Origin of the sequence: Thermicanus aegyptius DSM 12793, from assembly GCF_000510645.1 — a bacterium.
GTDB lineage: Bacteria > Bacillota > Bacilli > Thermicanales > Thermicanaceae > Thermicanus > Thermicanus aegyptius.
The window spans coordinates 3,087,068-3,528,135 of the sequence record NZ_KI783301.1; the positions used below are offsets into that span (position 1 = coordinate 3,087,068).

The following is a 441,068-nucleotide window of genomic DNA, read 5'->3' on the forward strand; positions in this document are numbered from 1 at the left end:
GAAATTCTTTAAGACCCCGCAAAAGGACGGACAACCCGGTCCCTCCGCCTACGGCGACAACCTTTGGCGCCTTCTCCTGTTGTATTCCCGGTTTCATGGAACACCTCTCGTTTAAGGTTCTATTTCTCTCTAGTTATCTTTATCCATATCCCGGTGCATGGTCCGGACCGGATATTCACCTTCAAATGCGTTTTTTAAAGCCTCTGCGATGGTGACCGAACGGTGCTTGCCGCCGGTGCATCCGATCCCCACCACCAACTGTCCCTTCCCTTCCCGTTTATAGTGGGGGAGAAGGAAACGAAGAAAATCGGTCAGACGCTGCAAAAATTGTTGCGTTTCCGTCCATTTTAGCACATACTGGGCCACTTCGCCATCACAACCGGTAAGGGGCCTAAGCTCAGGAACATAATGGGGATTTGGGAGAAAACGGACGTCAAATACGAGATCGGCGTCAATCGGAATCCCATATTTAAATCCGAACGAGACGATGTGAAGCGACAAATTATTCCCGGCATGATCGCCTCCCCCAAAACGCTGTATGAGCGTCTCCTTCAATTCCGCCGGTTTTAGGCGGGAAGTATCGATCACATGATGGGATCTTCCCTTAAGCTCGCTGAGCAAGCGCCTTTCCCTTTTGATCCCTTCGATCGGTGTTGCCTCTAATGCGAGGGGATGTTTTTTTCTGGCTTCTTTATAACGCTGAACCAAAACCTCGTCACTCGCATCGAGGAAAAGGATTTGGTAAGGGACACCCATCTCATCCAACTCTGCTAAAGCGGTGAAGAGAGAATCAAAAAATTCTCTCCCCCTCAAATCGATCACCAAGGCAATCCGGTCGATCTTCCCCTCCGAATGCTTAATCAGTTCTGCGAATTTAGAAACCAACACAGGCGGAAGGTTATCAATGCAGAAGTAACCCATCTCTTCAAACGATTTAACCGCAATCGTTTTCCCTGCCCCGGACATTCCGGTAATTATTAACAATTGTATTACCTTCTGCACAGAGATCCCTCCTTTTCCTCTTCTTTACCCCTGTTGCAGATCATATCGAATCAGCTCATAATCGGGGGTATAAACAAATCTCCCGATCCACATCCCCTTTTCAGAAAGCACTTTCTGCAAAATGATCCGGTCCCCTTCCGGCATAGGCAGAGTACTCACCTTTTCCCTCTCAATCCATCGCAACGTCCCTTCGTGGGTTCCCTGCCGAACCTCGCCGCGCCACTCTCTGGCCAAAAAAGTAAAAAGCATCCATTCATTGATGGGGATGGAATTTTCTTCAATCCGGATCGTAAAGACCCCCCTCAATTGGGGGCGGACAAGGGTTAAAGAGGTTTCTTCTTCAGCCTCCCGTACGGCAGTCTCTAAAATGGTCTCTCCTTCATCCATCTTCCCTCCAGGGGGATACCACCAACCCCTGCGAGGCTTTTCCAACATCAGGATTCGTTCATCGTTTCCTTTTCCATCCAAGATGAGACAATTGCTTACACGTTGCACGCGAATCTTCACCTCTGTTCCTTAGCATACCACTTATCAAGGTTGAGAACAACAAGGCAGACGACCCTTCCTCAGAGGCAAAAAAAAGGCGCAGGCGAAACACCTGCGCAATCAAATTTATATTTAAGGGGGTCAATTTGATTATCTTTACTTTACCCCATAAATATTTCAGCCATATTACAGAAAGTTAAAAAGTTGGTTTCAAAGCGTTACGATTTAACCGCTTTTTCTTTGATCTCCTCCAACAAGGATTCCACATCATGCTGGGCAGAAATGGCGGCTATGCTCCCGTCGCCGGTGGCGGTCACGACCTGGCGCAGTGTCTTTTCGCGCACATCTCCCGCGGCATAAATTCTGGGTATTTTCGTCCGCATCTCTCCATCGGTGAGAATATACCCTTGTTCATTGGTAATCCCTAGATCTTGGAAAGGTTTGGAGAGGGGGTCCATCCCCACATAGATAAACACCCCATCGCAGGGATAGTCCTTCTTCTCCCCTGTCTTTACATTTCTCAGCCGCACTCCGGAAACCTTTTGATCCCCAAGAACCTCATCCACCACAGTATCCCAGATCACTTCAATCTTCGGATTGGAGAATGCCCGGTCTTGCAGAATCTTTTGCGCTCTAAACTGATCCCTGCGATGGACGATGGTCACCTTATTGGCGAAACGGGTGAGGTAAACTCCTTCCTCGACGGCGGAATCCCCTCCGCCCACCACCACAACTTCCTTATTCTTGAAAAATGCACCGTCACAGACGGCACACCAGGAAACGCCCCGCCCTGCGAATTTATCTTCCCCCGGGACACCTAAGCGACGGGAAGCGGCTCCCGTGGCAATGATCAGGGCGCGACCCTTATATTCTCCGTTCGTGGTCTTCACCAGCTTATATTCATAGTGATCCTCCACACCTGTAATCTCCCCATATTCATATTTGGCCCCAAACTTTTGCGCATGCTCAAACATCTTGTTGGAAAGATCAGGACCTAATATATGGTCATATCCGGGGTAATTTTCAATCTCCTCGGTGTTGGCCATCTGCCCGCCCGGGATCCCTCTTTCTATCATGAGCGTGCTCATATTTGCCCTTGAGGTATAAACGGCGGCAGACATCCCGGCAGGTCCAGCTCCCGCAATAATCACATCATAAATTTGATCGGTCATCTATTCTTCCCTCCTAACCAACATACTCCCATTAAATCGAATTTTACCGATATAATGGTCTCCTCCTATATTACTCTTCCCACCATGAAATGTCTAGTATTCGAAAATATTCTTCAAATACCGGTTTAACGTAGCCGGAGCAATGCCGTAACGGGCAGCCAATTTGCTCTTGCCAATTTTTTGCTGTTCATGGAGCAACACATATTCCAGTGCCGCTGCCAACGCTTCCCATTTACGGATCTGGAGAAGCCTTTCCGCATCCATGTAAAAGAGGGAATAGTACCATTGCCGCAATCTTTTCCTGGCTTTCCCGGAGAACTTCACCCCTTGCGCTTGGAAAATCTGCTCCATTCGGTCAATAGCCGTGAGGCGAAGAAAGAGAAACTCCAATTTGGGATATGAAACCAAGCGAAACAGGGTGCTTCCCAGACGAATCTCAATCGGCAACGGAGCCCCCATTTGCACCAGCATCGCAAGGATTCTCTCTTTTGCTCCCCGATCTTCTTCCCTATCGCGGAGCAGGTCCCGAAAGTTCGTTTCTACCACTCTGCCTCCCAATTTTCCCAAAAGCTCAATCGCTTCCCTTTTTACCTTCTCATCTCCGAAATGAAGGCCCCATAGCAAGGAAATACGGGAGTGTCCGTTTCCCTCCATGTTTGCTCTCTTTTGCCTTTCGTCTTCCTTTTTCGGCAAAACAGGGGGATAGCGATAACTGAGGCGTCTCTCTTTATCCCCTCCCTGAAGAAGAGAAAGGTAGGCGGCGGCAATTTCTTTTCCTTCCTCATACGTGTATAGCCTTCCCCACCAGTATTTCGCGTCGGCCCATTTGTTTTGATTATACGCAGAAACGGCCAATAAATGGAGGAGAGGCAGTGTCTCCCCTTGCAATCGATAGAGATGGCGGAATAGGCGGTATGCTGTTTCATCTTCTTGAAGGAATCCCATGGTGGTCGCCAATTTATAGCCTAATTCCAGTGGAATGGGGTATACCTTCGCCAGTCCTTCGACCAGCTTTTTTCCCTTTTCCTCTTCCCCGACGTTTTTGAAGAAGATGGACAGATTACACAGGGCGTGAAGGTTTTGGGGGTCCAGTTCAAGAACGCGATACGCCTCATGAATGGCCGCTTCCACCTGCCCCAAATAGTAATAGGTGAGGGAGAGATTGTTTCGCGCCGGTAAAAAGAAGGGATCCCTCTTCACCAAAACCTGAAGTTTCTTAAGGGCCGCTTTAAATCGCCCTTTTCCCAGCAGTCTCCTGGCCTCCTCATGTTCTTCAAATTCGGGAGAAAAAACTCCTTCTTCTTCCTCGTTTTCTTCTCCCGAAACCTCCGCCAGGTATTCAAGAAGTTCCTCTGCATCCGCCACATACTCTCCTTCCGGTTCTTTCTCGAGGTAACGGAGCGCATACTTCTTTGATGAGGAATATTCCCCCATGCTGGCATAGTTATGTCCCAAGAAAAGGTTACATTCATGGAAATCGGGGGAGAGTTGCTCCAATATATAATGAAGGATCCGATTTGATTCTTCGAAACGGCCTACTTCCGCCAAAATTCCTGCCAAATTGCAGTGATTTACAGGGTTCTCCGGTTCCAATTCCACCGTTCGCCGAAAATAACGCAGAGCATTCCCATAATCTTTTTTCTTCATCGCCTGCATGGCTTTTTGATAATAAAACTCTGCATTAAGGACGAGGGGGATTACTTTCCCCCTCTCTTTTTTTAGACGTTCTTTACCCATTTCCTCCTCCGCGTCTCCTGGAATCTCTGTTTTCAGTATACCATACCGGAATTTTTTCTGCAGAGGGAAAAGTTCCTCATTCCACATCTTTTGACGGATCGATCTTTTGACACTTCACATGGTTCAAACCGCGGGATACTTGGAAGCACTCCGGTACCCGAAAGTTCTGTTTTTATGCGGCAGGCGATCTCCGCCTCTCCCACGGGGAACCGACCGAGGACCGCGTACATTTTTCTGTAGATGCCCTATAAGCGACGCGGAGCTCTCCTTTTTTACTCATAAGAAGAGAAAAAGCTCGGCAAGTGATTCATCGCCGAGCAGAGAGAATCGGTTCCAAACCTGGGGATACAATCTATTGGAGCAGAGAATAGTTTATATGGAGGTCCCCCTTTTTTTCGGCGTAAAGATTCTCTTTAAAACGTGTGAAATCCATAACGTCCTTTATGGTTCCTTCTTCCACCAGCTTATTGGCCAGCTTGGAGCGCAGGAGCGCCTTTTCGTACATTTCCCGCACTTCACTGCTGTTCCAAAACTGATCTTCGGTCAAGCCTGTAATTTTGATACGATTGGCCATCAGTTCCTTGATGACGTAGCCATTCTGATCGTCCGCTTGCTCGAGGAGGGATCTTTGGAGTTGTACCACATCATCCACTTCCTGCGGTGAAACGTTTAGGCCAAGCGCCTTTGCATACTGAACTGCCAATTCATCTTTGATCATGTTGTCAAGGATCGCTTCATCGCTGAGCTTAGGTTGAGCATTAGGACCAAGCTGACTGATCAGATCTACATTTTCCCTGTAAAAGACAAATCGTTCGAGGGGAATCTCAATGCCTCCTCCGTGAACCAATATCTGATCTTTTTTCGGTCCGAGAAGATCCAGCTTCGCTCTGATGGCATCGAAACCCTTTTGAATGGTCTCCCGTACCTCCTGCGGAATGCCCAACGATTCCGCCTCGGTCACCTGCGAGATGGAAAAAACGGCGAGAGTGCCCAAGAAAAGGAGGGAAAGAAACAAAGAGAAAAAAAGAGGAATTTTTCTTAACACGAGACTTCAACCCCTCTCTCATTCATGGTTTATCGTACATGAATCTGCCACGTTACCTCCACCATACCATTTACTTGGTGAGGGTAATACATAACCTTCATTTTTGACATTTACAGAGAAAGGAGAAACTTTCCTGCCGTACTTTTTGGCATTGAGCAAATCATGCATTATCTATTCGTAGAATAACATTCTTCTTTTGGAACGTCAAGAATAGTATAATAAATTTTTAATAAACAGATTTATCTTTTCCATCCAAAATAAAACCGCCATTCATCCCACCAATTTAGAAGCGCGGATGAATGGCGCGTGAGAGATAAACGAAGCGATTACCAGGTGGCGCCGGTGGAAGAGGCTCTGTCCGTCAGCGTGATCCGGATGCTTCCATTGGAGGTATCTACGGTGAGTGGGAATTGACCGCCGTTTACCACGCCCTGGTAATGATCATCCCCCTTGTTCCCGCTGAAGGGAGGGTCCGGAACATCAATGCTCCCGTTCCCCGTTCTAAGATCATAGGCGTAACTCCCAGAAGGGGACAGGGTAAGGCGAACCGAACCGTTGAAGGTATGGATGCTCCACGCTCCCGTCATCTCCCCGCCCGCCTCGATTGTACCGTTGCTCGTTTTGGCGTTTAAACTCCCCTTATATCCCGTAACCACAATTTTACCGTTTGAAGTATCCAGGTCCGCCTCACCGGCGCTTTCTCTCAAATCGATTTCTCCATTTGATGTATGAATGCGTCCAACCCGATCCATACCGACAACGGTAATCTTCCCGTTGCCGGACTCCCCTTCGATTTTCATCCCCTTGGGTGCATACACTTTCAGATCGACGGAGGTCATAAAAGGAGTAAAGAGGAGTTGATCTTTCGGCCACTCCACCTGGACGATCAGCTGATTTCCATTTTCCTGCAGGTGAACGGGAATTTTCTCCATCTCTTGCCGGAGACTTTCTTCATCGGCCATCGCCATTCGATACGTGGGAATAACGGTAATTTTCCCATCGGTGGAAGGAGAGATTTCGATGTCCCCATGCGCGGACAGGACACGAAGGGAAGTGAAATCGCCGGGGTCCCGGACCCTGCTCTCCGCCGTGATGGAGGCCGTTTTGCCGATGTCATTCCAGTTGATGCGCCCGTCCGTAAAGGAAAAGATAGGAACGAGCCCCAAAACGACAACGACCAGGATCGCTCCTCCCCAGTCGAAGCGGACGGGACCCTCTTTTTTCCCGAACAAAAGCATTTCCAAGCCGTAACCCACGATGATGAGGGGCCAAAACTTATGGAGTTCGGCCACCCATTCCCCTTGCCCGCTCATCCCTAAAAGAAGAATGATGCCAATGAGAATCAGTGAAACCCCTGTAGTCGCTCTCCCGACTCGCATGCCTCAACACTCCTTTTTCTTTCCCGATCCAATCAAACCTTTTAGCCGACATGCGCAGGTTTAAAGAGGCAGGCACGCTCCCGTTCCCCTCTTTTCCCACATCATATCATGAATCAGGAGAGAACAAAACATGCTCCGGATAGGGAGATGATCCGCCTTGAGACGGATGGGAGCGGCAAGAGATCGACCGGCGGGTTATCCTTTTTTCACCTCAAAGTGAATCGTTCCCGCCACTCCGGCGGTCATCCCTGCCCTCCACGGTCGGACGGTGAGTGCCTCCCTTAGAGCCTGGCCGAAAGCTCGAAACGCACTCTCCCAAATATGGTGCCCATGGCCGGGCCTCCCTTTTAGGAGATCGAGATGAAGGGTGGCTCCTGCCCCCTGGACAAATCCCTCAAAAAATGCGACGAGATCTTCCGAATTCATCCCCTCCATGGCGGGGGGAAGTTTTACGTCTCCCGGGTTAAAATCGAGATAGGCACGACTTTCAAAGCTAAGGACCGCCCGGGTGAGGGATTCGTCGATGGTGCCGTAGGCATAGCCGTAACCCACCACCCCTTCTCCGTGATGGGCTGCGATGTATTCCTTAATCGCTTTGCCAAAGGTGATCCCCACATCCTCGGTAATCACATGGACGAGATCGAAATGATCCAACTTCACCGTCACGGCCAGATTCATCTCTCCCCTCCATGCCACATGTTCCAACATATGATTAAAGAAAGGGAGAGGGGTGGCGATCTTCTCTTTTCCCCGGGGATCGCGCGGCCCAAAATCAAGCTTCACCTGAATGAGGGATTCTGAGGTGGTCCGGGTCACTTCAATTGGTTTCTCCATGGGTTTATCTCCTTTCCTCTACAGCGAGGCGATGGCTGTCGAAGCCCTCCACTTTCGCAAAGTGGGCCGCATAGGATCTTACCCGTTCAAACCCCTCCTGGGTTACATACCCGATCGAGGAACGCTTCAGGTAATCCCACACCGAGACGCTGGAATAGCTTTTCGCAAATCCCCCGGTGGGAAGAATGGCATTGGGACCGAGGAGAAAATTGCAAAGGGTGATCGGCGTATATTCTCCTAACAAAATCTCTCCGGCATTCTTGATCTTCGGCAATACGGAGAAGGGATCTTCCACCAAAATCTCCATATGCTCCGGCGCGTACCGGTTTACAAATTGAATCGATTCCTCCAGACTTTGGGTAAGCAGAATCCCGCCGAAATTGCTTAAAACCTGCTCCACAAACTCTCGCCGCCGGGGGGAGAGTTTCGGCAGCTGTTTCTCCACAATCTCCGCCACTTTCTCCGCCAAGGGACGGGAATGGGTAACGAGGAGGGAGGCGGAGTCGGGACCATGTTCCGCTTCAATCATGAGGTCTAACGCCGCTTTCTCCGGGTCCGCGTTCTCATCGGCCAAAATGATCGCTTCACTGGGGCCGGCCGGAAGTCCCACATCGATGAGTCCGGTTAAAAGGCGTTTTGCCGCGGTAACATAGGGGTTTCCGGGACCAAGAATTTTCCGGACGCGGGGGATCGTCTCCGTTCCATAGGCTACGGCGGCCACCGCCTGGGCTCCACCCACCTTATAGATCTCTCTGATTCCGGTTACCTTCGCCACCGCCAGCAGGGAATCGTCCAACGTCCCTTTTTCATTGGGAGGCGTCACCACGATGATGCGGGGAACACCTGCCACCACCGCCGGAACTCCCAGCATAAGGAAGACGGAAGGAAAACTTCCCTTACCCCTTGGAACATAGAGGGCAACATCGGAGATGGGAGTGACCTTCTCACCGGCCATGATTCCCCTGTCGATCTCTGTAAACCAGAATTCCTTCGGCATCTGTTCCTCATGGAATTTCCGAATATTCCGGTAGGCCACTTGGATTGTCTCCACCATCAGGGGATCTTCCCGCTTTAAGCGTTCATATCCTTCATCGATCTCTTCTTCCTTTACTTTCAATCGATCCGAGGTGAGTTCTACCCGATCAAAACGAGCGGTAAAGCGGATGAGGGCGCGATCGCCTTCCTCTCTCACCGCTGCGATGATCTCTTGAGCGATCTCCATCTGCGTGGTAATTTCCTTTTCCGCCCGGGTGAGGATTCTTCTTTTCTCCTCTTCCCCCAGCTTTGCCCACTCCAACCACTGCATTCTATTTCCTCCTTTAGGGATACTTTCATAGCCATTGAACGCATGATAGATCTCTATTTTGCCTGCCGGCGAAAGGGAAACTTCCCGAACGATCGGATTCCGACGGGTGGGCGCATTTAGCCTTTCCGTTTCTCCTCCGGTTTCATCCTTCCTTTTAGTTCTTCCAACACCTTCTCAAAAGGAAGCCCCTGCTCCCGCAGGAGGACAAAGAGATGGTAGAGGAGGTCGGAAACTTCATAACGGAGTTCCTCTGGGCTTCGGTTCTTCGCCGCAATGATGACTTCGCTCGTCTCCTCCCCCACCTTCTTTAAGATCTTGTCCAACCCTTTTTCAAAGAGGTAGGTGGTATAGGAGCCCTCCGGCCGCTCCTTCTCCCGCTCCGCCACCGTCCGTTCCAATTGGGCCAACACATCGGGCAGCTTCTCCTCCGGTTCATCCCCCCACAATGCCTGATGGAAACAACTCCACTCCCCCGTATGACAGGCCGGGCCTGCCGGCCTTACCTTCACCAGGAGAGCATCCCCGTCACAATCGAGGGAGATGGAGACCACCTTTTGCAGATTTCCGGAGGTTTCCCCTTTATGCCAGAGGGACCGGCGGGAACGGCTGTAAAACCAGGTCTCTCCGGTTTCTATGGTTTTCTCCAGGGACCGGCGGTTCATATAGGCCAGGGTGAGAACTTCCTTTGTAACGGCATCGGTTACAACCGCGGGGATGAGGCCCTGTTCATCCCATTTTATCCGTTCAAGATCGATCATCGCACCTCAACTCCCCTTTCCCTCACTTTTTCTTTTACTTCTGCAATGCGAATCAAACCGTAGTGAAAAACAGAGGCGGCCAAGGCGGCATCGGCCTTCCCTGCCGTTAACACCTCCGCAAAATGTTCCGGAGTACCGGCCCCTCCCGAGGCGATGACCGGAATCCCCACCTCTTCCGCCACCCGACGGGTGAGGGGCAGGTCGAATCCATCCTTGCGCCCGTCCGTATCCATGCTGGTGAGAAGGATCTCTCCGGCTCCCAATGCCTCCACCTGTTTCGCCCAGGCGACGGCATCTAACCCGGTGGCCCTCCTTCCTCCATGGGTATAAACCTCCCATCTCTCCTTTTCCCCGTCCCATTTGGCATCGATGGCGGCCACAATGCACTGGGAACCGAACTTCCTCGCCCCCTCGGTAATCAGTTCGGGATGGAGGACGGCGGAGGTATTGATCGATACCTTATCCGCCCCCGCCAAGAGGAGCTCCCTCATCCCCTCCACATCGCGGATTCCGCCACCCACGGTAAAAGGGATATTGACCTCCGCAGCCGTCTTTCGGACCACATCCACCATCGTCTTCTTTCCTTCATGGGAGGCGGAGATATCGAGGAAGACGAGTTCATCCGCCCCTTCCAGGCTATAGCGCCGGGCCAGCTCCACCGGATCTCCGGCATCGCTAAGCCGGAGGAACTGAACCCCCTTTACCACCCGTCCCTCTTTTACATCAAGACAGGGTATAATTCGTTTCGCCAGCATCCCTTTCGCTCCCCTCCAAGATTTCTAAAGCCTCCTTCAGCGGAACCATCCCGGAGTAAAGTGCCTTCCCCACGATGGCCCCCGTTATTCCTTTTCCTTGATGCTCCTTCAACCGGACAAGGTCTGCCATCGAAGAGATCCCCCCTGAGGCGATCACCCGTTTTCCGGTCGCCTCCGCCAAAGCGATCGTTGCCGGAAGGTTCGGCCCTGTTAAGGTTCCATCCCGCCGTATATCCGTGAAGATGAAGGTCTCTGCCCCCCACTCCGCCAGCTGTTGGGCCAGTAGGGTTGCCTCCACCCCTCCTTCGGCAAGCCATCCCCGGGTCTTAACACGACCATCCCGGGCATCGATGCCGATGGCGATCTTCTCTCCATAATGGGAGAGGGCCGCCCGTATGAAGGCGGGATCCTCCACCGCCTTGGTGCCGAGGATAAGGCGGGCTACCCCTTTTTGCAAATACTCTTCCATGTCGAAAAGGGTCCGGATCCCTCCCCCCACCTGAACGGGGATGGGAAGGCTCTCCACGATGGAGAGAATTACCTCCTTCTGCACGGGATATCCCTCTTTCGCCCCATCCAGGTCGACGAGGTGAATCCACTTAGCCCCCTGGGAATAAAAGGAGCGGGCCAACTCCAAGGGATCTCCGTAGACCGTCTCTTTCCCGTAATCGCCCTGGTAAAGCCGAACCGCTTTCCCGTTCCTCAGGTCGATGGCGGGATATAGAATAAACGGTTCCATCGGCATTACTCGTCCCCCCTTTGTGAGATCTTCGATGATGATTCCTTGGACGGGAGATACTCCTGGGGAGGATAGGAAAGAAAGCGCCCTAGAATCTTCATGCCCACCTCTCCGCTCTTTTCCGGGTGAAACTGGACACCAAAGAGATTCCGTTCCCCTACGATGGCAGGAACCTCCTGATGATAATCGGTCACCGCCAGGAGCGTTTCCCTCCTCTCCGGCACCACGTAATAGGAATGGACAAAATAGACATACCCTTCCTCTTCCTTATGAAAAAGGGGAGAATCGGTCAACCCGCGAAGACGGTTCCACCCCATATGGGGAATTTTATACCCCCCCTGAAAGCGAACCACACGTCCGGGAAGGAGGTGTAATCCTTCATGCCATCCATGCTCTTCGCTCTCATCGAAGAGAAGCTGCATTCCCAGGCAGATCCCCAAAAGGGGCTTCTCCTTTTCAACGTGACGGCGAATCGCCTTCACCAAGTTCCGCCCCTTCAGTTCCTCCATGGCATCCCCAAATGCCCCTACGCCCGGAAGAATGAGGCGGTCCACCCGTTCTACCTCCTCAGGTTTTGAGATGATTTCGCAAGGGTGGCCTAAACGCTCCAATGCCTTCCCCACACTGTAAAGATTCCCCATTCCGTAATCCAGGATCCCGATCATCTTCTTTCCCCTCCCAGCCGATCGATCAATTCCTGAAATATTTTGCCCCGCAGACGATAGCTGGAACGGTTCGCAATGAGGCGGCTTGTGATCGGTGCGATCGGCTCCAGCTCCACCAATCCGTTTTCCTTCAAGGTCCTCCCCGTGGAGACGATATCTACAATCCGGTCCGCCAACCCCAGGATGGGGGCCAGTTCAATGGAACCGTTCAAGTGGATGATCTCCACCTGCTCTCCCTTGTCCCGGAAGTAACGCTCCGCCACATTGGGGTATTTGGTCGCAACCCGTCTCATCAAACCGGCGGAAGGCGCCGGCTCAGGAAGCCCCGCCACCGAAAGACGGCATGGACTAATCCCCAAATCGAGCAACTCATAGACATCCCGCTCTACCTCCATCAAGACATCTTTTCCCACGATGCCCACATCGGCGACACCGTACTCCACATAGGTGGGAACATCCATCGGCTTCGCCAGGATCAGTTCTAATCCCGCTTCGGGTACAGCGAGGAGTAGCTTGCGGGTATCGGCAATCTCTTCAGGGAGCGGATACCCCTGTTCCTTCAGCAGAAGGAGGGCATCGTCCAAGATTCTCCCTTTCGGGAGCGCTAAACGTAACTCCCTCATGCCTTCCTCCATCCCCCTTCCCTTTCCCTCTCTCTGGAGGCGCCTCTTCCAAGCCGTCTTACACCTGATGAATCGATGAACAGGATCTCCTCAAACTCCCCTTCCCATTTTCGGAAGGCTTCCATTTGTTCCTCTCCTTGCTGAGGCCAATCGATCGCCTGGAAGGAAGATGCTCCTTCCTCGGCAAACTCTTCATTCTCCCGGTTTAAACAATGAATGGCCACGATCTCTCCTTGGGCCCGCCTCTCCATCGCCCACTGAAATGCTTCCTCCATCTGTTCCGGAGGATAGAGGAGAAGGCTCTTCTTTTTCTTCTCTATCGGGAAATGGGCCGCCTCCAGAAGGCGATCCACTTTTATAGCAAAACCGGTGGCAGGAGCCTCCCTCCCAAACTCGGCGGTTAAGTGATCGTACCGCCCTCCATTTAAAACGGAAGAAGCAACCCCCTCGGCAAAACCTTCAAAGAAGAGGCCGGTGTAGTAATCCTGTTTTGCCATCATGGTGAGGTCAAAGGTTAACCACTCCGCAAATCCCAATTTCATTAAGAGGCGATAAACCTCCTCCATCTCCCCGACGCACTCCTCCGTTTCAGGGAAAGGGGAGAACAAACGGGCTTCTTCCAGCACCTCTACCCCACCATGCCAACGGAGGATGCGATACAAGGCTTCCTTGGCCGCCCCGGAAAGGGAGCTTGCCTTCACCTTTTCCCTAAATCCCACATGATTTTTTTCTTTTAAAGCCGTTTTTAACGCCGACACCAGGGAGTCATCCCCTGTCCAAACTGAAAAATAGGCATCCAGAAATCGGGCATGGCTCATGGCGATGCGAAATTCCTTTACTCCCGCCTCTTTCACTGCCGCAATCGCTAAAGCCATCTGCTCCGCATCGGCGAATAAGCCCTTTTCCCCAATAAGCTCTGCGCCCATCTGGGTAAATTCGGCACTTTTGCCTGCCTCTTTGCTGGGAGACCGGAACACATTCCCCAAGTACATCAAACGGATGGGAAAGGGGTGCGAATAGAGGAGTGAAGCGACAACCCGAGCGATGGGAGTGGTCATCTCCGGACGCAGGACCAAGGTTCTCCCTTGCCGGTCCAGGAGTTTAAATAACTTCCCCTCTTCCGTTTTGCTCAATACCCCTAAGGTGTCAAAAAATTCCACCGTTGGCGTCTCAATCTTTTCATAACCCCACTTCTCCATGAGTGATAAAATCCGCTCCTCTAATTCCCCTTTCCTTCGCAGCGGCCCCGGCAATATATCATGAAAGCCATTCGGTTTCTCAAAAACTAGTGGTTTATTCATCTCGCTCAACTCTTTACTTTGATAATATGGTAGTAGACTAAAGGATTTAGGGATAGTCTACCATCTCCTTCTCCCCTCCGTCAACCCTTTTTTTCTCCTCCTGTGAAAACTCGTAGTCTCGGCAAAGGAGCACCCGCCCATCCTGGCGAAAACGTCCAACCCGGTTGCTTCTAAAACTCGAAAAAAAAAGAGGGTTATTCTTTCGCCTTCCTTCTCTCCCGCTCCTCGGCCGTATAAATAATGCGAATCGGATTCCCCCCGGCCAATGCGCCCGGGGGGATATCCCGATTTACGAGGGAGGCCGCAGAAACAACCGCTCCGTCGCCGATGGTTACCCCAGGCAAAATGGTGCTGTTCGCTCCGATCATCACCCCATCTCCGATGACCACATCGCCTATGCGATACTCCTCCACGAGATATTCATGGCAAAGAATGACCGTGTTATACCCGATAATGCTGTTCTTGCCGATGGTAATCCGCTCAGGGAAGAGAATATCGGGCATCACCATAAACGCAAGGGCACTTTTCTCTCCCACCTTCATTCCCAACAGATGCCGGTACAGCCAATTCTTCCAAGAAAAAAAAGGAAGATAGCGGGCGATGAGGATCACCGCCACATTGCGAAAAACCTTCCAGAAAGAGACCGTCTTATACACTTGCCAAAGGGAATTTACCCCTTTCACCTTGAACGTTTCCGTCCTGCGCCCCACTTTCGCTTCACCCTTCCCAGGTTTTCTACCGCATACCCCATCATCATTCATGTGACGTCCTCCCCCGAATAAATTCGGGGGCATCCCAGGCGGCTCAAGCCGCCGGAGATGTCGGTTCGTGGACCGTGTGCCAACCCAGCCGGATCGGCACGACCACGGGGGTCGCCACATCCCCACTACTCCGTCGCTCTGCGACCGGAGATACCTTGTACGCCGCCAGGAACAGGTTCGCCGCCCCGTTCGCATCGGCATGGGTTCGCCATCCGCAGTCACACCGATACAAGCCCCGGAAGACCCGGTTGCTCTTCCGGATCTCGCCGCACCCGTGGCACCTCTGGGAAGAATACGTTTCGCTGACCTTGATCACTTCAATGCCGTACAACCCGGCTTTGTACTCGATCATCTTGATGATCTTCCCATACGGCCACGCATGAAGGCGTTGGTTCAAGACAGGACCGTAGTCGATCCGCTCCCGGATCGCCTTCAAATCGCCAATGGCAATGGTGTCCACGCCCGCTTCCCAGCACCGGCGCACAAAGTCGGCCGTCATGATGTGAAGCAGGTGGTTCACCTGCCGGGATTCTTTCCGTTCGATCCGGCGGTACCGCCGACTCTTGCGCGGGTTCTCCGCAGTTGGTGGCTTGACCTTGGCCCGGACCTTCTGCCAGTACCGTCGGATGGACTTGATCAGCCGGCCGTTGTACATGAGCGCCGTTCCGTCGTCAAATACTGCCGTGATCGCCTGGGTCTCGCCCAGATCCACGGCCACCTTGCGATGTCCCAACGGCTCCTTCGCTTTGACCTCCACCACCAGATGGGCTCTCAGCCCAGTTTTCGCATCGTAGGTGAGGAGGACATTGCGAACCCGAAGGATCGGCACATTGCGTCCCACCTGAAGGGTGACCGTCACTTGGCGAACGCCATCTGACCGTCCTGTCCCCAGACTCAGGGTGAGCCGATCCCCCTCCAGACTGAACCCGTACCCGTCAAAGTACCGGAGCGGAGAGTACATCCCTTTGCGCCGGAACCCCGGCATCTGGTGCCGGGTTCGCTCTGCCTTCCGCAACGCAAAGAAACTACGGTAGGCTTGGATCACCTCGTCGCGGGTCGCCTGAACCGACAAAGAGTAATATCCCTTCGCCCGCGGCAACGTCTTCAGGATCGCGTTCAAGCGTTGACGGGTGACCTTGGTTGTTCCGGTGTTTTTGAATTCTTCCCGCAGGTGCCACAGGAGGCCGTTGTACACCTTCGTGGCGCACAGCATCGCGTCAAGAAGGACCCGTTCGGTCTCCGGATCCGCGAGAACTTTTGCTTGGAGAGTCAGCATCGGCATGTGTTTTCTGCTCCTCGATGTACCGTTTGATCGTCTCTGCACTCACGTGTCCGGCGGTGCCGACGTAATACGAGGGATTCCACTGATGTCCACCCCATAGCTGGCGCTTGAGTTGTGGGTGTGTCATAAACAACCTGCGGGCGCTTGTTCCTTTCAAAATCTTGGCGATGACCGTAGGACTGACCGCAGGCGGCGCGGAAAGGAAGAGATGCACGTGATCAGGCATCACCTCCATCCCGAGCATTTCGTAGCCATGCTCATCGGCCGTCTGAGCGAGCACTTTCTTCAACGTCTCGTCGACCGGCGGGACAAGCACAGACTTTCGATACTTGGTGGACCATACAAAATGATAGTTGATCTCGTATACCGCATTCGGCGTGGATTTCCATGATCCTTTTCTCATACCATCATTATATCATAGCGAGGGGGGCCGTGTATCCCCTCAATGAATTGAGGGGGATTACGGCCCCCTCGCGCTCCCCCATTTCTCTAAACGCCTGCCGTTCCGGAATCACCCCAAGCCACACTTTGATTCATGAGCGGCGTGGCAAGATGGAGAAGCTCGCGAATATCGTGGAGAATATATTCAGGATTGCAGCTTCGCAGAAGCTCCAACGGTTTCAAACTCCAAGCGACGGCAGCCGCATCTACTCCGGCGGCATGGGCAGCATCCAGATCAAAGGTGCTGTCCCCGATCATTAAAGCCTCCTCCTTCTCGGCTTTTAGCCGTTCTAAGGCCGTAAGAACCGGTTCGGGATGCGGTTTATGCGCCTTAACATCCTCCATGGTGACGATGGCGGAGAAGTAATTTTCCAATCCAAAATAGCGAAGCCCCATCAGGGTGGTCAGGCGCTGTTTCGAAGTCACCACGCCAAGCTTAGCCCCCCTCAGAAAAAGTTCCTTCACCGTTTGGCTGACGTGGGGAAATTCCCGAATTAAGGCATCATGCATGGCGAGATTATATTCCCGATATACACGGACCAGTTCTTCAGCCCGATCCGGTCCAAAGAGGCGCATCTGGTCCAAGAGAGGCTTACCCATCACGGGGAGGATCTCTTCCCTGGTATACTTTCCCGGATAAAAACGGTTTAACGTGTAAAGAAAAGACTGGAGAATTAACTCATTGGTATCCAGAAGAGTTCCATCGAGATCAAAAAGAAAGGTGTTATACTTCATACGCTTCTCCTTTCCCGATTTTATTCCGCCAGAGCCGATCTACGATACGGGCGGCCAAGATGGTAACGATAAAGGCGACGATGACTCGAATGAGGAGAAGTCCCCATACGGGGATCCCTAAAGGGACAAAGATCAGCGTATCCTCTACCACAGAATGGCAGGCGACCAAAAAGAGGAGAAGGAGATGCAGATCCCGTTTGGAGAGAGGCTCTTCCTTAACCGCTTCAATCATCACTCCCGCCCCATAAGCGAGACCGAAAAGAAGCCCGGCGAGGAGCATCACCGCACTGTGGCGGGCAACTCCGAGGAGCCCGGTAACCGGCGCCATAAACCGGGTCAAACGCGGAAGAACCGACCAATCCTTTAAGGCTTGTATCCCCACCATCAGAGGGAAAACGATGAGCGCGATCTGAAACACTCCCAAGAATGCCTTCACCATCCCTAACCATAGAACAGGCAAAAAACCTGCAGCGGTCGTTTGGGTAGCTTCCACCAGTCCATAGCGAGCCATCTCATTTCCCCCATGCCAGAAAGAGGAAAGGAAAAGAGCGGAAGCGAAAGCGAGGGTGAGTCGAGTCCCCAACATGAGCCACGGATTTACCCCAACCTTTTTGGCCAAGGTGGTCTCTATGGGTAAGCTATGGGAAAAACTTAACATCATGGCTAAAATAAATACGCTTTTCACCGTTAAGGGGAGGGAGAGCATCGCCCCAATCCCCGCGTAAAGATTTAGCGCATTTCCTAAAACGAGGGGGATCGCCGCTTCGCCCGGTAGGCCGATCCATCCCATGATTGGTTTAAAAAAAGAGATGATCCACCCCAAAACCGGCGTGTGAGATAAGAGGGTCATGAGAAAGGTGATCGGGAAGACCACCTTCCCCAACACCCAGGTGGTCCGTAGGCCTGATTTCAGGCCATTTATGATGGTTTCCATTCCACGGGGCAATTTCTCTCTCTCCTCCGCTTTTTTATCTGTTTTTAACCGGAAAATCATGGTTTCTCAATGTTTATTTTCTCCCGAGCGCATCATCAATCCGATTCTCCGGGCCGCCAAGCGTCTCTCCGGACATCGGATCTTCCTCTCGCGGCGCTCTTCCCCTCTGCTTCTCTTCCCCCACGTATATCGGATCAAGATAATGCCGGTCGGCATATCCTTTCACCCGGCGATAAATGAGGAGGATGATCATACATGCAATGAGAAGCAGGCTTAAGAATTGGGCAATGCGAATCGTATCGGTCAGCATGAGGCTGTCCGTCCGCATCCCCTCGATATAGAAGCGTCCGATCGAGTACCATATCACGTACGTGAAGAATAGTTCTCCTCGTCTCGGGTTAAAGCGGCGCAGAATGATGAGGAGTATGAACCCGAGGAGATTCCAGGTTGATTCATAGAGAAAGGTCGGGTGATAATAGACGCCGTTGATATTCATTTGCTCGATGATCCAATCGGGCAAACGAAGGCTCTCCAGGAATTGCCGGGATACAGGTCCGCCATGCGCCTCTTGGTTGACAAAGTTCCCCCACCGTCCGATGGCCTGGCCTATGATGAGACTGGGGGCCGCAATATCGGCCAATGCCCAAAAGGAAATCCGCCGCATCCTCGCAAAGATGATTCCAACAAGAATAGCGCCGATGAGGGCTCCATGAATCGCCAGTCCCCCTTTCCAGACGGCAAATATATCTTCAGGATGGGCCGAATAGTACTCCCATTCGAAGGCCACATAATAGAGACGGGCAAAAAGGATGGAAACGGGGACACCATAAAGAATAAGGTCAAGAAAAAGATCTGGACTTAAATTCCATTTTCGCTTCCCCTCCCGGATGGCGAGAAGAAGCCCTACCAAAGCCCCGGTTCCCAGAATAATTCCATACCAATGAATGGAAATGGCTCCGATCTGAAGGGCAACTTTATCAATGACAGGACTCATTCTTTACTCCTTTCAGAGAACGATTCTCCATATTTTTTAGGTAAGTATACCTACAATTTCTGCAATTCTTCTCTTTCGGAATCCAGATCGCGATCTTCTCCCTCAAGGGGGTGGATATGGCTACATATCGTCGGTGTCCACTCCGAGGGTACCATCTAAACGCTTGGAGAACTGCTGGGCCGCATCGTACCCCATCTTCTTCAGGCGGTAATTCATGGCAGCCACTTCCACGATGACCGCCAAGTTCCTCCCGGGACGGACAGGGATGGTGACCATGGGAAGTTCCGTATCCAGAATCTTCATCTTTTCTTCATCCAAGCCAAGACGGTCATACCCTTTGCGGGAATCCCAATATTCCAGATGGATAACCAGGGTGATCTTCTTCCTGCTTCGGACAGATCCGGCGCCAAACAACGTCATAATATTTAAGATGCCCAGCCCGCGAATCTCCATCAGATTTTGAATCAGCTCCGGCGCTTCGCCGATCAGCTCATGTTCCGCCGTTTGCCTGATTTCCACCGCATCATCGGCGACGAGCCGGTGCCCCCGCTTTAACAGTTCCAGAGCGGTTTCACTTTTGCCGATACCGCTGGAGCCCGTCAGTAAAATACCCACCCCATAAACCTCGACGAGAACCCCGTGAAGCGTCGTCCGGGGAGCTAGCTCCGCTTCCAGATAGTTGGTCAGGTTGCTGATCAGCTTTGTGGTCGGGACATCCGACCTTAATAAGGGAACCTCATCTTTATCGGCTTCATAGATTAATTCGGCAGGCGCTTCTTCCCCATGGGCGACGACGATACACGGGGTCTCCGGATTACAGAGTTTATCAAAACGGAATTTGCGCACCTCCGGTGGGAGGTCGGCCGCGAAAGAGAGCTCCGTTTTCCCCAGGATCTGGACCCGTTCCGGAGGATGATAGGCAAAATAACCGGCGATTTCCAATCCCGGCCGATGAATATCGCTCACGGTAATCTCCCGATTTAACCCTTTTACCCCGGCCAAGACTTGAAATTGGAACCGTTCCACCAAATCCCGCGTCTGAATCTTGATGTCGCTCATCGCTTCTACCCTTTCCATGGCTTAACCTTTTCCGTTTTATTGTATCACAACTTCAATCTTTTCTCACTCTTTTGGTACGACAAGCAGGGCAATCACGTAAGCGATGATCCCCGGGAAAATTCCTGTGAAAATGGTCAAAAAGACGTAAAGGAGCCGTACGACGGTGGGATCCACGTTTAAATATTCCGCAATTCCGCCCAATAAACCGGACAACATGCGGTCGGTCTGCGAACGGACGAGTCGTTTCATGGTCTATCACCCCTTTTTATCACATCCTGCCCGATCTCCGGGATTTTGATCCGATGAACCCGGAAGGGCCCATGGATGGGCTGCAGAGCATATCCATAGCTCCCCTTCATTCTTTTTCTATTTTACCACTCTTTATCTCGGATTGTCGCTTCCAAGGCAAATCCCCATCTTGTTCACAAGATGGGGATGATTTTCCTGTTTACACCTCTGCCGTTTCATTCGCTGCCGAAAAAGCGGAAGACCGCCTCTCCATCCGCTTCCGGTCCCGTTCCAACACCGGTTTTAAATATCGCCCCGTATAGGAGAGGGGATGTTCCGCCACTTCTTCCGGGGTCCCGGTGGCAACCACCGAACCTCCCCGGGCTCCCCCCTCAGGGCCCAAATCGATCAGGTAGTCGGCCGTCTTGATCACATCCAGGTTATGCTCAATGATAAGAACCGTATCCCCTTGGTCCACCAGACGCTTAAGCACATTGAGAAGGCGGCCGATATCATCCACGTGAAGCCCTGTGGTGGGCTCATCCAAGATATAAAGGGTTTTCCCCCGGCTCTTCCGGTAAAGCTCCGATGCCAGCTTCACCCGTTGTGCTTCCCCTCCGGAAAGGGTGGTCGCAGGCTGGCCCAATTTCATATACCCTAAACCCACGTCGTTTAAAACCTCCAGTTTCCGCTGGATTCGGGGAATATTGTTGAAAAACTGCAAGCCTTCTTCTACCGTCATCTCCAGAACTTCGGAGATATTTTTCCCTTTATAGCGAACCTCCAAGGTTTCCCGGTTATATCGCTTCCCCTTGCATACATCGCAAGGGACATACACATCAGGCAGGAAGTGCATCTCAATCTTTATGATGCCGTCCCCCTTGCAGGCCTCACACCGGCCCCCTTTCACATTGAAACTGAAGCGTCCCTTCTTATATCCTCTCATCTTTGCCTCATGGGTTGACGAGAAAAGATCCCTGATGTCGTCAAAGACACCGGTATAGGTGGCAGGGTTGGACCGTGGCGTCCGGCCGATGGGAGACTGGTCGATGTCAATCACCTTTTCCAGATGCTCCAATCCCTCAATTCCATCATGCTCGCCCGGCTTATGGCGGACTCCCTGCAGCGCTTTGGCCACTCCTTTGTAAATAATTTCGTTGACGAGGGTACTCTTCCCGGAGCCGGAGACACCGGTAACACAGGTAAAGGTCCCTAAGGGGATGGAGACGGTGATGTTCTTCAGGTTATTTTCCCGGGCCCCCTTCACCGTCAGCCATTTCCCGTTCGGCTTTCGCCGCGAAGCCGGAAGGGGAATAAAACGCTTCCCCGAAAGATATTGCCCCGTCAAAGATTTCTCATTCTCCATGAGCTCGCGGGGAGTTCCCTGGGCCACCACCTCGCCCCCGTGCGCTCCTGCGCCGGGGCCAATATCGATGATGTAATCGGAGGCAAGCATCGTATCCTCGTCATGTTCCACCACAATGAGGGTGTTGCCCAAATCCCGCATCTTCTTAAGGGCGGCGATCAGCCGATCGTTATCCCGTTGGTGAAGGCCGATGCTCGGCTCGTCCAAAATGTAAAGGACACCCATAAGGCTTGACCCGATCTGCGTGGCCAGGCGGATCCGTTGGGCCTCCCCTCCCGAGAGGGTTCCGGCAGCCCGGCTTAAGGTGAGATAATCCAGCCCCACGTTGATCAAGAATCCCAGCCTTTCTTTGATCTCCTTTAAGATGAGGCGGGCAATTTTCTCCTCTTTCTCGGTTAATACCAATTGATCAAAATGGGCATAAGCCTCCCGGATGGAAAGGTCCGTCACATAGGCAATGTTCTTTCCCCCCACCTTTACGGCTAAACTCTCCGGCTTCAGCCTCTTCCCTTCACAGGCCGGACAAGGAGTTTGGCTCATGTAACCCCCCACCAGTTCCCGAACATATTCGGAAGTGGTCTCCCTATACCTCCGTGCCAGAGAGGGAATCACCCCTTCAAAGCGGATGGCCGTCTCCCTCGTATGCCCAAATTCGTTCGTATAACGGAAGGAAATCCGGTCCTCTCCCCCGTAGAGGAGAATCTTCTTCTCCTCTTCACTCAAATCCTGGAAGGGACGATCCCGATCGATGCCGTAATGATCGGTTACCGCAGCAAGAAGCTGCTCATAATACTCACTGGTGGAATTGGCCCAGGGATCAAATACCCCCTCACTTATGCTCTTCGAAGGATCGGGGATAACCAATTCAGGGTCTACCTCCATCTTGCTTCCCAGGCCGTCGCAGACCGGACAAGCCCCAAAAGGGCTGTTAAAGGAAAACATCCGGGGAGAAAGTTCAGGAATGCTGAACCCGCACTCGGGGCAGGCCAATTTCTCGCTAAAGAGGAGCTCTTCCACCCCGATCACTTCCACGATCACTTTCCCATCCCCCAGCTTAAGTCCCGTCTCTAAAGAATCTGCAAGGCGGGACTCGATCCCTTCCTTTATGATGATCCGGTCCACCACCACCTCAATCGTATGCTTCTTATTCTTCTCCAACTTAAACTCCTCGGAGAGATCCCGCACCTCTCCGTCTACCCGGACGCGGACAAATCCCTGTTTCCGAATTTCCTCAAAGAGTTTCGCATGTTCCCCTTTTTTCCCTTGTACCAGTGGCCCTAAAATCTGGAGCCGCGTCCTTTCCGGATATTCCATAATTCGGTCCACCATTTGCTCCACGGTCTGCGCGGCGATCTCGATGCCATGGATCGGACAGTAGGGTCTTCCGATACGGGCATAGAGAAGGCGGAGGTAATCATAAATTTCCGTGACGGTTCCCACCGTGGAGCGGGGATTGCGGCTCGTCGTCTTTTGATCGATGGAGATGGCCGGGGAGAGACCCTCGATGGAATCCACATCCGGTTTATCCATCTGCCCTAAGAATTGGCGGGCATAGGCGGAGAGAGATTCTACATAGCGCCTTTGCCCTTCGGCATAAATGGTTTCAAAGGCCAGGGAGGACTTCCCGGACCCGGATAATCCCGTAAGGACGACAAACTGATTGCGCGGGATTTCCACATCAATATTCTTCAAGTTATTGACTCGTGCGCCTTTTATTACAATTTTATCCTGCGCCATCATTTCGCCCCTTTCAGTTCAATAATGAGATCCCTCAGTTCTGCAGCCCGTTCAAAGAAGAGGTCCTTCGCCGCCTCTTTCATTTCCTTCTCTAAGCGCGCAATCAGTTTCCTCCTCTCTTCCCTGTCCATGGCCAGGTCGCGGATGGAGGTCACATAATCGGCCTTCTTTTCCGCAGCATGAGTTGCCTCAATCACTTCATAGACGCTCTTCTTAATCGTCTCCGGCGTAATGTGATGAATCCGGTTGTATTCCATCTGAATCGACCGCCTGCGGTTCGTTTCATCGATGGCCCGCCGCATCGATTCGGTTATGGTGTCGGCATACATAATCACCGTCCCATTCGCATTCCGGGCCGCTCGTCCGATCGTCTGAATGAGCGACGTTTCGCTGCGGAGAAATCCCTCTTTATCCGCATCGAGAATCGCCACGAGGGAGACTTCCGGAATATCCAGTCCTTCCCTCAGGAGATTAATTCCCACCAAGACATCAAACTCTCCAAGGCGAAGTTCCCGGATGATCTGCATCCGTTCAATGGTCTTGATGTCGGAGTGGAGATAACGTACTTTAATCCCCGTCTCCTTCAGGTAATCGGTTAAGTCCTCCGCCATTTTTTTCGTCAAGGTGGTGACGAGAACCCGTTCATTCTGTTTGACCCGTTCCCGCACCTCATGGATGAGATCGTCGATCTGTCCTTTAATCGGCCTGACGATCACCAGGGGATCCAGGAGACCGGTGGGTCGAATAATCTGTTCCACCACTTCCGGCGCTTTTTCCAATTCATAAGGCCCCGGCGTAGCCGAGACAAAGATGATCTGGTGGATGTGCTCTTCAAACTCTTCAAAGGTTAAGGGACGATTATCCGCCGCAGAGGGGAGGCGGAATCCGTGTTCAATCAAGGTCATTTTTCGGGAATGGTCTCCGTTATACATCCCCCTCAGCTGGGGAATGGTCACATGGGATTCGTCGATCACGATGAGAAAATCGTCGGGAAAATAATCCAAAAGCGTATAGGGAGGGGCACCGGGAGGCCTGCCCGTTAAATGCCGGGAATAGTTTTCGATGCCGGAACAAAAGCCCATCTCTGAAAGCATCTCGATGTCGTAGCGGGTTCTCTGCTCCAACCGTTGCGCTTCCAAGAGCTTCCCTTCCGACTTTAGCTCTTGCAAACGCCGGTTAAGTTCCGCTTCAATGCTTTGAATCGCCCGCCGCATCGTTTCTTCCCGGGTCACATAGTGGGAGGCGGGGAAGATGGCGATATGGTCCCTTCGTCCCAGGACTTCACCGGTCAGGACATCAATCTCGGTAATTCGTTCAATCTCATCGCCGAAAAACTCGATGCGTACCGCCTGTTCCCCCAAGGAAACAGGAAAAACCTCCAGCACATCCCCCCGAACCCGAAAGGTGCCCCGGGTGAAATGGAGATCGTTCCGGGTGTATTGAATATCCACCAATTTTCGCAGAATCTCCTGCCGGCTTCGTTCCATGCCGACCCGGAGGGATAAGACCAGGTCCCGGTACTCATTCGGATCCCCTAATCCATAAATGGCAGAGACGGAGGCCACAATAATCACATCGGACCGTTCAAAGAGGGCGGACGTGGCCGAATGGCGCAATTTATCAATCTCATCATTTATGCTGGAATCCTTCTCGATATAGGTATCGGTCGAAGGAATATAAGCTTCCGGCTGATAATAATCGTAATAGCTGACGAAATACTCTACCGCATTGTTTGGGAAAAACTCCCGAAATTCGCTGGCGAGCTGGGCGGCTAACGTTTTGTTATGGGCAATCACCAATGTGGGCCGATTGACCCGGGCGATCACTTGGGCGATGGTATAGGTTTTCCCCGTCCCCGTCGCTCCCAACAAGGTCTGAAACTTCTTTCCGGACCGTATGCCCTCAACCAGCTTTTCAATCGCTTGCGGCTGGTCTCCGCTCGGTTGATACGGGGAGATCAATTCAAAAGGCCGGTTTTCCACCACAATTCTTCCTTTCTCTTCATCATGTTAACATTATAACATAATCTTTCCCTTTGAAAACAAAAAAACGGAACATGAGTTCCGAAATCATTCATTGGATAGATCCGTTTCAGCTGGCCAGCGTTTCGTCTTTCAACGGCGGTTCGCTACGATCCTGAGCCTTTCATACGAATCCTTCACGAATCTTTTTCTGCTCAACCTTGGAGCACCTCATTCCCTTTACTGTCCTCTTCTGCGGTCCCAGGTTTTTGCTTGGAAGAGAATCGACCACCCAAGAGTAAACCGAAAAGGCTCCTCGGCGGGGATGGGATCTTCTCATGCCACTTCTCTCCAGGAGCAAAGATTAATCCTAAAAGATAATGCTCTCCCAAATAAAGAGACCGCTGGGGAAATGTAATGTTCCCCTCCCGATTCAACACTTCCAGCTTGCAAAAAGCGGAATTTCTCTGCAAAGCCTTGTAAAAAGAAGATTCATCCCTCACCGGAATGCCGTTTGCCTTTGTCACCCGATCGCCCACCTCGATTCCCATCTCTTGGGCCGGGCTTTTCGGGAGCACGGCCAATACGGACAGACCTTCGTAGGAATTTGAAAAATATGGAGGGCTTTGCCGCTCCCTCTTCTCTCTGAACCGTTGAAAGAGAAACAGTAATACGTAGAAGAGGAGCAAAAGAGGAAGGGCCCAAAGGGGACGGTAGAGGGAAACGACGGCAAAGATCGACTCACAAATCCCCCTTCCCATCCGCACGAGGGAGATTCTCCTTAACCCCGTAAGGGGATGGGTTTTAATAAAAAAATGTCTTGCCCCGATAAGGACCGGCACGAAAAGTGGAACTGCCCCGCCATGGCTCCAGGAAACGGGAAGGATGGGCCACCAGGAAAGAAATGAAGGCAGCATTCCTCCACCGCCGGGAAAAGGGACAAAGAAGAACAGGGGGATGGGCCAAATTCTTTGCAATAAATATCCGCCAATGGCCTTTCCCCTCGAACCGAGAATGTGAATGGGTTGAATCGTGGAAAAACGCTCCGTAAGGAGCAAGAAGCCTTCCAATAAGGTTAATCCGCCGATAAAGAAGAGATAAGAGGGAATATGAGCATGGTTCAACAGGTTCGACAGCCATGGGCTTGATCCCTTTTCCACTCGCAAAAATCCGTTTTGTTCTAAGTAGGCGAAAAGGGTAAAAAGGAACATTCCGACCCTCAGATCCAAGAAAGAAAGGCGAACCAATCCGGATAAGAGGGCGAGGAGATAGATGATCCACATCTCTTCCATTCGTACTTGAAGGCCCAAAAGGCTTACGAAAAGAGAGAAGAAAAAACCCCCTGCGAGACTACGCCATAAAACGCTTCCCATTCGATGCGTATGCGGAGAGATCCGCACCTTAAACCATTTTCGTTCCAATCTTTCCTGGGTGAGGTGCAGCAGCCAAAAGAAAAAAAGCGAAAGAAGAAGAAAGGCGATGGGTACAAGATATGGGATGACGACGTAGGGCATAAAAATCCTCTCCACTTCTGTCTATAGTCCGTACAGTATCACAGAATCCCCGGCCGCGGGATGGCGCAAAGATGAACCGATCGATTGGGAAGGAAGGTAAGAGAAAAACCACGGAAAGCCCGTGGTTATATTTTCGACAACGGAAACTCTTATTCCTTCTTTATCCTTGCGGATGGGTGATTTGCCGTCTACTTTACCATACCCGCGAGCAGGGTATAAGCAGCTTGCAACTGGGCGTCATTCGCGGGATTTTTTATTTTCGCGATGAGCTGTTCCTGCAATTTTTCCGCCGTAATCTTATCAACGACCCCGGTTACGGGGAGCTTATTTTTCTGTTGGAAGAGACGGACGCCCGCTTCCGTCGAAGCATCGAAATAGCCATCGTTTCGTGAAAGAGAGTATCCCAACCCCGCCAAAACTTTCTGCAGGTTTTGAACTTCGGATCCGTTCATTTCCCGTTTTAGGGGAGTCTCCGCGTGTATGGGGGCGGCCTGAAAATATTCGGGTTGATCGACCGTAAGGGTAGGTTGAATCCCTTTCTTGTGAATCCAGGTTCCGTCCGGCGTTAACCATTTGGCGACGGTAATCTTTATGGTACTTCCATCTTTCAAATCTTTGGTTACCTGGACAGTTCCTTTACCAAACGAGTTCTTCCCTACAATCGGATAACCTGCCGCCTTCAGGGCCCCCGCCAATATCTCGGAAGCGCTGGCGCTCCCTTCATCGATGAGGGCAACGATGGGGAAGCCTTCTCCCTTCAACTTCGAAGTGTACTTTACTCTTTTTCCGTCCCTGTCCTCTATCTGAAGAATAACCCCTTGTTTGGGGATGATTCTTTCACCGATCGATAATACCGCATCGAGATAACCTCCCGGATTGCCGCGGAGATCAATGACCACCCCTTTGACCCCCTCTTGCTTTAAGCGGTCGAATTCCTCAAAAAAACGATCCGCCGTATTTTCCGAGAAGGAGGTGATTTCCAATCTCCCCAGCTTCTTTCCATCCACCACCTCGACACTGCGGTAAACCGATTCCAAAGGAATGGTATCCCGGGTTACAATCACCGTGAGGGGATCCGTTAACCCTTCACGAAGAATCCCTAATTTCACCTTGGTTCCCTTGGGCCCCCGAATCTTTTTAACCGCTTCTTGCAAGTCAAGCCCTTCAATATTCACCCCATCGACGGAGATGATCTGGTCATTCGGCTTAAGTCCCGCCTTCTCCGCCGGGGAATCCTTAAAGGGTGAAACGATGGTAACTCTGTTATTAAGCATCATCACCTCAGTTCCTATGCCTTCAAAGGATGAGCTCAGGGAATCCTGAAATTGAGCGTTCTCCTCCTTATCCATGTAGGTGGTATAGGGATCGTCCAAAGCCTCGATCATCCCTTTAATCGCCCCATCGAGAAGCCGGTTTTTGTCGAGGGCCTTTTGGTCATAATAGGAACTTAAGATCATTTGATACGCCTCGGCCAATTTGGAAAACTCGGAAGGAAGTCCTTGCGAATTTTCATTTCCGGCGGCCTGTACCTGACCCTTAACAGGAGAGGAAGCGGGTTGGTCTCCATTCAATGCGAGGCTGTGGTTGGTATCCCCCACCAAAAGGGAGGAAAGAACCTTCCCCATCGCCTCCTGCGTAGGAGGAGAGAAGAGGAGCAAAGCCGTCAGCCCGATGGCTAATACCGCCGACACGAGGAGAGTCATTTTTTTTCGGTCCAATTTCCTCACAGGGTCCACCGCCTTTATCATCATCGTTCAGTGTAGTAAAACCTTAGTCCCTATTATATCTTATTTCCCTAGAAATTTCATCGGATCGGTGTACTCGCCGCCTTTAATCACGCCAAAATGGAGATGGGGCCCGGTGGAAAGCCCGGTTGATCCCACTTCGGCAATTTTTTCTCCCCGCTCTACGATATCGTTTACCTTCACCATGATTCCACCGTTTCGAATATGGGAATATTGGGTCACCAGACCGCTGCCATGGTCAATCATTATGGTATTCCCGTACGCCCCATAATATTCGGCCATAATCACCCGCCCCTTATCTGCTGCCAAGATATCTGAACCTTGTGGAGCTCCGATATCGATCCCCGCATGGAGGCTCCTCACCTTTTTGATGGGATGGTACCGATAGCCGAACGGAGAGGTAATCCGATGGGAATCCGGGACGGGCCACACCAGTTTTCCGCCGCTCCATTTTAACTTGGTAAGCTCATTATTCACCTGGGTGATTTGTTTGGCGATCTCCAGGAGCTGATTGTTTAATTTTTCCTGTTCCAATTCAAACTCTTCTGCCTGTTGTTCAAGAGAAGCAATCTGTACGCTTCGCTGTTTGCTTAGGGAAGCAAGCTGTTCCTTTTGCTTGCGCTGCTCTGCATATTTTTTTTCCAAATCGGCCAGATACGCATCGATCTCTTTCTTCCGCTCCGCGATGAGAGCCTGGTCCTTTTTATTTTTTTCCAGGATGGCCTTGTCCGATGCAACCACTTTCTCCACCATATCCAGCCTGGAGAGAAAATCTCCTAAAGAAGAGGAGTCAAGGAGAACTTCCAAATAAGAAACATTTCCTGTTTCATAGATCGCCTTTACCCTTGTCTTTAGGAGCTTGTCCCGCTCGGCCACACGCTCAACCGCTTGATCCAGCTCTTTGGCTGCCTGATTCGCTTTAACCTCCGTGGCGTCGATCTCTTGTTGGAGTTGATCAATCTTTCCTTGCAATTCATTCATTTTTAAATCAAGGTAGTAGATTTCATCCTTCAGCTTCTTCTGGGTCGACTGATTCTGCTTCAGTTTCCCTACGATTTCATTGCTCTTCGATTGAACGCTCCCCTGCTGTTTCTTCAACTGAGACAACTTCTCCTTCAATTGCTGTTCTGTATTGCCCGCCCCCAAACCCGTCTGCATGAAGAGCCCGAGCAAGATGAGAACGACCAATGCGAGAAGTAAACCCTTCCTTTCTCTCACTACATTCTCCTCCTCCTCTAATAGAATGAGAGTCTTGATGATGGATTACATCGGCATCAGACGCGGAGAAAACGGCGGATGGAGGTAATGGTCCCCCATATGCCGATTAAGATTCCTAGACCGATGAGCAGCAAGGTGAGATCCTGCCACACTTCTTGAATGGGAAGCAGGGGGACAAAGAGGGTGATGGCAATCTGCTCATTGGCCGACCGGTAGAGATATTGATAGCCTCCCAGGAGAATGGCTAAGGGAAGAAGAGCGCCAACCATCCCCAGCAGAGATCCTTCAATAAAGAATGGCCAGCGGATAAATCCATTGGTGGCACCGACCAACTTCATGATCTCGATCTCCCGACTGCGGGAAAGAATGGTTAACTTAATCGTATTGGCGATGAGGAACATGGCCGTAAATGCAAGGCCGATAATGAGAACAATGCCCACATTGCGTATGGTATCGGTGATTTTAAACAGTCTTTCCACCACATCTCTGGCGTAACGAACCTTTTCTACCTGTGGAATCTTGGCGATCAGCTCCGCCACTTTCCCCGTCTCTTGTGGGATACGGGTTTTAACGACGAAGGCGTCCGGCAGGGGATTTTCTTTCTCCAATCCGGCGAAAAGATCCGCTTCTTCACCGAACCCTTTCTTCAATTCTTCTAATCCCTGTTCCCGGGGAACAAATACCACTTCCGACACTTCGGGCATTCCTCTGATCTCATTTTCAATCGCTTTAATCTGATCATCGGTGGTATCCATCTTGAGGAATAGTCGGATTTCAACGGTTTTCTCTACGCTTCCCGTAATATGGTCAAGGTTTAAGGCTAAGAGAACGAAAGCTCCCAAGATTAAGAGCGTGACGGAAACGGTACTAATCGACGCGAAGGTCATCCACCCATTTCGCCAGATGTTCCTAAAGGCTTCCCGGATATGTCTGACCAGCGTTCTAAATTTCATAGTCGTATCCCCCTCTCGCGTCATCCCGGACGATACGGCCATGGTCGATGGCAATCACTCTTTTTTTGATGCGATTCACGATCTCTTTATCGTGGGTAGCCATAATCACCGTTGTTCCTTGAAGGTTAATCTGATCCAGGAGTTTCATGATTCCGAGGGAGGTCTCGGGGTCCAGATTGCCGGTGGGTTCATCAGCGATGATCATGGAAGGGTTATTCACGATGGCCCAGGCGATGGCCACGCGCTGCTGTTCGCCTCCGGAGAGCTCATCGGGATAATGATGGGCGTGATCCTGCAATCCCACCATGTAGAGGATTTCCTTCACCCGCCGACGTATTTCTCTGGGCGGCTTCTCAATCACTTCCATGGCAAAGGCGACGTTTTCATAAACCGTCATGGTGGGAAGGAGGCGATAATCCTGGAAGACGATCCCTATATCCCTTCGCAAAAACGGGATTTGTCGTCGCTTGATCTTATTCAGATGAATTCCATTGACGAAAATTTCCCCTTTTGTCGCCTTCTCTTCTCTATATAAAAGCTTTATAAAAGTCGATTTTCCTGCACCGCTCGGTCCTATGAGATAGACAAACTCCCCTTTTTTTAAGGATAGATTGATCCCTTGAAGGGCGGTCGTGCCGTTGTTGTACTTCTTCCACACATCACGCATCTCGATCACGAATAACACCCTTTCAATTTCGACATACACAACTTGCCGGCTTTTATTACTTCGACACGAGTAAGCGATAATCCTCTTTTTCCTTCAAAAAAACAACTCATTTCCCGGGAAATGCTTTTTGTCGTGTATTATTATAACATGTTGCTTGTTAAAAAGCGTTACCCTGCACGATTTGCCGCACAACAACTTCTGGGGAAAAATTGTCATAATAAGGAAGGCTCCACCCGATGACCGGGAGAGCCCTCTCGCCATTTTATTCAGTTTCCTCTCGCCGTCACAACATTCTTCTTTTGAACAGATAACTTGACCGCATGTAACCCATTTTATCCTCATAAAAGCGATGGGCATCGACACGCTGCAATCCGGAGGTTAAGACGACCCATTCACATCCTTGTTCCTTTGCCCAATTCTCCACATAACGCAGGAGACTTTCCCCGATTCCCTGAGATCGGTATTCACCCGCCGTAACAAGATCATACAAATAGAAATGGCGTCCATTATACAAATTGGTAAGAATCGTCCCGCCGGCCAGGGCGAGGATCTCTTCCCCTTTCCGGTAGGCGAAGAGGCGATACCCTTCCCTCCACATGGCGCGCATTCCCTGCAAGTAATCCTCCATCGTGAGGTGGGTGCGGAGCTGGCTCATCACCGGATAAGCTTCCTTCCATTCCTCTTCAGATCCCAATGGGACGATCCGTTCATCTCTCTCTTTTTCATCCTGTTGCGTCATTCCAGGCCCCCCTTAAATTCTTCTTTTTCGTCTCTTATTCTATGTTTCTTGCTCTCTATCCTCATGATGTTCTTAAGTATATCACATCTTCCTTTTATTCGTCACAGAAGGAAAAGGGGGGTCTTCGAAGTTCGCAAGTTTTGATCGTTTCTTTCTTATTTGTTAAAATAAGGTCGTTTCCATGTTTATGAATCCAAGGGCCGAAAGATTTCGAACGATCAAACGGATCCAATGATGTGTAAGGGGTGTTTTCATGCGCAGCGAACCACAGGAGCGGTTGGAAGAAGAGGCCGTCGAAGTTTGGCGAATCCGCGGCCTCCTCTCCTCCATGATCATTCTGGCGATCGCCCTTCTTCTCGCCTATTTCGCAGGAAGGTCTGTCCATTTTTCCCTCGCTATCCTTCTTGTTGCAGCGGCCTTGCTATGCTCTTTTTTTCTGATCTTCCTTGCTCCTCCCCTCCGCTATCGCCGTTTTCGCTACCAGGTTTATGCGGAGGAGATCGACATCCTCCGTGGGGTCTGGTTCATCAAGCGGACATTAATCCCCATGGCAAAGGTACAGCATGTGGACACGAAGCAAGGCCCCATCCTGCGTCGCTTCGGTCTTGCCAATGTTACCATCCATACCGCCGCTTCCCAACATGAGATACCGGCCCTTTCCGTGGAAAAGGCCGGCGCTTTGCGCGATCAAATCGCTCTCCTGGCAAGAATTCCTGATGAAGAGGAAGAACTCAGCAGTTCCGAAGAAATCAGCAGTTCCATGGGGGACCAAAAATGAAGAATCTTGATTTTACCAAACCTAGACATCTTCATCCGATGGCAGCCCTCTATCTAACGGGAACGGCCTTAAAAGAAAGCCTATGGGGCATCCTCCCCGTCCTCCTCGTGATCTTCAATAAAATGGGGTTCTTCCCCGTCCTCCTCGTGATCTTGGGTCTTATCTTCCTGTTCGGTTTCTTGGGCGTGGTCTCTTGGTCCCGATATCGTTTTTGGGTGGAAGAGGGGGAATTGCGGGTGGAACATGGGATCATCTTCCACAAAAAACGCTACATTCCCCTATCCAAGATCCAAGGCGTCGAGCTGGAAAGGGACTTGATCCATCGCCTCATCGGGCTCGTGAAGGTTCGCGTGGAGACAGGGGGAGGGAAAGCAGGAGCCGGGTCGGAAGCCTCTTTCTCCGCCCTCACCCGGAGCGAAGGCGAAGCGTTAAAAACGATCTTGCTCAAGGAAAAAGGGGCTCCTTTTACGGAACGCGAAATGGAAGGAAGTGGAGAAAGTCCTCAGGATTGGATCTGGAGGCTCAGCCTCGCCCGTCTCCTCATCACCGGAGCGACCTCCGGCAACATCGGGGTTTTCCTCGGCTTTCTCTTCGTCATTTATAACGCCTTTGACCAAATGATTCCTTGGGATCTCATTACGAGGGAACTGATGGGATTCCTCTCCCAGGAATTTCACTCGGTTACTTCGTATGTCATCGCCGCAGTTCTCCTCCTTCTCCTTTCTTGGCTCTTTTCCATCGGCGGAGCAATCCTCCGCTATGCGGGATTCAGAATCCGAAAGGAAGGGGAGCGGATCATCATCGAACGGGGACTCTTCCATAAGCTGACCACCACCCTCTCCGCCCATCGCATCCAAGCCATCCATTTCGTCGAGGGGCCCCTTCGCCGGCCCTTTGCCTACGGAGCCCTTTATGTGGATGTCTCAGGCTATAACATGGAGGGGATGAGCCACACCGTTCTATCCCCTCTGCTTCGGCGGGAAGAGGTTGATACTTTTTTACAGACCATACTCCCGCAGTACGCAGGGAAGCTCCATCAAAGGCTTCATCCCCTCCCGAAGAGCGGGTGGATGGAGGCGGCACTTCAGCGATGGGTTCCCACCTCTTTGGCCGCCCTGTTGCTCTCCTTTTATCTCTCCCTTTACTGGCCTCCCTATGTTTCCCTCCTCCCCTTGGTGGTGATCCCGTGGCTTATTCTGTCCACCTTCCTTTATCTCCGGGATGGGGGATGGGCGATATCGGGAAGCGCATATCTCGTCATTCGGTTTCGCAAAATTTTTAGCCGCTATACGTACATCCTTCCCCGCGGTCGACTTCAATCCGTTTCCATGGAGAGCTCTCTTCTAGGGCGCCTTCTCCATCTGGCCACGGTAAAAGCGGAGGTTCTTTCCGGGAATACCGGCGCTACGGTCACCTTAAAATATGCAAAAGAAGAGGAGGCAACCACCCTCTTCTTCTGGGGAGGAAGGAAAGGAGGAAGGAAAGATGGAACGGATCATGGGGGGAATCAGTCCGTCAGCTTCCTCTTTCTTGAGGAGCAGAGAACCGATCCATGAATGGAGTGAATCTCTCTTCTTCTTCGACGTCATGGATCTCTGGAATTCCCGGCATGGGCTTGGGCATGGGCTTAAAAGGATACTCCATGACCCATCCGGGGAACTCCTTTTGACGCGCAGAAGAAAGCCAACCCCACTCCACGCCTGTGGCCAGGGATAAAAACGGATCGAGGGAGACGAGATCGGTCTTGTCGATATGGGAAAGAGAGGTCCTTCCGAGGGATGCGGCGACCAGCTCCATCTCCCGCACCGCTGAGTTGAGGAAACGGATCAAATTCCCTGCTCCTTTTTCAATATCTAATTGATCCGTCAACTTCCCGTTATAAACCAACAGACTGGTGGGCGGCTCCAAGGGGAGGCTCTCCACCGCCAAATCGCTTACCAAAGCCATGAGAGCCACCGTGCCGATGTAGACCGCGTCGGCGCCTAACGCCATCGCTTTCAGCATCTGCCCGGGGGTAATCAGTCCTCCGGCCGCTATGAGTGAGATTTCCCGAAAGAGTCCTTTCCTTTTCAGAAAATCGGCCGCTCTGCTTACGGCGAACAAGGTGGGCAGCCCCACGTCATCCTGAAGGGTGGGAGCTCCTCCGTGGGTTCCCCCTTCCGCGCCGTCCAATGTGATAAAATCAACCCCTGCTTCGACGGCAATGGCCAGTTCCCGTTCCAGGTAATGAGTGGCGGCCAGCTTCAACCCAACAGGCACCCCGGTTTCTTCTCTCAATCGGCGTACCAAGGCGATAAACTCCTCTTTCCGGTTTACTTCCGGAAGTCGGGAATGAATCAAGGCGTCCTCCCCCTCATCCAAGTGGAAAACTTGGCGAAAATCCTCCCGGATCTTGCTTGCCGGGGTACGCTGAGGAGCAGAGCCCTGCGCCCCTTGCCCCAGTTGAATTTCGACGGCATCCAGACGGCGGTATAAGTCCCTGTGGTTCAACCATCCTCCCCGATTATATTGGCCGATGAGAAAACGGGCCGCCTCCCTCTCTTCCTCCATCAAACCCGCTTCTCCGGTATTGGTCGCCGTCCCTACGGCGGATGCCCCTTTGGCCAGGGCGATCTTTGCCGATTTACTTAAAGCCCCGCCAAAAGACATAGCGGCGATGAGGAGGGGGATGGCTACCGTCAGGGGTTTCTTCGACCTTCTACCCAGGGTCACCGCCGTATCAATGGGGAGATTCTCGGGCGTAGGGAAGCGGTCTAGATGGACCGGGTTGAAGAGAAGCTTCTCCCATGGAGAGAAATGAATCGGGCTTCCCAAAGGTCGGGACAAAGGGAGTCCGGAATGAGCCCGCATGGCCGTCTCCATTAAATGGATGCCTCCCACCTTTTGCATCGTCGGGAACATCTCCGCCAAGTTCTCCGTATAGGCATCTCGCACAATGCGGGTAACCGTTTTATCCACCATCTCATTCACGAAGGAGCGCATCCAATTTTCAATGAATCGGAACATCCCTTGCTCCCCTTCCCTCTTCCTCCAACACCTTTACCCCATCCTTTCCATTCATGAATTCGGCTACCCTCTCCCCTAATGCGAGACACATTTGTTTGATCATCCCCAATTGCCGGGAAGCGCTCTCTTCCTCCACCGCAAGATCCAGCAACGTGTTATCCTCATAATTGGTCAATTTCCGGTGATGTTCCCGTTCCACGAGGGCGAGCGTTCCTGCAATGGTCTCCATTCGACTTAATTCAGACTGCAAATAGGCGAGGAAATCCCGGGGGATATTCGTCATGTTACGTTCCTCCATCCTGAATCGTTTAAGACTACTCTTAACATTTCCATCTATGGATGGATTATGATATTATCCCTCCTATTTCTTTAAAAATCTCTGTTCAAGCTCTCCCGCCGTCAGGGGAATGCTGAAATAAAATCCTTGCAGCTCATCACAATGGCTCTCCTTTAAGAAGCGAACCTGTTCCTCCTTCTCCACCCCTTCCGCCGTAACCTTAAGAGCCAGATTTTTCGCCATCGCGATAATGGTGGCCACAATCGCCTTGTGGCTTTCATTTCCCGAAAGATTTTCTACAAAAGAACGGTCGATCTTCAGCCGATCGATGGGAAGATGCTGCAAGTAGTGAAGTGAACTGTACCCGGTACCGAAATCATCAATGCTGATTTGAACCCCCACCTTTTTTAACTGAGATAAGGTTTCAACCGCCCTCTCCACATCTAAGGTCACCGTCTCCGTAATCTCCAGTTCCAACAAAGAAGGAGGAAAACCCGTCTCCTTAAGGAGCTGTTGAATGTGTGAGACGAGATGGGAGTGCATAAATTGGCGGGTGGAGAGATTGACCGATATCGTTATGGGTGGATACCCCTGTTTCAGCCATTGCGCTCCTTGTTCACAAACCCTTCTCAACACAAACTCCCCCAGATGGAGGATCAGCCCTGTTTCCTCAGCGAGGGGAATAAACTCCCCGGGATCCACAAGGCCCCGTTTCGGATGGTGCCACCGAAGAAGTGCCTCCACTCCGGTCATCTTTCCGCTTTCCGCTTCCACCTTCGGTTGGTAGTAAACCTCAAATTCTCCCTGTTCCAACCCTTTATGCAAGTCATTCTCAAGAATAATTCGCTCAAAAGAGGGATCGTCGGGAGAAGGGGTATAAAAGGCGTACCCGCTCTTTCCCTGTAATTTCACCCGATACATGGCCGTATCCGCATGTTTAATAAGCTCTTCCGCTATTTTCCCATCACCGGGAAAAAGGGAGATCCCGACACTGGCGGAGACGGGCAGCTCGTACCCCTCAAGAAACCACGGACGACGGAAAGGGGCGAGGATCGCCTCCACCTTTTCCCGAATGGTCTGCATCTCACCGATTTCCGGGAGAAGGAGGATAAACTCGTCCCCTCCCATGCGGTAAACCTTTCCCTCGCCGGAGAGGGCATCCTGCAAGGTTGTGGCCACCTTCTGCAATAAGAGATCGCCAACGTCATGCCCCAGGGTATCGTTAATCGTCTTAAACCGATCCAGATCAAGAAACAGGAGAGCCAACTTCGTCTCTTGATCCTCCCGTGAGGCATAAACGCGAAGTAACCCCTCCAGATCTTCCTTTAGGGCCCGGTAATTGGGAAGTCCGGTTAAAAAGTCAAGAAAAGCGGAGCATCGCAGCGACTCATAGGCATGGGCACGGTCTAAAACGATGGCGAGGGTATGGGCAAAAGCGCTTAGTTTCTCCATCATTTCCTGATCGCACCGGTTCCCCGCCTTACAAGCCACATTTAAGGTGCCGATCACTTGATCTTTGGCGATTAAAGGAAGGATAATGAATGTATCCAATCCCTCTTCCCCAAAAATGCGTTCCCTCGGGTATTCACTTTCCTTTTCCTTAGAAAGGATTCGCATCAGTGGTTTTCTCTGACGGACCGCTTCTACCATGGGAGATTCGGCAACCCGGATCCTTTCTACCGACAGATTTCCCTGATCCCTTAGAAGGTAAAGTTCCGCTCGCGCTCCATCCTTTCGGTCCAGGAAAGCAAGACTGATCCAATCCGGTTTAAAGAATTCGGCCAATCGACTCAAAAGTTGACCGATCACCTCTTTGGATAGGGAATCTCTCTCCATCACCATCCGGGAAATCTCTCCCATCAGTTCCAGCATGCCGATGGTTTCCCGCAAGGTTGCCGTCGCCTTCTTGATTCCTTCTTCCAGATTCTCTTCATGATGACCGATCTTTTCCGCCATCTGGTTAAAGGCTTTGGAGAGATCCTGGATCTCCCAGGTCCCTTCCACTTTTACACGGATATTTCGTTCCCCCTGCCCCATCCTATGAACCGCTTCCATCAATTTTTTTAAGGGAGAGGTAAGCTTGCGGCTTACATAAATGGAAAGGAGGATCGAAGCCCCGGTCACGACGAGGGCGACACCCAGGGTAGAGAAGAGGAGAGCTTCTTTTTGTTGCTGTAGACGGTCTGTCTTTAGGGCGATCTCAATCTCCCCTACTTTTTTCTGAAAGTAAAGCAGGGGCACTTGCTCTACGAGGAGGGGCCGATCCGTCACCGTCTCCCCCTTTTGATTCACCACCCTGCCTGTCGGGTCCCGTATGATGACGTACTGAACACTGGGATGGGAAATGAGGGCGTACGCCAAGGGGCCGATGGAGCTATATTCTCCGCTTAGCATCGACTTGCCGATGGCTGAACCGAGGGTTCCGGCAATGGCCACCCCCTCTTCCCGCAGGGTATCTTCCAGCTTCTTCGATTCGGTAAAGAGGTATTGACCGCTAAGCAGGATCATGGTCACGAGGACCAAAAGATTCATCGCGAGAGCAAAACGAAAGGCGATTCCTTGATACCATTTCATTTTATCTTCCTCCCCCAAGTGCCTCCAACTGCCTTTTCCATTGGTGGTAATGCTCCTTCTGGTGCACCCGCCCGTAGCGGTTCGTAATCTCCTCCCACCGGGCGGCCGTCCGTTCCAGCGCCTCTTGGGGAGAGTTACTCCGCCCCATACTTCTCAAATAGATCTTTCCGATAGAAGAGAAGGTGGGCATCCCCGTCATAAACCACCCCATAATCATGGCCACCGTAATGCATATAGAGATTCCGGTAAATGGGAATGATCTCCTGGATCGACGGGTCATCGGAGGTGTATGAATCGAGGGGAAGAAGCATCTCCCTTTCCACATATTCCGGCAGTTTTGCCGGGAAGAGGATATAGAGGTCATAGGTATCCTTGCTCGCAAACAGGAAATCTTCCAGATGATCGCTAAGCCGATCGGGATAAAAATATTGAAATCGGATGTGGAATTTCTCCCGGATCGCTTTCTCCTCCATTCGAAAAGCTTCAATGGCCTGTTCAGAGTCGGCTACGACCTTGAGCGTGATGAGGGAGGAACGATTCTCCTCCGTCGGAACCGGGGCATTAGGATTCGCCCGGCATCCGACAAGGCTTCCGATCAGGATGATGAGGAAAAAATAGATGAGCAATTTCCCCCACGATACAAACCTGTTCACCCTACCACTTCCCTTCTCCTAGGAGATATGGACTATCCATTTTTATCATAGGCCCTTTACCTTCCGTTTTCCATTCCTTTTCCCCGCTTACCCTTGTCGATTTTGAAAAAAATAAAACAAAAAAAGAAGCGTACCTCTTCCTAAGAAGACCCACTCCTCTTTCTTTCGTGGAATAACCTTGTCGTTTCTTCACATTTGCCCTCGATTCCTATCTCTTTCATAGGAAATACCCACCGCATGAAGCGGTTACAATAAGAAAAAATGATGAACAGAACCGTCAACTCTTTTTGTCATCTTGGTGACACCTCTCCGTAAGCCCTTGATTTTCGGTTGTGAAAAAAGTAACATAAAGGCGGATCAAAAAGAGCCATAAAATACGTTACATGAAGGGAGGATTCGAACATGAAGGGAACGGCTCTCTTATATATTCAAAAAAAGGGATACAAGGTTTTGGAACATGTGGATTACGACACCATCGAAGAAATGCAGGAAAAATTAGGTTGCTCCCACTGCATCGGCCATATCATGGATAAAGAGGTGGACTTTGGTAACGTTGACGAGATCCATTGGGTTGGAGAACAGGTTGAGTGGGAGTACGGATACTAATCGGTCCAACCGGACGGTTTGTTGATGAACGGCGCATGAAGAGTTTTTTTCCCTATGAATGATGGAGAACATGGCGCTTCCGGAAAAGATCCTCATAGCCTAAGCGTTCTCCCTTCCACTGCATCGCAGCGGCTATGGCTTCCAAGTAATCCCCGATAATGAGCTCCTCCACAGGATTGCAAGCGCCCATATTCTCCTTCCGAAGGCGATTCCTGGAGATGACATCGACGGAATAGGGCGCCACCACCTTTAACCCTTTCAACAGGGCCAGGGCGTGCGCCCGTGGAGGCACCATTAAGGTTGCGGAACCGATCTCGTTGACGGCTTGACGGGAAAGGGCATGGGGAACCGCGGTTAAGGAATTGGCGTGAAGATCAAACCTCCCTAAGACCCGATTCAAGAACTCTTTCAGAATCGTCACCCGGTCCCAATGGGGAAAAGTGGGTAAATAAGGAGTGAGGTCGTTTAGGGCCACATCGGCTCCTTTCTCCACCGCTGCAATAAACGGGAGAAGATGTTCTTCGGCGATCACCATATCGGCATCGAGGAAGAGGAGGATATCCGCGGCGGTTGCAGCCGCACCAACCGCTCTCCCCACATCATGGCCCAATGGCTCATCATAGCGGACGAGATGGACAAAAGGAGTATCCTCTGCTATGGTGAGGCTCCGATCGGTGGAGCCATTTACCACCAGTATGACCTCCTCCAACGGAAGTTTCTCCAGCCGCCGGAGAAGGTGCGGCAACGTTCTTTCTTCATTTCGGACGGAGAGAACGGCCGCCACGGAAGAGTGCGTAGGCAGGGGCAGGAAATGACCGGGCAAAGGGATGTGCCGATCCAAAAAAGCTTGGATAAAGGATCCGGCCGATGCTGCATATTCTTTTAAAGAAATGAGATGCGTTTTCTCCTGATACCATTCTAACCACAATTGATTTACCCTTTTTTCCGCCGCTTTTCTCTCATCCTCTTCCAGCATTCTTTTCAGCTCTTCCCCATAAATGAGAGAGTATTCCTCCCCGGCTCGGTAGCTCTCTTTTTGCCAATCTCTTTTTTCCTTCGTGATCCCGTTATTTTTGAAGGAAAGCATCTTTCCCCCATATCTTTTCTTTTGGGCTCGTTTCCTCCTCTTCAGCATCGTGCTCCTCCTGACTGACTTTTTTTAGTCTCCCTTTTTCCGCTCTTCCCGCTTTATTCAAGGTTTACGTTTAACGCATCCTCACTTTCCGTTTCCTTCTCCACCGAAATGGTCGGATCGAACTCTCCCCGATTGATGATCTCCCTTTCTCCGATGCGCTCCTCTTCTCCCATCCTTCCCTCTCCATGTACGGTCATGATTTCCCCCTCTTGATCCGCCGGCATGAAGACCGCCTCTCTTACTCGCATCCCGTCCCAGTATCCTCCCCGATTTCCTTTTCGTTGCAGGAACCAATGAATGGCTTCCAGATGGTCTCCCACCACCAGTTCCCTCATCCAGGGGCGCTTTCCCCGTTTCCGGTTCCACCGTTCGATGGGAATGTTGGCAATCGTCTCAATGCGGAGCCCTTGTTCAATGGCGATGGCCAGCGCCTTAGGAGGAACGGATAAATTCTCATGTCCAATCTCCAAAAGAGCCCTGCGGTTTAGGGCATGGGGTACGGCGGTCATGGAAGCTCCTTTTAAATCGGGGCGGTTGAGAATGATGTTTAATGCATATTTGGATAAAACGACGGGATGAACCCTTCTCCTCTGATCGGGCGCCACAAACCCGTTGAGGGCAAGATCAGCCCCATCCATCACCGCTTTCACGAAAGGGCGAAGTAATCTGAAGGGAAGGGGAAGATCCCCATCGAGGAAGAGAAGAATCTCTCCCCGCGCCTGCTGGGACCCGACGCTCCGCCCCACATCGTGGCCTAAAACGTAAGGATAGTAGAGCACCTTTGCTCCCATGCGCTCGGCAACCTGATGGGAGCCATCGGTAGTCCCGTTGGCGACGACGATTACCTCCGTCGAAGGATGGATCATGCGCGCATTCCAAATAACGCCTTCGATCCGATCCCTTTCATTCTGAACAGGAATGATGACGGAGACGAGAGGCTCCGTTGAATTCCAAATCGATGTAACCAGACTTTTGTGTCCTCTGATCGAGGGAGGGGAACCCTTCTTTTTCATCGCGAAAAGCACTCCTCTTTCACCGCATCGATGCCCCATTCCCCTTTACTCTTCCATCACTTGCTTATAGATCGCCAGTAAACGAGGGACCACCCGATCTACCTCATGATGCTTTTCAGCATAAATTCTTCCTTTCACTCCTGCCTCACGGCGCAAACTCGGGCTTTTAATCAGTTCTTCCAATACCTGTGCAATCGTGGTGGGATTGGCCGAAACTATGGGAGGCATCTCCGGATAAGTGAGGGCGAGATCCTCTCGGATATAACCGACCACGGGCTTCCCGAGACTCATCCCCTCTACCGCAAAAAGGCCGTATGAACCGCACAGAATCTGATCAACCACCAGATCCGCTTCTTGATACGCCTTTAAAGCGTCACGGTTACTCATCCCTTCAATCCTTTTATAACGAAAAGAGAGGCCTTTTTCCTTCAATCGTTGCAATGCATTTTCGATATATTCGGTTCCTTTAAAGCGCGGCTGCGTTGGTGCATGGATAATAAGGGGATTCTCCTCGCCCAGGGACGGATAAACAGGTATCGTATCCCGCACGGGGAATGCCAAAGGAAGGATATGAATATGCTTGTAATAAGGAACAAGATACGGGTAGACTTCATAATCCTGGACAATCGCATGATCAATCGATTGTGTCAGTTGTTTTAATCTTTGATCGATCTGTTCAGGCGAGGGGGAATCCCCCGTATAAACGTATGGGTTTGATAAAGAGGCGATGGCATGGGTCCTCACATCGTTCCCCCAATGGTGCATGAGCATCTTTTTCCCTAATTTTTTAATTTCCTTCAGATCGCGGAAGTTGGGAGTCAACGTGTACCCATAGTGAAAGTGAAAAAGATCAAAATAGCGAACCGCGTCCGGCAGCATCCGTTCCAGTTCATATCCATCTACATTAAACCGATGCTCTCGGTAATCCAAATAGGTATGAAAATAGTTATAGGCTACGGAAGAGACCCCATGGGGTTGCAATCCTTTGCTTAAAATCCCCATTTGACCCGCAATTTCAATGGGCGCTTGCATCACTTTCATCCTCTTCCCTCGTTTCCTTAAGGTTCAATCTCTCGCCAAAACCGGAATGTTCGCATAGGCTCCCTTCGTATAGGCGTAGAGATAAACATAGATCGGATCCCCCCTTTGGTAATAGGGCAGGATTCCTCTCGCCCCCAACTCATAGAATTGAAATGCATGCATAAAAGAATCCCGTCCCGCATTCAGGTAATCGATAATTTGCGCGTTGGAAACCCGCTCATCTCCCCAAAGAATGAGTCCAAATTCTTGGAAATTTGCCCAAGCCGCAGATGCGGCAATCCATTTTTCTCCCCGGGGGCCTTCGGGAGGATCCCCTAAATGGGTGGGACGAATCAAAATATAATCAAAGCCCATCTTCCGCCCTTCCATCGCTTTGGCTGTTCCGTAATTTTGTTGCCACATGAGCTTCCATCCAAGCGGGTGCAGTTTCGTGGCGAGAAGGGAGATTAATTCTTCATCCCCTAGATCAAGGGAACTTTTCGTCCAGGCAAATCCTTTGAAATCTACCGAATGTCCGGGAAATCTTTTCCGGATTTCTTCCCAGCGGTATAAAAATTGATCGATCCAACTCAAAAGAATGCCCGCCCTCCCCCCTGGCCATGAACGGCGGGCAGAGGAAGGGTAGGGATAAGGAAGGGCAATCCAAAGATCGATCCTTTTGGGTTGAACGTTTTCTTTGGATAGTTCCAAAAGGGCAGATAGATTCCCCTCCGTTTTGAAAAGGGCGTTTAACGCTTCTTCCCACCCTTGTTCGGTGTTTTCCATCCCCATTCCCAATGCTTTTCCGGAGAGAATCTCCCCCTTCTCCGACTTTAAAGCTTCAAAAAGAACTCCGCCGAAGAAACGGTCCACCATCTTGCCCTGATGAAGATAAAAGAGATGGGGACGTAAATCCTCAGCCGTCCAAATCCTCTCTTCATGGCCGGAGACGGGATAGAGGTACTCGCATGTAACGATGTGGTTATTCAGTCCAGATGGCTCAGCCAGCAGAAACGGCATCTTCTTTCCTCCCTGATTGATTCTCTTTTTTCTTCCAGTTTACGGGCAGGATTTCCCACCACCGTCGCCCCGTCCTCCACATCCCTCGTCACCACCGACCCTGCGCCCACTACCGCCCCTTCCCCCACGGTAATTCCGGGCAGCAGGGTGGCGTTGTTGCCTATCTTCGCACCCCGCTTCAGATGAGGTCCCCGGTGGGGATAATCCCCTCGCCCCATATACTTATCGTTGGAGGAAGAAACGCACGGGCCGATAAAGACCTCATCCTCAATCACCATATCCCCGGTGATGTAACTTCCCGTCTGGATCGTCACCCCTTTGCCGATCCGACAGTTTAACTCCACCGTCACATGGCGGCCAATGATGCTCTTCTCCCCCACCTCCACCTTCTCCCGGATACTGGCCAGATCCCCCACAAATACGTCCTTTCCCAACACCACATCCTGATAAATCTCCGCGTGGGACCCAATCTTCACCCCATCCCCCAGGCAGGCGGGTTGCCCTCCTCCTATCGGCTTTCGTGCCATCTTCTTGCCGGTCGAAGGGACCTTACCGATCAGGGAGAAATCGCCCACTTCCACGCCTTCACCCAATCTGCTCCCTCGGCCGATTACCGCATGGTGAGCAATTCTGCTGCCTTTCCCGATCGAGGATCCTTTTTCAATCACCGCATGGTGGCCGATCCGTACCCCTTCCCCGAGGAGGGCACCCTCTTCGATGACGACATATTCACCGATCACCGTCCCATCTCCAATCTGAACATCCTTTCCGATGCTTACATCCGCCCCCATCGTGACCGCTTTGCCGATCATGATGTTTCCCCCTCCTCTCTACAGATTTCTTTCCTTCCGCCACCATGCATAGGTTTTCCCTAACCCTTCATGTAGGGCATGGCGGGGCTCCCAACCGATCTCCTTCTTTAACCTGGAGATATCCAGGCAACGTCTCCTCACTTGATCCACTTGTCTCTTGGGCAGGTAGCACAAGGGATACTCCGGAAGGTCCGCAACCTCCTTCACCTGTTCCGCTAAGCGGTTGACAGTCGTCTCCACTCCGGTGGCCACATTCCAAACCCCGCCAATGAAGCGGTCCTCCCATCCCGCCATGAAGAGGAGATCCATCACATCCTCCACGTAGGTAAAATCCCGCGTCTGCTCCCCATCTCCATAGATGGTTAGGGGTTCTCCCCTCTCAAGAGCCTCAAGGAACTTGCTCACCACCCCGCAATAAGGATTGGTTGGCACCTGGCCGGGGCCATACACATTGGAGAGGCGAAAAATGACCACAGGAATCCGGTACAGACGGTGATAAACCTGGCAATAATGCTCCATCGCCAGCTTGCTGGCGGCATAAGGGAGATTTGGCTTCATCTCCTGTTCCGGGGTGGGAAGAAGATCCGCCTCTCCGTAAACGGAGGCGGTAGAGGTATAAACAAAACGTTTCAGGCGCTTTCCTTTTTCCCTCACTTTCTCCAAGAGGCGAAATCCTCCCCAGAGGTTAACCCGGATATCTTCTACCGGATCCTCGATCGACCGGACCAAGTTGCGGCAGGCCAAGTGGTAGAGAATCTCCACCTGGGGCAACACCTCATCCAGATACGCCTCCTCATCAAAACTCCCCTTGAAAAAGGAGATCTTCTCGGAGGAGGGCAATTGCTCCTTGTTCCCGGTTGACAGATCATCCACCACAAAAAGGCGGCCTACGATGGGAAGAAGCCTCTTCACCAGCTGAGAACCCAGGAATCCGGCTCCCCCTGTGACCAATATGTTTACTCCCTCCCCTTCCGTCACCTTTCTCACATCCTTTCCTTTCCACCTTGTTCTGCGTCCTGTTTATCCATATTCCATATCCTTCCACATCCCCGCCGGACAAGTTATACGGTGGCCACCACCAAATAGGGGGGATCGCTCTCTCTGAAAGGAAACAGAAGGGTTCCCTCGTACCATATTTTGTGCCCATGATTCTCCAGGCTCTGAAAGCGCCACGAATGGGAATGGCTCGTCACATCCATCCTTGCTTCCACGGTATGGGGAGTAATGGGTATGGTGCGAAGAAGGCCGCCTACGGGCGGAGAATATCCCCCTCGCACCAGGGACTCATCCCATCCGGAGGCGATGGGCCGGATCAACAAGGTGGCAGAGCTCCCAGACGCACCCGACAAGGGCACATGAAGCATCATGGAGGTTACCGTCATATCGGTGGGAATAACCGCTATATTAAACGAGACAAGCATCATTTTATGCTTAATGAACAATCGGTTCGGGACGAAGAACATCATCTTTTCCAGATTCATCACATCTCCCTCCTTCCGCTTTTTTTTTTGGGGGTTCCCGGTCCCTTGGATTTCCTATCTCTTCTTTACCTTGAATGAAAACAGGTCGGCTCCGTCTTTTTTCTTCCTAGGAATTTAACTCTCCATAGATCACAAGAAGCCGATCCACCACATTCTCCACCCGATGGACCCGATCGGCATAAGCTCTTCCCCTCATCCCCAACCGAAGGCGCAATGCAGGCTGTTCCAACAACTCCTTCACCTTTCCATAGAGAGTGTCCGGGTTGGCATTTACGACGGGAAGATCCGCAGGAAATTGGGACACGAGATCCTCCCGGATGTAAGCCACCACCGGTTTGCCCAGTGCCATCGCCTCGGCGCTGAACAATCCGTAAGACCCGCACAAGACCTGATCGATCACGATATCCGCCTTCTCATACTCGGCGAGAGCCGCCTGATGATTCATCCGTTCGATCCGGCGATACGCGAAGGAATATCCTTCCTGTTTTAAGCGATCTAGCGCGGCTTCTATGATTTTCGTCCCCTTAAATTCCGGATTGGTCGGCGCATGAAGGATTAGAGGGCAGATATTGGACGGATCGGGATAATGAGGGGCGAGGCCACGCATATCGAGGGCTATGGGGAGAACATGCACCTTTTCATAATACGGAGCCACATACGCATAAACCTCATAATCTTGTACAATCGCCTCCCGGATATAGCGGGAAATGGAGGCAAGTTGTTTGTGGATCGTCTCATTGGAAGGGGAATCCCCGGTATAAACGTATGGATTATTCCGTCTGGCCTGATCATGGAAACGGACATCATTCCCCCAATGGTTCATCACCATCTTTTTCCCCAATCCCTTCAGCCGGGGAAGATCCGCATATTCCGGCAGAATGGTACTGCTGTAGTGGAAATGAAAGAGGTCGAAGAAATGAATCAGATGCCTGGACTGGTTCCCAATCTCCGGATAGATGGTGTTGATTAAATGATTTTGATATCCTAAATAGGAATGAAAGATATTATAGCCCACGGCGATATGGCCCCTCCGCTTGAGTTCTCCGCTTAAAATGCCCATTTGGCCGGCAATTTCAATCACCCCATGAAAGATCCGCATCCTTCTCCCTCCTTTCCCTGTGATCTTCTCTCAAGGGGAGAAAGACGGGAAGATGGGCAGCGGCGGATTGATAGAAGGCGAGAGAAGTCTCTAAGGCGTGGTAAATTTGGCGAGATGGTATCAGGAGGGACGCCTCCCCAGAAAGAAGGGTGCGGATAAAGGCTTCATACATCCGTCTCTCCTCTCCCTCTTCCTTCAGGAGGGCGGCTGCTTCCTCCTCTGCTCCTTCATGGCCCTCCAGGGCGACCCGTTTTATTTGGTTCATGGAAGGCCCTCCCAAGGAGATCGTCCCCTTTTCCCCGAAAAGAGAAAGGCCCATTTCCAAATTGGCCGGGTAGGTCATCACATTCATCTCCATGACCCCTTTTCCTCCCCGGCGGAAAGAGAGAATCCCCAACGCCGCATCTTCCGTCTCTTTCTCGGTTCGCCAATGCACGAATTCTCCGTAGATCGAATCCACTTCACCCATCAGCCAGAGGAGGAGATCAAGGAGATGGATCCCTTGATTCACCACCATCCCGCCATCGGTCAGCCGCCTTCCCCGCCACGGGGAGGACAGATAATAGGTGAGAGGACGGGCGAAAGAGATGCGGATACTCCCCAAATGGATGTACCCAAGCCTTTCATCCTCTACCCATTCCTTCAACTTTTGCAGAAGGGGGCGATAGCGGAGCTGGTGGCATACGAGGAGGTGTCTGCCTAGCTCCCCGGCGAGGTTGATCGTCTCCTCCGCTTCTTGTAAGGAAAGGGAGATCGGCTTTTCCACCATCACATGCTTCCCCGCTCGCATTGCCTCCTGGGCGAGAGGGGCATGAAGATGGGTGGAGGTGGCGATCACCACCGCTTCTATGGTCGAGTCATTCAACAATGAGAGGGGATCGGGATACCGGGCTACCTTGCCGTTTCTTCCGGAATCCTGCAGATATCTTTTCTCCACCGCCTCCATCCGTTCAGGATTGATGTCGCTCACGGCAACCAACCGGGCATTGGAAATGCCCGCCAGAGTGGCCGCATGCTTTTCTCCCATCCGGCCGCAGCCGATCAAGCCAAAACGGATGCTCATTTCCCACTCCCGCCTTCCTTTTTCCCATATTCCCGAAGAGCCGAAATCACTTGCTCTTGTTCCGCTTCGCTTAAGAAGGGGCTTAGAGGCAAGGCGAGAATTCTCTTGGAAACCCTCTCCGCCACGGGGAGATCCCCTTCCTTATATCCCAAGGAACGATATGCCTCCTGAAGATGAAGGGAAAGGGGGTAATAAACCCCTGTCTCGATTCCCCGATCCTGGAGAAACTTCCGGACCATCTCCCGGCTCTCCACCTCCACAGAGAAGAGATGCCAAACAGGTTCCCTTCCTTCCCCCACCCTGGGCAGGGTAAGGAAGGGGAGATCCGCCAGTTCCGCCAGATAGATGGCCACTTTTTCCCGCCGCAGCCGATTCCATTGATCAATCTCTTTTAATGCCAGGAGGAGGACCGCCGCATGGATCTCATCGAGGCGGCTGTTCATTCCGATCTTCTCGTGTTCATATTTCCTCCGGCTCCCGTGCTGGCGCAAAAGGCGAATCCGTTCCGCCACCCCTTGGTGGGATGTTGCCACCAAACCGCCGTCTCCCAATGTTCCCAGGTTTTTGGTGGGAAAGAAGGAGAAGGAAGCCGCGTCTCCCAGACTCCCTACCGGTTTCCCTCGGTAGGTTGCTCCGAAGGCTTGACAAGCATCTTCAAAGAGGAATAAAGAATGCCTCCTCGCTGCCTCCTGCAACGGTTCCATATCGGCCGGCTGGCCGAAGAGGTGAACCGGGAGAATCGCTTTTGTCCTTGGAGTAATCGCTTCTTCCACCCGGCTCATATCCAGGTTATAGGTCACGGGATCAATATCAACGAAGACGGGTTTAGCCCCCGCCCGGGAGATCGCCTCCGCAGTGGCGAAGAAGGTAAAGGGAGTGGTGATCACCTCATCCCCCGGCCCGATCCCAAATCCCTCCAGGATGAGGAGAAGGGCATCGGTTCCATTTCCCACTCCGATGGCATCGCTGACTTCCAATCGTTCCTTGATCTTCTCTTCGAGTTCTTTCACCCTCCGACCGAGGATATATTGGCCCGACTCGATCACCTCTTCGATTTCCTGCATCAACTCTTTCTTGATGAAAGCGAATTGCCTTCTCAGGTTAATGAGAGGAATCATCTGCCCACCCCTTTTTCTTCATCTCGTTTTCCACCGACGGCCAAATCGCCCTAAGATGGTTCCCATAGGTATGTTTTTGTAAAACGGCTTGATGCCCATTCCTCCCAATCCCCCAACGCTCTTCGGGTTGGTTCAGGTACCGGGAGATGAGCCGCAGCGTTTCGTCCGGCGAGGAGGAGAGAAGGAGTTCCTCTCCATCTTTAAATAAGCGCTCTAAGGCGGGGGTGCGGCTCCCCAACATGAGGCTTCCGCTTCCCAAAATTTCATACGTCCTTTGGGAGACTTGGTCCGTCGCATTTTGGATCCCCAAAACGATCTTTGATTGGTGATAAACCCGCGCGGACTCCTTATACGGGAGATAGCCGTGCAGGCGATGGGACGGGATGGAAACCCCCAGATGCTTTGTGACGGATTCCGGATCTTCCTGCCAGCCGTATCCCCAAATATGGAGATCATAACCTGCGCCGAGGAGCGGAACCAACAGCTGCTTAAAACTCTCCATTCGGAAGGTAGGGGCGTGGAGGTGAGTTGTCCCTACCAGGGAGATCTCATACGTTTCTTCAATGCCCCAGGGCTTTGCCGGGAAAAGGCGGGGGTTTAGGGCAAAATTCAGATACAGGGCGGGAATTCCCATGTTGCGGTAGCTGTTCACGCAGGCAGGATGAATGGTCCAGACCATATCCGGCTTAATCTTCCGGATCAAGGGGATCGACCAGCCTTCATGAAAGAGACCATCCTCCGTCGCCCAATAGATGTGGAAGAGCCGATACTTCATCGCGATTTCCGGGAGAACCGCGAGCGTGGGGGCGGTTAGGGGCGCATCACATCCCACGGTGAGGAGAATCTCCGGGCGGAAATAGCGAATGCCGGCTTCAATCTCTTTCATGTTCCATGAACTCTGGTAAAAAAGTTGATGTCCCATCTGGGAGAGGGAATCTCCTAAACTATTCAGATAAATAGAGCGGTGATCCAGAAAAAAGATGCGTCTCCTGCTCACCCCCTCCTCATCCCCTCACGACGTGGGGGGCATGAACCCTCCGCGTCACATTTCGGGTATCGTAGATGAGCCGGCCGCAGCGAATCAACTCTTCCCACGGAATGCGGGAATGGTCCACCAGGATGAGGATGAGATCAAAGGAGCGAATTTTCTCCCCCTCCCAAGAAAAACGAGGCAACCTGGGCAGATCTTCCGAATAGAGGGGATCATACACCTCCACCTCGACCCCCCTCTCCTGAAGGAGACGAACCACCTTCAGGGCTGCCGATTCCCGGATATCGTTTACATCCTTCTTATAGGTAATCCCGATCACCCCAACCTTTGCTTTTTCCAGGGGGATCCTTTCCCGTTCGAGAAGTTCCACTGCCCTCTCCATCACAAAATGGGGAATCAGTTCGTTCACCCGGATCGCCTCTTCGATCATCCGCAGCCTCATCCCCTCACGCCGGGCCGACCAGGCCAGATAAACCGGATCCACGGGGATGCAATGTCCGCCGGCTCCCGCACTGGGGTAGTAGGGGGTAAATCCATAAGGCTTCGTCTTGGCCGCCTCAATCACCTCCCATACATCTACCTTTAGTCGATGGGCCAGCATATTGATTTCATTGATGAACGAGATATTGACAAGGCGCTGGCCGTTCTCCAGCATCTTCACAAATTCGGCGGTCTTGGGAGAACTGACCGGAACGATCGTTTCAAAAAGATCCCCATACAGCTCCTTTACTTTCCCTAAGCACTCTGAAGTTACTCCACTGATCACTTTAGGGATTTTCGCCAAGGAAAAAGAGTCGTTCCCAGGTTCAATCCGCTCGGGCGAATACCCGAGGAAAATCTCCTTGCCCACTTGAAGGCCTGTTTCCTCCAAGATCCTTTTCACCATCTCCTCCGTGGTGCCGGGATACGTCGAGCTCTCCAGGATAACCGTTTGACCGGATCGGAGATAGGGGTGGAGCGTATGAAGGACCTCCTTCACCGCCGTAAGATCAGGCTCCATTTCACGTAAGGGCGTGGGAACGGCGATGATGATGTACTCCGCCCTGCCCACCTCCTCATACCCTTCGGTGGGGATAAACGTTCCCTTGCCGATTAGTTCTTTCATCTCTTCATCGGTAAAATCGGATAAATAACTCCTCCCCTCCTGGAGGGAGGAGATCTTCCTCCGGTCTATATCAATGCCAAGAACCGAATACCCCTTCGCTTCCAATAATTGAACCAACGGTAATCCAACAAAACCTAGACCAATCACGGCAACCCATCTATCTCTCTTCATGACCCGTTCCTTCCCCTTCTTTTTTGTAACACGTTATTTTATGGGAGAAGGGACAAACAGAAACGGCACTTACCATGGTTTCTCGCAAAATAGGTAAGTATTAAAGATGCCAATGTCATAGAGAGATCCGATGGCATCCGCCATTCTAAAAAAAGGGGAAGGCCCCTCATCATGGGGGGTGATGAAGGGCCTTCCTCATATATATTAGGAGATGATATGGGGGGCGATGAGAATAAGGTTAATAAGGTTAATGAAAGGGAACTGAAGATCGTAAAGACTCATTCAGAAGTTTTGAGATTTTCTCCACTTCATCCTGATCCGGGGGAACCGTATCTTTTAAAGAGTAAGGAATCCCCAGGGCTTCCCATTTATAGACCCCCAGCTTATGGTAGGGGAGCACCTCTACTTTCTCTACACTCGCAAGCTGGGCAAGAAATTGGGCCAGTCTCCCGATCTCCTCGGGATCGTCGGTCACGCCGGGAACCAGGACATGGCGTATCCACATCGGGATATTTCGCCGGGACAACAGTTTTGCAAAGGCGAGAATCCCCTTATTGTGATGGCCGGTCAGCCAATGATGTTTCGCAGCGTCTATCACCTTCAAGTCGAGGAGGACGAGATCTGTGACGGAGAGAAGCCGCTCCAGATCCGGGTCCTGCTTCTTCTCCGGCCGATAGCAAATACCGGAAGTATCGAGCGCGGTATGGATCCCCTTCTCCTTACAGCGGGAGAAAAGCTCCGACACAAAGGGGGTTTGAAGCATCGGCTCGCCGCCGGTAGCCGTAACACCGCCGCCTGAGGCGCGCATGTAGGGAAGATAGCGTTCAATCTCCTCCATGAGGGAGTCTGCCGTGATCTCCTTTCCCGCCTTCACATCCCAGGTATCCGGGTTATGGCAATACCGGCAACGCATGGGACAACCTTGCATAAAGACCACATAGCGAAGGCCTGGACCATCTACGGTTCCACACGTCTCCACCGAATGGATCCTGCCGATCATCTTCATCCCCCCTTCTTCGCGCGTTCCATCTCATTCCATCCAGAAAACACCATGATCCAACGGAAACGTCCATCCCCACGGTTCCCTCTTCCTCTTCCCGACCAAGAAAAAATGGAACCTTACATGCTTTCATGGAATGTCCGGTGAATCACATCCATCTGTTGTTCCCGCGTTAACTTGATGAAATGAACGGCATACCCGGATACCCGAATGGTCAGTTGTGGATATTTCTCCGGATGATCCATGGCATCGAGGAGCGTCTCCCGGTTTAGTACATTGACATTCAGGTGATGGCCCCCCTTCATCGTATACCCGTCGAGAATGGCGGCCAGGTTCTTCCTCTGGGAGGCTTCATCGCGGCCTAATGCTTTCGGGACGATGGAGAAGGTATTTGAGATCCCATCTAAAGAATCCTGATAATCGATCTTGGCCACGGAATTGAGGGAGGCAATAGCCCCTTTCCGATCCCTGCCGTGAAGGGGATTTGCCCCGGGGGCAAACGGCTCTCCCGCTTTCCGGCCGTCGGGGGTATTCCCCGTCTTCTTCCCATAAACCACGTTGGAGGTGATGGTTAATACCGACTGGGTGGGATAGGAATTCCGGTAGGTTTTCTGTCGGCGAAGTTTCTCCATAAACCGATGGACCAGGTCGTGGGCGATTCGGTCCACGCGATCATCATCGTTCCCGTACTGCGGGTAATCGCCTTCCCGCTCAAAATCTACGGCCAAGCCGTTTTCATCCCGAATGACCCGGACACGGGTATGCTTAATGGCGCTTAAAGAGTCCGCCACTACGGACAATCCGGCGATCCCGCACGCCATCGTGCGGAACACATCCCGGTCGTGGAGAGCCATCTCAATCCGCTCATAGGCATATTTGTCATGCATATAATGGATCACATTTAACGTATTGATATAAAGCTTTGCCAGCCAATCCAAAACTTTGTCGTACCGTTCCATCACTTCTTCATACTCGAGAACTTCGGAAGTGATCGGCTCAAAACGGGGGCCCACCTGCACCTTCAGTTTTTCATCCACGCCTCCGTTAATGGCGTAGAGGAGCGCCTTGGCCAGATTTGCCCTTGCCCCGAAAAATTGCATCTGTTTGCCGATCCGCATGGCGGAAACGCAGCAGGCAATCCCGTAATCGTCGCCGTATTCCGCCCGCATCAGGTCGTCATTCTCATATTGGATGGAACTTGTCGCGATGGAGATCTTCGCGCAATACGCTTTAAACGTTTCCGGAAGCCGGGGCGACCAGAGAACGGTAAGGTTAGGTTCCGGTGCAGGGCCGAGATTGATCAGCGTATGGAGGAAGCGGAAGGAACTCTTCGTCACGAGGGGACGCCCGTCAAGCCCCATCCCGCCGATCGATTCCGTCACCCAGGTGGGATCACCGCTGAAGAGGGAATCATATTCGGGGGTGCGGAGGAACCTGACCATGCGGAGCTTCATCACAAAGTGATCGATCAATTCCTGGGCTTCCGCTTCGGTGAGCTTCCCTTCCCGCAGGTCCCTCTCCAGATAAATGTCCAGGAAGGTGGAAACCCGCCCTAAGCTCATGGCCGCCCCGTTTTGCTCTTTTACCGCAGCCAGATAGGCGAAATAGAGCCACTGAACCGCTTCCCTCGCGTTTTCCGCCGGTCGGGAAATGTCATACCCATACGAGAGAGCCATCTCCTTTAACTCATAAAGCGCCTTGATCTGTTCGGCAATCTCCTCCCGCAAACGGATCACATTTTCCATCATCTCTTCATTTTCCAAGGATGAGAGTTCCCTTTCTTTCTCCCGAATCAGGAAATCGACCCCATAGAGGGGAACCCTGCGATAATCCCCGATAATCCGGCCCCTGCCGTAGGCATCCGGAAGCCCGGTAATGATTCCGGCCTTCCGGGCCCGTTTCATTTCCGGCGTATAGGCGTCAAAAACCCCTTGATTATGCGTCTTCCGGTATTTGGTGAAGATCTCCTTCACCTGGGGATCCAGTTCGTAGCCATAGGCTTCACAACCCTGTTCCACCATGCGGATCCCCCCATAAGGCATGATGGCCCGTTTTAGAGGTTGATCTGTTTGTAGCCCCACGATCTGTTCCAGTTCTTTATCGATGTATCCAGGTTTGTGAGATGTAATGGAGGAGGGGGTGTGGACATCTACATCTAAAACCCCACCCTTTTCCCGCTCCTTGCGGAAAAGTTCCTTCACCTCATCCCACAGTTTAAGGGTCCTCTCCGTCGGTCCGGCTAGAAAGGAATCATCTCCGGTGTACGGGGTGTAGTTTCTTTGGATAAAATCCCTTACATCGATCTCTTCCATCCAGTTTCCGGCCCGAAATCCCCGCCATGCACCGCCATCCTCAATGATCGTCGGCCTTGATCCTTCTAAAATGGACATGTTCATTCCTCCATTACTTACCAATGATGGGTAACATCGCTTCTCACTTCTTTTACCTTTGCACACCCTTATACGCCTGGCGGTAGATCTCCGCCAATTCGCTTACCAGCGGCATCTTGGGGTTGGCCGGTGTGCATTGATCCTCAAAGGCGAGATCGGCCAAGCGATCCACCTTTGCCTCAAATTCCGCCGCATCAACCCCGCATTCTGCGATGCTTAAGGGCATATTCATCTCTTTCATCATCTCTACGATGGCTTTAATCAGGCTTTCTACGCCCTCCTCCACCGTACCGGCGGGAAGCCCGACGGCCTTCGCAATTTCGGCGTACTTCTGATCCGCTTTGAAATATTCGTATTTGGGGAAAGCGGCGAATTTGGTCGGCTTCTGGGCGTTATAGCGGATCACATGGGGAAGCAAGACCGCATTGGCCCGGCCATGGGGGATGTGGAATTCCGCCCCCAGTTTATGGGCTAAGCTGTGGTTAATCCCCAGGAAGGCGTTGGCGAAAGCCATCCCCGCGATGGTAGAAGCGTTATGCATCTTCTCCCGGGCCACTTCATCCTGTCCGTTGTGGTATGCCTTCGGCAGATATTCAAAGACCAATTGAATCGCCTTGATGGCAAGTCCATCGGTAAAGTCATTCGCCATGTTGGAAACATATGCCTCAATGGCGTGGGTAAGGACATCCATCCCCGTATCGGCGGTGAGGCTCTTCGGCAGCGTCATCACATATTCCGGATCGACGATCGCCACATCGGGCGTTAATTCATAGTCGGCCAGGGGATACTTCACATGAGTTTCTTTATCGGTAATGACGGAAAAAGAGGTAACTTCCGATCCGGTCCCGGAGGTGGTAGGAATGGCGACCAACTGAGCCTTTTGGCCCAGCTTCGGAAATTTGTAGACCCGTTTGCGAATGTCCAGGAATTTCTGTTTTAAGCCGTTGAAATCTACCTCCGGGTATTCGTAAAAGAGCCACATGGATTTGGCCGCATCCATAGGGGAACCCCCACCTAAAGCGATGATGCAATCGGGCTGGAACTCGCGCATCCGCTCCGTCCCCCGCTTTAACGTTTCCGTCGAGGGATCCGGTTCTACATCGGAAAAGATCTCCACCCGGACCATGTCGGGACGCTTACGCAGGTAGTAAAGAACCCGGTCCACATAACCGAAGCGAATCATATCCTTATCGGTGACGATAAAGACCCGGGAGATATTGGGCATCTTCTCCAGATATTTGGTCGCGCCCCGCTCGAAATAGATCTTGGGGGGAACTTTAAACCACTGCATATTAACCGTCCTCTTCGCCATCCGTTTTACGTTAATCAGGTTGATCGCGGAAACATTGGAGGTGGTGGAGTTGGAGCCGAAGGTTCCGCATCCCAGGGTCAGAGAGGGCATATAAGCGTTATAAATATCTCCAATGGCGCCTTGGGAGGATGGGGCATTTACAATAATCCGTCCCGTCTTCACCCTTCGTCCGAACTCTTCAATCACTTGATCATTGCTGGAATGGATGACGGCGGAGTGACCCATCCCTCCGAATTCCACCATCTCTTCCGCCCTCTTGATTCCTTCTTCCGTGCTGTTTACTTTAAAGAAGGCGAGCACCGGGCTTAATTTCTCCCTGGAGAGGGGGTATTCGGGACCGACACCGCCGATCTCCGCCACCAGAATTTTCGTGGCGGGAGGCACCTCTACGCCGGCCATCTCCGCGATCTTTGCAGCCGGCATCCCCACCACTTTGCTGTTGATGGCTCCTGTTTCAGGATGAATCACCAGCGATTCCACTTTCTTTATTTCCGACTTGTTCAGGAAGTAACAATGATTCTCCCTCATATAATCCTTTACTTCCTGATAAATCTCTTTATCGACGATCACCGCTTGTTCGGATGCGCAAATCATGCCGTTATCGAACGTTTTGGAGAGGATCAGGTCGGTAACCGCCCTCCGTATATTGGCCGTCTTCTCGATGTAGCAGGGGACATTTCCCGGTCCGACCCCTAACGCAGGTTTTCCGGTGCTATAGGCCGCTTTTACCATGGCGGAACCACCTGTAGCGAGGACCAATGCCACTCCTTTATGATTCATCAGCGCCTGGGTCGCTTCGATGGAAGGTGTCTCGATCCATTGAATGCAGTTTTCCGGGGCTCCCGCCCTGATCGCCGCATCTCGGACCGTCTTGGCCGCCTCTGCGCTGCAGAGCTGCGCCGAAGGGTGGAAGGCAAAGATGATGGGGTTTCGCGTCTTCATGGCGATGAGAGACTTAAACATCGTGGTGGATGTGGGATTGGTTACGGGGGTTACACCGGCAATCACCCCGACCGGTTCCGCGATTTCCACAATCCCCTCATATGGATTCTCACGGATCACTCCAACGGTCTTATCATACTTGATGTTGTGGTAAATATATTCGGTGGCGAAGATATTCTTAATGATCTTATCTTCATAGACCCCTCGTCCGGTCTCCTCCACGGCGAGGCGGGCCAGTTCCATGTGGCGGCTTAGCCCGGCAATCGCCATCTCTTTAACGATCCGATCGATCTCTTCCTGATCCAACTTCATAAATTCCTCCAAGGCTTGGTGAGCCTTCGCCACCAATTGGTCAATCATCTCCGCAACATTTGGCTTGCCGGTTTCTCTCTCGACGACTGCCATCGCAATGATCTCCTTTCCGATTCTTTTTGGCTTCCCTCCGGATGTACTTCTCCCTTAATTTGTGAATTAATTCACATATAAAGGTAAAAAATCACGGGGCCGTAACAAAATCTCCTCGCAGCCTCTGTATTGTGAATTTATTCACATATACACCCGCGCTTCCCCGAAAAAAGTATGGTTTCTCCTGTACCTCAACAGACCATTTCCCTCTCCGAACGGATGCAACCTTCAGCTTTCTTCTATTTTTCTTGGTACGTTTATAGCATATTCGATTCTCCTCGCTTCGTCAATCTAGTTGTGATGGATTTCACAAAGTATACAAGATGAAAGCGCAAACAGTTAGGCGATCGCCTCTGTAAGAAGGGGATTGCCAGTAGGCCATTAGAAGATTCGAAAGACCCAGGCCTACTTGGCTTGGGTCTTTTCCATCTCCTTCTTCAGTTCATCCGATAAAGTTAGACCATATTTCTTTACCGCATCGGGATTTACCGTCAGACTTACTTCCTTCAGCACCTCGACGGGGATGTTCTTTGGCGACTCCCCTCGTAAGATCCGGGAGGCCATCACGCCGGTCTGCACCCCTATCTGGAATTGGTCCAGCCCGTAGGTGGCCACGGCCCCCCGTTTTACCGTGTCGCTGTCGGAAGCAAAGACAGGAATTTTCGCCTTTTCGGCCACTTGTTGCAAGGTATCAAAACCGGCGACGATCATGTTATCCACCAGCACCAGGTACGCATCGATCTTCCCGGCCAGGCTTTCCGCCGCCTGCTGAATTTCGGTGTTATTGGAGACGCCTAAGGCTTCTACCTTTATCCCTTTCTCTTGGGCCGCTTTCTCCGCCTCTTTGACCTGAACTTCCGCGTTGACTTCACCGGAGTTGTATACAATCCCGATCGTCTTCAGGTTAGGCAGGAACTTCTGCATCAATTCCACTTGGCGTGAAATGGGAACCAGATCGGAAGTGCCGGTGATGTTCTCGCCGGGCCGGTCAAACGCGGCAACCAAGCCTGCCGCTACCGGGTCCGTCACTGCTGAGAAGACGATGGGGATCTCCTTGGTCGCCTGGGCCGCCGCCTGGGCGGAAGGAGTCGTAATGGCGATGATGAGATCAACCTTTTCCGCAACAAATTTCTGGGCGATGTTCGTTGCGTTATTCCGGTCATTTTGGGCATTCTGGTAATCGATAACCAGATTCTTCCCTTCCGTGAAACCATGCTCTTCCAATCCTTTTAGGATCCCTTGACGGATCGCATCGAGGGCGGGATGCTCCACGATTTGGGTCAGTCCGATTTTAAACGTCTTCTCCTGTTCTTTCCCCGCTTCTCCTGAAGTGCCGGCATCCGTTGCTCCTTGGTTCCCATTGGAAGGTTGACTTCCCTGAGGCCCTCCTTGACCGCACCCTCCAAGGATGACACTTAGTGCGAATAAAAGCGCAACCATTCCTACGACAACTCTTCTCATCTCTTCTCTCCTCCATCTCTTCTCGCCCATGAGAGGGCCTCTTATCTTCGTTAACATAAACAGCTTGTACCGTAGTATACCACAATTCTTTACAAAACCTCAATATCTCTTTCACATGAAATTAAAGATTCTCCTGTATGATAAAAACTGTAGGAAGCAACGTGGTTCCTTTCAGGTGTTACCCCCTTTTCTTGATATACCCTGTCATCGACGGGCTGTCGCAAAGACAGCCTCTTTTTTTACCGTCACGATTGCCGCCGAAGCGATGTAATACGCGCCATTCGCGTTTCCTTCCCAAGATGCGCTTGCCGGAATCGGAATGAAAATGTGGCACAAGTCCAACCGTCCGTAAGGAGCATCGGATATGAAACGCAACCCCCCACCTTCCCCGAAAAGGAAGGGTGGGGGGCTCTCTTTGATTCCAGAGGAGTTATTTCATCCATGCGCTCGAAGCAGCCGTTCCACCTTGGCCACCACGTTTTCCACCGTAAATCCGTATTCCGCCACCACCTGATCTCCGGGAGCGGAAGCGCCGAAGGTGCGAATTCCTAAGACCTCCCCGGCCTCTCCCACATAACGTTCCCATCCCAAAGGCATAGCCATTTCGATGGCAAGGCGAGCCTTCACATGGGGTAGGAGAACCGAATCTTTATACTCCTGCGGTTGTTCCTCAAACAGCTCCCAGCTCGGCATGCTGACAACCCGGGCGGATATTCCTTTTTCAGCTAATGCTTTCTGGGCGGACACGGCCAGGCTTACTTCCGAGCCTGTCGCCAGGAGAATCGCCTGAACCTTTCCCTCGGTCGGGTCCGCCACCACATAAGCCCCTCTTCGTACCCCCTCTTTTGCCCCTTTCACCGTTCCCGGCAGGATCGGCAGCTTCTGGCGGGTTAAGATCATGGCGACCGGCCGCTCCTTCTGTCCGAGGGCGAACCGGTATGCCTCCATCGTCTCGTTGGCATCGGCGGGGCGCATCACGATGAGGCCCGGAATGAGGCGGAGGGACGGAATATGCTCAATCGGCTCATGGGTCGGCCCATCTTCGCCGACGGCGATGCTGTCATGGGTAAAGACATAGATCACCGGCTGCTTCATAAGAGCGGCCAGGCGAATGGCAGGGCGCAGATAGTCGGAGAAGACGAGGAAAGTACCCCCATACGGGCGAACTCCGCCATGGAGGGACAACCCGTTTAACGCCGCTCCCATGGCATGTTCCCTCACCCCGAACCAAACATTCCGCCCGGCATAATTCTTCGTCTCAAAAACCGGATACTCTTTCAAGGTCGTATTGTTGGATGAGGCCAGATCGGCGGAGCCTCCAAACAAGGTGGGGAGATTTCGGGCGATGGCGTTGAGGGCAACACCCGATGCCTCCCTCGTCGCCATTTTGGGAGCATCGGCGGCATAGTTGGGAAGTTCCCGGTCCCATCCATCCGGGAGACGTCCCTCAATCGCCGCCATAAGCTCCCCGGCCAATTCCGGATAAACATCCTTATACCCGGCAAAAAGACGGTCCCACGCCTCCTCCGCCTTCCTCCCTTCTTCCTTTACCACCGCAAAATGTTTTCGAACATCCTCGGGGATGGTAAAGGGTTCATACTCCCAACCATAGGCTTCTTTCGCCAGGCGCGCCTCTTCCGCACCCAAGGGAGAGCCGTGGGCCTTACTGGTTCCCGCCTTGTTGGGGCTGCCGTATCCGATGGTGGTTCGAACCTCGATGAGCGTCGGGCGGCTTTTTTCTTCCTTCGCCTCACGAATCGCCTTCCGGATCGCCTCCACATCATTCCCATCCTCTACGCGCAGATATTGCCATCCATACGATTCAAAGCGTTTCCGGACGCTTTCGGTAAAGGAGAAAGAGAGCCGGCCGTCCAGGGAGATGTCGTTGGAATCGTAGAGGACGATCAGTTTTCCCAACCCCATATGTCCTGCCAATGAGGCGGCCTCCGCAGAGACCCCTTCCATTAAATCGCCATCGCCACAAATCGAGAAGGTATAATGGTCAATCAGTTCGTAACCGGGCCTGTTATAGGTGGCGGCCAGATGGGCCTCCGCCATCGCCATCCCAACCGCCATGGAAATCCCTTGGCCTAAGGGCCCCGTCGTCGCCTCCACTCCCACGGTGTGACCATATTCGGGGTGCCCCGGCGTCTTGCTGCCCCACTGGCGGAATCGCTTTAATTCCTCCATGGGAAGCCCGTACCCTGTCAGGTGGAGCAAACTATAAAGAAGGGCTGAGCCATGTCCCGCCGAAAGGATAAAACGGTCCCTGTTAAACCATCTCGGGTTGGACGGGTTATGTTTCATTTCCTTCATCCACAAGGCGTACGCCATAGGGGCTGCCCCCATGGGCATCCCGGGATGGCCGGAGTTGGCCGCCTCCACCATATCGATGGAGAGGGCTCTGATGGCTGTGACGGCCCGCTCTTCAACCGCTTTATTTTCCATGATCGTCTCCTCCTTGTATCCTTTTTCTTCACGATCTATCAGGCAACAAGCCGACTCCCCTTCTCCTAAAAAGGAAGCAGAGAATGGCTTGCACCCATCCCTGAAATTTCTATAGCTTCATCCTGAGGAAGGCATCGATAAATTCGTCCAGTTCCCCATCCATCACGGCTTGTACGTTGCCCACTTCATAGTTGGTGCGGTGGTCCTTCACCATGCTGTAGGGGTGAAAGACATAGGAACGGATTTGATTCCCCCAGCCGATCTCCTTTTGTTCGCCGGCGAGTTCGGCCAGTTTCTTCTCCCGCTCCTCCATCTCTTTCTCCAGGAGGCGTGCGGCCAAAATCTTCATGGCACGTTCCCTATTTTGGATCTGGGAGCGCTCCGACTGGCATGTGACGACGATTCCTGTGGGAAGGTGCGTGATGCGAACTGCAGAATCGGTCGTATTTACATGCTGCCCTCCCGCACCGCTGGAGCGGTAGACATCGATCTTCAAATCCTCTTCCCGGATCTCCACCTTCACGTTTTCATCTACTTCCGGCATAACGTTGCAGGAGACAAAGGAAGTGTGGCGTCTTCCCGAGGCGTCAAAGGGGGAGATGCGAACCAAACGGTGTACCCCTTTTTCCGCCTTTAAATAACCATAGGCATTCTTTCCCCGAATAAGAAGCGTGACGCTCTTAACCCCCGCCTCCTCTCCGGGCAGATAATCAAGGGTTTCTACCTTAAACCCATGCCGTTCCGCATAACGGATATACATGCGGAGAAGCATGGAGGCCCAATCCTGGGACTCCGTTCCCCCTGCCCCGGGATGAAGCTCCAAAATGGCATTGTTCTTGTCATACGGTTCATTTAAGAGAAGCTCCAGTTCAAATTCGGAAAAATCCCGGCTTACTTTCCGAACCCCTTTTTCCAATTCAGGAAGAAACGCTTCCTCTTCCCCTTCCTCTTTCGCCAGTTCATACGTAAGCAGGAGGTCGTCCAATTCTCGGCCTATTTCCTCTAGACGTTCCACCTTTTCCTTCAGCTCGTTCATTTCTCCGATCACCTTCTGAGCCTCTCCCTGGTCATCCCAGAAATCGGGGGCTGCAATCTTCTCCTCCAATTGAGAGATTCGCTTCTTTTTCCCTTCGACGTCAAAGGGACCTCCCGATTTCCGCCAGACGCTTCTCCAGCGATGTTAATTCCTGTTTAATCTCTGTAAAATCCATCGTCCTATACCCCTTCCTTTTCCATACCCCATTATTTTATCAAGGTAAATTCCCACTGAAAAGGGATTTTACTTATTCTCCACAGGTTGTTGAATCGCCCCATGGCAGTGCTTATATTTCTTTCCGCTCCCGCATGGGCAGGGATCGTTTCGTCCGATCTTTTCTCCACGGACCACAGGTTGTCTCTTCTTCGGCTTTTCTTCCCCGTCGGAAGGCTGAACCGCCTCCCCTTCCGCCACGGCAACGCGGACGAGGGAAGAGACTCCCACCTGCGCCTTCATGATATAGGTAGAAACCTCCTCTTCGATGCTTCGGATCATCTCATTAAACATCTGGAAGCCTTCCAGCTGATACTCCCGAAGCGGATCGGTTTGGGCATACGCCCGCAGATGAATCCCTTGGCGGAGCTGATCCATGGCATCGATATGATCCATCCATTTGCTATCCACGGAACGGAGAAGAACCACCTTTTCAAACTCCCGCATGACCTCGGGAGTAATCTCCTTCTCCCGCCGTTCATATTTCTCATGGGTTCGCGCAATGAGAAAATCGAGGATTTCTTCTTTTTCCTTCCCCTTTAGCTCCTTCTCAGACAGGTCCCCTTCCTGGAAGATCGTTCCGTTCAGGTGGGAGATGAGGGCTCCCAAATCCCACTCCTCCGGAACCAGTTCATCCGGGCAATGAACCCCTACCACATGCTTCAAGTGGCTCTCCATCATGGAAATGATGATGTGCTTCACATTTTCGCTGAAAAGAACCTCCCGTCGTTGGGAGTAGATGATATCCCGCTGTTGGTTCATCACATCATCGTATTGGAGGACGACGCGTCGGCGGTCAAAGTTGGTGGCTTCTACCCGCTTTTGGGCCGTCTCCACCGCTTTGGTGATCATTCGGCTTTCGATGGGTTCATCCTCGGTAAAGCCCAGGCGATCCATCATTCCCATCATATTCTCGGAACCGAACTTTCGCATCAGGTCATCTTCCATAGAGATGTAAAATTGGGAAAAACCAGGATCTCCTTGACGACCGGCACGACCCCTCAGCTGATTATCGATCCGGCGGGCTTCGTGGCGTTCCGTCCCGATAATGCAGAGGCCGCCTAACTCGGCTACTCCTTCTCCGAGCTTAATGTCGGTACCGCGCCCTGCCATGTTGGTGGCGATCGTCACCGCCCCTCTCTGACCCGCCTTCGCGATAATCTCCGCTTCCTGGGCGTGATACTTGGCATTAAGGACATTATGGGGAATCTTCAGCTTCTTCAGGTGTTCCGAGAGAAGTTCCGAGATTTCGATGGAGATGGTTCCAACCAAGACAGGTTGTCCCGTCTGATGGCGCCGTTTAATCTCTTCCACAACGGCACGGAACTTGGCCCGCTCCGTTTTGAAGATCACATCGGGGGCATCCACCCGAATCATCGGACGATTGGTGGGAATAACCACAACATCCATTCCGTAAATCGATTTAAACTCCTCTTCCTCCGTCTTCGCGGTACCGGTCATCCCCGCCAGCTTTTTATACATCCGGAAATAATTCTGCAAGGTAATCGTGGCCAGCGTCATCGATTCCTGCTGCACCCTAAGTCCCTCTTTCGCCTCGATGGCCTGGTGGAGGCCGTCGCTGTACCGGCGCCCATGCATCAGACGGCCGGTAAACTCGTCCACGATGATCACTTCCCCGTCCTCCACCACATAATCTACATCCCTCTTCATGAGGGTATGAGCCTTCAAGGCTTGTTGCACATGGTGGTTAATCTCCATATTGGCAGGATCGTAAAGGTTCTCGATGTGGAAAAACTCTTCCGCCTTCTCCACTCCTTTTTCCGTGAGAGTCGCGGCATTTGCTTTCACATCGACCGTATAATCCTCATCGGCACGGAGGCGGGAGGCGAACCGATCCGCCGCATAGTAGAGATCCGTCCCCTTCTTCGCCATTCCGGAGATGATGAGGGGGGTTCTCGCTTCGTCGATCAGGATGCTGTCCACCTCGTCGACGATGGCAAAATGGAGGGGGCGCTGCACGATCTGCTCTTTATAGAGAACCATGTTATCCCGGAGATAATCGAAACCGAACTCATTATTGGTCCCGTAGGTAATATCCGCCTGGTATGCCGCCTGCTTTTCCTGATTGGAAAGGCCATGGACATTCAGCCCCACCGTAAGACCAAGGAACTCATAAATCTTTCCCATCTCGTTTTTGTCCCGGCCCGCCAGATAATCGTTTACGGTAACCACATGAACGCCTTTCCCTTCCAACGCATTCAGGTAGACGGCTAAGGTTGCCACGAGGGTTTTTCCTTCCCCGGTCTTCATCTCGGCAATCCGCCCGTCGTGGAGAACCATCCCGCCGATGAGCTGCACATCAAAATGGCGCATGCCCAATACCCTTTTGGATGCTTCGCGGACGACGGCAAACGCCTCAACCAAAAGATCATCCAGGGTCTCCCCCTTGGCTAGCCGGTCTTTAAAGTGGTCCGTCTTCCGCCTGAGCTCTTCGTCGCTTAAGCGACTTATACTCTCTTCGAGGGCATTAATCTCCTCAACCTTCCGCATATATCTCTTGATCTCGCGCTCATTGTAACTCGGAAATACTTTTCGCAATGCGTTAAACATGGAGGATCTCCTTCCCTGCGATACCTCGCTCTATTTTTCCCTAAAACTACCCATAGTGAATTGTACCAATCCCCGGTGAGAAATACAAGAAAAAGGAAAAGAAAGGGAGGCTTTCTTTTATAAAAGTCTCCCTTTCTTATACGTTTTCATTCCCTCTAGGGATTCACAATTCGATTACGCTTCCGGTTCAATCAATCCGTAGCGGCCATCCTTCCGCTTATAAACCACGCTTACTTCGTTGGTGTCCACATTTTGGAAGACGAAGAAGTTGTGCCCCAACAGATTCATCTGTAAAATGGCCTCTTCCGCATCCATCGGTTTCAGGTTAAACCGTTTGGTACGGACAATCTCCAATTCCTCTTCCTCATCCGGGTTTTCCGTCTTCCCGTTTCCGTTGATGTAAATTGCACCTTTCAGCCCATCGCTTTCCCGAAGTTTCCGGTTCACCCGGGTCTTATATTTCCTCACCTGCCGTTCCAGCTTATCCACCACATTATCGATCGAGGCATACATATCCTCGCTCTTATCTTCGGCACGGAGCAAAAGCCCTGTCAGAGGAATGGTCACTTCCACCCGATGCCCATCCTTATACACTTTCAGGGTTACAGTGGCTTCGATGTCCCGATCATATTCAAAATACTTATCCAGTTTACTCATTCTTTTTTCGACATAATCCTTTAACGCAGGTGTCACCTCAATGTTCTCGCCACGGATCAAGAAATCCATCTGTTCTCCTCCCTTCTCGTTACACCTCTATTATACATGTTTTTTGGGCCATTTCCCAATCTGTTTAAAAGAAATTAATGTTCGGAATATAACTTGAAAACCCCCGAAAATCGGGGGTCTGATCGCATGGTCACCGTTCGGTGGTTTACCTCTTGGTTACATTGGCTGCTTGGGGGCCCCTTGCTCCCTGCACGATTTCAAACTCTACCGTCTGCCCTTCTTCCAAGGTCTTGTAACCTTCTCCGTTAATGGCAGAATAGTGGACGAAAACATCCTCTCCGCCTTCGCGTTCAATAAACCCATACCCTTTCGTTGCATTAAACCATTTTACACGTCCTTCTAACACGATTCGATACATCCCTTCTCATTAAACTCTAAGCAATCGCTTATAATGAAAATATATCACTTACCATTACCCCAGTCAACTTAAATTGAAAGCCCTTTCGGGAAAAGTGAGCAGATTCCTACACACCGCTTCTATGATATAATGGCTTTAATTCCTCGTCCAGGTGATGTCCATGAACGTTCGTGCCCTTAAAATCCACATCCCCATCTTCTTGGGGATCCTCCTTTTCATCATCCTCATGGCTATTCGCTCGGAAAAACCTTTTCTCCTCTCCTTTATCAATTATTCCTTTCTCGTCGGGCTCTTCCTTTTTCTGGTCGGATCCGTCATCCTCATCATCCTCTGGGGAACCTTCGACCTTTTGGTCAAGGGCTTCTCTCTCTTCAGCCGGCGTCTCACCAAAGAGGAGGAGGAACTCCTCGACGTGGAGGAGGGAGACCGAGAAGAAGCGCGGAAAGAAAGAAAAGAGGAGAACCTCCGCTTAGGGTTCCTCCTCCTTACAGAGGGTCTTCTCCTCGTTTTCGTTTCTTTCCTCTTACTCCCCTTCCTCTCATAAAGAAAAGCAATGTCCACTGCCTAACGGGGCACAACATGAGCGCCCAGGAACCATGGGAGGCCCTCATCGCAAAAGCTCGGCGCCATCGGATGCACCAAGCATCGATGCACAAAAAAATCAACCGTACTCATCGCCCCGCCGCTTAATGCCCGGAGCCGCCGGAAAGGGTAAAGAAAGACCCCAAAGAGCGCTTCCTCAGAATCTTAATCACCAGTCCTTACCCATTCACAAAACAGATGAAGAAAGCCACCACTCAACTATAGAGATGACAAGCAACCCAATGGTTTTGTTTCACTTCTTTCCATTCCGGCACAAGAGCGGCACACCGCTCCGAGGCATGGGGGCAACGGGTGCGGAAGCGGCAACCACTGGGGGGATTGATGGGGCTTGGAATCTCGCCTTCCAAAACAATCCGCTCCCGTTTATGCTCCACATCCGGATCTGGGATGGGAATGGCGGAAAGAAGAGCCTTCGTATACGGATGAAGAGGCTCCTCATACAGATCGTAGCTTGAGGCGAGCTCCATCAGGCTTCCCAGATACATCACCCCGACCCGATTGGAAATATGGCGCACCATGGAGAGATCATGGGCGATAAAGAGATAGGTGAGTCCCTTTTCGGCCTGAAGCCGTTCCAAGAGGTTGACCACCTGGGCCTGAATGGAGACGTCTAGGGCTGAGATCGGTTCGTCGGCAATAATAAACTTCGGTTCAACCGCCAAAGCCCTGGCGATCCCGATCCGCTGCCTCTGCCCGCCACTAAATTCATGGGGGAAACGGTTTGCATGCTCCCGGTTGAGGCCCACCGTCTCGAGGAGTTCATAAACGCGATCCATGCGCTCCTTCCGGTTATGGGCCAGGCCATGAATGTCAATTCCCTCGGCGATAATATCGGCCACCGTCATGCGGGGATTGAGGGAAGCATACGGGTCCTGAAAGATCATTTGCATATCCCGGTTAAATTGCCGCACCTCCCGGCGAGGAAGTTGATGGACATTTTTCCCCAGGAAACGAACCTCCCCATCGGTGGCATCATAGAGGCGAATAATGGTCCGTCCCACCGTTGATTTTCCCGAACCGCTCTCCCCTACGAGGCCGAGCGTTTCCCCTTCATAGACATCAAAGGTAACATTCTCCACCGCTTTTACATAGAGGTTTCGCTTTACCCGGAAATATTTCTTCAGATTCTCTACTTCTAGTATTTTCCTTTTTTCATGCTTCGTCTCTTGAACCTTTGCCGTTCGATTCATGGTCTCATTCCCCCTATCCCTACAGGTGGTTCCACTTTAGGTGCCATGGGATGCTTCAACCAACAGCTTACCAGGTGCCCTTGTCCCACATGGGTCGTGTCCGGGGGAAGCTCTTTGCATACTTCCATCGCATAACCGCAACGGGCCGCAAAGGGGCAACCCTTCGGAGGATTGAGAAGATCCGGGGGGGTACCGGGAATCGCAACCAATTCCCCTTTCGTATGAAGGTCAAGGCGGGGGATGGAACGCATGAGCCCCCAGGTATACGGGTGCTCAGGCCGATAGAAGATCTGCTCCACGGTACCTTTTTCCACGATTTGTCCGGCGTACATGACGGCTACCTTATGAGCCATCTTCGCCACCACGCCCAGGTCGTGGGTGATCAGGATAATCGCCGTCCCCGTCTTCTTCTGCAGGGACTGCATCAATTCCAAAATTTGCGCCTGGATGGTCACGTCCAAGGCGGTGGTAGGCTCGTCGGCGATGAGCAGCTTGGGCCGGCAGGCGAGGGCGATGGCGATCATGGCCCGCTGCCGCATCCCTCCAGAGAATTGATGGGGATACTGCTTCACCCGGGTCTCCGGATTCGGGATGCCGACCAGTTCCAAGAGATTAATCGCTTCCTTCATCGCTTCTCTCGGACTTCTCTTAAAATGCTTGATCAGCCCCTCAGAAATCTGTTTTCCGATCGTCATGGTCGGGTTCAAGGAGGTCATGGGATCCTGAAAGATCATGCCGATCTCGGAGCCCCTCACCTTCTCCATCTCCTTGTCCGTCAGGCGGGTCAAATCCCTGCCGTTAAAGAGGATCTTTCCCTGCTTAATCTCGGTGGGAGGAGAAGGAAGAAGGCGCATAATGGTCTGGGAGGTGACACTCTTGCCGCTGCCCGATTCACCGACGATCGCCAGGGTCTCCCCTTCCTCCAGTTCAAAGGATACCCCACGGACCGCCTTTACCTCTCCCGCATAGGTATGAAAAGAGACATGCAAGTCGATTACTTCAAGCAATGGGTTCTTAGCCATCGATTCTCTCCTCCCCTCTACTTTCTAAGTCGCGGATCGATCGCATCGCGAAGTCCGTCTCCCAAGAGGTTAAAGGCTAAGGTGGTAAGGCTGATCGCAATCGCCGGGAACCAGAAATTCCAAGAGTAGGATCGGATCAGTTGAAATCCATCGTTGACCAACACCCCCCAGGAAGCAAGGGGCGGCTGCAGACCTAATCCAAGAAAACTTAAGATGGCCTCCGTGAAGATGATGGCAGGAATATTCATGGTGAGGCGGACGATAATAATTCCCAATACGTTGGGTAGAAGATGCTTACTCATGATGCGGCTTAAGGGAGCCCCAAGGGTCTTTGCCGCCAGGATAAATTCCTGATTTTTAAGCTGCATCACTTGACCCCGAACCAAACGGGCCATGGTAACCCAGCCTGTGACCGCCATCGCCGCGATCATCGATGCGATCCCTGTTCCCAGGACGAGCATGAAGAGGATCACCATGACGAGCCAGGGAATTCCGGCCAGAATCTCGATGACCCGCATGACGAAGCTGTCAAACTTGCCACCGATATAACCGGCAAGGGCCCCCAAAATCACCCCGACGAGGAGATCAATGATCCCGGCCACGACGGCGATAAAGAGAGAGATCCGCGCCCCGATCCAGACGCGTACCCATAAATCCCGGCCAAATTCATCGGTGCCGAACCAGTGCTGCCCCCCGGGAGGTAGATTTACCTCATTTAACGTCAACGCATCATATTTATAGGGACTAAAAATCGGCGCAAAAATGGCAAAGAAAAGAACGAGAAGAAGAAATATAAGGGAAGCCATGGCTACCGGATTTTGCCGAAGCCTTCTCCACACATCCTGCCAAAAGGTGATGCTGGGGCGGGAGATGAGCTCTGCATCCATCTCACCCTTCAGGGGTCTAAAAAGATTTTCGTTCAGTTCAATCTGCGGTTGGCCGTTCATGCTCTCACTCCTTTCCCCCTGTGGTGCGAATGCGTGGGTCTACCAATCCATAGGCGATGTCGGTAATAAAAATGGCGAAGATGAACATGGCGCTGTAGAAGATGGTTAACCCCATAACCAGGGTGTAGTCATTGGTGTTGATGGAATTGACATAATGCTTCCCAACGCCGGGGACGGCGAAGATTTGCTCGATGATGATGGAGCCGGTGATGAGATCGACCACCAAGGTTCCGAAGATGGTGACGATGGGGAGCAGGGCATTGCGGATCCCATGCTTCCAAATCACCACCCCATTGCTTAACCCTTTCGCCTTCGCGGTGCGGAGATAGTCAGAGCCCAGCACGTCCAACATGGAGGTGCGCATCAGCCGGGTAATCAGAGCGATCACCCCGACCGCCAATGACAGGGAGGGAAGGATGGTGTGGGCGAAAGTCCCCCAGCGCGCCACCGGAAACCAACCCAGTTTTAATCCTAGGAAATATTGAAAAACGGCGGCCAACACGAAACTGGGAATGGAGACGCCTAAAATGGCAATGAAGACGAATATATAATCAACTGCTTTTCCACGAAACAAAGCAGAGAGTATTCCAAAGATAAGGCCGATCGGCACTCCGAAAAGAATGGCTTGCAATCCGAGCTGTGCCGAGACGGGGAACGTCTGGGCAATAATGTCGTTTACCGTCCGGTTCAAATATTTATAGGATTGACCCAAATCACCATGGATCAAATTCTCCAAATAACGAAGATATTGGATGGGCACAGGCTTATCCAGTCCATATTTTGCGTCAAACAACGCCTTTACCGTAGGGGTGATTTTTGTCGGATCCTGGTAGGGTCCGCCGGGGAGCAGATAGATGAGAAAGAAGGTAATCGTAGCGATGACAAAGAGGGTAAAGAGCATGAGGGCAAACTTCCTTGCCGTATACCTAAGCAAAGCTCCCACTCCTTTCTATAGAAGATGACGAAAAATGAGGAACCCCTGCACCGAAAAGAACAAGGAAGGGGTGAACTTCCTTGTTCTTTCGGCGCAATCGGTTCACACAACGATGTTCATCCTATTGGTTTTTCCCTTCGATATAAGCCCATTTGTACTCAAATTGGGCGCCAAACGTCTTTTCGAAGAGCCCTTTTACATAAGGCCGTTGGAGAGAAGCCAGATTCCGGTAGTATACCGGGGCGATCCCCATATCGTCCTGGATGAGAACTTTCTCAGCCTGGATGAAGTAGTCGACCCGCTCGTCGACGGTTTTCGCCGCACGGGCTTTGGCGACCAGTTCATCATAAGTCTTGTTGGAGTATTTCCCATCGTTGTAAGGACTGTTGGTTTCAAAGAGGAAGAGCCAGGTGTTGGGGTCATTGTAGTCAGGCCCCCATCCGCTCATGACAACCTGGAAGTTTCCTTCACGGGAGCGTTTCAGCCTTTCTTTAAACGGAACCTGAACCAAGTCAACCTTGATGCCGAGATTTTGCTCCCACATTGCCTTCAGGAATTCGTTTCCTTTGCGGGCGGTGTCGGTATCGTCGCCAAGAAGTTCAAATTTGAAGCTCTTCGGATCGATGCCCGACTCCTGCAAGCCTTCGGCGAGGAGTTGTTTCGCCTGTGCAGGATCATCCTTAAAGAGAGGCCCGCCGTATTTCGCTTCGGAAAGTTCACGGAAGGTCTTGGTTGCTCCGGAGTAGGCGAGGAATCCGTTGGGCACCAAGCCGTAGGCCGGTTCGGAACCGTTGTTCAGGATGGTATCCACATAGGCTTTGCGGTCGATGGCCAGGGAGATGGCCTTACGTACCTTCGCATTGTCGAAGGGTTTTACCTTGGTGTTAAACTCAAAATAGAAATGCGCCATTTCCGGGAAGGTTTTGAAGTTCGGATCGTCCTTATATTGGGGAACCTGCTCCCGGGTTAGTCCGGTGCGATCCACGTCGCCCGCTTCATAGAGGTTCAACTCGGTGTTCGAATCTTTCACGATGTCGAAGGTGATTTTCTCCAGCTTCACCGTGTTGGCATCCCAATAGGTGGGGTTCTTTGTCAAGGTTACCTTTTGGTCATGGAGCCATTCCTGCAAGACGAAAGGTCCGTTATAGAGCAAATATTGCGGTTCGGTAGCATATTTATCCTTGTTGGCCTCATAGAATTTCTTGTTGATCGGCAAGTAGGTTGGGAAGCTGGTCAGCTCCAGCCAGTAGGGAACCGCCTGGGTCAATTCCACCTCCAAGGTGTTGGGGTCAACCACTTTCACGCCCACCTGATCCCAGGTAACCGGTTGTGGATCTTTGACCGGCTTGCCGAAAGCGACCACATCGGGCGTGGGAACGGTGCCGTCATCCTGTTTGTTGTTCTTTTCATACGTCGCTTTATCGGTCTCATATTGCTTCTTGAGAACGAGGTAGTTGGTGTAATCGTAGTACTCCTTCGCTCCTTTGATGTAGTCGGTGATCATGCTGGCGTATTGGGATGCATTTTCCGCATTGGCCGCCCGCTCCCAGGCATCGGAGAAGTCTTGGGCGGTCACCGGATCGCCGTTCGACCACTTGGCGTTCTTGTTCAGATGGAAGGTGTATTTCAATCCATCCTGGGATACATCCCATTTCTCAGCGATCCCAGGCTGAATCCCGTCCTGGTTGACACGAACGAGCCCTTCCTGAACGGCTCCTAGCAAAAGAATGGATAATTGGTCCGTGGTAATCTGCGCATCAAGGGCCGGCGGCTCGTCGGAGAGCATCAGATGAAGCTCCTGGACATCTGCCGGCTTAGCCGTTTGCCCCTGATCTCCCGTATTGTTTTGCCCCTGATCCGAAGGCTGCGCGTTCTGGTTACCGCCGCATCCCGCCAAGCCTACCGCTAGGGCCAGGACGAGAACCAATAGGGCGGGAAGCCATTTGTTGGTTCGTTTCATTTTGTTCACCAAAACCCCCTTATAAAAAATGGTTTTATGATTATGGTCCATAGGACCTATAATCCAAACACTATCTATTACTATAATATTATTTCTGAAACTTTTCAATAGAATCTTTATTTCCATTATAATGTTTTATTTTTCCAATTCGCCTAGAAAGAACCGTTTCAAGCTGTCCGCGGTCCCCGCGGCTTTTATCCATACTTTTCACAGGAACATCGATTCTCCTTGTTCTGTGAATGGAAACGCCGTTTCACGGAACGGTATTTTAAAGAATTTACCCTGGTAATGCTTGAAAACGTGTGTGCATTAAAGCGTTTGAGAGATGAAAAGTTGAATGAGGATTCTCCTTGTATATTTATACCATCATTTTAATTTCATTTCATCCTGTTCTTTTTTCCAGCCGGATCATCACACAAAATAATTGATAAGTAAACCTTTTATCTCCCCGATCTCCTCCAAAAGAACTAGTCCTTCCGACTGATTTCGCAGAATTTCCTCCGTCAGGCGCGCCAGATGGCTGTCAACCTCCTCCACGAGACGGTACACCTTCATCCGGCCTCTGTAGTTGGAGCCCACCCTCTCTTCGACGCGGAGCGCTTGCGATAGGGCTTCATCGAGAAATTCTCTGACCAGTTTTTTGTAACGGTTTAAATCATCCAACGTGCGGGTAAGGGTCAATTTTCCCCCCTGATCTTCGATCTCGGCAAGAAGGCTTTTAAGGCGCCTTGCCCCCTGTTCCTCCTCTTTCTCCTTCAGAAGATCGTCAAAGGCAGGACCGTTGGAGGACCGGACGGTTCGAAGAGAGAACGAAGAAGTAATTTCTTTCTTTTGCGATCCGCGGCTTATTTTCATCAGTAAAGATCGCCTCCCGGTGGTTTACGATTTCCATCATTGGGCATCCGGAACACCCCATCTGACTCTATTTCACCCGCAAGGGATGGGCCGAGGTTTTCGCCTCATGAATCCTTATTTCGGAAAATTCTTTCACCTACGACGGTTTTCTCCGATGCGGCGGTCAATAAATCCGCCTCCAGGCGAATCATAGCTTTGCTTATAGCCGGCTCGGGCCACTTTCCCCCGATGGATGCGAGAGAGCTGTTCCTTCGCCTCATCCCGGAGCCGATGAAGATGATACTGAAGCTCCTCTTCCTTGGCATAGATCTTCTCCATGAGGGCTTGAAGCGATTCTTTTTCTCCTCGGTTCTCTACATGATCATGAAGACGGCGAATCATCTCCTCCCGCCGATCCAGTGATTCCGCAATCGCTTCGATCTCTCCCTCCTTGGCATGAGCTATGGCTTCTTCAGTCATTAAAAGGTAGGCCGTGAGAGTTTCCCATGTACCGTTCTCTTTCGGCATGAATCACCATCCCTCCGCTCACGAAAAAGAGCCGTATACTTTATACGGCTCATTATAGTCCTATATCGCCATTTCGTCCAGAAAATTGATCTTTGTATACGAGATAAACGTTAAGTTATTTGACATTGATTGCAAAATTTAGATTCCAGCTTCCTAGACGTCATCTTCTTAGACGGAAGAAGGCGCTTCACTCCTCGCCCTCTCCATCGCCTCCTTCCAGGTGGATCGAAAATCTTCGAAGAGGCCGATCACCTCATCGATTTTTCCCACATCTTTTTTCGCATTGGCTTCTACGGTATGCCGTTTCATGAAATCGTAGAGATCGCCGATCTGGTTCGCGATTTCAATCTCCCGGTTTAAGCCAAGCTCAAGTTCGGTAAGGATATCCTGCACCCGAATCAGGTGGCGGTGAGCCTCTTCGTAACGCTTCTCCTCGATAGCCTTTTTGGCCATTTTTGAGAAGCGGATGCCTGCATTATAGAGCATAAGAACCAGCTCTTGCGGTGAGGCGGTTAACACCTGCTGCTCCTGGTACACCTGCGAAGCGTTCATCGGTTATCTCCTTCCCTTTGCCGTACATCCTTTGTTTATCGCTCTGTTTATCGCTCTGCTGAAATGCTCGTTCCATTCTCGTTCCATTTAGGAAGTTCTGTTGTCGGTAGTTCCTCTCTTATTCATCGGGTTACTGCCCGCCGCCAAACTGCTGCATCAACCAGCCGCTCTGCATATTGGCCCGCTGGATCGCCTGCTCCATGGCGGTAAACTGCCGCCAATAGCGGTCTTCCACTTGTTTTAGGTGATCTTCAAAATTGCTCATATCATCCGCTAACTGATCCAATGCTTTCCCGATGACGCTTTCCGTATCCGTCGTCATCGCCGGGCTTCCGGCTTTATCGGTCAGCTTTTTGATCGCAGAATTTAGCGAATCGTAGAGGCGGACGGCTAACCCCCGTTCGTCCACGTTATCATTGGGATCTGTATCGACCTGGGTAAAGAGAGCCATCACTTTCTCCGGATTCTGCTCCAAAGCGGACCTGAGCTTCGTCTCATCGATTATGATTTTCCCATTGGTTTCATAGGAACCTGTGGTAAACCCCAGATCAAACATGCTGTCCATGGAAGGGTCGAGTCCGGCTACGGAATTGGAGAAACCGGCGCGGAGTTGGTACAGGGTCCCTTGGAGGAGGTCATCCCGCTGCAGAATTCCGCTTCTCGCCTTTGCTTCCCACTTCTCCACCTGTTGATCCGTCATCGCCTCCCGTTGGGCGTCGGTGAGGGGGAGATAATCCCGATACTTCGGTTCGGACAGCTTCGCGTTGATCTTATCGATCGTGTCGTTATATTTCCCGATGAACTGGACGATCTTATCGAAGACGGCGTCGGTATCGTTGGAGACGGTGAGTTGAACCGGTGAGGATGTGGTGCCGTTTAATGTGAGGTTAAGACCGTTGATGGAAAAGGCGTTGCTACTATTTGTGATCGTAACACCATTAACCTGATTATCCACCACATAGCGAATGGATGCATCATCTCCATGGTAGTTTCCTGGGGTGATCTTTAGCATGTCCCTCACGAAATTCTCTGCACCATCGGTAATCTCTATATTAGCGCTCTTCCCTGTGGAGGTTGTATTCAGGAAAAAGAGGCCATATGTTGAATCAAAGGATGCGGTGACGCCAAGATTGGCCTCGTTAATTCTTTTTACCACATCATAGATTGTTTCTTTCGCAGTATCGAAGGTGAATGTTTCTTTATTATTTAAAGTAAAGGTGACTGTTGGTGTGTTGGTTAATCCAAATTGCGTTGCCAGATTGAGTGTATCCCCCGAAGAAGATGAAGAAGAAGGGAGTTTTTGGGAACTTACCAGCGAGACTCCTTTGGCCACACTATCCACGTAAATCTTATGAATCCCTAATTGTGCATTGGTGCCAGCAGTTGCAGTTACTACACTGGGATCAGAAGAAGTTACCTTCTTCGTAAGGTACGTCCCCTGCAGCTTCATATCAAAGGCGGCATTTCGCAAGTCCAACAGCAGGGAATTCATCTCCCGGTAGGCATCCCGCTGCCATTCGAGCAGCTGTTTCTTCTGCATCATCTTATCCAATGGGATTCGCTCGGCATCCATCAGTTTCTTTACGATGGATTCCGTATCCATCCCAGATGCGAGGCCGGAAATCCGGTTCCAATACAGGGTACTGCTACTGCCGCTACCTGAAATACTCGTAGCCATCTTTTTTCCTCCTTTCACTTCGTTTCACGTTCGCTATCTCTCATTTCAATCCCCACCCACAGCGGGCGCTACACCTTTTCATCGATGATTAACCCGATCTGCTCCCAGATGCTGGCCACCATATCAAGGAGCTTTTTCGGGGGAATCTCCCGGATCACTTCATTGGTATTGTCATCAATGATCTGAACGTAATACTCACCAATCTTTTCGTGATACAAAAATTTCAAATGAGAATGGGTGGGATTCAGGATGGCATTAAAGCCCTCCACCGCCTTCTTCGCCTCCTCAGGGGTAAGGGTTCCCCTCTCCCGGGCGGCCTTCGCATCTCGCCCAGGGTTCTCCCTATCCCGGTCCTGATCTTTCATTCCATTGATCATAAATACATCCTCAGCCATTCCTGGGCTCACCCTCCGACCGGGTGTCACAGGTGTAACCGGCCTAACCCCTCCCTGGGTAATCCGATCGATTTCCATACCTTCTCCCTCCCTGGAGAAATTCATCCTATTGGGATTATCGGCATATGGAGGTTAACTTTTGAATAGGTCAGATCCTTGTGGATGCTTCAACTGCCATCCAACATAACCCGATTTGCCCGCCACGGATAGGCAAATGCACTCCGCTTGCGGTTCTTGCTTACCGGTTAATCTGTAAACGTATTGAATCTTGATGCCTACATCATAGACAGACTTTCTCCCCATGGAATCAAAAGGTTAAATCTCTCAATTTCCGCAATTCTTCGCTCGTTGATACCCTCCTGTTCAATACCGATCCTCCAAAAAATAGCCAATAAATCCTATTGTAATGCAATGTTAAACATTTAGAATAAAAGAAGGTAAAAATTATCGAATCATGGAGGCAGAAAAACCGATCCTTCCGAAAAGGGAGATCGCCATGCTATAGAGGCTCGTCTCTTTATCGTACGATGCCAACCGGTTCCTTGTCACTATGTTTTACATCTAGATTGTGCAAAAAAGGTGACATCACAACGTCCCTTTTTTATATTTCTATTTCTGCAGGAGGTGAAGCGCAGATGGGAAAGGCACAGGATTCACAAACGGCGAAAAAGAAAGGAGGTTTATTTACGTTTCGATCCTTAAAAACAAAATTACTCGTCTTTTTTCTGCTTGTATCCGTGATCCCTCTACTTGGTCTTAGCTTTACAAACTACTATTTTTCAAAGGAATCACTCATTCAGACGAAAAAACAGGCCCTTAAAATGATCGTGGATAGCGCTTACGTATTGGCCGAAGAATTAGAATCGGAGGTCAAGGAAGGGAAGCTAACCCGAGATGAGGCACAGGAGCGATTCCGAATCGCTCTCGTTGGAGAAAAACAGCCGGACGGGACGAGAAAAATCCCCGCCAATTCTCCGCGGATTGGTGAAGGAGATTATTTCTTCGCCTATAACAAAGAGATACGAGCCGTGATGCATCCGAAAAACTTCGAAGGGCAGATCAAGGATGACCCGAACGTAGAAGGAAAACGGGTCAACCGGGAAATGTACAACCAAAAAGAAGGCTATTACAGTTTTATGTGGCAAAACCCCGGCGAGACAACCCCGCGCCCGAAGATCGCTTATTTACGCTATTTCGAACCTTGGGATTGGGTGATCGTCATGGGTTCTTACTATGACAATTTTTATAGAGAAGCCAACGAATCGCGGAATCTATCCATTCTCATATCGGTTTTGGGGGTCATCGCCGTCATTATTGTTTCCTTGTTTATTAGTTCACGTTTTGTGAAACAGATAAACCATATGAAAACTGTGGTTCAGAAAATGGGAGAAGGCGATTTTACAGAAAAGATTGAGACGCGTAGCAAGGATGAATTTGGCGATATGGCGAACAGTCTGAATGATTCGATTCGTCAAATGAATCACGTCATCACAGAAGTGAAAGATGCCTCTTCTCTCATGAAAAGCGCCACGAACCATCTCTCGGAAGGATCGGAACAACTGAGCAAAGCGGCGGAAGAGATCTCCGCATCCATTGAAGAGGTGGCATCCGGAGCGGAGAAAAGCGCTGAAAACCTACAGGAGCTTACTCATTTCATGGAGGAATTAACCATTGATCTCGATGATACATCAAATTATGTTCAGAAGGTGACCGACATTTCCTCTAAGACCAAGGAAGTAAGTGCAGAAGGGAAAGAAAAGATCAAAGAAACGGTAGAACAGATGAACAATATTCATGATGCCGTTCACTTCATTGAAGAGGTAACCGGGAAACTGACGGAGCGCATGAAGGAGATTCATCAGTTCGTCAATGTCATTACGGAAATATCATCCCAAACGAACCTTCTCGCTTTAAATGCGGCCATTGAAGCAGCAAGGGCGGGAGAACACGGAAAAGGCTTTGCCGTCGTGGCGGATGAGGTGAGAAAACTGGCGGAACAATCGAATCGGTCGGCCGGGGAAATTCAGAACCTCATCGACGACATCATGAATGAGACGAAAAAAAGCCGTGACGCCGTACTTAAAGGGAGCCAATCCGTGAATGAAGGGATTCAGGTGGTAAAAAGCACAGGGACCAGCTTTGATGAAATTCTGAGCCATATCGATCGTTTGGTTGATGAGATGAACGGGGTTAACGGGGCGATCATGAAGATCAACAAGAAAACCCAAAAGGCTGCCGAATCCATTTATGAATTGAGCGCTTTTCATCAAGAAACCAACTCCAATACACAAAATGTAGCCGCATCTGTAGAGGAACAGAGCGCCATGACCCGGGATATTTTTGAACATATGCGTCAATTATCGGAGCGGGCTGAGAAACTGGAAGCCCTCACTCGATCATTCAAACTGGCGGCGGAATAAGTTCATCCGCCCATTGCCCGAAAATGGTTTGAAGATTTAAGATAAAGGAGATGAGGAAGATTGAAAAGAATTTTTATCGTACTCTTGCTGGTGGGGGTGTTGTTTGGCACCATGTATCCTAGTTCTGCATCCAACCGCCCGACGACGATGGGGCTAAACGGGATGGTAACGACGCCCCATTACTTGGCCTCCCAAGCCGCCTTACGCGTTCTGCAGAATGGGGGTAATGCCGTAGACGCCGCGATTAGCGCCGCTTCCACCCTCGCGGTTGTTTATCCTCATATGAATTCCATTGGCGGCGATAATTTTTGGCTCATCTATAATGCAAAAACAAATGAGCTAAAGGCGCTTAACGCAAGCGGTCGTTCCGGCGAAAAGGCGACGATTTCCTTCTACAAAGAAAAAGGGTTTGAAAAGATTCCCTCCCGGGGATATTTGGCCGCCAACACGGTCCCCGGTGCCGTGTCCGGCTGGTGGGAAGCCTATCAGTACGCAAACAAGACGATGGGAAATAATCTCCCCTGGAGTCAACTTCTGGAGACGGCGATCGGGTATGCGGAGAATGGATTTCCCATATCGCCCAGTCAAGAAATGTGGACCAAGATCAATATCGACCCTACCGATTCCGAGTTTCGTAATCTTCAAAGATTCGAAGGTTTTAAATCTACCTACTTAAAGCCAAATGGAGAGCCATACAAGACAGGGGAAGTTTTTAAGCAGCCTGACTTGGCGAAAACCTTAAAAACCATCGCCCAAAAAGGAGCAGATGCTTTCTACAAAGGGGAAATCGCACAAAAGATCGTCGCTGAACTTCAGGCGAACGGAGGGGTATTAACTCTGAATGATTTTCAGCAACATACCGCCGACTGGGTCGACCCCATTTCAGTAGACTACCGGGGCTATACCGCCTATAATCTTCCTCCCAATACACAGGGGATGGCATCTCTATCGATTTTAAACATCTTAAATCAGTTTGATCTGAAAAAAATCCCGGAGGGCTCCGCCGATTATTATCATCTTTTGGTCGAGGCGACGAAACAAGCTTTTGCGGATCGGGATAAATGGCTCACCGATCCGGCCTTTGTAGAGATTCCGGTAAAGGATTTACTGTCAAAACAGCATGGTAAAGATTTGGCGGCTCGCATTGATATGAAAAAGGCGGCCCAAGTGGTGACCCCCCTCGATCCGAAAGGGGATACGGTCTGGCTAGGCATCGTGGATAAAGAGGGGAATGCGGTATCCCTTATTCAAAGCATCTATCATGACTACGGATCGGGAATCGTGGTCAAAGGGACGGGCGTATTACTACAAAACCGGGGCAGCTTCTTCTCCCTCGATCCTACGCATATTAACCATCTTGAACCGAGGAAAAGAACGTTCCACACCTTAAATCCCGCCATGCTGTTTAAGAATGGAAAACCATACCTTGTTTACGGCACCATGGGCGGGGAAGGGCAACCCCAGACACAAGCTTTGCTGGTAACCCGAATTGTGGATTACGGATTTTCCGTGCAGGATGCGATTGAGGCTCCCCGCTTTTTACACGGCAGAACATGGGGGGCGGCCTCCAATGATTTGAAAATTGAGGGAAGAGTGCCCAAAGAGGTGATTTACGAGTTGGTTCGGAGAGGACATCCCGTCAATGTCGTAGAAGATTATACGGACACGATGGGACACGCCGGAGCCATCCTGATTGAGCCGAATACCAATGTCAAGTATGGTGGGGCGGATCCCCGTGGAGATGGAGCCGCGGTGGGTTACTAATGCATGAACCATGCTGATATAATCCTAACCGTTCATATTGCTAAGGCATGATGCTGATGGTCATGCCTTTTTTCTATGAAAGGACCTTCTATTTCCACTTCATTAACTCCTGTACCAATCGATGAACCGTGGTCGACGGATTGTTGGCCTCAGGGTTATAATTACAACACCCACCACATCGACATTCACCAAGCGGAAGGAATTAAAATAGTTTGGTTCTGTCTTTGTCCCTTCGCACACAATTAAAAATAGGTCCCGGACTTCACCCTTTTTCTTTTCTGATCTTTTATACTCACCAAGGTTTCTCAATCTCCCTTTTTTAAATAAATCATCGGTCCCCATAATTGGCACCATCTTTCTCATCTTGAAAAAAATGAAATTGTCCGATATATGGGATGGAACCATATTTACCCTGCAGATAATCTTTTTCGTATGAAGCATCATTTCTTACGTTATAGTCCACAAGGGAATATAAATCGGACGCCCCAAACTCATCTTTCTCAGTGAACCAAATTTGATCCCTTCTGAAAAAATTCCTATTCAGGAGATTGGTGTCATGGGAATTAAACAACAATTGGGCATTCTTAGGATTGGTTTCCGAATGAAACAAATGAATAATAAATTTTGTTAGAATGGGATGTAACTTCGCATCCAATGCATCCACGAGCAGAATGGCTCCATTATCAAGGGTATCAATAATCGGTCCAAATAAAGAAAACAATTTTCTTGTACCCTCAGATTCATGATGAAATAACTGAAATTCCTCATAACCCACAAATTGATTCTCTTGATCAAATTTCTTGTGTAAGGTATTTAGGGTAAAGTTTTGAATTCTAAATGTAATTTCCCTCTTTTGACCTCCAGTCAGATTCTTCATCACATCTTCGATGAAACCTCTCGGAATTTCCTCTTCACCCACTGAAATATCATCGATATCCAAGTTCGCCGCTCGAATTAAATTGATCACCTTCTGTTTAAAAGGTTCCTCCTTCAACATCCGCCTCGTATAGGAAAAGTAGCCATCTTCCAATCCGGAAATCACATGAAAATTACTAAACCATTTAAGAATCCTCGATGAAATCTTTCCTTGAAAATTGGCTACGACAGATAAAAATAATGCATTCTCTCGGGTTCTTTTATCCAATCCCACCCCCTCTTCAAAATGTCTGGAGATTTCAAAGTGATCCAGTTCTCGAGTAAATAACTCAATTTCTTTTCTTTTGGGAGCATAATACAGCCATTCCCGTTTAACGCTGATGGGATCCACTTCAAAACCATATCGGTACAATGTAGTACCATCCAGAAAAACCACTTCAAAAAAACTGGGTTGATCAATGGTGGCGATGTTTAGCCGAAAGCTTTCAACCCCCTCAATTTCTTCTCCCACTTGTCCTTCCTTTGAAGAATTCTTGATAAACCGCTTCATAAAAGCCATTGCTTTCAAAAGATTGCTCTTTCCACTTGCATTTGCCCCGTAAATCACAGCGCTTTTCAACAGACCTAATCCCTTTGGTGTTTTAAAGACATTTGTCTCCTTGTGTTCCTTAATACTTGCCGCCACCATACTTAACGTTACTTTTTCTCTAAAGGATAAGAAATTCCCTACACTAAATTGAACCAACATGATGGATTCCTCCGAAAAATTCTCGAACTTATGAGGTTATTATACCCCATTAATCGAAAAAATACACCTTTAATGAGAAAAAGACTCAAATATCCTTTATTATTCACATAAGTGTCAAATAAAACCCACCTACGATCTTCACCGCCTTCATGAGATCATCCTCCAAAAAGAATAGAATGGAGGGTTTTTCTTTTTGTCATAATTCTTTTCTTTAGTGATTGATGTGCTTCTTTTATAGATTCACATCACCGAATGCCTACGCGAATAGCTTCCTGTCCATAGATAAGTTGAAGATGCTTATTTTCTTTTAATTCCTGTTCTACCAATGTAAACTGAAAAGGAAAAAGGCTTGGTTCCTCGTGAAGATGGTTTACCTCCACCGCCACTTTTCCCGTGGCACGTAGGTAAGCTTCGCAGACCCATTGTTTGACCATTGTATTGGTGATCGGAATAACCTGTCCGATAAACGCCTTTTCCTTTGGAAGGATAACATTAAGATCCTTCCATGTCTTTAATATTTTCTTTGTAGCCACATTTACTTTTTCTCTTTCCCCATAAAGTGCGCTCATCTTTCGTCTAATCTGTATCGTTGAAAACTCCCCTTGAATCTGCAGAAGGCGTCCTGCTTGCCCTGCCATTTCACGAAAATAGGGATAGGCCATGAGGATAAGTCCCCAATGAAGCATCAGGCGCTCACCTAACGTCGCATCGTCTAAAAGTTCAAGCGCCCGATCGCGTAGGCTTTCATTTTCAGGCGGTACCAGTACCCAAATTTTAAAAAGAATTGTTCGAGCTTTTTTCGCGCTTCATTTCCTGCAATATCCCACATTACTTTCAAAAGTTGATCGAGATGGTCAATATCCTTTTCCACAATAAATAGGAGCTTATGGCGTTTTTGACGACTTTGATTCATTAGATCCTTTAAGGTATCATTTAACATCGCAGTGCTCCTTGCCGGCAATCATATATAATTGGGTTATGTTGCCTCTTAGGTTGAGAAAGGGAATATAATCATAGATCATCATCCTTTAATCATGAACTACATTGTATAAAGGCGATCCAACACTTATCTTATCTTTATCATATCGTGACGATATCCATTTATCAGCAAACTGCCGTTCGATTCTTTTTTTACAAAAATATTATTTCATCTATTGTCAATTACGTCAGTCATCTGTCGGTAAATCGTCTTTTAAAAAAATCTCTTTGATTTCGTCGGGTATTTGATCAGTGATATTTACTTGGGAAATGATCTTTCTTTCTTCATCCAAATTGAGCCAACTTTCGATCTCCTGGATCCTAAGATCCTTAGGAATATGTTCGTTTGCCATAGGTCTACCAAGGGTTTTTTCCAAATAGTTTATTTTTTTTCCAATCTGCCTTCGGATCGCTTCAGGTGGCGGGAAACGCAACCAATTCAATTCCTTGATCTGCTGAGATTCATACCTTATATAGCAATTATTAATCCAAATTTTTTGATCAAGTCGGTGAATCTCTCTTAAAAGTTCTAGAAGGAGCCTCCTTCTTACACCTCCGAGATGGAAGATCAATGTATCCGATCCGGTGTTGATTCGAGGCCAAAGCTCTTTCTCAAGCTTTAAGTACCATCTTAGGATGAGCGCATGTTCCGTCGATTTATTTCCGGAAGAGAAATAACTCCAATCTTCTTTACTCTCCTCCGGTTTTCGAAATGAAGCATCTCCCTTCAATGGCTGAACTGCAATGTTTCGATCGGTAACTGTCCGGATGTTAAAAATTTTACCGGCAACTTGTATGATATTTCCACCGTTATAGTTAACATCCTTCGCGATCCTTTCGCCGCTTCTTTCATCGATGATCTCATATCCATAACTACCCTCAATATTGGAATGGATCATCCCTTGTATTCCCCTATCCAACCATTCTTCCGAAAGGCATATTCCTCGCTCATCTTCTACTAATTCCTCCCGATCAAGGAGATAATCGATCATGAATGTTCCAATTTCGTCTTCCGATAAATGATTCACAAAGCGAATAAGTTGATCACGATTTCGATATCTTATAGGAGATTGAAAGATATATGAAAAAATCTGTTGACGTATTACGGCGTAATTTTTCCCTTTTACACCCGTTCCAAGCCAAGAGATCTTTGCCGCTTCTACCATCGCTTTATGTATGAACTGATTGAGATCAGTGGAAGAGAAAAGGATTACCCTCGTTCGATTGGTGCGCCGATTCCCTCTTCCTATCCGCTGTAAGAAAGAAGGAATATCTGGTGCTGGGTCATCAAGCATGACCAGATCGATATCGCCAATATCGATCCCGAGTTCTAAAGTAGACGTGGCAACGATCAGCACCTTCTCCCGATATCGAATTGCCTCTTCCGCCTCCTCCCTCAGTCTCTTGCTAAGGCTACCATGATGGGGATAAACTTGATATCCATCTTTCTCTAAGCGGCGATTTAACAGACGGGAAAGATGATCTACGCGCTGACGGGAATTACAAAATAGCAGAATCTTCGCCGGACGATCGAGGTTACGAATGTAAGCCGCTATCTCGTGATCGATCCGTTGAGAAACGGGGCGAATTTCCGCCTCAATCTCCCGTTGGCCCGGATGAATTAACTTCTTGCCTGAAGGTAAATAAGCCTTCAAGATTTCATCCGGTTCAGGAACCGTAGCGCTTAATGCGATGATTTGCACCTCTTTAGATTTGCTCCATCGCTTATTCTGCGCCTCAACTCTCAACCTCCGCAACCGCTCTATCAACCAGCGAATCTGCTCTCCACGAGCAGTACCATGGAATAGATGTACTTCATCCAACACAACGGCAACTACATGCGCCAATAGGTGGCCAAATTGGTTAGGCAGTTTTCCTCTGCACAGCATGCTGTCAAATGATTCCGGTGTCGTAAGAAGTAAATGTGGGGGGCGTCTTAGATTGCTCTTATATTCTCCTGTTCTCCTTTGAATCTGTAAGCCAAGGGAAGAGACAGGAGGTTCTAACCGTTGATACAGATCATTTACTAAGGCGCGCGTCGGGGAAATGTAAAGGATGGTCCACGCCTCATCGCGGTCTATATACCTATCGATGAGCGGAGCACAAGCCGCCTCTGTCTTTCCGCTCGCCGTGGCTGCGCATACCAGTAAATCCTCCCCCTCTAAAATGAGGGGGATTGCCCTTCTCTGTACCGGAGTAAGTCGTCCAAATCTCTGAAAAAAAGCATGCCAAGTGTGCACTAAACGGTTATGAATTTGTCGATCTTCATACAGTTCCTCTTTCATTTCCTATTCTCCTTGGCGGCCCATATCGTCGATCTAATTCATGCATAAAACTTTTGATAAAATCTCTGATCACACCATTGTTCTGGTATATGCGATCGGCAAATCGGCTTATGATCTCCTGCATTAGATCGGTATCATTTTCAATCGGTATGAAATAGGCTTCCTTGTAAAGATCCGTTATCTCTCTCCCAAGTGCAATTAACTCATCGAGCTTATAATAGGGTAATTCGTATGGCCTCCCCCCGCTTTTTTCGACCAAATGATCGATGACCTGATTGATCTCGGAATCATCCTCAACCGTTGCAAAAATGAGCGCAAAAGGAGCATTCGGGTACTCATCTTTTTGATCCTCAAAGTAACTCCACAACCGATCCAGCAGCATGATTGCCTTTCTCCGTTCACTAGGAGGGAGAATTGAAGATTCAACTTCCACTTCATCAATCGTGATGACCAACCCTTTCCTTCCTATGAGGCGAGCCAGATATGCATAACCGATTAAGGCTTTGAGAAACTCTTCCACCTGTGAACTTCGGGTAAAGACGGGCATTACTTCGATCCCTCTACCCGAAAACCACGGATATTTACGGATTTGATCTTTTATTATCCTTATAGAATCAACCTCATCATTACCCGATAGAACCTTTTCAACATCTTCAGCCAGTTCCTCTCTTAAGTTAGTTTGCTGAATCTGTTTTATCAAATCATAATTCGCGCCAAGCCAATCCTCCTGGCGAAATAGATGCGGTTTCGGATTTCCATTGTGGATCGTATGGAAAAACAACTCATATAACGGAATCTCTGTTTCAAAATCTTTTCCCTTCAGGGTTCGAGCAATCTCACCAAACAATTTGCTCGGCTTCGCTAAGCTAATATGCTGCCCGTCAACTTCGGCACTTGCGATTAAAAATCCTCTTTGATAGGCAATATATCTTGTGATTTCAAGGGCATGGCTTTTCCCCGTGCCGAATGGCCCATGAATTACCGACACGGTTGGTTGGGAATATTCCAATCGATCTAGATGGAAATCAACCCATTCTTTGAGCAGACCGTATCCGATGGTAAGACGCTCGATTTCCTCTTGAGGCACCAAGCCAAACCGCAATGCCTCAATCGTTTTTTTACGGGACAAGTTCCCCTTTGGTACATCAAGATCTTCTATCGAAGCCGGAAACTTATACTGATTGTAATTTTCAAGTGCCAGATGGACTTGATTCCCGTTTATTTCTTTAATAATCCCGTATCCCAACTGTTTGTGTTTCACTCTCATTCCTATTTTCCATTCCATTTCCCGCTACACCTCATCTTCAACAGTGGCTCTTGTGGCCAATATCTCTTTTTTCCCCGGTAAAAGGGATAACAGATATGTACAAGTCCGTTTTACCAATTCTCGACGATTGCTACTTGAGTATTCACTTTCAATCGTCTCCGTTACGATATCAACGATCTTACGATTGATCTCTTCTTGCGAAACGATGATCTCCTGAGAAAAGTAGGAAAGGAATACACCGGTCAGCTTAGATGCAATCGATTTAAGATCCTGTATGGGATCGCCACGCTTCGCTAAGTCTATGACGGGGGCATATGTGTTCCCATCAAAAAAGCCCATTCCAGGACCTGGATCTGCCAGCCTTTGCTGCAATGCGGCGAAATTCTCCATTTTCTCGATCATATCGGGGGTAAGCGCATAAACGATGAATACGGCTCCATTCCGTAGCTCGACTAAGGAGTTAAGTTGACTCATCAATAGAGAATGAATTCTCGCTACCTTCTTGCGTTCCACTTGAAACCCCTGTTCCGCTTCATCAAAGGTAACCACAGTCCCTTGAAACCCCGCGTGCTTGATAAACTGGAACAATGAATGGAGCATACGTTGTGCATAGCGGTTCTGTTCATTGCCGGAGATAGGAGATAACCCTAAATCCCTGGCCAAATGTTTATTTCCAATCTCGCCACTCAGCCAACGTAGAATCGGTTCCAGTTCAATCTCATTCTCTCCATAGATTGCTAGAAAAGCTCGTTTCATCAGTTTGCCATATTCATTTAATTTAAATTGATACTTGTCTAATCCATTGATCCATTGAAAAAATAAATCTTCTAAAGCATTCGTACTATCTTTTTCCTTGCGTTCTTTAATTTGCAAAAGCAGCTCCTTTAAGCCATATGTTTCATTATTCGTGGTAAGATTCCTGATCACCTCTTGATATACGACGAGTGTCTTCGTAAAATCGATCTCTTTATTTAATGTTACTTTACTCGTAACGCAATCCCTCTCTCGCGCCAATTCCATCAGATGGTTGATAAAATGAGTTTTGCCTGAACCGAATGGTCCCACCACAAACTTCTGATCGGATTCTCCTCTAGAAAATCTCTCTTTTAAGTAGATTTGATCTAATCGCGCAAATAATTCCTCACTTCCGGCGGTAAATTGGATGACTCTATTCTCCGGGGCCGTCCCATACGCCGCCATATTCTCAAAGGTCGTAAGGATAGATTCCCTCATCTCCCAACTCTCCCTTCCATCTACCTGATGGATTCAATGTTTGCTATTAAATGTGTAGCCAGCCTTTTGATCAATGCCCGGCGATAATCGGCGCCGGCATGCGCTTCTAACACTTCTTCTCCCAGCCGGTACAACTCTTCTTTCATACTTTCACGAACTTGAAAGTAACGAAGAAGTAGTTCAACCATTCCTCGGAGGAATTCCTCAGGACTCTCCGTTTCATTGACGGATTGAATCGGTAGGACGGGCGATCGCCATCCGATTCCTTCAGCGACGTTTCGATTCATCATGAGCCGTTGACCAAGGGCAGGATATGTATCATTCACATGTTTAAAAAAACCGGGAAGAACCGCAAAAACAACACCCGTACCGACTAGGGTTCCATTGGTAGTCCCGTCTATCAACCTCCTTATGAGGTTAGCTGCTTTCTTAAATTTATTGGATGGTCTGGTAGGAGAGGTCGTAAGTGTTTTATTATTTTCATCAAACAGGAGAAGAAGTCCCGGAACACCGATCATGTGTAAGCTGGTTAGAACCGTCTTTAGGAAAACTTCTGCGTTTCGTTTTGTAAGGGAACCCTTGAAAAACCTTGCAAATTTTGCGCCACTAAAGTCTTTTACCGTTGTTTTTTCACCGAGAATATTGCGACTGAGTACCTCCCATTGAGTTTCGTCTAATCCCTGACTATGTTTCATGGCAAAAATAATCGCTTTCCTTATCCCCTCATGGGGGAGCGGGGTCTTTCCCAGTTTATCGATTTGATATTGAGGATTTTTACTTAATTCTTTTAATATGTTAGGGAGCGATTGGATATGTTGGTTGCCTACCACCATCTCCATATTGGCTAGGATCTCCTTCGTAATCCCTTGCCAGTCATCAAGAGGTAGATCATCCGATAAGGCAGTCCTATAGATGATATATCCTTTCTTGATCCCCAAATGGTAAAGAAGGCTAAGCAGATGTGACTTTCCCGATCCGGAAGGTCCTTCATAAAAACGGCAAGTGGCTCCTCCTTGTGAAATAAAGGTATCAAGGATCTCTTCTTCGAAAAAATTGATGTATTTTGTAGTACCAACATCTATAAGGGCACTTCTCTCATCGGTTAGATGTCCATGTTGGGCGATCGTTTTTAACGCCTCTATTACTTCTACGAGCATATTGGCTCTATCTTCATGAAGAGGCATTGTTTTCACCCCCGAGGGATAAGACATAACACATGACTTTGTAATCTTCTAGGGGATGTAAACCGTTCACAACCATACCTTTTCCCTGAGCCACCTCCTGTTGGCTACCCGTTTGTAAGATTAATCGTTCCGAATGGGGGAGGTTACTGCTGTATGAAAAAAAGCAATCTAGGTTATAAAGAAAGGCGTATTTGGGAAACTCACCATAACTTAGTTTTGCATCAATTCTCTTTTTCTCCATTTCCATTTGAAGTAACAAAAGGCGGAGTTGTTGGTAAAACGTTAAAATCGGAACGCGAGGGGTTGATTTCGTTTCCACTCCCTTCTCTAAGGCTCTCTTATAAGCAAGAGGAAAATATTGAAGCAGTGTATCCTTCGGCAACAGGTATTTCTCCAATTTCGCCAACGCTTCTTCTTCATATTTCGTAATATCATCTTCTCCGGAAACCGGCTTCCAATTGACAACGACCTCCCGATTGTAAAGAAAGCGAACTTGAGAAGAAATGGGATTGGTGGCAAGCTCTAATATCCCTACGCGCCAACCATCATTGGTTTCCCGGATCGCTTTCGATTTTTCTCTCTGCGCACGTATATATGAAGACTCTATCCTTTTAAATTGCTTGGTTCTTCCCAATTTTGCTTGATCCAAAAAGGCATTTGCTTTCTCCCTCCAATTTTTAAGCTGTACTAGGAGGTCATCCTCGGAAGGTATGGATTTTAGCTCCTTTGCCAGTTTGTCTAAATAATCCGGATCATTCCCTTTTAAAGAGAGAATGTTACGGATTGGTTTCTGAAGTTTCTCCAGCTCCTTTTTCAGATTCTTGAATTCAGTCTTCTCATCCAACTTTTCCATTTGTTCATTTTCAATCAACTTACTTCTTCCTTTCTTTCGGCAGGTTTGTATCCCAGCTTATTGACTTTCTCCCAAACTTTCTTTAATTGGTCATTCACATCAGTTGGTGATTCCTTATTTGAGATAAGGCGTTTCACATATTGATCTACGATATCATCCTCTCGAGGTGTAAAATGTCGAAATTTCCTCCCCCAACTAAGGATGTTTAGCCATTCGCCGGGCGATTGCGGCATAGATGTTTCGATGTGAATCGTATCTTTAAAATAGGGCGAAAGCTCTTTGGTATAAAAGATGGTTACGGCATGTAAGGCACGGGTTAGCGCTACATACAACAGTTTTGCATAAAAAGGATGCCGAGGATAATGCTCCTGATTGATGTCGGCAAGGATGACCGCGTCATATTCGAGCCCCTTCGCCAAAGTGATGGGTAAGATTACAGCCCTGCTATTTTCCCCCGTCATCGTCTCGTCTAATAGATTAATCTTCAATCCGTGTTGTTCTTGTAATTCCGTAAAAAATCGTTTGGCCTCTTCATGGTTCCGGGTGATGATGGCCACCCTATAATTCGTAGTTTTTAAAAAATGGGTTACCTCTTTCCCAATCTCGGTAACCAACTTCTTCTGTTCATCTACGTAAACCAATTTAGGTTTACTGCCCCTTCTACCGATATGGACAGGTATAGGAATATTTGCGTTCTCCAAGCTCTCCAAGATTTGATTGGATCGTTCTACGATTTCATAGGTAGACCGATAGTTAAACGTAATTTGTCGATATTCCATGTTAGGAAATAGACTTTGAAGATCCGACCAATCTTCAATGCCGTTATAATCATAGATCCCCTGGGCAAGGTCGCCAAGAATGGTAAGTGAATTCCCGTTCCGTGTAAGTCTTTTGATCATCTCCATTTGGTAGGGAGAATAATCCTGTGCTTCATCAATCACAATATGATCGAAATAGGCTCCTATCCCATTGATGAGAATGTCCAAATGAAGAATTGCAGCTAGGTCTTCATAATCGACTGCCTTATTTTTCTTCAGATGTTGTAGCCGTTCAACGATTTTATCCACCATATCTTCACTCAGGTCTCGATAAAGTTCCAACAGCCGTTCCCGATTGGAGAAAAGTTCCCTGAACACAGTTACGGGATTTAGTCTGATCCACTTTTCCTTATACTCACTGAGCGCTCGTCTAACTTCATTCGTCAAAGCTTCTTTCCGTTTGATATTACGGCTTTTGATGTAATCATTTGCCTCCTGGCGCCTGCTACTTCCTTTGGGTAAATGCTCTACCCATTGGTAATATTCCGATTCAAATTGTTCATCTAATTTTTTCAGCTGTTCGTTAAGATAATCCTTTGCGAACGTTTCAATGAATTCTAAGGTTTTCTCTATCCTTTTATTGAGCGGATAGTCTCGATAATCATCAAAGAAGATTTTTCTTATTTTATAATAAGGTAAATAGATGGTAGGATTGATTTCAAAATCCTCCATAGGTACAACTTGTTCCGTGATAAAGTGTATATATCGCTCTATTCCTTCTTTACATTGTAATGATCCTTTAAATTTGCCGATCTTTCGTATTTCTATGTATTCCTCCTTCCCTACCAGAATTTGATCCAATCTCCGATGAAGGGGAATCACATTAATCTGCCCAAGTCGCTCCTTTGCCCAATCAAGAAATGTGATCGCCTTCATCCCCTTTAGTTCAAGAGCTGTTATGCTGTTGGCAATGTAAGATAGGAAAAGTTGATTAGGCGCAAAAATGATTAGTCTATCCGTTTTGATCGTCTTATGATTAAAAATGAGGTAGGAGAGACGGTGGAGAGCAATGGAGCTCTTCCCACTACCGGCCGCCCCTTGGATTACCAGTGGTCTTTCCAACGGGGCACGAATGATCTGATCCTGTTCTTTTTGAATGGTCTCTACGATGACCAGCAGATTTCCTGTCTTCCCGTCTCTTTGTAGGACTTGGATAAGATAAGGATCGTGGTATAAAAGTTCTTCCGCTGTTTTTCCTTTGGCCGATACCGTGTCGATAATTTGTTTAATCTCTTTTTTTACGATGTCGATTCTTCGTTTTAGTAGAACCTTAACTTTAATCTCTCTTTCTTTTTCCGTATAAGTCATTTCTTCTTCAGCGCCGGAGTATTGGTTAAAAATCATGGCAATAGGGGTTCTCCAGTCAATAACTAATAACGTCGTACGATCTTCTTTAGGTATCCCTGCTTTTCCAATGTAATAGGTCTCTTTCTGCTTCAGTTCTTGATCGATGAGATCGATACGGCCATAATATGGACTTTCTTGGTTCTCGATTAATTTATGATATAACTCCTGATCTGTACGACGAGCTATTTCCTCATCAAGATTCTTCGGTACTTTTTTAACCTGGGACTCTAGCTGTTTAATCTTCATATCCATATACTTGATCGTTTCATGAAGTTTCTTTGATTCTTCTGAGTAGGCCGGATGAAGAGATGCCAGCATAGGTATCAAACTCCTCAAATCCTTATGTTGTAAACGGAATGTATTAGAATATGTCAATGCATTTGGGTGGTTACCATACAAGGGTTATATAACCTAACAATAAAACGAATGCTTAGATCATTGTCAACTCTCGTTACCTAATTATTATTAATTTCGACAGATTTCCTTTTATTCCTGCATCTTGTTTTATTTTTTTTTTTTTGCAAGAGTAAATACAATTTAAACCTATGAGCGGAAACGGATTATGAATCCATTATTCCCTTCCTCGCTCCATACCATCCTCGACCGGCATCCCGCTGATCTATCCATGATGACAGAAAGGATGATCCGGTTCAGAGGAGACTTTCTCAGAGAAGTGGACGATGCCTGGGCGGATGTGGTAAAGGGGGAGGCATTACAGGAGGAAAAAGCAAAGCGAGTGGGAAAGGCGGCGAAAGAGGCGACGCAGGAGATGAGACGCATGGTCCAGGAAATTTTCCCCAAATTGGGCATGAGCATATTGAGGGAAAAAAATCCTTTGAACCGGATTTATCGGGATCTGGAAACCGCCTGTCATCACGTCTCCATTCAAGCTGAATAAGATGTACCATGTTATCCAATGGATTGCTGGAATAACCCGGTCAATGAGGAGGCATTATCCGGAATGCTTCACCCCTTCAGGAAAAAGATCAGGAGAATGACCACGAGACCCACCAAGAAGCCCAAAAGGAACCGAACCCATTGGCTTTCCCAAATTTTCCTCTCCCCTTCACGCTCTTTATCTCTCTCCCGCGCCTCTGTCGGAATGGGGTCATGGATAGCTTCGTCCTCCCCTTGCAAGAAAGAAGGGTCCCTCTTGTAAGCCCATTTGCTTCCCAAAATCAGGGCGATATCGTACAAAAAATGGCTCCAAGCGGCCGCCCAAAGATTTCCGGTAAACCAAAAGAGCCAGCCGAGGGTCAATCCAACGATAAAAACAGAGACCAAGGCGAAAGGTTTCCGTATGTTATTCATGTGCGCCAAAGAGAAAAAGGCGGAGGCGACGACAATTGCGAGGGGGACGGACGGCAAAACCATAATCAAAATCGATTGAAAAGCGGCACGGAAAAAAATCTCCTCCGCAATACCGACCAAAGCCATTAAAGCAAATAAATGGACATAATTAAGCTGAATGAAAAACCGGGACCTTGATCGGGCCTTTTCATCATTTAACTTCGAAAACAGATCCGGAAATAACTTGGCCATACCCGAAAGTATCCCTATATTCAGGACCGCAACCAGCGTGCCGAGGGAAAAATCGACTCCCGGATTCCCCCACTGAAGGAAAATGCTCCACGGTAGCTCCCCCAACCATATCAGGAACAGGCCCAGAATCCCAAAGATCAACTCTGAAATGTACCAAACGAAAAGATTCTCTTCCTTTTTCTTCAATAGGATCGCCCCATTTCCAATCAGTACGGTTTCTCAGATCTTCCTCGTCACAAAGATGAATCCCTTTTACCTGCCAAGCACCCATTTATCTTTCCTGAACATTACATAGGCGAAGAGAAAACCGATGAGGATAAAAAGAATGGAGCTGGCCGCCACGAAGAGCATATGGCTCAAGGAAAAGATCCCGTAAATAAGCTCTTTCAGCAGCGCGAATGTGTTCATAAACGGAATCAGGAAGTGGTAGCTCTGCAGCTCATTGGGCGCAACTCCTATCAGAAGATAGTAAGGGACAAGCGCCAGAAACATGACGGGCGAAATATAATTTTGCGCCTCTTTAAAGGTATGGCTCATCATGCTGATTATCATCTGGACGACAGCGAAGAGAAAGGCAAAGAGGAGAATCCCGACGATTGCGGAGGTGAGAAGTAGAAGCGTTTGCTCCCCAAACATCAGTCCCTCCCCCAGTTTGGGAGCGGCCGTTTTGGCGATGAGTACAAATGCCGCAATGGCAAAGAGTCCGCTCAACGTACCGATCGTTGCGACGGTAAGCCATTTGGCCGCGATCAACTTCATTCTGCTGACCGGGGTGATCAAGAGCGATTCCATCGTCTTTCTTTCTTTTTCTCCGGCGAAGAGATCAACCGCAGAGGGGAAGCCCCCCAACATGACGGACATGACAATGATCAGAGAGAAAAGCATGGAGAGCAGCAAGAGGGAAGTCTCGCTTTTCTCCGAGAATGATTTTACTTCCGCAGCAAAAGGGGTTACTTGCTTCGGATCGATCCCCGCCTTTACCAGTCGGCTCGTCACAATCTCATCCTTTTTCTGATTTAATTCCCCAAGGAGCAGATCAACGGCTCTGCTCACCTTCATGCTGGTTTGGTCCGCATAGAGGGTGATCTTGGTGGGCAGGCCTTGCTCCAGCTTCTGCACAAACGCATCATCCACCACCATGGCGATCTGCACATCGCCCGCTTCCGCCACCCTTTGCGGATCCTCTGTCCTTACGAATTTCACATATTCCAGGGTAGAGAGCCATTCCAGCGCAGCCTGGTCCGTCTTATCCGAGATCCCGACCGTAATGTTCTCCACCTTCTCCGCTGAGTCAAAAAAGAGATATTCATACAGAAATGACGTGGCGGCGATCATCATCACAGGCACAAAAACGCTTAGGAATAAGGTTTTACGGTCGCGAAAGGCATCTTTTAGCTCTTTTAAGTAGATCTTCCACACCATTTTAAGCCCCCCTCACCACTTTAGACATCATAATGTAGTTCAGATCCTTGCTTTGTTCCTCCTCATAAAGATCCTGAAGGGAACCGTGATAGATCATCTCTCCTTTATGAATCATGATGACTGATTGGCAAAGCAGTTGAACCTCCTCCATGATGTGGCTGGAGAAGATGATCGTCTTTCCTTCCCCTCTAAGCTGGTGAATCAGTTGTCTGAAAATGTTGGCCGAGGTGATGTCCAGTCCCGTGGTCGGCTCGTCAAACAGGATCACTTCCGGATCGTGGATCAAGGTCCTGGCAATCGCCACTTTCTGCCTCATTCCCTTGGAGAAGGTGCCTACCCGGCGGTGCAAATACTCTTTCATCCCAAACTTTACGGCCAATGAGTCAATCCTTACCTTGATTTCATGTTCGCTCATGCCGTACAGCATGGCGAAATATTCAAGGTTTTCCCTTGCCGTAAGCCGTTCATACAATCCCGTCTCCCCTCCGAATAAGACCCCGATCCGCTTTTTCACCTCCATCGGCTGCATGATCGTGTCAAAGCCGGAGACGCTGATTCTTCCCTCCGTCGGCTCAAGCAACGTGGCGATCATGCGGAGTAGCGTCGTTTTCCCTGCTCCGTTTTCCCCCAGCAATCCGACCACTTCCCCTTTTCCTATCTCAAAGGAGAAAGATTTTGCCGCATAAATCGTTTCCTTTTTCGTTTTGAAGATTTTCGTCACCCGATCTACCGTAATCACGCAACCGGCTCCTTTCGTCCAATTTCTGTCTCTATCATACCGGAAGGAAAAAAGATTTCCACGCGCCGGTCGTAAATGGTTCTTTTCTTGTCGTGAAAAGTCTCCTTTCCGGTTTATAATGATGGTAGAATGCATTATGGATAGGTGAGCAATGGCTGATGGGGGTTAAGCGGCAATGATACGCGTGGGGCTCGTGGACGATCAACCCTTTGATTTAGAGAAAATGGTAGACATCATAAGCCAAATGGAGGGTGTGACGAACGTTTTTGCCACCCAAAGCGCGGAAGAGGCTTATCCTCCATGCCGGTAGGGCTTGCGGAGCAGACGAAACTGGCCGGGAATCTGCTGGAGAATGCCCTTGAAGCCGCCAAAAAATATGCGAAGGCGAACCCTGGGGCCGTCATCGAGATCTACTCATCCATCCGCAGCGGGCTTTATCTCCTGGAGATCCGCAATTCCACCCTGCCCATATCGGGCGAGGTGTTGGACCGTTTATTCAAAACCCCGGTGACACCGGGCCAAGGGGACGGGGGCTCCTCATGGAGACATGGAATCGGCGCCTATGTGGTGGCAGAAACGGTTAAAAAACAGAATGGCTATCTCGATTTTACCTACCAGCCCCCAATCCTGTCGGTTAAAATAAAAATTCCCGTCGTAAAGGAGTAATCTCAGCAGAGGTCCCGGATCGCCAATGAACCTGTGAAGGGGTGCCGGGCCGTCGCGGAAGCGAATGAGAACTCTTGACAAAATATTTCCACTTTCAGGATATATATGAGGCTTAGATCATACATAATATATTGGCGCAAATATAGTGCAAAAAGGGTTACCACATTAATTCGACTAACACTTGACATGAGAAATCTCTTTCCAATAATTGAAGATCATGATATAATAATGCCGAACATATGATCCGGTGATTAACGTGGGAAGAAATTATGACCATTTAAAAGAGGATTTCCTTCGTCTATATCCAAATGAAGAAAATAGTACAATCGCTAGTAGATTAGGTATTTCTGTGCATCAGGTACGGAGATTAGCAATGAAGTGGAAAATCCATAAATCGTCAGAATTTCTTGACAGGAAACGATTGTTGACAAGAGTAGGGCAACAGAAGTATTTCTCGAATAAGATCAAACCTATATTGCCTACAAAAGAACAATTGTCCATTATTCTTGGCAGCTTATTAGGTGATGCCAGTTTATCTTGCGCACCTAGAAGTAAAAATTACTCCTATAAAGAACATTTCTCCTCTCATCAATTCGAATACCGTAAATGGAAAATGGAGAAACTGGCGGATCTCGGTTTTCACATCACCAAGTCTCACCATCTTTACTCCTACTCCCATCCTTTTTTTACTGAGTTACATCATCTCTTTTATCATGACGGAAAGAAAGTGGTCCCCAAAATTTTACTCCCATTCATGGATCACCCTCTCCTTTTAGCTACGCTTTATCTGGATGATGGGTCTTTGCGTCTTTCTATCACAAAAAAGAATAAAAAAATCTTTCTCCATCCCAATCTTGCAATCTATTCACAAAGTTTTTCAGAGGGAGATAATACTGCCCTGATGACTCACTTCAATCAATATTTTGGGACATCATTTGTCCTAAATAAGAGAAAAGACGGAACAGGATTCATCCTTAAACTGAATAAAGAAAGGGACGTTAGGTATTTTTTGAATATCATTCGCCCCTTTGTTAAGGATATACCTAATGTCGCTTATAAAACTGACTTAGACCATAGACTTAATCTCGAGATATCTCGGCTTAAAAACCTCTATCCCGATCATGTCATACTTCCATCTTCCTCATCTCGGAATAAACCATATACCGATGATGAGATTGAGAAGCTGATTTCGTTAAGGAAATTGGGCAAATCATGGAATGAAATTGCAAACTCTCTCAATCGTACTTACTGGTCGGTTATGTATAAAGCTAAGGAATTAAAAACTCGCTTATAGAAGGAGAAAAGCCTCGGTGATCAGCGAGATCACCAAGGCTTTCACTCTGTTTATCGGAGTAATAGAAGAACTCTTTGCGGAGTTTAATTGGCTTGCTTTGCCGCAGAGCATTTCGGCGACAGAATAGACTATCTCTGCACCCTCAAAGGGTCTGGTCGGGGCTGTGCACTTCAGGTACGCTTTGCACCTTACGGACTTCATCACCGTAACGAGAGCCTTAGGTGGTACGCACTAGTCGTTGAACCACCCCCACTCTTTCGAGATAGGAATAGGCTGCTGGTCCCCATTGAGCATCTAACCGTCTCCAGTGTGACCAATTTCTTTTCAATGAGCAATGTGATCAATATTAAACTTTATCTCGTCAGAAACTGGCTGACCATCTTCAAACCAACGACCTGTTACTTCGCCAAGATCTTTTTCACTTGTATTAAACTTAATGAGTACGCCATATTTATACTTAAGTTTGTTAGGATTTTTTGGGTCTGTGTAACAAATCAATTTCTTTTCATCATAATCTGTATTTCTGGAGTTTTGCCCCTTTTTTTTGACTTCAATGATTAAAAGATTGTTTTCGCTTTCGTTTCTTCGGTGAACGATAATATCGGGATAAACCGATATGACTGAGTATAAAACATTATTAATCATTTCTTGATATTTACTCTTTAAAAAATTCTTCCCCAACTCTTCTTTAAAGTTATTAAACTCTGCCTCTAACTCTTTTTGTACACGTATTTTCTTTGGATTATTATCCTCATCAATATTTTTATTATATTCGCAGTCTACATGTAGGTTAGGAAACTCTGCCTGAAGATAATAGGCTAGCTTATGGGAAATTGTCCTTTCATGGAGATCATTTTGGAGTAAATAAAGATCCTCTTTGAGCAACTTATAAACTGCCTTCTTAACCTTTAACTCAATCGTTTCCTTAGAGTATTCCAATTTTATCTCCTCCTTATCTGATTCTGTGAAAATCCCTTTCATTTCTGGGTTACGTCTTAGAGGTCGTGAATTTTTACAAATCTTACATCAATTATAATCGTAGATGCCATCTCCACCAACAGTCAACTATTCAAACTCCTTTACTGAACTTGTTAAATATAATAAATAGGGGGCCGCTAAAGGCCCCCCTATGAAACCAATGATGTTTTGCCGAGATGCGAATGATCTCTTTAACGGAGTAATTGAAGAACTCCCTGAGGTTGTTGATTGGCTTGCTTTGCCGCTGTGCCTTTCGGCGACAGAATAGACTATCTCTTCACCCTCAGCACCCTCAACGGGTCTGGTCGGGGCTGGGCACTTCAGGTGTGGTTTGCACCTTACGGACTTCATCACCGTAGCAACGGCTTTAGGTGGTATGTCCTAGTCGTTGAACCTTCCCCACTCTTTCGAGACAGGGGCTCGGCTGCTGATCATCCATTGGTGCATCCCGGCCTTTTTCACACCGTCACGCTTGCCGTTTCCAGCTTCGTTGTGGTAGGCCGGGCTTTAGGAAGTTCCAGCAATTCACCCAGTGATTCTCCGGTTCGTTACCAAACCGGACGCCCTTCTAATCCTACTTCAGGAGTTGGAGTACCCCTTGCGGTAGGGCATTAGATTGAGCCAACATTGCTTGCGCGGCTTGGGTCAGGATATTGTTCTTGGTGAACTCCATCATTTCTTTGGCCATCGTTGCCACCCTATGTTTCCATAAGGACCAGACTATATCTTCACCCTCAGCACCCTTTACAGGGTCTGGTCGGGGCCGGGCACTTCGGAGACTCATCTCGGAGTTGGAAGAATAGTCCCCTACGGATCTCATCGCCGTAGCCATCGGCCTTAGGCGGTACATCCTAGTCGTTGGGCCTTCTCCACCCTTTCGGGACAGGAGCTTGGCTGCTGATTGCCCAATCCTCTGATTTTTTTCGCCGTCACGCTTGCCGTTTCCAGCTTCGTTGTGGCATCAAAGGCTCTCAGGGTTTTCCAGCAATTCACCCGGTGATAATCGCTGACCGTTACCAGTCAGGACGACTCTGCTTGTGCCGCTTAAGCGGCTAAAGCATAATCAACATCACGAATGCGGGACTCGGCTGCAGTCAGGTTCTCAGCGGAAGTGCCGAGGTTGTTGATGGTGTGCTCCAGACGGTTTTGGTAAGCACCGAGTTTAGCACGTTCAGAAGAAACAGTGTCAATAGCTGTTTGAATAGTAGTAATTGCGGCATCTGCATTTGCTTGAGTAGTAATGTCGATTGTGTCTACGCCCAACGCGTTCGCACTCATGTCACCGATGCTGAGTTGAATGGACTGACCTGCGTTAGCACCGATATGGAATGTAGCTGATCCAGCAGTTACAACAACATCCCCCACTGCAGTATCGACTGTATAACCCCCGTTGGTTTCAATTGTAATCCCAAAATCAGAGAAATTGAGAATTTGTGCGCCAGCTACGTTCGTAATAGTTTGCGACTTAGTTCCAGCACTATTTGTCATTGTTAACTTACCAGCACTAGCAGTAATAGTATAAGTGTCAGCTTTAGCTCCAGATGTTGTAACTTTAGCCACCCCTGCTACACTTAGTACAGTTGTATTCGTAGCATTTTGGTCAACTGCTCCACCAAGCCCGCCATTCAAAAGCTTTTTAGTGTTAAATTCTGTATCAGTAGAAATACGATCTAATTCAGAGATTAATTGGTTAACTTCTTTTTGAAGTTCTTGACGGTCGTTATTGTTGTTTGTATCGTTCGCCGCTTGAACAGCCAGCTCACGCATACGCTGCAGGATGGAGTGGGTTTCGTTCAATGCACCTTCAGCGGTCTGGATGAGAGAGATTCCGTCCTGGGCATTCTTGGTCGCCATGTCCAAGCCACGAATCTGGCCGCGCATCTTCTCGGAGATGGCGAGCCCTGCGGCATCGTCTCCGGCTCGGTTGATGCGAAGGCCGGAAGAGAGCTTCTCGAGGGATTTGGCAACGGCGCTGTTGTTCCCTACCAATTGGCGGTAGGTGTTCATGGCAGAGATGTTGTGATTAATCCGCATTTCTTCTTTTCCTCCTTGATTATAGATTCTCGCATCCTTGCGGTGTAGGCTTCTTCCCGTCGGCCGCCGGGAAGAGGTGCCTCTACCTAATCTATCGGCATCTAGGAAAAAATCTTTAATCGTTATTGCAAGGAAAAAATAAAATTTAAAGAGATCTCCGATCGAGATCTCAGTTACGTCCAAGTTTGGAACGAAGGGGATAACGGAATGATGTTTCCTTTCGCGTGGGGAGCAGAATCCCCCTTCGGGAGCACCCCCCTTCGCAATAGCTTAATGAGGGGCGCCTCTCCATGTAAGGCTCTCCGTTTATGGGATGCTAGGTGTGGTCGGTTAATCCTCTTCCATGTTCTGCGTGAAAAGATCCTGGAGGCCCTTCATCGCTTCCGTCTTCAGCATCACGGCCTCGCGGTTCTCCTCCTGGATGGCGAGGTAGATCTCCTTCCGGTAGACGGGCATCTCCTTCGGCGCTTCAATGCCAATGCGGACGCCATCCTTATCCAGGGAGAGGATCTTCACCTCGATGCCGTCGCCGATCATGATCGATTCATTGATTTTCCGCTTCAGGACGAGCATCTGCCTCCCCCTTTCTCCGGGTGTGCTGGGGGAAGAGGGGGTGCCGCGTCGTGTAGGGGGTTCCCTCCAGGATCACCTGTTCACCGCGCCGGGTCCGGCTGTTGATCACCACAGGGGCGACCAGGTTTAATGTGGCCTCTCTCAGTTCTCCCCGAACGGTCACGATGGAGAGGATAACCACATCCTCTTCCTGATCAATCCCCAGCCGTTCAGTCACTTCGTCACTTAAGTTCACCTCATAATCTCGGTAGATCAAAAAGGGAGAGACGACGATGAAGCGAATCTCAGGATGGGCCACGGATTGTAACGTCAAAAAAGGGGTCCCTTCTCCCTCATCCAATAGGAGAAATTCCCGCTCATCGGCAAAGCCGGGTAACCCACGCTCAAAACGAATCACACGATCCTCCATGCATCCCACTCTCTTTTCATGGAAATACTTTGCTCTCTTTTTTCACCATCTGATCGTGCCGCATGAGCGGCAAAGAGGTCCAAAAATGAATCATCCCCTAAGTTTACACTTAGAGGAATCTGGAACAAATCAAGCTTTTTTCGCCATCTGTTCTAAGGCATCGACCCGCTCAATGGTAAGCTCAAGATCTTCGCTGAACTGCTTCATCGTCCCCGTCACTCCGCGAAAGGCGGCCTTCGTCTCCCGGCGGAAGAGGAGAAGATCGTCGCTCACAGCATCCAGCTTCTTACCCCGCTCTTCGCCGACATCCCGTAAAGAACGGATCTCCCTCTTCAGCTCGGCGATCTCGCCCTTTATCTCTCCAAAGCCTTGCTCCAGTTTTGCCACTTCGTTCTTCAGACCGGCGATCTCTCCCTTCATCTCTTCAAAGCCTTGCTCTAGCCTGGCCACTCTGCCGTTCAATTGATGGAGATCCATCGCCATCGCTTCCTGCCTGGCGCCTTGGACATCGAGCCGCTCCATAATGGCATTGAACATCACTTTGATCTCGTCCACGCAGCCTCCCCCCTTTCCTCCATTTTCTCCGAAACCGATGGAAAAATCCAGCTCTAGGTTGTATTCTTCCCGGTGCGCTTCGTTAAATCGATACCCGTATGGCGGGTTCCCATAGGACGTAACCAAAAATGGGGGAAAAACTAAAAAACCATGCCGCTATAGGCGAATATCCACCTGCCGTTCCGGGGGAGCGACCCAGATCTTAAGGGAGTTCATCTGCTCCAAGTATCCTTCCACCTTGCCGGGGGTGTAGCGGTGAACCGGTTTCCGGGGGGTGGCGGCAATCTCCGCTCCTCCCAGCCTCCAGTCGATGGCAAGCGTTCCGGGGATCCCTTCCATCTTCACGCTCCCGACACGGGGGATGAAGGTAAGTTGAGCCGGAAGGGGTGCAGGGAATGTCTTGTCCCGGGCGATGGCGACGATCGCATCCTCATGACGCTCGATGGAGCGGAGGCGGATCCCTTCCTCGGCGCGGCGAGCGATCCCCGCCATCACTCCCTCTCTCCCCCGTTCCACCACTTCCTGCAAGAAGGCTTCCCGGTTCTTATGCCCCATGTCGGCCCAGGCCCCGCTCTGATCGATGAGAACCGCAGGGGGAGTCCGGCGGATCTCCATCCGGGCAGGTGTCTGACGTATGGCGAGTTCCGCTCTCGGCTGGGTAATCTCCTGCACAGGTTTCCGAATTTGGAGCCCTAGACGGGCAAAGGTCTGATCCATCTGCAGGCGGAGGAGATTCATCGTTACCCTCCTCTCATCATGCTCCTCTTATCGATAAAAAAGTGGGATAAAGCAAAACAATCATCTACCATGAAGGCAAGATCGGCTCAAAGGATCATCGGATCGCCGTTCATCGCTTTGAGCTCCGTTCCCTTGAAAAGGGAAGAAATTCATGCCGGATATCGCCAGCCGTCTTCCGCCGTTCATCGCTTTGAGCCCCGTTCCCTTGAAAAAGGGCAAAGGGTAAGCCATCGGCATGTCTAGCCCATGGGCAGAGGCTTCTGCGTTGCAAGCCTAACGAAAGGCTTCATTCAACTAAGAAAACCCGAGTGAAGAATGCCCGAATGAAGCCAAAAAACCAAGACCTAAACCCCATTACCGCAAGAAATCCATCAGCGTAGGCTGCATGATGCGGGCTCCCGCACCCAGAGCGGCCCGGTGAACGTTCTCCTGCATATTCAGATGAATAATCAACTGGGCCAGATCGGCATCTTCTTCCTTCGATAAAAGTTCCGTCGTATTCTGGATCTGCGCGTCGAGGCGGTTTTGGATCATATCGAGGCGATTCATATTCGCCCCCAGACCGGAGTGGATCTTAAGAAAATGGTTCTCATGCTCCTGCAGATTCCCCAATAAAGCCCCCACATCCCCGTTGTTATCCAACGCATTGACCACCGCATCGAGGAACTGGAAGACGTTCCGACCACTCGTATCCTGAAAACCGAAGAGTTCCACCCCGGGGATATTGAGATCCATGGAGATGCCTTTCCCTAATTCTACCGGAATCCGTTCCGCATTCGTGGTCTGAAGGGCACCATTGTCATAAGGCTTTTTCAGCGTATCGCTGCCGGCGAAGATGTACCGCCCGGCGATGCTGGTGTTGGCGATGCTGCCCAGCTGTTCCTTGATCTGCTCCATCTCCCGGGCGATCGCCTCCCTGGCCTGAGGATCCATCGCCCCGTTCGCCCCCTGAACCATCTTCTCCCGGATGGTCTTAAAAAGGTTATCCGCCTCCTGCAGGACGGCATCCGTCGTCTGAATCCAGTTGTTTGCCGTGTCAAGGTTCCGTTTATATTGGTTCAGCACCTTGATCTGGGAGTTATAGGCGATGCTGCGGACGGCGATGACCGGATCCTCCGATGGTTTGGAGACTTTCTTCCCTGAGGATAGCTGCTCCTGAAGACGGTCCAAGCGGTTCATGGAGTTGTTCAGATTGAGAAGAAAACGATTGGCCAACATGTTTTGGGTGACACGCAACGCCCTCACCTCACGTCATTATGATTCGATTGCGAAAGATTGAATCGGCTGTGGACTCCCATTATCTGCCCACGATCCCCATGCCGTTTATGATCTTATCCAGCACCTGATCCATGACGGTGATGGAGCGGGCGGCCGCTTCATAGGCATGCTGGTATTTGATCATTTCGGTCATTTCATCATCAATGGAGACCCCTGAGACGGACTGTCTCCGATTCTCCACCTGGGTAACCAAACTCTGTTTTACCTCCAGGAGGTTGTTCGCCCCCTGGGCATCAATCCCCAGCTTCCCGATGATGGCACTGTAATAACCGTCGATGGTGGTGGAGTTGGGAAAGCCTGTGGTGATCACCTTGTTCTTCAGATCGGCGATGGCCTGTGCGGTGCGCCCATCGGCCGATCCCGTGGCGGGTCGGCCTGCAGCGGCGATCAAGTCGCTATCGGCGACGATCAGGGGGTTTACCATGAGATCATCCGCTCCGCTCGGATTATACCCATTGGGATTGTTTACCGGGTCATAGTTTCCTGGATTGAGCGCCGTAAAATCAACGGCAGAGAGATCCTTATTCGGAAGCGAATCATACCAGCTCTTGCTGATGAAAAAAGGAAGCTGCCTGCCGTTCGCCAGATTTCCGCTCTGGATATCTTCCAGATTGGTTCCGTTCATGTGGAGGGCATTGAGTTCTCCTGCGAAGACGGAGGAGAGGGTGTTAAATTGGTTGAGCAAATCCGGGATGATTCCGGTTAGCTTTCCTGTCCCATCATCGACTCCCCTGGCTTCCAGTGTCTCCTGGAAGCTTCCGAATTGAGGCGTGAAAGGAGCCCCGCCCAGGGTCACATCATAGAATCCGGTCGCCGGATTTTGCGTCGCTTCCAGGGGAACGGTCGTCAACCCATCGACGAGGGTTTGACCACCGGCAATCTTCACTTGGATCATTCCATTCTGAATGTCGGAAACTTGCACATCCACCAGCTTGGACAATTCATCGAGGAGAAGATCCCTCTGGTCCCGCAGGTCGTTGGTGGTATATCCATGGGGCGCGATGCGGGCGATCTGGGCATTAACATCCCGGATGCGGGTGGCGATGGAGTTCACTTGGTTCGTCTTCACCAAAACCACCTGGTTCAGATCGGACTGGTAATCCTTCAAGGATTGGGCGATATGGCCGAAGGCATCCACCACTCCCTTCGCATAGCCCACCACTTCTTCCCGCACCTCACCGGACTCTGCGGAGGCGGTGAGATCCTGCCAGGCGCCCCAGAGACGATCCAGCGCCTTCTGAAGTCCGATCTCCTGGGTATCGGTTCCTTCCTGAAGAACCACTTCGAGCTTGCCGTAGGTGGCTGCCCTCGATTCGTAGAAGCCCAGATAACGATTTTCGTTCCGAAATTGACGGTCCAGGAATTGATCCCGGAGGCGGGTAATCTGCGCTACATCCACCCCCGTACCCATCTGGGCGGCTGTGCGGCTGTTAAACATACCCGGGTAGGGGAAAGGGCGAGAAGCAACCATGTCCACCCGCTGCCGGGAAAAACCGGGGGTGTTGGCATTGGCGATGTTATGGCCGGTGGTATCGAGGGCGGTCTGCTGGGCAAAGAGCCCCCTTTTTCCGATCTCTAATCCTCCAAAAGTAGAACGCATCGTTTCTCCTCCTTAAATCCGGGTGTCGAAGAAGCTGCGGGGAGAAGAGCTCTTCTCCCCTTCTTCTGAAGGGTGGTTGCTATAGACTTTGCTATCCTCCTGATCGGTGAGGAGGGAGAAGGCCATGTTCACATAATCCAAAGATTCCCGAATCAGGATCTGGTTGATTTCATTTTGGCGCTGAAGCTGTTGGCTTCTTTCATTTAAGAGTTTCTGAAGCTCCTGAAAGCGTCCTTTTAGGCAGGGATCCTCCATCCGGTCGGTAAGGGCGGATAGGGTCAGAGATTCCGGCGGAAGGTTCCAAGCGAACGCCAATTCTTCCGCCGCTTTTTCCCGCTCCCTTTCCAGTTTGCTGAGGAGATTTATCTTCTGGGTTTCCAAGTGAACAATCTCCGATAACCGGGAGATCTCCCCCCGGATGAGCACCTCCTTCTTCTCCTCCTCCAAAGGAAGGAGCTCCTCCTGAAGTTTGGCCATCTGCTCCAGGAGTAAAAGGAGGCCCTTCTGCATGGTGATCACTCTTTCCTTTTCGTCGTCCATGCTCCCCCTCCTTTATTTTCCTCTCCACCAAGCGAGGAGTCTATCCGCCAATTGCTGGGCCGAAACGGTATAGGTTCCAGCCTCCACCTCTTTCTTTAACGCTTCGATCTTCTTTTGGCGGGCAGGGTCTACGCCTTCCAGGGTCTCGCTGAATCGCTCCAGAGATTCAGGGGAGATCTCCAGTTGATCTTTCGGAGCAAGGGAAGGCTTCGCTTCATTTCCCTTCACCGTCGGCTTTGAGTAAGGATGGGTTTGTCCAAAAGGGTTAATGCCGTCAATCTTCATGCTCGTACCCCCGTTTCCGAAATACCCGATTCTATGGTCATCTTTACTCTTTGATTCGCGATCTTATGAATTCCTCTCATGGCGAGATCGGGAGAAAAAAAGCTAAAAAAGAAAAACCGATCCCCCGCTATTAGGAGTATCGGCTAAATGCTCCGTTCTCATTAATTCCTCTTACTTTTTTTTCTTGGATTCCAAAGTTTTAAGTTTTTCCTCCAGGAGATAAAAGCCTGTCCCGTTCCTCCTCCGTCTTTCTTCCTCTTCCACTTCAGCGAAGCTCTTCCGAATCTCCGCGGAAAGCTTCTGACGGCAACTCTCGCAGATCCTCCCCTCGGTGATGAGGTTTTCTCCGCAGCTTTCACAGGGATAGGCGAGATGAGGAAAATCTGCGGTGGATAGGCGCCCGGCCCGGATAAACTCCGTGATTTGCTTCACAGTTACGTTCGTCGCTTCGCTCACCTCATAAATGTTTCGCTGGCGATTCTCCGACTTCCGGACGTATTCATAGACCCGTTTAAACTCTTCCTCCACTTCCCGGTAACAATCGGGGCAGACGCTGCGGGCTCCGCGTACAAATAGTTTCCCGCAACGAGGGCAATTGTCCAAGGCGTTTAAACTCATCTTCCTCCCCTCTCTCCAGAACAAAAGGAGCTTCACCTTTTGCTTCCTGCCAAGCCCTAGGCTAACGTTCTCCTTCTCCATACTTTTATTATACCCGAGAAGAGAGAGTTTGTCTCTTCTATTCTTCCTTATTCCTTTCGCAAGGTTCATATTCGCTGATGAGGTACCGAAATAGAGCCGCCTGTACCTCACGAATCGACCGAGCATTCATTTTTATCAGGATTTTGCTGATGTGGTTCTTCACCGTATGAGGGGAAATGTTAAAGAGTTCACCGATTTTTTCATTGGAAAAACCAAACAGACAGATGGCGTAAAGAAGATCCCTCTCCCTTTCGGTAAGGGCATAGGCGGTGATAAATTTCTGCAGCGGGTGAATATGCGATGGTTGCAGGGACTCATCTCGTTTCAATTCCTCGAAGAGTAATTCCGTAAGCGCTCTTCTCATTTCACTTCTCCTTTCCCAAAATCCACAAAGCGTCTCTCTCCATTTCTTCCTACAACCGGATGGCACGAAAAACATAAAAAAGGGGACGTGTTTAACGTCACCCTTGTTTCTTCAAAGAAAATAGAAATACAGGTGACAGGTAGCTGGCTGGCATCGTTCCTCCGAACATTAGCCCCTCTAGCTTTGCGACCTCTCCTTTCAGAGAGTGTGCCTTTTTCTGCCTATGTTTGTTTTTATTCCCTAATATTCTACAATCTTCGCCAAACTTTTCCCTCTTATACTTATTGTATAAGCTGCCCACACAATTGCAATAGTACAAGTGGACTAATTTTCCATCCGAAAGAGGCATCGTTGGCTCGTTATGTACAGGTCTTAAGAACTAGCATGGCATGAAGAAGTTCAGAACAGGCATGGGAGATTCAGGAAGATCACGAGAAGGGAGTCGAAACGGTACAATCGCTTCTCGGATGATTTTGTCGAAAATGAAGGACGAACTTGGAAAAATCAAGGAGGTTTTTGAACCGAGGGGGGCTATGAGGGGAGGAGTGATGCATGAGAGACGCCTCTAGGCTCGAAATGGGGTAAGGATGTAAACTTCCTCCCATCCCCCTTCACGGAGAACACGGCTGCACTCATTCACGGTACTTCCGGTGGTATATACATCGTCAATTAAAAGGATTTTATTCCCCGCATGGGGGATTTCCTCCTTCATTCCGAAGGCGCCTTCCAGTGCATGGAGACGTGCCTGACGGGTCTGACGGCTCTGTTTCCGGGTAGGGTGGTGGCGTTCGAGGAGATCGTAAACCGGCAGGTTCGCCCTCTTCCCCAGGCCCTTCGCCAATTGTTCCGCCTGGTTAAAGGTTCTTTGCTGCAGCCGGTCTTCATAGAGAGGAACGAAGGTAATGGCTTCGATCGATCGGTGGGAGTAATGGCGGCGGTAGGTTTGGTAAAGAAGATGGATCAGCCCTTCCACAAGCTGTTCCCTGCCCTTATATTTATAAGCATAGAGCCATTCTTTTCCCTTAAAGGAGTAGTGGAGGGCACTCCGATTCATGATAAAGTAGGTTTCTTCTCTTTCCTCGCAATCGCGGCACATCTCTTTCCCAGGGGAGAATCTGAAGGTCTCTTTTTTCTCCCTGCCGCATACGAGGCAGACCGGTTCAACGATGGGAAGAAGATGGCGAAGGCAAGCGGGGCAAAGATCATTCCATGGAGGCGGCGAAAGAGCAGGAGTCTCCCGCGGGATGGTTCGTCCGCAGAGCAAGCATTGTTTCTGCTTTGTAAAGAGGAGCGTGGCGACGATTTTTCTTGCGTCGAATTTCATCCCGATCACCTCCATGAGGAATACACATGATCCATTGCTCCCCGCTAGATTTCACGTTGAGGCGAAAGCTCGGAACCGATCCGGTTCTTTCCACCGATTTTTCTCGTAAGGGGAGAGGGGGCGGCCGTCTCCTCCTTGCTCATTGAGGCAGGAGATTTCTGCCGCACTTCGGTCGAAACGGCTGCGTTTGGCCCTCCTAAGGGGTAGAAACGGGGTCGACGAAAGCTCGTCAATCACCACCATATCAAACGGCCAACTGCGTTTGGCCCTCCTAATGGGTAGAAACTTCGTCGTGGAAGCTGCATTTCACTTGATAGGTGCCGTCACTCCCTTTTCCCACCCTATATTTCCCATTTGAAGGGCATTGGGGAGCCTCTTTGAGATAGCCTTCATCCACCAATTTGCTTAAGACAATTTCCCCATTCTCCATAATCTTCGTGGCATCTTGCTTATGGTCGATCAGGTAAAGTTCCAGTTGGGCTTCCGCCCCTTTCTTTGTATTGTCGCATATCGCTTTTTCCGCCCTTTCCGTTGATTTGGTATAGTTGGGGACGGCAACGGCCAGGATCAGGGATAAAAGAAAGATGACGATTAAAATTTCAATTAATGTAAACCCCTCTTCACGGCGAGGGGAAGTCCATGTGGATGTGGCACGCATGCGATCTCCTGCCTCTCCGGTTTTTTCTCTTCATTCCATAGCCCGTTCGAATGGTTGTCCTTCCGCGTATTCGCCTTTCGCCTTTCCCTGCACGCGGCTTTCCTTCCGCACATCCCGTTGGCATACCGGAACGATCCCCGTGACGCTCATCCTACCTCTCCCCATCCTTTACTCCGCCGATCCTCCCCCGAACAGCCGAATCAGCCGATTCTTCTTCTTTTCTTCCACCAAAAAGCCCCTCTTCCTCGCTTCCCGGTTCATCCCCTCAATCTGCCGTACCGCCTTTACCATCGACCGGGAACGGCTTTCCGAGAGGAAAAGAACTTTTCCACCCGGATCCTCCGCCGATCTTCCGACTCTTCCGGCGATCTGTACGAGGGAACTTTCGTCAAAGATGGGCGCATCGGCCATCAGGACCAAGGCGTCGGTGAAGGGGATCGTTACCCCCCGCTCCAAGATGGTGGTGGTGACGAGAAGGCGGATCTCTCCACGCCGGAAAGCGCTCACCTTCTCCTCTCGCAACGGCTCGCCGGCATAGGTTCCTTCGGTCTGGGGGAATGTTTCTTTGATTAAGGCAACCAAATCTTCTACCAGGCCGATCCGGGGCACGAAGAGGAAAGCTTGTCTGCCGTTCCGATGAAGCTCATTCAGGAAGTGGCGGACCCCCTGCGGAAGTTTCCCCTTGCCGATTTTTTCCTCCAAACGGGACTCATACCGGAGGATGGGAACGGGTAGCGGATGTCCATGAAAACGACTGGGAATGGTCGCTTGCAAAATCTCTCCTTTTTTTACTTGTTGCAACATCTTCTCGGAAGGGGTAGCGGTGAGGAGAATTCGCTTTCCTCCTGCTGCGGTTGCCCGATTTACGGCGAAATGAAGCATGGGGCTATTATGGAAGGGAAAGGCATCGATCTCATCGACGATAACCAATGGAAAAGCATGAAAGAAATTGAGGGCCTGGTGGGTGGTGGCGATCACCAGCTCCCCCATCTTCCCTTTTTGGCGGCTGCCTCCGTAGAGGGAGACCATCGGAACGGAAGGAAAGGCCCTGCGAAAACGGGGTGTAAGCTCTAGAACCACATCTTTCCGGGGCGTGGCCAAAAGGACACGTTTTCCTTGGCGGAGGGCCATATCGACGGCCTGAAAGACAACCTCCGTCTTGCCGGCACCGGTAACGGCCCAGATGAGGAGCTCCCGCCGGTCTGTGCGGGGAAGGGTCCCTTGCACGAATTGGGCGGCCATTTGGGAAGCCTCCTGTTGGGCAGGAGTGAGCTCCCCTTCCCACGAGAGGAAGGAAGGTAGAAGTGTGAAGGAACTTGGGGCCGTCTCCTTTGGACGTGTGGGGGAGAAGAGGATCGGTTTGCACCCTTTGCTCGCACCCATGGCGGAGCAAACCTCACAGACCATATCGTCGTGTTCGCAAACACCGCAGGGGTAGCCTTGCCATCGGCGGTATTCGCTGGAGCAGCGCTGGCAGCGGAGGAGGGTTCCCCGATCCGACTCCACGATCGCCATGCCCGAGGTAAGGGATAGTTCCCCCCTATGGTGCAAATACTGGATCAGCATGGGAAGGTATCTCCGCCGGAATGCCCTCCTCTCCTCTCTTTCCACGTCCGTGGGACCATTCCCGCCCTTCCTCTCCTCCAAGAGCTGATCTCGGATGGCCAATTCCCCATAAAGAGGCCGGTTTACCTGATCCAGGTAATCTTCCACCTGTTCCAACAGGCAAAAACGCCCTTCGATCAGAGGGCGCAATACCTCTCCATCCTTCTCCAGCCATTCCCTCTTCCAGATCTTCAACCCGTCGGAGTAAGGTTTCCCTTTGCTCTTCTCCCATAAATCCTTCGCATTGAGCGCAAGACTCCGGTCGATCCTTTGAATGGCTTCCCGGATCCATCCCTCCACCTTTTCAATGACGGCATCTTCCCCTGCGTTTAACCCATTCTTTACTTTCCCCAGCAGGAAGAAAGCGAAATATAAGGGAAGGGCAGGGGTAATCAGTCCCTGAAATCGTTTCCCTTCCTCCTCCAGCCACCATTGGGTGACGGAAGGGGATAAGGTAAATCCCGCATCCCATCGGGTTTCATTTTTCTCAGAGAAGAGATAGAGAGACGCCCTCATTTTCCCTGCCTTCCATCTTTCATGGTACGATCATGAAGACTTTTCTTTTTAAGATTTTATTTCGACCCGAACTTTTATCATTCCTGCCCATTTTCCCTTTTGTCGAAAACTTTTTCCTCCGTCCACCATCACACCGCAGGGTTCGCTCCGATCGACAGGACGACAATTTGGGAGGCGGTTAAGCTCTCCCGAATGGTGCGGGCTACTGCGAGGGCATGGGGATTGTCGCCATGGACGCAGATCGTATCCGCCTTTATGTCGATCTCCCTCCCTTGCAAGGAGGTTACCTTACCCTCTTTTACCATGCGGATCGCCTGTCGGGCAGCCGCCTCCGGAGCTGCAATGAGTGCGCCGGGAAGGCTGCGGGGGGTGAGCGAACCATCCTCCCGGTATGTCCTGTCGGCAAATACTTCATGGGCAGTTCGAAGACCGATCGATTCTCCTGCCTTCGTCAGCTTGCTACCCGATAAACCGAAGAGGATAAGGCCGGGATCCACCCGGTAGACGGCTTCCGCAATGGCACGTGCCAGTTCTTCGTTCTTGGCGGCCATGTTATAGAGGGCGCCATGGGGTTTCACATGCTGCATCGCCCCTCCTTCCGCCTTCACGAAGGAAGATAAAGCGCCGATCTGGTAAAGGACCATCTCGTAAGCTTCCCGAGGGGTGATCTCCATCTTCCGCCGCCCGAATCCTACCCGGTCGGGCAATCCCGGATGCGCACCGATGGCTACCCCTTTCTCCAAAGCCATCCTCACCGTCTGTCTCATCGTTCCCGGATCTCCGGCATGAAAGCCGCAGGCGATATTGGCGGAGGTGACGTAGTTTAAAAGTTCTTCATCATTCCCCAGCCGGTACGCCCCAAAACCTTCTCCCATGTCGGCATTTAAATCGATTCGATACAATGTTCTCCCCCTTTCTCGATTCTCATCCATTCCCTTTCGCCCTGATTCCCTCTGCCAACTGCTTGAGCGCCCTCTCCCGCAGACGATATTCCGTCCAGGCTTCCTCCAGAGAAACCTCCTGAAACCGGATCCTCTCCCCGGGCTTCACCTGGGCGACGACAGGTAAATCGGCGGTTATTACATGGGCTATTTTCGGATACCCCCCCGTCGTCTGCCGATCCGCCATCAGCAGGATGGGGTTCCCGTCCGGGGGGACCTGGATCGTGCCCACCGTCACCGCCTCCGAGATCATCTCATACGGTTTTTCCATGTTTACCTTCGGACCGGTTAAACGATAGCCCATGCGGTCCGATTGTGGGGTAACCAGAAATTCCTCGCGGAAAAATTTCTGCCGGCTCGCCCTGTCGAAAAGGTGAAAATGGCCGCCCCGGATCACTCGAAGCGTAGGATTTTCCCGATAAAATGAAAACATCTTGGGGCTAACCTGCCAATGGGCCGCCGCAAAGGGGAAATCATGCAGGGAACCCATCAGGCTTTCCGCCCAGGGAGAAGGCTTTCCGATCTCTAAAACATCCCCCTCTTGCAACGGACGTCCTTGGTAGCCGCCGATTCCCGCCTTAAGATCGGTGCTTTTGCTTCCCAAGACGGAAGGGACCGATATTCCCCCGGCCACCGCCAAGTAGGCTCGGCTTCCTTTCCCCATTCCCGATCCCCGCAAGATGCCGCCGGCTTTCACAAGCACCGATCGCCATCGGGGCAGAAGGCGGCCATCCATGTGAAGAGGAAGATCCCCACCTGTGATGGCGATAAGAACATCTTGATGAAAGCGAAGAGCAGGCCCCGTAAACGTCATCTCCAGACCGGCATCCCCCTCCTCATTCCCAACCAGTAGATTCGCAACCCGCAAGGAAAAGGGGTCCATCGCTCCCCCCACGGTTACCCCATACCGCTGTGCACCGATCCTGCCCAAATCCTGTACGGTCGTTAAAAAGCCTGGCGTTAAGACGGTAATGCTCATCCCTCTTCCTCCACCCATGCGGCATATTCATCGGGGGAGATGGGCTGAAAGCGGATGCGATCACCGGACTGAAGGAGACTGGGAGGATTTCGGTGCGGTCGAAAAAGGTGAAGGGGCGTTCGTCCAATGATCTGCCATCCCCCCGGAGAGTCGATGGGATAAATGCCGGTCTGGGTCCCGGCAATCCCCACGGAACCTGCGGGGATTTTCATCCGGGGAGTTGCCCGCCGCGGGGTGGCGATACGCTCCGGCAGGCCGCCCAAGTAAGGAAAACCGGGGGCAAACCCGATCATGTAGACCCGGTACTCCCCCTCGGAATGAATCGTTATTACCTCTTCAGGCGCCATATGATGATACCGAGCCACAAACTCTAAATCGGGTCCCCATTCTCCTCCGTAACATACCGGGATGACCACTTGCCTGGCGGTTGCCGCAGCAGAAGGAGAGAGGCTAGCCAGAATCTCCTCAAGGCGGCTTTTTACCTCCAAATAGGTGGTCTTCATGAGGTCGTAGATGAGAGCAACGCTTGTAAAAGCGGGAATATACTCCACCATCCCGGGGAGCGGATGTTGGTCTAAATAAATGGAGAGCGCGCGCACCCACCCATGCGTTTCCGGTTGAATCCGATCGCCCAATTGTACCAGTACCGCTCGATCCCCCATGGGGCTGATCTTGTAGGAACTTCTTTCCACCGCTGCTCTCCCTCCCCCGTGAATTCTTCTTCCATGAAACATGATACGACCCTTGCCATCATTCTTTATACCCGTCACATGGCTTCAATCCGGACCCGTGTGCCTCGACCGGAGGGTTCCGCCGGTTCTACGATGAGCTGCCTCGGGATTCTCTCCTTCAGTTCCGGGACGTGGCTGATGATGCCGATGGAGAGATGGTTTTCATGAAGGCGTTCCAGAGCGGTCAGGGCGGTATCCAGGAGCTCGGCATCCAAGGTTCCAAACCCTTCATCGAGAAAGAAAAACTGCAGGGGGTATTCTCCCTTCAACTGAATCTGTGCCGACAAGGAGAGGGCTAAAGCGAGGGAGGTGAGGAAGGTCTCTCCGCCGGATAAGGTGCTGACCGGCCGCCTCATTCCTCCGTTCGCATCGTCGCGGATGACGAAACCGCCTCCGGAATCGACCTCCAGCGCGTACCGGTTCCGGGTTAAAAAGAGCAAACGGGCGGAGGCGTCCCGGCTAATGCGGTGCAAATGTTCCTCGGCGATAAACTCCACGAAGGCATTCCCTTTTAGGACGCTTTGCAATCGTTGAAGGAGCTCCTTTTCCTTGCTCCAAAAGCGGCGATTGTTTTCCAATTCCTTCCACCGAACAGCTTTGATCTCCAGTTCCTCCACGTCCCGCTTCGCTTTTGCCCTAAGCTCAAGGGCCTTCTCATCCGCCTGAATTGCCTCTTCCTTCTCGATGATGAGCGCTTGCCATTCCTCCTCTGTCAGCCCTCTTCCCTGCAGGAGGGTGTTAAGGCGCAGGAATTCCCTCTCCAGCTCCTTCCCTTTATCCCGATACTCTTCCAATCTCCTTCGCCAGCCTTCCAGCGTCTCGGCCAGATGCAGCCATGACTGGACCTCCTCCCTGTCCCGAAACGAAGAAGCCGCGAGACGGTTCGCCCATTCCTCCAGGTGGTGGTTCTTTTCCTTTTCCGCATGTTGGAGGGAGGCGGTGATGCGGGTGTAATTCTCCTCCAGGTTGCGGTAACGTTCTTCCCCTTTTCGGTAAGCTTTTTCGCTCTCCTCTTCGTTCCGGGCCAAATTTGCCAAGGATACGCGTATCTGTTGGATCGCCTTTGCAACCGCAACCCGTTCAAGCTCTCCCTCCGGCCGCGCAGGCAGGTGGGCGGCTAAAAGGGGATCCTTCAAGAGCATGGTGAGACGTGCCCTCTCCTCCTCCCTTTGCTTTCCTTTTAATTGAAGGGCGACCTCCATCTCCCCTCTCTCTTTCTCCAACCGATTCAAGCGATGCTCTATCTCCTTTTTTTCTTCCTCCCACTTTTCCAAATAAAACATACTTTTTTCGATGCTCTTCCGTACCTCTTCCTCTTTCTTCTCCCGCTCTTCCAACTCCCGCTCTCTCTCTTCCACGCGTTCCAGGGGAAGGTGGGGGAACGCATCCCGGTACGCCCGCCGCTTCTTCTCCAATTCGGCTTCGATGAGGGCCACTTTCCCTTCCGCGGCCTTCACTTCCCTTCTTTTCTCCTCCAAAAGGGGAAGGAGCTTTAAAAGTTCGCTTTGTTCCGCTTCCAATTGGGAGTAAGCCGCCTGCCACGTTTCCTTGCCCGCTTCCCGTCCCCTTTCATCCAGGGCAAAGGATTCGATCTCTTCCTGCAGCCTTTCCCCTAAATAGTGCAACTCCTTTTCCGCCTCTTCCAGCCCGGAAAAGGGGGAGCGGGAAACGGATGCGGATGATTCGAGGGCAGAAAGAAAATCGGCCTCTCCCTGGGAGGGGAGGAGATCCTCTGTAGAAGATGAATCCGTGGCGGCGATCTCACCTTCCCGATCGGCTAAGGAAGAGGATAGCATTTTCTGAAAGTGGAAAGCTAACCCTTCCAAACGGATCAAGCTCTCCCTCAACTTCCTCCGGTATTCTTCCCCTCTTCCTATCAGATCCTCTCCTCTTCGGATCAGCTCTTGCCACCGCGAAAGCTGGCTTCCATGGGAAAGGGCAAGATGGGGATGGCGGGTAGAGCCGCAGACGGGGCAGGGATCTCCTTCTTTTAATCCTTGGGCTAATTCGGCTGCCAGAAAGCGCCTTTGTTCTTCTTCCTGGGAAAGACGTGCCATAGCAATCCCTTGCCCGATCTTTTGAAGGATGGAGGTTCCTTGCTCCAAAGCGTTTTTTGCCGCATCCAGGTGGCGAAGCCAGGCCGTGAAGGCTTCCCTCCCCCGTTCACTTGCGATCCTGACCTTCCGCTCTCTTTCCTCCCGCAGCCTTTCCGCTTCCTCCTCATCCTTCTTCCTTGAGGCGAATTCAGCTCTTCTCTTCCGTTCCTCTTCCTCCAGACTTAAAATCTCCTGTCGGCGCTTTTGGACTTCCCGTAATACTTGACGCTCCTCCGCCTTCACGGCGCAGCTTTCCAGCTCCGCCTTTAAATCGTTTTGCCTCTCCCGGCCACGGTCGATCCGGTTGAGAAGAGCCTCATGCTCCCGCTTCCCATGCTCCTCTTTCTTCGCAAGCTCCTCCCACCGATTTTTGAGGGCGATCAATTCTTGGTCCAACCCCTCGGCCTTTTGGATCTGACCCTCCGCTTCCTGAAGGCGTTCCAAACGAACCGTAAGGGAGGGGGCCTTGTCTTCCTTCTCCTTCCTGGCCGCCTCATACCTTGCTTTCAGCTCCTCGAAGCGGACCCTTTCCTCCTTCAGTGCCCTCCTCCCCTCTTCTTCAAGGCCCCTGAAGGCGACCACTTCCTCTTCACTGCGGATCAAGTTGGTTAAGAGGGGGCGTAGACGCTCCGCTTCCTCCCCTTTTTGGAGGGCGTATGCCCTCTTTTCCATCTCCCCTTGTTGTTGGCGGTGATCAGCCTGCTCTTTTTCCACCTGCGCAAGTTCCTTCTGCCAATTCCACACCTTCTCCAGCTCGGCTGCTTTCTGCTCTACTTCCATTCGGCGCTTCCGGGCAAAGGAGGCTTCTTCTTCGAAACGGGCCGCTTTCTCCCTGGCCAGGGCCAACGCCTCTTCCGATGCATCTCCCAATCCCTGCTGTTCTCCGGCGATGGCTTCGAGGCGCATCGTTACCCCTTCCATCTTCTGCTTCAAGCGCTCATTGAGGCGCTCACCGTATTCTTCCAAATGAAAGATGCGCTCCAGCATCTCCCGCCGCTCTTTTCCTTTTAAGCTGAGGAATTCGGAGAATTTTCCCTGGGGCAGGACAACGGCCCGGGTGAAATCATCTGCCGTTAGTCCCAATAGGTTTTCCACCTGCTGGGTCACTTCCCGGTCCCGATCGGCCAACACCACTTCCGAAGCGGCCATCTCCATCAGGCGGCTCGTCGCGTTTCGGACCCGGCCCTCCTCCGCCTTTTTGTAGCTTCGCTCCACACGGAAACGGCGAACTTCATTTCCCTTGAGGAGTTCAAAGGTGAAGGATACATAAAGTTCCTTCTCTGCCTGGTTCAGAATGCCATAGGTATGATTGGATGCCCGTTCCACTTTTCCGTAGAGGGAGAGGGTCATGGCATCCAAAATGGTCGACTTGCCGCTGCCGGTGGGGCCAAAGATGCCGAAGACGCCTCCCCGGCAGAGGCGGTCAAAGTCGATGGTGACCAATTCCCGAAAGCTATGTAATCCCTTGATCTTTAATTGGATGGGGCGCATGATTCTTCCTCCTCACCGGCGAGAAGTTGCATAAACCGTTGGATCAGCTCCGCTTCCGCTTCTTTGCCGCCGCTCACCCGGAGATAGAAACGCCGGAAGAGCTCGTTCAAGGGCAGGGTCCGGTCGGTGATCCATTCTTCTCTCTCCGCCATCTCAGGATAGATGGGGCGGATCACCAGGATGCCGGGATGGGCTTTTCTCAGGTTCAGAATCTCTTCCTGATGGAGCATCTCCTGAAGGTGGATCTCCAGCTGAATCCAAGCGTTTTTATCCCTTCCCTCTTCCAACCAGCGGTGCACCTGAACCAACCCTTCTTTTGCCTTCCAGACAACGAGGGGTTTACCGCTCGACAGATAAATTTCCCGGATGGAAGGAGAGGCTCCCGCTTCCGCCTCGATCAGGGTGACCGATTTCGTGTAGCCGGCTTCGGAGAAGCTGTAGGCAAGGGGCGAGCCGGCATAGCGGGCCGGGGCTTTGGACCCGTTCACATCTTGAGGGCGGTGAAGGTGGCCCAAAGCCACATAATGGGCGCCCGCAGGCAGGGAAGAGGGAGAAACGGTATAGGCGCCGCCCACCTGAATTTCCCGTTCCGACTCGCTTTCCACCCCTCCCCGGACGAAGAGGTGGCTCATGGCCAGATTGACCGTATCCGGGCGGAAGCGGCGGGCTGCCTCTCCAAAGAGGGCGGCAACCCTCTCATCGTAGGCGCCTTGCATCTCCCCTTCCGTGAAGCGTTCCCCGAAGGATTCCCTCAGGCGGGATTCCGATGGATAGGGAAGGGCATAGAGAACCGCTTCTTCTCCCTTCGCCGTCTTTAGCAATAGGGTTTCTTGGGTTGGCCTCCCCAATAGATAAAGGTTCTTCCCCTTTAAGAGGGGAGTGGCGGCGGCTAGCCGGTCGGGATGATCATGATTCCCCGCGATCAAGACCAGGGCGGTCCTCCCGTTCGCAGTAAGGCGGGCAAGGGACTCATAGAAGAGCTCCTCCGCCTCCGCGGGAGGATTGGCGTTGTCATATACATCCCCCGCCATCAGGAGGAGGTCAACCTCCTCTTTTTCTACGATCTCCACCAATTCATCCATAAACTGGGCTTGTTCTCCCAAACGGCTTCGCCCCTCCAGGGTCCGCCCCAGGTGCCAGTCTGCCGTATGCAGGATGCGCATCAGAACTTCCTCCATTCCTCGGTCCTTCCTTTCCGCTCCAGCCAATTCCACCGTCCCGTCCCGGCTGAAGCCCCCTCCGCCCTAACCTCATCTTTCCGTACGATACAGGCCGATCTTTCAAGGGAACCTGCCTCCATACCGGATGACCTAAACCCTCAACGCGTTGCCGCTTCAGGAAGGTCACCCATTCCCACCGGGCACCCCTACTCCACTTCCAGGAGCTTCTCGCCATGAAAGAAATAGAGAAAACTGCGGGCGACGGGTCTTTTCCAAATGCTTCTTACCGCCTCCCGATAGAGGGCCACCTGCAGGCGGTAGCGACGGATCAATTCCCCATCTTCGATTCCGTCCGTTCTGTCCGTCTTATAATCGAGGAGAAGGAGGTGCCCCTCCTCTTCGATGAGGGCATCGACGATCCCCTGAACCAGAATCTCCTCATCCTCTCCCTCCCAGTCGGGATAAGCCCGTGAGGCAGGTATCTTGAAGGTAAAGGGCACCTCCCGGTAGACGTGGGAGGCGGTCAACATCCTCCGTCCCATGCGGGTGTTAAAGAAGCGGAGAATCCCGTCGATATCGATGCTTTTCACCTGTTCCGGCGTAAGAAGCTCCCGTTGAACAAAGCTCTTCAGCTCTTCTTCCACCCGATCCCGATCCAGGGGCCGGGTGAGATCAAGATGTTGCATCACCGTATGCATCGCCGTTCCTTTTTCGGTGGCGGTAAGCCCCCCCTCCTCCATGAAGCGGGGACGCCGGGCCAGGCGGGGTCTACGAAGTGGGAAAGAAGAAGAAGCGGGCCGGAGGGAAACAGCGGCATCGGAAGCAATGCCGATTCCCGAATCGATCCCCGATCCTAACCAGAGCATTTCCTGTTCCTCTTCCTCCTCCTGGAAAAGTTGTATCTTCCGCTTGATTTCGGATACCGACTGCTTGGCCGGATGCCTCTCCATCGGGGTATAGGGGCTTGTCCACCCCAAGATCCTCTCCAGTTCCTCATCCGCCATCGCCTGCCTCCCTATTTCCTCCTCCACCTCATGGATCAAGGAGGCGGGGACGGTTTCGAAACGGCGGAGGGTTTCCCAGATCTCCGAGCGAATCTCTTCTCCCTTCTTCCGTGTCGGATGAGAAAGTTCCCGAGCGGGAATAACTTGCAGGGTAAAGCCTTCTTGAAAGCAGGGGGAGGCGCCGTTCGAGGAGAGATCTTGGGAGGAACCCTGCGGCAAGATCAGGGCGGGACCGATCCAGTCCAGATAACTTTTGGCGCTTAGAAGGTGATAGGCCGGCAGCGGTTCATCCCCTTTGCCTCCCTTTTCTTTCCATCTTTCTTCTTCCTTTTTATAATCGGGAAGGGTGGCTACGATGTACAATTTCTCCTTCGCCCGGGTTAGGGCCACATAGAGAAGGCGCATCTCCTCCGCCAGCATCTCCTTTTTCTCCCGCTCCCGAATCGCTAGTTTTGGCAGACTTGCCGAGCGGATGGAGAGGTCGAAATCCACCACATCGGTCCCAATACCTAATTCCTTGGAGAACAGGGTGGGGCTTCTTAGATCCTGTTCATTAAACGTTTTACTTGCTCCGGCCAGAAAGACGATGGGGAACTCTAACCCTTTGCTCTTGTGAATGGTCATAATGCGTACCACATCTTCCTGCTCCCCGAGCGCCCTCGCCGTTCCCATATCATCGCCCCGCTCCTTCATCCGTTCTACAAAACGGAGGAAACGGAAAAGTCCCCGAAAGGCTCCCTCTTCGAAGAGGCGGGCACGGTCGTAGAGAGCCTGCAGGTTGGCCTGCCTTTCCTTCCCCCCCGGAAGCCCGCCTACGAAATCATAATAACCTGTCTCCCTGTAGATCTGCCAAATCAACCGGGAAAGGGCTCCCCGACGGGCCAAATCCCGCCATTTCCCCATTTTTTCCAGGAAACGGCGAAGAGTCGCCTTAAGCTCCTGATGCTCGATCGACTGCCCATTCTCCCCTTTGGAAGAGATGAATCGGATCACCGCATCGTAGAAAAAGCCCTTCTTCCTCTCCAAACGCAGGAGGGCCAGTTCCTCGGCGGAAAGGCCCACGATGGGGGAACGGAGGACGGAAGCTAACGGTATATCTTGATAGGGATTATCGATGAGCTGAAGGAGGGAGAGCATCACCTGAATTTCGGTGGCGGAAAAATACCCTCCTCCCCTCTCCACGTAGACCGGCAATCCCAAAAGGCGAAATTGCTCCTCAAAGAGGGGGGCCCACCCTCTCGCGGACCGAAGGAGGATGACGATATCCCGAAACCGGACCGGTTTCATCCGCTTCTCCTTCCGGTCATAGAGGAAATAGGGGGAGGTTCCGTCGCTTCCGACGAGATCCCGGATCCGGAAAGCGATGAGGCGTGCCTCCAGTTCCGCCCGCTCCATCTCTTCCGCAGTAATCTCCAAGGATTCCTTCTCCGGCTCATCCTCCCCGTTCGCCTCCTCTTCTTCACCGGCAGCCGCCGTAGAGAGGTGATCCTCCCCGTTTTCCTCCTCCCGGGAGAGTTCTTTTGCACCCTTTTCCCGGTCGATGATGAGAAGTTCGATGCTCTTCGTTCCCTCTTCTCCTTCCCGGGAGGGGGGATTCTCCTCCACATCCGGCCCCGCTCCGTACTTCAGTTCCACCCTCTCATCATAATCAATCCCGGCGGTCTCCCGGCGCATCAGCGCCCTGAAGAGGCGGTTTACTCCCTCCAGGATTTCCCTCCGGCTCCGGAAATTGCGGGACAGGTCAATACGGGTCCCCCATTCGTTTCCCTCCGGTGAATAACGTTCATATTTTTCCTGGAAAAGGAGGGGTTCCGTTTGGCGGAAACGGTAGATGCTCTGCTTCAAATCGCCCACCATAAACCGCCTCCCCTCTCCCTCTGTAGTAAGCAGGGTGAGAATCGCCTCCTGTACCTCGTTGGTATCCTGATATTCGTCGATCAGGATTTCCGCATATTCCCGGCTTAGCTCCCGGGCGATCTCCGATGGCATCTCATTTCCCGGAGTGGAGCGGCTGTCCCTGAGGAGAGCCAAGGCTTTATGTTCCAGATCGGAAAAATCGGCCACCCCTTTTTTCCGTTTCACCTCGGCATACCGCTCATGAAAGAGGAGAACCCGGTGAATCAGTTCGTCCGCCACAGGCAGAATCCGCTGTAATTCTTCCTTTCTCCCTTCAACGCTCCCTGAAAAATAGGTGTCGAGGAGGGACTTAACCTCCTCCTTCACCCGATCCCTCAGTTCCTTCACTTCTTCCCTTAACCCCTCATTCCGATTCTCATTTTCCGACCGTTTCACAGCGGGAAGCCGACCGAACGCAAGGTTTCGAAGTCCTGCTTCGATCGCTTCCCAGGGCGTCTCCTCCGTCACCAGAATCTTATTGAGGGCCTCCCCTTCTTCCTCCAAGCGGCCGCTATATTCCACAGGACCTCCAGGAAGACGGCACAGGTGAAGGGCTTTCCCATGGAACGCCTTCAGCACCTCAATCCTTCTCCCGATCTCCCCCTTTACCTCCCTGATCCACGGCCAATCGTCAAACTCCATCTCCAGAGCCTCCCGGTAGAGGCGGACCATCTTTCGCAACGCTTCCTCCGGCCAAGGCCGGCTGCGGGAAAACTCATAAAGCCGGAGGATCAGGTCCTGAAGCGGCTCATCGCTTCGATCGCTGCTAAACCAGTCGGCTACGGCAAAAAAAGAATCTTCCCCATAGGCTTCTTCCAAAAGATTCTCCAGCACTTCCTGACGAAGAAGCCGTTCCTCCGCCTCATCCAAAATCCGGAAGTTGGGGTCCATTTGGAGACGGTAGGCATACCGTTTCACCAGATCCATACAGAAGGAGTGGAACGTGGAGATGGCGGCGCCAGGCAGTAGGAGAAGCTGACGGCGGAGATGATGGGAAGCAGGCCTTTTCTTGAGCTCCTCTTCGATGGCATGACGAATCCGCTCCTTCATCTCTCCTGCGGCCGCTTTGGTAAAGGTGAGAATTAAAAGCCGATCCACATCGAGGGGCTCCTCCTCGTCGAGAAGGGTTTGAATCACCCGTTCCACCAAGACCGCCGTCTTTCCCGAACCGGCAGCCGCCGAAACCAAAAGATTCTTGCTCCGTTCATAAATCGCCCGCCATTGTTCATCGGTCCATCGGCTTTCCTTCGGCTTCATCGGGATCTCTTTTTTTCGGTTCATTGGGACGGCCCTCCTTCCAACAAATTCTGCCATATCTTCTCCTCTTTCACCCGGAGCAGGCGGGGTTGATTCTCCTCCAGGCGGTTGTCGAACTGGCAGACCGACTGATAAAGACAATAGGTGCAAGCCCTTTTCTTCTTATATTGGTATGGAGAGATTGCTACCTTCCCTTCGGTCATCTCAAGGGCCGCTTGCCGAATGAGGGAGCGGACATGGGCGCGAAGAGCGGCAAACTGCTCCTTCCCCGCCACACGGGATGAGTTGTAAAAGCTGCCATCTTTCTTCCGTCCTACAGGCAAGATCTCCGAAGTGCCTTGAATGAGCCGGGTATCCATCAGCTGGATCACCTGTTGATCCGCCAGGAGGAGCCCCCGCATCTTAAACCGCTTCGTCATCTCTTTGTCGATCCGAGCCTGCTCCGCTCCCATGGGAAGGAGAAGGAGGGGATGGTGAACGTGGAAATAGAGGATCCCCGCCGGAATCGCCTCTTTGCCCAGCCAATCTCGGGAAAGGTCAAGGAGGGCATCCAGATAGGCCACCATCTGCAAGCTTAAGCCAAAATATACCTCTCCCAGATCGAGGTCGTGAAAGCTTGATTTATAATCTAAAATGCGAAGGTAGAGGTTCTCTCCCTCTTCTGCGAGATCGACCCGGTCTATCCGTCCCTCCAGTACCAGATCGAACCCATTGGGAAGCGTGATGCGGAGGGGAGGCAGCTTTCCGCCCTCTCCAAAGAGAAGTTCAATCTCCTTTGTCTCGAACCGGCTGCGCCGGGCCTGCTCCCCCAAAACGGAAGCCGTCCGTTTCACGACCCGATGGAGTCGTCCCTTCAGGTAGCGGTACCGATTGGTGCTGGTCAAAATCTCATGCTGCAGGGAAAGGGAAACCGCCTCCACAGCCCCATCGGCCAGCTGAAGGAGTTCATCCTGGGACAGATCTCCCCACTGCCGACCTGACTCCATGATTCTCGAGGCCAGCAGGCGAAGCGCCTCATGATAGAGGGTTCCAATATCGGCCAACTCCAGGCGGAACCTCTTCCGTTCCTGCAGGGCGAGCCCATAGGCGGCAAAATGGGAAAAGGGACAGGCGTAATACTTTTCTAGACGGGAGATGCTCCCTTTAAGCGGGTTTCCATACAGACGGCGAGCTGTTTCACGCCCTATATCGGTCTCCTGATTCCGGTAGAAAAGGCTTCCCAGAGCCCTTTCCAACGATTCCTCCCAATTCGGCCGGGTGCGAAACCAGTTATATACCTTTAGCCAAGTGGGGTGAAGGGGATAACCCTTCTTCCACTCCCGCAGGCGAACCGTCAGGTGGGAGAGCGTCCTGCGGGGATGGGAGATCAACGATCCCGAAGTATAAAGTTGAGGGCGCAATTTCGGAAAAAGATGTATCAAGCGCGAGATGAGAGAAGAAGGTTGAAGCGCCCTTCCTTCCTCGTCGGCCAGGGAATAGGAAAGGGCAAGGTGATCCCTGGGATTTGCGAGGGCGAGATAGAGGTAGAGTTCCTCCTCCTGAAGCCGTTCTTCAGCCAAGGGCGAAAGGGGAACCCCCTTGGCCGACAGGCTCTTCCGCTCCTGATCCAAAAGAAGGCCCTCTTCCCGGAAAACCTTTGGGATAAGGCCATCGTTGACCCCTACGAGGAAAAGAATTTTGGGAGAATAGGAACGGGTACGGGAAAGGGTGCCGACCAACACCTGATCCATGGCCGGAGGAATGAGGGCAAAATTTTGCTCCGCCAAACCCTTTTCAAAGAGGTTGAAGAAGAGATCCTCGGAAAGCTCCTCTTCCCCTAACCCTTCCTCCATTTGATCCAAAAGGTTGAGGAAAGCCTGCCAGACCTGCTCGTGCTCCCGGGCCTCCTCCACCTTCCCCTCTTCCCGCTCTTCCTCCATCCAGACTTCCAACTTCTCCGGTACCTTTAACTGAATGAGAAAGCGGTAGATCGCCTCAAGGCGTTGCCTCACATGGGTCGCTTGGGTAAGCTCTTGCTCCAGCTCCATGAGGGGACGGACCATCCATTGCCGCAAGCGTTCCCCTTCCTTTATCCGTTCGGGCGGTGTGGAGATCCCCCAGCATTCCTTCTTCCACCGGGGTCCGGTGATCCCAAATTCCAGGATGAGGTTCTCCAGGCGGTCTAAGGCTCTCCTCCCATTCTCCCGTCCCGTTTTCTTCGTCACCCAACCCGGGAAGAGATCGGTCTTCACCATGCGGAAGAGAGCCTCACTGGGCCATCCCTCCCGTATCACCTCTAAGGCAGAGCGAACCAGTTCGACCAAGGGGTGATGAAGCATGGGCCGCCGCTCATCGAGAAAAAAGGGGATTTCATCGTCTTGAAAAAGGGTGCGGATCAAATCTCCGTAGGCGGCCATATCTCCCACCAAAACACCGATCTCCCGCCAACGCGCCTTTCCTGTGCGCACAAACTCCCGGATTCTCCTGGCCACTCCCTCCACCTCGGCCCTCCGGTTTACCGCCTCGGACAGGGAGATCTCTCCAGGTTCAAAGGGAAAGGGGGGAGCGCCCAACTCCTCGTAATGGGCTTCCAAGTAAGATAGCGCCCCTCTCCCGTTCTCCTTCTTTTCCTCCCACCGAATCACTTCCACCGGAACGCCGGACTTCTCCGCCAACTGCTGCAATCGGTCCCGGGTCAGGGCAGGGATCCGGAACAATCCCCCCTCATCGACGGGGAGGGAGATCGTCACCCTCCTTACGGTGGTGATAAGAGCTCCCAGAACGCTCATCTCCCGGGGAGTAAAGCGGATAAAGCCGTCGACCCAGACCTCCGCCTTTCGCAAGGAAGGAGCCTTCGGAATCATCTGGGCCAGGAGCCGAAGCGTCTCCTCGGAATCGAGGTATTTCCCCTCCAGATGGGCGACGGCATCCTTGTAAATGAGGGAAAAATCATGGAGCTTTCCTTTGAGGGATTCACTTCCCTTTTCCTCCAGATCCAGAAGGGAGATGGATGCCTTCAACTCCTCAGGACTTACCCCATAGCGGCGAAACTCCAGGAAGATTTCCTCCAGTTGATCGCCAAAACCGGGTTGTTCCACCGCCTGCCGGAAAGCAACCAGTTCATGCCGATGCTCCAAAAGATAGCGATATAAGACCAGTTTCACCCCGAGGCGGCTCATGGGTTTTCTCGTGCTCCCCCCTAATTCTGTGAAGAGCCGCTGGGCTAAGCGGCGAAAACTGTAGACCTGCGCCCGGATCATCCCCGGCAGGCGGGAGTCAAGGAGCGCCCGCTCCGCCTGAAACTTCGCCTGTTCCGGCACCAGATAGATCAAAGGAGGGCCCATCGGCCTTTCTTCCAGTTCCTTGCGGATCTCCTCCAGCATCTCTTCACTCTTACCGCTGCCTGCTCGACCTAGGATCAATCGTAGAGACATCCTTCTCCCCTCTCCCACGGCAAACCGCGCTTTTCATCGTACCTCTTCCGTGCAAGTTAAAGCGCACATATATTTGTATCTCTATCCTAACGCATCGATCCCCCTTATACAAGGGGAACAGGAAAGAAAAAAGCATCTTTGCCGGAAAACTTGGGAACTCTAGGAAAATAGAACAGGAATCTACATCAACTCTTAGGAGTTGGAAAGGAATCGAGATGAAAGACGACTATTCCTCCATCAATACTCTTCATGCGGGGTTGCTCATGCTCACCTCCGCCGGGTTATACAACCATGTGATGGTGATTCCCCATCTCCTCGCCTCCTCGGGAAGAGATGCTTGGTTTTCATCCCTCCTCGCCGCATTTCCTCTCCTCCTGCTCCTCTTCCTTCTCTCCTATCTGATGAAGAGGATGGAGGGAACTCCCCTTTACGTATGGGTCAGGGAGCGGGGCGGGAGAATCATGGCCGGAGGGCTCTCCTTCCTCTTCGCTCTCTACCTCTTCCTGCAAATCTACATCACCATAAAAGAGATGATCCACTGGACCATCTTTACCTATCTGACGGAAGTCCCCAACTGGGTTTTAAATCTCTTTTTTCTTCTGGCGGTGGGAGCGGCTCTCTACGGGGGCTTAACCACCATCACGATCACCAATATCATCCTCCTTCCCGTCATTATCCTCCTCGGTTTCTTCGTTGCAACCGGCAATGTACCGAATAAAGATTATTCCCTGCTCTTCCCGCTGCTGGAAAACGGGGTTACCCCCCTACTGCGCGGCATTCTTTATACCATGTCGGGTTTTTCGGAGATTGCCCTCCTTTTGCTCCTTCTCCCTTATGTAAAAAAGAGGATCCATTTCACCGGTCTTTTTCTCCTCAGTCTTTCGTTCATTTGGCTTCTTCTCGGTCCGCTTACGGGGGCCATCGCAATATTTGGACCTAAAGAGGGAAGCATGCTCCGCTTTCCCGCCTATGAGGAATGGTCCATCGTATCCATCGGCACCATCTTAACCCACGTCGACTACCTGGCGATCAACCAATGGCTCTCCGGAGCTTTGATCCGCGTATCCCTGCTCAGCTATCTTCTCCTCTCCCTCTTTCCTGCAGCGGATAAAAGCATTTGGAGAAAAAGGGGGCTATTATTCTTCCTGATCTTATTCTTCCTAAGCTCCATTCCCATTCCCGATACAACCTTCTTTGTGTGGCAAAAAAGATCCCTTCTTTTTACCTTCTATCTTTTGCTTCTTCTCCTATTCTTCCTCTTCATTTTGGCGGTTAAGGGAAAAAAGCGTGCATAACTTCCTTTCGCTGTGGGGAAAGGGCTTTTGATGTGCAAAGAGGAGCGGCAAAAACCGGGGAGAAAGAGGAATGGCGCCGGTATGCCGGGGGAAAATAGAACCGGAATCGGTAAGCCTTATGGATGAGTTCATATAAATCGATGGATGCAGGCTTTACCGTTCAAAAAAAGTTTCAAGAAAGGAGCGAGGAGCTTCTTCGTTTCCTTCGGAGAAAGAATGAAAGCTCCCTGGATTCCATGAAGAAAAAAAAAGAGTCACAACAAGAAAGACAAAAAGCGAGCGAACCGGGACACGTCAAAGAGTGGCAACCTTCCACCCAGTTGCAAGAAAATGAGCGATTCCTAAAAAAAGAGCTGCACGGCTGTGAAGATGTAAAGTGGCATCCCATCGAAAAAGAGGGGAAAAATGTGGCTCTCCTTCTTTTTGCCGACGGCATGATCGACCAAGAATCCTTTACGTTCCGACTGATGCCTCAACTGAAGGAATGGATGAAAAACCTTCCACAGGGAGAAAAAGAGGTGAAGGAAAACATTCCGTTTCCCCTCAACGCTTTCCCTACTCCTGTGAAGATGGAGGAATTGATGGAAGGATTGTTTAGTGGCATGGCTCTCCTCCTCATCGACGGGATGAAAGAGATCTTCTTCCTTCCTCTCTCCCATCCCCCGAAGCGGAACCCGGAAGAGTCAAAGACTCAAATCTCCATCCTGGGGCCTCGGGACGGATTCACCGAAGAAATCGGCGTCAATATTGCTCTGATCCGAAAACGGCTAAAAACCTCATCCTTGAAGGTAGAGTTCTATGATTTCGGCCACCGTTCCCACACCCGGGTGGCCCTCCTCTATATGGGAGATATTTTAAATCCCGGGATCCTCCAACAGTTGAAGGAACGTCTCGCCGACGTAGATCTCGATCTCTTGAGCAGCCATCGGCAATTGGCCGATTTTCTCATTCGATCCCCGTTTAACCTCTTCCCCATCTTCTCTTACTCAGGGCGGCCCGATTATGCGGTCGAGTCCCTCATCCGTGGACGTTTCATCCTCCTCGTGGATGGGGTCCCTTTAGCCCTGATTGGCCCGATCAATTTTTACTTTCTGTTGCATAGCCCGGAAGATCCCTATTACATGAATCTGCCCATTTCTTTCGCCCGCATCCTCCGCATCGCAGCCTTCCTGATCTCCATCTTTATGCCTGGTTTTTGGATTGCTCTTTCCACCCATCACCAGGATATGATCCCCCTCCCCCTATTGGCGACCACCATTGTGGACCGGAAAGGGGTTCCCTTCCCGGCAGGGGTCGAGGCTTTTGTGATGGCCTTCCTCTTCTCCCTCCTCGTGGAAGCCGGTTTTCGTCTTCCTTCAGGCATCGGTCAGACCCTCTCCGTCGTGGGCGGCTTAATCATTGGAGATGCGGCCATCGCGGCGGGAATTACCAGCCCGATCCTGGTCGTGGTCATTTCCATCTCCGCCGTTGCCTCCTTTGCATTGGTCAATCAAAATTTGGTGCTGATCGTCTCCATCCTGCGCCTTTTCTCCCTGGCGATGGGGACCTTCTTCGGCATCTTCGGATTTCTTCTCTCCGCCTATTATCTGGTGATCATCCTCGCCAACATGCGCCCCTTTGGTCTCCCCTATCTTGCCCCGCTGCCGGGCTCGGGAGCGAAGGACCTCAGCAAAGCATTCCTCGTCCCAAAGAGAAAATGGGTGAAACGCCGCCCCATTTTCTTAAAGACCGTCGATCCCACTCGAAAAAAAGAGGGGAGTGAGCCATAACAAAAGATGTCCCAACTCTCTTCATCTCGCCCGATTTTCCGTCTAAAACTCCTGATCTCCCTTATGTTTTTTCTACTGCCCACCGGTTGCCTCAACATGGAAGAGCCGGAGAATATGTTCTACATTTACGCCGTTGGGGTCGATTATGACGAAAAAAAGGGGGAATATATCCTCTACGGCCAGGCGCTCAACTTTCAAAGTATCGCCAAGACCGGAAGCATCGGAGGATCCGGCGGGGAAAAAGGAAATGTACAACTATGGGTAGGAGTGGGGAGAGGAATCACCATGGATGGCGCAATCCAAAGCATGATGATTACCTCCCAGCGCCGCCTCTATTGGGGGCATCTCAACGCCATCATCCTCACGGAAAACCTGATGCGCCACGGCGTTCATGACGTTTTTGATTTAACCGCCCGCTTCAATGAACCCAAATATACCGTTTGGCTTTTCGCCACGGCAGATAGCCCCCTGAAGATCCTTTCTTCCATGCCGATCTTGAACGAGTCGCCGGTAAAATCAATTATTGGGGACCCGCACCAGCTTTATGAGACCATTTCCGTCGTGCCGCCGGTTCGCCTTCATCGGCTTACCGCCTATATGAAAGAACCGGGAGGGATGCCTTCCCTGATTCATCTCACCACCACCTCTTCCTATTGGCGGGAAAACCGGAAAAAACAACTAAACCTTTATGTAGATGGGGCAAGTTTTATCCGAAAGGGAAAGTTTGTCTCCACCTTAAAGACAAAAGAGATCTTGGGGTTGCGTTGGATGATCAAGGAGGTTAAAAGACCCCGGATCTCCCTCTTGAAGGGAGACCGGCCTGTGGCCACCCTTTTGCCTTTCAACATCCGCCCCCAGGTTAAGGTCGTCGGCCAGGGGAATCATCCCGCCTTTGATGTGGAGATCCGGTTAAAGGCGACTCTCCTTCAACTGAGCCGGCCGCTTTCAACCGATCGATTGGAGAAGATGGCTGAAGAGCTGGTAAAAAAAGAGGTGCAGGAAACTTATCGGAATGCCGTGGCGAAGAAAGTGGACCCTTATGGTCTCCTCCATCACCTCTATCACCAGGATCCCAAGAGGTGGAGGAAGATTCTCTCCTCCCGGTCGTTTTTTCCTCTAAAGAACGACTCCTTAAGGAGAATCACCGTCAAGGTGGAGATTCTCTCAACCGGAAAAGTGAAATAAGGAGGGAGATACCCCCTCCTTATCTCTTCTCGTTTTCCTAGAGAACACGTTCCAAATTGCCGTTTCTGTCCATCTTAAATACGGGGGTCTCCTCTTGCCCTTCCCCCAAGACCACCATCTTCCTCGCCCGCTCCATGATCTGCAGCAAGGTCTTATAATCGTCGTTTACCGTCTTGGCGGAAGAGTATTCTTCTTTCATCTTCTTGTTCTCCTCTGTTAATCTGCCAATCTCCCTCTCCTTCTCTTTCAACTCCCCTTCCAATTGATGCGCCTTTTTTGTCAATTCCTGCAAAACCGCCTTTTGATCTTTCAGAAAGCGGATCACCGCTTCCATATTAAGATCGGCCAACGTTTCGTCCTCCTGGTCTGAGAGAGAAAACGTACGACGAATGGTGACACGGCTTTTTTTCAACTTCTGCCGCTGTATCTTCGCCAAGGCGATCGCCTCTTTATACGATTTCCGGACGGTGCTGTTCCAGCGGAAACCACAAGCGGCGGCGGTGCGCCCCATCTTCTCTCCCACTTCTTCAAAAGCGGCCAACTGGGTACTCCCTTCCCGAATGTGTCGAAGTACCGTCTCGGCGAGCAACAGATCATCTTCCTCGGTCCATGCATCTTGTCGATTGGCTACCATTTTTCATTCTCCTTTTTCTTCATATCATTCTATATATACTAGTAATGTAGTATGAACGAAAAAGGTGAATCTTAAACATCTATTTTGGGATGCACCCCTTCCATCTTCCTGAATAGATTAAAATAGGCGTTTTTAAGAAAGGAGGAGGGAATCGATGATTGGGTTGGCCGGTCTGGGATTTAGTCCCAACCGCTTCCTCGAAGAGGCCCGACTCTCCCCCATGGAAAAGAAGATCTTCCTCGCCATGCTGCACAGTGAAGGAGCCTACGTCTACCCCTCTTTGCATACTCTCCGTTTCGAGCTTCGCCTTCGGGAGGCAACCGTAGAATCAGCCAAGCTCCTCGATGCAACCCCGGCCGGTTTTGCCTCCTTTGCCGCCTCCCGTTGCAATCCGCAGTATTGGAATCGGACCAGGGAAGGGGGATTCCGCTTGAAGGAAGGGGTAGAACCGGCCACCGCACTTCTCGATATCTTTGAAAACGGGGAAAAATACGCGTTCGAATGTGCCACCGCCGTGGTGATCGTCCTCTATCGGTCGGTCTTAACCCTCCTCGGCCGGGAAACGTTTAACCGACTCTTTGCCGGTCTCTATCTCTGGGACTGGAAGGTGGACCGGGACCTTGGATTAACGACCCGCAAAGATGTGGATTACTACCCTGGCGACATCCTCTACTTCGCCAATCCGGACTATGACCCGCGCACCCCTCACTGGCAGGGAGAGAATACGATCCTCTTAGACGATAACCTCTACTATGGGCACGGGATAGGCATTACCACCCGGGAAGAGATCATTCGCTTCTTGAACCGCTACCGGAAGCCGGGTTCCTCACTGTCCGCCGGCATGAAAAATGCGGCTTCCCGTCCCAGCTATCGTTATCTCGCCCAATTCTCCCCGGAAATAAGAGGAGCGGTTCTCCTCTCGTAAACGGGAACCGCTCCTCTGCTACTGCGCCTTTCCTTTCTCGCTCTTTCGCACATAGAGGAAATAGAGAATAAACACCCCTACCGCCGCAGCGACAATATAGGGAAGATATTGTCCGGAAAGCTCCTTTACATGCATCCAATTGGCTCCGATCTGTTCGCCTACGATCAGGAAGAGGAATGACCAAGGGATGATCGCCAACGTGGTGTATAAGATAAAAAGCCAGACTCCCATCTTGGCAATCCCCGCCGGTACCGAGATGGCGTGACGAACCACCGGAATGAAACGGGCGGCAAAGATCACCCCTGGGCCATATTTTTCGAACCATCGCTCGGCCACATCCAGATGCCTTTCATGGATGAGGAGATACTTCCCATATTTTTTTAACAAAGGCCTTCCTCCATAGTATCCGAGCCAATAGAGGAACAGCTGGGAGAAGACGCCGCCGATCGTTCCTGCCACCATCGCCCCGATGAAATGAATCTTGCCCTGCGCCACCAAAAACCCGCCGTAAGCCAGGACAATCTCGCTCGGAATCACCTCGATCATAAGACCCAGCATGATGCCCAGATATCCCAAATCGGCTAAAAAGGTGAGTACTCCGTAAATAAAAGATTCCATGTGACGCTCCCTTCATGCTTCCCGAGAATTTCTCAGGTCTTCATCGCTCCGGGTGTTTCATCCCTTTTGGGATATCCCTCTGTTCAATCCTCCCTATTATACATCCCGAAAAATGAAAAACCCATGAAAAATCTCTTACACTTAGGTAAGAATCCATAAAAATAGAAGGGGCTTCCTTCTCTTTTGCAAAAGAGGGAAAGCCCACGTCTTGCCTCGTCATCCTGCTGCCGCTTCATCCACAAGGGTATCTTCAGTAGGAGAGAGGAGATGAACGGTAAGCCGGGAGATGCGGAGCTGATCCATCTCTTCGATGATAAACTCGGCCCGTTGATCGTACAAAACCCGTTGACCCTTGCGCGGCGGGATCTCGACTTGGGAATAGACCCATCCCCCGATGGTATCGTAGTCCTCGCATTCGATTTTTAGATGAAATTGTTCGTTCACTTCATCGATCAGAAGACGACCGTCAATCGACCACGTTTCTTCGCCCTTCTTCTCCACCGGCGGGCGCTCCTCGTCAAATTCGTCCTGGATCTCCCCGACGATCTCCTCCAGGATATCCTCCAAGGTGACCAGCCCCGATGTCCCTCCGTATTCATCGATCAGGATGCACATCTCCGTCTTTTTTTTCTGCATGATCTTTAAAAGCTTGCTGATCTGGATGGAGTCCGGCACCTTTGTGATGGGACGGACAAGCCGGCGGATATCCTTCACCTGGTCGTTTTTCCATAAATCTTTAATGTGAATAAACCCGATGATGTGATCCTTATCGGGATCGCAGAGGGGATAGCGGGTATGCATCTCTTTGAAGGTAATCTCCCGATTCTCCTCATAGGTATTCTCGGTATAAAGGCAAACCATCTCCGTCCGGGGGATCATAATCTCCCGGGCGTGGGTCTCGGAAAATTCAAAGATGTTGTCTACCAAGGTTAATTCCGTATTGTCAATGAAGCCACTCTCATGGCTCTCTTTCATCAAGAGGCGAATTTCCTCTTCGGTGTGGGCGGACTGATGATCCGTCTCCGGTTTAAATCCCAGCAACCGTAGAAATAGATTGGCCGCCTCGTTTAGAATCCAGATGAACGGAAACATGATCACATAGAAGAGATGAAGCGGCCGGGCCGCCCATAGGGCGATCGCTTCCGATTGTTGAATGGCCATGCTCTTCGGCGCCAATTCCCCGAGGATGATGTGAAGTGCCGTGATGAGGGAAAAGGCGATCACAAAAGAGAGGGTGTGAAGGATGGCCTCTGAAGTGCCAAGCCCCATCAGTGCTAAAAGCGGCCGTATCATATCGGCCACGGCCGGCTCCCCTACCCAACCTAATCCCAGGGAGGCCAGGGTAATGCCCAGCTGCGTTGCCGATAAATATGCGTTTAAATTGGCAACGATATTCCGAGCAATCTTCGCCTTATGATTCCCTGCCTGAATCAAGGTCTCGATGCGCGTATTCCTTACTTTCACAATGGCAAACTCGGCTGCCACAAAAAAGCCGTTGAGAAAGACAAGGAAGAATACCAGACCAATGTTAAACCACATAGGCAATGGGTCGCTATCCAAATGTTTTCCTATTCTCCATGGGGTGATTCCCGGAACCTCCGTTGAAGAATAGGCGCACCTCCTCATTTTTTAAAGGATTCATTTCTGTGAAACTCCCTCACAAAACTAGGAGTCTCCCGGGAAAATCATATTAACTTTACAGAAATCTAAAATAATTATAGGGGAAGGCGCCCTTCCCCGTCAAGGTCATGTTAAAAATACCGAACATATGATGTCCCTATATCATGCGAAAACGGTATAATACAGGAGGAAGAGATTTAGAGAAATGATGAGGATGGCCACCAACCACGCCAGCACCGTCGTGCTTTTCCGGTTGACCAATCCCCCCATCAGTTTCTCATCACTGGTGAAAAGAATGAGGGGAATGAGGGCAAAGGCAATGCCGAAGGAAAGGATCACCTGGCTTACGACCAGGGCATCGGTTGGATTTATTCCCAAAAGAATTACGGCCAAGGGCGGAATCATCGTAATCAAGCGGCGCAAAAGAAGGGGAATCCTCCGCCGGATAAACCCCTGCATGATGATATCCCCGGAAAGGGTCCCCACCGAAGAACTGGAAAGGCCTGAGGATAGGAGGGCAATTCCAAAGAGAACGGCCGCCATCGGACTGATGAGCTGACCGAACCGGTTGAAAGCCGCATCGATATCCTCCACCGGGAGACGATGGGTGTAAAAAAGGGCCGCCGAGACGATGAGCATGCTGGCATTGACGGCGCCGGCGATCAGCATTGCGATCAGCACGTCGATCTTTTCAAAATGAAAAATACGGGCTTTCTCCCTGTCATTCGTTCCGACCACACGTCTCTGGGTTAGGGCGGAATGGAGATAAATGGCATGAGGCATCACCGTCGCCCCTAGAATCCCCGCTGCCAGCATCATGCTGTTTATATCCTGAAAACGGGGGAGGAAAAGCCCCTGAAGCACTCCGCCGATGGCAGGCCGGGTGAAGAAAACCTGCACGGCAAAGGCGATGACGACCACACCCACCATCATGGCGATGCCGATCTCCAGGGAACGAAAACCACGCCGTTGCAGTTCCAGGATCGCAAAGGATAAAAGGGCGGCCAACAACGCGGACGGAATCATGGGAAGGCCAAAGAGGAGATGAAGCCCTAACGCCGCCCCGATAAATTCGGCCAGGTCGGTTGCCATCACCACCAACTCGCCCTGAATCCACAGCCCGATAGAAACCCAGCGGGGAAAGCGGTCCCTCGATACCTCCGGCAAGTTGAATCCGGTGGCGATCCCCAATTTGGCCGACATCATCTGGATCAGAATGGCCATCAGGTTTGAAAAGAGGACCACCCAAAGCAACAGATATCCATATTGAGACCCGGATGCGATATTGGTGGCAAAATTCCCCGGATCAATATAAGCAACGGAGGCAATAAAGGCAGGTCCCAAGAAGGGGAGTATCTTCTTTAACCCCCGCCTTTTCCCCTGCAGCACTTCATGGGCCGCATGAACGGTAGAACCGGCTGCCGAGCAACTTCCTTGATGCACGCTGATTTCTTCTCGCACCTTTCATCCTCCCCTCTGCGATCCCCCTTAAAATTTGGAGAATCCTTCACTCATTTGTATGAAAACAATAAAGTGGTTGTTCATTAAAGAATTTGGCTTTATGCAAATTAACAATATTAATTATAACTTGAGATCTACGAGAAGTAAATCCTTATCATGAAAGAGCTATTTGCTTTGTACCTTTTTCTTCCCCTTTAGCATGTGAAATTCAAGTTCATTTACGCTACATAACCCCATTTTGATCCGGTATTACAAGGAAATCAAGACGAATTGGTATGATTTGGAGTACCTTGTGGGTGGAGCAGACGATCCCTTTATCCATAAAAACGGCTTGTGGATAAGTTGTGAGGTGACGTTCCAAATCTCCGAGTGCTTGATGCTTGAATTTCGTTCCACACAAACAGTTTCATTTGTGGTATAATGGCCATAACAGATGATCCTCTCCAAGGACAAAATTGTTGCTTACTCACCTACAATTTTACCATGGAAGGATTTATCAGCTTATTTTTTACCACATCGGGAGGCTGGGGTGGAATTTCGCTCAGCCTCTCTTTTTATGTCCAACCCCCCTTATTTTCCGCTTAATTTTGGGGTAAAAATTATTTTCGCTTATCTCTCAACCCTTGTCCTGTCTGGCTTCGCGGACATCTCAAAATGCTCTTTCTTTAAGGATAGGAAAGGGAGGCCACTCAGATTTGACGGTCTGACCGATATCTATTATCATACTTACAACTATATATGGATAGGTAATAGATACAGCGAGGAGAAACGAATGAGAACGGAAGACCACATCCGCCATGCTCACGACCATCATCATCACCACCACCATCGTGATCATCGCAGAGAGGGAGACAAAAAAGGGCTCTTGATGGCGCTTCTGATTACCTCCGCAATGATGTTGTTGGAGTTTTTTGGAGGGCTAATCACCAACAGCTTAGCTCTTCTTTCCGATTCCGGTCATATGCTTAGCGATGCCGGCTCCCTTACCCTCAGCTTGGTAGCCGTTTGGTTCGCCACAAAACCGGCTTCTCCAAGGAAAACCTATGGCTTTTATCGTTTTGAAATATTGGCCGCATTATTTAATGGAGTTACCCTATTTGTGATTGCCGGATTGATCATGTGGGAAGCCATCCGGCGGTTCTTTGAACCCCCGGCCGTCGCAGGTGGTGCTATGATGATGATCGCAACCGCTGGACTGATTGCCAATCTGTTAAGCGCTTGGATCCTTGTGCGGGAAGGCGACGTGAAGGAGAATGTTAATCTTCGTAGCGCCTATCTTCATATCCTTGGGGATGCATTTGGTTCAATAGGGGCTGTTGTCGCGGGGGCAGTCATCTATTTCTTCGGATGGTTTCTTGCCGACCCTATGATTAGTCTCTTCGTTGCTTTGTTAATATTAAGGGGAGCATGGGGAGTGATTCAACATACGATTCATATATTAATGGAAGGAACGCCGATTACGATTGATCAAAGGGAGGTAAAACAAGCATTATTAGAAATTGAAGGGGTGCTTGACGTTCATGATTTACACATCTGGACCATTACTTCAGGATTAGATTCGCTCAGTTGCCATCTATTGATCCGAGACGAAAAGGATGGTCAGCTTATTCTGCAACAGGCCATTCACAAAATAGAGGAACGGTTTAAGATCATGCATACGACCATTCAGGTGGAAAAATCGCATCTACAGCACGCCGATATGAAAGTATAGTCCAATGTTTAAATGTATCTCGGTACATTTGTGACTCGGCTGTGATAGGGCGAAAAAAATTATAAGGTATAAAAAACTTATATTTAAGAAATTTTAGAGCTGTGGCATAATGATAGCGCTTTATTAAATTTAAAAAAGAGGGAGATGTTCAATGGAGTCTTTAATTTTTACAAACAAGCTCTGTAGCGAGATAGGTGACCACAAAACTGACGATTCCACCACATACCATCGTTGACCTTGGTATCTTTTTATTCTCTTCGGCACCAAACAAATGGATCATTTCTTCCTCAGATAATTCATCGGCGCTTTTCCCCGAAGGATGATTTACCGGAGCACTTAAATGCTTGCGGTAATCCAGATCTTTCCACGCCTTAATCAGGTTTTCGTCTGACATCTTAACACAACCTCTTTTCTACTAATATTTTTATTTTCCCTTCAACACTCGATAGGATATGGAGTTGCAGTAAATGTCTCCCACGTTTACCTAAGTCAAAAATGCCAAACCGCAATCGCTATGCTCCATTTGTTCCACATATGGAACCCTTTTCCTTTTGATCATTCTTATCATTCCCATCGATCATAATTCATCCATATTTACACGTTCAATAAAAAGAGGGTTTGATTGATCACTATTGAAATGGTGAGATATCTTTTCCTTCAATTGCAGAAACAGATTTCGTTCAATCTCTATATACGGAATGTCCTCCATGCTTCGTAAAATTTTATCGTATTTTTTCATCAATTGTTGGACTTCCTTTTTATTCCCCTTCAAGACGCCCATAATTATACGAATAAGTAAAACATTTTCTTTCACCTTTACATGTTGACCCAACGATTGAGCGGTCTCATATGTGAGTTGATCTGTGTGATAGAGAAATAGATGAAGGATTTTATAAGTGTAATAGTAACTAATCAGTATCTTTCGGAAATCCTTATACGATGATTTAAGACCTACTTCTATATATTTTTTGAGGTTTGAAATGGCTTGAGACAAGCCATAAACATCCAAATCATAATAAAAAAGGAAAAAGATATCAGATGGGAAAAAAAATGAATCAAATAAATCCGTATTCATCTTTTTTTCCATCATGCTTTGTTTGCTAGATGATACCAGGCGGTTGTCCCATTCCCTTGGTTTCTTACCGGACATCATCTCAGCCACAATTTTCATGCTTCTTTCGATATCGGAAAACTTTACCCTATTCCGAATCAAAAAATAGGCAACAGCTCCATCATTGCTGAATTGGCCGAATGGGATAACAGTTCCGAAAAAAAGGAAAGAATTGATCAAAAAACTATATAGAAATAGCGTTTCACTCGTCGATAGCGATTTATAAGCGTATAAACTGGTTGATGCAGCAATGAGTGAAAATAATGGACCCCCTAAAGCATAAATGATGAGTTGGATGCGACCCACTCCCCCCCTTAAAGGTACCATGATCGTCACTCCGCCACCTTCCCACAAATAAGGGAACTCCTTAATTTTTAATCCATGATCAGTTTTTATGATATTTATTGGCCATATAATGACTTGCCTAAAAGAGAAACCCACCAACCACCCGGCAACCACATGGCCAAATTCGTGAAAAGCAATTCCCCCAAAAAGTAATAACAATAAAATCCACACGAAATGAATGATTGAGGAAAACTGCGGGAATACCTGACTAACAAGAATAGATAGCACTGCAATAACCGTGATTAGTCTAAATGGTTTTAATAATCGATCCATCACAGCCCCTCCCTGGAAATTTAGATTGATGCCCCCCCGCATCTATATGAATTTTTCACGACTATCCAGAAACGAATAAACATCATGTACGTTCTTGCCACTGAGTTGGACTCGTTCTCAATCGATCCATTCGATCCATATATTCCTGAAAGGTGTCGCATTCAAATAATCTGTTTTCATGCCAATATCTGAACTCCGCTTGATCCTTCGGTTGTGCTAACATGATTAATTTCATCGTTGCAAAGGAAGCTTCTAAATCTTCATTAGTCTTTGTTATTTTTACACCATTAAGATATTCAAGTATTGTTCGTAGTGTTTTACGAAACTTGTTTTCTTTCTCTTGTTCTGTATCGATGGTAAATATGGATGTCCGGTCCACAACGATGATCCCCATATATCTGGACACTTTGGATAGATATTCTTCAACCAATTCGGCTCCGTTGGTTGCAGCAGAGACAATCACTGCTCCAGGTTTCCCATGTAATCGGAATAAATGAGCCCAGTAGGACAATCGATCGATTAAAGCTTTCATATCCGCAGATACATTATGGGAATAAACCGGACTGGCTAATATGATGAAGTCTGCAGCGAGCATCTTTTTTTTGATGAGATTCATATCATCATCCGGAAGATTGTCTTGCTCACAATACCCTTTTTCAAAACAAATTTTTCAGCCCGTTGAATGATGTATGTGTGTATTTGTTGCACTAAATAAATCACACCGTACGTCCTCTTGTTGACTAAGAAGCTCTTCTTTGAGTCGTCGAAGATATTTCATTAGCTGCGATTCTTCATTTCTGATTCCTCCATAAATAAACACTTTTTTGGGCGGCATAACCAACACCCCTCAATCATTAGTCTAGCGTCAAAACAGATGGAACCGTTTTGTGATCTGCCAATCTCAATAGCTGGTAACCAATTCCCGATAAGCCTGTAAATAGTCCGATCGCCGTGAATCCAGGAATTGATCTGACCTGATAATGCCCACGTTTCTCTGCCTTGTTGATGATGTCAATCGCAATTTTACGCGCGGTATACAAATATCGTTTTTCGCCGCTTACTTCATATTTACTGAGGAACAGTTCGGTACTTCCCATATTTCCATGGCATAAACAATCGTCTCCATGAAACTTACTTTTAAATAGATCGTATATCGACCTATCGATTTCATCATCCAACCATGGGTCAGTATAAATTCTTGAAAGTTTTATTCGACTAAGACCAACACCCGTTGTTCCATGACACCAGCTTTCCTTAAAAATTCCGTCGTTAATTGTACTGTCCTCTTTTCCTGCGTTTATTTTGGATCGGTCATATTCTAACAACATTAATCCACGTTCTTTAAATTTCCGATTTTTGGCGATTTCCCCAAGCCTTATAAGTACCAATGCTAATGAACTTGCCCCATGCGCAAAGCCACTCATCGGTTCGTCGTTTTCATCGAGCTGTTGGATTAAGAGGTTTCCTAACTTAATTGAAAGAGTTAAAGCATCAAGATTTCTTGTGGTTAGATAATGATCTAAGAATTGATAAACTAAACTGGCTGTACCGCCTACCCAATCATATTGGTCTAGCGTTTTATATTGGCGATCGCAGTCTTCTATGATTTCGTTAAGAACTCTTGCTAATCTGTCTTCTTTTTCATTTGCTAAGATTTTGCGTAGTGGGTAAAGCAAAGAAGCTCTACCGGTAAAACCGGATACATTGGGAAACTCTTTTATTTTATGTTCTGCGGAATTCAAAACGATTCGATAAATCCTTTCATATTTCGCCTTGTTGGTAAGCCGATATAAGTAGTAAAAAAACAAAGTCATACCTGATAATCCGTCGTAAAACGTTCCATCAACCGGTCCAATATTCCACTGATCTTTATTTTTCGGATTGACAGTTAACCACGATATCAAATTGGAGTCTTGATCGATAAAGGCCTCATCTAATAAGAGATCACTAATTCTTTCCGCCTCACGGATAAATATCTCCCGTTCCTCAATACTTCTTGTTTTTTGAACCGATACGATTGATGCTAACGTCTCGTGGTACACTGGTTTAGAAACCATTGATGGGTATACGCCCAATGAGACTTTCATCACGGAAATTTGTCTATTGACTTCCGCTTGCGTTAAATGTTTGATTTTATTCATGACAACTTGATAACCTGTATCTTCAAAAAAATTGCTATATTTATGTCCCCTGCTGTCTATCAGATCAAGCGAGTCAGTATAACTATAAAATATCGGAATATCGTGATGCAGAAGATCTATATATTCACTTTTAATTATTTCCTTTTTCTTAAAAGGGAAAGACCATGTTACACTGCTAATGTTACACTGCTTCATTTTTTCTCTGCTCTACTCATCGTTGCTTGCACTTCTCGTATTCTTGATCGTATCTGATCTAAGCAATTTTTGCCTATGCAATATTTTAACTATTCCTATTCGAACTGTCAAGGAAGATTTAGGAAGAGCTATTTGCTTTGTACCTTTTTCTTCCCCTTTAGCATGTGAAATTCAAGTTCATTTACGCTACATAACCCCATTTTGATCCGGTATTACAAGGAAATCAAGACGAACTGGTATGATTTGGAGTACCTTGTGGGTAAAAAGAGCAGACGATCCCTTTATCCACAAAAACGGCTTGTGGATAAGTTGTGGTGTGACGTTCCAAATCTCCGAGTGCTTGAATTTCGTTCCACACAAACAGTTTCATTTGTGGTAAAAAGGCCATAACGGACGATCCTCTCCAAGGACAAAATTGTGGTTTGGTTAATTACAATTTTACCATGGAAGGATTCATCTGTTTATTTTTTTACCACATCGGGAGGCTGGGGTGGAATTTCGCTCAGCCTCTCTTTTTATGTCCAACCCCCCCTTATTTTCCGCTTAATTTTGGGGTAAAAATTATTTCACTTATCTCTTAACCCTTGTCCTGTCTGGCTTCGCGGACATCGAAAAATGCTCTGAAAAAGGGCCGCCGGTGAAACACGGCAGCCCTTTCCGTCACTCCTTTTTCCCGTGCCCCGCACGGATTCCTATTTTTCTCGCCTTAAAAAATCTGCCTTACCCCCCCAAAGAAAGGCGAGTAAGATGCTGGCCAAGACCGTTAAGGGCGGTGCGTAAAAAAGGAGAAACTCCTTCATGATCCATGACCTCCTTTCTTTTTTCCCTTCACATATTCCGGATCGAAAAGGAAAAGGCGGAGCAATAAATAGAGGGCGGGAATTAAGGCAAACAAGCCTAAAACAAAGCTGATCATCAAGGCTTTCGCCATGGCCTGGTTGGTAAATCCGTCGTCAATGGTGAGGTAGGGATAGAGTAGGTAAGGATAATGGGAAAAGCCGTACCCGAAGAAAGCAAGCCCGAATTGAAGCACCACCAGAAAAAAGGCGAGACCGTATCTCTCTCGGCGGTAGAGAAGCATGACCGCACCGGCAAAACATAAGAGCGAAAGGGCAAAGAGCCACCAACTATCCGTCATGCGTCTAAAATGCTCCGGATTGTGCAGGCGCAAGGAATAGGAGGTAACCAAGGCCGCCAATAAAGTGGGAAGGCTCCATCGCAGGGCGTATCGTCTAAGAAGCTGCTCCGCCTTTTTATCGTCGGCGGCCTTGGCATAAAAGGTAAGAAAAGTGGCCGAGATAAAGAGAATACTCGTAATGGCGAGGAGGACAACGCTTAAGGCATAAGGACTTCGGAGAAGCTCCCCATAAAGGAGATCTGCACCATCATCTTTCACAGCCATAAACCCTCCCTCCGATATGGGAAAGACAATGGAGAGGGAGGCAGGGATGAAAAGGCCGGTCAGACCATAAAGAAGGGTATAATATCGATTCCCTCCACCGTAGGCATGAAAGGCATAGTAAGAGCCGCGGATGGCGAGCAGGATGATGGAGATGCTGGCCGGGATGAGAAGAGCGGAACCGTAATAATAGGCGGTTTTCGGGAAGAAACCGACAATCCCCACGAAAAAGAAAACGAGAAAGACGTTGGTTACTTCCCAAACGGGTGAGAGATACCGCTCCACCACACCGCGAATCACCTGTCGATTTCCCGACAGCTCGCTGTACACATGGAGAAATCCCGCGCCGAAATCGATGGAAGCCACGATCATATAGCCGAAGAGGAATGTCCACAGTACCGTGATCCCTATCAGTGCCAGGCTCATCAGCCCTTCCCTCCCCTGAGAGGCGTTTTGCCTATCCTATCCCCTTTTTCCCCTTCACCGGGGCTTTCCCGCCATAGGCTCATCTTGCCGCTTTCTTCCCAGGCCGCCAGTTCCTGTTCAACAGGATGACGGGCAAATATCTTCCGGAGGACCACAAAGCTCATCACCCCGAGGAGAAGATAAAGGCAGGCGAAGAGGAGAAGAAGAAGATCAACATAGGGAGAGGTCGTTGCCCCTTCCGGCGTCCGCATCACCCCGCGGAGAATCCAGGGCTGCCTTCCCACCTCGGCGAAGACCCAACCCAATTCGACGGCGATGAGGGCCATGGGACCACCGGCTGCGATTCCGTAAAGGAGGGCAGGCCGGTATGGATTCCTGTTCTTCCTGGAATAAAAAAGGAATAGATAGAGAAGGGAAAGAACGGTGAGGGCAACGCCGATCACCACCATCAGGTCAAAAAAGTAGTGGATCATGAGAGGCGGGCGATCCTCGGGCGGAAATTGATTCAGCCCGATCACCTCGGCCCAAGGCATCGAATGAGCCAGTATGCTTAATGCGTACGGGATCTTAATTCCATATTGGATCTCCTGATTGTCGGTGAGAATGCCAAAGAGAACTAAAGGGGCATTCTTCCCCGTTTCGAAATGCCATTCCGCCGCCGCCAACTTTTCGGGCTGGTACTCGGCCAGGAACTTCCCGGAGAAATCTCCGATGACGGCGGTGGCGATGGAAAAAATCAGGGCTGCCGCCATGGTGAGATGGAGAGCTTTCTTATGGTAAATATGCGCCTTTCCCCTGAGGAGATGCCATGCGGCGATGGTGGCCAAAAGGAAAGCGGAGGCCATATAGGCGGAAACGAGAACATGGGAGGCCTTCGTCGGAGTGGCCGGATTAAACATGGCGGCGAGGGGATCAATCTCCGTCATCTGCCCATTTCGCAGTACAAATCCTTGAGGAGTATTCATAAACGCATTAACCGTCGTGATGAAGAAGGCGGAAAGGGAGGACCCCAAAACGACGGGAATCAAGAGCAGAAAATGGATCCATGGATTTTTGAAGCGATCACCGGTATAAAGATAAATGCCCAAAAAGATCGCCTCGATAAAAAAAGCGAAGGTCTCAAGAAATAAAGGCAAACTAATCACCTGTCCCGCAATCTCCATAAAGCGAGGCCAAAGAAGACTAAGTTGCAATCCAATCGCCGTTCCGGTCACGACCCCCACGGCCACAGTGACGACAAGCCCCCGGGTCCAGCGCCGGGCCAGGAGAAGGTAATGGGGATCCTTCTTAAGGATTCCCCTCCACTGAGCCAGGGCGATCATCAAGGGAACGCCAACGCCGACGGTGGCGTATAGGATGTGAAAGGCCAGCGTGGTCATGGTAAGAATGCGGCTTGATAGCACCGGATCATAGGCAGGGAGCACGGTCTTCCCTCCTTTCCATGTTCTTTTCCGTCCAACACCTGCTTCACAGCGCAGATCCCCTCACCATTTTTCTCATCATGTCGGTCCCTTCCCATTCTTTCACTCCCCGTTTCATCCCATTCCTGTTTTTCTATTTAACTCATTTGTACTATCTTTATAGTCATTACAGTTTTATCATATCCCCTTGCCCTTCATCCCAAAAGAGGAGAGGGAAGATCGTCATATAATGTTCATTTTCTCTGTAACAATCTTGTCACAAAAAAACCGCCCACCTCGCGTGGACGGTTTTTCTATAAGATTTGAAACACTTGGCGCAACCGATTACTGATGGTACCCTCTCGCATTTTGAATCGTGATCTTTTCCTTAAAGAGGAAGTAGGTCCACAGCTGATATGCGATAATGATGGGAACCATCACAACGGCAACGATAAACATGATGGTGAGGGTTTTTTGGCTGGCCGCCGCCTGGAAAAGGGTGATGCTATATTTGGGATCAATCTTGGACAAGAGCATATTGGGGAAAAGCCCGATAAACCCTGTCGCTACGGTTAAAAGAATCGTTCCGAAGAGAGAGAGGAAAGCGGCCAGTTTCCTCCCTTTGTTTTGATAGAAACGGACCAAAAGGAGGGCAGCCAGCGCTAAGGCCGGTACCAGGAAAAGGACGGGATAGGTGACGAAATTATGGAGCAGCGGGGTCATGGCGGCGGTGGCGATCAGAAAGATGCCATAGATGGCGGCCGCCACAGCCCATAGGGTTTTCGACAGTTTCCAGGCCCGCTCTTCCACATCCCCTTTCACCTTAAAGGCGATCCAGAGGCTGCCGGATAAAGCAAAGAGGGAGACGAAGGTAAGACCCCCGATCAGGCCATAGGGATTGAGGAGCGTCAGCAGGGTGTCGGAACTTCCGTTTGCATCGATAAGAAGTCCCTGAAAGAGATTGGCGAAGGCAACTCCCCAGAGCAAAGCCACGGCGGCACTGCCTGCGAAGAAGGCCCATTTCCAAAAGGTTTTCCACTTGGGATCTTCATGTTTATGCATAAATTCCAAACCGATGGCCCGGAAGAACAAGGCAAACAGGATGAGGAAGAGAGGAACATAGAGATAGCTGAACATCAGCGCATAGGTGAGGGGGAAGGCGGCAAAGGTCGCTCCTCCTGCCGTAATCACCCAGACCTCGTTTACGTTCCAATAGGGACCGATGGTCTCCTGCAGCTGCAATTCCTCTTGTTTGGACTTCGAGAGAAAGGGAAAAAGAATTCCCGTTCCCAGCGTATATCCATCCAGTGCGAAATAAACCATCCAGAGGACCGCCCAAAGAGCAAACCAAATGATGGCCAGCACTTCTTGGCTCATTTTAGAATCCCTCCTTACGCCTGTATAGGACGGGCGCTTTTCCCAGGATCCACCTTTGGCGTTTCTCCAGGAATGTCGTTTTCGGGGCCCGCCACAGCATATTTTCGGAGCAGACGAAGATCAGAAATGATGAGAATGCCGTAGAAAAGGAAGAGACCTACCATCGAAAAGATCATTTCGCCCATAGCGATCGGGGACACCGCCTCATCGGTCTTCATCAGACCAAATACAATCCATGGTTGACGTCCCATCTCGGCAACCACCCACCCTAAATTAATGGCCACGTAAGGGAGGGGGATGGTGTAGAGGAGAACCTTGAGATAGCGGGATGAATCAAGCAATTTTTGTTTCGAATAGAGGTAAAAGCCGTAGATGGCCATAAAGAGGAAGTAGAGCCCTAAACCGATCATAAGGCGGAAGCTCCAGAAGACAACGGATACGTTTGGACGCTCCTCCGCAGGAACTTCCTTCAATCCTTTGACCTCACCGTGAATATCGTTCTTATTGAAGAGACTTCCCAGATACGGGATGCCTAAAAGCTCCACGGAATTCCGCTCATTGGCCGGATCAGGAATCTGGAAGAGATAGAAGGGGAGGTCTTTACCGGTTTCCCAAACCGCTTCAAAGGCGGCAGCCTTCACAGGATTTACCTTCCCGGTATTCACTCCGTGGAAGTGGCCGATAATGGGTACCATGAGGGTCGAGATGACCGCCATGATGAGGGCCATTTTAAAGGAACGGGTAAAAAACTCGAGATGGTGCTTCCGAAGCAAATGATACGCGCTAACGCCCAACACGAAGAAAGAACCGACAATGTAGCTGGCAAAAATCGTATGGGTAAACATATACCAAACATACGGATTTGCCATCACGGCGCCGAAATTCTCCAACTGAATCTTCCCATCCACGATGGAATAACCGACGGGGTTTTGCATGAAGCCGTTCGCCGTAATAATCCACAAGGCGGAGATGTTCGTACCGATCGCCACCATCCACATGGAGAAGGCCCGCAGTTTCGGAGAAAATTTATTCCGGCCGAAGAACCAAACCCCGAAAAACGTGGATTCAAGGAAGAATGCCAATAGCGCCTCAATCGCCAGCGGTGAACCGAAAATGTCCCCCATGAACTTCGAGTACTCTGACCAGTTGGTCCCAAACTGAAACTCCATGGTAATTCCCGTCACCACGCCCAGGGCGAAGTTAATGGCGAATAACTTGCCCCAAAAATCGGCCATCCGGCGGTAAATATCCTCTTTCTTGCGGGCGTAAAGCGTTTCCATAATCGCCACCAAGATGACCAGCCCGATGGTGAGCGGGACGAACAGGAAATGGAAGAAGGCCGTGAGTCCAAACTGCCAACGGCTTAGCGCCACAATTCCCGACATCCTCATATCCCCCTTTTTCAATAAAATTTTATAAAATCAGTTCCCAATTCTTACTTTATGATGAATCCTCCCTGAAACCTATAGGGGTTTTCCACTATTCCCAAGGTAGTTGTTACGGCATCATGGCAAAGTTGTTGCGAAGATGTGAATCGATGAACGATTGAAAGTTTTAAACCCTTCCCCCTTTGATTTTCTCCCCTATTTAGGAGAAAATAAGGTAGTGGAACGGAAGGCAGAGTGCAGGGAAGGAGTGTTCATCCATGAAAAATGAGATCGGCGTGATCGGTTTGGGAGTAATGGGAAAAAATTTAGCCTTCAATATAGAAAGCAGAGGGTATTCCGTTTCGGTCTTTAACCGTTCACCGGACAAGACAAAAAAGATGCTCTCCGAGGCGGAGGGGAAAAAGATTGAAGGGTTTTATACCATCGAGGATTTTATCGCATCTCTGGAACGCCCACGGAAGATCCTCCTCATGGTCCAAGCCGGAGAGGCGACCGATGCCACGATTCGGCAACTTCTCCCCCATTTGGAGAAAGGGGATCTCTTAATCGATGGGGGGAATTCCTTCTTTCAGGATACAAGGCGGCGGAGCATGGAGCTGGATAAGGCGGGCATTCTCTTCTTAGGGATGGGCGTTTCCGGAGGGGAAGAAGGAGCCCTCCATGGTCCTTCCCTCATGCCCGGAGGTTCGAGAAAGGCATATCAACTGGTGGAAAGGATCTTATTGTCCATTGCGGCCAAAGCGGAAGGAACCCCTTGTTCCGCCTACATGGGCCCCGACGGAGCCGGACATTATGTGAAGATGGTCCATAACGGCATTGAGTATGGAGATATGCAGCTCATCAGTGAAGCCTATGATATTCTTTCCCGTGGTTTAGGCATGGAAACGAATGAACTGGCAGAGGTCTTTGCCGCTTGGAAGGAAGGGGAACTCGACAGCTACCTGATCGAAATTACCGCTGAGATCTTTAAGAAAAAAGATCCCGAGACCGGGAAACCCCTCCTGCATCTCATTATGGATCGGGCCGGACAAAAAGGGACGGGGAAATGGACCAGCGAAAGCGCCCTGGATTTGGGAGTTCCCCTTTCGGTCATTACCGAATCGGTCTTTGCCCGCTACCTTTCCGCCAAAAAAGAGGAACGGGTCAAAACCGGACGACTGATCAAAGGACCTAAAGGAGAAGGGGCGGGGAAGTTTTTAGAGGAAAAAGAGCGTTCCTCCCTGGTAGAAGCGGTTCGAAAAGCCCTTTATGCCAGCAAAATCATCTCCTATGCCCAAGGGTTCTCCCAACTGAAGGCGGCCTCCGATGTGTACGGATGGGAGCTCGATTACCGGAAAATCGCCATGATCTGGAGAGGAGGCTGCATCATCCGGGCCCGCTTCCTGCAAAATATTATGGAGGCGTATGAAGAGGAACCCTCCCTCCAAAATCTCATCACCGCCCCATATTTCCGCAGCATTTTGGAGTCTTACCAAGAAGAATGGCGCAGGGTGGTCGCCTTTGCGATCATGCGGGGGATTCCTGTCCCCGCGTTCTCCAGCGCCCTAGCCTATTTTGACAGTTACCGCTCCGAACGGCTCCCGGCCAATCTCATCCAGGCCCAACGGGATTATTTCGGCGCCCATACCTATGAGCGGGTCGATCGGGAGGGAATTTTCCATACGAACTGGAAAGAGGAAGAATAAGAATTGAACGTTTTATGTCGAACCGGACGGGCCTCGTCCGGTTTTTTCATCATTTTTCACCAATTCACCAATCTTTCTTCAAACTTTCCCTAGAATATTTATAATCATTCAAAAAATCAAGGGATTTCCCCTATATATTTACCCTGTTTATTTACAAGATGAAAGGAAATGTAGGCTGGTCCATGATTCCGGAGTAATTCACCATTCGGGAATCTTCGCATCCACCTTAGAAAACCGAAAGCCCTTACAACTTAACCAAGTGATACTTTTTCGCCAGTTGAACCCAGTCCCTCTTCCGGTTCGTGCCCAGCTTTTTACTAATATTTAAGCGGTGGTTTTCTACCGTTTTCGTGGAGATCGTCAATTGCTCGGCGATCTCCTTTTGGGTATATCCTAAGACCGTCAAGACAAAGATCTCCTTCTCCCGAAAGGATAATGGGCAATGTTCATCATGAAGGGATTTATTCTCCTCCTTCATAATGTGGGCGGGAAAGACCTTCTTCCCGTTTAACACCTCTCGGAGATTGCTTACAATCTCCTCGCCATGAAGTCGTTTTTCGATATACCCATCGGCGCCTGCCAAGTAGGCTTTCCTTTTGTATTCATCCTCATCATGCATGGAGAAAACCACCAATTTCATCTTCGGATTGATCCGGCGCAGTCGGGTAATGGCATGGAAACCATCCATTCCCCCAGGCATGGAGAGATCCAGGAGGGCGAGGTCAATGGGGTATTTTTCGGCGAGGCGGAGCGCCTCTCCCCCTTCCTCGGCAAAGAGAATCGATTGGATCGGAAAAAAGTCATTTAAGAGGAGGGATAACCCGTCCCTAACGATTTCATGATCATCCACGATGAGCAGATTCACGAACTTCCCCCTCCTTGAAGTGGAATATATCCTTCTACGACGGTCGGCCCTCCGATTTTGCTAAACCATTTGATCTCTCCTCCCATCATTTCAATCCTCTCTTTCATATGATATCTCCCCACCCCTTCTTTGCATTCTTCTACCTTAAACCCTCTTCCGTCATCCCGCACTTGGAAAAAGAGCCGGGTTTGCCTTGGCTCCAGGAGAAGATCAATCTGTTTCGCCTTCCCATGGCGGACCGCATTTAACACCGCCTCTTGCAGCACCCGGTAAAGGTGGAGGCTCGCTTCATGGGAAAGGGAGAGTTTCCGGGGAGGGAGATGAAGATGAATCGCTATCCCTTCCATCTCCCGCCAATCTTCCGCCGCCCTTAAAACCGCCTCATGTAGATCAAAGGCATCCGAAGGAAGGGGGCGAAGGGTTCTCGAAATCCGGCGAATGCGCTCTAACGCCTCTTCCAAACCGGTTGTTAGTTTCCGGGCGTGTTTTTTCATGGCTGGATCGCATTCGTGGCGTTCAATCCCTTGAAGGCCTAAAACGGCGCTGTAAATGGTTTGTCCGATCTCGTCATGGAGCAGCCTGGCAATTCGCTTCCGTTCCCTTTCCTGGGCGAGTATCGTCTCCTTGACCAAGGTGTGCTCCATTTTTTTCGTCTGTTCCTCCGCGATGCGGAGGGGATCCCGGATGATCAGGATGTACCCTGCCGTCCCGTTCAGGAGGATCTTTTTGGTGCTCATTTGAAAAAAACTATGTTTTCCTTCATAGGTAGGCATATGGGATTCGAAGACAGGAAGGGCATGGTCATGCATAAGAATGCAGCGTTCCTCTCCAGGCAGCACCTCTCGCATCTCACAATAGGAACAGTGGGGGACCTTCTCCCCTTCCTTCCACCCCATCTGTTCCTTGGCAATCCGGTTGATGTAGAGGATCACCCGATGTTGATCCATCACGATGACGCCCTCAGGGAACTGGTCTAGGATCTCTTTTGTCCATATGCTTTCCATGAGAATCCCTTCTTCTTCCGATGCTTGCTTTTACTTTACCATAAAATTGTGAAGAAGAATGAAAGCCTCTGTGAAATGGCCACGAAACGACCATAAAAAAAAAAGAAGGCAAAATCGTATCCTTTGCCTTCTCCTATCCTCTGGTGAGATGGATCTCCCCTTCCTTGATGCGTATGCTTACTTTTGCCTCCTCCCGGGTAAAGAAATGCCCTTTCCCGCCGATGAGAACTTCGGTCTCCGGATATACTTTATTAAGACGAACCACTCCTTCAGGATCAAGTACTTCAACCAAGGTGCGCACTCCGGCCTGGGACCCCACTTCTTCAAGCTCTACCCTATGGCCGGACCTGATTTCGCCGCCCCGGTAGGAGCCTTTCCCTCTCACGCTTCCTCCGGCATCGATGATCGAATGGTATCCTCCCCGTTGGGTTACCTCCACATCCCCTTTTGATTCCACTTTACTGTTAAGGAGACTGGAAAGAACCACCTTCACATCCTTCTTATCTTCCGCCGGATTCTCTTTCAAAAGCTGCTTTAAATGTAAGAGCAGCTTTTGAAACCGGACATAGGTGATGTCTGGCGGACTTCCCCCTGTGTGGGAAAGCTGTGCCTGTACCTGTTGAAGCCCATCGATCACCTCCAGCCAATCTTTTGGAAGGCTGATCTTTTGTCTTTCCTTGGCCAATTCTTTAATCTCCTCCCCGATGCGGGGATTTATCTTTTGGATCAACAGTTTGACGACCGGAAGGATCGTTTGCTGCTCCTCTTGCAAGATCCATTTCCCCTGGGGCGTTTGGGATATTTGATGGATCCCGACGTCCACTTTCTCCAGATCCTCTTTGATCTTTTCCAAGGTGAATTTTAATTCTTGCAAGGGGCTAACACCAGCAGAAAGATGGCTGCCTATCGCCTGACCTTGAACCAGGATCGAACCCCCTGCCTTTACGGTGGCCTTCATCACATTTCCCCCGACGCGGATATCCCCGTCTGCCTCCACGGTCATTCCTTCGTTTATATTGCCGGAGATTTGAATATCTCCGCGGAAGCGGATATTCCCGGTGGAAAGGTCCACATCTCCCGACTGGATGAGGGTTGGAGCGACACTGATGTGGTAACCCCCGCTTTTCGTCTTTACCTTTAAGTATCCATTGATCGTGGCGTAGATCACCTTTCCTTCCTCATCCAGCCGAACCCCTTGCCCAAGGGCGATGTTAACCGCCCGAACCGGAGGGGGAGGGATCGGTTCCCCACGGACTCCGCTGCCCTCCCTGCCCGGCTGAGGAGGGAAGATCTGGGCGATTCGGTCTCCGGCGGCTACACTGGGAATGCGAAAGAAATCCAGATAATTAATCCTTCCGTTCTCCTCCACGAAGCGATGCTCTTCCTGAGTTTGAACGAACCATTCCACCCAACCGTCCTTCCCATTCTCTGGAGGAGTTCCCTCCGCCAAGAGATATTCCCCCGGTGGAGGCGCATGGAGGGCGACTCTCAATTCTTCCTCTTGAATGGGAAGTTTGATCCCCTCCTGCATGAGACGCCGCTTCACCTCTTCTTCCGTAAAGGGAGCCTCCCCTTCTCCTTGCTTTACAATGAGTCGGACCTTTAATGGTTCGATGTGCAGGTGCCAAAGAGGATATTTTTTTCTCTCTTTCCCAAGACCTTCTCTCTCCATCAAACCCAGCCCTCCTTTTCATCCCCTCATCGGGCTTATCGAATGAATTCGAGCATGGAGAACTTCCCTTTTTGCATTAAACCTGTTACCCCTTCTGTGATTCGCTCTCTAATTTCAGTATAGGCTATTTTTCTCACGGCGAAAAGTCCCAACCTCACCTGCAACTTTTCTCCTCCCCATCGACATCCAAAACGTTTCCTATAAAACCTTTCCTAATACTTTTCCGCCTCCATCTCCTCTTTCTTGTTTCGAAGAAAATGAAGGCGGGCTACGTCGATGATTTCATCCCTTTTTGGGGATGGAGGAACATCACCATCAGTTGCGAGCGATCGTTTAATTCCAGTTTCTGCAGAATATTGGAAACATGGTTTTTCACCGTATGCTCACTAATCATAAGCTGTTCCGAGATTTCCTTATTTTTATATCCCAGACAGACGAGTTTCAAGACCTCTTTCTCCCGATTGGTTAATTCGCTTCGGCCTAGGATCTGTTCTTCGAGCTCCGTCTCGTAAGAAGAGGCGCGAGAATAAGGAAGGAGGACTTGAAGCAGCGTCTTTCCTTCATCCCTCTCAATGGCGATTTGTCCCATGTGATCGGCAATCACCTTATAGCTGATCATCATTTCGATGCCGATTCCCTTTTCGTTGAGGGAATAGTGGGGAAGGCCCGCCTTCTCTACGATCTCCTTCGTTCTTACGTCTACATAGATAAACCGAATGGAATAGAAATTCCCTTCATCCCTTTCCCCTTTGACGGTTAGGGGGGATCCTTCATCCTTTCCTTCGAGGATGTACCGCAGGAGATTCTTAAACGAAAGCTTCAGCATCTCCCGATTCCCCATGACGATGGGATTCTCCCCATCAAAAAGAGCGGTGATCCCATCCTTTTCAATCAAACCTTCCTGTTCGGCATCCCGAATGACCTCCTCAAGAATGGAACGGAGGAGAACTTCTTCCTTCTTAGCCCTGGAAGATTTGGCGAAAAGGAGAAAATGATTGACCACTTCTTCAATCTTGTCTATTTCTGCGAGAATCATGGGAAAATAGGATACTCCCTCTCTGCTTATCCCCTTGCTCTCCTGCTGCAGGAGGGTTAAAAATCCTCGGATCGTCGTGATGGGGTTGCGGAGTTCATGGGCTACCCCGGCGGCGAATTCTTGGATCATCGCGAGATGGCTGCTCTTCTCCAAAAACTCCTCCTGCGACGCTTGACGTGATATATCCCTGCCGATCCATAGAAAGCGATCTCTTTTTGCCCCATAATCGAAATCAGGGCTGATTCTTGTTAACCATACCTGGAAGATCCTTTCTCCTTTCTCTCCGCGCCGAAGTCGAATGCGTCGTTCGATCGTTTTGTTGCCGGGAAGATTTTGCAGCGCGGAAAGGAGGGACCCCTCTTCTTCCAACCATTCGCCAATCCCCTTCCCTTCCCAATCCAGGCCGAGATAATCGGCGGCTACCGGGGAAGCATAAAGAATTTTCCCCTCCCTATTTAAGAGAAGAACCATCACAGAGGCATAACGGAGAAGAGAAAAATCTTCCTTCTGAAAAAGTTTTCCGATGTCCACGGTACCGGGGTTCAGCTTTGACGGAGAAAGGGGATACGCCTCATCGAAAGATGTGGCAAAAGAACGGTCCAACCCAATGATGCTGAAACGCTCCTTCAGGAATAGTTCCATCCAGATCACCACCACATCGGTGATTTTCCCCTTCTGTCGGACCGGAGTCAGGCTGCCCAGGATCGGAATGCCCGAGAGCTGCATCATGACCATCCCCTGCTCTTTTCCCCGCCACGCCCGCTCATAGACCTCTTCCAACTGATCGGCGATCGTTCCATCCGGGAATATCTCTTGAAGATCATGGTTAAGAAAATCTTGAGGGGTATAACCTAATCGGGTTAATAAGTTTCCCATCGCAAACGTATGTACAAATCTTCCTTTTTCCTTTCTAAATCCATACACCATTCCGGCCATTTTGTAGAGTGGTTCATACTCTTCCCGCATGAGGTACTACTCCCTCCACCCAGCTTCCTTACAAAACTCCCTCTTTTCCTTCATATCCCAGCAAATTTCGACCATTTTCCCGGGAAATACGAACAAAACCATCCTAACTTAGTACCCTATCACGAATATAGAAAAGCGTATATAGGCAGGATTACCCATTCTTCGCCTCTTTTCCATAGGTACTTAGAACTAGTTCCCGCTCGCTCCGATCGATTTTTTCCCTCCGAATTTTAAATTGTATAGTCAAATCATCCTATACGTCGGGGCCGTTCAAGATCTTGTCATCAAAAAACCCTTGACACATTACCATAAAAAGGATATTATAAGATTGGTCATAGAAGTCATCCTCTATGAACCATGAAAACCTTCAGGAGGCGATGGGAAAAAGAAAGATCCTACGGATCGTGAATGGTGTGGGTTCAGTCTCGGTTCGTGGCCATTTTTCTGGTGAAATGGAGGGAGTTTCATGAATCTTGTTCCTTTTGATCCTTTCCGCCATCTAGAAAACATGAAGAATGAACTGGATCGCATCTTCTCGGCAGGTTTTCCGGGAACATTTTCCCTGATGGATGCTTTTCGACTTCCCAGAGTAGATGTTTACGAATTGGAGAAAGAGGTAGTCGTCCGTTGCGACCTTCCAGGCATAGAGAGAAAAGAAGATATCCACATTGAGGTATCGGAAAATCACGTCTCCATACACGGAACCGTCCAGCGAATGGAAGAGGTGAAATCGGACCGGATGTACCGGCAAGAGCGGTATGAAGGAAATTTTCAACGCTCCATTCCTCTCCCGGTATCCGTTAAAAGTGATGAGGCGAAGGCCAGCTATAAAAACGGGGTGTTGGAGATCCGCATCCCCAAGCTGAATCCGGAGAATCGAAGAAGAATCGACATTGATTTCCAATAAGTTCCGTGAAAATGATCTCCCGATGGAATGAGCATGCGCATCACCCTTTCCTCACCCTCTGCTTAAGCGGGGTGGGGGTTTTTTGTGAAGTGGGCAGAATTCTGTAAGGGAACCCTTCGTCATGCTCCTTGTTTAATGTACCCAAATGCGTTAAAGTAAGAATATCCTTTCAGAAAAAAGAGGGAGACCATGGAGAAAAAATTTTGCAGGGAATCAAGGGTTGTAAAAACGAGCCTCGTGCTGCCAAACGATACGAATAATCACGGCACGCTTTTCGGCGGGCGGCTCATGTCCTATATCGATGATGTCGCCTCCATCTCCGCCATGCGCCATTGCCGGCAGCGGGTTGTGACCGCTTCTGTGGATACCGTAAATTTTCTTTATCCCATCCATCGAACCGATTCCGTCTGCTTGGAGTCCTACGTAACATGGACAGGCCATACCTCTATGGAGGTTTTCGTGAAGGTGATCACGGAAGATCTGTTCACCGGGGAACGGAAGATTGCCGCCACCGCCTTTTCTACCTTTGTCGCCTTGGATGAAAACTTCCATCCTGTTCCTGTTCCGGAAGTGGTTCCCGAATCCCCCGAAGAAATTAAGCTGCATGAGACCGCCCCGGAACGGCTAATCGAGCGGAAACAGAAGAGGGCGAAGAGCAAAGAACTGGCCGATTTCCTGACGATGAAAAAACCTTGGGAGTAAGGAGGTTTTCCTGTTGAGCATTCGCGTTCCCAACCGGGAAGGGAACCTGAACGTCGCCTCACCCGTTCTCTCGGTCGTAATCCCTTGTTACAATGAGGAGGAGGTTCTTCCCGTTACCGCAGAACGGCTTACCTCTATGCTTTCGCAGATGAAGGCGGAAGGGCTGATCTCGGAAAACAGTTTTCTCCTCTTCGTCGATGACGGGAGCAAGGATAAAACCTGGCAAATCATCGGCTCCCTCGCCCGGGAACAGCCGATGATTCATGGGATTAAACTTGCCCATAATGCGGGGCATCAAAACGCCCTCTTCGCAGGGCTGATGGAGGCGAAAAAACAGGCGGATTGCGTGATCTCGATCGACGCCGACCTTCAGGATGATGTGGATGTGATGAGGGAATTTATGCAGAAGTATAAGCAAGGTTTTGAGATCGTCTACGGGGTGAGAAAAAGCAGGGCGTCGGATACCTTTTTTAAGCGTACCACGGCCGAGGGCTTTTACCGCTTCATGCGGGCCATGGGAGTGCAAATCGTCTTCAACCATGCCGATTACCGCCTGCTGAGCCGGAGGGCGTTAGAATACCTGGAGGAATACCGGGAAAGAAACCTCTTCCTTCGGGGAATTATTCCCCTCTTAGGGCTTAAGTCTGCCACGGTTTACTACGACCGCCATGAACGCTACGCCGGTCAATCGAAATACCCGTTGAGGAAAATGCTCGCCTTTGCCTTCGAAGGCATCACCTCCTTTAGCGTTACTCCCATCCGTTTTGTTACCCTCATGGGCTTTTCCATCTTCATCATAAGTATCGCAGCCGGCCTCTACGCGTTATGGAGCAAACTGGCAGGCCGGAGCATCGGCGGTTGGACCTCCCTCATGCTGTCGATCTGGTTTATTGGCGGAATCAATCTGATGAGCATCGGCCTCATCGGAGAATATATCGGCAAGATTTATTTGGAAACCAAACAGCGTCCCCGCTATCTCATCGAAGAAAGGCTTGCTCCCTTGCCACAAAGGGATACTTCATACGACAAAATGGGGAGTCGTTCGTAATGGATATAAAGAGAAAGGTGATCATCGCCGTACCCCATACCTTCCTCCGTTTTCTCCTCGTCGGTATCATCAATACCGTGATCGGTGTTGGGACGACCTTTATCTTCCTTCACTTATTTCACTGGAACTACTGGTGGTCCACCTTTATCGGCAACAGCATCGGGGTGGTGGTAAGCTTTTTCCTGAACCGTTCTTTCACTTTCCGGGATACGGGAGACATCTCCCGGAGCTTCCCCCGCTTTCTGCTCGTAACTCTCCTCTCGTATTTCCTGGCCTATGGGCTGGGTCTTCTCTTGGCGGAGAGGGTGATCGCCCTCCTTCCCATCCCAGGCTCCTGGATTGAAAGCGGCGCCGTCCTGATCGGCGCCGGGCTTTATACGATCCTGAACTATACCGGTCACAGGCTCTTCACCTTTCCCCGGGTAAAGAAAAGCCTGCACCAATAAAGAACCCCTCCCATGCCGCTCCCCAAAAAGAGAAGGAAGCCGGGAATGAGAAAGTAACGATACCTCACCTGAATCTCGATCAAAAGATGAACTGCCGCGTACCCTAGGATCAGGAGGAGGAAAAACGCTTCTTTCTGATCCCCTTCCCCCCTCCACAACCGGATCAGTGACGCCAAGCCGAAGAGAAGAGCGGCGAAGAAGAAGAAGCGTTCCAGCCTCGTCTCCCATCTTTCCACCCAGGGGAGGGATAGATCCCGCAAACTCCACCAAGCCGCCTGATCCGGAGAACCCCACAAAAATTCCATTTTCTTTCGGAGAAGCTGCAAGATGGCTTTGCTGTCCGATAGCCTCTCCTTTATCATCTCTTTTTCCACCTTGATCTTTTCCTCGAGGGGGAGATCGCGCAATTTCTGGTCATCGGGAGGGTAATATTGGCCGATCGATTTTACATTGAACCCCTCCACGAACTTCCAATAGGGATCCCGGTTCCCCAGCGGGTAGGAGGTAACCCCCAGGGCGATCAGCCAACTGCTTATTCCTATGTGAAGGAGATAAAAGAGGAGGAGAAGCCCTGCCAATCGACCGGTATAGATCCATCGATTCCCCTTCGCTTGTAGGACATAGTGGAGGAGAAAATAAAATCCCACCGCCAGGAGGACGACAGGGCCATAGGGACGCATGATATCCCCCAGGGCGAGCAGAAGCCCGATCCCGATCCAGGCATAGCGGCTCTCCAACCCTTTGATCATCAAAAGGGCAAACCCTGCATAAAAGAGAAAATCGGCAATATGTTGATTGGTTAAGACAGAACTCATCATGATGCTGGAAGGATAGAGGGCATAAACCCATCCTGCAACCCTTCCTGCAAACTCTCCAAAGAGATGCCGGCCGATCCCGTACAAGAGAAGGGCAATCCCCGTCTGGTAAAGGGCATTTAAGATTTTTAGAGGGAGAAGCCCTGCCCCGAAGATCTTGACGATGAGCGCCTGATACATGGTAAAGCCAAGCTGGTAAACCCATTGGGAATAATACGGGCTCCGGCTAAAGGAATAATCCCCTTGAGAAGCCTTCACGGCACTCTCGTACATCAGTTTAAAGTCGGAAAAGGGCTCTGTAGGAACCGCCAATATCCAAGCGAACCGGAGGAGAAAGGCAACAAGAAATAGAAGAAGGAGAAAATGGCGGTTTCCTAACCTCCATCGGCTCATCGCCAGGATTCCAAAGAGAAAAAGAAGGAAGAAAAAAAGAGCACCTGCGAGGGTATACCAGGTTCCAAAGAGGGATTGAATCGATAACCAGGTGGGTCTCAACAAATAGGAGAAAAAAAGAAGGGTGAGGATCAGAAGAAATCGATATCCGATTCGATGGATACGTTGCAAAAACATGATCGCTTCTCAACTCCAAGATAAGAGATCACTTTCCTTTAGCATGTTACGCTTCAAAAAAACAGGCATATTCGCCTGCTACTCTACCATAGTTCGGCCATTTCCGCAAATCCATTTTCTTCTTTAATATTTAATCCAATAGACGAGGTATTTGGCCAGTTCGGTAAGTACCACCTGCTGTCTCTCAGAATCTTCCCACCAGCGGTCCAGGTTCGGGGTAAGGAGGTCGCCGGAGTTCGCATACGTCAGAGAGATCCCGCTCCCCTTATAGACGCGGTCAAAGGTCATTTTGGATCGATGGGAGTGCCAATAGGAGGTGACCACAATCGCGGAATTCCAATGATTCCGTTGCAAGATTTCCTTCGTATAGACGGCATTTTCGTACGTGCTTCGAGAGCGGTCCTCTTTAAAGATCGCCTCCTCCGGTACTCCTAACTTTTTCGCCAGAGCCACCATCTCATCGATGGCCCGGATGCGCCAAGAGAGTGAAGTTCCATCGGAAAAAAGAATTCTCGGCGCAAGCCCTTTCCGGTATAATTCCACGGCTCGGGCGGTTCGCTCTCCCCGCGTCTCTCCTCCAAGTACGATGATCACATCGCTGGGGACATAATTTTCCTTTGTGACCAAAAAATTAGCGATTCCTTGGAGCCAAACCCCCCTGAACAAGAAAAGAAGGAGGAGCATTCCCACGGAGACCCCTACCCATTTAAGAAAAGAATGTCTGAAATGCATGACTCCCTCCGGTCTCTTTTTCATCCCTGCCAAGACCTCTCTGTTTCCTGCCCGGCGAAAATCTCTCCACGGTCCTGTCTCAACTATTATATCATCTCTTCTCCCCAGATATGATCTCCGGTTCATTTGGAAATCCAAAAAAGCTTAAGTCCGTACGATCCGATAGCCCGCTTTCACGAGGGAGTCCAAGGCATCTTCAATATACTCCGGTTCATCCGCTTCCAAGGTGTGGTAATGAAAACCGCCCGTCACTTCACTGAAAAGGGGCAGGTTCGATTTCTCCCTCTTCTCCAGAAACCGGCGGATATCCTTCGGCGTGCGAATGTTTAATTCCCCTCTCACCTTCCCGTAAACGGGATGCTCAATCATCACGTCAAGAATAGAGACGTGATGGGCGACGAGAATCTCCAATTCCCTCCGAAGCTGTTCCGGAGTGTGGGTAATGCCGATCACCTCTTGAAAGGCTTCCGGCAGGGCATCGTCCAGCAGATATCCATGGGTGGTGCTTACGATGCGGTATCCGTCCTTGCGCAAAAAAGCGATGTCCTGGACGAGGGTCTGGCGGCTAACCCCGACCCGCTCTCCCAATTCCGCCCCCTTTACCGGTCTTTTATGCTCCTTTAGAATACGAAGAATTTCCTCCCTTCGATTCATCGCACTTCGTCTCTCCTTTCATTCTTATCCGAGGCGAAGCATCCGTTCGATCGCCACTTTAGCCCATGAAGCGATCTCCTCGGGCACCCGAATCACGTTCTTTCTTTCCCCATTTAAAACGTTCATCACGGACTCGTGAAGATGGGGAAGATCGATGCGGTTCATGGTATAGCAAGCACAGACGATCGGATTCAGGGAATAGATTTCCTGTTCGGGATGCTCTTTCGCCAATCGGTAGACGAGATTATGCTCCGTCCCGATCGCCCATTTTGTCCCTGCAGGAGCCCGCTCAATCGCTTTGATGATGTATTCCGTAGAGCCGCTCTCATCGGCTTCCTGGACCGTTTCAAACTTGCATTCAGGATGGACGATCACCCGAATGCCGGGGTGCTCCTCACGCATCTTCCGCACATGAACCGGGTCAAAGCGTTGATGGACAGAACAATGTCCCTTCCAGAGGATCACCTTCGTATCCTCCCGCGCCTCTCCCCCTTCGATCCTCATCTCCCGGGGGTTATACACCTTCATGGCTTCTAAAGGGATTCCCAGGCGGTAGGCCGTATTTCTTCCCAGATGCTGGTCGGGAAGAAAGAAGATCCTCTTTCTTTCCCGGAGCGCATAGGCCATGATCCTCTCCGCATTGGAGGAGGTAACCGTCATCCCGCCATGTTGACCCACAAAAGCCTTTACCTCGGCGGAAGAATTTACATAGGTGATCGGAAAAGGCGGATCTCCATACGTGTCTATAAGGAGTTCCCACGCCTCCTCCAATTCATCCCGATTCACCATATCGGCCATGGAACAACCCGCCTTAGGGTCAGGGAGAATGACGGTTTGTTCCGGAGCGGTAAGGATATCCGCCGTTTCCGCCATAAAATGGACCCCGCAAAAGAGGATGAAGCGGGCATCGGTCTCCGCCGCCAAACGGGCTAGGCGGAGGGAGTCTCCCCGGAAGTCGGCAAACTGTATCACCTCATCCCGCTGGTAATGATGCCCGAGGATCACCATCTCTTTTCCTAATTTCTCTTTTGCCGTCTTAATTTCCTGCAACATCACTTCCCGGAGAATCTCATGGGTTCGGGTAGACAATCTCTTCTTCCTCCCTTCTTCGCTCCCTTTACTTCTCCGATTCTAACTCTAAGCTTAGATCTAAACTCTTCACCGAATGGGTAAGCCATCCTAGGGAGATGTAATCGACTCCGGTCTCCGCGACGGCGCGGACATTCGCCGGAGTAATCCCTCCCGATGCTTCGGTCGGTATTCTACCGCCGATGAACGACACGGCTTCCCGCAGCTCATTCAAGCCCATATTATCCAAAAGGATCAAATCAACCCCCAAGGAAAGAGCCTCCTCCACCTGGGACAACTTCTCCGCCTCTACCTCGATCTTTACCATATGCCCGACGGAATGGCGAACCCGCCTCACCGCCTCTGTCATAGATCCGGCTGCAGCCAAATGGTTATCCTTAATCATCACCGCATCGTAGAGGCCAAAACGGTGGTTCCTCCCTCCTCCCACCCGAACCGCATATTTGTCAAATAAGCGTAAACCGGGGAGTGTTTTCCGAGTATCCACGATGGTTACGGGTAGGTCGGCCACCTTTTTCACCACCTCACGGGTTTCGGTGGCGATGCCCGACATCCGCTGCAAAAGGTTGAGGGCCACCCTTTCCCCGGCCAGGATGGCGCGTGCCTTTCCCTTGATGCGGGCAAATGCCTCTCCTTCCACCAAATCGGCCCCGTCATGACGGAGGAAAGTCATCTCCACCTGAGGGTCTAAAAGCTGAAAGACCTTCCGAGCCACCTTAAGCCCTGCCAATCGTCCTTCTCCTTTTGCGATGAACGTACCGACGATGCGATCTTCTTCCGTAAAAATGGCTTCCGAAGTGATATCCCCGCTGCCGATGTCCTCAATTAGAAAACGACGCAATTCTTTTTCGATCCATAAGGGATTCATGGTTTCCTCCTTGATAGAGATGGTACGCCTCTTTCTCCTGACCGGGGAAGTCGCTCCGGTAATGGGAGCCCCGGCTCTCCCTGCGCATGAGCGCCCCCTCCACGATAAGAAGGGCCGTCGTTATCGAATGACCCACCGGGGTGGGCAGGGGGGGGAGTCTCTTTTGCAACAAGCGAAGGATTTCCTTCGCATTCCGAAGTCCCTTCTCGTCCCGTTCCAATCCTACATTCTCCCACATCACCCGTTTTGCCTCTTCCATTACGCTTTGATCCGCCTTTTCCGATGCGGACCGTAATTCCTTCGGGGAATAGGGGAGAGAGAGTTCCCCGAACGAAAGCCTCTTTGCAGATCCTGTAAGGAGATCTTCCCTCGCTCGTTTGGCGGCGCGGATTCCAAAAACGACGGCCTCCAGGAGGGAATTGCTGGCCAAGCGATTGGCCCCATGCACCCCGGTCGAGCCTACTTCCCCTACCGCGTACAGGCCTTGAAGGGAACTCCTCCCATCCAGATCGGTGTAAACTCCGCCCATGGCGTAATGGACCACCGGTACGACAGGGATGAGCTCATGGGCCGGATGGATCCCATGTTGCGAGAGGTTCCGGGTGATGGATGGAAACCGCTCCGAAAAAAGACGGACGCTCCGGGCATCGAGAAAAACCTCTCTCCCCTCTTTCATCTCCCGGTGAATGGCACGGGCCACAATATCCCGGGAAGCCAACTCGCCCCTCTCATCCACTTGGAGCATAAAACGCTCACCCCGATCATTAAGGAGGAGGGCCCCCTCGCCGCGGACCGCTTCAGAGATTAAAGGAAGGGGACTTTCGTCCGCTTTTAATGCCGTAGGGTGAAACTGAATGAATTCCATATCCCGGAGAAGGGCGCCAGCCCGATAGGCCATGCCCATCCCTTCACCGGCGATGCCCTTTTCGTTGGTGGTGTAAGGGTAAAGGTGACCTATCCCGCCGGTCGCCAGGATCACGCCCTTCGCCAAAAGGAGAAAGGGATCCTTCCCCGCCGCTTGGACGACGGCGCCTATGACCCGCCCTTTACGGAGGACAAGATCAAGGGCCCTTGTCTCTTCCAACACCTCTATCTTGGGATGGGAGAGGACGGCGGCCATCATCTTCTCCATCACTCCCTTGCCGGTCCGGTCCCCGCCTACATGAAGGATGCGGTTCCGGCTATGGGCCCCCTCTCTTCCCAGCGAATAATCCCCCTCCGGATTTCGATCAAAGGGGACTCCCACTCCCTCCAAGAAGCGGAGGGCTTCCCACCCTCCTCTCAGGAGCGCCTCAACCGCTTTCCGTTCGGACAATCCTGCTCCCGCCCTTAAGGTATCCTCCAAGTGGGAGCGAAGATCTCCCTCCAGATCTTGGGGAACGGCGATTCCCCCTTGGGCCCGATAGGAATTGCATTCATTTATTTTCCCGGCGGTGATTACGATAACCTGAAATGGATCGGCTGCGTTTAAGCTGAAAGTAAGCCCGGCCAATCCGCTTCCGATGACCAGAAAATCGGTCTCCACGACTCTCCACATGCCCCTCCGTCTCCTTCGCTCCCCAAAAAATTTTCTTGTTTGTGCTCTTTTTCACAAGATGGATATAGGCTTCCCGAGCATTGAATCGATTACATCCCATTATGAAGGCGATTTTTACAGATGTCAAGACAGAATCTCTATGATAATGTAAAGAATGATGACCGTTTTGATCGGGTGTTTAGGAGATAGGTTTAGGAGATAGAGATAGAACGCCAATTTATCCGTGAAGAGGAGAGAGAAAGATGAAAAAGGAAATCGCCCGCTATTTTGATTACGCCGCCACTTCTCCCATGCCGGATCCGGTGATGGAAAAGACCTTTTCCTACTACGCCGGACGCTTCGCCAATGCGGGCAGCCTCCACACCTTAGGACTTGAGGCGAGAGAGGCGCTGGAGAAGGCAAGGGAGACGTTGGCGGGAGGCATCGGAGCCCGCCCCAGAGAGGTGATCTTTACGGGAAGCGGCACGGAGGCGAACAACCTGGCGATCCTCGGCGGAGCCCGGAGAATGAAGAGGATGGGCAAGGGAAACCATCTGATCACTACAAAGATAGAACATCCCTCGGTGTTAAGGGCTTTTCAAGCCCTCGAGACGGAAGGCTTTGAGGTGACCTACCTGCCGGTCGACAGAAATGCCCTAGTCGATACAAAGGATGTGGAAAAAGCCCTCCGCCCCGACACGGTGCTGGTCAGCGTGATGATGGTCAATAATGTGGTAGGGAGCATTCAACCCATCCGGGAGATCGGACATCTCCTTAAAGGGAGAGGAATCCTCTTTCACAGCGATGCCGCCCAAGCCTTCGGAAAGATCCCCATTCAAGTCAATTCATTGCACGTCGATCTTCTCACCCTCAATGGGCATAAAATTGGAAGTGTTCAAGGAATAGGAGCTCTCTATCTCAGAAACGGGGTGCGTATCGATCCTCTCTATTTCGGGGGTGAACAGGAACGGGGAATTCGGCCGGCAACCGAAAATGTGGTGGGTATCCTAAGTTTCGCCGCGGCATGGGAATGGGCTCGCGGCAAGATGGAGGAGGAAAGAAAGCGAATGGAAGGGTTACGCCGTCTCTTTTTGCAGGAAATTCGGCGCCGCATTCCCGGGGCGAGGCTGAACGGTTCCCCCGACCATACCCTTCCCAGCCTCATGAATATTGCCATCGAAGGAATTGAAGGGCAAGCCTTGATGCTTGACTTGGATCAAAAGGGGTTCGCCACCTCCAGTGCCTCGGCATGCAGCGCCCATTCCATGGAACCCTCCTATGTACTTCTCGCCATGAATCCATCCACCGAACGGGCATTGGAGGGCCTTCGCATCTCCATGGGGTGGGGGACAACGGAGAAAAGCATTCTTGATTTGGTAGCGGCATTCGAAACCTCCGTAAAACATTGGCGGGGGCTTCCGTAAAGGGAAGAGGTTGGGCGGGGAGCTTCCTGGGTTCTACATCGACGGGGTTGGACCGGGTTCCATTCCCGTTTCTGAGACGGTCATGATGGGACGGACAACCAAATTGGAACGGACACGGACTTGACAAGAAAGGCGAATATTTGTTTTATCCAAACCCTTCGCCTTTAACATCTGGTATTCCCGCTCCCCCATCAAACCGGGATCTCCCCTTATGATCTCTACCCTGCAGCTGACGCAACGGGCGTTTCCTCCGCAACGGTGCAAAATGTCAATTCCATTTTCTTCTAAAGCATGAACCAGCTTGATCCCTTCTTCCACTTCCCAGCTTCCCACGCAGGGCACTTCCACCTTAGGCATGAAAACCCCCCCTTTCTTAACAGCATTCTCTTCGCATGATGATGAACAGAACCTTTCTCCGGGCCGTCAATTGTCACCTACGATACACCCTTAGATCTCATCCGGATGATCATTTAGTTCGCCTGCATCGATCCTACGGTTTCATCTCCTGGATCGGGTTCTTCCCTTCGGGGCTTTTCCTCTCTTGGACGCTATGGCTCAGCCATCTAGGCAACAGGTTATAGAAGAAGAAGAGGAGAAGCGCCAAAAGAATCAGGAGGATCATGACGGTGAACATCATATACAAACCCATCCGGTCAAAGAGGAACCCTCCAAAGAAAGGACCGATCATCCTGCCTCCGGTGGCGAAGCTGCTGATCACTCCTTGATATAACCCTCTTTTTCCAGGGGGAGAGAGCTCCTCCGTCGCCACCGGAACAGCCGGCCAGACCAGAATCTCTCCCAAGGTGGTAATCCCCATCGCGATGAAAAAGCCGACATACTTCTCCTGGTAGGGAAGGAGGAGATAAGCGATCCCAAAGACAAGCGCACCGAGAATAAGATCCACCTTGACCGATGGGAACCATTTCCGTAGAATCCTGCTGATCAGGGGTTGGAGGAGCAGGATTAAGGCCCCGTTTAATGTCCATAGAGAACTATAACTAGAGAGGGGAAAGCCGAGATCGGTCATCCGCTTCGACATAATCGTCGACCATTGCATATAGGGAACCCAAGTGATGAGGTATCCGAGCCCTAGGAGCAAAAGGGCGAGAAAACCGGCATCCCAGTGAAATATCTTATGCTCGAACCATTCCTGAACCCTATTCCCTTTGGAAACGGACGCCACCTCCCCGCCTGCCGGAATCCTCCCTACTCCCTTCCGATCCGCTTCCTCATCAATCCCGAAAAAGAGGAAGAGAAAGAAGATGAAATAGGTAAGGGCATTCAGTAAAAAGGTATAGGAAAAGGATAATTGAGCCACCAGCCCGCCTAATGAGGCGCCGATGGCAACCCCTAAATTTTGGGAGATATAAATGTGGGAGAATGAACGCTGCCCTCCCTCCGGCCAAAGCCCTCCTGCCATCGCATAAATCGACGGGAAGATCATGCCGGTCGCAAATCCTAAAATGATCATCATCCCCAGATAAAGAATCCAGGCAGGAAAGAAAGCGACGGAAAGAACGGAGAGGATTGCAAACCATATCCCGATCCCTATCGTCCACCTTCCGCCCATGCGGTCATACATCGCCCCTCCGATCAAGCTCCCAAGCATGCCGGCTCCCGCCTGAAGAAATAGGGCCAATCCGGCCTCCGTCACGCTCCTTCCCATCACCTGTGTAACGAAAACAGTCGTAAGCGGCCAGAGAAAGGATGTTCCCGTCGAATTAATCGCAGCACCTATGCTAAGCAACAGTAACGACCTGGGCGTTTGATTTTTCTTTTTTATTTCTCTCTTATTTGTCGTCAACCCATATCCCCTTCCTCGCTTCTTATCTATTCTACCCCCGAAGGGATCAAACTGAAAAGGGGAAACCTTAAAAGGGAAATATTCTCAAAATGGAGAGAATAAGGGGAAGGGCATTGACAACCCCCTCAAAGAAGGGAATAATGAGGGCTACAAAGGTTCAAGGTCAATGAGCATTGCAGTCGATCGGAGTTAAACCGGACAGCGTTAGGAGGATAAAGATGAACCATTTTACGATCCAATATGATCAAGAGCTCGGTATAGAGGTTCCCCACCTCCATGTTCCCTTTGATCAGCTGGACCAACGGGAAAAGGAAGAACTATACGCCAAAATGGAAGAGATCAGCGGTAAGATCCCGGAACGTATCCGGCAACTGGAACATGAATATAAGGAAATGTACGATCGAGTATCACAGGAAAATTCCGATCAAACCTTTTTTGATGGAATGGAGCGCCTCAATCAGATCTCACGTTTGATTAGTGAATTAAATATCTTATATCTGCAAATGCAGGGAAAGTACCTTACCTCTTATCAAGGCGGCTAATGGGAGAAGCGCTCCGCTTTTTCGCAAGTGTTACTTTTAGATTGGAGAAAGTTCCAAGGGAACTATTTGTATATATTGTTACATATTTCGTAAGGAAAGATGACACTTATGCGGTGGATCCCTTTTTTGAATTGACAGAAGAATTGAGATGAGAAACAATAGGATCAACATAAAAATTTTTAAAACGGGAGGGAGCAGAAATGGAGAAATATGAATTCCACTATGTCGAGGAATTGGGGATTGAGATTCCGCATCTTTACGTTCCTTACGATGAATTAAGTGAGGATGAAAAGGAAGATCTTCAGGTGAAATTCGAGGAGATTAGCGGTAAGATCCCTGAACGGATCCAAGCTTTAGAAAAGGAGTACCGCGATTCATATTATCTCTTTGCAAAAGAGCCTTCTGAAGATGCCTTCTATCATGGAATGGAGTATTTGAACCGACTGTCGCGAAATATTTGCGAGCTTAATATTTTATATTTACAAATGCAAGGGAATCATTTGGTCACCTATATCGCCGATTAACACCGGTTCTTCTATAAGAAACAACCCCACCGCGCGCAAGCAGGTTGGGGTTGTTTCTTTGGGTACTAAACTTTTTGCCGCTTCATGTTCCTTGATTATGCCGAGTGCGGTGTTGGCGCACCTAACCCTTTTGATATGATTAGGGTTTTATTTAAACGTCTTCTCAATCTCCCTGAGGAGTGACTCATTCATCTCTCCCTCTTCAACACCCATATTCCATTTGATTCCCAGTTGAGTCTGGAAGTCGTCTCGCCCTTCCTCTACAAAGAGGATTCCCTGCACCAAGCCTTCCCGTTCCTTGATGACGCGTATCGCCTCTTCCCGGGTGGGAAGGGGAGCTTCCACGGGAACCAGATGCTCTTTATAGAAATCATAGGTATTTACCTTGTTATAGGTGACGCATGGGCTGAAGATGTTGACCAAGGAAAAGCCCCGATGCCGAATCGCCTTTTCGATGATTTCCGTCATCCCCTTAATATCTCCGGAGAACGCCTGGGCGACAAAAGTTCCCCCATTGGCGATCGCTGTTGAGAGGGGATCGACAGGATATTCCTTATTTCCCTTTACCGTCGTCTTGGTGATGAAATCATGGGCGCTCCGGGGAGAGGTCTGCCCCTTGGTCAGCCCATAAATGTTATTATCCATAACGATATAGGTAATATCCATGTTGCGGCGAACGGCATGGATAAAGTGTCCCGCACCGATCCCGTACCCGTCGCCGTCACCGCCTGCCGCAATGACGGTCAATTCCGGCCGCGACATCTTAACTCCCTGCGCCACCGGAAGAGAACGTCCGTGAATCGTATGAAAACCATAGGTCCTCGTATATTCGGAGATTTTGCTGGAGCAGCCGATTCCGGTTACGATGACGGCTTCATGGGGAGCGATTTGAAGGTTAAGGAGCGCCTTCTGTACCCCCGCCATGACGCTGTAATGACCGCAACCCGGGCACCAGGTGGGGGTGTCCCCTTTATAATCTTTCAGGCTTAAGGTTGGTTTCACCATCGCCATTTTACAACAACTCCTTTACTTCATGATAGACACGGGAAACCGTGAAAGGATTGCCGTCATATTGGGTGATGAGGAAGCTGGACCCATGAATCGGAAGATGCTGTTTCACCCAATTTAGAAGCTGACCGCTGTAGTTATTCTCCACCGAAATCACTTTCTTGCCCAAGAGATAGGGCTTCAATTCTTCCACGGGAAGGGGGTTAAGCTGCTGAATCATGAGGACTCCTACCCGAATCCCATCTTCCTTGAGCTTCGCCTGAGTTTCCTCCAGCACCCCCCGGGTAGATCCTGCTCCCAGCAAAATGACATCGGCATCCCCATCGGAGATATAGAAAGGAGTGGAAAGGCGTGCAGGCAAAATCTTCTTCATCCGCTTCTCCACCATCCTGGAGCGATTGGTAATATCTTCGGAGATATAGCCATCCTCGCCATGTTCGTTGGAGCTTGCCGTATGGACGCCTCCTTCGGTTCCCGGCAGTACCCGCGGCGAGATTCCATCTTCGGTGAAGCGATAACGTTTAAAGATGAACTCTCCCAGCTTCTTTGCCTCTTCTGCGCCGACCAATTTTCCCCGATTGATCTTTACCCTCTTCGCATCTAAAGAAGGAATCGTGGTCCGGTTCATGCTGAGGGCGAGGTCCAGAGCGATGTAGACCGGGCACTGATACTGTTCCGCCAGGTTAAAGGCTTCCGCCGCCACATAGAAGGCATCTTCAACGGAGCTGGGATACAGGACGATCCGAGGAGCATCGCCATGGGAACCGAAAAGGAGGTGATTTAAGTCGCTTTGCTCATGTTTGGTAGGAAGTCCCGTGGAAGGACCACCCCGTTGGGAATCCACAATGACCACCGGGGTTTCGCTCATCGCCGCAAGCCCTAACGCCTCCGTCTTTAATGCGAGCCCCGGACCGGAGGTGGAAGTCATTGCTCTTGCTCCGCCATAAGCCGCACCGATGGCAAAGGTAATGCCCGCGATCTCATCTTCTACCTGCATGATGGTACCGCCCACTTTAGGCAGATTGGCGCTCATCCATTCCATGATTTCACTGGCAGGGGTGATGGGATAAGCGGAGAGAAAACGGCAGCCGGCCATGAAACTGCCGAACGCCGTCGCTTCATTGCCGGAGATATAGAGGCGATCTCCCTTCTCCATCTTCTCCAACCGACGGACATAGTTTGATAGATATTGCTCTACCAATTCATATCCTTTTTCCACCGCCGCCTTGTTCGACTGAATGACCGTTTCTCCTTTTTTAGCGAACTGTTCCTCGATGAAGGAGAAGAATTCCTCCTTCGGCAGGCTGATTAACCCCCCCGTAATCCCCAGGGCGATCATGTTCTTTGCCAAGGGATTGCCCAATTCCGTCGCCAATTTCTTCAACGGGAAGGAGGCCATCAAGAGTCCATCTTCTTCACGAATGTCTTGTTCCTTCTCCTCCATGATGACGATCCCGCCGGGTCGAAGCTCATGACGGTTTACCTCCAAAGTCTCCTTGTCAAAGCATAGGAGAATGTCCGTAAAATCGCCATGATACCGCGTCCGCTCTGCCGTAGCCCGCAGCTTATAGTTTGTATGCCCACCCTTGATGCGGCTCATAAATTGCCTGTAAGTGGTTACATAGTAGCCATAACGAAAAAGGGTTTTTGTTAAAATCTCCCCCGTAGAATCTACCCCTTCCCCCTGTTGGCCTCCCACTTTCCATTCGATGGAACGAAGAGTTTCCATGCAGATCACCTCAATTTTTATATAACAGGTCTTGTTTTGATATATTACAAATCGCCTGTCGCTATAGAAAGTATACACCATTTCTCACTTTATTTCAATATAACAGTTTATATTTATACAGTATTACAGTTTGGCGAAGTTGACGTCATCGTTTTCTGCACGCACCGAAACAACCGGCTGTAGGCGATAAAAAGGGCGGATTGTCTACCTTCCTTAAAAGAAAAAAGAGGAGATGGCCTCGCATCTCCTCCACAAAGCATTAAGCCCCGACCTCAATCTCCCCCGGCCAGTTGAGCATCCCACCCGCGACGTTCACCGTCTTAAACCCGAGTTGGGACAGATAACGGGCCGCCATGGCGCTCCGGTTGCCGCTGCGGCAGATGATGTAGATTTCCTTCTCTTTATCCAGTTCAACGTAACGCCTCGGAATCTCACCCAGGGGAATGTGTATCGCTCCCGGAATATGTTCTGCCAGCCACTCCACCAATTCCCGGACATCAAGGAGATAAATTTCCTCCCCATTCCTCATCCGTTCATACAGCTCGTCGGCCCAGATTTCTGTAAACGGCACCTGTTCATGCTCCTTTCCCTATCGAAGATCAAACTCGCCGGGGTTCTATCCATGGATATATACCCTATATGGTATTTTAAGGCGGATTTCTCCTATTGTCAACGTGTTAATAGCCTATAATTCTATTCTACACCCTTTGCAATTCACCGACAAATACCATATCCTTCCCGGGCAGATAACCCCCTCATAAATAGGCAGCATGAACGGTTCAGTTCAACCGGTGTTCCGAAGCCCAGCGGCAATGCCATTGATGGTTAACAAGACCTCTTTGCGCAGGGAGGGATCCTCTTCCCCTTCCGCCAAACTCCTAAGCCGCCCGATCAGTTCCACCTGCAGGAAATTGAGGGGATCTACATAAGGATTACGCAGACGGATGGAGGAACGAATGACGGGGATTCTCTCCATCAATTCCCGCTGCCCCGAGATGAAAAGAATCATCTTCTCTGTTCGGCGATATTCTTCTTCAATGGCGGAAAAAATGCGATTGGCCACCGCCTGATCTTGAACAAGATGCATGTATTCCCTCGCTGCCAACAGATCCGCCTTCATGAGCGCCATCTGCAGCGTGTCGATCAGGTTATGGAAAAACGGCCAATCCCGGTACATCTCCTGCAGGAGCTCCCCTCCCCCTCTCGCCGCGAACCGATCCAAGGCATACCCCGCGGCATACCAGGCAGGCAAAAGCTGCCTACTCTGGGTCCAAGCGAAAACCCAAGGGATTGCCCGCAAATCTTCAAAACGCCCACTCCCCTTCCGACTGATGGGTCGGGAGCCGATCGGGAGAGAGCCCAATTCCGGGAAAGGAGTGGATTGCTTGAAGTATTGGAAGAAGTCGCGATCTTGGAAGACGATCTCCCGATACTTCCCATGGGCATAGGCTGAGATTTCCTCCATCGCTTTTTCCCAGGTTTTCCGCCTCTCGAGAACCTCCTCCCCCCGCTCCTGATTCCGAAAGGTTACCTCCAAAAGGGCTGAGGTGGCTTGTTCCAAACTGCGATGGGCGATCTCCCGGATGAGGTAACGGGAGGAAAGGACCTCCCCTTGTTCCGTCATCTTTATGGCGCCACAGCTCGCTTCCAGGGGCTGGGAGAGAATGCTGCGATTTAGGGGCCCTCCACCTCTCCCCAAAGCACCCCCCCGTCCGTGGAAATATTTGAGCCGGATCCCATATCGCGAAGCGACCCGGTACATTTCCTGCTGTGCCTTATAGAGATGCCAATTGGCGGTAAGAGTTCCACCATCCTTGCTGGAATCGGAGTAACCCAGCATGACTTCCTGAAGGTCCCCTCTGGCTTTTAGATGTTCCCTGTAGAGGGGAAGCGTGAAGAGGGCGTTAAGGATGGCGGGGGACGCCTCCAAATCTTCGATCGTTTCGAAGAGAGGGGCCACATGGAGCTTGCTTTCAACCCTTCCGTCCCGGTGACGGCGATATAGTCCCGCCTCCTTCGCCAGAACGAGAACTTCCAAGATATCGCTTACCGACTCGCTCATGCTGACGAGATAAACCTGGATGGCACGCTCTCCAAACTCCTTGTGAATTCGGGCGATCATTTGAAAGACCGCGAAAACGGTCTGAACCGATGCAGGGTATTCCTCGATGAATGAGATAAGGGGCCGGGGATCATCCAGCACCCGGACAAGCAAAGAAACCTTCTCCTCTTCCGATAGAGAGGGATAATCTTCTGCGAGGCCGGTGGCACGAAAAATTTCCGTCAGCGTTCCTTCATGTTCTCCGCTGTGATTCCGGATATCCAGGGTGGCTAAGTGAAAGCCAAAAAGCTCCACCTGACGGATCAAATGGCGAAGGGGACGGACAAAATGGCCCTTCGGATGATGCCGGAGGATCGAGCTTTCGATCTTCCTCAGATCGGCTAAAAGCTGCTCCGCATTCTCATATCCTCCCTCTTTTCCCGCCTCAACCCGTTCCAATTTCTCGATCATCACCCGAATCGCCCGACGATACCCTTCGTGGGGGATGAGCCAGCGCTCCTCCGGCGGAAGGAGCTCCTCCTCTTCCAGGAGGGCGGCCACTTCACCGCTGATAGGGGCGCAATGAACCGATTGGCTTAACTGCCTCATCAACCGATAGAGGGCAGTTCGGTACTTTCGAAGCACGAGGCTCCGATGGCGTTTCATCGTCTCATAGGTGATTTCCGGCGTCACATTGGGATTGCCGTCCCGATCCCCGCCGATCCAAGAGCCAAAATGGAGATAATGGGGGATTTGCCACCTTTCTTGGGGATATTCTTTCTTCAATACCTCTTCCAATTCTTCGTGCACTTCGGGCAGGAGGTCAAAAAGGGTTTCGTCAAAGTAATAGAGCCCATTCATCACCTCATCCAACACGGTGGGGCGACGATCCCTCAGTTCCTCCGTTTGCCATAAGATGGCTATCTCATTAAAAAGATCTTCCTCCAAAAGTTCTCTCTCCCGGTGGGTTAGGAGGGGATGATCCAATTCTTCCAGAAGCTGCGAGATCCGATGGTGACTTTCTAAAACGGTCCTCCGGGCCGCTTCGGTGGGGTGGGCGGTTATGACCAACTCCAAGGACATCCGGTCCAACTTTTCTTTAAGCTCTTCGACCGTCACCCCCTTTTCTTTCAAGCGGTGAACCGCCTCTTCCATCGAACCGGGCTGCCGGATCTCTTCCTCATTCCTGCGATATTGCCTCCGCCTCCGAATGCGGTGGTTCTGCTCGGCAATATTTACCAAGTGAAAATAGAGGGTAAATGCCCGAATCACATCCCCCCTCAATGGAGGGGTTAAGCCGTGAATCCGTTCCTTAAGGCGTTCATAAATCTCTTGATGGTAAGATTGCCGCAAAGACTTGGTCATCTCACGGATCTCTTCTACCGTGTTAAGGAGTTCTTCTCCTCCGTGGGAAATCAGGACTTGCCCAAGCAATCGCCCGAGAAATTTTACATCCCTTCGCAATGGAGCCGTCGAATCCCAGTCTCTCGCCAGCATGGTGCTCATCGATTTCCCTCCCCTTCAATCGAACAATTCTATTATTTTCTGATTTCTTATCTATTTATTCTATCGGTCTTTCTCCTTTTATTCAAGCAAAAAGGTTAATCGGACGATAAAAAAAGAGCCTTCCCATCGGGGGGTTGGCTCTTTTGGTCAGTAGCTTTGATGAATCATTTTTCGTTGTTGGCGTCTGGCTAGAACCGACAAAGTATAATTCAAAGCAAAATAGGTTAAGGCAACCATGCCGAAGATTGAAAATACCTGTGCCGGTGTATTGTATTGGCCCATGATGATCATTCCTTTTCCCGTCAGCTCCTCAACCCCCACCGCCCAAACAAAAGAGGTGTCTTTTACTACGGTGACAAATTGGGATACCAGCGGCGGAATCATGTTTCGCAAAGCTTGCGGGAGAATGATGTGAACCAGCGTCTGCCTGTACGTAAACCCTTGAGACTTTGCCGCTTCCCATTGTCCTTTGTCGATGGAGTTCAGCCCACCACGCACAATTTCGGCAATAATCGCCGACGTAAATACCGTCATGGCTAAAATTCCTGAATAAACGGGTTCCAGGGTGGTCAAAAAGCGAAACGACAAAATAAAGAGAAGCAAGGGAACGTTTCGAACGACTTCAATATAAAACGCGGCAGCTCTCCCCAGTAAAAAGTGGTTAGAATATCGCGCGATTCCCAAGATCGTACCGATTAGAAAACTAAAGAGAATCGTCATCACCGCAATATATAATGTGGTCATCAATCCTTGGGCGAGGAATCGAAATATTTCCGGTTTAAACAGCTCAGAAATCATGCCGTCACCTCCGCTCTACGCTCCAAATAACGAGCGAGCCTGGCCAACGGATAGCAGAGGGAGAGATAAAGTAAACCGACAACCACATAAGCCGGGCCGTAATACAAGGTGTCACTCGACCAAGAATCGGCATGATACATGATATCCCCCCCGGCAACCATGGCAAGAACGGAGGTGTTTTTAATCAAGTTCACCGCCTGGTTGGTTAGAGGAGGGAAAACAACTCTTAATGTCTGAGGCAAGATGATATAGCGCATCGCTTTCCAATAGGTGAAGCCTTGGGATAGGGCCGCTTCCATTTGCCCCCGGTGAATGGACTGAATGCCGGCACGCACCACCTCGGCAATATATGCCCCGTGGTAAATTCCCACTCCCAAAATTCCCACCGCCAAGACATGCAGCATAATCCCCAAATGCGGGAGACCATGATATAAGACAAATACCTGAATCACCAAGGGAGTATTTTGAATAAATTCTACATACACCCTGCTCATCAGTTTAGATGGTTTCCAAGGGGAAGTCGCAAGCATTCCAAAGATTGTCCCGAGTATCATCGCTAACGTTAAGCCAAGGACGGATACCAGAATGGTTGTTCCAAACCCTTCTGCAAATAGGGTCCAATCGCGAAATAAGGCTTCCCATTTAAACCATGCGAAAGGTCCAACCACTATTGAAGACCCCACTTCTGAATCAATTTGTCCAGTTCACCGGAATCTTTCAGCTCTCGAATCGTATCATTTACCACCTTGGCCAATCCATCATTCCCTTTTTTGCTGGCAACGCCATAATCTTGCGGACTAAATTTATCATCAAGAATCACCTTCGAATCATTGAGGTAACCCGCAAGGATCGAGCGGTCCACCGAGAAACTGTCGACACGGCCGGATTCCAACGCCGTATTAATTTCGGGATAGGTGGCAAATTCAAGAAAATTCACCTTGATCCCTAGCTTGTCGGCTGCTTCCTGGATCGCTTTTTTCGTGGTGGCGCTTTGGGCTACTCCAATGGTCTTGCCGTTTAGATCTTTCAAACCGGTGATGCCGGAGTCTTTTTTCACCATAAGCCCTACAGAATCCGTATAATATGGATCGGAAAAGTTATAGCTTTTCTTGCGTTCTTCCGTAATCGTAAACGTTGCTACCACGATATCGACATCTCCGTTATCGAGCAGGGGACCACGGGTTTTCGCCGTCACAGCCTGAAGTTCAACTTTATTGGGATCTCCCAAAATTTTCTTGGCAATCGCCCTGGCAATATCCACTTCAAACCCGTCAATCTGATCCGTTTTGGGGTCTTTATAGCCGAATTTCGGCACATCGGCTTTCACTCCTACCTTGAGTACCCCGCGGTCTTGGATGGCTTTGACATCGGCAGGCGTTGAGTCACTTCCGGTGTCGGAGGAAGTGGATGTAGCAGAACCACAACCTGCCAATAAAATGGCGAACAGAAATAAACTTGTCAAAAGAATTCCAATTTTTTTCATCTGTGCATATCCTCCTTATCGATATATTGTAATCCTGAGTTTTATCAGGCCTACACCCTTTCTTTTTCACCGCGTTGATCACTTGATTGAGAATGGGATAAACGCAAGATCCGGCTCAGAAATAACTTCGTTCGTTCATGGCTCGGGTTGGTGAAGAAGTGCTCCGGAGACCCTTCTTCGAGAATCTCTCCATCATCCATAAAAATGACCCGATCAGCCACCTGGCGGGCAAATCCCATCTCATGGGTGACCACAACCATCGTAATCCCTTCATGAGCCAGGTCGATCATGACATCCAACACTTCTTGAATCATCTCGGGATCCAGTGCGGAAGTGGGCTCATCAAACAGCATGATTTTCGGCCTCATATTCATCGCCCGGGCGATCGCCACCCTCTGCTGTTGCCCTCCCGATAGCTGTGAAGGGTACGCATTGGCCTTGGCCGCCAACCCAACTCTTTCGAGAAAAGCCATTCCCGTCTCTTCCGCTTCTTTTTTGGGAACTTTTTTGATCAAAATGGGGGCTAAGGTCACATTCTCCAAAACCGTTTTATGGGGATAAAGATTAAACTGCTGAAACACCATCGCGACAGATTGGCGGATCTCGGTCACCGGCGCCTTGGGTGCCGTAATATCCACCCCGTCAATGATCACTTTGCCGTCGCTCGGTTTTTCCAAAAGATTCATGCATCGAATGAGCGTACTTTTCCCTGACCCGCTGGGTCCAATCACAACCAATTTCTCTCCTGTGTTCACTGTCAAATTGATCGATTTTAGCACGTGATGATGGCCAAAGTATTTATTAACGTTTTCTAATCGAATCACACCGATCGTTCCTCCTGCTTCGTTTGAGCAACTTCAAACATTGCTTTGATTGTAAAAAAATTTTGCGAGAAGAAGTTTTAAACATTATCTGAGTTTTGTTGGATTTATTCAATTACAGAATATAAAGATTTCAAAAGCTGCGCTCCATACATCCAAATTTTAAACAAGCGTACTAAATTCTTAAAGTCTATTTTTTAATAAACGTATATCGATGGATGATAACTTAACGATTATTACTAGATTATAACCTCTTTACACAACCGGCGCAAGATTTGATTTGCGCAAATTTGGGATGTTTCCTGATCTCGATCATTTTTGCAAAAAACGATCCGTTCTATGGACCAAGTTTAGTCGCGGGATGCCGTGGGTTTTATTTTTTCGTGATAAAAGCGAACCGCTTCCTCCAAGTGGCCGGCGAGGTGGGGTTTCAGCTCCTCCGCTTTCATTTTCGCCTGTTCCATCCCATATCCGGAATCAAGGAGATAGGCGTATGTGCTCACCATTTCCAGAAAAGTGGCGCTCTCTCCGTTTAACTCTCCAACCAGCTTCTCATCAAGGGGAAACCGATATCCCCCCTCCTCCTCCAAACTTTCCTTAAATGCAATCCCCTTTCCCGTCAGGGAATAGAGGTAGGTCTCCTCCTCATGCCGCTCCGCGAGCAGGTCCTGTTCCACCAATGCGTTGATCTCCTCCTGAAGAGAGGCGGAATAAGGGCCGTAGTAGTGGTACTCGTAAGGATAACGGAACTCCTCCCCATGGGCGGACAAGAGGTGGATCATCTTCTGCAATTTCTTCCTACCTTTAATCTCCCCGGCCACAGCAAAGAACTTAAGAAGTCGATATGTAGAATGAAACATCAGGAATTACCCCTCTTTCCCTGTTAAAAGTTCAACCTTGATCTCTTTCGGCACGTAAATCCTCTGGATGGAGAGCCGTTTGCTCCGGATCAACCGGACCAGATCGGAGATCTCGGAAAGCTCCTCCCCTCTCCCTGCCTCGTCAAAAAGAATGACCCGTTCCGACGCCTCCCGCTCCGATTCCTTCTCCCCTGTGACCGTCGATTGGGAAAGGTACGGATCCTTATAGGGGATGCCGCTCGCCTCGTCCCGCAGGAAGAGGTATTTATCCATAGGAGGAGATAGGTTCAGCTTTGAGGCGATCTCCTTCACCCTTTGAAATAGGGTAGGCATATCATACGGAATCGAGATGGATTTGTAGAGGTCTCTGTCCAGGATTCTCCGGGAGAGATCCCGCAATATGGGATCCTCATGCTTCCGCCATTGGCTGATATAGTACCATAGGGTATAATCGGTGAGCGAAAGATACTGAGGGAGGATTCCGGACGTTCCTTTTTGGTTGAGCAATTTGCTCAACTCTTCCGGTAGAACCATTTCCCCCTTTTTTTCTAATTCTACCGCCCTTTCAAAGATTTTGTCGATCATAAGTTCTGCACTTCTTGTCGTCTTATGCAGATAAACATGGACAAACATATAATAGCGGGCCATGATGAAATCTTCCGCGATGGAAAGCCCTTTCTCCCGATCAAGGCCCACCTGAACCTCCCCGTCCATCTCCCCAATCCGGAGGGTGTGAATCAGCCACTCCAGGTCGAAACGTCCGTATCCTGCTCCGGTCATCTGGGCATCCCGGAGAAGGTAATCCATCCGATCCACATCAAGCTGGCTGGAGAGGAGCTTTACCACCGCACGGGACGAATGGGTACGCTGGATCACATCGGCCACCTCTTGGGCAAAGCCGGTCCGGTAAGTCTCCAGGATCTGGTGGATCGTCGTATTGCCCAGGATGATGGCGATGGTCCAATGTTCATGGCGGAGATTGGTCGTCTTCTCCAACGCGTGGGAAAAAGGCCCATGACCGATGTCATGAAGGAGGGCTGCCGCAAGGGCGAGAAGGCGACGTTCCTTAAGCTCCTCCGCATAGCGCCGTGCTTCGCCACGGGTCTCCTGGATGATCTTGTCCAGAAAACGTTTCATCAGGTGAACCACCCCGAGGGAATGGGAAAAACGGGTATGTTCCGCTCCCGGATAAGTGAGGAAGGAAAATCCCAACTGCTTAATATGATGCAGGCGTTGAAACTCAGGCGCATCTATCAAGTCGAGCAGGAGCCGTTCCTCTACCTTGTCAAACTGGATGATATTATGAACCGGATCCCGAAAGGTTTTCATCCCTTCCCTCATCCCTTTCTTCATACAAGCTTCCCGTTGTCCCTAAGTTCTTTATATCGAAAACAATCGGTGGTATGATCCATCACCATGCCTACCGACTGCATGTAGGCATAACAAGAAGTAGAACCTACGAAACGAAACCCTCTCCTTTTCATGTCCCGGCTCATGGCGTCCGATTCCACCGTTCGGGTCGGCACATCCCCTAAGCTTCTCCAATGGTTGATCTTCGGGACTCCCCCCACGAAAGACCAGATATACTCCCTAAAGGTGCCAAACTCTTCCTTCACGGCTCGATAGGCCCTGGCATTATGGATCACCGCTTCGATCTTCCTCCGATTTCGGATGATGGATGGATCGGAAAGAAGTTCATCCACTTTTCTTTCATCATAAAGGGCGATCTTCTCCGGATCAAAGAAATCAAAAGCGGTTCGAAATGCTTCCCTCTTCTTCAAAATGGTGAACCAGCTTAGACCCGCCTGCATCCCTTCCAGGACGAGGAACTCAAACAGGAGGCGATCGTCATAAACCGGAACTCCCCATTCCCGATCATGATATGCGATATAGAGAGGATCTTGGGTGGTCCAAGCGCAGCGAATTACCTTTTCCATCCGCTCACCTCTTTCTTTTCTCCTATCATACATCAGGGAAAATTCCCAGACAATCGATTTCCTCCCACACGGTACGGATCCTCTCTCTTTCGTTTCTCTTTCGTTGAACACGCGTGAATCGATTCATGTCTTCGCGGCCGGTTCTCCCTTGAATTTATACGGCAGACCTTGTATAATAAACACATACCCCGTATGGGTATATGCAAACCCCTACGATTTATAGTCAAGTTCGTTTATGTGAACCATATAGGAAGAGAGAAGAAGGAGGAGGAGGTTTCCATGACTGAGGGAACCAAGCGCATCACCCTCAACATTACCGGCATGACCTGCGCCACGTGCGCGACCCGCGTAGAAAAAAATCTCGGGAAGATCGAAGGGGTCTCCCTGTCTAATGTAAACTTGGCCAGCGAGAAAGCGACGGTGGTTTATGATCCCGCCAAAACCAACCTGGAGGCTCTCATCCAGCAGGTGCAAAAGACGGGATACGGTGTGTTGGAAGAGAAAGTGGATCTCATCATTACGGGGATGACCTGCGCGGCGTGTGCCAATCGCGTGGAGAAGGCACTGAAGAAGGTGGACGGCGTCTTACGTGCCAATGTAAATTTGGCCAGCGAAAAGGCGAGCGTTACCTTCATCCCGGCCCAGACCCAGATCAGCCAACTTGTGGCCGCCGTAGAAAAAGCGGGATATGGAGCAAAACCTGCCGCAGACGTCTCTCCCCGAACGGAAGAAGAGGAACGGGAAAAGCGGTATCGGAGAGAGTTTAATGCTTTCCTCTTCGGCGCCATCATCTCTATTCCCTTCCTCCTTCAGATGATCAGCGATTTCTCGGGATATTCCTTTTTTATGATGCCGGGCCCACTTCAGTGGGTCCTCGCCACCTTGGTTCAGTTTACCATCGGTTGGCGCTTCATCCGAGGGGCTTACAATGCTCTTCGGGGAGGAAGCGCCAATATGGATGTGCTGGTGGCGTTGGGAACCCTGGCCGCTTATCTTTACAGCACCGTTCTTCTTTTCCTCAATATTCGCCATGGGCTCTATTTTGAGGCCTCGGTCGTGGTGATCACCCTGATTATCTTAGGAAAATTGCTGGAAGCCAAAGCAAAGGGAAGAACCTCCAACGCGATCAAGAAACTGATGGGCCTCAAAGCGAAGACGGCACACCTGGTACGAAATGGTGAAACCGTGGAGATTCCCATCGAGGAAGTGAAGGTGGGAGATCTCCTCCTGGTGAAAGCGGGGGAAAAGGTGCCCGTGGACGGGGAGATCGTTGAGGGCAGGACCTCCATCGACGAATCGATGCTCACCGGGGAAAGCCTCCCCGTGGAGAAAGGAGTGGGCGATCCCGTCACCGGGGCTACCTTAAATAAACATGGCTCCTTCACGATGAAAGCAACCAGGGTGGGGAGCGAGACGGCCCTCGCCCAGATCATCCGCATGGTGGAAGAAGCGCAAGGGTCAAAAGCGCCGATTCAGAGCCTGGCGGATGCCATTTCCGGCGTTTTCGTCCCCATCGTGATCGGCATCGCCCTTGTTACGTTTCTCCTCACCTATTTCTTCGTCGATTTTAATGCGGCGCTGATCAGCGCCGTGGCCGTACTCGTCATCGCCTGCCCATGCGCCCTGGGGCTGGCCACGCCTACCGCCATCATGGTGGGGACGGGAAAGGGGGCGGAACATGGGATCCTGATCCGCAGCGCAGAACACCTGCAGCTGTTAAAAGAGGTGAATGCGGTCGTTCTCGACAAGACGGGAACCATCACGAAAGGTAAACCGGAGGTGACGGAGCTCTTTGCCGCCGACGGTGAAGAAGAGGAGCTTCTCCGCCGAGTGGCAAGCGCCGAGCAGGGTTCGGAACACCCCCTGGGAGAGGCGATCCTGGAACGGGCCCGGGAGAAAAATATTTCCCTCTATCAATTGACCAATTTCGAGGCGATTCCCGGCTATGGGATCCGTGCAACCATAAATGATGAAGAACTCTTTGTGGGAAATAAAAAACTGATGGATCGGGAAGAAATCCCCTACAGACCCCATCTTTCCCGAATAGAGGAATTGGAGGGGAAGGGAAATACGGTCATGATGGCGGGGAAGAAAGGAATCTTCCTGGGATATGTGGCTGTGGCGGATACGGTGAAGGAAACCTCCGCGCAAGCCATACAGGAATTAAAAAAGATGGGGATTCAGGTCATCATGATCACCGGGGATAATGCCCGCACGGCGAAGGCGATCGGGGATGAAGTGGGTGTGGATCGCATTCTGGCGGAGGTATTGCCGGAACACAAAGCCCTGGAAGTGGAGAAGCTGAAGAAGGAGGGGAAGAGGGTGGCGATGGTGGGAGACGGAATTAACGATGCCCCTGCCCTGGCCGCCGCCGATGTAGGGATCGCCATCGGAACGGGGACCGATGTGGCGATGGAGGCCGCCCCCATCACCCTGATGCGGGGAGACCTGCTTTCCATCGTGGAGAGCATCCAGCTTTCCCGGGCCACCATGAGGAAAATCTACCAGAACTTTTTCTGGGCGTTCGGATATAATGTGGTCCTTATCCCCGTGGCCGCTTTCGGTCTCTTAAACCCTGTCCTGGCCGGGGCGGCCATGGCTATGAGCTCCGTTTCGGTCGTGACCAACACCCTCTTCCTGAACCGTTGGAAACCTCGTCATCAAGGAGCATAAACGGCCCTCTCCCGCGAGATAGCGGGAGAGTTTTGTTTTTTGGTATCAGAACTTTCAAACACAAGGGAGGACCGGTCAATGATCCAACAGCCATTGGATGAATTTTACCAGTTCAAGCGAGAGAAAATGGAAGAAGATCGTTTTCGCATTACCATGTCGGCCACCGATCTGATGCGAAACAGTTTCGGGGCGATCCACGGAGGAGTGATTTCAACGCTGATCGATTCCGCCATGTGCAACGCGGCTGCAGGCGCCGATGAACTGGGAAAGCAGCTGGCCGTCACCGTTGAGATGAAAATCAACTTCCTGCGCCCTGCATTTGGGAATGAATACACCGCCGACGCTCTCGTGGTCTCTCGGGGAAACCGGTTGATTTACACGGAATGCAAGGTGGTTGATGAAAACGGCGAACTGGTGGCAACGGCAAGCGGCACCTATTACCGGAGGAAAAAGTAAATCATATTGACATATGAGGCTTATGGTTGCATATTTCTCCCGAATCTAGCATCTACTTCCATGCTTTGGATTCCACCAAGCATCCTCAGGGACTTGGTGTGATGGGGGTGTTCGGTGATAATTTAATGATTTTGTCGTCCCCTTGGCCAATTTTTCCTCTTCCATCCCGGTTATTGGTCAAAAGATATAGGGAACCGTCCGGACCTTCGACGATATCGCGAAGGCGTCCGAATTCTTGCTTAAAAAAAGACTCTACACCGGCGATCTCCATCGAATCGCCGATCGTCATTCTAAGCGCCTGTTCACCGCGCAAATTAGCCACCAGGAGATCGCCTTGCCACGGGCCCCGGCTCACAAAGGTCATGCCCGACGGCGCCCACGTCTCTTCCCCGCTGTGGAGAAGCGGCACCCTTAGGTTCGCTCCGTGTTCCGTTCCCTCTCCTTTCTCGTCCCCTCTAATCTTCGGCCAGCCGTAGTTGGCTCCCAGTTCGATGCGATTGATTTCATCATGGGCGGAAGGTCCGTGTTCGGAACTAAAGAGCGCATGGGTGAAGGGATGCCAGGCTAACCCCTGGGGGTTGCGATGGCCCCACGAATAGACCGGCGACGAATCAAAAGGGTTATCCGGAGGAAGAGTCCCGTCGAGGGCGATTCGCAGGATTTTACCTGCCAAAGAGGAAAGATCCTGGGCCAATTCCGGCCGATACGCATCTCCGGTGGTCATGTACAAATACCCATCGGGGCCGACCTTGATCCTCCCTCCGTTGTGAAAGCGATTCCCCGGTATATTGTCCAGCAAGACCTTATCGATTTCAGCCTGGCCGCCTTTCAAGCGTAAACGAAGCACCCGGTTTCTGATTTCGCCGTTCTCCCGATATGTGTGGTACACGTAGATCAAGGCGTTTTTATCAAATTGGGGATCCAGGGCGAGCCCCAAAAGCCCCCCTTCCCCCTCGCTCCAAAAGGGATCCGTAAATGAAAAGACCGGTTCCTCCCTAAGTTTTCCATCTTCGATGACCCGTATCCTCCCCGGCCGTTCCGTAAAAAAGAGGCGCCCATCCGGAGCGATATCAAGGGACCATGGGACATTCAGGCGCTCGGCCACCACCTCCACCCGATAGGGAATGGCGGAGGAAAGTCCTTCTCCGTTCTCCGGGGTCGGATCAACGCCCGGCAAAGGGTCCCCGTTCGGTAAGGGTTCCGTGCCGAAACGTTCCCCATGGGAGGGGGAAGACCCATTGGGATTGGATTCCCTATCACCTCCTTGGCAGGCGGCCAAAGCGATCAACAAAATGAAGAGAAGCATCCCTCCCATTCTCTTTCTCCAAGCTTGGCGCACGGTCATTTCAGTGGGTCTTCTCATCACCTCACCCCCATTATCACATCGTTTTCATTCCAATATTTCCGGCAATTCCCCAACATTCCGCCGTTTATCCGCAAACAACCTGCTTTACTTCAATAATCCCTCGCCCATCTCATATTTTCTTATATCTCCCATTTTAGGATAAAGCATATCTAATGTAAACTATTTAAACTCTTCCATTAATTTCGTATATTTTGTGTAAGGAAAGAAAGAATCTGTCGTTACACCCAACTATGTACCCTCTCCTCATTGGGAAACGGACCACCCTTTTTTACTTTCCCTGTTTCTTACAGGATACTCAAAAAGGGACTGTTCAAAAAGTCAGCTACCTTTTTTGGACAGTCCCTTTCCATTTCTTTATTCAATTTTAACGTTATGCCACAACCTCATACCCTTCCTCAACGATGGTCTCCTCGATCTTCGACCTTGTCGTTACGTTCGGGTCATATTCCACGTCCACTTTTCCTTCTTTCAGGTGAACCTTCACAGAGGAGACCCCCGGCAGCTTCCCTACGCTTCCTTCAATGGCCATGACACAATGATGGCAGCTCATACCCTGGACCGTCAGCGTTTCCTTCACCATCTCTCATGACTCTCCTTTTCATAAAAATGATACTGCCCCTTTATTATACCATACCCTACTACCGTATACAATCTACTTCATCATCTTGGAGATGGTCTTCGTAAATTCCTCCACCACCTCCGTCTCTCCATTCTTTAGCCTCTCCAATACACAGGTTTTCATGTGGCTTTCTAACAAGATCCTGGCTACCGCATTTAAGGCGGATTGGGCGGCGGAGATCTGATTCAGAACATCGTCACAATAAACGTTCCGCTCGATCATTCCTTTAATTCCCCGGATCTGTCCTTCAATCCGATTCATTCGCTTGGTGAGGTCTTCCTTGATCAATGGGGGGACATGACCCTGGCGGCATCCGGGTCCGCATTGCCCCTCATCACAAGCTTCAAGGTCCTCTTGCAGGGCCTGTTCATCGATTTCCATTAGCCAAACTCTCCTTTGTTCGTTCTCTTCCCATTATACCCTGCCCCCCTATGAAATACCACCTCTCCTTCCTTCATACCTGAAGGAAAACCGATTGGTAGCGGATGAATCGGACCGATGCATTCCCGGCTTCCCGCAATCCCACGAAAACGTTCCAAAAAGGGAGAAAACATTCGCGAATCCATCATTTCCATATGTATAAAAAAACAGGATCTAAGAGGGATTGGGGATCCTGCGGTTTTGGAGAGAGGTATGAATTGGGATCAGGTTGAATCTGCGATAAAAGGTGGTAGACTAATAAGGAACCCCTATCATTTACGGATACAGAGAGGGTGGGATCGTGGCGAAACGAATCTTGTTTACAGGCGGTGGCACCGCAGGCCATGTGATGGTGAATCTGGCGTTAATTCCTTCTTTCCTTAACGAAGGATGGGAAGTCTCTTACATTGGTTCTGAAAAAGGGATTGAGCGTCAGCTCATCACACACTCTTTTCCCCACATTCCTTATTTTCCGATCGCTACCGGAAAATTGCGCCGCTATTTTGACTGGAATAACTTTAAGGACCCTTTCCGGGTGATTCAAGGCGCCTTTCAAGCGTACCGCATCATCGGAAGGATCAATCCGAATGTCCTCTTTTCCAAGGGTGGCTTCGTCGCGGTTCCGGTCATCTTCGGGGCATGGCTGCACCGGGTTCCCATCCTGATCCACGAATCGGATTATACTCCCGGTCTTGCCAACCGCCTCTCCATGCCTTTCGCCTCCAAGATTCTGACCACCTTCCCCGAAACGGAGAGGTTCATCAAAAAGGGAGAGGTGGTTCATGTGGGGGCGGTGGTTCGTGAAGAATTGCGGCAAGGAAATTCGTCCAAAGCCCTAAGCGATACCTCCTTTACCCGCTCCCGGCCGGTCCTCCTCATCATGGGAGGAAGCCTCGGTTCAAAGCGGATTAATCAGGTGGTGAGGGAAAGCCTGGATTCCTTGCTCACCCGTTTTCAGGTGGTTCACATCTGTGGGAAAGGAAACATTGATCCCCGTTTTTCCAAAAGGGGATACATACAATACGAATTTGTACGGGAGGAACTCCCCCATCTCCTCGCCTTGGCCGATTTGGTCGTCTCCAGGGCAGGCGCCAATTCCATCTATGAATTTCTCTCCCTGAAAAAACCGATGCTTCTCATCCCCCTCTCCCGTTCCGCCAGCCGGGGGGATCAGATTTTAAACGCCGAGTCTTTCGCCCGTCACGGGTATGCCTCCGTCCTGATGGAGGAAGAGCTTACCCCCTCTTCCTTTCTCGAAGCGGTTCTTCACCTTTATGAAAATCGGCAGCGTTATATTGAAGCCATGAACCAGAGCGATCAAGGAAATTCTTTAGAAAGGGTGATATCGCTTATCAAACAAACGGCCGGTTAATGCGACTCCTTAGGCTCCGAAAGAAATTATCGATCCAGTCTAAAATACCGATGTAAAACAGGAAGAATGCCATCTTCATCATTGGTGGAAGTGATGAGCCGACTCACCTTCTTTACCTTCTCCACCCCGTTTCCCATGGCCACTCCAAGTCCCACCCGTTCAATCATCTCCACATCGTTTCCGCTGTCACCAAAGGCGATCACCTCTTCCATGGAAATCCCCCATTCCCTGCACACCCTCTCTAAGGCGCTGGATTTGGATACGCCTTCCGCCACCACTTCCACATTGTCGTTTCCCGAAAAGGTGAGATGAACCGGCTCCCCCCGTACCCTATCTTCCAGGGAGGAGTGAAACGCTTCCCGGTCTTCCGGCTTTACGGCGATGAAGAACTTAACAGGGGTGATCCTCCCATCTTCGATCCACCCCTTCATCTCCCCTTTTTTTAAAATTCGGCGCTTCGCCAGGGTCGCCTTTTCCAACTTGCGCTCCGTATAAATGGTCCCATCATGGCCAAAAACTTCATAATACGAGACCCTTGATCCTCCTTCTTCCAAATGGTTGATCAGCCTTAGCGCGGTTCGAGGGGAGATTCCTTGAAACCAAAGCGGTTCCCCTTCCCCGGCATAGATGACCGCCCCGTTGCTGGTGAGGATCCGATCGGGCACGAAGGGATGAAGAAGGGGCAGAATGGCCGAAATAACCCGCCCAGTCGCCACCACGATCTTAACCCCTTTCCCTTTCAGCCAATGAAACGCTTCTAGCGTATCCTGGGAAGGCTTACCGTCCGTGTGGAGCAGCGTCCCATCCATATCTGTGGCAATCAGCCGGTACATGATTCCACTCCTATTCAATTCCTTTTCATTTTTTCACACCCACATCTTTTATTTTTCTCCGTTGGAATTATAAATCCTGCTTTCCATCCCATTGATTTTCCCTCACTCATTTATTTTCTGGGTTACGTTTCTTCTTTTACGATTTCCTCTACCGGCAACCATCCGGCCGCTTCTTGATCGGCGATCACGGTTACATCCGGATGGAGGTGTAGGAGGGAGGCCGGAAGTTCCGTGGTAACCCCTTCAGCGTACAGGCGTGCCAAAACCTCTTTTTTATCGGCACCGCTCACAAGGAGGAGAATCCGCTTCGCCTTCATAATCGACCCTACTCCCATGGTGATGGCATGCGTGGGCACCTCTTCGATACTCCGAAAGAAACGGGCATTCGCCTCCCGGGTTTCCTCCGTTAAAGCCACCACGTGGGTCCCCACCTCAAGGGATAGGGAAGGTTCATTAAATCCAATATGGCCGTTATGACCTATCCCAAGAATTTGGAGATCAATCCCACCCCGTTCTTCAATGAGCCGGTCATATTCCTCGCACGCCTTACACTCCTCGTCGGAGAACTCTCCTTTTTCGGCATAGGGAATATGCCTGTTTTCAGGAAGGAGATCCACTTTGCTGAAGAGGTGCTCGTTCATATAGTAATGATAACTCTGGGGATGATCCGGGGTGAGGCCGATATATTCATCCAGGTTAAAGGTGGTTACTCCTTTTAAAGAGATCTCCCCCCGCCTCACCATCTCCGACAACTCTCCGTACATTCCGATCGGTGTACTCCCGGTGGCCAGCCCTAAAACAGAGGTCGGCTTATTCCGCACCTGTTCCGCCACCATCTCCGCTGCCAGGCGGCTGAGCTCAGCATAATGATTTACAATTCTCCACTTCATAATGACTTCCTCACTCCTTCGGGGATTTTCTTCCTTTCCCGAATCAGCTTGCATGATGATTTTAACGTTTTCTAACCTCTTCTGCCCATTCCCTTTCAAGATCCGGGGGTGAAAAGGAAATCATAAAGAAGTTATTTTAGGGTGATGCGCATGAGAGGGGTTTCTCCGGCTTTAAGGGGTTTGTGGGGAAGAATTTCCAACTTTTCTACCCAATCCATGTTGGTGATCACAATTGGAGAGATGGGATTCGCCTTCTCCTCTATTTTTTTCAGATCAAATCGCAGGAGTGGGGTACCGGCCTTCACCTTCTCTCCCGCCTTTACCAGAGCTTGGAACCCTTCCCCTTTTAGGGCGACGGTCTCAAGGCCCACGTGGATTAAAATCTCAAGTCCCGAGAGGGTGCGTATTCCCAGGGCATGCATCGTGGGGAAAACCTGTATCACCTCACCCTCCGCCGGAGAGAGAACCTCCCCTGATGAGGGCAAGATGGCTGCACCGTCACCAATCATCTTTTCATTAAAGGTGGGGTCGGGAACCTCCGTAATGGCCACTTTCTCCCCAGTCATCGGCGAGAGAATCTGAATTTCCTTCTTTTTTTCAAACCATTTTCCAAACATTGAATACATCCTTTCATTTATTAGGGTTCATCGATTCTTATCCAAATCACTTCCCGGCCTTGAGGTTCCCATATGAACTCGATAGCCGGGAAGCAAATATGCGAGGCAGGAGTAGTCCCATGGATAGGATGCAATCCACCGACCGATAGCCGGGAAGTAAATAGAAGAGGGAACGGCGGACCCGCCTTTTTATCTCAGTGGAGAAGCGGCCATGCGCAGATACGTATGACGGATGCCTCGGATGGCAATCGAGTATGTCTTGATGTTCTCCGGAACGGCAATTCCGGCAAATCCCGCATCACCGATATGATAAAGGTCTGCTCCAGCCATCTTACTCATGATGGCGATCTCACGAATCGTCTCCGAATCGGAGCCTTCCTGACTCGTCCCGGTGGCCAGCATCGCCAAGGCTCCGCCCTCATGAACCCATTCTACCCACTTCGACGCCTTCTCCAGGGTGATGCCTGGAACCGTACCCGGCGAAGGAAGGAGAACCACATCGGCACCTGCCTCTATAAACTCTTCCAGCACGTTGCGTGATAGAATCTCCGCTCCCGTTTCTCCCTCTACACCTGCCCCGTGCATCTTTCCTGCGATAATCAGGGAATCTTTTCCTAGGATACGGCGAGCCTTCCTTATGGCTTTCGCAATCTCCCCATTGGTCACGCCGGTCTTAGGATTTCCGGTAAGACAAATAAAATCTACCCCGAGTTCTTTCGCCCTTTCCAGAGACTTTTCACTCGCCATTCTCCCCTCGGGGAGGGAGAGAAGGGATTCTAACGGCTTCGCATCGGGATCAACCGGCTCCAAGTTGACCCCGACCGGACGCCCAATCATCTCTTTTAAACGGAAAATCACCCTTTCCGGCTCCACCCCTTCCAGACCCTCGATTCCGGGATGAAAGAAGTCGAAGAAATTAAGAAGAATAAGATCCGCCCCAAATGCCGCCGCCACTTCTGCATTGGTTACACCAGGATAAAGGGGGGGAACGGCAGAAATCACCTCGGCCAAAAGCGTCCTTCCCTCCGCAGCCTGAATGGAACGTTTCAAATCCTGCCCTGTCATGGCGGAAAAATCACTGGCCCGACAATCTAAAATTCGTTTCGTCACCTTTTTCCACTCCTTTTGGACACCCGTCTTTTTCATCTCATGGAAAAGAGAAACCTTGACCACCCAATGGAAGAAGGTGGTCAAGGATAAACAACTTCTTTCAAAGGTCCGTGAAGCATTCCTGCCGTGAAACAGCCATTTATAGCTTCTGCTTCATCTCATTGGCGACAAACTCCACATCCGTACCCACCACGACCTGCATCTCCTTCTCGCCCATCTTGATGATTCCCTTTGAACCGAGACGTTTCAATTCTTCCTCATTTACTTTTGCCGGATCTTTCACCGTGAGGCGGAGACGGGTGATGCAATTATCCAGGGAGACGATATTGCCGCTTCCGCCGAGGGCAGCCAAATACCCATCGGCCAGGGCGGCATACTTCCCTTCCCCTTCAACGGCGATTCCCTCACCTTCCTCATCGGTCCTGCCCGGTGTCTTAAGATCCAATGCACGGATGAGGAAGTAGAAGACCACAAAATAGACCACTCCATAGATAATCCCCACTCCGAAAAGGAGCCAAGGCTTTTGGGCGATTCCCATGTTAAGGAAGAAATCAATCGCCCCGGCTGAGAACGTAAATCCGTGATGGATCCCTAACCAGTACGCGATCATCAGGGAGAATCCGGTTAATACGGCATGGACCAAATAAAGCACCGGGGAGAGGAACATAAAGGCGAACTCGATCGGTTCCGTAATTCCGGTGAGGAAGGCGGTAAAGGCGACGCTGAATAAAAGACCCGCCACCTGTCTCCTCTTCTCCTTCTTCGCAGCCGCCCACATGGCCAAAGCGGCCGCAGGAAGTCCGAACATCATGACCGGGAAGAAGCCGGCCATGAAAATTCCCGCCGAAGGATCCCCGGCGAAGAACCGGTGAAGATCCCCCGTCGCCCCGTTATATTCCCCGAAGACGAACCAGACCAGGCTGTTAATCACATGATGAAGTCCCAGGGGGATGAGGAGGCGGTTAAGGAGGCCGTAAATTCCCACTCCGATGGCGCCGGCGGTGGTAAGCCATTCACCGACGGCGTTAATCCCCGCCTGGATGGGAGGCCAGATGAACCCGAAGATAAAGGCCAAAACGATCATGAGAAGTCCCGTCACGATGGGGACAAATCTCCGGCCGCCGAAGAAAGCCAACCAGTCGGGCAGTTTGGTATCTTTAAAACGATTGTACATAAGGCCTGCAATGACGCCCGACAAGATTCCGCCCAACACCGACATGTTGATCGTTTCATTAATGGCTCCGGCCCCTTTCGTCAGGATCAAATAGGCGATGGCCCCGGCCAGTCCCGCCGCACCGTTATTGTCCTTCGACATCCCTACCGCCACACCGATGGCGAAGATAAGGGGGAGGTTGTCAAAGACGGCGGACCCGGCTGCCGAAATAAAGGGAATGTTGAGCAAATCGGGCTGACCGAAGCGGAGCAATAATCCCGCCACAGGCAGGATGGCGATGGGAAGCATCAAGGCTTTCCCGATCCTTTGCAGAAAACCTAACATTAGAATTCATCTCCTTTACTTTTTTCTATGAAAAAGCTTCCCCATTGGAAGCTATTTCATGCACGTTAAACTTCCAGTTCTTTTCCTCTTCCTCACACCTTGGGCCAATTCCCCAGGTTTCGTCTCAAGTCGATCCTCTTCTTAAATCTACGGTAAATGTATACCGGTCTCCCCGGTAGATCGATTTTACGATTTCCATAGGCTTTCCATCGGAAAAGTAGGTGATTCCACGAATGAGGAGAACCGGTGATCCTTCAGGAATTCCCAGAATGTGACTTTCGCCTTTACGGGCGATGGAGGCTTCGATATTTCTCCGTCCATGGGAGATCGTAAGGGAAAGTTCATTCTCTACATATTCAAAAAGAGAACGTTCCATCTTCTCCTTGGTCAGGCCAGGAAGCCGTTCCACCGGGATGTAATTGGTTTCGAAGGCCATCGGGATTCCGTCGGCCAATCGCAACCGCTTTATTTCATAAATGGAAGCTCCCTCTTCAATCTGTAATAATTGGGCCATTTCAGGATCGGCAGGGAGAACTGCAAATCCTTTCACTTCCGTGCCAGGGACATGGCCGCGCAGCAGCATTTCCTCGGTAAACCCTGTCACTAAGCCAAGGCTCCGTTCGATCTTCTTCTCCGCCACGAAGGTCCCCTTCCCCCGCTGACGTTTTAAGTACCCATCCCGCACCAGATCCGTTACCGCTTGCCTAACCGTCATGCGGCTGATTCCAAACCTTTCCGATAGCTCCCGTTCCGAGGGGATCAATTGGCCGGGAAGCCACTCCCCCTTCTCAATGCTCTCCTTCAGGAACTCCTTTAACTGATAATAGATCGGAAGGGGTGATTCTTTATCGATCTTCAATCCACCCACCTCTTCTTTCTGTAGAGTCACCAACTGGTTTTCATCATGCCCATGCCTGCGACCGCTCAGCGGACAACCGACGATAGCGAATAGGCCAGCCTACCTCTGCAAAAGGTAAAAACGAGTTCGTTCTCCTCATTTAAGAGGAGGATATCGGCGTCCTTCCCCACGGCGAGACTTCCCTTCCGGTGAAGGAGATGAAGCTCCTTCGCAGGATTGTAGCTCGCCATCCGGATCGCCTCCTCAAGGGTGCAGCCCGAAAAACGCATCATGTTCCGTACCCCTTTATCCATGGTGAGAACGCTTCCTGCGAGGGTGCCGTCCGCCAAAGTAGCCTTTCCATCCGCAACGAAGACCTCCTGCCCCCCTAACTCATATTTCCCGTTTCCCAGGCATTTGGCCCGCATCGCATCGGTAATCAAGGTTATCCCCTCTTTCCCTTTCATTCGATAGGTAAGGGCGACCACTTCCGGATGGACATGAATTCCATCTGCGATCAGTTCCACCATCAGTTGATTCATGAGGAGAGCCGCTCCGGCGGTTCCCGGTTCCCGGTGGTGCATTCCCCGCATGGCGTTAAAGAGATGGGTCACATGGGTCGCCCCGGCTTCCACTCCCCGTCGTACCTGTTCCAACGTGGCGTCCGTATGTCCGATCGAGGAAATGACTCCCGTCTCATGGAGATAGCGGATCAGGGAAAGCACCCCCTCTTCTTCCGGGGCTAAGGTGACCAGTCGAATCAAATGTCCCGATATTTCCTGCCAGTGTTGAAAGAGAGCGAGATCCCCGGGCAGGATCGATTCGACAGGTTGGGCCCCTGCATGCTTCCTGGAAAGAAACGGCCCTTCCAGATGAATCCCCAGGATTTCAGCCCGTCCACCTTCCATCTCCCCTTCGTCATTCCCCACCACCCTCTTCCCCTTCTCCACATAACGGCCTATATTCATCACCGCTCGTTCAATCCGCTCCGGAGCCTCCGTAATCGTGGTGGCAAGGAAAGAGGTCGTACCTTCCCGGGGGAGAGTACCCGCGATGCGGTTAAGCGCCTCTTCCGTGGCATCCATCACATCGGCTCCCCCTGCTCCATGAATGTGGAGGTCGATAAATCCAGGAATAGCCTTCAATCCCTTTCCGCTCAAATCAAGCCGTTCCCATTCCGGTGAAACAGCGGGGCTTTCTTCCATTCTTCCTAAACCGCCGATCTCTCCACCGTTCATCTCAATATAACCGTTTTCAATCCAACCGTCCTCCGTATAGATGGAGACCCCTTTAATGAAACGCTTTCGTTTCAACGTACACACCACTCTTTCTTGGATCACTTTGATCTTATCACCTTAATATCTAGTTGTCTATACCTTTTTCTTCATCCCTACTCCCCCTCTCCATTTCTTTATGACGTAATGATCGAGTCCTTACTTTTTCTTTCCCCTTCTTCGCTCTTTATGCAATCTCTCCTTTCCTTACTCTCTCCTTTTTCCTTTTTTCCCATTCCTTCTTCCGATTTCACCCCTGAGATCCCTTTCTTCCTAGATCCAATCCCATTTCCCCTTTCTTTTCCCCACCCATTGTAGTATTGTGAATAAGGGCATTCCTCTCGTTTCTCCGTACATGAAATCATCCATGAGAGCCATAGAGAAACGGGCGATTGGGAAAAAAATAAAGGAGGCGTTAAAATGGTACGGATCGGAGTGGTAGGAATCGGAAACATCGCCCAAAAGGCGTACCTTCCCATCTTGGGAAAGATGGAAGGGGTAGAGCTTCACTTGGTTACCCGCAATGAAGAAACGTTGCGTAAAATAGGCGATCAATACCGGATCAAAAACAGGTATCGAACGGTGGAGGAGATTCTCACCCTTCCCTTGGATGGCGTCTTCGTACATACGGCTACCGAATCCCATCCATCCATCGTCTCCACGTTGCTCCACCATGGATTTCACGTCTACGTGGATAAACCCCTTGCTTACACCTACCAAGAGGCGGAGAGGCTGGTCCGCCTGGCGGAAAAGATGAATCGAATCCTCATGGTAGGGTTTAACCGGCGTTTTGCTCCGATGGTGAGGGATCTTAAAGCGATGAAGGGGCCAAAACTCCTGCTCATGGAGAAAAACCGCTCCTCCCTCCCCGGCGAGATACGCACTTTCCTCTTCGACGATTTTATCCACGTCGCGGATACCCTGCGTTTCTTATTGCAAGAGCCGATCTTGAATTTCCATGTCCATACCCGTAGAGAGGGGGAACTCCTCTATCATATCGCCCTTCATCTCATCAGCAAGCATCATCACGCCATCGGCATAATGAACCGGGATAACGGCGTTGCGGAAGAAAAAATCGAAGTGATGAGTCCCGGTTGGAAACGGGAGATCCGAAACCTGAATGAGGGAACCGACTATCGGGACGGTAAAGAGATTCGCCTATCTTTTGGGGATTGGGATCCTATCCTCTATCGAAGGGGTTTTACCGACATCATCACCCACTTTATCGAGGCGATCCAGGGAAAAAGAACGATCGATCCCTCTGCCCAGGATGCTTTGGAGACCCACCTTCTCCTCGAAAAGGTGATCGAACACATCACGGGGGAAGAAATGGAAAGAAGAGGCGTTTAATCCAGCGGGAATGCGTCACGCGGAGGCGTATGGGTGCATAAAACCGATGATTCGAAGGGACGAAAAAGGCTATATTGGAAGCTTTTCTACGGTTTGAAAAAGGGGGCGTTCACGAAAATAAGGCCGTTCCACCGTATCGATCAGCCCCCCTCCCAGGCAAACCTCCCCGTCATAAAAGACCACCGCCTGACCGGGAGTAATGGCCTTTTGGGGCTGGAGAAAGCGGAGATGTACACGGCCCGCCTCTTCAACCCTAACCTCAACCTCCTGATCCGGCTGCCGATAACGAAACTTCGCCGTGCATTGAAATCGGCGGGCTGGGGGTGACCCGGCCACCCAGTTTACCTCTTCCGCCGTTAAGGATGTGGCATAGAGGGCGGGATGGTTCTCCCCTTGGGCGACATAAAGGATATTCTTCTTTAGGTCCTTTTCCGCTACAAACCAAGGCTCCCCGGTTCCGATCCCACCAATGCCGAGGCCGGAACGCTGCCCGTAGGTGTAATACATCAGCCCGTCATGGCGCGCCAGCACCTTCCCGTCTTCCACATTCCGTATCTCTCCAGGTTGGGCAGGAAGATATCGGCTCAAAAATTCCTTAAAATCCCTCTCCCCGATAAAGCAGATTCCGGTGCTGTCTTTCTTCTTCGCCGTCGCGAGTCCAACCCTTTCCGCGATGGCCCGTACCTCTTTCTTCGTCCGTTCCCCCAAGGGAAAGAGGGCCTTCGACAGCTGGAACTGATTTAAACGGTGCAGGAAATAGGATTGGTCCTTCCGCTCATCCACTCCCCGAAGGAGTTGAAAAAGCCCATCCCTCTCCCTCACCTTCGCATAATGGCCCATGGCTACATAATCGGCGCCCAGCTCTAAAGCTTTCCGCATAAATTCGCCAAATTTAATCTCCGGATTACACATCACATCCGGATTCGGCGTCCGCCCCCTGCGATATTCTTCAAGAAAATAGGAGAATACCCTCTCCTTGTATTCCTTCTCGAAGTTGACGGAGTAATAGGGAATGCCGATCTGGGTCGCTACCCGACGCACATCGGCAAAGTCCTCATCCGCTGTGCAGCGCCCCCATTCATCCGTCTCATCCCAGTTTTTCATGAAAAGGCCAATCACCTCATAACCGGCTTCCTTTAAAAGGTAAGCCGCTACGGAGGAGTCCACCCCTCCGGACATTCCCACCACGACTCGGATCTTGCGGGAAACTTTTCTATCCATTCTCGTCCACCCTTTCTCTGCGGAAAGTGAGCCGATACGTCCCATCTCCTCATCTTGCGAACCACAACGTCTCTTCGGCTTATTATACCACATCTTCCCCCTTCTCCGTTCATCCACGAATCACAAAAAAGGCTGTCCCATAGGACAGCCACATCGAAACCATAGCCACGTAACCGGCATCCTCCATCGATCTACCACGTCTTATAGCCGATCGACTCCGGCGCACTGTTGACGATCAGATCCACCACAGGAATCGTATAGGCCACGAGGATTAAGACCACGGATACGGTAATCCATAACTTCCAGTTTTCCAGGAAGCGGGGAGTGACCATCGCCTCCTCGTTCTCTTCCCCGAGGGGAAATTCTTCCTCCTCCGATTTCGGCGCGAAGAAACTGAGGTGAATGACGTTATAGATCATGAGCATAGCCCCGATGAAGAGGATCGTGCCGCCAACCGCCAGGGTAGCGTAATTCCCGAAAAAGCCCTCAAACCATTGCTGGGCCACAGGGTTATTGTTGTAGGTGGTAAAGGCGGTACGCCGCGGCGCTCCTTCCAAGCCCAACGTATGCATCGCGATGGACATAATCAGCATCCCCACCGACCAAAAGATGGTCTGGAGAATCCCCATCCGGTTCATGAAAGGAGTCAGTTTCCGCCCGGTCAGATAGGGGAGAAGCCAATAGGTGGCGGCGAAGAAGGTCATCCCCACCGGCGTTCCAACGGTGATGTGGAAGTGGCCCACCACCCATAACGTATTATGAACCATCGAGTCCAGCTGGTAGCTGGCATTAATCAGCCCTCCGATCCCACCGGGGATGAAGAAGAGCATGGCCAGGAAGGCCGCCAGGAACCGTACATCTCCCCAAGGAAGAACCTTCACCCATCCAAAGATCCCCTTCGCCCCTTTCGCCTGCCCTGCCTGTTCAAACGTGGCAAAAAGGGCGAAAGCGGTCATGAGAGAGGGAATGACGACCATGAAGGTGAGAATCACCTGGAGGAACTTCCAACCCTCCTGCACCCCGGGTTCCGTCAACTGATGGTGGAAGCCCACCGGCATGGAGAAAACGATAAAGAGAAGGAAAGCAAGACGGGCCAAAGAGTCGCTGAAAATCTTGCCGCCGATCAGTTTGGGCACATTCACGTACCAAATCATATAGGCAGGCAGAAGCCAGAAGTAGACGAGGGGATGTCCAAAATACCAGAAGAAGGTGCGGGACAATTCCACATTGACCGTCTGAATCCATCCCAGCGAAAGGGGAATCATCTGGAACAGCACGGTAATCGCCACGCCTATGGTAGCGATAATCCAGAGGATATTGGTCGCCGTCACCATAAAGCCGAAGAGAGGGGTCTTCTCTCCCGGATGTTCCTTTCTCCAGCGGAAGTATTGCATAAACATCGCTGCCCCTTCGATCCAAGAACCGACCACAAAGAGGGCGAGGCCAATGTAGAAGATGGGAGAGGCTTTCAAAGGAAGATAAAAGGTATATAGAACGCTCGCCTGTCCTGTCAGGATCATGGCTGCCGCCATCGCGGTCCCTAGGGTCATGGTCCAGAAGCCGACCCAACCGATCTTCCGCTCCGAAGGGGTCATCGGACCCATCGTCCGGCTGTTCCCGGCATAAAAATAGCCAAAGATAAAATAGGTGGTAAAGACTAGGGCGAGCAGAACCCCATGGGCCGTTAAGATTTCATAATAGCTGATCCAGGAAGGGAGCGTAATAATTCCGCCCCGTACCAATCCTTGTAGGATTCCAAAAATGGCACCCAGGAAGACCGCAGTGAAACCAATATAGATATGGCTTAAACTAATGGGAATATCCCGGGAAGAGATCCGTTCCGCTTTCATCCTTCGATCACCTCAATTTCCATCTGCATCAGTTGGTGCCCCGCGCCGCAATATTCATTACAAAGAACCAAATATTTGCCCGGTTTGTCAAAAGTGTATTTTGCGGTGTTTATATATCCGGGAATTAACATCATATTTACATTGGTCCCCACGATGGTGAAACTATGGACCACATCCTTCGTCGTCACATTGAAAACGATTTCTTTCCCGACGGGAACCTGCACCTTATTCGGCTTAAAAGAAAATACCTGGGCAACCAGATTTACCTCATAACGGTTCTCATCCACTTTCTTAACCCCCGGGTTATCAAAGGGCGGGGTCTGATCCACCAGTTTGGGATCAATGGTCTGAAGTCCTCCTGCGGGGGTATGGCCTTGGGCAAAGGCGGTAAACCCCAGCACGATGAGGAAGAGAACCAACGCGGAAATTCCGAAAGTAAGCCAAATCTTTTCATACCGATGAATATGCATCTTTCACTCCCCCATTTCTTCTATGTGCGAGACAAATACAATAAGAACGCGCTTCCCCAGCCTAAAACAATCAAGGTACCTAAGATAAAGACGGCAACTAATGTTCCTTTTAACGAACTTTCGGTTTCGATCTTCTGCTCACGACGGGATTCCAGGGGTCTCTTTTCTAAAGGCGTGCTCATATCGCTCCCTCCTTCCCTCAAAAAACTTCTCCAAAAACTTCATGATTTCAACACATCCAGCTCTACTATACAACATAAAAAATAAAAAAAAACGGGTTTGCCCCGTCTGTACCTAATCTTTCATAATGTTTTGTCCCAATACCCCATTTTCCACTATGTCCATAGTAACAAAACAAAAACTGCGCTCTCTTTTTCCCTTCTTTCCATCGTCTCCATAGGTTTTACGGAGAAGATAAGAGAGAATGGGCCCGGAAATTTTACCTGTTTCGCCTTTTTCAGATCCCTTTTCATCACGATGAAAGGAGTTTTTCATTTGTCAAGGGAATCGGCTCATTTCCCCTAAAAAAACGAACGATTTTTGTCATAATGGTGAACGAATCCCTTCAGATCACACCTTATACCACGTTAGACCAAGCGTCCCGGCCCCAACATGGGTTCCGATCACCGGTCCAAAAACGGAAATATGGTATTCCACATGGGGATAAAGCGATTTCAATTCCTCTACCCATCGGGACGCTTCCTCCTCTGCATTGGCGTGGATCACACAGGCCCGCATGGGCACTCCTTCCTTCGCATCGGCGGCGAAGTGCTCGTAAATTCTCTCCTTCGCTTTTTTAAACGTCCGAATCTTTTCTACCGGGGTGATCCTTCCTCCGCGGATGGTTAAGATCGGTTTAATCTGCAGCACACTCCCCACCACAAACTGGGCGGCATTTAGCCGTCCTCCCCGATGAAGATGGCTTAGATCATCGACCAAAAAGTATGATTCGAATCGTTCCTTCAGCTCCTCCAGCCGTTGGACAATCGCATCCGCCTCTAAACCTTCCTCCTCGAGGCGCAACCCTTCCTGAAGCATATAGGTGACGGGATAGGTGGCAATCCGGGAATCGATCGCCTTCAAAGGGAAGCCCACCATCTCCGCGGCTTGAACCGATGTCTGGTAGGTTCCGCTAATCCCGCTGGAGAGATGAACGGCAATGCCTTGTTCATATTCAGCGGCCAACCGTTCATAAAGAGAGATGAAATCCCCGATGGAGGGTTGGGAGGTTTTGGGGAGCGTCTTCGTCCTTTTCATCCGCTCGTAGAACTCCGCAGTTGTGATCTGCTCTCCCTCCTTGAAGCTCTCCTCGCCAAAAATAACGCTTAACGGAACCACGTGGATGCGGTGAGCTTCCAGCCAGTCTTTCTCCGCATAACAAGTGCTGTCTGTAATCCAAGCGATTTTTTTCATCCTTCTTCCCCCTTCTTTTCCTTCCTCCACCTTCTCGCGACAACATGTACTTTTTTCTATCCTATCAAATGGGGTTGAACTCGTCTAGGCGCCGTAGACGGCCACCCGGTTTCTTCCCTGATGTTTCGCCCCCACATACATCGCCCGGTCTGCGTTCCGCATCAGGGAGAGGGCATCCTCCGCATGTTCCGGATAGGAGGAGATGCCGATGCTCACCGTGATCCGAAGATAAACATCCGCCCCATCCCCCAAGTCTTTTTCAATGCGTAGGCGCATTTTTTCCACCTGCATTCGGATTCTCTCCGCAATCTCCACCGCCTCTTTGGAAGAGGTTCCCGGCAGGAGTATCGTAAACTCCTCCCCCCCGTAACGGGCGACGATATCCTCCTTCCGCACCGAAGCCTTAAGCTGTTCCGCCAATCCGATTAAAGCCCGGTTTCCCGACAAATGTCCGAAGGTATCGTTAATCTGCTTGAAATGGTCAATGTCGATGATCAGCAAACTTAGGGGTCGATGGTTCCTTTTTGCCTCCTCCACCTGCTCCTCGATCGCCTGGGAAAAAAAGCGGAAGTTGTATAAGCCGGTGAGTTCATCGGTAACACTGCGCCGTTCGGTGTAAAAAAAGGTTTGGGCGTTGGCGATGGCAATGGCGGCCTGATTGGCCAAAATCTGAAACAACGTGAGATCGGCACGGGAATACGCCTTTTCCCGCCAGCTTCCTATGAGGAGAAAACCGATGAGACGAGCATCGTACCGCAAGGGGGTTACGGCCAATGTGCCGCATCCTTTAAGGGAACCTAGAAGTCCCTCTCTCCTTTCACAGTCGATAAAAAACGGTTCCTTTCGATGCGTAAGCTCCGGCAGGATGCCTGATTCCTCCAGGAAAAAGGGGGATCGGATTAATCCGGTTACCTTTTCCCTCCCCTCTCCATCGGTGATCGCAGGGCGAAACTCCTTCTCATTTTCCCTCAGAAAGATGGAAAAAAGATCATAATGGAACAAATAGCGAAATCCCTGCTGAACGGCAGAAAGGGATTGTTGGAGATCCAGCTTAGAATTTAACGCGACAGAGAGGTTGTACAGCCTTTTTAATCGCTCCACCGTGATGCTCTTCTCATAATAGAGGCGAAAAAGAAGGGCAACGCCCATGACGGGGATGGCGAGAACCAGAAGCCCCTGCAGATTTAATTCCCTAAAAATGAGATAATTTAACCAGCCAAAAGGAACAGCGATCAGGTATGCAAGGAGAATCCAACGGATCGGTTTCCTTAAGTCCATGGAAGATTGACGGATAAACCGATAATAAAAACGGAGTAGAAAAATCTGAGTCAGGAAAAGGACCCCACTAAAAGACAAGAACCATATAATATCCCAAGGGCCTACAGGCCAGGGATGAAGCCTCCCTCCGATCAAGGAATAGAAGCCTGCGGCCGTTAAGGTAGACCAAACATACATGTTGGCGAAATAAAGGGAACGGATGAATGGATTGCCCAGGGCAAGGAGGATGAGAAGTCCTACAGCCCCATAGATCGTCGCCGCTACGAACGGCCCGTAATGAAGAAAGATGGGAATCACGAGAATCAGGGCTAATGAGATGGGGATCTTATCGATAAAAAATTCGTACTTCATCATCAGAAATAAAAGAATCGAATACCCCATCAGGGCAAACGCCTCTTTTCCGGACATTTCCGGAAAGTCCGTCCAAAAGAGAAATCCAAGGGTACCAGCCGTAAGCAAGGTAAAAAGGGTTAACCATTTCCCTCTCTTTCCCTCCATGTCCTTCCCTCCTTCCCGTTAGTTCTATTATACAAAAAACATACTAAAAAGAATAAAAAAAGTTCAGCCTGTTAACAAGCTGAACGGTTGGCCGCATTGCGCAAATCAATGAGAATGGGAAGAGGTCCCGACCCTTCCAGAAAGGAATGGGGCTTTTCCTCCTCCCCACCAGGGTGAAGAGAGATTTCAAACCCCCATTTCCCCCGGGAAAGCCGTTTCAGGATGGAAAGGGTGTCGTCCCGGGAACCGAAATCGATGGCGATGAACTGAACGGGAATCCCTTTGAGCCAGGACATCCAGGTGAGCGAACGAACCACATGCTCCACTTTCTGTTCCGAATCTTTGAGAAGAAGGATAAAGCGTATGGGGGAGGGATTGGGGCGATACCACCAGGAGAGGATTTCCATAAGGAAAAGAAGAAGGGAGATGAATCCATAGGTCGCAAGGCCTATAAGAATCATAACCTCCATCGAACCACCCGCCTTTTTACCACCATCCTATGCAGGCGGGCTTATCCCGGTGCCTAGTCCTTATGCCCTTCCTTCACATACGAGAGTTCAATCCAACCTTTCTTCAGGGCTTCCACAACGGCCTGCGTCCTGTCTACGGCCCCCATCTTCAGCAAAATGCTGGAGACGTGGTTCTTCACCGTCTTATCGCTGATGCCCAAGGTCTCCGAGATGGCTAAATTGCTTTTTCCTGCCGCCAGCAGGCGCAGGACGTCTTTTTCCCGATCGGTCAGGCGATCCCATGTTTTTTTATCCTGCATCGGCATGCGTGGATGCAGCTCATTTACCGCATCTTCATAAAGACGGCGATATTCTTTGATGAGCATTCCCGTCACCTTGGGATGTATGTAACAATCGCCGCTCGCCACAGCCCGTATTGCTTCGATGAGGGCCTCCGCATCCATCTCTTTTAACAAATAGCCGGAGGCGCCATTCTGCAGCGCACGATACACATATTGTTCATCGTCATGGATCGAGAGAATAATCACCTTAACGCCCTGGATCTCCCGGGTCACTTCCCGGGTTGCCTCCACTCCATTTAAGACCGGCATGTTAATATCCATCAGAATCACATCCGGAGAGGACTTCCGTACGTGGTCCACCAATTCGGAACCATCGCTCAACTCTCCGATCACCTCCATGTCCGGTTCCATTTCGATGATCCGCTTTAATCCATCCCGAAAAAGGGCATGATCGTCTGCAAGAAGAATCCGTATCCGCTTTCTAGCCATGAGAATTTCCCCCTCCTTATCATCTCTCTCATCTCATCGTCCTCTTCTCTAAGTGTAATGGCTCTTCTCCTTTTTTTCCAGAGAAAGACGTGAAAAAATTGTAGTATGAGAGAGCCTCCTGAACGGGTCAATCATGAAGGAGGGGGAGAGGACAAGATGGGAACTTGAATGAGGATCTCTGTTCCCCGCCCCGGTTTGCTCCGAATCTCCATTTCTCCTTGCAATAATTTTACCCTTTCCTTCATGCCGATTAAACCGAAGGAATTCTCCTTCTTTAGGGCTTCCGCAGGCATTCCTTTCCCGTTATCTTTGATGCGTATGGTGAGCTTCAGAGGCTTAAATTCCAGGAGGACCTGAACCATGGTGGCCTCCGCATGCTTTATGATATTGTTGAGGCTCTCCTGTACCAGACGAAATATGGCCACTTCCGTCGTAGATGGGAGGCGTTCTTCCATACCCACCACCTTAAAATCGATATATAGGTGATATCGATCAATATAGGCATCTACAAATTTTCGAAGAGTGGGAATAAGCCCCAAATCATCAAGGGCCATGGGGCGAAGGTCATAAATGATCTTTCGCACGTCGGAGAGACTGTCCCGAGCCATCTTCTTTAAAACCTGCAGCTCTTTTCGTGCCGTTTCCGCTTCGTTCTGGTTCAGCACTTTCTCCACGATCTCTGTCCTCAGAACCAGATTGGCAATCGACTGGGCCGGACCGTCATGCATCTCCCGGGCTACCCGCTTTCGCTCTTCTTCCTGGGCTTCGATGATTTTAAGCCCAAAAATATGGCCGTTCTTCGCATGTTCCAGCGCTTCCGTCATCCGGGCGATATCTCCCTGCAAGTAGCCCAATACCACGCTTACCTGAGACAGCAGGTTATCCGCCTTTTCGATGGTACGCTCCACGGTTTTCAGGCGTCGCTCCAGTTCATCCCTCCGTTTCCTCAGGTACTTTTCCCGCTCGGATGCAAGCTTCAGATCAATTTGACATTGGTTCGCCTGTTCATAAGCCTCCCGTATATCTTGTTCATTATACCGTTTGAAATTATGGCTTACCTCCATGAGCCGAAGGCGCATCTTTTTATACTTCGCTTCCAGCTGGTCATAGTGGTGGATGATTCTCTCTACTTCGGCCTGTACCTGGTCCAGTTCCTTTTTCAGATTCCCACCCTCCAGCCGTGCATTCTCCGCAATCTCAAAAATCTGCTCTTTACTCTTCTCCATGGTTTCGATGGCGTGAAGGATGACCCGATCCAAGGCTGCGCTTTCGAAACTTACCTGATGCTCTTCTTCCCGTTCCATCTTGATTCCTCTTTCTGTACGGCTTGCTTTCATCTTATCATATTCTTACGAATTTGGCTTTTAAAATCGTAGAAGCGGATGGGGAAAAAAAAATCCCTTTGCAAAAGCGCAAGGGATTATCTCTCCGTTCGATTTTCTATATCTCGTCTATTTCGCCAACATGGAGGCATCCTGTTGCAACAAGTCCGCCTTATCGGTACGCTCCCAGGGGAGATCCAGATCGGGACGTCCGAAATGACCATAGGCCGCCGTCTGCTTATAAATGGGGCGTCGCAGGTCCAGCATTTTTATCATGCCGGCTGGGCGGAGATCAAAATGCTTCCGAACCAATTTGACCAGTTCCTCTTCCCCGATTCTCCCGGTTCCAAAGGTATCGATGCTGATGGAGACCGGCTGGGCCACTCCAATCGCATAAGCCAGCTGTACTTCGCATTTGTCAGCCAAGCCCGCAGCCACAATATTCTTCGCCACATAGCGGGCGGCATATGCTCCGGAACGGTCCACCTTGGTCGGATCCTTTCCGGAGAAGGCGCCGCCTCCGTGGCGCGCATAGCCGCCATAGGTGTCGACGATAATCTTCCTCCCGGTAAGGCCCGCGTCCCCCTGGGGGCCGCCAATGACAAAACGACCGGTTGGGTTGATGAAATACTTAGTCTCCTCATCCAAATAGTGCGCCGGTACGACGGGGCGAATCAAATGATCCATCAAATCCCGGCGAATTTCTTCCTGACTCACCTCAGGATCGTGCTGGGTAGATACGACAATCGTATCGACGCGGACCGGCGTATCCCCCTCATACTCCACCGTCACCTGGGTCTTCCCGTCGGGACGGAGATATTGGAGGGTTCCACTCTTACGCAGTTCCGATAATCTCCGCGCGAGTTGGTGAGCCAGGGAGATTGGAAGCGGCATAAGCTCGGGGGTTTCCTTGACGGCAAAGCCGAACATAAGACCCTGATCCCCCGCCCCAATCGCCTCGATCTCCTGATCGGACATTCTTCCCTCCCGGGCTTCCAACGCCTGGTTGACCCCCTGGGCAATATCGGGAGATTGTTCATTGATCGATGTGAGAACCGCACACGTGTCCGCATCAAATCCATATTTCGCTCGGGTATAACCGATTTCCCGGACGGTATCCCGAACCAGTTTTGGAATATCGACATAGCTTACCGTAGTAATCTCCCCAGTGACGAGAACGAGTCCGGTTGTGACGGAGGTTTCGCAGGCCACCCGGGCATTGGGATCCTGGGCAAGGATCGCATCGAGGACCGCATCGGAGATTTGATCGCAGATCTTATCCGGGTGCCCCTCCGTCACCGATTCAGATGTAAAGAGATGGCGTCCTTTCTTTAGAGCCATATGAATTCCTCCTTTTTCATATCTATATTCGCCGGTACTCGTTCCTGTCCAGGGCCGCATTTATCTGATCTTTAAACTTTCCTCACTCATAAAAAAAATTCGCCTGCTCCTCCCTCTAGAGGAAAAGGCGCTCCTCCTTTACCCTCTCTTATCTCCAGCTCCTTCCGGAGCCCAGGTTAGCACCATTTCACCAGGGATGATGACGGTTGCCGGGTTTCATCGGGCCTGTCCCTCCACCTACTCAGGATAAGAGTAACCGTGCAAAGATAAGTTTATTACAGATTGAAATCACTGTCAAGATGTTAGATTGTCACGTACAATGTCCAAAAGGTTCTTATTGGGCGGGGGGAGGGGTGACAGAGTAGGTTCCACGGATCATGACGTAGCTGTACCCGTCGCTTCCCGAATTCTCGATGGAAAGTCCCCGGCCGTCGCTACGGGGAACTAAAAGGAGATGGTTCAATGGAACGACCGCCCCTCCTTTTACGTCTTTCCCCTCCGTTACATCCGGGATGCCGTCTCCTTTCTCTCCGGCGATCACCTTTGCCGTTCCGCTACGGACAATTAGCTCCGTCCCCTCCATGGCGATGATCTTTTGCCCCTTCACCAACTTCTCCACGGTGAGCATGGAGGGGCCTGTCCCGCCGTTGATACCGCCTGCGGGAGGATTTGTACCGCCCCCTCCTGCTCCCAATTCCTGTTTCAAGCTTTCCTTGGCCGCATTGATCTGTTCATCGACATAGCTCTTCGTCACGATGGGGTCATCGGCAGAGCCGGGCACGCCCCCACTGTCGGCATAAGCGGTGGTGACAAGGAATATGAGCACCAAGATCATCCAACCGATTTTCCGTCCCGTGAAACTTCTCTTCTTTCTCTCCCGCACGTTTCTACCCCTTTCTATCACGTCATATCTCCCCAGTCGTTTCAACGCCATATCCCCTTATTCCCTTTCATTCGCCATCGTTCGGTCTGAAGCTCCAACCTCTACTATAATATACCTCGATCAAGGGAAAAAAGTTGCGCTTAGCGAGCGATCAAAACCAGATCCTTTCGACCAACGTGGCCATCTCGGCCCGGGTGGTCAATTTCTCCGGTTTAAAGACTCCATTTTCATAGCCCTCCACCACCCGAAGTTGAATGAGGAAACTAATCTCTTCATTTGCCCAATACTGAAGAGGGATATCCTTAAACAGGTAAACGGCCAGATAGGGATTTACATCCATCTTATCGCTTCCCTTCGCCGGTTTTATCTTAAGCCCCCGGGCCACCATCGCAGACATCTCCGCCCGGGTTAAGGGAGCATTGGGACGAAAGCTCCCATCGGCGTATCCACCGATCAATCCCTTCTGATAGGCGCTTATGATGACAGGATAGGCCCAAAAACCGGTGGATACATCCCTAAATGGAGAGCGGACCGAGCGGGACCCTGGCGGCAGGTCGATCACCCGGGAAAGGAGGGTGAGAAACTCCGCCCGGGTGATGGGTTGGTTGGGGCGAAAAGTGAGGTCGGAGTATCCTGTAATAAGCCCTTCTTTTGCCAAGGTGTTGATGGAATCAAAGGCCCAATGGTTGCCGATATCCCGGAAGGCCGATTCCACCTTCCAGAGCACGAGGCGGTAAAGCTGGTTGGTGAAGCTTTTCGCTGCGTCGATGCGGAAATAATAGGTCCCTTTTTCTAACCAGTTGCTCATGGAAAAGGTGGTGCTGTTCTCATCCATTTTCTTTCGACCGATTTCTTTTAAGTTGCCGTTATACAGGATGACCTGCCCCTGAGACCCCTTTGGAAAGTTGGAACCATCCACGCGGTAGAAACCGGCCTGGGTAATGGAAAATTTGAACCAATCGTAATCGGCTAACGATCCGATGTGACCATAGACCGGCACACCAAGGGAAATTCCCTTCGCATAGAGCGGACTGTTATTCGGTTCGAAGGTATCTTTAAGAAGCGGCGTATAAGACCAAGTAAGGAGATATTCCGCATTGACCGCCTGGCCGTAAAAGTTCTCCACTCCGATGAGGAGAGTTCCTTTTTTGACGTTAAGAGAGATCTCCTCCGGTTGGGGACTGGTGATGGAGCCATTGTCTACCTTCCGCTCATCCCCCCCCGGTGGGATCACCCTAAGCACCGGGTCTAACTGAACCGTGTCCGCATTCACCTGAATCGTGATCTTCCCATCATAGGGAAGCGTTAAGCGATACCAGTCCACATCCCCGGCGAAGGAGATGGTGCCCGTCAACTTGCCGGCCGCAAGATTAATCTCCTTAGCCGTTTCTCTGGTGTTGTTGGGTTCAAAATCATCCCCATAAATGTGGAAGCGGTTCTCCAGGATATAAGGAAAGGGGGAAGTAACCGGAGAGAGGGCCTCCACCTTCACATACAAGGCTTCCTTCACCACCGGTACCTCTACGCTGCCGCTCCCCATCCAATCCACCCTCTTCACCAGCTTTGATCCTCCCTGATAGAAAGAGAGACGTACCGCCACATCTTCCTTTCCCGTACCGCGGTACGTGAAGGTATACTTCCCCTTGTACGGCGTTTGTAACACAAACCAATCCACATCTGTGGCAGAAGAAAGATTGGCCGAGATTTCCTTATTGATCGAGATGCGTTTCGCCGCCCCGCTCTGGTCATTCGGCTCCCAGTAATCGGCCTGCCAGCTATTGGTGAGACTCTTCATCCCGTCAATCAGCCCGTAACCTGTCTCCTGATCCCAACCTTTTGCATTTACATCGAGGGCGCTATGTCGGATCAGATCCCGGACCTGGGCAGGGGTATAATCGGGATATTTACTCATAATAAGTCCGGCTAACCCTGCCACTTGAGGCACCGCCAAAGAAGTTCCGGTGGCCGTTCCATAATCGCCGCCGAGAAACGTGGTATAGATTTTCTCTCCCGGAGCTACCACATCCAGCTCCGGCCCCCGGTTGGAAAAAGAAGAGACCTGATTGTTGCCGCCCACGGATCCGACCGCTAAAACGGTCGGATAAGCCGCCGGGTAACTGACCCGCTCGCCGTTATTCCCGGCGGCGGCCACGAGTAGAACGCCTTTGCCCTCCGCATAGCGCACCGCATCTTCCATATCCCTGGAATAACTGGGGTCACTTAATGAGAGCATAATGATCTTCGCCCCTTGATCCACCGCTTGCCGGATTCCGGCGGCTACGGTATAGGCATCGCCGCTTCCCAGATTATCCAACGCCTTGATCGGAAGGATTCTGACGCCGGAGAGGATTCCGGCGATGCCGATTTTATTATCCCGCGTAGCCCCGATCACCCCGGCGAGCTGCGTGCCGTGGCCGTTATCATCGGCCGGGGAAGCTCCCTTCTCCAAAAGGTTGAAGCCGGGGAGCAGGTTCCCCTTCAAATCCGGATGGGTAAAATCAACCCCTGTATCGATGATGGCCACCGTCAGATTGGGATTGGGGCTCACCTCCGCCATCGCTTGATCTAATTTCGTTTGCCGCAAGTAACTCTGATTCCCTAATCCCGGATCATTAAAGAGGGCTTCCACCTTCACCCGGGTGTTCGGCTGGAAATAGAGAATATCGGGATCCTTGCCCAGAATCTCCTCCGCCATCTTTTGATACTTCGGATAAAAGCGCACCTTCCCCGTCCGGAATTTTTCCTGCAGGTCTAGGATTTCATAGTAAGGGGACTCTTTCGCCTGGCCTCTCCATTTTACGATCCACTCGCCTGGAATGGCGTTTACCGGGGGTTGGATCGGCTTCTCCTCTAGAGAAGCTTGCCCGCTGCGGCCGACGTTCTCCATGGGGGTATTCCCCTCCGATAAGGCATAAACCCCGCCTCCGGTAAGGAGCAGCAATAGGACGATCAGGCTTAGCGAAAGCCCCCTCTTCACTGTACGGCTCATATCTCCCCCCACCTCAAAGGAAAAATGCACCCTGTCCCAGGGTGCCGCTTTCTATCTTTTTACTCTTCTTATTTTACTTCAATGGCGATCACTTTTCCATCGATGGTGTAATAGAAAATCTCGTCATTTTTCATCAAGCTGGAGAACGTTACCCAATAGCCTTTTCTCTTCACCACCGCATCCTTATCGAATGAGATCCATTTATAGGTGGTTCCTTCTTTGACATAAATCTTAAGATCCGGTTCGTCCACATAATCGACCAGCGCACGGTTCACCGTCGCCTTTGTAACGGTCGCCTGGGAGCCTACTTGCACCACCTGAACATAATCGCCGGTGATCAGGGAAGAGAGGGAAGCCGGTTTGAAGGTCCGCTCCGTCCCCGCCTGATCCACGACGAGGGTACCGGCCGTGGCATTCACGCTCTTCACCTGTCCGTATAACCTCTCTTCCCGTTCCACTCGGATCAGATCTTTCCCGATGAAGGAGAGGGAGAGGCGATCGCCCACTTTAAGATCCTCCCATTTCCCCGCCGTCCCGTCGGGATTAAGAAGAAGAGTCTGGCCCGTGTAGTTTGTATAATCGATATTTCCGTTCTCATCCTTTAATTTTAAGCGGTTTGTGGAGAGGGTTCGGTCTACCAATGTATAGATTCCCGTCTCCTTCACTCTGATCGAGGAGATGGAACCGTCGCTGTTCAGAAGGAGCTTCAATTCCGTATCCTTTGCCAACTGGCTCACCGTTAAGGAGGAGTTGGAGAAGGAGTAAAGGGTGAAGCTTCCGGACAGCGAATAGCGCCGCTCTCCGCTTCCCTCCCGGACGAGCATCTCCCGATTTGTAGAGTCATAGGAGAGGAACGTCCCTTCCCGGATCAAATCGAGGGAGATGACGGAGACGAGATTTCTGCGAAACTCCAACTGGACCGGTGTACCTACCGTCAACCTGCTCTCGCTCACCTTCTCCCCGTCGAGAAGAACCGTATAGTTCGGGTCAATGCGATAGGCTTTAAGCTCCCCTTTCTCATCCTCCACCGTAAGGATTCCTTGGGTCCGATCCATACTGACCAATTTCCCGCTCACGGCAGCGGGGGAGGTGCGTCCTGTAATCTCCAGTTTCTTCACATACCCTTTTTCAATCGTCAGTTTTACCTGATCCCCTTCCTTCACATCATCCAGGGTAGGATTTGTCTCCCCGCTCAGGAGGATCTGCACATCTTCCGCCAGGAAGTATCCCATCACTTCACCGCCCACTTGCAGGGTGATCAGTCCTTTTTCATAAAGTATGGCCACGACTTCGCCTGTCACTTCCGTACTATCCACATAGCTTAAAACGCGGATTTCCTGGAGAGGACTCACATTCCGATCCACCTCTACCCGGTCTCCCGGCCGCAGATCTTCCACTGTGGGGAACCTTCGCCCCTCCATCTTCACCACCGTCGCGTCGGAATAGATAAAGGTCATGAAATTCCCCAACGGATCCTTCAGGATTAACAACTTCTTATCGGCATCTACATTGACGACCTCTCCCTGAAACAGATTCCCGGAAGCGGAATCCTCAGGTTTTATTTGGAGAATCTTCCCCTGTGGGGCGGGGGTGTACGTAATGACCACCTTTACATTAAGGAAGACGGATAGATCCACTCCTTTTTGCCACCCGTTTCCTTGCCAGACTTCCGTCTGATCATCATACGGCAAGGTTTGAAATCCGCCGCCTTCATTTGCGAGAACCAACAGGTGTTGCTCCGGTAGGACCTTTGTCACGGTCCCCTTTGCCTCCTGGTACAGGGATACGTTTTCCGCGACCAACTCCAGAAAGAGGGCCTTATCCCCCTTTACCGCCACAGAGACCTGATCCCGGCTCTTCAGGGAAGAGAGGGGTTTGCTCTCTCCACCGGCGAGGAACAGGGTTTTCTCGTCGATCAGATAATCGGCCTGTTTTCCTGTGCGGTCGATGAGGGTAAACCGGTCACCGGAAACCTTCAAAACAACGCCCTCCACCTTTTGGGTCATAGGAGTGATGTAAGGGTCGAGGCGGGGGAGGAGGGTCGCCATCTCCGCCCGGGTAACCGTCCCGTTCGGGCGGAAGGTGTTATCGGCGGGGTACCCTTTCATCAGACCGTTTTTCACCGCCGCATTGACGAACCCCCTGGCCGCATTGGAGATCGTCCGGTCATCGGTAAATCCCGTCGCATTCGTCGCCATATCGGCGGCATCGCCCAGCTTCTGAATCGCCCGGATCAAAAGCTCCGAGATCCAGGCCCGGTCCGCACTCCCCTGCCAATCAAAAGCGCCTTGATCCACGTTGAGCCAGCCCATCTTCTTTCCGAACGCGAGGGCCTTGGCGGCCCAATCGGCCACTCCGCTCTTTTCCAGGCCAAGCCCGGGGAGGTAGAGATAAAGATCCGCATCCGGTAATCTCTCCACCTCTTCCGTAAGGCCCATGTAACGAAGGAGCATCACCAACGCCTCCGCCTTGGTCACGCCTCTGGACGGTTGATAGGAACCATCCGGATACCCTTGGATTACTCCCAGCGCATTCATCATGAGCACATCTTTTTGAAACCAGTCTCCGCTCTTCACATCCCGGAAGGGCCCCCCTTCCGCCGATACGGACATGGGAATTCCGCTTGCCATCACCATCAACACGAGAAGGATTCGTATCTGTTTCCGCCAGCGTTTCAATTCTTCTTCCCCTCTCTATCTTGATAAAAAAATCTGCCTAAATGGGATTCTTATAGAGAGATTCGACATAAAGAGGAAAAATCCTCCCATCTTGTTTGGAAAAGAAAAAAGCAGTCTGCATGAGACTGCCGCATGAGACTGCTTTTACGTTTACCTATAGGCGTCTTTCTGCATCTCTTTTTGACCGAGGCTATTTCCGGAAGGCATCCATGAGGCGGAAGAGGAGCGTTGCCGCCTCCGCTCTCTTCGAAATGCCCTTGGGCGCAAAGAGGTTATTGCCTATCCCGCTAATCAATCCTTTCTGTTGCGCGAGGACAACGGCTTCCTTCGCCCATGTTGCGACGGAGCCTGCATCGGAGAAGGAGGGAGTAAGCCCGGCCGCTTGATCGGTCAACCCTAAGGCACGGATCAGCATGACCGTCATCTCTTCCCTGGTTACCGATGCATTGGGATTAAATTTGCCGCCGCTGCCCCGGATAATCCCTGCTTTTGCCGCAGCCTCCACGCTGCCTGCAAACCAGTCGCTCTCCTTCACATCGGTAAATTGGCCGGTGTAAGCGCCCTTCGCAGAGAGCCCAAGGGCACGAACGAGCATGGTTGCAAACTCTGCCCGGGTTACTTTCCCCTCCGGATTGAAGGTATTCGCGGAACTCCCCTTCACAATGTTCTGGGAAGCCATCACTTCCACAGCATCCTTAGCCCAATGATTGGCGATGTCATCGAAGCTCTTCGCATATTCGATCAGGGCAAAGGTACCGAGTGTGGAGGTCTTCACCGTGAAGGCATTCGCCTGACGATCCTTAAGGTTCCCCACATAAGACCAAGCACCGGAAGTAGTGCGACTGTACGGACCCACCTTGCGGGCATCTTTGGCCGCTTCATCCTTTAACTTCAAGGTGAGGACGAGGGGCTCTTTCAGGGCGGTTCCAGGCTCACCGATGGTGAGGATCGGGGAGACAACCGTTGCGGCAGAGGCAGCCTGGATGGTTACTCCAGCTCCTTCCTTCGCCTTCTCCACCTTAATGGTCAAGGTGAAGGTGCCGTCTGCCCCGACGAACGCGGATAGGGAAGCCGCCGGAATCTGAATGTCCGCCCCATTGTTTTTCACGGTTAGCCCCTTGCCGGACTCCAGGAGTTTTTTGGCCGTTTCTTGATCGATGGTAAGGGCTAATTGGTCCAGAACTTGATCAATGTCTTTAAAGATCGAAAAGAAAATATTCATTTCCCGGTTCTCCGGGGATTTGAAAAACAGATCCAGCAGTTTCGATCAAAATGGAGGTGATCCGATCGTAAGGGGGTATAACAAGAGGGTAAAAAACGCATTTTATGACAGCCTATAATTTGGTACTCAACTACGAAGTGCCGACCTGGAAGGAAAGCAAGTAAAAAGCATCGTGTCATGCTAAAACCAATGGTTCTGATGTTTGATGAAATGGGGTATTTATAATCATCACCGGATTTCCGGCAATTCCCTCGTCAGATCATTCATGGTGAAGGATACGCACGGAATCTTGTCCGACCGCACCCGATCCTCCCCCGCATAAACATCCGCCAGATCATACACCTTGTCCGTTAGGATATATTGCTCCAGGGTAAAGTTGGTCAAATCCAGAATCCAGTATTCGGGGACCCCGTATTCGGCATACACCCTCCTCTTCTCCACCTTATCCCGCCTGCGGGAGTGTTCCGATGTGATTTCCACCACCAAATCGGGGCTGCCTTCTATTCCCCGGTTGGTGATGATGGAGATCCTAGAGCGATGCACCATCACCAAGTCAGGCTGACGCACCTCCGCATCGGAGAGAATTACATCGATGGGCGCACCGATGATCACATACTCTTGTCTGCACGTGGAATTTAACCGGTACTGAAGCTCGTAACTAAGGGTTTGGTGAATGACCCCAGGACTTGGGCTGATCAATTCCAGCCTGCCGCTCGCCACTTCATAGCGGTTGCCGTCGTCGGGCAGGTTGGCATAAACTTCATAGGTGACGAGAGGTTCTGAGACGGTCTCCTTTCCTTTTTTCTTATCATCCATAACGGCCACCCCCTTACACTCACCTTCCATATCTTTGATTTCAGTATATCATGCTCCGTAGGATCCAAAAAGCATCAATCCCTGAATAATCCCATGTTCCCAGCATCACAAGTACAACTCACGTTCAAATCTGCCTATAATGCCAATATCATTTCACAAAAACTACCTCATCAAAAAGAGAGGGAGAATCAATTACTTCTCCCTATAAAGATACGCCAAATTGTGATCTATTCTTAATTAATTGATATACACCCCCAAAAAGTTTATAATGAGAGTTAAATATATGTTTCTGTTTGGCTTTTGGATGACAAAATCATGACAACGAAGATACTGGAACGTAGATAACGGAACATCACTATAAGAAAGGCATGTACTTTCAACTTATCTTTTAAACTTTTGTGCGGAGATCCAGTTATATGAGTCATGATTACCCTGTTCCAACACCCATCTACCACATGACGCATATTGCAAATCTGAGAAAAATCCTGAAAGACCAAGGATTAAAGGCGCACAATCTAATCAAACAAAAAAATGTGGAATATGTTAATCTCGCTCACCAAAGCATACAAGATCAGAGAGCTACTACTCGTGTTCCATTATCACCGAATGGCACTCTCCACGATTATGTTCCTTTTTACTTTGCTCCAAGATCACCAATGCTTTACTCGATCACACGAGGTAATGTAGAAGGATATAATGAAGGGCAAGAACCTTTGATTTACATCAAGTCCACCGTACAAATCGCTGTTGATCGCGGTATGGGATGGGTGTTTACGGACGGTCATGCAATCATGTATTACTCTGAATTTTATAACAAATTATATGAATTACGTAACATCGATTGGAAACTAATGAGTGCTATTTATTGGAGTGATACTCCAGAAGATAATGATCGGAGACGCCGTAGGCAAGCAGAGTTTTTAGTCCATCATTTTTTCCCATGGTCTGCAGTTCAAGAAATTGGTGTCCTGAATAAGAAAAGGCAACAAGAAGTACAATCTATATTAGACCACTTTGACAGCAAAATACCTGTTCACATTAAAAGAGAGTGGTACTTCTGAAAAGGAGGTGCATGATGATGATTGAATATAAGAAAGGAAATCTTTTACAAGATAATGCAGAGGCATTCGTGAATACGGTTAACACAGTTGGCGTCATGGGTAAGGGGATCGCTCTGCAATTTAAACAGGCTTATCCGGAAAATTACAGGATCTATGAAAAAGCCTGTCGTGCAAAGAAATTTAATATCGGGGACGTATTAACTGTCCCCTTAGGAATGGTCAATCCTAAATATATTATCAATTTCCCCACCAAACAACATTGGCGTGAGAAATCAAAAATGAAGTACATTGAAACAGGACTTCAAGCATTGGTGAAAGAAGTAAAAAGCCTGGGCATTCAATCGATTGCCATTCCTCCTTTAGGATGTGGGAACGGTGGTCTTAACTGGGAAGAAGTAAGACCAAAAATTGAAAATGCTTTTGAAGAGTTACCGGATGTTCATGTTCGTTTATATCTTCCTACCGGAAGTCCAGATCCCGATAAATTGAAAATTGGAACTAAAAAACCTGATTTAACGGATTCACGAGCCTTGCTGATTGCCTTACTCGATCACTATTCCATTCCAGGTTATACGCTTACCTTGTTGGAGATCCAAAAACTTGCTTACTTCCTTCAGGAAACTGGCCAACCCTTAAAATTAAATTATAAGCGTTATTATCATGGACCTTATGCCGAAAATTTAAACTTTGTCCTTCAAAAATTGGAAGGTCATTACATTCGAGGGTATGGGGATCGCAATAGGGATGCTCAAATCTACCTGCTCCCTGACTCGGTAAAGGAGGCGAGAGAATTCTTGGCGAATAAGGATGAAGCGTTGCGCCGTTTAGATCGAGTAAGTGAAGTGATTAGAGGATTTGAAACGCCTTACGGGATGGAACTACTTGGTACCGTTCATTGGGTCATGAAAGAGAAGCCTTCTATTTCCAACAATGTAGATGAAGTAATAAAAGAAGTTCAGGAATGGAGTCCATATAAAAAGAGAACATTGAAAGAAAATCATATACGTAAGGCGTGGCAGCACTTAGAGAAACAAAGTATGATTCCGATTCCTCGCAACGTAAATGCCCCCACCACCTAAAAACCCCCGTCATCATTTGCGGATGACGGGGGTTTTTCATCTCGATCTGCTCAGATCTCGAGACTTTTCTCCTCGATCTTTCCCCTTTTCCGCCTCTTCCCGAGGTTCTTGATCCTAGTCTCCAGCCCGTCAAAATAGGTATAGACCACCGGGATCAGGACGAGGGTCACAAGGGTAGAGGTGGTAAGGCCGAAGATGACGACGGTGGCCAAAGGCGCTTGGGACTCCGAACCTTCCCCGATTCCGAGGGAGAGAGGAAGCATCCCCAGGATGGTGGTGAGCGTCGTCATGAGGATGGGGCGGAGCCGGCTGGAACCGCCTTCCACCAGGGCTTCCTCCCGTTCCATTCCCCGGCTGCGCAGGAGGTTCACATAATCGACCAGAACGATGGCGTTGTTCACCACGATCCCGGCCAGGATAATCAGGCCGATGAAGGCAGGAACGCTAAAAGTCCTGCCCGTTATAACCAGGCCGAGGACCACCCCGATCACCGTCGCGGGCATGGAGAACATGATGACGAGGGGATAGGTAATCGCCTCAAACTGAACCGCCATGACCAGGTAAACGAGGAAGACGGCGAGAACCAGGGCGAGGGCCAATTGGCTGAAGGAATCCATCATCTGCTCATATTGCCCGCCCATCGTGTATGAATAACCTTCCGGCATCTGTAAAGTGGATAGCTTCTTCTGAATCTCGGCCGTCACCTTTCCCAAATCCACGCCAAAAAGATCCGCCGTGATCTCCACCGTCCTTGACTGGTTCTCCCGGTTGATCTGGGCAGGAATCTCACCCTCTACCAGTTTCGCCACTGCCGAGAGAGGGAGATACCCTCCCTGAGTGGTCGGAACGGGAAGATTCTCCACCTTCGCCAGGTCATTCTTTGCTTCCTCCGGGAGGGTCACCCGGACATCGATCTCTTCCCCGTTCACCCGATAGCGGGTAGCGAGCTGTCCGTCGACAGCCGCCCGCACTTCATTCATCACCTGGGCAAAGGAGACGCCATAATAGTCCAGAAGATTTCTGTCGACGCGGATCTCAAGCTCCGGCTTATTCTCCTCCGCCGTCGACTTTACATTGCGTATCCCGGGAATCTCTCCGATCAGCTTCGTAATGGAAGAAGAGAGGTCGGCGAGGACGGGGAGTTCATTCCCTTTTAGCTGGATTTGGATGGACGTGCCTTGACCGAATCCACCGCTTTGGATATCGGAGACGGTGATCGTGGCATCCGCGTACGCTTTCCCTAGGGTGCGGATCTCCTCCATCACCTCTGCCGTCGTCCTCTTCCTCTCGGCGAGGGGTACGAGTTGGACGTAGAGGTTCCCCATATGACTGTTGGATGAAGGTGACATGGAGAAAGTCCCACCCCCTCCTGCGGTGGTGAAGAGGGTTTTCACTTCGGGAATCTTTCCGATCTTTCTCGCCAGATCATCCACCACCCGGTTCGTTTCAGACAGGAGCGTCCCCCATGGAAGTTCTACATCAACATTGATTTCTCCCTGGTCAAATGCGGGCATAAACTCCGTCCCGATCAAGGGGATAAGAGCAAAGGAGGCGATGACCAGGAAAAAGGAGAGGAGAAGTACCGTAAGACGGTGCCGCAGGGCAAAACGAATGATCCGCTTATACAGACCGGTCAGGCGATCAAGTCCTTTGGCCATCAGGTAGCTCGCCCAACCGATTGATTTGGGCCGTACTAAGGACGAGACGGGATTTACCTTCTTTAAAAGCAAACCGGCTAGGGTGGGAACCAAGGTTAACGCCACCACCAAAGCGGCGAAATTGGAAAAGGAGACCGTAACCGCAAGCGGGCGGAAGAGCTCCCCCGCCAATCCGCTCACAAAAACGATGGGAAGAAAAACGGCGATAGAGGTGAGGGCAGAAGCGATTACCGCCCCGGCCACTTCACTCGCCCCGGTGATGGCCGCCTCTTTCATTTCGAAATTTTGTTCCCGCTTTTTAAAGATATTTTCCAAAATCACGATGGAACTATCGGTCATCATCCCGATCCCCAGGGCAAGCCCCCCCAAGGTGAGCATATTCAGGTTCTCTCCATAAAAATAAAGGAGGAGAAAGGTGCTAATCACAGAGAAAGGAAGAGAAAGGGCGATGACAAAAGTGGAGCGGAGATTCCGCAGGAAGAGGTAAAGAATGAGGATGGCCAATACCCCTCCTAGGATCATGTTGTCGTTCACATTCCGGATCGACTGCTTGATGTAGGTGGAAAGGTCGTAGACCACATCCACCTTCACCCCATCCGGCAGCGTGGGCTTGATCCGTTCCAATGTCTTCAGGATGGCATTGGAAACCTCTACGGTATTCCCCCCCGATTTCTTCATTAAATCGATGCTTAGAGAAGGAGTTCCGTTCACTTTGGCGATGGAAGTCTCCTTCGCCAACTGTTCTTTGACGGAAGCGATCTCCTCCAGGGGAATGCTTTTTCCCAAGGGAGTGGGGATGAGGAGCTGTCGTATATCTTCAACCGATTGGTACTCCCCATTGATGCGCAGGGAAAGCTCCTGGCTCCCTTTTGTCATATTCCCGGCGGTGATGCTTAGGTTTTCTCCGCTTAACGTCTGGGAGATTTGCATCAGGGAGAGATGATATTGCTGCAGTTTCACCGGATCCGCCTCAACCACCACCTCCTTCTTGCGAACCCCGTTCACGTTGACGCTCGCCACCCCGGTGGTCCGTTCCAAAAAGGGCTGAATTTGGTTTTCCGTAATCTGCGTCAAGCGATCCAGATCGGTGCTCCCCGAGACGGAAAGCTGCATGATGGGAATCGCTTGAAGGTCAAATTTGAGGACCCTCGGTTCCTCGGCCTCTTTCGGAAGCAGTCCCTTCACGGCATCCACTTTTTCTCGAATCTCCAACGACTTCGATTCCATATTGGTGCCCCAATCGAATTCCATGATGAGGATGGCGGATCCGGTAGAGGCCTGTGATCGGAGGCTCGTTAATCCCTCCAATGTTCCCAGGGAACCTTCCAGGGGCTTTATCACCATCTTCTCCACATCCTCCGGTGCAGCTCCCGGATAGCTTACGGCGACGAGGCCAATTGGGGCCTTAATCTCCGGATACAGATCGATGGAGAGTTTGCCTAACGATACATAGCCCAATACCAGGATGGCTATGACGAGCATGATCACCCCGATGGGGCGGCGGACGGAAAGTTCAATCCATCTCTTCATTGTCCCGCACCCGCCACGATCTTAATCTTTGCCTTATCAGATAAGGAGTACTTCCCTTTGGTAACCACGCGGTCTCCTTCCTTCAATCCTGCTTTCACGATGGAACGGGCGCTGTCCAATGTCTCTACGGTGACCTCCTGAAGAAGGGCTTCGTCACCCTTTACGATATAGACATAGGTTTTCCCCTCTTTTTCCAAGAGAGCGTCGTTGGGAACGACGAGATACTCTTGACCAGGGATGGTTAGCCGCGCTTCTCCCGTTAAGCCTGCGGAAAGGAGCTTATCTTCGTTTTTCACCGACACTTCCACCGGATAGGTCTTGGTGTTCTGAACAGGCGTAATCCCGATGAAACGAATCGTTCCGTTCACTTTCTTCTGCAAGGAGGGGACCTGAATCACCACCTCCATCCCTTTCTGAAGACGAAGGAGGTCCTGCTCCCACACCGTGAAGGTGAAGAGCATCTCGGCACGGTCAATCACCCGGATGAAGGGAGCGGAAGGGCTTACCATCTCCCCAACATCTCCATTGATCTCCGCCACTTCCCCGTCGATGGGTGAAGTGATGCGGGCATCGGAAAGATTCCTCAGGGCCGTCTCATAGGCGACCTGAGCCTGGTTGACGGTGGCTTCCATCGCTTTAAGTCCTGCGTCCCCCTTGGCTGTGGCAAGCTGCTCCTGGGCCAGTTTTAAGGCGCTCTCCGCCTGGCGGAGGGCATTCTCCGCCTGCTCCCATTCGCTGGTGGATATGGCTCCCGAATCCTTCAGATTCTTCATCCGGTCCGCTTGTTTCTTCGCCTCATTGTAATTTCTCTCCGCGTTCTGTTGGTTTAGCTCCGCTTGGGTAATCCCTGTCTTATGATTGGCGAGTCCTTGGTTATAGTTGGCCTTGGCGCTGTCTAATTGGGCTTTCGCTTGTTTTACTTGCTGTTCTACGTCGGAGGTATCCAACGTTGCCAATATTTGCCCCGCCTTAACCTCCTCCCCTTTTTCTACCGAAAGCGTCAGAAGCTTACCCGCAAATTTTGGTAGAATCGTATAGTCCTTGATGGGCGTAAAACTTCCGGTATAATTTTTTCCGGTTCCCGTCTTCTCCTTACTCACGATAACCACCTCTACGGGGATGGATGGCGGTTCATCCTGTGTATCGGTGGTGGGGGCTGTCGGGGAACAGCCAACAATTGAAACCACCATAAACAAGGTAAAAATCGCAAAATTAATTTTTTTTTGCATTATCTCCCTCCTATTTCTTTTCAAGATACATACCTTTTTAATAATTTAATAAGTCAAGCCCTTAAAAATCGTTCGTATGTATGATTCTTTCTGTTCAACGCTCTTTTTCTAATCGTTTGATTTTAACTACCTATACTTCATTTTTAATAAAGAATTGTTCCCACTGTATTTCCCAAGCGTGAATAAGCGATCCAAACTTGGTAAATTTGATTTGTTTCATCCACTTGAGCTTGGGTAAGTTCCAAACGGGCATCAAGAAGGTCCTGAAGGGGGACAAGACCGTTTTCGTAGCGGACCTCCATCAATTTGTAAGCTTCTTCCGAACGAGCCACCCGCTCTTTGGAAATTTTCATCTGAAGTAATGCGTTCTGGTAAAAGGTATAGCTCTGTGAAACTTGTAATGTAATGGCTTTTTGGCTCTTTTCTACTTCTAATTTTGCTTTTTCCGCTTCTAACTCTTTCTCTTTTTTGGCCTTTTCTCCTCCATCATAGAAATTGTAATAATATTTCTGATAAGTTTGTGATATCTTTTCTGCGAAGGACTCATCAGAGAGCAAGATTTGGTGGTCAATTCGCTTCTGAAGTGCGGTTTTGACCAAATCCGAGAGGGTTGTAGTTAGTATCGGGAGATCTTTTTCGAATTCCACCACATTTACCGGTTCACTTAGGGAATTTCCGATACGTGAATTGAATGCCATCGCATTTAGAGAAAGGTTTGTCTTTGCTTGCTCCAACTGGATCTCTAGCTCCTTTACCTTAGACTCTGCTTGAAGGAGAGAATATTTCGATTCTACTCCTGCTTCCATTGAGCGGCGGGCCATATCCAGTCGATTTTTTGCGTTCTCATAGGCTTGCTGAACCACATCCAGCTGGTGTTTTGCGTTTAAATAATCAAAATAAGCCGTTTCTGTTTCTAGTTTTATCTCTAATTTCTTAAATTCTTTCTTTTGATCCATCATTTCCAATGAATGTAACAGCTTTTCTCCCTGGTACTTCATCTCATACAGTTCTGCCCGAATCTCCCCTTTCGCTTTAGGATTCATGGGATTTGCATGTTGTTCGTTCACCATCTCCTCAATCTCAACATCTAATTTCCTTCCCATGTCCATCATTTTTTCATTTGCAGATTTGTATAACTCTTTATCCAGGTCCATTTCTTTTAAATCCGGATCATTTATGATGGCCTGTTGAATCGCCTGTTCGAGAGTAATAGGCTCCCAATCTTTTTCTTCTCCATATGAAAAAAAAGGTTGCATAACGAGAACTGAAATAATGAACCCTAGAAGAGCCAATTTATTAAATAAAGACCGATTCATCGTAAGCCCCCTCCATTACCTTAAAAAAGTCTCGCTTTCATCAATATATCAATAAGTATACAGAGAAGCGCAGGGAGGAAAATCAGTCTCAAGGCGGATAAAATGAAAAACATGAGAAATCATAAAAAAAGTGGGGCATCCGAAGATACCCCACATTTGGCTTCATGCTATCATTCTACGGCTACTCGGTAATCACAATCACGTCTGCAACAAACGTTGCCCCATCTGCACTTAAAGCAGCCTTTGATGCATAATTAGTATCTTTATATGTTGTGCTGCTGTAAATCTTTAAGGTTTGACCCTTTGCTAGATCGCCGATCGAAGATAGCACCACATCGTCACCTGTTGCATCATAAACGACAGTGTCATCGGTCACGACTACGGTAAATTCAACTTTCACGTTATTTTCATCATAGAAGCGAACCGTCAACACATTGCCGTTTTTGGAAACTACATAAGGTGTAGCGCTCAGTAAATTACCATTGGCGTCAGTACCATAGTTCTTACCGAGGTAATTCAATTCGTGAACTGAAACGAAATCTGTTCCGTCGGTCGTGTACTCAACGACGTCTCCACCGATCACATTTTTCCCTTGATATACGTCATCAAGGACAGATCCTTTATAGTTCTTTGTCGCACCGCTGGAATCCAGCAAGCTGAGGTAGATATCACTGCTCTTATACCGGCTCAGTACATAGGCATAGCTACTATTCGATGCAATTTGGCTATTCACAAGAATAACCTTAGCGAAGCCACCTGACGAATAAATATAACCGGAATAGCTTCCAGATGCATTGAGCAGTTGGTCTCTTGTAGCGGCAACATAATCACCGGGGGCAGCCAGACCGAGAATTACGGTGTTGTCATCGACGATAATACCGTTTACGGTGCTTGCCTTTTTGTTGATGTTGAGAGCAGAGAAAGTGAAGTTGTCTGCGAGGAGCTGGATCTTGCTGATATTACCGTTATCATCCAAGCTGTAGGTGATAAGATCCCCAGCGGATAATTTACTGTAAATGTCACTCAAATCTTGGTTATAGCTATTGGTTACACTTACAGTTGTCGTGGGTGTTACCGTCTTATCTTCAACCGTCAGCTTCTTAGCCAGATCCAATACTTTCTCTTTGCCGTCGCGGTCTGAAATTTCTACAACTGTGGCATTATAAAGGTCATATTTCTGGCTACCAAGAATTACAGCATAGTTTGTTGAGGTGGTGGTGCCGCTATTCGTCTTAATTCCGGCAACCTTTCCGTCCTTGTCAAGGAACAAGGTTACATTCTTGTCAACAAAGTTGCCCAATTCGTCTACTAGCAAATTGTCTCCATTATCTACGTCGATCGGCGTATTCTTGTTAAGCAAATATTTCTTACCGTCTACATAGATGGATTGTTTGCCGTATCCATCTCCTGAAGTAACAAAACGTTCAAACGTTCCGGTTACAGGATTGGATGTCGCGTAGAGAACAAGTTCCTTTTTATCAGCAGAAGTATAGTACTGAACCACATCATCTTTCTGGAGATCCGTAAATTTGGCTTCTTCTCCATTACGGATAATGGTTACTTGGTCATAATCATCAACACTAATTGTTGGTGAATCGGTAAGAATAAGTTTGTTGTTCTTGGTGTCTACTTCGGAAACAACTTCTGGACCTTGGTAATTTTCACCAATCACAGCCTGAACCTTCCCGTTGCTGTTAAGGATGAGGGTAACGGAACTTCCTTCCAGGTTATCATCGGAAACCTTCAAGTTTCCAAGAGCAGCAGCTACCCTGTTAAGGAAAACATAATACGAACTATCAAGTTTGTATTCCGTACCATCAACCTCAATAGTCCCTGTTCCAATGTTCGTGACTTTCCCCGTCACTACCTGATCGGCGGTGGTTACATCTTGTGTGTAGAAGACTTTGCCGTTGGAGTTGCTATAGATTTTAACAGAATGCCCCAGCTTGGATAGGTCAACCTTAAAATTGCTGTCCAGAGAATAGGTTGATACCCAACCACCATAGGCGGCTTCGGTAACAGTAATCTTGTCACTTGGTGCACCAAACATGCCCGGTACTCGGGTTAAGATTACTCCCTCGCTAACATCCCTGGATGGAATTACCGTTACCCCAAGGTTGTCGGTAAGAAGGGTTTTATCTGTTTGTCCGTAAACCAATTCGCCCTTATTGTTGGTTGAAATTAATCCCCACTTGTAGATGTCCAATGCATTATCCGCCAAGAGGGCAACTTGGGCCCGGGTAGCAGCACTGGTAGCTGTGACTGTCACTCCTTTAGTGAGGGACAAATCATAGGCTTTTACAACATAATTTGCCGGCCAAGAACCGGTAACAGTGGCATCGTACCCAAGGGCACGGATTAAAACCGCCAAAACTTCAGCCTGGCTTACATTCCTGTCCGGCTTAAAGGTTCCATCCGTATACCCTTTAAAGAGGTTTTGATCTACCCCTACATTAATGTAGCCGGATGCCCAGTTATCCGCTTTAACATCTTTAAATTTGGTGTTAGCCACAGACATCTTAGCTGCGTCGCTCAAGCCAAGAACAGCTACGACAATCTTCGAAAACTCCGCACGGGTAATAGGCTGATCCGGTCTAAAGGTGCCGTCCGGATACCCGTTCAATACGCCGAGAACGGAGAGACGTTCAACAGCATTGGAGAGTTTCGTATCATTTACATCAGTGTATTTCCCTTGTTCTGCCGCGAAGGCAAAAGCCGGCACGAGCATGGTGAAGACAAGGGCAAACACAAGCAAAGAAGATAATTTCTTCTTCATAGACTTCTTTTCTCCTCCTCTAACACGTTTCGTTTGTTTTAAAGAATAGTAATGGCTCTGTTCTCGCATTATGTATTCACCCCCTCTCCTGAGATGAGCTCGGATTTTTCTCAGTACCTAAAGGTTTGATGCGATACGCATCATGGGACAAGCAATGACGGGGTACTCTATCATTATACTAGCAATCCCCGTGATTCGTAAAGAGCAATCTGCGAATCTTCTTATGGTTTGCTTGCCGTCACACTATATTAAACGTACCGGAAGGGAAAAAGTTGCGGTGAAACCAAAAAATCTTCATAGTTTGCCTATATCAAAATATGGAAAACGATACGGAATAAATAAGATCAAGCAGGGAGAAACTCCGTTTCTCCCTGCATTCATGGGGGACCGATACCGGTTATCCTCCTCCAAAAGCAGTGCGCGACCGCCTACTTACGGTTTCGGCAGTTTCTTCATCTGGATCATGACCCGCACCGTGATGACGGCCATGTCGGCACGGGTGAGGTAAGATTCCGGATAGAAGGAGTAGGTGGGCCTGGCCGCCTTCGGATCATTCGGGGTGCCCACCATCAGCCCCGCCTTGGTGACGGCAGCGATGGACTGAAGCGCATAGTAATCCATTTTGTTGGAGTCGGTAAAGGCCTTGCCAAGCTGTTTCAACGCATCCTCCGGCGACTTGGGAAGTTTCAGGTTCATCGCCCGGGCGATCATCACCGCCGCCTCCTGCCGGGTCAGAGGATCGTCGGGACGGAAATAGCCCGGCTCCTTGCCACGGATGATTCCGGCGCGGGCCGCCGTTTCCACATATTTATATGCGTAATCCCATTTATCATAAACAGGGCGCACATCGAAGAAGGTAGGTTCCAGCGGATACCTGCCGTAGCTGTCCGTATAGGGACCGGCGTTGATCGGGAGGTCTAATGCCTTTACGAGAATCGTGGCCATCTCTCCCCGGGTAATGTAGCGGTTCGCCCCAAAGGAGCTGCCGCTGTAATTGGGCATGATTCCTTTCGCGTAGAGGGTTTCCATGTCGTTTCGGGCATAGGGGTGATAAATCACGTCGGAGAAGGTCTGTCGCGTCTTCATCACCATGTAATAGCCGAAACGTTCGAAGGGCACGGTAATGGTCTTCTTCCCCGTATCAACCACTCCGCCGATGTTCTGCCACCCGCTGCCGTCGTTAAAGAAGACGGTCAAAGTGTTTCCGGTGGCGTTAACGATGTTGGGATCATATTGGAGCGTCAGCGTCCCTCGGTTGCTGGGAACGAGATTATCCTGGTATCGATCGTGGAATTCATCCATATAAACCTTAGCATTATTCACAATCCCGAAATCGGAGAAATAAGGATCCCGTCCCATCGGCGCCACCGTATCTCCCCCATCAATATAGAAGAGGTCGCTGGCATAGCTGAAATTGGGATCGAGCTGCAAGCGGGATTCCATCGATAAGCCGTACAGGTTTACCTGTCCCGTGGTCCGATCGGCGATCCCGAAATAGAGGGGCACATCGACGAAAATGTCGCTTTGCGGATCCCTCACTTCATCCCCTGCACGGTCCTTGGAAGGGGAGAAGAGGACGGTCCCTTTCGGGAAGGTAAGGGTGATTTTCTTATCAAAGGGGGAGAACTTCAGATTCTTGCCCAGGACATCCCGGTATTCCGCCCCGTTTACGCTGGAATTGGCGTTATAGATCACCACTTCATCCTTATATGTTTGCCCGCCGATTTCCACCGTAAAGGGGACACGGTTAAGTCCCGGCTTCAAGGAAACGGTTGCTTCAAAGACGTAATAGGTTTTCGGCAGCATGCGGCCCAGATTATCATCGTAGTAAAAATCCGGATTGCTGGTGTTCTGCACACTCGCCTCCGTCTTTCCGAACATCACCTTGGAGGCATTCTCCGCAAAAAGGCGGATGGGAACGGAATTGGCGTTTACCACGATATAGGGATCGGTTTCTTTCGCCTTGACCGGCGAGATCACTTCCCAACCGGATGCGTTTCGTTCAATCTGCACATTATAGCGGGTAACCGTCCCTTGGCTGGTTTCCGCCACGATGGTATAGGTGGTGATTCCCTGCTTTACGAGAGTGAGAGGGAAGAGGGCAAGGAGAGACTCTGCTTTGGCCGGATCGGTAACCGCATCATCCACTTCCGCCACCAGGTCACCATACTGGGAACTGCTCATGGAGGCATAGAAAGGATTGCCTGTGGACGTGGACGGGAAATTGCGGTTAATAAAGAAACTCTCCAGGTCGCTGTTTAAAGCCACTTCCTGTTTCGCGCTCTTGTACTCGTTCGACTCCACCAGTTCCCAACGTTTATCCGTCACATCATCATAGAGATAGTCGATGATCCGTTTTCCGTTTTTCTCCACATAGACCTTGGTCGCATTCTTCACTTTAAATTGGAAGCTGCGGAGGAATAAGGCCGTGGTCCGGTAGGAGGGATCGGCGGCCCCCTTCACCAATTCGTTCACCTTGCCGTTTAGCTCCGTCTCCAATTTTACATCGTAGATCTCGGGGAGTTGGGCGGTGAAATAAATGATCGTATAAGTAAAGGTCACCTGGGGAGCATCGGTCAGGGTGATCCTTAACCGGTTGTTGCCCGTGGCCATTTTTTCTTTAAGCAGCGTATCCGGGATCGTAAAGGTATTGTTGCTCGCGTCCACGGTAATTCGAGAATCGGAAGTGAGATTTTGCCCGTTCAGTTCCACCCCGATATTCGATTTATCCGCCTTAAGGATGTAATTGAAAACTTTGCCCGTCAGGGTTTTTAGCTGATCGGAGCTTCGGATCTCCGTGCCGTCTTCGAAGATTTTCGTATCGGTCCCATCCAAATAGGTAAGCTGCACATAAGGGGTGATTTCCACCCGCAGGAGATAGGTGACCGATACGGGAGGAATGGTGTCGTTCGGGTCATCGTACTGAACCGTCAACCTACCGCTTCCTGTAGGCAGTTTACTCAATGTCAGGAGAAAAGAACTCAACTTCTGATTTACATCTTCCGATCTCAGATCGCTTAAAGAGTAATCCGTCCCCTCAGTAAGGGCAGTTCCATTATAAGAGACGGAGAGATTCCCTGTAATCGGAAGATTGTTCGCATCCCCCATATTAAAGGTATAGACCCTTAAGGAAAGGGGAAACGCGGAAACGGGGTTTTCCCCTTGGTCCGACAGGGGAGAGCCGCTCTGGGTGTTGATCAGGCTGCCGAAGCGGGGCCTGTCCTTGTTGACGTAGGTAAAGGAATAGGGATAATTCTTCACCTCCACCGTCTGGGGTGACCCGTTCACCAAATAGGTGTAGAAAAGTTTTAGGGTATAGGTTTTCCCATGACTGAAGGAGAGCGTCTGGGGAATCTGGGCCGTCAGGGTATATTGGCTAAAACCGGTTTGTGGAGTGCCGAGAAATTCATACCCGGTTGGATCGGTGGAACTTGTCTTCTGCGGCAGGGTTATCGATTCTGTCACGGTAGGGTCGTCCGCTTGGGTAATGGTAAGGGTGAAATGATCAAAGACCTGTCCCGGTGCGTCGGAGTAACGGAGCAGGGCTTTTCCCGTGAAACCGAAGGGGCCGGAGGATGTGTCTCCGCTCCCTGTGATCGTAAGAGGGGTGTCGGCGGAAAGAGATACTCCGTCTAAAGCGACTTGGTAGAACAAATGATCGTCTCCGGAGCTGGTGGTCGTCACCAAAATGGTGCGGTTTAAGAGGGTTACTTCCTTGTTCTGGTTGTACACTTTAAGGTCTAATGTATTCTCTCCCAAAAGCGTGGGGATCTTTGCCGAGAGGACCCCGTTGATCACCTCGCCTCGAATCACTTCACCGGTTCTCCGGTTGGTTACATCAACGGCGTCGGCGTTCTTCACTTTCCCGTCCAGGGTAAGGGTAAGACGGGTCACGGACGGAACGACGACGAGGGTCGGGGAGGGGTCTACCGCCGGATCATGGAGCAGGACGTCATTCACCCGAAGTTCGGTCACCAAGGGGGTGTTGTTATATTGCACATAGAAATGATAGAGTTCCCGGGTTACGCTTCCTACCCGTTCATAAAATACGATTTCGTTTAACCCCGGCTTGAGGGAGACATCCTTAAAGGTAAACTGGTTTCCGGAGATGACAGGGTTAAGGCTCACGAGGTCATCTACCGTGGCGCCGTTATTGGTGAGAATCTTAATGCGAAGGTTCTCCCCCGTCACTCCTGAGGTGAAGTATCCGCTCAGGGTAATGCGGGGATCCCCATAAAGAACGGGATTGCTGATGCTGGTCCCTTGTCCTTCGTACCCGATAAGGGTAAGTGGGGAATCCGTGGCAGCGAATATTTCAGTTGAAGAAAAAGGGATGGATGGGGTCATGATCAGAATGGCCAGGAGAAGGAGAAAAAAGGATCGCAATGGGTGATAGGGCCGTTTCATCGTTCATTCACTCCTTTTGTTGCAATTGCCCATGCAGTTTGAACGTCCGCCGTAGACGGCAGTTAAGGTTCCTATTCGGTTGTATCGGAATAAAGGGCTTTTTTTTTCACTTTTTTGCAGAAACTGCCCGTCCCCTTTTTTCCCCAAAAAAAAAGATCCAATAAGGATCTCTAAAATCATCTGGAAAAATCGCCGACGATAAAAAATCGAACGTTTATTACCCATGGAACGTATAGAGGTAACATGAGAATCAAACGCTCTTTTACGGAAGGGAAGAAAAGCTTCTACTTCACCCGAGCCGCTTTCCTCAGGGCCCGCTTGGAACGGATCCATGCCCGGGTAAAGGGCTTATACTTGGTGGAAATGATGCCCAACGCCTCCGCACCCCAGGAGAGGAGAAGGAGGATGAGAATCAGCATTACCACTTCGATCCAGACCGTCACACGGGAGAAAAGGATGGCGCTTAGGCCAAAGAAAGCGCTGATCCCGTAGATGAGGAGAACCGTTCCCCGATGGGAGAACCCCACCCTCATCAGGCAATGATGCAAATGCTGTTTATCCGGTGCCGAGATGGGTTTGTTGTTCACGATCCGGCGCAGGATGGCGAAGGCGGTATCGGAAAGAGGCACCCCCAACACAAGCAGGGGGATGATGAAGGAAGTGAAAGCCACCTGCTTGAATCCGAGCAGGGATAAAACCGCCATCATAAATCCCAGGAAGAGGGAGCCCGTATCCCCCATGAAGATTTTGGCCGGATAGAAGTTAAAGTAGAGAAAAGCGAGGAGGCTCCCCAGTAAAGCGCTCGCCATAAAGATGACCGGCACATTCCCCATCATGACCGCCAAGACCAGCATGGTGGCGGTGGCAATGGCCGTCACTCCCGTGGCCAGGCCGTCCAGCCCGTCAATCAGGTTGATGGAATTGGTCACCCCCACGATCCAAAAGATGGTGATGGGGATGGCCAAAAAGCCAAAATTAAACGTAGAATCGTTGGCTAAATCAAAAGGTAAATGGATAAACTTCATCTGTACGTCGAAAAATACGATCACCAGGGCGGCGATCACCTGTCCCAGAAGTTTATAGATCGGCTTAAGCTGATACTTGTCGTCGAGGATACCGGTGAGGACGACCACCGAGGAGGCGATCAGGATGGCGCTCACCACTTTATAATCTCCTACGAGCCATATCGTCGAAGCTAAAAACCCGAGATAGATGGATAATCCGCCCAGGCGGGGCATGAGCCGATGATGCACCTTGCGGGCATTAGGCTTATCCACCGCACCGATGCGAACCGCCAATTTCTTCACCAAAGGCGTAGATAGAAACGTAGTTACAATCCCCAGCAAAAAGACTGCCATGTAACCCGTCATGATTCCTCTCCTTACTTTTTATCCGCGGACCTACCGCATATTTTTTCTTTCACAAGTCTTCATGGACGGTCATGGGAAATTGACCCCCTAAGCCTTTCTCCTACGACCAGAAACAGAAAGCGGGGCAGGGCCGTCATCCTTTTCCAGCGCCAAGGCTCCTGGATCAGACGGTACAACCATTCTACACCCATGCGCTGCCATAGTAAAGGGGCTCGTTTTACCTTCCCCGCCAGAACGTCGAAGCTCCCCCCGACTCCCATCCCCAAGGCGACGGGGAGATGGCGCAGGTGTTCTTCCAGCCAATATTCTTGCTTCGGTACGCCTAATCCTGCGAAGAGGAGATGAGGTTGAAAGGAGGCGATCTCCTCCAATATCTTCGTCTCCTCCTCTTTTTTAAAATAACCGTGGTGAGCCCGGACTAGAAGGCGAGGATATTTCCCCTCTATGGTCTTTCGCGCTTTTTCGATTCCTTCAGGGGTGCTGCCGAGAAGATAGACGCGCCATTCCCTCTCCGCTCCGAAGCGAAAAAGCTCCGTCATGAGGTCAAAGCCTGCGATCCTCTCGGGATAGGGTCGTCCCAGAAGTTTCCCCGCTAGGATGATGCCGATTCCGTCGGGAACGATAACTCTCCCTTCTCCCGTTAGGATTCCCTGAAACCGTTTTTCCTTCCGTGAGAGCATCACCATCTCCGGATTGCCGGTGATAACCCGCAACGGAGAATGGACCAAGGACGAGGCGTCCCGATAGGACTTCTCCAAATCGCCTTCCCTCTCTTCCACTTGCCGGATGAGAAGGTTTACCATCTCGTGAAAACGGACGGCGGCGAAAGGGATATGAAACAAGGGCTGTGTGGGCAAATCCATCCAAAGATCCCCTCTTTTAAGACGTAAAAAAACGAGGAAGGTTGCACCTTGCCTCTTTCTTTTTTTCGAACACGATTATATCCTATTTCTCTGCGAAGGTCCACTAGGGGATGATCTCCATCTACGTCGATTCAGGGTTCTCGTAAAATCGGCAGGATAGAAAAAATGATGGTAGACTCGTTATTTTTTGACCGCATCCACGATTTTGAACATCTCGGCCCGCTTCTCTTCGATCTGAGGATCGATCTTCTTCCCTTCTTCGAGGAGGGAAGCCGCTTCATTGGCTTGTCCCAGTTTCTCTTTGGCGATGCTTAGCCAAAGGAAGGCATCTGCCTTGGTCGCCGGATCTCCGCTTCCCTTCAGGGGATCGAGGAGAGCGGTCCCCTTCTCGGATTGGCCAAGGAGTATGAGGGCTTGTCCGCCGTATCGCCGGATCGGTTCGGTGAAGGCAAATTCCGGATAGCGTTGCGATTCGATCTGTTGATCCAGAATGCCCCGTTTCCGTTCGATCTCCGTAAGACGTGCCGCCACCTCCCGCAGTAGAGATAGGCCCTCTTCCTTCTTTCCATTTTGGAAATGTAGAATTGCAACCTGAGTGGCAAAGGAGATGTATTGCTCGTAAGCGGGAAGGAACCACTTACCGTTTTCCAGTCCCTTTTCCGTGTACTCCAGCGCTTTGATTCCATCCCCATATTGCCCGAAGAAGGAAGCCACTTTCAAATAGGTTTGGGTGTTATACCGATCAAGGGCCAGGATGCGCTCCCCTTCCGCCATGCCTTCCCTCACAAGTTCCTCTCCCCCGTTTCGCCGGCTCTTCTGACCGAGAAGATCCATCCGCATCAGCCGGTAATCGACGCTTACGGGTTTTAAGGAAATTTTCCGCTCTACATTGGCGAGGGCCTGGGCGGCGGAAAGGCCGCTCATAGGAATCGATTCGGCGTAGGCGTAGAGGAGCATGAAGAAGGCCGGAATGAAGGCGAGGAGGAGAAAAGAGATTTTCGCCCCCTGTACATAAGCCCGCCTTTTATACTCGGTCAAAAAGGGAAAGCGAAGCTCCACCCTTTCCCTTCTCCCTTCACTGTAAAGGAGAGCGAGACAAGAGATGAAAAGAAGGGCATAATAACCATAAGACATATCAAAGTCGACGAGGCTGTGCAAAAAAAGCATCATTCCCGTCACGAAAGGAAGCCCTATCCGGTAGAGGACGGCATCGGAGAAGTTCTCCTTCCGCAGCACGCGAAAAAGGGTATAGAGGAGAATCCCAAAAAAGGTCAGGAAGAGAAGGGTGCCGACCACCCCGGTATCGACCAGGATCTTCATGGCAAAGCTATGGGTCTGGGAGGAGTAGTAGGGAAGGGTCTCATATTTCAAGAAAAGTCCCTTCCATGCATTCCCCCCTGCCCCGATCAGCCAATGCTCCTTAAACAGGGCGATGCTGTCCTCGTAAAAGGTGCCTCGCTCGGCGACGCTCCGGGTGGTGAGGTTGATGTCGGAGAGGCGCCCTTTAATCGTATCCGGAAGAAGCTCCACAAAAGCAGGCGTCTGGATCAGGGTGAAAGAACCGATTCCCGCAAGGAGAAGGAAAGCAGGGAGGAGGAATCGGCCCACTCTTCCCCGCGGCGCCTTTTCCCACCGCTTCAAAAGCCAAGCCAGTCCCAAGGAGAGCAAGGCGTAGAGGAAACCTGCTCCCAGGAGCAAAAGGAGGAAGAGGGCGTTCTTTTCCTTTACATATTGATCGTAAACGGGGAGAAGGGGGAGGGAAACCGCCCCGAGCAAGAGGGTGGAGAGGACGAAGTGAAGTTGGCGCCTGAGACTGAGAAAGAAAAGGGCGAGAAACCAGACGATCGGAAAGAGAAGCCATGCGGCCCGGGATTGGCTGTAGATAAAGATGAAGAGGAGGGCGGGCAGGAAGAGGGCATACAGGAAGGAAAGAATGCTTCCCGGATCCGGTTTGGAGTGAACCGGGGTGAAACGGTCTGCTTTCCCGCTCAGATGAAAGAGTGTCCCGATCATCAAGGCGGCCACAACCGCGGCTAAGGTATTGGGGTATTGGAGAACCGAAGAGATGCGGTTTCCTAAAATGGCATCTTGGAACGAAACCAATCCGAACTGGGCAAAGAGGCCGAAGAGGCTTACCCAGAGCATGGAAAGTAGGAGCCCATGGAAGAGAAAGGGCTTGGTCTCTTCATTCAGGAGAAGAATGAGGGCGAGAAAGGTGAGAAAGTAAGTCACCCACCGAAAAGCTTCGTCATAGGCCAGGGCGGGAACGATGCCTTGAAATGCCGAAAGGAAATAAACGAGAAGAATCCCAAAGACCAGATACGGAAGGGGTGTCTGAAACAGTTCTTCCGTCCCCTTCTTCCAATAGATGCCGAGGACGAGGAGGGAGAGTCCCGTAAGGATTACATCGGCGTAAATCATGTCCTGGTCGAAAAATAATCCCCGGAAGTAGGGGATGATGAGGAGTGCCAAAGCATAGAGGGAGATCAAGTAGTAACCTGTTCTCCCCACAGAATGGTGTATGGAAGAAGCGCCCGGCGGGGATTTTCTCGTCGGATTTCCGAAGTGGATATTTTGGGTTGGCTTTTTCTTGGCGCTGTTCCCTGAGGCCATATGATTCTCTATGTGATGTTCGGCAGGGTTTAACGTAGATTCGGCGTGTTTCCGTTTTCTCGACATGGGTCTCCTCCATCCGATTCGATTCTGTCGACAAGGGTCTTGTCCGGTTGTACGATGACGAATTTTGCTACTCTTATGATACCCGCCCGCCTTCCACATGTCCAGAAGCGAATGAAAATAGTACCCCCTGCCGCCAAGCTGCGGGTTACAGCGTGAAGGCGGGAATAAGATAGCCGACGTTCTCGCCGCGGGTATTCTTGATGGGGGGATGGCGATATTCGACGAGGCGATCCTCACCTTCCTGATCCAAGAGGCCCAATTGGCGGATAACCGATAGGATGACGGGGGGAACGGCTCTTCCATTTCCATCCTCCACCTTCATCACCACACTGATTCCTTCCTGGCGGTCTCCCAGGAAGAAGACGCCTTCCGCCCCCGCCTTTCCGATCAGCCTTCCTTGGGCGGCCTTCATCAGGTCGGTGTCGAAGCGCTTCATCCCCGCCACCATCTCCGGGTGAGCCACCATGGCATCGGCAATGCGGCGAATGGCTTCTGCCCGTTCCGCTTTCTGCCGGGTCGGTTTCGCCATCTGCGCGAAGGCAACCCCCCAGTAATATAAGGGCATGGCGAAGGTGGGAACCCCGCAGCCGTCCACCCCGATCCCGATGTTCTCCTTCGGATAGCCGGAAAGTTCGCCGATAACGGCGAGATTCCGCTGCTGTACCGGATGGGAGAGTTCCAGGTAGCTCTCCAACGGTTCACCCAGATGTTTCGCGGTAATCAGCATGCCGGCGTGCTTGCCGGAGCAGTTGTTATATACAGGGGTGAGGCTTCTTCCCTCCAAGACCGCTTTTTTATATGCCTCTTCATCCCTGGGGATATGAGGCCCGCAGCGAAGGTTCTCCTCTCCAAGCCCCGCCTTCGCCAAGATCTTCAGGACTCTCGTCGTGTGTCTCTCCTCCCCGCTGTGGGAGGCGCAGATGAGGCTAAGGTCTGCTTCATCCAGTCCAAAAGCATCCACCGCCCCCGATTCGACCACCGGGATGGCTTGCATAGGTTTCGATGAAGAACGGGCAAAGGTGATGCGAAACGGGTCCCCATAGGAATAGAGGAGCTTGCCGTCGCTGTTTACGACGGCAATGTGGCCGTCGTGGCTCGATTCGATCTGACCTCCCCTGTAAACGTGGACGAGCGCAGTACGATACATCTTTATTCCCCCTTCGGTGCGGTCACCTGGCCGTTATGTTGTTCGCATCGCGTCGATCGCGCATGAAGAAATGATCTCCCGCCCTGTTCAGCGGGAGAAAAAACGTTTCGTCCGGACCGTTTTCGTCCAGGATTTTGTTTGGCTCCTCTTTAAACCTGAATCCGAGCCATCACATCGGTCTTCAGAGCCTCCAAAAGATTCTCAGCGGTTGTAAGATCATCGGCCACGGTTCCGAAATAAATCTTTATCTTCGGCTCTGTCCCGGAAGGGCGAACGGCAAACCAGGAACCTCCTTCCAAAGTGTAGCGGAGGACATCGGAAAGGGGAAGGCCGGTCGCCTCTTCCCTGCCCTCTTTCAGATGGTAGGTGATTCCCTTCTTGTAATCGCTGATGATTTGGACCGAAAGACCGGCCGCCTCCTCGACGGGATGTTCCCGCAGAGAGGACATGATCTTCTTGATCCTCTCGCTTCCCTCCAACCCCTTTAAGGTTATGGAGACGAGCCCTTCCCGATACGTCCCGTATTTTTTATAAAGATCCAAAAGAGCATCGTATAAGGTTTTCCCTTGCCGTTTATAGGAGAGGGCCATTTCTGCGATGAGGAGGCAGGCCTGCACGGCATCCTTATCCCGGACGAAATCGCCGACCAGATATCCATAACTTTCTTCGTACCCGAAGAGGAATTTTTTCTCCCCGGTCTCTTCAAATTCTTTTATCTTCTCCCCGATAAATTTAAAACCGGTCAGAACATCAAGCGTCTCGATCCCATAAGAGGAGGCGATGGCCCGGCCCAGTTCGGAAGTGACGATGGTTTTAATCACCACTCCATTCTTCGGAAGATCCCCCTTCTTCTGCCGCTCGGAGAGGAGATAATGAAGGAGGAGCGCTCCGGTCTGGTTCCCGGTAAGGACCACATATTCCCCGCTCCGGTCCTGTACGACGGCGCCCACCCGGTCGGCGTCAGGGTCGGTCCCCAGGATGAGGTCGGCACCCAAGCGTTTCGCCTCTTCGATGGCGAGGGTGAAGGCGGCCCTCTCCTCCGGATTGGGCGACTTGACGGAATGGAAATCGGGATCGGGGAGTTCCTGTTCTTTCACAACGTGCAAGCGGCTAAAACCGACCCGGGAGAGGATCTCACGCACCGGCCGGTTTCCCGTGCCGTGAAGAGGCGTGTAAACGATGGTTAACGCCTCCCCATGCCGGCGGATCATATCCGGTTGGAGAACGAGCTCCTGAAGGCGTGCGTAATATCGCTCATCCAGTTCTTTTCCGATGGAAACAAGGAGCCCTTCCTTGATCGCCTCTTCCTTAGAAAGGGGCTTCAGGGAGAGTTCATCCTCCACCCGGTCGATTTCCTTCATTAAAGCATCGGCGATCATCGGGGGGATCTGTCCTCCGTCCTCCCAGTACACTTTATACCCGTTGTATTCCGGGGGATTGTGGCTCGCGGTAATCATGATGCCTGCGACGGCTTTTAGCTCGCGCACGGCAAAAGATAATTCCGGAGTAGGACGCAAATCATCGAAGAGATAAGCTTTTACCCCGTGCCGGTTGAGCAGCAGGGCGGATTCTTCTGCGAAGGGGCGGGATTTGTGCCTTGAGTCATGGGAAAGGACGACTCCCCGGTTTTTTGCTTCCGGTCCCACTTTTTCTATGTAACGGGCCAACCCTTCGGTAGCCCGAAGTACCGTATAGCGATTCATCCGGTTGGTACCCACTCCCAACTCTCCCCGCATTCCCCCGGTGCCAAACTCCAAGTAGCGGTAGAATCGTTCGTTCAGCTCTTCCGGGCTTAATGCCTTGAGTTCCTGATAGAGCTCTTCATCCGCAATTCCCAGAAACCAACGTTCGATTCTTTCTTGGGTTTCTTTCGACAGATTTGCCATTTGGCTCATGCAAGCTCTCCCTCCACCCATGATTTTAATCCCTAGGTCGGATTTTTTCCAACCATTCTTCTTCCATCTTTCGTTTGTTTTAGGTTATCTTGAAAGGAGTTTTTCCCGCTCAACCACTTCCATCATATATTGAAGCAATTCCTCCCGCAGTTCACTCCGCTGAAGGGCAAACTCGATGGTGGTCTTGATGAAGCCCATTTTCTCTCCGACATCATAGCGGGTGCCTTCAAATTCATAGGCGTAGACCGCTTCAATTTGATTCAATTTGGAGATGGCATCCGTCAATTGAATCTCCCCCCCTGCGCCGGGTGGGAGGGTATCCAGAATTTCGAAGATCTTCGGGGTTAAGATGTAACGGCCCATGATCGCGATGTTGGAAGGAGCCTCTTCTTGTTTTGGCTTTTCTACCAGGTTGTTGATGCTGTAAAGACGCTCAAAGATTTCTTTTCCGTCCACGATTCCATAGCGGGAAACCTCATCTTCCGGAACTTTTTTTACCCCAATGATGGAAGAGCGGTAGCGTTCATATTGTTCAATCATTTGTTTAAGACAGGGTTTTTCAGCTTGAACGATATCATCCCCCAATAGGACGGCAAAGGGTTCATCTCCTACAAATTTCCGTGCGGACCAGATGGCGTGTCCCAGACCCTTCGGCTCCTTTTGGCGGATGTAGTGGATATCGGCGAGGTGGGAAGGCTTCCGCACCTCCTCCAAAAGGTCGTATTTCCCTTTTTCCATCAGATTTTGTTCCAATTCCTGCGAGTAGTCGAAATGATCTTCGATCGCCCTTTTTCCCTTACCGGTAACGATGATGATATCTTCAATCCCCGAGGCAACGGCTTCTTCGATGATGTATTGGATCGTCGGTTTGTCGACGATGGGGAGCATCTCCTTCGGCATCGCCTTGGTGGCGGGAAGGAAACGGGTTCCCAGTCCGGCGGCTGGAATAATCGCTTTGCGAACGATCATCTTTCATCCTCCTCTTTCTACTTCCCATTATTTTCCTAAGGCAAACATGAGCTCACCGTCGGCCACCAGCTTTTCACCGACGTATGCTCTCCCTTCCCCTTTTCCGATGCTTCCTTTAAGCCGTGTGATCTCCACCTCCAAGCGAAGCGTATCCCCCGGACGAACCGGATCCCGGAAGCGGAAGCGGTCAATACCGGCGAAGAAAGCGAGTTTTCCCCGATTTTCTTCTTTGATCAGGATCGCAAAGGCTCCGACTTGGGCAAGGGCCTCCACGATGAGGACGCCGGGCATGACGGCATATTGGGGAAAATGTCCTTGGAAAAAGGGCTCATTCATCGATACACATTTGACCCCAACCGCTCGGACGCCTGCCTCCACCTCTAAAATTTTGTCGATCAGGAGAAAAGGAGGGCGATGGGGAATCACTTCTTTGATTTCCTCGATTTGATACATCCTATTCACCCCTTCTCTTTAGTTTACCATATCGGCCCATTTTTGTCCCGAAAAAGTAAAATCCCCCTCGCGAACGAAGGGGATTTTCCATACATGGAAGAAGTGCTCAGCCAAAGATGAGAGCGAAAAGATGGGTCCATGTTTCAATAGAGAAGATGTCGCCCACGGGACTCTTTCCCAAGATCCCGTAGCCGATCATCATGCCGATCAGCATGGAAGCGAAGAGCATCAAGACGATGATGGTGATCTTCGCAGAGAGGGGCAGGGCGTCTCCTTTATTCTTCCCTTTGACGCCATTCTTCGAATGGGCGGACAAATGCGTTTCCCTTTCCTTTCCGAAATCCTTTCCAGGCACACTGAAGTCTCCCTTCTCACAAGGGTCCGATTTGATTAGACTAACCTGATTTTATCATGTTAGGGATGAAAAGCAAGGATTCGTCAGGAATTCGATCTGTGAACCATCTATCTGCGAGCCATCTCGTTGGCCAAGCCCAGCATCTGATCGGTCATCTGCAAGGAACGGGAGGTAAGCTGCAGGTGGCGCTCCGATTCGATGAGGGAAGTCATCTCTTTCGTCAGGTCCACGTTGGAGGCTTCCAAAGCGCCTTGATGAATGGCAAATCGCTCCGGTGCGTCGTTCAAGAGAAGCGGAGCTTGTCCGGCAGGCGGAGGGGCTTGTCTCGCCTGCTGTTGAACAGGGTACGCCCAGAGGTTATTGCCGAGGTGCCCCATCTCCTGCAAATTGGGAATAGAATAGACGGCAATTCGTTCATAATTCGGTTCCTCATGCCCATCGGGAAAGATCTGCACCAAGGTCCCATCTCTTTCCACACGGAAACGGTTCCCTGCAGCAATCGCCACCGGATTGTCGAATTCGTCCAATAGAAACTCCCCGGTGGGGGTGACAAGATAGTCATTTCCATCCGCTCCGGGGGAACGGGTAAAGCGGCCTGCCCGGGTGTAATAGATGGGATCATCGTTAAGATTTCCGTTTTGGTTTTCATCCTTCCTGACCCGGAAGAAGCCCTCTCCCTCGATCATGAGGTCGGTCTCTATGCCGGTTTCCTTGCGGGTTCCTTGGGTGAAGCGGATCGGAGTGCCGGTGGTGATGATTCCGCTGCCTATCCGAATCTGCTCCGGAGTGATTCGCCCATTCGCATTGGCCTGTTCTCCGCCCGGTTGGTTGGGGAGTTGTTGATACAAGATTTCCCCAAAGGTGGTCTCCCGCGCTTTAAATCCGGTGGTGTCTACGTTGGCCACGTTGTTGGCGATGGTATCGATCCTCTCCATAAGCGCCCTCATTCCCTGATATCCTTGAATGAGTGAAAGGTCCATCCTCCTTCTCCTTTCTCATGTGAGAGTCCTCTTTCCTCTTACCCCTTTTTTCATCCGCATCGTTAAGTTAGACCCGGCCGATTTCGTTTACCGCCCGATCCAGCGTCCTGTCCGCCGTCATGAGGCTGCGTTGGTTGGCCTCATAGTAACGGAGGACCTCCATCATCTCCGTCATGGTTTTGGTGAGATCTACATTGGAGCTTTCTACCGCTCCCTGTTTTACCTCATAGGTCCACCCGGCGAGAGGAGGGGCATAGAGGCTTACCGGCTGCACATTCCCCCCCTGGGCGGGAGCAAAGTAGCCCCGTTCTCCTTTTACCAATAGGTTCACATTGGGCAAGGGGGCGTTTCCGCCGAGATTGCCGGCCCCCACCCCAAAAGCGACAATCCCAAGGCGAACTTCATCGGTGATGGCAGGATCCAAAACGTCGTGCAGGATCAGCCGCCCATCGGGGGTATATTCAAGGTTCCGTCCATTCACGGGAATGGGATTCCCCTGCTCGTCCAAGACGAGGAAACCGTCCGAGGTGGTAAGTTGTCCGTCCAGATTGGTCTTGAACCGGCCATTCCGGGTGTAGTAACGGTTTCCCTGGTTATCCTCTACGGTGAAAAAGAGAACGGCCCTCTCCCCATTGGGACCTACCGGGTCTTTGGCGATCGCAAAGTCATAGGCGTTTCCCGTCTCCTGAAGGGCTCCTGTGGTAAATTGGGGAACCACCTCATGGGTGTAAACCCCGTTTTGCATCATCCCAATCCCGCTTTTTTCCCCATCCCTGATTCTTTCCATCAGCATATCCGGAAAGGCCCGGAGTACCGCTTCATCCGCCTTATATCCTGGCGTCTCGGCATTGGTTAAGTTGTTGGTCAGGATCTCCTGACGGCGCTGGCCGGCAAACATTCCTGACGCCGCCGTATAAAAACCACGGATCACGTGATTCACTCCTTTCTTTGAATGACATGTTCTCAGGTTCCTCTTCCGTGAAGTTATCCAAATTTCTTCTTTGATTGTTTCGACAAGCGGTCCAGATTTTCCAACATCAGCCCCGCCCCTCTCGCCACGCAGGACATCGGATCTTCCGCAACCATAACAGGGAGTTTCAGTTCGGTGGAGAGAAGTTGATCCAGTCCGTGGAGGAGGGCTCCTCCACCGGTAAGGACGACTCCTTTATCGATAATATCGGCAGAAAGTTCGGGAGGTGTTCGTTCCAATACGCTTTTGGCGGCCATTACAATTTCTCGGATCATCTCATCCATCGCCTCTCTTACCTCTTCCGAACGGATGGTGACGGTTTGAGGAAGACCGCTTACCAAATCTCGGCCGCGTATCTCCATCGTCTGATCGCGAGCTCCCGGAAATGCCGTCCCGATCTGAATCTTAATCTGTTCAGCCGTCCGTTCGCCGATCAGGAGTTTATATTTTCGCTTGATATATTGAGCAACGGCCATATCCAGCTTGTCCCCGGCCACTTTAATCGAAGAGGCGGTGACGATATCTCCCATGGATAATACGGCGACATCGGTTGTTCCACCGCCTATATCGATGACCATATTCCCTCCAGGCTGGAAGATGTCTAAACCGGCCCCGACGGCAGCCACCTTTGGTTCCTCTTCTAAAAAGACTTCCCGTCCTCCGCTGCGCTCCGCCGCCTCCTTGATCGCTTTCTTTTCCACAGAGGTGATATTTGTGGGCGCACAGATGAGGATGCGGGGACGGATGAAAAAGCCTTTTACCCCAATCTTGTTGAGGAAATGCTTCAACATGGTTTCCGTTACTTCAAAATCAGCGATCACTCCGTCTCTTAACGGGCGCAGGGCTACGATATTTCCCGGAGTTCGCCCCACCATCCTCCGCGCTTCTTCTCCTACCGCCAAGACTTGGCCGGTGTTTTGGTCGATGGCGACAACCGAGGGCTCATCGAGTACAATCCCTTTACCGCGGATATAGATGAGTACATTGGCTGTGCCGAGGTCTATCCCGATATCTTTCCCGAACATTGTCTTAAATTCCTCCCTGCGTCGAAACAAACGATTTCATCTCAATATGTCTAGTATAACGTATGTAGCTTATATTTTTCTAGGAGTGACAGGGATTCTTTTTATATTTTTTTAGAATTCCGCTTCCACCGTTGCCTCGCTCACCATCTTTGCCTTCTTCCGGCGATATTTAATCTTCGTCGCTTCACCACCCCGCAGGTGACGAACGGACTTGTGGTACTCCAGAATCTCTTTCACCTGATTGGCCAGCACCGGATCGATTTCCGGGAGCCGCTCCGTCAGGTCCTTATGCACCGTGCTTTTCGATACTCCGAATTCTTTGGCGATCGACCGCACGGTGCGCCGGGTTTCGATGATGTGGAGTCCGATTTTCAACGTCCTCTCCTTGATGTAATCATGCAACACCCTCGCCTCCCTGTTTATGTTAGTCTGTTACATTATATTGGCAGGCAAGTTTTCTTATTCTATATAGCCAAGCATGACAAGCTAAAAAAGAAAAGAAGGGGGGCCCTGCGGCGCCGCCTTCTTTGTTCCCGGCTTTGTTCCGTTTCCTTATTTCATTTCCGGCAGGATCGCGATGGGATTTAACGGCGTATCCTGATCCCGCACCTCAAAGTGGAGGTGAACACCCAGATCTTTCCCGAAGTTGTTCCTGCCTGCCTTGCCCAACAGATCTCCCTGCTTTACTTTGTCTCCCTTTTTTACCTTGAGTTCGTCCAAGCTCTCATAGACGGTAACCCGGTTGTTCCCATGCTGGATCCAGATCACGTTTCCCACCGCCGGATCCTTCTCGGCCCGGATCACGTCACCGCTTCCTGCCGCGATGACATCAAAACTTTCTCCATTGGCGGTAATGTCAATGCCTGTATTGGGATAGTAGCCGCCCGCATAGTGAACAACCGCCTGGGCTTTTTGTTCATCGCCGGCTTGGTCATCGTAGAATGTACGGGCGATGCTAAATTGAAGCCCTTCCCTCACCGGCCAAGCAAGATGCTCCTCAGGGGTTGCTACAGGCATGCTCTCTTCTCCTTTGCCGGCCAAGCCCTGGTCGGTGTTGTTAACGAGATCCGGCAACGCCCCATCCTTATCCAGGGTAGGTTGTGTCGAAGACGGATACCAGAAAATAAGGGCGAGGATGAGCGCGAGAGTGCCTAGGTAAACGGCCGGGAAAACCCATTTCTTGCTTAAAAATCGCTTCCAGGATTTCGGCAGGCCTGTCGGATTTGACCGGCGGAGATCCTTCTTCTCTTCTTGTGACGCCACTTCTTTGGCGGTTGTTGCTTCTTTTTCTTTATCCATGTGATTCATCACCTCAGGAATCATCATGGACATTTTTTCCTGAAACTATACCTTGAAGTCCTTATTTTCCCATAATTTTTTCATCTTATTCCCCTTTCCTTTTTTCCCGTATGCGCCAAATGCGAAACAGCCCCCTTCTTTTGGATCAGAATCCCTACCTCCAGAAATAGATGGTGGGCAGTTTATTTTTCGGCAATCCAGTTCCTATAATCTTCCAAACTTACGCCTTTATAGTAGTAGGTGAGAATCTCCTCCGCTTTCTTTCCCTCTTTTGCCATGCCGCTTGCCCCCCACTGGCTCATTCCTACGCCATGGCCATAGCCTTTTGTCTTGATCACAAGGTCGTCTCCATTCACTTCCCACCAAAAAGTGGCGGAAGGGAGCTTTAGCCGTTCCCGTACCTCTCTGCCGGTGAACATTTTTCCTCCGATGCGAATGGAAGCGATTTGTCCTCCGGTGGTCCACTTTAAGACACCGGACCAATCTTCTGCAGGACCTGCAATGGTAATGCCGAGTTTAGCCGACACTTCTTTCAAGGGGAGACGGGTCGTTTGAGCGAATTCCGGAGATTTTTCATCCCAGGGGGAAGGAACGCTCTTCAGATAGGGATAAGGTTCACTCCAGTATTCTTCTGCATTTTCAGTTCGGCCGTTGCTGGTGGAGAAAAAGGTGGCGGTGATGGGACGCCCATCGTAGGTTAGGACAAGCCCCTCCGTTTCATAGACCGCTTTTCGGATCTTGTCCGTTTTCCACTCGTAGTCCTTTCCCCAGGCTTTCTTAAGCTCCTCCGTCCCTAAGTAAACCTGATGATCGATGCTGTCTTTCACGAAAGCTCCTCCCGGAACGTCGGCAAAGTCTCGATCTACAATGCGGCGAATCAGGTAGGTCCTGGCGGTGATGGCCTGCGCTTTTAAAGCTTCCAATGGAAATTCTGCAGGCATCTCCCCTGCCACAACGCCGATGAGATATTCTTCCAAAGGGAGCTTCTCCACCACTTTCTTACCCACTCGATAGACCGGGACCTCAATGGATAGGTTATGAAGATCTCCATTTGCTAACGACGAAGTTGCCGGAACGGCCGCTTCTTCCCTTGGGAAAGCATTACTTACTCTAAGGGATGAACCTGCGAAGATCAGGGCGGTGAGAGAGCTTACAGAAAATAGAAGGAACAAGAAGCCGATGTAGGTCCGTTTGGTGAAATACCGCTCAAAATACAACATGACCCTCCCTTTCGGACAAGCTTTGTGGAACTCTATTCCTATTTATATGGATTTCGCAGAAAAATAGAACGGAGAAGTTTTACTCGATTCAAACAAAAAAGCTCCGCTGTTTGCGGAGCCTCATCGCTCTATATAAGAATGGTGTCTTTCCTTTTATCGATTTCGCGTATCTATTTATAGCTTGCATCAAAGAAAAAGGTTCCGCTGCCCGAGTAGGAATAAACTTCAATGGTGTAATTCCCTGTCTTAGACGGAGTAAAGGCAATCGTCTCTTGGCGCGTCGTTCCTTCAGATCTGCCTACCAAGGCCCCGCTTGGGTCATACAGATAAAGATCAAAATCTTGACTGCCTCCCAGAATTAATGTGACGGCTATGGGGAAAGAGGTAGATGTAACGTTCATGGCATATGTGATGGATTTGCCGCTACTCGCTAAACTGCCGCTCTGGTACAGGTGATTGGGTACTGCGGGTCCTGTTCCACTCCACCCACCTGCCTGGGCGATCGCCTGGTACCCATCCAGCCTTCCGAATCCATAATCAATATCTTTTCCGGAAGGACCCCAGTCGATGGCCGTACTACCTAACAAGTTTTTTATACTTACCGGTGTAAGGGAAGGGTTCGCGTCCAACATCAGGGCAACCGTTCCTGCGGTAAAGGGGGTCGCCATGCTGGTACCGCTATAGGTGACATAACCGTTGGTTGTTCCCGCTTTTGCCGCCGTAATATTTACTCCAGGCGCAGCAATATCCGGTTTTACCCGCCCATCGGCGGTATAACCCCTGCTGGAAAATCCGGCCAAATAAAATCCATTTTCTCCTAGATCTCCCATGGCGGCTACCGTAATAGCTTTCTCCGCTGCTCCGGGGGAACCGACGGTGTATTGGGAAGGCCCGGAATTTCCGGCTGCCACTACGACGGTAAGCCCTGCATCTACTGCACGGTTCACCGCCAATGAGGTGGTATCCGTTCCATCCGAACTGCCGCTCGTTCCAAGGGAGAGGTTTAAAACTTCAATGCCGTAAGCCGCTTTATTGCTGATCGCCCAGTCAATGGCCGCTGTCACATTGCTCATGGTGCCGCTTCCGTTGCGGTCCAATACTTTCAGTCCTACTAAAGCTGCACCTGGGGCTACTCCTTTATAGCTAGAATTGGCCTCTCCCTCTCCGGCTGCGATGCTGGCAACATGGGTCCCATGCCCGTTGTCATCGTAGGGAGAAGTCTTCCCGGAAACAAAATCTTTCCAACCGATCACCTTGCCCCCATTCAGATCCACATGGTTTGTGTCGATTCCGGTATCAATGACGGCGATCACAATATCATCCTTCGAATAGGTACTCAAGCCATCCCGGTTCCCGTCGACACCAAAATCCGTTCTGGCCTTGGAGATACCGAATGAGTCGTTGGCGCTCCCTAGCAATGCATAAACGGTCTCGTCATAATCAATTCGCACCACCTCCGGAGCGTTTTGCAAACTCTCAATCTCCTTCTTGGTCAGATTCGCTGCGAAACCTGGAATATGGGTATATTTTTGCCTTATCTTATCTTTTGCAAGATTCTTTTCCCAGTTTTCCAGTGATGAAGAGTCATCCTTAAATAGAACGATGACAGGAAGAGATTCTTCTTCGCCGGAAACCTGAAGCTTTGCATCGAGGGAATCAGAGAGCTTATTCCGATTTTGGTCTGCCAAACTCTCCCTCTTTTCACCAACGGAGGGACTCTCTTTTTTTACGGCCCTCTCCCCATTCTGAGCCAATGCGGAGGATACCGGTAAAGAAATAAGCGCGATCGCCAACAGAAAAGCAAGGATCCCCTTCAAAGATTTCACTCTTTTCTCCTCCTTTTTAAGATGTTAGCGGAATGACTCGATTGAAGTTCGAAATTCGAATATTCCGCTTTCATACTAAATTGTAATATAATTAGCTAATTTTTCTCAATAGTATTATTATATTAAACATTCTTGCATAAATGATTGTACAATGGTTGTTCCATCCTTAAGAAGTAGGCGAAAAGTCACGGGGTCCATAAAAAAACCACTCTCCTTAGGAAAGTGGTCCTGACCTGACATCAACGAAGCCAATCGATCATGACGAATCATAGAAAAGTGCCGGATAATTTACTTTAAGGTAGCCCTGGCGATTGATGGTGCAGGAATAAAGAGGTGGTGGCCCCTCTGTGGACTTCCATCCCCTTCCGGTTCGCTCCAGGACTTTCGCTCGATCTCAGCACCTAAGGACTTTAAGGTGGATTCGATGCTTACATAACCCCGATCAATGTGATGAAGTTGGCCGATCTCCGTCGTTCCTGTGGCAGCCAAACCCGCTAAAATGAGGGCAGCGCCGGCCCGAAGATCGGTTGCCTGAACCATTGCCCCAACCAGTTCGCTTTTTTCGACAATCGCGGTCCTTCCATCGGTGCGAATCTTCGCCCCCATGCGAACCAATTCCGGAACGTGCATAAAGCGATTTTCAAAAATGGTCTCCGTTAAAACAGAGGTACCGGCCGCTTTCGTTAAAAGAGCCATAAACTGGGCCTGCATGTCGGTAGGAAAACCTGGATAGGGGAGCGTTTTAATGTCTACAGGTTTCAGCTTCTGAGTCCCCACCACATGGATTCCCCGTTCCTCTTCGGAAACGTATACGCCCATCTCCCGCAGTTTTGCGATCACCGGAGTGAGATGAGCGGCGATTACCCCCTCAATAAATCCTTCTCCCTCTGTGATGGCAAAAGCAACCATATAGGTGCCGGCTTCGATCCGATCCGGGATGACGGTATGAACCGTTCCGTGTAGATGGGAAACTCCCTCAATGCGAATCGTATCGGTTCCCGCCCCTCGGATCTTGGCCCCCATTCCGTTCAGGAAGTTGGCTAAATCGGTGATTTCCGGTTCTTCGGCCGCATTTTCGATCACCGTCTCCCCGCGTGCCAGGCACGCCGCCATCATGATGTTTTCTGTAGCTCCTACACTGGGAATGTCAAGGTAGATCGATGTGCCGATCAGTTTCGGGCACTCGGCTTCGATGTAGCCTTGCTCATATCGAATCTTTGCTCCTAAAGCTTCAAATCCTTTGAGATGTTGGTCGATGGGGCGATTCCCGATTGCACACCCCCCGGGAAAAGATAATTTAACCTTTCCCATGCGGGCAAGAAGGGGACCCATGACCAAAAAGGAAGCACGCATTTGTCCGATCAACTCATAAGGGGCCTCTACGGAAGTAAGTTCCCGGCTGTCGAGAACCCATCGATCCCCTTCTTCAATTTTCACTCCCAGGGAAAGAAGGACTTCCTTCATGGTTTTCACATCTTGCAAATAGGGAACTTCATCTAACATAGACACCCCTTCTTCTGCCAGAAGGGAGGCAGCCATGATGGGAAGTACTGCATTCTTTGCTCCGTGGACCCTGATCGTCCCATAAAGCGGTTTACCGCCGTGAATGATGAGTCGTTCCAAACCCTTCTCCCCCTAACTTGCCAAACTACGTTAAAATTCCGTGATGATGTATGGGGTGCCGAGAATCACTTCCGTCCTATTCTCCCCTCTCTCATGAAAGAGTACCTGAAGAGATTCCTTTCCGGAGAACCTGGCAGACCAACTGCGTCGATCCTGGCAATACTCTCCCCATGTTCCCGGCATTCTCTCTTCGACGAGAGGAAGCGGTTTAGACAGAAGCGTACTTGGCGTACCGTCTCCTACCCCTTTTATACATGTATAAATATAAGGGCGACGTCCTAGGTTCCCTAGGGTATTCCGTTTTTCTTGGACAGATTTCCAGGCGTTTCCGTCCATCGGTTCGTTTGCTTCTAGTTTTACAATCAAAGCAGCCGCATATTCGTCCCTTTCAGCGGGAAGAAGATGAAATCGAACCAGGCCTTTCACCCCATACCGCATGGGAATTGGGTAAATGACCTCTTTCCAAGATAACGGGACTCCTTCGAGAGCCCCGCCGGGAAAGAGGCTCAGAACCTTTAACCATTCGTTGCGAAGCTCATGCATCGGGAGGGATGGATATTCCTCGACACCCTCCCATAATGTATGTACCTCATCTGCATTTAGTTCCTTCTTGATGGCCATCAACAAGAAAGTACGGCTCATATCCCGATTTTGGGAAGGGATACGCATGCCATCATCGGCCAAGGCTTCTCCCCGGAAAAAATCAAGACCCCAAATGAAGAAAAGGAGCCCCAGCCCAAGAATGATTCCCTCGATTTTCTTGAGCGCTCGTCCCCAAATCATCCCGAACTCCCCCCTCTTCATACCCAATATGCCCAGGAAAAAAAGGGAGAAAAAGCGGGCGTTAGGAACATTTTTGCAGGGGCCGATCAAAAAAGGAACTTAATCCAGGAGGACCAATTAAAGTAGTTGCTGAAAAAAAGCGCAACCTGAGCCCCGATCAGGATGGAGAGAAGGAGGACCAAAATTTTTGCCTGGGGACTATTCGGTTTAAGGAGAAAGATATCCCATCGGACCCCTTGTAATGCCCACCATGAAAGGGCAATAAACAAGATGGATAAAATAATTTGTATAACCCCGGCGACGGCAACGGAAGTCGTATCCAATAGCAATTCCCCCTTCCTGATGAGATAGCCCGAACAAATTCCATTATACGAGAACTTGTCCTAAGATAAAAGGGGGAAGCGCGTTTAATAAAAAAGAGGATCCCCGGAAGAGGGATCCCCGCTGCAGTCGTGCCTCTACATTAAAATTTCCCGTCGAAGATTTGAAATAAACTGTTGGAGCTAAATGGATCCTGGATCCATTGAAGGACTTGCCCCGGGAAAAATCCGCCGATCAGTGTGCCGATGAGCCCGATCGTCATCACAGCCAGCACGGCTGTGGGAAGGCGAAGAGGCGCCTCCGTCTGTCCCGGCCGCATGTACATCTGCCGGATGATCCCAAAGTAGTAGTAGTAAGCGATGACGCTGGTCACGATGAGAATGGAGGCAAGCCAAAGGTTCCCATTCTGGATGGCACCGAGGAGGATATAGAGCTTCCCGGAGAAGCCTGCGGTGATCGGGAAACCGGCCAGGGAGAGGAGAAGAATCGTCATCGCCAAGGCTGTGAATGGAGAGCGGTGGTAGAGTCCGGCAAAAGCTCGAATCTCTTCCGTTCCTCTCTCCCGGGTTACCCCGTCAATCAAAGCAAATACCCCCAGGTTCGTAAAGAGATAGGCGAAAAGGTAAAAGATGACCTGGTCGATCATCAAATTGTTATAGGCCGCAAAGGGGACAAGGATATAGCCTGCATGGGCGATGGCGGAGTAAGCCATCATCCGCTTCACGTTGATCTGCCTTAGGGCCATAATGTTTCCGAGAATCATGGATAAAGCGGAGAGGATCGCCAGGTAAATGGCCGCATCGTGAAGAATGACCCGGGTAGTTCCGCCTCCTTGATAGCTCACCCATGCAAAGGATGTGAAGAAAATGCGGATCAGCATGGCGAAGCCGGCCGCTTTGGAGACGACGGAAAGAAAGGCGGTCACCGTTGTCGGTGCACCTTGATAAACATCGGGTGCCCACATATGAAAGGGAACGGTGGAGATCTTGAAGGAGAGGCCCACGACCACAAAGAAGAAAGCGGCATAAACCAGCGTCCCGAAGGAATTCATGAAACCAGGTTGGGCGAATTGTTGAGCCATCTGAAAGAGATTGGTTGTTCCGCTAAGCCCGTAGAGGTAAGAGGCTCCAAAGAGAAATGTAGCCGTGGCGATGCCGCCGTTTACCACATATTTAAAAGAAGCCTCATTGGATTGAATGTTTCTCTTCCTTAAGCCCACCATGATGTAGGACGAAACGGAGAGAAGCTCCAATCCGACAAAGAGCGTAATCAAGTCCCCGGAGGATGCCATAAACATGCCTCCAAGGGCTGCCGTCAAGAGAAGGATATAATATTCCCCTCTGCTCTTTGCGTCCTCCCCATTTCCATCCTGCATGGAAAGCAAGACCACAAGAAATGTTCCACCCAAGATGATCCACTTGAAAAGAAGGGCAAAACCATCTAGGCGGAAGCTGTCATTTAATATCTGATCCACCTTCCCCGTCAGCGTCCAGAGGGAAAACATCGCAATCATAAGCCCCAGCAGGGAGAGGATGGGGAGGAGAACATCGCCTTTTTCCCGTTCCCCCCTGTAACGGGTAAGTTCAGCCAAAAGGAGAATCAGGATGGTTCCGAGCAGGATGATTTCCGGCATCATGATCGACCAGGGAAGTTGGGTAAAATCCATGTTCATCGTACTAGCCTCCTATCCTGCCGAGAAAATCGGTGATCGTCGCTTGCAATGGATCGCTTAAAGCCGCCGGATAAATCCCGATCAGAAGGATAAGGGCTAACAGGGCAGCGATGGGAATAAGCTCCTTCGTTTCCACATCGTTTAGTCCTTTCCATCTTTCCGGGATGGGGCCAAAGGTGGTCCGAAGAACGGTTCGCAGCATATACGCGGCGGTTAAAATAAGGCCCAAGGTGCCGACCGCAGCATATGCCTTCAGATCGCTCAGGAATAGGCCCAAAAAGGCTTGAAATTCGCTGATAAACCCGGAGAGGAGGGGAAGACCCAAAGAGGCCATGGCCGCAGTGAGAAATACCCCGCCGGCAAACGGCATGGAGCGGGCGAGCCCCCCCAATTCGTCGATGTTGGAAGTACCTGTCCGTTCATAGATCACCCCGATCATAAAGAAGAGGAGGGCAGAGATAAATCCATGGGAGATCATTTGGAAGATCGACCCTTGTATCCCTTCAGCATTTAAGGCAGCCAGCCCGAAAAGAACAACACCCATATGGCTGATGCTGGAGAAGGCCATCATCCGTTTTAAATCGCGCTGTACAAAGGCGATAATCGCTCCGTAAAGAATATTGACCAGACCTAATAAAGCGAGCACCCAAGCGAAGCGTGGCGCCAAATCCGGGAAAAAACCGATGCCGAAGCGAAGCAGTCCGTACGCCCCCATCTTAAGGAGGACCCCGGAGTGAATCATGACGATCGGTACGGGTGCCTCCACATGGACCTTAAGCATCCAGGAATGAAAGGGAAAGATGGGCAGCTTGATGCCGAAGGCGACAAGGATGGCAAAGAACAGGCCCGCCCTCAATCCTTCGTTCATCGTCGTTCCCGCCAGATGGTCCCGGATTGTCGGCATGTCAAAGGTATAGAGTTGATTAAAGAGGAGGAGAAAAGCGACCAACATGATGAGGGAACCCAGCCCATTATAAAGAAGGAAAGAATTGGCCGCTTTTTCCCTGTTGGTAAATCCCCAAATTCCAACCAAGAGGAATGTGGTTACCAAGGTTACTTCAAAAAAGATGAAGAAGAGAAGGAGATTTTGGGCCATAAAAACCCCAAACATCCCAATCTCCAACGCTAAGAAGAGGAGGAAATATTCCTTCACTCTGCGTCGAACCTGGTAGGAGGCGGCGGCCGCCAGAAATCCCACGATTGCCGTCATAAGAAGAAGGGGCATGGAGATTCCGTCCACCGCCAGGGTGTACTGGATGGGGAGCGATTGCCAGGAAAGTTGGCCGCCGGCATCGGCGACCGGATAGGTTAAGGTAAACCACTCTGCATTTTCCGTGAACTGATTCTCCGCGCTATGGATATCAAAGCCTGCAAAGAGGAGAATGGTTAGCAGGAGCGGAAGCAAGGCCGACAAGATTCCGATCCTTTGCAAAAGGCCTCCTTTCTCCTTAGGGATGAAGGAGAGAATCAGAATGCCCAACAGGGGAGAAAGCAGAATGGAGGTAAGAAGATAGGGCATTTTATCCGAGAACCCCCTTTGCAAAGAAAGTAAAGGCTAAAAGAAGCAAGGTAAGGCCAAAGAAGACGATCGCACCATAGAGCTGCACCTGCCCGTTCTGAACTCTGGCGTGAAGGGCGCCAATACCGCCGACGATCCGGATGACCAAAGAGATCATCCCCCCGACGATGAAGCGGTCAAACCATGCCAGGAGGACACCCAGCCCTTTTAACCCCCTCACAAAAACAAAATCATAAAGTTCATCCACGTAAAATTTCCTCCGAGAGAGTTTATGAAGGAAGGGAAAAGCCGTAACGATGGGGCAGGCAAAATGTTTCCGATAAAAGAGATAGGCCATGTAGATTCCAAAAAGGGCGATCAAAATGGAGGCCAGGGTAACCCAGAGGGGGCCCTCATGGGCTTCACCCGACGGAATGCCCGTTAGTGCGGTATTCGAAAGAAGCCAATCTCCAAAAGGAGTAAACCACGGGGTATTAATCCAGCCGGCAACGGTGGATAAAACGGCTAAAATCACCATGGGAAAGGTCATCACCCAGGGGGATTCGTGAACCTCTGAGGTATGCCTCGGTTCCCCGGTAAAGGCGACAAAAACCAATTTGAACATATAGACCGCTGTGAAGAAGACGGTGACCAAAGCGATGAGAAAGAGGAGAAAATTTTTCTCATATGCGGCCGATAAGACCATCTCTTTAGAAAAATAACCGGCAAAAGGAGGGATCCCGGAGAGGGCCAGCGCGCCGATGAGGAAGACGGTGAAAGTGACGGGCATCCGCTTCCTCAGCCCCCCCATTTCATAGATTTCGTTCGTATTCAAAGCGTGAATGATGCTTCCGGCGGCCAGGAAGAGAAGGGCTTTAAAAAAGGCATGGGTAAAGAGATGAAAGACCCCTGCCACATACCCCCCCACCCCTAAAGCAAGCATCATGTATCCCAATTGACTCACGGTAGAGTAGGCCAGCACCCGTTTTATGTCCGTCTGGGTCAGGCCAATGGAAGCGGCAAAGATGGCGGTAAACCCGCCGATGATCGCCACCACCCAAAGGGCGGTCTCTGAAGTGGAAAAGATCGGATAGGTGGCGGCGACCAGATAAACCCCGGCCGCCACCATGGTGGCGGCATGGATGAGGGCGGAGACCGGTGTGGGGCCCTCCATGGCATCAGGCAACCAGGTATGGAGGGGGAACTGTCCCGATTTCCCCACCGCACCGATAAAAATGAGAATGGCGATCAAGGTGAGACTCCCGAGGGGAATGGTCCCTGCCGATACCTGGTTAAAAATGATGGAATAATCAAAGCTTCCTGTGTAGAGGAAGAGAAGAATGATGGCGATGAAGAGACCGACATCCCCGATGCGTGTCATCATAAAAGCCTTCTTGGCAGCTGCCGTTGCCTCCGGCTTATAGTAGTAGAAGCCGATCAGGAGGAAGGAGGCAAGCCCTACTAATTCCCAAAATATGTAGGTCTGTAGGAAATTAGGAGAGATGACCAAACCCAGCATCGCAAAAGTGAAAAGACCTAAGTATTGGTAAAAGACAGGATATCGTTCATCTCCATGCATGTAACCCACCGAGTAGAGATGGATGAGCAGGCTATCGAGGGAAACCACCCCCAGCATCATGGCATTTAGGGGATTTACCTCAAAGCCGAAGGTGACGGGATTGCCGCCGATGTTAATCCAGCGAAAGTCGTTCCGTATATATTCTCCGCCCTTTATTTCCGCGAATAAAACCAGAAGGGAGAGAAGAAAGGAGAGGAGGGATGCTCCGATCCCCACATAATGGGCTTTCTCTTTCATCTGACGGCCAAAAGCAGCCAAAAGAAGGAAGGAGAGAAGGGGAAAGACCGGAATAAGCCAAGTAAATTCCATCAAAGAGATCACCTGCCTATCGTTTCATCGTATCGTATTCGTCCACATGAACGGTCGCCCGGTTTCGATATAAGGCGATGAGGATGGCTAATCCTACGGCGACCTCGGCAGCTGCAACAGTTATCGTAAAGAGGCTAAAGATCTGCCCTACAATATTCGGATTCATACCAAATTTGGAGAAGGCTACAAGGTTAATGTTAACGGCGTTTAACATCAATTCGATGCTGAACAGGACGGAAACCGCATTTCGCTTCGTTAAAGCTCCATAGAGCCCTAAAGAAAAGAGCATGAGGGCCAGCAGAAGATAGGTGGAGAGGGGAACACTCATGATTTATCCTCCTTCGCCATGATCACCGCGCCGATAAGGGCAACCAAGAGCAGGACGGAAACCAGCTCAAACGGTATCATATATTGATTGAACAGGGTTTGTCCGATCTCCAGCACATTGTTTTTGTCAAACTGGGTCACCCGCTCGCCCCAGTTTACGCCTTGGATCCCCCAAGCCATAACCAGAAGGAATGCGAGGACAACGAGAAAGGAGAAGAACTTCTGTCCCCTCCGTCCCTTTCCTTCCTCTTCGGCATCATGTCGGGTCATCATAATGCCGAAGACGGCTAAAATCGTCACGGCTCCTGTGTAAACGAGGATCTGAACCACCGCCACGAACTCCGCGGACAATAGCACATAGAGTCCGGCTATGCTTAAGAAGCTAAAAGCGACGGCAAAGATCATGTGGATCACCTTGGTGAAACTGAGCATGAATACGGCGCCGCTCAACGCAAAGAAGGCGAGGATGAAGAAGGCCGCATATTCTCCGCTCATGGTTTATTCACCTCACGGATATTCTTATCATTCGCATCCAACCATTTCATGTCTTTAAACAATTCATCCCGGCTGTATTCGGCCAGCTCAAAGTTGTTGGTCATGATGATGGCTTCGGTGGGGCAAACCTCGGTGCAGAGATCACACAGGATGCAGATTTCAAAATTGATGTTATAGGTATCGATCACTTTTCCCTTTTTTGTTGGGTCCGGATTCGGCTTTCCCGTCAGGCTGATGCAATCGGTAGGGCAGATCATGGCACACTGATTGCAGACGATGCACTTTTCGGGATAAAATTTTTGGATACCCCGAAAACGATTGGGGAATTTGTATTCCTCATCGGGATACTTCGTGGTTACTTTCGGCTTCAGCATTTCCTGAAAGGTGTAGCCTAAGCCTTTAAGGAGCCCTGTCCCCTTCATGAAATTCACCCCTTTTTAGAATACCGCCTTTATGAAGGCGGTTAGTACGATGTTGAGGAGGGAAAGCGGCAAGAGTACCTTCCAGGCAAACTCCATCAATTGATCGACCCGTACCCGGGGGAAGGTCGCCTGGAACCAGAAAGGCATAAAGACATAGAGAAGAAGTTTTACCAAAAACCAGATCCATCCTGGGATAAAGCCAAGAATGGGGAGAGGAGGATACCATCCGCCAAGATATAAAACGGTGACAAGCGCTCCCATGGCAAAGAGATAAGTATATTCCGCCAACATAAAGAAGGCAAAACGAAAACCACTGTACTCGGTCTGGTACCCGGCAATGAGCTCAGATTCCGCTTCGGTCAGATCGAAGGGGGTGCGGTTGAGCTCCGAAATGGAGGCGATGAAGAAAACGACAAATCCAAGAAATTGGGGGATGATGTTCCACATGTTTTGTTGCGCATGGACAATGTCGATCAGATTGATGCTTCCGGCCATCAACACCACCCCTAAGGCGGCGATGACGAGGGGCAGTTCGTAGCTGATCATCTGGGCGACCGCCCGCATGGCGCCGATCAAGGCCCATTTATTATTGGAAGCCCATCCTCCCATCAAAACCCCGATCGTGGAAATGGAGGAGATCCCGATGTAATAGAGAAGACCGACCCCAATGTCAGCAAAGTGAATGCGATCGGTAAACGGCATCACGGCAAGAACGGCAAAGGCAGGGGCAAAGGCGACGATTGGCGCGATCAGGAATAGGGAACGGTCTGCCTTCGCCGGTATCACATCTTCCTTCAACAGAAGTTTTAAAACGTCCGCTGCGGTTTGGAACAATCCGTAAGGTCCCACCCGGTTTGGACCGATCCGCCCTTGCATCCATCCGAGAATCTTTCTCTGGCCATATATGGCGTACATCACAAAGAAAAGAACGATAAAAAGAAGAGCTAAGGCCGAAAGAAAAAAGACGAGGAAATTGATCAGGTTTAATTCTTGGTTAAGAAAGAAATCCATTTATCCGTCCACCTCCCCGAGTACGATATCAATTCCTCCGAGGATCGCCACCATATTGGCAATGTTTTCTCCGACCAACAGCTTGGGGAGGATTTGCAGGTTAATAAAAGAGGGGCGCCGGAAATGAAGGCGATAGGGCTGTGGCTTTCCTTTGCTGTAAATATAAACCCCGATTTCTCCCCGGGGGGCTTCTACCTGTACGAAGGTTTCCCCTTCCGGCGGGCGAATAACCTTTGGAACCTTCCCCATAATCTCCCCGCTTTTAGGAAATTGTTTTAGTGCCTGCTCCACGATGCGCCTGGACTGTTCCATCTCCGCCATGCGGAGAAGATACCTGGACCACAGATCGCCATCCTCACTGGTGGGAATCTCAAAGTCGAACCGATCATAGATCGAATAGGGCTTATCCTTTCTCACATCATAGTTTACGCCCGTACAACGAAGATTTACTCCGGTGAGGGAATACTGAATGGCGGTCTCCTTGTCGTACTTCCCCACCCCTTTCAACCGAGCCTGTAAAATTTCATTCCCGGTTACGAGGGTGTGGTACCCTTCTAATTTTCCCTTAAATTCGTCGATAAACTTCTGAACGCGCGTTAGCCATCCTTCGTCGGGAATGTCCCATTTCACCCCGCCAACCCGCATATAATTATAAGTAAGGCGCGCCCCACTGATCTCGTTGAAAAGTGAAACGATCTTTTCCCGCTCTTGAAATGCGTAGAGAAACGGGCTCAAGGCCCCCAGATCCAATAAATAGGTGCCGAACCAAACCAGGTGGCTGGCGATGCGCTGCAATTCCATCATAATGACCCGAAGGTACTCGGCCCTCTCCGGCACCTCAATGCCCATGAATGTCTCCACGGCATGGACGAGGACGTAATTATTAATCATGGAGGAGAGGTAATCCAGTCGGTCCGTATAGGGGATGATCTGGGTATAATTCAGGTTTTCTGCCAGCTTCTCGGTCCCTCTGTGGAGATAACCGATGACCGGGCGCGCTTCAACAATGGTTTCCCCATCTACCTTTACCACCATGCGAAAAACCCCATGGGTGCTGGGGTGTTGGGGTCCCACGTTTAACAGCATCTCTTCGGTGCGAATCAATCCTTATACCTCCTCGTCGTATTGCTTATAATCTTTCCGGAGAGGATGCCCAACCCAATGATCCGGGAGGAGAATCCGGACTAGATCCGGGTGACCCTCAAAGGAAAGACCGAAGAGGTCGTATACTTCCCGCTCCTGCCAATTGGCCCCGGGCCAAATGGATGTAACCGAAGGAATTCTTCCCCCGTCGCGTTCCGTTTTGACATGAACGGCGATCTGGGTTTTATGCTCAATCGATTGGAGGGAGTAAAAGACTTCCATGTGAGTTTCGAAGTCGATCCCATGAAGGTCGTTTAAATAATCAAAGGATAATTCCGGATCCTCTTTTAACAAACGGGCGGTTTCGAGCCATTTCTCTTTTTTAATGTAAAGGGTGGGTACTTCTTTGCTATGGAAATTGATGAAAGCCTGCTCAACCGGTGAAGAGTCGATTTTCTCTGTGATTCTTTTCACAATAAATTCTAACAGTGGGCGGTTCTTGGAGGGTTTCTCCGTCTCGTCCGCAGTTGCATCCTGCTTAGGCTCTCCACCTGCCGCTTTTGCTTTAGCGGCTGCGGCTGCGGCGGCCTTTGCCTTGGCTGCGGCAATGGCTTTCGCTTTCGCATCCGGGTCGGCAGCTCCCGCCGACTCCGCCTGTGCTTCCGGGGCTCCACCTTCGGCCACCGTTTCCTTGGCGTCCGCGGCTGCTTTCGCCTTGGCTGCGGCGGCAGCCTTTGCCTTGGCCGCAGCGGCGGCCTTCGCTTTTGCCGCGGCGGCGGCCTTCGCCTTCGCTAACTCCAGATCTTTATCATCAGCCACGGGCAGTCACCTTCTTTCCCGTCTTCGCCTCATAACGAATCTTCTCCTGCAATTTATTGATTCCGTAGATGAGGGCAACCGGACTGGGGGGGCACCCTGGAATGTATACATCGACAGGTACGATTTGGTCCACCCCTTTAACGACGGCATAGGATTTTATATATGGCCCACCGGCCGTTGCGCAGGAGCCCATGGCGATCACCCATTTCGGCTCGGCCATTTGATCATAAAGGCGGCGCAGGAGAGGCGCCATCTTCTTCGTCACCGTCCCCGCCACAATCATGCAGTCGGACTGCCTGGGCGAGTTCCGAAAGAAGACTCCGAAGCGGTCGGTATCAAAATGGGATCCCCCGGTTCCCATCATTTCGATGGCGCAACAGGCAAGGCCAAAGGTGAGGGGCCAAATCGAGTTGCTGCGGGCCCATGCTTTTATTTGTTCAAGGGTGGTGAAGAAAACGTTCCGGTTGATTTCTTCCCATTCCTCCGGTTTTACATTCTCCAAACCAAGGGCGGTTATTTCCATTCCAACACCTTCTTCCGCCAAGCATAGATGAGACCAATAAAAAGAAGAAAGACAAAGAGAAGCATTTCAAAGAAAGCAAAAAGGCCCAGTTGGTCAAAAGCCACGGCCCAAGGATAAAGGAAGATCGTCTCCACGTCAAAGATGACGAAGAGGAGGGCAAAGATATAATATTTTACCTTAAATCGGACCCAGCTTTCGCCAATCGCTTCATTCCCGCTTTCATAGGTCTTCCGTTTCTCTTCCGTGGGGTTGTTGGGCCGCAGAAAACGGCCTAATGTGAGGGCTGCCACCGGAAGAAGAATTCCCAGGCCGATAAAGATGAGGATGATAAGATAATTGTTCACGTAGTCTGGTGCCAATGCCATTCCCCCTTTTTATTATTTCGGGAGTCGACCAATCCTTATTCGCGCATCCATTATAGCACGCTCCAAAAAGGAGTGTCTATTTTTATGATGCTTTTATGAAGAACCTTTTATCTCATACGATTGCCCGTTTTACTAAAAAAATGCGATTGGCGAGCTCACTCCCTTGTCACACCCTCGCCACAATTTTATCATTCTCTGCAGAGATTGTGAAGAGTGGAACAAAAGTCAGATAACTCTCCTGAAACACGAGAAAAGATGACGATAGAACGAGAAAAGATGAAGATAGAAAAGGGACCGTCTCAAAAGCGTATGGTCGAATAAGCCGATCCCTAATTTTAAACAAAAAAACATCCCGATCCACCATCATAGGGGAACGGGATGTATGGTTTTGTGCACTTTTTTTAAAACATCAACGTGGCGTAAGTCGTCGCTACTCCCGGGAACGGCCCACCTCAATCCGGGTTAATGCCCTTCGAAGGGCCAACTCCGCCCGCTTAAAGTCGTATTCGCTCCTGTCTGCGAGGCGTTGTTCCGCTCTCTCCTTCGCACGGAAAGCTCGATCAATATCAATTTCTTCGGGCAACTCAGCCGTCTCTGCAAGGATTGTAACTTTGGTTCCGTGAATCTCTATGAATCCGCCGCTTACCGCTACCAATTCTTCTTTCGCATCGGGAAATTGAATCTTTACGGGTGCGATCTGGAGGGTGGTGACCAAGGGCATATGGTGAGCGGCGATTCCCATCGCGCCCTCAGCCGCCATAACACTGACAAAGGTGACCTGCCCGGAAAAGACGAGGCGTTCCGGAGTTACGATTTCCAACAGATATGGAGTCATCTTCTTTCCTCCTATCGGCGTACGACCTAGAGGGTCTTCGCCTTTTCCACCGCTTCTTCGATCGTGCCCACCATGTAAAAGGCCGCCTCCGGCAAATCATCGTGCTTCCCTTCCAGAATTTCTTTAAAGCTGCGGACCGTCTCTTTGACGGGGACATATTTCCCTTCTAACCCGGTAAAGCGTTGTGCGACGAACATGGGTTGAGAGAGGAAGCGTTCAATACGGCGAGCCCGGTGGACAACCAGCTTATCCTCATCGGAAAGTTCATCCATTCCTAAGATGGCGATAATATCCTGAAGCTCTTTATATCGCTGTAGAATCCTCTGCACACCCCGGGCTACCTGATAGTGTTCTTCCCCTACGATGTTGGGGTCGAGGAGGCGTGAGGTGGAGGCCAAAGGATCCACCGCCGGGAAAATAGCCTTCTCAAAAACCTTCCGGTCCAAGTTGGTGGTCGCATCCAAATGGGCAAACGTGGTGGCAGGCGCCGGGTCCGTATAGTCGTCGGCAGGGACGTAAATCGCTTGAATGGAAGTGATGGATCCCTTCTTCGTGGATACGATGCGCTCCTGCAAGGCACCCATCTCTGTGGCTAAGGTGGGTTGATATCCTACGGCCGAAGGCATTCGTCCCAAGAGGGCGGAAACTTCGGAACCGGCCTGGGTGAAGCGGAAGATATTATCGATGAAAAGAAGGACGTCTCTGCCTTCTTCATCCCGGAAGTACTCCGCCATGGTTAAAGCGGAAAGGGCCACACGAAGACGTGCACCCGGCGGCTCATTCATTTGACCAAAGACCATCACGGTCTTATCCATAACCCCTGCTTCAATCATTTCGTGATACAGATCGTTCCCTTCCCGGGTCCGTTCGCCAACGCCGGCAAACATGGAATAACCCCCATGTTGTAGGGCGATGTTGTTAATCATCTCTTGGATCAACACCGTCTTCCCTACTCCTGCTCCGCCGAAGAGACCGATTTTTCCCCCTTTCGCATAGGGGGCCAACAGGTCAATTACTTTGATCCCTGTTTCCAGGATCTCATCCGCAGTCGATAGATCTTCAAAAGCAGGGGCTTGACGATGGATCGGATGGAACTCCGCTCCTTCCACCTGGGGCTTTTCATCAATGGGCTCACCTAAAACGTTAAACATTCGTCCTAATGCCTTAGGGCCCACAGGGACGGAAATGGGACTTCCTGTATCAACCGCTTCCATACCCCGCACGAGACCATCGGTGGATGCCATGGCAATGCAGCGCACCACATTATCTCCCAAATGGTTGGAGACTTCCAGGGTGAGGTGGATATCCACTTCCCCTTTCTTTGCGGCTTTATGGTTAATGGTGATCGCATTATAGATTTCAGGCAGTTTCCCATCCTCGAAGAGAACATCTACGACCGGACCCATCACCTGAAGAACGCGTCCTGTGCTCATTCTCTAACCTCCAATCTCTTTACGCTTCTTTCCTCGTTTATTTGTTACAGAGCGTTTGCCCCGGCTACGATTTCGGAAATCTCTTGGGTAATGGCTGCTTGCCGCGCTCGGTTTAGCTGCAGGGTATAATGGTCGATCAGCTCGGTGGCGTTATCGGTGGCACTCTTCATCGCCGTCATCCGGGCCGCATGCTCTCCTGCCTTTGCTTCCAGGATGGCGCTAAAAATGAGGGTCTCCGCATAGCGGGGGAGCAATTCGGAGAGAACCGCTTCGGGAGAGGGTTCATACTCATATTGAACCTCCGCTTCACCCTGCCCCTTCTCTTCCCCGCTTACGATCAAAGGAAGCAAGCGCACCATCCTGGGCCGCTGTGTCATTGCGTTGACGAACTGGTTGTAGACCAGGTAAAGCTCATCGTAGGTCCCGTCTTCAAAATAGCGGACCGCCTGTTGCACAATCCTCTTCGTATCGGAAAACGTGGGGAAATCGGATAACCCTACGGTCTCTTCCAGGATGGGATATCCCCTTTTTCCGAAGAAATCTCTCCCTTTTCTTCCTACGGTAAGGAGAAAGTATTCCTCTTTGCCCGCATGTTTCTCCTTAAGCTCCCGCTGCAAAACCCGTATCAGGTTGGCATTATACCCACCGGCCAAGCCTCGATCCGCAGTGATCAGAAGATAACCGGTTTTCTTAACGGGACGCCTTTCCAGCATGGGATGCGTAACACCTTCTGTCCCCGATGCGATCCTCATGATCACCTCCCGGATCTTCTCCGCATAGGGTTTGGAATGCTCAGCCCTCTCCTGTGCCCTGCGAAACCGAGAGGCAGAGACCATCTCCATCGCCTTGGTGATCTGGCGGATATTCTTGTTGCTGCGGATGCGCGCTCGAAGTTCACGCAGTCCTCTTGCCATTTTACCACCCCCTTCTTCCCGGGCTCTTCACTACGATTTACTCACGGCAAAACCTTTTTTGAAGGTTTCCACCGCTTGGGTTAATTTCTCTTCATCGGGCAACTGCCCCGTGGTGCGGATCTCGTCTAATAGATCTTGATGTTCTGTTTCAAAGTAACTTAAGAGTTCTTTTTCGAAACGGCGAACATCTTCCAACGGAATATCGTCTAGGAATCCCCGTGTTCCGGCAAAGAGGGAGATGACCTGCTTTTCCACCGGCATCGGCTGATACTGATCCTGTTTTAAAAGCTCTGTTAAACGCTCCCCACGAGTCAAACGGGCTAAGGTTGCTTTATCCAAATCGGAGCCGAACTGGGCGAAAGCTTGCAGTTCCCGATATTGGGAAAGCTCCAGGCGCAGGGTTCCGGCCACTTTGCGCATCGCTTTGATCTGTGCCGATCCTCCCACACGGGAGACGGAAAGACCTACGTTTACGGCAGGACGCTGGCCGGAATAGAAAAGATCCGCTTCCAGGAAGATTTGCCCGTCGGTGATGGAAATGACGTTGGTTGGAATATAGGCGGAAATATCGCCGGCCTGGGTCTCGATAAAGGGAAGCGCCGTGATGGAGCCTCCTCCCAATTCATCGGAGAGTTTGGCCGCCCGCTCAAGGAGGCGGGAGTGGAGGTAAAATACATCCCCTGGAAAAGCTTCACGCCCTGGAGGACGGCGGAGAAGAAGGGAGAGTTCCCGATAGGCCGCCGCTTGTTTGCTTAAATCATCGTAAATGATTAAGACGTGTTGACCCTTATGCATAAAGTATTCGGCCATGGCGACACCGGCATAAGGAGCCAGGTAGAGAAGCGGAGCCGGTTGGGAAGCGCTGGCGGTTACCACGATGGTATAATCCATCGCCCCGTACTTGCGAAGGGTTTCCACCACTCCGGCAACCGTCGACTCTTTCTGCCCGATGGCCACATAGATGCAGATCATATTTTGCCCTTTCTGGTTTATGATGGCATCTACGGCAATCGCGGTCTTCCCTGTCTTACGGTCTCCGATGATCAGCTCCCGCTGGCCCCGGCCGATGGGAATCATGGAGTCAATCGCTTTGATCCCTGTCAACATCGGCTCATGCACCGATTTTCTCTCGATCACACCGGGGGCCCGCCTTTCGACCGGGTTAAACTGGGTGGCTTCGATGGGACCTCGCCCATCCACCGGCTGACCGAGCGGGTTAACCACCCGCCCTAAAAGAGCTTCTCCTACAGGAACTTCCATGATCCGTCCGGTCCGTTTTACCTGATCGCCTTCCCGGATCTCCTGGTAGGGTCCCATGATGACCGCTCCCACGCTGTCTTCATTCAGGTTTTGCACCATTCCCATTACGCCGCCGGGAAATTCCAGAAGCTCTCCGGCCATCGCCTTTTCCAACCCGTGGATCAGCGCAATCCCATCCCCGACCTGGATAATCGTTCCCACCTCGGAAACATCAAGCTCCGAGCGGTATTTTTCAATCTGTTGTTTTAAGATCAGGCTAATCTCATCCGGCTTTATGGTGCTCATCGTATCACCCCTTGCTTAGGCTCTTTTTTCCAGAAAACGTTCTTTTAATTTAACCAATTGCGTGCGGATACTCCCGTCGTAAAGCGTATCTCCGATGCGGACCACGACCCCTCCCAAGAGGGCTTCATCGGTTCTCGTCTTTGCTCGAATGGTTTTTCCCGTCTTCTCTTGGAAGAGAGAAATGATTTTCTGCTCTTCTTCCTTGGAAAGCGGCTTGGCGGTCGTGATCACCGCTTCCACCCATCCTTCTTTCTCGTCCACCAAGCGGAGGAAGGATTCATAAACGGTCTTAAAAAGGGTCTCTCTGCCGTTATCCACCATGATGGAAAGAAAATTTTTCAGGTAGGGATGGGCGTCTCCCGCCAGCGATAGGATAATCCTCTTCTTATCCTCCAGCGTCACCTGGGGATGGGCAAGGAGTCGCCTCGCATCCGGCTCTTCCTCCAATCGCAGAATAAAGCGGGAGAACCCTTCCCGAATCGGGCCTAAGATCTTTTTTTCCTGTGCAGCCAGGAAAAGGGCCTTCGCATAGGGTCTGGCGAGGGAGAGTTTGCTCATTGCAATCCTCCCACCTGTTTCATGTATTGGTCAATCAAATTCCGGTTTGCCTTTTCATCCAACTCTTTTTCGATTAGACGACCGGCGATGGCGACCGATAGGCGGGCCACTTCCTCACGGAGGGAGGCGATGGCATTTTCCCGCTCCCGGGCGATTTCGCTCAAGGCTTGTTCTCTTAGGCGCGCCGCTTCGTTTCTGGCCTCTTCCAGCAGCTTGGCGGCTTCTTTATCACTCATCGTCTTCGCCCGCTGCAAAATCTCCGCCGCTTCCTTCCTGGAGGCTTCCAACGCGGCCTCCTGATCACGGAGAAGCTTTTCCGCCTCCATCCGGTGCTGTTCCGCTTCCTTTAGCTGATGCTCGATGTGTTCCTGCCTTTTCTGCATCATCGTGAGGAGGGGCTTAAGGGCATACCGGCGCAAAAGGAAGAGGAGAAGGATAAAAATCACCAATTGCAATAAAAAGGTCCCCAGTTCTACCGGCAGGCCGAAAATATAGATATCCGCTTGTGTCGCTTCCGCTTCTGCGCTCAGGAACAATTCCCCGTCACTCCTTTCAGGAGAAATAAAACCAGTCACATAAGAAAATCCCCCCCGATCTCGAGGGAGCCAGGTGTTTTGTAAATGCCAAAAAGTAAACGGAAGCGCTCCCTTACCCGATCATCAGCATGATAAGAGAGCTTTCTGCCTCCCAATTTTTATCGGCCAAAGACCATAAAGGCAATAACGACCGCAATAATCGGAATCGCCTCGACGAGACCTACGCCGATGAACATGGTCGTCTGAAGCGTTCCACGGTATTCTGGCTGACGGGCCATCCCCTCAATGGTCCGGCTGATGATTAATCCGTTACCAATACCGGCCCCCAATGCGGCCAAACCTACGGCAATGGCTGCTGCTAATCCTCCTAAAGTCATTGTTTGCTTGTCCTCCTTTAAGGATTTTTTTCATTTTCCATTGATAAGATCAAATTTCAAGTATTTATTTATAAGGGAATTCCCCTATAAATCCTAAATCCGTTTATTCGTGGTGAACCACCTTGTGAGAAATGTAGACCATCGCGAGTGTAACGAAGATGAAGGATTGAATCGCCCCGACAAAGATGCTAAAGGCTTGCCATACCATTAAGGGGATGGCTGCCCCCAAAACCGCAATCACCCCAACTTTGGCTGCTCCGGAAAGAAGCGAAAGCAATACTTCTCCTGCGTAGATGTTACCGAATAGACGCATGCCGTGTGTGAGCGTATTGGAGAATTGCTCAATGAAGGTAATCGGGAAGAGCCACCACATCGGTTGAAAATAACTTTTCAGATAGCCTCCCATCCCATTGTGGCGAATTCCCGAATAGTGGGCCACCAACATGACCAGAACCGCCAGCGCGAGGGTCACATGGGGATCGGCGGTGGGCGACTTCCACCAGAGGTTATGGTCGATGATCAGTGCAAACGGAAGGCCCAGCATATTGGAGATAAAGACAAAGAGAATGAGACCCGTCGCTAGGGTTAAATAGCGTTCTCCCGTCTTCAAATCCATCGTGCTGCCAATAATTCCCCTCGTAAAATCAATCACCCACTCCACCAGATTCTGCCACATCCCCGGCACGCCGGATGTGGCCATCCGTGCCCCTCCAATGGCAAAAATCAGGACAAGAATCGAAGCGATGATACTCATCATGACGGTGGAGAGATTGTAATGAAGTCCGAGAAACTCTACAATGGGCGCTCCATGTTCCAACGCATACTTCCCCCCTTTCTTCTTAAGGATTTTTCCACCCCTTTCCCTCCATGAGATCCGGCGCCATCCATCATCATTTGACTTATGGCCCCGGATCAATGGGAAAGTTCGGTCATTTCTTAGGCTTTTCCGGCATGAAGTAGGCGACGTGCTTGATCACCATAAAGATTCCGCTCGCAATCCCTAAGAGAATTCCTAATACAAGAAAAAGGGGGCTAGTTCCTACTCTCCCATCGAACCATGTGCCGGCAAAATAGCCGGCAACAGTCGGGATCGCCAAATCAGCTCCCAATACCCCTACGATGGCCATGGCCCTAAAAGGGTTCTGATCCCCCGGGTTATCAGTCATCTCATCCACCCCGATCACGAACGGATCCAAAGCAAAGCCTCCTACGGTACCCCTTCCTGTACGATTCCTACGATATCGTACACTAATTGTGATAGGGTTGTCAATGATTGAAACGGAGTTTCATTTTTTTCCTTTATTTTGTCTCATCCATTCAAAAAAAGATAACCTTATTCGTCATAAGTATAACACATTGAGCTATTTCCCCTCCATCCAGGTATAAAGTAGGTAAAAGGCTTCCGCAGCTTCTGCCCGGGTTACCGCCTTTTTGGGGTTAAATGCGCCTTTCTCCACAGGAAGAAGCTGGTATTGGGCGACTTTTGCCGCACTTTTCTTCGCCCAGGAGGGAATGTTCTTCTCATCCGTTAACTTGACGGCCTCCCCTTTTCCCGACGGAGTAATCTTCAGTTGGGTCATGGTTCGATCCAGGATGACGGCGAGCTGCTCCCGGTTTAACCCCACGTTGGGGCGAAACGTTTGATCCGGGTATCCTTCCACCAATTTGAGTGTTTGAGCGGCGGTGATGCCTGCTTTCGCCCATTCGGGCAAAGGATCCTTAAAGGATGAAGCTTCCTTCGTGGTTCCGGTGGGTAGAGCATTGGAATTGGTCTTTTCCATCAAGCGATAGAGAAGGGTAACAAACTGGGCGCGGGTTAGTCCGTCGTTCGGCCGATACTCGGTCGGCGTCATTCCTTGGATCAATCCCTTTTCGGCCAACACGAGGATCGCAGTTTCAGCCCGGTTCCCCTTCACGTCGGTAAAACGCGGCCAACGCTTCTCGATCGGCAGGTAACGCCCGGGCTCCGTTAAAGTAAAGCTCCAATTCTTCTCCTTGCTATAGGTTCCGTGAATCTCTACCCATCCTTTCTTCGCCTCCGACCAGTGGAGTAGGACTACATCCCGATCTTTTTCCTGGGTTAATGTGACGGGGAGTTTCCCGTTTGCAGGAAAGACGGCATCTAAGGTAAATCCCGCTTCATACGGGTTATACCCTGGGACGGAGAGATTTTCTTTTCCGGTATCAAAGGGGGTGATCGTTACCTTTCCCAATTTATCGAACCCCTCCTTGCCCGTGAGTAGAATACTTCCAAGCTTGACGGACAGCCCGTCCGTTTTCCCTTTCTCATAGGTGATGGGCGCCGTGGAGATGTTCTCGGACGATGTGTAAGGATACAGGGCGCTTAAGGTGTCGAAGTAGATGGTGCCTGTTAAAGGTCGGTCCGTTATATCGGGATAATCGACGAGGTAAAGGCTCTTCACTCTCACCGGATATTTCACGGTCGGAGGGAAATAACCCTCCACATATTTCCATCCGGTCCAGTTCACTTGATCGGCCAAGGTGATGAGATAGGTCTTTCCGTTCGCATCGGTCACCTGTGACCTCAGCCAATACCTGCTGTTATCTCCGTAGACCCAAACGCCAAACCCCATGGGATTCCCCGGCAGGGTAAGGGAAGGATCGTTCAAATCGCCGTAAGCCGCCTCGATGTTATCCTGATATTGGTCGGAGTCCGTCACCTGGTTTTCCGTAAATTGGTACGATAATTGAAGAGAAGTATCTCCCCTAAAGACGGGAGCACCGCTTGCTCCGCTCACCTCTTTAAAGGTTCCCTTTACATGATCCGGATAGGGATCAAACGCGATCCCCTTCAGTCCTTCCAGGGAATGATGGAAGCGGGAGAAGCTCCCCTGTGTGATGGGTACCGAGAAGGAGAAGCCGTCCAATCGCCCGATCAGCGTACCTGCGCCGGGTGTGCTGCCCGCTTTATAGGTGAGCCCCTCCATCGTCCCATCCAGGTTTTTGATCTCCCACAAGATCTGATCGCCGGAGACCGTAAAGGTAAGCCCGCTTTTGATCGTCGCCTTCATGGTGAAGCTCTGTTCCCCGCCTAAGGGCAGGTTCACTGCATTGGGGATCACTTCAATTTTGCTCAGGTCCTCTCCACCAAAAACCGTCACCGTAAGTCGGTTTGATTCTACCCCATAGAGGCTGGCCCAGACTTCCGTCCGGCCGCTCTTGTCGGCCACAAAAGCATCTTGTTCAAAATGGCCAATCTCCGGATTGGAGAGGTGCCATTCTACCGCCGCCCTGTCTACGGCAAAGGGCAGAATATGTTCATCATACCCTTTGAGTAAGTAGCTCGTTTTATTGCCGATGAGGAGGTTGGTTGAGCCGCTCAGGATGAGGCCTGCAAGTTGCCCCGGAGGCGCTTCGTTAAAGACGGCGATGCCGTCGGGGATGGAACGCTCCGTCCCTCCTTCCGGCTTATTGATCAGCGTCACCTTTTCATCTCCGGGAAGACGAGCCACCATGGTAGAGGAACCCCCTCCATCCAGGTTAGCCGCTTTCCAGATGCCCAAGCTCGCCAAAACCTGGGAGAAGGCAGCTAAAGAGAGCCCGTCACTTCCATTGGTTTTCTCCAGGGTGACGAAATATACTTTCTTTCCATCTTGGCTAATCCCCACGGCGGAACGGGCCCGGTAGGAATCCATCCCGTCAAAACGGGTGGTATCGGGAATAGGAACGGCATGGCCTTGATCTACCAAGAGCGCATGGGCGCCAATGGCTTGCTCCACCTGTTTATCGATCGGTGTAACTTGATAATCTACTTGAATGGGATCGCCTACCCGGAGATGGGGGAGAAGGGACTGAGCCATGGTTCCCTGTGCGGTCAGAATAAATCCATCGGCCGGGATGGGAACGCCGTCCTGGTTTTGCCGAATCTCTCGAATCACACCCTCCGAGACGACCACTTCGACGACGGGAGTCCCCACCTTTTTCCCTAAAGAGGTGGTTCCCCATCGAGGTGTGTAGAGATTGATGCGGTTGGTGTGGCTTGGACCCTGGTGGGTGTTGTGAATCTCCTTGTTCAAGTTGAAGATGGGAAATGTGGAACCGTCGGCCATCATCACCTGGCCTGTAAATCCAAGGGGCTCGATGATGGCGGTCTTGTCCGGGGTGATGGCAAAATCTTGCCATCCATAAAGGACAGATTGGGAGGTAATCAGTTCTCCATCCTTTAACTCCATGGCGAACGGGGCAGGGTAACGCGATAAATTGAAGAAATTGGCGTTAATGGCGGCCACCGCCCCATTCTCATCCGCCATTTTGCTAAGCGGCTGTTTCCCGATGGTTCCCCCTTTCCCATAAATGGGAGCCACCTTCACATAGGGGTTGTTCAAATCGATTTCCGTTACATATAGCTTCTGGGTAACCCCATTTACCCCCTTTTGATAGACTTTAAGGATGGTTCCCTCTCCGATCTGGGTGGAGGAAAGGAGGGTTAGCGATCCGTTTCCTGCCTGAGCTCCATCTGCCGCGAAGACGTATCCTGCGTTTGATAGCATCAATGACAAGATGAGGAACAACGTCCCCATGCCGGAGACAAGTCTCCTCCTCTGTTTGCTGCGTTGCATTCCTTTTTCCTCTCCTATCTTCCAATTTTTTTCTCTTGTTCCCCTGCAAACTGTAACTCTATCATAATAGGACGAATCAGGCAGGCAAAAGTTTCAGGATTTATTTAAATTAAAATAGAAAAAGAGGGAATTTCCCTCTCTCTTAAAGTCGCCGCATCTATTGAAAGATTGCCGAAATCTTAAACCGAACCGTTTGTCCCGGGGTGATCTGCGGAGGGGACATGCCCCCAGCAGATGGGAATCGTAATGGGGAGAACCTGTGAACGAATGTACTTTAATGGGAAGAAGGATGAAAGGGCTGGGGAGGTGTTTGGACCAATCCAAAGGAATAGGCGATCGCCCGGGTAATCCGTTCCGATGCCCTCCCGTCCCCGTAGGGATTCACCGCCTTCGCCATCGTTCGGTATGCTTCCTCGTCGGTCAAAAGCTTCCGGGTCTGGCGATAAACCTCCTCTTCTTTCGTCCCGGCCAAAAGTAAGGTCCCCGCTTTTATCCCCTCCGGCCGCTCCGTCGTATCCCGAAGGACGATGACCGGTTTCCCTAACGCCGGCGCTTCCTCCTGCACCCCTCCCGAATCGGTGAGAATGAGATGGGAGCGGGCCATCAAATTTTGGAATTCGATGGCATCCAGGGGGGGGATGAGGTGAATGCGGGGATGATTCCCTAAATAGGCTTGGGCCGCTTCCTGGACGAGGGGATTGAGATGGACAGGGTAAACCAAGTGTATATCCGGGAATTCCTCGATGATGCGTCGAACCGCCCGAAAAATGCCTTTCATCGGTTCCCCCAGGTTTTCTCTCCGATGAGCCGTCATGAGGAGAAGGCGTTCCCCCTCACCCAAGGTTTCCAGGACGGGAAATTGAAAGTCGTCCCTCACGGTGGTTTTTAAGGCATCAATCACCGTATTCCCGGTGATGAAAATCCGTTCCTCCGGCTTATTCTCTTTCAAAAGCGCCTCTGCCGCCGTTTCGGTGGGGGCGAAGTGGAGATCCGCCATGACTCCTGTAAGCTGCCGGTTCATCTCTTCCGGATAAGGGGAATATTTGTTATAGGTTCTAAGTCCCGCCTCCACATGTCCGACCGCCACCTGATGGTAATAAGCGGCCAAAGAACCGGCGAAGGTGGTGGTGGTATCTCCATGGACGAGGACCAGGTCCGGATGAACCTCTTCAATGACCTTTTCCAATCCCTTTAAGGCATGGATGGTAATATCCGTCAGCGTCTGCCGCTCTTTCATGATGTTTAAATCAAATTGGGGATGAATCTTAAAAATTTCCAGGACCTGATCCAACATCTCGCGATGTTGGGCAGTAACGGCTACATACGTTTCAAACCATTCCTTCTTCTCTTCCAACGCCTTCACCAGAGGGGCCATTTTAATCGCCTCTGGTCGGGTACCGAAAATGACTAGGATTCTCCGCATACGATTTTCTCCTTACTCCTTGTCTATCCTTACTTCGTGCCGAAGAGGCGGTCCCCAGCATCCCCTAATCCCGGAACAATGTAGCCATGGTCATTCAGGTGTTCGTCAACGGCGGCCACATAGATGTCTACGTCCGGATGATCCTTATCCAAACGGGCGATTCCTTCCGGCGCTGCGATCAGGCACATCAGCTTGATGTTTTTGCCCCCCCGCTCTTTAAGCGCCTTGATGGCGGCTGAAGCCGAACCGCCCGTGGCCAGCATGGGATCGATCACGATCAGGTCCCGTTCGGCAATATCGGTGGGAAGTTTTACATAATATTCCACCGGCTGCAGGGTATCCGGATCCCGATACAGGCCGATATGCCCCACTTTCGCCGTAGGAATCAGTTTCAACATCCCATCCACCATGCCGAGCCCCGCTCGCAAGATGGGGATGAGGCCCAGTTTTTTCCCGCTAATCACTTTGGTTCTGCATGTAGCAACGGGAGTTTCCACCTCAATTTCTTCGAGGGGAAGTTCACGGGTAATCTCATAGGCCATCAGCATGGCCACTTCGTCGATTAACTCTCTGAACTCCTTCGTTCCCGTATTTTTATCCCTTATGTAAGATAGTTTATGTTGGATCAAAGGGTGATCCATCACATGCACTTTTGCCATGGGCTGCCCTCCCGGTCCGGTTTATTCATCTCGTCCATTATAACAGAATTTTCGACAGGGGAGAAAAGAATCTTGCGGAAAAGTTCAGATGTACGGCGGAAAATGAAAAAAGCCTGCCCATGATAAGAACAGGCTTTTTTTCGTTACCGAGTGTAATGAAGCCCCGGATAGAGAGGAAAGCGCTCCGTCAAGCTCCGGACAAGGCGGCGGGCCTCCTCCTTTTTTCCTTCGTCCCCTGGGTGTTGCAAGACGAGGGAGAAGATTTGGGCGATCTCCTCCATCGCCTCTTCATCCATCCCCCGGGTCGTTACGGCAGGGGTGCCGATGCGAATGCCGCTCGTGACAAAGGGGCTTTCCGGATCATAGGGGATGGCATTCTTGTTCGTGGTAACGCCCACCTCATCCAGGAGTTTTTCCGCCGCTTTCCCCGTTAGTCCGGTGTTTCGTACATCAATAAGGATGAGATGGTTGTCCGTCCCTCCGGAAATGAGGGTGAAGCCTTTCTCCTTTAAGGCATCCGCCAAACGTTTCGCGTTCGCCACGATTCGGCGGGTATAGGCGGCAAACTCATCGGTGAGGGCTTCTCCAAAGGCAACCGCTTTTGCCGCGATGACATGCATCAAAGGACCGCCTTGAATCCCCGGGAAGATCGATTTGTCGATGGCCTTGGCATGCTCTTCTTTGGTCAAGATGAGGCCTCCCCGGGGCCCCCGAAGGGTTTTATGGGTGGTAGAGGTGACAAAATCGGCATAGGGAACAGGGCTTGGGTGGACTCCTTTGGCCACAAGGCCGGCGATATGCGCCATATCTACCATTAGGTAAGCGCCCACCTCATCGGCAATCTCTTTTAATTTCTGAAAGTCGATGATGCGGGGATAGGCGCTGGCACCGGCAACGATTAATTTTGGCCGATGTTCTAAGGCAAGGCGGCGTACTTCTTCATATTGAATAAGGTGGCTCTCCGGGTCTACCCCATAAGGAACAAACCGATAGAGGAGACCTGAAAAATTGACGGGACTCCCATGGGTCAGGTGCCCGCCGTGGGCCAGGTTCATCCCCAGGACGGTATCTCCCGGCTTCAGGATGGCATGATAGACCGCCATATTCGCCTGGGCTCCCGAATGGGGTTGGACATTGGCGTGTTCTGCCCCGAAGAGCTCCTTCACCCGGTCCCTGGCCAAGTTCTCCACGATATCCACATATTCGCAACCACCATAGTACCGCTTCCCGGGGTAGCCTTCCGCGTATTTATTGGTGAGTACCGTCCCCATCGCTTCCAAAACCGCCTGGCTTACGAAGTTCTCAGATGCGATCAGCTCAATCTTCTCCCGCTGCCGGTTTAACTCCAACTGAAGCGCCTCTGCCACCTGCGGGTCATGCTTTAACAATTCTTCCATTTGGTCTCCTCCTACCTTCTTCTTCACCGATCTTTTTATGAATCATCAGAGGGATGTTTCCCCTAACATGAGATCCCGCCTTCCGGTTTCTCCTCTTGCCCTGAATCCCCTCTTGGAGATGCGTCCCTACGGTAAACCGCCCGTTCCCCGCCGATCAGCTTCGGCCGGGTATAAGCCATGGTAAGATGGGCGCTTCCCAACTGCCGGACGGGCGGGCGCAAGGGAACGGCTACCGGTTTTAGATGCATGCCGATAAAGGTGTCCCCAATGTCTATGCCGGCATGGGCCTCAATCTTTTCGACACAAACCGGATCCTTAAAACGGGAATAAGCATACGCTGCCATCGCCCCTCCGGCCTGGAGAACAGGAACTACCGTAACTTCTTCTAGGTGAAACTCTTCCATCGTCTTCCGTTCTACGACCAAAGCCCGGTTTAAGTGCTCACAGCACTGAAAGGCGAGATGAAACCCCCATTTTTCCCGAACCTCGGCAATGGCTTCATAAAGGCACTTCGCGATTTCCCCATTGCTTCCCTTCCCGATATGAATGCCTTGTACCTCGCTGGTGCTCGCCCCGACCACCAAAATCTCTTTTTGGGAGAGGGGCTTCTTGGCGAGGAGGGTTTCCAATGCTTCTTTCAGATCTCCTTTCAACTGCAGCAGATCGTAGGTCACGCCAAAAACTTCCTTTCTCAAATCGGTTCAATTCATATGGAACCTTCCCCGATCCTCTTCCTTAGGGGAGAAATCGTTCTCTCAGATCATCTTTCCATGAAATTGATCCCGGGATCCCTCACTCTCCGCAGTATTTCTCCTCCATGGCCGCGATCTTATCTAGACGGCGGGAATGCCTGCCTCCCGTAAATTCGGACGTAAGCCAGATTTTCGTGATTTCCCGGGCAATTTCAGGGCCGATAATTCGTCCTCCCATGGTGAGGACGTTGGAATCATTATGCTCCCGAGTGACTTTGGCCGAGTAGAGGTCATGGACGAGAGCAGCCCGAATCCCTTTCACTTTATTGGCGGCGATGCTCATGCCGATCCCTGTCCCGCAGATCAGGATGCCCCGGTCAAATTCACCCGCCGCCACTTTCTCGGCCACAGGGAGGGCATAGTCGGGATAGTCGACCGATTCAAGCCCTTGACAACCAAAATCCTCCACTTCCATGCCCAATTCTTCCACGATCATCTTTTTGATCAATTCTTTCAGCTCATACCCACCATGGTCGGCGGCAATGGCGATGCGCATTCCTGATATCCCTCTTTTCTTTTCTGAAGTTTTGCCGCTTTGTCGCTTGTTCCCACAGATCTTCACGATCACCCCTATTATATCGTATCCACCGGAAAGAAAAAGACCCCAGTGGCCATACAACCGGAGTCACTATGTTTGTAAGGGGTAGCCAGGGACCCTTTGTTCAAAGGGTTCTCCTCCCTGGTCCCAACGACCCAGATGATGCCGGCGGGACGGAAAAAATGTTATTAGCCTAAAGCTTGAAAAAAGATAGTTTCTTCCTCAACTCTTCCGTTTTCCTTGTAAGCTGATCGGCAAACTTTGCGATTTCTTCCATCGATGCGCTTTGCTCCTGGGTAACCGCAGCCACCTGTTTTCCGCCCTCCGTCATTTCTACAGACATGGCCGCCAGCTGTTCCGTTTCTTTTTTTATCCGATCCATGCCCTTAAATTCATCTTGAACGAGGAGAGCAATCTCATCCACCGAGGCTACGGCCGTATTAATCGAATCGGAAATCTTATTCAAGGATTCGGAGGTAGTTTCCGCTTTCTTCGATTCGTCCTTGGCCAGTTCAACTTGATCAGAGATCTTCTTCACCACGAGACGAACCTGTTCTTGCATCCTCTCAATCCGTTCATTAATCGACATCACCGCTTTGGCGCTTTGGTCCGCCAATTTCCGCACCTCTTCGGCAACAACCGCGAATCCCCTGCCGTTTTCTCCCGCACGGGCCGCCTCAATGGAAGCATTTAGAGCCAACAAATTGGTCTGTTCCGCGATCTCGCCGACCACTCTGGAGATCTGACCGATTTCTGCCGCATGATTTTCCAGTTCTTGAACGGACCGGATCGCGTCTTCATTCTGCTCGCGCAGTTTATAGATCCCCTTCGTCAAGGATTTTGCCTCCTCCAGGGAATCCTTCAGCTCCTTGTCCATCTTGTGCGACAACTCCTTGGTCCGCTCCGCGTGTTGATTTACCCTTCGGGATGTATCGTAGAGAGACTGCAGCCCTTCCGAAGCCACTTTGAGTGCCCGTTCCCCCTGTTCCACCCCTCCTGCAATCCTCTCCACCGTAACCGCAATCGCTTCCGCATGGGAGGCCGCTTCACGCGTCGTCTCCTTAAGCTTCGCAACTCCCTGATCCGTATGTTCAAAATGGGCATAGATCTCTTCCATGATCTGCCTTAGTTCGCCAATCATCCTCTTAATGGCGGCTGCCAAGGCGCCCACCTCATCCCTTGATCGGCCCACTTGTACCTCGACCGTTAGGTCTCCCCCGGAGATTTTCTGCAACTGTTCTTCAAATTTCTTCAGGGGTTTGACCAAATAGATGGCCGCAATATATCCCAGAATCCCCATCCATAGGACGCCCAAGAGAAGAACAATTCCGGTGAAAAGAAGGGGCGGAACTTGGGCAAAAAAGAGATCCTTTAAAACAAAAATACAAAAAAAGCTTGTCCCATATGTGATCATAGAGAGGATAATGATCCCAAAAACCAATTTCTTTTTTAGCCCGAAACGGATGGTCTCTACACCTTGTCGCCTGGTTCCTCCTGTTTTATTTCTCACCCTTAACAACCCCTCCCGAACTTTGACTTGTCTTTAGCGTGCATCGCTTCGCGGCCCACACTCCCTCTTCATCACGGCATTGTCCTGTTCCCATCGTACGAATTCGAGATTCTTAGACGAAATCCTGCCTCATTTTCTATTTTCCAACCATTTTTTTAATGCCTCTTCTATATCCTGCGCAGCCTTCCGATATTGCTCTACGTCGCCGCCAAAAGGGTCATCAATATCCAGAGGGGAATCCGGAGAGATCGAGCCATCCTGTGAGAGGGAGTGGGCATACTCCTTTAGCGTAAAAACTTTGTCGGTATATTGAGGGAAATGGTTCTGAAGGGATCGCTTGTGCCCAATCGTCATGGTAAGGATGAGATCCGCCCAGGACATGAGGGGTTCGTCGATCTGGCGAGCCGTATGGTTAAGCTCGATGCCCCTCTCTTCCATCACTTGAATCGCATGAGGAGAGGCGGGACTTCCTTCGAATGCTAAGATTCCCGCGGATTTGACTTCCATTTCATCTCCAACCAGATGGCGGAGCAACGCTTCGGCCATCGGGCTTCGACAAGTGTTTCCGGTGCACACAAAAAGTACCTTCATGTCATTCAGGCTCAGGTTCCCTTCAACATTCCGGGAATGGTCGCCTATTACTCCTTTCGGCTGCGCAGTTTTCCTGACCATAGGTTAAACGTTTCGGATCGATCCATCCGAAGGTTGTTCCAACCGAGAAAGTTTAGAACATCAGCTTTATTCCCAAAAGAATCATGATAATTCCACCCATTCGCTCGCCGTATTCCCCCATCCAGCTGTTATTGCGGACCATCTGCCGGCCGAGGAAAATCCCTCCCAATGGAAGAAGTCCTCCCCACAGCCCGAAGAAACCGAGCATGACCCAGGAATGGACGGAGAAAAGCCCCAGGGAGAGACCGATGGAAAGGGCGTCGAGACTCACCCCCAATGCGAGAAGAAAGGTCCCTAGCCAGCCGGCAGGGAGGAGGGGAAGACGGCTCTCCGTTTTAAGCCAAGAGGAAAAGAACATTTGAGCGCCGATGAAGATTAAAACGGCTCCCCCCGCTGCGTGGGCAACACCCCCGATGACACGGGAAAGGAGATTGCCGATCCCCATTCCAATAAGAGGCATCAAAACATGGAGCAAGCCGATGAGAAAGCCGATACGTAGGAATTGACGCACTTTTACTCCCGTCATGCCGATTCCCACACCCAGGGAAAAAGCATCCATCCCTACAGCCAAAGCTAACATATTGATCGTCACCAGTTTCCCCAATAAGATCTCCATCGTCACCCTCCTGCCGGTTCTCTTACAAACCTATGCAGGGGATGTCCATCTCATGCCGTGTATGTTCCAAAAAGATTGAAACGCCACTTGCCTAAAGCCGGCGGGACGCTGGGGAAGAGCCACGCTTTCGGGTGATCTGCCGCACGAATCCAAGAGATTCCCGTGGGCCCCACCCATTAGGGAAGAATCCTCCCGGCCGCTTTACTCAGGCGGTTCATGATGGCGGCTCCGATTCCACCCTTAGGAAAGCTCTCCCCGATGATTTCATCCACATCTAAAGGATCAAAAGATCGTAAAGTATCATAAAGGTGTTGGGCAATTCCATCCAGATTCCCTCTTTCCCCCAGGGAGAGAATGACCCAATGATTCCCAGGTTCCCCGGGCAAATGTTCTTCAAAATAGGGAACATCCTCGTCCGTGGTTAAGATGCCTACCCTCTTTCCATCGCGGATCAGCTCTGCCGCCTGCGCCGCCATTTTCCATCTACGGCGGGAGGGATTGAGATCGGCAACCAAGGTGAGAGGAGCGCGGGGCGCGTAGTGGGGATATTTTAACCCCGGTGCTTTTGGGGGAGCGTTGCTTTGATTTAAGGCAGGGTCTACGACAACCTCTCCTATAACCTCCTCCAGGGATTCTTTGGTTATCCCCCCGGGTCGTAAAATCTGGGGAGGAGAGAGGGTAATGTCTAAAACCGTTGATTCCAAGCCGATCCCCGTCTCTCCTCCGTCAATGATACCTGCGATCCTTCCCTCTAAATCGGCAAGGACATGGGCTGCCTTGGTGGGACTGGGCTTCCCGGATCGATTGGCGCTGGGAGCGGCGAGAGGCCGTCCCACTTCCCGCAGGAGGGCTAACGCGACAGGATGATTCGGGATCCGTACCGCTACGGTGGAAAGTCCTGCGGTCGCCAAGGAAGAAGCCCTGCCGTTATTCGGGAGAATAAGGGTGAGGGGACCTGGGGAAAACCGGCGAAAGAGTTCCTCAGCCAGCGGGGGAAGGTGGGTAACTACTTCCTTTACCTGCCCCGGATCATAAAAGTGAAGGATGAGGGGGTTATCGGAGGGCCTCCCTTTCGCCGCATAGATCTTCGCCACGGCCTGGTCTGAATAGGCATCCGCCCCCAATCCGTAGACGGTTTCCGTAGGGAAAGCCACCACTTCCCCTTGACGGAGGAGTTTGGCCGCTTCGATCAGGAAGGGGTGGGATGGACGAACCTCATCGGGGGGGAGGAGCCATTGTTTGGTTTCCATCTTCTGTCGCTCCTTATGCTTATACTGGTTCCCTATCTCCCATTCTATTCCTGGCCGGGAAGAATTCAACCCTCCCCTACACTTTTAAAACCCGGAATAAGGAGTGGGCTTTTTTTACTTCCTCCATCCCGCCGATGGTTTGAATCGCCTGATTTACCTGTTTCTTTGAGGCGTGGTGGGTGACGATCAAGATTTCCGCTTCCTGGGTCTCTTGGTTCGGGTATTGGGCGATTTGGGCGATGCTTACTTCCGACTGGGAGAGGATATTGGTGATCTTGGCCAGCACCCCGGCCTGGTCCTTTACCGTAAATCGAAAATAGAAGCGGGTGAAAATCTGATCTTCCTCCTTCATCTTCTTCTTGTGGTAAGGGAACACTTGCTCTCTCCCGTTCACTCCCAGCTTCATGTTTTTCACCACAGCCACCAGATCGGCTACAACGGCGGTGGCGGTAGGCAGTTCACCCGCCCCTTTCCCATAAAACATAGTCTCCCCGACAGCCTCTCCGTAGACATAGACGGCATTATAGGAATCGCTGACGCTGGCCAAAGGATGGCTCTTCGGTACCAAGGTAGGCTGGACGCTTACTTCGGTCAGCTCCTCCTCCCGCTCGGCAACCCCAAGGAGTTTAATCACATAGCCCAAGGCGTCGGCGTAGTTGATGTCCGTTTTCTCCACATGGGTAATTCCCTCTACCGCCACATCCTCCAGGTGGATCCCCACATGAAATCCTAAAGTGGCCAAAATGGCCATTTTGCGGGCGGCATCATACCCCTCCACATCATTGGTGGGGTCCGCCTCCGCATAGCCTAATGCCTTCGCTTCAGAGAGGGCTTCTTCATAGGATATTCCCTCTTCTGTCATCTTGCTTAAAATATAATTGGTGGTTCCATTTACGATCCCCATGATCTTCGTAATCCGGTCGGCCGTAAAACTCTCCACCAGTGTGCGAATGATGGGAATCCCACCGGCGACGCTCGCCTCGTAGAAGAGATCACAGTTCTTCTCTGCCGCCAATTTCAAAAGCTCCGCCCCGTATAAGGCCATCAGGTCTTTATTCGCCGTTACCACATGCTTTCCTTTCTTTAGGGCTTTTTCGATATAAGTCCGAGTCGGTTCGATGCCTCCAATCACTTCCACAATCACATGGATGCTCTCATCTTCCAAAAGCTCTTCGGGGTCTGCCGTCAAGAGATGAGGTGGAACATAGATGGAACGTTCTTTCTCCGGATGCTTCACCAAAATTCGGGCAATCTCCAATCTCATTCCCGTTTGGGCCATGAGCTCTGCTTCATGGGCCCGAAGAAGGCGGACAACCCCTGTACCAACCGTTCCCAGTCCCATCAGACCGATTTTTACCTTTTCTCCCTTGGTCATGCTCCCACTCCCATCTATTCATAATGAACAACTGTATTTTTATAGAGGACATTATATCTTATCTCTTCCTCATACTGCAATAGGAGCGGGATGAAAAAACCCCCGTTCATGGGGGGCTGCATGATCCTATGAAAAGAGCCAATCCAATAATTTCGAAATCCATTCCCAGAAAAAGGAGGCGTATACCACGCGGGGCTTCTCTTCCCCTTTCCCACCGGCCTCCCTATTCCCTTCGGCGGCCTTTGCCTTTTGCTCCAATTTTTCTGTGGTTACGTCTACAAAGCATAGGGGAGGAAAGAGGACACACCACCAATTCTGCCCTTCCCCTTTTCCCAGGGTAATCCGAAGGGCTTCATAGGTCCCTGCCGGGTATACATGTCCCCCATACACCTTGGATGGAAAGGGGACTTTCCCGAGGAAGACATCAAAGGAATACGAAAAGCCATAGCGATCTAGGGTATCCTGCACCGCTCCCTCAATCTCGGGGAGGTGACGGCGAATCGTTTCCTTGGCCTGGTTAAAGTTCTCCACCGCAAGGGTTTCTGCCATGCCGTTTACTTTATCAATCACCGCATCCCGCACTTTTCTCTTGATCCATTGATCGATCGGATCATCGCTGTTCGCCAGAATGCGAAGGCGAATCGACTGTTTAGGGATCACCGCCTGGGCGTCTAATTGTTCTTCCCAGCTTAGGATGAGCACCACGAAGGATGCAAAAAGATAAAGCCATTTTTTCACCCGAACCCTCTCCTCTCCTGGCTACAGTATGCCCGGAACGGAGAGAGGTTAAACCGATCATTCTATTCAATTCCCTATATACGATAAGCGATTACGATCCGGTCGATCCCTTGAAAGTCTTTGATAAGCTCTACGCTCTTTATTCCAGGAATCTCTTGAAGCAGGCGAACGGTCTCTTTTCCTTCATGAATGCCCACTTCAAAGAAGGCAACTCCCTCCGGGAGAAGCAAATCCGGGAGTTGTCTGAAGATGTCCCGGTAAAACAAGAGTCCGTCTTCGCCCCCATCCAACGCGATACGGGGTTCGTAATCCCTCACCTCCTTTTGCAAGGAAGGAATCTCCCGGGTGGGAATGTAAGGAGGATTGGATAACAGAAGAGGGAATGGGGGAAATCCCTTCCCTGAAATCTCCCGCATATCGGCCAACACCGGATGATAGCGTTCCGCAACCCCTAATCGCTCGGCGTTTTTCCGGGATACCTCCAACGCTTTTTCGGATCGATCCACTCCCCACCCTTCCCAACGGGGCCGTTCCCGAAGGAGGGTGAGGGAAATGGCGCCGCTCCCTACTCCCAAATCGATCAGGCGGAGCGGTTCGTTCACCTTCCCGGTCTCTTCGCTCCAACGAAGGGCCGCCTCTACCAATAACTCGGTTTCGGGCCTCGGGATGAGTACATCGGGAGTGACGAGGAAAGTATATTTATAAAAGGGCGCTTCTCCCAGGATATATTGAAGAGGCTCTCCTCTCTTCCTTCTCTCCAGAAGGGGAGCCACCCGCCCCCATTCCACATTCGGATTTGGATCGGAAAGGGCGAGTAAGAAACGGGTTTTGTCCCAACCAAAGGCATGGGAGAGCAGCAATTCCGCCGTTTTCTCCGCCCCTTCCACTTGGTTTTCCCTTAGGTTTCGGAGAATTTCCTCGTAGGCTTTCCTTGCGGTCATCCCCATGGGACTTATTCCACCTTCTGCAGTTCGGCGGTCTGATAATGGAGCGTTAAAGCATCAATGATCTCATCCAAATCCCCGTCCATCACCTGGTCGAGGCGGTGGAGGGTAAGCCCGATCCGATGATCCGTAACCCGGTTCTGGGGAAAATTATAGGTGCGGATCCGTTCACTTCGATCACCGGTTCCCACCGCCTGTTTTCTGGTTTTCGCATATTCCGCGTCGGCTTCTTCCCGGTATTTTTCATAAAGGCGGGCCCGGAGCACCTTCATCGCCTTCTCTTTATTCTTATGTTGGGATTTTTCATCCTGGCAGGAGACCACAATTCCGGTGGGAAGATGTGTAATCCGAACCGCGGATTGGGTGGTGTTTACCGATTGTCCTCCCGGTCCACTGGAGCAGAAGATATCGACACGGATATCCTTTTCTTGAATCTCCACCTCAACTTCTTCCGCTTCCGGAAGAACGGCTACAGTGGCCGTAGAGGTGTGAATCCGCCCTCCCGACTCCGTTTCCGGGACCCGTTGTACCCGATGGGCGCCGTTCTCAAACTTGAGACGACTGTACGCCCCTTTTCCTGTGATCGAAAAGACGATTTCTTTAATTCCACCCAAGTCCGTATAGTTGGCGTCGATCACCTCAATCTTCCACCGTTTCCGCTCTGCGTAGCGGGTATAAAGACGAAAAAGATTGGCCGCGAAGAGGGAAGCTTCTTCCCCCCCTGCCGCTCCACGGATCTCCACGATGACATTCTTTGCATCATTGGGATCCTTCGGCAAGAGAAGCCGACGAAGTTCCCCTTCCAATTTCTCCTTTTCGCCACTTAATTCTTCGATCTCTCCTTTTACCATTTCCATCATTTCTTCATCGAGATGCTCTCTCAGCATTTCTTTGGCATCTTGGAGCTGGCGTACGACTTCTTTATATTGGCGGTACGTATTTACCGTATCTTCTAGGTCAGACTGTTCCTTAGATAATTCGGCTAATTTCTTCGGATCTCCCAGGATCTCCGGTTGGGTCAACATTTGGCTGATCCCTTCGTAGCGGGCGACAACTGCTTCTAGCCGATCAAACACGCGGATCCCCCCATCTTTGTTAGAAAAAGTATCTACCTATAACTGTGTAATTATATAGCATCTTAATGTTGTTTTCAATCCCGTATGTAAAGACAAGTCAGGCAGATGACCTGACTTGTGTGTTGAGGAGAGGCTTATGAAGAATGGATCGAGGGTTAGCTAACGGGTGGGACGGGTTGTCGTATTGGGAACCATGTTCCGGTTCAAGTAGTCCAGATCGGAGCGGTAGCGGTTATAGTCGTACCCGGTGTTTCGCAAACCGGTATCGATAAACCCGATGCGGCGGAGAAATCCTTTGTCGGAGGTAACCCGGATATCATAGGAAGGCATCGCCCGGGATAAAACCCGATACACTTCGGTCTCAATGGCCGGCGCCGTACGGTTAGGAAGGTTTTCCGCAATATCTAAACCTACATAAGCCGTACGCCCCACGATGATCGACTTCGCAGAGTCAACTCCCCGGACGGTTGCCGCAAGATCCGCCATTCGGTCCGCATCCGCATTAAGGTTGGTCGGTCGATAATTCGGATTCATATTCTGGGCACCGTTTAAGGCGTTATCATATCCGGTAAGCCCAGGGGCCGTATACCGGTTATATCCCGTATACCCTATCCCACCCGGTGGTGGGGTGTAACCGGTGTACCCCGTGTATCCATTATACCCGTTGTTACCGGTATATCCCGTCATCCCGGGGGTATACCCTGTCCAACCTGTGTACCCAACTCCCGTATATCCCCCATACCCGTTATAACGGTTTACCGTTGTCCCGGTATAATTTCTGGTTGCCACCGTATTAGGACCTGTGTAACCGGTTCGGGTATTGCCCGTTCGATCCATCCCCTGGTTGTTCGTCGCAGGAGCGCAAGCTGTGGTAACCAAGGCGAAACCCAGAATCGCTGCTGGCAGAAAATATTTTTTCTGCACCTATTCCACCTCCTCACGGGTAGTATAACCCGAAGGCAAAAGCGGACAGGATTCACTTTCTGGCAAGGGTGGAAGATGCGAACAGTCGATGATAAACGCTAAAGCGAAATCCTTTCAGAAGACAATGAAAGCGGAAATCTTGGTTCCGATTTCCGCTCCTAACATAATCCTTCAACTAACATAATCCTTCAACGCTTATTTTAGATTATATTTTTTCTTAAAGCGATCCACACGGCCACCGGTATCCACATATTTCTGCTTCCCTGTGAAGAAGGGGTGACATTCGGAGCAAATTTCTACTCTGAGGTTCTTTTTCACCGATCCGGTCTGGAATGTATTGCCGCAGGCGCAGGTAACCGTAGCCAATTCGTAAGGGGGATGAATTCCTTGTTTCATGCTTCTCACCTCTTTCCGCCCTGATTCAACTTGGGAATCAGAGTAACATACAGACACATGAAAGGATTATATCACAAGAATGCTTTCAGTTCAAGGGTGCGCGATCAATCAGTTAAAATGTTACCGAAAGGAGATTGGATCACTCACATCGAAATGTTACCGAAGGGATGTGTTTTGAAACTAACCATGAAAACACGACGTGAAGTGATCCATGCCTTGGCTGAACAATATAAGAGAGCAAAAACGCGTCATGAGAAATCTGCAATACTGGACAATGCCGTAAAAATGTTGGGTTGCCATCGTAAACATGCCATACGCGCTCTCACGAACCCTCCCGCGCTAACGCCTGCGAAATCGAAACGGAAACGGCCATTGGCTTACCAGGAGGCCATGCCCGTCAGTGACAATGGCCAAGAGTTTTTAAACGCCCATTTGAAAACCTTCTGCGCTTCGAACAACATTCGTTTCACGCGCAGCCGCCCTTATCGCAAAAACGACAATGCTCACGTGGAGCAGAAAAACGGCTTTCTCGTCCGCCAACTGGTCGGCTACGAACGCTATGACCGCCCGGAACAAGTGGAGTGGCTGAACTCCATCTATGCTCTGCATGATCGGTACTTCAATGGCTGTTTGCCCACACGCAAGCTGATCGGCAAGGAGCGCCGCGGGGCACGTGTAAAGAAAAAATTCGACACGGCCAAAACATCCGCTCAGCGGTTAATCGAATCGGGCGTGCTGACACCAGAACAAACCCAACGGTTACAGGCGTATCGGACTTCCCAAGATCCGCTTGCCTTACGCAATCAGTTGGAAGCGATGCTTTCCCAACCCGTGACGTCTCCCTCCGCCGCGCGACCAGTGGAGGCTGTGTAACAGCCTCCACTGGGTAACAAAATTACGTGAGTGAACCGTCATCCTTCGGTAACATTTTTATATGAGTTGACACGCTTACCCAGTACTCTTCCCATAGCTTCATGATCAGCTTCGTGTCATAAGCCCGCGGCCAACATCCAGCGTTTCGACGTTTTTTAAGATTTACGGTTGACTTTCCTGCATCTGGTTTAGTAGAGCATGCCCTTCGGGAATAACCGATGCAGATGCTATGAGCGGGGTGCTTTGGTTTGTTTGGGCTGCTGTGATTTCTTGAAAAAAACAAGATACTTGAGTTAACTATTTTTTTCAATCCATTTATCAAAATTATTATACCCATCATCTGCAACCCAATCATAAACCTTAAAATATTTTGATAATTTATAAGCTTTCCCCCAATCAGACCGATTAATACCACTTATGCTCCATCCATCTAGGTCACTATATTTGACCCATTTCCCATTTTTATATTCAAGCAAATTGAGTTTTTGACCATCATTGCTAAACTCAATTGCTAGATAATCAAATGGATTAGGCCCCAGTTTTTTTGTTTTTTGATCTTTACCAGCAATAGAATTAATATGAATTCCAAGTAACAAATTCCCTTTTTCCAGACTTTTCATAATTTCATATCTCACCCAGCGTCTTGAGTATGTTTCTGAACCTATTAAGACAGCTGTAACTGATGTATTCTTTAGTTCGCTATTTATTAAGCGTTTTAATGCCAAATTACTCTCTTTCTTCGCCTCTTCCCATATAGAAGCGTCAAAATACCCTGCTCCTTCATGTTTTGTAGTTTTATGGTTTCGAACTACATTTGCGCGAAAATCAATTACATCTTGATAATGGAAGCTGAAAAACACCCGCTTTGCCATCTAGATTCTCCTCCTTATCTCATCAATTATTTTCATTATTGTATTAATAATTTCATCCGGTATTGAAGTACTGCCAAGTATTTCAAACCATGGCTTAAACACCTGTACCTCAGGATAATACTTAGGAAAGTCATTCATTACTTCTTCCCATAAAATCCTAGTTTGAAAACCAGTGACACCTACTGGAATTACATTCACTCCCATTGAATACGCTATTTCAAATTCATTTCTGACCCCTTCAGCATTAACAATTTTTCCGTCCACCCTTTTATTGCCAAAGAGAAAGATAGCTATGCCTGCTTCGGCAATCATATTCCGCCTATAAAAATCCCACAGTTCAGGCAGCGACTTACCGCCGCTTGCTTTTTGAGGAAAGGGTCTTAAAACTAAGTTGTTTTCAATTCTGCTTTTCCTTTCTGACTGTAAACAGTCAAGTGCACCATTAATCACATAGCTTCCTACTCCTAGACCAAATCCAGAAATTACTCTATAATCTCTTTTAACCAGTTCATTACTCAAGCCATGCAAAAGTTCTTTTGCAGTATCCTCAGACATTGCGCCGTAATCTTCAGCACTTCCAGATATAAAGACACTATTCTTTCTAAAGGATTTCTCAATCATTTTTAGAATGCTGGTTATTTCTTGGTATTCATCTACTAAAATGGTATTAATTGAGAACCTTTTTAAATCGTTGATCTGTAATTCCTGTTTTATCTTTGCATAATCATAATCCTCTTTATTGCCAAATTCTGATTCTACAATTCTTCTCAGGAAACAATAGTGCGGACGTTGATTCCCTTCGAGCCTTATTCTTATACGACTAAGGATATAGTTCAAGTTTGGATCATTGAAACTGAAACCTATAAACAAGAATGTTTTTGATACCAAGTCGCCTTGCAAGGCAGTAGTAAACAACGAGTGCGTCAGCTCATACTTTTCATAATCATCCCGTGTTATAACTGCCTTATGAACTTGACTTACATCCCCATGCATTTTATAAACAACTGCATCTCTGTCACTTAATGTTAGCGCAAGATTTTCCGGTTCAATTTTCACATCAGGTTTTTTACCAATATCCCTGAGCGCAGTTTCAATTAAAGTGTCGTAATTAGATGTCCAATATGTCGTAATAGGTAATCTGGCTAAAATCCTATGATTCTCAGTAATGGATGCACGCCTTTGAAATTCGTCGGTGATAATTTGGTTAAGCTTACCTCTTCCACCATTTTCATTACTGTAGTACTGAGCAAGAGATACCAGGTCATGTTGTTCTCTTTCTACTTTTAAACGAAGCTCTTCAGCAACGCTCCTAAGCAGTTCTGTCCAATTCACATATCCCGCTCCGCTGGAAAGCCCAGCCCCTGCAAAAATGGCCGCATTATTTTCCTTTAATGCCTTAGAAAAATCGTCAATAAAACCTTTCAGATTCTGCAAATCTATTCACCCCTTCCTTTATACCTTTAATCCTGCGGAAAGAACATTAAGGGCTCTTTAGATATCGTATTTAATACCCTCACAATCATATATTCTCCCTTTCCTCCGCTACTTTTGGCAATTCTTCTTTAACAAGCTGGTACTGATACCTAACCCTTGAACTCTCGTTTTGGCACATGAGCTTAGCCTGCTCCATTACTATTTCTACAGCTTTAGGTGTTTTGTCCGGCGGATAACCATAGTGCTTAAGCAGTCTCTTTATAATCATCTTCATTTTGGCTTGCACGCTGGCACGAATAGACCAGTCAATGCTGAGATTTTTACGTATTGCCTCAGTCAAATCCCTTGCTATCTGCTTGAGGATGTCGTCGCCCATTACCTCTTTGGCTGACTCGTTTTCGGCCAGGGCATCGTAAAACGCCAGCTCATCTTCAGTAAGACCGGTATTTTCTCCACGTTTATGCGCTTCATTGATTTCTTTGGCAAGCTGGATAAGTTCCAAAATAATCTGCGTGGTTTCAATGGTGCGGTTCTGGTACTTCCTGATGGCATTCTCCAAAAGCTCCGAGAACTTCCTGGACTGGACAAGATTCCGCCTGGAAAATGTCTTTATTTTACCTTTAAGCAATCTGTTGAGAAGCTCGACGGCAAGGTTGCGCTGCTTCAGGTTGCGCACTTCCTCCAGGAACTCGTCGGACAGTATTGCGATATTAGGCTTATTAAGCCCAACAGCATCCAAAACATCGATAACCTCATTGCTGGCAATTGATTTGGATATAAGTTGGTTAAGCTGGGCTTCAACCTCCGCAGCAGTTTTCTTTTTGGAATTTTCGGGAATGAGCTTGATGATCCCCGATTTAACTGCTTTATGGAAACCTACCTCAAGGTTTAATTTCTCAGCGGTATCGGTAGTAGCACAAAGTGAGTAAGCCTTAGAAAGTTCGCCGACCAGCTTAAGATATTCATTTTTACCTTCCTCACGCAGCCCGATGATGTAGTCAATGGTTTCAACAATGGCGGACATTCGGTCGGAAGCGGAGCCGGTAAAGAATTTCTGATAATCATGACCATGGAGCAATTCCTTAATTAATTCATACTTCTCAAGAAGTACTGCTGCTGCCAGTTCAGTATCAACACCGGTCTTTTCCCTGTCGCTCTCGGTATAATCATTAAGAGCATTCTTCAGGTTTTCGGCAATGCCGATATAATCTACGATTAAGCCGCCCTGCTTCTCCTTAAATACCCGGTTAACGCGGGCGATAGCCTGCATTAGGTTATGTCCTTGCATGGGTTTATCAATATACATGGTGTGCATGCTCGGAACATCAAAACCGGTCAGCCACATATCACGTACAATGACTAACTTTAGCTCGTCCTTGTTATCCTTCATGCGTTTTGCGATCCGGTCCCGGGTAGCCTTTGTGCCGATGAAAGGCTGCCATTCCTTAGGATCAGAAGAACTTCCGGTCATGACCACCTTAATAACGCCTTTTTCCACATCGTCAGAGTGCCATTCCGGGCGCAGTTCTACGATCGCTTTATAAAGGTCAATGGCAATCCTTCGGGACATGGTTACGATCATACCTTTGCCCACTTCTGTTTCCTGAGCTGCGAGACGCTTTTCAAAATGCTCCACAATATCTTTGGCAATCGCTTTAACACGCTGCTCGGCACCAACAATAGCTTCAAGCCTTGACCATTTTGACTTCAGCTTTTCTTTTTGGGTATACTCCTGGTACTCAGTGATCTCCTCGTATTCGCTGTCAATAACGGGCTTGAGTTCATCCGGCAGCTCCAGCTTCGCAATCCGGCTTTCGTAGAAAATGCGTACTGTCGTTCCATCCTCAACTGCCCTGGTCATATCATAGATATCGATATAGTCGCCAAAGACCGCCCTGGTGTCCTTGTCCGCAAGTGATATCGGCGTTCCGGTAAAGCCGATATAAGATGCTTTAGGAAGGGCATCACGCATATATTTGGCATAACCATATTTGACCTCAGCTTCAGTATCACCCTTGACAATTTCCGCTCCGAATCCGTACTGGCTTCGATGGGCTTCATCAGCAATAACAATTACGTTTTCCCGGTCTGTAAGGACAGGTAGGCTGTCCCCTTTTTCTTCAGGTGCAAATTTTTGTATGGTCGTGAAGATTATGCCTCCCGATTCCCTCGCAAGGAGTCTGCGGAGATCTGCTCTATCCTGAGCCTGCACCGGTTCCTGGCGCAATAAGTCTTTTGATTTGGCAAATGTGGAAAATAGCTGGTCGTCAAGGTCGTTACGGTCGGTAATCACTACGATTGTCGGGTTATTAAGTTCTTTCGCAAGAACAAGTTTGCCCACATAGAAAACCATAGAAAGACTTTTGCCGCTGCCCTGGGTATGCCAAACAACGCCGGCTTTACGATCCCCCTCAGTGATTGCGGCTCTTATCGTGCTTTCAACTGCCTTATTGACAGCATGGTATTGATGGTAACCTGCCAGAATTTTGTAAGTGTCTTTTCCATCAGTCTGGAACAATATAAAGTTCTTAATAATATCAAGAAGGCGTTCTTTTTCAAACATTCCTTTGATTAAGACCTCAAGCTGTGGGCGCCCTACAGGTGCAACCTCGTCCCCATCAATCGTACGCCACATCATGAACCTGTCTTCATCGGCCGTTATTGTGCCTGCCCTGGCATTTATCCCATCAGATATAACCACAAAGGAATTATAGGTAAAGAGAGACGGAATCGTTCTTATATAGTTTTGTATTTGATTAAAGGCATCGGTTAGTTCAACGTCTTCATTGGCCAGGTTTTTAAGCTCGATGACAACAAGGGGTATGCCGTTGACAAACACCACCACATCAGGACGCTTTTCAATCCTGCTCTCAATCACAGTAAATTGGTTAACAGCCAAAAAATCATTATTCTCTATTTTCTCGAAGTCAAAAACCTTGACCTGCTTGCTGACTATTCTGCCGTCACTGGCCCTGAATGTAGCATTCACCCCATCGGTGACCATCTTCTGAAAAAGACGGTTGTTGTCTATTAGTGCAGGATTAAGCGGCACAAGAATTTGATGCAGGGCGTCGTCCAGAGCCTCCTGGGGCAAATCCGGGTTTATACGCTTTAATGCGTCCCTCAAACGTTCCTCCAGGATTACCTCGGAATAATCGGAGCGTTCAGGATAATCTCCACCGGGCGAAAGGTCAGGAGCAAAGGCAATTTCGTAGCCTAGTTCCTCAAACCATTCCAAAGCCGCCTGCTCCAGCTCATCTTCATATATATTATGGTTTGGCATAAGGCATCCTCCTCTCTATTTGTCATTTTTAAAATCATAATTTGCAGAGCACTTAATGCATCTTTGCCCGTTGTACAGTTCGAAACCCTTGTAATAGTCACAGCCCGAGCATTGTTTGTATATAATCGGTTGGTCATTTTTGGGGCAGATATCTGCATCAATAACATAAAGATTGTATTTCTTCTCTTCATTCATCTCACACAACCTCCTCCATCGGTACTCTTATCTCTCCGCTCATCAGCTTGGGTAGCAGGGTGTCGCGAATTGACGATAAAATGTGATTCTCATCTTCAAGCAAAGCCTGTACTTTACCAAGTGTAGTAGCGATTTCATTGAACTGATTGATCACATCCATAGGTGGTAAAATGATTGGGACTTTTTTCATTTCTCCACCTGATATTTCTTTGAATGTTGAGCCAGACGCCCGACTCTCAATTTCGCCTACATTATTTTTTAACAATAAATATACATATTCTGAGCTAATATTATTAAAAGGAACAATTGATTTAAATCCTTGGTTAGTTGTTACTGCGTTTTTTGCGATTGCTATGTATCCAATAGGTGCTCTTGAACTAAATAATACTGTGCCTTTAGGCATAAGTTTTGCACTGCTTTCCCGCAAGCCTAACTCAGAAATATCGAATTGCCCTCTACTGATATACTTATTTTTGTTCATAGATAAGTCTTTCGGTGTAATCCAAGGAATACCTGAATCTACATAATATTCCGGTTTGGATTTAGACGGAGTCCCACCACCAATGATGTCACCTATACTACTAAGAGTCCCAACTCTCCATCCCTTCGGTATCAGCCCTAGTTCGCTTTCCTCAAACTCCCCGTCCTTGAACGGCTCAAAGTCCACAAACCAGGACTTGAAGATTGCCTGTGCGATTTCTTCAAGGGTTTTGTTGATTTGATTGTTAAGCTCGATCATGTCGTCAAGGGCAGACAGTGTAGCGGCAATTGCCTTTTGTTCAGGGAGTTGTGGTATTGTTGTTGTTAAACTTTTTAATATTCCTTGTGTCAATAGGGGCTGTGAACTTCCAATGCGCATATCATGCAAATTTAAATGCTTAAGCTTATAATACATGAATTTACATGAAATGTTTTCTTTTGCCTTTGCTAATATGGCATTATCTGATATCCAACATTTATTATTTTCGTAGAAAACATTGCCACAATAAGCACCAACACGACCTATTATGAGACTTTCGCCTTCAGTATTATAGCTACTACAGTAATTTAAAATGCCATTGCCACCGTACACAGGTATATTTCCACTTTCCGTTGGTCTTTTCTTACCGTTGTAAAAATTAAGGACTTCATCTAATTTCGTTTCTCTCCACTCACTAAAACTCACTCCCCATCACCTCCAACACTATCCTTCTTCCCTTTCAGCATCTTTGCGGTCTTCTCTATGCTCTCCAAAAAATGCTTTTCCACCTCGGAAAGCTCATTTTTGGTTCGTTCCCTATACTTCTCATACTCTGCTATTGCTTTTTGAGCAGCTTGCTGGTGGCTGATTTTACCTGCGTGCGTAAGGATCTCATTGTCGCTCATTTTAAGGAAATCGTCCAATTTTTCTATCCAGTCGGCCATGTACATGGGTTTTCTACGCATTGCCTGAAGCTCGGCAAATTCGATATAAGCATTGACGATGCGGTTTAGTACAGCCAGTTCATCCTCTGTAAGGTAGTTTTTGGCAATCTGGGATTCTGACCTGCTAGGCTTAGAACCAGTAAAGTTGGTCATTCCCATAAAAGGCTTTGTACTATCAGCTCTCAGATACACTATTTCTGCCGCAGTATGCCCATGAGCTGCCCAGTGCATTTTGTTCTGGACCGTTTGAAAAAACTGCTGTGAAATGGCCGCATCCGGTGAATAGTCAATACTCGTCGCGTAAATATCCAAAATCTTGCGGTAAAATACCTTTTCTGAGGAGCGAATATCCCGGATGCGCTCCAATAATTCCTCAAAATAATTGCCGCCGCCCGCTTTTTTCAGCAAGTCATCATTCATAGTAAAGCCTTTGATTATGTATTCTTTTAGCCTTTGGGTTGCCCAAATCCTGAACTGCGTGCCCCGGTGGGACTTAACCCGGTAGCCGACAGAGATAATAACATCCAAGTTATAAAATTTCGTCTTATATTTCTTACCGTCGGCAGCAGTTGTCAAGTATTCCTTGACAACTGAAATTTCATCAAGTTCGCCTTCTTTAAATACATTATTGATATGCAGACTAACATTCTGTTTACTGGTCTGAAAAAGTTCAGCCATTTGAGCCTGAGTCAACCAGACCGTTTCATCTTCCATTCTTACATCGATCTTGGTTTGTCCGTCTTCGGTCTGGTACATTAATATTTCCGAATTATTTTCAAAACTCATAGCCGATCGCCCCCAGTCTTTTACGGATTTCCTCCTCCAGAGACTTACGCTTTGCAAACATCTCTGCCAGCTCCCCGGTAAGCCTTGTCATCTTTTCATCAAAAGGCTCCCCGTCATCAACCCGCTCTTCAATACCAACATACCTTCCGGGAGTGAGAATATACTCATGGGAACGCACTTCATCCAGTGTGGCCGCCTTGCAGAATCCTTTTATATCCTTGTATCCTTCGCCCTTTTTCCATTTGTGGTAGGTATCGGCGATATATTTTATCTCTGTCTCATAGTCAAGTTCCCTGTGCTTACGGTCAACCATCGTGCCCATCTTGCGGGCATCAATAAAGAGGATTTCATTGCTGCGATCCCAGCCTGCGGATTTCTTATTCCTGGTTAAAAACCACAGGCTGGCAGGAATGGTTACGTTATAGAAGAGGTTGGGTGGAAGAGTAATAATGCAGTCCACCAGCTTGTCTTCGATAATATTCTTCCTTATCTCGGCTTCACTGGTTGTATTGGTAGACAAAGCGCCGTTTGCCATAACAAAGCCCGCCACGCCGTTTGGCGAAAGCTTGGAAATAATATGCTGTATCCAGGCATAGTTGGCGTTTCCCGCAGGGGGTGTACCATACTTCCAGCGGACATCATCGGCAAGCCTGTTAGCTCCCCAATCCTTGATATTAAAGGGTGGATTGGCAAGGATATAATCCGCCTTTAGTTTCTTATGGAGATCATTGGAAAAGGTATCCGCATCCCGCTCGCCAAGGTTTCCGTCGATACCCCTGATCGCAAGGTTCATTTTGCAAAGCCGCCAGGTGGTCGCTGTGTATTCCTGTCCAAAGATATGGATGTCGTCCTTTCTGCCGCTGTGTTCTTCAACGAACCTCTGGCTCTGCACAAACATGCCGCCGGACCCGCAGCATGGGTCATAAATCCTTCCTTTATATGGTTCAATCATTTCAACAAGCAGTTTTACAATAGATGGCGGGGTGTAAAATTCTCCTTCCGACGAACCGAACTTCCCAAGGAAGTATTCGTAAACCCTGCCGAGCACATCTTTTGCTCTTGCCTCTTTATCACCAACCTTAAAGGAAAACAGGTCGATTAGCTCACCAAGCTTTGTTTTATCTATTTCCGGGCGTGCATAATTTTTCGGCAGCACCCCTTTAAGGGAGGCGTTTAACTTTTCAATAGCTATCATTGCTTCATCGATAATCTGTCCGATAGTAGGTTGCTTGGCATTGGCTTTTATATACTCCCAACGGGCTTCCTTCGGTACGAAAAAAACATTTTCTTCGGTATAAGCATCTATATCTTCCTCAAATCCTTCGCCCTCTGCAACCAGCTCGTTATATCTCTCCTCAAAAGCATCGGAGATGTATTTAAGGAAAATAAGTCCCAGTACTACATGCTTGTATTCCGAAGCCTCAATGTTACCGCGCAGTTTATCCGCCATTTCCCATAGATTATTTTCAAACCCTAAATTTACTGTTGCCATTTTTTATCCTCCATCTTAAATCGCAATTGTGTTGATCTTATTTCTTGGTATGATTATTGGCTCGCCTATTGTCATAGTACCATAAACCCTGAAACCTTTACGGTCCGAAAGCTTAACCGTTATTGTTTGACTAGATTTAGAATGGATATCAATACTGCTTGTAACCTGTTGTTTATCTAATAAGCATACTTCACTATTGTTTAGCTGTTTTTCTTTGCCACATATGAGCGCAACCATAAAATTATCATCTTTATACGAGCACAACTCTTTTAGATTGTTTTGTGTAAAATTAAAGATCCATGTATTCCCTTCTGTTTTCCTTGGCTCTGGTTTAGATCGATATTTTATATATAAGATCAGCTCACTATTTTTTTTCGTTAAAAGCTTATAAACTGCTTTGCTATCATTTGAATTTGTTTCTACTAGAGTTAACTGCATCGGTACATCTTTTCTTAATAATCTCGTTATAACTCCACCATGCATAAACTCAAATTCTTTAATCGCCATATTTGTATCCCCTTTCTTATAATAGTCTCTCATAGATTTTTTCTTTTTCAGCAGCAAAGCGTTCCTCAGCCTTACGGATAGTTTCTCGATACAAGGTGCTTTCAGCTTCATAATGAGTTACCAGCTCTTTCTGCTCTTCAATATCTAGCAAAGGTATTTCCATTTCCATAATGTCAGTATGATTTATATTTACAATAGTGGTCCCTCGTTGAAAGCTTTTTATAAGTGCTATTCCGACAGGACTCTCAAGGAATATCTTAAGGTAGTTGCTTAAGACCCTATTATTGGGTCTAATAACGATAACATTGGCCGAGGCGATAACGATATTTTTTTGTTTACGGTATACACCCGTTTTAATTGCCGACCCCCTGCAAGATAAGACTATGTCGCCGTCTATCAGCTCATATCTTTTAATTTTTCGTTCTTCTTCATCAATACTGTCCATATTGGAATAATCAATGCCGGTATCGGTAATGTTTGATATATTCAGCACCAGGATTTTCCCAGGCTTAATATCTTTTTTGAGGATTGATTTTCCCCTAAAAACCTCTGCAACTTCGTGAAGTTTAACTCTTTCTATAGTTGATGTCTTATACTTTCTGATATGCTCGTCATCATCCTCGAGGATAAGTTCAATTCTCCAATCCTCTTGAGCGGCAAAATCTTTGCTTCCCACTACCTTCACTTTGTCGACATAAAGACCATTATCATAACCTAAATATCCTACGCTCACATTTTCCTTTTTTACAGCACCTATCTTAAGCAGATAAGTTTTGATAGCAGTGTACGGCTTAAAAGTACCTTCGGGAAGACTGTAAATACCCTCCAATTGATAGTGGGTCATGATATGCTCACGCAGCTTTGCTTCAGAACCACTTGCAAATGCAATCTTAACAGGAAGCACAGTCACCAGCGTCCCTCTGTCGGACAAGTACCCAAGTAAATTTTGCGTCGCTACAACATCCGGTCTTGAGGAGATAAATTTATGGTTAACGGCTTCAATCTTGCCACCAAAATCAGGCAGCGCATAGATAAAGTCAAAACGGGCGTCAACAAGCAGCTCCTGATATATCGACTGATTAAGAATAGTGACGTTGTCATAGTCTTCAAAACCAAGCTTAAGCAGCATAAACATAAGTACATTGGATGTGGTAAAGGTTATATTACTTGACTGATGCTTCTCCACCAAACCTTTAAGACCTGACAGGCTTTTTTCTGCTTCGGCAATAAGTATTGACTGTGATCTTGCTTCATCTATCAGGCTACTGATGTATTCCGTCAAATAAGCCGGAGAGAATATCTGTCCGAAGCGGTCGTTTTGGTATAGTTTAAGCGTATACTCTATAAGGTCAATTCCTTCTGCAACCTTATAAATTGTAGAAAAGAAATCCCTGTCGCCTGGAAAATATCCCAGGATTGTGCTTTCAGTAGATTGCTTCATTAATTCGAAAAGCTGCTCTCCATCCTGCAGAGGTTTTTCCTGTGATTTCACCGCTCGCGCTGTAAGTTTGACGCGTAACATCTCGTTCAATAATTGCTCTCGGGAGGTAATACCACGTACAGCAAATGAATTAATAAAAAGATTTATTGATGGGTTCACCATTTTCCTCCTTTCTATCCATATGTGTAAATTCTTTCATCGATGGTATTGTAACATAAATACTTTAGTATGTCTATACTAAAATTTTTTCTTTGTTGTACGTTTATGATATTGTCATTATGTAACCTGTCTGTGAAAATGTCACTATGGGACAGGAGAGAATTGTTTTGACAAAAGAAGAGTTGATCGGAACGGGAGAAACGATTTCTTACAAAGGGAAAACCTACAAGATTGACACCACGAAACAGAGGCAAACGATCCCTCCCAAAACACGGGTCGAAATCCGCCAGACATTGGGCGGCAAGCTATTTGTCTGGTACAAGGGGAAAAGTTATCCCTTGCAGGAAACATCCAAACCACAACGTCAAACAGCTCCCCAAAAAGAAAAGGCGAGCCCGGAGAAAAAAACTCACAAGCCCGCTGCCAATCATCCTTGGCGAGAATACAACAAACCTAAAAAAAGGGTGCCACAACGGACTTCATTTGGCTATAGCGGTTAAGGAATACCGCTAAAATTCCTTTCACCCCTTATTCGCCTTCTATCCCTGGACCGCGAATGAATCAAGGGTGAGCGAAGCGAAGGCTTTGGGCCTTTACCCTTGATGAAATGAGCGGACCAGGCCACAATAAAAACAGAGGGTGAAAGGATAAACCATAATCGATGTGACAAATTCACTGACGCGTAAGTATGACATTTTCACTGACGCTTGACAGGTGTTAGGTCGTTAGTGGCGGATGGGTGTAAGAGCCGATGGCGATTCCCGGTATTTCCTCAGCCAGAATCCGAACGGCCTCTTTTACTCCCAAAAGTTCCCCTTTGGCAGGAGGGATGAGGGAGAGATACGCATCGGGATCAATATTTAAATTCCTAAGTTGAATTCTTTTCAAACGCGTTCTTTGGGCAAACCGTATCATCGCCTCTACCTCCTCCTCCCTGTCCATGACCCCGGGAAAGATTAAATAATTGATGGAGGTATAGACCCCATGGTCCGCAGCGTAGCGAAGGGTCTTCTCCACATTCTCCAATGTATACCCCCGGGGACGATAGTAGGCATTATAATGTTCGGGGATGGCACTGATGGTGCTGACTCGCATTAGATCAAGCCCTGCATCGACGATCCCCTTAATCTGCTCCGTCAACCCGCCATTGGTGTTCATGTTGATATACCCCATGGAGGTCTTTTCCCGAACCGCTCGGATCGCCTCAATGACGAGGGGAGCTTGGGTGGAGGGTTCTCCCTCACAGCCCTGTCCAAAGCTGATGATGGACTCCGGAGTTTTAAGGTGATGGAGCATCACTTCCACCACCTCTTCCAGAGTAGGGCGAAAGGTGAGGCGGGTTTGGGCCGAGGGAAAACCGCTTTCCGGTTTTTGCTCGGAGATACAGCCATAACATCCTGCATTACAGGAGGAAGAGATAGGGACCGCTCCCTCCCAACGACCGTAAAAGGTGTTGGCGGCGGTTAAGCACTCATATTCCAATGCACAATGGCTTAAGTGACGAACGAGCCGATTTTCCGCATATTTTCCGGTAAGCTCTACCACCTTACGCTCTATTTCTCCCATAGGGAAACGCAAGGGATTCCATCTCTCCGGTTCATCGCTTCGCATGGCTGCCACATAAAATTTTCCTTCTTTCCAGACGACCGCCGTATAACCGAACAGGGGAAGGAGTTCCTTTCGGTCCCGTTTTAGATAGGCGGGGAGAAGAAGCCGAGTATACCCTTGAGGCAGAAGGGCCCCAACCGCATTCACCTCTCCGTCTAAGGGGGTAAATTCCCCAGTCCCGGGATCCATTCCCATCGGGCGGGTGTTTGGAATGGCGACCAACGTGGCTCCTTCCGGCAAGGGAATTAAATCCTCCTCCAGGATCTCTATGAAGCGATCACCACTTCTCCCGACGGCAAACCATTCTTCCGATTCATACACCCGATTTTCTTTATCGCTGTAAACCAGATTCATTTCTCGATCCTCTCATTTTTTCGTTTCGGTATTCACTCATCCGCTTCCCTCGTTTTATACCGGAAAGCCGGATTTTTTAAAGGAGAAAAGAGAGTACGCAGAGGGAATTAGGGCAGGAGGTTCAACGGATTTACAGGCAGGTGATCTTTCCGGATTTCGAAGTGAAGATGTACCCCCTTCGTACGGCCGGTATCTCCCATGATGCCCAGCACCTCTCCTGCACGGATGAGCTCCCCTTCTTTGGCATAACGTTTGCTTAAGTGGGCGTAATAGGTAAATACGCCATCGCCATGGTCCAGGATGATCAGGTTACCGTATCCTCCCGAAGTCCGTTCCGATTTCACCACCCTCCCCGTCTTGGCCGCCTTAATCTCCGTGTCTCCATCTCGGCTGATGACGTCGATCCCATAATGATACTTTCCCCACCGGGGTCCAAAGAGACTGGATAATTCAGGTTCTACAATCGGCCATGCAAATGAGGGAACGCGGGCCGGATTGGAAATCTGCAACGAGGCTGTGGTGATTTCTTTTTCCTTAGGGACGTTGATGGGAGGAGATGTACCCCCGCCATATTCATATGAGGGCCCCATATCGGTTACAGGGGGGGCCTGCAGCTTGACCTGTATGGGAAAACGGGATGCGATATGGGCCCTTCGCTCAGAGCGTGGTGAGATCTGAAAATTAGGCACCGTTTTTCTCCCTACCGCGGGGTTGTTCCTCTTTTCGAGAATCGTCGGAGGGCCTGATGGGAAAAGGTCAGAAGATGAAGAATGAAGCAGGGCATCAAAACCGATCATTTCCATCCCCTTTCATCGTATAAAATGGGCATATCCATGTATATGCGAAAGATCGGGGAAATAGAAGGAAAATCATCAAACCTCCGAAGATGGTGAAGGGGTAAGTGGGGAAGTTTCGGCAGGGGAGGAAGAGATTCTTACCCTTTTGGTCTTGATCTCAATCATGTCCAGAAATTCCCGATTGCTCTTCGTCTCCGCCAATTTCCGGAGAAACTGTTCGGTGAAATCTTCATTGGCGACGAAGGCTTTGCGTATCGCCCAGATTTTTTCCAAATCCTCCTTCGGCAGGAGAAGTTCTTCCTTTCTCGTTCCCGAACGTCTAAGCTCAATGGCGGGGAAAATGCGCCGTTCCGCCAATTTACGATCTAAATGAAGTTCCATGTTCCCTGTGCCTTTAAATTCTTCATAAATGACATCATCCATGCGGGAACCCGTCTCGATGAGGGCTGTTGCAAGGATGGTGAGGCTCCCTCCTTCCTCCACATTTCTGGCCGCCCCAAAAAAGCGCTTGGGACGGTGAAATGCGGCAGGGTCAATCCCCCCCGATAAAGTTCTGCCGCTGGGAGGGATGACGAGATTGTATGCCCTGGCAAGGCGTGTAATGCTGTCGAGGAGAATCACCACGTCTTTTTTATGCTCCACCAGGCGCATCGCCCGCTCCAAGACCAGTTCAGCCACCTTGATGTGATTCTCCGGCACTTCATCGAAGGTGGAGCTAATCACTTCCCCCCGCACGGACCGCTGCATATCGGTAACCTCTTCCGGACGTTCGTCGATGAGAAGGACAATCAGTTCCACATCCGGATAGTTGGTGGCGATGCTGTTGGCAATCTCTTTTAAGAGAACCGTCTTCCCTGCTTTAGGAGGAGCGACGATCAATCCCCGCTGCCCAAAACCGACGGGGGAGAGAAGATCGATGATACGCGTGGATAATTTATCGGGAGTGGTTTCAAGGGTGAAGCGTTTCTTAGGATAGAGGGGAGTTAATGCGGGGAAATGGAGGCGTTCTACCGCGCTTTCCGGGACTTCGCCATTTACCGCTTCAATCTTAAGCATGCTAAAATAACGTTCATTCTCCTTCGGGGGCCTCGCCTTCCCCGATACCTTATCCCCGGTTCGCAAGTCGAAACGTCGGATTTGGGAATTGGAGAGGTAAACATCTTCCGGACTGGGGATATACCCGAGGGGACGTAGGAACCCAAAGCCCTCGGGCATTGTCTCCAATATTCCTTCCATAAACATAAATCCTAATTTTTCAGCTTGTGCCTTTAAGATGGCCAGAATGAGCTCTCTTTTCTTTAATCCTGAGTAGCTGATTTCATATTCCCTGGCAATCTTATAGAGTTCCTTAACATTTAACTCTTCTAAATCATTTAATCGCCATTCCTCACCCATGCAAGGATTTACACCACACTCTCTATTTTCTCATCTATATCCATAGGTTTTGTATCCCTATCGTTTCCGAATCGTGAAAACTCCCGTTCCGTCATGGGTTTATGTGATCACCAGATTTGGCTTTGTCGAGAGGCGATGTTCCGCTTCAATAAATCGTACCGTTCCCGATTTGGCCCGCATAACCACCGAATGAGTTCTGGCCGTCTTCCCCATGAAGCGGACTCCTCGGAGGAGTTCCCCATCCGTCACCCCTGTGGCTGCGAAGATGGCATCATCCCCCTTGACCAGATCTTCCATGCCTAAAATTTGTTCCGGATTGGAAAGCCCCATCTTTTTGCAGCGCTCATATTCCTCCTCATTGGCCGGCTTCAGGCGGCCGATCAGTTCTCCTCCCAGGCATTTAAGGGCCACCGCCGCGATCACACCTTCCGGCGCACCTCCGATCCCAAAGAGAATATCGACTCCCGTTTCCGGAAAGGCGGTATTGATCGCTGCCGATACATCACCGTCGCTAATCAGCTTGATACGGGCTCCCGCTTCACGAATTTCCTCAATCAATTTGCTATGCCGGGGACGGTCCAGCACAATCGCGACCACGTCGGCGATCTCTTTCCCTAAAGCCTTTGCTACCGCATCCAAATTTTCCTTGACCGTAGCTTCAAGGTGAACTTTTCCCTTTGCCTCGGGACCTACGGCAATTTTCTCCATATACATATCGGGGGCATGAAGGAGATTACCCCGATCCGCGATGGCGATGACGGAGAGAGCATTCCAGGTCCCTTTTGCCACGATGTTGGTCCCTTCAAGCGGGTCAACGGCCACATCTACTTTGGGTACATTGGGTCCGGGCATTCCCAGCCTTTCCCCGATGTATAGCATGGGAGCTTCGTCCATCTCCCCTTCTCCAATCACCACGACCCCGTCCATAGGTACCGTATCGAAAACAGCCCGCATGGCCGTCGTGGCCGCGTCATCTGCCTCCTCTTTCTTTCCCCGACCCAGCCATCTTGCCGATGAAAGGGCGGCGGCCTCCGTGACACGGACCAATTCCATCGTTAAACTTCTTTCCACACCAAAGACCCCCCATCTTACTCACCATCACCGTTTCATCCCTTCCGGCTGTAAAAAACGATCTCCTTTGATCATCCTCCAAATTTTACGCTTCGTCAACCCTTTCTTTCATGCTTTTCAGTCCTGATGATCCTCTTTCTCCCGGGTCGTGGGGTGAGTTGCCGGAGACTCTTTCTTTTGGTGTGAGAGGGTGTATACGCCAAAGAAGAGAAGAAGAATGCCCAACAGTTCACTTAAAGGAAGGAAGAGAGCCAGTCCCTGCTTGGCCAGGGCGCCACCAAGGCTCATGACCATGGCGCCGCCGAACAGGTATAAAAAGCCGATCTTGCGGGAGCGCCACCATCCCCACAAGGAGGTGAGAAGGAGAAGAATTCCACCTATCCCTGAAAGCCAAAAGCTAAATCCCCGGACCGAACCCGGCATGGCACTCCCTCCCACCGTTCCTTTTCCTTGAAAGAGAACTTCTGTGTTGACCTGAGCAGGCAGAAGAACGATGAGGAGAGCCAAGGATAAGATAGAAACATACGCGAGGAAGAGGTGGGCAATGATCGGCTTGGTGCGAATGTAAAGGGTGGCGGCAGCCATGAAGGGAACCAGGGTAATTGCGGGGAAATAATATAATTTATAAATCCATATTTGCCATCCGAAGGCTTCACTGTAAAATTCCCCAAACGCAGCAATCGTAAAGAGATACAAGGAGAGCGCATAGAGGAGGTCGGATCTCTTTCGAATCTTCCAGTATTTTTCTGTTTCATAAAGGGCTAGAAAAAGGCTGACCAGAGACGATAGCAGCGGAATGATCCACATTACTTAAGCTTCCTCCTGACTTACTTCGATTTGAGCCCCCAAATCCCGAAGTTTCTCCACCATGTTTTCATATCCTCTCTCTATATGTTCCACACCCGTAAGGCGTGTCGTTCCTTCCGCCATGAGCCCTGCAATGACCAAAGACGCTCCTGCCCTGAGGTCGGTTGCCTGTACCCGGGTTCCCTCCAGAGGGCTTCCTCCCTCGATGATCGCGCTGCGTCCCTCCACTTTGATTCTAGCCCCCATACGCCGGAGCTCGTCCACATGTTTAAACCGATGGGCATAGATGGTATCGGTAATGATGCTGGTTCCCTTTGCCTTGGTGAGCAGAGGAGCGATCGGCTGCTGGAGATCTGTGGGGAATCCTGGATAAACGAGGGTCTTAATATCCGCCGGCTGTAAGATGCGGGGTCCGTAAACCCTGATTTCATCCTCCCTTTCTTCGATGCCCACCCCCATCTCCCTAAGCTTGGCGATGAGTGACTCCAGGTGAAGGGGAATCACGTTTTCCAATGCCACTTCTCCTTCCGTGGCAGCGGCGGCGATCATATACGTTCCCGCCTCGATCCGGTCCGGAATCATGGAATGGGTCGTTCCCCCTAATTCATCCACCCCCGTGATGCGAATCACATTGGTCCCTGCACCTTTAATGTTGGCACCCATGGAAGTAAGAAGGGTGGCGACGTCAATGATTTCCGGCTCCTTCGCCGCATTTTCAATCACCGTCGTCCCCTTGGCATAAACGGCGGCCAGCATAATGTTAATGGTTGCCCCGACGCTAACCATGTCCAGAAAGATGCGATTGCCGATGAGTTCCCGTGCTTTAAGGTGAAGCGCCCCGCCTTCATGCACCACTTCTGCCCCCAAGGCCTCAAAGCCTTTTACATGTTGGTCGATGGGGCGGGGGCCAAGGTCGCAACCGCCTGGAAGCCCCACGACAGCCTCCTTAAACCTCCCCAATAAGGCACCCATCAGATAATAGGAGGCCCTCAGTTTCTTCACCTCTCCATTTGGCAGCGGTTTCGGTTCTATGGAGGACGGATCGATCCACAATCGGCTTCCACGCAGTTCCGCTTTTACCCCCAGCTCTTTCAGGAGATGCAGATATAGGTCCACATCACGGATCATAGGCAAGTTTTCCAAGGTGGTAGGGGACCTTCCCATAAGCGCAGCCGGGATGAGGGCAACCGCACTATTTTTCGCTCCCCCGATGGCCACACGGCCTGAAAGGGGACGCCTTCCGGAGATGTAGATTCGTTGCATCGGGTTTCTTCCTTTCTACCAACCTGTACCCATCTTACCATAAACCATTCCTTTGTGAAACAAAACGGTCAAGCGCACATCAACGATGTGCGCCTCCTATACGATGATCGATTGTTGCGGGACCTCCCAATGCTTGATCCTTGTTCTACGATTTCGCCACTGAAGCTTTTTTCCAGTCGGCCAGGAAGCGTTCAAGCCCTGCATCGGTCAAGGGGTGATTCGTCATCTGGGTAATCACCTTATAAGGAACGGTAGCGATGTGGGCCCCGGCTAAGCCTGCCTGGGTTACGTGAAGGGGATGGCGGATGCTGGCGGCGATCACTTGGGTATCCATTCCATGGATCGCAAAGAGCTGTACGATGTTACTTACCAGTTCGATGCCATCCTGTCCGATGTCGTCAAGACGGCCCACAAACGGGGATACATAGGTGGCTCCCGCTCTGGCGGCGAGGAGCGCCTGGTTTACGGAAAAGACTAAGGTGACGTTGGTGGCAATCCCTAATTCCTTAAATCGAGCTGTCGCCTTTAATCCCTCTTCGGTCATGGGGACCTTGATGACGATGTTCTTTCCCAATTGAGCCAGCCGTTTCCCCTCTTCCAGCATGCCTTCCGCTTCGGTGCTAATCACTTCGGCGCTGATGGGCCCATCAACGATGGCAAGAATCTCTTTGAGGACTTCATGGAAATCGCGTCCTTCTTTCGCCACCAAAGAGGGGTTGGTGGTTACACCACTGATGACGCCCATCGCATGGGCCTTTTTAATCTCCTCAATATTGGCCGTATCGATAAATAGCCGCATGCTCTCTCCTCCTCATCATGCCTTCCCATTTGAACCGAAGAGGCGCATCTTCCCCCGCACAACCTCTTTCATGGCATCCTTCGCAGGTCCCAGGTACTTGCGGGGATCGTATACTTCCGGTTTCTCGGCGAATACTTTTTTAATCGTCTCCGTCATGGCGATCTGGTTTTCGGTATTTACGTTAATCTTACCTACACCGGCTTGAATGGCACGACGGATTGATTCATCGGGGACCCCCGACCCTCCATGGAGGACAATGGGGGCATCAATCTTTGAGGCAACCTCTTCGATGATATGGAAACGTATATTCGGCTCTCCCTTATACATTCCATGCGCCGTTCCCACTGCGATGGCCAACGCATCCACCTTCGTCTCTTCGTAAAAGCGGATGGCCTCCTCCGGCTTCGCGATGTTCGCATTCTCTTCATCGACGGCCAGATCATCCTCCACACCGCCGATCGTGCCCAATTCCCCCTCTACCGATACACCCATGGCGTGGGCGACACGGACCACTTCTTTGGTGATCCGGACGTTTTCTTCAAAGGGATGGTGAGAACCGTCAAACATGACGGATGTAAAACCGGCGCGAATGCATTTCATCGCCACCTCAAAGCTGGATCCATGATCCAAGTGTAAAACGACGGGGATGGAGCTCTTCTCGGCAGCGGCTTTTGCCATCGCCACCACATAATCGATCCCCATGTACTTCATCGCTCCTTCGCTTACCCCAAAAATAAAGGGAGCCCGTTCCTCCTCCGCCGCTTCCATGATTGCCTTGGTAAATTCCAGATTGTTCATGTTAAACTGGCCGATGGCGAACTTCTCCCTCTTCGCGTGCTTTAATAATTCTGTCATCGAGACTAAAGGCATCCTCTTCTCCTCCTTTTTTTCGGAAAAAACGAGCTAAAGTATTTATGTATGGAAAGAACATTCCACTCCTTCATTATACCACATCACGCAATACCTTATTTACTTCATGGCGGATCTCCTCCACGTCAAAAGGTTTGGCGAAATAGTGTAAAACCCCGAGATTTCTCGCTTCTTCCATCATTTCCAATTCTCCATATGCCGTCATCATCATGACTTGAATGGAGGGGAGCCTTTGCCGGATCTCCCTGAGAATTTCAATGCCGTTCATTCCGGGAATCTTCATGTCCAGGAGGATTAAGTGGAAAGATTCTTTTCCAAGGAGCGCCAGCGCCTCCCTTCCATTGGCCGCTTGCTGGGTCTCATACCCGTCCTTCTTCAGCAATTCGGTAAGCAACATCCGAATCCCTAACTGGTCGTCTACAATTAGGACTTTTTTCATCTCTTCCCACCCCGCTTCTACGAGATTTCACATCGTTTCCCCTTCATTGATTCACTCAAAATTTATTCATCCAAATGCTATTCATCCAAATGCTATTCACCCAAAAGTTATTCACCCAAAATTCATTTTTTAATATGTATTCATTTCTTCACTCCCCATCAAATTCCTTCTTTCCATCGGAAAAACTTATTTTTCCCTAGTTTCTCACCTACTTTCCCCAGCGGTTAAATCCGCCTACAAAAAAATGAAGGAGGTAAGAGCTCATGTTCTCTACCTCCTTCATTTCTCCTGTTGCCCGTGGTAGGTCTCAAACGGCGGAATAATTCTCCTGTTCCCTATTAGATTTTAACTTTAAAGCTGCGGCGATGAAATCCCGGAAGAGAGGTTGAGGCCGGTTAGGGCGAGAGGTAAACTCGGGATGGAACTGGGTAGCAAGGAACCATGGATGATCCTTTAATTCGATGATTTCCACCAGCCTCCCGTCGGGAGATGTGCCGGAGATCCGGAGTCCTGCCTTCTCCATCTCCTCCCGGAAGAGATTATTAAATTCATACCGGTGCCGGTGCCGTTCCGAAATCTCATCCTTTCCATATGCTTGATGGGCAAGGCTTCCGGCGTCTATGACGCAGGGGTAAGAACCAAGTCGCATCGTTCCTCCTAGATGCTCTACTTCTTTCTGTTCGGGAAGGAGGTCGATGACCGGATACGGGGTATTCGGATTGATCTCCGAGCTGTGGGCCCCCTCCCAACGAAGGACGTGGCGGGCAAATTCTACAACCGCCATCTGCATCCCCAAGCATATCCCAAAGAAAGGGATCGATTTTTCCCGCGCATATTGAATCGCGGTGATCTTCCCTTCGATTCCCCTATCTCCAAATCCCCCAGGCACCAGGATCCCATCGGCTCCCCCAAGGAGTTCCTCCACATTCTTTTCATTTACTTTTTCGGCGGAGATCCAATCGATCTCTACTTCTACGTCGTTTGCGATGCCTGCATGGTAAAGGGCTTCCGCCACGCTCATGTAGGCATCTTTTAACTGGACATATTTCCCGACGAGGGCGATTTTCGTCTTCTTTTTCAGATTCTTAATCCGTAATACCATCTCTTCCCATTCTCTCATATCGGCAGGGGGTACATCCAGCTTAAAATAGTTGACCACATATTCATCCAGTCCCTCCCGCTTCATCATTAAAGGAACCTCATAGATGGATCCGGCGTCTACCGCCTCAATCACCGCAGCAGGATCTATGTCGCAGAAGAGGGCGATCTTCTCTTTTACCTCTTTGGCCAGCGGGCGTTCCGTCCGGCAGACGATCATGGTGGGCTGAATCCCGATGCTTCTCAGCTCTTTTACGCTATGTTGGGTAGGCTTCGTCTTTACTTCCCCGGCTGCCCGGATATAGGGAACGAGGGTCACATGAATATACATCACATTTCCCCTGCCTACCTCATTTTTCATCTGTCGAATCGCCTCTAGGAACGGGAGGGACTCGATGTCCCCCACGGTCCCCCCGATCTCCGTGATGACGATATCGGGATGCCCGTCTCTCGCCGCCCTGTAGAGCTGCTCCTTAATTTCATTGGTAATGTGGGGAATCACTTGTACCGTTGCCCCTAAATAATCTCCATGCCGCTCTTTATTCAGAACACTGGAGTAAATCTTGCCTGTCGTTACATTGCTTAAGGCGGTTACGTTAATGTCGATAAACCGCTCATAATGGCCTAAATCGAGATCGGTCTCCGCCCCGTCCCCTGTGACAAATACCTCTCCGTGTTGGTAAGGGCTCATCGTACCGGGATCTACATTGATGTACGGATCAAATTTTTGTATGGAAACGGTAAGCCCCCTGTTTCGAAGAAGCCTTCCAAGGGAGGCTGCCGTAATCCCTTTTCCCAGTGAAGAAACAACCCCGCCTGTCACGAAAATAAATTTTGTCATGCTTTCTGTTTCCCCTTTTCTTTCGTTATTTTTAGAATGCACAAATCGAAAAAAAGCAAAAGTAAAGCCCCCTTCTTCTTAAAGGGGGCTTTCTTACTCTTTGAAAAAAATCATGCGTTCACAGGGTGCCCAACTCTATTTTATTTTTTAAGGGGGAAAGTGTCAACGGCAAAAAGAACTACTCTTTATCTTCCTCTTCCTGATCTCGAGCTTCCTCGTCCGGTTCCTGTTCTTCCTCATCGGAAAGATCTACTTCCGCGTCCTCCTCCACAAAAACCTCATCCACCTCCAAACCCTCATCATCGTAAAATTCTTCATCCGCTTCATCCAACAAATCCTCATCGCCTACGTCATCCAAATCTTCGCCTAAATCCTCGTCATCCAAATCCCCAAGCTCGTCGTCTTCGGATAGTTCATCATCGAGATCTTCGAAATCCTCATCTTCGGCATAGTCGTCATAATCGTCCAAATCATCATCCTGATCGAGATGTCTGCCGCGTCCCCCCGTTAAGATCGCTTCTTCAAACTGTTCAATAGGATACCATTTCTTTAATCCCCAAAGTCCTTCTCCTATGTTTACAAAGCGTCCGTCAATGTTCATCTCTGTATAGAGCTGGACAAGCCAAGCATTCATCTCTTCTTCGCCGATTCCTTTCGCTTCCTGTATCCGACGGGCTAAATCCGCGAAGGAGACGGGCTCGCTTCCTTCCATGAGAATCATATGGGCGAGGTCAACCATTGCCATCTCTGCTAATTCCTCTTTGTTTAAATTGGCCAGTTCGCTCATCATACCACTTCCCATCCATCGATCTCGTACAACCTATTTTAACCCATATCTGGCCTATGTCAAACAAATAATGAGGATTTCTATCACATATTCCGGCGATATTTCCCTCCTACCTCATAGAGCGCCTTTGTGATCTGGCCGAGGCTCGCCACTTTTACCGTCTCCATCAGTTCGGCGAAGATATTTCCCCCTTTAAGAGCCACTTCTTTCAGACGGGAAAGCGCTTTCTCCGATTCTTTCCGGTGCCGCTCTTTAAACGCTTGAAGGTTTTGGATTTGTTCCTCTTTTTCTTCTTCCGTCGCGCGGGCCAATTCTAACGCATCCACCTTTTCCAGTGCCGAATGGGGGTTTAGGAAGGTATTTACCCCGACGATGGGCAGTTCGCCGCTATGTTTCTTCATCTCATAAAGGAGAGACTCCTCTTGAATCTTGCCACGCTGGTACATCCGTTCCATCGCACCAAGTACCCCTCCCCGTTCGTCCAGACGTTCAAATTCCCTTAAAACGGCCTCTTCCACCAAATCGGTCAATTCTTCTATGATGAAAGCCCCCTGGAGTGGATTCTCATTCTTGGTCATCCCAAATTCCCGTTGCAAGATGAGTTGAATGGCCAGGGCCCGCCGGACCGATTCTTCCGTCGGTGTGGTGACGGCCTCATCATAGGCATTGGTATGCAGAGAGTTGCAGTTATCGTAAATGGCAAGCAAGGCTTGGATCGTGGTGCGAATATCATTAAAGTCCATTTCCTGGGCATGTAATGAACGTCCGGAGGTTTGAATATGGTACTTCAATTTCTGGCTTCTCTCGTTCGCTCCGTACTTTTCCTTCATGGCTATCGCCCAAATGCGCCGGGCCACCCGCCCGATGACCGCATACTCCGGATCGAGACCGTTGGAAAAGAAGAAGGAAAGGTTCGGCGCAAAATCGTCGATCTTCATTCCCCTCTTCAAGTAATATTCCACGTAAGTAAAGCCATTGGCGAGCGTGAAGGCTAGCTGGGTGATCGGGTTGGCTCCGGCCTCTGCAATATGATAGCCGCTGATGCTTACGGAGTAATAATTTTTAACCTGATGTTGAATGAAGTATTCTTGGATATCTCCCATCATTTTCAGGGCAAATTCTGTGGAAAAGATGCAGGTGTTTTGTCCCTGATCCTCTTTTAAGATATCTGCTTGTACGGTACCCCTGACCCGCTGCAAGGTCGCTTTTTTGATCTCCTCATATTCCGCCGGCGTCGCCCTTCTTCCCGCCTCTTTTTCGAACTTCTCGACCTGTTGGTCGATGGCGGTATTAAAGTACATGGCGAGGAGGATCGGGGCAGGGCCGTTGATGGTCATGGAGACGCTGGTCAGCGGATCGGCCAGATCAAAACCGGCATAAAGCTTCTTCATGTCGTCCAGAGTGGCTACGCTTACGCCGCTCGTGCCGATCTTCCCATAGATATCCGGTCTCCGGTCCGGATCCTCTCCGTAGAGAGTAACACTGTCAAAAGCGGTGGAGAGTCGTTTTGCTTTGCTGTTTTGGCTCAAATAGTGGAAACGGCGGTTGGTCCTCTCCGGGGTGCCTTCCCCTGCGAACATCCGGGTCGGCTCCTCCTCTTCCCGTTTGAAGGGGAATACCCCGGCGGTAAAGGGGAAATGCCCCGGAAAATTCTCTTCCCTGATCCAGCGGACCCTATCCCCCCAATCCGTATAGCAGGGAAGAGCAATTTTAGGGATGCGGGTGCCGGAAAGGGATAGGCTCCATTTCTCTTTATAACCGGAGAGACGTTCCTCCCAATTCCTTAAATCCTGCTTAACCCCGGGGAGAAGGAGATTCTTTAATTCCCTCCGTTTGCTGTAGAGGAGGGAGAGGGGCTCCGGGGTTTCCCCTTCTTCCCTGTCCACGCTTTCAAATTTTAAGCGTTCCGGCCCTTCTCCTCTACCGTTCTCCAGCAGCGAAATGACCCCTTGCACTTGATACAACCGGGAAGCGATCTTCGCCTGTTCTTTCGTCTTCTTCTTGTAGTTTCGAACGGTCTCTGCGATCTCCCTGAGATACCCCCTCCGCTCAGGAGGAATCACCCCTGCATTCTCCTCCCTTACCTCATTTCTTTCGGAAGGGAGAGCCCAATTTTCATTAAGCTTCTCATTCATCTTCCCAATCAGCGCTTGAAAAAGGCGATTGACGCCGGGATCGTTAAAGCGGCTGGCCACGGTTCCATAGACGGGCAGTTCCTCTAGAGGAGCGGATAAGAGATTCCGATTTCGGCGGATCTCTTTCCGCACATCCCGCATAGCATCCTCCGCCCCCTTGTGATCAAATTTATTGATGACCACCAGGTCCGCATAATCCAACATATCGATTTTTTCCAATTGGGAGGGAGCTCCATATTCACTGGTCATCACATAAAGGCTCAGGTCGCTGATGCGTGCAATCTCCGTATCCCCCTGGCCGATGCCGCTTGTCTCCACGAAGATCAGGGTAAAAGGAGCCGTTTTGACCACCTTTACCGCATCCTGGATCGCGAGGGAAAGCTCCGATTTCGCCCCCCTGGTGGCCAGGGAGCGGAAGAATACCCTGGGATGATCGATGGAGTTCATGCGAATCCGATCGCCTAAAAGCGCTCCCCCTGTTTTCTGCTTGGATGGGTCGACGGAGAGAACGGCAATTTTCACCTTTTCATCATACGCTAAAAAGCGAGCGATCAGTTCATCGGTAAGGGAACTTTTTCCTGCCCCGCCGGTTCCGGTGATGCCGATCACCGGTATCTTCCTCTCCTCATCGGGAAGGAGGCGAAGCCTCTCCCTCGCGCCTTCTTCCTCCACCGCCATCTCTGCCAGGGTAATCCATTTGGCCAGCTCCAACGTGTCCCCCCGACGCAGCCGCTCCGGGCTTTCTTCCCATCTTCTGAGAGGAGAAAAATCACAGAGCCTAAGCATATGGTTGATCATCCCCTGAAGGCCCAGGATACGGCCATCTTCCGGTGAGAAGATCTTTGCCACCCCGTACTCCTCCAGTTCTTTTATTTCCGCCGGGATGATCACCCCGCCGCCGCCTCCAAATACGTTAATTTCCCCGGCTCCCCGTTTCCTTAGCAGGTCGACCATATACTTAAAGTACTCCATATGCCCCCCTTGATAGGAGCTAACGGCAATCCCTTGTACATCTTCTTGAATCGCCGCTTCCACTACCTCCTCCACAGAGCGGTTATGCCCCAAATGAATCACCTCCGCTCCGCTGCTCTGCAAGATACGCCGCATGATGTTGATCGAAGCATCGTGGCCGTCGAACAGGCTGGCGGCCGTTACAAAACGAATCTTATGTTTTGGGAGATACTTCTCTTCCATTCCGATCCTCCTCTCCTCTTTTATGGTTTCCGAGTTCCTCTCTCCCTTCCTCCTTGCTCCAACCCCCGATCCCCCCGAGAAAACGAAGCTGTTTTTCAATGAATTCCTCCAGGGTAAATCGATTTCTCAGCGCCCAACGTCGAAACGCCCACATCTCTCCAAGGACGGCAATGTTTTCGGCGATCAGGGGAATATCCTCTTCGGCGAGGGATAGGCTTCCATCTTTTACTCCTTCATGGAGCAACCGGGCAAAAATGCCGGCGATTTCTTCTTCCGTGCGCAAAACAATGCGCATCGCATCTTTTGGGAGGGATTTCGTCTCCTGGTAGATGAGCAGTACCTTATCATCAAGGCGGTCAACGACCCGGATATATCCGATGATCGCCTCTTTTAATTTTTCTCCTCCCGTCTTTCCCTTTTGAATGGAGAGGGTTAATCCGTTCTTCATCTCTTCATGGATCGATGAGCAGACGAGATAAAGAACATCTTCCTTTGACTCAATATATTCATAGAGGGTACCGATGCTAAAGCCTGATTCGGCGGCGATCTCCCGGGTCGTCGCCTTATGGAAACCTTTACGAGCAAAAAGTTCCACCGCGGCTTCCACCATCTGTGCCCGCCTGGTCTCAATCAGTTCCTTATCTTTCACGTCGGTGTGGATCTCTTTCATTCTCCACCCCCTCCTCTTTTTAGATGGTTCAGGATCTGCCCTGCCAAAAAATACGGGGATTCTTTCCCTTCTTCCACATCTTTTATTCTTCCCTGGTAGTCAGGAGAAGAGAGGAGTTCCTCCACCCATTGATCCAGGAAGCGGCGGAGGATTTCCTTTAATTCCGCCATCCTCCTTCTCCGTCGCCGGGTTTCTCCGTCCGGTTCCTCTTCTAAGGAAGCCCGGTGCTCCAAAATCTTTTCCCAAACCATAAGGATCCCTTCCCCCCGTGAACCGACCGTCTTCAGGACGGGAGGGCGCCATCCTTTGCCCGTCTTCGTGATGTCCAGCATGGCATTTACTTGTGCCACCAATTTCTCCGTGCCGGGGAGATCCGCTTTATTTACCACAAAAAGATCGGCGATCTCCATAATCCCTGCTTTAAAAGCCTGCACCACATCCCCGGTTCCCGGACTTAAGACGAGGAGGGTGGTATCGACGGCTTCCATCACCTTCACCTCGGATTGTCCTACCCCTACCGTCTCCACCAGGATCACGTCACAACCATAGGCATCCAGAATCTGCATCGCCCCTTGTGTATGATAAGAGAGGCCCCCCAGGTTACCCCGGGTCCCCATGCTGCGGATAAATACTCCTCGATCCGTCGCGTGGCGCTGCATCCGAATCCGATCTCCCAAAATGGCCCCTCCGGTAAAGGGGCTGGTGGGATCCACCGCGATGATGCCTAGTGAAAATCCCTTTCCCCTGAGAAGGGAGATGAGGGCATCCACCAGCGTACTCTTTCCCGCTCCCGGGGCACCGGTAATGCCTACGGTTACCGCCCGGCCGGTGTAAGGGGTAAGCTCCCGGAGAAGTTCAAACCCCTCCGGTTTCTCCTCTTCGATCCATGTGATGGCTTTGGCGCAGGCCCGGGTGTCCCCTCCAATGATCTGTTTCGCGATTGGGTGCATTTTATCCATCCTATTCTTTCATTAGGGCATTGGAGATGACGAGACGCTGAATCTCATTCGTTCCTTCATAAATTTGGGTAATCTTCGCATCTCTCATCATCCGCTCCACCGGATATTCCCGAATATACCCGTACCCGCCGAAGATCTGAACCGCCTCCGTCGTCACTTCCATCGCCGTATCGGAGGCAAAAAGTTTAGCCATCGCAGAGGCTTTGCCATAGGGAAGTCCGTGATCCTCCAACCAGGCGGCTTGGTAGGTGAGGAGGCGGGAGGCTTCAATCTTTGTGGCCATGTCGGCCAATTTAAAACGGATCGCCTGCTGGTCGCCGATCGGTTTCCCAAATTGTTTCCTCTCTTTGGCATATCTCAAGGCTTCATCCAGAGCTCCCTGGGCAATCCCCAAAGCCTGGGCGGCGATTCCGTTTCGCCCTCCATCTAAAGTCATCATGGCGATCTTAAATCCTTCCCCCTCATTTCCCAAGCGGTTTTCCTCAGGGACCATGACCTCCTCAAAATGAATTTCCGCCGTCGTAGAGGCACGAATCCCCAACTTCTTCTCCTTCTTCCCCACGGTAAAGCCGGGCATTCCCTCCTCCAGGATAAATGCGGTTACCCCTTTGTGCTTTAATTCGGGATGGGTCAAGGCGAAGACGACATAGATCTCTGCTGCGCCTGCATTGGTGATGAAGATCTTGGAACCATTTAGAACATAGTGGCGGCCATTTTTGACGGCAGTCGTCCGCATGGCGGCCGCATCGGAACCGGAGCCGGGCTCCGTCAAACCATAGGCGCCGATCTTTTTCCCTTCGGCCAGGGGGCGGAGAAATCTCTCCTTCTGCTCCTCGCTGCCAAATTTGTAGATCGGCCAACTGGCCAAGGAGATGTGGGCAGATAAGGTGACGGCGGTGGAGGCGCAAACCCTGGCCAATTCTTCCACTGCAATCACATAACTTAAGAAATCGGCCCCCGCGCCTCCCCACCTTTCCGGCCATGGAATGCCTGTTAATCCCAGTTCAGCCATCTTGGTAAAAATTTTCCGATCAAATCTCTCCTCTTCATCCCGTAAAGAGGCGGTGGGAGCCACCTCATGTACCGCAAACTCCCTCACCATCTGCCGCATCATCTCTTGTTCTTCGCTTAACGAAAAATTCATTTTCCCCTCACCCCGTCTGAATTGTTTTCGGCCAAGAGATATTTCCCGATCACCAGGTGCTGGATCTCGTTGGTCCCTTCATAGATTTGCGTGATCTTTGCGTCCCGGAAATATCGCTCTACCGGATAATCCCGGATGTATCCATAACCGCCAAAGATCTGGACAGCTTCCGTCGCCACCTTCACGGCCACATCGGAGGCGAAAAGCTTCGCTTGGGAAGCGGCCAATCCGGCCGGTTTTCCTTCCTCCTTTAAGGAGGCGGCGCGATAGACCAAAAGCCGTGCTCCTTCCAACTCCGTGGCCATCTGGGCCAACTTAAAACGGATCGCCTGTTGATCTGCAATGGGGCGGCCAAACTGTTTCCGCCCCTTGGCGTAGGCAAGGGCGGCAGCGAAAGCAGCCTCCCCGATGCCCAATGCTTGGGCGGCGATGCCGATCCGTCCTACATCCAAATTGGCCATGGCGATCTTATAGCCTTCCCCTTCCTCTCCCAGGCGATTTTCGACGGGAACCTCCGCCTCTTCAAAGAGGAGGGTGGCGGTGCTGGAGCCATGAAGCCCCATCTTTTTCTCCCGCCTGCCCGTCGAAAATCCTGGGGTTCCCTTCTCCACGATAAAGGCGGTGATCCCCTTGATCCCTCTCTCCGGGTCAGTGACGGCAAATACTACATAGGTATCCGCCTCTCCCCCGTTGGTTATAAATTGTTTCGTACCCGTTAGGCAGTAATGACGTCCTCTCCGCACGGCCTTTAACTTGATGGAGGCGGCATCGGAACCGGCCTGGGGTTCCGTCAGCGCAAAGGCCCCGATCGCCTCCCCCTTTGCCAACGCCGGGAGGAAACGCTCTTTCTGCGCTTCATTCCCGAAGTAGTAAATGGGCATTGTCCCCACTGAGGTGTGAACAGAGAGAATTACACCCAGCGCAGCGCTTACTTTGGAAATTTCATGGATCGCTAAAATGTAAGAAATAAAATCCAATCCCGCACCGCCGTAACGTTCCGGAAGCGGAATCCCCATCAGGCCCAGCTCCCCCATCCTGCGTAGGAGAGGGCGGGGGTACCAATCTTCCTCTTCCATCCGGGGGATCAGGGGAAGAATCTCCTCCCTGGCGAAGCGGCGCACCATTTGCCGTAACAAAAGTTGCTCTTCCGTAAAGGAGAAATTCATCTCACGGCAGGCTCGCCCTTGTTTTTAGGAATACCCTCTTCGGACAAAGGCGGTCACCCTTCTCTCCCTTCATTTCTCAATCCGTTTTTCACGTGTGGACATACTCATATACCGGTATTCTTCTCTATGCTTCGTATCGATAGAAGCCTCTCCCTGTCTTTCTCCCCAGCCATCCTGCCTTAACATATTTTCTGAGAAGGGGGCAGGGGCGGTATTTAGAATCGCCGAACCCCTCGTAAAGGATCTCCATGATGGAAAGGCAAGTGTCCAGTCCGATAAAGTCGGCCAATTCCAGGGGTCCCATGGGATGATTCATGCCAAGTTTCATCACCTGGTCTACCGATTCCGGCGTGGCCACCCCCTCGTAGACGGCGTAAATCGCCTCGTTAATCATGGGCATAAGGACCCGATTGGAGACAAAGCCGGGAAAATCATTCACTTCCACAGGAATTTTCCCCATTCTCCGGGCCAGTTCCTCGATCCTCCGATAGGTTTCATCGCTCGTAGCCAGACCGCGGATGATCTCTACCAATTTCATCACGGGGACAGGGTTCATAAAGTGCATGCCGATCACCCTTTCCGGTCGGTCCGTTACGGCGGCAAGCTCGGTGATGGGGAGGGAGGAGGTGTTGGTCGCTAAAATCCCTTCCTTCCCCAAGATCCCATCCAGGGTGCGAAACAGGTCGGTCTTTACCTCCATCTTCTCCATCACGGCTTCGATCACCAGATCGGCCTCCCTTGCTTCCTCCAAAAGCGGAGCAGGTTGAATCCGCCCCAAGATCTCCTCCCTCTCCTGCTCGTTCAGCTTCCCTTTCTCAACAAGCCGGCTCAGGTTCTTCCCAATATTTCCTAATCCCCGCCCGATCAACTCTTCCGACAGGTCGTGAAGAAGAACCTCAAATCCCGCTTGGGCGGCGGTTTGGGCGATCCCGCTTCCCATCTGACCCGCTCCTACGACCATGATCTTTTTCAACTCCATCCGTTTTCCTCCTTATCCGGAAATTCCCCGCTCATTTTCTTCCTCCGAAGACAGGGCGCTCACCAAGTGGTTACGGCTCCACCTCCACCAGAACCGCATCCCCTTGGGCAGTCCCACTACAGATGGCCGCGATTCCGAGACCTCCCCCCCTTCTCTTTAATTCATAGATCAGGGTAAGCAGAATGCGGGTCCCACTGGCTCCGATGGGGTGCCCCAAGGCGACGGCACCGCCGTTCACATTCACCTTTTCCTCCTCCCACTCCAAGAGCCTCCCGGTGGTTAACACCACGGCAGCGAAGGCCTCATTTACCTCAAAGAGGGAAATCTCCTGTAGGGAAAGTCCCGTTTTCCGGAGAAGCTTCCGAATAGCCAAGCCGGGAGCGGTGGCAATGTAGGGAGCCTCCGCCCCAATTTCGCTATGGGCGAGTATTTTCGCCAAAGGCTTCCTTCCCATCCGTCTTGCCCTCTCCTCCGACATGAGAAGAAGGGCTGCGGCTCCATCATTTACGCTGGGGGCATTTCCGGGCGTAATGGTCCCATCCTCTTGATAAACCGGGGATAGAGCGGCAAGCTTCTCCATGCCGGTATCCCTACGGGGGCCTTCATCGGTATCCACCGTGAGTGGACTCCCTTTTTTCTGGGGGACGGTAAGGGGAACCACCTCTTCCCGTAAAAGCCCCCCATCAATCGCCTGAATTGCCCGCACGTGGCTCCGGTATGCCCAACGATCCTGCTCCTCCCGGGTAATCCCGAATTCCCGGGCGACCCGGCTGCCGTGGACGGCCATCGGGACACCATAAAAGGGGCAGGTGAGTCCGTCATATTGCATCAGGTCGATCACTTCCCCGTTTCCCATGCGCAATCCCCCCCGAACCTTCGGGAGGAAATAGGGAGCATTGGACATGCTCTCCATTCCCCCCGCCAGGAGGATCTCCCCATCCCCGGAGCGGATGATTTGATCGGCCAGGGTTACACTCCTAAGCCCTGACGCACATACCTTATTGATCGTTTCCGACGGGACTTCCCAGGGTAACCCCGCTTTTACCGCAGCCTGCCGGGCGGGAACCTGACCGGCCCCGCCCTGGAGGACCATCCCCATGATCACCTCATCCACCTCCTCCCCTTTTACCTCCGCCCGCATCAGGGTCTCCTTAAGCACCGCCGCGCCGAGCTGGACAGCGGTTAGTGGGGACAAAGCTCCTTGGAACCGCCCGAAAGGGGTTCGCGCCCCCGCTACGATAACGCTTCTCAACATCGTTTCCTCCTCTCTACCTCTCATTCATTTCCCCATGCGAAAAACACCGGTTGATCGATTTTCATTCTCTTCATTACAGGTTCTTCATTTTCCAAGGAGTTTTTTAAGCGGTCCTCTCTTCCTCCCCTTCCAATTGAAGGGATTTCGCCAGGATCTCCACCACATCCAATGTTTCTACATCCGCTTCTTTCATTTTTACCCCATCGGAGATCATGGTGAGGCAATAGGGACAAGCCGTGCCGATGAGGGTAGGGGAAACCTCCAAGGCTTGTTCGGTGCGGGCCAAGTTGACACGAGTTCCTTCCTTCTCTTCCATCCACATGAGTCCTCCTCCCGCCCCGCAGCACATGCTGTCCTGACGGTTCCGCTTCATCTCCACCAGCTCCACCCCCGGAATCGCTTTCAGGATCTCCCGGGGAACATCGTACATGCCGTTATATCTCCCCAGATAACAGGAATCATGGTAGGTAATCCTCTCCCGTACGGGAACCTTGGGCGCAATCCTTCCCTCTTTCAGAAGTTGGTAGAGCAATTGGGTGTGATGAATCACCTCTCCCTGGAATCCAAAATCGGGATACTCGTTTTTAAAGGTATTAAAGGTGTGGGGATCGATGGTCAGGATCTTCTTCACTCCATAGCGCCGGAAGTTTTCTATATTCTCCAGAGCCAATTGTTGAAAGAGCATCTCGTTCCCTAATCTCCTCGCCGTATCCCCTGAGTTCTTCTCTTCATTGCCAAGGATGGCAAAAGAGACCCCGGCGTGATTTAAAATCTTGACCAACGTTTGGGTAATCTTCATGCTGCGCCGGTCATAGGAACCCATAGAGCCTACAAAAAGAAGGTATTCAAAATCGGGTTTTTCCTTAACGGTAGGCGCCTCGATACCCTCCACATCCCTCCATTTGCTCCGGTCATTCCGATTTAAGCCCCAGGGATTCCCTTGCCGCTCAATGTTTTGGAAGGTCCGGTTCACCTCTCCCGATACCCTCCCCTCGGTCAGGACCAAGTACCTGCGAAGATCAATAATCTTATCCACATGTTCATTCATCACCGGACATTGATCTTCACAATTCCGGCAGGTGGTGCAGGCCCAGATCTCCTCCTCCGTAATGACGTCACCGATCAGGCTGATCTCCTCGAAGGGGGGCATCAGCTCTTCTTCGGCCGACGCTTCCTTCGTAGCGGCGACCTCCCCTTGTGTCCCTTCCCTGGAATGGGCCCAAGCGATGCGATTCCCCCGGGTATGGGCAAAGAGAGAAGCCGGCATCCAGGGAGTCCGTCCCGTTACGGCCGCCCCTTTTTCCGTCAAATGGTCCCGCATCTTCACAATCAACTGCATGGGAGAAAGGCTCTTTCCGGTGTTGTTTGCAGGGCACATGCTGGTGCAGCGGCCACATTCCACACAGGCATACAGGTCGAGGAGCTGTTTCTGGGTAAATTGTTCAATCCGCCCCACCCCGAATTCCTCGGCCGTCTCATCCTCCAGATGAATGGGTGTAAGTCGTCCCGGAGGAGAAAGCCGTTTTAAAAAAACGTTGATGGGCGCCGCGATGAGATGGGCATGCTTTGATTGGGGAACGTAGACGAGAAAGGCAAGAAGGATCAACAGATGAATCCACCAGAAGAAATAAAAGAAAAAACGGCTCACCTCCGGTGAGAGGGGTTGGGCAAGGTAGGCGACCAGGGAAGAAAAGGGGCGCATCCCGTTCCATACTTCTCCGGCCATGGCCATCTCCATTCCCCCTGCGGCCAGGACGGAAAGGAAAAGAGTGCCGATGAACCAATAGACCATGCCGGCTTTCCATCCTCGTTTCAATCGGGGCAGCTTCTCAATATACCGACGGTAAATGCCGTACGCCACCGCCAAAAGGACCGCCATGGTGGTCATCTCCTGCACCAAGGTAAACCCGCCGTAAAAAGGGATCGGCAGCCTCGCTCCGGGTATAAGTCCCTTTAGGATGAGATCAATGGCGCCAAACTGGAGGATGATAAACCCATAGAAGAAGATAACGTGCATGACGCCGCTTCTCTTGTCTTTTAGAAGCTTTCTCTGTCCAAAGACGTTAAGCAAAAGAGCTTTCCACCGTTCTTTTAGCCCTTTTTGATCTTCCGGCTTCCTCCCGAGGCGGATGAAAAGATAGCGGCTGTATACGACGTGCGCAAAGAGGTAGACCGCGTAGCCAACCACCAGGAGAAAGGCAAGAAACTGTATGAGAATGAACATAAGATCCCCCCGCTTCTTTATTGAATGAGCGTTCGCTCAGTTAAGTTTATATTACCATAAGGTTAAAAATATTTCTATAAGCATGAAGGGGAGGATCGATAAAAAAAATCCGCCGAGGAGGGGCGAAAGCGATGCCCTCTCGGCGGATTCCTAAAAACGATGCGTTTTTCCCTGTTGCACTTTGTGGAAGCGATGCAGCCGATTTTTCGCTCGGAAACGGTCCGCTACGCCCTAGCCCCTTCTTTCTTAAAGGTGTTGGCGGCCCATTGCCTGATGTAAGGAATAACCCAACGGTCCAACCCGATCTTTCCGGCATTAAAACCGGCCACGATGACGAAGATGGAGAGGAGAACCATTTGCGGGTTGGTGCTGGTGGTACCGCTGAACATGAAAGCGAAGTTCATCACCATGCCGAAGAATACCGCCGCTGTGGTTAAGCATCCAAGGATAAGTCCTAAACCAACGAGTGTTTCTCCGATTGGGATGAGAACATTGAAAAGTCCGGCGTTTGGAATGGCGAATCCTTGGAGGAAACCAGCCCACCAGCCTTGCACGGCCGGATGATCCCCTGTGGCCTTCTTCACGGCACCCATCAAAAATCCGGTTGCATCAAATCCTCCCGTCAGCTTCTCAAATCCAGCCGACAACCACTCATACCCGAGGTAGAGGCGCAATACCAGCAATACATAGGATGCATATACATTTTCGCGCAACCAACGTACCATCTTACATCCCCCCAATGATTTTTTTTGAGTTTTGGATAATGAACGTTTGATCGCTCAAATGGTTCAGATGAAAATCCATTCTCCTTGAAGATGGCCATCTTTTTGAAGAACTTCTTACACCCTTACTATACTTCGCTTCAAGAATACTTTCCATAGGTTTGTGAATTTCTTCACATTTTCTTCAAAAAGATATAAACATATTGTGAAGAATTAGCTCCACCTATTGAAAGGGGTTACATTCCTGTTCTCATCTTGATCAAAACGAAAAAGCCTCCCTCGATAGGGGGAAGCGTCGCTTTTTCTCTTTTCTATTTTACCCACCCGAGCAGCATTTCCCTTACCATTTTGGCAGCCAGGATCTGCGTCTGTTCGGTGGGATCGTAGACGGGGGCCACTTCCACGAGGTCGGCCCCGACCACCTTTACCTGGGAGCGAGCGATGGCGTGGATGGCGGCAAGCATCTCCTTGGAAGTAATGCCTCCTCCCTCCGCCGTACCCGTCCCTGGCGCGAAAGCGGGATCGAGGACATCAATGTCGATGGTGACATAGACCGGTCGGCCTGCCAAGGAAGGGAGAACCTTCTGCATCGGTGCCAAAACCTCATAGGGGAAGAAATTCATCTCCTGTCGGCCAAAGCGGAATTCCTCCTTGGTCCCGGAGCGAATGCCGAAGGAATAGACGTTTTTTCCGCCCAAAAGGTGAACGGCCTTCCGGATCGGAGTAGAGTGGGAGAGCGGCTCTCCCTCATACTCTTCCCGGAGGTCGGCATGGGCATCCACATGGATCAGCGCCAAATCCGGATAGCGCGCGTATACCTTCTCGATGATCGGCCAGGTGACCAGGTGCTCTCCCCCTAGTCCCAACGGAAATTTCCCATCGTCAAGGAGTTTTGCGACAAAATCCCCGATGAGGGCAAGGCTCCTTCCCGGATTCCCAAAGGGAAGGGGGATATCTCCGGCATCGAAGTAGCATACTTCCGAAAGTTCTTTATCCAAATAAGGGCTATACTCTTCCAGCCCGATAGAAACCTCTCGGATGCGGGCCGGGCCAAAACGGGAGCCGGGACGAAAGCTGACGGTATAATCCATCGGCATCCCGTATAAAACCGCCTGTGCCTTATCATAATCCTGCCGGCTGGCGATGAAAAGATTGCCGGAGTAAGCATCGTCAAACCGCATGGAGCACCCTCCTTACTTCAGAAGCTCTTCTACGAAACGGGGCAGGACAAAGCAGGCATGATGGAGAGCAGGGGTGTAATATTTTGTCGCAATCTCCCGGATCGACTCTTTTTTTACCCCAAGGGGATCATGTTTTTTGGATCCCATCGTAAAGGTCCACAACCCGCTGGGGTAGGTGGGGACATTGGCGGTGTAAAGGCGGGTGATGGGAAAAATCTCTTTCACGTCCTGAAAAACTTTACGGATCAAGTCTCCTTTAAACCAGGGATTATCCGTCTGGGCTACAAAGATTCCCTCGTCGGTCAGGGCGTCATATATTCCCTGGTAAAAACCCCGCTCAAAAAGCTTCACGGCCGGACCTACCGGTTCGGTGGAATCGACAAGGATCACATCATACTCATTTTTTGCCTTCACGATGTGCATAAAGCCGTCATCGACGATCACCTCTACACGCGGGTCCTCCAGTTTGCCGGAGATGGTGGGCAGATATTTCTTGGAGGTTTCAATCACCTTGCCGTCAATCTCCACCAATACCGCCTTTTCTACCGTAGGATGCTTTAATACCTCACGGATCGCCCCTCCATCCCCTCCACCGACAACCAGTACTTTCCTGGGATGGGGATGGGTAAAGAGGGCCGGATGGGTTACCATCTCGTGATAAACAAACTCATCCTTCTCCGTCGTCATCACCATGCCGTCCAACACCAGCATATTCCCGAACTCTGCCGTCTCCAGCATGTCCAGTTTCTGATAGGGAGTCTCTTCCGTATGATGAGTCTTACGCACCCGTGCAGTAATGCCGAAATGCTCCGTCTGTTTTTCCGTGAACCACAACTCCATCTCTCCATCCTCACTTTCCCGGAAAATTTACCTGTCCCATTGCAACGGATAAAATTATATCCCATCTCTTCGGAAAATCAAGTATAAGCAAAGCCAATCTTTTCCATACTGTTAAGTGAAGGAAAAGGTGGTGGCATAATGATCCGCTTCATTGTAAGACTGGTTCAAGGGATCATTCTCTCTTTTCTCCTTATGATCTTGGGGGGGCTCTTTTTCGTCCTCTATCTCGGATCCCAGCCTCTCCCTCCTGCCGATGTGGAGGAGAGCAGTTTCCTCTACACCGCCGATGGAGAGTTGTTAGAGACGCTTCATCAGGGAATCAATCGGCAAACGGTACCCCTCGATCAAATCCCCGCTGCCGTACGGAACGCCACCATCGCCATTGAAGATCGGTATTTTTACCAACATTTCGGCTTCGATCCCAAGCGGATAGCCGCTTCTCTCTTAATCAATCTCCAGGAAGGGAAGATGGTTCAAGGAGCGAGCACCATTACCCAGCAGTTGGCAAGGAATCTCTACCTTAGCCACGATAAAACCTGGGAGCGAAAACTCCGGGAGCTTCTCCTCTCCATCCAGCTTGAATTAAATTATTCCAAAGATCAGATCTTGGAGATGTATTTAAACCAAATCTATTACGGCAACTCGGCCTATGGCATCGAAAGCGCCTCCCATACCTACTTGGGCAAATCGGCCAAAGAGTTAACCCTCGCCGAGGCGGCTCTCTTAGCGGGGATTCCCAAGGGCCCCACCTATTATGAACCTTATCGTCATTTCGAGAACGCAAAGAAAAGGCAGCGCCTCGTCTTAAATGCCATGGTGGAAAACGGCTATATCACCCGGGAAGAGGCAGACCGCGCCTATCAAGAAGAGATCCACCTGATCAAAGGAGCGCCTAAAAAGGTAAGCCTCGCCCCTTACTTCCGGGATGCGGTGCTGGAATGGATCGACCGGAACCTGGGCCTCACTCCTTCCGACTTAAACAAGGGAGGATATCGAATTTACACCACCCTCTCTTTGCCGACGCAAAAAAAGGCGGAAGAAGCGGTGGCCAAACGCCTTCCCAAAGAGCAGCCTTTACAGGTTGCCCTCGTCGCCATCGAGCCCGGGACCGGATATGTAAGGGCGATGGTGGGCGGAAGGGATTATGACGAGAGCCAATACAACCGGGTTTATGCGAAAAGGCAACCCGGATCGACCTTTAAGCCTTTCCTTTATCTCGCCGCCCTCGAAAATGGAATGACCCCTTTAACCAAGATCGAAAGCAAACCGACCGTTTTTCAATACGAAGGAAAGTTATACAGCCCGAATAATTATCATAAGGAGTATGCCAATGATTATATCACGATGTTGGAAGCGATCAAAAAATCGGATAACATCTACGCCATCACCACCCACATGACCATTGGACCGGAAAAACTGGTAAACCGAGCAAAGGAGTTAGGCATCGAAACTCCTTTACAAGCAATCCCCTCCCTCCCCTTGGGAAGCATCCCCCTCTCCCCCATGGAGATGGTTACGGCGTATGCCACCATCGCCAATGCAGGGGAAAAAGTGGAGCCGATCCTGGTTGCCCGCATCGAGGATCGGAACGGGAAGGTGATTTACTCCGCCGCTGAGGAAAAAAAGAAGGTGGCCGATTCCCGTTATGTATCGATCCTGATTCGCCTGATGCAGGCCGTTTTTGAAAAAGGAGGGACGGCGTACAGCATCGCAGGCGATCTAAAACGTCCGGTCGCCGGGAAGACAGGATCCACACCCTATGATGGATGGATGATCGGATTTACACCCCAGTTGGCCGCCGCGGTCTGGGTAGGATTTGATAAGAACCAACCCCTCTCTGATGTGGATTCCTACCGTTCTAAACATATTTGGGCCGATTTCATGGAAGGGGCGTTGTCTTCCTCTCCCCCGATGCTCTTTCCCTTACCGGACGGTTTAATCTCAGCATATATCGACCCGGAAACCGGGGAGCTGGCGACGGTGAACTGTCCCGATGCCGAACTGCTGTACTTTATTCCCGGGACCGAACCGACCACCTACTGCACAAAGCATCCTGCCCCTGATAAAGAAAAAAAGGAGACAGAGAAGAAAACTCCAAAGAAATCGTTGTGGGACCGGGTGAAAGAATGGTGGGAATAAGGCGGAAGAAAAAGTAGGATCGGTACCCGCTCGTTTAGAGTGGAGGAAGACTGTGTGGAGTCTTTAGGAGAGGGCTTGTACCGATTGAAAGACCAGATAGCCCCCTCCAATCATACCGGCATCGTTTCCTAATTTTGCAATCTCCAACGTGAGGACTTCGAGCGCCTCCGGAAGCGCAAAACGCTCCAGATGTTTCCGTAACGGGTTCATCAACAGCTCCCCTGCGGCGGAAACCCCGCCCCCGATCAAAATTCGTTCCGGGTTAAGGGAATTGATGAGGGCACCCAAGGCGAAGGCTAAAGAATAGGCAGCCGAATCAAAGATTTCGAGGGCTAAAGAATCTCCAACACTCGCCGCTTCCGCCATATCCCTGGGCGTAACTCTCCCTCTTTCCTCATAGACTTTGCGAAGAAGAGATTCTCTCCCCTGTTGGAGTGCTTCTACAGCTTTTCTCCGCATCGCCGTGGCGGAGGATTCCGTTTCCAGGCACCCAAACCGGCCGCAGTTACACCTTTCTCCGTCGAGACGGACCGGCATATGGCCGATCTCCCCGCCAATCCCATTTACCCCGCTCACGATTTCACCATGGATGAGGATCCCGCCTCCAACACCGGTTCCTAGGGTTACCATGATCAACTCTTTTGCCCCCACTCCTGCCCCTTTCCACATTTCCCCCAGCGCGGCCAGGTTGGCGTCATTATCCATAAAGACCGGATAGGGGATCAGGCGCTGCAGCTTTTCTTTAGCAGGGTAATCTCTCCAGTGCAGATTCACCGCCTGGGTAACCAATCCTCGATCTTTTAAAACATATCCGGGTATCCCTAGTCCTACTCCCAGGATCTCCACACCTTCGGCGATCGAAGAGGCGGCAATCTGTTTCACCCCATCCGAAATCTTGTGCAGGATCGCATCTGCCCCTTCCCCCACCGGCGTGGGAATGGAAAGAGAGGTTAAGATCCTCCCTTCTTCATGGATGAGCCCCAGCTTTAAATAAGTCCCGCCCACATCTACAGCGATGGCTGCTTTCATCATGATGGCCTCCTTCATGGTCTCTCCTTTTGATGATCGATCTGATGATGCGCCCCCTAACCACTTCTCATTGGGCGCATCTTCCACCCTCATCTTACCCTCTCCATTCGCCCTTCGTCAAAAGGAGATTTCTGTTCCACCGGTGAGTCTTTGCTCGTATGATCGGGAGGATAAAAAAAGGAGGATTTTCGCGCGCAAATCGAGTAAAATAAAGGGTGGGCAAAAAATAAGATAAAAAAGGAGGAATCCGTATGCCCTTCATCACGATTAAGATGTTGGAAGGAAGGAGCCCGGAGCTTAAGAAAGAACTGGTGGAAAAAGTAACGGCCGTGGTTGCCGAAACCTTAGCTGTGCCTAAGGACCGCATCCATCTCTTTTTAGAGGACATGAAACCGGACACCTATGCCCACGGGGGAGTGCTCGCTTCCGAGAGGAACAAGACCCCTGAAACAAAGTAAGGAGCGCCTGCGCTTATGTCTGAGCCGATCTTCTTAGTCTCATGGAAAGTTTGAACCGCCTATTCTCTCCCCTGGCTTACATGATTGAGGAGCAATTGTAAGGAAACCTTAACCACCTCTTCTAGAGAAGCGCCGGCATCGATCACCTTTATTCTCTCAGGCTCATGATCGGCCAGGACCAGGTAACCTTCCCTTACCTTGCGATGAAACTGGAGCGATTCCATATCAAGACGATTTACCTCCCTTTCCCCATCCCGATATACCCGGGAAAGCCCCACCTCCGGGGGAAGGTCAAGATAAAGGGTAAGGGAAGGAAAGGCCTCACCGATCGCGAAGCGGTTTAAGTCCAGAATTTCTTTCATCCCTAGCCCCCGGGCATATCCTTGATAAGCCAGGCTGGAGTCTACATAACGGTCGCAGAGAACCAATTTTCCCTCTTTCAAGGCGGGAAGAACCTTCTCCACGAGATGTTGCCGGCGTGAAGCCGCGTAGAGGAGGGCTTCCGTGATGGCATCCATTCCCCTATGCTCGGGATTAAGGAGGATGGCGCGGATCGCTTCGGCGATCGCCACTCCTCCCGGTTCCCGGGTGAGAAGGACTCTCTTCCCCCTCCTCTCCAACTCCTCTTTCAACCGCTGTAAAACGGTCGTCTTTCCGGCCCCTTCAATCCCCTCCACCGTGATAAAGTTTTTCAGTCCCATGCCCGGCCCCTCCTTCCTCCCACTTCTTATAAAAGTTCTTTTGTTTCATATGTCTCCTCTACCCTGCGGTAAAATTTCCCTTGCCAGCTGTTTCTCCGCACCAATTCAAGGTCGATGGCGTTTAATACTTCCCACTTCTTTCGGCTCCACATCGGCCCGATTAAAAGATCCGGGGGGCCATCGCCGGTTAAGCGGTGGATCACCATCTCCGGAGGGAGAATCTCCAGGATATCCACCACCTGCTTTACATACTCCTCCTTCTCCATGAGGCGGACTACCCCCTGCTCATACTGCTTCACCATCGGGGTCTTCTTCAACAGGTGAAGGAGATGGATCTTGATCCCCTGCACATCTAAGCCGGCTACCGCCCTCGCCGTAGCCATCATCATCTCTTTTGTTTCCTGGGGAAGGCCGAGGATAATGTGGCTTACCACCCGTATTCCGTGGCGGCGCAGTTTCTTGACTCCCTCAACATAGGTGGGATAATCATGCCCCCGGTTAATCAACCGGGCGGTCTCTTCATGGATGGTCTGAAGCCCTAATTCAACCCACAACTCGGTGCGGGAATGAAGTTCAGCCAAGAGTTCAACCACATCATCCGGTAGGCAGTCGGGACGGGTAGCAATGGAGAGGCCCACCACTCCTTCTTCCTGTAAAATCGTCTCATACATCTCCCTTAATTCTTCCACAGGGGCATAGGTATTGGTAAATGCCTGAAAATAGCCGATATATTTGGCTTCCGGCCACTTCCTATGCATCCGATCCCGTACCTCTCTGAATTGTTTCGAAAGGTCATCCCTTCGTCTCCCTGCAAAATCCCCGGAGCCTCTGGAACTGCAAAAGGTACAACCTCCTATCGCTACCTTCCCGTCCCGGTTGGGACAGGTAAAACCTCCATCCAACATCACTTTAAAAACCTTCATACCAAAATGATGGCGAAGGTAGGAGTTCCAAGTATAGTATCGCTTTCCTCCCCATCGTCGGGGGAGTTCTGCGATTTGATGCTTTTCCATGATTTGATGCTCTTCCATGGTTTGCCCCCTTTCTACAAGGACAGCTCTATTATAGCATATCTGCTTCTTCCGACATTTTTTGCAACTATTGATCCTTCCCCTGATTGAATAGAAGAATTCCAAAAAAAATAACATCCCTCCTCCAGTTGGGATGTACTCAAGGGATGTTGGACTCCCTCTCATTCTATGCCCATGCGGCCTTTTCCCTCGTCCAAAGGGGCCCATCATTCTTCAGCGTACGCTCTTCGTTCTTCTGTTTCGACGCTTTCCACCGCTTTCTCCTCGTAATGGGAAGCCCCTTCCTCGATGAGGAAGGTCCAACCCCCTTCCTGCCGAATGCGCCTTTCTTTCATCAATTTTCCCAACGCCCTTTTAAAGGCGGCCTTACTCATTTGGAAGATAGCCCGGATCACCTCCGGATCGCTCCCGTCTCCGAAGGGCATTTTCCCACCTCGCTCTTTTAGGATGCCTAAGATCTTTTCTGCGTCCTGGAAGAGGCTCCTTTCTTTGCTCGGCTTCGTAGAGAGATTGATCCTGCCATCTTCTCGGATGTAGGTGACTCGGGCTTTTAACCGTTCTCCCAATCTTACAGGAGAGAGCATCTCATTCGGGTGGATGAGACCCAGCATTTTTTCATCGGTAAAGAGAAATGCACCCCTCTCTCCGATCTCTACCACCACCCCTTCTACCTCCTTATGGTGAAGCGTTTGGGGAGCAGGAAGAATTTCGGGCAAATGGCCGATCCCTTGCAAACGAGCCAGCATTCGCCCTTCTCGGTCCCGCTCCACCCGAACGAAGAGAAGGTCCCCCTCTTTCGGCCACCATTCTTTCTCCCGAGGCAATTCCCCTCTGGGAAGAAAGAGTTCTTTTGGAATTCCTTGATCGAGAAAAAGGCCGAGGGAGGGATGAATCGCCTTCACGGTAAGCCAGCCCCTCTCCCCGGCCAGCAGTTTGGGAGGATAGGTGGTGGCGGCCAGGCGGTTTTCATGATCATGAAAAAGAAAAACCTTTACTTCTTCCCCCACCTTGACCTCCCGATTCAAATCCCGACGGTGAAGAAGGATCTCTTCCCTCCCGTCGCTTAAGAAGTAGCCGAAGGAGACCTCCCTTTCCACTTTCAAATATGCAAAGGTACCTGCGAGCATGTGTAACGCCTCTACTTTCTCATTCAGCGCTTTCATTCGGGACAACCGATCATCGGTTATCGTCATCGGTGATTCACGCTTGATATAGAAGGAATATGCCTCTCTTTGAATTCCTTAGTCTAATACTTGCACCAGTCGATTGAAGAAGGCCCGGTTGGCCCGGATCTTTTCTTCATTTCCCAACACGCAGATCACTTTCTCATTGAGGACCTGATCCAGAAGATCGGCATATTGGCGGATTGTCTCCACGGTGGTGGAGAGGATTTCATCCCGCTCTTTCTGCACCTCTTCTTTCGTAAGCCCGGAGAAGTAGAGGGCATCCCCCTTCTCCCCCTTCATGGATGGGCTTAACGGGGTGTCAAGTCGACTGATGGTTCCCAGAATATACTTGGTCATCTCCCGTTCATCCGCCTGGAAATTCCGAACGTACTGCACCATCTCATCGTAAGCTTTTAAGGTTTCCTCCAAATTGGGATCCCTGTAAGAGGCGAAATATATATTGCCGTTCCTGTCGATCCCTACCAGACTGCCATAAGCGCCTCCCTGTACCCGCACCTTATTCCATAAATAGTCGAGATTCAGGATCGTCTTAAGCACCTGCATACTGCCGGAATAGTCATATCCCAATTTTTTGAAGTTATATCCCTTGGCCACGTATTGAACTTTGGCGGCGGTCATTAAGCCTTCGTTCCCTTTTTCATCTTGAAAGCGGAATGGTTCTCCTCGCCGCATTCCCTCTTTCAGTGCTGCCTCCAGAGCGGGAAGAGACTCGGCCACGCTTTTATATTCCTCTTCCCCTCCCGTAACGCTGATGAGGAGGTTCTCTTTGGTAAAGAGGCTCTCGGCTACCTTCTTCAGATTCCGGCCGATCTCGCCCTTTTTGCCTTCCCATTCATTAAGGAGCCCTGAGACGAAATGGTAGAAAGCAATTCCCCCCGTCTCCTCCGATACTTTTGCCCCTGGGGAGAAATAGGAGAGAAGGCGGGTGGCGGCTATCATATGTCCCCGATCGTAGAGCGCCATCTCCATCCTCGACCTGGTTTCTTCGAGAAGTTCCTTTAACCTCTTCTCTTCATCATAGCGGGATGTAAAAAGGATCTCTTCGATCAGTTTGATCAATTTCGGCACTTTATCGGTTAATGCTTTGCCCCGGACGATCAATTTGGATTGAAAGAGGCTCTCCTGCCGGTGATCCTGATAGACGCCTGTTGCAAATTGAATGCCCCCGGTATGAAGGTTGATCTCATTGGAGAGCTGCTCATACGAATTGTTTTCCGTGCTGACCTTGCTTAAGATTCCGGCAAGGAGTGCCGCATAGGGAAGAAGCCCCTGATCCACCCGGGCAAGGTCGAAGTAGAGGTTTACATAGGTGATTTTATTGGTCTGTTGCGGGTGATAGAGAACGTTAAAATTGCCTTCCTGCCTTTCTTCCGTCGCGGGAATTTCCGCCTCTTTTCTCACATCCTCCAGCGAGAGAAGGGGGATCTTGGCCAACTGCTCCGGATCATCCGGTGTGATCTGCCGCTTAAGAAGAGACTCTGTCTCTTGAACCATCTCCCTCCTCTCTTCTTCCGTGAGAGAGGCTTTGTACGCCTTTAATTTCTCCCGCGTCTCCTTCGCTTTCTCTTCTTCTAATCCCTTTTTCGGCGTGAGGAGAAACAGGGTCCGGTGGGGATTGTTTAACAGATCCTTTTCGATCAAGGTTTCAAAATAACGATTTTTCGCCCCTTCCTTGATCTTAGAGAGGGGTTGCTCATATTGGAGGGGAGGGAGGGGGTCTTCGTCATACAGCCAAGAATTAAAGACCTGGATGTTATAAATCAGCCCCTTGGGATAGTTGCGGGCATCCGCTTCCCGCAAGGTAAATTCCTTTCGGTTGATGGCGGACTCGACCAATTCTTTGTCAATCCCGTTTTTCACCAGTCCCTTCAGGGTGTCCCAAACCACCTGCTGAAACCGCTCTTTCTCTTCCGGATTGGTGTTTTTAACCACGATGGAGAAGACCGGCTGCCGTATGGAGGAATCGTAGAAACCGAAGACATCCTTTCCCAATCCCGCTTCGATCAGGGCTTTCTTTAGGGGAGCCGCCGGCGTCTCCAACAACATATATTCCAGAATGTCAAAGGCTACGTTTTTTTCTTCGTCGGTAGAGGTTCCAACGGCAAAATTGAGGCTTAAAAAGCTCTTATCCCGCTCCTTTTCGGTAGAAGAGATGGAGTATTCCGCCTTTACCTCCCTCTGTTCTGAAAAGGGCTTCTGGAGTGGAATGGCCGAATCGATCTTTTTCCGGTCAAAGTGGGATAAATATTCCTGGTCCAGGTATTCTAACTGTTCCTCCAGATTTAGTTTCCCATAGAGGAAAAGGTAGCTGTTGGAGGGATGATAGTAGGTACGATGGAAAGAAACGAACTCTTCCTGGGTTAAGGTGGGAATTACATCCGGGTCTCCTCCCGATTCAAAATGGTATGGGGTATCCGGAAAAAGAGATTCCTGGATCTTGCGGAAGAGAACCGATTCCGGGGAAGAGAAGGCTCCTTTCATCTCGTTATAGACAACCCCTCGGTAAGTTATCTCCCCATCCGGTTCTTTTAACTCGTAGTGCCAACCCTCCTGTTTCAAAATCTCGGGATCGTTGACCAGATTGGGGTAGAAGACGGCATCCAAGTATACATCCATCAGGTTTCGGAAATCTTTATCGTTCATGCTGGCCACCGGATACATGGTTTTATCGGAGTAGGTCATGGCATTGAGAAAGGTGTTAAGGGAACCTTTGGCCAGCTCAACAAACGGTTCCTTCACAGGGTATTTCCGGGAACCATTGAGAACGGAGTGTTCCAAAATATGGGGGAGTCCGTTGCTCGACGCCGGCGGTGTACGAAAGGTGATGGAGAAGACTTTATTTTCATCATCGTTTAAGAGGACGAGAAGTCTGGCCCCGCTTTTCTTGTGTTCGAAAAGGAGACCTTCCGACTTTATCTCTTCCACATATGCTTTTTTTTGGAGTAAAAATCCGTGAATCACCTGATCCACATCGTAGGGCATCCCGATATCCTCCTTAGAAATGGTCTCTTCTTTAGGCTATATTGTATCACGCCTTGGAAAGGATAACCACATGTTAGCATACCCAATTCCTTCTCCGCTAACCGGGCTTTCTCCTCGTTTGGGATAAAAGAGAAGTGCCTTCTCCCGACCGGTTGAAGGCACCCGACGATCACATGAAGCGTATCATCAAAGGGAATTTTTAAATGGTATTTTTCGTTATTCGCTCTGGAAGGGCGGGCTATGCCGTCTCTTTACTTACCGGCTCTTTTCTTTCTTCCTGGGCTGCCAGGAGCTTTCCCTGATGGAACTTTTCCTTCACCGGTTCGGGTTCGCTATGCCCCTCATTTTTTAAAGTGCTGTTTATCCTGGCCCCTTTTTCGACCTCGCACGTCTTATAGATTAACTCGCCCTTAAAACTGCTTGAGCCGGTGAAGAGGGCGTGCTCCTCTACCTTCAGGTTTCCCAAAAGTTCTCCTTCGATGGTGGCATTCCTGGAAAAGATGTCACCCACCACCTTTCCCCCTTTGCCGATAAATACATCTCCCTCCGAACTGATTCCGCCTTTTATCTCCCCATCAATGCGGATCGAGCCGGCCACCCGGAGACTCCCATCCACCTGCGTTCCTTCATGGATGACGGTCATGGCATCAGTCATTGGCGGTTTCTTCTTGAGCAACGATTTCCTCTCCTCCCAAAAATGGTTTTGGATCTAACGGTTTCCCATTCTTCCGGACTTCATAGTGAAGGTGGACCCCTGTGCTCCGACCGGTCGTCCCCATTCTCCCGATCTGGTCTCCCCGTTCCACCTCATCTCCCGCTTTTACCGTAAAGGAGGAAAGGTGCGAGTAGGTCGTTATATATCCATTTCCATGATCTACCTGGACTTGTTTGCCATAGGGCCCATTCCGTCCGGCAAAAATCACCTTCCCTTTGGCCGTTACATGAACGGGCGTACCGTAGGCATCCGCAAAGTCAATCCCTTCATGCATTTTGTTCTTTCTCGTAAAAGGATCCTTTCGAATTCCAAAAAGGGATGTTACCCTACCCGTAGCAGGCCATCCCATCGGGATTCGCTTCATCGCTTCCATGTGTTCTTTTAAACGGGCCTCAAGGGAAGAAATGGCTTCCTCTTGCAGGGAGATCTGTTGGTTTAAACGGGTTAATTCGCTGCGAATTCCTTCTATGTAAACGTTTGAGGTTCCCACCGCCAAGGCGGTGCCGGGATAGGAAAGAAGGCTTGCCGCGGTTACGCTTTTCCCTTTATCGGGGGTCGGTTCCAGGCTTGTGGGGCTCTTCCCCCCTCTCATCTTATTCAGCTCTTCCAAGTGGGATTGATTCTTTTCTACCTCCGTCTTTAATCGGGTTACATCCCGGTTTAGTTGCTCAAAACTCTTCTTGAGCTGTTCGTTCTCCAGCAGGTAAGTTTCATTCTCCGATTTCACCTGTTCATGGATGGTGAGGGTTTCATCGTAGAGGTTTTTCATCTCAAGGTATTGTTGCCAAAAATATAGGCCCATCAGAATGGCGAAGAGAAAGAGGGTGAACGTGAATCCTATGAAGAGAAGGGCAGGGATCGTGCGAAATCGATACGACTTCACCTCTCCTTTTCCCTGGGGGATAAATTGCATCGTCCAGTGGAGGTTTTTTATACGCAGTCGTCTAATTCGAATCCCTCCTTTTCCCGACGGTCTCTTTACGTCCGTAGACAAAATGAGCAAGGATGTTTATTTTATTCTCCATACTTCGAGAAAATCCTGCCAGGTAAAGAGTGAAAAATTTCCTCCCTCTTTTTCTAGAATGAGACAGTTTTTATTAAATCATACCAAAGAGTTTCTTCTTCCTTACAGATTTTCGTTTCATTTTTTCAAAACATGCAATGAGGCCGGATTTCTCCGGCCTACGTTTAAAGCCCCACCCCATACGCGTAAGCGAAGACGGTGGGGCATGAACGATAAAATCGTTGGTCAATCCGCAATGATGGTATCAAGGGCGATTTCTATCATCTGGTTAAAGGTGGTCTGCCTCTCCTCCGCCGTGGTTACTTCCCCCGTTAACAGGTGGTCGCTTACGGTAAGGATGGACAAGGCTTGAACGCCAAAACGGGCGGCAAGCGTGTAAAGGGCGGTCGTCTCCATCTCCACGGCTAGCACTCCATGTTTCTTTAATAGTTCAATGGGTTCCTGATCCTCGGTGTAAAAGGTATCGCTGGTGAAGATCCCCCCCACATGAACCGGCAACCCTTTGGACCGAGAGGTTTCATATGCTTTAAGCAAGAGGCTGAAATCGGCGGTCGGAGCAAATTCCACGCCTTTAAAACGGAGGCGGTTCACACCGGAATCGGTAGATGCGCTCATCGCCAGGATAATATCCCTAACCTTTACCTTTTCCTGATATGCCCCGCAAGTGCCTACCCGGATCAATTTTTTCACGCCATAGCTGTTGATCAGTTCATGGGTATAAATGGAGATGGAAGGAACCCCCATGCCTGTCCCCTGCACCGATACTTCTACCCCTTTATATTTTCCGGTAAACCCAAACATGTTGCGCACCTGATTATATTGGGTTACCCCTTCCAGATAGGTTTCCGCAATATACATCGCCCTCAGAGGATCTCCGGGAAGCAGGATCCTCTCTGCAATTTCGTGTTCTTTTGCGCCGATATGAACGCTCATTCGTTTCCCTCCTTATTGATATGGAATGATGATTGTAGATACCTTAACCCTTCCTCGGCGGCTTCTCTCCCTTGACGGACACAATCGGGCATACCCACTCCGTTAAAGCTGGAGCCTGCAATATATAGACCCGGATAGCGTGCCGCCAACTCTTCACGGATTACTTTTACATTTTGTAGATGTCCCACCGGATACTGGGGCATGGATTGGGGGAGGCGGGTAATTTCATGGAAAAGGGGAGTCGCCGCAATTCCCATCGTCTCCCGAAGATCCTTCTTCATCCGGTGCAGGAGTTCTTCATCGTCCATGTGAAGCCATTCCTCTTGGCCGGAACGTCCCACATAAAGGCGAAAAAGAACTTTCCCCGGCGGTGCAGTATGGGGCCATTTAGAAGAAGTCCAGGTGCAGGCGGTGATGGTTCTCCCTTCCGTTCTTGGAACCAGAAATCCTGAACCATCTAGATCAAACGGAATCTGATTCGCCTCATAGGCCAAGATGACATTGGCGACAGAGACAAAATGAATCCGTTTGAGCCGCTCTCCAACCGCTACATCAGGGAGGAGCAAGGCCAGGATGGGCGCAGGCAAAGCGGATATGAGAAGATCTGCAGCCAGGGTCTCGCCTGTTCCCAGGGTAACCCAATATTGATTCTCTCTTTTTTCGATTCGATTGGCACCGGCGCCGAGAAGAATTTTTCCTTTCAGTTCGTCCGCCAATTTCTCGATGATGGAGATGAGCCCACGGGATAAGCTTAAGAACACCGTCCTTTTCGCCACTTCCGGCAAACCCTCCATCTCTTTGGGAGGGGGATTTCTTTTGTTCATCATCATCCCAAAGATGAGGCTTCGGTGTTTCCGTTCCATCTCCTGAAACTGCGGAAAGGTGGCTTGAAGACTTAAGGAATGCGTATCTCCGGCGTAAATCCCGGCGAGGAGAGGTTCGGCAATCTGGTACAAAACCTCACTTCCCAAGCGGCGTTCTAGAAAATCACCCAGGGATTCATCTTGGTCCATATTTCCCCTCGGAAGTAGGAGGTCTAAGGCTGCCCTCAACTTGCCCAAGGGGGAGACAAGACCTGTTTTCATAAAAGGACCTATCTCCGTAGGAATTCCCAGGGTTAAACCTTGGGGCATGGGATGAAGTTTTCCCTTATGGAAGATGTAAGACTTTTTTCCCTTCGGACTAGTGGCCACCAATTCCCCTTCCAATTTGAGATCTTTAATGAGCTGAAGCATCGCAGGTTTCCTGGCCAGAAAGGAATCAGGCCCCCTTTCCAAGAGAAAGCCGTCCCTTCTCTTCGTCATCACCTTTCCCCCCAGGCGGTCATCCCGCTCTACCACCGTAATTTCAAGGGGAAGCCCTTTTTCCTTCGACCACTTCTCTAAATAAAAGGCAGCGGTTAGACCGGTAATGCCTCCTCCCAGCACCACCGCTTTCTTTCTGATCATTCCTTTCCGCCTTCTTTCTTTATCTTTGTAAGATAAATTTTATCACAAGGAATGAACTTCCTTTCTCCATTGAGGAACGATTAAATAAGCGTGTAGGCCGCTTTGATCACCTCATCGGCGAGGGTATCGATAAAACGGGGATCGGTACCCGGCATGGCGGTCCTTTCCAGATGGATTCCCACCTCTTCCGCTTTTCGCTTCGCATCGAGATCCAAATCATAAAGAATCTCCAAGTGTTCGCTTACAAACCCGATGGGCGCCGTCAGGACGGCCTTTACCCCCTCATTTTTTAATGCGGGGATTACTTCCAAAATATCCGGACCTAGCCACGGTTCAGGGGTTTGTCCTGCGGATTGCCAGACAAAACGCCACGAGGCGATCTTCTCTTTTTCCCCGACGGCTTTGGCCGTTGCCATCAGTTCGTCCATATAAGGATCCCCTGATTGAAGGATCCGAGCGGGCAGGCTATGGGCGGAAAAAAGGAGAAGGGGGTTTTCCCCCTCGGTAAAAAGAGTGAATGCTCTTCTTACCAACTCCCCCCATAGTTCGATGAAACGGGGGTGAAGGCCATACCGTTTTACAAAGGCCATCCGTACTCCGAGGCGATTTGCTTCTGTCTCTGCCCTCCTTATGTATTCCCCGATGCTCATCTGGGAAAAATGGGGGGCAAGCACAATCCCAACCGCTTCCGAAACTCCCTCTTCCCGCATTTTGGCGATGCCTTCCTCAATAAAGGGATGAGTGTGGCGCAGTCCTTGGTATACTTCAAAAGAAAAAGGCATATCCGCTTCAGATAATCGTTGTTTTAATGCCTCCGCTTGCTTGTCGGTCTCTTTCCGAAGGGGAAAGACTCCTCCAATCGCCTCATATTTTCCTTTTAATGCCATTAATTGTTCCTCGGTAGGAGGCCTTCCGTGCCGAATATGGGTATAATACGCCTCTACTTCTTCCATGCCTGCCGGAGTACCATAGGACATCACGAGTACCCCGATTTTCCTTCTATCCACGAACGGCTCCCCCCTCCTTCAGTCTCTCTCCGGAATAATGATGCACCCACTCCGTCAGTGCCTTCACCTTATCCAAGTCTGCTTCAGGAAATAGGCCGTGCCCTAAGTTAAAAATATACCCCGGCGCTTCCATCCCTTCATCCAGGATCTCCTTCGCATATTCCTGAATAACCGGGAAAGGGGCGGTTAAGAGCATCGGGTCGAGATTCCCCTGAATGGAAAAACCTCCTCCCGTTCTTCTCCTTCCCTCCCGAATGGAGACCCGCCAGTCTAACCCGATCACATCCGCCTTGATCTCGCGCAGGGTGGGGAGAATCTCTCCGGAACTTACTCCCGGAAAATAGATCTTCGGCTGGGGAAGATCTTCAAGAGAAATGAAAATCCGCCGGATGTATGGCAGAACATAGCGGGTGTAATCTTTCGGTGAAAGGGCTCCCACCCAACTGTCAAAAAGCTGGACCGCGTCGGCCCCTGCCAGGATTTGCGCCCTGAGATAGGAGGAAACCATCTCCGTTAGACGTTCCATCAGCGCTTCCCAAACCTCTTTCGCCCCGTACATCAATTCTTTTGTTCGTATGTAGTTTCTTGATGGTTTCCCTTCAATCAGGTAGCTGGCAATCGTAAAAGGGGCACCGGCAAAACCGATCAACGGAACGGTGAGTTCCTTATGCAAAATATGGATGGTATCAAGGATATGGGGAAGATCACCTTCTGCATCAAAGGGCCGCATCCTCTTCACATCCTCCAGGGTGCGAATCGGATGGGGAATCACCGGTCCGATTTCCTTCACGATGTGAAACTCTATCCCCAACGATTCTACCGGATTCATGATATCAGAGTAGAGAATGGCCGCATCCACCCCTAATTTATGCACCGGCATCATCGTAATCTGCGCGGCCAATTCCGGATTTCTGGAGATTTCAAGAAGCGTATACTTCTCCTTAATCTTCCTGTATTCCGGGTCAAAACGGCCCGCCTGCCTCATGTACCAGACCGGAATCTGGTCTACCTCTTCCTTCCGGCAAGCCCGGAGAAAACGGTCGTTTTTTAGCATTCCTTTCCCTCTTTCTTGGCACCTATAGCTTATTATGCCTGTTTTACATAGTGGAAACAACCTCAAACCCCGTTAAAGTTTTTACAACATCGTGGCTTTAAGGTTTTATATCCGGTTCTATATGAACATGAACTTCTATCACCGCCGCTTCTCTCATGAGCTGCTTCTCAATCCGATCGGCGATATCATGGCTCTCTACTGTGGTAAGGAAGGGATCGACCGTTACCTTTACATCCAAAACCACCCGATTCCCCATGCTTCGGGCCTTTATATCCAGAACTTCCCGAACCCCCGCCGTGGCGGAGACTTTTTTCCGATATTCTTTCAAGCGGTCCTCCTCAAATCCGTCGGATAGGGCATGGGCCGCCTCCCGGAAGATATCCCAAGCAGTCTTTAGAATAATCAGTCCGATGACGGTGGCTGTAAAAGGATCTAGCCAAGGAAAGCCAAAAAAGGAACCCATAACCCCTATAAATGTGCCGACGCTCACCAGGGCATCGGAACGGTTATCATAAGCGGCGGCGAGCAGCGCCTGATTCTTAATCTTCTCCCCCAGATGGCGGTTATAGCGGTAAACCCCATAAATGACCATCGCTCCAGCCAACGCGGTCCAGCCGGCCAACATATCGGGATGTTCCAACTTGGGGGAAAAGATCTTCGGAATGGCTTGACGCAGGACATCAACCCCCACAGCCGTCATAAAAAAGGAGGCGATTAAAGCGGCGATGGTCTCTGCCCGCAAATGGCCGTAAGGGTGATTCTCATCCGGGGGTTTCCGGGCAATGCGAAGTCCGATTAAAACCGTAACTGAAGTAAAGATATCGGAAATATTATTTAATCCATCGGCATAGAGGGCTTCCGACTGGGCGAAAATCCCAACGAAGAGTTTTACCACCGAAAGCAGGACATACGCGACTAGAGACAAAAGCGCCCCTTTTTCCCCCTTGCGAATGTCCTGGTATGCATCTGTCATCATTGTTCATCTCCCGTGTTTTCATACCTTCCTATCTTACCAAGTCCGAATCGTGTGGGTCTATAGCAACATTTTTTGCCAATTCCAATTTCTCGAAAGCCGTTCTGGCGCTATCATACCCCGCCTGTACTAAAATCAGCGATTTTCCCCATTATTCCTCCTGATTCGGGTTTACCGGAGACCCCTCTCCTCTCAGTTTATCCAGAGTTTCCTGGGGTTCCAAGGATCCCTGCCCTTCCGCCGATTTCTCCGCGTTTCCCCCCTCTTTCTCCGTCAGGCGCAGATAATTTTTATGAAAGATCCAATAGGAGAAAAGAGATAAAAGGCTTCCTGTGAAAAAGGCGAGCAAAAAGGTGAAATAGAAGACCGAAATAAAGAGGAGAACAAGAGAAATGAGGAGGAGGGAAAGGGCTCTTAGTGGGCTTATAAGGGTGATGAGCAAAGAATTTTTGATCAACGTCCAAAATTTCACCTGAAAATGAACCAACGAGGAAAAGAAGAAAGGAAGCGAAGTGATGAGAAACAGCAGGAGAAAACCTGTGACATAAGCCAGAGCCTTAAATAATCCGGGCTGCTGCCAATAAAAATAAAAATTGACCCCTAAAACCAAACCGGCTAGGAGGTAGAGGCATCCGCCTAAGAAACTGTACCCATAGTTTTCCTTGTACCCCCTGAAAAAGGTACGAAATAGGGGTACATCCTCTTGCCCGATGACCCACTTCCGGGCTACCGCGAACGAAGCGGCGGTGGAGGGGAAAAAGAAGATCGGAGAGAGGAGTCCCATCCAGAAAAGGACCGGAGGATAGGAAGGGGGCCCGGAAAGGAGGAGAAGGACCAGAAAGAAAAAGGGAAACGCCGTAAAAATCCACAGGAGATTAAGCGCACTAAGACGCATGATCCATTCGGAGATTCGGTAAAGCCCTCCCATAAAACCGCCTTGTTCCATACGTTTCATCCCTTCTTGTTTAACGTACCGCTTCTATTTTTACCATTCCATCTCTCGTCATCTGCTTTCGGGAGCCATATCCCATCCAACAGGAAATCATTTGACATGGTTTACTTTTTATACTATCACATTTATGGCCCTCCATGAAGTACATGCATGACGGCAGCATGACTCGCTGAAATGCTTTTAACAAAATGCATGAGTCCGCCGAATATTAAGAGAGTGTAAATCTATTTTTAAGTTTCTGATAAAGTGGTTCATTTTTGCAAATCGCTGATGAATAATACTCTTGTAATCTCTTGATAGAATTTATAGCCAAGGAGGAATCGCTTTGAAAAACGGAAAGAAGTGGATCGCATTGGCTCTTGCCACGGGGCTTATGCTTCCTTCCATCCTTCCCTTTCGCGGCGAAGCACAGGAAACCATCCCTGTGAAATCGGTCCGCTTCATCGGGATGGATGCGCCAAAGACGGTGGAGCAGATGGCGGCGCCGTACTCGGCGGCCAAGTTTGAGGTCACCTATGCGGACGGGACGAAGAAAACCTTCCCCCTCTCCTACAAGCTGCTTTATAAGACCAATGACGCTTTGGCCAACAAAAACGGTCAGAAGTTCCCCATCGGAACCCCCCTCGATGCCAATGGGAATCCGATGAAGGACAAGAGCAAAGACGGATTGGATGTCTATTACATCTCCGATGCCCCTGATGCCAATAGCCTCCTCCAACCGATCGACGGCCAGCTCTACTTGGTTACCCATCAAGAGTATACGTCCATGGATGCGGCAGGCAAGGATGCTTGGAGGAGAGTTCCCGCTTCCATCAATCTGGCCCGCTTAGAACAAAATATGCAGACGGGAGAACTCCGGGTCGTCACCGTGGATAAAATAAACACCGCCGATGCCAACGGAATCTGGGTTCCCTGCAACGGTTCCCTTTCTCCCTGGAACACCCATCTAAGCTCCGAAGAGTATGAACCCGACGCCCGTCAAGTGGAGCTGGAACGGAAATTGGACGCGCAAGCGAAACAAGTGCGAATCGACAAAGGGGAATTTGACAAGACCAATACCTTCTCCTTCGCCCGGCTTTATTATGGGGATGAAACGAAGGCAAATCCGTATCTTTATGGATATATTCCTGAAGTAACGGTCTATCCTGACGGTTCCACCAAGGTGGTGAAGCATTACAGCACCGGTCGCAAATCAAACGAAATCATGGTGATGATGCCCGACAACCGGACCGCCTACTTTGGGGATGACGGCGATTATACCACGCTCTTCATGTATGTGGCCGACAATGAAAAAGACCTTTCTGCAGGCACCCTCTATGCGGCCAGATACCATCAAACGAGCGCCGAGAACGGCGGACAAGGGACCCTCGAATGGATCAAGTTGGGACATGCCACCGATGCAGAAGTGGAAGAGATGGCGAAGAAGTATTCCTTCAGCGATATCTTCGAAACCTCTGCCGGTCCGAAGGAAGGCTTCACGGCCATCAAACAGTATTCCGCCCTTAATTCCGACAGCGGCGCTGTGGAATATCTGAAGGTAAAACCGGGAATGGAGAAGGCGGCCGCATTCTTGGAATCCCGCCGCTATGCGGCTTTGCTTGGCGCCACTTCGGAGTTTAACAAAATGGAAGGGGTCGCTGTTAATCCCAAAGATAAAAAAGTATATGTCGCCCTCTCCGATGTGAGCAAAGGGATGGAAAAAAACGAGAAAGACCCCGTCGACCACATCCAAGTGGCCAAGAATAAAGCCGGCGGTGTGTATGAGCTGGCATTAGCCGGTGGGCAGAAAGATAAAACAGGAGATCCCATCAGCAGCGCCTATGTGGCCACCTCGATGAAAGCCCTCCTCCTTGGGGAACCGCTAAAGGAGGGAGATGCGTATGGAAATACGGCAAATCCGGACAAAATCGCCAACCCTGACAACCTGAGCTATTCCGAAGCGATGAATACCCTCTTCATCGGGGAAGATAGCGGTATGCACACCAACAACTATGTATGGGCTTATCATTTGAGCACGAAGGAACTCTCCCGCATCCTCTCCATTCCCGCAGGGGCTGAGGCAACCGGCCTACAGGCAGTTGACAACCGCAACGGGTTCTCCTATGTGATGAGCAATTTCCAACATCCTGGGGATGGCGTTGCCGGCAGAAAGATCACCGCCGTGGATCCGGCAGCCCTTGTAAAAGCATTGGAACAATCTCCCTTTGGCATCATGAAGGCCGGTGGAGTCGGATACCTCCAAGGAGTAACCTTAGCCGCATTGGAGAAAGATGCAAATCAACCCGTTCAAACGATACCGCCCGTTACCCATCCGCCCATAAATGTGCCACCGGTTACACAACCCTTCAAGCCCAATCCGCCTTTAACCTCTACACCGGCTAAAAAAGTGGTGGAATACGTGGTAAAACCGGGTGATGTCCTATGGAAGATCGGCAGGAAATACGGGGTTGATTGGCATGTCATCGCAGAATACAACCATCTGAAAAACCCCCACCTGATTCTTGTTGGCCAGAAGCTCCTCATCCCGTTAAATTAAAAGGAACGAAATAGCCCCTTTCCGACAAAAGGAAGACCCGTCTTGCCTGGGTCTTCCTTTTCTTCACTCTTGCCCCCGCCTCTTCCCTTCTCCCTATTTCGCCATCGGCGAAAAGAACTTCTCCTTCAACTTCTTGATCATCTCCTCAGTCATCCTTGACAAATCATATTCTGCTTTAAAGCCCCATTCTTCCATGGCTGCCGTCACATCCATGGAATTGGGCCAACTTTCGGCGATGGCTTGCCGAATGGGATCAACTTGATAGGATAACCGAAACTCGGGAATCCACTTCCGGATCTCTGCGGCGATGCTTTCCGGATCAACGCTCATAGCCGTTACGTTATAGGCGTTTCTGTGCTTTAACCGCTTCCCATCCGCTTCCATTAAGGTGATCACGGCCTTTATTGCGTCCGACATATACATCATATCCATGAAAGTACCCTTGGCGATATAGGAAATATATTCCCCTTTCCGTACGGCGCCCTCGTAGATCTCCACCGCATAGTCGGTCGTTCCTCCTCCAGGGGACGTTTTATACGAGATCAACCCAGGAAAGCGAAGTCCTCGGGTATCCACCCCATATTTGAGGTAATAATAGTCGCAGAGAAGCTCCCCTGCTACTTTATTGATCCCGTACATGGTGGTAGGCCGTTGTATGGTCACCTGAGGGGTTTGCTCCTTCGGGGTAGTGGGGCCGAAGGAGCCGATGGAACTGGGGGTGAAGAATTGTGCGTTCCTCTCCCGGGCCACCTCCAGGGCGTTCAGTAATCCCCCCATGTTTAAATTCCATGCCCTTAAGGGATCTTTTTCCGCCGTGGCGGAGAGGAGAGCTGCCAGGTGAATGATGGTATCCACCTTATAGTTTTCCGCCAATTCCCCCATTCTTTTTCGATCCATCACATCGAGGAGCTCAAAGGGTCCGGATTCCATCACCTCCCGATCTCCTCGGCGCACGTCGGTGGCAAGGACATTCTCGGCACCATAAACATCCCTTAGAACCATCACCAGCTCAGACCCGATCTGTCCCAATGCCCCTGTGACTAAAATCCTCTTCATCCTTAACCTCCTCCTCACAGAAAAGCCCCATGAATCGTCACCATAACTCCTCCATCATCCCTTTGAAAAACCAAGGTTTCCTACTCAGTCCACTTTTTCACCTTTTGCCTTATCCCATCCTGTCGGCTTGGCTTAGGAAGTCCCGAGGAAACCGGTCAACTTACTTCCTTATCGAAGTATCCCTAACTCCTTCCCCACCCTTTCATAAACATCCAGCGCTTGGTCCAGCATCTCCCGCGTATGCGCTGCCGTCGGCATGTTTCTGATCCTCCCCTTTCCCTTCGGGACCGTGGGGAAGACGATTCCTTTTGCATAAACCCCTTCTTCATAGAGGCGCTTGCTGAAGGCTTGCGTTTTTTCCTCTTCTCCGATCAGGACCGGTGTGATCGGGGTCTCGCTATTTCCGATATCAAATCCCAATTCCTTTAGGCCATTTTTCAGGTAGCGGCCATTTTCCCAAAGTCGACGGTTCAGTTCCTGGCTTTCCATGAGAAGATCTAGGGCCACGAGGATCGCTCCCACATCTCCCGGGGTGAGGGAGGTAGAGAAGAGAAAGGGACGGCTTCTCACCTTAAGCCAGTCGATCAGCTTCCTCTTGCCGGCCACATAACCTCCAACAACCCCAACCGCTTTGGAGAGGGTCCCAATCTGGAAATCAATTCGATCGGAGAGGCCAAAGTGCTTTACCGTTCCGGCGCCTCCCCCCATCACCCCCGATCCATGGGCGTCATCCACATAGGTGATGAGGTCCCACTCCTCCGCAATTTTTACGATCTCCGGGAGTTTCGCGACATCCCCGTCCATGGAGAAAACTCCATCGGTGATGACCATGATCTTCTTGTACCGGCCCGACTCCCTTGCTTCTTTGGCCAATCGGTAGAGGGCATCCATGTCGGAATGGGGATACTTTAGGATGGTCGCCCTGGAGAGCCTGCAACCATCAATGATGGAAGCATGGTTTAACTCATCGGATAAAATGGCGTCCTCCTTGTCCATCACAGCGGAGATGGCGGCCATATTACAATTAAAGCCTGACTGATAGGCGATCGCCGCCTCCGTATGTTTAAAGCGGGCCAACTTCTCCTCCAACTCCACATGGATGGCCAGGGTTCCATTGATCGTCCGTACCGCTCCCGCCCCAGCCCCATACCTATGAATCGCCTCACAAGCCCCTTTCTTCAGCCGCTCATCGGTCGCAAGGCCTAAATAATTATTGGAGGAGAGGTTGATCAATTCCTTTCCCCTGATCCGGATGACGGGCCCATTCGGGCTTTCTAACGGGTCGATTTCGTTATAAAGGCCCTTTTCTTTTAACTCTTCCAAATTCCGCTCTAAGAACGCATCTAAACTCCTGCCGGACATCTCCCATCCCCCCGCTTGATCGAATCGAGTGATTTCCCTGTGATCCGTCCACAAACATTTGTATTCTCTGGAGAGACATAGCTCCCGTCCTCAGCATCAAATCCTTAAAATATTTAGGTATCACTATGCTATTCATTATAAACTGTTTCTGTGTAGAGGACAATAGGAAGGCAATTCGTCTCACAGTCTCTGCTTCTTCGATAAAATTTTCCGTTGCGCCATTTTATCCCTTTACCGTGATTTTTTCGGATTCTTGTGATAATGTAGAGGAGTAACATCCAGATCAAGTCATGAAAAGAGGGATATGATGAAGACGTTTGATGAATTGCTGGAAAATTATGCGCAAGTCGCCGTAGAGGTTGGCGTCAATCTGCAAAAAGGACAGATCCTGGTCCTTCAGGCTCCGGTTGAAGCAAAGGAGCTGGTTCGAAAAATTGTTCGGCGAGCCTATGAAAAAGGGGCCAAATATGTCCATGTGGAGCTGAACGATGAACAACTGACCTACATAAAGTTTACGTATGCCCCTGAGGAAGCCTTTACTTTTTACCCCATGTGGAGGGCAAAAGGATTTGAGGAAATGGCTGCAGAGGGAGCCGCCTTTCTTCAAATTTATTCCCCCAACCCGGATCTTTTGAAAGATGTAGATCCGAAGCGATATGCCACCGCCGCCAAAACCGCCGGCACCGCCCTGAAAGCGTACAAAAGTTATTTGATGGAGGATAAGGCTCCCTGGTCCTTGATCTCCGCTCCGACCGAAAGCTGGGCGAAAAAAGTTTTTCCCGATCTTCCGGTGGAAAAGGCGATCGACCTATTCTGGGGGAAGATTTTCTCTATCAGCCGCGTCAACACCGATGATCCCATCGCCGCCTGGAAAACCCATAATGAACAACTTCACCGGAAGGTGGCGGAGTTAAACGAGAAGCAATATAAACAGTTAATCTATACCGCGCCTGGAACGAACTTGACGATTGAACTGCCTGAAAACCATCGGTGGAACGGAGGCTTCAGCCTGACGCCGACGGGAATTCCTTTTAATCCCAATATTCCCACCGAAGAAGTATTTACAATGCCCCACCGGGAGGGGGTCAATGGCGTGGTTCGAAGTACAAAGCCCTTAAATTACGGCGGGAATCTGATTGAAAACTTCTCCTTTACCTTTAAAAACGGGAAAGTGGTCGATTTTGCGGCGGAAAAGGGATACGAAACGTTAAAACACCTCCTCGACACCGATGAGGGAGCCCGTTATTTAGGGGAGGTGGCCCTTGTCCCCCATGATTCCCCCATTTCCAATTCAAACATCCTCTTTTACAACACCCTGTATGATGAAAATGCCTCCTGCCATCTCGCCCTGGGCGAAGCATATCCCACCTGCCTCACCGGTGGAGAAAAAATGAGCAAAGAGGAGTTGAAAGCAGCAGGAGCCAATGATAGCCTCATCCATGAGGATTTCATGATCGGGTCCGCCGAGCTGAATATCGACGGCATTACGAAAGACGGCAAACGGGAGGCGATCTTCCGCAACGGAAACTGGGCGTGAGAGGGATTAGGCGCAGAATGAAGAATGATGACGGGATGTGAAACCTTTCAAGCCCCCTCGCTTGAAGAGTGAGGGGGCTTTTTATTAATCACACATCCGGTCGAATACAGGGCCGTTGTCATCGTCCCACGCTTCTTCCCTCAGCCACTTCGATCATCGGGACTCTTTCGATCTCAGGCACAGGCGTTATGGACGATTCAATGAGCGCCTAAGGCGATAAGGAATCATTGCAGACGGAGAATGCTCATGAATAGTTGGAAATAGATCATCGCGAGCGACACCAGAATCAGGGTTAAAGGAAGGCCGATTTTAAGATAGGATAAAAAACGAATTTCCACACCATGTTTTTTTGCGATTTCCGCCACAATCAAATTGGCCATCGAACCAATCAGCGTTAGATTGCCGGCAAATGTGCTAAAAACGGCCATCGAGGCCCACCACAGGTCTCCTGCCCCTGACGGAATGAAAAATCGAAGTAACATGACCGCCGGTACATTACTCACCAAATTAGAAAGCACCACGGTAAACAGCGAAAACAGAGGAAAGCTATGGGTACTCTCAAACGACGTCGTTTTCAACAAGTTCATGAAGAGACCGCTTTTCTCTACGCCACCGATCATCACAAATAATCCAATAAAAACGACCAGCAGGCTAAAGTCGATGCCCATATAAATTTTATTGGGATTGATTCGACGTGTAATCAACAAAAAAGCAGCCCCGAGGCTTGCCACAATCGCCGGGTCATATCCCAATAAAAATCCGCCCAAGACAAGAAGAACTGCGATGATCCCCTTCTTGACCAAATAGTGATGTACCGCACCGGAGAGCGGTTTGGGAGCCGGAAATGGACCTTCCAATTCATTCCGATATACCCGTGCAATGATGAAGTAGATAAGAACCAGGCCAATTACGGATAGCGGCAAGGCCACCGCTATGTACCAGGCAAAATGGATTCCGGAAAGACTTCCAATCAGAATATTCTGAGGGTTGCCGATCAGAGTGGCTGCACTTCCAATATTAGAAGCCATGGCAGTCCCAAGCAAGTAAGGAACGGGATTTAAATCTACCTGTTTACAGATCAGGATCACGATCGGGGTAAAGAGCAAACATACGATGTCATTCATGAAAAAGGCAGACAACATGCCCGTTGTAAAAATGACTGCGATTAACAACTGCCTCTTCGTTTGCAAACGACGAATCAACCTTTTGCCAACCAGATGAAAGAATCCGGTTATGTTTAAGTAAGAGGTGATTATCATCATAGAAAATAAAAGAACGATGGTCCGGTAATCGACGGCTTGGGCAGCTTCATCAAAACTTATCACACCTGTGCCGATGGTCAGCGCTGCCCCAATGATGGCGATACCGGCCCGATCGATTTGAAAAATAGGACTTTTCCCTAGGGCAAACACAAGCAACGTTAAGAATAGAATCAGGGCAGGAATCTGCAAAATGAAATCACAGCCTTTTTAACTCTTCCTCACACTTCTAAAATGCAAATGGTAGATTTTTAATTTATTATAACACATACCTCAAACCCCTTCTAAACCACCTCCCTGTTAGGTGTTAGTCAAGTGAATGTGGGCAACCCTCTTTTCACCTAATTCTTTAGAACCATAGCAGCTTCCCCGCCGGGCAAGGACTCCTTCTTACAGAAAAAGTAAGCCAACTCGTTGCACATGCTACTCCGCTTCTTCATATGGTAACGTGGATTCACTCCTCTGTCATATTCCTCTTCATTCTTTCTGCGCTTGAGTGCATGTTCATACTTGCGATCGTACTCCTTATTGGAACATGGTGGAATAGACGGAACCGGTCAATCAGTTAAAATACGTAAGCCATCATTCATCCTCAATGCAGGTAAGGCTTCATTCTTCCGCAAGATCTCCAAAAAGACCTCCGTGGCTTTTGTATGAAATGGTGTGGCCTGCGTGATGAGCGAAAATCTGCGGGAAACCGGAAATCCATTTATTTTTAGCGCCTTTAATGTTCCCAGTGAGATTTCTTTCCGAACCGCCCAGTGTGAAAGCAGCGTGATACCTAACCCCGCTTCGACAGATTCTTTAATGATTTGAGTACTGCCAAATTCCATGATGTTATGCGGATGAAACCGGAATTTGACAAACATTTTTTCGGTTGCCTCTCGTGTCCCCGAACCTTCTTCTCGGACGATCCATGTTTCTTCACATAAATCGGAGATTTGTATATCCTTTCGATTCGTAAATCGATGGTTGGCTGAGGTAATGATAAACATCAGATCCTCCGCAAGTGGTTCGATATGTAGCCTCTCATGTTTAAAGTCCCCTTCTACGATTCCAACGTCCAATTGATGACCGGCGACCAGTTCCGCAATTTCTTTTGTATTGCCGATGGTAATGGTCGGCTTAATCAATGGATATTGCTCGCGCAAGTGTGCGATGATGTGGGGAAGTACATATTCTCCATAGGTGTAACTGGCCCCGATGGATAAATTCCCACTCGCCTTATGCATTAAATCATCGACCAGGCACTGCATGCGGGTATAGAGTCCCAATATTTCTTTCGCATGATGGTAGACGATTTTCCCAGCTTTGGTTAATCGTACATATTTATTGTTTCGCTCTAAAAGTTTCGTTCCAACCATTCTTTCCAGTGTTTGAATGTGTTGACTCACTGCCGGTTGGGTCATGTGCAACTCTTCTGCTGCACGTGTAAAATTTTCCTTTTCTACTACGGTGACAAAAACAAGTAACGATTGATCCACTCTGATTTCCCCTTTTTAAAGATCCTCCGCATTTATTATGCCATTTTACTTATTATTATCATCATAATGATTTATTTTTCTTATTCAATGAAACGCATTATGATGGAACAGTAAAAAATAACGGAGGTGTCGATATGGAAGCTCAAACTGAAAACACCGTACCATTGCCGGATGGATCCATAGCATCAAAGGATGAAATAAACAAGCGAACCAAAGCTTCATCGTTTGGATTGTGGATGGGCGGAATTGCTTTTACGTTTGCCATCGCTTTAATAGGCTATGGTTTAGCTCAGGTGCCGGGGTTTGATCATGTGGGTCCACTCGCATCTGCAATCATCATTGCTATTGTGTATCGTCAAATTTTTGGATATCCGGAAGCCATACGTCCCGGAATTCAATTTTCTGCCAAAAAATTACTACGGTTGGCCATCATCTTGTATGGTTTAAAGCTGAACATCGACGTAATTATTCATCAGGGACTTGGTTTGCTTGTACGCGATGTCGGTTCGATTGTGCTTTCCATTTTTTTGACGGTTTTCATCGCTAAATGGTTAAAAGCGGATTCGTCCTTATCCCTTCTTCTTGGAATCGGTACAGGGGTTTGCGGCGCAGCTGCCATTGCGGCGGTATCCCCCATTCTAAAAGCTAAAGATGAAGATACAGCGATTGGAGTGGGGATCATTGCTCTGGTAGGTACTCTATTTGCCATCACATATACCATTTTAAGACCTTTCATCGGCTTAACGAGCGTTCAATATGGCATCTGGTCGGGTGTAAGCCTGCATGAGCTTGCGCATGTTGCATTAGCGGCGGCTCCTGCCGGTCAAGACGCTTTGGCAATTGGCTTATTGGCGAAATTGGGGCGGGTCTTCCTGCTGGTTCCTCTCAGTTTCATCTTGATGTATTGGATGAAACGTAGAAAGAAAGAACAATCTGCCGCAAAAATCGAGTTCCCTTGGTTCTTGATCGGGTTTGTCGTATTGAGTTTCTTCGGCAGCTATGTTCTTGGCAAGCATTTATTCGTTTCGGAAGATGTGATGAACCATATTGCGAATCTTACGACCTTTGTTCTAACCATGGCAATGGTGGGACTCGGGTTGAATGTAAGCCTTAAAGATCTCCGAACGAAAGCATTGCGGCCGCTTATTGCCATATCGATTACGTCGGTCGTTCTATCCTTGCTGACGTTTATTGCCGTGTGATCGATTTTATAAAGCGGAGGGTGGTGTCCATCACACGGGTCATCCGAGCATTACAATCTGTGAGGTTGCCAAAGAGGTGCAGGCAAAATTGATTGTTGTGGGAAGCCACGGGAGAGGTTTTGTTGCTCGTGCCTTATTGGGCAGCGTTGCACACGATCTTTTGCACCGTTCACATATTCCCCTCCTTATTGCCACAGCCAGGAAATAAGTTGTAAAAGGGACATCACAAGAACGTATGGAATGAATAACACCGTTTAAACAGAAAGTCCGGGATAATGAGCTGTTCCCAGGATCAATCCGGCAAGCACGTTTTTTCGCTTATAAAATATAAACATATAAAAACCGTGAATGTGTTGAAAACCTTTTATCACAGAAAGAAAGCGATTATAATAAGGATGGTGAAGGATGTCATTTGTGATAGGAGGGGGTTTTTTTGGAAACCATTCATTCTTATGAGGATTATATGGAGCGCGTTGTTTTGCCGATGCGCAAAGAATTGACGGAGATTGGGTTTCGGGAGCTGGTTACTCCTGAGGAAGTGGTGGCGGCGTTAGAAGGAGAAGGAAAAACAGGGACGACGCTTGTCGCGGTCAATTCTGTCTGCGGTTGCTCCGGACGCATCGCTCGTCCTGCGGTAAAGTTAGCCTTGCAGCATGAGAGAATCCCTCAACATCTCTATACGGTTTTTGCCGGTCAGGATCGGGAAGCGACGGAGAAGGCCAGAGAATATTTTCTTCCCTATCCTCCTTCTTCCCCTTCCTTTGCCCTGCTTCGCGAAGGGAAAATTGTCGCCATGTTGGAAAGGCGGCAGATCGAAAAGAAGAGGGTTGAAGAGGTTGCTGAAGATTTACGAAAATTGTTTGATCAGTTTTGCTCATAAATAAAGGGGCATGAAGGCTAAGCGTGCAGCCCTCTTCTAAAAGTAAAAGAATTGGCGGATAAGAAGATATTAACCTATAAAGTTAAGAGAAACCGGATAAACCCCCGTTGACCGAATGGGGGATTTTTCTTTCTCATTACAGATATGGAATGAGATACTTCCTTGAGGATATAACGGCTCATAGAAAGAAATTCGCATCCTTGAAATCGAATGAGCTATAGACCGGATAACGATCCCGAGGAGCGCATTCTTTCAGAAATTCGCTCCTCGGAAATCCTTCCATATGGTGAAAAATAGAAAGGGAGGCCATGCTCGGACCAGCGGCATTCAAATCGAACTGATTACATTGTCCGTCGGGAAACCGAATCGGATCGGTTAAAGTTGCGAAGCATATGCTCGATGGTTTGTTTGATGCCCTCTTTATAAGGGGTTTTCGGGACATGCCGAATTGCCCTTGCCAGCTTCCCACCGTCCAGAACGACCGGCTCCTCGTACAAATACATCATTTCAACCACTTCCCGCATCATCGGATTAAACAGACCCATGAACTGTATCATGCCCTTTGTTACCGTTCCCACTTTTTTGTTGTAACCCAGAAGTTCCCGCAAGATCGCCACGATTTCCTCCCCTGTAATCACGCCGCTGCCGGGGATGTTCCAGTTCTCTCCGTATGCCGAATCCATGAGCGCCAACTCCACCAAGGCTTTTGCTCCATCGGGTGTAAAGATGTACTCCCTGGGAATCTTACGATCCCCCACAAACATGGCTTTCTTGTTTTTGATGACGCTCTCGAACGTATAGTTTAGTAAAGTATTGTTTGCGTTGGGACCATAGAAATCGGGAAAGTGCGCAATGAGAACGGGCAGGTTTGATCGCTGGGCCATCATCTCCAGCTGCAAACGGATTTTTCCCTTTTTCGTATGGGGTTTTTTAGGGGTTTGCTCCGTAACCAAAGCACCGGGGCTTCTTCCATAGGCGTATATGTTATCTACCAAGACCAGCTTTGCGGTAGCCTCTCTTGCCGCTTCCAGGACATTGCCCATCAGCACAGGCAATCTCTTCTCCCATTCGGGATAGGGGATATTCATCGCGTGGAAGATGACCTCTACATCCATTGCCGCTTCTTTTAAGTGGTCTAGATTGAATGCATCCCCGGAAATGATCGTAACCTTTTCTACATTCGCAAATAGCTTGGCGAGCTTCTCTTTCCCGCGGGCAAATGCTATCACATCAATTCTCCTTTGCGCCAGTTCCTGTACGATTGAATATCCCATTCCGCCTGATGCTCCTAAAACTAACGCTTTATTCATTGGTCCGTCTCCTTTAATTAACCACTGTTCAATAAAAACCAAAACGATTACGATCTCCTCCACTTTCGCAGAGTAATGATCCGAACATACTCTTGCTATTCGTTGATTTAATTCCTTTCTAAGGACCTCAAAATAAAATCGACATGCGATTCCGCCAATGATCGAACGTCCTCAAATGTTTGGCCGCTCCTGCAATAATGCGAAACCAGGCCATGCAGGGAAAGAAAGACAGACCAAATCTCCTTCAGGGTGACTTGCCGATTGCAGAGTCCGTACACCGTTTTTGCAAATTTTTCATAGATCCGATTGGGTTCCTGTTGCACATAGGTTCTCACTTCTTCATCTTTGATCATAAACATGATCTCATAATGGCTTTGCTTCGTCAGGCCAAATTCGATAAATCCCAACAGCACCTCCCTCAGTTTACTGTGTGAGTCTAATGGTTTGTTCAGAATCTGTTCAAGCGCCTCGTCAAGAAGGAGGAAGTCTTGCCTCACCAGGGCATAAAACAAATCGGCCTTGTTCTTAAAGTGATAATAGATCGCTCCGTGGCTATAGCCCAATTCCTTCGAAATCTGGCGCATGGACACATGCCGATACCCGTTCTTCAAGAATAATTTCCGCGCCGTGTCCATAATTATTTCCCGTGTTAGCTCTTGCTTTACGGCTTTTCTAGGAGACATTCCTACCCCTCTATACAATCCTATTCTATTGACCAGTGTTCAATTAAAAGATATCATTCCCTTCAACCGATGTCAAGGCTTAGTTTGAGTTGTAATATATTGTACAATAGTTATATTCATAACGTTTGGTTAAGGGAGGGTTTTCTTTGCCGGACATTCAGCGAGTTCCCGTTGATTTCAGCCCTTTTTTCTGGGATGTTCATTTGGAAGATTTGGACCCTGCCATACACAGTCGATTCATTATAGAACGTTTGCTGAATGAAGGCGACCATCATACTTTACATTGGCTGTTCAAAACTTATTCCATGGATGAAATTCGCCATGTCATACAAACAAGCCGGAATTTATCCCGAAAGACAGCGAGATACTGGCCATATTATTTCAATTTGAAGGAGGAGGAGATGCGTTGTTTTGGAACGTCATTGATCAAACCGGACAATTTGTTTTGAGGCGCATACTCGAATCCCCTCCAGTCAAGAATTGTTATCTTGCCGGCGGCACCGCACTCGCTCTTCTGCTTGGTCATCGTGAATCGATTGATTTTGATTGGTTTACTCCCCATTTACTCCCGACCAGATTGAGAGCAGTCTGAACGAAAAAGGACACCTGGTCATTACGGAAGCCAAATCGAATACGTTTCATGGAATTCGGTTCGATACCCTAATTTTGTCCGATTGCTCTTAGCGCCCATATTCCGTACCTTTTGATGAAGCGTGTTTCATTTATTCTTTTGAATTATGCAGTTTCCCCTACTGATTCAGGCAATACTGAAGCTCCTGCCCAAAGTCACTTTTGGGCAGTACTTGGGAATCGTGCTTATTTATGATACGTTTCCCCCCGGTTGATCTTGCACGCCCGGTAGATCTGCTCGAGCAAAATAAGGCGCATCAGCTGATGGGGAAAGGTCATTCGGGAAAAGGAGAGAAGGAGATCGGATCTGGACAGGACCTTCCCGGATAGGCCTAACGAGCCGCCGATGATAAAGGCGATCCGGCTTCGACCGTATGTAGCCGCATCATCCAGATACTTCGCCAATTCCTCTGATGAGAAGGATTTCCCCGAGATTGCGAGGGAGACGACCCATTCATCAGGACGAAGATGGGCGAGAATGCGCTCTCCCTCTCGATCCTTCACCTGCTCTTCCTCTTTTGTGCTCAGTTCCTCCGGAGCCTGCTCCTCTTTCACTTCGGTGATCTCCAGATTGGCATAGGAAGCAAGTCGCTTTCTATATTCCTCGATGCCCATTTGGAGATATTTTTCTTTGATTTTGCCTACGGCTATGAGGTGAATGCGTAAAATTCTTCCCATCCCCCTTATTCTAAACGGCTTACACTCCCTCTGCCTCCATCAGCCGTTATTAAACCACCAGATATATGGGATACTCCTCACAAAAGTCACAACGGGCTGGAACGGTCCAGGCCGTAAAAGAGACCTCGCTCAATTTATAAATATCCGGAGCATCTTCATACTCATCGACGAAATGATCGATCGCCCATTCCAGGTGCTCACGACAACATACATACATCCCTCTGCCTCCTAAGGTTTCGGTTTCCCTAGTCCTATCCCATTATACGTTTTTCCCGATGGATGCTCAACGCCCTTCAAGAACAAGCCGCCTTTTTGCCCTAACCTTAGGATGGATAGAAAACGTTATTTTATGAATAAAAGAGAAAAAGACAGCCGAAATTGGGCTGTCAGAGATCTTAACTTTTTTTGCCCGCAGTTGTTAGGTCTGCCGTGATTCACGCCGATACCCGTCATCCGATTAAGGCGTAAAGGATCCTAAGTTGAAGGAGGTTTCCTGCAGTTTCCCGTCCCGGTAAAAAGTAACCCGAATGGTTTGCCCGATCTCTTTCTCTTTATAAAGATATTTGCGCAAATCTGCGGAACTCCCGATCGGTTGATCATCCAGCTTCACAATGACATCCAATTCTTTCATCCCGCCCTTATCCGCCGGGCCACCTGGCGTTACATCTACCACCACCACCCCCAAGTGTACATTGGAAGGGAGGTTTAAGGTGCTCTGCCAGTGGGAGCGATCAATTTCCTGCAGGTCCTTAGGACCGATCCCGAGGAAAGGCCGTTTTACGGACCCGGTGTTCATCAGATCGCTAATGATCGGGCTTGCCTCGTTGATGGGAATGGCAAAACCCATCCCCTCAATTCCCACCTCTGAGATCTTGGCGCTGTTTATTCCCACAAGCTGCCCTGCGATATTAATGAGAGCCCCTCCACTGTTCCCCGGGTTAATGGCGGCGTCGGTCTGAATCACATCCATCTCCCAATCCGTATAGCCGTCTCCGTCTAAATCCTGGGGGATCGAGCGGTCGGTGGAGCTGATAACGCCTACGGTTACGGTACGGGAATAATCTAGTCCCAGGGGATTGCCGATGGCAATCGCCGGCTCTCCTGGGCGAAGCCGATCGGAGTTGCCGAAGGGAACAGGTGTAATTGGAAGGTCGGTCTTCGTAAAGCTTAAAACGGCTAGATCGGAAAGAGAGTCGGACCCTTCTAAATCGGCCGATACCCGATTCCCGTCGGCCAATACCACCTCGATCTTGGCGGCCCCCTCAATCACATGATGATTTGTAACCACATAAACTTTATTCCCTTTTTGGGTAAAGATAACTCCCGAACCGGTTCCTTGCTGAATCACATCGGATTTCCTCGTCCAAAAATCTCCGGATTGCTGGAGATTAACAACTCCCACGATTGAGTTCTCTACTTTGCCGACGACATCTGCAATGGCACTGGTTATATTCACGTTTACCGTCTGTACCGGAGAAGGGGAACCTGCCTGTCTCGACGGGGGATTCAATCCCCCACCTTCTTCTCTGTTTGATTCCTGGGATGGAAGCTGCACCACCCCCCATTGAATTAAAAGAGGGAGTGAGACGAGAACGAGTAAAGCGCCCAGGATCGCGCCGATCAGTGCGTAAAAAAATCCTCTTCTTCCCTGACTTTTCCGCGGCCTGTCATCAAAATCGTCATAATATCCCATGTCCTCACCCCCTCAGTCCCATATCTCTCTCCATCATCATGCCCAAAAAGGAAAGCCTTCATTCCAAAAAAAGGTTCTCTATCTACTCCTCTCATGACCCGCATGGAAAAAAATGATCTTCCTCAAACCAATAAGAGGATACTTTAGAAATATGAGCGAAAAAATCCGATGTTCTTTATATTTCATGAGGAATGGTGGCCTGATCTGGATATGTATCATAAACCCGAATCTTCTCCCCAACCGGGTGTCCCTCTTCCAACAAGATTTGTGTAACCGTCATTCGTGCTAATTCGATGAGGTTATTCTCCTTGCTCAAGTGAGCGAGGTAGATCCTTTCCGTGTTCTGACTGATCACCTCCGTTAATGCTTCTGCAGAGGTTTCATTGGAGAGATGCCCGGTATCCCCCAAGATCCGCTGCTTTACATTCCAAGGATAACTGCCCATACGAAGCATTTCCACATCGTGATTTGCCTCCATGATGAAAACGTGGGAATCGGCGATTTTCCCTTTGATGCGGTCGCTCACATAACCCAAATCTGTCACATAGCTTATTTTTTTCTCCCCTTCTTTAAAGATAAAACCCATCGGTTCTGCCGCATCATGAGAGACAGGAAAGGACTCGACGGTCAAATCGTTAAACGTATGCCGCTCTCCGGTCGGGAAGATGATGATCCTCTTCGGATCTAGGTCTTCCAGTTGGGGGGAGAGAGCTTTCCAAGTCCCATGACTCATGTAAATCGGAATTTGATATTTTTTTGCGAATACTCGAAGCCCTCGGACATGATCAATATGTTCATGGGTGATCAGAATCCCATCAAGTTGGGAAGGGTCCTCATCAATTCCAATTAAAAGTTTCTCAATTCGCTTACAGCTTAATCCCACGTCGGTGAGAAGGCGGGTTTTTCCGGTTCGGACAAAAAAGGAATTCCCACTGCTCCCGCTCGCTAAAATACTATACCGCATTCTGTCTCCTACTCCTCTTTCGTTTCTACCACTGTTCCTATAAAACCGTTCACATAATGAATCCCGCCCGTATGGACAACCCTCCAAACGGGAACAAGGAGCTTTAATTCCTGATCATATCGCTCCTGATAATACCCAGCCTTTACCTCTTCTACCCTCTCCCCCGAACGAATTAATCCGTTTTCTACCAATACCGAAAGGGCTGAGTAAGCGGATATCATCTTCCGGGGGGCTCCTTTCCCCTCTGCTTTTGTATACGTAATATGATATCCCTCTAAGCCGCGATCGGTAAGGAGGAGTTCTAATCGGCTGGAAAAGATGGAGAATCCGTCTATCTTTTGAGTATATACCATCTTTCCTCGTGTGGAAAGGTAGGGATCATATTCATACTCTCCTGCTAAAGAAAACTCTTTTTGAATCGCCTCCTGAAACCTTCTTTTCTGGCTCGGGTCCGGGAGAGCGTGCGGCGACTGAAAGGTGACCGTCACTCCCTCTTCCCCCTCCTCCACCTTTCCCTGACTCGGGTCCACAGGAATTTTCTTGTTAGAATCGGGAGAAATCGTCCAATAAAGCATTTCCGGCGTATCATAAGGGATATCTTCCGGTACGGCAATTCGCCGCTCCTCCAATGTTTTCTTGATTGACTCCTGTTCCAATTGGGAAACCTGCCCCAACGAATCCTGTTCTTTTTTCTGCTGCCATAAAAAATACCCTAAAAATAGATCAAGAAGGAGGAAAGAGAATATCAGAATCGTTTTAGCCCTGCTCCAATCCATCCTATTTCCTCCCCACTGACGATGAGGAATCAAAAAAATGCCATCCATCCTCACCCTTCACTTTAACCACATAAGAGGGAATGAGTTTCATTTGTTCCCTTTGATCTCCCCTGACCATCTTATATCCAATTTCTATGGAGTCTATCTTATAGAGGGGTAGCCCCTCCTGGTCCAATTTCTTAAGGAGCTCCTCCCCTGAGGGAAGGAGCCTATCCCTTTGCCCCTCCATTTTTTGAAAACGGAGAAGCGAACGGCTGTACTCCGTAACAAAGCCTCCTGTTCCTTTAAGCAAAATGGAACCGATATTATTTTTATTATCGGCGCCATAAACCGACCTCCCACTCACCAGTTCACGGAAGAGAAGAAGCTTGGAAGCTGCCGTAAAATCCGCCCTCTCGATCCGGTATTGCCCTGTCCATCCTTGATGCTGATTCATAAAATCCAAAAGATAGGAGGCATCTTGATTGGATGAAACCAGGTTGGGCGATTCGTAGCCGGGAACATAATACCGCATGGTCCCCGTTTCTTGATTCGTTTGCAGGCTTTTACTCCCGTCCGTAAATATCCTGGAGCCCCCCCTTTCTGAGATTTCTCGGGTTACGGAAAGATCGATGAAAAGAGACCGGGCCATCTCCTCTCCGCTGATCCAGGATACCGAATAGACCAGCTCTTTGGATTCAAAGGGATCTTTTGGCAAATATCGGAGGCTCAAGTAATCCCAAGTTGACGGATAATTGCTAAGGAGCGGAAGCCATGCCGGCTTTTTTTCTCCCATACTTATGAGTTGGGGAAAATCAACGAAGGTTGGATCGGACGGTTTCCCAAGTTCTCCCCTGAGCACTTTTCCCTCATCTGCAGAGATGAGAAAAACTTGTTCACCTTCTGCGCCATTTCCCATTGTGATCCATAATTTATTTAGATTGGGGAGTTGGTCCTCTAAGCCTGACGGAAAAGAGAGGATTTGGCGAAGAAGTGCAATGGGAAGAGGATTCTCGTAGAAATACTCAATTCCCCTCGTATGGGTTAAGAGTTCATTCCATTCTTGTGGTGTAAGGCTTACGTTCTGAAAGCGATAGAATTGAAGTACTTTTAACGATTTCCAAAGCAAGGAATATTCCGGTGTGGAAGGAGATATGAGCGTGTGTCGATCCTCCCCAAGATGAAGAATAACCTCTCTTGGCCGCAGGAGATCCTCCCAAGCTCTTCTCTCCCCTATTTTTACGGGTGTTTCATATTTTGCGGGAACCAAGGGGAGCGGAGTCGGCTCTGTTTCCCATAGAGAGAAGCTTAAAAAAAGGCTAATACCGATCATCACGACGAGCAAGAGGCTCTTCAATCCCTCCTTCATCGATCGATTCCTCCTTTCGTGGCAGGGTTAAGGTAACGATCGTCCCCCGATCCACTTCACTTTCAATCCGAATCTTCCCTCCATGAAGATCCATATATTCTTTGGCGATCGAAAGGCCTAGACCTGAACCTCCTTGTGCTCTGGACCGAGCTTTATCGACCCGGTAAAAACGCTCAAAGATTCGTTTTAAATCCTCTTTTGGAATTCCGATCCCCTCATCCTCTATCCGAATTTCTACCTCTTTTTTTTCGTTCTCCTCTAATTTTACCGTGATCTCACCTTCCTCTTTGGAATATTTTAATGCGTTGGTTAATAAGTTGTCCAAAACATGGCGCATTTTATCCCGGTCTATCTCGACATATACCGGTCCCGATGACAGGAAGCGAACTTTAAGACCCGCCTTCTCGGCTTGAACGTGAAAGGGAACGAGAATCGACTCGAGATATTCTTCCATATTCACCAAAGAAAGATGAAGGGATTCCTTTTCCGAATCCAAGCGAGAAAGAAGGAGAAGATCGGAAACCATACGGATCATCCGCTCCGTCTCCTGTTTAACCACCCCTAAAAATCTTTTCATTAAAAGCGTATTCTCCTGTGTTTCTTCTTCCATCATCGTCTCCAAATAGCTCTTCATCGTGGTAAGAGGCGTGCGAAGCTCATGGGATACGTTGGCTACAAATTCTTTCCGCTCCTTGGCAAGCCGTTCTTCCTCCGTCATATCGGTAATCACGATAATGGCTCCTTTCTTTTCTCCTTCCAGCTGGACAGGAGATGTGGTTACCCGCAGAGCCAAATTTTCTTTTTTTGAAAGAGGGATTTCCAGGAGAAAGGACCCTGGTTCAAAAAGAGTGGATAATTCCATCTCCTCCGGCAATCGGAGCAGATGATGAATTTTGGCTCCCTCCCACTGGGAAGGCGCTTGTAGCATTTCCCTCGCCTTTGGATTCATGAGAAGAATCCTGCCTTCTGCGTTTGTCGCGATTACCCCTTCGCTCATGTTGTTCAAGACAGAGGAAAGCTTCTCCCTCTCTTCGATATTTTGATGGATCGCACGATCAAGCCTGTCCGATAGATCATTAAAGGCGATGGCTAATCGTCCGATCTCATCCTCCCCCTTCACCGTCACTCTCATTTTAAAATCACCTTCCGCCATCGCCCTTGCCTGTTTCGTGATTTGAACGATCGGAAGGGTAATGGTGCGACTGATCGCAATGCTTAAGAAGGAAGTAAGACCAAGGGCGATGAGTAGTCCTGTAATGAAGATACGCACCACCTGGTCTATCGTACGATATACCTCTTCCATGGAGGCGTAGATGAGAACGGCTCCGATCACTTGATTCCCATCCTTAATGGGAAGGGCTAAACTTTTCAGCCTCTCCCCCGTAACTGTCCGCATCCTGAGAGATTCCTCCGGGATCCCGTTTAAAGCTTGATGCACTTCCGGTAGATTATTTTTCTGACCGATCACGTTAGGATTCTCCGAAGTTGCCGCAATCACCGTTCCATCCGTCCCGATGACCTGGATCTGGGCTCCATTAAATTGGGTTAAATTGGCAATCAGATTCTCAATATCCCTCGTCTGTTCATCTTGCCTGGATGAAGAGGATTCTCCCCTGAGATACGGGACTAAATAATAGGTGAGAAACTGCGCCTGGGCATTCAGGGAATGGCTAAAATTGTTCAAATAGTAGGACTTAAGATTCTGAATAAAATAAGCTCCAATAAATTGCATAGAAAGAAGGATCAGGAGGGAAAACAGGGTAACCAGCTTCCACTGCATGCGCACGGTTATCCCCTCCCCTCCCGAAACGTATAACCTACACCTCGGCGGGTGTGAATGTAAACCGGATTGCTCGGATCATCTTCAATCTTTTCCCGCAGCCGCCGTATGGTTACATCGACCGTCCTCACATCGCCAAAATAGTCAAAACCCCAAACCGCCTGTAAAAGATGCTCCCTGGTCAGAACCGTCCCCTTATTCCGGATGAGGTGAAGGAGGAGTTCATATTCCCGGTACGTAAGGTCTATTTCTTCTCCCTTCTTAAATACCTGATAGGAGTTCGTCAATATTTTAAGGTCACCGATGGTGATCTCCTCCCCCCGTCCTTGTACGGTCCCCAGACTGCGACGCAGGTGAGCTTTAATACGGGCTAATAATTCTCGATTGCTGAAAGGCTTAATCACATAATCGTCCGCTCCCAATTCCAATCCTAAAACCTTATCTACCTCCGCATCTTTTGCGGTCAGGATAATGATCGGCATGCTCTTTACCGCCCTAATTTTCTTGAGAACTTCAAATCCATCGATTCCCGGCAGCATTAAATCAAGGAGAACCAAATCATAATGGGTATTTAAAGACGCTTTAATCCCGCTCTCACCATCCACCGATATATCCGCTTCATATCCCTCTTTCTCTAATAAATATTTGAGGATCTCAGCAATATGGGCTTCATCTTCTATAATTAAGATTTTCGTCACGACGTTCTTCCTTTCTCCTTTTAACCTCGATTTCATTATACCTAAAAAAAGAAAAAGCCCCAATTCGTCAGGGGCTTTCTTTCTCCCATGTTTTAAAAATATTTCGATGGGTTGACGGGGGTCCCGTTTTTAATGATCTCGAAATGAAGGTGAACTCCAGTCGCGTTGCCCGTCTCCCCCATAATCCCTATAGCTTGTCCTTTGGCGACCTTCTGTCCTTTCTTCACACTAATTTTGGAGAGGTGGGCGTAGCGCGTCACATAGCCATTCCCATGATCAATCATGATGTTATTCCCATAGCTGCCATCCCACCCGGCAGAGATGACGGTGCCGTTGTCGGCGGCCATAATCGTTTTATCCTTTACCCCTGAAATATCTAAGGCAGGATGTAATTTCCCCCATCGGTATCCAAACCCGCTCGTCACATACCCGCCATATACCGGCCATCGGAACATCCCTGTAGGGGCCACGGGCAGGGATTTTACCCCTTTGATGACGATCTGGTCTTTCGGTTCGCTAATCACTGTAGAATCCACAACCTTTTGATCCGTAACAATCCCGTTTTCTTCCGTAATCTGGAGTGTTACCTCTTTCTGTCCTTCCACTCCTTTTTGTTTTACCTTTGTCTGTCCTTTATACAGGCTCTTGTCCTCAATATATTTGGTCTGATACGGAATATTTTGGCGATTTGTCTTTTGTATGACGGTTTGGACGGTAACCTGCGGATCTAGGGCCGTCACGTTAATCTGCTGCCCGATCTGAAGTAACGTATCCTCGGTAAGTCCAGGGTTTAACCGGATGAGATCGGAAACCTTTAAGTTAAATTTGTGGGCGATCTCACTTAAGGTATCCCCTTCCTGGATCTTATAAATTTTTTCTTCTACCGTCCCTTTTTGTAAGAGTTGATATAAATCTTCTTCATCCGTTAACTGCTCAGGGTCAATCATCACCGGTTTGAACTCAATCGGTTCCTTGATCGAAACGCTTAAGAGCTTCTCTCCATTGGCAGATGCGGAGTTGGCGGAATCCGCAGAAGCCGCCCTCACGGTATTCCCCTTCTGTTTTACGCTCACAAATTCCTTCGTATATGCCGATTTTACTTTTTCCAGGAGCGCCTTCCCTTCTGCTTCACTTTTCACATAACCGATCACTTTCCCGTTAACCACCAACTGAAAAGCCTTTGCACTGATTTGGATCGATTTGTCCAACGCATCGATAGTAGCTTCGTTGTTATATTTTCCCTTGAAGGCCCGATCATGTTTAAATGTAATTTCTTCTTTTAATGCAAGCGAACTCCCCTCGTAGGATTTCCCCTCTTCCTTCAACTTGGATGAGATCCAGCTTTCAATCACGGCCTTAGAGTTGACCGTTCCGACCAGCTTCCCATCATAATAGACATGATAGAGATCTACCAGTTGGGATTGATAGAACGCGTTTCCAATGAGAGAACCGGATGATAGGATCGATATGGCGAGAAAACTTGAAAGCGCTTTCCTTCTATGTATTTTCACGCTCTCGATGATCTTCTCAACGCTGTGGTTTATGTGTCCTTTTATCTTCTGTCTATCCATAAAAACCCTCCTTGGTTAGTATTAAGGTCCCAGGGGGGACTAGAAAGGGCAGAAGGAGCTTTTCTACCACTCTATCGACTAGGTTACCACACACTTGCAAATGAGCACAAGGGGCAGAAGTCGCAAATATTGCCTCAAAAAAGAAAAATGGACGAAAAAGCCGTCCATTTTTCTTTTTTTTGATCACATTTTTAGATCAATCCAACGGTCTTCTTCAAAGATTCATCGATTTTCTCTACCGTTTCATCTGAATTTATCCGCATTCTTCCCATCCGTGTCCCTGTGTGAAACACTTATGGATAGACTTCCCGGAGTTGGTGCGTCTGCCTGCGGTCCGGACCCACGGAAAAGATCGTAAGGGGAATGCCGGTCAATTGGGCCACCCGCTCCAAGTAGTGACGGGCATTGACGGGGAGTTGATCCAAATTCTCTATATTGGAGAGATCCTCCTCCCATCCAGGCATTTCCTCATAAACGGGTTCGCATTCCCGAAGAATCTCGCTAGAAGCAGGATAAGTTTCCAATACCTTTCCTTTGTAGCGATAGGAGGTGCAAATCTTAAGTGTTGGGATGCCTGTCAGCACATCCAGCGAGTTAACGGAAAGGTCGGTGATGCCGCTCACACGCCGTGCATGACGTACGACGACGGCATCAAACCAGCCTATCCTTCTTGGCCTTCCCGTCGTCGTCCCATATTCACGACCCACCTCCCGTATTTGATCGCCGATCTCCCCTTCGATCTCAGTGGGGAAGGGGCCATCTCCTACTCTGCTGGTGTATGCTTTTACAACACCCACCACCCTGTTGATCTTCGTAGGGCCAACTCCCGCTCCGATACAGACTCCCCCTGCACTGGGATTGGAGGAGGTGACAAATGGATAGGTCCCATGGTCGATATCCAACATGACCCCTTGCGCACCTTCAAATAGAACTTTTTTCCCTTCATCGAGGGCATCATTCAGAAGGACAGAAGTGTCCGTTACATATTTTTTTAGACGCTCCCCGTAACTTAAGTACTCTTTTGCCATCTCCTCGAAGGAAAATCCTTCTTGGCCGTGGATCTTCTCTAAGATCCTATTCTTCTCATCCAGATTCCGCTTCAGTTTTTCCTTAAAGACCTCCGGGTTCATCAGATCGGCCATACGAATGCCCACACGTGCCGCTTTATCCATATAGGCAGGTCCGATGCCTTTCCCGGTCGTTCCGATTTTGCGGTTTCCCTTCATTTGCTCTTCGGCCTGATCTAAACGAAGATGATAGGGAAAAATGAGATGAGCACGGTCCGATATCTTGAGGTTATCTGTCTTAAAACCATTTTTCTCTATATAAGCGATTTCATCGATCAAGACTTTGGGATCGATGACGACTCCATTCCCGATCACACATATCTTCTCCGGATTAAATATCCCGGATGGGATGATGTGAAGTTTATATCGTTTCTCTTTGAAGACGATCGTATGTCCTGCGTTATTTCCTCCTTGATAGCGGGCAATCACCTCAGCTTGTTCCGCCAAAAAGTCGGTAATTTTGCCCTTCCCTTCATCTCCCCATTGGGCTCCTACCACTACAACGCTTGACATGCCGCCCCTCCTCCTCATACTGGATTTGTCCCTCAACCTTCGTAATTCACCAAGGACAGCCTTAGTCTAGCGCAAACATGTAGGGATGTCAAATCATAAATCCGAATGATTGAAATAAATTCTTATGGATTGTCCGCCTTTTCCCCGTAAAAAAACAGGTTCTTATGAACCTGTCTCCTGGTAAGGTTTTGCGATGTTTACAAACTTATTATATTCTTTTAGAAAAGCCAGTTTCACTTTTCCTGTAGGACCATTGCGCTGTTTGGCGACGATGACTTCAATAATATTTTTCTCTTCTGTTTCCGGATTATAATAATCATCCCGGTAGAGAAATGCTACAATATCTGCATCTTGTTCTATACTGCCGCTCTCTCGGATGTCTGAGAGCATCGGATGTTTATCTTGCCTTTGCTCCACAGCCCTGCTCAATTGGGACAGGGCAATCACCGGGACATTAAGTTCCCTGGCTGTTCCTTTTAGGTGCCTGGATATTTCGGAGATCTCCTGCTGACGGTTATCGCTCGCCCTGGACCGGCCCGTGATGAGCTGCAGATAATCAATCATCACCATCCCGAGATCTCCTTGTTCTGCGACCAATCTTCGTAATCTTGAACGGATTTCCGTTACCGTAATCCCTGGTGTATCATCAATAAATATAGGAGAGTCCGCCAGCATTCCCATGCCCATAATTAACTTTTCCCATTCTTCTTCGGAGAGCCTTCCTGTCCTTAACTTACCCGCATCAATATTGGCTTCTGCAGCCAACATCCGCATGGCCAGTTGGGCGGCCGACATCTCCAGGCTAAAGATGGCTACGGGACGCCTCGACCGAACCGCCACATTTTGCGCCACATTTAAGGCAAAAGCCGTTTTCCCTACGGAAGGTCGGGCGGCTACCACGATAAAATCGGATCGTTGAAATCCCGAGGTTAGCCGGTCTAAATCATGATATCCGGTTGGGACACCCGTGATCTCACCATGGCTTTTTGAGATCCTTTCTAAATGGGAGTAGGTCTCCATTAATATATCGGCGATCTTCACAAACCCTGTCTGAACTTGCTTTTGTGACAAATCAAAAATCGCTTTTTCCGCATCGGAAAGTATGCGCTCCACGGGATCTACACCGGCGTAGCTGCTTGCAGCAATTTCGGATGCGGTACGTATAAGGCGGCGCAGAAGTGCCTTCTCGGCAACCACCTTCGCATAATATTCCACATTCGCAGCGGTAGGAACGGAAGCGGATAGATCGCTCAAATATTCTATCCCGCCAATCTCCTCTAAAAGGCCTCTCTCTTTCAAACGAGTGGTGACACTTATGATGTCAACCGGTTCGCCTTCTTCCCCCAATGCGAGCATTGCCTCATAAATTTTTTGATGCTGGGCAAGGTAAAAGTCGGTGGGGCTGAGGAGACCCGAAGCGGTTATAAGTGCTTCCGGTTCAAGAAAAATGGAGCCAAGAACCGCTTGTTCCGCTTCTACCTGATGGGGTGGAGTCCGATCCAAAAATAAATCACTCATCGTCGATTCCTTCCTAAAGAAAGAATTTGATCGTCATTCTTCCACGACATTCAGGGTGAGGTTCACGGTTACCTCCGGATGAAGATGAACTTTAACCGTATATCTTCCCAACATGCGAATCGGTTCCGGTAATTCGATCTTTTTCTTATCCAAGTCAATTTTTTTTGTTGTCAATTCCTCGGCTATTTGTTTGCTTGTGATGGCACCAAACAACCTTCCGCCTGTCCCAGCCTTCGCCGGAATCACGAGCTCCAATTCTTTTAACTTTTCTGCGAGCTCTTTTGCTTGCTGGAGGCGTTCAAGTGCTCTTCGCTCTTCACTTTTCTCCTTAGCAGCCATCTGCTTAAGATTAGATTCGGTTGCTGGAACTGCCAGGCCTTTCGGGATCAGGTAATTTCTTGCAAACCCTTCGGCAACTTCTTTTATTTCCCCTTTTTTCCCCTGCCCTTTTACATCTTTCTGAAAGATGACTCTCATTCCTCCACACTTCCTTCCTGAAAATGTTTCTCTATAATCGATAGGAGTTTCCCTTTTATTTCCTGTAAAGTGCCTTCTTTCAATTGGGTCGCCGCATTGTTAAAATGTCCTCCTCCCCCCATTTCTTCCATGATAACTTGTACATTCATCTCCCCGAGGGAACGAGCAGAGATGCCGATTAATCCGTCTGACCGACGTGCTATGACAAAGGAAGCAGCCACCCCTTGCATATCAAGGAGGGTATCCGCCGCTTGGGCAATCAAAACGGGGGGAAACTCTTCCCTTTCACTCCCCACGGCAATAGCGATTCGTTCAAAAAAGATCTCGGCCCCGGATATGAGGCGGGAACGTCTTACAAACTGAGAGAGTTCTTCCTTTAACAAGGCTTGCACACCGCTCGTATCGGCTCCGGCTTTTCTGAGAAATGAGGCGGCTTCAAAGGTTCGAACCCCTGTCCTATAGGAAAAATGCCGGGTATCTACGATGATTCCTGCCAACAATGCCGTCGCTTCGTAATATTGTAGGGAAAGAGGATCTTTCTGGTATTGAATCAGTTCCGTGACCAATTCGGAAGTAGATGAGGCATAAGGTTCAAGATAAAAAAGGATCGGATCCTCAATCGACTCTTCTGATCTCCGATGGTGATCAATCACCACAACACGGTTTGTCTTCTTTAGAAGGGATGGCTCCACCAAAAGGGAACGAATATGGGTGTCCACGATCACAAGAAGGGTACGTGGGGTACAACGCGCCAAAGCTTCCGTAGAGCTAATAAAGCTTCTTTGAACCTCTTCCTGTTGATCAAGAAGATCTAAGAGCCTTTCGATCGATTGATTTCTTCCTTCAAAAAGAATAAAACCTTGTTTTTGGTTCATCTTCGCAATGCGAGCCACTCCGAGCGCAGCGCCAATGGAGTCATAATCTCCCATCTTGTGGCCCATAATGAGAACCTGATCAGAATCATTCATTAAATCCCGGAGTGCATGGGAAATAACTCTAGCCCGCACCCTGGTTCTCTTCTCTACAACGCTCGATTTTCCCCCATAAAAGGAGAGCCTTTCTCCTTCCCTGACGACGGCTTGATCTCCTCCTCTGCCCAAAGCCAATTCTAATGCGTCCTGGGCCATTCGACCAAGCTGGAGATAGGAGTCCCCTCCCTGTACTACCCCGATGCTAAGGGTAAAGGGCATTTTCCCTGTCCCCATTTCAGCCCTTACCTTATCCAGAACATCAAACCGATTGTTTTCCAAAGTAAGGAGGATTTCATGGTTCAGCAGTGCGAGAAATTTATCGGAAGCGGTGCGTCGGAGAAAAATTTTATAATGAGTTGCCCAGTCATTTAGGATGGAAGCCACCCGAGATAAGGCCAGCGTCCTCTGTTGGTCATCCATCCCCTGCGTCGCTTCTTCAACATTGTCTAATTGGATCATCGCGAGAACAACTTCCTTCGCAGCCAGTTTTTTCTTGCTTTCCTCCACTTCCGTCACATCAAGTAAATAAATCACACCTTCTTTCTGTTTCATTACCTGAAAAACTTTGCCTTTATACGGAAGACGAAAACTGGAGGAATCTGCGGGGTTCTTCTCCGAAAGAAAAGGAAGGATTTCTTCTACCCTTTCTCCAATCACCGCTTCTTTCCTTCCGATGAAGTGAAGAAAGGTATCATTATGCCACTCGATATTTCCCTTCGGATCATGAAGGAGAATGGCTACGGGCAAACCGTTTAATCCTTTTTCCCCCATCTCCTTTACCCGAAGGGCGAGATGTTCTTGATACTCTTTTAACCCCAGCCGAAATTTCTTTTCCCCTCGTATGTAAAGGGAGAAAAGGAGAAGCGTAAAGACCGCCATTATCATTGCGACTTTCCATGAAACGAGGAAAAAGAGGATATTAAGGATTACAGCCCAACCGGGAAGAAGCAGATGATAAACCCTACGCTTCTCTGTCGAAATTTCCCTGGACATCGCCTCATCCCTGCCCTTTTTTGTTCCTAAGAGGAAATCCTAAGTCTAGAATGCCTATGACTCTAAGTATAGTATCTAAAGGGGGAAGAAACAACATGACGAATCCCGCTACGGGGAGCCATCTCCCTAACTTTTTCTCCTTGGCATAATAAAAGAGAAAAAAGAGCCCTTCAAGGGTGATCAGCAAATATAGTATTGTGAAAATGTTCACCGTAGCCAAATGTAGCCAGCCCATTTCCTGAAGGTTTGGAATAAGTAGCAAGAGAAGGGAGGCGAGGAAATAGTAAAGGATTGAACGGGGAAACCGCAGCTCGGAAAAGGGTGGAAAGGGAGCCGTCTCTCCCCCCAGCCTGCGAAAAAGTTTTCCACTAATATACTGGATGATAAAGGCAGAGAAAAAGGAATAAAGGATTAACAAAGCAGGGAATCGAAGTCTAAATTCCTGAAGGAAGGTTTCCATAAAACCGGAGGGAAGTTGATTTTGTAGTGCATCTCCCATCAACACCGACGTTTCTTTCATCGTCTCTTTTAGAAGGGTGATTAATTCTCCCACCAAATCAATTTTAAACAGGAGTGAGGCGAAAAGGAGAGCAAGAAGCAGGTAAAGAAGAGTGGCCAGGAATGTGTAGGTAAGGGTTAGGAGCGGATGATTTTTCTTAAAGAAACTCCACCCCAAAACAAGGCCGATCCACCAGGAATAGAGAGTAAGCGGAAAAAGCGCGATGAGGCCAAAAGGAATCATAAGTAAAATGGCCACAAAACCTAAAAGAAGTGAATTTTTCACTTTGTTCCTTGCCGTATAGAGAACAAATGGAAGGGGGAGTACGATAAAACCGATCGTTCCCAAGGGGGTGTATAGGACTAAAAAGAGAAGGAGGAGAAAAAGCGCTGCCATTAAAGCCCCTTCAACGATTGCCTTTACATTTGTTCGCATCTTTATCTCATCCCTCCCAAACAGACCGTTATTGAGAAACTGTACAAACAAATTAAACGGAAGTAACTTGGCAGACCACCATAGAAAAAAGGAGGAGGATAACTCCCCCTCGTCTTTATGATTCATTGGTGTAAGGTAACAATGCTACCTGGCGCGCCCTTTTAATCGCTACCGTAAGCATCCTCTGATATTTCGCAGAAGTGCCGGTGACCCGCCGGGGAAGGATCTTTCCCCGTTCGCTAATAAACTTCTTTAACAGATCTACATCTTTATAATCAATCTTCTCGATCTTATTCACGGTAAAGTAGCATACCTTACGGCGCTTCTTTCCGCCGCGTTTAAAAGCCATTCGTATCCCTCCTAACTTTCTTAAAATGGGAGATCATCTTCCGAAAGGTTGATGGGTTCACTTTCCCCTGCGAACGGTTCATTGGCGGGACGATGCTCTTCTTCTTTTGAACCTCTTCCGGATGGTGAGCCGTACGCGTAAGGTGTTTGATCCTGTCTGTCCCGGTTGGAATCGATGAAACGAACATTATCGGCCACAACCTCCGTAACATAAACACGGCGGCCATCTTGGTTATCGTAATGGCGGGTTTGGATTCTCCCCTCTAGCGCCGTTAATCGCCCTTTTTTGAGGTAATTGGCACACAGTTCCGCCAGCTGCCTCCAGGTAACGATGGGAATAAAATCTGCTTCCCTTTCCCCTTGGCTATTGGTATAATTTCGATCCACAGCCAGTGTAAAAGTTGTGACAGGAACCCCTGACGGGGTATAACGCAATTCAGGATCTTTCGTCAATCTTCCGATCAGCACCACCCGGTTAAGCACAATCGTCCCCTCCCCCACCGTTAACATTTATGGTTTAGTCGTTCTTCACGATGAGATATCGGATGATATCTTCAGTAATGCGGACCACCCGATCCAGTTCCTTTACCGTTTTAACGTCACCGGTAAAGTAAATGACGGTATAGATCCCTTCCCGATAATCCTGGATTTCATACGCGAGACGCCGTTTACCCATCGGATCCAGTTTGGTCACTTCACCGCCGTTGTCGGTAATTACGCTTTTTACCTTCTCCCGGTTCGCCTCTACTTCTTCTTCCGTTAAATCGGGACGCAAAATGAAAAGAATCTCATAGTTGCGCATTGAGTCACCTCCTTCTGGACATAAGGCTCCATTCATATGGAGCAAGGAGTGAGTTTATTTTAAAAATAGATACTCACGGAAACCCATTATAACAGATCGGTAATTCCCATGCAAGCGTTGGAAATCTTTCTTTCACACATTGAAGCGGAAGTAAACCACGTCCCCGTCTTTCATTTCGTAATCCTTTCCTTCCAGACGAAGTAATCCTTGTTCTCTCGCTTTTGCCATGCTTCCTGCATGAATCAGATCCTCATAAGAGACCACTTCTGCACGAATAAATCCTCGCTGAAAGTCGGAGTGGATCACACCTGCCGCCTGAGGTGCTTTGGTCCCGGCAGGGATGGTCCACGCCCGAACCTCCTGGGGGCCAGCGGTAAAGAAGGTAATCAATCCTAAGAGGTGATAGGCCGCTCTAATGAGCCGGTCTAAGCCTGATTCCTTCAATCCTAATTCTTCCAGAAAGAGTTGCTTGTCCTCTCCGTCCAGCTCTGCGATCTCACTCTCCACTTTGGCCGATATGCAAATAACCTCAGCTCCTTCGCCGGCCGCAAAATCTATCACTTGCGTTACATAAGGATTATTTGTCGCATCGGCCGCCTCATTCTCCCCCACATTAGCCACGTAGAGGACCGGTTTTAAGGTTAATAAGTGAAGTTCCCGGAGGATTTCCCTTTCCTCCTCATCCACGGAGAGGCTGCGCGCCGACCGTCCCTGATCAAAATGTTCTTTCAACCTCTCGAGCAAGGCCATCTCCTGTTGTACTTTTTTATCTCCGCTCTTAAGCATTTTTTTTACTTTCTCAAATCGTTTCTCCACCGTCTCCAAATCGGCCAGGATCAATTCCAGATTGATGATCTGTATATCCCTTAAAGGATCAACCTTTCCCGCTACGTGAGTGATGTTCACATCTTCAAAACATCGAACCACATGAACGATCGCATCCACTTCCCGGATATGGGATAGGAAACGGTTTCCCAATCCTTCTCCTTTGCTCGCCCCTTCAACCAACCCTGCAATATCCACGAATTCAAAAGTTGTCGGAACCGTACGCTGAGGGGTAACCAAGCGGGTGAGAACCGTCAACCTTTCATCCGGAACTTCAACAATCCCCACATTCGGATCGATGGTACAAAAGGGGTAATTGGCTGATTCCGCCCCTGCCTGAGTAATTGCATTAAATAACGTAGATTTGCCGACGTTAGGGAGTCCTACTATGCCGCATGATCGGGATGCCATATCATACACTCCTTACCTCTTTTTCTTATGTTGAAAAATCATTTTATCTTCGTACCGTTATCCATTTGAAAAACAGTTATTATCCGGCGTATATAAACCATCCATTTTTATCACGATTTTCCCTTCTCATCTTGCGTTCTGATCCACATCCATCCCTTCCCCTTTTTCTAAAATCTTTTTTAAGCGCTTTTCAAAATGGGATCGGGGTATGAGCACACTATGATCACAACCTGTGCATTTAATCCGTATGTCCATGCCCATACGAATAATCCTCCAAGCATTTGCTCCACAGGGATGAGGTTTCTTTAATTCCACTAAATCTCCCAAGCCATACGCCTTTTTATTCATTCTTTGCCCCCTCCCCTGTTTTAGAAACGGTAACAAGATGGGGATACGGGATCTCAATTCCTCTCTGATCCAAGACCTCTTTTAATCTGCTTTGGAGAATCCTTCGAACTTTCCAATGCATAGCAGGTTTCGTTTCAGCCACGATCCGTATGACCACTTCTGAGGGCCCTAACGCATGTACACCGAGCACTTCCGGCTTTTTTACCATTTCAGGAATTTCCCCTCCTTCAAAGAGCTTATTAACCTCTTCTTCCAAGATCTCGATCACCTGTGGAATCCTCTCTTCATACGCTATGCTCAGATCCACAATCGCTACGGAATTGGACGTAGAGAAATTGGTTACCTCGGTGATGGTCCCATTGGGAAGAATATGGATCTCTCCGGTAAAGGCCCTAATCTTTGTAATGCGAAGGCCAATTTGTTTCACCGTACCTTCGAAGTTTCCAATTCGAACATAATCCCCTACAGCAAACTGGTCTTCAAAAATAATAAAAAAACCACTGATAATATCCCGAACAAGATTTTGTGCGCCAAAGGCCACGGCTAATCCCAAGACTCCCGCACCTGCCAAGACCGGCAGTATATTCATGAAAAAGGATAGAATAAGCAAAATCCCGATAAAGGTAATCGTATAATCGGCCACATTTTTTAACAAAACGCGGAGGGTAGTAACCCGTCGCTCATCGATTTGAAAACGAGACCCTTCTCTTTTTTTCAGTACCCGTTCAATTAATACATGTCCAATTCGTTTTGTAATCCTCATTCCAAACAAGATGAGAAGAATGAGGAGAAGTTTTTCTGCCCAATTTAACCATACATTCGGGTCGGATAACCAGGTCCAAATTTTTGAAGACGTGGTATCGAGATTCTTAAACGTTTCCTCGATCATCGCTATCCCTTCCTTTCTACTCCAACCATCCCCTAGCTTCCCCTTCGCTTAAGAGGGATTCCATTGCTTTTCGTATCCGCATCCCAAATTCATCCACTCCTTCTTCAGGCATTGGAAAAAGGGGCTCTCCATATAATAAGCGGATTTTTGCGGGTCGTAAAGTTTTGCTTCCTTTTGGCAGTGCTTTTTGGGATCCAAAGATAATCACCGGCAAAACGGGAGTAGCCCCTTTTATGGCCAAGTAGGAAGCCCCTTGCTTAAAAGCCCGTTCATCCCACTTCTCAGCGCGTGTTCCTTCCGGGAAAAGACCGATGGACTCTCCTTCTTTTAATAGGCGGAGGGCTTTCTTAATGGCTCCTAGATCGGCCGCTTCTCTATTTATCGGAAATGCTCCGAGACGAGTGACGAGCCAACGAAGGAAAGGCTTAACAAATAGCTCCTTTTTAGCCATGAAATGAAGGATCCCAGGATAAAAAGCGGCAATGTAAATGGGATCGATAATGCTAACATGGTTTCCAACCACCACATAGTTTCTCCTCGGATTAAACCTCTCCCTTCCAAACACCTCTACACGATGATAGAAGGAGATAAGCGGTGGTACAAGCCGCTTTCCGATGCGATATAACCACATTCTCCATTTCCCTCCCTTTCCATTCTTCCAAGCTCATGCGTATATTTTTCGCTCCCCCTCACTATACTGGTACTATTACACGTTCATGTGGAGGTCTTCATGGAACAATCAATGATTCCCCAATTCCCTCAAAGAGGATTTTCCGCCTCCTATTTGGAGGAGGGAGCGGCGAAAAAAATCGCCGCTTATCTTAGAAAAAAAACATACCCCATTCTCAACAGCCAACAACTTCTTTTCCTATGTATTGGAACGGATCGTTCAACGGGGGATGCTTTAGGCCCGGTGGTCGGTACCAAATTAAATGAGCTTTCTTTTGGCTATCCCGTCTATGGGAACCTCGATGAACCTATCCATGCCGTAAATCTTAAAGACACCATCCGTTACATTGCAAGTCATTATGAGGATCCCTATATTATAGCGGTGGATGCGTCCTTAGGCCGATTAAAAAACGTTGGCGTAATTACCGTAGCGGAGGGACCTTTAAGACCCGGTTCCGGCGTTAACAAAGAGCTGTCTCCAATCGGTAACCTTCATATCACCGGTGTTGTTAATATCGGCGGATTTATGGAATATTTTGTTCTGCAGAACACTCGTTTAAGCCTCGTGATGAAAATGGCCGACACGATCACTCAGGCCATTATCGAGGCGTTTCGTTTCTCCCACCCCTTTTATACTTCGGAGAGGGTCGGCGAAAGAAGGAACGGAATGATAAACCTTTAGCCTAGAAGGGAGGATTTCAATCTTTAACGGTGTGTTAAAGCCGACCTCTCCATCGATATGTACCATTAACGAATCTTTTGTCTCGATTTCCAGATTTCTGACCTCAAGTTGAATAACGTTCGGATGGTAGATGTGCGTCCCAAAATAGACCCTGGGAAAGAGAATAAGAAATTTCCATGCTGGAAGGTTGACGATCACGCAGATCATAAAAAGGCCATCGTCAGACCTTGCTCCCGGACAGATTTTCATTCCTCCCCCATATGTGGGATGATTCCCTACAACGACCATCCAAGTATCGTTAAAGTGGAACTCCCCTTTTTCTGTTCGAATGGTAATTGGGCTCCTTTTGTAATTCCAAAAGAGAGAGAAAAAAGAGAAGAGGTAAATTAATTTTCCGAGTCCAATCCGGTTTAATACTTTTTTCATAGGAGAATTAAAAGAATGGTGAGCCACTTCTCCATCGAATCCTGCCCCAATTCCATTGACAAAAAAATGGGTTCCATTCACCATACCCACATCAATAGCGGAGATCTTTCCAACAAGAATTGTGGTGAGCGCTTCTTTCCAATTTTTTATATGGAGGTAGCCTACCAGATCATTCCCTGACCCTGCGGGGATTAATCCAAATGGAACATCACGCCCGCTCTTCAAAATACCATTGATGATCTCATTGGCCGTTCCATCCCCTCCTACCGCGATTACGGCAGAGGGGAGCGACTCACTCTCCGTCAGACGTTTATAGATGTGAGTGAATCCATCCCCCACCCCCTGCGTAAAGTAAACTTGGTAAGGGATCTTCACCTGTATTAAATATCTCTCCACTTTTCTCCATCGCTTCTTTCCCTTGCCGCATCCCGCAACAGGGTTCACGAGAAAGTAATAGAGTTTCTCCTCTTCCATCAACCCACCTCAAATCGATAAAGAAAATCGGTGTATGAAATAGACAAGGAAAGCCGCCACGAAGATGGCGGGAAGGAGATTTGCTACCCTGATCTTCGCGATCTCCAATAGGTTTATACCGATTCCCACGATAAGGAGTCCACCTACTGCCGTAATTTCCTGGATCATTTGTTGTAGCAAAGTTGGCGCGATATATTGGCTAATCCAGGATGCCGCCACCGTAATGATCCCTTGATAGAGAAAAACAGGGATGGCACTAAAGATAACGCCGATCCCTAACGTGCTCGTAAATATGATGGAAGAAAATCCATCCAGCATCGCCTTTGTGTATAAGATCTGGTGGTCATTTTTAAGACCACTCTCCAACGAACCTAAGATAGCCATCGATCCGATGGTATAAACGAGAGTAGCGGTCACAAAAGCTGTCGCAACTTTACCATTCCCGCCGGAAGTAAATCTTCTCTCCACCCAATTCCCTAGACGGATCAGTCCCTCTTCAATCTTTAGCCATTCGCCAATCATCCCTCCCAAAACCAAACTAACGATTAAAAGGAGAAATTGTTTCGTTTCCAATCCCATCGATAAACCAAGCAGAATAACAGCCAAACCGATCCCCTGCATGACCGTTTTTCCGATATCTTCCCTTACTCCTCGAAAGAGCCACCCAGCCAAACTTCCTATGATGATCGCCGCCGTGTTTACAATGGTCCCCATAAGTATCATTTGTTTCAAAACCACACCTATCTATTTTCTATTTTATCCAAGATGCGTTCTAAATCATGAATGGTGAGAAAGATGATTTCAATTTTCCCTTTTTTCTTGCCAGGTCGTATGGATACAGGGGTACCGAAGTGTTCCCGCAATCTCTCTTCGACTCCTTTATAGTACAGATCATCTTCTCTCCTTTTCACTTCCTTGCGGGTTTTCTTCTTCCCACTTCCCAATTCCTGAACACGTTGTTCTAAATCCCGTACACTAAGCCCTTTATTGATGGTCTCTCTTACAAGTTCCATTTGGAGATGGGGGTCTCCAATCGCAACAAGGATCTTCGCATGTCCCATAGAAATTGTTCCACGTGAAACATGCTCTTTAATTTCTTCCGGTAAGTTTAAAAGCCGGAGAAAATTCGCTACGAGGGGTCTGCTCTTCCCCATACGCTTCGCCAACTCTTCTTGAGTTAACTGGAAACGCTCCATGATCGTATGATATGCTTCTGCAATTTCAATGGGATTTAAATCTTCCCGCTGTAAGTTTTCAATGAGGGCGATTTCCATCATCTGTTCCTCATTAAATTTTCGTTCCACAGCAGGAATCGTTTTAAGGCCGGCTAACTGTGCCGCCCGATACCTTCTCTCTCCGGCAATAATGTCATATCCCTTCAGACTCTTACGAACCAAAATCGGTTGGATCACCCCATGTGCGATGATCGATTCCTTCAATTCTTCTAAGGACTCTTGATTAAACTCCTTCCTTGGTTGATACGGATTGGGCCTCAGCTGTTCAATAGGAATGTCCTTTACAAGATCTCCGCCATCGATCTCTAACCCAGGAATTAAGGAGTCAAGCCCTCTCCCTAGCCTCTTTGCCACGTTCAATCACCTCTTTCGCCAATTCGAGATAAACTTCCGCCCCTTTTGATTTTGGATCATAAGTGACGATCGATTGCCCATAACTCGGTGCTTCGCTGAGCCGTACATTTCTTGGTATAATCGAGCGATAAACCTTTTCTTGGAAGTATTTTTTCACTTCTTCTACCACTTGAATTCCAAGATTGGTCCGGGCATCAAACATGGTTAAAAGCACGCCCTCTACGGAAAGAGAGGTGTTTAAGTGTTTTTGTACTAAACGTATTGTATTCAGAAGCTGGCTTAGTCCTTCCAACGCATAATATTCGCATTGAATCGGAATTAAAACGGAATCGGCTGCAGTTAAAGAATTGATGGTTAATAATCCAAGAGAAGGAGGACAATCGATGATTACATAATCATACTCTTTTTTTAATGGGGTGATGGCCCTTTTTAGCCTTAATTCCCTGGAGATGGTGGGTACAAGTTCAATCTCGGCTCCTGCAAGCTGTATGGTGGAAGGAAGGATAAAAAGATTGGATACAGCCGTTTCATGAATCGCTATGCCGGGATCGATTTCATTGATGATCACATCATAAATGCAGTATTCTACATCCGCCTTATTTATCCCGATTCCGCTGGTCGTGTTTCCTTGTGGATCCATGTCGATTAACAAAACTTTTTTACCTAGATTGGCAAGACTTGCTCCCAAGTTCACAGCAGTCGTTGTTTTGCCCACACCGCCTTTTTGGTTGGCGATGGCAATAATCTTACCCACAGTTTCACCTCTTCCTTTGCTAACACCTAGACGATAGGTACGACCGTCCGACGAATATGCTTTCCCAGGGAATCGGAAAATCTATAGCACTCTTCCTCCCTTTTTTGGAATGCGTATTACGACCTGATAAAAATCTCCATGGTCTTCTTCTTTCGATTCGATATTCATTCCTGTCTTCATCACCATTTGTACGGATTGACGTATGGTATTTACGGCAATACGCACATCCCGTGGAATAGAAATTCTTTTTGGCTTTTTCTTGCCTAAATCCTTCTGCTGCAATTGTTCGATCCTTTGTTCCGTCTGTTTTACGCTAAGATCCTTTTCTATTATCTCATGTAAGATTTTTAGTTGTGTAGACTTTTCCTTTAAGGTTAGCAATGCTCTTGCATGTCTTTCCGTAATCTTTCTTTCCATTAGACTTTGTTGCACCTCTTCAGGCAACTGAAGAAGCCTAATCTTATTGGCAATTGTGGACTGCCCCTTTCCCAATCGTTGTGCTAATCCTTCTTGCGTTAGCTGATGGAGTGCCATTAGTTTCTGATAAGCCAGGGCCTCTTCAATGGAGGTTAATCCTTCTCTTTGCAGGTTTTCGATGAGAGCTGCGGAAGCTGCTTGTGCGTCCGAATACTCCTTTATGATTGCAGGGATTTTTTCATAGTTTAACTTTTGATAAGCTCTCCATCTCCTTTCACCTGCAATCAATTCAAAACCCTTTTCCGTTTTCCTCACTACGATCGGCTGAATCATTCCATGTGTGCGAATGGTTTCGCTTAATTCTTCCAATTTTTCATCATCAAAGAGAAAACGGGGTTGAAAAGGGTTAGGAACGATAGAAGAGACAGGAATATGCGAGATCCTCTCTTCTTCTCCATCTTTTTTCTCTTGAAATCCAAAAATCTTGCTCCATTGTTCTTTCATGTTAACACCTCACTATGACGAAAGCCCCGATTATCAATACTATTCTATAAGAATTGACTTAAATCCTTCAAGGAGATTGTTTCACGTGAAACAATCCCCTTTGCTCCGCATTATAGCGGTTTTTTTTCGATTTTCCCTCCGTTTCTCGGATATTTATCCGGTATAGAACCCTCTTTTTTTATCCATAACAAGATTCGTTCTGATTTTTCTATGGGAAGAGTTCCTTTCTCTATTTTATCAACCTTCCCTCTTAATACTTTTAAAGCATTCATAGAATCTTTTAATTCTTGCTCCCCACTTTTTCCTTTCATAGCAATAAAATAACCACCTACTTCTACAAAGGGGAGGGTGAATTCCAACAAGATGTTTAATCTTGCCACCGCCCTTGCCAATACGATGGGAAAAGACTCACGGTAGTACGGTTTTCTCCCTACCTCCTCAGCTCTCCCATGGATTAGTTCTACCCGATCTAAACCCAGCTCCTTTACCAGTTCTTCAAGGAAGGTAATCCTTTTTTTTAAAGAATCAACCACCACCACTTGAAGATGTGGAAAGATGATTTTTATCGGAATGGATGGAAAACCAGCCCCTGATCCGATATCGGCAATCCTGTGAACCTGATTAAACGGAGTAAAAAATGTAGGCATCAACGAATCGTAGAAGTGCTTTTCATACACCCCCTCCTCATCCGTGATGGCGGTTAAATTGATTCGTTCATTCCACAATACCAACATTTCATAGTAGCGGCGAAATTGTCCCACTTTCCTTTCATCCAATTTTATGCCTGCTTTTTTGATCTCTTCGTTAAACCAATGCGGCAAGAAACTCCCTCCTTAAGGATTTACTTCCTTCTTTCTTCCCTGCTGCTCCAAGTAAACCAAGAGAATAGAGATATCCGCAGGATTTACCCCACTAATTCTGGAAGCTTGACCTATGGTGAGTGGTGAGATCTTCTTTAACTTTTGCCTCGCTTCCGTTGCCAGTCCCGGGATCTCATCGTAGTTAAGATTTTCTGAAAGACGCTTGTTCTCCATCTTTTGCAGCTTCTCGATCTGCTGCAATTGCTTTTCAATATAACCTTTATACTTAATCTGTATTTCTACCTGTTCCTTTACTTCTTTCGATATCGTCTCATTTGATTCAACGATTTGTTCCAAATGTTCATAGGTGATCTCGGGTCTTCGCAATAGATCGGCCGCCGTTATGCTTAAAGTGAGAGGAGCCGATCCCATAGCGGAGAGTATCCGATTCGTTTTCTCATCCGGACGAAGCTTCGTATTTTCCAAACGCTTAATCTCCTCATCGATCATCCGTACTTTTTCCTTAAATCTTTGATACCTTTCTTCTGAAATAAGTCCGATCTTATATCCGATGGGAGTTAAGCGAAGATCCGCATTGTCATGGCGGAGAAGTAGCCGATATTCCGCCCTTGAAGTGAGTAAGCGATAGGGCTCATTCGTTCCCTTCGTTACCAGGTCATCAATTAGCACACCGATGTAAGCTTCCGACCGCTTTAAGATGAGAGGCTCCTTTCCTAAGATTTTAAGGGCGGCATTTATGCCGGCAATAATTCCTTGACCGGCTGCCTCCTCATACCCGGAGGTCCCATTAATTTGTCCGGCTGTAAATAACCCGGGTAATCTTTTCGTCTCCAACGTAGGCCACAATTGGGTAGGATCGAGGGCATCATACTCAATCGCATATCCTGTTCTCATCATCTGGACGTTCTCTAAACCAGGTATAGAACGAAGCATCTCGATCTGTACATCTTCCGGAAGACTGGTAGACATCCCCTGTACATATACTTCATTGGTGTGCCGTCCCTCCGGTTCTAAAAAAACTTGGTGCCGTTGCTTATCCGCAAATCGGACGATTTTATCCTCGATAGAAGGACAATAACGGGGACCCGTTCCTTCTATTGCTCCTGAATATAATGGAGCCCGATCCAAATTGTTTTGAATAAGTAGGTGAGTTGTGGGTTGGGTATAGGTAAGCCAACAGGGTAATTGCTCTTCTTTGATCCCTTCTTTTGTCTCATATGAAAAAAAGGGGTGATCCGCATCCCCGGGTTGAATTTCCATTTTTGAATAGTCAATCGTATCCCCGTCAACCCTCGGAGGTGTACCCGTTTTAAACCGGACGAGGGAAAAACCTAGCTCTTTTAAATGATGGGACAATTTCACTGCAGGCTGCATATTATTTGGACCGCTTTCATACGATAAATCACCGATAATGATTTTCCCCCTGAGAAAAGTGCCTGTTGTAAGAACAACGGCTTTAGAACGATAAATTCCCCCGTTTCTAGTGATCACCCCTTTGCAGACTCCATCTTCCACAATAAGTTCCTCAACCATTCCTTGTCGCAGGTAGAGGTTAGGCGTCTTTTCCATGGTTTCCTTCATACTTCTTGAATAAAGATATTTATCCGCTTGAGCTCTTAAGGCTCGAACCGCCGGACCTTTTCCCGTGTTTAACATTCTGATTTGAAGATAAGTCTTATCAATATTTCTTCCCATTTCCCCACCCAATGCGTCAATTTCCCGAACAACATGCCCCTTGGCCGGCCCTCCAATCGATGGGTTGCAGAACATAAAGGCGATCGTATCCAGATTAATGGTAAGACAAAGGGTTCTTAACCCCATCCTCGCACCGGCCAATGCCGCCTCTACACCGGCATGTCCTGCGCCTACCACAATCAAGTCGAAAGATCCTGCTTCATAAGACATTGTATGATCATCCCTTTCTTTCATTTCAGTTGTCCATTCATTTTCCCAGGCAAAATTGGGAGAAAATCTGGGATATTATTTCCTCACCGGCGGTTTCACCGATGATCTCGCCTAATGTGGACCATCCCCTTTTCAGATCGATCTCAATCATATCATAGGGGAGACGCTCTCGGCTTGAATGCAAGGCATCTTCTAACGCTTTCCTCCCTGTGCGAATCAGATGAAGATGACGGGAATTTAGCATAAAGGTTTCATCATTCCTGGAGATTCCACCTTTAAAGAAGAGGTTTGCGATCGCCTTCTCCAATTCCTCTAAACCTTCTCCTCTCAAAATGGATAGCTTTACGATGGGTTCTTTGGGAAAATAATTTCGAATTTCTTCGATCCGGACTCGCTCCGGTAAGTCTGCCTTGTTTAATAAAAGGATTACATTCTTCCCCTTCACCATGGCAAAAAGATCATAATCGATCTCCTCTAAAGGTTCTCCTTGATTTACCATCATTAGGATTAATTCTGCACGTCTTATGATCTCTTTCGATTTTTCTACCCCGATCTTTTCAACGACATCTTCCGTCTTTCGAATTCCGGCGGTATCCATTAACTTTAAAGGAATCCCCCGGACGTTCACGTACTCCTCTACGACATCCCTCGTTGTCCCCGGGATATCTGTCACAATTGCCTTTGCCTGTCTAGTTAACGCATTAAGGAGTGAGGATTTTCCCACATTCGGTTTACCAATGATGGCTGTTTCAACGCCTTCACGTAGGATCTTTCCTTCCCTTCCCCTCTCCTCAAGATGCTTTATAACGTCCAGTGCTTCCTTCAGTTTATTTTCGATTTGCGCATACGTTACTTCCTCCACGTCATGCTCCGGATAATCGATCGTTACCTCGATGTGTGCCATAAGTTCGATGAGAATTTGACGGGCTTTCCTTATCTCCTGAGATAGACTCCCTTCCAACTGTGAAAGTGAAGCCCTGGCCGCTTTATCTGATTTTGACCGGATCAAATCAATAACGGCTTCCGCTTGGGTTAGATCAATTCGTCCATTTAAGAATGCCCTTTTTGTAAATTCTCCAGGTTCGGCCATTCTGGCCCCGGCTTCTAAAATTGAATCCAAAACCCTGGTAACCGAGACAATCCCCCCATGAACATTTACCTCGACAACATCTTCACGGGTAAAGGTATGTGGTGCACGCATCACAGTCACCAACGCTTCATCGATGATCTCTCCGTCCTTGGGCGATTTAATCTTACCATAATGAATGGTATGGCTCTTCACCTCACGGAGAAGTTTCTTTCCGAGAAATACTTTGTCCACGATCGAAATGGCTTCATCCCCACTCACCCGAACGATGGCTATTCCCCCCTCGCCTATGGGGGTTGAGATCGCCGCAATGGTGTCCATGGTTGTCACCCCTTACTCCTTCTATGTTCTATTGTAACCACTTCTTGAGAAACAAAAAAGTTTCAGATATACTCTGAAACCTTCAGACGATCCTCTCATCAGATTTTTCTTGAAAAAGATGGCGTGTATCTCCCAGTCCGCAGAAATAGTAATTAAAAAGACTACTATTCTTTATAATGGATGACAACAGATCGATACGGTTCTTCGCCTTCACTCACGGTTAAAATATGCGGTTCGTTTTGCAAATGGGTATGAATAATTCTTCTCTCATTCGCATTCATGGGCTCTAACTTTACACTTTCCTTTGTCTTTAACACCTTTCGAGCAACTCGCTCGGCCAATTCCTCGAGAGACTCTTTTCTCTTTGCCCGATAATTTTCTGCATCTAGAATGATCCTCTCTTTTCCCTTCGCATACCGTCCTGCCACCGCATTCACCAAATATTGAAGAGCATCTAGGGTTTGACCATGATGACCGATAAGAACCCCCAGTCTATCACCGACCAAATTGAAATAAACCGCCTCTTTCCGATGGAAAACTTCAATATCTACTTTCATACCCATCTTTTCTATCACATTCATCAAAAAATTTTTCCCCTCTTCAATGGGATCAACAATTCGTTCCAATTCCACCTTTGCCGGTTTACTCCCTAAAATTCCAAACAACCCTTTTACAGGTTCTTCTAAAACCTTAATCACAACCTTCTCTTTCGTAACCTTCATTTCCTGAAGACCACGCTCAACGGCCTCTTCCACGGTCTTGCCAAAAAAAATCATTTTATCCATGATCTATGCCCTCTCCTTTACCGGCTCCCTCTTCATCAAGTCTTTTAGGAGATATGTTTGCCCTATTGAAAAGAGGTTTCCAACGACCCAATAGAGAGACAAGGCTGAAGGGAGACTAATGGCCATGAAAAGGATAAAGAACGGCATGATGTTATTCATCATCTTAATTTGAGGATTGCTCATTTGAGCCGGATTGATCGAATTCATCACCCGCATTTGAATATACGTAAAAAGTGCCGCCAGAATGGGAAGAATAAAAAAAGGATCGGAGCTGCCCAATTGGAGCCATAAGAATGAGGATTCCCTAATATGTTCGCTGCGGCTAATCGCATTATAAAAAGCAATCAAGATCGGTGCTTGAATGAGCAATGGGAGACACCCCGCCATGGGATTAACTCCATGCTTTTGGTACAGCTTCATCATTTCTTCCTGCATTTTTTGTGCGTTGTCCTTATATTTCTCCCGAATTTTCATCATTTCGGGTTGTATCTTCTGCATTTCCAATGAGCTTTTGTATTGCTTCACCGTTAAGGGTAAAATGGCGAAACGTACCATTAATGTCATGATGACTATGGCTAACCCGTATGAACCCCACATATTTTGCGCCAAGAAATCAAGCAACCAATAAAGAGGGTAAACAAAAAAAGCGTCCCAAAAGCCATTTCTCGGATCCGGTGGGGTATTGACGGAACCACATCCGGTTAAAAGAGTAATAAACATGAGTAATAGCACTAAAAGGCTAAGAAATCTGAAACGGGACAATCGATTCACTCCTTAAATGATATCCAATTCGTAAACACTCATTTTAAGGGATCAAATCCACCTGGGTGAAAGGGGTGACATTTGCTGATACGCTTCACACTAAGCCAACCGCCTTTTAAAGGGCCATACTTCTCTACTGCCTGGTAAGCGTATGTGGAACACGATGGATAGAATCTGCAGGTAGGTGGCTTTAAAGGAGATAGTACTTTCTGATAAAAACGTATGAAAAAAAGAAGAATTTTTCTCAAGGTACATCCCTTCTTGTCCTATTTATTTATACCATGAAATCCCCTTTCAATAAAGAGGCTTTTTTTAATAACTTCAACAGAGATTTCTCAATCTCGTGATACCCGTTCTTCCTTATCCCCACCCTTGCAATGATCACCAAGTCATAACCATTTTTTATCCATGGAGAATGGTTTCTCACCATCTCCCGTAAAATTCGTTTATAATAATTTCTTTCCACCGCTTTCCCCACTTTTTTCCCTACGGAAAAGCCGACGCGAAAGGGGAGGCTCTCATCATTTTTTGTGTAGTATATAACGAGAGATGAATCTGCGATCGACCTGCCCCTCTTTAAAGTTAACCCAAAATCCTTGCTTTTCTTAAGACGATGAATCCTCATTTTTTCCCCTTTCTCTTTTAAAGAGGATGTTTTGAGAGGCTATTTAAAATTTAGACATATTTCCTGATAAATAAACGCTTTCAACGGTTAAAAAAGACCACACAAAGGTGGCCTATGCAGATAATCTTTTTCTACCCTTGCGGCGGCGGGCTTTCAATATCTTTCTGCCATTTTTCGTACTCATTCTTTCCCGAAACCCATGATCCTGTTTTCTTTTATAATTATTCGGATTAAACGTAGGCTTTGCCATCCTCACACCCCCTCATCGTACATTCTGACTCATTATAAACAGTTCTCCCCTATCTGTCAATGATGAGAAACTTTTCCACAGTGCCTGGGATTAAATCACTTGTATTCTTCGTTCCATCGATCTGTTTTCATGACGTTATGCACGCCGTGATCAGATTCTATCCACAAGATTTTGTGTTGGGGATTTTTTTTCGACACAAATTGTGGATAAATGAAAAATATAGGCGAGTCATTGATTTTCCTGCACCTTTTTGCTATGATTAGATTACTCTTTCTTGTGGATATCTCCATTTATCCACATATTTTTCCACAGCCTGTGGATTTTTTTATTCATCTTTCCCTCTGCTGTGAATTGAATGATCCACATGTCCTCATCGCTTGCTTTTTATTATTTCTTCTGCATTACGCTCCACGCCATCTTTCACATTTTTTATCGATCATGAGGTGATTCCCTGCATGGAGGATGTACATGCCCTTTGGGAGGAGATAAAAAGGGAGATCTCAATTAAAATCTCAAAACCTAGCTACGACACATGGTTTGCGGAAACAAGAGCGGTAAAAGTAACCAATCATCTTGTTCACATTTTTACGCCTAACTTTTTTATAAAAGACTGGCTTCAAAAACATTACAAAAAATTTTTGGAAGAGATGCTTGCCCAAATGACCGGGACTTTTTACCAAATTCGTTTCATCTCCCCTGATGATCAAGATCAAGAAAACGTAAACGCTGAATTTGAAGAGAAGGAACCGGTTGTACCTGATTACAGAAAAACCTTAAATCCTCGATACGTTTTTGAATCCTTTGTTATTGGTGACGGCAACCGTTTTGCACATGCGGCTTGTTTAGCCGTCGCCGAAAGACCTGCACGCTCCTATAACCCCTTATTTATTTATGGTGGAGTAGGTCTAGGTAAAACCCATCTGATGCAAGCGATTGGGCATTATATCTTAGACTATAATCCCAATGCGAAAGTGGTATATATTTCTTCCGAGAAATTTACCAACGAATTTATTAATGCGATTCGAGATAACCGGCCTGAAGAATTCAGAAACAAATATCGCTATGTCGATATCCTCTTAATTGATGATATTCAATTTCTCGCCGGAAAAGAACAAACCCAGGAAGAATTCTTCCATACCTTTAATACGTTGTATGAAGCGAATAAGCAGATTGTCATATCAAGCGACCGTCCTCCGAAAGAGATCCCCACTCTAGAAGAACGATTGCGTTCCCGCTTCGAATGGGGCTTAATCACCGATATCCAACCCCCGGATCTGGAAACAAGGATCGCCATTCTCAGAAAAAAGGCGAAAGCGGAGCAGCTGGATATCTCTAATGAAGTTATGGTCTATATCGCAAATCAAATCGATAGCAACATTCGTGAGCTGGAAGGCGCATTGATCCGGGTGGTCGCCTACTCTTCTCTCACCAATCAAGATATTACCGTCCATTTAGCCCAGGAAGCGCTCAGAGACATTTTAAGTCAATCAAAAAACCGAGCTATCACCATTCATGATATCCAAAAAATTGTGAGCGATTATTATGGGATACGCATTGAAGAATTAAAAGGAAAGCGGAGAACCAAGACCTTTGTTCTTCCCCGCCAGATCGCCATGTATCTTTCCCGAGAAATGACAGATCTATCTCTACCAAAAATCGGAGAGGAATTTGGAGGGAAAGATCACACCACAGTTATCCATGCCCACGAAAAAATCCAGTCGGCTCTCAATACGGATCGAGATGTCCAGAAAGTGATCAAAGAGATCAAAGAGAGAATAAAAACATTGATCGGTTAAAAGATTCACAAATTATCCCCAGGTGAATTCTTCGCCTTCATCGCCTTGTATCACTTATTCACAATTTCACAGGGCCTACTACTATGACCAATTTTTTTTAATAAGCAATTTATATAACTATTACCCCTTTACATCCATGTGAAGGGGGAGGAGGGTACCTTAATGCATTTATGGATCGATCGCGAACAGCTCGTTTACGCCATTCAAACGGTAAGCAGAGCCGTCTCTTCCCGAGTGGTTATCCCTATCTTAGCAGGTATTAAAATCGATGCAGATGATGAAAAGGTTACTTTTACTGCCAGCGATTCCGATCTCTCCATTTCATATTCTTATCCCATTCAAGAAAACACTCAGTCTCCTCTCGTTAAAGTGGAACAAACCGGAAGTATTGTGCTATCTGCACGAATCATTGGTGATATGGTTAAGCGCCTCCCCGATGGTTATGTGGAAATTGAAGAGAAAGAGCACGGTTTGGTTGTGATTCATTCGGAAACGGTTGAATTTAATCTGCATGGAATGGATCCTGAGGATTATCCCCAATTTCCCTCGGTCGAAGATCACTATCATTTTCGCCTTCATAGCTCTTCGTTGCGAAAACTTCTAAAACAGGTCATTATTGCAAGCAGCAATTCGGATTCACGTCCCATCTTAAAAGGAATTGAATGGACTTTAAAGAACGGAAAACTCTCCTTGACCGCAACCGACAGTCATCGTCTCGCGAAAGGGACAATTACTCTTTCCGAAAGTGATGTGGATGATATTCGCATCGTAGTTCCCAGTAAGAATTCGCAAGAACTTATAAAATTGTTGGAGGATCGAGAGGAAGAGGTGGAAATCCTTCTCTCGAATACACAGCTTCTTCTAAAAGCGGAGAACCTCTTCTTCATATCAAGATTATTAGAGGGAAGATACCCGGATACCAGTATGATTATTCCCAAAGGAAGCAAGACCCAAATAACTCTTTCCACCGATTCGCTTCAAGGATCCTTGGAGAGAGCGCAGTTGATCGCTCAACATGAAAGAAATCATGTCGTGCGCATCAGCAGCATAGAAAATCAAGAAATTGAGGTTTATGCATTTTTCCCTGAAGTGGGAAAGTTTTCCGAGAGAATAAGAGGAGTTCAAATAGAAGGGGAAGAAATAAAAATTTCTTTTAATGTAAAATATTTGCTCGATGCGTTGCGTACCGTCGATCACCCTGAAGTGGAACTCCATTTTTCAGGTCCTGTTACCCCTTTTCTCATCCATCCGAAGGAATCCGATGAAATCCTCCATTTGATCGTGCCGGTTCGTACCAATTAGATTAAATTGCAATTTTTTGGGAACCATGGGGTTAGAAAATCTTTTCTTACTTGGAGCAAAGGAGGAGGGAACCAATGGAGGAGGTTTCGATCGAAGGGGAGTATATCACTTTGGGTCAGTTTTTAAAAAAAATGGGGATCGTCCAAACGGGAGGAGAGGTAAAGGCTTATTTAGAGAAAGGGATCCTCGTGAATAACCAATTAGAGATGAGAAGAGGGAAAAAGCTTTATGCCGGTGATGAAATCCATATTCCAGGGGAGAAAGATTACCGCATCCTCGGTAAGGCGAGAGAGTAGGGGGATCTTTATTTGCAACTCAACGAAACTGAAATAACCTCATTTCGTAACTACAAGAGCCTTCGTATGGAGTGGTCCCCCCATACCAATATTCTCTATGGAATGAACGCCCAGGGTAAGACGAACCTTCTCGAATCGATTTATTTCCTTTCTCTCACGAAATCTCACCGTACCGCGCAAGATAAAGAGCTGATCCATTTTGGAGATTCTTTTACCCTTGTAAAAGGAAGGGTAGAGAGGAACGTTGGATCCGTCCAATTAGAGGTGTTGTTGACGAACAAGGGAAAAAAGGTAAAGATTAATGGGGCGGAACAAAGACGACTGAGCGACTTTATCGGAATGATAAATGTGGTTCTTTTTGCACCTGAGGATCTGGAATTAATCAAAGGGACTCCTCAAGTGCGCAGAAAATTTTTAGATATGGAAATTGGACAGGTAAGCCCTGCCTATTTGTATTATTTAAATCGTTATAATAAAATACTTTTACAGAGGAATCATGGTCTTAAAGAGATCGCGAAAGGAAAGATGGACCAATCCCTCATGGGAGCATGGGATGAGCAGTTAGCCCTTTATGCTCCCAAGATATGGAGGAAACGCCTTGATTTCTTGAAAAAGCTCTCCTCGTGGGCCGATGAGATCCATCGTAGAATCACCGATGGCAAGGAGAAACTTCTCCTTCACTATCAGGGCAGTATTCCGCTAGAAGAACAGCCGGACGAGGAGACGTTGCGAGAGAAGTATTTTGAAGTACTTCAGAGTAAGGCGGAGCGGGATGTGGAAAGGGGTTTTACCCAATATGGCCCTCATCGGGATGATCTCCTTTTTACCATTGACGGAAACGAGGTTCAATCTTTTGGATCTCAAGGACAACAACGAACGGTTGCCCTCGCCTTAAAATTGGCGGAAATAGAACTGATACGTGAAGAGATAGGAGAGTATCCCGTTCTCCTTCTCGACGATGTATTTTCCGAATTGGACGTAAAGCGGCAGACCCATCTCATTACCGGCTTTTGGGACAAATGCCAAACATTTATTACCACCACGGGTGTTGAGGCTATTCCTATGGAATTTCTTAAGATGGCCTCCCTTTATCATATTGAAAACGGAAAAGTAAGCGTAGAGGGAAGGTGAAATCGTGAAAAACGGTAAAAATACATATACGGAGAGCGAAATTCAAGTACTCGAAGGACTGGAACCGGTGAGGAAAAGACCTGGTATGTATATTGGATCGACCAGTTCCAGGGGGCTTCACCATTTGGTTTGGGAGATCGTCGATAACTCGATCGATGAAGCGATGAACGGTTACGCGGATCAAATCGATATTATCGTCCGGAGAGATAATCGTGTTACCGTGATCGATAATGGACGAGGAATCCCGGTGGGAATTCATCCACAGACAGGAAAATCTACGGTAGAAACGGTCCTGACCGTTCTTCACGCAGGCGGTAAATTCGGGGGAAAAGGATACAAAGTTTCCGGAGGACTCCACGGAGTGGGACTTTCTGTGGTAAACGCCCTCTCGGAGGAGCTCGTCGCCGAAGTGAAGAAAGAGGGAAAGATGTATCGGCAAACCTATCACAGGGGCGTACCGGAAGGACCCTTAAAGATCGTCGGAGAAATATCCCCGGAGATAAGCGGGACCACCATCACATTTAAACCTGATCCCGAAATTTTTACAGAAACAACGGAGTTTGATTATGATGTGCTTCAATCCCGCATTCGGGAATTAGCCTTTTTAAACAAGGGAATAAAACTCACCCTGACCGACGAGAGGACAAACCGAAGGGAGGAATTTCATTACGAAGGGGGTATTGCGGAATTTGTTCTCTTCCTCAATAAGAACAGGAATGTACTCCATTCTCCCATATATATGCATGATCAAAGGGAAGGGATTGATGTAGAGATCGCGATTCAGTATCATGATGAATTCTCCACCAATCTCTACTCCTTTGCCAATAATATCCACACCCACGAGGGAGGAACCCATGAGGTTGGCTTTAAGACCGGTCTCACCCGGGTGATTAATGATTATGCGCGCAAAAATAATTTACTTAAAGAGAATGAAGAGAATCTTACCGGGGATGATGTTCGAGAAGGCCTCACGGCCATTATTAGCGTAAAGATTCCGGAGCCACAGTTTGAAGGGCAGACGAAGACGAAATTGGGTAATAGTGAAGCGAAGACCATTACCGAATCCCTTTTTTCTGAGCATTTCTCTACTTTCTTAGATGAAAATCCATCGGTTGCAAAAAAAATCATAGAGAAAGCTGTTTTGGCTTCGAGAGCTCGGGAAGCAGCGAGGAAAGCGAGGGAACTCACCCGGAGGAAAAATGCCCTCGAAGTAAGCTCTCTACCGGGCAAACTTGCGGATTGCTCCTCCAGGGATGCCTCGATCAGCGAGCTTTATATTGTGGAGGGGGATTCTGCCGGAGGTTCTGCGAAACAGGGAAGGGATCGGAACTTCCAGGCCATCCTTCCCCTGAGGGGGAAAATTCTCAACGTGGAGAAGGCGCGTCTCGATAAAATCCTCTCCAACGAAGAGATTCGTGCCATGATCACCGCTTTGGGCACAGGGATTGGAGACGAACTGGATATTACGAAAGCCCGTTACCACAAAATCATCATCATGACCGATGCGGATGTGGACGGAGCTCACATCCGAACGCTTCTGCTCACCTTCTTCTATCGGCATATGCGCACGTTGGTGGAGAATGGATTTATCTACATCGCACAGCCTCCCCTTTATCGAATATCGCAAGGGAAGAAAGTTCTTTATGCCTACAAAGAATCGGAATTGGAAAAGGTAAAGAAATCTCTCCAGGGAAAAGGAGAGATCGAGATTCAGCGATACAAAGGTTTAGGTGAAATGGATCCGGAACAACTGTGGGAAACGACAATGAATCCTAAAAATCGTATACTCCTTCGAGTGCATCTGGAAGATGCCATGGAAGCGGACCAGATCTTCGATACGTTGATGGGGGACCGGGTAGAACCGCGTAGGGATTTCATCCACGATCACGCCCATTATGTAAGGAATCTCGACGTATAACCGTTGGGCAACCTTTATGCGTTCGAAAAATAACCGGCTAATTGAAATATGCCTTACCTCCATCCTTTACTTTTACCTTACAGAGTCTAAAGAAAACTGAAATGAAAAAAGAGGAGAGATCTCCTCTTTTTCTTATGGTGCGGGAATTTTCGCCGTTTCATTCAAGCACGAAAAAAGCTGTTTTATCCCATCAAAAACGTATGATTGCAGAACAGCCTTTTCCTGCGGCGGATTGGCCCCCCTCTTTTCTCTTGATAAAAAGTAGTGTATAGTGGAAAAGATGGGGACTAGATACATATCAGGCCAGTTGAGATTTAGGAGGATACGATGATACCGGAAAGCAGAATTGAAGAAATAAACATAAGCCAAGAAATGAAAACCTCTTTTATGGATTATGCCATGAGTGTCATTGTAAGCCGGGCACTTCCCGATGTTCGGGATGGATTAAAGCCCGTCCATCGGCGCATTCTTTATGCGATGCACCAATTGGGCATGACTCCCGATAAACCCCATAAGAAATCGGCCAGGATCGTCGGGGAAGTGATCGGTAAATATCACCCCCATGGTGATATGGCGGTATACGATGCCATGGTTCGCATGGCTCAAGACTTTTCCTACCGTTATGAATTGGTAGATGGACATGGAAACTTCGGATCCGTGGATGGCGATGCTCCGGCGGCAATGCGGTATACGGAAGCCCGCCTCTCCAAGATTGCCACGGAACTTTTACGGGATATAAAAAAAGAGACCATCGATTTTCAGGATAACTACGACGGTTCCGAACAAGAGCCGAAGGTTCTTCCTTCCCGCTTTCCTAATCTTCTAGTAAACGGCGCTTCAGGCATCGCTGTGGGGATGGCGACCAATATTCCGCCACACCAATTGGGGGAGGTGATCGACGGAGTTCTCCTTCTCCTCGAACGACCGGAGGCGGACGTGAAGGAGTTGATGAGAAAAATCCCTGGTCCCGATTTCCCCACGGGTGGTTTAATTTTAGGACGAGATGGGATCCGGCGCGCCTATGAAACGGGACGGGGTTCGATCACTGTCCGGGCGAAGGCAAAGATTGAAGAACATAACAACGGGAAAGAAAGGATTATCGTCACCGAGCTCCCCTATCAGGTGAATAAGGCAAGGTTGATTGAGAAGATTGCCGAATTGGTTCGGGAGAAAAAATTGGATGGAATTACCGATCTCAGGGACGAATCGGATCGTGAGGGGATGCGCATCGTCATCGAACTGCGCCGGGATGTCAATGCAAAGGTAATCTTGAATAATCTCTATAAGCTGACCGCGATGCAAACCTCCTTTGGGATCATCATGCTGGCCTTGGTCGATGGGAGACCCCGCATCTTAAACCTGGCCGAAATGCTGAAGGAATATATTAAACACCAGCAAGAAGTCATCCGACGCAGGTCTGAATATGATCTGAAACGAGCGGAAGCGAGGAAACACATTGTAGACGGGTTGAAAAAGGCAATCGACATCGTCGATGATTTGGTCGACCGAAAGGGTCCCATTCGATCCGCGAAAGATAGAGAAGAAGCAAAGGGAAACCTCATGGCAGAGACCTTTACAATTGAAGGGCGCAAGGTTCCCTTAGGTTTTACCGAACCGCAGGCAGAAGCGATTCTTGATATGCGCCTGCAACAACTGACCGGCCTGTCCATTGAACGGCTCATGGAAGAATTGGAGGAATTACTGGCGCAGATTAAAGACTTGAAAGAGATTTTGGAATCCCCTGTGAGACTCAATGAAGTGATTAAAGAAGAACTACTGGAGATTAAGAAGAAATATAATGACGAACGAAGGACGAAGATCACCGCCGATGAAGCGGAACTGGAGATCGAAGATTTGATCCAGGAAGAAGATGTGGTGATCACCCTAACCCATTCGGGATATATTAAACGCCTTCCTTCCGATACCTACCGGAGCCAACGTAGAGGAGGACGGGGGATTCAAGCCATAGGAACGAGGGAAGATGATTTCGTGGAACATCTTCTCTCGACGAACAGTCACAGCACCATCCTCTTCTTCAGTAATCGGGGGCGGGTCTACCGTCTTAAGGCTTATGAAGTGCCCGAATACGGCCGCACCGCAAAGGGAATTCCAATTATTAATCTGATACAGATCGAGAAAGGGGAAACCATCCAGACCATTGTATCGGTGAAGGATTACCGGGAAGACAATTTTCTCTTCTTTGCTACGAAGAACGGTTTGGTAAAGAGGACGCCCGTCAGTGAGTTTGAGAACATCCGAAAGAATGGTCTCTACGCCATTACGCTCAAAGAAGAAGATGAATTGATTGGAGTTCGCCTCACCGATGGAAATCAAGAGATTATTCTAGGCACCAGGATGGGAATGTCGATCCGGTTTAAAGAAGAAGAGGTACGCCCCATGGGGAGAACTGCTGCAGGTGTAAAAGGGATTCAATTGGAGAGGGGAGATCAGGTCATCGATATGGATATCCTCGAGGAAGGGGATTCCCTCCTTATCGTGACGGAAAATGGATATGGGAAGAGGACTCCGTTGGACGAATATCGGACGCAAAGCCGGGGAGGGAAAGGGATTAAGACCTTAAATGTAACCCAGAAAAATGGTCCCATTGTCGGCATAAAGGTGATTGGCGCAGAAGAGGATGTGATGATCATTACGCAAACAGGGGTTGTAATTCGACTTAATGTGGAAAACATCTCCACCATGGGCCGATATACCCAAGGGGTAAAACTAATTCGCCTGGAGAATGATGAAGAGAAAGTGGCTACCGTCGCCCGTGTACAAAATAGTGTGGATGAGAATTAGCGTATTGTTGTTTCGCCGTATTCATAATAAAATGAAGAGGAACGACGAAGAAGGGAAGATTCCAATGCCGGAAATTCCAGTCAGCCGGGGGATGATCGGGAAAAAATTGGATAAGGACATCTTATCTCCTTTTGGAGGTTTACTCTATCAAAAAGGACATCCCTTAAGGGAAAAGGATGTGGAATTTCTCCTCGCCTTTAAGATCCAAACGATCTCGGTAGAGGAGGAAAGCAGAGAAGGTGAGGGCAAACACGGGACCAAAAAAGATCATTCCTCTCCTTCTCCCAAGGGGGAACAAGAATCGTCCTTCATCAAGGATTTCCGTCATGCGGTCAAAGAGATGGAGAAGATCTTCATTCGGCTTATGGCAGGAGGATCTCTTTCCGTCGCTGAAATCCGGCAGTGGTTAAAACCTTTGGTAGAGAAAACGGAAGGAAGCACCGGCTGGCTTTACTCCTTTCAGGAGAATAGCCCAAAGAATTACCAGGCCTATCATGCCGTCGGGACGGCATTGCTATCGGTTGGCATTGCACGGAGTGCAAAACTTCCCAAAAATGAATGGATGCAGATCGGGTTGGCCGGGCTTCTAAGCGATTTGGGGAAAGTGAAGATCCCGTCTTCCATCCTGCAAAAGAAAGGTCCTCTGACAAAGGAGGAGTGGGAAGAGGTCCGCCGCCATCCCGTTTACGGCTTCGAGTTGTTAAAGAACGTGAAAGGGATCACGGAAGGGGTGATTCTTTCTTCTTTACAACACCATGAACGCCTTGATGGTTCAGGCTATCCTTTAAACCTAACGAGGGAGAAAATTCATCCATACGCGAAAATTGTGGCCATTGCCGATGTGATTCACGCCGCATCCTCAACGAAACCCTATCGAACCGCCTGCTCCCCATTTCAGGTGATGGAGCAAATGAGGGTAGAGATGACGAATCAATTTGATACGGGTTATCTCCATACCTTGATTCAATCCTTACTTCAGCTCCCATTGGGTACACCGGTTTTGTTGAGTGACGGCAGAGTGGGAAAGATTCTCTATTTCATGCCCACTTCCCCTTTACGACCCATTCTAGATGTCGATGGAGATCCGATTTCCCTCATGGATCGAAAAGAGCTACATTTAGAGAAAATATTGATCGAATACCAATGAGATGTTCATGTACAAGGAGAGGCGGACCATGAAACGGCGATTCGGCAGAATCTTTTTTCCTCCCGTTCTCATTTTTTTCCTTTTCTCTTCTTCATTTTTCATAGGGAACCCACTCTTCGCGGAAGGAAACGGGGAGAGTCCGGTAGAAGGGAAAGGATATACTTCCGCAGAGTGGCAAGATGCCCTTCGCTCTCCATCCCCTATGGAAGTGAAGAGAATGAAGATCCCCTATAAGGTGAAAGGGGTTTATATGACCGGCTGGTCTGCAGGGGGAGAGAAATTTCAAAAGATCGTTGACCTCCTCGACCGATCTGAACTTAATGCGGTGGTGATCGATGTGAAAGAGGATAAGGGGGATATTACGTATCGTTCCAACATTCCTCTTGTCCATGAGATCAAATCGGATCATACCCGCTATATTCAGGACATTGATCATGTTTTAGAAGTACTTCATGAAAAAAATATCTACACCATTGCCAGAATTGTCTCTTTTAAAGATCCTTATATGGCCGGAGCAAAACAAGAATGGTCCTTGCAAAAGAAGACAGGCGGCGTGTGGAAGGACCGGAAAGGGATCATGTGGGTAGATCCCTATCGAAAGGAACAATGGGATTACAATCTCTCCGTAGCCATTGAAGCGGCTAAAAAGGGCTTTGATGAGATACAATTAGATTACGTAAGGTTTCCTGAAAATGGGAAAAAAGTTGACGCCGAAGTTTCTTATTACAATCCCCAAGGTAGGACGAAGGAGGTACTCATCCGGGATTTCATTCGCTATGTGCGGGAGAATCTGAAGCCCTATCCGGTATTTCTTTCGGCGGACGTCTTCGGTCTCGTCCCATCCGTTAGCGACGATATGGGGATTGGGCAAAGGTGGGAGCTGATTACACCGGAAGTGGATTATATCTCCCCGATGGCGTATCCTTCCCATTATGCCAAATATACCTTTGGGATCGCCGTACCGGATGCTCATCCTTACGAGGTGATTCGAGGTACGATCCTTGATGCTCAGAAAAAGGATGCGGCGCTCCATGCCCAAGGGATTAAGACGGCGACGATCCGCCCATGGTATCAAGATTTTACCGCCAGCTACTTACCTAAAGGAGAGTGGATCCGTTACACAGGGATACAGGTGTTGGACCAGGTCAGGGCGGGTAAAGAATTAGGAATCGATTCTTTTCTGCTGTGGGATCCACGCAACAATTTTTCGATAGATGCTTGGATAAAGTCTTGACACCTATGCATGTATAGGTTATTGTATACTACAATTATATACTGCGAAATCATCTTATCGAGAGTGGCGGAGGGACTGGCCCAATGATGCCCGGCAACCGGTTTTAAAAAACGCGGTGCCAAATCCTGCAGAGCTTATGCTCTGAAAGATAAGAGGAGAAACCCCTCTTCTTATCGAGAGGGGTTTTTTCATGGGCAAAAAGGAGAGGAGATAAAGAAGGATGGGGAAGTTTTTTGAGAAGGTAAGAAAAGGAGAGACGAGCATCGTGGTGGAGCTTGATCCACCCAAGAACCCGGATTTAAGCCGCTATTTAAGGGGGGCCCATGCTCTTAAAGAGGCAGGAGCCGATGCGATTACAATCGCGGACAATTCCCTCTCCCATTCCCGGGTGGCAAATATGGCGGTGGCAAAGCGGCTCCAGGATGAAGTAGGAATCGAGGGAATCGTCCATATCAACTGCAGGGACCGAAACCTTCTCGCACAGCAGTCTTATCTCCTCGGTCTTCATGTCCTGGGAATAACGAATCTTCTCATCGTCACCGGAGATCCGGTGAAGATGGGGGATATGCCGCAGACGAAATCTCTTTTTGAACTGAATTCCATCGGGCTGATGGAGAAAGTAAAAAAGATGAATGAGGGGATACTCTTTACAGGAGTAAAACAGGAGGAGAGAACCCATTTCCTATACGGAGGGGCTCTGGCTTCAGGGAAGAATCATATCCCCCATAGGGGCAGAATGATGAAGAAGGTGGAGGCGGGAGCTCGCTTCTTTTTCACCCAACCTGTATATAGCCAGGAGGCGATCGAAGCGTTAGGGAAGTTTTCCCGGGAAATGAATCCCGAAATTCCCGTCTTTCTCGGTATCATGCCGATCGTTTCCCATAAAAATGCCCTCTTTCTTAAAGGGGTCCCCGGGATCTTCATTCCGGATGAGCATGTGGAGCTTTTTTCTGGTAAAGAGGGAAAAGAGGCGGAACAGGTAGGAATTGAATTGGCCGATTCCCTGATTCAGTATGGGAAGAAATGGTTTAATGGTTTTTATCTGATTACTCCATATTTACGTTATTCGATCACGGCCGAACTGACACGCCGCATAAAGGAGGGAATTTAAGTGGCGGTGAAATTGATTGAAGAATTAAAGAAAAGAATTCTCCTCCTGGACGGAGCCATGGGAACGATGATTCAGGGAATGGGATTAACCGCAGAGGATTTCGGAGGAGAGGGTTACGAAGGGTGTAATGAAGTATTAAACCTGACAGCCCCGGAGAGGATAAAAGAGATTCACCTCTCTTATCTCCAGGCCGGGGCAGATATTATCGAGACCAACACCTTCGGATCAACGGGCCTCGTTCTATCTGAATATGGTTTAAGGAAAAAGGCGTATGAGATTACCCTGGCCGGGGCCAGAATCGCTCGGGAAGCAGTCAGAATCTATGAAGAAGAAACAGGTAAACATGCTTTCGTAGCCGGATCCATGGGACCTACCACGAGGGCTCTATCCGTCACCGGAGGCCTCTCCTTTGATGAATTAACCCGAGAATATAAGGAACAGGCAAAAGCCTTATTGGAGGGGGGAGTAGATGCACTCCTGATCGAAACCTCCCAGGATACACTTAACGTAAAGGCGGCAGGAAGAGGGGTCCTAGAGGCGTTCCAAGAGTTCGGCAAGGAAGTGCCGATTTTCATCTCAGGTACCATCGAACCGACCGGTACGATGCTGGCAGGGCAGAGCATTGATGCCTTTTATACCTCCGTCCAACATCTTCATCCCTTGGCGGTCGGGATCAACTGCGCTACCGGTCCGGAACAGATGAGGGATCACCTGCGAACCCTCTCCTCTCTAAATCCTCCTTTTACCCTTTGTTATCCCAATGCAGGAATGCCGGATGAGGAAGGACATTACCATGAGGAACCGGAATCATTCGCATTAAAGATGGGCGATTTTTTGGAACAGGGATGGGTCCACATCCTCGGAGGGTGTTGCGGTACCACCCCGGAACATATCCGAGCCTTATCTCATGTGGTCAGAACATATGAACAGGATAAGGAGAGAAAAGAAGAATTTTCCTCGTCTTGCCATAAAAGGGTTCATGCAGTGGCGGGAATGGAACGGCTTCAATATGATCCAAAGGAGCGGCCTATTTTGGTGGGGGAACGGACCAATGTGATCGGATCGAAGCGTTTCAGACGTCTCATCGAGGAGGGGAATTATGAAGAGGCGGCGGAAATTGGACGGGACCAGGTAAGGGCAGGTGCCCAGGTGATCGATGTATGCCTGGCGAACCCGGATTGCGATGAGGGGGAGGATATGGATCGATTTCTATCCTATGCCGTCAAGATCGTTAAATCTCCCTTTATGATCGACTCTACGGATGAGCGGGTGATTGAACGGGCGTTAAAAAAAATTCAGGGGAAATCGATCATTAATTCCGTCAATCTGGAGGATGGGGAGGATCGAATCAGACGGGTTATTCCCCTCATTAAGGAATATGGAGGGGCCCTCGTGGTTGGACTGATAGATGAAAAGGGAATGGGCGTAACCCTGGAGCGGAAGATGGAGATCGCAGGAAGAGCCTATTCCCTCTTGACGGAGAAGTACGGTATGCCTCCTGAAGACATCCTTTTTGATCCCCTGGTCTTCCCGGCAGCCAGCGGTGATGAAGAATATAAAGGTTCTGCGATGGCCACTCTTGATGCAATCACGAAGTTAAAGGAGGAGTTTCCCCACTGCCTGACGATTCTTGGGATCTCCAATGTATCGTTTGGACTTCCTCCGAAAGCCAGGGAGGTTCTAAATTCCGTTTTTCTCTATGAGGCGACAAAGAGGGGGCTTGATTATGCGATCGTAAATACAGAGAAATTGGTGCGCTATGCCTCCCTTCGCACAGAGGAAATAGAGATGGCATCCCGTATTCTGTCTTCCTCCGATGGGGATGTTATTGCCCGGTTCGTTTCCCTTTATCGCTATAAAGAAGAACATCAGGAGACCCAGGAAAAGCTCCCCCTGTTGGAGCGAATTAGCCGGAGAGTCGTAGAAGGGAGAAAGACCGGACTTCTTCAGGATTTGGATGAGGCGCTTCAAGAGCTTTCCCCATTGGAGATTATTAATGGCCCCCTCATGAAAGGGATGGACGAAGTAGGGAAGCTTTTTAATGAAAATAAATTAATCGTTGCGGAAGTTCTCCAATCGGCAGAAGTGATGAAGGCGGCGGTCTCTTATTTGCAGGATTTTATGGAAAAGGGGGAAGAGGTGGGGAAAGGGAAGGTGATCCTCGCCACCGTAAAGGGGGATGTACATGACATCGGCAAGAATCTGGTGGAGATGATCCTGTCAAACAATGGCTACGAGGTGATTAACCTGGGGATCAAAGTTCCATCGGAAAAACTGATTGAAGCGATTCATGAACACCGTCCCGATTACGTCGGCCTCTCCGGTCTTTTGGTGAAATCAGCCCAGCAGATGTCCTATACGGTACAGGACCTAAAGAAGGCGGGCATCTCTCTACCCGTATTAACGGGTGGGGCAGCGCTGACGAAGCGGTTTACGGAGACGAAGATCGCTCCACATTATGATGGACCGGTCTTTTATGCCAGGGATGCGATGGAAGGACTTTCTCTCTTAAACCGCCTTCATGATCCTCATGAGAGGGAAAAGTTACTCCATACCGTAAAGAAACATGAAGAAGAGAAAAGGGGTAGTTCTTATGGTGATGAAGGGATCGAAGTAGGGGGAGAGGATAGGGAAGAGAAAGAAAAAAGAGCAGTCATTCTCCATGATCATCCGCTCCGGGAAGCTCCTTTTCTTGATCCGGTTACCTTCCATGATTATCCGTTGGAAGAGGTGATCCCCTATCTTAATTGGAATATGCTGTTAGGAAAACATTTGGGACTTCATCAGGGAAGTCCGGAGGAGAAGAGGAGGGACATTCGGAAAAAGGTAGAAGCATTATTGGCTGATGAAAGCGTACGTTCCCGGCTCCGCCTGAAGGGAAAATATCAATTTTTCCCCGCCTATTCCTCCCAAAATACCATTCACCTTTTGGATGAGAGAAAAGAGAAGGAAGTGGCTCAGTTTACCTTTCCCAGACAAAAGAAGGGAAGTTACCTCTCCATTGCAGACTTCATTCGCCCTTACCCCGACGGAGACTCTCGCTTTGACTCCATGGCTCTGTTCGTGGTTACTTGTGGAGAAGGGATTCGAGAGTGGAGTGAAGCACTGAAAAAAGAGGGGGAATATTTTATCTCTTACACGGTACAAGCGCTCGCCTTGGAGCTGGCAGAAGCGTTTGCAGAAAGGCTGCATCATCAGATCCGCAGGGACTGGGGAATAGATGAAGATCTCCCAATGCAAGAGATTTTGGCGGCCAAGTATGAGGGATGCAGATACTCCTTTGGTTATCCGGCTTGCCCAAACCTTGAAGATCAGCGCGTTCTTTTCAAAGTTCTTAAACCGGAGGAAATCGGGGTAAAACTTACTGAAGCGGATATGATGGAGCCGGAAGCTTCGGTGTCGGCGATTGTGGTCTCCCATCCTAAAGCACGCTATTTTGCCGTTTGATTTCTGCTTTTGTATGATGTTCAACCTCTATTTGCCGGGGGTAGGATTTTTTGAAGCTTCTCCATGATCAGAGATGGAACCTTCCATGAAAGAAGATTTAGAAGATGAGATCGATCCAAATCTCTCCTCATAACGGGAAAGCATTTACCTTCTCCTTTGTTTCCACCGACAGGTTTAGTATTCGCCTCCTTGACGTAGCTTATAGGCAGTGCTACACTTTCAATAACTTTGAAAGGTAAAGAGAAGGAGGCAGGTATAAACGGTGTGGTCGCAAAAATTTGCTAAGGAAGGATTAACCTTTGATGATGTCCTCCTTATTCCGGGAAAATCTGAGGTTTTGCCGAATCAAGTAGATGTAAAGACTCGCTTAACCAACAAGATTGAATTGAATATTCCCATCATCAGCGCGGCAATGGATACGGTGACGGAGAGCGCGATGGCCATCGCAATGGCGAGGGAAGGGGGGATCGGCATCATTCACAAAAACATGACCATTGAAGCACAGGCAGAGGAAGTAGATCGGGTCAAACGCTCGGAAAGCGGTGTTATAACGAACCCCTTCTCTTTAACCCCGGATCATAAGGTGTATGATGCGGAGGAATTAATGGCCAAGTATCGGATCTCGGGAGTTCCGATCGTGGATGAGCATCATAAGCTGGTGGGAATCCTCACCAATCGGGATCTCCGCTTTATCCACGATTACTCCATTCCCATCCAGGAAGTGATGACGAAAGAAAATCTGATCACGGCGCCTGTGGGTACGACCCTCAAAGAGGCGGAAAAGATCCTGCAGCGGCATAAGATTGAGAAACTCCCCTTGGTGGACGAACATGGAGTCCTGAAAGGACTGATCACCATCAAGGATATCGAAAAGGCGATCCAATTCCCCAACGCAGCAAAAGATTCCCATGGGCGACTCTTGGTAGGTGCAGCCGTTGGGACGGGGAAAGGAACCATGGAACGGGTAGAGGCACTGGTTAAGGTTGGTGTTGATTGCATCGTCGTTGATACAGCCCATGGGCATTCACAAAAGGTATTGGATGTGGTTAGGGAGGTGCGGGCCGCATATCCGGATTTGGAACTGATCGCAGGAAATGTGGCAACCGGCGAGGCCACGAAGGATCTCATCGAAGCAGGCGCATCGGCGGTTAAAGTAGGAATTGGGCCCGGCTCCATCTGCACCACTCGGGTCGTTGCAGGAATCGGGGTTCCCCAGATCACCGCCATTTATGAGTGTGCCACGGTGGCCCGAGAGTATGGCATCCCCATTATAGCCGACGGAGGGATTAAATACTCGGGTGATGTAGCGAAGGCCATAGCTGCCGGAGCAGACACGGTTATGCTGGGTAGCCTCTTAGCCGGAGCGGAAGAGAGCCCAGGGGAGTCGGAAATCTTTCAAGGGAGAAGATTTAAGGTTTATCGGGGGATGGGATCAATCGGTGCGATGAAAGAGGGGAGCGGGGACCGTTATTTCCAAGAAGGAACGCCCAAGTTTGTTCCGGAAGGGATTGAAGGCCGAGTTCCTTATAAAGGTCCTGTTTCGGAAATCATCTTTCAACTGATTGGTGGCTTGCGCTCCGGAATGGGGTATTGCGGGGCGAAAGGAATACGGGAAATGCAGTCCAACACCCGGTTTATCCGAATTACGGCGGCGGGCCTCAGGGAAAGTCATCCCCATGATGTGCAGATCACCAAGGAAGCCCCGAATTATTCCATTTCTTAGTCGTTCCACATCGATTATAGAAAATGAACATGTATGAGAATCGTGGAGATCTTTTGCAAAAAACCAGGGAGATTTTACCCTGTTTTTTTGTTTTCCCCCCTATGTTACAATGACCATGAATAAAAGTAGGAGGAAGAGGAGATGCAGTGCACAGATAGAAAATCCAAACATAAAAAAATCGTACTTACCCTACTCAGTATTTTTCTCATCGCCATGGGAATATCCTCTCTCCCTTTTTCAGTGAAAGCGGCGGCTCCTAATCTGGCATTAGAGGTAAAATCCGCGATTCTGGTAGAGGCGAGCACGGGAAAAGTTCTTTTTGAGATGAATGCTAAGGAGCCGTTTGCTCCGGCAAGCATGACGAAAATGATGACCGAGTATTTAATCCTTGATGCGATAAAGAATGGGAAACTTTCATGGGATGATGTGGCAACCGCGGATGATTATGTCTACTTCATGGGAAAAAACGGTGGTTCCAGGGTTTTTATCAATAAAGGGGAAAAAAGAACGGTTCGGGAACTCTTTAGCGCCATGGCCATTTATTCGGCGAACGATGCCACCGTTATGTTGGCGCAATTGTTGGCCGGGAGTGAAACGGCCTTCGTTCAGATGATGAATGAAAAAGCAAAAGAGTTCGGAATGAAGAATACCCACTTCGTGACGGCCTCAGGGTATCCTGAGGATTTATTAAAAGAGTATCGACCCCAGATTGAGGGAAAACAACTCATGTCCGCAGAGGATGCCGCCATTCTGGGGCTAAGACTGATCACCGACCATCCCGAGGTGACACAGTTTACTTCCGTTCCGTTTGCGAAATTTAGGGAGGGTCAGAAAGATGAGATCTCCATGCGCAACTGGAATCTTCTTCTTCCCGGTCTGAAATATGCATATGAAGGGGCGGATGGTTTAAAAACAGGCCACACGACGGAAGCAAAATGGAGTTTCACCGCGACGGCAAAACGGGGCAATATGCGCCTGATCGCCGTTGTGATGGGGGCGGAAACGGAGGATAAACGGTTTCAGGAGACGATTAAGCTCTTCGATTATGGGTTTAATAATTTCCAATTGACACAAATCCTTCCTTCCGGAGCAACCGTACCAGGACATGAAGAGGCAAGCGTATCGAAAGGGAAAGAAAGAACGGTGAAGATGGTTACCGCGGCCCCCTATATGGATGTAACGCGGAAAGGAGAAACGGCAGCCCTCTTTGACATGCAGGTGACGGAAGATCCTTCTTTGCTGGTGGCTCCCATTAAGAAAGGGGATCGGGTAGGGACCCTTAAAGTAACGTATAAGGGAAAAGAGCCGTTCCGCTACCTCACCCCGGAAGAGGAGAAGAAGGCGGAAAAAGCGTTGGTCGCGGGAACCGACGTGGAGAAGGGCGGATTTATCCAGCTTTTCTTCCGGGCCATCTTTGATTTCATCGGCAATCTCTTCCATCAGATGGTCCAAATGATCGGTGGATGGTTCCGATAAGTAAGGGCAGGATTTCACGCATCGGGATTGTAGTTTTGATGCGAATGCGCTACAATTTAGGGAGACTTTGTTAAATCAGAACGAGGTACAGAAATCTAGGAGGAGTCGTAAGATGAGTCAGATAGGAACAGACCGGGTAAAACGGGGCATGGCGGAGATGCAAAAGGGCGGCGTCATCATGGACGTGGTGAACGCGGAGCAGGCGAAAATCGCTGAAGCGGCCGGAGCCGTAGCGGTAATGGCTTTGGAGAGGGTTCCTGCCGACATTCGTGCGGCCGGAGGAGTTGCCCGGATGGCGGATCCTTCCGTGATTGAGGAAGTGATGAAGGCCGTCTCCATTCCTGTTATGGCGAAGGCGAGGATCGGTCATTTCGTAGAGGCACGCATCCTGGAGGCTTTAGGGGTTGATTACATTGACGAAAGTGAAGTTCTTACCCCTGCCGATGAACAATTTCATATAAACAAAAAAGAATTTACCGTTCCCTTTGTTTGTGGTGCAAGAGATTTAGGGGAAGCGCTCCGTCGCATCGGAGAAGGGGCCTCCATGATCCGGACCAAAGGAGAACCGGGTACCGGAAACGTGGTAGAGGCGGTTCGCCATATGCGTTTGATTCAAAGCCAAATACGCAAAGTACAATCGATGTCCTACGATGAGTTAATGACGGAGGCGAAGAAATTGGGAGCTCCTTATGAATTGCTGGAACAGGTCCACAAATATGGACATCTTCCCGTCGTCAACTTCGCTGCCGGAGGAATCGCCACGCCTGCAGACGCAGCATTGATGATGAATTTGGGTGCAGACGGCATCTTCGTGGGATCCGGCATCTTTAAATCGGAAAATCCGGAAAAAGTGGCACGGGCGATTGTTGAAGCGACCACCCACTACCAAGATTACGACCTCATTGCCAAGCTTTCCAAGAACCTCGGAATGCCCATGAAGGGGATCGAGATTTCTACCCTGGAAGTGAAGGATCGTATGGCGGAGCGGGGATGGTAAGTGATGAAAGTAGGCGTTTTAGCCCTTCAGGGGGCGGTGTCGGAGCATGTGGGAGCCCTTCAGGCTTCCGGAGCCGAGGCGGTGGTGGTAAAAAAAACGGAACAACTAAACGATCTTGACGGTCTCATTCTCCCTGGCGGAGAGAGCACCACCATGGGCCGTCTGATGAACCTTTATGGATTTGTGGAGAAAATCAAAGAATTTCATCAAGAAGGGAAGCCCATTTTCGGCACCTGCGCAGGTCTGATCCTTCTTGCCAAAGAGATCCGGGGAGAGGGAAAAAATCACCTTGGTCTGATGAATATCCAGGTGGAAAGGAATGCCTTTGGACGTCAACGGGAAAGCTTTGAAACAGAATTGATGCTTCCCGGGGTAGCCAATCACTTTCTTGCGGTCTTTATCCGTGCCCCCTATGTGACGGAGGTGAGAGGGGAAGCCCGGGTGTTGGGAAAATATCAGGATAAGATCGTTGCGGTAGAAGAGGGAACGCTACTTGCCACCGCATTCCATCCTGAATTGACAGAGGATTATCGTCTTCATCGCTATTTCTTGCAAAAGGTGAAAGAAGCCAAAGAGAGACGTACGCAATAAGCTGGAAGAATCGATTCAGACGATGATAGGGGAAGTAGGGGAAAGACCAGGCAGAGAGAGGCGGTGGTCGGTGAAAACCGCACCGGTCTTTTTTCCGAAAATCCACCCTGGAGTAGATCAGGGGGCGTCGGTAGGCGTGAACCTGATCCGGAGAGTCCGTTATCCTTTAGAAGCAGGGCCGTATCGGGCGGCCAATTTGGGTGGCAACGCGGGTGTACTCTCGTCCCATGGAGAAGGGGGAGAGTATTTTTTTATGAATATCAAAAACCGTTTAAAAGCAGGAAAAAATGTATCGTGAAGGGAGACTTAGGACATGCTCGATATTTCTTTTATCCGAGAGAATGTTGATCTCATCAAGGAGACGGCCCGCAACAAGGGAGTCGACGTCGATGTGGATCGCTTGGTTCTCGTAGATGGGCGGCGAAGGGAATTGATTCAAAGTGTGGAGCGGTTGCAACAAGAACGTAACGCCAATTCAAAGTTGGTCAAAAGTGCTAAGGGGGAAGAAAAGGATCGTCTCATCGAACGAACAAAAGGAATCAACCAGCAAATAAAAGAGTTGGAGGCGGAGTTGGAAAAGGTGATGACCGAGTATCAGGAACTGATGCTTCGCGTCCCGAACCCCCCTACTCCGGACACCCCGGTAGGCGAAGATGACTCGGATAATGTAGAGGTGAAGCGGGTAGGGGAACCTCCTCAATTTCCCTTTACCCCCCGAAACCATGTAGAACTGATGGAGATGCACCGAATGGTGGATATTGAGCGAGGCGTGAAAGTGGCGGGGAGCCGTTCATACTACCTCATCAATGACGGCGCCCTTCTCCACCGGGCCGTCATTCAATTTGCCCTGGATCAACTGGGAAAGAAGGGATTTACCCCGATGGTTGTTCCTGTCCTGGTCAATGAGATGGCGTTGGTGGGGACTGGGTACTTTCCCTTAGGAGCGGAGCAGACCTATCATGTGGAGAAGGAGGATAAATACCTGGTGGGGACGGCGGAGGTTTCCCTTGCTTCTTACCATTATGGGGAAATTTTAACGGAAGGAGAACTGCCGAAGCGGTACGCCGGAGTCTCCGATTGCTTCCGCAGGGAAGTGGGATCGGCGGGACGGGATGTATTCGGGTTATACCGGGTTCATCAGTTCTCAAAGGTGGAGCAGGTAATCATCTGTCGGAACGATGAGGAGGAATCGAAGCGCCTTCATTACGAACTCCTACAGAATGCGGAAGAGATCCTGCAGGGCTTGGAGCTTCCCTACCGTGTGGTACAGGTATGCACAGGTGACATGGGGCAAGGACAGATTCGAAAACATGATATAGAAACCTGGATGCCTTCCCGGGGCAATTACGGGGAAACCCATTCCTGTTCCACATTTCACGATTTCCAGGCCCGCCGCCTCAAACTAAGGTACCGGGAGGATAACGGGGAGCTAAAATATTGCCATACCTTAAACAATACTGCGATTGCCTCCCCCCGCATCCTTATCGCTTTATTGGAAAATCATCAGACTGAGGATGGAAGGATTCGAATTCCGGAAGCCCTACAGCCCTACATGGGAAAAGAATTTATCGGTTGATCCCCTGAACAATCCATTCTGCGAAAAGACCTGCCTAATTATTTAGGCAGGTCTTTGTCATAAAAAGTGTTTTCAAAAAATATTATAGATTAACCGTATTGACAAGATTGCATTATTGATGGTAATATTTATAACAAATTTAGAAAATATGAATCTTCGAATTTCTCATGTTGTTAACAAAATACATAATACGTTATACATAATGGACCTCGGAAATAATAGGAAGTTGAGTCCGTATAATTGGTGTAAAATCAATCGTTCAGCTGGGTGACATAATACACAGGTGCCACCCCCGCCCTTCTCTGGTAGAATGAGTTTGTGAACAAAATCTACAGGGAGGTATGGAGATGGCACAATATAATATTACCTTGAACGATGAAATTTTGAAAGATCTATTTTCTGGAGATAAGGGGGTGGCTGTCTTACTAGAACAGGTGCTGAATCAGGTTCTTCAAGCCCAGGCCACTGAGCAGTTGAATGCAGAGCCCTACGAACGGTCTGAAGATCGTCAGGGTTATCGCAATGGTACTCGCCCCCATCCCATCACGACCCGCGTCGGTACGCTGGTATTGCGGGTGCCACGACTCCGTAGCGGCAAGTTTTCCACAGAGCTTTTTGCCCGTTATCAGCGCAGTGAACAGGCACTTTTACTGGCGATGATGGAGATGGTTATTAATGGTGTATCCACAAGGAAGGTAGCCGCTATCACGGAGGAGCTATGTGGAGAAGAGTTTTCCAAGTCTACCGTATCGGAGCTCTGTAAACGATTGGACCCCGTTGTCCAAGGATGGAACGAACGAAGCCTGAAGGACAAGGAATACCCCTTTGTGATCGTGGATGCCATGGTGCTAAAGATTCGTGAGGATGGCAGGGTGCGCTCGAGGGCTGCTTTGATTGCTACTGGTGTGGGTGAAGACGGATACCGTGAAGTGCTAGGAATGCGCATCGGGGATAGCGAGTCTGAAGCCAGTTGGAGTGCGTTTTTCGGCTGGTTGAAGGACCGAGGGCTGCATGGTGTGGATATCGTTGTCTCTGACAGCCACAGCGGGCTTGTGAAAGCCCTACACACCCAGTTTCAAGGCTGTACCTGGCAACGATGCCAAACGCACTTTATGCGCAACTTCTTGGACGCCGTGCCTAAGAGTTTACAGGAGGAGCTGTATGGGAAAATGCGGGCCATCCTTGATGCGCCAGATGTGAAGACAGCCCGTTTGTTGATGGAGCAGGTTGTGAAAGAGTACAGCGATAGAGCACGAAAAGCTGTGGATATCCTCGAGTCGGGCTTTGATGACATCACGGCAGTACTGGAGCTGCCAGAACGGTACAGGAAACGTCTCCGTACTACCAACGGTCAGGAGCGTCTTAATGAGGAAATTCGCAGGCGAGATCGGGTGATTCGAATCTACCCGAATCGAGACTCGGCGATACGGCTTCTAGGTGCCTTGCTGATGGAGATTGACGAGAAATGGCAATCTGGTCACCGGTACTTTGACATGGAAGACTATTACGTCTGGCGGGAGGAGCGTAGGAAGAAGGAGGTGGCGGAGTCACAGCAGAGCGTCCGAAAGGTTAGTTAACATAATGCAATCACCGGGGAGGGGAGAATTTACACCACAATTAGGACTTGACCAAATAGGAGATTCGCCTCATATTTTCTAAAAAGGAGCCCTTTTATCTTTTAACTGTGCGAAATTTTATAAAAATGAGGAGGTCAAAAAAAGGATGAAGAAAAAAGCTTTTCTAATCCTCGTTAGTCTGCTTCTTTTGGGAGCCGTCGCCCTTTCAGGATGCGGAGGGAATACCTCGGAACCTGCCCCTCAAACCACCACTCCCCCTGCCGGAGGGAATACCGATACCGGAACGCAAGTAACAGGCACAGACAAACAGGGAGATACCGCGGAAAAGCCGACTCTCGGTTTCATCCCTGCCAAAGATCCCACCGCCGTTCCCGCAGCCGCCAAGGCTCGCACCGACACCATTATCATCGGAATGAACGCGACCGAGGGCGTATTCAATCCCCTTTACGGCTCTTCCCAGTATGACGTCTACGTCATGGATACCCTTTTTCAATTTTTGGTGAAACCCGATAAGGATGCTACGCTCATCCCTGATTTGGCCAAATGGGATGTTTCCGCGGACGGCAAAACATACACCTTCCACATCGATCCGAATGCTACATTCTCCGACGGGACGCCGGTTACCGCCGAAGACCTCGCTTTTTCCTACTATATCATCGGGGATCCCACTTTTGACGGAGTGGCCGATTTAACCACCGCCGGCATCGTGGGATATGATGAGTACAAAAATGATAAAGCAGGAAAGGTGACCACCATCTCGGGGGTAAAGGTCGTCGATGAAAAAACCCTGGAGGTGACGGTAAAGGAGCCAAAGGGAACAACCCTTTTCGAAATTAACGTTCCGGCCCTTTCCAAAAAATATTACGGAAAAGGCTTTAAGAAAGGGGATTTAAGCGGAATCACCGCACTTCACCAGAAACCGATGGGAAGCGGTCCCTATGTGCTAAAAAAATATACCCCGGGCCAGGAAGTGGTAATGGAAGCGAACCCTAATTTCTGGGAAGGAGCTCCAAAGGTAAAGAACATCATCTTTAAAGCGACGACCGAAGAAACGAATATCCAGTTGTTGCAGAACGGGGAAACCGACTTCGAAGAAGGGATCTCCGTAAACAAAGACAACATGGAACTTTTGGATACCATTCCGTTCCTGAACAGAAGTCTCCTGCTCAACAACGGGTACGGATATATCGGCATGAATCACAAATTGGATAAATTTAAGGATAAGCGGGTGCGGAAAGCGCTGGCTTACGGGCTAAACCGGGAGGAGGCGGTGTTTGCCTATTCCCAGGGATTCGCCAATGTGATTGACGTGCCCGAATCGAAAGTCTCTTGGGCTTATCCGGATGAAAAAGATATTATCCACTACAATTACGATCCGGAGAAGGCAAAACAGCTCTTGGATGAGGCAGGCTGGAAGGTGGGAGATGATGGGTTCCGTTATAAAGACGGGCAAAAGTTTACCATCACCTTTACGGCCACCACTCCCAACCCAGTCAATGAAGCCCTTGTTCCCATCATGAAGGAAAACTATAAAGAACTCGGCATCGATCTGGTGGTGGAGCAACTCGACTTCAACGCCGTCACCAATAAAGTGGATAAAGGCGATATTGAAATGTATTTCCTCGCCTGGGGGTTAACCGTTGACCCGGATAATTACAGCGTATTCCATTCCAAAGGGACTCAGAATACCTTGGGTTACAGCAATCCGGAGGTAGACCGCTTAATCATCGAAGGGCAAAAGGCGTTGAAACAGGAAGATCGGAAAAAGATCTACCAGGAGCTTTATAAGGTGCTAAACGATGATCTCCCCTATATCTTCCTCTATCAGAGGTACAACATGAACACTTTCAATGCCCGCCTAACCGGATTTGATATTTCGCCATATAAAGATTTCAGTCGGAGCCTTCACCAGGTTACCATTCAAAATCAATGAGGTCGATTTTATAGAAATCAGACTTTTATGCAAATATGCTCGGCCCTGGGGCTGGGCATATTTGCACAATGAGGAGAGGAAGCGATGATACAGTATATCGTCAGAAGGTTACTTCAAAGTATTCCCACCGTAGTTGGCGCATCGATCGTTATTTTTCTCTTCTTTACCTTAACCCCCGGTGATTTCATCACGGCCCGGTTCGGTGCCAATCCCCATATTACGGCAGAACGTATGGCGGAGCTTCGCGCCCTTTATGGGTTTGACGCCCCCCTCCATGAACGCTATCTCGCTTGGGCAGGGAGTCTGTTAAGAGGCGATTTGGGAGAATCCTATATGTACCGCCAGCCTGTGTCCGATGTGATGAGCACTTTCCTTTGGAACTCCTTTATCATCGCCATCGTGGTGGTCTTGCTGCAGTGGATCATCGCATCGGTGGTTGGAATCTTTGCGGCCATTAGGCAATACTCCATCTACGACTCCATCGTGACGCTCCTTGTATTTATTGCCATGTCCCTCCCCTCCTTTTTTTTAGGGCTATTATTATTGAAATGGTTTGCCGTGGATTACAAAATTTTTCCACTGGGAGGGATGAAAACGACAGGGGTTGATTATACAGGGTTCGCCTATCTATGGGATGTGTTGAAACACATGTCCTTGCCCGTCACCTCCTTGACGCTTTTAGGCATCGGCCCATTAACCCGCTACTTTCGAACCAGCATGCTGGAAGTGATTCACCAGGATTATGTGAGAACGGCACGGGCGAAAGGTTTAAGTGAACGGGTGGTCATCTTTAAACATGCCCTCCGCAATGCCCTCCTCCCGTTGATTACCTTATTCGTTTTGGAGCTTCCCGGATTATTCGCTGGGGCGATTATTACCGAACGAATTTTTAACTGGCCGGGAATTGGGAAAGTTACCCTGGACGGCCTATTTCAACGGGATTATCCCCTAATGATGGGATATACCTTAATCATTGCCGTATTAACCATTCTGGCCAACATCTTGGCAGACATCTTATATGGGGTTGCCGATCCCCGTGTGCGGTTGAAATAAGGGAGGGAGCCCAATGATCCAAACCGTGACCCGTATTTCACTTCAAAAAGAGATAAAACCCACTCGTAGTGAATCTCCTTGGCGGACCGCATTTCGGCGTCTGGTTAAAAACAAGCTAGCCATGGCAGGATTTTTCATCCTCCTCTTCATGTTCCTCTTTTCCTTTGTGGGCCCTTATTTTTCCCCGTATAAAGAAGCCAAAATTACGATTCGGGATGCGAACCAACCTCCCAGTGCCGTCCATTGGTTAGGGACGGATAATTTGGGCAGAGATGTTCTCCTTCGGGTGATGGAGGCAGGGCAGATCTCCCTTACGGTAGGACTCGTGGCCACTCTGCTTGTTGTCATCATCGGCGGTTTGGTCGGTGCTGTTTCGGGTTATTACGGGAGATGGGTTGATGTCATTCTTATGCGATTTGTGGATATCATGTACGCCATCCCCACATTGCCGATCCTAATCCTGCTCGGCGCGATTTTATCCGATTTAAAATTTCCTCCGGAACAAAGGATCTACGTGGTGATGTTTATGTTGGGGGCGCTCGGATGGATGGGAGTAGCCCGACTTGTGCGCAGCCAAATCCTCAGCTTGAAGGAACAAGAATTTATGATCGCCAACGAGGTGTTGGGAATTCGGGATCGCCGAAAGATTTTTCGCCATTTATTGCCCAATACGGTCCCCATCATTATCGTGACGGCGACGCTAAGCGTGGCTGGCTCCATTTTGACCGAATCTGCCTTAAGCTATCTGGGGCTTGGAGTGATCCCTCCCACTCCCTCTTGGGGGCAGATGCTTTCAGTGGCCAATAATCTGATTGACTTTCAAAAAAGGCCATGGCTTTGGATTCCACCGGGGGTAAGCATCCTGGTGACGGTTGTTGCGATCAACTTTATCGGAGACGGATTAAGGGACGCATTAGATCCGAAACAGAAAAGGTAGGGGATTAAGGGAAGATGGGAAAAAATCTGGTGGAGTTTCGCAATCTTAAAACCTATTTTTATACCGAAGCAGGGGTCGTAAAGGCCGTCGATGATATCAGCTTCGTCATTAGGGAAGGTGAAACGGTAGCTGTTGTTGGGGAATCGGGTTGTGGGAAGAGTATCACCGCCTTGTCCCTCATGAGGCTTATTCCTTCTCCCCCTGGGAAAATGGTAGGAGGAGAAATTCTCTTCGAGGGGAAAGATCTCTTAGCATTGCGGAATCAGGAAATGATGATGATCCGCGGAAATGAGATCGCCATGATCTTTCAGGAACCCATGACTTCTTTAAACCCGGTTTTGAAAATCGGGGAACAGATCATGGAACCCCTGATGAAACACAAATTGATGAGCAAACGAGAGGCTTATAAAAAAGCGATTGAGCTAATCGAGCAGGTAAGGATTCCAAGGGCAAATGAGATCGTGGATCAGTATCCCCATGAATTGAGCGGGGGGATGAGGCAGCGGATCATGATCGCCATCGCCTTAAGCTGTGACCCGAAACTTCTCATCGCCGACGAGCCGACGACGGCATTGGATGTGACGATTCAAGCCCAAATTCTTGATCTACTGCGCACCTTAAAGGAGGAACGGAAGATGGCCCTCATGCTTATCACTCATGATTTAGGAGTGGTTGCGGAGATGGCGGATTATGTGGTGGTGATGTATGCAGGCAAAGTGATTGAGGAGGCGCCTGTGATCGATATTTTTAAAAATCCGCGGCATCCCTATACGAAAGGTCTTCTTAAAGCGAAACCCATCATCGGGAAAAGAACGGAAAAACTATATACCATACCTGGACAAGTTCCTAACCCGATCAATCTAGGGAATGAGTGCCATTTTAACGAACGATGCGAATATTGTATGGATATATGCCGGGAGAAAGAACCCCCGCTTAGGAAGGATGAGAAAGGGAATAAGGTGGCCTGCTGGCTCTATGAAGGAGTGTTGCAAAAATGAGCGAAATTCTCCTTGAAGTAAACGATCTGAAAAAATACTTCCCCATAAAGGCAGGCGTATTCCAAAGGACGGTCGGGCATGTGAAGGCGGTGGACGGGGTTTCTTTCCGGATTAACAAAGGGGAAACCTTAGGGTTGGTTGGCGAATCGGGGTGTGGGAAGAGTACGGTTGGTCGAACGATTCTGCGGCTCTTTGATAAAACGGAAGGGAAAGTAGTTTTTAAAGGAAAGAATATACATCAATTGTCGAAGTCGGAGCTTCGGAGTATTCGTCCGAAAATGCAGCTTGTCTTCCAAGACCCCTACAGTTCTTTAAATCCCCGTTATAAGGTGGGAGAGGCGATCGGGGAGGCCTTGGTAGATCATGGATATTGTACCCGGGAGGAAATGAGGGATCGAGTGTTTCAGGTTTTGGAGGTCGTTGGACTTGCTCCCTACCACTACGACCGCTATCCCCATGAATTTTCCGGAGGACAGAGACAGAGAATTGGGATCGCGAGGGCACTCATCTTAAATCCCGATTTTATCGTCTTGGATGAACCGGTCTCCGCCCTCGATGTGTCGATTCAGGCGCAGATTATTAACCTTCTCACCGATTTGCAGGAACGGACCAATCTTACCTACCTCTTTATCTCCCATGATTTAAGCGTGGTTGAACATATTTCCACCCATGTCGCCGTCATGTATCTAGGATCGATTGTGGAGAAGGCATCCCGGGACGAGCTCTTTAAGAATCCACTTCACCCTTATACGAAGGCCCTTTTATCCGCCGTGCCGATTCCCGATCCGACGGCGAAGCGGGAACGAATCATATTGGAGGGGGATATTCCGAGTCCGGCCAATCCTCCAAAGGGGTGTAAATTCCATACCCGCTGTCCGATCGCGACAAAGATTTGTTCCGAGCAGGTTCCTCAGTTACGGGATATGGGGTCGGGTCATCTGGTAGCCTGCCATTTGGTTTAACCGCCGCTCCCAGGCTTTGGGGGTTGAATCCCCCTCCTCCCTATGGTATTATAATCTGTGCTGTGGTCCCGTAGCTCAGCGGATAGAGCCGCAGTTTCCTAAACTGTGGGTCGGAGGTTCGAGTCCTCTCGGGGCCACCATTAAATGTTTGTAATGGATGCGGTTTTCCTGATTTTTAGGGACCGCATTTTTATCTTATTCCGGTTTTATCTCTTATCTTTCCAATCAAACGTTGCCTTGGCTTATAAAAAACGCCGTACAGCTATTTCATTCCCAACAATATCTGGAAAAATCGTAATAGGGGATACCAAATACCCGGATGCTGTTTCTGAATCTACCTGAAGATTTTTAGAGGGTGTTGGAATTACGTCTTCATCCTTTTCCATACCGTATATATGAAGCTCTAACGCCTCGGTGGCTTGTTTCCGCGCCATTTCAAAATCCTCTCCATAACTTATGCAACCAGGAAGGTCAGGAAAGTAGACGCTATAATCTGTTTCAGTTGGTTCAAACACAGCCAAATAAGTGAGTTTACGCATCATCTGATCTCCTTTCATGTGCAGGGGGATTACTTTAGTCCCGCCTGTTTATTTAAGAATACTATTTCGTGTACCGGGAGCAATATCCCCTTTATGATTAGGAACGGTTACCTTACCGGACTTAGTTGGATGGAAAATTGGAAATTTGATGGGTGGAAATTGATTTCCAATTATTTACGGTTGCATTTTTGGGAGTTTCATTGTAAAATGTTTTTTGTCGCTGATAAAAGAACATCGCGGGGTGGAGCAGTGGTAGCTCGTCGGGCTCATAACCCGAAGGTCGCAGGTTCAAATCCTGTCCCCGCAACCATTGGGCCTTTAGCTTAGTTGGTAGAGCACCTGACTCTTAATCAGGGGGTCCAGGGTTCGAGTCCCTGAAGGCCCACCAAAAAAGCCATACGTATCAAGGAGAAAGGAGTCATACCCCCTTAAGGTATGGCTTTTTTGTTGCCTTATGTGTGCGTATAGTGTGCGGATTTTAGAAAAGCATTTCTTGTAACGCATCTGAGGCTTTTTGCTGCATGTCCGGTAAAACATGGCTATAACGATTGAGAGTCATATTTACGCTTGCATGGCCAAGGCGTTCGGCCACGACCTTTGGGGAGATCCCAGCAAGAAGGAGAAGGGTAGCGCATGTATGTCTAAGATCATAAATGCGGATAGGGGGTAAACCTGCCAATTCAAGGATTGGCTTAAAGTGGCGTTTCACAAGGTTCCGGTGGGTGATTGGTTCTCCGTTGTCTGCTGTAAAGACAAAGCCATAGTCTTTATAGCTCTCCGCCTTCTTTTTCTTACGCTCCTCTTGCTTTTCCTTATGCTCCTTTAGGATATTGATCATTTCAGGTGGTATCGTAATGTTTCTCCGGCTGCCGGCTGTCTTAGGCTCTTTTAGCTTCCATCCATCCTTAGTGCGGTATAGAGAAGTTTTGATGAAGATCCTTCCATTCTCCAGATCCACTTCATCCCACTTTAGCGCATAGGCTTCTCCTGGCCTTACTCCTGTGGTTAGCATGAGCATGAAAAGGGCATAATAAGGATCAGATGAAGCAGCTTCTTTAAACCATATTGCCTCTTCTTTGGTTAGAACCCGCATATTTCCATCTTCATCATCATCAATGATCGCTTTCTTTCTTGGGATCTCCACAAGTTCCGCCGGATTTCTGGGGATAAGCTGCCACTTAACGGCCTGCTTTAGCGCTTGTTTTAAGACAGTAACGGTGTATTGAGTCGTTCGTGTGATCCCTTTATCGTGCATATCGTTGATGAGCTTTTGAATGTCCAGCGGTTTCAGTTTAGATAGCTTATGTTCTCCGATAACAGGATATACATAACGTTCTAATAATCCTCTATAGTCTTGATACGTTCGTTCGGATACCCTTTTCTTAGCAGCTTGCTCTAACCATTCTTCAAGGTAGGCTCTGACAGTCTTATTTGTAGGTTCCACGAAGGTCCCAAGGTCCCTTTCTCTCAAAACGCTATTTAAGTATTTCTCCGCATCCTTTTTGTTTCCATGAATCGTCTTGTTGTGGTATTTCCTCTTGCCTTCAGAATTAAGGCCCATATAAACCCTGACAAGCCATACGTTATCTCCGCGCTTTTGAATAGAACCGGCCATGAAGCCACCTCCTCACTTAGATTATATCTTGATACACTTTTTTGCTTCAAGCAAAAAAAATAGGGTCGCTCACATTATGAGCGCCATAGGACTGCACGAATTGTGCATCCCTTATCTTTGCAATCATGAAAAGGGTACCCATAAAGTGAGTACCCTCTCTTTTTGGAGGTAATCCTAACATGGGAATACCTTTCATTGGGTTGCTCAAAATTGAGCTTACCACACCAAGAAGGGTGTCCAAATATTGTGGACATCCTATTTGTTACTCAATGGATAAGGGAGATGTTTTTAAACCCCATCCTTGGTTGACTCCTCAAAATTGAGGAGTCGTAATTCATGGTTGAGGATGTATTTTCAATATACGTCCTAAAGGGGGTCGTGAAACGCTAGGTCCTTATCCATTTCCCTACCCTTCCCCTGCTGCCCGGCTTAATAACTCCATCCATTCCTCCCAGGCCTCCTCCTTGTTCTCCCGATCCTTCTTCTCCTCGTTGGCTACAAGAGCATCCAGGTCTACTTCCGGCCTTTCCCCTGTGAGCATCTCATAAATCCTGCGAAGAGCGGTAATCTTAATCCGCCAAAATTGCTTTAAAGGTATCCCAAGTATTTCCGCTATGGTCGAATCGTAATTAAAATCGCATCGTAAATAGGCCAAGTAGAGGACTTTATATTCCATCTCAGAAAGCAGATCCAGCGCTGTTTGAATCGTTCGTATATCCTCCTCCAGCCATTCCAGCTTCTTTAAGAGGCTTTCCCTGGCTTCTTCCGTATGGATGGCCACGGTTTCCACAATGGAAGAGGGAAGCCCTTTTCCTCTCGGCATCCCATCCAGGGTGACGGCTTTTACGCCGGTGTCACCGTCTAAGGCTTTTAATTCCAAGAGAATATCTTCTCTCCTCTGATCCCTGGCCGCATAGAACCTGAGCTGTGATTCGGTCCAATGAATCCAGTCCACATCCCTCGGCCTCCTTACCTCTGCCTAAGATCGGTCTTGAGATAGTCCAGAAGAGCATTCCTCATATCGGATAAGCAGTAATAGACCTGCCGGCCAAGTTCCTCCAAGTCATTCTTGGTGAGGTATTCATCCTTATGAGTCTGTTCAAAGGTCTCAACGTCAAACTGTACCTCTAGCCGGAAGTTTTCCAGGGCATCATTTAACCGCCGATCCAGCTTCTTATACTCCCCTATCATGGTCTAGCCTCCTAATTGAGACTATAGGCATAGATTCGTAAATCCTGTTTGTTCCCCTCAAAGTCGTCGATCCGGGTAATGCTGTACTCTTTCCCACGGAAAAGGATCTTCATGGATGGATGAATATCATTCCGCCAATTGATCTCAAAGATGGCCTCTACTTTGTAATTCACCTGAGCCGCTCCAAAAAATTCATCGGCTGAGGCCTGCCGGTAATAGGCCCAGATGTTTTCTCCTCCCGGGAGAGGCTCCCAAACGCTAATCAATTGGCCATACTCATCATAATACCCATTGTTTTGTAAAATCGTGATCTTCTTATCCTTAAGCCTTGGCATTCTATCGCCTCCTAAAATCGTTTCTAACGGCTTTTTTATGTCCTCCTAAGGTTTTTCTTGGAAAGGAAGATACGTTCAGAGCGGTCTTGAAACCCTCTTAGAATCATGATCTAACGGCCCGTTAGGTCATCGACTCGCTCAGGGCTTCTCTCCCCTATAGCGCTCTTAGAAACTCTTCGTAATGCTCAAAGAGGCCCACATAGGCATCTAGGAGACTGGCTGCGCCGTCTATCCTCATCTTCGCCGCTTGGTTCTTAACCGGTACAATATTCCCGTTCCGGTCGGTCTGTACGCCTACATTGGTAAGATTCCACTTTAAGATGGGATGGTTGTTATAATTGATCCTCTTCGCTTGGAGATCCGCTCCCATCATCTGCATGGGGAGGCTTAGGGTCTTGGCTCCCTGGATTGCCCTCACCATCTTAAAACCATAGCTCTCCATCTCCTCTACCCAATATTTGGCGGAATAGGAGTCATAGTAAATCCACAGGGGGGTAATGTCGTAGTCATGGAGCATCTCCAAAAACCAAGCGGTTACATCGCTATAATTGATGGTGTTCCCGTTACAAAGTCTTAAAAGGCCCTGCTGATACCATTTGTCATAAGGGATCTTGTCCAACTGAACCCTCTTCTCAAAGTTCTCCCTGGGGAGCCAATACATTTGATGGACGTATCTTTTCTCCGTCTCCTTATCCAAGAAGAGCAGGGTGGCTGCGGTAAGGTCTGTGGTAATGCTGAGATCCGCTCCGCCTATGGCATAGGAGCCTCTAAATCGCTCCAGGTCGAAGGTCTCCTCGTTGTTAATGTCCTGGAAGGAGAGCCAAGCGCTGCTTACGGTCTCCCGGATGTTAAAGTCCTTGGTGAGGAGGCCGCTTATATCTTTGGGGCTGTTCTTTGCCTTCTCTACCTTCTGGAGGAGATCCTCCATCTTCTTGATCGTCCCTAGTCCTGGATTCGCCTTCTGCCACTTGGTGGGGTCAAGCCACTCCTCCCGGTCATCCAACTCGTAGAGAATGGGGAGGAAGGTGTCATCCTGGAAGATCCCGTCCACAATCCCACAGGCGTAGGAGTACATATCGTCAAAGATGGATTCCCGGATGAATCCCGCTGTGGTTATCATGATGAGAAGCGGCTGCCGCCTTGCGCTCATACTCTGTTTCATAACCTCGTAAAGGTTCCGGTCTTTCACGCCGTGCAGTTCGTCCATAATCACGCAATGCGCATTCAGGCCGTCAAGGGTGTCGCTGTTCTTTCCTAAGGGTTTGAAAGAGGAGAGGGTGGCAGGGAAGTAAAGGTCCGCCTTACGCTTTTTAATGTGCCTGGAAAGATCGGGGGATTGCTTCACCATGTTATGGGTCTCCTCGAAGATGAGGGCTGCCTGATCCTTCTTTGTGGCCGTGCTGTAGATCATCGCTCCGCCCTCGCCGTCGGCAATCATCATGTAAAGAGCAATCCCGGCTAACAGAGAGCTTTTCCCGTTCTTCCTCGCCACATAGAACAGGCTCTCCCGGTATCGCCTAAGCCCGGTCTCGGGGTGGATAAATCCGAATAAGGCAGAGATATAAGCTTTCTGGAATAATTCCAGCTTGAGCGGTTTCCCTGCCCATTCCCCCTTACTGTGCTTACAAAACGTCTCAATAAACTGGATGGGACGGTTGGCCTTCTCTTCATCGAAGAGGTATTTCCCAGGGTTCCTGATCTCGTCCACAAGCTTCTGATACTGTTTCCTTACCCTCTTAGATACCAATACCTTTCCGCTTTCAATGGCCTCCCAGTATTGGAGAACATAATTCATTCTTAATTCCCCTTGATGAAGTCTAGGAGGGGATCGTCTTTCTTCTTTTCGGTCTTAGGGAGGAGGTCTGTTAGCTGCTTATAGGTATTGTTGTAATTCTTGAGGGTGACGTTGTAGGCCTTTAGGGCCGGGTGTTCCCTGAGAAACTGCTGCTTTCCCTGTTTAAACATGGCGGTAGGGCCCTGCTCTTCAATCTGCTGCTTCAGGGTATTCAGGGTCTTCTGCATAAACTCCAGTTCGCCATAGAGGCTCTTGGCAATGGGAAGCTTATCCTCAGGAACCAATTTCAAAATGTCCTTAAGTTTCTTCATCTCATTAGAAATGTTGGTCACCTTGGCTAATGTCATGGTAAATCCTACCTTTCTTGGTAATCGTTTATCTCTCCCAATATATGGAATACAAGGGAGAGGTTTTGTGAGGGCCCGCGCCGGTCCCCAGGCGGTTAGCCTGCTGCACTGGACCGGGGGGAGTCAATTTGGATTAGATTTCCATTTACGTCAAAGGTTAATCCATCGGCTGTGATTTGGCTGCCATGAATACAATTATGGCATTCATGACACAAGGCCATTAGGTTATCCCAGTTTAACGTCACATAAGGGTCATCAATGTTTTCCGGTGTGATGGGATTCTTATGGTGAACAATAACCGCCAATCCCCCGCAACGTTCACAGATATAGTGTCGGCTCTTCAAGAAGCCATCCCTGCACTTGATCCAGGCTCTGCTTTTATAGAACGCTTTCGCATAGTCCTGAGCCATTGGCCTTGCTCCTCCTTTTGGGCTAACAGGGGTGCTCATTATGTGAGCATCCTTTTGGTTACCTGTAGTAGGTGGCCCGCCTTAGGGTAAAGTTCTTCCTATCGCCGTTAAGGCGGTGAGAAGGCTGTCGATGGTTTTCTTTAACCGTTCGGTGTCCGGCCCTTGTGGGTTATACCACAGTTCCAAGATAAACTTAGCGGTGGTCTTGGCTAATGGGTGGATCGGTTCCGTTTCCCAGTTCTTTCCTGTTGATACTTCCAGGTAATGAGGGATTGCCTCTAGTAATGGAACCAAGATCACATCATTATCCGGTCCATCTACCCTGACGGCATCCCTGGCCTCTTCGATGGTGAGGATCATGGTATCACTCCTTTATGAAAAGGGGATACCAGCGTTTACACTGATACCCCCTTGGTTAGAATGGATTAAGCTGTCGCCCTGGAGAGTTTCACAAAGGCCTCGCTTACCAAAGGCTTGGTATCGGCAATAGCCATTGCCCGGTAGTCAATAAGCCCGCTCGTGAATCCAGATTCCCGGCTTACTTCAATCATGATCCCTTGAGGGAGATTGTATCCAAGGTATTGGAAGTTCCCCAGGAGAATCACGTCATCGGGGATGAAGTCATCCACTACCACAGGGCGGCCTAGGATATACCCAATCCCTTCCGTCTTAGGATCTGTGATGAAGATGGGTCTTCCCTGGCTATCCTCCAGGCCATAAACCAGGTTATACAGGGTAGCGTTGTTCATCGCAAAGGCGGATCCTCCTGCATACCCTCTCTTGAGCATAGCCATCATCTTGGTAAAGTCCTTATAGGTCGGGGTTCCGTTAAGCGGGAAGGTAAAGCTGTTGGTTTCGTCCCAGGTGATCCCGGTTAATACGCCGGTCCCCTGATTGACTCCGGTTCCGTTCACCAAAGCATCCGCAATGGTTTCCATCACGCTTGCGTTAAGCTCCTGAATGAGGTAGGCCTCAAAGGCGCTAATAGAAGTCCGGCTTACGGCTGCGCTCATGGAGAAGATCTTCAGGATCTCATAAGCGTTAAAGCTAATGTTGGTAGTGGTAAGGCTCTGGCGGTCTACCACGGTTCCCTCCGTATGCCATGCCGCCTTGGTTGCAGGGGTCCCGATGGGTACGGATACCTTGGCCGGCAGGTTGAAGTTCCTGGCCACGCTGATTAAACCGCCCATTTCCCGTGCCTTGCTAATCACTTCATTCAGGGTGACGGTGGGGAGAACGGCTGCGCTATTGGTGGTCGTGTTGAACGCATCGGCCCTCCGTTCCGTCTCCATGAGCTCCTTGGCCCTGTTAAAGACCTTGGTCTCAAGATCGGTCATCTTCTGTCCCAGGAGGTTCTTGAAGAAGGCGCTGCGGTACTCCTGGCTTGCGAAGAGATCCCCTTCCGGCAAGCGGTCCTTTACCTGAAAGCTCATGCCGGTTACAGGGTTAAAAGACTGTCCTTGAGGAGCTTTACTCCGCTCCTCGATGTTCTTTTTGGCCTCCTTCAGGCCATCCAGTTCAATGTTTAAGGCCTGAATGTCGGCATTGGGGTCCGTGTCAATGATCTTGCCGATCTCTTGCGCCCGTTGTTCAATCTGGGCAAGGGTATAGTTCCGGTAAAAGTTAAACGCTTCTTGAACGGTATTAAATTTCATGGTTAAATGCTCCTCCTTAGGATCTGATGGATTTTAATTTTCGCCGCTGCCCTCTCCGGGGATTTGAGTTTCTCCCGCATCCCTAGAATGGCGGTTCTCGCCTCCACGGATGTTTGGGGATAGGCAGGAAAGGGGGTAATGGACACTTCATAGACTTTCTCAATTCGGGTAATGGTTCGGGTGTTCGTGATCGGGTCAAAGGTGCTGCCGCCCTCTGGGACCTTAAACGCAAAGCTCATGCCCGATAGATCGCCTCTCCGTACTGCCGTATGGATGGCTCTTGCTTCTTCGGTATCGGGGAGATGAGCCACCATCCTTAAGCCTGCCGGCTCGATGGTAAGTTTCATCGTCTTTGGAGTTCTCGCCAAGGGGATCTTGGAGAGGTCGTGATTATATATTAAACGGGTATCGCTCAGGTCTGCCGAATCCAGAGCGCCGCGTTTAATCACTTCGGTATATTCGCCAAAGGCCTCTTGAATGGTCGTTGGCTGTTCAAACACAATGGGATAGCCTTCAAGGATCAGATCGTTTCCTTCGGCTGCCCGGATCTCTGCAGTCCTAATTTCCTTCATTGTGATCTTCCTCACTTTCGGTTGATTCTAATTCGGATTCAATCTCCAGGATGATCTCCGTTAATTTACTCATTGTTACCTCCTAACTGGTATTGGTCGGCCTTCTCTGCGCTCACCACGTTAAGGGTCTGTAAGCGTCTATCCCCATCCTCCACGGATGGGAGGTTCAGGATCTCCAAGGCTTGGTTGATGGTAAACAGGCCAAGGGGCATGAGCTCCTTCAGGATGTTGGTTTTGGTCGTGTTGCTCGCAAACTGAAGCCTGTTGCTCTCCAAGAGAATGGAATTCCCAAAGGCTTGTTCCCTGGGCGTAAAGAGCTTGTCCGTAAGTTCCAGGGAGAATTGAAGGGCTAAAGGCTCGATCACGGATTCATAGAAGGCGGCCCATTCCTCCTCGTTGTAGGTGGAATTGACGATCTTCTCAGAGATCCCTAGGTAGTCATAGATCTTTTGCTTTACGGCCTGGAGCTGTTTGTCGTCTATGCTATAGGGTTTAAGCTCTAAGGGAATGTACTCCGATTTGGAATCTAAGGCCGCAATCCCTCCAGCGTTGGTGATGGTCAAATAATCGTTGATGAAGGCTTCTTTCTCGGCTTTAAGCTTCTCCGGGGAGAGGACCTGCTGGAATTTGAGGATTCCTCGGATGGTCGCATTGGCCCGGATGGCATTTTTAAGGCCTTCATTCTGGGTATGGGCCAAGTCCAGGGTGGGGAGGATGGCCGTATTCGGATCTCCCAATAAATCGTTCCCGTTGAAGTGCCGCCTTACGGTAAACACTTCTGAAAAAGGCAGGGTGACTTCCTGTCCGCCGGAAAATACGAATCTAGCGTAAAGCGTTCCGGTCGCATCCATGAGGTATTCCATGCTCAAGGGACGTAACGGCCATATGGCTTGTAGATTACCTCTCTCGTCCTTCTGGAGATAGGCAAAGGCATTGTTGAACAGGTAGTAATGGGTGGTAAGTTTATAGAGCAGGTCATAGGCGGTCATATACGGGTTCGGCCTCACTTGGAGGATCCGGTTTAAGAAGCTGTCCCCAGGCCTTCTCTGTCCTCCCATCGTAACCACGTGAGAGGCTTTCAGTTTAGCAGCGTTCCGGGCAATCGCATCCACGGCCGCCCGGTAAATGTCGCTCTCATAGGCATCTCCAGAGAAGGGAGTGAAGGTGGCCGGGCTTCCGCTCATCACGTCCACACGGTCTACCCTGGACGGTTCTTTCTTTCGGTTGAATAGTCTTTGTAGAAGATTAGGCATTTTATACCCTCCTAAGAATATTTTAACTCATATTCTAAAAAATATCAACTAAGGTAATTATTAACTTAAGATAAATCTAAGAATTCATTTCCGCTTTTCATAAACGACAATAGTCTTAAGATAGCTCCTCGCTTATGCTCTTTAGGCACTTTGATAATCAAAATCCCCCTATCATCCCCGTTGAAAAAAGCATAGATTCCATTCGGTCGATATGGATTATCTCCTTCGGTCCAAATAAGCATCTCTGCCTTTGATAAATCTACAAGTTTTTCATCTGGTGTAAGTACCCATTTCATTTTTTGCCGTCTCCCTTCTTATTTTTAATTCCATTTACTTACAATACTTCCAACACACATTCTTACCTCTTACTTTCATATCCGTTACTTAGTCGACACTCGACACTTTATCGCTAATTGCTTGATACATAAGGCTTTATAGCCATTTTTCTTGGTCGACGATACGTCGACACTTTGTCGACACTTTCTCAAAAACCTAGCTAAACTGTCGAGTAACTGTCGACTATTTGTCGAGTTCAAAAAATCGCTTAAACATCTTGTTTGATAAGGTTTTTTTAAAAAACTGTCGAGTGTCGAGTAAGTGTTGATATATATAGCTCAAAGCCTATCCCCCTTTTACCAGTTTAATTTTTTGGGATTTGCCGTCTTTTACATCTATGGCGTGTCCCCTTTGAATAATCTCATTCACCAATGCAACGGCTTCAGTAGCTTTTTTTACTCCTGCTACTTTGTATCTAACAAGATCCCTATAACTAACCTCTCCTCCATGCTTCTCAATCCACTTGATTGCTAATCTGATCTTTTTGTCCTCAGGTGTCTCCCTGAGCATCGAATATACTTTTCTAGCGTGTGATTTTAGGTATTGCATTAGTTTAATGGTTCTAATCATAGTCTCATAATCTACATTCTCTTTGTTGTTCACTTCGCCGGTAACGTATCGTAATAAATGGAGGACCATTGATATGCGTAAAGAATAACTCCCAAACTTAGCCCAAGGCCCTAAGAGATGTTCTGGGAAATCATCTGCTTCTTGCTCATTTATGTTTCCCCTCATCCATTCCATCCATGTATCTAAGGCATCTTTGGTAAGATTTAATTCTATTTGCCCTTCTAAACCTATTTCATTAAGCTTTTTACATGCATTATCCCAAGCTTGCTTAGTCTCAATAGAAACAACATCTAAGGTAATATCTTGTTTAACCGGTTCAGGGAAAGCGAATATGAACCGGTGTATAAACCCGTCCGTTTCTGACATCTCGCTTCTTAGCTGTCCTAAGGTCTGAGGCTGGATTCCTCCGGTAAAGCCCACAAACGGGTTAGTAATATAAAGCGGCTCTCTTCCTTTTCTATTGACCATAAGACTGGTGCCGCTCCACAAAGACAATGCTTGCTGCTTGTCGGATCCCTTCCCGCCTTTGTATTGATTCATGGATAGTACCCATCCGGCTGCTTCATCTTGATAAATGAGAAGCCCATTATTGTTAATTTTTAGTAGTTCGGCCAAGGATTCTATGGTAGCGTCCGTTGTATAAATTTGCCTCATTATAGGGGGAATGGGCTTCGGTTGCTTCTTGTCCTCCGCATGGCGCTGAAGTTCCTCTTCATACTGCGCTTTTTCAAACTCATAGCGCATTTTAAGCCGCTCTTGGATGGAGAAAATTGGCTCCATCAATAATTTAAGAGCTGGTGTTTTCTTATCTCCTGGTTTACCAATGATAAGAGACCATATCCTAGCATATTCCTTCCAATCGTCCTTTGGTTTAATATAAGCGCTGTTTCCTATGAGAGAGCCTGCTATTGACAACATGGGCACTCCTAGAAAATCAGGAGGACAATATAACGATTTGGAGGCTTCCTTTATGAATCGTTGTAAAGGCTCTGGAAATACCTCTGGAAAAGGTTCTACCTTCTCTTCCTTAAACGGTACTGCTAAAGTTTCTTCATCAAAATATTCTACAGGTGTTATAATACTGCTAGATCCTTTTTCGTATCTTAAGGCACTTCTGATGAGCGTTTGAATCTCCCTATCACCCAATGGCGGTGATACAAGGTAAGCATTCATCATCTCGATAATCTTATAGATCTCATCATCCGTGTAACCGTACTGTTGAAGCCTGCTTGCGTGCCTAAATAGAGTATCGTTCCTTGCGCCCTCCGCTATAGGTAGCTCAAATGGGCGCTCTTCTTTTTTTGTGCTTAATATCTCCAGCCAACTAGGAAGAGGGGATAATGCTTCATCACTGACAGTTTCCCAGTATCTTCCTATTGTTGTCGCGGATGGTAAAACGATATACCCTTTATTTGGTAACCTATAATCCGCAAGGAAACCTAAAGGAGTAAAGGCCTTCACGTTCTGCCGTTCCACTCTTCCGGTATCCCGAAAGATAAACTGTCCCCCGTGCGGTGTTATGATGTAATGGTATTTAAGGCCTTGCTCCTTTAAAACGCCGTTTAATAGCTCCGCTTCGGCCTTATCGTCAATATCGACTACAATATAACCAGATGGAATGAGCATCCCTATCCATCCGCCTTGGATCACATCCAATGCCCAGGCTTCATCGCTAGATATTCCTTTGTAATCCGGTGAATTCCATCCGGTCTCTAAAGGTTTTTTTGCTTCACTGTACCTTTTCTCCGGTGGTTTAATGACTCTATTCTTATCAGATTCCCCTTTTAAGGGAATAAGCTTGCAATTGAATAGGCTTATTATCTCGTCAAAATCTAATATCCTTCCTAAGTTCAAAGAAGTTTCTTTAAGCTCCATTCGACTCCCCCCTCATGCCTTCGTAAAGGTAAAAATTTTATCTATCAACCAAAGCGTATTTGTGCTAAACTGAAAATGGTATTGGCAGTAAGGGACCAAATGTTTTTGGAGCAGTCCCCTACTGCCTCGGATACTAATTCCCTTTTGTCCCGCCTTCCCTAAAAAGGCGGTTTTTTCTCTTTTAAGCATCTTTCTTCCATACGCCTGGAAGAGCTGTACCTCCTTGATCCATCCACTCTTGGAGCTTATCAGGATCAAAGCGCAATTGCCGACCAATGCGGATCGCTGGGATGATTCCCTCCCTCACTTGGGTATAAACGCTTTGGACCGAAAGATTCAGGATCTCCGCTACATCCTCAACTAAAAGCAGCTTCTTTTCCATCGTTTTTCTCCTCCTTTTTATTTGACTGCCGAATTTAATTCGGTCTCCATATACTTCTTCAAATACTCCTGTTGTAGCCTAAGACCGTCCTCCTCTTTGCCAATGTAGATATGATCTCCTGAGATGTTTAGCACTCGTAAAAGGGAATGGAAAGAAGGTAGATGCGCCATCCGATTGTCCTTCTCCCATCGGCTAAGTGTTTTAACTGAGATCCCAGCCCGCTCTGCCACTTCTTTCTTTGACAAGCCCTTGTTCTCCCTCGCTTGTCTAAGAGTAAGCTCCATCTTTGGTTCCCTCATTTAATCGCCTCCTTAAACTTAATACCTACTTGCTGAGAAACTTGCCTAAAACAAATCTTCAACAATCTCGGGCGGCCATAGCTGGTCTTCAATCACTTCTTCACCGGTGGTAATGTCGAAAATGCTTTTCAGAAAAAGATAATTCCCGCAACCAGTACGTAAAATAACTTGTTTGACTTTAAGTTCCTTAATCTCGTATTCACGAAGTTTTTTCGCTCCCCAAATCATTTCCTCATTAATTTTTTGCTCTAACTTATTGTGCCACATTTTTACACCTCCTTTACCACTCATAATAAGCCTGCTCTGCTTCTGCCTGAGTGTTCCGGTCAAACCGCCGATACATCGCTGTGGTTAGGTCGTTAATCTGCTTCCTGTTCATCCCTAGATCGGTTGCCGCCATGATCGCATATCCCAGAGCAGCTGCATTACTCCACTCTCCCACGCCTAAACCCCTGATAATCAGAGCGCTAAGTACATTCTCAATATTTCCATTGCCTGCTAAGGCTTTTACTTCGCTCCAAGAGTGATGTGGGAGAGTAATAGTGACTTGACGGGTTTCCTTCTTAGTATTCGTTCCCAACAATTGTTTTAGGCCTCCATTCTTTTGTAATTTCCTTAAAAACCACGAAAGCCAAAGGGTATTCAATCTTAACGTCAATGATGTTCCCTGGATCCTTGGTGGAAAGGAACTCGTTTACCTTAGCTAACCCTCCTGGTTCATCAAGATAGAACTTCGCGATCCTTACGGTCATTATCATCACCTCCTTTTCATTTACTAAAGTAAATAAAACTCATTTGAGTAAATCATACAACCTGATTAGAATATTGTCAAGAATAATATTTACTTATTTGAGTAAAAACATTATTATATTAACAGGGTAAAAAGGAGGATTATTAAAAATGGAAAAAGACAAAAAAGATCTAGAGCTAGAGAATGGAGACAAGGATAAAAAAATAGAAAGGATTGAAGAAGAGGGTCTTGACTTAAATCCTGAGGATGTACCGGCTTATGCTTTACCGTATGTGAAAAGAGGACCGTTAAATGTTAAGGAATTCGGCGAATGGTTAAAGGCATTGAGAGAGGAAAAAGGACTTACGTTAGCTGAGCTGAGCGAAAAAACCGGTTATTCAACTTCTCATATTTCACAATATGAAACAGGGAAAAGAAAAACAAAGCCTAAGCCTGAATATCTAGAAAAGATGTCTTTACATTTGGGTGTGAAGTTTTCCGATTTACTTTATATGGCAGGTTATAAAAAATTAGCTGATAAAATGAGCTTTATTGAAGCTGTGAACGAATTTTCATATGAGAAATCTAAAAATGCAGGTTCAAAGAAAAATGATATAGAATCCGAATTGATTGAATATGTTAGGCATGTTACTGATTTAAGACGCTTTTTAATGAATGACTTTTGGTTTGAGACTACCCAAAGATATGTATTTCCTTCGTATAACGGTTTTCCTCTAAAAAAAGAGGATAGGATCAGGGCCATAACAGTCCTAGACGCTTTATTCCCTGAATATGTACAACTACGACAAAGAGCAGGGAGAATGAACCGATATGATAATGAAACAAAAAAAGGGTCCGAAGAATAATCGTACCCTTTTTTTGTGTGCGGGTTTGTGTGCGAACTGAGCCATTTAACCTCATTTTTGGCTATACATAATAAAAGTGCTAAACCGATAAAAGCCCTTATGTATCAAGGCTTTTTAATGCTCTTGACAATCGCTTAAAATTAGTGTAAAATGCCCATTGTTGGACTCTTAATCAGGGGGTCCAGGGTTCGAGTCCCTGAAGGCCCACCATCTTTGCGGACGTAGTTCAGCTGGTAGAACACAACCTTGCCAAGGTTGGGGTCGCGAGTTCGAGTCTCGTCGTCCGCTCCATACATAAATAAAAAAGGAGGCGGAATTTCCGTCTCCTTTTCGTTCATCCCCCTAGAGTTCATGCCCCTAGAAATAAAGAATAGCCAATCCGATGACCAAGCTAAAGATCATGAGTCCAAGGGAGAACAGATCAGATGCCGTTCCTTGTTTCATAAAATTCATCTCCTCACATCACATGATTGCAACATAACCACCATGATTGTAGCAGCAAAAACGAGGATCATGGGGAAAGAGGGAGAGAAATTCATAATCTGTTCACATTTGCAGCAACAAATTTGTCACAATTGTGATTTTGACTTTCATGCCATTGTGTGAAAGGAAGGTGGATGAAACTGAATCAAGAAGAAATGGACCGCTATTGGATGAGGGAGGCCTTGCTTTTGGCAGAAGAAGCGGGAAAATTAGGGGAAGTACCGATCGGGGCCGTTATCGTCCGAAATGGAGAGAAGATCGGACAAGGGTATAACCGAAGGGAGGTGGATAAGAATCCTCTTGCTCATGCGGAGATCCTGGCGATTCAGGAAGCAAGCAGAACCTTAAAAGGATGGCGACTTAACGGGACGACGCTTTACGTCACTCTGGAACCTTGTCCCATGTGTGGAGGTGCGATTCTGCAAAGCCGAATCCCTCGCCTTGTCTTCGGTGCGAGGGATCCCAAGGCAGGAGCGGCGGGATCCATCTTGGATTTAATGCATGAACCTCGTTTTAACCACCAAGTAGAGGTGGTGGAAGGGGTGTTGGCGGAGGAGGCGGGGGCGCTCCTGACCCAATTCTTTCGCCGGCTCAGGCAACGGTAATTGCCAGTTATCACCCTTGTCAGAAGGAGGATCGCGTGTTATACTTACTGATGCTTAACTTTGGAGGCGTACCCAAGAGGCCGAAGGGGGCTGACTCGAAATCAGCTAGGGCGGTTATTCCGTCGCGGGGGTTCAAATCCTCTCGCCTCCACCATTTTACATACCATCATGCCTTTTCTTGCCTGTAAAACGGCAGAAAAGGCTTTTTTATTTTCTCCTTAAAATTTATCTTTCATCAAAAGCAAAAGAAGGAGAAAGAGGTTGAATGTGGTTTAATTAAATACATATGGGTGAAAGGGGATTTTTTCCGTTCATCCTTTCTCTTTTAATGACTAAAGCGTATTTATAAGGAGGAGAGGGTAAGGAAGGAGGAAGATTCATGCAAGGGAGAGAAAGAGGAAACCCTCAAGGTATCGATGTTTCCCATTGGCAGGGAAATATCGATTGGCAAAAAGTTAAAGAGGATGGGATTTCGTTTGCCTTTATTAAAGCGACGGAAGGGAAAGAGTATACGGATCCGCGTTTTTACGAAAATGTTCAGGGAGCTCAAAATGCAGGGATTAAAATAGGGTTTTACCATTATGCGACACCATCCACTTTACAGGATGCAGAGGAGGAGGCGAACTGGTTTTTGTCTGTGGTTGGGAATCTAAAGAACGATCTCCCTCACGCCTACGATTTGGAAGAAAATAAAGCGGGATTAGATCCGGCGGAGCTTACGGCTCTTGCGGGCCGTTGGATGGCGATCGTATATGAAAGGACCGGAAAACTCCCCCTTTTCTATTCATTCCCCTATTTTATCCGCACGGCGATAACCCCAGGGGAGCTTGTTCGTTACCCTCTGTGGCTAGCCTCGTACCGCTCCGATCCACCCGAGGATTTAGGGGGATGGGAGCGGTGGACGGTGCTCCAATATACAAACCAAGGGAGCGTAGACGGAATTTCGGGACCTGTAGACATGAATGAATATGCATATCTTTTAGGGGAGGATGAAAAGATGTTAAATCGGGAAGATGCCGAAAAAATTATCCGGTTTTTATCTGCGGCCTGGTTTATTTGTAAGACGGAGGAAGATCGACAGGAATTTCATCGACTGGCGGAAGAGTTACGAAAAGCAAGCGGACAGCCGTCTCAGAGCTCGGCAGAAAAACCATAGAGGGATTTGTTTAGGGGGAAAAAGCCCCCTTTTTTATGGAAGGAATAATGAAGGAAAGTATCGAATAATTATGTATAGATCCCAGAGAGTGGAGTGAACTGCATGGAGAGAACATCAAAGCGCCAGGATCATAACCATTATTTACAACACATCTTAAATGATATGGAGCAAGGAGTCATTGCGGCCGATTTGTCGGGAAAGATCTTATGGATGAATCATTATGCCCTGAAAGTCTTTAATCTGGACAAAAAAACCGCAATCGGAAAAAGATTCGAACAGATTTTTCCGAACATTCCTGAAGAGTTAAACCTCATTCCGGACAAACTGCTCAAGGGGATAACGGAGAGAAACAAACCCTTTCGTTGGAACGTAAACGGGAAGCCTATGGATTTCCTACGCGATACGTATAAATTAAATGATGAAACGGGTAGACAGATAGGAGCCTTTATTTTATTTCGCGAGGCAGTCCATCTGTTTAATATTGATGAAAAGATACAGCGGGCGGATCGTCTTGCCATGATCGGGCAAATGGCGGCAGGTACCGCCCATGAGATACGAAATCCCCTTACCGCCATAAGGGGGTTTTTGCAGATGATCGGAAGCTCCTTAGAAGAAAAAGGATTGGAACGGGAGCGGGGATATATTGATTTAATGTTGACGGAAGTGATGCGAATAAATAATTTGGTGGATCAATTTCTGCTTCTTGGTAAACCCAGGAATATTCAGTACCGTATTCTGGATCTAAATCAAGTCTTAGAAGAGATCATCCCGATGGTAGAAAGTGAAGCAACATTACATAGTATAGAGATTACGAATCGGCGTTTATCCTCACTACCGAAAATCATTGCAGATCCCGAGTTGATTAAACAATTATTCCTTAATCTTATTAAAAATGCCATAGAGGCGATTGGTGAAGAGGGTAATATAGAAATTGATTATGATATTAATCGGGAAGAGCAGAAGCTAATGGTATCGATCAGGGATAGCGGGCCGGGAATTCCACCGTATATCATTGACCGTATCTTTGACCCTTTTTATACAACAAAGGAGAATGGGACAGGCCTTGGCCTCTCTGTGTGCCAACGGATTGTTCAAGACATTGGGGGATCCATTCGGGTAAGTAGCAAAGGGTTTGGAACCACTTTTCAAGTTTCTCTGCCTTTTCTTCATTCCTCTTTGATTTAGGATATGGTAAGATAAATAAAAGCGTATTGATGGTTGTAAAGAAGGTGTTTTCCATCGCGTATAAAGCTTTATACCGGGTTTATCGACCGCAAACATTTTCTGAAGTGGTCGGGCAAGAACATATCACCCAGACGCTCAGGAACGCCGTCCGTGATGGACGAACGACCCATGCGTATCTCTTCAGCGGCCCCAGGGGAACCGGAAAGACAAGTGCCGCTAAGATTCTGGCTAAAGCCGTCAATTGCCTATCTCCCCAGGAAGGAGAACCATGTAATCGATGCGATCATTGCGTTGGGATCACCTCTGGGGAGATCATGGACGTTTTGGAAATTGACGCCGCTTCTAACCGAGGGGTAGATGAGATTCGGGATATTCGGGAGAAAGCTTATTTGCGTCCTAGTCTTTTAAAGTATAAAGTGTATATTATTGATGAAGTACACATGTTGACGACGGAGGCTTTTAATGCCTTACTTAAAACCTTGGAAGAACCACCCTCTCATGTTATCTTTATCCTAGCGACCACCGATCCACATAAGGTTCCTCTTACGATCTTATCCCGCTGTCAACGATATGACTTTCGGAAAGTTTCAATGCAAGAGATGATGAAACGTTTGCGGAAAATTACGGAAGAGGAAGAGATTCACATTACAGAGGGGGCTCTTCGGCTTATCGTACAGTTTTCCGATGGAGGGATGCGGGATGCCTTAAGCTTACTTGACCAAGCTTATTCCTTTGCAGGGAAGGAAATTACCGAAAAAGAAATAGAGCTTTTAGTGGGTTCCCTATCGAACGAGTGGTTTGGTCAAGTTATCCTTGCCCTTTACGAACAACGGATCGCTGATCTTCTTCAATTAACCGATGAGGCTTTCTCCCAGGGAAAAGAACCCGATCAGATCCTCCGGGGCCTTCTTTACTTTCTGAGGGATTTATCCCTTTTCCACTATGCACCGGAGTTGGATGAAGTGGCGCGGGAGAAAGAAAGCCAAACGTTTGTCACATTGGCACAAGTTCTTCCTCTGGACCGTATCTATGAAACGATGGGTTTTCTCAATAAGATGCAAAATGATCTCCGCTGGTCCTCTTACCCAAGAATTCTCCTGGAGACGGGATTGATCCATTTGGGTATGCATATCTTGGCGCAGAATCCTATGAAAAAAGAATTTGGGATCTCTTCTTTTTCGGAAGAAGAAAGCCCAAGGATCAAAAAGTTGGAGGAACGAATCGAAAAAATAGAGCGGTTGCTCAGAGAAAATCCAAAATTGCAGGATAACATGGAGGAGGCAGAAAGAAAGGAGGAAAGAAGAGGCCCTATTTCCAATGTGGGAAATCCATCATTCCCTTTTCTTATTCAACTTATGGAGAATGCCCGAGATAATTATTTAAATCGGATGTTGGAAATATGGCCTGAAATCTTAGAGGCGATTCGAAGGAAGGAAATACGAACGGAAGCGTGGCTAAAGCAGGGGAAACCCGTTTTGGTAACGGATAAAGAGATTCTCTTATCCTTTACAAGTGCATTGCACAGGGATATGACCCATCGTCCGGAAAATAAATCCATCATTGAAGAGGTTTTGGCAGAAAAGACAAAGATCCCATTTAAAATCCACACCATCATGCAGGAGCAATGGGACGAGGCGTTAAAGGTAAAAATAAGCAAGGAAAATAGAGAAGGAAATCCTCCCATCGTACAAGAGGCGATCAAATTGTTTGGAGAGGATTTTGTAGAAATTAAAAACAGGAGGTCATAAAAAGTCCATGAATATGAATCAAATGATGAAACAAGTAAAGAAGATGCAACAGGAAATGGAGAAAGCCCAGGAAGCCTTAAAAGAGAAAACCGTACAAGGTAGCGCGGGAGGCGTGGTTACTGTAACGGCGAATGGACATAAAGAGATCCTTTCTGTGCAAATCAAGCCGGAAGCTGTTGACCCGGAAGATGTGGAACTCCTGCAAGATCTTATCCTCACGGCCACCAATGATGCCCTAAAAAAGGTGGATGAATTGGTACAACAGGATTTGGGAAGATTTACAGGCGGACTAAATTTACCGGGACTATTCTAAAAAAAGAATCGAGGAAGCTTCATGATTTATCCGGAACCGATCTTGAAACTTATCGACGGTTTTATGAAATTGCCGGGGATTGGACCAAAAACAGCCGCTCGCCTGGCTTTTTTTGTGTTAAAAATGAAGGAAGAAGATGTTCTTCAAATCGCTAAAGCATTAGTAAATGTAAAGCGGAATCTTCATTATTGCAGTCAGTGTTATCATATTACCGATACGGATCCATGCCCCATCTGCCGCGATCCCCATCGCGATTCCCGCTATCTCTGCGTCGTGGAGGAACCGAAAGATGTGATCGCCATGGAGAAAATGAAGGAATACCAAGGGAAATATCATGTCCTCCATGGAGCGATTTCACCCATTGAAGGAATAGGGCCTGAAGACCTGCGCATCCCGGAATTGTTAAAACGTTTACAGGACGAAAAGATAGAAGAAGTCATCCTGGCGACCAATCCGACCGTTGAGGGGGAAGCGACTGCGATTTACCTTTCCCGTTTGTTAAAACCAACCGGGATTAAAGTAACACGGATTGCCCACGGTCTCCCTGTGGGGGGAGATTTAGACTATGCAGACGAAGTCACATTAGCGAAAGCGATGGAAGGGAGAAGGGAGTTATAGGCATAAACACCCCTATGCCGCATAAAAATGACATAGGAGGTGTACAACATGAGTTTATATAGGAGACGGGAAATTTCATTACGAAATGGGAATGAGGTACAAAATCAGTTATTACGTATCAAAAAAAGATGGGAAGAGGATGAAAAAATCTTTAATCTGTTAGAAAAAGATCGCGAAATCGAGCGATGGAGTTACCGTATTCTCGTGGATCGCCTTCTTTATCGCTTTTTCTTCCGCATATCGAAAGGGGGAAGCGGGAGGGAAGGAACGTATGAATCCTAAATACACTCTTCTGTCTCTCCTTTTTTTACCCGTTCTCTTTCTGATGTTTCGTTCGGAACGGATTAAACGTTATTACGGGAAAATTTCCCGTTTCTTTGTGCGGATTCTTTTCTCCGCTTTAGGGTTGTACCTCTTCAATCTGGGTGCCCAATTTTTTTCCTTTTCCCTCCCCATCAATCTGTATACAGTGATCACTTTCGCGTTTCTAGGAGTACCCGGACTTCTTCTTCTCGTTGTTTTAAAAGGGTTATTCCCTTGAATGATCTATGAAAAGCGAAAAGTTGAGTCATTTATGATACGCCACGAGATAAGCATATTACTTGATTATGGGAAAAATTGTATGCATCAAGCATCTTGACTTGGGGAATGGTTCGTGGTAAGATGTGAAACGTCGCTTCGGGGGACAAAAAACAGAAGAGCTGCCGGGAATGAATCCAACCGAATCAGGACCGGACAGAAACCAAAAATTCTCTGTTGACAAAAAGCTCCTCGATGTGATAAGATAACCAACGTCGCTGCCACGGCGGCGCGGAAAAAAAGACCCATGGTTCCTTGAAAACTGAACAGAAACGCCTGTGAGGAATAAAAGCAAGAAGAATTGAGAGTCGAGGAAGAAGACTCGAGCAGGGGGGAAGGAAGG

Annotated in this window: 396 protein-coding genes, 5 tRNA genes, 3 pseudogenes, 3 riboswitches and 1 other annotated feature (1 of these 408 cut by a window edge); of the genes and pseudogenes, 77 read left to right on the forward strand and 327 right to left on the reverse strand. The window is 49.4% G+C overall.

The window, feature by feature from the left end:
- The 31 genes and pseudogenes from THEAE_RS0116515 to THEAE_RS0116675 form a co-directional block, all read right to left on the reverse strand.
- On the reverse strand, positions 1-97 hold the start of the coding sequence (locus tag THEAE_RS0116515) for a gluconeogenesis factor YvcK family protein (RefSeq protein WP_005588358.1). Its footprint begins 878 nt before the window's first position; the window shows 97 of its 975 coding nt (coding positions 1-97); it begins with the start codon at positions 95-97; its stop codon lies off the left edge, out of view.
- A 32-nt stretch (positions 98-129) separates the two neighbouring features.
- Positions 130-1,008: an RNase adapter RapZ gene (rapZ, locus tag THEAE_RS0116520; protein ID WP_028988195.1), complete on the reverse strand. Its 879-nt coding sequence runs from the start codon at positions 1,006-1,008 to the stop codon at positions 130-132.
- Between the two features lie 18 nt (positions 1,009-1,026).
- A complete protein-coding gene (locus THEAE_RS0116525) occupies positions 1,027-1,497 on the reverse strand; it encodes an NUDIX hydrolase (RefSeq protein WP_028988196.1) in 471 nt (156 codons plus the stop codon).
- A gap of 209 nt (positions 1,498-1,706) precedes the next feature.
- A complete protein-coding gene (trxB, locus tag THEAE_RS0116530; RefSeq protein WP_005588360.1) occupies positions 1,707-2,660 on the reverse strand; it encodes a thioredoxin-disulfide reductase in 954 nt (317 codons plus the stop codon).
- Between the two features lie 93 nt (positions 2,661-2,753).
- Positions 2,754-4,397: a tetratricopeptide repeat protein gene (locus tag THEAE_RS0116535; protein WP_169730002.1), complete on the reverse strand. Its 1,644-nt coding sequence runs from the start codon at positions 4,395-4,397 to the stop codon at positions 2,754-2,756.
- 352 nt (positions 4,398-4,749) lie between these two features.
- On the reverse strand, positions 4,750-5,442 hold the full coding sequence (locus THEAE_RS0116540) for a SurA N-terminal domain-containing protein (RefSeq protein WP_028988198.1): 693 nt from the start codon (positions 5,440-5,442) through the stop codon (positions 4,750-4,752).
- A 326-nt stretch (positions 5,443-5,768) separates the two neighbouring features.
- Positions 5,769-6,821, reverse strand: a complete 1,053-nt coding sequence (locus THEAE_RS0116545) for a DUF4097 family beta strand repeat-containing protein (protein ID WP_028988199.1) — start codon at positions 6,819-6,821, stop codon at positions 5,769-5,771.
- A 195-nt stretch (positions 6,822-7,016) separates the two neighbouring features.
- Positions 7,017-7,655, reverse strand: coding sequence for an imidazoleglycerol-phosphate dehydratase (locus THEAE_RS21480; protein WP_052330092.1), 639 nt, complete (start codon positions 7,653-7,655; stop codon positions 7,017-7,019).
- A gap of 4 nt (positions 7,656-7,659) precedes the next feature.
- The gene (gene hisD / locus THEAE_RS0116555) at positions 7,660-8,961 is read right to left on the reverse strand and encodes a histidinol dehydrogenase (RefSeq protein WP_028988200.1); all 1,302 of its coding nucleotides are present in this window, start codon (positions 8,959-8,961) and stop codon (positions 7,660-7,662) included.
- Between the two features lie 116 nt (positions 8,962-9,077).
- Positions 9,078-9,719, reverse strand: coding sequence for a bifunctional phosphoribosyl-AMP cyclohydrolase/phosphoribosyl-ATP diphosphatase HisIE (hisIE, locus tag THEAE_RS0116560; RefSeq protein WP_028988201.1), 642 nt, complete (start codon positions 9,717-9,719; stop codon positions 9,078-9,080).
- Positions 9,716-10,474, reverse strand: a complete 759-nt coding sequence (gene hisF / locus THEAE_RS0116565; RefSeq protein WP_028988202.1) for an imidazole glycerol phosphate synthase subunit HisF — start codon at positions 10,472-10,474, stop codon at positions 9,716-9,718. Before hisF ends, hisIE begins: the two co-directional genes overlap by 4 nt.
- Positions 10,443-11,213, reverse strand: coding sequence for a 1-(5-phosphoribosyl)-5-[(5-phosphoribosylamino)methylideneamino]imidazole-4-carboxamide isomerase (hisA, locus tag THEAE_RS0116570; RefSeq protein ID WP_028988203.1), 771 nt, complete (start codon positions 11,211-11,213; stop codon positions 10,443-10,445). Before hisA ends, hisF begins: the two co-directional genes overlap by 32 nt.
- 5 nt (positions 11,214-11,218) lie before the next feature.
- Positions 11,219-11,878, reverse strand: a complete 660-nt coding sequence (gene hisH, locus THEAE_RS0116575; RefSeq protein WP_028988204.1) for an imidazole glycerol phosphate synthase subunit HisH — start codon at positions 11,876-11,878, stop codon at positions 11,219-11,221.
- Complete coding sequence (hisG, locus tag THEAE_RS0116580) at positions 11,875-12,501, reverse strand: ATP phosphoribosyltransferase (protein ID WP_028988205.1); 627 nt, start codon at positions 12,499-12,501, stop codon at positions 11,875-11,877. The genes hisH and hisG overlap by 4 nt, the downstream gene beginning before the upstream one ends.
- Positions 12,498-13,802, reverse strand: a complete 1,305-nt coding sequence (gene hisZ / locus THEAE_RS21485; protein WP_052330095.1) for an ATP phosphoribosyltransferase regulatory subunit — start codon at positions 13,800-13,802, stop codon at positions 12,498-12,500. Before hisZ ends, hisG begins: the two co-directional genes overlap by 4 nt.
- A gap of 194 nt (positions 13,803-13,996) precedes the next feature.
- Positions 13,997-14,563 (reverse strand): acyltransferase, encoded by a 567-nt coding sequence (locus tag THEAE_RS0116595; protein ID WP_052330097.1) that lies wholly within the window; start codon positions 14,561-14,563, stop codon positions 13,997-13,999.
- 43 nt (positions 14,564-14,606) lie between these two features.
- Positions 14,607-15,845: an RNA-guided endonuclease InsQ/TnpB family protein gene (locus THEAE_RS23305; protein WP_028988207.1), complete on the reverse strand. Its 1,239-nt coding sequence runs from the start codon at positions 15,843-15,845 to the stop codon at positions 14,607-14,609.
- Positions 15,781-16,248: an IS200/IS605 family transposase gene (gene tnpA / locus THEAE_RS21490; protein ID WP_052330098.1), complete on the reverse strand. Its 468-nt coding sequence runs from the start codon at positions 16,246-16,248 to the stop codon at positions 15,781-15,783. The genes THEAE_RS23305 and tnpA overlap by 65 nt, the downstream gene beginning before the upstream one ends.
- An 86-nt stretch (positions 16,249-16,334) precedes the next feature.
- Positions 16,335-17,021: a pyrophosphatase PpaX gene (ppaX, locus tag THEAE_RS0116610; protein ID WP_005587068.1), complete on the reverse strand. Its 687-nt coding sequence runs from the start codon at positions 17,019-17,021 to the stop codon at positions 16,335-16,337.
- Complete coding sequence (locus tag THEAE_RS0116615) at positions 17,011-17,967, reverse strand: nucleoside recognition domain-containing protein (protein WP_245605581.1); 957 nt, start codon at positions 17,965-17,967, stop codon at positions 17,011-17,013. Before THEAE_RS0116615 ends, ppaX begins: the two co-directional genes overlap by 11 nt.
- Before the next feature lie 181 nt (positions 17,968-18,148).
- Positions 18,149-18,949 (reverse strand): annotated as a pseudogene (gene lgt / locus THEAE_RS21495) (prolipoprotein diacylglyceryl transferase); the annotation flags it as partial.
- 120 nt (positions 18,950-19,069) lie between these two features.
- A complete protein-coding gene (gene hprK / locus THEAE_RS0116625; RefSeq protein ID WP_028988209.1) occupies positions 19,070-20,026 on the reverse strand; it encodes an HPr(Ser) kinase/phosphatase in 957 nt (318 codons plus the stop codon).
- A 45-nt stretch (positions 20,027-20,071) separates the two neighbouring features.
- The gene (locus THEAE_RS0116630; RefSeq protein ID WP_005587072.1) at positions 20,072-20,257 is read right to left on the reverse strand and encodes a PspC domain-containing protein; all 186 of its coding nucleotides are present in this window, start codon (positions 20,255-20,257) and stop codon (positions 20,072-20,074) included.
- Positions 20,258-20,456: 199 nt separating this feature from the next.
- Positions 20,457-23,339 carry an excinuclease ABC subunit UvrA gene (uvrA, locus tag THEAE_RS21500; RefSeq protein WP_039944520.1) on the reverse strand — a complete coding sequence of 961 codons (2,883 nt, stop codon included), beginning with the start codon at positions 23,337-23,339 and terminating at the stop codon, positions 20,457-20,459.
- On the reverse strand, positions 23,339-25,321 hold the full coding sequence (gene uvrB, locus THEAE_RS0116645) for an excinuclease ABC subunit UvrB (RefSeq protein WP_028988210.1): 1,983 nt from the start codon (positions 25,319-25,321) through the stop codon (positions 23,339-23,341). Before uvrB ends, uvrA begins: the two co-directional genes overlap by 1 nt.
- 194 nt (positions 25,322-25,515) lie before the next feature.
- Positions 25,516-26,814, reverse strand: a complete 1,299-nt coding sequence (locus THEAE_RS0116650; protein WP_028988211.1) for a PDZ domain-containing protein — start codon at positions 26,812-26,814, stop codon at positions 25,516-25,518.
- Between the two features lie 188 nt (positions 26,815-27,002).
- On the reverse strand, positions 27,003-28,541 hold the full coding sequence (locus THEAE_RS0116655; protein WP_169730003.1) for a S41 family peptidase: 1,539 nt from the start codon (positions 28,539-28,541) through the stop codon (positions 27,003-27,005).
- A gap of 60 nt (positions 28,542-28,601) precedes the next feature.
- Positions 28,602-29,777, reverse strand: coding sequence for a murein hydrolase activator EnvC family protein (locus THEAE_RS0116660; RefSeq protein WP_005587077.1), 1,176 nt, complete (start codon positions 29,775-29,777; stop codon positions 28,602-28,604).
- Positions 29,778-29,833: 56 nt separating this feature from the next.
- Positions 29,834-30,730 carry a permease-like cell division protein FtsX gene (ftsX, locus tag THEAE_RS0116665; protein WP_005587078.1) on the reverse strand — a complete coding sequence of 299 codons (897 nt, stop codon included), beginning with the start codon at positions 30,728-30,730 and terminating at the stop codon, positions 29,834-29,836.
- Complete coding sequence (gene ftsE, locus THEAE_RS0116670) at positions 30,720-31,406, reverse strand: cell division ATP-binding protein FtsE (RefSeq protein ID WP_028988212.1); 687 nt, start codon at positions 31,404-31,406, stop codon at positions 30,720-30,722. Before ftsE ends, ftsX begins: the two co-directional genes overlap by 11 nt.
- A 274-nt stretch (positions 31,407-31,680) precedes the next feature.
- Positions 31,681-32,136 (reverse strand): GNAT family N-acetyltransferase, encoded by a 456-nt coding sequence (locus THEAE_RS0116675; RefSeq protein ID WP_005587081.1) that lies wholly within the window; start codon positions 32,134-32,136, stop codon positions 31,681-31,683.
- A gap of 253 nt (positions 32,137-32,389) precedes the next feature.
- On the opposite strand from THEAE_RS0116675, the gene THEAE_RS21505 reads away from it, so the two are divergent.
- Both THEAE_RS21505 and THEAE_RS0116685 read left to right on the forward strand, forming a co-directional pair.
- Entirely contained in the window at positions 32,390-32,914 is a 525-nt protein-coding gene (locus THEAE_RS21505; protein ID WP_052330100.1) for a PH domain-containing protein, read from the forward strand.
- Positions 32,911-34,470, forward strand: a complete 1,560-nt coding sequence (locus THEAE_RS0116685; protein ID WP_028988213.1) for a PH domain-containing protein — start codon at positions 32,911-32,913, stop codon at positions 34,468-34,470. The genes THEAE_RS21505 and THEAE_RS0116685 overlap by 4 nt, the downstream gene beginning before the upstream one ends.
- Here THEAE_RS0116685 and THEAE_RS0116690 read toward each other — a convergent pair.
- The 5 genes from THEAE_RS0116690 to THEAE_RS21515 all read right to left on the reverse strand — a co-directional run bounded on the left by THEAE_RS0116690 (position 34,430) and on the right by THEAE_RS21515 (position 39,424).
- On the reverse strand, positions 34,430-35,920 hold the full coding sequence (locus tag THEAE_RS0116690; protein ID WP_028988214.1) for an FMN-binding glutamate synthase family protein: 1,491 nt from the start codon (positions 35,918-35,920) through the stop codon (positions 34,430-34,432). The genes THEAE_RS0116685 and THEAE_RS0116690 overlap by 41 nt on opposite strands.
- On the reverse strand, positions 35,904-36,203 hold the full coding sequence (locus tag THEAE_RS0116695) for a hypothetical protein (RefSeq protein WP_052330101.1): 300 nt from the start codon (positions 36,201-36,203) through the stop codon (positions 35,904-35,906). The genes THEAE_RS0116690 and THEAE_RS0116695 overlap by 17 nt, the downstream gene beginning before the upstream one ends.
- Positions 36,204-36,281: 78 nt before the next feature.
- A complete protein-coding gene (locus THEAE_RS21510) occupies positions 36,282-38,771 on the reverse strand; it encodes an EAL domain-containing protein (protein WP_052330104.1) in 2,490 nt (829 codons plus the stop codon).
- 1 nt (position 38,772) lies between these two features.
- Complete coding sequence (locus THEAE_RS23160; protein ID WP_156920657.1) at positions 38,773-38,919, reverse strand: hypothetical protein; 147 nt, start codon at positions 38,917-38,919, stop codon at positions 38,773-38,775.
- Positions 38,906-39,424: an extracellular solute-binding protein gene (locus THEAE_RS21515; RefSeq protein WP_039945433.1), complete on the reverse strand. Its 519-nt coding sequence runs from the start codon at positions 39,422-39,424 to the stop codon at positions 38,906-38,908. Before THEAE_RS21515 ends, THEAE_RS23160 begins: the two co-directional genes overlap by 14 nt.
- Positions 39,425-39,826: 402 nt before the next feature.
- Between THEAE_RS21515 and THEAE_RS0116720 the strand changes: the two genes are divergently transcribed.
- A complete protein-coding gene (locus tag THEAE_RS0116720; RefSeq protein ID WP_005587089.1) occupies positions 39,827-40,030 on the forward strand; it encodes a hypothetical protein in 204 nt (67 codons plus the stop codon).
- A gap of 52 nt (positions 40,031-40,082) precedes the next feature.
- Here THEAE_RS0116720 and THEAE_RS21520 read toward each other — a convergent pair whose 3' ends face one another.
- The 22 genes from THEAE_RS21520 to THEAE_RS0116835 all read right to left on the reverse strand — a co-directional run bounded on the left by THEAE_RS21520 (position 40,083) and on the right by THEAE_RS0116835 (position 66,908).
- A complete protein-coding gene (locus THEAE_RS21520) occupies positions 40,083-41,165 on the reverse strand; it encodes a glycosyltransferase family 2 protein (protein ID WP_005587091.1) in 1,083 nt (360 codons plus the stop codon).
- Between the two features lie 53 nt (positions 41,166-41,218).
- Positions 41,219-42,178, reverse strand: coding sequence for a glycosyltransferase family 2 protein (locus THEAE_RS21525; RefSeq protein WP_084213593.1), 960 nt, complete (start codon positions 42,176-42,178; stop codon positions 41,219-41,221).
- Positions 42,179-42,223: 45 nt separating this feature from the next.
- Positions 42,224-43,219, reverse strand: a complete 996-nt coding sequence (locus THEAE_RS0116735) for a glycosyltransferase (RefSeq protein ID WP_028988217.1) — start codon at positions 43,217-43,219, stop codon at positions 42,224-42,226.
- 24 nt (positions 43,220-43,243) lie between these two features.
- A complete protein-coding gene (locus THEAE_RS0116740) occupies positions 43,244-44,218 on the reverse strand; it encodes a DUF4855 domain-containing protein (RefSeq protein ID WP_028988218.1) in 975 nt (324 codons plus the stop codon).
- Positions 44,185-45,030, reverse strand: coding sequence for an N-acetyltransferase (locus tag THEAE_RS21530; protein ID WP_084213594.1), 846 nt, complete (start codon positions 45,028-45,030; stop codon positions 44,185-44,187). The genes THEAE_RS0116740 and THEAE_RS21530 overlap by 34 nt, the downstream gene beginning before the upstream one ends.
- Before the next feature lie 18 nt (positions 45,031-45,048).
- A complete protein-coding gene (locus THEAE_RS0116750) occupies positions 45,049-46,008 on the reverse strand; it encodes an NAD-dependent epimerase/dehydratase family protein (protein ID WP_039944521.1) in 960 nt (319 codons plus the stop codon).
- Positions 46,009-46,091: 83 nt separating this feature from the next.
- Positions 46,092-46,511: a hypothetical protein gene (locus THEAE_RS0116755; protein WP_028988220.1), complete on the reverse strand. Its 420-nt coding sequence runs from the start codon at positions 46,509-46,511 to the stop codon at positions 46,092-46,094.
- A gap of 106 nt (positions 46,512-46,617) precedes the next feature.
- The gene (locus THEAE_RS0116760; RefSeq protein WP_028988221.1) at positions 46,618-47,610 is read right to left on the reverse strand and encodes a glycosyltransferase; all 993 of its coding nucleotides are present in this window, start codon (positions 47,608-47,610) and stop codon (positions 46,618-46,620) included.
- Complete coding sequence (locus THEAE_RS21535; RefSeq protein ID WP_052330106.1) at positions 47,585-48,673, reverse strand: Gfo/Idh/MocA family protein; 1,089 nt, start codon at positions 48,671-48,673, stop codon at positions 47,585-47,587. The genes THEAE_RS0116760 and THEAE_RS21535 overlap by 26 nt, the downstream gene beginning before the upstream one ends.
- Complete coding sequence (locus THEAE_RS0116770) at positions 48,670-49,791, reverse strand: DegT/DnrJ/EryC1/StrS family aminotransferase (RefSeq protein ID WP_028988222.1); 1,122 nt, start codon at positions 49,789-49,791, stop codon at positions 48,670-48,672. Before THEAE_RS0116770 ends, THEAE_RS21535 begins: the two co-directional genes overlap by 4 nt.
- Positions 49,775-50,788, reverse strand: a complete 1,014-nt coding sequence (locus THEAE_RS0116775; RefSeq protein WP_028988223.1) for a CgeB family protein — start codon at positions 50,786-50,788, stop codon at positions 49,775-49,777. The genes THEAE_RS0116770 and THEAE_RS0116775 overlap by 17 nt, the downstream gene beginning before the upstream one ends.
- Positions 50,789-50,795: 7 nt before the next feature.
- Positions 50,796-52,058 carry a nucleotide sugar dehydrogenase gene (locus THEAE_RS0116780; protein ID WP_028988224.1) on the reverse strand — a complete coding sequence of 421 codons (1,263 nt, stop codon included), beginning with the start codon at positions 52,056-52,058 and terminating at the stop codon, positions 50,796-50,798.
- Between the two features lie 247 nt (positions 52,059-52,305).
- Entirely contained in the window at positions 52,306-53,058 is a 753-nt protein-coding gene (gene pflA, locus THEAE_RS0116785) for a pyruvate formate-lyase-activating protein (protein ID WP_028988225.1), read from the reverse strand.
- A 119-nt stretch (positions 53,059-53,177) separates the two neighbouring features.
- Positions 53,178-55,448 (reverse strand): formate C-acetyltransferase, encoded by a 2,271-nt coding sequence (pflB, locus tag THEAE_RS21540; RefSeq protein WP_039944522.1) that lies wholly within the window; start codon positions 55,446-55,448, stop codon positions 53,178-53,180.
- Positions 55,449-55,500: 52 nt separating this feature from the next.
- The gene (gene adhE / locus THEAE_RS0116800) at positions 55,501-58,107 is read right to left on the reverse strand and encodes a bifunctional acetaldehyde-CoA/alcohol dehydrogenase (RefSeq protein ID WP_028988226.1); all 2,607 of its coding nucleotides are present in this window, start codon (positions 58,105-58,107) and stop codon (positions 55,501-55,503) included.
- A 405-nt stretch (positions 58,108-58,512) separates the two neighbouring features.
- Positions 58,513-59,598, reverse strand: coding sequence for an ABC transporter substrate-binding protein (locus THEAE_RS0116805; protein WP_245605582.1), 1,086 nt, complete (start codon positions 59,596-59,598; stop codon positions 58,513-58,515).
- Positions 59,599-59,772: 174 nt separating this feature from the next.
- Positions 59,773-59,943: a hypothetical protein gene (locus THEAE_RS23165; RefSeq protein ID WP_156920658.1), complete on the reverse strand. Its 171-nt coding sequence runs from the start codon at positions 59,941-59,943 to the stop codon at positions 59,773-59,775.
- A 60-nt stretch (positions 59,944-60,003) separates the two neighbouring features.
- A complete protein-coding gene (tkt, locus tag THEAE_RS0116815) occupies positions 60,004-62,016 on the reverse strand; it encodes a transketolase (RefSeq protein ID WP_028988228.1) in 2,013 nt (670 codons plus the stop codon).
- Between the two features lie 109 nt (positions 62,017-62,125).
- A protein-coding gene (prfB, locus tag THEAE_RS0116820) for a peptide chain release factor 2 (protein WP_156920659.1) occupies positions 62,126-63,227 on the reverse strand; the annotation gives its coding sequence in 2 pieces (ribosomal slippage) (positions 62,126-63,154 and positions 63,156-63,227; 1,101 coding nt in all).
- 68 nt (positions 63,228-63,295) lie between these two features.
- The gene (gene secA / locus THEAE_RS0116825) at positions 63,296-65,836 is read right to left on the reverse strand and encodes a preprotein translocase subunit SecA (RefSeq protein ID WP_028988230.1); all 2,541 of its coding nucleotides are present in this window, start codon (positions 65,834-65,836) and stop codon (positions 63,296-63,298) included.
- Between the two features lie 174 nt (positions 65,837-66,010).
- On the reverse strand, positions 66,011-66,562 hold the full coding sequence (gene hpf, locus THEAE_RS0116830; RefSeq protein WP_028988231.1) for a ribosome hibernation-promoting factor, HPF/YfiA family: 552 nt from the start codon (positions 66,560-66,562) through the stop codon (positions 66,011-66,013).
- Between the two features lie 145 nt (positions 66,563-66,707).
- Positions 66,708-66,908: a cold-shock protein gene (locus THEAE_RS0116835; protein WP_028988232.1), complete on the reverse strand. Its 201-nt coding sequence runs from the start codon at positions 66,906-66,908 to the stop codon at positions 66,708-66,710.
- Between the two features lie 172 nt (positions 66,909-67,080).
- Between THEAE_RS0116835 and THEAE_RS0116840 the strand changes: the two genes are divergently transcribed.
- Complete coding sequence (locus THEAE_RS0116840) at positions 67,081-67,464, forward strand: DUF3899 domain-containing protein (RefSeq protein WP_028988233.1); 384 nt, start codon at positions 67,081-67,083, stop codon at positions 67,462-67,464.
- Positions 67,465-67,717: 253 nt separating this feature from the next.
- Here THEAE_RS0116840 and THEAE_RS0116845 read toward each other — a convergent pair whose 3' ends face one another.
- From THEAE_RS0116845 to THEAE_RS21545, 10 genes are all read right to left on the reverse strand, one after another.
- A complete protein-coding gene (locus THEAE_RS0116845) occupies positions 67,718-68,713 on the reverse strand; it encodes an ABC transporter ATP-binding protein (protein WP_052330108.1) in 996 nt (331 codons plus the stop codon).
- The gene (locus THEAE_RS0116850) at positions 68,710-69,735 is read right to left on the reverse strand and encodes an ABC transporter ATP-binding protein (RefSeq protein ID WP_028988235.1); all 1,026 of its coding nucleotides are present in this window, start codon (positions 69,733-69,735) and stop codon (positions 68,710-68,712) included. The genes THEAE_RS0116845 and THEAE_RS0116850 overlap by 4 nt, the downstream gene beginning before the upstream one ends.
- 17 nt (positions 69,736-69,752) lie before the next feature.
- Positions 69,753-70,682, reverse strand: coding sequence for an ABC transporter permease (locus THEAE_RS0116855; protein WP_039944524.1), 930 nt, complete (start codon positions 70,680-70,682; stop codon positions 69,753-69,755).
- Between the two features lie 4 nt (positions 70,683-70,686).
- Complete coding sequence (locus THEAE_RS0116860; RefSeq protein ID WP_005587129.1) at positions 70,687-71,616, reverse strand: ABC transporter permease; 930 nt, start codon at positions 71,614-71,616, stop codon at positions 70,687-70,689.
- Positions 71,617-71,737: 121 nt separating this feature from the next.
- Positions 71,738-73,576 carry a peptide ABC transporter substrate-binding protein gene (locus THEAE_RS0116865; RefSeq protein ID WP_028988237.1) on the reverse strand — a complete coding sequence of 613 codons (1,839 nt, stop codon included), beginning with the start codon at positions 73,574-73,576 and terminating at the stop codon, positions 71,738-71,740.
- 411 nt (positions 73,577-73,987) lie between these two features.
- Positions 73,988-74,431, reverse strand: a complete 444-nt coding sequence (locus THEAE_RS0116875) for a YaaR family protein (protein WP_052330111.1) — start codon at positions 74,429-74,431, stop codon at positions 73,988-73,990.
- Between the two features lie 132 nt (positions 74,432-74,563).
- Positions 74,564-74,938, reverse strand: coding sequence for a flagellar protein FliT (locus THEAE_RS0116880; RefSeq protein WP_005587124.1), 375 nt, complete (start codon positions 74,936-74,938; stop codon positions 74,564-74,566).
- Between the two features lie 168 nt (positions 74,939-75,106).
- Positions 75,107-75,490 carry a flagellar export chaperone FliS gene (fliS, locus tag THEAE_RS0116885; RefSeq protein ID WP_028988239.1) on the reverse strand — a complete coding sequence of 128 codons (384 nt, stop codon included), beginning with the start codon at positions 75,488-75,490 and terminating at the stop codon, positions 75,107-75,109.
- Positions 75,491-75,620: 130 nt separating this feature from the next.
- Positions 75,621-77,168 carry a flagellar hook-associated protein 2 gene (locus tag THEAE_RS0116890; protein WP_039944525.1) on the reverse strand — a complete coding sequence of 516 codons (1,548 nt, stop codon included), beginning with the start codon at positions 77,166-77,168 and terminating at the stop codon, positions 75,621-75,623.
- A 68-nt stretch (positions 77,169-77,236) separates the two neighbouring features.
- Positions 77,237-77,641, reverse strand: a complete 405-nt coding sequence (locus tag THEAE_RS21545) for a flagellar protein FlaG (RefSeq protein ID WP_052330113.1) — start codon at positions 77,639-77,641, stop codon at positions 77,237-77,239.
- 557 nt (positions 77,642-78,198) lie between these two features.
- On the opposite strand from THEAE_RS21545, the gene THEAE_RS0116900 reads away from it, so the two are divergent.
- A complete protein-coding gene (locus tag THEAE_RS0116900; RefSeq protein WP_028988241.1) occupies positions 78,199-79,983 on the forward strand; it encodes a methyl-accepting chemotaxis protein in 1,785 nt (594 codons plus the stop codon).
- Positions 79,984-80,094: 111 nt separating this feature from the next.
- Entirely contained in the window at positions 80,095-81,747 is a 1,653-nt protein-coding gene (gene ggt / locus THEAE_RS0116905) for a gamma-glutamyltransferase (protein WP_052330269.1), read from the forward strand.
- Positions 81,748-82,075: 328 nt separating this feature from the next.
- On the opposite strand, the gene THEAE_RS21550 is transcribed toward ggt, so the two are convergent.
- The 9 genes from THEAE_RS21550 to THEAE_RS0116955 all read right to left on the reverse strand — a co-directional run bounded on the left by THEAE_RS21550 (position 82,076) and on the right by THEAE_RS0116955 (position 93,654).
- A complete protein-coding gene (locus THEAE_RS21550; RefSeq protein ID WP_052330114.1) occupies positions 82,076-83,371 on the reverse strand; it encodes an AAA family ATPase in 1,296 nt (431 codons plus the stop codon).
- A 245-nt stretch (positions 83,372-83,616) separates the two neighbouring features.
- Positions 83,617-84,057, reverse strand: coding sequence for a hypothetical protein (locus THEAE_RS0116920; RefSeq protein ID WP_028988244.1), 441 nt, complete (start codon positions 84,055-84,057; stop codon positions 83,617-83,619).
- A 26-nt stretch (positions 84,058-84,083) separates the two neighbouring features.
- Positions 84,084-84,311 (reverse strand): hypothetical protein, encoded by a 228-nt coding sequence (locus THEAE_RS0116925; RefSeq protein WP_028988245.1) that lies wholly within the window; start codon positions 84,309-84,311, stop codon positions 84,084-84,086.
- A gap of 226 nt (positions 84,312-84,537) precedes the next feature.
- Positions 84,538-86,634 (reverse strand): DEAD/DEAH box helicase, encoded by a 2,097-nt coding sequence (locus THEAE_RS21555; RefSeq protein WP_052330116.1) that lies wholly within the window; start codon positions 86,632-86,634, stop codon positions 84,538-84,540.
- Positions 86,615-87,919: a BREX system ATP-binding domain-containing protein gene (locus THEAE_RS0116935; protein ID WP_028988246.1), complete on the reverse strand. Its 1,305-nt coding sequence runs from the start codon at positions 87,917-87,919 to the stop codon at positions 86,615-86,617. The genes THEAE_RS21555 and THEAE_RS0116935 overlap by 20 nt, the downstream gene beginning before the upstream one ends.
- A gap of 6 nt (positions 87,920-87,925) precedes the next feature.
- Positions 87,926-89,134 carry a BREX system ATP-binding domain-containing protein gene (locus THEAE_RS0116940; protein WP_028988247.1) on the reverse strand — a complete coding sequence of 403 codons (1,209 nt, stop codon included), beginning with the start codon at positions 89,132-89,134 and terminating at the stop codon, positions 87,926-87,928.
- A gap of 20 nt (positions 89,135-89,154) precedes the next feature.
- On the reverse strand, positions 89,155-90,318 hold the full coding sequence (locus THEAE_RS0116945) for a BREX system ATP-binding domain-containing protein (protein ID WP_028988248.1): 1,164 nt from the start codon (positions 90,316-90,318) through the stop codon (positions 89,155-89,157).
- Positions 90,305-91,189 carry a hypothetical protein gene (locus THEAE_RS21560; RefSeq protein WP_052330117.1) on the reverse strand — a complete coding sequence of 295 codons (885 nt, stop codon included), beginning with the start codon at positions 91,187-91,189 and terminating at the stop codon, positions 90,305-90,307. Before THEAE_RS21560 ends, THEAE_RS0116945 begins: the two co-directional genes overlap by 14 nt.
- Entirely contained in the window at positions 91,186-93,654 is a 2,469-nt protein-coding gene (locus THEAE_RS0116955) for a HelD family protein (RefSeq protein WP_028988249.1), read from the reverse strand. The genes THEAE_RS21560 and THEAE_RS0116955 overlap by 4 nt, the downstream gene beginning before the upstream one ends.
- A gap of 244 nt (positions 93,655-93,898) precedes the next feature.
- On the opposite strand from THEAE_RS0116955, the gene THEAE_RS0116960 reads away from it, so the two are divergent.
- Positions 93,899-94,234, forward strand: coding sequence for an acyl-CoA dehydrogenase family protein (locus THEAE_RS0116960; RefSeq protein ID WP_028988250.1), 336 nt, complete (start codon positions 93,899-93,901; stop codon positions 94,232-94,234).
- A gap of 68 nt (positions 94,235-94,302) precedes the next feature.
- Here the strand turns inward: THEAE_RS0116960 and THEAE_RS0116965 are convergent, their stop codons facing one another.
- The 3 genes from THEAE_RS0116965 to THEAE_RS0116975 form a co-directional block, all read right to left on the reverse strand.
- Complete coding sequence (locus THEAE_RS0116965) at positions 94,303-95,064, reverse strand: CPBP family intramembrane glutamic endopeptidase (protein ID WP_028988251.1); 762 nt, start codon at positions 95,062-95,064, stop codon at positions 94,303-94,305.
- A gap of 66 nt (positions 95,065-95,130) precedes the next feature.
- Entirely contained in the window at positions 95,131-96,300 is a 1,170-nt protein-coding gene (locus THEAE_RS0116970; protein ID WP_028988252.1) for an ABC transporter permease, read from the reverse strand.
- Position 96,301: 1 nt separating this feature from the next.
- Complete coding sequence (locus tag THEAE_RS0116975) at positions 96,302-97,039, reverse strand: ATP-binding cassette domain-containing protein (RefSeq protein WP_028988253.1); 738 nt, start codon at positions 97,037-97,039, stop codon at positions 96,302-96,304.
- Positions 97,040-97,214: 175 nt separating this feature from the next.
- Between THEAE_RS0116975 and THEAE_RS23740 the strand changes: the two genes are divergently transcribed.
- The 3 genes from THEAE_RS23740 (at position 97,215) to THEAE_RS0116990 (ending at position 98,999) form a co-directional block, all read left to right on the forward strand.
- On the forward strand, positions 97,215-97,349 hold the full coding sequence (locus THEAE_RS23740) for a response regulator (RefSeq protein ID WP_281169589.1): 135 nt from the start codon (positions 97,215-97,217) through the stop codon (positions 97,347-97,349).
- The gene (locus THEAE_RS21565) at positions 97,340-97,705 is read left to right on the forward strand and encodes a GHKL domain-containing protein (RefSeq protein WP_052330119.1); all 366 of its coding nucleotides are present in this window, start codon (positions 97,340-97,342) and stop codon (positions 97,703-97,705) included. The genes THEAE_RS23740 and THEAE_RS21565 overlap by 10 nt, the downstream gene beginning before the upstream one ends.
- A gap of 373 nt (positions 97,706-98,078) precedes the next feature.
- Positions 98,079-98,999 carry a hypothetical protein gene (locus tag THEAE_RS0116990; RefSeq protein ID WP_052330120.1) on the forward strand — a complete coding sequence of 307 codons (921 nt, stop codon included), beginning with the start codon at positions 98,079-98,081 and terminating at the stop codon, positions 98,997-98,999.
- 324 nt (positions 99,000-99,323) lie between these two features.
- Here THEAE_RS0116990 and THEAE_RS21570 read toward each other — a convergent pair whose 3' ends face one another.
- Positions 99,324-99,938, reverse strand: a complete 615-nt coding sequence (locus THEAE_RS21570) for a hypothetical protein (protein WP_052330122.1) — start codon at positions 99,936-99,938, stop codon at positions 99,324-99,326.
- 267 nt (positions 99,939-100,205) lie between these two features.
- On the opposite strand from THEAE_RS21570, the gene THEAE_RS23310 reads away from it, so the two are divergent.
- Complete coding sequence (locus THEAE_RS23310; RefSeq protein WP_169729939.1) at positions 100,206-100,592, forward strand: hypothetical protein; 387 nt, start codon at positions 100,206-100,208, stop codon at positions 100,590-100,592.
- Here THEAE_RS23310 and THEAE_RS23930 read toward each other — a convergent pair.
- From THEAE_RS23930 to addB, 22 genes are all read right to left on the reverse strand, one after another.
- The gene (locus THEAE_RS23930; protein WP_084213601.1) at positions 100,552-100,827 is read right to left on the reverse strand and encodes a flagellin; all 276 of its coding nucleotides are present in this window, start codon (positions 100,825-100,827) and stop codon (positions 100,552-100,554) included. The two genes, THEAE_RS23310 and THEAE_RS23930, sit on opposite strands and share 41 nt — an antisense overlap.
- Positions 100,828-101,021: 194 nt before the next feature.
- Positions 101,022-102,011 carry a flagellin N-terminal helical domain-containing protein gene (locus tag THEAE_RS0117010; RefSeq protein ID WP_028988255.1) on the reverse strand — a complete coding sequence of 330 codons (990 nt, stop codon included), beginning with the start codon at positions 102,009-102,011 and terminating at the stop codon, positions 101,022-101,024.
- Between the two features lie 330 nt (positions 102,012-102,341).
- The gene (csrA, locus tag THEAE_RS0117015; protein ID WP_005586583.1) at positions 102,342-102,584 is read right to left on the reverse strand and encodes a carbon storage regulator CsrA; all 243 of its coding nucleotides are present in this window, start codon (positions 102,582-102,584) and stop codon (positions 102,342-102,344) included.
- Positions 102,556-102,993, reverse strand: coding sequence for a flagellar assembly protein FliW (gene fliW / locus THEAE_RS0117020; protein ID WP_028988256.1), 438 nt, complete (start codon positions 102,991-102,993; stop codon positions 102,556-102,558). Before fliW ends, csrA begins: the two co-directional genes overlap by 29 nt.
- Positions 102,994-103,122: 129 nt before the next feature.
- Positions 103,123-103,548 (reverse strand): hypothetical protein, encoded by a 426-nt coding sequence (locus THEAE_RS0117025; RefSeq protein ID WP_028988257.1) that lies wholly within the window; start codon positions 103,546-103,548, stop codon positions 103,123-103,125.
- 156 nt (positions 103,549-103,704) lie between these two features.
- On the reverse strand, positions 103,705-104,286 hold the full coding sequence (locus THEAE_RS21580) for a DUF6470 family protein (protein ID WP_052330123.1): 582 nt from the start codon (positions 104,284-104,286) through the stop codon (positions 103,705-103,707).
- 354 nt (positions 104,287-104,640) lie between these two features.
- Entirely contained in the window at positions 104,641-105,522 is an 882-nt protein-coding gene (gene flgL, locus THEAE_RS0117040; protein ID WP_028988259.1) for a flagellar hook-associated protein FlgL, read from the reverse strand.
- A 61-nt stretch (positions 105,523-105,583) separates the two neighbouring features.
- Positions 105,584-107,164 (reverse strand): flagellar hook-associated protein FlgK, encoded by a 1,581-nt coding sequence (gene flgK / locus THEAE_RS0117045; RefSeq protein WP_028988260.1) that lies wholly within the window; start codon positions 107,162-107,164, stop codon positions 105,584-105,586.
- Positions 107,165-107,176: 12 nt separating this feature from the next.
- On the reverse strand, positions 107,177-107,704 hold the full coding sequence (flgN, locus tag THEAE_RS0117050) for a flagellar export chaperone FlgN (RefSeq protein ID WP_028988261.1): 528 nt from the start codon (positions 107,702-107,704) through the stop codon (positions 107,177-107,179).
- A 12-nt stretch (positions 107,705-107,716) separates the two neighbouring features.
- Positions 107,717-107,989: a flagellar biosynthesis anti-sigma factor FlgM gene (flgM, locus tag THEAE_RS0117055; RefSeq protein WP_028988262.1), complete on the reverse strand. Its 273-nt coding sequence runs from the start codon at positions 107,987-107,989 to the stop codon at positions 107,717-107,719.
- A 171-nt stretch (positions 107,990-108,160) separates the two neighbouring features.
- Complete coding sequence (locus THEAE_RS0117060) at positions 108,161-108,607, reverse strand: TIGR03826 family flagellar region protein (RefSeq protein WP_028988263.1); 447 nt, start codon at positions 108,605-108,607, stop codon at positions 108,161-108,163.
- Positions 108,608-108,725: 118 nt separating this feature from the next.
- Entirely contained in the window at positions 108,726-109,052 is a 327-nt protein-coding gene (locus tag THEAE_RS0117065) for a response regulator transcription factor (protein WP_028988264.1), read from the reverse strand.
- Positions 109,053-109,187: 135 nt separating this feature from the next.
- Positions 109,188-109,274: riboswitch (cyclic di-GMP riboswitch) on the reverse strand.
- Between the two features lie 343 nt (positions 109,275-109,617).
- Positions 109,618-110,376 (reverse strand): ComF family protein, encoded by a 759-nt coding sequence (locus tag THEAE_RS21585; protein WP_052330125.1) that lies wholly within the window; start codon positions 110,374-110,376, stop codon positions 109,618-109,620.
- 271 nt (positions 110,377-110,647) lie between these two features.
- Positions 110,648-111,034: a competence type IV pilus major pilin ComGC gene (locus THEAE_RS21590; protein ID WP_039944527.1), complete on the reverse strand. Its 387-nt coding sequence runs from the start codon at positions 111,032-111,034 to the stop codon at positions 110,648-110,650.
- A gap of 168 nt (positions 111,035-111,202) precedes the next feature.
- Positions 111,203-113,155 (reverse strand): ATP-dependent helicase ComFA, encoded by a 1,953-nt coding sequence (locus tag THEAE_RS21595; RefSeq protein ID WP_052330126.1) that lies wholly within the window; start codon positions 113,153-113,155, stop codon positions 111,203-111,205.
- Between the two features lie 128 nt (positions 113,156-113,283).
- Entirely contained in the window at positions 113,284-114,057 is a 774-nt protein-coding gene (locus THEAE_RS0117105; RefSeq protein WP_028988267.1) for a LamB/YcsF family protein, read from the reverse strand.
- 22 nt (positions 114,058-114,079) lie between these two features.
- Entirely contained in the window at positions 114,080-115,075 is a 996-nt protein-coding gene (locus THEAE_RS0117110) for a 5-oxoprolinase subunit C family protein (protein ID WP_028988268.1), read from the reverse strand.
- Positions 115,072-115,767, reverse strand: a complete 696-nt coding sequence (gene pxpB, locus THEAE_RS0117115) for a 5-oxoprolinase subunit PxpB (RefSeq protein WP_028988269.1) — start codon at positions 115,765-115,767, stop codon at positions 115,072-115,074. Before pxpB ends, THEAE_RS0117110 begins: the two co-directional genes overlap by 4 nt.
- A 74-nt stretch (positions 115,768-115,841) precedes the next feature.
- Entirely contained in the window at positions 115,842-119,393 is a 3,552-nt protein-coding gene (locus THEAE_RS0117120) for an SbcC/MukB-like Walker B domain-containing protein (protein WP_028988270.1), read from the reverse strand.
- Positions 119,375-120,556 carry a metallophosphoesterase family protein gene (locus tag THEAE_RS0117125; RefSeq protein ID WP_028988271.1) on the reverse strand — a complete coding sequence of 394 codons (1,182 nt, stop codon included), beginning with the start codon at positions 120,554-120,556 and terminating at the stop codon, positions 119,375-119,377. The genes THEAE_RS0117120 and THEAE_RS0117125 overlap by 19 nt, the downstream gene beginning before the upstream one ends.
- Positions 120,557-120,759: 203 nt before the next feature.
- A complete protein-coding gene (addA, locus tag THEAE_RS0117135) occupies positions 120,760-124,734 on the reverse strand; it encodes a helicase-exonuclease AddAB subunit AddA (RefSeq protein ID WP_028988272.1) in 3,975 nt (1,324 codons plus the stop codon).
- The gene (gene addB, locus THEAE_RS0117140) at positions 124,731-128,123 is read right to left on the reverse strand and encodes a helicase-exonuclease AddAB subunit AddB (RefSeq protein WP_028988273.1); all 3,393 of its coding nucleotides are present in this window, start codon (positions 128,121-128,123) and stop codon (positions 124,731-124,733) included. The genes addA and addB overlap by 4 nt, the downstream gene beginning before the upstream one ends.
- A gap of 215 nt (positions 128,124-128,338) precedes the next feature.
- On the opposite strand from addB, the gene THEAE_RS0117145 reads away from it, so the two are divergent.
- The 3 genes from THEAE_RS0117145 (at position 128,339) to THEAE_RS0117160 (ending at position 132,372) form a co-directional block, all read left to right on the forward strand.
- Positions 128,339-129,418: an endospore germination permease gene (locus THEAE_RS0117145; protein ID WP_028988274.1), complete on the forward strand. Its 1,080-nt coding sequence runs from the start codon at positions 128,339-128,341 to the stop codon at positions 129,416-129,418.
- Positions 129,419-129,540: 122 nt separating this feature from the next.
- Positions 129,541-131,187, forward strand: coding sequence for a spore germination protein (locus THEAE_RS21600; RefSeq protein WP_052330128.1), 1,647 nt, complete (start codon positions 129,541-129,543; stop codon positions 131,185-131,187).
- A 6-nt stretch (positions 131,188-131,193) separates the two neighbouring features.
- The gene (locus THEAE_RS0117160; RefSeq protein WP_028988275.1) at positions 131,194-132,372 is read left to right on the forward strand and encodes a Ger(x)C family spore germination protein; all 1,179 of its coding nucleotides are present in this window, start codon (positions 131,194-131,196) and stop codon (positions 132,370-132,372) included.
- A 37-nt stretch (positions 132,373-132,409) separates the two neighbouring features.
- Here THEAE_RS0117160 and THEAE_RS0117165 read toward each other — a convergent pair whose 3' ends face one another.
- Positions 132,410-133,006, reverse strand: coding sequence for an RsfA family transcriptional regulator (locus THEAE_RS0117165; protein ID WP_005586558.1), 597 nt, complete (start codon positions 133,004-133,006; stop codon positions 132,410-132,412).
- 154 nt (positions 133,007-133,160) lie between these two features.
- Here THEAE_RS0117165 and THEAE_RS0117170 point away from each other — a divergent pair, with 154 nt between their 5' ends.
- Positions 133,161-133,931, forward strand: coding sequence for a protein-glutamine gamma-glutamyltransferase (locus tag THEAE_RS0117170; protein WP_028988276.1), 771 nt, complete (start codon positions 133,161-133,163; stop codon positions 133,929-133,931).
- Positions 133,932-133,949: 18 nt separating this feature from the next.
- Here THEAE_RS0117170 and uptA read toward each other — a convergent pair whose 3' ends face one another.
- From uptA to THEAE_RS0117195, 3 genes are all read right to left on the reverse strand, one after another.
- Complete coding sequence (uptA, locus tag THEAE_RS0117175; RefSeq protein ID WP_005586556.1) at positions 133,950-134,549, reverse strand: undecaprenyl phosphate transporter UptA; 600 nt, start codon at positions 134,547-134,549, stop codon at positions 133,950-133,952.
- Positions 134,550-134,765: 216 nt separating this feature from the next.
- Entirely contained in the window at positions 134,766-136,088 is a 1,323-nt protein-coding gene (locus THEAE_RS0117185) for a hemolysin family protein (RefSeq protein WP_039944528.1), read from the reverse strand.
- Between the two features lie 243 nt (positions 136,089-136,331).
- Positions 136,332-137,618, reverse strand: coding sequence for an Nramp family divalent metal transporter (locus tag THEAE_RS0117195; protein ID WP_156920736.1), 1,287 nt, complete (start codon positions 137,616-137,618; stop codon positions 136,332-136,334).
- Positions 137,619-138,402: 784 nt separating this feature from the next.
- Here THEAE_RS0117195 and THEAE_RS0117200 point away from each other — a divergent pair.
- The gene (locus THEAE_RS0117200; RefSeq protein WP_005585690.1) at positions 138,403-139,341 is read left to right on the forward strand and encodes a cation diffusion facilitator family transporter; all 939 of its coding nucleotides are present in this window, start codon (positions 138,403-138,405) and stop codon (positions 139,339-139,341) included.
- Positions 139,342-139,501: 160 nt separating this feature from the next.
- Here the strand turns inward: THEAE_RS0117200 and THEAE_RS21605 are convergent, their stop codons facing one another.
- From THEAE_RS21605 to THEAE_RS21620, 9 genes are all read right to left on the reverse strand, one after another.
- Positions 139,502-139,735: a mersacidin/lichenicidin family type 2 lantibiotic gene (locus tag THEAE_RS21605; RefSeq protein ID WP_005585691.1), complete on the reverse strand. Its 234-nt coding sequence runs from the start codon at positions 139,733-139,735 to the stop codon at positions 139,502-139,504.
- Positions 139,736-139,918: 183 nt separating this feature from the next.
- The gene (locus THEAE_RS0117210) at positions 139,919-141,070 is read right to left on the reverse strand and encodes a M50 family metallopeptidase (protein WP_028988280.1); all 1,152 of its coding nucleotides are present in this window, start codon (positions 141,068-141,070) and stop codon (positions 139,919-139,921) included.
- An 82-nt stretch (positions 141,071-141,152) separates the two neighbouring features.
- Positions 141,153-141,737, reverse strand: coding sequence for a flavodoxin family protein (locus tag THEAE_RS21610; protein ID WP_281169613.1), 585 nt, complete (start codon positions 141,735-141,737; stop codon positions 141,153-141,155).
- Positions 141,738-141,924: 187 nt separating this feature from the next.
- Entirely contained in the window at positions 141,925-143,406 is a 1,482-nt protein-coding gene (gene lanM, locus THEAE_RS0117225) for a type 2 lanthipeptide synthetase LanM (RefSeq protein ID WP_028988281.1), read from the reverse strand.
- A gap of 692 nt (positions 143,407-144,098) precedes the next feature.
- Positions 144,099-144,206: a cytochrome bd oxidase small subunit CydS family protein gene (gene cydS, locus THEAE_RS23935; protein WP_425426407.1), complete on the reverse strand. Its 108-nt coding sequence runs from the start codon at positions 144,204-144,206 to the stop codon at positions 144,099-144,101.
- On the reverse strand, positions 144,203-145,231 hold the full coding sequence (locus THEAE_RS0117235; protein WP_028988282.1) for a cytochrome d ubiquinol oxidase subunit II: 1,029 nt from the start codon (positions 145,229-145,231) through the stop codon (positions 144,203-144,205). Before THEAE_RS0117235 ends, cydS begins: the two co-directional genes overlap by 4 nt.
- Complete coding sequence (locus tag THEAE_RS21615; protein ID WP_084213668.1) at positions 145,231-146,610, reverse strand: cytochrome ubiquinol oxidase subunit I; 1,380 nt, start codon at positions 146,608-146,610, stop codon at positions 145,231-145,233. Before THEAE_RS21615 ends, THEAE_RS0117235 begins: the two co-directional genes overlap by 1 nt.
- A gap of 366 nt (positions 146,611-146,976) precedes the next feature.
- Positions 146,977-148,008 carry a cytochrome d ubiquinol oxidase subunit II gene (cydB, locus tag THEAE_RS0117245; RefSeq protein ID WP_005585702.1) on the reverse strand — a complete coding sequence of 344 codons (1,032 nt, stop codon included), beginning with the start codon at positions 148,006-148,008 and terminating at the stop codon, positions 146,977-146,979.
- 14 nt (positions 148,009-148,022) lie between these two features.
- Entirely contained in the window at positions 148,023-149,393 is a 1,371-nt protein-coding gene (locus THEAE_RS21620; protein WP_084213606.1) for a cytochrome ubiquinol oxidase subunit I, read from the reverse strand.
- A gap of 260 nt (positions 149,394-149,653) precedes the next feature.
- Between THEAE_RS21620 and gndA the strand changes: the two genes are divergently transcribed.
- Positions 149,654-151,081: an NADP-dependent phosphogluconate dehydrogenase gene (gndA, locus tag THEAE_RS0117260; protein ID WP_005585703.1), complete on the forward strand. Its 1,428-nt coding sequence runs from the start codon at positions 149,654-149,656 to the stop codon at positions 151,079-151,081.
- A 244-nt stretch (positions 151,082-151,325) separates the two neighbouring features.
- On the opposite strand, the gene THEAE_RS0117265 is transcribed toward gndA, so the two are convergent.
- The 4 genes from THEAE_RS0117265 to THEAE_RS23745 form a co-directional block, all read right to left on the reverse strand.
- Positions 151,326-151,946 (reverse strand): response regulator transcription factor, encoded by a 621-nt coding sequence (locus THEAE_RS0117265; protein ID WP_005585705.1) that lies wholly within the window; start codon positions 151,944-151,946, stop codon positions 151,326-151,328.
- Entirely contained in the window at positions 151,943-152,950 is a 1,008-nt protein-coding gene (locus tag THEAE_RS0117270; protein WP_005585707.1) for a sensor histidine kinase, read from the reverse strand. The genes THEAE_RS0117265 and THEAE_RS0117270 overlap by 4 nt, the downstream gene beginning before the upstream one ends.
- 133 nt (positions 152,951-153,083) lie before the next feature.
- Positions 153,084-154,622 carry a flagellar assembly protein A gene (locus tag THEAE_RS0117275; RefSeq protein ID WP_028988283.1) on the reverse strand — a complete coding sequence of 513 codons (1,539 nt, stop codon included), beginning with the start codon at positions 154,620-154,622 and terminating at the stop codon, positions 153,084-153,086.
- Positions 154,623-154,890: 268 nt separating this feature from the next.
- Entirely contained in the window at positions 154,891-156,624 is a 1,734-nt protein-coding gene (locus tag THEAE_RS23745) for a LuxR C-terminal-related transcriptional regulator (protein WP_028988284.1), read from the reverse strand.
- Positions 156,625-157,090: 466 nt separating this feature from the next.
- Here THEAE_RS23745 and THEAE_RS0117295 point away from each other — a divergent pair, with 466 nt between their 5' ends.
- From THEAE_RS0117295 to THEAE_RS0117310, 4 genes are all read left to right on the forward strand, one after another.
- On the forward strand, positions 157,091-157,531 hold the full coding sequence (locus THEAE_RS0117295; RefSeq protein ID WP_005585714.1) for an Hsp20/alpha crystallin family protein: 441 nt from the start codon (positions 157,091-157,093) through the stop codon (positions 157,529-157,531).
- Positions 157,532-157,720: 189 nt separating this feature from the next.
- A complete protein-coding gene (locus THEAE_RS0117300; protein ID WP_028988285.1) occupies positions 157,721-158,233 on the forward strand; it encodes an acyl-CoA thioesterase in 513 nt (170 codons plus the stop codon).
- Positions 158,234-158,246: 13 nt separating this feature from the next.
- On the forward strand, positions 158,247-159,281 hold the full coding sequence (locus THEAE_RS0117305) for a glycosyltransferase family 2 protein (protein ID WP_245605584.1): 1,035 nt from the start codon (positions 158,247-158,249) through the stop codon (positions 159,279-159,281).
- Complete coding sequence (locus THEAE_RS0117310) at positions 159,281-159,727, forward strand: GtrA family protein (RefSeq protein ID WP_052330130.1); 447 nt, start codon at positions 159,281-159,283, stop codon at positions 159,725-159,727. The genes THEAE_RS0117305 and THEAE_RS0117310 overlap by 1 nt, the downstream gene beginning before the upstream one ends.
- Here the strand turns inward: THEAE_RS0117310 and THEAE_RS0117315 are convergent.
- The 6 genes from THEAE_RS0117315 to THEAE_RS0117340 all read right to left on the reverse strand — a co-directional run bounded on the left by THEAE_RS0117315 (position 159,679) and on the right by THEAE_RS0117340 (position 165,992).
- On the reverse strand, positions 159,679-161,112 hold the full coding sequence (locus tag THEAE_RS0117315) for a glycosyltransferase family 39 protein (RefSeq protein WP_052330131.1): 1,434 nt from the start codon (positions 161,110-161,112) through the stop codon (positions 159,679-159,681). The genes THEAE_RS0117310 and THEAE_RS0117315 overlap by 49 nt on opposite strands.
- Positions 161,113-161,235: 123 nt before the next feature.
- Positions 161,236-161,844 (reverse strand): YdcF family protein, encoded by a 609-nt coding sequence (locus THEAE_RS0117320; protein ID WP_028988289.1) that lies wholly within the window; start codon positions 161,842-161,844, stop codon positions 161,236-161,238.
- Between the two features lie 144 nt (positions 161,845-161,988).
- On the reverse strand, positions 161,989-162,498 hold the full coding sequence (locus THEAE_RS0117325) for a transcription repressor NadR (RefSeq protein ID WP_028988290.1): 510 nt from the start codon (positions 162,496-162,498) through the stop codon (positions 161,989-161,991).
- Positions 162,499-162,522: 24 nt separating this feature from the next.
- On the reverse strand, positions 162,523-163,587 hold the full coding sequence (nadA, locus tag THEAE_RS0117330; protein WP_028988291.1) for a quinolinate synthase NadA: 1,065 nt from the start codon (positions 163,585-163,587) through the stop codon (positions 162,523-162,525).
- A gap of 28 nt (positions 163,588-163,615) precedes the next feature.
- The gene (nadC, locus tag THEAE_RS0117335) at positions 163,616-164,455 is read right to left on the reverse strand and encodes a carboxylating nicotinate-nucleotide diphosphorylase (RefSeq protein WP_028988292.1); all 840 of its coding nucleotides are present in this window, start codon (positions 164,453-164,455) and stop codon (positions 163,616-163,618) included.
- Positions 164,409-165,992: an L-aspartate oxidase gene (locus tag THEAE_RS0117340; RefSeq protein ID WP_028988293.1), complete on the reverse strand. Its 1,584-nt coding sequence runs from the start codon at positions 165,990-165,992 to the stop codon at positions 164,409-164,411. The genes nadC and THEAE_RS0117340 overlap by 47 nt, the downstream gene beginning before the upstream one ends.
- A gap of 242 nt (positions 165,993-166,234) precedes the next feature.
- Here THEAE_RS0117340 and THEAE_RS0117345 point away from each other — a divergent pair, with 242 nt between their 5' ends.
- Positions 166,235-167,395 (forward strand): cysteine desulfurase family protein, encoded by a 1,161-nt coding sequence (locus THEAE_RS0117345; RefSeq protein WP_028988294.1) that lies wholly within the window; start codon positions 166,235-166,237, stop codon positions 167,393-167,395.
- 33 nt (positions 167,396-167,428) lie between these two features.
- Here the strand turns inward: THEAE_RS0117345 and THEAE_RS0117350 are convergent, their stop codons facing one another.
- A complete protein-coding gene (locus THEAE_RS0117350; RefSeq protein WP_028988295.1) occupies positions 167,429-167,752 on the reverse strand; it encodes a 2Fe-2S iron-sulfur cluster-binding protein in 324 nt (107 codons plus the stop codon).
- Positions 167,753-167,885: 133 nt separating this feature from the next.
- Positions 167,886-169,199 (reverse strand): MDR family MFS transporter, encoded by a 1,314-nt coding sequence (locus THEAE_RS21625; protein WP_052330134.1) that lies wholly within the window; start codon positions 169,197-169,199, stop codon positions 167,886-167,888.
- 218 nt (positions 169,200-169,417) lie between these two features.
- On the opposite strand from THEAE_RS21625, the gene THEAE_RS0117360 reads away from it, so the two are divergent.
- Positions 169,418-169,741: a hypothetical protein gene (locus tag THEAE_RS0117360; RefSeq protein WP_028988296.1), complete on the forward strand. Its 324-nt coding sequence runs from the start codon at positions 169,418-169,420 to the stop codon at positions 169,739-169,741.
- 200 nt (positions 169,742-169,941) lie between these two features.
- The gene (locus THEAE_RS21630; protein WP_039944531.1) at positions 169,942-170,265 is read left to right on the forward strand and encodes a hypothetical protein; all 324 of its coding nucleotides are present in this window, start codon (positions 169,942-169,944) and stop codon (positions 170,263-170,265) included.
- Positions 170,266-170,412: 147 nt separating this feature from the next.
- On the opposite strand, the gene THEAE_RS0117375 is transcribed toward THEAE_RS21630, so the two are convergent.
- The 11 genes from THEAE_RS0117375 to THEAE_RS0117425 all read right to left on the reverse strand — a co-directional run bounded on the left by THEAE_RS0117375 (position 170,413) and on the right by THEAE_RS0117425 (position 182,448).
- Entirely contained in the window at positions 170,413-171,276 is an 864-nt protein-coding gene (locus THEAE_RS0117375) for a 2-oxoacid:ferredoxin oxidoreductase subunit beta (RefSeq protein WP_028988297.1), read from the reverse strand.
- A gap of 1 nt (position 171,277) precedes the next feature.
- Positions 171,278-173,002: a 2-oxoacid:acceptor oxidoreductase subunit alpha gene (locus tag THEAE_RS0117380; RefSeq protein ID WP_039944532.1), complete on the reverse strand. Its 1,725-nt coding sequence runs from the start codon at positions 173,000-173,002 to the stop codon at positions 171,278-171,280.
- 259 nt (positions 173,003-173,261) lie between these two features.
- A complete protein-coding gene (locus THEAE_RS0117385; protein ID WP_028988299.1) occupies positions 173,262-173,573 on the reverse strand; it encodes a rhodanese-like domain-containing protein in 312 nt (103 codons plus the stop codon).
- Between the two features lie 213 nt (positions 173,574-173,786).
- Positions 173,787-176,549, reverse strand: coding sequence for a phosphoenolpyruvate carboxylase (gene ppc, locus THEAE_RS0117390; RefSeq protein WP_028988300.1), 2,763 nt, complete (start codon positions 176,547-176,549; stop codon positions 173,787-173,789).
- A gap of 147 nt (positions 176,550-176,696) precedes the next feature.
- A complete protein-coding gene (locus THEAE_RS0117395) occupies positions 176,697-177,347 on the reverse strand; it encodes an amino acid ABC transporter permease (protein ID WP_028988301.1) in 651 nt (216 codons plus the stop codon).
- A complete protein-coding gene (locus tag THEAE_RS0117400; protein WP_028988302.1) occupies positions 177,344-178,015 on the reverse strand; it encodes an amino acid ABC transporter permease in 672 nt (223 codons plus the stop codon). The genes THEAE_RS0117395 and THEAE_RS0117400 overlap by 4 nt, the downstream gene beginning before the upstream one ends.
- Positions 178,015-178,830 (reverse strand): transporter substrate-binding domain-containing protein, encoded by an 816-nt coding sequence (locus THEAE_RS0117405; RefSeq protein ID WP_028988303.1) that lies wholly within the window; start codon positions 178,828-178,830, stop codon positions 178,015-178,017. The genes THEAE_RS0117400 and THEAE_RS0117405 overlap by 1 nt, the downstream gene beginning before the upstream one ends.
- A 50-nt stretch (positions 178,831-178,880) precedes the next feature.
- A complete protein-coding gene (locus THEAE_RS21635) occupies positions 178,881-179,660 on the reverse strand; it encodes an amino acid ABC transporter ATP-binding protein (protein ID WP_425426432.1) in 780 nt (259 codons plus the stop codon).
- A gap of 341 nt (positions 179,661-180,001) precedes the next feature.
- Positions 180,002-180,511, reverse strand: coding sequence for a hypothetical protein (locus THEAE_RS0117415; RefSeq protein ID WP_028988304.1), 510 nt, complete (start codon positions 180,509-180,511; stop codon positions 180,002-180,004).
- A gap of 6 nt (positions 180,512-180,517) precedes the next feature.
- Positions 180,518-181,840, reverse strand: coding sequence for an HD domain-containing protein (locus tag THEAE_RS0117420; RefSeq protein ID WP_028988305.1), 1,323 nt, complete (start codon positions 181,838-181,840; stop codon positions 180,518-180,520).
- A 20-nt stretch (positions 181,841-181,860) separates the two neighbouring features.
- Positions 181,861-182,448: a DNA-3-methyladenine glycosylase I gene (locus THEAE_RS0117425; RefSeq protein ID WP_005585744.1), complete on the reverse strand. Its 588-nt coding sequence runs from the start codon at positions 182,446-182,448 to the stop codon at positions 181,861-181,863.
- Between the two features lie 279 nt (positions 182,449-182,727).
- Between THEAE_RS0117425 and THEAE_RS0117430 the strand changes: the two genes are divergently transcribed.
- Positions 182,728-185,121, forward strand: a complete 2,394-nt coding sequence (locus tag THEAE_RS0117430) for a heavy metal translocating P-type ATPase (protein WP_028988306.1) — start codon at positions 182,728-182,730, stop codon at positions 185,119-185,121.
- A gap of 78 nt (positions 185,122-185,199) precedes the next feature.
- Positions 185,200-185,577: a PaaI family thioesterase gene (locus tag THEAE_RS0117435; RefSeq protein ID WP_039944534.1), complete on the forward strand. Its 378-nt coding sequence runs from the start codon at positions 185,200-185,202 to the stop codon at positions 185,575-185,577.
- Between the two features lie 85 nt (positions 185,578-185,662).
- Here the strand turns inward: THEAE_RS0117435 and THEAE_RS0117440 are convergent, their stop codons facing one another.
- The 3 genes from THEAE_RS0117440 to THEAE_RS0117450 all read right to left on the reverse strand — a co-directional run bounded on the left by THEAE_RS0117440 (position 185,663) and on the right by THEAE_RS0117450 (position 187,943).
- Positions 185,663-186,940: a PQQ-dependent sugar dehydrogenase gene (locus tag THEAE_RS0117440; protein WP_245605585.1), complete on the reverse strand. Its 1,278-nt coding sequence runs from the start codon at positions 186,938-186,940 to the stop codon at positions 185,663-185,665.
- A 373-nt stretch (positions 186,941-187,313) separates the two neighbouring features.
- Positions 187,314-187,523, reverse strand: a complete 210-nt coding sequence (gene copZ / locus THEAE_RS0117445; protein WP_005585749.1) for a copper chaperone CopZ — start codon at positions 187,521-187,523, stop codon at positions 187,314-187,316.
- A gap of 72 nt (positions 187,524-187,595) precedes the next feature.
- Positions 187,596-187,943: a metal-sensitive transcriptional regulator gene (locus THEAE_RS0117450; protein ID WP_028988309.1), complete on the reverse strand. Its 348-nt coding sequence runs from the start codon at positions 187,941-187,943 to the stop codon at positions 187,596-187,598.
- Between the two features lie 340 nt (positions 187,944-188,283).
- Between THEAE_RS0117450 and THEAE_RS0117460 the strand changes: the two genes are divergently transcribed.
- Positions 188,284-189,354, forward strand: a complete 1,071-nt coding sequence (locus THEAE_RS0117460; RefSeq protein ID WP_005585751.1) for an undecaprenyldiphospho-muramoylpentapeptide beta-N-acetylglucosaminyltransferase — start codon at positions 188,284-188,286, stop codon at positions 189,352-189,354.
- A gap of 26 nt (positions 189,355-189,380) precedes the next feature.
- Here the strand turns inward: THEAE_RS0117460 and THEAE_RS0117465 are convergent, their stop codons facing one another.
- From THEAE_RS0117465 to nagA, 7 genes are all read right to left on the reverse strand, one after another.
- On the reverse strand, positions 189,381-190,187 hold the full coding sequence (locus THEAE_RS0117465) for a Cof-type HAD-IIB family hydrolase (RefSeq protein ID WP_028988310.1): 807 nt from the start codon (positions 190,185-190,187) through the stop codon (positions 189,381-189,383).
- A gap of 122 nt (positions 190,188-190,309) precedes the next feature.
- On the reverse strand, positions 190,310-191,077 hold the full coding sequence (gene nagB, locus THEAE_RS0117470) for a glucosamine-6-phosphate deaminase (RefSeq protein WP_028988311.1): 768 nt from the start codon (positions 191,075-191,077) through the stop codon (positions 190,310-190,312).
- A 131-nt stretch (positions 191,078-191,208) separates the two neighbouring features.
- Positions 191,209-191,694 (reverse strand): PTS sugar transporter subunit IIA, encoded by a 486-nt coding sequence (locus tag THEAE_RS0117475; RefSeq protein WP_028988312.1) that lies wholly within the window; start codon positions 191,692-191,694, stop codon positions 191,209-191,211.
- Between the two features lie 189 nt (positions 191,695-191,883).
- Positions 191,884-192,804, reverse strand: coding sequence for a DUF7916 family protein (locus THEAE_RS0117480; RefSeq protein ID WP_028988313.1), 921 nt, complete (start codon positions 192,802-192,804; stop codon positions 191,884-191,886).
- A 139-nt stretch (positions 192,805-192,943) separates the two neighbouring features.
- On the reverse strand, positions 192,944-194,302 hold the full coding sequence (gene nagE / locus THEAE_RS0117485; protein WP_028988314.1) for an N-acetylglucosamine-specific PTS transporter subunit IIBC: 1,359 nt from the start codon (positions 194,300-194,302) through the stop codon (positions 192,944-192,946).
- Positions 194,303-194,426: 124 nt separating this feature from the next.
- Positions 194,427-195,161 (reverse strand): GntR family transcriptional regulator, encoded by a 735-nt coding sequence (locus THEAE_RS0117490; RefSeq protein ID WP_245605586.1) that lies wholly within the window; start codon positions 195,159-195,161, stop codon positions 194,427-194,429.
- Positions 195,162-195,226: 65 nt separating this feature from the next.
- A complete protein-coding gene (gene nagA, locus THEAE_RS0117495) occupies positions 195,227-196,453 on the reverse strand; it encodes an N-acetylglucosamine-6-phosphate deacetylase (RefSeq protein ID WP_052330273.1) in 1,227 nt (408 codons plus the stop codon).
- A 381-nt stretch (positions 196,454-196,834) separates the two neighbouring features.
- On the opposite strand from nagA, the gene THEAE_RS0117505 reads away from it, so the two are divergent.
- Positions 196,835-197,764: a Gfo/Idh/MocA family protein gene (locus tag THEAE_RS0117505; RefSeq protein WP_028988318.1), complete on the forward strand. Its 930-nt coding sequence runs from the start codon at positions 196,835-196,837 to the stop codon at positions 197,762-197,764.
- Positions 197,765-197,833: 69 nt separating this feature from the next.
- On the opposite strand, the gene mnmA is transcribed toward THEAE_RS0117505, so the two are convergent.
- The 15 genes from mnmA to THEAE_RS0117585 all read right to left on the reverse strand — a co-directional run bounded on the left by mnmA (position 197,834) and on the right by THEAE_RS0117585 (position 216,985).
- Positions 197,834-198,985 (reverse strand): tRNA 2-thiouridine(34) synthase MnmA, encoded by a 1,152-nt coding sequence (mnmA, locus tag THEAE_RS0117510; RefSeq protein ID WP_039945488.1) that lies wholly within the window; start codon positions 198,983-198,985, stop codon positions 197,834-197,836.
- Between the two features lie 191 nt (positions 198,986-199,176).
- Positions 199,177-200,835 (reverse strand): b(o/a)3-type cytochrome-c oxidase subunit 1, encoded by a 1,659-nt coding sequence (locus tag THEAE_RS0117515; RefSeq protein WP_028988320.1) that lies wholly within the window; start codon positions 200,833-200,835, stop codon positions 199,177-199,179.
- Entirely contained in the window at positions 200,832-201,305 is a 474-nt protein-coding gene (locus THEAE_RS0117520) for a cytochrome c oxidase subunit II (RefSeq protein ID WP_028988321.1), read from the reverse strand. Before THEAE_RS0117520 ends, THEAE_RS0117515 begins: the two co-directional genes overlap by 4 nt.
- A gap of 20 nt (positions 201,306-201,325) precedes the next feature.
- The gene (locus THEAE_RS23180) at positions 201,326-201,487 is read right to left on the reverse strand and encodes a hypothetical protein (RefSeq protein WP_005585766.1); all 162 of its coding nucleotides are present in this window, start codon (positions 201,485-201,487) and stop codon (positions 201,326-201,328) included.
- Positions 201,488-201,875: 388 nt separating this feature from the next.
- The gene (locus THEAE_RS0117535; protein WP_028988323.1) at positions 201,876-202,718 is read right to left on the reverse strand and encodes a DegV family protein; all 843 of its coding nucleotides are present in this window, start codon (positions 202,716-202,718) and stop codon (positions 201,876-201,878) included.
- A gap of 84 nt (positions 202,719-202,802) precedes the next feature.
- Complete coding sequence (locus THEAE_RS22280) at positions 202,803-204,494, reverse strand: GGDEF domain-containing protein (RefSeq protein ID WP_052330139.1); 1,692 nt, start codon at positions 204,492-204,494, stop codon at positions 202,803-202,805.
- Positions 204,495-204,565: 71 nt separating this feature from the next.
- Positions 204,566-204,964, reverse strand: coding sequence for a hypothetical protein (locus THEAE_RS0117545; protein WP_028988324.1), 399 nt, complete (start codon positions 204,962-204,964; stop codon positions 204,566-204,568).
- Between the two features lie 53 nt (positions 204,965-205,017).
- Complete coding sequence (locus THEAE_RS0117550; protein WP_005585770.1) at positions 205,018-205,734, reverse strand: response regulator transcription factor; 717 nt, start codon at positions 205,732-205,734, stop codon at positions 205,018-205,020.
- 131 nt (positions 205,735-205,865) lie between these two features.
- Entirely contained in the window at positions 205,866-207,038 is a 1,173-nt protein-coding gene (locus tag THEAE_RS0117555) for a sensor histidine kinase (RefSeq protein ID WP_039944536.1), read from the reverse strand.
- Positions 207,039-207,185: 147 nt separating this feature from the next.
- Positions 207,186-208,397: a methionine adenosyltransferase gene (gene metK / locus THEAE_RS0117560; RefSeq protein WP_028988326.1), complete on the reverse strand. Its 1,212-nt coding sequence runs from the start codon at positions 208,395-208,397 to the stop codon at positions 207,186-207,188.
- Positions 208,398-208,542: 145 nt separating this feature from the next.
- Positions 208,543-208,650, reverse strand: a riboswitch (SAM riboswitch).
- Between the two features lie 81 nt (positions 208,651-208,731).
- Entirely contained in the window at positions 208,732-209,325 is a 594-nt protein-coding gene (locus THEAE_RS0117565; RefSeq protein WP_156920663.1) for a hypothetical protein, read from the reverse strand.
- A gap of 106 nt (positions 209,326-209,431) precedes the next feature.
- Entirely contained in the window at positions 209,432-212,269 is a 2,838-nt protein-coding gene (locus tag THEAE_RS0117570) for a S8 family peptidase (protein WP_028988328.1), read from the reverse strand.
- Positions 212,270-212,337: 68 nt separating this feature from the next.
- On the reverse strand, positions 212,338-214,947 hold the full coding sequence (locus THEAE_RS0117575) for an S-layer homology domain-containing protein (protein WP_028988329.1): 2,610 nt from the start codon (positions 214,945-214,947) through the stop codon (positions 212,338-212,340).
- A 190-nt stretch (positions 214,948-215,137) separates the two neighbouring features.
- Positions 215,138-216,169 (reverse strand): S-layer homology domain-containing protein, encoded by a 1,032-nt coding sequence (locus THEAE_RS0117580; protein WP_028988330.1) that lies wholly within the window; start codon positions 216,167-216,169, stop codon positions 215,138-215,140.
- Positions 216,170-216,397: 228 nt separating this feature from the next.
- The gene (locus tag THEAE_RS0117585) at positions 216,398-216,985 is read right to left on the reverse strand and encodes a Uma2 family endonuclease (protein WP_028988331.1); all 588 of its coding nucleotides are present in this window, start codon (positions 216,983-216,985) and stop codon (positions 216,398-216,400) included.
- A 416-nt stretch (positions 216,986-217,401) separates the two neighbouring features.
- On the opposite strand from THEAE_RS0117585, the gene darT reads away from it, so the two are divergent.
- Positions 217,402-218,046, forward strand: a complete 645-nt coding sequence (gene darT / locus THEAE_RS0117590) for a type II toxin-antitoxin system toxin DNA ADP-ribosyl transferase DarT (protein ID WP_028988332.1) — start codon at positions 217,402-217,404, stop codon at positions 218,044-218,046.
- A 17-nt stretch (positions 218,047-218,063) separates the two neighbouring features.
- Complete coding sequence (darG, locus tag THEAE_RS21645) at positions 218,064-219,125, forward strand: type II toxin-antitoxin system antitoxin DNA ADP-ribosyl glycohydrolase DarG (protein ID WP_039945492.1); 1,062 nt, start codon at positions 218,064-218,066, stop codon at positions 219,123-219,125.
- A gap of 50 nt (positions 219,126-219,175) precedes the next feature.
- Here darG and THEAE_RS0117600 read toward each other — a convergent pair whose 3' ends face one another.
- The 59 genes from THEAE_RS0117600 to rpmE all read right to left on the reverse strand — a co-directional run bounded on the left by THEAE_RS0117600 (position 219,176) and on the right by rpmE (position 286,970).
- Complete coding sequence (locus THEAE_RS0117600; RefSeq protein WP_028988333.1) at positions 219,176-222,313, reverse strand: efflux RND transporter permease subunit; 3,138 nt, start codon at positions 222,311-222,313, stop codon at positions 219,176-219,178.
- Positions 222,310-223,542, reverse strand: coding sequence for an efflux RND transporter periplasmic adaptor subunit (locus THEAE_RS0117605; RefSeq protein ID WP_028988334.1), 1,233 nt, complete (start codon positions 223,540-223,542; stop codon positions 222,310-222,312). The genes THEAE_RS0117600 and THEAE_RS0117605 overlap by 4 nt, the downstream gene beginning before the upstream one ends.
- A gap of 143 nt (positions 223,543-223,685) precedes the next feature.
- Entirely contained in the window at positions 223,686-224,858 is a 1,173-nt protein-coding gene (locus THEAE_RS0117610) for a TolC family protein (protein ID WP_028988335.1), read from the reverse strand.
- A gap of 181 nt (positions 224,859-225,039) precedes the next feature.
- Positions 225,040-227,703 carry an S-layer homology domain-containing protein gene (locus tag THEAE_RS0117615; RefSeq protein ID WP_028988336.1) on the reverse strand — a complete coding sequence of 888 codons (2,664 nt, stop codon included), beginning with the start codon at positions 227,701-227,703 and terminating at the stop codon, positions 225,040-225,042.
- 363 nt (positions 227,704-228,066) lie between these two features.
- Positions 228,067-232,041, reverse strand: coding sequence for an S-layer homology domain-containing protein (locus THEAE_RS21650; RefSeq protein ID WP_052330141.1), 3,975 nt, complete (start codon positions 232,039-232,041; stop codon positions 228,067-228,069).
- Between the two features lie 284 nt (positions 232,042-232,325).
- Positions 232,326-233,411 (reverse strand): glycosyltransferase family 4 protein, encoded by a 1,086-nt coding sequence (locus THEAE_RS0117630; RefSeq protein WP_005585789.1) that lies wholly within the window; start codon positions 233,409-233,411, stop codon positions 232,326-232,328.
- A 59-nt stretch (positions 233,412-233,470) separates the two neighbouring features.
- Positions 233,471-234,274: a WecB/TagA/CpsF family glycosyltransferase gene (locus THEAE_RS0117635; RefSeq protein WP_005585791.1), complete on the reverse strand. Its 804-nt coding sequence runs from the start codon at positions 234,272-234,274 to the stop codon at positions 233,471-233,473.
- Between the two features lie 180 nt (positions 234,275-234,454).
- The gene (locus THEAE_RS0117640; RefSeq protein WP_028988338.1) at positions 234,455-236,953 is read right to left on the reverse strand and encodes an O-antigen ligase family protein; all 2,499 of its coding nucleotides are present in this window, start codon (positions 236,951-236,953) and stop codon (positions 234,455-234,457) included.
- 145 nt (positions 236,954-237,098) lie between these two features.
- The gene (locus THEAE_RS0117645; RefSeq protein ID WP_028988339.1) at positions 237,099-238,100 is read right to left on the reverse strand and encodes an asparaginase; all 1,002 of its coding nucleotides are present in this window, start codon (positions 238,098-238,100) and stop codon (positions 237,099-237,101) included.
- 149 nt (positions 238,101-238,249) lie between these two features.
- Positions 238,250-239,986, reverse strand: a complete 1,737-nt coding sequence (locus THEAE_RS0117650) for a phospho-sugar mutase (RefSeq protein ID WP_039945497.1) — start codon at positions 239,984-239,986, stop codon at positions 238,250-238,252.
- 93 nt (positions 239,987-240,079) lie between these two features.
- Positions 240,080-240,964, reverse strand: coding sequence for a UTP--glucose-1-phosphate uridylyltransferase GalU (gene galU / locus THEAE_RS0117655; RefSeq protein WP_028988341.1), 885 nt, complete (start codon positions 240,962-240,964; stop codon positions 240,080-240,082).
- Between the two features lie 27 nt (positions 240,965-240,991).
- Positions 240,992-241,417, reverse strand: a complete 426-nt coding sequence (gene fabZ, locus THEAE_RS0117660) for a 3-hydroxyacyl-ACP dehydratase FabZ (RefSeq protein ID WP_005585797.1) — start codon at positions 241,415-241,417, stop codon at positions 240,992-240,994.
- A gap of 106 nt (positions 241,418-241,523) precedes the next feature.
- Positions 241,524-241,772, reverse strand: coding sequence for a DNA-directed RNA polymerase subunit beta (locus tag THEAE_RS22285; RefSeq protein WP_052330142.1), 249 nt, complete (start codon positions 241,770-241,772; stop codon positions 241,524-241,526).
- Positions 241,773-241,879: 107 nt separating this feature from the next.
- Positions 241,880-242,752, reverse strand: coding sequence for a flagellar hook-basal body protein (locus THEAE_RS0117670; protein WP_028988342.1), 873 nt, complete (start codon positions 242,750-242,752; stop codon positions 241,880-241,882).
- Between the two features lie 67 nt (positions 242,753-242,819).
- Positions 242,820-243,683 carry a flagellar hook-basal body protein gene (locus THEAE_RS0117675; RefSeq protein WP_028988343.1) on the reverse strand — a complete coding sequence of 288 codons (864 nt, stop codon included), beginning with the start codon at positions 243,681-243,683 and terminating at the stop codon, positions 242,820-242,822.
- 53 nt (positions 243,684-243,736) lie between these two features.
- Positions 243,737-244,747, reverse strand: coding sequence for a rod shape-determining protein (gene mreB, locus THEAE_RS0117680; protein WP_005585803.1), 1,011 nt, complete (start codon positions 244,745-244,747; stop codon positions 243,737-243,739).
- Positions 244,748-244,858: 111 nt separating this feature from the next.
- Entirely contained in the window at positions 244,859-245,149 is a 291-nt protein-coding gene (spoIIID, locus tag THEAE_RS0117685) for a sporulation transcriptional regulator SpoIIID (protein ID WP_028988344.1), read from the reverse strand.
- A gap of 150 nt (positions 245,150-245,299) precedes the next feature.
- Positions 245,300-246,073: a M23 family metallopeptidase gene (locus THEAE_RS21660; RefSeq protein WP_051430659.1), complete on the reverse strand. Its 774-nt coding sequence runs from the start codon at positions 246,071-246,073 to the stop codon at positions 245,300-245,302.
- Positions 246,074-246,228: 155 nt separating this feature from the next.
- Positions 246,229-247,263 (reverse strand): stage II sporulation protein D, encoded by a 1,035-nt coding sequence (spoIID, locus tag THEAE_RS0117695; RefSeq protein WP_028988345.1) that lies wholly within the window; start codon positions 247,261-247,263, stop codon positions 246,229-246,231.
- Between the two features lie 173 nt (positions 247,264-247,436).
- Positions 247,437-249,092 carry a S8 family serine peptidase gene (locus THEAE_RS0117700; protein ID WP_028988346.1) on the reverse strand — a complete coding sequence of 552 codons (1,656 nt, stop codon included), beginning with the start codon at positions 249,090-249,092 and terminating at the stop codon, positions 247,437-247,439.
- Between the two features lie 288 nt (positions 249,093-249,380).
- On the reverse strand, positions 249,381-250,715 hold the full coding sequence (gene murA / locus THEAE_RS0117705) for a UDP-N-acetylglucosamine 1-carboxyvinyltransferase (protein WP_028988347.1): 1,335 nt from the start codon (positions 250,713-250,715) through the stop codon (positions 249,381-249,383).
- Positions 250,716-250,745: 30 nt separating this feature from the next.
- Complete coding sequence (locus THEAE_RS0117710) at positions 250,746-251,498, reverse strand: hypothetical protein (protein ID WP_028988348.1); 753 nt, start codon at positions 251,496-251,498, stop codon at positions 250,746-250,748.
- Between the two features lie 86 nt (positions 251,499-251,584).
- Positions 251,585-251,821: a DUF1146 family protein gene (locus THEAE_RS0117715; RefSeq protein WP_005585814.1), complete on the reverse strand. Its 237-nt coding sequence runs from the start codon at positions 251,819-251,821 to the stop codon at positions 251,585-251,587.
- 140 nt (positions 251,822-251,961) lie between these two features.
- Positions 251,962-253,491, reverse strand: coding sequence for an NADH-quinone oxidoreductase subunit NuoN (nuoN, locus tag THEAE_RS0117720; RefSeq protein ID WP_028988349.1), 1,530 nt, complete (start codon positions 253,489-253,491; stop codon positions 251,962-251,964).
- Between the two features lie 4 nt (positions 253,492-253,495).
- Positions 253,496-255,010, reverse strand: a complete 1,515-nt coding sequence (locus tag THEAE_RS0117725) for a complex I subunit 4 family protein (protein ID WP_039944539.1) — start codon at positions 255,008-255,010, stop codon at positions 253,496-253,498.
- 1 nt (position 255,011) lies between these two features.
- Positions 255,012-256,877, reverse strand: a complete 1,866-nt coding sequence (nuoL, locus tag THEAE_RS0117730; RefSeq protein ID WP_245605588.1) for an NADH-quinone oxidoreductase subunit L — start codon at positions 256,875-256,877, stop codon at positions 255,012-255,014.
- A gap of 16 nt (positions 256,878-256,893) precedes the next feature.
- Complete coding sequence (gene nuoK / locus THEAE_RS0117735) at positions 256,894-257,205, reverse strand: NADH-quinone oxidoreductase subunit NuoK (RefSeq protein WP_028988352.1); 312 nt, start codon at positions 257,203-257,205, stop codon at positions 256,894-256,896.
- Positions 257,202-257,699 (reverse strand): NADH-quinone oxidoreductase subunit J, encoded by a 498-nt coding sequence (locus THEAE_RS0117740; protein ID WP_028988353.1) that lies wholly within the window; start codon positions 257,697-257,699, stop codon positions 257,202-257,204. The genes nuoK and THEAE_RS0117740 overlap by 4 nt, the downstream gene beginning before the upstream one ends.
- The gene (nuoI, locus tag THEAE_RS0117745) at positions 257,696-258,121 is read right to left on the reverse strand and encodes an NADH-quinone oxidoreductase subunit NuoI (RefSeq protein WP_005584863.1); all 426 of its coding nucleotides are present in this window, start codon (positions 258,119-258,121) and stop codon (positions 257,696-257,698) included. The genes THEAE_RS0117740 and nuoI overlap by 4 nt, the downstream gene beginning before the upstream one ends.
- Before the next feature lie 15 nt (positions 258,122-258,136).
- Positions 258,137-259,132, reverse strand: coding sequence for an NADH-quinone oxidoreductase subunit NuoH (gene nuoH / locus THEAE_RS0117750; RefSeq protein WP_028988354.1), 996 nt, complete (start codon positions 259,130-259,132; stop codon positions 258,137-258,139).
- Complete coding sequence (locus tag THEAE_RS0117755) at positions 259,133-260,236, reverse strand: NADH-quinone oxidoreductase subunit D (protein ID WP_028988355.1); 1,104 nt, start codon at positions 260,234-260,236, stop codon at positions 259,133-259,135.
- Positions 260,237-260,239: 3 nt separating this feature from the next.
- Entirely contained in the window at positions 260,240-261,034 is a 795-nt protein-coding gene (locus THEAE_RS23750) for an NADH-quinone oxidoreductase subunit C (RefSeq protein ID WP_052330146.1), read from the reverse strand.
- On the reverse strand, positions 261,027-261,557 hold the full coding sequence (locus THEAE_RS0117765) for a NuoB/complex I 20 kDa subunit family protein (RefSeq protein WP_005584893.1): 531 nt from the start codon (positions 261,555-261,557) through the stop codon (positions 261,027-261,029). The genes THEAE_RS23750 and THEAE_RS0117765 overlap by 8 nt, the downstream gene beginning before the upstream one ends.
- The gene (locus THEAE_RS0117770; protein WP_005584894.1) at positions 261,548-261,916 is read right to left on the reverse strand and encodes an NADH-quinone oxidoreductase subunit A; all 369 of its coding nucleotides are present in this window, start codon (positions 261,914-261,916) and stop codon (positions 261,548-261,550) included. The genes THEAE_RS0117765 and THEAE_RS0117770 overlap by 10 nt, the downstream gene beginning before the upstream one ends.
- Positions 261,917-262,352: 436 nt before the next feature.
- Positions 262,353-262,757, reverse strand: a complete 405-nt coding sequence (locus THEAE_RS0117775; RefSeq protein WP_005584895.1) for a F0F1 ATP synthase subunit epsilon — start codon at positions 262,755-262,757, stop codon at positions 262,353-262,355.
- Positions 262,758-262,783: 26 nt separating this feature from the next.
- Positions 262,784-264,190 (reverse strand): F0F1 ATP synthase subunit beta, encoded by a 1,407-nt coding sequence (gene atpD / locus THEAE_RS0117780; RefSeq protein ID WP_028988356.1) that lies wholly within the window; start codon positions 264,188-264,190, stop codon positions 262,784-262,786.
- Positions 264,191-264,234: 44 nt separating this feature from the next.
- Positions 264,235-265,104 carry an ATP synthase F1 subunit gamma gene (atpG, locus tag THEAE_RS0117785; protein ID WP_028988357.1) on the reverse strand — a complete coding sequence of 290 codons (870 nt, stop codon included), beginning with the start codon at positions 265,102-265,104 and terminating at the stop codon, positions 264,235-264,237.
- A 30-nt stretch (positions 265,105-265,134) separates the two neighbouring features.
- Positions 265,135-266,649 carry a F0F1 ATP synthase subunit alpha gene (gene atpA / locus THEAE_RS0117790; RefSeq protein WP_005584898.1) on the reverse strand — a complete coding sequence of 505 codons (1,515 nt, stop codon included), beginning with the start codon at positions 266,647-266,649 and terminating at the stop codon, positions 265,135-265,137.
- A 15-nt stretch (positions 266,650-266,664) separates the two neighbouring features.
- On the reverse strand, positions 266,665-267,207 hold the full coding sequence (gene atpH, locus THEAE_RS0117795) for an ATP synthase F1 subunit delta (RefSeq protein WP_005584900.1): 543 nt from the start codon (positions 267,205-267,207) through the stop codon (positions 266,665-266,667).
- The gene (gene atpF / locus THEAE_RS0117800) at positions 267,204-267,782 is read right to left on the reverse strand and encodes a F0F1 ATP synthase subunit B (protein ID WP_156920664.1); all 579 of its coding nucleotides are present in this window, start codon (positions 267,780-267,782) and stop codon (positions 267,204-267,206) included. Before atpF ends, atpH begins: the two co-directional genes overlap by 4 nt.
- Before the next feature lie 119 nt (positions 267,783-267,901).
- Complete coding sequence (gene atpE, locus THEAE_RS0117805) at positions 267,902-268,120, reverse strand: F0F1 ATP synthase subunit C (RefSeq protein ID WP_005584903.1); 219 nt, start codon at positions 268,118-268,120, stop codon at positions 267,902-267,904.
- 103 nt (positions 268,121-268,223) lie between these two features.
- Entirely contained in the window at positions 268,224-268,937 is a 714-nt protein-coding gene (atpB, locus tag THEAE_RS0117810; protein WP_028988359.1) for a F0F1 ATP synthase subunit A, read from the reverse strand.
- A 112-nt stretch (positions 268,938-269,049) separates the two neighbouring features.
- A complete protein-coding gene (locus THEAE_RS0117815; RefSeq protein WP_005584904.1) occupies positions 269,050-269,316 on the reverse strand; it encodes an AtpZ/AtpI family protein in 267 nt (88 codons plus the stop codon).
- A 165-nt stretch (positions 269,317-269,481) separates the two neighbouring features.
- Positions 269,482-272,700, reverse strand: a complete 3,219-nt coding sequence (locus THEAE_RS0117820; RefSeq protein ID WP_028988361.1) for a phosphodiester glycosidase family protein — start codon at positions 272,698-272,700, stop codon at positions 269,482-269,484.
- A gap of 274 nt (positions 272,701-272,974) precedes the next feature.
- Positions 272,975-274,123, reverse strand: a complete 1,149-nt coding sequence (wecB, locus tag THEAE_RS0117825; RefSeq protein ID WP_028988362.1) for a non-hydrolyzing UDP-N-acetylglucosamine 2-epimerase — start codon at positions 274,121-274,123, stop codon at positions 272,975-272,977.
- A 29-nt stretch (positions 274,124-274,152) separates the two neighbouring features.
- Positions 274,153-274,782, reverse strand: coding sequence for a uracil phosphoribosyltransferase (upp, locus tag THEAE_RS0117830; protein ID WP_005584908.1), 630 nt, complete (start codon positions 274,780-274,782; stop codon positions 274,153-274,155).
- A 143-nt stretch (positions 274,783-274,925) separates the two neighbouring features.
- Complete coding sequence (locus THEAE_RS0117835; RefSeq protein ID WP_028988363.1) at positions 274,926-276,179, reverse strand: serine hydroxymethyltransferase; 1,254 nt, start codon at positions 276,177-276,179, stop codon at positions 274,926-274,928.
- 62 nt (positions 276,180-276,241) lie between these two features.
- Entirely contained in the window at positions 276,242-276,853 is a 612-nt protein-coding gene (locus tag THEAE_RS0117840) for a TIGR01440 family protein (RefSeq protein ID WP_028988364.1), read from the reverse strand.
- Positions 276,854-276,971: 118 nt separating this feature from the next.
- On the reverse strand, positions 276,972-277,427 hold the full coding sequence (gene rpiB / locus THEAE_RS0117845) for a ribose 5-phosphate isomerase B (RefSeq protein ID WP_005584910.1): 456 nt from the start codon (positions 277,425-277,427) through the stop codon (positions 276,972-276,974).
- Positions 277,428-277,662: 235 nt separating this feature from the next.
- On the reverse strand, positions 277,663-278,979 hold the full coding sequence (locus tag THEAE_RS0117850) for a methyl-accepting chemotaxis protein (protein ID WP_052330148.1): 1,317 nt from the start codon (positions 278,977-278,979) through the stop codon (positions 277,663-277,665).
- A 129-nt stretch (positions 278,980-279,108) separates the two neighbouring features.
- On the reverse strand, positions 279,109-279,555 hold the full coding sequence (locus THEAE_RS0117855; protein WP_342665765.1) for a low molecular weight protein arginine phosphatase: 447 nt from the start codon (positions 279,553-279,555) through the stop codon (positions 279,109-279,111).
- Between the two features lie 148 nt (positions 279,556-279,703).
- Positions 279,704-280,267: a manganese efflux pump MntP gene (locus THEAE_RS0117860; RefSeq protein WP_028988367.1), complete on the reverse strand. Its 564-nt coding sequence runs from the start codon at positions 280,265-280,267 to the stop codon at positions 279,704-279,706.
- A 176-nt stretch (positions 280,268-280,443) separates the two neighbouring features.
- Positions 280,444-281,517, reverse strand: a complete 1,074-nt coding sequence (locus THEAE_RS0117865; RefSeq protein WP_028988368.1) for an L-threonylcarbamoyladenylate synthase — start codon at positions 281,515-281,517, stop codon at positions 280,444-280,446.
- A 76-nt stretch (positions 281,518-281,593) separates the two neighbouring features.
- A complete protein-coding gene (locus THEAE_RS0117870) occupies positions 281,594-282,892 on the reverse strand; it encodes a homoserine dehydrogenase (RefSeq protein WP_028988369.1) in 1,299 nt (432 codons plus the stop codon).
- A 126-nt stretch (positions 282,893-283,018) separates the two neighbouring features.
- Entirely contained in the window at positions 283,019-283,630 is a 612-nt protein-coding gene (gene spoIIR, locus THEAE_RS0117875) for a stage II sporulation protein R (RefSeq protein WP_028988370.1), read from the reverse strand.
- 74 nt (positions 283,631-283,704) lie between these two features.
- Positions 283,705-284,577, reverse strand: coding sequence for a peptide chain release factor N(5)-glutamine methyltransferase (gene prmC, locus THEAE_RS21670; protein ID WP_039944545.1), 873 nt, complete (start codon positions 284,575-284,577; stop codon positions 283,705-283,707).
- A gap of 5 nt (positions 284,578-284,582) precedes the next feature.
- Positions 284,583-285,650 (reverse strand): peptide chain release factor 1, encoded by a 1,068-nt coding sequence (gene prfA / locus THEAE_RS0117885; RefSeq protein WP_028988371.1) that lies wholly within the window; start codon positions 285,648-285,650, stop codon positions 284,583-284,585.
- 159 nt (positions 285,651-285,809) lie between these two features.
- Positions 285,810-286,574 carry a YhcN/YlaJ family sporulation lipoprotein gene (locus THEAE_RS22290; RefSeq protein WP_052330150.1) on the reverse strand — a complete coding sequence of 255 codons (765 nt, stop codon included), beginning with the start codon at positions 286,572-286,574 and terminating at the stop codon, positions 285,810-285,812.
- A 195-nt stretch (positions 286,575-286,769) separates the two neighbouring features.
- The gene (rpmE, locus tag THEAE_RS0117900) at positions 286,770-286,970 is read right to left on the reverse strand and encodes a 50S ribosomal protein L31 (protein WP_005584924.1); all 201 of its coding nucleotides are present in this window, start codon (positions 286,968-286,970) and stop codon (positions 286,770-286,772) included.
- A gap of 174 nt (positions 286,971-287,144) precedes the next feature.
- On the opposite strand from rpmE, the gene THEAE_RS0117905 reads away from it, so the two are divergent.
- Entirely contained in the window at positions 287,145-287,843 is a 699-nt protein-coding gene (locus THEAE_RS0117905) for a hypothetical protein (RefSeq protein WP_245605589.1), read from the forward strand.
- Between the two features lie 293 nt (positions 287,844-288,136).
- On the opposite strand, the gene THEAE_RS0117910 is transcribed toward THEAE_RS0117905, so the two are convergent.
- The 9 genes from THEAE_RS0117910 to THEAE_RS0117950 form a co-directional block, all read right to left on the reverse strand.
- A complete protein-coding gene (locus tag THEAE_RS0117910) occupies positions 288,137-288,715 on the reverse strand; it encodes a TIR domain-containing protein (RefSeq protein WP_028988373.1) in 579 nt (192 codons plus the stop codon).
- Positions 288,716-290,149: an SIR2 family protein gene (locus THEAE_RS0117915; RefSeq protein WP_342665757.1), complete on the reverse strand. Its 1,434-nt coding sequence runs from the start codon at positions 290,147-290,149 to the stop codon at positions 288,716-288,718.
- Between the two features lie 85 nt (positions 290,150-290,234).
- Positions 290,235-293,432: a type I restriction endonuclease subunit R gene (locus THEAE_RS0117920; protein ID WP_028988374.1), complete on the reverse strand. Its 3,198-nt coding sequence runs from the start codon at positions 293,430-293,432 to the stop codon at positions 290,235-290,237.
- Positions 293,433-293,447: 15 nt separating this feature from the next.
- Positions 293,448-293,627: a hypothetical protein gene (locus THEAE_RS0117925; RefSeq protein ID WP_028988375.1), complete on the reverse strand. Its 180-nt coding sequence runs from the start codon at positions 293,625-293,627 to the stop codon at positions 293,448-293,450.
- A gap of 1 nt (position 293,628) precedes the next feature.
- Positions 293,629-294,792 carry a restriction endonuclease subunit S gene (locus THEAE_RS22295; protein ID WP_028988376.1) on the reverse strand — a complete coding sequence of 388 codons (1,164 nt, stop codon included), beginning with the start codon at positions 294,790-294,792 and terminating at the stop codon, positions 293,629-293,631.
- A complete protein-coding gene (locus THEAE_RS0117935; RefSeq protein WP_028988377.1) occupies positions 294,789-295,817 on the reverse strand; it encodes a virulence RhuM family protein in 1,029 nt (342 codons plus the stop codon). The genes THEAE_RS22295 and THEAE_RS0117935 overlap by 4 nt, the downstream gene beginning before the upstream one ends.
- Positions 295,807-297,309, reverse strand: a complete 1,503-nt coding sequence (locus tag THEAE_RS0117940; RefSeq protein ID WP_028988378.1) for a type I restriction-modification system subunit M — start codon at positions 297,307-297,309, stop codon at positions 295,807-295,809. The genes THEAE_RS0117935 and THEAE_RS0117940 overlap by 11 nt, the downstream gene beginning before the upstream one ends.
- Before the next feature lie 15 nt (positions 297,310-297,324).
- The gene (locus THEAE_RS0117945; RefSeq protein WP_028988379.1) at positions 297,325-297,816 is read right to left on the reverse strand and encodes a hypothetical protein; all 492 of its coding nucleotides are present in this window, start codon (positions 297,814-297,816) and stop codon (positions 297,325-297,327) included.
- 16 nt (positions 297,817-297,832) lie between these two features.
- Positions 297,833-299,416, reverse strand: a complete 1,584-nt coding sequence (locus THEAE_RS0117950) for a restriction endonuclease subunit S (protein WP_028988380.1) — start codon at positions 299,414-299,416, stop codon at positions 297,833-297,835.
- Between the two features lie 185 nt (positions 299,417-299,601).
- On the opposite strand from THEAE_RS0117950, the pseudogene THEAE_RS0117955 reads away from it, so the two are divergent.
- Positions 299,602-299,916: pseudogene (locus tag THEAE_RS0117955) on the forward strand (ISNCY family transposase); the annotation flags it as partial.
- Between the two features lie 217 nt (positions 299,917-300,133).
- On the opposite strand, the gene THEAE_RS0117960 reads toward THEAE_RS0117955, so the two are convergent.
- The 22 genes from THEAE_RS0117960 to speE form a co-directional block, all read right to left on the reverse strand.
- Positions 300,134-301,378, reverse strand: a complete 1,245-nt coding sequence (locus tag THEAE_RS0117960) for a radical SAM family protein (RefSeq protein ID WP_028988382.1) — start codon at positions 301,376-301,378, stop codon at positions 300,134-300,136.
- Positions 301,379-301,485: 107 nt separating this feature from the next.
- Positions 301,486-302,067 (reverse strand): M23 family metallopeptidase, encoded by a 582-nt coding sequence (locus THEAE_RS22300; protein ID WP_169730004.1) that lies wholly within the window; start codon positions 302,065-302,067, stop codon positions 301,486-301,488.
- A 183-nt stretch (positions 302,068-302,250) separates the two neighbouring features.
- Positions 302,251-303,570 carry a transcription termination factor Rho gene (gene rho / locus THEAE_RS0117970; RefSeq protein WP_005584927.1) on the reverse strand — a complete coding sequence of 440 codons (1,320 nt, stop codon included), beginning with the start codon at positions 303,568-303,570 and terminating at the stop codon, positions 302,251-302,253.
- A 99-nt stretch (positions 303,571-303,669) separates the two neighbouring features.
- A complete protein-coding gene (gene glpX, locus THEAE_RS0117975) occupies positions 303,670-304,641 on the reverse strand; it encodes a class II fructose-bisphosphatase (protein ID WP_005584928.1) in 972 nt (323 codons plus the stop codon).
- Positions 304,642-304,758: 117 nt separating this feature from the next.
- Positions 304,759-305,448, reverse strand: coding sequence for a hypothetical protein (locus tag THEAE_RS0117980; RefSeq protein ID WP_005584929.1), 690 nt, complete (start codon positions 305,446-305,448; stop codon positions 304,759-304,761).
- A gap of 3 nt (positions 305,449-305,451) precedes the next feature.
- Complete coding sequence (locus tag THEAE_RS0117985; RefSeq protein WP_028988383.1) at positions 305,452-306,711, reverse strand: UDP-N-acetylglucosamine 1-carboxyvinyltransferase; 1,260 nt, start codon at positions 306,709-306,711, stop codon at positions 305,452-305,454.
- Between the two features lie 145 nt (positions 306,712-306,856).
- Positions 306,857-307,510, reverse strand: a complete 654-nt coding sequence (fsa, locus tag THEAE_RS0117990) for a fructose-6-phosphate aldolase (protein WP_005584932.1) — start codon at positions 307,508-307,510, stop codon at positions 306,857-306,859.
- A 15-nt stretch (positions 307,511-307,525) separates the two neighbouring features.
- Positions 307,526-308,380: a class II fructose-1,6-bisphosphate aldolase gene (gene fba / locus THEAE_RS0117995; RefSeq protein ID WP_005584933.1), complete on the reverse strand. Its 855-nt coding sequence runs from the start codon at positions 308,378-308,380 to the stop codon at positions 307,526-307,528.
- Between the two features lie 73 nt (positions 308,381-308,453).
- On the reverse strand, positions 308,454-308,819 hold the full coding sequence (locus tag THEAE_RS0118000; RefSeq protein ID WP_005584934.1) for a response regulator: 366 nt from the start codon (positions 308,817-308,819) through the stop codon (positions 308,454-308,456).
- A 307-nt stretch (positions 308,820-309,126) separates the two neighbouring features.
- The gene (locus tag THEAE_RS0118005) at positions 309,127-310,758 is read right to left on the reverse strand and encodes a CTP synthase (protein WP_028988384.1); all 1,632 of its coding nucleotides are present in this window, start codon (positions 310,756-310,758) and stop codon (positions 309,127-309,129) included.
- Between the two features lie 178 nt (positions 310,759-310,936).
- The gene (gene rpoE / locus THEAE_RS23435) at positions 310,937-311,545 is read right to left on the reverse strand and encodes a DNA-directed RNA polymerase subunit delta (RefSeq protein WP_028988385.1); all 609 of its coding nucleotides are present in this window, start codon (positions 311,543-311,545) and stop codon (positions 310,937-310,939) included.
- Positions 311,546-311,628: 83 nt separating this feature from the next.
- A complete protein-coding gene (gene icmF / locus THEAE_RS0118015) occupies positions 311,629-314,874 on the reverse strand; it encodes a fused isobutyryl-CoA mutase/GTPase IcmF (RefSeq protein ID WP_028988386.1) in 3,246 nt (1,081 codons plus the stop codon).
- Positions 314,846-315,544, reverse strand: a complete 699-nt coding sequence (locus THEAE_RS0118020; RefSeq protein ID WP_005584939.1) for a TetR/AcrR family transcriptional regulator — start codon at positions 315,542-315,544, stop codon at positions 314,846-314,848. The genes icmF and THEAE_RS0118020 overlap by 29 nt, the downstream gene beginning before the upstream one ends.
- Positions 315,541-316,494: a methylmalonyl Co-A mutase-associated GTPase MeaB gene (gene meaB / locus THEAE_RS0118025; protein ID WP_028988387.1), complete on the reverse strand. Its 954-nt coding sequence runs from the start codon at positions 316,492-316,494 to the stop codon at positions 315,541-315,543. The genes THEAE_RS0118020 and meaB overlap by 4 nt, the downstream gene beginning before the upstream one ends.
- Before the next feature lie 10 nt (positions 316,495-316,504).
- Entirely contained in the window at positions 316,505-317,647 is a 1,143-nt protein-coding gene (locus THEAE_RS0118030) for an acyl-CoA dehydrogenase (protein WP_028988388.1), read from the reverse strand.
- Positions 317,644-318,813, reverse strand: a complete 1,170-nt coding sequence (locus THEAE_RS0118035) for an acyl-CoA dehydrogenase (RefSeq protein ID WP_028988389.1) — start codon at positions 318,811-318,813, stop codon at positions 317,644-317,646. Before THEAE_RS0118035 ends, THEAE_RS0118030 begins: the two co-directional genes overlap by 4 nt.
- A gap of 124 nt (positions 318,814-318,937) precedes the next feature.
- The gene (locus tag THEAE_RS0118040; protein WP_028988390.1) at positions 318,938-319,792 is read right to left on the reverse strand and encodes a 3-hydroxybutyryl-CoA dehydrogenase; all 855 of its coding nucleotides are present in this window, start codon (positions 319,790-319,792) and stop codon (positions 318,938-318,940) included.
- A 70-nt stretch (positions 319,793-319,862) separates the two neighbouring features.
- Positions 319,863-321,044, reverse strand: coding sequence for an acetyl-CoA C-acetyltransferase (locus THEAE_RS0118045; RefSeq protein ID WP_028988391.1), 1,182 nt, complete (start codon positions 321,042-321,044; stop codon positions 319,863-319,865).
- A gap of 106 nt (positions 321,045-321,150) precedes the next feature.
- Entirely contained in the window at positions 321,151-323,271 is a 2,121-nt protein-coding gene (locus tag THEAE_RS0118050; RefSeq protein WP_028988392.1) for a (Fe-S)-binding protein, read from the reverse strand.
- A 224-nt stretch (positions 323,272-323,495) separates the two neighbouring features.
- Positions 323,496-323,996 (reverse strand): DoxX family membrane protein, encoded by a 501-nt coding sequence (locus THEAE_RS0118055; RefSeq protein WP_028988393.1) that lies wholly within the window; start codon positions 323,994-323,996, stop codon positions 323,496-323,498.
- A 308-nt stretch (positions 323,997-324,304) separates the two neighbouring features.
- Positions 324,305-325,174 (reverse strand): agmatinase, encoded by an 870-nt coding sequence (speB, locus tag THEAE_RS0118060; protein ID WP_005584946.1) that lies wholly within the window; start codon positions 325,172-325,174, stop codon positions 324,305-324,307.
- Between the two features lie 12 nt (positions 325,175-325,186).
- Positions 325,187-326,014: a polyamine aminopropyltransferase gene (speE, locus tag THEAE_RS0118065; RefSeq protein ID WP_005584947.1), complete on the reverse strand. Its 828-nt coding sequence runs from the start codon at positions 326,012-326,014 to the stop codon at positions 325,187-325,189.
- A 138-nt stretch (positions 326,015-326,152) separates the two neighbouring features.
- On the opposite strand from speE, the gene THEAE_RS21685 reads away from it, so the two are divergent.
- Entirely contained in the window at positions 326,153-328,153 is a 2,001-nt protein-coding gene (locus tag THEAE_RS21685; RefSeq protein WP_039944548.1) for a transglycosylase domain-containing protein, read from the forward strand.
- Positions 328,154-328,216: 63 nt separating this feature from the next.
- On the opposite strand, the gene THEAE_RS0118075 is transcribed toward THEAE_RS21685, so the two are convergent.
- Positions 328,217-329,275 (reverse strand): ROK family glucokinase, encoded by a 1,059-nt coding sequence (locus THEAE_RS0118075; protein ID WP_052330153.1) that lies wholly within the window; start codon positions 329,273-329,275, stop codon positions 328,217-328,219.
- Between the two features lie 158 nt (positions 329,276-329,433).
- Between THEAE_RS0118075 and THEAE_RS0118080 the strand changes: the two genes are divergently transcribed.
- Entirely contained in the window at positions 329,434-329,640 is a 207-nt protein-coding gene (locus THEAE_RS0118080; protein ID WP_028988395.1) for a 2-hydroxymuconate tautomerase, read from the forward strand.
- A gap of 59 nt (positions 329,641-329,699) precedes the next feature.
- Here THEAE_RS0118080 and tmk read toward each other — a convergent pair whose 3' ends face one another.
- The 12 genes from tmk to THEAE_RS0118140 all read right to left on the reverse strand — a co-directional run bounded on the left by tmk (position 329,700) and on the right by THEAE_RS0118140 (position 343,641).
- Complete coding sequence (gene tmk / locus THEAE_RS0118085) at positions 329,700-330,341, reverse strand: dTMP kinase (protein WP_005584178.1); 642 nt, start codon at positions 330,339-330,341, stop codon at positions 329,700-329,702.
- A gap of 26 nt (positions 330,342-330,367) precedes the next feature.
- Positions 330,368-331,372: a tRNA modification radical SAM protein MnmL/YtqA gene (gene mnmL, locus THEAE_RS0118090; protein ID WP_005584177.1), complete on the reverse strand. Its 1,005-nt coding sequence runs from the start codon at positions 331,370-331,372 to the stop codon at positions 330,368-330,370.
- Between the two features lie 206 nt (positions 331,373-331,578).
- Positions 331,579-332,565, reverse strand: coding sequence for a CvfB family protein (locus THEAE_RS21690; protein WP_052330154.1), 987 nt, complete (start codon positions 332,563-332,565; stop codon positions 331,579-331,581).
- A 48-nt stretch (positions 332,566-332,613) separates the two neighbouring features.
- The gene (locus tag THEAE_RS0118100) at positions 332,614-335,541 is read right to left on the reverse strand and encodes an insulinase family protein (protein ID WP_028988397.1); all 2,928 of its coding nucleotides are present in this window, start codon (positions 335,539-335,541) and stop codon (positions 332,614-332,616) included.
- Positions 335,542-335,779: 238 nt separating this feature from the next.
- Positions 335,780-336,217, reverse strand: a complete 438-nt coding sequence (locus THEAE_RS22305; RefSeq protein ID WP_156920665.1) for a bactofilin family protein — start codon at positions 336,215-336,217, stop codon at positions 335,780-335,782.
- Positions 336,189-337,139, reverse strand: coding sequence for a M23 family metallopeptidase (locus THEAE_RS23635; RefSeq protein WP_169730005.1), 951 nt, complete (start codon positions 337,137-337,139; stop codon positions 336,189-336,191). The genes THEAE_RS22305 and THEAE_RS23635 overlap by 29 nt, the downstream gene beginning before the upstream one ends.
- Positions 337,140-337,505: 366 nt before the next feature.
- Positions 337,506-338,213, reverse strand: a complete 708-nt coding sequence (gene deoD, locus THEAE_RS0118115; protein ID WP_028988398.1) for a purine-nucleoside phosphorylase — start codon at positions 338,211-338,213, stop codon at positions 337,506-337,508.
- Positions 338,210-339,661: a protoporphyrinogen oxidase gene (gene hemG / locus THEAE_RS0118120; protein WP_028988399.1), complete on the reverse strand. Its 1,452-nt coding sequence runs from the start codon at positions 339,659-339,661 to the stop codon at positions 338,210-338,212. Before hemG ends, deoD begins: the two co-directional genes overlap by 4 nt.
- 80 nt (positions 339,662-339,741) lie before the next feature.
- Positions 339,742-340,668, reverse strand: a complete 927-nt coding sequence (gene hemH / locus THEAE_RS0118125; protein ID WP_028988400.1) for a ferrochelatase — start codon at positions 340,666-340,668, stop codon at positions 339,742-339,744.
- Entirely contained in the window at positions 340,661-341,722 is a 1,062-nt protein-coding gene (hemE, locus tag THEAE_RS0118130) for a uroporphyrinogen decarboxylase (RefSeq protein WP_028988401.1), read from the reverse strand. The genes hemH and hemE overlap by 8 nt, the downstream gene beginning before the upstream one ends.
- Positions 341,723-341,819: 97 nt before the next feature.
- Positions 341,820-342,695, reverse strand: coding sequence for a cation diffusion facilitator family transporter (locus THEAE_RS0118135; protein ID WP_039945522.1), 876 nt, complete (start codon positions 342,693-342,695; stop codon positions 341,820-341,822).
- A gap of 151 nt (positions 342,696-342,846) precedes the next feature.
- Positions 342,847-343,641 carry a YesL family protein gene (locus THEAE_RS0118140; protein WP_028988403.1) on the reverse strand — a complete coding sequence of 265 codons (795 nt, stop codon included), beginning with the start codon at positions 343,639-343,641 and terminating at the stop codon, positions 342,847-342,849.
- A 379-nt stretch (positions 343,642-344,020) separates the two neighbouring features.
- Between THEAE_RS0118140 and THEAE_RS21705 the strand changes: the two genes are divergently transcribed.
- Positions 344,021-346,183: an alkaline phosphatase PhoX gene (locus tag THEAE_RS21705; RefSeq protein ID WP_245605644.1), complete on the forward strand. Its 2,163-nt coding sequence runs from the start codon at positions 344,021-344,023 to the stop codon at positions 346,181-346,183.
- 93 nt (positions 346,184-346,276) lie between these two features.
- Here the strand turns inward: THEAE_RS21705 and THEAE_RS0118150 are convergent, their stop codons facing one another.
- On the reverse strand, positions 346,277-347,239 hold the full coding sequence (locus THEAE_RS0118150) for an L-threonine 3-dehydrogenase (RefSeq protein WP_028988404.1): 963 nt from the start codon (positions 347,237-347,239) through the stop codon (positions 346,277-346,279).
- 168 nt (positions 347,240-347,407) lie between these two features.
- A complete protein-coding gene (locus tag THEAE_RS0118155; protein WP_028988405.1) occupies positions 347,408-348,601 on the reverse strand; it encodes a glycine C-acetyltransferase in 1,194 nt (397 codons plus the stop codon).
- A 307-nt stretch (positions 348,602-348,908) separates the two neighbouring features.
- Here THEAE_RS0118155 and THEAE_RS0118160 point away from each other — a divergent pair, with 307 nt between their 5' ends.
- Complete coding sequence (locus tag THEAE_RS0118160) at positions 348,909-350,138, forward strand: aminopeptidase (protein WP_028988406.1); 1,230 nt, start codon at positions 348,909-348,911, stop codon at positions 350,136-350,138.
- A gap of 224 nt (positions 350,139-350,362) precedes the next feature.
- Here THEAE_RS0118160 and THEAE_RS0118165 read toward each other — a convergent pair whose 3' ends face one another.
- Positions 350,363-351,589, reverse strand: a complete 1,227-nt coding sequence (locus tag THEAE_RS0118165) for an ArsB/NhaD family transporter (protein WP_028988407.1) — start codon at positions 351,587-351,589, stop codon at positions 350,363-350,365.
- 365 nt (positions 351,590-351,954) lie between these two features.
- On the reverse strand, positions 351,955-352,881 hold the full coding sequence (locus THEAE_RS21710; RefSeq protein WP_052330160.1) for a LysR family transcriptional regulator: 927 nt from the start codon (positions 352,879-352,881) through the stop codon (positions 351,955-351,957).
- A 236-nt stretch (positions 352,882-353,117) separates the two neighbouring features.
- On the opposite strand from THEAE_RS21710, the gene THEAE_RS0118180 reads away from it, so the two are divergent.
- The 3 genes from THEAE_RS0118180 (at position 353,118) to THEAE_RS0118185 (ending at position 354,963) form a co-directional block, all read left to right on the forward strand.
- Positions 353,118-354,083 (forward strand): YeiH family protein, encoded by a 966-nt coding sequence (locus tag THEAE_RS0118180; RefSeq protein ID WP_425426433.1) that lies wholly within the window; start codon positions 353,118-353,120, stop codon positions 354,081-354,083.
- Complete coding sequence (locus tag THEAE_RS23940) at positions 354,073-354,291, forward strand: universal stress protein (protein WP_084213615.1); 219 nt, start codon at positions 354,073-354,075, stop codon at positions 354,289-354,291. Before THEAE_RS0118180 ends, THEAE_RS23940 begins: the two co-directional genes overlap by 11 nt.
- Positions 354,292-354,546: 255 nt before the next feature.
- A complete protein-coding gene (locus tag THEAE_RS0118185; RefSeq protein ID WP_039945528.1) occupies positions 354,547-354,963 on the forward strand; it encodes a BrxA/BrxB family bacilliredoxin in 417 nt (138 codons plus the stop codon).
- Positions 354,964-355,304: 341 nt separating this feature from the next.
- Here the strand turns inward: THEAE_RS0118185 and THEAE_RS0118190 are convergent, their stop codons facing one another.
- Together THEAE_RS0118190 and THEAE_RS0118195 are read right to left on the reverse strand one after the other, a co-directional pair.
- Positions 355,305-356,273: an SDR family NAD(P)-dependent oxidoreductase gene (locus THEAE_RS0118190; protein WP_028988410.1), complete on the reverse strand. Its 969-nt coding sequence runs from the start codon at positions 356,271-356,273 to the stop codon at positions 355,305-355,307.
- Between the two features lie 107 nt (positions 356,274-356,380).
- Complete coding sequence (locus tag THEAE_RS0118195) at positions 356,381-356,956, reverse strand: TetR/AcrR family transcriptional regulator (protein WP_028988411.1); 576 nt, start codon at positions 356,954-356,956, stop codon at positions 356,381-356,383.
- A 146-nt stretch (positions 356,957-357,102) separates the two neighbouring features.
- Here THEAE_RS0118195 and THEAE_RS23945 point away from each other — a divergent pair, with 146 nt between their 5' ends.
- Both THEAE_RS23945 and THEAE_RS23185 read left to right on the forward strand, forming a co-directional pair.
- Positions 357,103-357,405, forward strand: coding sequence for a DUF6922 domain-containing protein (locus tag THEAE_RS23945; RefSeq protein ID WP_039944551.1), 303 nt, complete (start codon positions 357,103-357,105; stop codon positions 357,403-357,405).
- Positions 357,363-357,548, forward strand: a complete 186-nt coding sequence (locus THEAE_RS23185) for a nucleotidyl transferase AbiEii/AbiGii toxin family protein (protein WP_169730006.1) — start codon at positions 357,363-357,365, stop codon at positions 357,546-357,548. Before THEAE_RS23945 ends, THEAE_RS23185 begins: the two co-directional genes overlap by 43 nt.
- A gap of 224 nt (positions 357,549-357,772) precedes the next feature.
- Here THEAE_RS23185 and rlmH read toward each other — a convergent pair whose 3' ends face one another.
- The 21 genes from rlmH to THEAE_RS21725 form a co-directional block, all read right to left on the reverse strand.
- Complete coding sequence (rlmH, locus tag THEAE_RS0118205) at positions 357,773-358,264, reverse strand: 23S rRNA (pseudouridine(1915)-N(3))-methyltransferase RlmH (protein WP_028988412.1); 492 nt, start codon at positions 358,262-358,264, stop codon at positions 357,773-357,775.
- Between the two features lie 49 nt (positions 358,265-358,313).
- Positions 358,314-358,481, reverse strand: a complete 168-nt coding sequence (locus THEAE_RS22760; RefSeq protein WP_084213616.1) for a CxxH/CxxC protein — start codon at positions 358,479-358,481, stop codon at positions 358,314-358,316.
- A gap of 240 nt (positions 358,482-358,721) precedes the next feature.
- Entirely contained in the window at positions 358,722-359,957 is a 1,236-nt protein-coding gene (locus THEAE_RS0118215; RefSeq protein ID WP_028988413.1) for a S1C family serine protease, read from the reverse strand.
- Between the two features lie 175 nt (positions 359,958-360,132).
- Positions 360,133-360,921 carry an MBL fold metallo-hydrolase gene (locus tag THEAE_RS0118220; protein ID WP_028988414.1) on the reverse strand — a complete coding sequence of 263 codons (789 nt, stop codon included), beginning with the start codon at positions 360,919-360,921 and terminating at the stop codon, positions 360,133-360,135.
- Between the two features lie 8 nt (positions 360,922-360,929).
- Positions 360,930-361,697: a two-component system regulatory protein YycI gene (gene yycI / locus THEAE_RS0118225; RefSeq protein WP_028988415.1), complete on the reverse strand. Its 768-nt coding sequence runs from the start codon at positions 361,695-361,697 to the stop codon at positions 360,930-360,932.
- A gap of 1 nt (position 361,698) precedes the next feature.
- Positions 361,699-363,045, reverse strand: a complete 1,347-nt coding sequence (locus tag THEAE_RS0118230; RefSeq protein ID WP_028988416.1) for a YycH family regulatory protein — start codon at positions 363,043-363,045, stop codon at positions 361,699-361,701.
- The gene (locus THEAE_RS0118235) at positions 362,996-364,825 is read right to left on the reverse strand and encodes an ATP-binding protein (protein ID WP_039945530.1); all 1,830 of its coding nucleotides are present in this window, start codon (positions 364,823-364,825) and stop codon (positions 362,996-362,998) included. Before THEAE_RS0118235 ends, THEAE_RS0118230 begins: the two co-directional genes overlap by 50 nt.
- Positions 364,826-364,833: 8 nt before the next feature.
- Positions 364,834-365,523 carry a winged helix-turn-helix domain-containing protein gene (locus tag THEAE_RS0118240; RefSeq protein WP_028988418.1) on the reverse strand — a complete coding sequence of 230 codons (690 nt, stop codon included), beginning with the start codon at positions 365,521-365,523 and terminating at the stop codon, positions 364,834-364,836.
- 92 nt (positions 365,524-365,615) lie between these two features.
- Positions 365,616-367,094, reverse strand: coding sequence for a peptidoglycan DD-metalloendopeptidase family protein (locus tag THEAE_RS21720; protein ID WP_039944553.1), 1,479 nt, complete (start codon positions 367,092-367,094; stop codon positions 365,616-365,618).
- A 293-nt stretch (positions 367,095-367,387) separates the two neighbouring features.
- Complete coding sequence (locus THEAE_RS0118255; protein WP_028988419.1) at positions 367,388-368,674, reverse strand: adenylosuccinate synthase; 1,287 nt, start codon at positions 368,672-368,674, stop codon at positions 367,388-367,390.
- Positions 368,675-368,836: 162 nt separating this feature from the next.
- Positions 368,837-370,192: a replicative DNA helicase gene (gene dnaB, locus THEAE_RS0118260; RefSeq protein ID WP_028988420.1), complete on the reverse strand. Its 1,356-nt coding sequence runs from the start codon at positions 370,190-370,192 to the stop codon at positions 368,837-368,839.
- 33 nt (positions 370,193-370,225) lie between these two features.
- Complete coding sequence (rplI, locus tag THEAE_RS0118265) at positions 370,226-370,669, reverse strand: 50S ribosomal protein L9 (RefSeq protein ID WP_005586623.1); 444 nt, start codon at positions 370,667-370,669, stop codon at positions 370,226-370,228.
- A complete protein-coding gene (locus tag THEAE_RS0118270; protein WP_028988421.1) occupies positions 370,666-372,633 on the reverse strand; it encodes a DHH family phosphoesterase in 1,968 nt (655 codons plus the stop codon). The genes rplI and THEAE_RS0118270 overlap by 4 nt, the downstream gene beginning before the upstream one ends.
- Positions 372,634-372,637: 4 nt before the next feature.
- Complete coding sequence (locus THEAE_RS0118275; protein ID WP_169730007.1) at positions 372,638-373,567, reverse strand: DUF2232 domain-containing protein; 930 nt, start codon at positions 373,565-373,567, stop codon at positions 372,638-372,640.
- 115 nt (positions 373,568-373,682) lie between these two features.
- Positions 373,683-373,916: a 30S ribosomal protein S18 gene (rpsR, locus tag THEAE_RS0118280; protein ID WP_005586620.1), complete on the reverse strand. Its 234-nt coding sequence runs from the start codon at positions 373,914-373,916 to the stop codon at positions 373,683-373,685.
- 20 nt (positions 373,917-373,936) lie between these two features.
- Positions 373,937-374,398: a single-stranded DNA-binding protein gene (gene ssb, locus THEAE_RS0118285; protein ID WP_028988423.1), complete on the reverse strand. Its 462-nt coding sequence runs from the start codon at positions 374,396-374,398 to the stop codon at positions 373,937-373,939.
- Positions 374,399-374,432: 34 nt separating this feature from the next.
- Positions 374,433-374,717 carry a 30S ribosomal protein S6 gene (rpsF, locus tag THEAE_RS0118290; RefSeq protein WP_005586617.1) on the reverse strand — a complete coding sequence of 95 codons (285 nt, stop codon included), beginning with the start codon at positions 374,715-374,717 and terminating at the stop codon, positions 374,433-374,435.
- A 132-nt stretch (positions 374,718-374,849) separates the two neighbouring features.
- Complete coding sequence (gene ychF, locus THEAE_RS0118295) at positions 374,850-375,953, reverse strand: redox-regulated ATPase YchF (RefSeq protein WP_028988424.1); 1,104 nt, start codon at positions 375,951-375,953, stop codon at positions 374,850-374,852.
- Between the two features lie 126 nt (positions 375,954-376,079).
- Positions 376,080-376,301 carry a DUF951 domain-containing protein gene (locus THEAE_RS0118300; RefSeq protein WP_028988425.1) on the reverse strand — a complete coding sequence of 74 codons (222 nt, stop codon included), beginning with the start codon at positions 376,299-376,301 and terminating at the stop codon, positions 376,080-376,082.
- The gene (locus tag THEAE_RS0118305) at positions 376,294-377,190 is read right to left on the reverse strand and encodes a mechanosensitive ion channel family protein (RefSeq protein ID WP_028988426.1); all 897 of its coding nucleotides are present in this window, start codon (positions 377,188-377,190) and stop codon (positions 376,294-376,296) included. The genes THEAE_RS0118300 and THEAE_RS0118305 overlap by 8 nt, the downstream gene beginning before the upstream one ends.
- Positions 377,191-377,206: 16 nt before the next feature.
- The gene (locus tag THEAE_RS21725; RefSeq protein ID WP_052330163.1) at positions 377,207-377,821 is read right to left on the reverse strand and encodes a lysophospholipid acyltransferase family protein; all 615 of its coding nucleotides are present in this window, start codon (positions 377,819-377,821) and stop codon (positions 377,207-377,209) included.
- A gap of 99 nt (positions 377,822-377,920) precedes the next feature.
- Here THEAE_RS21725 and yyaC point away from each other — a divergent pair, with 99 nt between their 5' ends.
- Positions 377,921-378,541, forward strand: a complete 621-nt coding sequence (gene yyaC / locus THEAE_RS22765) for a spore protease YyaC (RefSeq protein WP_028988427.1) — start codon at positions 377,921-377,923, stop codon at positions 378,539-378,541.
- Positions 378,542-378,589: 48 nt separating this feature from the next.
- Here the strand turns inward: yyaC and THEAE_RS23640 are convergent.
- The 13 genes and pseudogenes from THEAE_RS23640 to rpmH form a co-directional block, all read right to left on the reverse strand.
- A pseudogene (locus THEAE_RS23640) lies at positions 378,590-379,441 on the reverse strand (diacylglycerol/lipid kinase family protein); the annotation flags it as partial.
- Between the two features lie 9 nt (positions 379,442-379,450).
- Positions 379,451-380,164 (reverse strand): DUF554 domain-containing protein, encoded by a 714-nt coding sequence (locus THEAE_RS0118325; protein WP_028988428.1) that lies wholly within the window; start codon positions 380,162-380,164, stop codon positions 379,451-379,453.
- Between the two features lie 17 nt (positions 380,165-380,181).
- The gene (locus tag THEAE_RS0118330; RefSeq protein WP_028988429.1) at positions 380,182-381,030 is read right to left on the reverse strand and encodes a ParB/RepB/Spo0J family partition protein; all 849 of its coding nucleotides are present in this window, start codon (positions 381,028-381,030) and stop codon (positions 380,182-380,184) included.
- Positions 381,002-381,784: a ParA family protein gene (locus tag THEAE_RS0118335; protein WP_005586606.1), complete on the reverse strand. Its 783-nt coding sequence runs from the start codon at positions 381,782-381,784 to the stop codon at positions 381,002-381,004. The genes THEAE_RS0118330 and THEAE_RS0118335 overlap by 29 nt, the downstream gene beginning before the upstream one ends.
- Positions 381,785-381,865: 81 nt before the next feature.
- Positions 381,866-382,705 (reverse strand): nucleoid occlusion protein, encoded by an 840-nt coding sequence (gene noc, locus THEAE_RS0118340; RefSeq protein WP_028988430.1) that lies wholly within the window; start codon positions 382,703-382,705, stop codon positions 381,866-381,868.
- A 110-nt stretch (positions 382,706-382,815) separates the two neighbouring features.
- On the reverse strand, positions 382,816-383,526 hold the full coding sequence (gene rsmG, locus THEAE_RS0118345; protein ID WP_039944556.1) for a 16S rRNA (guanine(527)-N(7))-methyltransferase RsmG: 711 nt from the start codon (positions 383,524-383,526) through the stop codon (positions 382,816-382,818).
- A 12-nt stretch (positions 383,527-383,538) separates the two neighbouring features.
- A complete protein-coding gene (gene mnmG, locus THEAE_RS0118350) occupies positions 383,539-385,431 on the reverse strand; it encodes a tRNA uridine-5-carboxymethylaminomethyl(34) synthesis enzyme MnmG (protein WP_028988432.1) in 1,893 nt (630 codons plus the stop codon).
- 37 nt (positions 385,432-385,468) lie between these two features.
- Positions 385,469-386,839 carry a tRNA uridine-5-carboxymethylaminomethyl(34) synthesis GTPase MnmE gene (gene mnmE / locus THEAE_RS0118355; RefSeq protein WP_028988433.1) on the reverse strand — a complete coding sequence of 457 codons (1,371 nt, stop codon included), beginning with the start codon at positions 386,837-386,839 and terminating at the stop codon, positions 385,469-385,471.
- Between the two features lie 164 nt (positions 386,840-387,003).
- Entirely contained in the window at positions 387,004-387,624 is a 621-nt protein-coding gene (jag, locus tag THEAE_RS0118360; protein WP_028988434.1) for an RNA-binding cell elongation regulator Jag/EloR, read from the reverse strand.
- A gap of 3 nt (positions 387,625-387,627) precedes the next feature.
- Positions 387,628-388,344: a YidC/Oxa1 family membrane protein insertase gene (locus tag THEAE_RS0118365; RefSeq protein ID WP_156920740.1), complete on the reverse strand. Its 717-nt coding sequence runs from the start codon at positions 388,342-388,344 to the stop codon at positions 387,628-387,630.
- An 80-nt stretch (positions 388,345-388,424) separates the two neighbouring features.
- Entirely contained in the window at positions 388,425-388,634 is a 210-nt protein-coding gene (gene yidD, locus THEAE_RS22770) for a membrane protein insertion efficiency factor YidD (RefSeq protein WP_084213618.1), read from the reverse strand.
- Between the two features lie 26 nt (positions 388,635-388,660).
- Positions 388,661-389,011, reverse strand: coding sequence for a ribonuclease P protein component (rnpA, locus tag THEAE_RS0118370; protein ID WP_005586597.1), 351 nt, complete (start codon positions 389,009-389,011; stop codon positions 388,661-388,663).
- A gap of 112 nt (positions 389,012-389,123) precedes the next feature.
- The gene (rpmH, locus tag THEAE_RS0118375; protein WP_005586745.1) at positions 389,124-389,261 is read right to left on the reverse strand and encodes a 50S ribosomal protein L34; all 138 of its coding nucleotides are present in this window, start codon (positions 389,259-389,261) and stop codon (positions 389,124-389,126) included.
- A 455-nt stretch (positions 389,262-389,716) separates the two neighbouring features.
- Between rpmH and dnaA the strand changes: the two genes are divergently transcribed.
- The 22 genes from dnaA to THEAE_RS0118505 all read left to right on the forward strand — a co-directional run bounded on the left by dnaA (position 389,717) and on the right by THEAE_RS0118505 (position 419,408).
- Entirely contained in the window at positions 389,717-391,057 is a 1,341-nt protein-coding gene (gene dnaA / locus THEAE_RS0118385) for a chromosomal replication initiator protein DnaA (protein WP_028988437.1), read from the forward strand.
- 162 nt (positions 391,058-391,219) lie between these two features.
- On the forward strand, positions 391,220-392,359 hold the full coding sequence (gene dnaN, locus THEAE_RS0118390) for a DNA polymerase III subunit beta (protein ID WP_028988438.1): 1,140 nt from the start codon (positions 391,220-391,222) through the stop codon (positions 392,357-392,359).
- Positions 392,360-392,433: 74 nt separating this feature from the next.
- Entirely contained in the window at positions 392,434-392,655 is a 222-nt protein-coding gene (locus THEAE_RS0118395; protein WP_028988439.1) for an RNA-binding S4 domain-containing protein, read from the forward strand.
- A gap of 12 nt (positions 392,656-392,667) precedes the next feature.
- Positions 392,668-393,786 (forward strand): DNA replication/repair protein RecF, encoded by a 1,119-nt coding sequence (gene recF, locus THEAE_RS0118400; RefSeq protein WP_028988440.1) that lies wholly within the window; start codon positions 392,668-392,670, stop codon positions 393,784-393,786.
- Positions 393,787-393,790: 4 nt separating this feature from the next.
- On the forward strand, positions 393,791-395,704 hold the full coding sequence (gene gyrB, locus THEAE_RS0118405) for a DNA topoisomerase (ATP-hydrolyzing) subunit B (protein ID WP_005586751.1): 1,914 nt from the start codon (positions 393,791-393,793) through the stop codon (positions 395,702-395,704).
- Positions 395,705-396,031: 327 nt separating this feature from the next.
- Positions 396,032-398,506, forward strand: coding sequence for a DNA gyrase subunit A (gene gyrA, locus THEAE_RS0118415; RefSeq protein ID WP_028988441.1), 2,475 nt, complete (start codon positions 396,032-396,034; stop codon positions 398,504-398,506).
- Between the two features lie 64 nt (positions 398,507-398,570).
- The gene (locus THEAE_RS0118420) at positions 398,571-399,653 is read left to right on the forward strand and encodes an HD-GYP domain-containing protein (RefSeq protein ID WP_169730008.1); all 1,083 of its coding nucleotides are present in this window, start codon (positions 398,571-398,573) and stop codon (positions 399,651-399,653) included.
- A gap of 28 nt (positions 399,654-399,681) precedes the next feature.
- Positions 399,682-400,887, forward strand: a complete 1,206-nt coding sequence (locus tag THEAE_RS0118425) for a putative glycoside hydrolase (protein ID WP_005586755.1) — start codon at positions 399,682-399,684, stop codon at positions 400,885-400,887.
- A 51-nt stretch (positions 400,888-400,938) separates the two neighbouring features.
- A riboswitch (SAM riboswitch) is annotated at positions 400,939-401,042 on the forward strand.
- Between the two features lie 65 nt (positions 401,043-401,107).
- On the forward strand, positions 401,108-401,998 hold the full coding sequence (locus THEAE_RS21735) for a methylenetetrahydrofolate reductase (RefSeq protein WP_051430765.1): 891 nt from the start codon (positions 401,108-401,110) through the stop codon (positions 401,996-401,998).
- Positions 401,999-405,445, forward strand: a complete 3,447-nt coding sequence (gene metH, locus THEAE_RS0118435; RefSeq protein ID WP_028988443.1) for a methionine synthase — start codon at positions 401,999-402,001, stop codon at positions 405,443-405,445.
- A gap of 262 nt (positions 405,446-405,707) precedes the next feature.
- Positions 405,708-407,168 (forward strand): IMP dehydrogenase, encoded by a 1,461-nt coding sequence (gene guaB / locus THEAE_RS0118445; RefSeq protein ID WP_005586756.1) that lies wholly within the window; start codon positions 405,708-405,710, stop codon positions 407,166-407,168.
- A 141-nt stretch (positions 407,169-407,309) separates the two neighbouring features.
- On the forward strand, positions 407,310-408,644 hold the full coding sequence (locus THEAE_RS0118450) for a D-alanyl-D-alanine carboxypeptidase family protein (RefSeq protein WP_028988444.1): 1,335 nt from the start codon (positions 407,310-407,312) through the stop codon (positions 408,642-408,644).
- A gap of 112 nt (positions 408,645-408,756) precedes the next feature.
- Entirely contained in the window at positions 408,757-409,641 is an 885-nt protein-coding gene (gene pdxS / locus THEAE_RS0118455) for a pyridoxal 5'-phosphate synthase lyase subunit PdxS (protein WP_028988445.1), read from the forward strand.
- 3 nt (positions 409,642-409,644) lie between these two features.
- The gene (gene pdxT / locus THEAE_RS0118460) at positions 409,645-410,232 is read left to right on the forward strand and encodes a pyridoxal 5'-phosphate synthase glutaminase subunit PdxT (RefSeq protein ID WP_039944560.1); all 588 of its coding nucleotides are present in this window, start codon (positions 409,645-409,647) and stop codon (positions 410,230-410,232) included.
- Between the two features lie 13 nt (positions 410,233-410,245).
- Positions 410,246-410,463, forward strand: a binding site (T-box leader).
- Positions 410,464-410,545: 82 nt separating this feature from the next.
- On the forward strand, positions 410,546-411,808 hold the full coding sequence (gene serS, locus THEAE_RS0118470; RefSeq protein ID WP_028988448.1) for a serine--tRNA ligase: 1,263 nt from the start codon (positions 410,546-410,548) through the stop codon (positions 411,806-411,808).
- A gap of 347 nt (positions 411,809-412,155) precedes the next feature.
- Positions 412,156-413,385: an IS256 family transposase gene (locus THEAE_RS0118475; RefSeq protein ID WP_028988449.1), complete on the forward strand. Its 1,230-nt coding sequence runs from the start codon at positions 412,156-412,158 to the stop codon at positions 413,383-413,385.
- A 145-nt stretch (positions 413,386-413,530) separates the two neighbouring features.
- Positions 413,531-415,318 carry an ABC transporter substrate-binding protein gene (locus THEAE_RS0118480; RefSeq protein WP_005586766.1) on the forward strand — a complete coding sequence of 596 codons (1,788 nt, stop codon included), beginning with the start codon at positions 413,531-413,533 and terminating at the stop codon, positions 415,316-415,318.
- An 84-nt stretch (positions 415,319-415,402) separates the two neighbouring features.
- Positions 415,403-416,371: an ABC transporter permease gene (locus tag THEAE_RS0118485; RefSeq protein ID WP_005586767.1), complete on the forward strand. Its 969-nt coding sequence runs from the start codon at positions 415,403-415,405 to the stop codon at positions 416,369-416,371.
- A gap of 13 nt (positions 416,372-416,384) precedes the next feature.
- Entirely contained in the window at positions 416,385-417,308 is a 924-nt protein-coding gene (gene opp4C, locus THEAE_RS0118490; protein ID WP_028988450.1) for an oligopeptide ABC transporter permease, read from the forward strand.
- Between the two features lie 14 nt (positions 417,309-417,322).
- Complete coding sequence (locus THEAE_RS0118495; RefSeq protein WP_005586769.1) at positions 417,323-418,306, forward strand: ABC transporter ATP-binding protein; 984 nt, start codon at positions 417,323-417,325, stop codon at positions 418,304-418,306.
- A complete protein-coding gene (locus THEAE_RS0118500) occupies positions 418,303-419,268 on the forward strand; it encodes an ABC transporter ATP-binding protein (RefSeq protein WP_005586770.1) in 966 nt (321 codons plus the stop codon). Before THEAE_RS0118495 ends, THEAE_RS0118500 begins: the two co-directional genes overlap by 4 nt.
- 64 nt (positions 419,269-419,332) lie before the next feature.
- Positions 419,333-419,408: transfer RNA gene (locus tag THEAE_RS0118505), tRNA-Arg, on the forward strand.
- Positions 419,409-419,510: 102 nt separating this feature from the next.
- On the opposite strand, the gene THEAE_RS21740 is transcribed toward THEAE_RS0118505, so the two are convergent.
- Both THEAE_RS21740 and THEAE_RS23950 read right to left on the reverse strand, forming a co-directional pair.
- Positions 419,511-419,807, reverse strand: coding sequence for a type II toxin-antitoxin system HicB family antitoxin (locus THEAE_RS21740; protein ID WP_039945539.1), 297 nt, complete (start codon positions 419,805-419,807; stop codon positions 419,511-419,513).
- A gap of 48 nt (positions 419,808-419,855) precedes the next feature.
- Positions 419,856-419,981 carry a type II toxin-antitoxin system HicA family toxin gene (locus THEAE_RS23950; protein WP_425426434.1) on the reverse strand — a complete coding sequence of 42 codons (126 nt, stop codon included), beginning with the start codon at positions 419,979-419,981 and terminating at the stop codon, positions 419,856-419,858.
- A 61-nt stretch (positions 419,982-420,042) separates the two neighbouring features.
- On the opposite strand from THEAE_RS23950, the gene THEAE_RS0118515 reads away from it, so the two are divergent.
- A tRNA-Met gene (locus tag THEAE_RS0118515) sits at positions 420,043-420,117 on the forward strand.
- Between the two features lie 2 nt (positions 420,118-420,119).
- Positions 420,120-420,195 (forward strand) — tRNA-Lys (locus tag THEAE_RS0118520).
- 90 nt (positions 420,196-420,285) lie between these two features.
- Here THEAE_RS0118520 and THEAE_RS0118525 read toward each other — a convergent pair.
- From THEAE_RS0118525 to THEAE_RS0118625, 18 genes are all read right to left on the reverse strand, one after another.
- Entirely contained in the window at positions 420,286-421,422 is a 1,137-nt protein-coding gene (locus THEAE_RS0118525) for a tyrosine-type recombinase/integrase (RefSeq protein ID WP_028988451.1), read from the reverse strand.
- Between the two features lie 406 nt (positions 421,423-421,828).
- Positions 421,829-422,377 (reverse strand): RNA polymerase sigma factor, encoded by a 549-nt coding sequence (locus THEAE_RS0118535; RefSeq protein WP_028988453.1) that lies wholly within the window; start codon positions 422,375-422,377, stop codon positions 421,829-421,831.
- A gap of 14 nt (positions 422,378-422,391) precedes the next feature.
- A complete protein-coding gene (locus THEAE_RS0118540) occupies positions 422,392-422,613 on the reverse strand; it encodes a hypothetical protein (RefSeq protein WP_028988454.1) in 222 nt (73 codons plus the stop codon).
- Between the two features lie 11 nt (positions 422,614-422,624).
- Complete coding sequence (locus THEAE_RS0118545) at positions 422,625-422,948, reverse strand: phage head closure protein (protein ID WP_028988455.1); 324 nt, start codon at positions 422,946-422,948, stop codon at positions 422,625-422,627.
- A 154-nt stretch (positions 422,949-423,102) separates the two neighbouring features.
- Positions 423,103-424,743, reverse strand: a complete 1,641-nt coding sequence (locus THEAE_RS0118550; protein WP_028988456.1) for a terminase large subunit — start codon at positions 424,741-424,743, stop codon at positions 423,103-423,105.
- Between the two features lie 2 nt (positions 424,744-424,745).
- Positions 424,746-425,090, reverse strand: a complete 345-nt coding sequence (locus THEAE_RS0118555) for a hypothetical protein (RefSeq protein WP_028988457.1) — start codon at positions 425,088-425,090, stop codon at positions 424,746-424,748.
- Positions 425,091-425,185: 95 nt separating this feature from the next.
- Positions 425,186-425,500: an HNH endonuclease gene (locus THEAE_RS0118560; RefSeq protein WP_028988458.1), complete on the reverse strand. Its 315-nt coding sequence runs from the start codon at positions 425,498-425,500 to the stop codon at positions 425,186-425,188.
- An 81-nt stretch (positions 425,501-425,581) separates the two neighbouring features.
- A complete protein-coding gene (locus tag THEAE_RS0118565) occupies positions 425,582-425,860 on the reverse strand; it encodes a head-tail connector protein (protein ID WP_028988459.1) in 279 nt (92 codons plus the stop codon).
- A 65-nt stretch (positions 425,861-425,925) separates the two neighbouring features.
- A complete protein-coding gene (locus THEAE_RS0118570) occupies positions 425,926-427,155 on the reverse strand; it encodes a phage major capsid protein (protein WP_028988460.1) in 1,230 nt (409 codons plus the stop codon).
- Between the two features lie 2 nt (positions 427,156-427,157).
- The gene (locus THEAE_RS0118575) at positions 427,158-427,727 is read right to left on the reverse strand and encodes an HK97 family phage prohead protease (protein WP_028988461.1); all 570 of its coding nucleotides are present in this window, start codon (positions 427,725-427,727) and stop codon (positions 427,158-427,160) included.
- 65 nt (positions 427,728-427,792) lie between these two features.
- Entirely contained in the window at positions 427,793-428,980 is a 1,188-nt protein-coding gene (locus THEAE_RS0118585; protein WP_028988462.1) for a phage portal protein, read from the reverse strand.
- 65 nt (positions 428,981-429,045) lie between these two features.
- Positions 429,046-429,276, reverse strand: a complete 231-nt coding sequence (locus THEAE_RS0118590; RefSeq protein WP_028988463.1) for a hypothetical protein — start codon at positions 429,274-429,276, stop codon at positions 429,046-429,048.
- 325 nt (positions 429,277-429,601) lie between these two features.
- Positions 429,602-431,761: a DUF3987 domain-containing protein gene (locus THEAE_RS0118595; RefSeq protein WP_028988464.1), complete on the reverse strand. Its 2,160-nt coding sequence runs from the start codon at positions 431,759-431,761 to the stop codon at positions 429,602-429,604.
- Positions 431,762-431,942: 181 nt separating this feature from the next.
- Positions 431,943-432,143, reverse strand: coding sequence for a helix-turn-helix domain-containing protein (locus THEAE_RS0118605; protein WP_028988465.1), 201 nt, complete (start codon positions 432,141-432,143; stop codon positions 431,943-431,945).
- A gap of 17 nt (positions 432,144-432,160) precedes the next feature.
- Positions 432,161-432,442 (reverse strand): helix-turn-helix domain-containing protein, encoded by a 282-nt coding sequence (locus THEAE_RS0118610; RefSeq protein ID WP_028988466.1) that lies wholly within the window; start codon positions 432,440-432,442, stop codon positions 432,161-432,163.
- A gap of 45 nt (positions 432,443-432,487) precedes the next feature.
- Positions 432,488-432,709 (reverse strand): hypothetical protein, encoded by a 222-nt coding sequence (locus THEAE_RS0118615; protein WP_028988467.1) that lies wholly within the window; start codon positions 432,707-432,709, stop codon positions 432,488-432,490.
- Between the two features lie 13 nt (positions 432,710-432,722).
- Positions 432,723-432,884, reverse strand: a complete 162-nt coding sequence (locus THEAE_RS23320; RefSeq protein WP_169730009.1) for a hypothetical protein — start codon at positions 432,882-432,884, stop codon at positions 432,723-432,725.
- A 121-nt stretch (positions 432,885-433,005) separates the two neighbouring features.
- Positions 433,006-433,194, reverse strand: coding sequence for a hypothetical protein (locus tag THEAE_RS0118625; RefSeq protein WP_028988469.1), 189 nt, complete (start codon positions 433,192-433,194; stop codon positions 433,006-433,008).
- A 148-nt stretch (positions 433,195-433,342) separates the two neighbouring features.
- Here THEAE_RS0118625 and THEAE_RS22315 point away from each other — a divergent pair, with 148 nt between their 5' ends.
- From THEAE_RS22315 to THEAE_RS0118685, 11 genes are all read left to right on the forward strand, one after another.
- A complete protein-coding gene (locus tag THEAE_RS22315) occupies positions 433,343-434,038 on the forward strand; it encodes a helix-turn-helix domain-containing protein (RefSeq protein WP_052330168.1) in 696 nt (231 codons plus the stop codon).
- 215 nt (positions 434,039-434,253) lie between these two features.
- Positions 434,254-434,329: transfer RNA gene (locus THEAE_RS0118635), tRNA-Gly, on the forward strand.
- 326 nt (positions 434,330-434,655) lie between these two features.
- The gene (gene tadA, locus THEAE_RS0118645; protein ID WP_005583886.1) at positions 434,656-435,126 is read left to right on the forward strand and encodes a tRNA adenosine(34) deaminase TadA; all 471 of its coding nucleotides are present in this window, start codon (positions 434,656-434,658) and stop codon (positions 435,124-435,126) included.
- Positions 435,127-435,188: 62 nt separating this feature from the next.
- A tRNA-Ser gene (locus tag THEAE_RS0118650) sits at positions 435,189-435,280 on the forward strand.
- A 225-nt stretch (positions 435,281-435,505) separates the two neighbouring features.
- The gene (locus THEAE_RS21755; RefSeq protein WP_005583885.1) at positions 435,506-436,282 is read left to right on the forward strand and encodes a glycoside hydrolase family 25 protein; all 777 of its coding nucleotides are present in this window, start codon (positions 435,506-435,508) and stop codon (positions 436,280-436,282) included.
- Positions 436,283-436,384: 102 nt separating this feature from the next.
- The gene (locus THEAE_RS21760) at positions 436,385-437,467 is read left to right on the forward strand and encodes a two-component system sensor histidine kinase NtrB (protein ID WP_051430882.1); all 1,083 of its coding nucleotides are present in this window, start codon (positions 436,385-436,387) and stop codon (positions 437,465-437,467) included.
- A gap of 29 nt (positions 437,468-437,496) precedes the next feature.
- Positions 437,497-439,215: a DNA polymerase III subunit gamma/tau gene (gene dnaX, locus THEAE_RS0118665; RefSeq protein ID WP_005583884.1), complete on the forward strand. Its 1,719-nt coding sequence runs from the start codon at positions 437,497-437,499 to the stop codon at positions 439,213-439,215.
- Positions 439,216-439,222: 7 nt separating this feature from the next.
- Positions 439,223-439,528: a YbaB/EbfC family nucleoid-associated protein gene (locus THEAE_RS0118670; protein ID WP_005583882.1), complete on the forward strand. Its 306-nt coding sequence runs from the start codon at positions 439,223-439,225 to the stop codon at positions 439,526-439,528.
- Positions 439,529-439,549: 21 nt separating this feature from the next.
- The gene (recR, locus tag THEAE_RS0118675; protein ID WP_005583881.1) at positions 439,550-440,146 is read left to right on the forward strand and encodes a recombination mediator RecR; all 597 of its coding nucleotides are present in this window, start codon (positions 439,550-439,552) and stop codon (positions 440,144-440,146) included.
- A 48-nt stretch (positions 440,147-440,194) separates the two neighbouring features.
- On the forward strand, positions 440,195-440,428 hold the full coding sequence (locus THEAE_RS0118680; RefSeq protein WP_005583880.1) for a hypothetical protein: 234 nt from the start codon (positions 440,195-440,197) through the stop codon (positions 440,426-440,428).
- Positions 440,418-440,687, forward strand: a complete 270-nt coding sequence (locus THEAE_RS0118685; RefSeq protein ID WP_005583879.1) for a pro-sigmaK processing inhibitor BofA family protein — start codon at positions 440,418-440,420, stop codon at positions 440,685-440,687. The genes THEAE_RS0118680 and THEAE_RS0118685 overlap by 11 nt, the downstream gene beginning before the upstream one ends.
- Positions 440,688-441,068: the final 381 nt, after the last annotated feature.

Coding starts and splice junctions, on each gene's coding strand:
- hemE (WP_028988401.1), bottom strand. CDS start 341,722: ATGCTAAAAAACGACCGTTTTCTCCGGGCTTGCCGGAAGGAAGAGGTA.
- mnmL (WP_005584177.1), bottom strand. CDS start 331,372: ATGGAAGAGCATCAAATCATGGAAAAGCATCAAATCGCAGAACTCCCC.
- pflB (WP_039944522.1), bottom strand. CDS start 55,448: ATGTCCATTTTAGAAGGATCAAGGCCGACGATCATTGAGGATGGCGGT.
- THEAE_RS0117235 (WP_028988282.1), bottom strand. CDS start 145,231: ATGAGCCTGGCACTGATAGGGATCACGGTACTGTGGACATTCCTCTTC.
- THEAE_RS0116935 (WP_028988246.1), bottom strand. CDS start 87,919: ATGGAATGGAAAATAGGAATGAGAGTGAAACACAAACAGTTGGGATAC.
- atpG (WP_028988357.1), bottom strand. CDS start 265,104: ATGGCAAGAGGACTGCGTGAACTTCGAGCGCGCATCCGCAGCAACAAG.
- flgK (WP_028988260.1), bottom strand. CDS start 107,164: ATGCGTTCTACTTTTGGAGGATTAGAGATCGGAAAAAGGGGGCTCTTT.
- nagB (WP_028988311.1), bottom strand. CDS start 191,077: ATGAAGTGGAGAATTGTAAATCATTATGCTGAGCTCAGCCGCCTGGCA.
- mnmA (WP_039945488.1), bottom strand. CDS start 198,985: ATGGATAGAAAAGTTTCCCGCAAGATCCGAGTCGTGGTGGGAATGTCC.
- THEAE_RS21735 (WP_051430765.1), top strand. CDS start 401,108: ATGGGGAAGTTTTTTGAGAAGGTAAGAAAAGGAGAGACGAGCATCGTG.
- THEAE_RS0117820 (WP_028988361.1), bottom strand. CDS start 272,700: ATGCAACGCAGCAAACAGAGGAGGAGACTTGTCTCCGGCATGGGGACG.
- THEAE_RS0118565 (WP_028988459.1), bottom strand. CDS start 425,860: ATGATCCTCACCATCGAAGAGGCCAGGGATGCCGTCAGGGTAGATGGA.
- mnmE (WP_028988433.1), bottom strand. CDS start 386,839: ATGGACACCATTGCGGCGATCTCAACCCCCATAGGCGAGGGGGGAATA.
- THEAE_RS0116850 (WP_028988235.1), bottom strand. CDS start 69,735: ATGGCTAAGAACCCATTGCTTGAAGTAATCGACTTGCATGTCTCTTTT.
- THEAE_RS21690 (WP_052330154.1), bottom strand. CDS start 332,565: ATGACGATAACCGATGATCGGTTGTCCCGAATGAAAGCGCTGAATGAG.
- gndA (WP_005585703.1), top strand. CDS start 149,654: ATGAAAAATGAGATCGGCGTGATCGGTTTGGGAGTAATGGGAAAAAAT.
- THEAE_RS0117065 (WP_028988264.1), bottom strand. CDS start 109,052: ATGAGAAGAGCGCTTACGGAATTACTCTTCGAGGAATTGAAACGAGAT.
- THEAE_RS21520 (WP_005587091.1), bottom strand. CDS start 41,165: ATGCTGAAGAGGAGGAAACGAGCCCAAAAGAAAAGATATGGGGGAAAG.
- hisF (WP_028988202.1), bottom strand. CDS start 10,474: ATGCTGGCGAAACGAATTATACCCTGTCTTGATGTAAAAGAGGGACGG.
- THEAE_RS23930 (WP_084213601.1), bottom strand. CDS start 100,827: ATGTACCGCCTAAGGCCGATGGCTACGGCGATGAGATCCGTAGGGGAC.
- THEAE_RS21555 (WP_052330116.1), bottom strand. CDS start 86,634: ATGAAAGAGGAACTGTATGAAGATCGACAAATTCATAACCGTTTAGTG.
- THEAE_RS21720 (WP_039944553.1), bottom strand. CDS start 367,094: ATGGATAGACAGAAGATAAAAGGACACATAAACCACAGCGTTGAGAAG.
- THEAE_RS0118395 (WP_028988439.1), top strand. CDS start 392,434: ATGGAGGAGGTTTCGATCGAAGGGGAGTATATCACTTTGGGTCAGTTT.
- THEAE_RS0116865 (WP_028988237.1), bottom strand. CDS start 73,576: ATGAAACGAACCAACAAATGGCTTCCCGCCCTATTGGTTCTCGTCCTG.
- THEAE_RS0118560 (WP_028988458.1), bottom strand. CDS start 425,500: ATGGCTCAGGACTATGCGAAAGCGTTCTATAAAAGCAGAGCCTGGATC.
- THEAE_RS22315 (WP_052330168.1), top strand. CDS start 433,343: ATGGAAAAAGACAAAAAAGATCTAGAGCTAGAGAATGGAGACAAGGAT.
- THEAE_RS0116875 (WP_052330111.1), bottom strand. CDS start 74,431: ATGAAAATAAGCCGCGGATCGCAAAAGAAAGAAATTACTTCTTCGTTC.
- flgM (WP_028988262.1), bottom strand. CDS start 107,989: ATGAAGATTGACGGCATTAACCCTTTTGGACAAACCCATCCTTACTCA.
- THEAE_RS0118000 (WP_005584934.1), bottom strand. CDS start 308,819: ATGAAAAAAGTCCTAATTGTAGACGACCAGTTAGGGATTCGGATGTTG.
- THEAE_RS0118680 (WP_005583880.1), top strand. CDS start 440,195: ATGAGTTTATATAGGAGACGGGAAATTTCATTACGAAATGGGAATGAG.
- wecB (WP_028988362.1), bottom strand. CDS start 274,123: ATGCGGAGAATCCTAGTCATTTTCGGTACCCGACCAGAGGCGATTAAA.
- THEAE_RS0117325 (WP_028988290.1), bottom strand. CDS start 162,498: ATGAATCGAAGGGAGGAAATTCTTCGTATTCTAAAGGAGCATAAAAGA.
- yyaC (WP_028988427.1), top strand. CDS start 377,921: ATGGAACAATCAATGATTCCCCAATTCCCTCAAAGAGGATTTTCCGCC.
- lanM (WP_028988281.1), bottom strand. CDS start 143,406: ATGAAGCAGTGTAACATTAGCAGTGTAACATGGTCTTTCCCTTTTAAG.
- dnaB (WP_028988420.1), bottom strand. CDS start 370,192: ATGAGTGATTTATTTTTGGATCGGACTCCACCCCATCAGGTAGAAGCG.
- THEAE_RS0116845 (WP_052330108.1), bottom strand. CDS start 68,713: ATGAATCGAACGGCAAAGGTTCAAGAGACGAAGCATGAAAAAAGGAAA.
- THEAE_RS0117920 (WP_028988374.1), bottom strand. CDS start 293,432: ATGCCAAACCATAATATATATGAAGATGAGCTGGAGCAGGCGGCTTTG.
- THEAE_RS21630 (WP_039944531.1), top strand. CDS start 169,942: ATGGAGAAATATGAATTCCACTATGTCGAGGAATTGGGGATTGAGATT.
- metK (WP_028988326.1), bottom strand. CDS start 208,397: ATGGCTCTAAAGAAAGGACGCCATCTCTTTACATCTGAATCGGTGACG.
- THEAE_RS0117450 (WP_028988309.1), bottom strand. CDS start 187,943: ATGGAAATCGATGAACAGGCCCTGCAAGAGGACCTTGAAGCTTGTGAT.
- nuoK (WP_028988352.1), bottom strand. CDS start 257,205: ATGAGTGTTCCCCTCTCCACCTATCTTCTGCTGGCCCTCATGCTCTTT.
- THEAE_RS21530 (WP_084213594.1), bottom strand. CDS start 45,030: ATGATCGGCAAAGCGGTCACGATGGGGGCGGATGTAAGCATCGGAAAG.
- THEAE_RS0117615 (WP_028988336.1), bottom strand. CDS start 227,703: ATGCGAGAACAGAGCCATTACTATTCTTTAAAACAAACGAAACGTGTT.
- THEAE_RS0117210 (WP_028988280.1), bottom strand. CDS start 141,070: ATGGATCGATTATTAAAACCATTTAGACTAATCACGGTTATTGCAGTG.
- THEAE_RS0117310 (WP_052330130.1), top strand. CDS start 159,281: ATGGATATAAAGAGAAAGGTGATCATCGCCGTACCCCATACCTTCCTC.
- THEAE_RS23305 (WP_028988207.1), bottom strand. CDS start 15,845: ATGCCGATGCTGACTCTCCAAGCAAAAGTTCTCGCGGATCCGGAGACC.
- adhE (WP_028988226.1), bottom strand. CDS start 58,107: ATGGCAGTCGTCGAGAGAGAAACCGGCAAGCCAAATGTTGCGGAGATG.
- rpsF (WP_005586617.1), bottom strand. CDS start 374,717: ATGCGCAACTATGAGATTCTTTTCATTTTGCGTCCCGATTTAACGGAA.
- THEAE_RS0116805 (WP_245605582.1), bottom strand. CDS start 59,598: ATGGGCGAGAAGAGATGGAGGAGAGAAGAGATGAGAAGAGTTGTCGTA.
- THEAE_RS21510 (WP_052330104.1), bottom strand. CDS start 38,771: ATGAAATGGTATCAAGGAATCGCCTTTCGTTTTGCTCTCGCGATGAAT.
- THEAE_RS0117520 (WP_028988321.1), bottom strand. CDS start 201,305: ATGCATATTCATCGGTATGAAAAGATTTGGCTTACTTTCGGAATTTCC.
- THEAE_RS0118220 (WP_028988414.1), bottom strand. CDS start 360,921: ATGCGGTATAGTATTTTAGCGAGCGGGAGCAGTGGGAATTCCTTTTTT.
- THEAE_RS0116840 (WP_028988233.1), top strand. CDS start 67,081: ATGAACGTTCGTGCCCTTAAAATCCACATCCCCATCTTCTTGGGGATC.
- THEAE_RS0117295 (WP_005585714.1), top strand. CDS start 157,091: ATGAATCTTGTTCCTTTTGATCCTTTCCGCCATCTAGAAAACATGAAG.
- THEAE_RS0116630 (WP_005587072.1), bottom strand. CDS start 20,257: ATGAAACGACTCGTCCGTTCGCAGACCGACCGCATGTTGTCCGGTTTA.
- THEAE_RS0117380 (WP_039944532.1), bottom strand. CDS start 173,002: ATGGAAACTCTTCGTTCCATCGAATGGAAAGTGGGAGGCCAACAGGGG.
- THEAE_RS0118300 (WP_028988425.1), bottom strand. CDS start 376,301: ATGAATAAAAAGGCGTATGGCTTGGGAGATTTAGTGGAATTAAAGAAA.
- hpf (WP_028988231.1), bottom strand. CDS start 66,562: ATGGATTTCTTGATCCGTGGCGAGAACATTGAGGTGACACCTGCGTTA.
- recR (WP_005583881.1), top strand. CDS start 439,550: ATGATTTATCCGGAACCGATCTTGAAACTTATCGACGGTTTTATGAAA.
- THEAE_RS0117980 (WP_005584929.1), bottom strand. CDS start 305,448: ATGTGGATCATTCCGCTGCTATCGTCTCTGGTCAGCCTTTTTCTAGCC.
- THEAE_RS0118425 (WP_005586755.1), top strand. CDS start 399,682: ATGAAACGGCGATTCGGCAGAATCTTTTTTCCTCCCGTTCTCATTTTT.
- THEAE_RS0117570 (WP_028988328.1), bottom strand. CDS start 212,269: ATGAGCCGTACAGTGAAGAGGGGGCTTTCGCTAAGCCTGATCGTCCTA.
- fba (WP_005584933.1), bottom strand. CDS start 308,380: ATGCCTTTAGTCTCGATGACAGAATTATTAAAGCACGCGAAGAGGGAG.
- THEAE_RS0117145 (WP_028988274.1), top strand. CDS start 128,339: ATGAAAGACGACTATTCCTCCATCAATACTCTTCATGCGGGGTTGCTC.
- darG (WP_039945492.1), top strand. CDS start 218,064: ATGATTGAATATAAGAAAGGAAATCTTTTACAAGATAATGCAGAGGCA.
- THEAE_RS0118040 (WP_028988390.1), bottom strand. CDS start 319,792: ATGGAGTTGAAAAAGATCATGGTCGTAGGAGCGGGTCAGATGGGAAGC.
- THEAE_RS21740 (WP_039945539.1), bottom strand. CDS start 419,807: ATGCGTAAACTCACTTATTTGGCTGTGTTTGAACCAACTGAAACAGAT.
- ftsX (WP_005587078.1), bottom strand. CDS start 30,730: ATGAAATTTAGAACGCTGGTCAGACATATCCGGGAAGCCTTTAGGAAC.
- THEAE_RS0116855 (WP_039944524.1), bottom strand. CDS start 70,682: ATGAACGGCCAACCGCAGATTGAACTGAACGAAAATCTTTTTAGACCC.
- rplI (WP_005586623.1), bottom strand. CDS start 370,669: ATGAGAGTCATCTTTCAGAAAGATGTAAAAGGGCAGGGGAAAAAAGGG.
- THEAE_RS21550 (WP_052330114.1), bottom strand. CDS start 83,371: ATGTTGGTTCAATTTAGTGTAGGGAATTTCTTATCCTTTAGAGAAAAA.
- THEAE_RS0117600 (WP_028988333.1), bottom strand. CDS start 222,313: ATGAAGAGATGGATTGAACTTTCCGTCCGCCGCCCCATCGGGGTGATC.
- hprK (WP_028988209.1), bottom strand. CDS start 20,026: ATGGAAAGGGTAGAAGCGATGAGCGACATCAAGATTCAGACGCGGGAT.
- THEAE_RS0116720 (WP_005587089.1), top strand. CDS start 39,827: ATGAAGGGAACGGCTCTCTTATATATTCAAAAAAAGGGATACAAGGTT.
- THEAE_RS22280 (WP_052330139.1), bottom strand. CDS start 204,494: ATGGAGGGAAAGAGAGGGAAATGGTTAACCCTTTTTACCTTGCTTACG.
- THEAE_RS0116880 (WP_005587124.1), bottom strand. CDS start 74,938: ATGCCGAAAGAGAACGGTACATGGGAAACTCTCACGGCCTACCTTTTA.
- fabZ (WP_005585797.1), bottom strand. CDS start 241,417: ATGTATCAAATCGAGGAAATCAAAGAAGTGATTCCCCATCGCCCTCCT.
- pflA (WP_028988225.1), bottom strand. CDS start 53,058: ATGATCGGCAGGATCCATTCGGTGGAGACGTGTGGAACCGTAGATGGT.
- THEAE_RS0116770 (WP_028988222.1), bottom strand. CDS start 49,791: ATGATTCCTCTCATTAACCTGAGAAGGCAATTCGCTTTCATCAAGAAA.
- THEAE_RS0117125 (WP_028988271.1), bottom strand. CDS start 120,556: ATGCGCATCCTGCATACGGCAGACTGGCACCTGGGGCGGACCCTGGAG.
- hemG (WP_028988399.1), bottom strand. CDS start 339,661: ATGATCAGAAAGAAAGCGGTGGTGCTGGGAGGAGGCATTACCGGTCTA.
- THEAE_RS0118625 (WP_028988469.1), bottom strand. CDS start 433,194: ATGACCGTAAGGATCGCGAAGTTCTATCTTGATGAACCAGGAGGGTTA.
- THEAE_RS0117360 (WP_028988296.1), top strand. CDS start 169,418: ATGAACCATTTTACGATCCAATATGATCAAGAGCTCGGTATAGAGGTT.
- THEAE_RS0118140 (WP_028988403.1), bottom strand. CDS start 343,641: ATGGAACAAGGCGGTTTTATGGGAGGGCTTTACCGAATCTCCGAATGG.
- THEAE_RS0117640 (WP_028988338.1), bottom strand. CDS start 236,953: ATGTCGAGAAAACGGAAACACGCCGAATCTACGTTAAACCCTGCCGAA.
- dnaA (WP_028988437.1), top strand. CDS start 389,717: ATGGAGGATGTACATGCCCTTTGGGAGGAGATAAAAAGGGAGATCTCA.
- THEAE_RS0117555 (WP_039944536.1), bottom strand. CDS start 207,038: ATGGAACGGGAAGAAGAGCATCAGGTAAGTTTCGAAAGCGCAGCCTTG.
- THEAE_RS0118005 (WP_028988384.1), bottom strand. CDS start 310,758: ATGACAAAATTTATTTTCGTGACAGGCGGGGTTGTTTCTTCACTGGGA.
- THEAE_RS0116780 (WP_028988224.1), bottom strand. CDS start 52,058: ATGAAGAGAGATAGATGGGTTGCCGTGATTGGTCTAGGTTTTGTTGGA.
- darT (WP_028988332.1), top strand. CDS start 217,402: ATGAGTCATGATTACCCTGTTCCAACACCCATCTACCACATGACGCAT.
- THEAE_RS0117270 (WP_005585707.1), bottom strand. CDS start 152,950: ATGGAAAGCATATGGACAAAAGAGATCCTAGACCAGTTCCCTGAGGGC.
- THEAE_RS0117120 (WP_028988270.1), bottom strand. CDS start 119,393: ATGCGCCCCATCCAATTAAAGATCAAGGGATTACATAGCTTTCGGGAA.
- meaB (WP_028988387.1), bottom strand. CDS start 316,494: ATGCACCCAATCGCGAAACAGATCATTGGAGGGGACACCCGGGCCTGC.
- THEAE_RS22760 (WP_084213616.1), bottom strand. CDS start 358,481: ATGTATGTATGTTGTCGTGAGCACCTGGAATGGGCGATCGATCATTTC.
- THEAE_RS0117535 (WP_028988323.1), bottom strand. CDS start 202,718: ATGAAAAAAATCGCTTGGATTACAGACAGCACTTGTTATGCGGAGAAA.
- THEAE_RS0117545 (WP_028988324.1), bottom strand. CDS start 204,964: ATGGAGGTTATGATTCTTATAGGCCTTGCGACCTATGGATTCATCTCC.
- THEAE_RS0117585 (WP_028988331.1), bottom strand. CDS start 216,985: ATGGATGATAAGAAAAAAGGAAAGGAGACCGTCTCAGAACCTCTCGTC.
- THEAE_RS0118035 (WP_028988389.1), bottom strand. CDS start 318,813: ATGAATTTCTCCTTTACGGAAGAGCAACTTTTGTTACGGCAAATGGTG.
- nuoN (WP_028988349.1), bottom strand. CDS start 253,491: ATGAACATGGATTTTACCCAACTTCCCTGGTCGATCATGATGCCGGAA.
- upp (WP_005584908.1), bottom strand. CDS start 274,782: ATGGCAAAAGTGCATGTGATGGATCACCCTTTGATCCAACATAAACTA.
- THEAE_RS0118475 (WP_028988449.1), top strand. CDS start 412,156: ATGGCACAATATAATATTACCTTGAACGATGAAATTTTGAAAGATCTA.
- THEAE_RS0116955 (WP_028988249.1), bottom strand. CDS start 93,654: ATGCTGGCATCTCTTCATCCGGCCTACTCAGAAGAATCAAAGAAACTT.
- deoD (WP_028988398.1), bottom strand. CDS start 338,213: ATGAGCGTTCATATCGGCGCAAAAGAACACGAAATTGCAGAGAGGATC.
- secA (WP_028988230.1), bottom strand. CDS start 65,836: ATGTTTAACGCATTGCGAAAAGTATTTCCGAGTTACAATGAGCGCGAG.
- uptA (WP_005586556.1), bottom strand. CDS start 134,549: ATGGAATCTTTTATTTACGGAGTACTCACCTTTTTAGCCGATTTGGGA.
- THEAE_RS0117475 (WP_028988312.1), bottom strand. CDS start 191,694: ATGTTTGGAAAATGGTTTGAAAAAAAGAAGGAAATTCAGATTCTCTCG.
- THEAE_RS0117425 (WP_005585744.1), bottom strand. CDS start 182,448: ATGGAAAAGGTAATTCGCTGCGCTTGGACCACCCAAGATCCTCTCTAT.
- THEAE_RS21660 (WP_051430659.1), bottom strand. CDS start 246,073: ATGATGATTCCTGAGGTGATGAATCACATGGATAAAGAAAAAGAAGCA.
- THEAE_RS0118365 (WP_156920740.1), bottom strand. CDS start 388,344: ATGTTTATTACTCTTTTAACCGGATGTGGTTCCGTCAATACCCCACCG.
- THEAE_RS23745 (WP_028988284.1), bottom strand. CDS start 156,624: ATGCGGGAAGAGTATGAACCACTCTACAAAATGGCCGGAATGGTGTAT.
- THEAE_RS21685 (WP_039944548.1), top strand. CDS start 326,153: ATGATCCGCTTCATTGTAAGACTGGTTCAAGGGATCATTCTCTCTTTT.
- THEAE_RS0117870 (WP_028988369.1), bottom strand. CDS start 282,892: ATGACCAAGGGAGAAAAGGTAAAAATCGGTCTGATGGGACTGGGAACG.
- rpiB (WP_005584910.1), bottom strand. CDS start 277,427: ATGCGCATCGCCATTGCCGCCGACCATGGTGGGTATGAGCTGAAAGAA.
- THEAE_RS0117350 (WP_028988295.1), bottom strand. CDS start 167,752: ATGCCTAAGGTGGAAGTGCCCTGCGTGGGAAGCTGGGAAGTGGAAGAA.
- THEAE_RS0117110 (WP_028988268.1), bottom strand. CDS start 115,075: ATGAGCATTACCGTCTTAACGCCAGGCTTTTTAACGACCGTACAGGAT.
- fliW (WP_028988256.1), bottom strand. CDS start 102,993: ATGGAGGATCGTGTGATTCGTTTTGAGCGTGGGTTACCCGGCTTTGCC.
- addA (WP_028988272.1), bottom strand. CDS start 124,734: ATGAACCGAAAAAAAGAGATCCCGATGAAGCCGAAGGAAAGCCGATGG.
- THEAE_RS21580 (WP_052330123.1), bottom strand. CDS start 104,286: ATGAATCTCCTCCGCCTGCAGATGGATCAGACCTTTGCCCGTCTAGGG.
- THEAE_RS0116925 (WP_028988245.1), bottom strand. CDS start 84,311: ATGTTAAATGATACCTTAAAGGATCTAATGAATCAAAGTCGTCAAAAA.
- dnaX (WP_005583884.1), top strand. CDS start 437,497: ATGGTTGTAAAGAAGGTGTTTTCCATCGCGTATAAAGCTTTATACCGG.
- mnmG (WP_028988432.1), bottom strand. CDS start 385,431: ATGTCTTATGAAGCAGGATCTTTCGACTTGATTGTGGTAGGCGCAGGA.
- THEAE_RS0118235 (WP_039945530.1), bottom strand. CDS start 364,825: ATGCAGTGGAAGCTGGTTACCCTGTTTTCCCTCCTGATCCTTCTTTCT.
- ppc (WP_028988300.1), bottom strand. CDS start 176,549: ATGAGCACCATGCTGGCGAGAGACTGGGATTCGACGGCTCCATTGCGA.
- nadC (WP_028988292.1), bottom strand. CDS start 164,455: ATGAATCCCTTATGGATCGAAAAAGAATTGCGTCGTTTTCTAATTGAG.
- THEAE_RS0118195 (WP_028988411.1), bottom strand. CDS start 356,956: ATGTCTCCTAGAAAAGCCGTAAAGCAAGAGCTAACACGGGAAATAATT.
- THEAE_RS0117945 (WP_028988379.1), bottom strand. CDS start 297,816: ATGGCGATTAAAGAATTTGAGTTTATGCATGGTGGAGTTATAACGAGA.
- THEAE_RS0118135 (WP_039945522.1), bottom strand. CDS start 342,695: ATGACAGATGCATACCAGGACATTCGCAAGGGGGAAAAAGGGGCGCTT.
- THEAE_RS21505 (WP_052330100.1), top strand. CDS start 32,390: ATGCGCAGCGAACCACAGGAGCGGTTGGAAGAAGAGGCCGTCGAAGTT.
- hisH (WP_028988204.1), bottom strand. CDS start 11,878: ATGATCGGGATCCTGGATTACGGAATGGGGAATCTTTACAGTGTGGGG.
- galU (WP_028988341.1), bottom strand. CDS start 240,964: ATGATCGTTCGCAAAGCGATTATTCCAGCCGCCGGACTGGGAACCCGT.
- THEAE_RS0117405 (WP_028988303.1), bottom strand. CDS start 178,830: ATGAAAAAAATTGGAATTCTTTTGACAAGTTTATTTCTGTTCGCCATT.
- THEAE_RS0117610 (WP_028988335.1), bottom strand. CDS start 224,858: ATGAATCGGTCTTTATTTAATAAATTGGCTCTTCTAGGGTTCATTATT.
- fsa (WP_005584932.1), bottom strand. CDS start 307,510: ATGCGGCTATTTATCGATACGGCCAATATTGAGGAGATTAAAAAGGCC.
- THEAE_RS0118055 (WP_028988393.1), bottom strand. CDS start 323,996: ATGGTACGTTGGTTGCGCGAAAATGTATATGCATCCTATGTATTGCTG.
- THEAE_RS0118190 (WP_028988410.1), bottom strand. CDS start 356,273: ATGAATAAAGCGTTAGTTTTAGGAGCATCAGGCGGAATGGGATATTCA.
- THEAE_RS0116945 (WP_028988248.1), bottom strand. CDS start 90,318: ATGCCTCTTCATGAAGATAGAGCCAATATGCTCGTAGAAGTAATAGAG.
- THEAE_RS0116960 (WP_028988250.1), top strand. CDS start 93,899: ATGAATCCATTATTCCCTTCCTCGCTCCATACCATCCTCGACCGGCAT.
- THEAE_RS0118605 (WP_028988465.1), bottom strand. CDS start 432,143: ATGGAAAAGAAGCTGCTTTTAGTTGAGGATGTAGCGGAGATCCTGAAT.
- THEAE_RS0116595 (WP_052330097.1), bottom strand. CDS start 14,563: ATGAATGATGATGGGGTATGCGGTAGAAAACCTGGGAAGGGTGAAGCG.
- THEAE_RS0117580 (WP_028988330.1), bottom strand. CDS start 216,169: ATGAATATTTTCTTTTCGATCTTTAAAGACATTGATCAAGTTCTGGAC.
- nagE (WP_028988314.1), bottom strand. CDS start 194,302: ATGTTAGGTTTTCTGCAAAGGATCGGGAAAGCCTTGATGCTTCCCATC.
- THEAE_RS0117320 (WP_028988289.1), bottom strand. CDS start 161,844: ATGCATTTCAGACATTCTTTTCTTAAATGGGTAGGGGTCTCCGTGGGA.
- THEAE_RS0118160 (WP_028988406.1), top strand. CDS start 348,909: ATGAAGACGTTTGATGAATTGCTGGAAAATTATGCGCAAGTCGCCGTA.
- THEAE_RS0118080 (WP_028988395.1), top strand. CDS start 329,434: ATGCCCTTCATCACGATTAAGATGTTGGAAGGAAGGAGCCCGGAGCTT.
- THEAE_RS0117505 (WP_028988318.1), top strand. CDS start 196,835: ATGGTACGGATCGGAGTGGTAGGAATCGGAAACATCGCCCAAAAGGCG.
- THEAE_RS0118305 (WP_028988426.1), bottom strand. CDS start 377,190: ATGATCGAGGAAACGTTTAAGAATCTCGATACCACGTCTTCAAAAATT.
- THEAE_RS0118325 (WP_028988428.1), bottom strand. CDS start 380,164: ATGATACTTATGGGGACCATTGTAAACACGGCGGCGATCATCATAGGA.
- THEAE_RS21760 (WP_051430882.1), top strand. CDS start 436,385: ATGGAGAGAACATCAAAGCGCCAGGATCATAACCATTATTTACAACAC.
- THEAE_RS0116740 (WP_028988218.1), bottom strand. CDS start 44,218: ATGCCGTTTCTGCTGGCTGAGCCATCTGGACTGAATAACCACATCGTT.
- trxB (WP_005588360.1), bottom strand. CDS start 2,660: ATGACCGATCAAATTTATGATGTGATTATTGCGGGAGCTGGACCTGCC.
- THEAE_RS0117275 (WP_028988283.1), bottom strand. CDS start 154,622: ATGGAGAGAGAAGGTCTTGGGAAAGAGAGAAAAAAATATCCTCTTTGG.
- THEAE_RS0117765 (WP_005584893.1), bottom strand. CDS start 261,557: ATGGAAATAACCGCCCTTGGTTTGGAGAATGTAAAACCGGAGGAATGG.
- THEAE_RS0118550 (WP_028988456.1), bottom strand. CDS start 424,743: ATGAATTATGTTCTCCAATACTGGGAGGCCATTGAAAGCGGAAAGGTA.
- atpA (WP_005584898.1), bottom strand. CDS start 266,649: ATGAGCACCATAAAGCCGGATGAGATTAGCCTGATCTTAAAACAACAG.
- THEAE_RS0118540 (WP_028988454.1), bottom strand. CDS start 422,613: ATGATAGGGGAGTATAAGAAGCTGGATCGGCGGTTAAATGATGCCCTG.
- THEAE_RS0116990 (WP_052330120.1), top strand. CDS start 98,079: ATGAAGTGGAAAATCCATAAATCGTCAGAATTTCTTGACAGGAAACGA.
- jag (WP_028988434.1), bottom strand. CDS start 387,624: ATGGATAAAATGATTTTTTTTGGCAAGACCGTGGAAGAGGCCGTTGAG.
- tkt (WP_028988228.1), bottom strand. CDS start 62,016: ATGGAAAATAAAGCGGTTGAAGAGCGGGCCGTCACAGCCATCAGAGCC.
- THEAE_RS0116755 (WP_028988220.1), bottom strand. CDS start 46,511: ATGAATCTGGAAAAGATGATGTTCTTCGTCCCGAACCGATTGTTCATT.
- THEAE_RS0117315 (WP_052330131.1), bottom strand. CDS start 161,112: ATGTTTTTGCAACGTATCCATCGAATCGGATATCGATTTCTTCTGATC.
- hisD (WP_028988200.1), bottom strand. CDS start 8,961: ATGCAGTGGTTGGAGTGGGCAAAGCTGGGGGAAGAGGAGAAAAGAAGA.
- cydB (WP_005585702.1), bottom strand. CDS start 148,008: ATGAGCCAAGAAGTGCTGGCCATCATTTGGTTTGCTCTTTGGGCGGTC.
- THEAE_RS21650 (WP_052330141.1), bottom strand. CDS start 232,041: ATGAAACGGCCCTATCACCCATTGCGATCCTTTTTTCTCCTTCTCCTG.
- THEAE_RS21590 (WP_039944527.1), bottom strand. CDS start 111,034: ATGCGTGCCACATCCACATGGACTTCCCCTCGCCGTGAAGAGGGGTTT.
- hisIE (WP_028988201.1), bottom strand. CDS start 9,719: ATGATCGATCTTGAACGGATAAAATGGGATGAACAGGGCCTCATCCCC.
- THEAE_RS0117465 (WP_028988310.1), bottom strand. CDS start 190,187: ATGTACCGGCTGATTGCCACAGATATGGATGGGACGCTGCTCCACACG.
- csrA (WP_005586583.1), bottom strand. CDS start 102,584: ATGCTCGTCCTGAAGCGGAAAATCAATGAATCGATCATGATCGGCGAC.
- THEAE_RS0117960 (WP_028988382.1), bottom strand. CDS start 301,378: ATGAATCTGGTTTACAGCGATAAAGAAAATCGGGTGTATGAATCGGAA.
- THEAE_RS21545 (WP_052330113.1), bottom strand. CDS start 77,641: ATGGAAATCGATCGGATTACCCAGGGAGGGGTTAGGCCGGTTACACCT.
- THEAE_RS21585 (WP_052330125.1), bottom strand. CDS start 110,376: ATGAAATTCGACGCAAGAAAAATCGTCGCCACGCTCCTCTTTACAAAG.
- THEAE_RS21755 (WP_005583885.1), top strand. CDS start 435,506: ATGCAAGGGAGAGAAAGAGGAAACCCTCAAGGTATCGATGTTTCCCAT.
- THEAE_RS0116735 (WP_028988217.1), bottom strand. CDS start 43,219: ATGAAAGTGATGCAAGCGCCCATTGAAATTGCGGGTCAAATGGGGATT.
- THEAE_RS0117645 (WP_028988339.1), bottom strand. CDS start 238,100: ATGTATCGTACTGCGCTCGTCCACGTTTACAGGGGAGGTCAGATCGAA.
- THEAE_RS0118185 (WP_039945528.1), top strand. CDS start 354,547: ATGGAGCGCGTTGTTTTGCCGATGCGCAAAGAATTGACGGAGATTGGG.
- speE (WP_005584947.1), bottom strand. CDS start 326,014: ATGGAGTTGTGGTTCACGGAAAAACAGACGGAGCATTTCGGCATTACT.
- THEAE_RS0116545 (WP_028988199.1), bottom strand. CDS start 6,821: ATGCGAGTCGGGAGAGCGACTACAGGGGTTTCACTGATTCTCATTGGC.
- THEAE_RS0116675 (WP_005587081.1), bottom strand. CDS start 32,136: ATGACGCAACAGGATGAAAAAGAGAGAGATGAACGGATCGTCCCATTG.
- THEAE_RS0117160 (WP_028988275.1), top strand. CDS start 131,194: ATGTCCCAACTCTCTTCATCTCGCCCGATTTTCCGTCTAAAACTCCTG.
- THEAE_RS0118050 (WP_028988392.1), bottom strand. CDS start 323,271: ATGTTCATTCTCATACAGTTTCTTGCCTTTCTCCTGGTGGTTGGCTAC.
- THEAE_RS0116695 (WP_052330101.1), bottom strand. CDS start 36,203: ATGACGAATATCCCCCGGGATTTCCTCGCCTATTTGCAGTCTGAATTA.
- rlmH (WP_028988412.1), bottom strand. CDS start 358,264: ATGGGAAGAATTTTACGCATTCACCTCATAGCCGTAGGCAAAATCAAA.
- THEAE_RS0118595 (WP_028988464.1), bottom strand. CDS start 431,761: ATGGAGCTTAAAGAAACTTCTTTGAACTTAGGAAGGATATTAGATTTT.
- THEAE_RS0118180 (WP_425426433.1), top strand. CDS start 353,118: ATGGGCGGAATTGCTTTTACGTTTGCCATCGCTTTAATAGGCTATGGT.
- THEAE_RS0118270 (WP_028988421.1), bottom strand. CDS start 372,633: ATGTCCAGGGAAATTTCGACAGAGAAGCGTAGGGTTTATCATCTGCTT.
- yycI (WP_028988415.1), bottom strand. CDS start 361,697: ATGGATTGGAGCAGGGCTAAAACGATTCTGATATTCTCTTTCCTCCTT.
- pdxS (WP_028988445.1), top strand. CDS start 408,757: ATGAGTCAGATAGGAACAGACCGGGTAAAACGGGGCATGGCGGAGATG.
- ppaX (WP_005587068.1), bottom strand. CDS start 17,021: ATGAAGTATAACACCTTTCTTTTTGATCTCGATGGAACTCTTCTGGAT.
- THEAE_RS0117200 (WP_005585690.1), top strand. CDS start 138,403: ATGAGAACGGAAGACCACATCCGCCATGCTCACGACCATCATCATCAC.
- rpmE (WP_005584924.1), bottom strand. CDS start 286,970: ATGAAACAAGGAATTCATCCCCCTTACGAATTGGCTACGGTTACCTGC.
- nuoH (WP_028988354.1), bottom strand. CDS start 259,132: ATGGATTTCTTTCTTAACCAAGAATTAAACCTGATCAATTTCCTCGTC.
- THEAE_RS0117345 (WP_028988294.1), top strand. CDS start 166,235: ATGAAAAAGGAAATCGCCCGCTATTTTGATTACGCCGCCACTTCTCCC.
- hisA (WP_028988203.1), bottom strand. CDS start 11,213: ATGGAACCGTTTATTCTATATCCCGCCATCGACCTGAGGAACGGGAAA.
- flgN (WP_028988261.1), bottom strand. CDS start 107,704: ATGGACGACGAAAAGGAAAGAGTGATCACCATGCAGAAGGGCCTCCTT.
- THEAE_RS0117435 (WP_039944534.1), top strand. CDS start 185,200: ATGATCCAACAGCCATTGGATGAATTTTACCAGTTCAAGCGAGAGAAA.
- speB (WP_005584946.1), bottom strand. CDS start 325,174: ATGCGGTTTGACGATGCTTACTCCGGCAATCTTTTCATCGCCAGCCGG.
- THEAE_RS0118075 (WP_052330153.1), bottom strand. CDS start 329,275: ATGAGGGTGGAAGATGCGCCCAATGAGAAGTGGTTAGGGGGCGCATCA.
- THEAE_RS0118555 (WP_028988457.1), bottom strand. CDS start 425,090: ATGACATTAGCCAAGGTGACCAACATTTCTAATGAGATGAAGAAACTT.
- icmF (WP_028988386.1), bottom strand. CDS start 314,874: ATGGAAGAGAAGTATCTCCCAAAACATAAGATTCGTTTTGTAACGGCC.
- ychF (WP_028988424.1), bottom strand. CDS start 375,953: ATGGCATCCCGATCATGCGGCATAGTAGGACTCCCTAACGTCGGCAAA.
- THEAE_RS0117395 (WP_028988301.1), bottom strand. CDS start 177,347: ATGATTTCTGAGCTGTTTAAACCGGAAATATTTCGATTCCTCGCCCAA.
- THEAE_RS23180 (WP_005585766.1), bottom strand. CDS start 201,487: ATGAGCACGCCTTTAGAAAAGAGACCCCTGGAATCCCGTCGTGAGCAG.
- THEAE_RS0118150 (WP_028988404.1), bottom strand. CDS start 347,239: ATGAAGAGGATTTTAGTCACAGGGGCATTGGGACAGATCGGGTCTGAG.
- THEAE_RS0117725 (WP_039944539.1), bottom strand. CDS start 255,010: ATGCCCTATCTTCTTACCTCCATTCTGCTTTCTCCCCTGTTGGGCATT.
- THEAE_RS0118420 (WP_169730008.1), top strand. CDS start 398,571: ATGCCGGAAATTCCAGTCAGCCGGGGGATGATCGGGAAAAAATTGGAT.
- THEAE_RS0116920 (WP_028988244.1), bottom strand. CDS start 84,057: ATGCTTCATTGGGGACTTATCCTCATGGCCTATCCCTATTTTCGTGAA.
- THEAE_RS0118570 (WP_028988460.1), bottom strand. CDS start 427,155: ATGAAATTTAATACCGTTCAAGAAGCGTTTAACTTTTACCGGAACTAT.
- THEAE_RS0118480 (WP_005586766.1), top strand. CDS start 413,531: ATGAAGAAAAAAGCTTTTCTAATCCTCGTTAGTCTGCTTCTTTTGGGA.
- atpD (WP_028988356.1), bottom strand. CDS start 264,190: ATGAGCACAGGACGCGTTCTTCAGGTGATGGGTCCGGTCGTAGATGTT.
- THEAE_RS0117775 (WP_005584895.1), bottom strand. CDS start 262,757: ATGACTCCATATCTGTTGGAAATCGTAACTCCGGAACGCCTCGTCTTT.
- THEAE_RS21600 (WP_052330128.1), top strand. CDS start 129,541: ATGAGTTCATATAAATCGATGGATGCAGGCTTTACCGTTCAAAAAAAG.
- THEAE_RS0116900 (WP_028988241.1), top strand. CDS start 78,199: ATGGGAAAGGCACAGGATTCACAAACGGCGAAAAAGAAAGGAGGTTTA.
- THEAE_RS0118615 (WP_028988467.1), bottom strand. CDS start 432,709: ATGTGGCACAATAAGTTAGAGCAAAAAATTAATGAGGAAATGATTTGG.
- gyrA (WP_028988441.1), top strand. CDS start 396,032: ATGATACCGGAAAGCAGAATTGAAGAAATAAACATAAGCCAAGAAATG.
- rpoE (WP_028988385.1), bottom strand. CDS start 311,545: ATGAGCGAACTGGCCAATTTAAACAAAGAGGAATTAGCAGAGATGGCA.
- THEAE_RS0117440 (WP_245605585.1), bottom strand. CDS start 186,940: ATGAGAAGACCCACTGAAATGACCGTGCGCCAAGCTTGGAGAAAGAGA.
- THEAE_RS0117550 (WP_005585770.1), bottom strand. CDS start 205,734: ATGGCTAGAAAGCGGATACGGATTCTTCTTGCAGACGATCATGCCCTT.
- serS (WP_028988448.1), top strand. CDS start 410,546: ATGCTCGATATTTCTTTTATCCGAGAGAATGTTGATCTCATCAAGGAG.
- THEAE_RS0116890 (WP_039944525.1), bottom strand. CDS start 77,168: ATGGCTACGAGTATTTCAGGTAGCGGCAGTAGCAGTACCCTGTATTGG.
- dnaN (WP_028988438.1), top strand. CDS start 391,220: ATGCATTTATGGATCGATCGCGAACAGCTCGTTTACGCCATTCAAACG.
- atpE (WP_005584903.1), bottom strand. CDS start 268,120: ATGACTTTAGGAGGATTAGCAGCAGCCATTGCCGTAGGTTTGGCCGCA.
- THEAE_RS21725 (WP_052330163.1), bottom strand. CDS start 377,821: ATGTGGTTATATCGCATCGGAAAGCGGCTTGTACCACCGCTTATCTCC.
- hisZ (WP_052330095.1), bottom strand. CDS start 13,802: ATGAATAAACCACTAGTTTTTGAGAAACCGAATGGCTTTCATGATATA.
- tnpA (WP_052330098.1), bottom strand. CDS start 16,248: ATGAGAAAAGGATCATGGAAATCCACGCCGAATGCGGTATACGAGATC.
- THEAE_RS21705 (WP_245605644.1), top strand. CDS start 344,021: ATGCTTCCTTCCATCCTTCCCTTTCGCGGCGAAGCACAGGAAACCATC.
- THEAE_RS0118545 (WP_028988455.1), bottom strand. CDS start 422,948: ATGCCAAGGCTTAAGGATAAGAAGATCACGATTTTACAAAACAATGGG.
- THEAE_RS21525 (WP_084213593.1), bottom strand. CDS start 42,178: ATGAAAAAGAAGGGTTCCCCTCCCTCGATCAGAGGACACAAAAGTCTG.
- THEAE_RS0116970 (WP_028988252.1), bottom strand. CDS start 96,300: ATGGTGTGGAAGATCTACTTAAAAGAGCTAAAAGATGCCTTTCGCGAC.
- THEAE_RS0118275 (WP_169730007.1), bottom strand. CDS start 373,567: ATGCGAACAAATGTAAAGGCAATCGTTGAAGGGGCTTTAATGGCAGCG.
- fliS (WP_028988239.1), bottom strand. CDS start 75,490: ATGAACGCTTCGCAGGTGTACCAGGAGCAGCAGGTGTTAACCGCCTCA.
- addB (WP_028988273.1), bottom strand. CDS start 128,123: ATGTCTCTACGATTGATCCTAGGTCGAGCAGGCAGCGGTAAGAGTGAA.
- THEAE_RS0116690 (WP_028988214.1), bottom strand. CDS start 35,920: ATGTTCCGATTCATTGAAAATTGGATGCGCTCCTTCGTGAATGAGATG.
- THEAE_RS0117340 (WP_028988293.1), bottom strand. CDS start 165,992: ATGTGGAGAGTCGTGGAGACCGATTTTCTGGTCATCGGAAGCGGATTG.
- prmC (WP_039944545.1), bottom strand. CDS start 284,577: ATGGGGATGACCGCAAGGAAAGCCTACGAGGAAATTCTCCGAAACCTA.
- THEAE_RS21620 (WP_084213606.1), bottom strand. CDS start 149,393: ATGTCGGGAATTGTGGCGCTAAGCCGTTGGCAGTTTGGACTCACGGCC.
- THEAE_RS23740 (WP_281169589.1), top strand. CDS start 97,215: ATGATACGCGTGGGGCTCGTGGACGATCAACCCTTTGATTTAGAGAAA.
- THEAE_RS0116940 (WP_028988247.1), bottom strand. CDS start 89,134: ATGAGGGAATCTATCCTTACGACCTTTGAGAATATGGCGGCGTATGGG.
- THEAE_RS0117985 (WP_028988383.1), bottom strand. CDS start 306,711: ATGCAACGAATCTACATCTCCGGAAGGCGTCCCCTTTCAGGCCGTGTG.
- rho (WP_005584927.1), bottom strand. CDS start 303,570: ATGGGTGAGGAATGGCGATTAAATGATTTAGAAGAGTTAAATGTTAAG.
- THEAE_RS0117860 (WP_028988367.1), bottom strand. CDS start 280,267: ATGGAGATCTTATTGGGGAAACTGGTGACGATCAATATGTTAGCTTTG.
- THEAE_RS0116760 (WP_028988221.1), bottom strand. CDS start 47,610: ATGCGGATCTTTCATGGGGTGATTGAAATTGCCGGCCAAATGGGCATT.
- tmk (WP_005584178.1), bottom strand. CDS start 330,341: ATGGGACTGAAAAACTTTATCACGGTGGAGGGGATTGAAGGGGCCGGA.
- THEAE_RS21595 (WP_052330126.1), bottom strand. CDS start 113,155: ATGAGGGCGTCTCTCTATCTCTTCTCTGAGAAAAATGAAACCCGATGG.
- THEAE_RS0118525 (WP_028988451.1), bottom strand. CDS start 421,422: ATGGCCGGTTCTATTCAAAAGCGCGGAGATAACGTATGGCTTGTCAGG.
- THEAE_RS0117635 (WP_005585791.1), bottom strand. CDS start 234,274: ATGGATTTGCCCACACAGCCCTTGTTTCATATCCCTTTCGCCGCCGTC.
- THEAE_RS0118155 (WP_028988405.1), bottom strand. CDS start 348,601: ATGTCCGGCAGGAGTTTAGATGCGTTCTTAGAGCGGAATTTGGAAGAG.
- THEAE_RS0118215 (WP_028988413.1), bottom strand. CDS start 359,957: ATGGGATATTATGACGATTTTGATGACAGGCCGCGGAAAAGTCAGGGA.
- THEAE_RS0118030 (WP_028988388.1), bottom strand. CDS start 317,647: ATGAATTTTTCGTTAAGCGAAGAACAAGAGATGATGCGGCAGATGGTG.
- THEAE_RS0118610 (WP_028988466.1), bottom strand. CDS start 432,442: ATGAGGGAACCAAAGATGGAGCTTACTCTTAGACAAGCGAGGGAGAAC.
- THEAE_RS0118575 (WP_028988461.1), bottom strand. CDS start 427,727: ATGAAGGAAATTAGGACTGCAGAGATCCGGGCAGCCGAAGGAAACGAT.
- THEAE_RS0118100 (WP_028988397.1), bottom strand. CDS start 335,541: ATGCCCTACGATGTGGATCAGGTGATTCACGGATTTTTACTCCAAAAA.
- THEAE_RS0117670 (WP_028988342.1), bottom strand. CDS start 242,752: ATGGACCTTTCACTCATTCAAGGATATCAGGGAATGAGGGCGCTTATG.
- THEAE_RS0117710 (WP_028988348.1), bottom strand. CDS start 251,498: ATGATTTGGGGACGAGCGCTCAAGAAAATCGAGGGAATCATTCTTGGG.
- THEAE_RS0117420 (WP_028988305.1), bottom strand. CDS start 181,840: ATGAAAACCTTTCGGGATCCGGTTCATAATATCATCCAGTTTGACAAG.
- nuoL (WP_245605588.1), bottom strand. CDS start 256,877: ATGGAATTTACTTGGCTTATTCCGGTCTTTCCCCTTCTCTCCTTCCTT.
- THEAE_RS0118230 (WP_028988416.1), bottom strand. CDS start 363,045: ATGAAGGAGGGATTGAAGAGCCTCTTGCTCGTCGTGATGATCGGTATT.
- THEAE_RS0117430 (WP_028988306.1), top strand. CDS start 182,728: ATGACTGAGGGAACCAAGCGCATCACCCTCAACATTACCGGCATGACC.
- THEAE_RS0117415 (WP_028988304.1), bottom strand. CDS start 180,511: ATGTTTCATTCTACATATCGACTTCTTAAGTTCTTTGCTGTGGCCGGG.
- mreB (WP_005585803.1), bottom strand. CDS start 244,747: ATGTTCGGGAAAGATATCGGGATAGACCTCGGCACAGCCAATGTACTC.
- THEAE_RS0117165 (WP_005586558.1), bottom strand. CDS start 133,006: ATGGTAGCCAATCGACAAGATGCATGGACCGAGGAAGATGATCTGTTG.
- THEAE_RS21535 (WP_052330106.1), bottom strand. CDS start 48,673: ATGAGCATCCGTTTTGGCTTGATCGGCTGCGGCCGGATGGGAGAAAAG.
- THEAE_RS0117185 (WP_039944528.1), bottom strand. CDS start 136,088: ATGTGGTTTAACATTGGTCTGGTATTCTTCCTTGTCTTTCTCAACGGC.
- THEAE_RS0117865 (WP_028988368.1), bottom strand. CDS start 281,517: ATGGAAACCAAACAATGGCTCCTCCCCCCCGATGAGGTTCGTCCATCC.
- THEAE_RS0117605 (WP_028988334.1), bottom strand. CDS start 223,542: ATGCAAAAAAAAATTAATTTTGCGATTTTTACCTTGTTTATGGTGGTT.
- THEAE_RS21565 (WP_052330119.1), top strand. CDS start 97,340: ATGCCGGTAGGGCTTGCGGAGCAGACGAAACTGGCCGGGAATCTGCTG.
- rpsR (WP_005586620.1), bottom strand. CDS start 373,916: ATGGCTTTTAAACGCGGCGGAAAGAAGCGCCGTAAGGTATGCTACTTT.
- THEAE_RS0117060 (WP_028988263.1), bottom strand. CDS start 108,607: ATGAGTTTAAACGCCTTGGACAATTGCCCTCGTTGCGGGAAACTATTT.
- THEAE_RS0117170 (WP_028988276.1), top strand. CDS start 133,161: ATGATTGGGTTGGCCGGTCTGGGATTTAGTCCCAACCGCTTCCTCGAA.
- THEAE_RS0116650 (WP_028988211.1), bottom strand. CDS start 26,814: ATGCCCTACGTCGTCATCCCATATCTTGTACCCATCGCCTTTCTTCTT.
- tadA (WP_005583886.1), top strand. CDS start 434,656: ATGAAACTGAATCAAGAAGAAATGGACCGCTATTGGATGAGGGAGGCC.
- THEAE_RS0117940 (WP_028988378.1), bottom strand. CDS start 297,309: ATGGCAACAGTAAATTTAGGGTTTGAAAATAATCTATGGGAAATGGCG.
- rnpA (WP_005586597.1), bottom strand. CDS start 389,011: ATGAGGATTCATCGTCTTAAGAAAAGCAAGGATTTTGGGTTAACTTTA.
- THEAE_RS0118685 (WP_005583879.1), top strand. CDS start 440,418: ATGAATCCTAAATACACTCTTCTGTCTCTCCTTTTTTTACCCGTTCTC.
- copZ (WP_005585749.1), bottom strand. CDS start 187,523: ATGGTGAAGGAAACGCTGACGGTCCAGGGTATGAGCTGCCATCATTGT.
- THEAE_RS21605 (WP_005585691.1), bottom strand. CDS start 139,735: ATGTCAGACGAAAACCTGATTAAGGCGTGGAAAGATCTGGATTACCGC.
- cydS (WP_425426407.1), bottom strand. CDS start 144,206: ATGAAGGAGTTTCTCCTTTTTTACGCACCGCCCTTAACGGTCTTGGCC.
- uvrA (WP_039944520.1), bottom strand. CDS start 23,339: ATGGCGCAGGATAAAATTGTAATAAAAGGCGCACGAGTCAATAACTTG.
- hisG (WP_028988205.1), bottom strand. CDS start 12,501: ATGAGGGAGTTACGTTTAGCGCTCCCGAAAGGGAGAATCTTGGACGAT.
- THEAE_RS0118670 (WP_005583882.1), top strand. CDS start 439,223: ATGAATATGAATCAAATGATGAAACAAGTAAAGAAGATGCAACAGGAA.
- THEAE_RS0118500 (WP_005586770.1), top strand. CDS start 418,303: ATGAGCGAAATTCTCCTTGAAGTAAACGATCTGAAAAAATACTTCCCC.
- THEAE_RS0117835 (WP_028988363.1), bottom strand. CDS start 276,179: ATGGAAGAATTGTTAAAGCATGACCCGCAGGTGGCAGAGGCGCTTCAG.
- THEAE_RS0117925 (WP_028988375.1), bottom strand. CDS start 293,627: ATGAATGAAGAGAAGAAATACAATCTTTATGTTATTGATGCAGATATC.
- THEAE_RS0118485 (WP_005586767.1), top strand. CDS start 415,403: ATGATACAGTATATCGTCAGAAGGTTACTTCAAAGTATTCCCACCGTA.
- THEAE_RS21615 (WP_084213668.1), bottom strand. CDS start 146,610: ATGACCACGCTGGCCTTTCACATCCTATACGCCACCGTCGGCGTTGGC.
- THEAE_RS23160 (WP_156920657.1), bottom strand. CDS start 38,919: ATGGGGCGGAGTAACTCTCCCCAAGAGGCGCTGGAACGGACGGCCGCC.
- THEAE_RS0118495 (WP_005586769.1), top strand. CDS start 417,323: ATGGGAAAAAATCTGGTGGAGTTTCGCAATCTTAAAACCTATTTTTAT.
- THEAE_RS0118255 (WP_028988419.1), bottom strand. CDS start 368,674: ATGTCAAGCGTTGTAGTGGTAGGAGCCCAATGGGGAGATGAAGGGAAG.
- THEAE_RS0117010 (WP_028988255.1), bottom strand. CDS start 102,011: ATGCGGATTAATCACAACATCTCTGCCATGAACACCTACCGCCAATTG.
- opp4C (WP_028988450.1), top strand. CDS start 416,385: ATGATCCAAACCGTGACCCGTATTTCACTTCAAAAAGAGATAAAACCC.
- THEAE_RS0117650 (WP_039945497.1), bottom strand. CDS start 239,986: ATGGCAAATCTGTCGAAAGAAACCCAAGAAAGAATCGAACGTTGGTTT.
- THEAE_RS0118020 (WP_005584939.1), bottom strand. CDS start 315,544: ATGAAAGAGATCCACACCGACGTGAAAGATAAGGAACTGATTGAGACC.
- THEAE_RS0117515 (WP_028988320.1), bottom strand. CDS start 200,835: ATGAAAGCGGAACGGATCTCTTCCCGGGATATTCCCATTAGTTTAAGC.
- THEAE_RS0117935 (WP_028988377.1), bottom strand. CDS start 295,817: ATGAGTTTTGAAAATAATTCGGAAATATTAATGTACCAGACCGAAGAC.
- THEAE_RS0117300 (WP_028988285.1), top strand. CDS start 157,721: ATGGAGAAAAAATTTTGCAGGGAATCAAGGGTTGTAAAAACGAGCCTC.
- THEAE_RS0116535 (WP_169730002.1), bottom strand. CDS start 4,397: ATGGGTAAAGAACGTCTAAAAAAAGAGAGGGGGAAAGTAATCCCCCTC.
- THEAE_RS0117375 (WP_028988297.1), bottom strand. CDS start 171,276: ATGGCGATGGTGAAACCAACCTTAAGCCTGAAAGATTATAAAGGGGAC.
- THEAE_RS0117910 (WP_028988373.1), bottom strand. CDS start 288,715: ATGGCAAAGCGGGTGTTTTTCAGCTTCCATTATCAAGATGTAATTGAT.
- THEAE_RS0117630 (WP_005585789.1), bottom strand. CDS start 233,411: ATGACGGGTTACATGGCAGTCTTTTTGCTGGGGATTGTAACTACGTTT.
- THEAE_RS0118590 (WP_028988463.1), bottom strand. CDS start 429,276: ATGAAATGGGTACTTACACCAGATGAAAAACTTGTAGATTTATCAAAG.
- noc (WP_028988430.1), bottom strand. CDS start 382,705: ATGAAAGAACAATGGAGCAAGATTTTTGGATTTCAAGAGAAAAAAGAT.
- THEAE_RS0117740 (WP_028988353.1), bottom strand. CDS start 257,699: ATGAGCGGAGAATATGCGGCCTTCTTCATCCTCGCCTTCTTTGCGTTG.
- pdxT (WP_039944560.1), top strand. CDS start 409,645: ATGAAAGTAGGCGTTTTAGCCCTTCAGGGGGCGGTGTCGGAGCATGTG.
- nuoI (WP_005584863.1), bottom strand. CDS start 258,121: ATGAAGGGGACAGGGCTCCTTAAAGGCTTAGGCTACACCTTTCAGGAA.
- atpH (WP_005584900.1), bottom strand. CDS start 267,207: ATGAGCAAACTCTCCCTCGCCAGACCCTATGCGAAGGCCCTTTTCCTG.
- ggt (WP_052330269.1), top strand. CDS start 80,095: ATGTATCCTAGTTCTGCATCCAACCGCCCGACGACGATGGGGCTAAAC.
- rpmH (WP_005586745.1), bottom strand. CDS start 389,261: ATGGCAAAGCCTACGTTTAATCCGAATAATTATAAAAGAAAACAGGAT.
- THEAE_RS0118450 (WP_028988444.1), top strand. CDS start 407,310: ATGCAGTGCACAGATAGAAAATCCAAACATAAAAAAATCGTACTTACC.
- THEAE_RS21480 (WP_052330092.1), bottom strand. CDS start 7,655: ATGGAGAAACCAATTGAAGTGACCCGGACCACCTCAGAATCCCTCATT.
- THEAE_RS0118585 (WP_028988462.1), bottom strand. CDS start 428,980: ATGCCTAATCTTCTACAAAGACTATTCAACCGAAAGAAAGAACCGTCC.
- THEAE_RS0116685 (WP_028988213.1), top strand. CDS start 32,911: ATGAAGAATCTTGATTTTACCAAACCTAGACATCTTCATCCGATGGCA.